Source organism: Herbidospora cretacea, assembly GCF_001570605.1.
GTDB classification, from domain to species: Bacteria; Actinomycetota; Actinomycetes; order Streptosporangiales; family Streptosporangiaceae; genus Herbidospora; species Herbidospora cretacea.
Genome location: NZ_BBXG01000005.1, coordinates 1 through 383,282, shown reverse-complemented (window position 1 = coordinate 383,282; position 383,282 = coordinate 1). Strand labels below are relative to the sequence as shown.

The 383,282-nt window shown below is 70.5% G+C and carries 340 protein-coding genes, 1 tRNA gene, 1 pseudogene and 4 riboswitches; of the genes and pseudogenes, 160 read left to right on the top strand and 182 right to left on the bottom strand.

Annotation, left to right across the window (positions count from 1 at the left end):
• Positions 1 to 1,018 precede the first annotated feature (1,018 nt).
• A complete protein-coding gene (locus tag AW270_RS12735) occupies positions 1,019 to 2,308 on the top strand; it encodes a tyrosine-type recombinase/integrase (protein WP_061294193.1) in 1,290 nt (429 codons plus the stop codon).
• A gap of 523 nt (positions 2,309 to 2,831) precedes the next feature.
• On the opposite strand, the gene AW270_RS12730 is transcribed toward AW270_RS12735, so the two are convergent.
• Positions 2,832 to 3,467 carry a hypothetical protein gene (locus AW270_RS12730; RefSeq protein WP_061294191.1) on the bottom strand — a complete coding sequence of 212 codons (636 nt, stop codon included), beginning with the start codon at positions 3,465 to 3,467 and terminating at the stop codon, positions 2,832 to 2,834.
• A gap of 608 nt (positions 3,468 to 4,075) precedes the next feature.
• Between AW270_RS12730 and AW270_RS12725 the strand changes: the two genes are divergently transcribed.
• The 3 genes from AW270_RS12725 to AW270_RS12715 are packed head-to-tail and all read left to right on the top strand — an operon-like array spanning position 4,076 to position 11,315.
• Positions 4,076 to 5,395 (top strand): restriction endonuclease-related protein, encoded by a 1,320-nt coding sequence (locus AW270_RS12725; protein ID WP_369408988.1) that lies wholly within the window; start codon positions 4,076 to 4,078, stop codon positions 5,393 to 5,395.
• A complete protein-coding gene (locus AW270_RS12720; protein WP_063819186.1) occupies positions 5,392 to 8,703 on the top strand; it encodes a hypothetical protein in 3,312 nt (1,103 codons plus the stop codon). The genes AW270_RS12725 and AW270_RS12720 overlap by 4 nt, the downstream gene beginning before the upstream one ends.
• Entirely contained in the window at positions 8,700 to 11,315 is a 2,616-nt protein-coding gene (locus AW270_RS12715; protein WP_061294183.1) for an RNaseH domain-containing protein, read from the top strand. Before AW270_RS12720 ends, AW270_RS12715 begins: the two co-directional genes overlap by 4 nt.
• A 431-nt stretch (positions 11,316 to 11,746) precedes the next feature.
• On the opposite strand, the gene AW270_RS12710 is transcribed toward AW270_RS12715, so the two are convergent.
• Positions 11,747 to 12,880, bottom strand: a complete 1,134-nt coding sequence (locus AW270_RS12710) for a hypothetical protein (protein WP_061294181.1) — start codon at positions 12,878 to 12,880, stop codon at positions 11,747 to 11,749.
• A gap of 508 nt (positions 12,881 to 13,388) precedes the next feature.
• Here AW270_RS12710 and AW270_RS37660 point away from each other — a divergent pair.
• From AW270_RS37660 to AW270_RS12680, 6 genes are all read left to right on the top strand, one after another.
• Positions 13,389 to 14,042 carry a TauD/TfdA family dioxygenase gene (locus AW270_RS37660; protein ID WP_169807305.1) on the top strand — a complete coding sequence of 218 codons (654 nt, stop codon included), beginning with the start codon at positions 13,389 to 13,391 and terminating at the stop codon, positions 14,040 to 14,042.
• Positions 14,039 to 14,992, top strand: a complete 954-nt coding sequence (locus tag AW270_RS12700) for a hypothetical protein (protein ID WP_061294177.1) — start codon at positions 14,039 to 14,041, stop codon at positions 14,990 to 14,992. The genes AW270_RS37660 and AW270_RS12700 overlap by 4 nt, the downstream gene beginning before the upstream one ends.
• A gap of 309 nt (positions 14,993 to 15,301) precedes the next feature.
• Positions 15,302 to 15,706, top strand: coding sequence for a hypothetical protein (locus tag AW270_RS12695; protein WP_157521907.1), 405 nt, complete (start codon positions 15,302 to 15,304; stop codon positions 15,704 to 15,706).
• An 83-nt stretch (positions 15,707 to 15,789) separates the two neighbouring features.
• On the top strand, positions 15,790 to 16,533 hold the full coding sequence (locus tag AW270_RS12690) for a YcnI family copper-binding membrane protein (protein ID WP_061294173.1): 744 nt from the start codon (positions 15,790 to 15,792) through the stop codon (positions 16,531 to 16,533).
• A complete protein-coding gene (locus tag AW270_RS12685; RefSeq protein ID WP_061294171.1) occupies positions 16,530 to 18,221 on the top strand; it encodes a copper resistance protein CopC in 1,692 nt (563 codons plus the stop codon). Before AW270_RS12690 ends, AW270_RS12685 begins: the two co-directional genes overlap by 4 nt.
• Positions 18,218 to 18,826 (top strand): DUF1775 domain-containing protein, encoded by a 609-nt coding sequence (locus AW270_RS12680; protein WP_082801507.1) that lies wholly within the window; start codon positions 18,218 to 18,220, stop codon positions 18,824 to 18,826. Before AW270_RS12685 ends, AW270_RS12680 begins: the two co-directional genes overlap by 4 nt.
• Here the strand turns inward: AW270_RS12680 and AW270_RS12675 are convergent.
• Together AW270_RS12675 and AW270_RS12670 are read right to left on the bottom strand one after the other, a co-directional pair.
• Positions 18,762 to 19,949 carry an MFS transporter gene (locus tag AW270_RS12675; protein WP_169807292.1) on the bottom strand — a complete coding sequence of 396 codons (1,188 nt, stop codon included), beginning with the start codon at positions 19,947 to 19,949 and terminating at the stop codon, positions 18,762 to 18,764. The two genes, AW270_RS12680 and AW270_RS12675, sit on opposite strands and share 65 nt — an antisense overlap.
• Positions 19,946 to 20,410: a GNAT family N-acetyltransferase gene (locus AW270_RS12670; protein WP_061294165.1), complete on the bottom strand. Its 465-nt coding sequence runs from the start codon at positions 20,408 to 20,410 to the stop codon at positions 19,946 to 19,948. Before AW270_RS12670 ends, AW270_RS12675 begins: the two co-directional genes overlap by 4 nt.
• Positions 20,411 to 20,436: 26 nt before the next feature.
• Between AW270_RS12670 and AW270_RS12665 the strand changes: the two genes are divergently transcribed.
• Positions 20,437 to 20,964, top strand: a complete 528-nt coding sequence (locus AW270_RS12665; protein WP_061294163.1) for a CGNR zinc finger domain-containing protein — start codon at positions 20,437 to 20,439, stop codon at positions 20,962 to 20,964.
• Here AW270_RS12665 and AW270_RS12660 read toward each other — a convergent pair.
• The 7 genes from AW270_RS12660 to AW270_RS12630 are packed head-to-tail and all read right to left on the bottom strand — an operon-like array spanning position 20,943 to position 30,090.
• Complete coding sequence (locus AW270_RS12660) at positions 20,943 to 22,640, bottom strand: ABC transporter ATP-binding protein (protein WP_061294161.1); 1,698 nt, start codon at positions 22,638 to 22,640, stop codon at positions 20,943 to 20,945. The two genes, AW270_RS12665 and AW270_RS12660, sit on opposite strands and share 22 nt — an antisense overlap.
• On the bottom strand, positions 22,637 to 24,334 hold the full coding sequence (locus AW270_RS12655) for an ABC transporter ATP-binding protein/permease (protein WP_061294159.1): 1,698 nt from the start codon (positions 24,332 to 24,334) through the stop codon (positions 22,637 to 22,639). The genes AW270_RS12660 and AW270_RS12655 overlap by 4 nt, the downstream gene beginning before the upstream one ends.
• On the bottom strand, positions 24,331 to 25,071 hold the full coding sequence (locus AW270_RS12650) for an ABC transporter ATP-binding protein (RefSeq protein WP_061294157.1): 741 nt from the start codon (positions 25,069 to 25,071) through the stop codon (positions 24,331 to 24,333). The genes AW270_RS12655 and AW270_RS12650 overlap by 4 nt, the downstream gene beginning before the upstream one ends.
• The gene (locus AW270_RS12645) at positions 25,068 to 26,132 is read right to left on the bottom strand and encodes a FecCD family ABC transporter permease (protein ID WP_061294154.1); all 1,065 of its coding nucleotides are present in this window, start codon (positions 26,130 to 26,132) and stop codon (positions 25,068 to 25,070) included. The genes AW270_RS12650 and AW270_RS12645 overlap by 4 nt, the downstream gene beginning before the upstream one ends.
• Before the next feature lie 43 nt (positions 26,133 to 26,175).
• A complete protein-coding gene (locus AW270_RS12640; RefSeq protein WP_169807304.1) occupies positions 26,176 to 27,165 on the bottom strand; it encodes an ABC transporter substrate-binding protein in 990 nt (329 codons plus the stop codon).
• Complete coding sequence (locus AW270_RS12635; protein WP_061294150.1) at positions 27,162 to 28,166, bottom strand: LLM class flavin-dependent oxidoreductase; 1,005 nt, start codon at positions 28,164 to 28,166, stop codon at positions 27,162 to 27,164. The genes AW270_RS12640 and AW270_RS12635 overlap by 4 nt, the downstream gene beginning before the upstream one ends.
• A gap of 10 nt (positions 28,167 to 28,176) precedes the next feature.
• Positions 28,177 to 30,090, bottom strand: a complete 1,914-nt coding sequence (locus AW270_RS12630; protein WP_157521905.1) for a YcaO-like family protein — start codon at positions 30,088 to 30,090, stop codon at positions 28,177 to 28,179.
• Between the two features lie 383 nt (positions 30,091 to 30,473).
• Here AW270_RS12630 and AW270_RS39515 point away from each other — a divergent pair, with 383 nt between their 5' ends.
• Entirely contained in the window at positions 30,474 to 30,947 is a 474-nt protein-coding gene (locus AW270_RS39515) for a GNAT family N-acetyltransferase (RefSeq protein ID WP_061294143.1), read from the top strand.
• A gap of 53 nt (positions 30,948 to 31,000) precedes the next feature.
• Positions 31,001 to 31,624 (top strand): superoxide dismutase, encoded by a 624-nt coding sequence (locus AW270_RS12620; RefSeq protein WP_218009202.1) that lies wholly within the window; start codon positions 31,001 to 31,003, stop codon positions 31,622 to 31,624.
• 119 nt (positions 31,625 to 31,743) lie between these two features.
• Here AW270_RS12620 and AW270_RS12615 read toward each other — a convergent pair whose 3' ends face one another.
• A complete protein-coding gene (locus AW270_RS12615) occupies positions 31,744 to 32,547 on the bottom strand; it encodes a MucR family transcriptional regulator (RefSeq protein ID WP_061294140.1) in 804 nt (267 codons plus the stop codon).
• 55 nt (positions 32,548 to 32,602) lie between these two features.
• Between AW270_RS12615 and AW270_RS12610 the strand changes: the two genes are divergently transcribed.
• The 9 genes from AW270_RS12610 to AW270_RS12570 all read left to right on the top strand — a co-directional run bounded on the left by AW270_RS12610 (position 32,603) and on the right by AW270_RS12570 (position 41,100).
• Positions 32,603 to 33,019, top strand: a complete 417-nt coding sequence (locus tag AW270_RS12610; protein WP_061294138.1) for a Fur family transcriptional regulator — start codon at positions 32,603 to 32,605, stop codon at positions 33,017 to 33,019.
• 166 nt (positions 33,020 to 33,185) lie between these two features.
• Entirely contained in the window at positions 33,186 to 34,784 is a 1,599-nt protein-coding gene (locus tag AW270_RS12605; RefSeq protein WP_061294135.1) for an ABC transporter substrate-binding protein, read from the top strand.
• The gene (locus AW270_RS12600; RefSeq protein WP_245674683.1) at positions 34,766 to 35,764 is read left to right on the top strand and encodes an ABC transporter permease; all 999 of its coding nucleotides are present in this window, start codon (positions 34,766 to 34,768) and stop codon (positions 35,762 to 35,764) included. The genes AW270_RS12605 and AW270_RS12600 overlap by 19 nt, the downstream gene beginning before the upstream one ends.
• Positions 35,765 to 35,814: 50 nt before the next feature.
• Entirely contained in the window at positions 35,815 to 36,621 is an 807-nt protein-coding gene (locus AW270_RS12595; RefSeq protein ID WP_245674682.1) for an ABC transporter permease, read from the top strand.
• Positions 36,618 to 37,550, top strand: a complete 933-nt coding sequence (locus tag AW270_RS12590) for an ABC transporter ATP-binding protein (protein ID WP_157521899.1) — start codon at positions 36,618 to 36,620, stop codon at positions 37,548 to 37,550. Before AW270_RS12595 ends, AW270_RS12590 begins: the two co-directional genes overlap by 4 nt.
• Entirely contained in the window at positions 37,537 to 38,172 is a 636-nt protein-coding gene (locus tag AW270_RS12585; RefSeq protein WP_061294129.1) for an ABC transporter ATP-binding protein, read from the top strand. The genes AW270_RS12590 and AW270_RS12585 overlap by 14 nt, the downstream gene beginning before the upstream one ends.
• A 214-nt stretch (positions 38,173 to 38,386) precedes the next feature.
• Positions 38,387 to 39,031 (top strand): hypothetical protein, encoded by a 645-nt coding sequence (locus AW270_RS12580; protein WP_157521897.1) that lies wholly within the window; start codon positions 38,387 to 38,389, stop codon positions 39,029 to 39,031.
• A complete protein-coding gene (locus tag AW270_RS12575; protein WP_061294125.1) occupies positions 39,028 to 39,807 on the top strand; it encodes a HoxN/HupN/NixA family nickel/cobalt transporter in 780 nt (259 codons plus the stop codon). Before AW270_RS12580 ends, AW270_RS12575 begins: the two co-directional genes overlap by 4 nt.
• A gap of 288 nt (positions 39,808 to 40,095) precedes the next feature.
• Positions 40,096 to 41,100 carry a hypothetical protein gene (locus tag AW270_RS12570; RefSeq protein WP_061294123.1) on the top strand — a complete coding sequence of 335 codons (1,005 nt, stop codon included), beginning with the start codon at positions 40,096 to 40,098 and terminating at the stop codon, positions 41,098 to 41,100.
• Positions 41,101 to 41,254: 154 nt separating this feature from the next.
• Here AW270_RS12570 and AW270_RS12565 read toward each other — a convergent pair whose 3' ends face one another.
• The 12 genes from AW270_RS12565 to AW270_RS12510 form a co-directional block, all read right to left on the bottom strand.
• Positions 41,255 to 41,908, bottom strand: a complete 654-nt coding sequence (locus AW270_RS12565; RefSeq protein WP_061294121.1) for a hypothetical protein — start codon at positions 41,906 to 41,908, stop codon at positions 41,255 to 41,257.
• A gap of 10 nt (positions 41,909 to 41,918) precedes the next feature.
• Positions 41,919 to 42,794, bottom strand: a complete 876-nt coding sequence (locus AW270_RS12560; RefSeq protein ID WP_061294119.1) for a carbohydrate kinase family protein — start codon at positions 42,792 to 42,794, stop codon at positions 41,919 to 41,921.
• Position 42,795: 1 nt separating this feature from the next.
• On the bottom strand, positions 42,796 to 43,233 hold the full coding sequence (locus AW270_RS12555) for an NUDIX hydrolase (RefSeq protein WP_061294118.1): 438 nt from the start codon (positions 43,231 to 43,233) through the stop codon (positions 42,796 to 42,798).
• 17 nt (positions 43,234 to 43,250) lie between these two features.
• Entirely contained in the window at positions 43,251 to 44,390 is a 1,140-nt protein-coding gene (locus AW270_RS12550) for a radical SAM/SPASM domain-containing protein (RefSeq protein ID WP_061294116.1), read from the bottom strand.
• On the bottom strand, positions 44,387 to 45,088 hold the full coding sequence (locus AW270_RS12545) for an adenylate kinase family protein (RefSeq protein ID WP_061294114.1): 702 nt from the start codon (positions 45,086 to 45,088) through the stop codon (positions 44,387 to 44,389). Before AW270_RS12545 ends, AW270_RS12550 begins: the two co-directional genes overlap by 4 nt.
• Entirely contained in the window at positions 45,085 to 46,044 is a 960-nt protein-coding gene (locus AW270_RS12540) for a GNAT family N-acetyltransferase (RefSeq protein ID WP_061294112.1), read from the bottom strand. The genes AW270_RS12545 and AW270_RS12540 overlap by 4 nt, the downstream gene beginning before the upstream one ends.
• Positions 46,041 to 46,847, bottom strand: coding sequence for a class I SAM-dependent methyltransferase (locus AW270_RS12535; RefSeq protein ID WP_061294110.1), 807 nt, complete (start codon positions 46,845 to 46,847; stop codon positions 46,041 to 46,043). The genes AW270_RS12540 and AW270_RS12535 overlap by 4 nt, the downstream gene beginning before the upstream one ends.
• A complete protein-coding gene (locus AW270_RS37655) occupies positions 46,844 to 47,620 on the bottom strand; it encodes a methyltransferase domain-containing protein (protein WP_063819185.1) in 777 nt (258 codons plus the stop codon). Before AW270_RS37655 ends, AW270_RS12535 begins: the two co-directional genes overlap by 4 nt.
• Entirely contained in the window at positions 47,617 to 48,255 is a 639-nt protein-coding gene (locus AW270_RS39510; protein ID WP_061294106.1) for a hypothetical protein, read from the bottom strand. Before AW270_RS39510 ends, AW270_RS37655 begins: the two co-directional genes overlap by 4 nt.
• On the bottom strand, positions 48,252 to 49,745 hold the full coding sequence (locus AW270_RS12520) for a Rossmann-fold NAD(P)-binding domain-containing protein (protein WP_157521893.1): 1,494 nt from the start codon (positions 49,743 to 49,745) through the stop codon (positions 48,252 to 48,254). The genes AW270_RS39510 and AW270_RS12520 overlap by 4 nt, the downstream gene beginning before the upstream one ends.
• 484 nt (positions 49,746 to 50,229) lie before the next feature.
• Positions 50,230 to 50,502, bottom strand: coding sequence for a hypothetical protein (locus AW270_RS12515; protein WP_061294102.1), 273 nt, complete (start codon positions 50,500 to 50,502; stop codon positions 50,230 to 50,232).
• 140 nt (positions 50,503 to 50,642) lie between these two features.
• The gene (locus AW270_RS12510) at positions 50,643 to 51,023 is read right to left on the bottom strand and encodes a hypothetical protein (protein ID WP_061294100.1); all 381 of its coding nucleotides are present in this window, start codon (positions 51,021 to 51,023) and stop codon (positions 50,643 to 50,645) included.
• A 294-nt stretch (positions 51,024 to 51,317) separates the two neighbouring features.
• Here AW270_RS12510 and AW270_RS12505 point away from each other — a divergent pair, with 294 nt between their 5' ends.
• On the top strand, positions 51,318 to 52,898 hold the full coding sequence (locus tag AW270_RS12505; protein WP_157521891.1) for an NsdA family TPR-like regulatory protein: 1,581 nt from the start codon (positions 51,318 to 51,320) through the stop codon (positions 52,896 to 52,898).
• A 6-nt stretch (positions 52,899 to 52,904) separates the two neighbouring features.
• Here AW270_RS12505 and AW270_RS12500 read toward each other — a convergent pair whose 3' ends face one another.
• The gene (locus tag AW270_RS12500) at positions 52,905 to 53,471 is read right to left on the bottom strand and encodes a GNAT family N-acetyltransferase (RefSeq protein ID WP_169807303.1); all 567 of its coding nucleotides are present in this window, start codon (positions 53,469 to 53,471) and stop codon (positions 52,905 to 52,907) included.
• A 1,130-nt stretch (positions 53,472 to 54,601) separates the two neighbouring features.
• Here AW270_RS12500 and AW270_RS39505 point away from each other — a divergent pair.
• The 8 genes from AW270_RS39505 to AW270_RS12460 all read left to right on the top strand — a co-directional run bounded on the left by AW270_RS39505 (position 54,602) and on the right by AW270_RS12460 (position 62,307).
• Positions 54,602 to 55,327, top strand: a complete 726-nt coding sequence (locus tag AW270_RS39505; protein ID WP_169807302.1) for an AfsR/SARP family transcriptional regulator — start codon at positions 54,602 to 54,604, stop codon at positions 55,325 to 55,327.
• 714 nt (positions 55,328 to 56,041) lie between these two features.
• Positions 56,042 to 56,770, top strand: coding sequence for an ATP-binding protein (locus AW270_RS12490; protein WP_082801501.1), 729 nt, complete (start codon positions 56,042 to 56,044; stop codon positions 56,768 to 56,770).
• A gap of 1,287 nt (positions 56,771 to 58,057) precedes the next feature.
• Complete coding sequence (locus AW270_RS12485) at positions 58,058 to 59,173, top strand: helix-turn-helix domain-containing protein (protein WP_061294089.1); 1,116 nt, start codon at positions 58,058 to 58,060, stop codon at positions 59,171 to 59,173.
• A gap of 124 nt (positions 59,174 to 59,297) precedes the next feature.
• Positions 59,298 to 60,302 carry a DUF932 domain-containing protein gene (locus AW270_RS12480; RefSeq protein ID WP_061294087.1) on the top strand — a complete coding sequence of 335 codons (1,005 nt, stop codon included), beginning with the start codon at positions 59,298 to 59,300 and terminating at the stop codon, positions 60,300 to 60,302.
• A gap of 92 nt (positions 60,303 to 60,394) precedes the next feature.
• The gene (locus AW270_RS12475; RefSeq protein WP_061294085.1) at positions 60,395 to 60,766 is read left to right on the top strand and encodes a hypothetical protein; all 372 of its coding nucleotides are present in this window, start codon (positions 60,395 to 60,397) and stop codon (positions 60,764 to 60,766) included.
• 55 nt (positions 60,767 to 60,821) lie between these two features.
• Positions 60,822 to 61,394, top strand: coding sequence for a hypothetical protein (locus AW270_RS12470; protein ID WP_061294083.1), 573 nt, complete (start codon positions 60,822 to 60,824; stop codon positions 61,392 to 61,394).
• A complete protein-coding gene (locus tag AW270_RS12465) occupies positions 61,391 to 61,927 on the top strand; it encodes a hypothetical protein (RefSeq protein WP_157521889.1) in 537 nt (178 codons plus the stop codon). Before AW270_RS12470 ends, AW270_RS12465 begins: the two co-directional genes overlap by 4 nt.
• Entirely contained in the window at positions 61,924 to 62,307 is a 384-nt protein-coding gene (locus AW270_RS12460) for a hypothetical protein (protein WP_061294079.1), read from the top strand. Before AW270_RS12465 ends, AW270_RS12460 begins: the two co-directional genes overlap by 4 nt.
• Positions 62,308 to 62,380: 73 nt before the next feature.
• On the opposite strand, the gene AW270_RS12455 is transcribed toward AW270_RS12460, so the two are convergent.
• The 16 genes from AW270_RS12455 to AW270_RS12380 form a co-directional block, all read right to left on the bottom strand.
• On the bottom strand, positions 62,381 to 63,190 hold the full coding sequence (locus tag AW270_RS12455; protein ID WP_169807300.1) for a restriction system modified-DNA reader domain-containing protein: 810 nt from the start codon (positions 63,188 to 63,190) through the stop codon (positions 62,381 to 62,383).
• A gap of 193 nt (positions 63,191 to 63,383) precedes the next feature.
• Positions 63,384 to 64,310, bottom strand: a complete 927-nt coding sequence (locus tag AW270_RS12450) for a C40 family peptidase (protein WP_061294077.1) — start codon at positions 64,308 to 64,310, stop codon at positions 63,384 to 63,386.
• A gap of 42 nt (positions 64,311 to 64,352) precedes the next feature.
• Positions 64,353 to 65,231 (bottom strand): replication-relaxation family protein, encoded by an 879-nt coding sequence (locus AW270_RS12445; RefSeq protein WP_157521887.1) that lies wholly within the window; start codon positions 65,229 to 65,231, stop codon positions 64,353 to 64,355.
• 46 nt (positions 65,232 to 65,277) lie between these two features.
• Positions 65,278 to 67,722: a type IV secretory system conjugative DNA transfer family protein gene (locus AW270_RS12440; protein ID WP_061294073.1), complete on the bottom strand. Its 2,445-nt coding sequence runs from the start codon at positions 67,720 to 67,722 to the stop codon at positions 65,278 to 65,280.
• The gene (locus tag AW270_RS12435; protein WP_063819184.1) at positions 67,719 to 69,401 is read right to left on the bottom strand and encodes a VirB4 family type IV secretion system protein; all 1,683 of its coding nucleotides are present in this window, start codon (positions 69,399 to 69,401) and stop codon (positions 67,719 to 67,721) included. Before AW270_RS12435 ends, AW270_RS12440 begins: the two co-directional genes overlap by 4 nt.
• Positions 69,402 to 69,514: 113 nt before the next feature.
• Positions 69,515 to 70,462 carry a PrgI family protein gene (locus AW270_RS12430; RefSeq protein ID WP_061294072.1) on the bottom strand — a complete coding sequence of 316 codons (948 nt, stop codon included), beginning with the start codon at positions 70,460 to 70,462 and terminating at the stop codon, positions 69,515 to 69,517.
• Between the two features lie 12 nt (positions 70,463 to 70,474).
• Positions 70,475 to 71,887, bottom strand: coding sequence for a TrbL/VirB6 family protein (locus AW270_RS12425; protein ID WP_061294070.1), 1,413 nt, complete (start codon positions 71,885 to 71,887; stop codon positions 70,475 to 70,477).
• Positions 71,888 to 72,062: 175 nt separating this feature from the next.
• Complete coding sequence (locus tag AW270_RS12420; protein ID WP_245674681.1) at positions 72,063 to 72,470, bottom strand: pilin; 408 nt, start codon at positions 72,468 to 72,470, stop codon at positions 72,063 to 72,065.
• Positions 72,471 to 72,742: 272 nt separating this feature from the next.
• Complete coding sequence (locus tag AW270_RS12415; RefSeq protein WP_061294065.1) at positions 72,743 to 73,570, bottom strand: hypothetical protein; 828 nt, start codon at positions 73,568 to 73,570, stop codon at positions 72,743 to 72,745.
• A 281-nt stretch (positions 73,571 to 73,851) separates the two neighbouring features.
• Entirely contained in the window at positions 73,852 to 74,628 is a 777-nt protein-coding gene (locus AW270_RS38660) for a helix-turn-helix domain-containing protein (RefSeq protein ID WP_157521885.1), read from the bottom strand.
• 413 nt (positions 74,629 to 75,041) lie between these two features.
• Positions 75,042 to 77,276, bottom strand: coding sequence for a 5-methyltetrahydropteroyltriglutamate--homocysteine S-methyltransferase (gene metE, locus AW270_RS12405; protein WP_061294062.1), 2,235 nt, complete (start codon positions 77,274 to 77,276; stop codon positions 75,042 to 75,044).
• A gap of 103 nt (positions 77,277 to 77,379) precedes the next feature.
• Positions 77,380 to 77,589: riboswitch (cobalamin riboswitch) on the bottom strand.
• Positions 77,587 to 78,243, bottom strand: coding sequence for a (2Fe-2S)-binding protein (locus AW270_RS12400; RefSeq protein WP_082801499.1), 657 nt, complete (start codon positions 78,241 to 78,243; stop codon positions 77,587 to 77,589). (Overlaps the previous riboswitch by 3 nt.)
• Entirely contained in the window at positions 78,183 to 79,013 is an 831-nt protein-coding gene (locus AW270_RS12395) for an ABC transporter ATP-binding protein (protein ID WP_082801498.1), read from the bottom strand. Before AW270_RS12395 ends, AW270_RS12400 begins: the two co-directional genes overlap by 61 nt.
• The gene (locus AW270_RS12390; protein ID WP_245674680.1) at positions 79,010 to 80,071 is read right to left on the bottom strand and encodes a FecCD family ABC transporter permease; all 1,062 of its coding nucleotides are present in this window, start codon (positions 80,069 to 80,071) and stop codon (positions 79,010 to 79,012) included. Before AW270_RS12390 ends, AW270_RS12395 begins: the two co-directional genes overlap by 4 nt.
• Positions 80,068 to 81,081 carry an ABC transporter substrate-binding protein gene (locus tag AW270_RS12385; protein ID WP_061294058.1) on the bottom strand — a complete coding sequence of 338 codons (1,014 nt, stop codon included), beginning with the start codon at positions 81,079 to 81,081 and terminating at the stop codon, positions 80,068 to 80,070. Before AW270_RS12385 ends, AW270_RS12390 begins: the two co-directional genes overlap by 4 nt.
• Before the next feature lie 131 nt (positions 81,082 to 81,212).
• A riboswitch (cobalamin riboswitch) is annotated at positions 81,213 to 81,395 on the bottom strand.
• A 374-nt stretch (positions 81,396 to 81,769) separates the two neighbouring features.
• On the bottom strand, positions 81,770 to 82,021 hold the full coding sequence (locus AW270_RS12380) for a hypothetical protein (protein WP_218009193.1): 252 nt from the start codon (positions 82,019 to 82,021) through the stop codon (positions 81,770 to 81,772).
• A 45-nt stretch (positions 82,022 to 82,066) separates the two neighbouring features.
• Positions 82,067 to 82,240: riboswitch (cobalamin riboswitch) on the bottom strand.
• Between the two features lie 25 nt (positions 82,241 to 82,265).
• Here AW270_RS12380 and AW270_RS12375 point away from each other — a divergent pair.
• From AW270_RS12375 to AW270_RS12355, 5 genes and pseudogenes are all read left to right on the top strand, one after another.
• A pseudogene (locus tag AW270_RS12375) lies at positions 82,266 to 83,035 on the top strand (helical backbone metal receptor).
• 698 nt (positions 83,036 to 83,733) lie between these two features.
• Positions 83,734 to 84,420 (top strand): hypothetical protein, encoded by a 687-nt coding sequence (locus AW270_RS12370; protein WP_061294056.1) that lies wholly within the window; start codon positions 83,734 to 83,736, stop codon positions 84,418 to 84,420.
• Positions 84,417 to 85,271, top strand: a complete 855-nt coding sequence (locus tag AW270_RS12365; protein ID WP_061294054.1) for a TRM11 family SAM-dependent methyltransferase — start codon at positions 84,417 to 84,419, stop codon at positions 85,269 to 85,271. Before AW270_RS12370 ends, AW270_RS12365 begins: the two co-directional genes overlap by 4 nt.
• A gap of 306 nt (positions 85,272 to 85,577) precedes the next feature.
• Positions 85,578 to 85,829 carry a helix-turn-helix domain-containing protein gene (locus AW270_RS12360; RefSeq protein ID WP_061294051.1) on the top strand — a complete coding sequence of 84 codons (252 nt, stop codon included), beginning with the start codon at positions 85,578 to 85,580 and terminating at the stop codon, positions 85,827 to 85,829.
• Positions 85,830 to 85,834: 5 nt separating this feature from the next.
• Positions 85,835 to 87,376, top strand: a complete 1,542-nt coding sequence (locus AW270_RS12355) for a tyrosine-type recombinase/integrase (RefSeq protein WP_061294049.1) — start codon at positions 85,835 to 85,837, stop codon at positions 87,374 to 87,376.
• A 106-nt stretch (positions 87,377 to 87,482) separates the two neighbouring features.
• On the opposite strand, the gene AW270_RS12350 is transcribed toward AW270_RS12355, so the two are convergent.
• Positions 87,483 to 88,940: a helicase C-terminal domain-containing protein gene (locus AW270_RS12350; protein ID WP_061294048.1), complete on the bottom strand. Its 1,458-nt coding sequence runs from the start codon at positions 88,938 to 88,940 to the stop codon at positions 87,483 to 87,485.
• A 71-nt stretch (positions 88,941 to 89,011) separates the two neighbouring features.
• Between AW270_RS12350 and AW270_RS12345 the strand changes: the two genes are divergently transcribed.
• Positions 89,012 to 89,977, top strand: a complete 966-nt coding sequence (locus tag AW270_RS12345) for an IS481 family transposase (protein WP_061294046.1) — start codon at positions 89,012 to 89,014, stop codon at positions 89,975 to 89,977.
• On the opposite strand, the gene AW270_RS12340 is transcribed toward AW270_RS12345, so the two are convergent.
• The 4 genes from AW270_RS12340 to AW270_RS12330 all read right to left on the bottom strand — a co-directional run bounded on the left by AW270_RS12340 (position 89,905) and on the right by AW270_RS12330 (position 93,712).
• The gene (locus AW270_RS12340) at positions 89,905 to 91,170 is read right to left on the bottom strand and encodes a DEAD/DEAH box helicase (RefSeq protein WP_157521883.1); all 1,266 of its coding nucleotides are present in this window, start codon (positions 91,168 to 91,170) and stop codon (positions 89,905 to 89,907) included. The genes AW270_RS12345 and AW270_RS12340 overlap by 73 nt on opposite strands.
• A gap of 630 nt (positions 91,171 to 91,800) precedes the next feature.
• Positions 91,801 to 91,905: transfer RNA gene (locus tag AW270_RS38655), tRNA-Ser, on the bottom strand.
• Positions 91,906 to 91,957: 52 nt separating this feature from the next.
• Positions 91,958 to 92,821 (bottom strand): SDR family oxidoreductase, encoded by an 864-nt coding sequence (locus AW270_RS12335; protein ID WP_061294042.1) that lies wholly within the window; start codon positions 92,819 to 92,821, stop codon positions 91,958 to 91,960.
• A 225-nt stretch (positions 92,822 to 93,046) separates the two neighbouring features.
• Positions 93,047 to 93,712, bottom strand: coding sequence for an ANTAR domain-containing protein (locus AW270_RS12330; RefSeq protein ID WP_157521881.1), 666 nt, complete (start codon positions 93,710 to 93,712; stop codon positions 93,047 to 93,049).
• A 93-nt stretch (positions 93,713 to 93,805) separates the two neighbouring features.
• Here AW270_RS12330 and AW270_RS12325 point away from each other — a divergent pair, with 93 nt between their 5' ends.
• On the top strand, positions 93,806 to 94,864 hold the full coding sequence (locus AW270_RS12325) for a GAF domain-containing protein (protein ID WP_061294038.1): 1,059 nt from the start codon (positions 93,806 to 93,808) through the stop codon (positions 94,862 to 94,864).
• Here AW270_RS12325 and AW270_RS12320 read toward each other — a convergent pair.
• The 10 genes from AW270_RS12320 to AW270_RS12275 are packed head-to-tail and all read right to left on the bottom strand — an operon-like array spanning position 94,859 to position 104,779.
• Positions 94,859 to 96,058, bottom strand: coding sequence for a glycosyltransferase (locus tag AW270_RS12320; RefSeq protein WP_061294036.1), 1,200 nt, complete (start codon positions 96,056 to 96,058; stop codon positions 94,859 to 94,861). The genes AW270_RS12325 and AW270_RS12320 overlap by 6 nt on opposite strands.
• Positions 96,055 to 96,960, bottom strand: a complete 906-nt coding sequence (locus AW270_RS12315; protein WP_061294034.1) for a glycosyltransferase — start codon at positions 96,958 to 96,960, stop codon at positions 96,055 to 96,057. Before AW270_RS12315 ends, AW270_RS12320 begins: the two co-directional genes overlap by 4 nt.
• Positions 96,957 to 97,940 (bottom strand): glycosyltransferase family 9 protein, encoded by a 984-nt coding sequence (locus tag AW270_RS12310; RefSeq protein WP_061294032.1) that lies wholly within the window; start codon positions 97,938 to 97,940, stop codon positions 96,957 to 96,959. The genes AW270_RS12315 and AW270_RS12310 overlap by 4 nt, the downstream gene beginning before the upstream one ends.
• A complete protein-coding gene (locus AW270_RS12305; RefSeq protein WP_061294030.1) occupies positions 97,937 to 98,869 on the bottom strand; it encodes a UDP-glucuronic acid decarboxylase family protein in 933 nt (310 codons plus the stop codon). The genes AW270_RS12310 and AW270_RS12305 overlap by 4 nt, the downstream gene beginning before the upstream one ends.
• Positions 98,866 to 99,717 carry a glycosyltransferase family 9 protein gene (locus tag AW270_RS12300; RefSeq protein WP_061294028.1) on the bottom strand — a complete coding sequence of 284 codons (852 nt, stop codon included), beginning with the start codon at positions 99,715 to 99,717 and terminating at the stop codon, positions 98,866 to 98,868. The genes AW270_RS12305 and AW270_RS12300 overlap by 4 nt, the downstream gene beginning before the upstream one ends.
• On the bottom strand, positions 99,708 to 100,388 hold the full coding sequence (locus AW270_RS12295; RefSeq protein WP_061294026.1) for an SDR family oxidoreductase: 681 nt from the start codon (positions 100,386 to 100,388) through the stop codon (positions 99,708 to 99,710). Before AW270_RS12295 ends, AW270_RS12300 begins: the two co-directional genes overlap by 10 nt.
• Complete coding sequence (locus AW270_RS12290) at positions 100,370 to 101,716, bottom strand: PfkB family carbohydrate kinase (RefSeq protein WP_061294024.1); 1,347 nt, start codon at positions 101,714 to 101,716, stop codon at positions 100,370 to 100,372. Before AW270_RS12290 ends, AW270_RS12295 begins: the two co-directional genes overlap by 19 nt.
• On the bottom strand, positions 101,713 to 102,264 hold the full coding sequence (locus AW270_RS12285; RefSeq protein ID WP_061294023.1) for a D-sedoheptulose-7-phosphate isomerase: 552 nt from the start codon (positions 102,262 to 102,264) through the stop codon (positions 101,713 to 101,715). Before AW270_RS12285 ends, AW270_RS12290 begins: the two co-directional genes overlap by 4 nt.
• Positions 102,249 to 103,169 (bottom strand): glycosyltransferase family 2 protein, encoded by a 921-nt coding sequence (locus tag AW270_RS12280; protein ID WP_061294022.1) that lies wholly within the window; start codon positions 103,167 to 103,169, stop codon positions 102,249 to 102,251. Before AW270_RS12280 ends, AW270_RS12285 begins: the two co-directional genes overlap by 16 nt.
• Entirely contained in the window at positions 103,166 to 104,779 is a 1,614-nt protein-coding gene (locus tag AW270_RS12275; protein ID WP_061294019.1) for a carbamoyltransferase family protein, read from the bottom strand. Before AW270_RS12275 ends, AW270_RS12280 begins: the two co-directional genes overlap by 4 nt.
• A gap of 133 nt (positions 104,780 to 104,912) precedes the next feature.
• On the opposite strand from AW270_RS12275, the gene AW270_RS12270 reads away from it, so the two are divergent.
• From AW270_RS12270 to AW270_RS12260, 3 genes are all read left to right on the top strand, one after another.
• Complete coding sequence (locus tag AW270_RS12270; RefSeq protein WP_063819183.1) at positions 104,913 to 105,377, top strand: D-glycero-alpha-D-manno-heptose-1,7-bisphosphate 7-phosphatase; 465 nt, start codon at positions 104,913 to 104,915, stop codon at positions 105,375 to 105,377.
• A gap of 69 nt (positions 105,378 to 105,446) precedes the next feature.
• Positions 105,447 to 105,863: a CBS domain-containing protein gene (locus tag AW270_RS12265; protein ID WP_061294017.1), complete on the top strand. Its 417-nt coding sequence runs from the start codon at positions 105,447 to 105,449 to the stop codon at positions 105,861 to 105,863.
• A gap of 63 nt (positions 105,864 to 105,926) precedes the next feature.
• A complete protein-coding gene (locus AW270_RS12260; protein WP_061294015.1) occupies positions 105,927 to 106,361 on the top strand; it encodes a DUF6789 family protein in 435 nt (144 codons plus the stop codon).
• On the opposite strand, the gene AW270_RS12255 is transcribed toward AW270_RS12260, so the two are convergent.
• From AW270_RS12255 to AW270_RS12240, 4 genes are all read right to left on the bottom strand, one after another.
• Positions 106,324 to 106,767 (bottom strand): STAS domain-containing protein, encoded by a 444-nt coding sequence (locus AW270_RS12255; RefSeq protein WP_082801497.1) that lies wholly within the window; start codon positions 106,765 to 106,767, stop codon positions 106,324 to 106,326. The two genes, AW270_RS12260 and AW270_RS12255, sit on opposite strands and share 38 nt — an antisense overlap.
• Positions 106,768 to 106,887: 120 nt before the next feature.
• Positions 106,888 to 107,853: a glycosyltransferase family 2 protein gene (locus tag AW270_RS12250; protein WP_245674679.1), complete on the bottom strand. Its 966-nt coding sequence runs from the start codon at positions 107,851 to 107,853 to the stop codon at positions 106,888 to 106,890.
• Between the two features lie 8 nt (positions 107,854 to 107,861).
• Positions 107,862 to 108,410 (bottom strand): cysteine hydrolase family protein, encoded by a 549-nt coding sequence (locus tag AW270_RS12245; RefSeq protein WP_061294009.1) that lies wholly within the window; start codon positions 108,408 to 108,410, stop codon positions 107,862 to 107,864.
• Positions 108,411 to 108,413: 3 nt separating this feature from the next.
• Positions 108,414 to 108,857, bottom strand: coding sequence for a DUF4383 domain-containing protein (locus AW270_RS12240; RefSeq protein WP_061294007.1), 444 nt, complete (start codon positions 108,855 to 108,857; stop codon positions 108,414 to 108,416).
• Positions 108,858 to 109,059: 202 nt separating this feature from the next.
• Here AW270_RS12240 and AW270_RS12235 point away from each other — a divergent pair, with 202 nt between their 5' ends.
• The 5 genes from AW270_RS12235 to AW270_RS39840 all read left to right on the top strand — a co-directional run bounded on the left by AW270_RS12235 (position 109,060) and on the right by AW270_RS39840 (position 111,865).
• On the top strand, positions 109,060 to 109,809 hold the full coding sequence (locus AW270_RS12235) for a hypothetical protein (protein ID WP_061294005.1): 750 nt from the start codon (positions 109,060 to 109,062) through the stop codon (positions 109,807 to 109,809).
• Between the two features lie 59 nt (positions 109,810 to 109,868).
• Positions 109,869 to 110,312: a DUF4383 domain-containing protein gene (locus AW270_RS12230; protein ID WP_061294002.1), complete on the top strand. Its 444-nt coding sequence runs from the start codon at positions 109,869 to 109,871 to the stop codon at positions 110,310 to 110,312.
• Positions 110,309 to 110,482, top strand: a complete 174-nt coding sequence (locus tag AW270_RS38650) for a hypothetical protein (RefSeq protein WP_157521879.1) — start codon at positions 110,309 to 110,311, stop codon at positions 110,480 to 110,482. The genes AW270_RS12230 and AW270_RS38650 overlap by 4 nt, the downstream gene beginning before the upstream one ends.
• A gap of 88 nt (positions 110,483 to 110,570) precedes the next feature.
• Positions 110,571 to 111,251, top strand: coding sequence for a YqjF family protein (locus tag AW270_RS12225; protein WP_061294001.1), 681 nt, complete (start codon positions 110,571 to 110,573; stop codon positions 111,249 to 111,251).
• A 50-nt stretch (positions 111,252 to 111,301) separates the two neighbouring features.
• Positions 111,302 to 111,865, top strand: coding sequence for a hypothetical protein (locus AW270_RS39840; RefSeq protein ID WP_174549864.1), 564 nt, complete (start codon positions 111,302 to 111,304; stop codon positions 111,863 to 111,865).
• On the opposite strand, the gene AW270_RS12215 is transcribed toward AW270_RS39840, so the two are convergent.
• Positions 111,853 to 112,827: a helix-turn-helix transcriptional regulator gene (locus tag AW270_RS12215; RefSeq protein ID WP_061293999.1), complete on the bottom strand. Its 975-nt coding sequence runs from the start codon at positions 112,825 to 112,827 to the stop codon at positions 111,853 to 111,855. The two genes, AW270_RS39840 and AW270_RS12215, sit on opposite strands and share 13 nt — an antisense overlap.
• Positions 112,828 to 112,916: 89 nt before the next feature.
• On the opposite strand from AW270_RS12215, the gene AW270_RS12210 reads away from it, so the two are divergent.
• Positions 112,917 to 113,537, top strand: a complete 621-nt coding sequence (locus AW270_RS12210) for a TIGR03086 family metal-binding protein (protein ID WP_061293997.1) — start codon at positions 112,917 to 112,919, stop codon at positions 113,535 to 113,537.
• 46 nt (positions 113,538 to 113,583) lie between these two features.
• On the opposite strand, the gene AW270_RS40540 is transcribed toward AW270_RS12210, so the two are convergent.
• Positions 113,584 to 114,087 carry a calcium-binding protein gene (locus AW270_RS40540; protein ID WP_061293995.1) on the bottom strand — a complete coding sequence of 168 codons (504 nt, stop codon included), beginning with the start codon at positions 114,085 to 114,087 and terminating at the stop codon, positions 113,584 to 113,586.
• A 145-nt stretch (positions 114,088 to 114,232) separates the two neighbouring features.
• Between AW270_RS40540 and AW270_RS12200 the strand changes: the two genes are divergently transcribed.
• The 4 genes from AW270_RS12200 to AW270_RS12185 all read left to right on the top strand — a co-directional run bounded on the left by AW270_RS12200 (position 114,233) and on the right by AW270_RS12185 (position 118,780).
• The gene (locus AW270_RS12200; RefSeq protein ID WP_063819193.1) at positions 114,233 to 114,997 is read left to right on the top strand and encodes a DeoR/GlpR family DNA-binding transcription regulator; all 765 of its coding nucleotides are present in this window, start codon (positions 114,233 to 114,235) and stop codon (positions 114,995 to 114,997) included.
• A 52-nt stretch (positions 114,998 to 115,049) separates the two neighbouring features.
• A complete protein-coding gene (locus AW270_RS12195; protein WP_157521877.1) occupies positions 115,050 to 115,379 on the top strand; it encodes a hypothetical protein in 330 nt (109 codons plus the stop codon).
• Entirely contained in the window at positions 115,363 to 116,697 is a 1,335-nt protein-coding gene (locus AW270_RS12190; protein ID WP_061293989.1) for a hypothetical protein, read from the top strand. Before AW270_RS12195 ends, AW270_RS12190 begins: the two co-directional genes overlap by 17 nt.
• A 148-nt stretch (positions 116,698 to 116,845) precedes the next feature.
• Entirely contained in the window at positions 116,846 to 118,780 is a 1,935-nt protein-coding gene (locus AW270_RS12185; RefSeq protein WP_082801495.1) for a CocE/NonD family hydrolase, read from the top strand.
• A gap of 63 nt (positions 118,781 to 118,843) precedes the next feature.
• On the opposite strand, the gene AW270_RS12180 is transcribed toward AW270_RS12185, so the two are convergent.
• The 3 genes from AW270_RS12180 to AW270_RS12170 all read right to left on the bottom strand — a co-directional run bounded on the left by AW270_RS12180 (position 118,844) and on the right by AW270_RS12170 (position 124,083).
• A complete protein-coding gene (locus tag AW270_RS12180) occupies positions 118,844 to 119,476 on the bottom strand; it encodes a M15 family metallopeptidase (RefSeq protein ID WP_061293987.1) in 633 nt (210 codons plus the stop codon).
• 70 nt (positions 119,477 to 119,546) lie between these two features.
• Positions 119,547 to 121,010, bottom strand: a complete 1,464-nt coding sequence (locus AW270_RS12175; RefSeq protein ID WP_061293985.1) for an FG-GAP repeat domain-containing protein — start codon at positions 121,008 to 121,010, stop codon at positions 119,547 to 119,549.
• 100 nt (positions 121,011 to 121,110) lie between these two features.
• On the bottom strand, positions 121,111 to 124,083 hold the full coding sequence (locus AW270_RS12170; RefSeq protein WP_245674686.1) for an AfsR/SARP family transcriptional regulator: 2,973 nt from the start codon (positions 124,081 to 124,083) through the stop codon (positions 121,111 to 121,113).
• Positions 124,084 to 124,231: 148 nt separating this feature from the next.
• Here AW270_RS12170 and AW270_RS37645 point away from each other — a divergent pair, with 148 nt between their 5' ends.
• Positions 124,232 to 126,361, top strand: a complete 2,130-nt coding sequence (locus AW270_RS37645) for a lamin tail domain-containing protein (protein WP_218009192.1) — start codon at positions 124,232 to 124,234, stop codon at positions 126,359 to 126,361.
• 54 nt (positions 126,362 to 126,415) lie between these two features.
• On the opposite strand, the gene AW270_RS12160 is transcribed toward AW270_RS37645, so the two are convergent.
• A complete protein-coding gene (locus AW270_RS12160) occupies positions 126,416 to 126,973 on the bottom strand; it encodes a hypothetical protein (RefSeq protein ID WP_061293982.1) in 558 nt (185 codons plus the stop codon).
• Between the two features lie 180 nt (positions 126,974 to 127,153).
• Between AW270_RS12160 and AW270_RS12155 the strand changes: the two genes are divergently transcribed.
• The 4 genes from AW270_RS12155 to AW270_RS12140 are packed head-to-tail and all read left to right on the top strand — an operon-like array spanning position 127,154 to position 130,416.
• On the top strand, positions 127,154 to 127,660 hold the full coding sequence (locus AW270_RS12155) for a sigma-70 family RNA polymerase sigma factor (RefSeq protein ID WP_218009191.1): 507 nt from the start codon (positions 127,154 to 127,156) through the stop codon (positions 127,658 to 127,660).
• Positions 127,644 to 128,669 (top strand): hypothetical protein, encoded by a 1,026-nt coding sequence (locus tag AW270_RS12150; RefSeq protein WP_061293978.1) that lies wholly within the window; start codon positions 127,644 to 127,646, stop codon positions 128,667 to 128,669. Before AW270_RS12155 ends, AW270_RS12150 begins: the two co-directional genes overlap by 17 nt.
• Entirely contained in the window at positions 128,666 to 129,565 is a 900-nt protein-coding gene (locus AW270_RS12145) for an ABC transporter ATP-binding protein (protein WP_061293976.1), read from the top strand. The genes AW270_RS12150 and AW270_RS12145 overlap by 4 nt, the downstream gene beginning before the upstream one ends.
• On the top strand, positions 129,562 to 130,416 hold the full coding sequence (locus tag AW270_RS12140; RefSeq protein ID WP_061293974.1) for an ABC transporter permease: 855 nt from the start codon (positions 129,562 to 129,564) through the stop codon (positions 130,414 to 130,416). Before AW270_RS12145 ends, AW270_RS12140 begins: the two co-directional genes overlap by 4 nt.
• Here AW270_RS12140 and AW270_RS12135 read toward each other — a convergent pair.
• Genes AW270_RS12135 through AW270_RS12125 form a run of 3 tightly spaced genes read right to left on the bottom strand, consistent with a single transcriptional unit; the run spans position 130,397 to position 132,292 of the window.
• On the bottom strand, positions 130,397 to 131,032 hold the full coding sequence (locus tag AW270_RS12135) for a TetR/AcrR family transcriptional regulator (RefSeq protein WP_061293972.1): 636 nt from the start codon (positions 131,030 to 131,032) through the stop codon (positions 130,397 to 130,399). The genes AW270_RS12140 and AW270_RS12135 overlap by 20 nt on opposite strands.
• Positions 131,033 to 131,045: 13 nt before the next feature.
• Positions 131,046 to 131,723 (bottom strand): DUF4166 domain-containing protein, encoded by a 678-nt coding sequence (locus AW270_RS12130; RefSeq protein WP_061293970.1) that lies wholly within the window; start codon positions 131,721 to 131,723, stop codon positions 131,046 to 131,048.
• Entirely contained in the window at positions 131,720 to 132,292 is a 573-nt protein-coding gene (locus tag AW270_RS12125; protein WP_061293969.1) for a hypothetical protein, read from the bottom strand. Before AW270_RS12125 ends, AW270_RS12130 begins: the two co-directional genes overlap by 4 nt.
• A 155-nt stretch (positions 132,293 to 132,447) precedes the next feature.
• Here AW270_RS12125 and AW270_RS12120 point away from each other — a divergent pair, with 155 nt between their 5' ends.
• Positions 132,448 to 134,688 carry a glycoside hydrolase domain-containing protein gene (locus tag AW270_RS12120; RefSeq protein WP_061293966.1) on the top strand — a complete coding sequence of 747 codons (2,241 nt, stop codon included), beginning with the start codon at positions 132,448 to 132,450 and terminating at the stop codon, positions 134,686 to 134,688.
• Positions 134,685 to 135,956 (top strand): glycosyltransferase, encoded by a 1,272-nt coding sequence (locus tag AW270_RS12115; RefSeq protein WP_061293964.1) that lies wholly within the window; start codon positions 134,685 to 134,687, stop codon positions 135,954 to 135,956. Before AW270_RS12120 ends, AW270_RS12115 begins: the two co-directional genes overlap by 4 nt.
• A gap of 2 nt (positions 135,957 to 135,958) precedes the next feature.
• Here AW270_RS12115 and AW270_RS12110 read toward each other — a convergent pair whose 3' ends face one another.
• From AW270_RS12110 to AW270_RS38645, 4 genes are read right to left on the bottom strand one after another with little or no spacing between them, the layout of a single operon-like run.
• The gene (locus AW270_RS12110) at positions 135,959 to 136,981 is read right to left on the bottom strand and encodes a hypothetical protein (RefSeq protein WP_157521875.1); all 1,023 of its coding nucleotides are present in this window, start codon (positions 136,979 to 136,981) and stop codon (positions 135,959 to 135,961) included.
• Positions 136,978 to 137,814 (bottom strand): ThiF family adenylyltransferase, encoded by an 837-nt coding sequence (locus AW270_RS12105; RefSeq protein WP_061293960.1) that lies wholly within the window; start codon positions 137,812 to 137,814, stop codon positions 136,978 to 136,980. Before AW270_RS12105 ends, AW270_RS12110 begins: the two co-directional genes overlap by 4 nt.
• Before the next feature lies 1 nt (position 137,815).
• A complete protein-coding gene (locus tag AW270_RS12100; protein ID WP_061293958.1) occupies positions 137,816 to 138,241 on the bottom strand; it encodes a type II CBASS E2 protein in 426 nt (141 codons plus the stop codon).
• Positions 138,238 to 138,378, bottom strand: a complete 141-nt coding sequence (locus tag AW270_RS38645) for a hypothetical protein (RefSeq protein ID WP_157521873.1) — start codon at positions 138,376 to 138,378, stop codon at positions 138,238 to 138,240. The genes AW270_RS12100 and AW270_RS38645 overlap by 4 nt, the downstream gene beginning before the upstream one ends.
• Before the next feature lie 74 nt (positions 138,379 to 138,452).
• Here AW270_RS38645 and AW270_RS39495 point away from each other — a divergent pair, with 74 nt between their 5' ends.
• Positions 138,453 to 138,659 carry a hypothetical protein gene (locus tag AW270_RS39495; protein ID WP_169807298.1) on the top strand — a complete coding sequence of 69 codons (207 nt, stop codon included), beginning with the start codon at positions 138,453 to 138,455 and terminating at the stop codon, positions 138,657 to 138,659.
• Here the strand turns inward: AW270_RS39495 and AW270_RS12095 are convergent.
• Genes AW270_RS12095 through AW270_RS12085 form a run of 3 tightly spaced genes read right to left on the bottom strand, consistent with a single transcriptional unit; the run spans position 138,592 to position 141,396 of the window.
• On the bottom strand, positions 138,592 to 140,082 hold the full coding sequence (locus tag AW270_RS12095) for a CATRA conflict system CASPASE/TPR repeat-associated protein (protein WP_061293956.1): 1,491 nt from the start codon (positions 140,080 to 140,082) through the stop codon (positions 138,592 to 138,594). The two genes, AW270_RS39495 and AW270_RS12095, sit on opposite strands and share 68 nt — an antisense overlap.
• Positions 140,079 to 140,369, bottom strand: coding sequence for a CATRA system-associated protein (locus AW270_RS12090; RefSeq protein ID WP_061293954.1), 291 nt, complete (start codon positions 140,367 to 140,369; stop codon positions 140,079 to 140,081). The genes AW270_RS12095 and AW270_RS12090 overlap by 4 nt, the downstream gene beginning before the upstream one ends.
• Positions 140,362 to 141,396 carry an AfsR/SARP family transcriptional regulator gene (locus AW270_RS12085; protein WP_245674678.1) on the bottom strand — a complete coding sequence of 345 codons (1,035 nt, stop codon included), beginning with the start codon at positions 141,394 to 141,396 and terminating at the stop codon, positions 140,362 to 140,364. The genes AW270_RS12090 and AW270_RS12085 overlap by 8 nt, the downstream gene beginning before the upstream one ends.
• A gap of 499 nt (positions 141,397 to 141,895) precedes the next feature.
• On the opposite strand from AW270_RS12085, the gene AW270_RS12080 reads away from it, so the two are divergent.
• From AW270_RS12080 to AW270_RS12070, 3 genes are all read left to right on the top strand, one after another.
• Entirely contained in the window at positions 141,896 to 142,258 is a 363-nt protein-coding gene (locus tag AW270_RS12080) for a hypothetical protein (RefSeq protein ID WP_157521869.1), read from the top strand.
• Positions 142,258 to 142,800, top strand: coding sequence for a hypothetical protein (locus AW270_RS12075; protein WP_157521867.1), 543 nt, complete (start codon positions 142,258 to 142,260; stop codon positions 142,798 to 142,800). Before AW270_RS12080 ends, AW270_RS12075 begins: the two co-directional genes overlap by 1 nt.
• A 115-nt stretch (positions 142,801 to 142,915) precedes the next feature.
• On the top strand, positions 142,916 to 143,185 hold the full coding sequence (locus AW270_RS12070) for a hypothetical protein (RefSeq protein WP_061293946.1): 270 nt from the start codon (positions 142,916 to 142,918) through the stop codon (positions 143,183 to 143,185).
• 10 nt (positions 143,186 to 143,195) lie between these two features.
• On the opposite strand, the gene AW270_RS12065 is transcribed toward AW270_RS12070, so the two are convergent.
• Both AW270_RS12065 and AW270_RS12060 read right to left on the bottom strand, forming a co-directional pair.
• Positions 143,196 to 143,657 (bottom strand): NUDIX domain-containing protein, encoded by a 462-nt coding sequence (locus tag AW270_RS12065; RefSeq protein ID WP_061293945.1) that lies wholly within the window; start codon positions 143,655 to 143,657, stop codon positions 143,196 to 143,198.
• Positions 143,654 to 144,241 (bottom strand): helix-turn-helix domain-containing protein, encoded by a 588-nt coding sequence (locus AW270_RS12060; RefSeq protein WP_061293944.1) that lies wholly within the window; start codon positions 144,239 to 144,241, stop codon positions 143,654 to 143,656. Before AW270_RS12060 ends, AW270_RS12065 begins: the two co-directional genes overlap by 4 nt.
• Positions 144,242 to 144,310: 69 nt before the next feature.
• On the opposite strand from AW270_RS12060, the gene AW270_RS12055 reads away from it, so the two are divergent.
• Together AW270_RS12055 and AW270_RS12050 are read left to right on the top strand one after the other, a co-directional pair.
• Positions 144,311 to 145,243: an NAD(P)/FAD-dependent oxidoreductase gene (locus AW270_RS12055; protein WP_061293941.1), complete on the top strand. Its 933-nt coding sequence runs from the start codon at positions 144,311 to 144,313 to the stop codon at positions 145,241 to 145,243.
• Positions 145,240 to 145,851, top strand: a complete 612-nt coding sequence (locus AW270_RS12050; protein ID WP_061293939.1) for a class I SAM-dependent methyltransferase — start codon at positions 145,240 to 145,242, stop codon at positions 145,849 to 145,851. The genes AW270_RS12055 and AW270_RS12050 overlap by 4 nt, the downstream gene beginning before the upstream one ends.
• Here AW270_RS12050 and AW270_RS12045 read toward each other — a convergent pair.
• Genes AW270_RS12045 through AW270_RS11965 form a run of 17 tightly spaced genes read right to left on the bottom strand, consistent with a single transcriptional unit; the run spans position 145,826 to position 168,996 of the window.
• Positions 145,826 to 146,272 carry a MarR family winged helix-turn-helix transcriptional regulator gene (locus AW270_RS12045; protein ID WP_063819180.1) on the bottom strand — a complete coding sequence of 149 codons (447 nt, stop codon included), beginning with the start codon at positions 146,270 to 146,272 and terminating at the stop codon, positions 145,826 to 145,828. The two genes, AW270_RS12050 and AW270_RS12045, sit on opposite strands and share 26 nt — an antisense overlap.
• 11 nt (positions 146,273 to 146,283) lie before the next feature.
• The gene (locus tag AW270_RS12040; protein ID WP_061293938.1) at positions 146,284 to 147,057 is read right to left on the bottom strand and encodes a thioesterase II family protein; all 774 of its coding nucleotides are present in this window, start codon (positions 147,055 to 147,057) and stop codon (positions 146,284 to 146,286) included.
• A 4-nt stretch (positions 147,058 to 147,061) separates the two neighbouring features.
• Positions 147,062 to 147,724 (bottom strand): DUF6875 domain-containing protein, encoded by a 663-nt coding sequence (locus AW270_RS12035; protein ID WP_061293936.1) that lies wholly within the window; start codon positions 147,722 to 147,724, stop codon positions 147,062 to 147,064.
• 13 nt (positions 147,725 to 147,737) lie between these two features.
• Entirely contained in the window at positions 147,738 to 148,232 is a 495-nt protein-coding gene (locus AW270_RS12030) for an FBP domain-containing protein (protein ID WP_061293934.1), read from the bottom strand.
• A complete protein-coding gene (locus AW270_RS12025) occupies positions 148,229 to 151,561 on the bottom strand; it encodes a non-ribosomal peptide synthetase (RefSeq protein WP_082801494.1) in 3,333 nt (1,110 codons plus the stop codon). The genes AW270_RS12030 and AW270_RS12025 overlap by 4 nt, the downstream gene beginning before the upstream one ends.
• A gap of 3 nt (positions 151,562 to 151,564) precedes the next feature.
• On the bottom strand, positions 151,565 to 153,019 hold the full coding sequence (locus AW270_RS12020) for an AMP-binding protein (RefSeq protein ID WP_061293930.1): 1,455 nt from the start codon (positions 153,017 to 153,019) through the stop codon (positions 151,565 to 151,567).
• A complete protein-coding gene (locus tag AW270_RS12015) occupies positions 153,016 to 158,055 on the bottom strand; it encodes a non-ribosomal peptide synthetase (protein ID WP_061293928.1) in 5,040 nt (1,679 codons plus the stop codon). Before AW270_RS12015 ends, AW270_RS12020 begins: the two co-directional genes overlap by 4 nt.
• Positions 158,052 to 158,303, bottom strand: coding sequence for a hypothetical protein (locus AW270_RS12010; protein WP_157521865.1), 252 nt, complete (start codon positions 158,301 to 158,303; stop codon positions 158,052 to 158,054). The genes AW270_RS12015 and AW270_RS12010 overlap by 4 nt, the downstream gene beginning before the upstream one ends.
• A 5-nt stretch (positions 158,304 to 158,308) precedes the next feature.
• Positions 158,309 to 159,751, bottom strand: coding sequence for an amino acid adenylation domain-containing protein (locus tag AW270_RS12005; RefSeq protein WP_061293924.1), 1,443 nt, complete (start codon positions 159,749 to 159,751; stop codon positions 158,309 to 158,311).
• On the bottom strand, positions 159,748 to 160,860 hold the full coding sequence (locus tag AW270_RS12000) for a beta-methylarginine biosynthesis bifunctional aminotransferase (RefSeq protein ID WP_061293921.1): 1,113 nt from the start codon (positions 160,858 to 160,860) through the stop codon (positions 159,748 to 159,750). Before AW270_RS12000 ends, AW270_RS12005 begins: the two co-directional genes overlap by 4 nt.
• On the bottom strand, positions 160,857 to 161,042 hold the full coding sequence (locus AW270_RS11995; protein ID WP_061293919.1) for an MbtH family protein: 186 nt from the start codon (positions 161,040 to 161,042) through the stop codon (positions 160,857 to 160,859). Before AW270_RS11995 ends, AW270_RS12000 begins: the two co-directional genes overlap by 4 nt.
• Positions 161,039 to 162,073 (bottom strand): GntG family PLP-dependent aldolase, encoded by a 1,035-nt coding sequence (locus AW270_RS11990; RefSeq protein ID WP_061293917.1) that lies wholly within the window; start codon positions 162,071 to 162,073, stop codon positions 161,039 to 161,041. Before AW270_RS11990 ends, AW270_RS11995 begins: the two co-directional genes overlap by 4 nt.
• Positions 162,070 to 164,301 carry a pyridoxal-phosphate dependent enzyme gene (locus AW270_RS11985; protein ID WP_061293914.1) on the bottom strand — a complete coding sequence of 744 codons (2,232 nt, stop codon included), beginning with the start codon at positions 164,299 to 164,301 and terminating at the stop codon, positions 162,070 to 162,072. Before AW270_RS11985 ends, AW270_RS11990 begins: the two co-directional genes overlap by 4 nt.
• The gene (locus AW270_RS11980) at positions 164,291 to 165,181 is read right to left on the bottom strand and encodes a GHMP family kinase ATP-binding protein (protein WP_218009189.1); all 891 of its coding nucleotides are present in this window, start codon (positions 165,179 to 165,181) and stop codon (positions 164,291 to 164,293) included. Before AW270_RS11980 ends, AW270_RS11985 begins: the two co-directional genes overlap by 11 nt.
• Positions 165,178 to 166,635 (bottom strand): argininosuccinate lyase, encoded by a 1,458-nt coding sequence (locus AW270_RS11975; RefSeq protein ID WP_061293912.1) that lies wholly within the window; start codon positions 166,633 to 166,635, stop codon positions 165,178 to 165,180. The genes AW270_RS11980 and AW270_RS11975 overlap by 4 nt, the downstream gene beginning before the upstream one ends.
• Positions 166,632 to 167,909 carry an MFS transporter gene (locus AW270_RS11970; RefSeq protein ID WP_061293910.1) on the bottom strand — a complete coding sequence of 426 codons (1,278 nt, stop codon included), beginning with the start codon at positions 167,907 to 167,909 and terminating at the stop codon, positions 166,632 to 166,634. The genes AW270_RS11975 and AW270_RS11970 overlap by 4 nt, the downstream gene beginning before the upstream one ends.
• 58 nt (positions 167,910 to 167,967) lie before the next feature.
• Complete coding sequence (locus tag AW270_RS11965; protein WP_157521863.1) at positions 167,968 to 168,996, bottom strand: 2-ketoarginine methyltransferase; 1,029 nt, start codon at positions 168,994 to 168,996, stop codon at positions 167,968 to 167,970.
• A gap of 396 nt (positions 168,997 to 169,392) precedes the next feature.
• On the opposite strand from AW270_RS11965, the gene AW270_RS11960 reads away from it, so the two are divergent.
• The 4 genes from AW270_RS11960 to AW270_RS11945 all read left to right on the top strand — a co-directional run bounded on the left by AW270_RS11960 (position 169,393) and on the right by AW270_RS11945 (position 178,325).
• Positions 169,393 to 171,015, top strand: a complete 1,623-nt coding sequence (locus AW270_RS11960) for a non-ribosomal peptide synthetase (protein ID WP_082801493.1) — start codon at positions 169,393 to 169,395, stop codon at positions 171,013 to 171,015.
• Positions 171,012 to 172,187: a cytochrome P450 gene (locus AW270_RS11955; RefSeq protein ID WP_061293906.1), complete on the top strand. Its 1,176-nt coding sequence runs from the start codon at positions 171,012 to 171,014 to the stop codon at positions 172,185 to 172,187. The genes AW270_RS11960 and AW270_RS11955 overlap by 4 nt, the downstream gene beginning before the upstream one ends.
• Positions 172,188 to 172,201: 14 nt before the next feature.
• Entirely contained in the window at positions 172,202 to 177,283 is a 5,082-nt protein-coding gene (locus tag AW270_RS11950) for a non-ribosomal peptide synthetase (RefSeq protein ID WP_061293904.1), read from the top strand.
• A gap of 61 nt (positions 177,284 to 177,344) precedes the next feature.
• Positions 177,345 to 178,325, top strand: coding sequence for a serine hydrolase domain-containing protein (locus tag AW270_RS11945; RefSeq protein WP_061293901.1), 981 nt, complete (start codon positions 177,345 to 177,347; stop codon positions 178,323 to 178,325).
• Here the strand turns inward: AW270_RS11945 and AW270_RS11940 are convergent.
• Positions 178,316 to 180,748, bottom strand: coding sequence for a GH116 family glycosyl hydrolase (locus AW270_RS11940; RefSeq protein ID WP_061293900.1), 2,433 nt, complete (start codon positions 180,746 to 180,748; stop codon positions 178,316 to 178,318). The genes AW270_RS11945 and AW270_RS11940 overlap by 10 nt on opposite strands.
• A gap of 90 nt (positions 180,749 to 180,838) precedes the next feature.
• Between AW270_RS11940 and AW270_RS11935 the strand changes: the two genes are divergently transcribed.
• The 8 genes from AW270_RS11935 to AW270_RS11900 all read left to right on the top strand — a co-directional run bounded on the left by AW270_RS11935 (position 180,839) and on the right by AW270_RS11900 (position 189,916).
• Positions 180,839 to 181,819 carry a LacI family DNA-binding transcriptional regulator gene (locus tag AW270_RS11935; RefSeq protein ID WP_061293897.1) on the top strand — a complete coding sequence of 327 codons (981 nt, stop codon included), beginning with the start codon at positions 180,839 to 180,841 and terminating at the stop codon, positions 181,817 to 181,819.
• A 133-nt stretch (positions 181,820 to 181,952) separates the two neighbouring features.
• The gene (locus AW270_RS11930; protein ID WP_061293895.1) at positions 181,953 to 183,269 is read left to right on the top strand and encodes an ABC transporter substrate-binding protein; all 1,317 of its coding nucleotides are present in this window, start codon (positions 181,953 to 181,955) and stop codon (positions 183,267 to 183,269) included.
• Between the two features lie 56 nt (positions 183,270 to 183,325).
• On the top strand, positions 183,326 to 184,225 hold the full coding sequence (locus AW270_RS11925) for a carbohydrate ABC transporter permease (protein ID WP_061293894.1): 900 nt from the start codon (positions 183,326 to 183,328) through the stop codon (positions 184,223 to 184,225).
• Positions 184,222 to 185,067, top strand: a complete 846-nt coding sequence (locus AW270_RS11920; protein ID WP_061293892.1) for a carbohydrate ABC transporter permease — start codon at positions 184,222 to 184,224, stop codon at positions 185,065 to 185,067. The genes AW270_RS11925 and AW270_RS11920 overlap by 4 nt, the downstream gene beginning before the upstream one ends.
• A 178-nt stretch (positions 185,068 to 185,245) precedes the next feature.
• Positions 185,246 to 185,842 (top strand): hypothetical protein, encoded by a 597-nt coding sequence (locus tag AW270_RS11915; RefSeq protein ID WP_061293889.1) that lies wholly within the window; start codon positions 185,246 to 185,248, stop codon positions 185,840 to 185,842.
• Positions 185,824 to 186,819 carry a LacI family DNA-binding transcriptional regulator gene (locus AW270_RS11910; protein WP_061293887.1) on the top strand — a complete coding sequence of 332 codons (996 nt, stop codon included), beginning with the start codon at positions 185,824 to 185,826 and terminating at the stop codon, positions 186,817 to 186,819. Before AW270_RS11915 ends, AW270_RS11910 begins: the two co-directional genes overlap by 19 nt.
• Positions 186,816 to 188,282 (top strand): FGGY-family carbohydrate kinase, encoded by a 1,467-nt coding sequence (locus tag AW270_RS11905; protein WP_061293886.1) that lies wholly within the window; start codon positions 186,816 to 186,818, stop codon positions 188,280 to 188,282. The genes AW270_RS11910 and AW270_RS11905 overlap by 4 nt, the downstream gene beginning before the upstream one ends.
• A complete protein-coding gene (locus AW270_RS11900) occupies positions 188,282 to 189,916 on the top strand; it encodes a hypothetical protein (protein ID WP_061293884.1) in 1,635 nt (544 codons plus the stop codon). Before AW270_RS11905 ends, AW270_RS11900 begins: the two co-directional genes overlap by 1 nt.
• 55 nt (positions 189,917 to 189,971) lie before the next feature.
• Here AW270_RS11900 and AW270_RS11895 read toward each other — a convergent pair whose 3' ends face one another.
• Positions 189,972 to 190,625, bottom strand: coding sequence for a hypothetical protein (locus tag AW270_RS11895; protein ID WP_157521860.1), 654 nt, complete (start codon positions 190,623 to 190,625; stop codon positions 189,972 to 189,974).
• A gap of 59 nt (positions 190,626 to 190,684) precedes the next feature.
• Entirely contained in the window at positions 190,685 to 190,972 is a 288-nt protein-coding gene (locus AW270_RS11890; RefSeq protein WP_157521858.1) for a hypothetical protein, read from the bottom strand.
• A gap of 239 nt (positions 190,973 to 191,211) precedes the next feature.
• Here AW270_RS11890 and AW270_RS11885 point away from each other — a divergent pair, with 239 nt between their 5' ends.
• The 5 genes from AW270_RS11885 (at position 191,212) to AW270_RS11865 (ending at position 198,788) form a co-directional block, all read left to right on the top strand.
• Positions 191,212 to 192,633, top strand: coding sequence for a family 2B encapsulin nanocompartment shell protein (locus AW270_RS11885; RefSeq protein WP_061293879.1), 1,422 nt, complete (start codon positions 191,212 to 191,214; stop codon positions 192,631 to 192,633).
• Positions 192,634 to 192,635: 2 nt separating this feature from the next.
• Entirely contained in the window at positions 192,636 to 194,567 is a 1,932-nt protein-coding gene (locus AW270_RS11880) for a terpene synthase family protein (RefSeq protein WP_061293877.1), read from the top strand.
• The gene (locus tag AW270_RS11875) at positions 194,552 to 195,454 is read left to right on the top strand and encodes a hypothetical protein (RefSeq protein WP_061293875.1); all 903 of its coding nucleotides are present in this window, start codon (positions 194,552 to 194,554) and stop codon (positions 195,452 to 195,454) included. The genes AW270_RS11880 and AW270_RS11875 overlap by 16 nt, the downstream gene beginning before the upstream one ends.
• A gap of 71 nt (positions 195,455 to 195,525) precedes the next feature.
• Positions 195,526 to 196,551, top strand: a complete 1,026-nt coding sequence (locus AW270_RS11870) for an acyltransferase family protein (protein WP_061293873.1) — start codon at positions 195,526 to 195,528, stop codon at positions 196,549 to 196,551.
• A 68-nt stretch (positions 196,552 to 196,619) separates the two neighbouring features.
• Positions 196,620 to 198,788, top strand: coding sequence for a hypothetical protein (locus tag AW270_RS11865; protein ID WP_061293872.1), 2,169 nt, complete (start codon positions 196,620 to 196,622; stop codon positions 198,786 to 198,788).
• Positions 198,789 to 198,801: 13 nt separating this feature from the next.
• Here the strand turns inward: AW270_RS11865 and AW270_RS11860 are convergent, their stop codons facing one another.
• Positions 198,802 to 199,347: an NUDIX hydrolase gene (locus AW270_RS11860; RefSeq protein ID WP_218009187.1), complete on the bottom strand. Its 546-nt coding sequence runs from the start codon at positions 199,345 to 199,347 to the stop codon at positions 198,802 to 198,804.
• 147 nt (positions 199,348 to 199,494) lie between these two features.
• Between AW270_RS11860 and AW270_RS11855 the strand changes: the two genes are divergently transcribed.
• Positions 199,495 to 200,103: a hypothetical protein gene (locus AW270_RS11855; RefSeq protein WP_061293870.1), complete on the top strand. Its 609-nt coding sequence runs from the start codon at positions 199,495 to 199,497 to the stop codon at positions 200,101 to 200,103.
• On the opposite strand, the gene AW270_RS11850 is transcribed toward AW270_RS11855, so the two are convergent.
• A complete protein-coding gene (locus AW270_RS11850) occupies positions 200,085 to 200,678 on the bottom strand; it encodes a TetR/AcrR family transcriptional regulator (protein WP_061293869.1) in 594 nt (197 codons plus the stop codon). The two genes, AW270_RS11855 and AW270_RS11850, sit on opposite strands and share 19 nt — an antisense overlap.
• A gap of 116 nt (positions 200,679 to 200,794) precedes the next feature.
• Between AW270_RS11850 and AW270_RS11845 the strand changes: the two genes are divergently transcribed.
• The 3 genes from AW270_RS11845 to AW270_RS11835 are packed head-to-tail and all read left to right on the top strand — an operon-like array spanning position 200,795 to position 201,953.
• Positions 200,795 to 201,112 carry a PadR family transcriptional regulator gene (locus AW270_RS11845; protein ID WP_157521854.1) on the top strand — a complete coding sequence of 106 codons (318 nt, stop codon included), beginning with the start codon at positions 200,795 to 200,797 and terminating at the stop codon, positions 201,110 to 201,112.
• Entirely contained in the window at positions 201,109 to 201,432 is a 324-nt protein-coding gene (locus tag AW270_RS11840; RefSeq protein WP_061293867.1) for an HAAS signaling domain-containing protein, read from the top strand. Before AW270_RS11845 ends, AW270_RS11840 begins: the two co-directional genes overlap by 4 nt.
• A 44-nt stretch (positions 201,433 to 201,476) precedes the next feature.
• Positions 201,477 to 201,953, top strand: a complete 477-nt coding sequence (locus AW270_RS11835) for a hypothetical protein (protein WP_061293865.1) — start codon at positions 201,477 to 201,479, stop codon at positions 201,951 to 201,953.
• On the opposite strand, the gene AW270_RS11830 is transcribed toward AW270_RS11835, so the two are convergent.
• Positions 201,922 to 202,662 carry a nucleotidyltransferase domain-containing protein gene (locus AW270_RS11830; RefSeq protein ID WP_061293864.1) on the bottom strand — a complete coding sequence of 247 codons (741 nt, stop codon included), beginning with the start codon at positions 202,660 to 202,662 and terminating at the stop codon, positions 201,922 to 201,924. The two genes, AW270_RS11835 and AW270_RS11830, sit on opposite strands and share 32 nt — an antisense overlap.
• Before the next feature lie 82 nt (positions 202,663 to 202,744).
• Here AW270_RS11830 and AW270_RS11825 point away from each other — a divergent pair, with 82 nt between their 5' ends.
• Positions 202,745 to 203,818 carry an NADH:flavin oxidoreductase/NADH oxidase gene (locus AW270_RS11825; RefSeq protein WP_061293862.1) on the top strand — a complete coding sequence of 358 codons (1,074 nt, stop codon included), beginning with the start codon at positions 202,745 to 202,747 and terminating at the stop codon, positions 203,816 to 203,818.
• Here AW270_RS11825 and AW270_RS11820 read toward each other — a convergent pair.
• Positions 203,760 to 204,113 (bottom strand): ArsR/SmtB family transcription factor, encoded by a 354-nt coding sequence (locus AW270_RS11820; protein WP_061293860.1) that lies wholly within the window; start codon positions 204,111 to 204,113, stop codon positions 203,760 to 203,762. The two genes, AW270_RS11825 and AW270_RS11820, sit on opposite strands and share 59 nt — an antisense overlap.
• Before the next feature lie 206 nt (positions 204,114 to 204,319).
• Positions 204,320 to 205,171 carry a hypothetical protein gene (locus tag AW270_RS11815; RefSeq protein WP_061293858.1) on the bottom strand — a complete coding sequence of 284 codons (852 nt, stop codon included), beginning with the start codon at positions 205,169 to 205,171 and terminating at the stop codon, positions 204,320 to 204,322.
• A 299-nt stretch (positions 205,172 to 205,470) separates the two neighbouring features.
• Here AW270_RS11815 and AW270_RS11810 point away from each other — a divergent pair, with 299 nt between their 5' ends.
• Positions 205,471 to 209,763: a discoidin domain-containing protein gene (locus AW270_RS11810; protein WP_061293855.1), complete on the top strand. Its 4,293-nt coding sequence runs from the start codon at positions 205,471 to 205,473 to the stop codon at positions 209,761 to 209,763.
• A gap of 71 nt (positions 209,764 to 209,834) precedes the next feature.
• Here AW270_RS11810 and AW270_RS11805 read toward each other — a convergent pair whose 3' ends face one another.
• On the bottom strand, positions 209,835 to 210,659 hold the full coding sequence (locus AW270_RS11805; protein WP_061294225.1) for a DUF4253 domain-containing protein: 825 nt from the start codon (positions 210,657 to 210,659) through the stop codon (positions 209,835 to 209,837).
• A gap of 46 nt (positions 210,660 to 210,705) precedes the next feature.
• Here AW270_RS11805 and AW270_RS11800 point away from each other — a divergent pair, with 46 nt between their 5' ends.
• The gene (locus AW270_RS11800) at positions 210,706 to 212,562 is read left to right on the top strand and encodes a WD40 repeat domain-containing serine/threonine protein kinase (RefSeq protein ID WP_157521852.1); all 1,857 of its coding nucleotides are present in this window, start codon (positions 210,706 to 210,708) and stop codon (positions 212,560 to 212,562) included.
• Here the strand turns inward: AW270_RS11800 and AW270_RS11795 are convergent.
• The 3 genes from AW270_RS11795 to AW270_RS11785 are packed head-to-tail and all read right to left on the bottom strand — an operon-like array spanning position 212,506 to position 214,889.
• Positions 212,506 to 213,183, bottom strand: coding sequence for a class F sortase (locus AW270_RS11795; RefSeq protein WP_063819179.1), 678 nt, complete (start codon positions 213,181 to 213,183; stop codon positions 212,506 to 212,508). The genes AW270_RS11800 and AW270_RS11795 overlap by 57 nt on opposite strands.
• 16 nt (positions 213,184 to 213,199) lie before the next feature.
• Positions 213,200 to 214,018, bottom strand: a complete 819-nt coding sequence (locus AW270_RS11790; RefSeq protein ID WP_063819178.1) for a DUF4397 domain-containing protein — start codon at positions 214,016 to 214,018, stop codon at positions 213,200 to 213,202.
• A 10-nt stretch (positions 214,019 to 214,028) separates the two neighbouring features.
• Positions 214,029 to 214,889 (bottom strand): hypothetical protein, encoded by an 861-nt coding sequence (locus AW270_RS11785; RefSeq protein WP_061293847.1) that lies wholly within the window; start codon positions 214,887 to 214,889, stop codon positions 214,029 to 214,031.
• A 112-nt stretch (positions 214,890 to 215,001) separates the two neighbouring features.
• Between AW270_RS11785 and AW270_RS11780 the strand changes: the two genes are divergently transcribed.
• The 3 genes from AW270_RS11780 (at position 215,002) to AW270_RS11770 (ending at position 218,288) form a co-directional block, all read left to right on the top strand.
• Positions 215,002 to 215,778, top strand: a complete 777-nt coding sequence (locus AW270_RS11780; protein ID WP_061293845.1) for a hypothetical protein — start codon at positions 215,002 to 215,004, stop codon at positions 215,776 to 215,778.
• A gap of 72 nt (positions 215,779 to 215,850) precedes the next feature.
• A complete protein-coding gene (locus AW270_RS11775; RefSeq protein WP_061293843.1) occupies positions 215,851 to 217,050 on the top strand; it encodes an FxsB family cyclophane-forming radical SAM/SPASM peptide maturase in 1,200 nt (399 codons plus the stop codon).
• A gap of 71 nt (positions 217,051 to 217,121) precedes the next feature.
• Positions 217,122 to 218,288 (top strand): HEXXH motif domain-containing protein, encoded by a 1,167-nt coding sequence (locus tag AW270_RS11770; protein WP_061293840.1) that lies wholly within the window; start codon positions 217,122 to 217,124, stop codon positions 218,286 to 218,288.
• On the opposite strand, the gene fxsT (AW270_RS11765) is transcribed toward AW270_RS11770, so the two are convergent.
• Positions 218,257 to 220,743, bottom strand: coding sequence for an FxSxx-COOH system tetratricopeptide repeat protein (fxsT, locus tag AW270_RS11765; RefSeq protein ID WP_061293839.1), 2,487 nt, complete (start codon positions 220,741 to 220,743; stop codon positions 218,257 to 218,259). The two genes, AW270_RS11770 and fxsT (AW270_RS11765), sit on opposite strands and share 32 nt — an antisense overlap.
• A 254-nt stretch (positions 220,744 to 220,997) precedes the next feature.
• Here fxsT (AW270_RS11765) and AW270_RS39490 point away from each other — a divergent pair, with 254 nt between their 5' ends.
• From AW270_RS39490 to AW270_RS11755, 3 genes are all read left to right on the top strand, one after another.
• The gene (locus tag AW270_RS39490; RefSeq protein WP_169807297.1) at positions 220,998 to 221,141 is read left to right on the top strand and encodes a hypothetical protein; all 144 of its coding nucleotides are present in this window, start codon (positions 220,998 to 221,000) and stop codon (positions 221,139 to 221,141) included.
• 119 nt (positions 221,142 to 221,260) lie between these two features.
• Positions 221,261 to 222,139, top strand: coding sequence for an SIR2 family NAD-dependent protein deacylase (locus AW270_RS11760; protein WP_169807296.1), 879 nt, complete (start codon positions 221,261 to 221,263; stop codon positions 222,137 to 222,139).
• 44 nt (positions 222,140 to 222,183) lie between these two features.
• Entirely contained in the window at positions 222,184 to 224,178 is a 1,995-nt protein-coding gene (locus AW270_RS11755; RefSeq protein ID WP_061293835.1) for an nSTAND1 domain-containing NTPase, read from the top strand.
• Here AW270_RS11755 and AW270_RS11750 read toward each other — a convergent pair.
• Positions 224,162 to 225,487 (bottom strand): MFS transporter, encoded by a 1,326-nt coding sequence (locus tag AW270_RS11750; protein WP_169807295.1) that lies wholly within the window; start codon positions 225,485 to 225,487, stop codon positions 224,162 to 224,164. The two genes, AW270_RS11755 and AW270_RS11750, sit on opposite strands and share 17 nt — an antisense overlap.
• 408 nt (positions 225,488 to 225,895) lie before the next feature.
• On the opposite strand from AW270_RS11750, the gene AW270_RS11745 reads away from it, so the two are divergent.
• Complete coding sequence (locus AW270_RS11745) at positions 225,896 to 226,756, top strand: alpha/beta fold hydrolase (protein WP_245674684.1); 861 nt, start codon at positions 225,896 to 225,898, stop codon at positions 226,754 to 226,756.
• Here AW270_RS11745 and fxsT (AW270_RS11740) read toward each other — a convergent pair.
• The 6 genes from fxsT (AW270_RS11740) to AW270_RS11720 form a co-directional block, all read right to left on the bottom strand.
• Positions 226,753 to 230,640 carry an FxSxx-COOH system tetratricopeptide repeat protein gene (gene fxsT, locus AW270_RS11740; RefSeq protein ID WP_061293831.1) on the bottom strand — a complete coding sequence of 1,296 codons (3,888 nt, stop codon included), beginning with the start codon at positions 230,638 to 230,640 and terminating at the stop codon, positions 226,753 to 226,755. The two genes, AW270_RS11745 and fxsT (AW270_RS11740), sit on opposite strands and share 4 nt — an antisense overlap.
• Before the next feature lie 17 nt (positions 230,641 to 230,657).
• Positions 230,658 to 231,851, bottom strand: coding sequence for a TIR-like protein FxsC (locus tag AW270_RS11735; RefSeq protein ID WP_061293828.1), 1,194 nt, complete (start codon positions 231,849 to 231,851; stop codon positions 230,658 to 230,660).
• Between the two features lie 345 nt (positions 231,852 to 232,196).
• Positions 232,197 to 234,479 (bottom strand): FxsB family cyclophane-forming radical SAM/SPASM peptide maturase, encoded by a 2,283-nt coding sequence (locus AW270_RS11730; RefSeq protein ID WP_063819176.1) that lies wholly within the window; start codon positions 234,477 to 234,479, stop codon positions 232,197 to 232,199.
• Between the two features lie 24 nt (positions 234,480 to 234,503).
• On the bottom strand, positions 234,504 to 234,665 hold the full coding sequence (locus tag AW270_RS38640) for a hypothetical protein (RefSeq protein ID WP_157521850.1): 162 nt from the start codon (positions 234,663 to 234,665) through the stop codon (positions 234,504 to 234,506).
• Between the two features lie 635 nt (positions 234,666 to 235,300).
• The gene (locus AW270_RS11725) at positions 235,301 to 236,551 is read right to left on the bottom strand and encodes a M20/M25/M40 family metallo-hydrolase (RefSeq protein ID WP_061293823.1); all 1,251 of its coding nucleotides are present in this window, start codon (positions 236,549 to 236,551) and stop codon (positions 235,301 to 235,303) included.
• Positions 236,552 to 236,967: 416 nt separating this feature from the next.
• Entirely contained in the window at positions 236,968 to 238,038 is a 1,071-nt protein-coding gene (locus AW270_RS11720; RefSeq protein ID WP_061293820.1) for a DUF5925 domain-containing protein, read from the bottom strand.
• Between the two features lie 98 nt (positions 238,039 to 238,136).
• On the opposite strand from AW270_RS11720, the gene AW270_RS11715 reads away from it, so the two are divergent.
• The 7 genes from AW270_RS11715 (at position 238,137) to meaB (ending at position 248,093) form a co-directional block, all read left to right on the top strand.
• The gene (locus AW270_RS11715) at positions 238,137 to 239,231 is read left to right on the top strand and encodes an amidase family protein (protein WP_061293818.1); all 1,095 of its coding nucleotides are present in this window, start codon (positions 238,137 to 238,139) and stop codon (positions 239,229 to 239,231) included.
• Complete coding sequence (gene mtnA, locus AW270_RS11710) at positions 239,228 to 240,157, top strand: S-methyl-5-thioribose-1-phosphate isomerase (RefSeq protein ID WP_061293815.1); 930 nt, start codon at positions 239,228 to 239,230, stop codon at positions 240,155 to 240,157. The genes AW270_RS11715 and mtnA overlap by 4 nt, the downstream gene beginning before the upstream one ends.
• 75 nt (positions 240,158 to 240,232) lie before the next feature.
• The gene (locus tag AW270_RS11705) at positions 240,233 to 241,351 is read left to right on the top strand and encodes a 5-methyltetrahydropteroyltriglutamate--homocysteine S-methyltransferase (protein WP_061293813.1); all 1,119 of its coding nucleotides are present in this window, start codon (positions 240,233 to 240,235) and stop codon (positions 241,349 to 241,351) included.
• Between the two features lie 122 nt (positions 241,352 to 241,473).
• Entirely contained in the window at positions 241,474 to 243,336 is a 1,863-nt protein-coding gene (locus AW270_RS41145) for a peptidoglycan-binding protein (RefSeq protein ID WP_245674677.1), read from the top strand.
• Positions 243,337 to 243,391: 55 nt separating this feature from the next.
• A complete protein-coding gene (locus AW270_RS11695) occupies positions 243,392 to 245,041 on the top strand; it encodes a methylmalonyl-CoA mutase subunit beta (RefSeq protein WP_061293810.1) in 1,650 nt (549 codons plus the stop codon).
• The gene (gene scpA, locus AW270_RS11690) at positions 245,038 to 247,155 is read left to right on the top strand and encodes a methylmalonyl-CoA mutase (RefSeq protein ID WP_061293808.1); all 2,118 of its coding nucleotides are present in this window, start codon (positions 245,038 to 245,040) and stop codon (positions 247,153 to 247,155) included. Before AW270_RS11695 ends, scpA begins: the two co-directional genes overlap by 4 nt.
• Complete coding sequence (gene meaB / locus AW270_RS11685) at positions 247,152 to 248,093, top strand: methylmalonyl Co-A mutase-associated GTPase MeaB (protein WP_061293806.1); 942 nt, start codon at positions 247,152 to 247,154, stop codon at positions 248,091 to 248,093. Before scpA ends, meaB begins: the two co-directional genes overlap by 4 nt.
• Here the strand turns inward: meaB and AW270_RS11680 are convergent.
• Genes AW270_RS11680 through AW270_RS11665 form a run of 4 tightly spaced genes read right to left on the bottom strand, consistent with a single transcriptional unit; the run spans position 248,057 to position 252,254 of the window.
• Positions 248,057 to 248,635, bottom strand: a complete 579-nt coding sequence (locus AW270_RS11680) for a hypothetical protein (RefSeq protein ID WP_061293804.1) — start codon at positions 248,633 to 248,635, stop codon at positions 248,057 to 248,059. The two genes, meaB and AW270_RS11680, sit on opposite strands and share 37 nt — an antisense overlap.
• Positions 248,622 to 250,127: a vWA domain-containing protein gene (locus AW270_RS11675; RefSeq protein WP_061293802.1), complete on the bottom strand. Its 1,506-nt coding sequence runs from the start codon at positions 250,125 to 250,127 to the stop codon at positions 248,622 to 248,624. The genes AW270_RS11680 and AW270_RS11675 overlap by 14 nt, the downstream gene beginning before the upstream one ends.
• Positions 250,124 to 251,218, bottom strand: a complete 1,095-nt coding sequence (locus AW270_RS11670; protein WP_061293801.1) for a toxic anion resistance protein — start codon at positions 251,216 to 251,218, stop codon at positions 250,124 to 250,126. The genes AW270_RS11675 and AW270_RS11670 overlap by 4 nt, the downstream gene beginning before the upstream one ends.
• Positions 251,219 to 251,228: 10 nt before the next feature.
• On the bottom strand, positions 251,229 to 252,254 hold the full coding sequence (locus AW270_RS11665; protein WP_245674676.1) for a hypothetical protein: 1,026 nt from the start codon (positions 252,252 to 252,254) through the stop codon (positions 251,229 to 251,231).
• A gap of 238 nt (positions 252,255 to 252,492) precedes the next feature.
• On the opposite strand from AW270_RS11665, the gene AW270_RS11660 reads away from it, so the two are divergent.
• Both AW270_RS11660 and AW270_RS11655 read left to right on the top strand, forming a co-directional pair.
• Positions 252,493 to 254,436, top strand: a complete 1,944-nt coding sequence (locus tag AW270_RS11660; RefSeq protein WP_061293797.1) for a CehA/McbA family metallohydrolase — start codon at positions 252,493 to 252,495, stop codon at positions 254,434 to 254,436.
• A gap of 137 nt (positions 254,437 to 254,573) precedes the next feature.
• A complete protein-coding gene (locus AW270_RS11655; protein ID WP_061293794.1) occupies positions 254,574 to 256,142 on the top strand; it encodes an ABC-F family ATP-binding cassette domain-containing protein in 1,569 nt (522 codons plus the stop codon).
• Positions 256,143 to 256,194: 52 nt separating this feature from the next.
• On the opposite strand, the gene AW270_RS11650 is transcribed toward AW270_RS11655, so the two are convergent.
• Together AW270_RS11650 and AW270_RS11645 are read right to left on the bottom strand one after the other, a co-directional pair.
• Complete coding sequence (locus AW270_RS11650) at positions 256,195 to 256,467, bottom strand: TFIIB-type zinc ribbon-containing protein (RefSeq protein WP_061293792.1); 273 nt, start codon at positions 256,465 to 256,467, stop codon at positions 256,195 to 256,197.
• Positions 256,468 to 256,503: 36 nt separating this feature from the next.
• Entirely contained in the window at positions 256,504 to 257,319 is an 816-nt protein-coding gene (locus AW270_RS11645; RefSeq protein WP_245674674.1) for a phosphotransferase family protein, read from the bottom strand.
• Positions 257,320 to 257,335: 16 nt separating this feature from the next.
• Here AW270_RS11645 and AW270_RS11640 point away from each other — a divergent pair, with 16 nt between their 5' ends.
• Positions 257,336 to 258,235, top strand: a complete 900-nt coding sequence (locus AW270_RS11640; RefSeq protein WP_061293787.1) for a TIGR03619 family F420-dependent LLM class oxidoreductase — start codon at positions 257,336 to 257,338, stop codon at positions 258,233 to 258,235.
• Here the strand turns inward: AW270_RS11640 and AW270_RS11635 are convergent.
• Positions 258,228 to 259,247, bottom strand: coding sequence for an LLM class flavin-dependent oxidoreductase (locus tag AW270_RS11635; protein WP_061293785.1), 1,020 nt, complete (start codon positions 259,245 to 259,247; stop codon positions 258,228 to 258,230). The two genes, AW270_RS11640 and AW270_RS11635, sit on opposite strands and share 8 nt — an antisense overlap.
• Positions 259,248 to 259,303: 56 nt before the next feature.
• Between AW270_RS11635 and AW270_RS11630 the strand changes: the two genes are divergently transcribed.
• The gene (locus AW270_RS11630) at positions 259,304 to 260,083 is read left to right on the top strand and encodes an HAD-IIA family hydrolase (protein WP_061293783.1); all 780 of its coding nucleotides are present in this window, start codon (positions 259,304 to 259,306) and stop codon (positions 260,081 to 260,083) included.
• Positions 260,084 to 260,136: 53 nt separating this feature from the next.
• Positions 260,137 to 260,751, top strand: coding sequence for a hypothetical protein (locus tag AW270_RS11625; RefSeq protein WP_245674673.1), 615 nt, complete (start codon positions 260,137 to 260,139; stop codon positions 260,749 to 260,751).
• Here the strand turns inward: AW270_RS11625 and arfB are convergent.
• The gene (arfB, locus tag AW270_RS11620) at positions 260,748 to 261,143 is read right to left on the bottom strand and encodes an alternative ribosome rescue aminoacyl-tRNA hydrolase ArfB (RefSeq protein ID WP_061293778.1); all 396 of its coding nucleotides are present in this window, start codon (positions 261,141 to 261,143) and stop codon (positions 260,748 to 260,750) included. The genes AW270_RS11625 and arfB overlap by 4 nt on opposite strands.
• Positions 261,144 to 261,194: 51 nt before the next feature.
• Between arfB and AW270_RS11615 the strand changes: the two genes are divergently transcribed.
• From AW270_RS11615 to AW270_RS11595, 5 genes are all read left to right on the top strand, one after another.
• Positions 261,195 to 262,013, top strand: a complete 819-nt coding sequence (locus AW270_RS11615; RefSeq protein ID WP_061293776.1) for an alpha/beta fold hydrolase — start codon at positions 261,195 to 261,197, stop codon at positions 262,011 to 262,013.
• 21 nt (positions 262,014 to 262,034) lie between these two features.
• Positions 262,035 to 263,813, top strand: a complete 1,779-nt coding sequence (locus AW270_RS11610) for an HSP90 family protein (protein ID WP_061293774.1) — start codon at positions 262,035 to 262,037, stop codon at positions 263,811 to 263,813.
• Positions 263,806 to 265,818, top strand: coding sequence for a hypothetical protein (locus AW270_RS41140; protein ID WP_061293772.1), 2,013 nt, complete (start codon positions 263,806 to 263,808; stop codon positions 265,816 to 265,818). Before AW270_RS11610 ends, AW270_RS41140 begins: the two co-directional genes overlap by 8 nt.
• Before the next feature lie 109 nt (positions 265,819 to 265,927).
• A complete protein-coding gene (locus AW270_RS11600) occupies positions 265,928 to 267,442 on the top strand; it encodes an alkaline phosphatase D family protein (RefSeq protein WP_061293770.1) in 1,515 nt (504 codons plus the stop codon).
• Positions 267,439 to 268,704 (top strand): FG-GAP-like repeat-containing protein, encoded by a 1,266-nt coding sequence (locus AW270_RS11595; protein WP_061293768.1) that lies wholly within the window; start codon positions 267,439 to 267,441, stop codon positions 268,702 to 268,704. Before AW270_RS11600 ends, AW270_RS11595 begins: the two co-directional genes overlap by 4 nt.
• On the opposite strand, the gene AW270_RS40535 is transcribed toward AW270_RS11595, so the two are convergent.
• A complete protein-coding gene (locus AW270_RS40535) occupies positions 268,689 to 269,513 on the bottom strand; it encodes a DUF6461 domain-containing protein (RefSeq protein WP_061293766.1) in 825 nt (274 codons plus the stop codon). The genes AW270_RS11595 and AW270_RS40535 overlap by 16 nt on opposite strands.
• Positions 269,514 to 269,528: 15 nt before the next feature.
• Positions 269,529 to 270,899 (bottom strand): MFS transporter, encoded by a 1,371-nt coding sequence (locus AW270_RS11585; RefSeq protein WP_061293764.1) that lies wholly within the window; start codon positions 270,897 to 270,899, stop codon positions 269,529 to 269,531.
• A gap of 236 nt (positions 270,900 to 271,135) precedes the next feature.
• Here AW270_RS11585 and AW270_RS11580 point away from each other — a divergent pair, with 236 nt between their 5' ends.
• Complete coding sequence (locus AW270_RS11580) at positions 271,136 to 273,316, top strand: M6 family metallopeptidase (RefSeq protein ID WP_061293762.1); 2,181 nt, start codon at positions 271,136 to 271,138, stop codon at positions 273,314 to 273,316.
• A gap of 43 nt (positions 273,317 to 273,359) precedes the next feature.
• Here the strand turns inward: AW270_RS11580 and AW270_RS11575 are convergent, their stop codons facing one another.
• Positions 273,360 to 273,773 (bottom strand): YkvA family protein, encoded by a 414-nt coding sequence (locus tag AW270_RS11575; protein ID WP_061293760.1) that lies wholly within the window; start codon positions 273,771 to 273,773, stop codon positions 273,360 to 273,362.
• 27 nt (positions 273,774 to 273,800) lie between these two features.
• Complete coding sequence (locus tag AW270_RS11570; protein ID WP_061293759.1) at positions 273,801 to 274,307, bottom strand: RICIN domain-containing protein; 507 nt, start codon at positions 274,305 to 274,307, stop codon at positions 273,801 to 273,803.
• A 164-nt stretch (positions 274,308 to 274,471) separates the two neighbouring features.
• Between AW270_RS11570 and AW270_RS11565 the strand changes: the two genes are divergently transcribed.
• From AW270_RS11565 to AW270_RS11515, 11 genes are all read left to right on the top strand, one after another.
• Positions 274,472 to 275,440 carry an STM4015 family protein gene (locus tag AW270_RS11565; protein WP_169807294.1) on the top strand — a complete coding sequence of 323 codons (969 nt, stop codon included), beginning with the start codon at positions 274,472 to 274,474 and terminating at the stop codon, positions 275,438 to 275,440.
• Positions 275,437 to 276,300: an STM4015 family protein gene (locus AW270_RS11560; protein WP_061293757.1), complete on the top strand. Its 864-nt coding sequence runs from the start codon at positions 275,437 to 275,439 to the stop codon at positions 276,298 to 276,300. The genes AW270_RS11565 and AW270_RS11560 overlap by 4 nt, the downstream gene beginning before the upstream one ends.
• Positions 276,297 to 277,244, top strand: a complete 948-nt coding sequence (locus AW270_RS11555; protein ID WP_169807293.1) for an STM4015 family protein — start codon at positions 276,297 to 276,299, stop codon at positions 277,242 to 277,244. The genes AW270_RS11560 and AW270_RS11555 overlap by 4 nt, the downstream gene beginning before the upstream one ends.
• Positions 277,241 to 278,272: an STM4014 family protein gene (locus AW270_RS11550; RefSeq protein ID WP_082801483.1), complete on the top strand. Its 1,032-nt coding sequence runs from the start codon at positions 277,241 to 277,243 to the stop codon at positions 278,270 to 278,272. The genes AW270_RS11555 and AW270_RS11550 overlap by 4 nt, the downstream gene beginning before the upstream one ends.
• Positions 278,269 to 279,066, top strand: a complete 798-nt coding sequence (locus AW270_RS11545) for an STM4013/SEN3800 family hydrolase (protein ID WP_061294215.1) — start codon at positions 278,269 to 278,271, stop codon at positions 279,064 to 279,066. Before AW270_RS11550 ends, AW270_RS11545 begins: the two co-directional genes overlap by 4 nt.
• Positions 279,050 to 280,300 (top strand): STM4012 family radical SAM protein, encoded by a 1,251-nt coding sequence (locus AW270_RS11540; protein WP_061293754.1) that lies wholly within the window; start codon positions 279,050 to 279,052, stop codon positions 280,298 to 280,300. Before AW270_RS11545 ends, AW270_RS11540 begins: the two co-directional genes overlap by 17 nt.
• Positions 280,297 to 281,127: an STM4011 family radical SAM protein gene (locus AW270_RS11535; protein ID WP_061293752.1), complete on the top strand. Its 831-nt coding sequence runs from the start codon at positions 280,297 to 280,299 to the stop codon at positions 281,125 to 281,127. Before AW270_RS11540 ends, AW270_RS11535 begins: the two co-directional genes overlap by 4 nt.
• 74 nt (positions 281,128 to 281,201) lie before the next feature.
• Entirely contained in the window at positions 281,202 to 282,071 is an 870-nt protein-coding gene (locus AW270_RS11530) for an ABC transporter ATP-binding protein (RefSeq protein WP_061293750.1), read from the top strand.
• The gene (locus AW270_RS11525; RefSeq protein ID WP_061293748.1) at positions 282,068 to 282,823 is read left to right on the top strand and encodes an ABC transporter permease; all 756 of its coding nucleotides are present in this window, start codon (positions 282,068 to 282,070) and stop codon (positions 282,821 to 282,823) included. Before AW270_RS11530 ends, AW270_RS11525 begins: the two co-directional genes overlap by 4 nt.
• 12 nt (positions 282,824 to 282,835) lie before the next feature.
• Positions 282,836 to 283,513, top strand: a complete 678-nt coding sequence (locus AW270_RS11520) for a response regulator transcription factor (protein ID WP_061293747.1) — start codon at positions 282,836 to 282,838, stop codon at positions 283,511 to 283,513.
• Positions 283,510 to 284,955 carry a sensor histidine kinase gene (locus AW270_RS11515; RefSeq protein WP_061293745.1) on the top strand — a complete coding sequence of 482 codons (1,446 nt, stop codon included), beginning with the start codon at positions 283,510 to 283,512 and terminating at the stop codon, positions 284,953 to 284,955. The genes AW270_RS11520 and AW270_RS11515 overlap by 4 nt, the downstream gene beginning before the upstream one ends.
• Here the strand turns inward: AW270_RS11515 and AW270_RS11510 are convergent.
• The 3 genes from AW270_RS11510 to AW270_RS11500 are packed head-to-tail and all read right to left on the bottom strand — an operon-like array spanning position 284,931 to position 286,713.
• On the bottom strand, positions 284,931 to 286,010 hold the full coding sequence (locus tag AW270_RS11510; protein ID WP_061293743.1) for a DUF6745 domain-containing protein: 1,080 nt from the start codon (positions 286,008 to 286,010) through the stop codon (positions 284,931 to 284,933). The genes AW270_RS11515 and AW270_RS11510 overlap by 25 nt on opposite strands.
• The gene (locus tag AW270_RS11505; protein WP_061293741.1) at positions 286,010 to 286,306 is read right to left on the bottom strand and encodes a DUF8820 family protein; all 297 of its coding nucleotides are present in this window, start codon (positions 286,304 to 286,306) and stop codon (positions 286,010 to 286,012) included. Before AW270_RS11505 ends, AW270_RS11510 begins: the two co-directional genes overlap by 1 nt.
• 35 nt (positions 286,307 to 286,341) lie before the next feature.
• A complete protein-coding gene (locus AW270_RS11500) occupies positions 286,342 to 286,713 on the bottom strand; it encodes an STAS domain-containing protein (protein ID WP_157521846.1) in 372 nt (123 codons plus the stop codon).
• A 149-nt stretch (positions 286,714 to 286,862) separates the two neighbouring features.
• Positions 286,863 to 286,989: riboswitch (cobalamin riboswitch) on the top strand.
• A 36-nt stretch (positions 286,990 to 287,025) separates the two neighbouring features.
• On the opposite strand from AW270_RS11500, the gene AW270_RS11495 reads away from it, so the two are divergent.
• On the top strand, positions 287,026 to 287,406 hold the full coding sequence (locus AW270_RS11495; RefSeq protein ID WP_061293739.1) for a hypothetical protein: 381 nt from the start codon (positions 287,026 to 287,028) through the stop codon (positions 287,404 to 287,406).
• 365 nt (positions 287,407 to 287,771) lie between these two features.
• Here the strand turns inward: AW270_RS11495 and AW270_RS37635 are convergent, their stop codons facing one another.
• From AW270_RS37635 to AW270_RS38620, 3 genes are all read right to left on the bottom strand, one after another.
• A complete protein-coding gene (locus AW270_RS37635) occupies positions 287,772 to 289,985 on the bottom strand; it encodes a protein kinase domain-containing protein (protein ID WP_275477757.1) in 2,214 nt (737 codons plus the stop codon).
• A gap of 371 nt (positions 289,986 to 290,356) precedes the next feature.
• Positions 290,357 to 290,803, bottom strand: a complete 447-nt coding sequence (locus AW270_RS11490) for a hypothetical protein (RefSeq protein ID WP_157521841.1) — start codon at positions 290,801 to 290,803, stop codon at positions 290,357 to 290,359.
• 343 nt (positions 290,804 to 291,146) lie between these two features.
• A complete protein-coding gene (locus AW270_RS38620) occupies positions 291,147 to 291,326 on the bottom strand; it encodes a hypothetical protein (protein ID WP_157521839.1) in 180 nt (59 codons plus the stop codon).
• Between the two features lie 151 nt (positions 291,327 to 291,477).
• Here AW270_RS38620 and AW270_RS42280 point away from each other — a divergent pair, with 151 nt between their 5' ends.
• The gene (locus tag AW270_RS42280; protein WP_082801511.1) at positions 291,478 to 291,834 is read left to right on the top strand and encodes a hypothetical protein; all 357 of its coding nucleotides are present in this window, start codon (positions 291,478 to 291,480) and stop codon (positions 291,832 to 291,834) included.
• Here AW270_RS42280 and AW270_RS11480 read toward each other — a convergent pair.
• From AW270_RS11480 to AW270_RS11470, 3 genes are read right to left on the bottom strand one after another with little or no spacing between them, the layout of a single operon-like run.
• Positions 291,831 to 292,655 (bottom strand): alpha/beta fold hydrolase, encoded by an 825-nt coding sequence (locus AW270_RS11480; RefSeq protein WP_061293734.1) that lies wholly within the window; start codon positions 292,653 to 292,655, stop codon positions 291,831 to 291,833. The genes AW270_RS42280 and AW270_RS11480 overlap by 4 nt on opposite strands.
• Before the next feature lie 56 nt (positions 292,656 to 292,711).
• Complete coding sequence (locus AW270_RS11475; protein WP_218009184.1) at positions 292,712 to 295,435, bottom strand: helix-turn-helix transcriptional regulator; 2,724 nt, start codon at positions 295,433 to 295,435, stop codon at positions 292,712 to 292,714.
• A gap of 51 nt (positions 295,436 to 295,486) precedes the next feature.
• Entirely contained in the window at positions 295,487 to 298,189 is a 2,703-nt protein-coding gene (locus tag AW270_RS11470) for an AAA family ATPase (RefSeq protein WP_061293732.1), read from the bottom strand.
• 94 nt (positions 298,190 to 298,283) lie between these two features.
• Between AW270_RS11470 and AW270_RS11465 the strand changes: the two genes are divergently transcribed.
• Positions 298,284 to 299,201 carry an alpha/beta hydrolase gene (locus AW270_RS11465; RefSeq protein ID WP_061293730.1) on the top strand — a complete coding sequence of 306 codons (918 nt, stop codon included), beginning with the start codon at positions 298,284 to 298,286 and terminating at the stop codon, positions 299,199 to 299,201.
• 2 nt (positions 299,202 to 299,203) lie between these two features.
• Entirely contained in the window at positions 299,204 to 300,529 is a 1,326-nt protein-coding gene (locus tag AW270_RS11460) for an MFS transporter (RefSeq protein WP_061293729.1), read from the top strand.
• Here the strand turns inward: AW270_RS11460 and AW270_RS11455 are convergent.
• The 8 genes from AW270_RS11455 to AW270_RS11420 all read right to left on the bottom strand — a co-directional run bounded on the left by AW270_RS11455 (position 300,470) and on the right by AW270_RS11420 (position 307,913).
• Positions 300,470 to 301,114 (bottom strand): response regulator, encoded by a 645-nt coding sequence (locus AW270_RS11455; RefSeq protein WP_061293727.1) that lies wholly within the window; start codon positions 301,112 to 301,114, stop codon positions 300,470 to 300,472. The genes AW270_RS11460 and AW270_RS11455 overlap by 60 nt on opposite strands.
• Entirely contained in the window at positions 301,105 to 302,193 is a 1,089-nt protein-coding gene (locus AW270_RS11450) for a sensor histidine kinase (protein WP_061293725.1), read from the bottom strand. Before AW270_RS11450 ends, AW270_RS11455 begins: the two co-directional genes overlap by 10 nt.
• Entirely contained in the window at positions 302,177 to 302,794 is a 618-nt protein-coding gene (locus AW270_RS11445; RefSeq protein ID WP_061293723.1) for a DedA family protein, read from the bottom strand. The genes AW270_RS11450 and AW270_RS11445 overlap by 17 nt, the downstream gene beginning before the upstream one ends.
• An 82-nt stretch (positions 302,795 to 302,876) precedes the next feature.
• Positions 302,877 to 303,638 (bottom strand): ABC transporter permease, encoded by a 762-nt coding sequence (locus AW270_RS11440; protein WP_061293721.1) that lies wholly within the window; start codon positions 303,636 to 303,638, stop codon positions 302,877 to 302,879.
• Entirely contained in the window at positions 303,635 to 304,411 is a 777-nt protein-coding gene (locus AW270_RS11435; RefSeq protein ID WP_061293719.1) for an ABC transporter ATP-binding protein, read from the bottom strand. The genes AW270_RS11440 and AW270_RS11435 overlap by 4 nt, the downstream gene beginning before the upstream one ends.
• A gap of 148 nt (positions 304,412 to 304,559) precedes the next feature.
• The gene (locus AW270_RS11430) at positions 304,560 to 304,757 is read right to left on the bottom strand and encodes a hypothetical protein (RefSeq protein WP_061293716.1); all 198 of its coding nucleotides are present in this window, start codon (positions 304,755 to 304,757) and stop codon (positions 304,560 to 304,562) included.
• Between the two features lie 17 nt (positions 304,758 to 304,774).
• Positions 304,775 to 306,688, bottom strand: coding sequence for a hypothetical protein (locus tag AW270_RS11425; protein WP_061293714.1), 1,914 nt, complete (start codon positions 306,686 to 306,688; stop codon positions 304,775 to 304,777).
• A 100-nt stretch (positions 306,689 to 306,788) separates the two neighbouring features.
• A complete protein-coding gene (locus AW270_RS11420; protein WP_061293711.1) occupies positions 306,789 to 307,913 on the bottom strand; it encodes a CobW family GTP-binding protein in 1,125 nt (374 codons plus the stop codon).
• 49 nt (positions 307,914 to 307,962) lie between these two features.
• Here AW270_RS11420 and rpmG point away from each other — a divergent pair, with 49 nt between their 5' ends.
• The 5 genes from rpmG (at position 307,963) to AW270_RS11395 (ending at position 309,900) form a co-directional block, all read left to right on the top strand.
• Positions 307,963 to 308,127, top strand: a complete 165-nt coding sequence (gene rpmG / locus AW270_RS11415) for a 50S ribosomal protein L33 (protein WP_061293709.1) — start codon at positions 307,963 to 307,965, stop codon at positions 308,125 to 308,127.
• Positions 308,124 to 308,354 (top strand): 50S ribosomal protein L28, encoded by a 231-nt coding sequence (gene rpmB / locus AW270_RS11410; RefSeq protein ID WP_061293707.1) that lies wholly within the window; start codon positions 308,124 to 308,126, stop codon positions 308,352 to 308,354. The genes rpmG and rpmB overlap by 4 nt, the downstream gene beginning before the upstream one ends.
• Positions 308,354 to 308,653 carry a 30S ribosomal protein S14 gene (rpsN, locus tag AW270_RS11405; protein WP_061293705.1) on the top strand — a complete coding sequence of 100 codons (300 nt, stop codon included), beginning with the start codon at positions 308,354 to 308,356 and terminating at the stop codon, positions 308,651 to 308,653. The genes rpmB and rpsN overlap by 1 nt, the downstream gene beginning before the upstream one ends.
• 2 nt (positions 308,654 to 308,655) lie before the next feature.
• Entirely contained in the window at positions 308,656 to 308,814 is a 159-nt protein-coding gene (gene rpmF, locus AW270_RS11400) for a 50S ribosomal protein L32 (protein WP_061293703.1), read from the top strand.
• A gap of 99 nt (positions 308,815 to 308,913) precedes the next feature.
• Positions 308,914 to 309,900: an amidohydrolase family protein gene (locus tag AW270_RS11395; protein ID WP_061293702.1), complete on the top strand. Its 987-nt coding sequence runs from the start codon at positions 308,914 to 308,916 to the stop codon at positions 309,898 to 309,900.
• On the opposite strand, the gene AW270_RS11390 is transcribed toward AW270_RS11395, so the two are convergent.
• On the bottom strand, positions 309,897 to 310,406 hold the full coding sequence (locus AW270_RS11390) for a monooxygenase family protein (RefSeq protein ID WP_061293700.1): 510 nt from the start codon (positions 310,404 to 310,406) through the stop codon (positions 309,897 to 309,899). The two genes, AW270_RS11395 and AW270_RS11390, sit on opposite strands and share 4 nt — an antisense overlap.
• A gap of 140 nt (positions 310,407 to 310,546) precedes the next feature.
• Between AW270_RS11390 and AW270_RS11385 the strand changes: the two genes are divergently transcribed.
• Positions 310,547 to 311,767, top strand: coding sequence for an MFS transporter (locus AW270_RS11385; RefSeq protein ID WP_218009183.1), 1,221 nt, complete (start codon positions 310,547 to 310,549; stop codon positions 311,765 to 311,767).
• Between the two features lie 9 nt (positions 311,768 to 311,776).
• Here the strand turns inward: AW270_RS11385 and AW270_RS11380 are convergent, their stop codons facing one another.
• A complete protein-coding gene (locus AW270_RS11380; RefSeq protein WP_061293698.1) occupies positions 311,777 to 313,111 on the bottom strand; it encodes a S41 family peptidase in 1,335 nt (444 codons plus the stop codon).
• Positions 313,112 to 313,225: 114 nt separating this feature from the next.
• Positions 313,226 to 314,671 carry an endo-1,4-beta-xylanase gene (locus AW270_RS11375; protein WP_245674672.1) on the bottom strand — a complete coding sequence of 482 codons (1,446 nt, stop codon included), beginning with the start codon at positions 314,669 to 314,671 and terminating at the stop codon, positions 313,226 to 313,228.
• 206 nt (positions 314,672 to 314,877) lie between these two features.
• On the opposite strand from AW270_RS11375, the gene AW270_RS11370 reads away from it, so the two are divergent.
• The 3 genes from AW270_RS11370 (at position 314,878) to ctaD (ending at position 318,391) form a co-directional block, all read left to right on the top strand.
• Positions 314,878 to 315,531, top strand: a complete 654-nt coding sequence (locus tag AW270_RS11370; RefSeq protein ID WP_061293693.1) for a response regulator transcription factor — start codon at positions 314,878 to 314,880, stop codon at positions 315,529 to 315,531.
• Positions 315,528 to 316,607, top strand: a complete 1,080-nt coding sequence (locus AW270_RS11365) for an ATP-binding protein (protein ID WP_061293691.1) — start codon at positions 315,528 to 315,530, stop codon at positions 316,605 to 316,607. The genes AW270_RS11370 and AW270_RS11365 overlap by 4 nt, the downstream gene beginning before the upstream one ends.
• A 119-nt stretch (positions 316,608 to 316,726) precedes the next feature.
• Positions 316,727 to 318,391, top strand: coding sequence for an aa3-type cytochrome oxidase subunit I (gene ctaD, locus AW270_RS11360; protein WP_061293689.1), 1,665 nt, complete (start codon positions 316,727 to 316,729; stop codon positions 318,389 to 318,391).
• Positions 318,392 to 318,601: 210 nt separating this feature from the next.
• On the opposite strand, the gene AW270_RS11355 is transcribed toward ctaD, so the two are convergent.
• The 3 genes from AW270_RS11355 to AW270_RS11345 are packed head-to-tail and all read right to left on the bottom strand — an operon-like array spanning position 318,602 to position 320,571.
• Entirely contained in the window at positions 318,602 to 319,276 is a 675-nt protein-coding gene (locus tag AW270_RS11355) for a VOC family protein (RefSeq protein ID WP_061293687.1), read from the bottom strand.
• Between the two features lie 52 nt (positions 319,277 to 319,328).
• Positions 319,329 to 319,928: a TetR/AcrR family transcriptional regulator gene (locus tag AW270_RS11350; protein ID WP_061293685.1), complete on the bottom strand. Its 600-nt coding sequence runs from the start codon at positions 319,926 to 319,928 to the stop codon at positions 319,329 to 319,331.
• Between the two features lies 1 nt (position 319,929).
• Positions 319,930 to 320,571: a biliverdin-producing heme oxygenase gene (locus AW270_RS11345; protein WP_061293683.1), complete on the bottom strand. Its 642-nt coding sequence runs from the start codon at positions 320,569 to 320,571 to the stop codon at positions 319,930 to 319,932.
• A 192-nt stretch (positions 320,572 to 320,763) separates the two neighbouring features.
• Here AW270_RS11345 and lon point away from each other — a divergent pair, with 192 nt between their 5' ends.
• The 6 genes from lon to AW270_RS11315 all read left to right on the top strand — a co-directional run bounded on the left by lon (position 320,764) and on the right by AW270_RS11315 (position 328,672).
• On the top strand, positions 320,764 to 323,136 hold the full coding sequence (lon, locus tag AW270_RS11340; protein ID WP_061293681.1) for an endopeptidase La: 2,373 nt from the start codon (positions 320,764 to 320,766) through the stop codon (positions 323,134 to 323,136).
• 112 nt (positions 323,137 to 323,248) lie between these two features.
• Positions 323,249 to 324,205, top strand: a complete 957-nt coding sequence (locus tag AW270_RS11335; protein ID WP_061293680.1) for a GlxA family transcriptional regulator — start codon at positions 323,249 to 323,251, stop codon at positions 324,203 to 324,205.
• The gene (locus tag AW270_RS11330; RefSeq protein WP_061293678.1) at positions 324,206 to 324,835 is read left to right on the top strand and encodes a DJ-1/PfpI family protein; all 630 of its coding nucleotides are present in this window, start codon (positions 324,206 to 324,208) and stop codon (positions 324,833 to 324,835) included.
• Between the two features lie 102 nt (positions 324,836 to 324,937).
• The gene (locus AW270_RS11325; protein ID WP_061293676.1) at positions 324,938 to 325,507 is read left to right on the top strand and encodes a hypothetical protein; all 570 of its coding nucleotides are present in this window, start codon (positions 324,938 to 324,940) and stop codon (positions 325,505 to 325,507) included.
• Positions 325,508 to 325,642: 135 nt separating this feature from the next.
• Positions 325,643 to 327,145 carry an acyl-CoA synthetase gene (locus AW270_RS11320; RefSeq protein ID WP_245674671.1) on the top strand — a complete coding sequence of 501 codons (1,503 nt, stop codon included), beginning with the start codon at positions 325,643 to 325,645 and terminating at the stop codon, positions 327,143 to 327,145.
• A gap of 120 nt (positions 327,146 to 327,265) precedes the next feature.
• Positions 327,266 to 328,672, top strand: coding sequence for a S1C family serine protease (locus AW270_RS11315; protein WP_061293672.1), 1,407 nt, complete (start codon positions 327,266 to 327,268; stop codon positions 328,670 to 328,672).
• Positions 328,673 to 328,785: 113 nt separating this feature from the next.
• Here the strand turns inward: AW270_RS11315 and cydC are convergent, their stop codons facing one another.
• From cydC to AW270_RS11295, 4 genes are read right to left on the bottom strand one after another with little or no spacing between them, the layout of a single operon-like run.
• A complete protein-coding gene (gene cydC, locus AW270_RS11310) occupies positions 328,786 to 330,465 on the bottom strand; it encodes a thiol reductant ABC exporter subunit CydC (RefSeq protein WP_245674670.1) in 1,680 nt (559 codons plus the stop codon).
• Positions 330,462 to 332,063 (bottom strand): thiol reductant ABC exporter subunit CydD, encoded by a 1,602-nt coding sequence (gene cydD / locus AW270_RS11305; RefSeq protein WP_061293670.1) that lies wholly within the window; start codon positions 332,061 to 332,063, stop codon positions 330,462 to 330,464. The genes cydC and cydD overlap by 4 nt, the downstream gene beginning before the upstream one ends.
• Positions 332,064 to 332,076: 13 nt before the next feature.
• Positions 332,077 to 332,769, bottom strand: a complete 693-nt coding sequence (locus AW270_RS11300; RefSeq protein ID WP_061293669.1) for a cytochrome d ubiquinol oxidase subunit II — start codon at positions 332,767 to 332,769, stop codon at positions 332,077 to 332,079.
• A gap of 9 nt (positions 332,770 to 332,778) precedes the next feature.
• Positions 332,779 to 333,945 (bottom strand): cytochrome ubiquinol oxidase subunit I, encoded by a 1,167-nt coding sequence (locus AW270_RS11295; RefSeq protein ID WP_061293667.1) that lies wholly within the window; start codon positions 333,943 to 333,945, stop codon positions 332,779 to 332,781.
• 80 nt (positions 333,946 to 334,025) lie between these two features.
• Here AW270_RS11295 and AW270_RS11290 point away from each other — a divergent pair, with 80 nt between their 5' ends.
• Positions 334,026 to 334,349: a PadR family transcriptional regulator gene (locus AW270_RS11290; RefSeq protein ID WP_082801479.1), complete on the top strand. Its 324-nt coding sequence runs from the start codon at positions 334,026 to 334,028 to the stop codon at positions 334,347 to 334,349.
• Here the strand turns inward: AW270_RS11290 and AW270_RS39835 are convergent.
• Both AW270_RS39835 and AW270_RS11280 read right to left on the bottom strand, forming a co-directional pair.
• Positions 334,340 to 335,011 (bottom strand): permease prefix domain 1-containing protein, encoded by a 672-nt coding sequence (locus tag AW270_RS39835; RefSeq protein WP_063819174.1) that lies wholly within the window; start codon positions 335,009 to 335,011, stop codon positions 334,340 to 334,342. The genes AW270_RS11290 and AW270_RS39835 overlap by 10 nt on opposite strands.
• A 40-nt stretch (positions 335,012 to 335,051) precedes the next feature.
• Complete coding sequence (locus AW270_RS11280) at positions 335,052 to 336,260, bottom strand: pentapeptide repeat-containing protein (protein WP_082801478.1); 1,209 nt, start codon at positions 336,258 to 336,260, stop codon at positions 335,052 to 335,054.
• Between the two features lie 363 nt (positions 336,261 to 336,623).
• Between AW270_RS11280 and AW270_RS11275 the strand changes: the two genes are divergently transcribed.
• A complete protein-coding gene (locus tag AW270_RS11275) occupies positions 336,624 to 336,989 on the top strand; it encodes a thioredoxin family protein (RefSeq protein WP_061293660.1) in 366 nt (121 codons plus the stop codon).
• Between the two features lie 52 nt (positions 336,990 to 337,041).
• On the opposite strand, the gene AW270_RS11270 is transcribed toward AW270_RS11275, so the two are convergent.
• Both AW270_RS11270 and AW270_RS11265 read right to left on the bottom strand, forming a co-directional pair.
• Positions 337,042 to 338,376 carry a class II 3-deoxy-7-phosphoheptulonate synthase gene (locus tag AW270_RS11270; protein ID WP_439649048.1) on the bottom strand — a complete coding sequence of 445 codons (1,335 nt, stop codon included), beginning with the start codon at positions 338,374 to 338,376 and terminating at the stop codon, positions 337,042 to 337,044.
• Between the two features lie 51 nt (positions 338,377 to 338,427).
• The gene (locus AW270_RS11265; RefSeq protein ID WP_245674669.1) at positions 338,428 to 339,645 is read right to left on the bottom strand and encodes an FAD-dependent oxidoreductase; all 1,218 of its coding nucleotides are present in this window, start codon (positions 339,643 to 339,645) and stop codon (positions 338,428 to 338,430) included.
• A gap of 55 nt (positions 339,646 to 339,700) precedes the next feature.
• Between AW270_RS11265 and AW270_RS11260 the strand changes: the two genes are divergently transcribed.
• Both AW270_RS11260 and AW270_RS11255 read left to right on the top strand, forming a co-directional pair.
• Positions 339,701 to 340,291, top strand: a complete 591-nt coding sequence (locus AW270_RS11260; protein WP_061293656.1) for a sigma-70 family RNA polymerase sigma factor — start codon at positions 339,701 to 339,703, stop codon at positions 340,289 to 340,291.
• Positions 340,288 to 341,010: an anti-sigma factor gene (locus AW270_RS11255; protein WP_061293654.1), complete on the top strand. Its 723-nt coding sequence runs from the start codon at positions 340,288 to 340,290 to the stop codon at positions 341,008 to 341,010. Before AW270_RS11260 ends, AW270_RS11255 begins: the two co-directional genes overlap by 4 nt.
• 37 nt (positions 341,011 to 341,047) lie before the next feature.
• Here the strand turns inward: AW270_RS11255 and AW270_RS11250 are convergent, their stop codons facing one another.
• The 9 genes from AW270_RS11250 to AW270_RS11210 all read right to left on the bottom strand — a co-directional run bounded on the left by AW270_RS11250 (position 341,048) and on the right by AW270_RS11210 (position 354,238).
• Entirely contained in the window at positions 341,048 to 342,031 is a 984-nt protein-coding gene (locus AW270_RS11250) for a phosphotransferase family protein (RefSeq protein ID WP_061293652.1), read from the bottom strand.
• Positions 342,032 to 342,034: 3 nt separating this feature from the next.
• A complete protein-coding gene (locus AW270_RS11245; RefSeq protein WP_061293650.1) occupies positions 342,035 to 342,913 on the bottom strand; it encodes an aldose 1-epimerase family protein in 879 nt (292 codons plus the stop codon).
• Positions 342,914 to 343,057: 144 nt separating this feature from the next.
• Positions 343,058 to 344,356, bottom strand: a complete 1,299-nt coding sequence (locus tag AW270_RS11240) for a GH1 family beta-glucosidase (protein ID WP_082801477.1) — start codon at positions 344,354 to 344,356, stop codon at positions 343,058 to 343,060.
• A 74-nt stretch (positions 344,357 to 344,430) separates the two neighbouring features.
• Complete coding sequence (locus AW270_RS11235) at positions 344,431 to 345,516, bottom strand: 2-oxo acid dehydrogenase subunit E2 (RefSeq protein WP_061293649.1); 1,086 nt, start codon at positions 345,514 to 345,516, stop codon at positions 344,431 to 344,433.
• Positions 345,513 to 346,496 (bottom strand): alpha-ketoacid dehydrogenase subunit beta, encoded by a 984-nt coding sequence (locus tag AW270_RS11230; RefSeq protein ID WP_061294205.1) that lies wholly within the window; start codon positions 346,494 to 346,496, stop codon positions 345,513 to 345,515. Before AW270_RS11230 ends, AW270_RS11235 begins: the two co-directional genes overlap by 4 nt.
• Positions 346,493 to 347,404 (bottom strand): thiamine pyrophosphate-dependent dehydrogenase E1 component subunit alpha, encoded by a 912-nt coding sequence (locus AW270_RS11225; protein ID WP_061293647.1) that lies wholly within the window; start codon positions 347,402 to 347,404, stop codon positions 346,493 to 346,495. The genes AW270_RS11230 and AW270_RS11225 overlap by 4 nt, the downstream gene beginning before the upstream one ends.
• Complete coding sequence (locus tag AW270_RS11220) at positions 347,401 to 348,621, bottom strand: glycosyltransferase family 4 protein (protein WP_061293645.1); 1,221 nt, start codon at positions 348,619 to 348,621, stop codon at positions 347,401 to 347,403. The genes AW270_RS11225 and AW270_RS11220 overlap by 4 nt, the downstream gene beginning before the upstream one ends.
• On the bottom strand, positions 348,618 to 348,938 hold the full coding sequence (locus AW270_RS11215; RefSeq protein ID WP_061293643.1) for a phosphopantetheine-binding protein: 321 nt from the start codon (positions 348,936 to 348,938) through the stop codon (positions 348,618 to 348,620). The genes AW270_RS11220 and AW270_RS11215 overlap by 4 nt, the downstream gene beginning before the upstream one ends.
• Positions 348,935 to 354,238 carry a non-ribosomal peptide synthetase/MFS transporter gene (locus AW270_RS11210; RefSeq protein WP_157521835.1) on the bottom strand — a complete coding sequence of 1,768 codons (5,304 nt, stop codon included), beginning with the start codon at positions 354,236 to 354,238 and terminating at the stop codon, positions 348,935 to 348,937. The genes AW270_RS11215 and AW270_RS11210 overlap by 4 nt, the downstream gene beginning before the upstream one ends.
• 547 nt (positions 354,239 to 354,785) lie before the next feature.
• On the opposite strand from AW270_RS11210, the gene AW270_RS11205 reads away from it, so the two are divergent.
• The gene (locus AW270_RS11205; RefSeq protein ID WP_061293637.1) at positions 354,786 to 356,006 is read left to right on the top strand and encodes a glycosyltransferase; all 1,221 of its coding nucleotides are present in this window, start codon (positions 354,786 to 354,788) and stop codon (positions 356,004 to 356,006) included.
• The gene (locus tag AW270_RS11200) at positions 356,003 to 356,905 is read left to right on the top strand and encodes a TauD/TfdA family dioxygenase (protein WP_061293635.1); all 903 of its coding nucleotides are present in this window, start codon (positions 356,003 to 356,005) and stop codon (positions 356,903 to 356,905) included. The genes AW270_RS11205 and AW270_RS11200 overlap by 4 nt, the downstream gene beginning before the upstream one ends.
• Positions 356,906 to 356,985: 80 nt before the next feature.
• On the opposite strand, the gene AW270_RS11195 is transcribed toward AW270_RS11200, so the two are convergent.
• Positions 356,986 to 357,618 (bottom strand): NADPH-dependent F420 reductase, encoded by a 633-nt coding sequence (locus tag AW270_RS11195; protein ID WP_061293632.1) that lies wholly within the window; start codon positions 357,616 to 357,618, stop codon positions 356,986 to 356,988.
• A gap of 109 nt (positions 357,619 to 357,727) precedes the next feature.
• Here AW270_RS11195 and AW270_RS11190 point away from each other — a divergent pair, with 109 nt between their 5' ends.
• A complete protein-coding gene (locus AW270_RS11190; RefSeq protein WP_061293630.1) occupies positions 357,728 to 358,132 on the top strand; it encodes a winged helix-turn-helix transcriptional regulator in 405 nt (134 codons plus the stop codon).
• A gap of 50 nt (positions 358,133 to 358,182) precedes the next feature.
• Here the strand turns inward: AW270_RS11190 and AW270_RS11185 are convergent, their stop codons facing one another.
• From AW270_RS11185 to AW270_RS11150, 8 genes are all read right to left on the bottom strand, one after another.
• The gene (locus AW270_RS11185; protein WP_061293629.1) at positions 358,183 to 359,202 is read right to left on the bottom strand and encodes a LacI family DNA-binding transcriptional regulator; all 1,020 of its coding nucleotides are present in this window, start codon (positions 359,200 to 359,202) and stop codon (positions 358,183 to 358,185) included.
• Positions 359,203 to 359,229: 27 nt separating this feature from the next.
• Positions 359,230 to 360,666, bottom strand: coding sequence for a GH1 family beta-glucosidase (locus tag AW270_RS11180; protein WP_061293627.1), 1,437 nt, complete (start codon positions 360,664 to 360,666; stop codon positions 359,230 to 359,232).
• Positions 360,663 to 361,562, bottom strand: a complete 900-nt coding sequence (locus tag AW270_RS11175) for a carbohydrate ABC transporter permease (protein ID WP_082801475.1) — start codon at positions 361,560 to 361,562, stop codon at positions 360,663 to 360,665. Before AW270_RS11175 ends, AW270_RS11180 begins: the two co-directional genes overlap by 4 nt.
• A complete protein-coding gene (locus tag AW270_RS11170; protein WP_061293624.1) occupies positions 361,559 to 362,533 on the bottom strand; it encodes a carbohydrate ABC transporter permease in 975 nt (324 codons plus the stop codon). The genes AW270_RS11175 and AW270_RS11170 overlap by 4 nt, the downstream gene beginning before the upstream one ends.
• A 98-nt stretch (positions 362,534 to 362,631) precedes the next feature.
• Complete coding sequence (locus tag AW270_RS11165; RefSeq protein WP_245674667.1) at positions 362,632 to 363,969, bottom strand: ABC transporter substrate-binding protein; 1,338 nt, start codon at positions 363,967 to 363,969, stop codon at positions 362,632 to 362,634.
• Positions 363,970 to 364,252: 283 nt separating this feature from the next.
• Entirely contained in the window at positions 364,253 to 364,849 is a 597-nt protein-coding gene (locus AW270_RS11160) for a malonic semialdehyde reductase (RefSeq protein ID WP_439649051.1), read from the bottom strand.
• A 58-nt stretch (positions 364,850 to 364,907) separates the two neighbouring features.
• Positions 364,908 to 365,369, bottom strand: coding sequence for a MarR family winged helix-turn-helix transcriptional regulator (locus AW270_RS11155; protein ID WP_061293617.1), 462 nt, complete (start codon positions 365,367 to 365,369; stop codon positions 364,908 to 364,910).
• Positions 365,324 to 366,808: a sulfatase family protein gene (locus tag AW270_RS11150; RefSeq protein ID WP_063819172.1), complete on the bottom strand. Its 1,485-nt coding sequence runs from the start codon at positions 366,806 to 366,808 to the stop codon at positions 365,324 to 365,326. The genes AW270_RS11155 and AW270_RS11150 overlap by 46 nt, the downstream gene beginning before the upstream one ends.
• Positions 366,809 to 367,025: 217 nt before the next feature.
• On the opposite strand from AW270_RS11150, the gene AW270_RS11145 reads away from it, so the two are divergent.
• The 10 genes from AW270_RS11145 (at position 367,026) to AW270_RS11100 (ending at position 377,111) form a co-directional block, all read left to right on the top strand.
• On the top strand, positions 367,026 to 368,006 hold the full coding sequence (locus AW270_RS11145) for a hypothetical protein (RefSeq protein WP_061293613.1): 981 nt from the start codon (positions 367,026 to 367,028) through the stop codon (positions 368,004 to 368,006).
• Complete coding sequence (locus AW270_RS11140; RefSeq protein ID WP_245674666.1) at positions 368,003 to 369,202, top strand: DUF6716 putative glycosyltransferase; 1,200 nt, start codon at positions 368,003 to 368,005, stop codon at positions 369,200 to 369,202. Before AW270_RS11145 ends, AW270_RS11140 begins: the two co-directional genes overlap by 4 nt.
• A 90-nt stretch (positions 369,203 to 369,292) precedes the next feature.
• The gene (locus AW270_RS11135; protein ID WP_061293612.1) at positions 369,293 to 370,570 is read left to right on the top strand and encodes an MSMEG_0569 family flavin-dependent oxidoreductase; all 1,278 of its coding nucleotides are present in this window, start codon (positions 369,293 to 369,295) and stop codon (positions 370,568 to 370,570) included.
• Positions 370,570 to 371,385 (top strand): amidohydrolase family protein, encoded by an 816-nt coding sequence (locus tag AW270_RS11130; protein WP_174549862.1) that lies wholly within the window; start codon positions 370,570 to 370,572, stop codon positions 371,383 to 371,385. Before AW270_RS11135 ends, AW270_RS11130 begins: the two co-directional genes overlap by 1 nt.
• A gap of 11 nt (positions 371,386 to 371,396) precedes the next feature.
• Positions 371,397 to 371,909 (top strand): MSMEG_0572/Sll0783 family nitrogen starvation response protein, encoded by a 513-nt coding sequence (locus AW270_RS11125; RefSeq protein ID WP_061293608.1) that lies wholly within the window; start codon positions 371,397 to 371,399, stop codon positions 371,907 to 371,909.
• Entirely contained in the window at positions 371,909 to 372,964 is a 1,056-nt protein-coding gene (locus AW270_RS11120; protein WP_061293606.1) for an MSMEG_0568 family radical SAM protein, read from the top strand. The genes AW270_RS11125 and AW270_RS11120 overlap by 1 nt, the downstream gene beginning before the upstream one ends.
• Positions 372,934 to 374,409, top strand: coding sequence for an MSMEG_0567/sll0787 family protein (locus AW270_RS11115; RefSeq protein ID WP_218009182.1), 1,476 nt, complete (start codon positions 372,934 to 372,936; stop codon positions 374,407 to 374,409). Before AW270_RS11120 ends, AW270_RS11115 begins: the two co-directional genes overlap by 31 nt.
• Before the next feature lie 9 nt (positions 374,410 to 374,418).
• The gene (locus AW270_RS11110; RefSeq protein ID WP_061293604.1) at positions 374,419 to 375,243 is read left to right on the top strand and encodes a carbon-nitrogen hydrolase family protein; all 825 of its coding nucleotides are present in this window, start codon (positions 374,419 to 374,421) and stop codon (positions 375,241 to 375,243) included.
• A gap of 3 nt (positions 375,244 to 375,246) precedes the next feature.
• A complete protein-coding gene (locus AW270_RS11105) occupies positions 375,247 to 376,068 on the top strand; it encodes a carbon-nitrogen hydrolase family protein (protein ID WP_061293602.1) in 822 nt (273 codons plus the stop codon).
• Positions 376,065 to 377,111, top strand: coding sequence for an MSMEG_0565 family glycosyltransferase (locus tag AW270_RS11100; protein WP_061293600.1), 1,047 nt, complete (start codon positions 376,065 to 376,067; stop codon positions 377,109 to 377,111). Before AW270_RS11105 ends, AW270_RS11100 begins: the two co-directional genes overlap by 4 nt.
• Here the strand turns inward: AW270_RS11100 and AW270_RS11095 are convergent.
• The 6 genes from AW270_RS11095 to AW270_RS11070 all read right to left on the bottom strand — a co-directional run.
• A complete protein-coding gene (locus AW270_RS11095; RefSeq protein WP_061293599.1) occupies positions 377,108 to 377,614 on the bottom strand; it encodes a calcium-binding protein in 507 nt (168 codons plus the stop codon). The genes AW270_RS11100 and AW270_RS11095 overlap by 4 nt on opposite strands.
• 81 nt (positions 377,615 to 377,695) lie before the next feature.
• Positions 377,696 to 378,580, bottom strand: coding sequence for an AMIN-like domain-containing (lipo)protein (locus AW270_RS11090; protein WP_061293597.1), 885 nt, complete (start codon positions 378,578 to 378,580; stop codon positions 377,696 to 377,698).
• A 156-nt stretch (positions 378,581 to 378,736) separates the two neighbouring features.
• Complete coding sequence (locus AW270_RS11085) at positions 378,737 to 380,053, bottom strand: CHAP domain-containing protein (protein WP_061293595.1); 1,317 nt, start codon at positions 380,051 to 380,053, stop codon at positions 378,737 to 378,739.
• Between the two features lie 102 nt (positions 380,054 to 380,155).
• Complete coding sequence (locus AW270_RS11080) at positions 380,156 to 381,436, bottom strand: polysialyltransferase family glycosyltransferase (RefSeq protein WP_082801473.1); 1,281 nt, start codon at positions 381,434 to 381,436, stop codon at positions 380,156 to 380,158.
• A complete protein-coding gene (locus AW270_RS11075) occupies positions 381,433 to 382,371 on the bottom strand; it encodes a glycosyltransferase family 2 protein (RefSeq protein WP_061293592.1) in 939 nt (312 codons plus the stop codon). Before AW270_RS11075 ends, AW270_RS11080 begins: the two co-directional genes overlap by 4 nt.
• Positions 382,368 to 383,282, bottom strand: a 915-nt coding sequence (locus tag AW270_RS11070) for an N-acetylneuraminate synthase family protein (protein WP_245674665.1), incomplete at its 5' end; no start/stop codon positions are given. The genes AW270_RS11070 and AW270_RS11075, both read right to left, overlap by 4 nt.

The window sequence follows — 383,282 nt, the reverse complement described above, 5'->3', positions numbered from 1 at the left end:
TTGGACTTTTCCAGCCAGAAGGTCGAACGCGACGCCGTGACCGTCTTCACTGGCCTATCTGAATTCGTCGTGGGGGCGAATTCCGGATTCGCCGACATCTTTTGGCTGCCGACCACTATCGCGGGCAACGACATGAACGCCCTGCGCTGAATGCCGTAGCCGATCGCCACCCCAAATCAGGCCCCCTATCGCGGAGCCCAGGGTCCGCCACGACCGTGGGCTGGCGATCAGGAACACCAGGCTGATCAGCGGATCCATACAGACACCGGTGCCTCCGCCGGTGAGTAACCGAGAAGCCTTGGTCACGCGCGATCGAGCCCTAGATCAACCCCCCGGCCTGAATCTCTATAAATTCAGTCAAAAGGACCGGATGGCTGCCCGAAACCCCTAGATATCCATTTTTGGATCAAACAGGCAAGGAAGGGTCGGCTCGGCCTTCGTCCGCGTGGAGGCGGTTGCCTAGGCCCGCGAGCCGTCGTTTCGGCCGTCAGTGCAAGACCTGCAGCGAGGTGTAGTCGTCGCAGGTGAAGGTCGAGGAGGCGTGGCCGAGCGTCTCCTGAGCAATCTTCATCTGCACGGATTACTCGGCGACATCAGCGATTCCCGGCGCGAGCTGGGCGAGTCCGGGGTGATGGTGACTCACGCCGTGATTCGGCGGTTTGGATCAGATCAGCGGGTGCTCAAGTGGGTCGTCAGAGCCCGGATGAGGGCTTGATCGGTGGCGGCGTCATTGAGCGAGTGCAGGCATGGCGGCGATGGTGAGCCGGATGTGGCCCTTGTTTCCTAGACCTGGCGACCAAGGAGTCCCCGGGCGGCCGGTGATGGCCGGCCCGACTGACCGAGGTGGTGCAGTCGACGGCGGACTCGTGGATCGAGATCCAGGCCGATTGGCCGAGAGGCTTTCCGGTTCGTGTCATCTGATGACCAGGGCGACGCCCATCTCGGCCTCTTGAGACGTTGCTTGCATGATCGATGTCGTCAGAACCGCCGGATTCTTGTTCCGTTCAGGAGGAAGGTGATGACGATGGGTGAGAGTCATCCGGTGGTCTACAAGCGGTGCGGTTGCACCGGGCGGAGCGGGTGTCCCAGGCTGGCCGAGGACGGGCACGGCTCGTGGTACTTCGCCGTTCAGGTACAGGGCTTGTCGGGGCAGCGGGAGCGCATGCGGCGGGGCGGATACGGCAGCGCGGGGGAAGCTGAACAAGCCGGGCTGCAGACGATCGCGGCTGAACGCGGCGGGGGCATCGGGGCGGCATGCACCGTGGCGCAGTGGCTCCGGTATTGGCTGGCTACGGATCAGGGCATTCGGCCGAGGACGCGTCAGGGGTACGCGGATCACGTCCGTTTGCACCTGCTCCCGGCGCTGGGGCGGATCAGGCTGTCAGAGCTGTCCTTCCGTGATGTGCGGCGGATGTTCATGGCGTTGGCCGGGCGCCGGAACCGGTACGGCAGGCCGTTGGCGGCGGCGTCGCTGGAACGGATCCGTGCCACGCTGCGGGCGGCGCTGAACGAGGCCGTCCGGGAAGGGCTGATCGACGCCAATCCAGCTCGTGGGCTGCGGCTGCCCGCCGCGCCGCGTCCACGGGCGCAGGTGTGGACCGATCGGCGGGTGGCGGTGTGGAGGGCGACCGGTGAGAGGCCGACCGTGGCGGTCTGGACGGTGCCCCAGCTGGTGGACTTCTTGGACAGCGTCCGGGGAGATGCCTTGTTCCCGCTGTGGTGGCTGGCGGCCCTGCGTGGGCTTCGCCGGGGAGAACTCGCCGGCCTGCGCTGGGTGGATCTCAGCCTGGAGACCGCCGAACTCGCCGTAGTACGGCAACTGGTGCAGGTTGGTGGAAGGCTGGTGTCCTTCCCGCCGAAGAGCCAGGCCAGTAGGCGCACGGTCGCGCTGGATCCGCAAACGGTCCGGCTACTGCGCCGCCACGAACGCGAGCAGCGAACGGAGGGAAGGTTCTGTGACGGTAGGGCGCAGGTCTTCACTCGGATGGACGGCAGTCCGGTGGCGCCGGACTACCTGACCTACCGGTTCCGTAAGCTGGTTCGAGAGAGCGGGTTGCCACCGGTGCGGCTGCATGACCTGCGGCACGGCGCCGTGACGATGGCACTGGCCGCGCACGTGGATCTGCCGGTGGTCCAAGACCAGGTGGGGCACGCCAGCATCGTGCTGACCGCTGACACCTACACCTCGGTGTTGCCGGAGCTGCAACATGAGGCCGCCAGGGCGACGGCGCGTCTGGTGATGTCAGCGGCCCGCGGAGCTGCCAGGAAGGTGCGCCGGGGGAGGTGCGGGTGGATGACCCAGGTATGACCCATCCGTGTCCCAGGCCATGATCGGGAGATCGTGGACCTGGGAGGACGCGCAGGTCAAGTGTGGTGGGGCGCCAGGGATTCGAACCCTGAACCTACGGATTAAAAGAGTCCCGGTTTGTTGCTGTCGAGGTGTCTCCCGGTGACGTGTGATGCCGACCCGTATCACATGCCAATGAGCAACCACCGAGCAACCGTGAGCTACCCTCCATGCCGCTCCTAAAACACGATTACACGCTCTTGACCTCGGGGCAGACGGCACCCACAGACCTTATTAGTATTAACGCCACCCGGCTGGAGGATATGCCTGCAAAGGGGGAGCGGGTTCTCCCGCGAGCCTGCCGGTGTCGCTGCGTGGACCGGACGCCACCAAGATCGCTGCGGGCAGGGCCGACGTCGCTGAGGTAGGCCCGACCCTGTATCCGGAGATGCACTTCCTGTCGGCTGGCCGGGCGGGCAGGACCGATGAGCTAACGTCGCTCGATCCTTTTGGCGCTGCGCGCTGGCGACCCGATCTGAGCGAACTACCGCTCGAACTTGACGGGGATGCGCATCTCCCAATGAGGGCCGAGGTCGGCTTCCCTGCTGGCGGGTTCCCCGCAGGGGCAGCTCCACAGGTCGGGTTGGTCCCCGTCGAGTGGCGGCCACATGTGGATGACGACCTCCTCAACGACCGGCCGAGTCTGGTCCTGGCTGAAGCGCTCGACGAAGAACTCGAAGGGCTGCGGGCCAGGCAGGTAGACGGGGAACCCGAGCGGCCTGATGACGGGCCGGTTGTCGGAGCGCCAGGCGGCGTGGGCGTCGACCCGGTATCCGCGAGGGAAGGTGATTTTCCCGAACAGGCCCCAACCGTTGTCGCCAAGGGTGGATTTGCGGAGCTCGACGTCCAGAACGCCGGGGTGTTCTGGCCCCATCTCACGGTGCCAGCGTCCGGTGTCGAGTTTCGCCGTGGTGGAGGCATCGCGAGCGGAGGACTCCGCCGCCGCGGCGGCCCTCTCGGCCGCGGTCCGGGCGTGCTCGCTCGCCGTTGCCGACCGCTCCCCGGCCTCGGCGGTTCGTTCGTTGGTCTTGGTTGACCGGCGCTGGTTCAGGTAGGTGAATCCCGCTAGCAAGAGCGCAAGCGTTGCAATGATCGAGGTCACCCAGTCGGAGACGTCCACGGACAGCGATCGTAGTCGCACGCGCAGGAGCTGTGCTGAGGCTCCGGTCTGGTCGTCTGACGCTTACGAGACCGGGGTTCTACTTCACCGGGCAGATGCAGAATGGCCAAGCGTGCGCCCGATGTAGTGAAGACGATCAGTCCCGCTTGCGGGGGTTTCGCGCGGCCGTAGATGGCGGGCCTCGTTAGGGCTAACCACCTGGTGATCCAGATCGGATGTTCACAACGTCGCGTCACGCCTCTGATCCCGGAGCACAACTTGATGACGTCGATGTGGTTGAAGAGATGGTCGAGGCCGGACGGTCCCGTCCGGGGTGTCGCCCGTGATCTGGGGATCAGCAAGTAATCCATCTCCATCTGGCGAAAGCTGGCCGTCCACAGCCACAGCCACAGCCGGGGCGGGCGCATCCACACTGATCACGGGACGCAGCCGAGTTCACCTCAGTGCGACCTTCGGCTACCTCGAGATTGTCCATAGCCAGAAACGATCGCCACGGTCATCCCGGGAATGCGCATAACTGTTGAATGCGGGATTTTATACCCAAAAACGGCCAATCGATATGAAGTCTGGTCGGACGACTCCACTCGACACGGAACATCAGTGGTTGGGTGTTGGCTTCGGTATCCAACTCGGGCGAGTACGGGCCGGTTCCTCGGTTTTCCTCTGATTGGCGGCTGAGCTTGTGTAAGTTCTCGGCTAGTTCAATCCATTCCGGATTCTTCCGCGCAATCGGAAGAAGGTCCTGTGCGCTCCAACGGCTGAGGCCGGAGCGTGGTATCGGAGAGCAACTCAACGTGGAACTTTTCCCTGCGCGAAACCATGCCACTCGTCGGCTTGCCACAGCATGCGTGCGAGCTGGGCTGGCCTGGACGTTACGCCATGACGATGACCGAGCGTGGCGAGAGATCTGTCGCATGCACGGCGTCGTGTTGTCTTGCCTGCAGCCTGGTGAAGGCCCGGTTACTCCAGCCGACTTCGTCCGCGTGCTGTCCAAGCCGCTCGGCGACTGGGCGCCCCTTGATGGGGACATGGTTCCGCAGCAGCTGCGGCAACTCATCGTCCTCCAAGAGGATGTCCTTACGGACGAAGCCATCGACTATGGCTCGGAGTACACCGAGGCTCTCTTTGACAGCGACGGAGTTCTAGACACCGGTCAGCAATGGCTCCCGCCCTGGTCACACCAGACTCGCGAACAGGCGGAGCGGAGCGCGTTCACCGCGATCAGTTCGGGAAGCCAGGCGCAGTACGCGGCCGGCCGGCGGATGCTAATCGAGGTTCCCACGGGCGCCGAGACCGCTCTGCTCATGGAATACAGCAGACGCGGCTCCCCACGACTCGACGTCTACGAACCGATCGGTGGAGACCGGACCGTGTCCGTGGGGGACCGGAAGTTCTGGTGGCCGTGTCCGGGCTGCCACTACCCAATGCAGGTGCATGGTTCATCGCTGCGCTGCCAATACCCGCCACATAGCGTGCACCGCTATTTCCTGCAGGCCCGCGGTAAAGGACAAGCGCCGGAAGCCATCAACGGACCGGTGTCAGTCACTCGTATGGATGCCGAAGGAATCTACTGTCTGCGCTGGGGAGTCTGGCGGTTCATCGGTGTTCCCGGACTCGCCGAAGTCCTCCTGATCGACTGGCTCAACGCCAAACCAGGCGTCACCGCTGAGTCGTGGCCCGACAAGGACGCCTACGACATCGGCGTGCACATGCCTGATGGCCAGGTGTTGCGAGTGGACCTGAAAGACGTGGCGGACGCACGGAAGATCATCTCCGACCCGCCTGCCGCAGAGCACATCGTGGTCACTGACCACTACAAGGCGACCGCCGCGACGCTCCGCGAGCACCTGCCGAAGGATCGATACGTCGTCCACACCGTCTCCGCCTTCAAACGTATGATCACGACTAGGCTCAGGGGCAGCAGATGACCACCAGCAAGGAAGAAGCCATCACACCGCTGGTGATCCGTGCCGCAGTGCTCCTCGCAGCCGAGCTTTTCCCCAATCGTTCTCCTGCCGAGGAAAGCTGGCGGTACCGCGTACACATCGCTGATGTGCACTTCCTGCTCACCGGCCAGTTTCATCTGTGGGAGCGGTGGGGGCACCTGAGCCCAGTGCAGGAACACCGGATCGCAAGAGTCTTGCGTCACCGGCCACAGCATCTCGCTAGCCGGCTCGTGGTCGTCGAGAACGTGACTTACACTCTCGCACGGAACGAGACGCCAGAATTCGTCCGAGACGGGGACGATACCGTCATTGTTATGCCCGGCCGTGAACAGGACGGGACGATCGATAGCCTGCTCGACCGGCTGGACCATGTCGCTCAGAAGGCGGCGAGAAGACGTGATCGCGCGCGCAAGGAGGCCACTGAGGGCCGGTACTTCGCGGACATACCGATCCGTGACACTCATAGTCCGAGTGGGCGACTGATCACCGCCTACTATACGATCACCGCCCGAAAAGCCGACGGCCAGCGGATTCCACCGCGCGCACCGGCGGCCGACGCGCTCGAACTCACCGTGCCATTCAGCGAACTCAAGGACATCGCCGAGACTCTGGATTCAGCCTACGGCGAGAAGCACCGCACCACTGCTGTCACAACCTTCCATACCGAACTCCGCGATGGAGACGGCGTCCTGGTCGGTGATCTTTGGAAAGTCACCTCAGGACCCCTGCGAGTCCTGCATGCGCCCACTGGCGTGGGCAAGAACGTCCTGTCTGAATTGCTGGCGTGCTGGGCCGCCCGCAACGGCTTGCGCATGTCGCTGGTGGTCACGAGGAACGCCCAAGTCGCCGCCGCAGTTCGTCGCCTGCGTAGAGACCTGGCGACCCTTGGGGAGACCGCAAATGTCGTCCCGCTGATCTCCCCGGCCCGCATGCAGACATTCGCCGAGTCGGCGGCCTCCGCTCGGAGTAGTTCGAAAGCCGATAGAGACTGGGCTTTCGCCGAGATGTCCTATTCATGCGCTGTCATGGCCACCGCCTCGGTTGATCAAACCGTCGACGCCTGGCAGCCCGGTCAGGAACCGTGCACTGACCTGAAAGCCGTCCGTCCACCGCATGACAAACCCCAGCGGCACATCTGCCCATGGCAGGCGGGATGCGGTAAATTCCGCCACCACCGCGCCGCGATCACCGCTGAGATCATCGTCACCAGCCATCACAATTTCCTGCTGGGAAAGATCCACACCCGCGTCCTCGACACCTCAGGCCTGGTCCGGGATGACCTTCGAGTGGAAGAGCACATCCTCAATCACAGCCATTTCGTGCTCATCGACGAAGTCGACGGAATGCAGTCCACAAGCTTCGAGCAGGCCAGCGGAGCTGCGGTCTTGTCCAGATACGGAGCGCCCAACGATCTCACCCGAGACCTTGAAGCCCAGTTCCGCATCAACGCCCTTCACCTGGACAGCGTGATCGAGAAGGTCATCCATCCGTCCGTGTCACATCTCGCATGGCTTTCCAGCTCCTACGTCTCTCACCTGGCTAGAGGAGTTCTGTCCCCCAAGGGCAGCGAAACGGCAGCAGGAGTGTCCACGCTCGAGCTGGCGGTGCCCCGTCGCTGGGATGCCTGGCTGGCTCATCTGGTGTTCCGAGTGCCAGCAAAGCAACGCATCACGCAAGAGCAGATGGACCTCATCGCGGCCCTCTACGAGCGAGACCCGAAGCCCTTCACCGAGCCCGGGCTTCCAGCGGGCTTGGATGAACTTCACGACGTTCTCGCGCGAATCACCGATCTCACTGACGGGTCGGACCGATTGGAGGCTGAAGCGGGAAGACTTACCAAGATCTTCAGATCAATGGTCAGCCCACCTTCCGACTCCGGAAACGACACGGCTCTCGCCCTGTCGGCGGAGAACGAAGAGGGCCCTCAGGCCCGCGTGGCACGGGAGAACCGGACGGTTGCCATGTCCGTCCAGTACGCCATGCGACGTGCCTACCTCGAGAAGATCCGCGGCTTCCTCAACACCATCAGCTACTCTGCGGCGCACCTCCAGGCTGCCGGCGTCGTCGCCGGGGACAAACTCACCGCCGCGTTCGTCAATCAACGCGGCTGGAAAGCCTCTCCGTACGGCCCCTTGGGACGCCAACTGTTCGCGTTCACCGAGAAACACAACCCGGTGTCGTTCAGAGATACCTCGCTAGCGGTGACGTCTTTCAGCGGCGACCCGCACTCCTACACGGCCTATCTCGGCGACACGACAGCCCTCGGTTACGCTGGCCGCAGAAGAATCGTGATCGGTATGTCCGCAACCGCATATCTGCCGATGGCTTCGCTGCATCACGTGATGGCGAAGCCTGCCTGGTATCTGCCCGACGATATCGGTGAAGGCGGACTGACCATCCGATACATGCCCTTGTATGACGGTAGCGGCGACATCATCAAGATCAGCGGCACTACCGGACCGGCCCGTGATCATGCTCACTTCCGGATGGGCACCGCGCTATGGCGCCGTATTCAACCAATGCTCGAAGCGCTGCGCGCCAATCCGGTCACCCGGCACCAAGCACACGCCCTCATCGGCGTGACCTCCTATCAAGGCGCCTTTCAACTCGCTGACGCAATGATCGACGCTGGAGCCCCAGCCGAAGAGATTCGCGTCGCGGTCAAGGACGGCTGGGCGCCGCCCACACGCCCCCCCCGATGGATGCCGCTGCCCATCTCAGACCTGGAACGCTTTCCTGAGGACAGCCCAGGGACAGTGCTGATCGTGCCGCTGCCGCTCGCCGAACGCGGCATCAACATCGTCGACAAGCAGGGCCGGTCCTTGCTCGGCCCCGTCATCCTCGCGGTGCGGCCAATTCCCGTGATGGATGACGCCAAACTCCTGCTGTCGCTCATCAGCGCTTTCGGCTACACCGATACCGCGCCGAGTGCCGATCCTTCGACAGCCCTCGAAAACCTCCGCGTCAGAGCCGGTGAGGCATTCGAGGAGATTCGAGCCAACCACCACTACTTCCATTCGCTCAGTGAACGCATCCGGATGTCCATCGTCGCCACGATGATCGTTCAGATGATTCAACTCGGCGGGCGCGCTCGTCGCGGAGGAGCCCACGGCGACCTGTATCTCGCCGATGCCGCATTCACCAACGGCCCCGAGAAATCTTCTCTGCCATATCTTGTGGGCCAACTCCGCAATCACTGGCAAAAGACCGGGGATCTAAACCTCCTGGAACGTATCTACGGAACCACGGTCACCCGTGCCGTCTTCGCCCTGGCCGAGGAGGCCCAATGACCGCAGCTACCCGTGGATCCCTGCGCACGCTGGCGTTTCCCGTGAGCGACGACCTGCTCGGAATGGTCTACATCACGCCCTTGGGGAAGGAATTCGCCGAGGCGTGGCGAGCGCTCCCCACCCGTGCTCCCCAGGACCATCAGAAACCCACAGCGTCATTGACCACCGCAGCGCGCGCCGTGACTGGCCAGCGCATGGTGTTCATCGGACCCACAGAACCAGACAGCAGAGGCCCTTGGCCCGGGCAAGCCCTGATCATCACGCCGCAGCCCGTCATGTCCGACACCCTGACTATGCTCTTTCGCGAATGGCAGACCAGGCTACCCATAGGTGCCGGAGACACCCTTTCCTCGCTTCTCGAGCTGGGTGATTCCGGCGCCTATCTTCTCGCAGAGCTTATAGATCGCGACGCTTCAGGCCGCATCACCGGGCCGGGTTGGATCCGCGAGGTGGCCGGGTGGAACATAGCGGCGCGGCTGGCCGCTCAGCCGTTGATTGTTCCTGGCCGGGCCACGCCGATCCGCTTCGTCCTCGATTCCGACGGCAATCTCCTGTCATGGAATGACCAGATTTCCCGCACCGCTGCGTGGGAAGACGCCGAAACCGGCGAGCGCCGATCCGTCACGGGACACGCGATGCACAAGATCTCTGTCGAGGTCGGAACGCTCCCAGGAGCCTCGGAATTCGTCGCATTCCTCGACGCTAATATCACCCGCACCGCCGCCAGTTGGAGCGGCGTGAAGAACCTGTATGTGGCTCCTCCCGCCGCAGGTGCTGTGATCCTCAAAACTCCCGTCAAGATCAAATGGCCGCACCGAACGAGTCCCGACATTCCAGCGGCTAGTTCTCCCGAGTCTGTGTCCTATCTGGGCGCGACCGCACAGATCGTGGAGGCGTTCGGCTTGGCGCCGCTGCCGGAGCTCGCCGGCCTGAACTTTGACACTGACCTCGGCCCGGTCCGACCGATCCACAACGCTGACAGGCACCCCATTGGCACCGGCGTCGGCGCCCGCTTCCTGCTTCACCTCGCGGACCACGCTGCGAACGTCCTTGGTGCCGCACCGATCACCTATCAGGCGACGCGGATGACCACGCCGCGTCCAGACTTTCCCGCCGTGATGAGCCCCGACAAGATCCTGCGGGCTCTCACGGCCGCGGGTTGGCAGTCGCTGCGTCTGGTCGTCCTCTACAACGATCCGGAGTTCCGCTCACGGGTCCTATGGCAGGCGGCCCGCAGCTTCCAGCGGCCGGATCTCCAGACGATCGCAGACGGTCCATCGCACATGTTGGCCGACGGCGTGTCTATCATCTGCTGCCGCGCCCCCGAGCTCGTTGTTCATGGCACACATGACCGTACGCCGATCGCCAATGCTCTTCCCTGCCTGCGGCCTGACCCCGGCATGTTGATCGCGGTGCTCGCAGAAACCCAGGGCCCCGTCACAGGTTCCGACGACGGACAGCAGCAGGACGCCAAGCACCTACTCCGCGAACTGCTCGGAGCGCGAGGGATCCCTCTGCAAGCCCTCATGGGCGGAGACAACGGAGGAGCACCCGAACGCACCCTCACGATCCCAGAACGAACTGCTCGCAAGAGAGCCCGCGACGCGGGCGAGCCCGAACCACCACTGGAAGATCGCGACGACTACGCAGCACAAGCCGCTCTGGCCGATCTCCTACGCGGTGCGGGACTCACCGACAACCGTCTCGCCCACGCCGTCGCGCCCAAGTCCAACGCACAGGCCCATCTAAGCCGGGATGCCGTCCTCGTAGGGGTCAAGATCCGCCTACACACGTTCCCGCGCCGTAGGGGAAAGCCCGCACGCCCGGCACTTCTCTCGGTCTGTCTTGTCGCCCTTCACGCCAGCCCCAGTCCGGACAGCTTCTGGCGCGCCGAAATGTACGGCCCTGATGGTTGGAAGCCGTACTCAACCGCTGCAGCTCGTCGGATGGCCGCCCCCATCGGACTCAAGGGACTCTCGCGTTTCGGCGACAAAGCACACACCACTCGAAGCTACATCGACGGCGCTTTGTCCGAACTCAAACACCAAGGACATGTGGTCGTCTTCGTCGAGGGTGAGAATGCCTCGCTCTGGTCAGGCCTACGCAACAACTCCTTTGGTGAAGGCCCCCTTCCCGGGGACTCCCTTCACACTGCTGGCATCGACATCGCGGTTATCCGGGTCTCCAGCGACAAAATTCCCCGCCCGACCGAACGACGCGAAGCCGCCACCGTAGACGATCCCGACCGCAAGCCTCTCTTCCCCGGCTCAACCATCTACACCCGTACCCAGGACGGCATCACCTCCTGGATTTATGCACAAGCCACCGTTAGCCATCGAGGGGGCAACCGGACCGGCACCGACCACACCCGCTTCACTCTCCCCGATTCCCAGCTCACAAAACTCAAGGACAACTGGCATTCGATCGCTCGCGTGGAGTACACGATTCCACGTCTAGGTACCTGGGACGCAGAGCATCTCATCGCCCTTGCCGCCCGGCTCTCCAACCAGACGGCCTCCTGGGGGGACCGTACCGTGCTGCCCTTACCTCTTCATATGGCCCAGCAAGCGGACCAAGACCACCCTCAGTTTCAAGATCGCGACAACCGCTAAGAGGAAGTGAGGCGGTTTAGGGACGATGTACTCCGATGTTCCCCAGACCGCTTTACCTACCCGAGATCCCATTGCGGTGTGGGCTGCTGGGAGCAGAACGGGCTGCTCGGATGAGGACGAGCTCCCCAATTGCGTTACACAGTCGGTGATCATGGCTGGGGGCATGCACTTCGCGGCAGCTTCCACTGCGGACTCGGTGGCTGCGCCGTACTGCCACCAGACCTGGCCGGTGTTCGGTCGGTTGCAAGGCAAGCAGCAGTTCTTGATGGTTGGGCTAGCACGATGAGGGAGACGGTGTCGCATATGCACAGCCGCTTGCCCGCGAGGCCGCGGTTCTCGTGAACGTCTCTTCCAGCCGTTGGATGGGGTGAAGGCAGCCGGCCCCGAGGCCGTCTACTGCCTCGGGGCCAGCTCGTCGGGCGGAGAGTGAATCAGGCCTCGCGGGCAACGATCAGGCGGTTGGTGAGTTCCACGGTGGCCAGGTACCACCAGAAGATCCAATCTAGGAAGGCCGGGTCGTAGTCACCGAATTGGTCGGCTCTCCGGTGGCGAAGGGCGAAGCGGTTGGCGATTTCGAACAATGCTCCATCGTCCGGTTTACCGATGCCGTCGCGGATCAGCTGCCGCCGTTCCTCAAGGACGCCAGCCAACGTGACGATCGCGGAGCGCTTGCTCTCCAACGAGGTGGAACGGCTGCGGAAAAGGGCGATCGCATGCTCGACGCGGTGTGTGATGTCGGGTGTGGGTGTGTGCAGGACCTGATGGATGAGTTCGCTGCGCGCGTCATCGGTTACCGCCACCAAACGCCCGAGGTCCTCGCCTTCTGCGGCGATTTCGTAGTCGATGCCCGCCAAGCGCAGTAATTCGTTGATCTTCCAGCGGTACAGGGTCCGGGCGGGCACGACGTGGAATTCGGAGTAATGCCAGCCGCATCCCCCGTAGGGGTGAAAAGAGCGACTGCGAGGACGGCTGACCAGGTCGTGAAATACCTCTATGAGTCCATAGAAGGTGTCCTGGTCCCAGGTGGTTGGGGTCAAGGGCCAAAGCCCAGAGAGATGCAGGCGCCGGCCAATGACCTCCGAAGGGTCGGGCAGATCACTGTATTCATCGACGCACTCCTTACCGAATGCCTCGGCAAGGTAGCCGTTTTCAGTGAACTCGTCGATGATGCGGGCGAAGTCGCGGCGCGGGTCGCCGGGATCGTTAGGTATCTGGGTGGAGGCTTGGGGGCGACGCTGCGGCCAGTAGGGGCGCGGAGTCGATGCCTGACGCAATTCTCCGGCGCGGTTGATGAGTTCGGTGAACCACTCCCGCTGGCGGTCGACGACCGAACCCCCTGACAGAGTGGATGCCCACGGGTCGGCGGCCCCCGCTTCTTTCGTCCTCGCGGAGTCCTCGAAATCCGCCACAGCCGTCGTTCCGGACAGCGCCTCCGTCAGCAGCCAGCTAGCTCGATCGCTCCAGGACACGCCCCTGGAATCTATGATCCGCTCGCCTTCGCCAATGAACAGTGTGGCTGGCCACACCAATTCGTACGAGCTCAGATTCACCCTCACGGTGTTCATCCTGACCTACCGGCCCGTTCGGTCGCGTGGAATTTCGCCTGGACGGCCTTGCTGGCGGCCCTGGGCATGCTGGCAGTGGACGTAGATCGCCGGAGCCACGGTCGAGGTGACCGTAACGCCAAGTCGCGATAGGTGTAGGAGCTCCGGGGCCAGGTGTCCTAGACGGTGGCCAAGTTCGCAGTATCGGTGATCTGACGAAGACTGCTGACGCGGCCACCGTCGGGGTTCAGAATGTGGACGACTCGTCGCCTGTCGCCAGGACCGCACCCCGATACCAGCCGTGCACGGCAATGGACCCGTAGTCGGCCGTGGTGATGGAGTCCGGTACGGGCGTCACGTCGTACCTGCCGAACGTACTCGTGGCGGCGCATCAGTTCGCCGGTCGTCAACGGCAGCCCGGTCGCGATTCCCGGTGTTCCGGACCTGGTTCTAGGCGAGCACGTCGGCGGTCGGCGTCCTGTGGGCAAATCGCATGCTTTGCAGGTGGTCATCCGGTACAACAGGGCGAATGACATCAAGGCTGGAGGATCTCGCCGCGCAGGCACTCAAGAACGGGTGGGCGTCGGGATCCGGGTCGCTTGCATCCCTTCGGCTCAACGCCGGGGCCATGGGCTGGAATGAGGTGACCTTCCGGCGCACGGACCCCCCGGTCACGTCGTTGCGTCCGCTAGATACTGCTGCGGCGAAGCCGAATTCCCTCAGCTCGCGATACGGCATGGGGGTCCAACCGTTGCACACGGACGGCGCCCACCTGCCCGAACCTCCAGACTTCGTGCTGCTCATGATGGAGGAGACGAGTCAGGTGCCGACGCTCCTGTGGAAGGCCAAGATCATCGACTATCAGCGTCTTTCGTACCTCGACCTGCAGCATGGTGTGTTTCTGGTCAATAACGGCGGCGAGAGCTTCTTTCGCACGGCAGCCTCAGGGCTTGACCTGTGCTATGACCCGGGTTGCATGGATCCTTGCGACGAACGGTCCCGGCGTGCCGCAGCCTTCTTTGCGGATGCCGCCAAGTCCGCGGTTGAACATCATTGGGACGAGCCGGGAAAGGTGCTGCTCATCAACAATCGGAGGGTGCTGCACGCTCGAGCGGCGGCAGAAAGCGAGCCCGATCGGGAAATCACGCGGATCGCCTTTAGCGTCGGAGAGGGTAGCGAATGATCGCCCCTTACGACCATGAGGCGCTTTGGATCAAGGCCAAGCTATTTCTTAATCGTGCTATGGATGGCGACGGTGTCCGCTCATTCGACGAGCAGGCGCTATGGGCGTCTTTGGCGCTGGAGCTACTAGCTAAAGCGGCCCTCGCCCGTATTTCTCCGGTTCTGATCGCCGAGCCGACCGAGGAGGGTACGAACGTGCTCGCCGCCCTGGGTTTGACCAAGGGTGGTGGACACTTCTCCTCGGTGCGCGCCAAGACTGTGCTGACCCGATGCTCAAGGGCGTTTCGCCCTTTCGATCTTAAGGAATCATCGCGCTTCACCGAGGCGCGGAACGAGTACCTGCATGGTCCCGGTGTAGCATTTCTGGGTATCCCACCGAAAGTCTGGTGGCCTAAGTTCTGGGCTCAGGTCGCAATCCTCGTCGATAACATGGACAAGGAAATATCTGACCTCGTCGGGTCCGATCGCGAAGCTGTCGTCGACGGATATCTGGCGCAGAACAAGAAGAACATCGAGGACCGTACCGAAGCGCTGATTGCTCGTGCGCAGCAGCGGCTCGCACAGCACCGCGCCGGCACCATGACCAAACGAATGCTTACAGAGTGGAACTCTGTCGGGGACCTGACCGCCTTCTTGAGCTACCAAGCGCCTCAGCAATGTCCCGCGTGCGACCAGGAAGGGCTGTTGGAAGGAGATGAGGAGCTCGACAGAGAACTTGAGGAGACCGTTTCTACTGGCGAGAGCGCGGATGATGGGGCGGAGTTCGATTTCGATTTCGATTACCCGACCTTCACGGTCACAATCGCCGCTGACTACTTCAGCTGCCCTCACTGCCATCTGGTCCTGAACCGGTACGAATTGGTCGAGCAAGCGGGTCTGCCGACCTCATTCGAGGTCGAGGGCATTGAGGGGGACACGGAGTACGACGGGCCCGACTACGGCAACGACTGAGGCTTAGGAATACGCCTCTTCTTGCCCTGCGGACGGTCTCCACGACCTCTACTAGGTGTTCCCATGCTCGGCATCCTTGAGAGTGAGGCGGTCCGGGCTTGGGGACGCGAGCGTCGAACCTGCACATAACAAGGCGGGCGGTCGAAGGTTGGAGGCGGTCGGGGCCGTTGCTAGGCTCCCGCCATGAAGTGCCCGAAACGGATGATGCGCGGTCTGCGCTCGGCCTTAGTGGCACTCAGTACCACGGTGATCGCCGTCGCGGCTCATCGTGCCCATGGGACGACCCCGCCTCTGTTCGCTCTGATCCCCGTGGTCTTGATGGCCTGGGGCGTCGCCTACGGGCTGGCGGGCCGAAGGGTCACCCGGCTGGAGCTGCTGGCCCTGCTCGGCGCCGCCCAGCTCGGCATTCACGGCCTCAGCGGCTATCTGACGGCCCCCGTCCACCACGATCTCGGCCAAGACGCCTCGTTGTCCGGGGTCCTCTCGCACGCCGCGGCCACCGTCATCACCGCGCTGCTGCTGGAGTACGGCGAGCGCATGTGGTGGGGGCTGCTCTCGCTGCTCGGGGTGAGCTACCGCACCGTCCATCTCCCCAATCTTCCGACGTCGGCCCGGTGTTCCGTCCTGGTCGCCTCGCGCGTCGTTCCCCTGCTGACCCGGCTGTGCGCCGGATCGGTCGGGATGCGCGCTCCGCCTCTCCTCAACCAGATCTGAACACCACGGGGACGACAGGCCCCGCTTCCCCGGACCGGACCCGATGGTTCGGCCATGATCTGTTTTCTGAGGAGAAACCCCCCATGCGTTCTGCCCTGCGTCACACCCTGCGCACCGCCGCCGTCGGCACGGCCGCCCTCGGGCTGGTCCTGTTCGGCGCGGGCGCGGCGTCGGCCCACGTCACCGTCAGTGCCACGACCACCGTGGCCGGTAGCTACACCGTGCTGACCGTCTCCGTCCCGCACGGTTGTGACGGGTCGGGCACGACCTCGGTCGCCATCTCGATGCCCGAACAGATCATCGCGGTCACCCCGACGATCAACCAGGGCTGGGACGTCGAGAAGAAGATGGAGAAGCTCGACACCCCCGTGGACAACGGTCACGGTGGCCAGTACACCGAGCGGGTCGACCAGGTCGTCTACACCGCCAAGGACCCGCTGCCCGAAGGCTTCCGGGACGCGTTCGAACTGTCGCTGAAGCTCCCCGAGGAAGTGGGCGCCAAGCTCGTCTTCCCGGCGATCCAGAAGTGCGAGAAGGGCGAGACGCCCTGGACCGAGGTCACCGAGGAAGGCGCGGACGAGCCGGAGCACCCTGCTCCCTTCATCGTGCTGACCGCCGCCGAGGGCGCTGCCCCCACGGCCGTGCCGACGGAAAGCACGGCGCCGTCGGCCGCCCCGGTGATCGCCCCCTCGCAGGTCTCCGCCGACTCGGCGGCGTCCTCCGACTCGGGCGGCTCGGGTGTGGTCGGCTGGCTCGGCCTGGTGCTGGGTGCGATCGGAGCGGCGGCGGGCGTGACCGCGCTGGTGCGGAGCAGGAAGACCTCTTGATCCGTCCGGTCCACCGGACGCCCGGGTGGGTGCGGCTCTCGGCCACGCCCACCTGGGCCGTCCTGCTCCTGGCCGTCGTCCTGGTTCTCCTCCTGCCGGGGACGGCCGACGCCCACGCCGTACTGAAGAGCACCGACCCGGCCGACGGCCAAGTGCTCGCCCAGGCGCCGCGCACGATCACGGCCACCTTCAACGAGGCGGTCAGCCTCGCGCCGAAGGGGAACGTGCTGCTCGACTCGGCCGGGCGTCCTGTGCCGGCCGACGTCCGGTCGGTGAACGACACCGTGGTCTACACCCCGGCGTCGACTCTCGCCGAGGGCACGTACATCGTCAGCTGGCGGGTCGTCTCCGCCGACACCCACCCGGTCGGCGGCGGGATCAGCTTCTCCGTCGGCAAGCCGAGCGCGAGTACCGTCGCCGTCCCCGACGTCGTCGCCAACCGCGAGGTGAACCTCCTCCGGATCGGCGCCGAGGTGCTCCGGTATGGCGGGATGCTCGGATTCGCGGGCCTCACCGCCTTCGGCCTGTTCATCGCCGAGCCGAGCGTGCGCAGGTCCGCGACCTTTGCCCGGAAGGTCAGGCGTGTCCGTGACGCGCTGGCCGCCGCTTCGGTGCTCGGCGCCGTCGCGTTGGTGCCGTTGGTGAAGCTCTGGCAGGACGGAGCGGGCGTCGGTGACCTGTTCTCCGGCCTGCTGTGGCCTGCAGCGCTGTCGACGGCGCCCGCCACTGCTGCGGTTCTGCTGATCGTCGGCACGGTGATCGCCTTGGCCGCGGTGCGCCGTGAGCTGCCGGTCGTGGCCGCTGCCGGAATGGCGCTGGCCCTGGGCTCCCTCGCCGTGGTCGGCCACACCAGGGTGTACGGGCCGGGCTGGCTGGTGCTCGCCGCGGACCTGCTGCACGTGGCCACGGCGGCGTTGTGGTTCGGCGGGCTGCTGGGACTGTGCATGCTGTTCCTGCCCGACCCCGACCACCGGGTGTCGGAGGTCGCCTCGGCGGTCAGTCGCTTCTCGGGCGCGGCGCTGTGGCTGGTCGCCGGGCTCGGCGCGAGCGCGGTCCTGCTGTGGTGGCGGATCGCCGACAGCGTGGACGGCCTGTGGACGACCACCTACGGTCGGCTCGTCCTGATCAAACTCGTACTGGTGCTCGCCGTCATCGGCGTCGCCGCCTGGAACCGCTACCGGCTCGTCCCCTCCGTGCTTTCCGGCGCGAGCAGGCGGACCACCTTGGACGCGCTGCGCCGCACGGTCGGGATCGAGGCGGCGGGTCTGGCTGTGGTGGTGGCCGTCACCGGCGTGCTGGTCTCGCAGACGCCGCGAGACGAAGCCGCCCCTGCGTCCGTGGCGGCGGCGCCGGCTCCTTCGGCCGGGCCCAAGACGCTCACCGCGGCCGTCGGCGACGGCAAGGCCACCATGGTGATCAGTCCCGGCAGGCGGGGGGTCAACTCGCTCCAGCTCTCCCTGGTGGACGCCAAGGGCGTGCCTCTGGTGCCGCATGAGACGCCGGAGTTGTCGGTACGGCTGCCCGCCTACGAACTGGGGCCGTTCAAGAAGCCGCTGTCCACGACGGGCAAGGGCACCTACGAGGCGACGGTCGACTTCCCGCTCGACGGGACGTGGACGGTGACGCTGGTCGTGCGGCTGTCGGAGTTCGAGAGCCCGGTCATCTCCCAGAAGGTGGTGATCCCATGAGGTCCCTTCGGTTCGTAGCGGTGGGACTGACGGCGGTCGTCTTGGCGCTGCTGCCGGCCGCACCGGCACTGGCTCACGTGCTGCTGGAGTCCGCGCAGCCCAACGGGGACGGGTCGGTCACGCTGACCTTCTCCTTCGACCACGGATGCGACGGCGCGCCCACCGAGGCGCTCGTCGTCCGGGTGCCGGACGGTTCTACGGTGCTGTCGGCCGGTCAGCCCGGCGGCTGGCGCGGCGCGGTGAAGGGGAACACGGTCGAATGGACCGGCCCGGGGGTCGCCGACGGCACCAAGGCAGCCTTCACGCTGACGGCGCGGCTGTCGGGGAAGGTCGGCGCGCCGCTGCTCTTCCCGACCACCCAGCGATGCGCCGGTGGCAAGGGATACGAGTGGATCGGCGTCGAAGACGCGTCCGAGGAGCCCGCGCCCCGGCTGATCGCCACCGCCGCCGTCCTGGACCCGGCACTCAATCCGTCGGCACCTCCGGCCGTCGGTGCCGACGGCGCGACCAACGTCCAGGTGGCTGTGGCGCTGGGAGCCTTCACCGTGCTGGGAGCGCTGGCCGCTCATGTGACCCGTCGGCGTGGGACGTCAGCATCAAGGTGACGGCGGTGAGTGCCGCGAGCAGGACCCAGGCGGCGGTGAAGCCGCCGGTCAGGTCGGTCAGCAGGCCGAGGACGGTCGGCGCCAGGATGACGGCGACCTGGTTGATCGCCATCGCCAGGCCGAGGGCGAAGCCGGTGTGGCCGGGCGGTGCCGATTCGGCGGCGTAGGCGATCCACGGGCCGTACCAGCCGATCCCGAAGAAGCCGAGCCACACGAATACCAGGCAGGCCGCGACGGGGGAGTGGCCGACCGGAGACGTCAGGGCGATCATGCCGACGATCACGGCGACCAGACAGGCCAGGACGCAGGCGTAGCGGCCGGACCGGTGCTGGTCGCTCCACGCCGCCAGGACGATCCGGCCGAGCGCGCCCGCGCACTGCACCGCCACGTAGACAAGTGCGGCCGAAGCGGGGGTCATGGCCGTCACCTCGTGCAGGTAGAGCACGGTGAGGACGCCCACGCCGCTGTGGACCGACACCATGGCCGTACCGGACAAGATGATCTTCTTCATGTACGTCTCGCGGAGCAGCTCCAGCCGGACGCGGGACACGGTCTGCACAGAGTGGGCCGGGCGGCGGTAGAAGGTCATGAAAGCGAGGGCGCCCGCGAGCGCGACGACCGCGCCGGCGACGAGGGTCGACCGCCAGCCGAAGGCGTCGGCGAGGGCGGGGAGCGTGAACGCGGCCACGACGCCCCCGAGCGGCAGCCCGGCCTGCCGGATCCCCATCGCCAGCCCGCGCTGGGAGGCGTCGAACCACGACGCGACGGACTTGCTGCCGCCCGGTTGGATGGTGCTGTATCCGGCGCCCACGATGAGCAGGACGACGAGCAGGGAGACGTATCCGGGGGCCGCGCTTCCGGCGGCCAGCGCGAGGGCGACGACGAGGGCGCCAATGCCGACGACCCAGCGTTCGTCGTGGCGGTCGAGCAGTCGCCCCGCCACCACCAGACCGGCCAACGGCAGCAACTGGGCCGCCGACAGCAGCAGGCCGAGTTGAGTGGTGTTGATCCCGAGGTCTCGTTGCAGGTGGACGCTCATCGCGCCGATCCCCTGCACGAAGAAGGCGGCCGCCGCCTGGGTGAAGGTCGCGACACCGAGGACGACCCAGCGGTACCGCGTCACGGCTTCCAGCACAGCAGCGGATCGGGGTGATCGGAGAAGCCGAGCTGCCGGTACAGCGGTTCGGCCTCGAGGGAGGCGGTCAGGTCGACGCGTACGGCGTCGCGGTCGCGGAACCAGTCGAGCAGGCCGAGCATGATCGCCCGGTTGTGTCCGCGACGTCGGTATGTGGGGTCGGTGACCATGCCGATGACGTGGCCGATCCGGCCGTTGCGGGAGTGGGGGCCGGGGAACCACTGCTCGATCGTGCCGATGCCGCAGGCGGCCAGGCCGGTGTCGCCGTCCACGACCAGGATCAGGCAGTCGGGTTCGGTGAGCTTCTGTTTGAAGACCCGGACGAGCGCCTCGCGCCACTCGTCGGCGGGGTTCGCGGGGTTAAAGAAGTCGCCGCCGAGGTCGTCGAAGAGCAGGGCACGGAGGCGGACGAGTTCCGGAATGTCATGTTCTGTTGCTGCTCGTACCATGACGTACAGGCTGATGTAATGAGCTTGTGCACCTCAACCCTTACGGCGCGGACGTGGTGAACTTCGCCGTGGAGCTGGCGAATCACCCACCGGCCAGCGCCGACGAACTCGCCGAACGGTGCCGCGCGGCCGGTCTGGTGCTGGAACGGCCCGTCGAAGCCGCTGACCTCGACCGCACCCGCGAAGTCATCGACACCTGGACGAAAGTCGTTGACGCCGCCGACGAGCGGGAGAAGGCCGAGTTGCTCAACGACATGCTGGCCCGATCGGCCGCCTACCCTCGGCTCACCGACCACGCCCACGGCTGGCACATCCACTATCGCGACGACCGGCAGCCGCTCGGTGCGGTCCTGTTCGCGCTGATCTCCGTGGGAACCGCCCTGCATCTCGTGAACCGGGGGATGGACCGGCTCGGCCGGTGCGCCAGGGAAGGCTGCGGCCAGATCTTCGCCGACACCTCACGGACCGCGCGGCAGCGGTACTGCTCCCAGCCGTGTGCCAACCGCGACGCGGTCCGCCGCCACCGCGCCCGTCAGTCCACGCCCGCCACCTGACTGGCCAGCAGGCTCCGATAGTCGGAGCTGTCGGCGAGCAGGCCGTCGTGGGTGCCGGTGGCGATCACCCTGCCGCCTCCCAGCATGACCACGCGGTCGGCGGTGCGGATCGTGGACAGGCGGTGGGCGATGACCAACGTGGTTCGACCCGCTCTGACCTGGGTCGTCGCCTGGGTGACCTCCTGCTCGCTCTCGGCGTCGAGGTTGGAGACGGCCTCGTCCATGATGAGGATCGGGGCGTCCTTGAGCAGGGCGCGGGCGATGGCGATGCGCTGACGCTGGCCTCCCGACAACCGGGCGCCGAGTTCGCCGGGGACCGTGTCGTAGCCGTCGGGCAGGCCTGAGATGAACTCGTCGGCCAGGGCCGCCTTCGCCGCGGCGACGACTTCGGCGTCGGTGGCCTCGGGGCGGCCCAGGCGGATGTTGTCCTTCAGGGGGATGTTGAACAGGTAGACGTCCTGCGGGACCAGGGTGATCAGCTTGCGCAGGTCGTCTTGCGGGAGGTCACGGATGTCGTGGCCGCCGATGGTGATCGCGCCGTCGGTGACGTCCCAGAAGCGCATGAGCAGGCTGGCGCAGGTCGACTTGCCGGCCCCCGAGTGGCCGACCAGGGCGACGGTCTCGCCCGGCTCGACGTCGAAGGTGGCGTCGGTGACGGCGTCGGGGAGCGCGGGGGCGTACCGGAAACGGACCTGGTCGAAGACCACCCTCGGAGTGACGGCCTCGGAGAATTCGGTGACGCGGTCGCGGACCGGGGGTTCGGTGTCCAGGATCGTCATGATGCGCCGACCGGCGGCAACCACCTGGTTGATGTCGCGGGCCACGTCGGTGACCGCGATGACCGGGGCGAACGTGGTCGCGGCCAGGACCACCGCGACCGGGAACAGCGCCGGGTCCAGGGAGCCCCCGCTGACCAGGAGCGCGGCGGTGACCAGCACCGCGAGCAGGCCGAAGACGGTCAGGGCGTTGGTGACGCCGTGTTCGAGGCCGGAGCGGCGGGCGTGGGCGAGCTTGGCCCCCAGGAGCTTCTTCTCCAGGACGTCGAAGCGGGGGGTCGAGCCGAAGGTGACCAGTTCGCGCAGGCCCTGGAGGGTGTCGACGGCTTCGGCGTTGAGTTCGCCGATCTGGGCGCGCAGTTCCACGCCCTGGGCTTCGGCCTTGCGGCGCAGCCATGACGGGACCGTCGCGAGCAACAGCAACGCGGGCGCCAGCGCCACCGCGAGGGTCGGGTCGAAGGTGCCGAGCGCGGTCAGCGCGGCCACCGGGACGGTCGCGGCGCTGACCAGAGGGCTGAGCGTGTGGGCGAACCACAGCTCCAACTGCTCGACGTCGGAGATGGCCGCCGCGCCGAGGTCGCCGGAGCGGCGTTCGAGCAGGTAGCCGGGGGCCAATCGCTCGAAGGCGGCGTAGACCCTGCCTCGGATGTCGGCGAGAACCCGGAAGGCGGCCATGTGGGCGAGGTAGGACTCCAGCCACGGCGTGATCCCCACGAAGGGCAGCAGCACGCCGAGCAGGATCAGGCCGCCGGTGAACTCCTGGCCGGTGATGGCTCGGCTGACCACCCACGCGCCGGTTCCGGCCGAGGCCAGGACGACCAGGTGGTGGGCGATGCCGCTCAGGATGGCGAAGATCAGCAGGGTGCGGTGTCGGCCGATCAAAGTCAGGAACCTGGTCATCGGGCTGCTCCTTCCTGTGCGGCCACCAAGCGGGCGTAAGCACCACGTTGGGTGAGCAGGTCGTCGTGGTGGCCCGACTCGACCACCTCGCCTTGGGACATCACGATCACGCGGTCGGCGTTCCGCACGGTCGACAGGCGGTGGGCGATCATCAGCGTCGTCCGGCCGCCGGTCAGGGTGTCGAGCGCTAGCTGGATGGCGGCCTCGTTGGCGGCGTCGACGCTGGAGGTGGCCTCGTCGAGCACGAGGATCGGGGCGTCTTTCAGCAGGGCGCGGGCGATGGCGATGCGTTGGCGTTCCCCACCTGACAGCTTCAGGCCGCGTTCGCCGACGATCGTGTCGTAGCCCTGAGGGAGGGCGGTGATGAACTCGTGGGCTTGGGCGGCGGTGGCGGCTTCGGTGATCTCCGCGTCGGTGGCGTCGGGGCGGCCGAGGGCCAGGTTGTGCCGGACGGTGCCGTGGAAGAGGTAGGTGTCCTGGGAGACCACGGCCACCAGTGAGCGCAACTGGTCGAGCGGCAGATCACGGATGTCGACGCCGTTCACGGAGATGCGCCCCTGGCTGGTGTCGAAGAAGCGCAGCAGCAGCGCGGCGACCGTGGTCTTGCCGGCCCCCGATCTGCCGACCAGCGCCACCCGTTCGCCCGGGGCGACGTCAAGTGAGAAGTCGCTTAGGGCGGGCCTGGTGCGGTCTCGATAGGTGAAGGTGACGTCGGTGAAGGTCACCCGCGCGGGGCCGGTGACGGAGTCGGTTCCCGCTTCCTGTACGGGTTCGTCGAGCACCTCCAGCACTCCGCGCAGCGACGGGATGGCGTTGTAGCTGGAGTGGTAGGCCGCCTCCAGGTCGCGCAGCGGGCGGAAGCACTCGGCGGTCAGCATCAGGATGAGCAGCAGTTCGGTGACCGTGATCTCTCCGGCCGTCAGCCGGTAGGCGCCTACCCCGATGGCCACGGCGGTGCCGGTCGCGATGACGAAGGCGACACCGCCGACGTACAGGACGACCACGGCCATGAGCCGGATGGAGTCGGTGCAGAACTTCTCGGCCAGGGTGGCGAGTTCGGTTCCCCGGCGGCGGCTGGCGTTGAACGCCTTCAGGGTCACCATGCCCTGGAGGGCGTCGAGGTTCTCGGAGTACAGGGCCTTGTAGGCGGTGAACCACGCCTTGTTGCGGCTGCGCAGCACCGTCTCGGACACCAGCGGCAGCACCGGCAGCAGGATCGAGCAGCCCAGCACCACCAGCCCGACGACGATGTCGAGGGTGAACAGGTACGCCGTCACCGCGACCGCGCCGATGATCGCCGCGATCACCTGCGGCAGGAACCGGCCCACGAAGGCGTCGGCGGTCTCGATGCCATCGACGAGCGAGGTCTGTGTTGCTCCGGTACGACCTCGCTGAGCCCACCCAGGCCCGAGGACCAGCAGCTTGGCCACCAGGCGTTCCCGGAGCTCGGCCTTGACCAGCCCGGATGTCCGTAGCGAAGCCGTCTCCCGCACGGCTAGTGCGCAGCTTCGCACCACCTGAAGGAGAGCGATCCCGATGACCGGCCACAGGAAGCCGTCTCCGGCGAAGATCGCCGCCAGGGAGTGGGCGATCAGCACGCCCTGGAACACGTAGGTGGCCGTGATGGTCAGCAGGATCGCCACCAGCGCGGCCAGCCTGAGGCGCACCGCCGGGGACAGCAGCCGCGCGATCATGTCTCCTCCTTGAGCCGTTCGAAGACGTACTGGGTGCGAGACACCGCGCGCACGCCGAAGACCCGCGCGATGACCTCGGGGGTGAGCTCGTCGGCGACGACGCGGCCGGTGTCCATGACGTAGATCCGGTCGGCGAACTCCAGGGCGTGGTTGAGGTCGTGCAGCGCGGCGAGCGTGGTCAGGCCCAGGTCGCGGACCAGGTGCAGGACGTCGAGCTGATGGCGGATGTCGAGATGGTTGGTCGGCTCGTCGAGCAGCAGCAGGCTGCTCTCCTGAGCGAGGGCGCGGGCGATCAGGACCCGCTGTTTCTCGCCGCCGGACAGGGTGACGAAGGACCTGCGCGCCAGGCCGGTCGCCGAGACCCGTTCGAGCGCCTCGGCGCAGCGTTGCAGGTCCTCGCCGGTGGTGCGGGAGAGCGGGCGTTTGTGGGGGGTGCGGCCCATGAGCACGACGTCCTCGACGGTGAAGTCGAGTTCGGCGGGGTACTCCTGGGCGACGACCGCGATCCGGCGGGCGGTCTCGCGGTGCTTGAGCTTGCGGAGGTCCTCGTCGTTGAGCGAGATGAGTCCGGCCGCCGGGCGTAGTGCCCGGTAGATCGTCCGCAGGAGCGTCGACTTCCCGCAGCCGTTGGGGCCGACCAAGGCCGCGAAACTCCCCGGCTCGACGATGAGGTCGGCCTCGCGCACGATCGGCGTGCCGTCGATGGTGACGGCCACTCCGTCCAGGACCAGCCTCATGCCCGCCTCCGCAGCAGCCACAGAAAGAACGGCGCGCCGAAGACGGCGGTGACGATGGTCAGCGCGAGCTCCTGCGGCGCGTCCACAGTCCGAGCCGCGATGTCCACGAGCTGGAGGAACGCCGCTCCCAGCAGGGCCGACACCGGCAACACCCGGCGGTGGTCGGCCCCGACGAGCAGCCGGGCGGCGTGCGGCACCATCAGGCCGACGAAGGCGATGGCCCCGCTGGTGGCGACCATTACGCCGACGGGCAGCGAGGTCAGCACGAACATCTGGAGCCGGAAGGCGCCCACATTCACGCCGAGCGAGGTCGCGGTGTCCTCCCCGGCGGCCAGGGCGTTGAGGGGCCGGTGCTGGACCAGGAGGTAGGCGACGCCGGCACCCAGCACGATCGCCGGGATCGGGAGCATCTCCCACCGCGCGCCGCCGAGCGATCCGAGCAGCCAGAACAGCACCTGCTGGGCGGCCCGGCCGCTCTGGGCCTGCTGGAGGATGTACGAATAGATCGCCTGGAACAGGAAGTGCAGCGCGACCCCCGCCAGGACCAGCCGCGACGGGATGAGCCTGCCGCCGCGTTGCGCCAGCACGTACACGAGAACAAGCGCCAGCAGCGCCCCGCCGAACGCGGCGGCCGACAACGACAGCCCGCCTAGGGCGGACGCCCCGAGCACGAACACCGCCACCGCGCCGAGCGAGGCGCCCGAGGAGATGCCGAGCAGGAACGGGTCGGCGAGCGGGTTGCGCACGAGCGCCTGGAGGACCGCGCCGACCACCGACAGCCCGGCCCCGACCAGGAGTGCCAGCAGCGCGCGGGGGAGCCGGAAGTCCCAGACGATCTGCTCCTGGACCGGGGTCCAGAACGGGGTGACCGACCCGGGGAACAGCCGGTTGGCGACGATGCCCCAGCACTCGGCCAGCCCGACCTGAACCGCGCCGATACTGACGGCCAGCCAGGTGGAGAACACGACGGCTGCGGCCAGCAGGCCGAGGACCAGACCGAACGTCGACCTGCGTCGGAAGACGGAGACGCGCTGGCTCGCCGCCTTCTGCGCCACCGTCATAAGGCGGCCTCGTCGTTTGTCGGCCTGTCGATGATCGGTTTCATCAGACGAAAGCGTCTGGGTGCAGGAACTTGGCCATCTCGACGATGGCCAGGATGTTCCGGTACCCCGGATGCGCCGCCGCTGCGGGGATCGGCAACACGCGCTTCTCGGTCGCTGCCGGGCTGTTCTTCGCCACCCCGAGCACGTCGGCGGCTTTCTTGTCCGCCGTGGGGGCCGCCTTGCCGTCGTACACCACATAGTCGATCACCAACAGTGCCTCCGGGTTCGCGGCGGCGACCTGCTCGACGCTGAACTCGGAATAGTCGGCCTGGGTGGCGGCCAGGACGTTCTCGCCGCCGGCCTTCGCGATCATCTGGTTCATCAGGCCCGCGCCGCCGTAGGCGGTGACAGGCCCGGTGCCGCCGTCGGTGGCCAGGACCTTCACCTTCGGCCGCCCCGCCACCCGCTTCTCGACATCGGCGAGCTGGGCCTGGAGGTCGGCGATCAGCTTCTCGGCCCGGTCCTGGACGCCGAAGACGATCCCGAGATTCCGCAGGTCGATGAAGGTCTGCTCGACGGTCGACTTCAGCGTCTCCTCGGGGCTGCACCAGTTCCCCAGCACGAACACCGGCGCCCCGGCGGTCTGGAGCTCGTCGACGGTCGCGTAGCCCCCGGCGGGGTCGAAGCTGCTCTGCCCGTTGTCGATGACGAAGTCGGCGCCCTGGGCGAGCATGACCTCCTTCTGCGGCAGCATGATCGTCTCGGAGATCTGCGGAATGGCGTCATAGAAGGCCTTCTGGCCAGGCAGGAAGCCGTCAGGGCCGTTCTCCTCGAACGCGGTCCGCCCGACGATCTTGTCCTGGAGGCCGAGGGCGAGCAGGGTTTCCAGCGAGGGCTGATAGCCGGTAACGACCTTGGCTGGTGGCTGGTCGAAGGTCAGCGTCCGTCCGCAGTTCTGCACCGTGATGGCCTTCTGCTCGACCGGTGCGGCGGCCGGGGTGGTCTGCCCGCACGCGGTCAGCAGGAGGGCCAGAACGAGGAGCCGTCTCACGCCGCGGCCTCGCACACGACGTCGAGCAGGGCCTTGTCGCGGGTGATGAGCGCGAGCGTGGTCACCCGCGACTCCTTCCAGGCCGCCACCCGGTCACGGATGCGCTCGGCCGGCCCGAGCAGGGCGACCTCGTCGAGTAACTGGTCCGGGACGGCGGCGACGGCCTCGGCCCGCCTCTTCTCGCGGTGGTGTTTGCGGATCACATGTGCTTCTTTCTCGAACCCGAGCCCGCAGGCGAGCTCGTAGTACGTGTTGCGGACGCCCGGGATGTCCGGGCCGATGTAGGCGGCATAGAGAGGGCGCAGCTCGTCCCGCGCCTTGGCCACGTCATTCGTGATGGCACCGTGGGTGATGACGGTGATGTCGATCGCGGATCGGCCCGACCGCCCGAGACCCTCGTCCAGCGGAGCGGTCATGACCTTCTCCCGCTCCGGGGAGTAGAAACCGGGCAGCCACCCGTCGGCGACCTCCCCGGCCAGCCGGGTCATGCCGGGCCCGATCCCGGCGACGTAGGTGGGGATGACGGTCCGGACAGGGTCGAGCAGCGCCTTGACCGGCCGGGACCTGTCGGAGAAGGGCAGGCGGTAGTACTCGCCCTCGAAGGACACCCGCTCGTCGCAGGCGACGGCCTTGCGCAGGATCTCGACGTACTCGCGCATCCGCTTGACCGGCTTGCCGAACTCCGAACCGTGCCAGCCCTCGACGATCCACGGCACCGACACACCCAGCCCGAGCAGCAGGCGGCCCTCCGACAGGATGTCGAGCGTCAGCGCGGTCATCGCGGTGTTGGCCGGGGTGCGCCCGGCGAGCTGGAGGATGCCGGTGCCGAGCTTGATGTTCTCGGTCTTCGCGGCCAGGTAGGCGAGGATCGTCACCCCGTCCGCGCCGTACTCCTCGACGCTCCACACCGAGTCGACGCCGATGCGGTCGGCGTGCTCGACCAGGGGCAGCAGCTCCGAGATCGGTTCTCCGTGGTAGCCGAGGGCCAGGCCCACACGCATGTCACAGCTCCTAGGCGAGAGGGAGAGGATCGAGGACGACCGGCCTCAGCCGGGTGCCGCCGAGCAGAGGAAAGGCTGCCGGGGCGTTGCCGTACAGGCCAGGAACGAGCACCCGCACCACCCGCAGACCGGTGCCGAGGATGTCCGGCGTGGTCAGGTCGACGGAGATCGCACGGGGTTCGGGCAGCGGTTCAGGCAAGGTGATCTGCATCGGATGCCGGAGCCGGTCGAGGTTCTCGCCCTGCATGCGTGGGTCGAGGTAGAGCTGCAGGTTCAGCTCCAGGTCTGTGAGGTCGTGCCAGTCGGCGCGGAAGTCGTCGCGGTAGGCGCAGTCCTTCCGAAAGGGCCGGTAGGGGTGATCGGCGGTCTCGTAGGTCGCCGGGTCGAGCAGCCCGATGCTGTTGGTGTAGGACACGCAGGCCTCGGTGAACGCCTTCGCCGCCGCCTCACCCGCCGTCGCCCGGCACGCTGCGCCGAACCCGACGATGCGCTGGAAGGCGTCCTCGACGAACGCGCCGACCACGACGCGCCCGTAGTCGGAGGGAATCCGGAGCAGCGTGACCGAGAGCCCCGTGGCCTTCGCGGCGGCGACCGCACCGACCAGCTCGTCGGGTCCGTCGAGCCTGACCTCTCCGGCCGGGCCGCCGCGCATCCACCAGGTGGTCAGCGCGTCCCGCTCGTAGAGCTCGTTCAGCGCCGACTTCTCGGCCGCCGCGCGTCCCTTTCCCGCCGCGATCCCCGCGCTCATCTGAAAGTTCGTGTACGGCTCCCGCCTGCGGTTGAGCAGCACGAGCGCACTGGGCACGTACACAGAATCCCCAGTGCCGAGATCCCGGCCGAGCGACCAGTCCTGCACCAGTTCGCGGGTCATCGGAACGAAGGGAAATCCTTTGGCCGCGTACTGATCGGGGGAGTAGAGCGCGAACTCCAGCGGATCGACCGCACCGGGCAGATCGACATAAGCCGCCCGGACGGTCTCCTGCGGCGGCGCGTTCCCGCAGTACCGCTCGACCGCCTCCCCGATCGCGGCGGCCCGAGCCCGCGCCGGATCCTCGAGCGCCGCGCCTCCGGCGACCCGATCGGCCGGCCAGGGCGCGAAGGTCCGGGTGTCGGCCACGAACGCCCGGTAGATCACACACGACGGCACGGCACTCGGCTCACGCACCACCTTCGTGATCACCCCGAGGCGAGGGTCGACGAGAGAGGTCCCGGAGGGTTCGGCCAAAGACAGCACCGGATGGTGGATCATCTCGTTGTTGGCTGGGTCGAACTCGTACTGGCAGGCCGGGACGGTCCGCCCCGACAAGACGGCCAGCACGTCGGCGACGATCAGCCCGGCCACGACCGCGACCCCACCCGCCGAGGGCCACGGCACCGGCGGCGTCTCCCCGGAATCCAGATAGGCCCAGTGAGCGACGAGCTCCCCGGGTAGCCCGGCGGCGGCCAGCCGTCGCGCCCGGACGTCGGCGTAGGGCACCCCGCACGGCCCCGCGAAGAACCGCAGCCCCTCCGCGTGGCAGCGATGCCACAGGATGCCCCGCTCCAGGCACCACCGGTCGAGCGCCAGCCACTCGGCGTCCGGCAACCAGCCCGCGCAGGCCACCACCATGTCGGGAGCGCCGCCGAGAGGCCCGCGCACCACCTTGACCTGGGGATTGAGGAGCTTCTCCACCTGATCCGCGATGGGCCCGTCGCCGACGAGATGCACGATCCCGGACGGGTCGTCCTGAGCCGCCGCGACCAGCAGCCCGCGCTCCTCGAAGGCGCGGAGCAACTCCTCGTCGTCGGGCAGTTCCTCTCGGGCCAGAGCGCGCATCACCTCGTCCGGGGCGCGTACGAGGGACACCCGGCCGTCGGGAGCGTGGTGCCGCCACACCCCGTCGGGGCCTGGATGCAGGTGGTGCCCAGGGGTGAGACGTAACAACGTTCGAATCCTCCGTGGCCGGGGGTGCGGGAGGCCGCTTGCGAGCTCGGCCTCCCGCGGGGGACTACTCGGCGTCGTCCTCGTGCCAGGTGAACGCCTCGTCCACGGCGGGCGTGTGCGAGCGGATGCACACGCTCGACTCGGCCAGCTCTTCGAACGTGGGATGTGCCATGGGCCGTCCTCCTTCGAGATTGCTTGCCGTTCATTCGCAAGTGCGAACGATTCGCAACCTAAGTCGGCACCTCGGGTGGGTCAACCCCTTGTTGCCTGAATTATGTTATTGCGAAAGACTCGCATTAGTGAGGCGCAAGCCTCCCGCCCGGTCACCTGGAGAAGACGTGGTCGCTGGTCACCCAGAGCCTCATCGCCCAGTCATCGCCTACGTGAAGTCGTCGGACCTGTGGTCGCTGCTGCCATCCGTCGCCGACGTGGGCGGGGCCGTGTTCACCCGGCCGCCCTGGAACGAGCCTCTCGCGGTTGCCCGCACCGTGGCCTCCCGCCTGTTGGCCGACAGCTCCCGGCCCGGCTTCACCCTTGCCGCCGCCTTCGCCGGGGAGGAGCTGATCGGGTTCGGGTACGGCCACCGCTGTTCGTCCCTGGCCGCCCTGCTCCATCAGCCGACCGGCGCCGACTTCATCCTGCGGGAACTGTGTGTGACCCCCGGCCACCGTGGCTGGGGTGTGGGCGGCGCCCTGCATGACGCTGTGATCAACTCGCCCGCCCCGGGCCCGCGCTGGCTGATCACCAACGCCCGCGCGAAGGCCGCGATCGGCCTCTACCGGCAGCGCGGCTGGCAGACCGTCGCCCTCCATCCAGATGGCGCCCAACGGCTGATCATGCGGATGGGACCACGCTGATCACAGGGGCCGAGATCACGTCCCTTATTGTGTACTCATTGCTGTTGCGATCAATGTGCAATAAGGAGGATGGGCAAGTGAGCCAGTACACCCTTCCGGATATGCCCTACGACTACGCGGCGCTGGAGCCGGCGATCACGGGCGAGATCCTGGAGCTGCACCACAGCAAGCACCACGCCGCCTACGTGAAGGGCGCCAACGACACGCTCGACCGGCTCGCCGAAGTCCGTGACAAGGGCGACTTCAGCGGCCTGGTCGGCCTGGAGAAGACCTACGCGTTCAACCTGTCGGGCCACGTCCTGCACACGATCTTCTGGCAGAACCTCTCCCCGGACGGCGGCGACCGCCCCGACGGCGAACTCGGCGACTCGATCGTCGAACATTTCGGCTCCTTCGAGGCTTTCCAGAAGCAGCTCACGACCGCCACGGCGACCGTGCAGGGCTCCGGCTGGGGCGTGCTGGCGTGGGAGCCCCTGGGCCGTCGTCTGATCGTCGAGCAGGTCTACGACCACCACGGCAACGTCGGCATGAGCTCGACCCCGCTGCTGGTGTTCGACGCCTGGGAGCACGCCTACTACCTGCAGTACAAGAACGTCCGGCCTGACTACGTCGAGAAGCTCTGGTCGCTCATCAACTGGAACGACGTCATCGCGCGCTTCGACGCGGCGCGCGCCTAGAACTCGCCGCGTCCGGGCCGGATCGAGTGGCTGCTTTCCCGCCCGGACGCGGCGTCCCCTCTCAGACCAGCGTGGCGTTCGACCTTCTCGTCGTCTTCGCTGGAGGCGGCCGGCACCCATCAGCCCGGAGGTACGGCCGGTCTGCTCGACCGCGCGCGGCCCTCATGATCACTCCGCTCCGAGAGCCGGTCCTTCACCCACGGCACACTGCGGTTCAGCTCGGTCGCGAGCTGCTGGAGACTCGCCCCTTGCGAGCGGCGCTCGTGTAGCCATTGGTGCAGGTCGGTGGTTCCGACAAGTGCGGCCGCGCGCGCGATGTTGGAGGCGATCCGCGAGCGTCGTCCCGTGTCGGTGTTCACTCCGATGGCGCGCAACGGGATGTCGGCGGCCAGCAGGGCGTTGCGCAGGGTGACGCGGCTGACGCCGAGCAGGGCCGCGAGGTTCTCCATGCTGGTCTGCCTGTCGACGTACAGCGTGCGCAGCCCGGCGGCACTGTCGGGGAAACCGGCGTCGGCGAGCGCGGTGCGGAGCCGCTCTTGCGTGGTGCGTGAGCGGGTGGCGCGCCCGTCTTTCAGTTCCCTCAACTGGGAGGTGCGACGTTGTGGACTGTCTCGCCTGGTCAGAGTGTTGAGCTCTCCAGATCGGGCCAGTTTCTGGCCCGTTCCGAGGTTGGAACGGGTGGCCGGAGAGCGCCGGTACAGCCGCTGCTGGCGGTCACGGCGGGTCTCCGACAGCTCTTGGGAGGTGAGTGCCTTGGTCGCGAACAGGCCGAAAGCCTCCCGGTAGGCGTCGGCAGTCAGATCGTGGACCCGGATGTGGCTGCCCAGGGCGCGGAAGGACCGCCCGCACAGGTGGCACTGCACCTCGCCGGTCACCTCGTCGCAGGCGAGTTCACCGATGCGCCCGTGGACGTCGCCGTCCATCTCGACCTCCAGTTGCAAAGAGCTCGCAATAGCATATCTATCGCAACTGAGGGAGGTGGACCGCATCGAGACCGACCAGATGCTGGCCGATCGAGGACTGCGCCGGACCGGGGCGCGGATGGCCATCCTGACGATTCTGGAACGGACGAACACACACCACAGCGTGTCGACGCTGGCCCAGCTGGCGGCTGCCGTACGGCCGACCATCAACGCGTCGAGCGTCTACCGGAACGTCACGGCGATGACCGAATCAGGCGTGCTGCACTGCATCGAGTGGGCGGGGGAGTTGCTCTATGGCCTGGCCATAACCCCGCACCATCACCTCATCTGCCAACCCTGCGGCACGTTGCTGGAGATCCCCGCCGGCGACCTGGACCGCACCGCCGCCGACCTGGCGACCGGACGGCGGTTCACCCTGAACCAGGCAGGTCAGCTGCTTCTCGGCCGCTGCCACCAGTGTTCCGCCGCCTGAATGTGGTCAGGCAAGGCTGCGTTGTCTGCTTGCCGGCTCCGGATCTCATCTCGCTGGGGTGACCGCCTTCACCGTCCGGGCGCCACCCCAGGCTGGGCGTTGTTTGTTACCTGATGTACTTGCGACAGACTTGCAATAACAAGATGATCGCTTTACCTTCACTCCCGTGAAGCCCTTTCGTGTCAGGTTCGCCCGTCTCGCTCCGCTCGTCCTAATTGCCTCGCTGGCCCTCGGTGCTTGCTCCGCGCCGACGGTTCCCCAGACCTCGTCGAGTGGTTCGGCGGACGACACGTTCGTCCTCGGGATCCCCTCCGAGCCCGCCACCCTGAACCCCGTTCTGGGTTACGCAGTCGACGGCGGTGGGCTCATGTTCGACGGGCTGCTCAGCCGGAACGCCGATCTCTCGCTCAAGCCCGCGCTGGCGGACGCGATGCCCGCGACCGACGGTGAGACGGTCACCTTCACATTGCGCAAGGACGTCAAGTTCCACGACGGAACCCCGCTGACCAGCGCGGACGTGGCTTACACCTACCAGGCCGTCATGGACGAGAAGAACAACTCCAGCATCCGCGGCGACTTCGCGGCGATCGAGTCGGTGGACGCGCCCGACGCCTCGACCGTGGTGTTCCACCTCAAGTACCCGTACGCCGCGATCCTGCAGCGGGCCACGCTGGGCATCGTGCCGAAGAAGCTGCTCGACGGGCAGAGCCTGGAGAGCGCGCCGTTCAACACCAAGCCGGTCGGCACCGGGCCCTACAGCTTCGTGTCCTGGACGCCCGGCGACAAGCTCGTCGTGAAGGCCAACCCGACGTACTGGGGCGGCGCACCCGCGATCAAGAACCTGGTGGTCGCCTACGCCGGTGACGACAACGTACGCGCCACCCGGATGGCCGCCGGGGAATTTGACGCCACCGTGCTGCCGCCCAAGGCCGCCGCGCGCTTCGACGGCCAGCAGGGCCTGACGGTCCACAAGGTCGACAGCGCCGACTATCGGGGCGTCATGTTCCCCTTCGGCCAGCCGGTCACCGGTGACCTGGCGATCCGCAAGGCGGTCAACCTGGCCCTCGACCGCCAGGCGATGGTCGACACCATCCTCGCCGGTGCGGGCGAACCCGCCTATGGCCCGATCGCGCCCGGCACCACCTGGTACAACGCGGCCATCGCCGGGTCTCCCGCGCCTGACCAGGCGCAGGCCACCAAGGTTCTCGACGAGGCCGGCTGGAAGGTCGGTGACGACGGCGTCCGGGTCAAGGACGGCACCCGGGCGAGCTTCACCCTGATGTACCCGGCGGGCGACGCGCTGCGAAAGGACCTCGGCCTGGCCGTGGCCTCCGACGCCAAGAAGGTCGGCATCGACATTGAGCTCGCCGGTCTGGACTGGGACGCGATCGAGCCGCGCATGAGCAAGGACGCCTTGGTCATGGGCTACGGCGCCCCCTACGACCCCGACTACACCAACTATGAGCTGTTCCACTCGACCCTCGCCGGTCAGGGTTTCTTCAACCCGGGCTTCTACAAGGTCCCCGAGGTCGATGCGCTGCTCGACAAGGGCCGCGAGGAGGCCGACCCCGCCGTCCGCAAGCAGACCTACGACGCCTTCCAGCAGCGCATCAGCGACGACGCCGCCTGGGCCTACCTCGTCTACCTCAAGCACGTCTACGTGGTGCGCGGCCAGTGGACCGGGATCGCCCCCTCCGTCGAGCCGCACGAGCACGAGACCGGTGGCCTGTTCCGCAACATCGCCGAGTGGAAGCCGGTCGCATGACCCGGGCGCTCGCCCGGATGGCGCTCTGGCGGCTGGCGTTCACCGTGCCGCTGCTGTTCGCCGTCACCTTGGGCATGTTCGCGCTGGCCAAGGCGTCACCGTTCGACCCGGTCAAGCAGTATCTCGGGGTCCGCGCGCTCACGACGAGCCCCGAGATCACGGCCCAGATCCGCGAGAACTGGGGCCTGGACAAGCCGGTCGCCGAGCAGTACTTCACCTGGCTTGGCAACCTGGTGCAGGGCGACCTTGGCGAGTCGCGCAGCATGCACCGGCCCGTGATCGAGGTGATCGGCGAAAGGTTCGGCTGGACGCTGCTCGCCACGGGCTGCGCCCTGGTGCTCATGCTGGTGGTCAGCCTCGCCGTGGGCGCGCTGGCCGCCTGGCGCCGCGACTCGTGGCTCGACCGCACGATCACCGGCACCGCCTACGCCAACGAGGCCGCGCCGGTGTTCTGGACCGCGCTGATCGTGATGTGGATCTTCGCCGTCAAATTGCAGTGGCTTCCGCCGGGCGGGCTGACCGACCCGGCCGCGACGACGCTGGAGTTCGGTGACGTGTTGCACCACATGGTGCTTCCGGTGGCGGTGCTGGCGTTCTCGCAGTCGTCCTGGTTGCTGCTGTTCGTGCGTGAGTCGCTGATCACGACGCTTCGGGAGGACTTCGTGCTCGGGGCTCGCGCGCGTGGGCTGCGGGAACGCACTGTGGTGGTGCGGCACGCGCTGCGCTCGGCGCTACTGCCGTTCATCACGCTCGTCGGGGCACGCATCCCCGAGCTGGTGACCGGCGCGATCCTGGTCGAGACGGTGTTCTCCTGGCCGGGGGTGGCGTCGGCATCCGTAGAGGCCGCACTCGCCGCGGACTTCCCGCTGCTGGCGGCGCTCACTCTGCTGGCCACGCTCGCCGTGGTCATCGGCAACCTGATCGCCGACAGCGCCTATGTGATCGCCGATCCGCGTGTGCGGGTCCTGGGGGTGAGCTGATGACCGCGACGCTCCCGGCAAAACGAAAGGTCCGGTCTCGACGGACGTCCATGCGCATAGCGGCGGGGGTGCTCGTCGTGCTCGCGCTGGCCGTGGTGGTGGTTCCCCTCGTGGTCCAGCTCGACCAGCAGCTCGTCGACCTAGGGTCGGCCAACCAGGCACCCTCGTTCGCGCACCCCTTCGGCACCGACGAGGTCGGGCGCGACGTGCTGCTCCGGGTGATCTACGGGCTGCGCGTCTCCCTGCTGATCGGCCTGGTCGCGGCCCTGGTGTCGATGACCATCGGCGCTGTCGCGGGACTCGCCGCCGGCATGCTCGGTGGCTTCGCCGACCGGGTCATCATGAGGGTGGTGGACGGCTTCAACTCCGTACCCCACCTGCTGTTCGGCATCTTCATCGTGGCGCTGTTCTCTCCCAGCGCCACGGCGGTGGTGGTCTCCGTCGGGCTCACCCACTGGACGACCGCCGCCCGGATCGTCCGCTCTGAGGTGCTCACGCTGCGCGCCCGGCCGTTCGTCGACGCCGCGATCTCCGGCGGATCGACCCGGCTACGCGTCGTCCGGCGGCACTTCCTACCCCACCTGATGCCGCACATCGCGCTGGCATCGGTGCTGATGGTCCCGCACGCCATCTGGCACGAAACGGCGCTCAGCTTCCTCGGCCTCGGCCTGCCCCCGCACCTCGCCTCACTCGGCAACATGATCAACGACGGGGCGCGGTCGCTGCTGGCCGGAGACTGGTGGGCCTCCCTGTTCCCCGGCCTGTTCATCCTCGTCCCCACCCTGGCGATCTCGGCGCTCGTCCAGTACTGGCGCGACCGCACCAACCCGCGCTGGCGATCGGAGCTTCAGCTTTGACCTCCTCGTTGACCGTCCACGACCTCTCGGTGCGGTTCCACCTCCCCGGCGCGACCGTTCACGCGGTGAGTGAGGCCTCCTTCGAGGTACGTCAGGGCGAGTGCCTGGCCCTGGTCGGCGAATCGGGCTGCGGCAAGTCGGTGATGGCCCACGCGTTGATGGGCCTGCTGCCGGGTAATGCGACCGTGTCCGGGTCGGCCTGGCTGCGGACCGAAGGCGCGCAGCCGCTCGACCTGATCGCCGCGCCGGAGAAGGTGCTCGCCCGGACCGTGCGCGGGCGCCGGATCGGCCTGGTCCCGCAGAGTCCGGCCTCCCACCTCACACCGGTCCGCACCGCCCGCGCCCAGCTCACCGAGGCCCTGCGCGAGCTGGGCAGCCAGGCCTCGGCCGACGAACTCGCCGGACGGGCCGGGCTCGACCCGGCCCAGCTCGACCGCTACCCCCACCAGCTGTCCGGCGGCATGGCCCAGCGCGTCGTCAACGCCATCGCCCTCGCGGGCGACCCGTGGCTGATCGTCGCCGACGAGCCGACCAGCGGCCTGGACCGGCCGCTCGTCGAGGCCACCATGGCCGAACTGCGACGCCTGGCCGACGATGGCCGTGCGGTCCTGCTCATCACCCATGACCTGCGCGCCGCCGAACAGGTCGCCGACCACATCGCGGTCATGTACGCCAGCCGCGTCGTCTCCCACGCCCCGGCTGCCGAGTTCTTCGCCGGACCACGTCACCCCTACGCGGCCGGCCTGCTGGAGGCGCTGCCGTCCCGAAGCTTCGTCCCTATTTCCGGCCGACCGCCGGAACTCACCGACCTGCCCTCGGGGTGCGCGTTCCGGCCCCGCTGCGACCGATCCACCGCCGCCTGCTCGGACCTCCCCAAGGCCGGACCGGTGGCTTGCCATCACCCCTTGGAGCATCATGTTGCGCGCTGACGGCATCACCGTCGCCTACGGCAGGCAGCGGGTGCTACGCGGTGCCGACCTGGAAGTGGTGCCCGGCGTCGTCACCGGGCTGGCCGGGCCGAGCGGCTGCGGCAAGTCGACCCTGGCCCGAGTGCTCGCCCTGATGCTACGCCCCGACGCGGGCAGCCTCAGCATGGACGGGACCGAGATCCACCGCTGGCGCCACCGGGCCGCCCGCGACCTGCGCACCCGGGTCGCGCTGATCTTCCAGCAGCCCCGCCTCGCCGTCGACCCCCGGCTCACCCTGCGCGAGATCGCCGAAGAGCCTTTCCACGCCACCGGCCGCCCGGTCGAGGACCTGACCGACGACGTGGGCCTCACCCCCGAACTGCTGACCCGCCGCCCTCACGAGGTCTCCGACGGCCAGCTTCAGCGCGCCTGCGTTGCCCGCGCGCTCGCGCTGAAGCCCCGGTACGTGATCTGCGACGAGATGACCACCATGCTCGACGCCTCCACCCAGGCCCACCTCGTCGCCCGCCTGGAGACCTACCGGAAGGAGACCGGCGCCGGCATCCTCGCCATCACCCACGACGAGGAGTTGCTCACCCGTTGGACCGAACCCTCTGGAGGGCCGACCGTTCGCATGTCGTGAAGGTCAGTTGAAGGCTGTATTCGCAAACGGCACTCTTCAGGAGCAAATCGGACGTTCATTCGCTGGTTGCTCTCTCGTCGCACGCCCGCCGACGGCACCTGGCTGAATGTGATCGCTCGCTCTTCTGGGCGGCGACACTCCGCCTGTCCCTCCTCCCGGACGCCACCTGAAGATCACGAGTTGATCATCAAGCCGGGTTCGTGCAGGAGAACGCGTGAACATCCCAACCCGCGCGGTGGCGGCCGTGCTGCTCGTCGCGGCCGTACTGCCGGTCATGGCGGGCCTCGCCGCGCCCGCCTCCGCGCATCCTTTCGGTGCGCCGCCGACGGCGCGGATCAGCGCCACCGGTACGCAGGTGGCGATCCACTACAGCGCGAGCGCCGACGACTGGTTCGCCCTCGGCACCGCCAAGGGCGCGTTCAAGGAGGCCGCGCCCCAGCTCACCGGCGAGGAGAAGCTGGAGCGCTCCTCCGTCGTCCGCGACTACCTGCTCAGCAGCATCGCGGTGGCGCAGGACGGTAAGCCGTGCCCGGGGAAGATGGCATCTTTGGTCGGGGTGACCGACAACGGCGTCGAGTTCAGCTATGCCTGCGGCAAGCCGGTCGACGAACTCGACGTCACCCTGAAGGCCTTGACCGACCTCGACAGCAACTACCGCACCGTGCTCATGTTCGAGCCGCCGGTCGAACAGGCACAGATGCTCTTCACCTCGAAGACCACGACCCAGCACCTGAGCTTCTCCGGCCCTGGAGTCCCCGCGACCACCATCGTCGTCGCCCTCTGGCTGACGTTTGTGGTGGCCGTCGGGATCGGCGTCATGGTCGTGCTGCGGGTACGGAGCAGGAGGAAGTCGGCATGACGGGTCTCAACGGCTTCGACAGCCGGTTCGTCGCGTTCTTCGACGGCGGTGGCGCGTTCTGGCTGACGCTGGCCATCGCATTGGGCGTCGGCGCCATGCACGCCGTGGCCCCCGGGCATGGCAAGAGCGTCACCGCCGCCTATCTGGTCGGTGTCCACGGCCGCTACCGCGACGCCGTCCGACTCGGCGTCATCGTCGCGATCATGCACACGTTCTCCGTGCTGGTTCTGGCGCTGCTCTGGGTCGGCGTCTCCGACATCGCCGGAATGGGCACGGAGTCCATCACCGCCTGGATGCAGGTCGTGGCCGCCGTCGTCGTCATCGGGGTCGGTGTCCACCTGACCATCCGCCACCTCCGCCAAAGGGCGCACGCCCATGGGCGCGGACACGGTCATGGCCATGGGCACGGACATGGTCACGGCCACGGGCATGGTGACGTGCTCACCGACCCGTGGTCTCGGAAGGGGCTGATCGCGCTGGCCCTGTCGGGTGGCCTGCTGCCCTCACCGTCGGCTTTCGTCGTTTTGGTCAGCGGCCTGCTCACCGGTCGCGCCCTCGACGTGGTCATCCTTGTCCTGGTGTTCGGCCTCGGCATTGCGTGCACACTCACTGCGGTAGGCGTCGCCACAATCCGCGGCTACAGCCTGCTTGGCCGCAGTCTGAGAGGCAGTTCGGCCGCCGCCCTGTCCGCCTGGATCCCAGTGGTGGCGGGCGTCGCTGTCGCGATCGTCGGCTGTGTGTACCTGACCGGCGCGCTCTTCGTCCTCACCGCATAACGGCTCGCTTGGCCGCTGCTAATCGGCAACGAGGTTGTCCAGCTACCTCCCTGACCGTGAGGGCGAGTCGATCTGAGCGCGCTGATCCCCAGATCTTCTGCCTGAGGTGAAGCGGGCAACTCCCCCGGAGTGAAACGAGGTCTCTCCAGGGGAGTGGGAGCGCGAACCCCGGCAAACAGCGGGTCGGGAGATTCTCCTGATATTCAATCTTGGATGTCCTATCGTGACGATTTGTGTCCATTTGTTGAGTTATCAGGGACTCCAGGGAGAGGGTTATGCTTTCTGGCTATGCCGAAGCGTTCGACGCCCTTTCAAGTCGTGGTCCGTCTCGTCCGTGAGCTTTACGCGGATACAGGGGCGACCGTCACGGAATCCAAGGAACTGTACGACCGGTCGGCGGGTGTCTACCGCGAGGTCGACGTCGTCGTAGAGGGGAAGTTCGACGGAGAGCCGATCTGTATCGGCATCGAGGTGTCGGAGCGGACCCGTCCGCTCAATCTCCCGCAGGTCGAATCACTGATTCAAAAACACGAGGATTTGCCGACCGACAAACTTCTGATCGTCTCGAAAGCGGGCTTCTCGGCGCCGGCCCTGGCGAAGATCGCGAAGCACGCGCCGACGGTCAGGGCGCTCAAGCCCAAGACCATCGAGGTGGATGGCAAGCCGGTCAGCACGAAGTTCTACGTCGAAGCGATCGGGTACGACCCGACGTCTTGCACAGCGCTCGCTCGAAGGCCGGACGGGACGGGGATCTGCGGCGAGGCCGAACCGCACGTGCCGGTATTCGACAAGGAGGGACTGGACAAGGGCCCGATGGCTTTCCTGGCACTCGAGCTTTTGAACCACCCTGACGTCGTGGGCCATATTCAGATGACGGCCCACGAGCACCCGGACAAAGAGGAAGTGACCAGCTTCACCGTGGGGGTTCCCCTCGCGGTCCTTGGTTACCAGCTCATCGACGAAGCGCTCGGTGAGCGCATTCTTCTGGAAACGCTGATCATCGAGGGGAATCTCCGTATCGCTCAGAGCGAAGTACCGCTCGTCCATGCCGAACTCGATGGGAAGGAGTACAGCGCGGCCGAGGCTCCGATAGGTGGGCGTCCGGCCGTTTGGGTGGGTGTGACCGACCCGGTGGAGCAGACGACAAAGATCAAGTGGCAAGCGACGGACGGTAAGAAGCCGAAGCCGCCGGTGGAGCCGAGACCCATCTGTTTCCCTGAGGTCTCCAAACTGCGGTTCGTTGAGAAGATGCCGATGCCGCAGATCACGGTGGTGTCACCAGACGCCAGTTGACGGCGGATGTGGCGAGGTAGGCCCATCTCCTGCACAGAGAATGGCTTGGGGGTTAAGGCAGCCGGTAGGCGCTGTGAGCTGGGTCCGGGGCGGGACTTCCGCCCACCGCTCAACCAGCGAGCCGATTGTGGCCCGAACAGCAGGTTACGGCTGGTCAGATGAGGGCGAGTTTCTCCAACCGAGCCGTGCAGTCGGCGATCATGGCGGGGGACATGCGCTTGGCGGCGGCCTCGACTGCCGACTCGGTGGCGGCGCCGTACTGCCACCAGACCTGGCCGGTGGTGCGGTCGGTGACGAGGAAGCGGTCCTTGACGGCCGGTCCTCGCACGATGAGGGAGACGGTGTCGGGCTGGGCCACGGCGGCGTGGACCATGCTGTGGTGCAGGGTGTAGCCGGGGCCGGGCTGTTCGGTGCGGACCATCAGGGGCTGGAGCGCGGCGACGTCGGTGGTGTCGTCGAAGCCGTCTTCGGTGCCGTACAGGGTGTGGGTGTAGCTGCCGGAGAGCAGGCGGGCGGAGTAGGTCCAGCGGTGGTTGTGGGGCCGGTCGTAGTGGTCGGGGCCGAACAGGTGGAGCCTGACGCGGAAGCCGGACGGGTCGTCGTGCAGGACGAGCTTGTCCAGGATGTCGTAGTGCTCGCACAGGCTCTGGAGGTGCTCGTCGCCGGACACCGCTTCGACGGCCTGCCGCAGCGCGCTCGTGTCCTGGGCCAGGGCGGAGAGCAGGTCCCCGGTGACTGCCTCGACTTGGGCGGCGTTGTTCCAGTCCAGTTCGCGCAGGGCCGGAGTGTAGGAGTCGATCAACGTCATGCTGGTTCTCCTAGTGTGGAAGAGACAGTGGTGACGGGCTGGGCGAGCAGTGTTCGGTGCCGGTCCGGCAGGCGTGAGTCAGGCAGTCCTTGATGTCGCTGCCGGCGAGATGGGCGACGGCGAATCCGGCGGAGAACGCGGCACCGGCTCCGTGGGTGTGCGCAATCGGCCCGGTGCCTGCGGGCTCGTGGTGAAAGCCGGTCTCGGTACGGGCGATCACGCCGTATCGGCCAAGGGTCACGAGCGCGACCTGTGGGCGAAGCTGTTCGTAGAAGCGGTCGGCGACGGTCTCGGCCGTGTTCGCCTCGTCGTCGGGGAGGCTGGTTTGAACGGCGACGAGGTCGGTGCCGACAGCGGCTTTCTGGATGGCCGGGTGGATCGGATCGCCGCCGAGGTTCAGCATGAGCGGGCCGCCTGAACGGGTGACGTGGCGGATGGCTCGGACGGCCGCGTCGGTGATGATCTCGTAGCAGTCGATGTAGGCGAGTCGGGCGGGGGTGAGCAGGGACAGGTCCGCTCCGAGAAGGTCAGCGGTCGCCGAACTGAGATGGGCGAACCACGTTCTGGTGCCGATCCTGTCGGTGATCACCGTCAGGTTCGGCGTGACCGTCTCAGGTCGGGTGGAGATGCGGTGGCGGACCTCATAGCGCTCGAGTTGGGCGAGGAGGTCGAGTCCGACGGTGTCTTCGCCGACGTCATTTCCGCTGAGGGTCACCCGCAGGCCCTGGCTGGCGGCGGTGATGGCGGTGATGGGTCCGTCGCCAGCCAGGGACTGGTGGGCATCGTGGACCTCGGCGCCGGTGTCGGCCGCCGGGTAGCGGTCGACGGTGAGCAGGCGCGCGGCGGCGAGGTAGCTGAAGCAGGCGAGGTCCACGATGCTGGTCATGTCAGGACCAGCCGCGCTCGGAGTACACGTCGCCCTTGATGTAGTGGGCGAGGGCCTCGGCGGCGTAGGGGATCATCTGGTCGGGGAGCGCGTCGAGGGGGAACCAGCGCCACTCGGCGCATTTGTCGGGCTCCATGTTGGTGATCTCGCCGGTCCACTGTTCGGCCTCGTAGAACAGGGCGGTGCGGGCGTCGTTGGTGTAGTGGTGCATGAGGTGGGCGAACTGGATGTTGCCGGGTTCGATCGTGACGCCGATTTCTTCGGCGGCTTCGCGGAGGGCTCCCTGGCTGGCCGACTCGCCGGGGTCGAGGTGGCCGCTGGGCAGGTGCCATGACCCGTCGGCGTAGCCGGTGTTCTGCCGCTGGCCCAGCAGGACCTGGTCGCCCTGGCGGAGGATGAGGTGCAGGTCCACGCAGGTCTTGTAGCGCTCGCTCGACATAGGTGCTCCTTGGTGGGTCAGTTGGCCGGGGTGGATTTCCACAACCGGCAGACGGGGACGATGTCCGGCTCGGTGCAGGAGGCGGCGCCGTCGATGAGTTCCTCGGCGGGGCAGCCGCCCATGCACGAGGCGGTGGCCTTGCAGTCGCCGCAGGCGGCTTTGGTGAGGGCTCCGGTGAACAGGTCGAACTCGTTGGGGCCCTTGTTGATCTCGATCTGGCCGTTCGTGCTGGTGGCGTAGTTCAGTTCGGTGTCGAACAGGAAGGAACACACGTAGGCGCGGCCGTCGGGAAAGATCGAGATCCGGTCCAAGGTCCGGCCGATGCAGCCGCGATAACCCTCCGCCTCGTAACGGGGCATTTCGGAGCGGCGGGCGAAGGTCGGCTGGTACCAGACACGGGTCTGGTGGTTGGCGGCGATCGGCGGGAGTTCGTCGCAGAACTGGAGCCACTCGGTGGGGTTCATGCCCCAGGACTCGTTGTCGTGGCCGCGGCCGATGACGGAGAAGACGTGGAACTTGACCAGGCTGACGCCGAGGTCGTCGGCGATGTTCAGCAGGTTCAGGCAGTCGCTCTGGTTGGCCTTGTTGACGGTGCAGATGATCCGGGTGTCGAAGCCGCGCTCGGTCAGTTCCCGGATGGTCTCTAGCGTGGTGGTGAAGGTGCCTTCGCCGCGGACGGCGTCGTGGGTGTCGGGTGATCCGCCGTCCATGCTGATCTGCACGTACGCGAAGTCGGACGGCTCCAGACGCCGGAACTTCCTGGCGGCCGGGCCCAGGCCGTTGCTGGTAGTGATGACGTGCTCGTACCCGAGCTCGCCCGCTAGTCGGATGGTGTCCTCGTAGCGCGGGTGGAGGGTGGGTTCGCCGCCGAGGATGGTGAGCTTGGAGCCGCCCATCTGGCGCCAGGCGGTGAGGTTGTTGCGGATCTCCTCGAAGGGCATCTTCAGGGCGCGTTCCAGCCGCTGGCCCATGTAGCAGGAGCCGCAGCGGAGCTGGCACGCCTCGGTGATGTAGAGGTACACGTTCCGGAACCGGCCGTAAGGCACCCGGTCGATACGCCTGACCTCGGGGTCGTCGGCGGAGGCCGGCATCCTGGCGTGGCCGTAGGCGTCACCTCTGGATTTGATCGTTGGCATGGGGAGGTCGACGGAAGTCACTGGCCGCTCCTGGTCGATGGGGAGGTGGAGACCGCGTCTAAAGCTGCCGAGAGGACTTCGTCGGCGGGATGGCGGCTGTCGATCGTGCGCCAGGGAATCCCGTGGCCGGTGAGGGCGGTGTAGATCTCAGGCAGGCAGGTGGTGAAGCGCTGGGTGCGAGCCAAAAGCCGCTCTGGAGCGTCGTCTTGACGCTTCAGTAGCGTGTTGCCGCAGCTGGCGCAGGCACTGGTGGCGGTGGCTTGGGCAGGCCTATGCGGATGGCCCGTGCTCGCGGGCTCGCAGTGGCGGCACACCCACCGGAGTTGAGCGCGTTGCTGGGCGGTGGGCCAATCGGCGCGGAGGTGGATCGCTGTCACCGGGGTGTCCAGGCGAATCAACAAGTCCGCCAGATGGCGGGCCTGGAGCCCGTTGCCGGGGTAGCCCTCGAACACCACCGGTGTGTCAGCAGGACGATACGGGCCGGAGACGGCGTCGTGCACCAGCTGGATGGCGACCTCGTCGGGGAGCCAGCCGAGCGAGTCACGGCTCGTACCGTCCAGAGCCGCGGATCCGGCTTCGGAGAGGCTCTGGACGTATTCGCGCAGGCGGAACAGCCGCGCGTTGCACCTGTCCACAAGCTGCCGGGACAAGGTGCTCTTTCCACTTGCGGGCGGGCCGAGGAGGATCACCGTTAACTGCAGGGTGGGTGGGGAGGTCACGGGCCCCTCCGGATGGGACCGGCAGGAGCCTGGAAGTAGCGGATCTGTCCTGCCGGGGCCAGACCGACCGAGCGCAGGTCAGCCCGCAGAGCAGGATCACTGTCCGGGACGATCGCCCGAGCCACGACGGCGTGATGACGCACCCCTGCGGTGAGAGCGGCCGCGATCAGCGGCGGGGCCACCTCGGTCCGGTCGATGTCCGGGGAGATGAGCACGTCAGCCAGTAGCGCCTCGGCGGGTTCTGCGGGGTCGTCGTGGGCCAGCGGATACATGAGGGCCGCCCCGTAGAGGTCGCCGCCAGGTCCATCCACGATGAGCAGGCCGTCGGAGACGAACCTTTCGTCTGCGCTCCAGCGCCGGTAGGTGTCCTGAGCGATCTGCCGTCCGTGGTCGGGATGAAGAGCCTGGTACAGGCGGCTCAGCGCGTCGGCGTCGGCGTCAGCGGCTTCGGCCCGCCGCACCCTCACCCAGTCGCGGTCGAGGAGAGGCGGCAGTGAGCCGAGATCGGCTTTCAGCAGGGCCGCGGTGGAGCGCGGCTGCCATCCGGCCTTCTCGAAGAACTCGTAGCCGTGCTTCCGGGCTTCAGGGATCTCGGCGGTGAGCAGGATCGTCTGCCCGTCGGGCTGGAGTGCGGTCGCCTGTTGTAGCAGTGCCGTACCGAGTCCGCGCTTCTGGCAATCGGGCGCGACGATGGGGCCCCACAGACGGGCCGATGAACCCGGCCCGGCGGCATACCGAAGAGCCGCCGCAGCGGCCAGCGTGCCGTCGCCGAGACGGGCCAGGAGCACGGTGGTCGGCTGGGCGTTGCCGCTGGGGCGAAGTCGGGAGCGCACCAGAGCGGAGGTCACCGGCCGCTGGTCAGGCCAGCCACACATGGCGGCGTACCCAAGGTCCGCGAGTTCCTCGTCCAGGGCGGTCCCCGGCGAGTAGGCGATGGTGTTGATCGAGGCCGTCATGGGTGCCTCGGTTGGGTGGCGGCTATGCCGACGCAGAGGCTGCCGCGTCCAGTCAGGAAGGCCGGGTGGAGAGCCAAGGCGATCGTGGGAGGCGCGCTACGGGTGAACAGATGAACCTGGCCGAAGCTGCTGCGGAAAGCGTCGGCGATCTGGTCGGGAGAGGTGAACGGGCTGGGCCTGGAGAGACGGCGTAGCTGTTGCCGGGCGAGCTGTACCCGCTCAGCCGAGGCCACAGGCCAGGTCGCGGCGGTAAGAGCCTGTCCGGCGCGGCCGATCCGGTCGTACTCCAGGTGACCGGCCGGACCGGCGATGCGGGTGGTGTAGAGCAGCAGGCCGTCCTCGGACAACAGGCCTGCCAGGCGGGCGATCACTGCTTCGCGGTCGGCGGAAGTGGGCAGCAGCGACAGCAGCCCGTCGGTGACGATCAGGTCGAAAGCCCCGGATACTCCGTCGAGCTGCGGCGCTTCGGATCGAAGGGTGGAGACTCGGGCGCCTGTCTTCTTCGCCCAGGCGTTGATGAGAGTCAACGGGGTGGGGCAGGTGTCGGCCACCGTGATCTGAATGTCGGGCTGAAGCTCGGTGAGGATCTGCGGCATGGTCTCGTCTGAAGAACCGCACACCAAGGCCGTCGACGGCTGCCTGTCGTCGAGGGCCCGCCTGTAGAAGGCGCCGTGCCAGCGGGGATTGCCCTTCAGACCCGCCAGCCGGAACAGCCGCCACGAGGCGTGGTAGGAGAAACAGCCCGGGGCGCAGTTCTGGCGGGCGGCCGACCAGGCGCCCCTGATCGTGAGAGTAGTGGTCATTGTTTGCGCCCGATGAGGTGGAACAGGCGGGCGATCTGCCGGTAGGGGTCACGGCACCCGGCCTGCCATTCGGCCTCCAGAACGTAGTCGAACCCTTCTCCAACCGGGGCATCGCCCAAATGGTCGGTGAACACCCGAACCCCGTACCACTGGGAGGTCGTCACGCCGGCCTCGCCGAGGATCGTCTCGACCGCGGTGAGGGTGTCGGCCCGGCTGCTCACCCCGAGGTTGCCCTCGACGGAACCGGCGCCCATGATCGCGACGGCGTCCGCCCACCGGCCCTCCAGCCCGGGACGCATGGCCAGCCCGTTCGCGTTCTTGGTCAGCAGTGACACCAGGCCGCTCGGCCGGACCGCCGCTGCGAGGTCGTTAAGGAACGTGTGCGGGTCTTCGGCGTACATGAGCACCCCGTGGCAGCACACGAGGTCGAAGCCGTTCTCGGCTAGGTCCCTTGCTTGGTCAGCGGTGCCTTCAACCAGCGTGACTCGGGCGCGGACCTGGTCGCTTTCGGCTGCCAGCCGGTCGGCGGCCCGTTTGTGCATGCCCGGGTCGGGGTCCAGCAGGGTCACCTGGTGTCCGGCCCGTGCGAGCAGGACGGCCTGGTGGCCGTCGCCGCCGCCGATGTCCAGGACCTGCTGGGGGTCGGCGGGCAGGTTGGTGCGCAGGGCGCGGGCGACCAGGGCGTGACGGAGCGCGCCGCGCAACCTACCGGCGTGACGGGCATAACCGGCCGACAGATCAGCCCCGGATGCCGAGGTCCAGCTGTTGCTCACGGGTGGGTCTCCTTGGTCGAGAGCAGGGAATCGAACAGGGCCTGGTGCTGAAGTACCAGGCGGATCGACAGGTAGCGGGTCCGCAGCAGTTCTCGCAGTACGCGACTGGCCGGTGTGTCGGGGAGGGTGCCCTCGCGCACGGCACGGCGCAATGCGATCAGCTGGGGCACACACGCTTCGACTTTTTGCAGATTGATCGGGTGACCACGGTCCAGCCAGGAGCCGAGCCGTTCTGCGGTCATGACCTCCCAGACCACGGTGTCTCCCCAGACTCCGTCGGGTCCTGCGGCGGTGACCAAGTGGGGGATGCGGAGCAGCCGAGGTTTGGGCAGTGTTGGTGGCAGCGGGCTCGTCACGCACGCGGCTTCTCCGCTGCGGCGGCCCCGGACCGTGCTCAGGTGTTTGGAGAAGGCCAGCGCCAGGCCGGTCCGCGCGAGTGCCGTGCCGGTAGGGGCGATGGCCACGGCCTCGACCCAAGAGCGCCGGGCCGAGGTCAGCGCGAGTCGTACAGCGGCGGCCGGGTCGTGTTCTTCGTGCCAGACCCGTCGTCGTGCTCCGCTGGTGACGACCCCTGGGCTGAGCAGGCCGCTGGCGTCTTGGGCGGTGAAGAGCCGCTCGCCTTGGGCGGTGATCATCGCAGGGCCTCGGGGCCGAAGCGTGCGTAGTAGCGCTCAAGCAGGCCACAGGACTCCAGGACCCGATCGGAGGCGGCCACGTTATGCCCGGCGGCGAAGCCGTGATCAGGCGCGGCGAGGGTCGAGGCGGCCACCAGAAGGCTGGCGAGGATCAGGTCGGAGTACATGTTCGGCAGCGACTCGGCGTGGTGGAAGTTGATGGGGAAGCCGTCGCCCACGAGCGTTGCCTGGGCGCCCGACGGTAGGTGCAGCCGGGTTCCCAGGACCCCTTCGTCGGTGACTCTCCGTGCCTCATCCGTCAGTTCTGCGACCGCGAACTCACGGTTGCGGGAGGTCGTGGACACCAGGTAGCAGTTCCGGGTGATGGCGGCGGCGTGTTCGCCGCGTAGACCGGTCCGGCCGGTGCAGCCGACGATCAGCAGGGGGCGGTGATCGCTCAGGAGCGTGCTGAGGCACCGGTTGGTGAGGAACCCGCGTTCGTGGGCCGCGATCAGGCGAACCAACTGCCGGTCGTGGACGGCCACGCGCATGCGGCGGGATCTCAGCACGTCGGCGATGTGCTCGCCGATCCGACCGAACCCGACCACGAGGGCGGGCTGGCCTTCGAGCTTTTCCTCGGGCAGGAGGCGCAGCAGGTTGCGGACCGCCGCGTCGGCGATGCCGTAGCACTCCACCGTCGCCTTCAGCCGCGACTCGGCCACCGAGAAGATCGGCAACGGAATCCGGCCCTCCCATGGCTCCAGCCGGGTGATGCCCGAGATCGTCTGCTCCACCAAGCCGACGAAGTGCGAAAGCAGGTCAGGGCGCTGTTCCAGCAGAACGGGCAGCGTGTAACCGCCGTCGTCGACCAGCAGGCCCCGCAGGCCGAGCCCGGTGGCCCGCTGGGCGTGATCGTCCAGGGCGTTCGCCGCGTCCGTCCACGGCCACACCGCGATGCCCTGCCGGGTCAGATGGGCATCGACCCGGTCGGTGTGCCGGTACGGATACCCCTTGTCCAGCACCGTGATGGCCTGTGCGGGAACCCCCATCGCCAGGACCGCTTCCACCATCACCAGGAAGTCGGTCATGTGATGAACCGTCAGCACCGGCGCCACCGACGACAGACACCCCGGCGGCAGAAACGCTGACAGTTCGCCCGTCAACGGCATCTGATCGCGCAGCACGTTCATCTCGGTCGTGGTGAACGGGATCCGCCGCACCGCTGCAAGGGCTTCCCGCGCCTGGTCGGTAGACAGCCCTGCTGTCTCCTCAAGGATCAGAGTCGCCGTGTAAGAGCCCTCGGCGTGCGCCTTCGGCTGGGCCGGCGAACCGATGAATAGGCGGACTGATCCCCCTGTCCCCAGACACAGGCGCAGGCCCGCATCGTCTCGGGCCACCTCTCCGATGTCAGCGGCTTTGCCGATGGCCTCGACCACCGTGTCACGCACCATAGCCAGATCTGCGGCATCACCACGAAACTCAGCGGATGCGACTCGCTCTTCGAGGATCATCGGCCTTCTCCCGTCCTCCGCCGCGCCGAGCTGGGAGACGAATCGGTCAGGAGAGTGCACCTGCCGTTCGTATTGGCCAAGAAGCTGGTCACCGCGTGTGCTCCCTACTGCCCATGTCGTATGCCGCACGTTGTCTTGGTGGAGAAGAACCTGACTTGCTCTCTCCGTTCGGCTTGGTTGGATGGCGGGGCGGGTGAGCAGCCTGGCTGCTGCTCTCCCACCCCGCCGTCAACCGCCGGACCGACCGTCAGCGCTCGTGGGGGGCACACACGCTGACCGCATTACCTGGGCCACGGAAACCCAGATCGATCGGCCCAGCGGGAGCTCATCTGGGCGGAGAGACGGTTCGTGCTTCGCTGCCTGCCTTTCACCGGATGGCGGGGTGGGGAGCTCCCTCCCTCGATTCCCCACCCCGCCCTTCCGCCCGCCAGATCCACCGCGGGTGCTCGGGGGAAGCACCGAGCGGGATGGCTTGGCGGCGGTCTCAGGGGCCCGACAGCCAGGCCCATTCCGCATCGGTCATCGGTGTCACCCCATCGTTGGTGGCACGCTCATCGATCCATTCGCGGTCAACGCGACCCAGCGCTGAGATGCACGCTCCGGCCAGCCGCTCACGCACCAGGCACGCCACGATCTCCGCAGTGGCCTCCAACACCCGCGCCATGGTGTCTTTGCACGCACTGCGGTCGGAGAAATCAGCCGAGACAGCACCGGTGCAACCGGCATCACCCGTGACGAGGACGTTCTGTGTGCTCATGGGTCCTTCTCGCTGTGAGCCAGGGCGAGATCGTGGGGAGAGTTGGGCGGCGCCTCACATTATTCGGGCCGTGAGACGCCGCCCGAGGACGAGGGCAATGGCCAACCCTCGCGCCTCGTGCGCGGCCGAGCTGCCCGCACCTATCTCCAGCTCGGCCACACTTCGGTTGACGCGGTGTGCCGGAGATTCACATCGCGTCGGAAGGCAAATGGGGGCGGCAGGACACCAGCCCGTATTAGGGCCATCTCCGCCTCGATCAGTGCGTTGCGCAGTTCCTCGGGCTTGCCGGCGGTGATGACGATCGGCTTGTCGACCGGCAGTTGCGCCAGGGCACAGAACTGGCGCTGCCAGGCGAGCCAGATCACCAACCAGCCGACGTGCTCGCGATCGAGCTCCGCAGCCTGTTGGCGTCCGGTGCAGCGATCGATGAGACGAGTTTCGCGAATGGTGCGTGATGAGCCCTGGTGATGGCTCCCCTGCGGCTGGCGGAAACGATCGACAACTCCTCGAAGCGTCCTCACCGCTGGTGCTCCTTGCGGAGGCCGGCGTGAGTGGTCGCGGCGGCGCCAGACGAGCTCGTGTTCATCGTTTCCTCCTCTCGCTCGACCCCTTCAGCAAAGACTGAATCCATGCCGAAGAACACGTCGTCGGAGCGCCGATATCCACCTCTGCAGTAGAGGGGAAATCGCATTGGCCGTGTCTTGTGCAGGAATCGGTGATCTGCCCGCCGAATCCTGTACGCCGTGGCGATGGCATGAGTGCGTCGGTAGCCTTGAAGAAACAGGTGCCGTCCGGATCGTGGGAAAGGTCGGCCGATGCCGCGCAAGCTGCGCAGCGTTAAACAACAGATGGACCATTTGTCCACTGAACTGCGGGACATGGGTTCGACCTGGGAAGAGGTCGCCGAGGTCTTTCGCGAACGCTGGAACCTCAACTCGCGGCAAGCTTTCCGGGAGGCGCACCGCTACACACAGATTCGAGTCACCGAGATATGGAACTCGCTGTGGCCTTCCGAGCCGTTGACCGTCCGAAGACTGGGCTCATGGGAAGCCTGGCCCGGACCGGCGGGCAACGAGCCGTCGCTCGGGGTGCTCAACAAGCTTGCGCGCATCTACCAATGTCGCGCATCGGATTTGGTCGACGGTGAAGACCACCGCCCTCCCGCTGGCGGGCAAGCGACGACGCTGTCCGCCAGGCCGTCACCCGAGCTGGCAGACGTCGGCTCTGTCACCGCCGCTCTGCCGTCCTGGTCCGCGCACATATTGCCTGGCCAAACTCTCGATGCCGAGTTCCAGCGGACCGTTCAGGCATTGGCACGATGGGCCATGAACTTCAACCGGCGAGATGTCCTGGGCCTGATCGGTGCGGCTGCCACCGCGGCTGCCGCTTCCCCGCTCACGGCACAGCTCGACCACGAGGAGCGTGAACGCGTCGGACGTGTGGTCGCCGATCCCTCGCGGCTGGACGAGGCGACGCTCGGCCACATCGAAGCTGTCCTGCACCACTGCCGGCGGCAGGAGGACGCTCTCGGACCGCTTCCGGTGCTGCAGACCGTCCTCGCCCAGCAACAGCTCGTGCGTTCGCTGCTGTCCCAGGCGGACATCCGGTTGCGACCTCGTCTGCTGTCGCTGCTGGCCAACATCAACAGGTCGATCGGCTGGATGCTCTTCAACCTTAACGATGGAGCCGGTGCGGACTATTACTACGGCCAGGCCCGCGCGGCGGCCCACGAGGCCGATGACGACGCCATGTGCTCCTTCGTCCTCGCCAACTGGTCGCAGTTGGCGACCTGGCAGGGTGACGCCAGGCTCGGCGTGGAACACGCTCTTGGCGCGCTCGCCTGGGGCCGACGAGCCAAGAGCAAGGTCCTGGTCTCGTACGCCTCCGACGTCGGAGCCAGGGCGCACGCGATCGTGGCCCGCCGTTCGGCCAAGGGCAGTCGTCGTTCTGATCACACGCAATGTATGAAGTCGCTTGATCGCGCCCAACGAGACCTGGCCGCAAAGGCGGGGGACGACGGCGGCCTCGGGTTGCTGCACTTCTACGATCACGGGCTGCATATGTCTACCAGGACGCTGTGCCTCCTCGACTTGGGAGAGGCGGACCAGGCGCTGCCGCTCGCCCAAGCGAGTGTCGACGACATCGATCCGCGCTTCAGCCGCAATCTCGCCTTCGCCCATCTCGACCTGGCTCGGGCTCTGGCCGAATCGAAGAGTTCAAGAGATCCGGAAACAGCGTGCGTTCATCTCCAGAAGGCCGTTGATCTGGCCCTGGTCAACACTTCTCCCCGCCTGACGCGCTCGGTGGTTCAAACGCGGGCGCTGCTCAGCCCCTGGCAACGGACCAAGGCAGTGGCTGAACTCGATGACCGGATGAGGGCGTCTGGATTGGTGTGACGTCCCTCATCTTCCGATCATCGGCATCTGTTCCAAGACCATGATGTCGAACGATGGCGACGGGATCGGGGGGTCCATGACTTCATAGCCGACCTTTCGCCAGCCCAGACGCTGGTAGAAAGCCTTCGTTTCGGTCGCTGTGGGCCGGACGGCCAGAGTCGCACGCTCGGCGCCCGACCTGCTCAACAACTCGTCATGGACCAGACGGCCGATGCTCCGGTTCCTCCAGTCGGGGAGGACTCCGAAGTCGATGATCGCGAAGGTTCTGTCTCCGGTCTCGGCAGTGAACGCCTCTTCGAGCGGTTCCTCCAGGCCGTTCCACCACTGGCTGCCTGAGGCCAGGAGGTAGCCGTATCCGAACCCCACGTACTCGGCGCCAGCCCGCGCGAGAGTCAGTAGGAAGCCGGGACGATCGACCAGCTTTGGAAAGTACGCCTGCTGGTCGGCGAAACCCGCCTCGCTCGTGTTGAAGGGCGGCAGGCGAAAGACCTGCCGGTAAAGCCCGCTGACCACGGGGCCGAGTGGAAGCGCGAAACTCCCCGAAATCGTCTGAGTCGCGACATCGGCTGTCACGCCGCCGAGCATAGTCCGAAGCTGATCTCCGGGTGATGGTCGGGAGAGTAGCGGGGGTACTCCGCCGTCAAGGGGGAGCGTAGTCGCCCCGCCAGCGAGAGAGCGCCTGCGGTCGACTAGCGGTTTTGGTAAATGCATTCAATTCCAATGTCTGGAACCGGGAAAGTGAGTGATAAGCCGGAGGGTGACGTAACCAACCCCTCCGGAGGTGCGTAATGAATCAAAAGAAAGGCAGAATGGCGAAGTTTGGGAAGCTAGCCCTATTTCCGCTGGTTGGAGCCCTCGTCTATGTGTCTAGTGGGGGATATTCGGTAGCTTGGGCGAAGGCGGAACCTTACTGTCCCTCTGTATCGAAGCAGGCGCGGCAGCTCTACGACATCCGTAAATGGTGCGCGGCTGTCAACAAAGACATCAAACAGGGCCGCGTTCCCGACCTGCTTGGCCGGTTGGAGGAGTCCAGGCGGCATCCGGTGCGCCAATCCGCCGCTCGGCCGGCCGATACGCGAGAGCGATCGAACGCTGGCAAGACAAGCTCGGAGCCCGATTCTGACGACGACCGGACCGGTGAAGCACTTCGGAAGGAGCAGGGTCTGGCACCTGGTGAGAGGCAAGAGTGGCCACTCGATCCGGTCATAGCCGTTTTGGAGCCTGCCGCGATCGAGAGAGAAGGACGTCGCAAGGAGAAGGACCGAACCGGCTCCCGCGACGATTCTCCGTCAGTTCGTCCTATTCCGGCCCCTGCCCCGTCCCCTGAAATCGGATCCGGCGACGGAGCCCAGGAATCAGGCGAGGCGATTACCGGACCGGTTGCCGGAGGCCAGCGCGGTCGGGCGACGCCGACCCTCGAGGGAGCAGTCTTCGTTCTCGTTGTGATGGTGCTCTCCGTGGTGGCGATCCGTCAGCGCCGCCTCCATGGTGCTGGCAGTGCTTCTGTCGGAGTCGTTGACCTTGGCTCCGACGGGGACGACCGGCTTGGTGCCCCTCTTGAGGCGGCACCCACTACGGAGGCGACGGGTGCTCAACTTCCAGAGCCGATTGTCCTGCCGGTCACCGAGGACGCGCCTAGTGAGTCTCCTGGAATGGCGGTGCCACCGGCCACGATCGACGTCGCCGGTGCTGGTTCCCACAGGGTGAAGGTCGACGTCCTGGGGCCCGTGCATGTGGCGGTTTCGGGGAAGGAAGTGGCCTTCGGCCGTGCTGAGGGGCGGGATCTGTTCGCCCTGCTGGCGATGTCCAGGGAAGGCGAAGCGACACAGACGGTCATCGACACCTTGTGGCCTGATGAAGGCGAGCGGGGTGGCCGACGACTGGAGTCGGCGATCCGTGATGTCAACGCGACCATGCGGCACGCGACTGGCCTCGCGGCCGAGGTGCGGTTCGTCGTGAAGTCGGGTGTACGGCGCCGTCTGTCCGTGGCCTACTTCGATGTGGACTGGTGGCGGTTCGAGGACGCGTACCGGCAGGCGAGCTCCGCTGCCGACGATGCCGCACGGGTGGAGGCTCTGCGGCTCATGGTCGGCCTCTACCAGGGGGCGCTCCTGGACGGGCGGGACGATCTCTGGTGTGCCGCGCCTCGGCAGGCCGCCATGACTCAGGCGGTGAACGCCGCAGCCCGCCTGGCGGAGCTTGAGCGGAAGACCGACCCTGACAGGGCACTGGACGTTCTGACGCATGCGGTGGAACGGATCGATCGGTACAGCGAACTGCTGTGGTGCCAGCTCATGACAACCCAAGGCGAACTTGGCCGGCTCCCGGCGGTCCGCCGGTCGTTCGACCAGCTCACCGAGCGACTGGCGGAGATCGATGCTAAGCCGAGTGCCCAAGCCCGGCAGATCTTCCAGAGATTCCTGAACTGAGGAAACCGTCTGCGGAGCGGTGGGGCCCTGGCGACAACGCGAGGGCCCCATCTGCTTTCTCAAGAAGTACGCCGCGCTCCTGGACGGGGTATTGGGCGACGTTCGCAGGTGGGACGAGACGCGCGGGGTGAGTCCGATAGATCGCCGCCAGCAGGCGGATCGCGAAGATCGGCGGCCGTCGCCCGGATTCCGGCCAAGCCTCGTAGTCGTACAGGCGGCTTTCGCGTAGCCCGCATCTGCTCGGGTCCCGTTGAGAGAAAGCGGCGACGACTTCTCCCGCAGTGAGTCCCGCGGCGTAGCGGTAGAGACGTAGGGGAGTGACGGCGTGATCGAGGCTGAGTACGACGGCGATCTGGTCGACGCTGAAGCCGTGCTGGCGTAGGAGACGGCCTCGGCGACGGCAGTCAAGTAGCGCCTGGTAGCCCTTCGTGGACGACATGATCACGTCCTTTCTACGGTTGCGCCCCGGTGATCGGGTGGGATGGCCGGTGCACGGTAGGGCGGCTCGGGCGAGAGGCTCAAGCTCCGGATCGGGGATGTCGACGGGCCGCATTCCGGGGATCGCCACCGAATGGGCGTTCTGTTTTCGCAGGTCAGATCTGTTTCCGGAACGATCTGACGGTCGCGGCCATTGGGGATGTGATTCGGGCGGGGAGGTGGTTGACCGTGCTGGTCACGCCCGGAACGGCCGGGACGGCACGGAGGTGACCAACGGTGAATCACGACCCGAATGACCGGCGGCGAACCGAACAGTCCACTCAGGACGGCGACCGCGCGAGCCACCACCCGGAGCGACGCCAGCCGGAAGAAGTGTTCCCGGACCCTCTGCCGGGGCGGGTCATCGCGAGCATCCGACCCACTCGTGTGCAGGGTGGACTGCTCTGGCGACGGGTGTTCGCTGGCCGTGGAGACCAGGCCGCACCGGCGCGTCGTTTCGTCAAGCAGGCGTTCGTGGACACCGAGCGGGCCGACGACGCGGAGTGGATCGCGGCCGAGCTGGTCAGCAACGCCCTGTCCCACACCCGCTCGGGCGACCCCGGAGGCCATTTCGTGGTTGAGGTGCGGCGGGCAGGCCACCAGGCCAGGGTTGTCGTGTATGACCTCGGAGGCTATGGGACCCCTCGGCTCGTTCCTCCGGTCGGGGGCGAGCTGGATGAGAACGGGCACGGGCTGCCGGGAGTCTCGGCGCTGGCGGCCAAGGTCGGCGCGAGCGGGGACCCGATCAGCGGACATGCGGTCTGGGCCGACCTCGATCTGAACGAGCAGGCCGAGACGGTCCAGGAGGTCAGGCTGGAGCAGCCCGGCCGGATGCCGGAGCAGGACGCTGACCGCCCGGCCCCGTCTCCGCTGGGTCGTGAGCCTGAGGCGCCGGCTGATCTCGGTCTGCCGAGCAGGGACGGAGAGCTTGTGGACCCTCCGAGGGCCCTGCGGGAGGCGTCCTGACCGACGACGCGGACCAGGCGTCCGCGCATGGACAGGAGCCATGGGCTCAGAAAGAACTGGCGTCTCTCCGTGGGGAATGGCGGGACTGGGCGTTCCTAGTGGTGGGATATCGCCGATGGATCGCGCTACGCGGGATGACGTCCTTCATAACGGCGTCAGGACCTGGCGAAATGCGAGAAGCGCTTGCGCTGGTCGCCGATTCGGATTCCCCTGCCGCTGACGAAGCGCAGCCTGATCTAGGCGGCGAGATGGCCATGTCGTACGAGGCGAATTCGCTGGATGACCCCGAAGGCACGGGCATTTCGAGCGATGCGGGGGAGGCGGCTCCGTCCGCGCTGAGAACGGAGCTGGACCTATGGGCAGTGGAGGAGGAAACGCGGTGGTGGTCGCTCTCCTGGTGGCGGTCACGTCGACGTGACCGTAGGTCCAACTCGTATGAGTATGCGGATCGTCCTGAACTACTCACACAGGCCGCTTAGAAAAGGCCGGTCTGGCCCATGGCCCCGGTCGGTCGTCCGGGCATCGATATAACGCCCTCAGGTGGGCGTCTACCAGGGTTGGGGCCCACCCGGCGGATCGGGTGGGCCCATATGAAGCGTGTTGCTTTCGCTGGTCCAACTAGGCGAGCTCTGCGTTACTCGGCGTTCCGGTCGGTGTTGCCTTTTGTGGTAGCCGTCGCTGTAGCGGCTGAGACCGACTCGCTGGTTAAGCGAGGATTTTGCAGGTCAGGCCGGTTTCGCGAGGTGCGACGGGCGCCCCGACTCGCCTGTGGCGAGGTTTGAAATATGTGCGCGGCTTCCGTTGTGGTGCGGTCCTCAATCCATCTGGCGGTGGTTCCCGCCGTTGAAGCCTGCTGCTTCTCGGCCGACTGCGCTCCTCGCCGGCCAGGCGGCCGACTGGCGAGGCCGGCGCAGCAGCAGGGCAGCCCGATAGAGAAGCTCGCCTGTCTCGAAAGCCGGGCGAGAAGGTGCGACTCCCCGATGCCGCCGAGAAATCTTACGAGATGTTCCTCTTTAGAATTGGACAATGTGGAGTCGTTCGCCGTCGTTCGGTTAATCGTGAACGACCTGCTCTGGCGGCACAAGTCAAGCATTTCTGCTTGGCCTTTAGTGAGATGTTCGAGCAGCTCATCAAGGATCTGATTAGGTAAGCCTCTCCAGCCGTCGCGGCAAAAAGAAATATCGTGGATTCGCTTGCATTGAATGACGACGCGAGACATGGTCGAGCTCCAAACGAAAACGCACCGGGCGAACGGCCGGAACGCGTAACCGGAAAGGGGCCTTATCAATGACCATTCACGCCGACGAAATCAACGTGACGGAGAACGTGACCACCGAGCTGGACGCCGCCAGCGCCGATGTTCCGGCCACCGACGGCGCGAACGCCCGTCAGGAGGCCGTGTGGGCGGCCCTGGTGACCAACGAGGGCGCTACCGCTACGGAGATCGCGATGGCGGCCAACGTCGGCCGCCCCGCCGCGAGCAAGATCCTGAACGCGTTGGAAGCTGACGGGCGGGCGGTCCGGACGCCTGGCGGCCACAGTGGGCCGGGTAAGGGCCGGACGCCCGACCGTTGGCACCCGGTCACTGACATCTCGGAGAACATCGACGAACCCGCCGAGAACACGGACGAGCAGCCGGACCTCGCCGACGACATCGAGGGCGCACCCGAGCCCGATGCTGACGCGACCTCTGAGCTCAGCGTTGTTGACGACAGCGCCGAGGGGGCCGACGAGGAGGAGCCTGCCCACCTCGACGAGGACGAGGAGACGCCCGAGCCGGAGGCCATGCCCGATTCGCCGGACGAGCCCTCGTCCGAACAGGAGTCCGACTCGGAGACGGGCTCGGACGAGACGCCCGACGACGGGACGCCCGACGACGAGACGCCCGACGACGAGACGCCTGGCGAGGACGCCGAGGACGTGGAGGAGGCCGAGGAACTGGCGGCCGTTGAGGACCCGGCGTGGACGCAGGCGCGGCGCGAACTGTTGGAGTTGGCCGACCTGATCATCGGGACCGTCACCGCCAAGGACGGCAACGACGACGCGATCACGGCCCTGGGCCGGTTGGAGATGGCCATGGCCAAGGCGTCTCAGGTGCACCGCAACGCCCGCGCGGTGCTGACCGGCACCACCACCGCCCCCGCCCGCGCGGTGGCGCGGCCTGCCAGCGGCGGCGGGACCGGGGGCGGTGTCCGGCCGGGCGCGTTGCGGGATCGCGTGTTGGGCCACCTTACGGAGCACCCCGACAAGGAGTTCACGCCGTACGAGATCGGACGAGTTCTCGACGCCTCGTCCGGTGCCGTTGCCAACGCCCTCGACCGGCTGGTCGCCCTCGGACAGGCCCAGCTCACCTGCGAGCGACCCCGCCGATTCGGCCTCGCGGCCACCGCCACCGCCGCGTAATCGCACCGGGCGGGCGGGCCGCTGCGGGCCCGCCCGCCCGGTGCCCCACGACACCTCCCCCCTTCGAACTGACGACGCCGGGTTTCCCATCCGGTCCACATCGCCACTACCTGGAGGTACTGTCATGGCCCACGAAATCGAGATTTTCGCCAACGGTTCGGCTGGTTTCGCCGCCGCAGGGAAGCCTGGCTGGCACGGCCTCGGCTACACCGCGCCCGGCCCGATGACCGCCGAGGAACTCCTGACCAACGCCCAGCTCGCCGGGTGGAACGTCCGGAAGCTCGCCGTCGGCGCGACGACCGACCCCGTCACCGGTCAGCCCGTCACCACCGACGAGGACTTCCTGGTCATCCGGACGAACCCCGTCACGGGGGAGCCGGAGCGACTGGGCATGGTGGGCAAGGATTACAAGATCGTGCAGAACGAGGACGTCACCGACTTCCTCCAGACGCTCGTGGACGAGTCAGGCGCGATCTTCGACACCGGCGGCTCGCTGAATGGCGGACGCCGGGTGTTCATCACCATGCGCCTGCCGGAGCCGCTCATGGTCGGTGGGTTCGATCAGATCGACCTATACCTGGCCGCGTTCTCCCGGCATGACGGCATGGGGGCGTTCACCACGGTTGCGACCCCGGTCCGTGTGGTCTGTGCCAACACCGAACGCGCCGCCATGCGCAACAACGCCGCCAAGTTCGCCGTTCGGCACACGGGCAATGTCGGTGGGCGTATCGCCGAGGCTCGGGACGCGCTGCGGCTGACCTGGCGGCACGGCGAGGCGTTCGCCGCCGAGGCCGAGAAGCTCCTCGCGGTCCCGATGGACCTCAAGGAGTTCCCCCAGTTCGCGGCGGTCCTGCACCCCTTGGCCTCCGACGCCAAAGACCTCACCCGCAAGAACCACGACCTGACCATGCGAGAGCTGGAGTGGCTGTTCGCCGAAGCCCCGACCCAGGAGCCGATCCGTAACACGCGGTGGGCCGCCTACAACGCGGTCACCGAGCGGCTCGACCACAAGAGCCCCGTCATCGGCACCAGCGACGTCAAGGCCGTCCGCGCCGAGCGCGCCCTCCTCGACGACCACGCCAACAACAAGATCAAGAACCGCGCCTTCCACCTGCTGACGACCGGCTGACGCCACCGCCCGCACGGGTCCACCGGCTGACCGTGAGGCCGGTGGACCCCACCCCACCAACCCTCTTTCACCACCGCTTAAGGAGAGATCACATGACGCTGATGGAAGACCTCGCCAAGGACCACCACATCCAGGCCTCCTTCGAATGGGCCGAGGCGAGCCGCAAGGTCGCGGATGCCCTGGCCGAGGGCGAAGACGTCCGCGCAATCCAGCTGAACCGTCTGGTCGTCGCCCAGTGCACCTACCGCTGGTGGCGCGAGGTGGTGAGCCGAATCGACGAGGAGGGACTCAGCGGAATTGAGGCCATCCTGCGGACGCGCGGTGAGGCCGAGCGCAGCCTGCTTCGCCCCCGGGGGACCAACCGGGGCGAGCTGTTCTCCCAGGCCATGGGCCAGGCCAGCCGTCAGGCGGCGCAGCAGTTCCTTGAGACCGCCCAGAAGCTGGTCGGCATCGTCGCCGTGTAGTCGGCAGCCCTCGCCCTACCTCTCCTATACCTGCCAAGCAGAAAGGACACCTCCTGTGGAATCCGGAGAACCCCGGGACGGCACCTCCGAGACGCCGCGCGAGGCGATCAACGACCCGGACACCCACCCGCAGGTCTGGCTCGACCGGCGGACGCGCGCGACGATCGACGAGGCCCGGCGTGCGTCCTACGCGTCAGCCGCCCAAGCGTGCACCGTCCTCCAGCGCGGTTCGCGAATGTCGTCTGAAGTGCTGTTCGCCGCCACCCACGCCCAGAAGTTGGAGGCCTGGTGGGTGCTGGTGGACGACCAACTCGCTGTCAACAGCGTGGGAACCGATCTGGCGTTGCGCCGGGTACGCGCCAGGGCCCGTCGGTGGATCACCGCCGAGCCCGCCTCGGGCGAACCCGGCACCCTCTTCGACCACGCCCTCGCCCACGCGGCCCGCACCGCCGCCCGAGACTTCCTCCACACCACCGGCCGACTGCTCGTCGAACACGGCAAGCGGCTCGATCACGTGGTCGGTGAGGAGGAACTGGACGATGAGGAGCCGCCCTCGCGTGGCCGCCGCCCCGGTTCCGTCACCGGAGACCCAGACGCCCAGAACAGCGACCCGACGCGAAGGACGTGAACACCATGACCGAGCCCTTGGCAGAAGAAAGCCCCGATCCGGTCGCCGCGCCTGGGCGGGTTCTCGGCCCGCATCCCGTGGTCACCACGGCCGAGCGCGCGATGACCATTCACAAGAACGCCGCGCATGATCTGGCCCAGCGGATCAGTTCGGGACAGCGAATCACCGCCCGCCACCTCGTCACCGGGGCGAGAGCACAGACCCTGCGGGACTGGTGGAGCACGATCGCCCGAAACGGCAGGGAGGAGGGTCTGGACGCCGTCCAGGTTCTGGTGCGGTACTCCCGGTGGATCGGCACATACCTGGTGATTGACCGCCCTACTCCGCCCCAGTCCGGCGACGAAACTGCCTCAGACCCGGCCCGTGCCGAGGACGAACTCGCGCTGATGCACATCGAGTACGGCCTTGCCCTTCTGATGCGCTCCGCGGCCCGCGAGTTCCTCGAGACGGCATCCGTTTTCCTGCCTCGAGCTACCGGGGCTCGCCGTCGATCAGATGACCGAGGGCTGCTTGACGGTCAGGAGGCGGAGTGAACATCGGAGGTCGGGCGGACATCGGAGATGAGGGCGCGGACGTTGAGGGGTTCCAGATGCTGTCCTGGCGCTGGAACGTCTCGAAGGCGAAGCAGATCACGGCAGGAAGAAGGCCGGCCGCGATCATCACCGTCTCCGAGTGGATGGGGATGCTTCGGATGGTCGAGATCGACCAGGAACACGCCGTGGGCGTGGACCTGACCGATCCGCTGCTCGCGATACCGGTGCCTAGTGGAGGCGTCCTGATCATCGACGGATGGCACCGCCTCTACAAGGCGGCCGACACCGGAACGGAGACCCTCCGCGCCCATCTGCTGAGCGAGGAGGAAGAACGCACCTGCCGTACACACGGCGGTGAGACAGGCCCCGGCTGGCAGTAGCCCCGGCCCGGTGGCGCAGGTGGTTTGCCCCGGTCACACGCTTCTGGCGTGCGACCGGGGCACATCTCCTGCACTACCAGTCCTGTCGCTCGAACTCGCCGCGAACCGAGGCGAGATCACGGATTCCCTGATCCGTCTCGATCCCCCAGAAGCGCCAGCCGTTGACGTGGTACCCGGTCACCGCGCGGCCCGCTGCGGACGGTGCGTCATAGACCGAGTCGTCGTACCTAATCCGGCCGTCGCCACAGAGCGTGGCTTCGGCGAGGTGGGATCGAGAAGTCGATTGAAGTCTCGTCTCGGGGCGGAGCAGGCCGGCGTTCATGAGGTCGAGCATGGTGACCTGCGGGCGAGACTTCGCCTCCTGACCACGATCTGAGTCGAAAGCGGGCGACGGGGAGGGGAACGTGTGTGATCTCTCCGGTACGGATGCCACACGCCCGGTCTTGACCCGTGATCGGCGGGTTGGCGTAGGCGACGTGAGGGGGTGGCCGATGAGGTGCAGGGCGCTCAAGATCGGCGGGAGGAACTCGTTCATGCTGAGCTGGTCGTCCAAGTGCATGGTGTGGTCCTGCGGCCGATTCCCATTGTTCAGCTGGACGAGTTCGGCCTGCGCGAAGACGTCATAGAGACGTCCTTCGAGCCACCCGACCTGGCTGGTGTGGAAGGGGTCCTCGGTGTCCCTGCGAACGAGCAGTGCACGGTACCAGTGGTCACGGTTGCGGAGATGGCTGACGAGCCGCTTGCTCAGCGTGCTCGGCGCCGCCTTCCCGACGTAAGCGCCCCAGGTTCCCTCGGGGGTGGGGCGGTCGAGAAGGATGTACACGCCGGGGGCGTCCCAGGCCTCGTGAAGTTGTTTGGTGTGCGACCGTTCGACGACGGCCATGCGCAGTACGGAGTGCTCCGAACGGACCTCGACCGGCCCGTCGAGTGCCTGCGGGATGCTCACTCGGAACGGGGAGATGCCGGAAGGCCGCCAGTCCATTCGGGTCTCCTCTGATCTTGAAGGCCGTGAAAGCTCCCCGGAGAGTACCTGACCTCCTAGCGCCTCTAGCTGGACTTTTGGCGAAGAGACCCGTTCAGGGGCGGGGCCGCGTGAATCCGATCAGGTCGTCGCGCTGGTAGGAGTCGAGCTTGACCACTTCCCGGCGATTGGGCGCGTGGATCATCTGACCGCCTCCGATCACGAGGCCGACGTGTCCCGGCCCGTCATCCTTCATGTTGAAGAAGACCAGGTCGCCGGGCTGTTCCTGACCGGACGTCACGGGCTGACCATGCCGCCACTGGTCGGCGGCGACCCGAGGGATGGAGATTCCTGCTGCTTGGTACGCCCGCATGGTGAGGCCGGAGCAGTCGAAGGAACCGGGTCCCTCCGCACCCCAGACATACGGCTTGCCGAGCTGGGCCTGCGCGTAGGCGATCACGGCTGCCGCCTGTTCTCCGGGAATCAGTACGGCGCATGAGCCGGTGAGCCCGTCGACGACGTGCTGGGCGAGGGTCTCCCACTTGGCGTAGGCGTCGGGGAACGCGGACCGTTGTACGGCTTGGGCCGCACGTGTGAGCGGGAGTCGTTCCCAGCCGGAGACCTCGACGAGCCGCTCGTAGAACTGGCGGGCTGCGTACTCGGGGTCGAGGATCTGCTCCTTGGTGCCCCAGCCCTGCGAGGGCCGTTGCTGAAAGAGCCCGATCGAGTCCAGGTGCCCGTACGTCAGGTTACGCAGGTGGGATTCCTGGAGCGCGGTGGCAATGGCGATCACGACCGCCCGCCCGGGGAGGCCGAGAACCAAGCCGGTCTGAATGATGGAGGCGGCGTTGGCCTGCTGCTCTTGGTCGAGCTCGGTGGTCGGAGCCGTGGCCGGCGAGTTCTCCCGCGTGCCTGTTGTCACGGTGAGCAGGCAACCTCCGCCTCCGGGCTGTGCGGACGTGGTCAGGAGGCTGGTGGCTGCCGCCAGGAAGACGAGGACGACGAGCAGGAGGAGAACGGCGCCGGCCGCGGCCGACTTCATCTTGTTGTGCCCCTTTCTTCAGGAGCGGGTCCGGTCACCGAGTCAGGCGGTGGTGTCGCCCTGTCCGGGGCGGTTCAGATGTGGCCAGGCGTCAGCGAGTTCGGCCAGCCGGAGGCGGGGCTGATCTGCGCCGAGGGGCAGCCAGATGTTTCCCGCAGGTCCGTCATCGAGGCCGGTGTGCACGGCGGTCGCGACCGGCACCTCGGCATGGACGAGCAACTTGCGGAGATTGGCCTCCCGAGCGCGGCTAGGCAGCCAGAGGAGTACCGGCGTTGTGATGCCGGTCGCTTCGGCGAGGCTGGCGTAGCCGGGGAGCTTGGCGGTGACCTTGGCCAGGGTCTCGCTTCCGGTGTCGTGTTCGAGGAAGAAGTCGATCTCCTTGCCGTGCTCCCACCAGCGGCCGTAGGCGTCGGGCCGGGCCAGGTCGCCCCAGAGCTTGGCGCAGCGGCGTTCGGCCCACCATTGCCGGACCTCGGCGGTTCCGTCGCTGTGGCGGGCGTGGTGGTGGAGGTCGGCGAAGAAGTCGTTCACGCCGATTTGGTGGGCGGCCTTGGTGGAGACGGAGATGGCCATGGCCAGGTCCGGGTGGTAGCCGAGCTCCTTGATCGTGGTGTCGGCCTTCAAGGCCAGGAGCTCGGCGCCGGTCCGTCCGAGGATCCAGTGGTGGGGTGAGGAGCCGCCGTAGGGGGTCCAGGGCCGGAACCGGGTGATGGTGTGCAGCTTGTGCAGGATGCCGAGGCGGCGTCGGGTGGGCTGGGGCAGCGTGAAGAAGATGCGCTGGAGCTGGTGGGTGGTCAGGACGCGGTGCTCGTACAGGAAGGTGAGGATCTCGTAGTCACGCGGGGTGAGACGCGCGGCGAGTTCGGCCATGGCGGCGGCGTCGAATCGGGGCTGTCCGAGCGGGATACGGGATACGGGCACAGGTCCTCCGAGATCAGAGCTGGATGTGACGGGTTCCGCGAGAAGTTCAGGAGGTACGGGGGTCGATGGCCGCAGCGGCCTTCCCTCGCTTTCGCCTCCGGGCGGGTGTCGCGTCGGCGAGGTCGGGGCTGCTGTAGCGGTCGCAGGACGCTTCTCGGATTTCCTGCTCCCGGCCCGGTGTGGCAGGCGGAAGGGGCCGGGTCCGGAAGGTGAATGCGGGCGTCTGCTGGCCGTCGACCACCAGGCGCCCAACGGCCTGGTAGGCGCCCAGGTGGGTGAGGTCGTGCGGGGTGATCAGCGGTGAGGTGTGGTGTTTGAGTTCGGAGGCGTCTTTCGGTGAGGACGCGAAGTAGATCTTGTTGCGGGCGTCGGCGGACAGGGCTTCGCGCAGGTCGGCGGGGAGCTGGTCCAGGTGCTGGTGGGCCAGGATCAGCGAGAGGCGGTAGCCGCGCGCCTCGGCGAGAACGTCGTTGATGTGGCCGGGCAGGTTCAGGAAGTTGTGGCACTCGTCGATGACCAGGGCGGTGTCAGGCCGATCCTGTTCGCTGAGGCGGGCTCGCCGGGTGGCGGCCTGCCAGGTGTGGGCGAGCAGGATGGAGCCGAACAGCCGGGCGGCGTCGTCGCCGAGAACGCCTTTGGGCAGGCGGGCGAGGATGAGGCCGCCGTCGCTCAGGATCTGTCCGACGGGGACAGTGGTCTTCGGGCTGGTCAGGGCTTGGCGGATGAAGGGCCGGAGCAGTACGGCGCGCAGTTTGTTCATCACCGGGCCGATGACGGTCGCCTGTCCGGCTGGGGTGAGCGACTGGTAGGAATCCCAGAACCCGGCGAGGAGTTCGTCGTCTACCTGGGCGGTGATGCGGGCTCGGAAGGCCGAGTCGGTCAGGAGCCGGGGCACTTCGCCGAGGGTGGCGCGGGGGCCGAGCACCTTGGTCAGGGTCAGGCACGTCGACCGGAGCAGGTCATCGATCCGCGGCCCCCACGCGGAGGAGAAGCACCGGTGGAAGATGGTGACCAGCGAGTCGACGGCGAAGGCCGGATCAGAACCGGCCAGGACGTTGATGGAGGGCGGGCGGCCCGGCGCTTGCGGATCGAACACGACGGTCCTGCCGATCGCCCGTTCGGGCAGGCGGGCCATGATGTCGTTGATGAGGTCGCCCTTGGGGTCGATGACCAGGGCGCCTCGGCCGGCGCGGGCGTCGGCGAGAACGAGGTTGGCGAGCAGGGTCGATTTCCCGACGCCGGTCCCGCCCATGACGTGGGTGTGTTGGCGGCCGTCCGCGACGGGCACCGCGACGGGGCGGCGCGGGCCGCTGTCGGCGTCGCCCAGGACGCGTACAGGGCCGTCTGCGGCGTTTCGGGGGACGGCGGGGGATGGGACGACGGGCCGGGCCCCGGCGCGGGTGATTCCGGGTGCGTCGGCGTCCCAGGGCAGGTGGGCGAGCGCGGCGAGCTCGCTGATCGACAGTAGGTAACCCTGGTCCAGGCGGCGGGTGGCCGTCACGGTCGCGACGCGGAACAGGCGGGCGCGTCGCAGGTACTGATGTCCGGAGGTGAACAGGGCGAACACGCCTGCGATGGTGTGGGCTTGGCCTCGCAGCCACCATGGAGCCGGGTCATTCTCGGGCTGGTCGGTTTCCCGGGTGGTCGCGACGGCGTAGCGGACGGCGACCTGGTAGCGCGGCTGACTCGCTTTGGCGAGGATCGCGCGGACCTGCTCGGCTCGCTCGGGGAACATCCGGGCCAGGTCACCGGGGCGGGTGTGCCCGGACATCGGAAGCACTTCGTCCAAGGCCTGGCCGACGGTGCTGCTCGTCTTGCCGCCACGGAGGACGGCGGCTGCACGGTGACCTCGCCGTAGGCGCTTGCCGGTGGTGGGCCGGGCGAGGATTTGTACGAGGGCCTGTTCGCCTTCGCGGAGACCGCTCATCGCGGTGAGCAGGGATCGGATCGGGTCGTTGGGGTGGTCGATCTTGAGGGGGTAGTGCTCGGCCCGGCCCAGCATCAGATGCCCTCCCGCCGTCCGCGACGCCGGGTGGAGCGGGGCGTCGGCGGGCCCGGTGGTGGTCGTCGCACCGGGCCAGGCGGCTTGGATGGCCTTCTCGACGGTGCCGGGCGGTATGACACCAGGCACCCATAGGCGGATGCGGACCCCGGACTCGTCGCCTACGTACTCCCATGCGAGGTGAGGCTGACCGGCCAAGAAGCGTTTCCAGGCCGGACGGAGGAGCCCGACGAGCTGGCTCCACAACACCGCCGCTCCGGCCGGGTCGCTGTGCGGAGGGGAGGAGATCTCGATCAAGCGGGCGTCCGGGGCCAGCCCGACATGCCGAACCCAGCCGAGCAGGTGTCGGACCACCAGCATGGTCGACAGCATCACCAGGACGGACAGGGCTACCCGCCAGCCGTACAGGGCCAGCAACTCCGGTAGCCGGGTGGGCAGCGTCCGCAGGAAGTCCGAGACGGCTTTCACGTCGTGTTCGTCGAGAGTCACAGCGGGTCGCTCTCCTCGTCCAGCTCGTCGTGGCCAGGGCTGAAGATCGGCTGCGCGGGCGGCAGTTGCTGGTCCAATGCGGCCAGCTCTGCTGGGTCGGTGGTGATGAGTTCGGTCTCGCTGGGGGAGGCGATCACCTGGAAGGCGACGCGGCTGGCGGGGCCGGCGACGAGCAGCGCCTCGCCTCGTTCCGCGGTGAGGAGGAACTGCCGTTCGCCTTCCGTCAGGTCGAAGGCGTCGCCGACGGCGCTGATGGCCTGCGGTGCTTGGCGGAGCAGGATCTGGCTGGCGGCGTTGGCGACGATGGCCTGGCCGAGCTGGGTGCCGAGGAGGTCGGTGGCGTCCTGGGTGACGACCGCGAGCCCGGCCCAGTGCTTGCGGGCTGCCTTCGCCATCCGGTTAAGGAACTTGGCGCCCTCGGCTTCGCGCATGAGCAGCCAGGCTTCATCCACGACGACCAGGCGCTTCCTGCGATCCCGAGGGTTGGCCACGCGTCGCCAGATGGCGTCCAGGGCCAGCAGGGTGCCGACCGCCTTGACCTCCTCCGGCAGGTCGCGCAGGGAGAAGACGATCAGGTGCCCGGCCGGGGCGGTGGTGGTCGGGCCGTCGAACAACTCCCGGTAGGAGCCGGACACGTACGGGGTGAGCTGGGCGGCCAGCTCGAGCCCCTCCTTGGTGGAGGTCAGGGTGGTGACCAAGTTGGCCAGCAGCGGCGCGGGTTTGGCCCATGTGGCGGGGTCGCGGGTGATCCCGGCTGCCGCGTAAGTGGTGATGATCGCCGCGTCGAGTACCGCTCGCGCCTGTGCGGTCAGCGGGGCGCCGAGCATGGTGGCGACCAAGGTCTGCAAGAACAGCGCGCGGCGGGTGAGGACATCGCCGCTCTGGTTGGCGGGCAGGTCAAACGGGTTCCACCTCGTCCCGGAAGTGCCGAGGCTGAGATGCGTGCCGCCGACCGCGCGGGCCAGGCGGGCGTACTCGTCCTCGGGGTCGACGATGGCGACCTCGACGCCCTGATAGAGCAGGCGGAGGACTTCGAGCTTGGTGAAGAAGCTCTTGCCGGCCCCGGAGCGGGCGAGCACAACGGAGTTGTGGTTGTCCTGGGCGTAGCGGTCCCACAGCACGACTCCGGAGCTGGTGGCGCTGAGCCCGTACAAGACCGCGGTTTCTCCAACGACCGCGGCCAGGTCGGGGGAGGTGAAGGGGAACGCCGCCGCGAGGGCGGCGGTGTCGAAGGTGCGCCGCATGCGCAGCTCGTCGCTGGCCAGCGGCAGGCAGGTGGTCCAGCCTTGAAGAGCGCGGAAAGTGGTGGGCTGGGCGTCGAGCAGGAGCGAGGCGGCCAGCGCCTGAACGCGCTCGACTTCCGCGTCGAGCTGTTCCTGGTCAGGGGCGTGGACGGTGAGGTAGAGGCCGGTTTTGAAGAGTCGTCCGTGGCCGCGTGCGAGGTTGGCGGCCAGGTCGGTGGCGTCGTCGGCGGCGGCTTCGGTGGCGAAGTCGGCCAGACGGCCGTGCTCGGCGTCGGAGCGGCTTGCGGATTCCAGCCGGGCGAGCTGGCGGCGCAGCTGCTTGGCCGCCACGGCCTGTGGGATGGGCTCGACGTGCAGCGAGACATCCAATCGGCCGGGGTAGGTGAGCAAGGGTTCGAGCCAGCCCGCGCCGACCTCTCGCGGATAGCCGGTCACGGCGAAAGACGCCGCGATCCCGTTGGGAAGGGTGACGGTGCGGACGCTGACCTCCAGCGCTCCGGGATGCCCAACCGATCTTTGCTGACCTGCGCTTTCGCGTCGTCTTGATCTCATTGACCGACCTCGCTCGTGATCAGATCGTCGGGAAGAGCCACGGGGGCGGGATGCCAGCCGCCTGGGTCGAGACACTCGGCCAGCACCCGATGGGCAGCGGAGGCGTCCAAGACCCGCGCGTTCACTCCAAGGGCTGCGAGGGTGTGCTCGGTTTCAGCGGCACGCCGCAAGACGACCGTCGCGCAGGCGTCGCGTCGCGGCCGTCGACGTCCCCCCGCTGGCTGGTGTTCGCGCAGGACGATGAGCACTTGGCGGGTGAGCAACTCTGTCGAAGCGCCGAGGTGTTCCAGGAAGTCCGTGTGCTCGGCGGCGGCCCTGGCCAAGGCGGGATGCGGGAGGGCGCCGGTGCGTTCGTTGATCCCCTGGACGAGGTGGCCGAGGTCGATCGGCGTGGCCCGGATGAGGATCTGGGCCGGGGCATCCAAGGAGTTCAGCCACCTGCCGAACGCGCCGACCAAGGCGGCCTGCTCGGCAGGGGTTCGCAGATGGAAGGAGATGGTCGAGGTCTCCACCAGCACCGCTACGCCGCCTTCAGCCAGCTCCAACGCTCCGTCAGTGCGGATCGCCCGGACGGGAAGCCGCAACGGCGCCGGCAACTTGCCTCGCAGACGGCACCACCGAGGCGGCTCGCTGACACCTTCCGCTGCGGTGACCAGCCGTCTGGGCGTCCGCGCGAACAGCAGGGCCGCGAAGGCGAACTGGTCCAGGCTCAGTCCGTCGCGTCGCCCGAGCGCCAGCGCGATCCCGACGGCGACCAAGGGAAGGAGGACGGCGGCCGTGACCAGGACGGGGAGCAGTTCGTGGAACAGGGCGTAGACGCCTGCCGCGATGCCCCCGGTCAGCGCGACGATCACCAGTTGCCGGACGGTGAGGCCGTAGGCGATCTTGTCGGGCTGGTCGACGTCGGACGGAATGCGGGTGATCAGGTGCTCGTCGTCGGGCACGGGTGTTCCTCCTCAGCGTCCGGATGATTCGCCGGGGTTCCTCGGCTGCCGGGGTTGTCGTCGTGGCGGAGGGTCCAGGCGCAGCCGGAGTTGGCCTGGCTTGGGCGCCCGGGTCGGCATGCCGGGCAACCGGTCCTGCACCCACGGCGGCCGGGGCCGGACCCACGCCCCCGTTGGCGGGGCTGGGGCGGCTGGTGGGGATGTGCGCGGGACGCGTGTCACCGGGAACGGCAACGCCAACTGACGCCCGCGCGGGGCCGGTGCCGACGGTGGCGGTGTTGTGGCCGGAGGCTTGGACACCGGCCGCACCTCGAAGGGCAGAGCGAGTTGCTGCGGACCTTGCGGAGCAGGTGCCTGTTTCACGGGACGACCTCCTGAAGGAACCTGTCGGCCTGGTGTCTTCGCCGAGGCCCGGGGCGGCCCCTTCTTCTTCCTGGAGATTGCTGGCGCAGAAGTGCTGTGGTGGGCGGCTGTACGTCCAGCCGTCTTCGCACGGCGGGACTTGCGGAAAGCCGATCCGAGCGCCCCGAGGGTCTTGTAGACGACCACCGCCTTGACTGCGCGCTTGAGCAGAGTGGGCTGGGCCTGCTGCCAGACGGTGCGCGCCACCCAGCCGGGGATCTTCACCAGCACGAACAAGATCCCGATGAGGATCAGGGCATCGAGCGCACGGCTCGCCGCCGTTTGCCCAGCGACCAACACGGTGTCGCCGCTAGCGGGAAACGCCTGCTCAGCGTCAGTGAGCAAGGTCTTGAAAGCGAGGATCAACACCAGCGCCTGGAGCACTTGGATGGCCAGGACGCCGATGAACGAGCGCCACCACAGGCGGGCGATCCCTTGCGTCTGCGGTAGCCCGTGGCAGAGCAGCGCGAGGGGTGCGGTGATGATGAGGAACATCAGCAGCGTCACGCGGATGATCGCGATGAAAGCCAGGATGAAGCCCAGCACCACGGCCACGCCGATCAGCAGAACCAGGAAGACCAGCGAGGTCTCCTGATCGGTGAGCAGTTCGAGGACCTTGCGCGCGATGAGATTCCCGGCCCGTCTCCCGTCCACTCCGGCACCGAGCAGCGCGCCGACCAAGGCGTTGGCCATCTCGATGGCGTACTCGCACATCGCCAGCGAGCTGTTGACCAGGGCGGTCGCCCCGACGAGCCCCGGCAGGACCTCCTTGACCGTTGTGGAGGTCTGCAAGGTGCCGTGGCTCATGACGATGACGCCACCGGCCAGCACGAACAGCACGAGCAAGGCGTTGGCGACCGTCTGCACGTGTCCGGTCAGTTCCTGAACCCGGGCCAACATCGACGGCGGCGGAGCAGACAGCAGCGTCTGGCCGACCATGACGAAGGCGGGGTTGATCGCGTCGGTGACCACGCTGGTGAACCAGCCGTTCACCGCCTCGTTGATCTTGCATCCGACGTCCATCCACCCGCACCCGTCAGATGTGGGCGGTGCGACCGCGCCCGGCGACGGAGCGGGTGATGGCGTCGGTGACGGGCTCGGGCTGGCCGTAGCCGGGCCGTTGGACGCGAGCCAGGTGACGACAGTGGCGGCCACGAACAGGCACGGCGAAATGCGCCTGTGCCGTGCGGCGTGTATCTCAGGCACCGACGATGCCCTTGAGGATCTCCACCAGAAGCGGCGCCAGGATGGCCAGGCCGTAGCCGATGGCGGCGTTTCGCACGCACTTCTTGGCGGCTTCGGCTTCGCCGGGGTCGCCCTGGGCGAGCATGTAGCGAAGCCCGCCCACGGTCGCGAAGAGCGTCGCCAGCGCAACGAGTAGGCCGACGATCACATTGCGCAGGTTGTTGATGACCTCGTTCAGCGACGCTGGCGCCTGAGCCGCCATGAGCGTCGCGGCGCTGGTGGCGTGGGCGATGAGGAGCTCGACCAGCACGCCCAGGGAGAGGCCGCCCACGACGACCGCGGCGAGCAGCAGCATCTTCTGCCGGGAAGTCCGCACTCGTCGTAGCGGGGACCCGGCCGGATCGGGCTCGGTGGGTTTCACGTGATGCCTCCACGCGTTGGTTCTCTCGGTGTCTGAGGCAGCGCGGGGGCGCCAGCCCGACATGGGTCGGGGTGGGCCTCCTCCTTCGCGGTGGGAATGTGGCGGACCGGGGTGACAGGGACCGGTGGCGGTGTGACCCGCGCCGTGGCTGATGCCGTCCGCGCTGCCTTCAGTGAGACAAAGACCTGGTCGAAGGACCGAGATGGGACATGGGGGCCGGCGGATTTTGCTCGCTCATGGAGCAGTGGCTTCGCCGGCCCCGTCCCGGGGCTTTAGCTGATGTCGGCCAGTTCGCCGTCTGCGAGGGCCCGGTAGAGGGCCGCTTCGGCGCGCTGGCGGCGCTTGAGCATCGTGCAGTAGAGGAGGTTGTGCTGTCGGCAGTAGACGCTGAGCTGGACGTTCTCCAGACGGGTCAGGCCGATCAGCTCGGCCTCTTCGGCGGTGATGACGCCGGTGCCGACGGCCTCGGCCAGTAGCAGGTCGGCGTGGCCGACCGGGTAGGACAGCGCCTGCTCGCCCTCGCCGTGTTCCGGTTCGGTGAGCAGGTCGAAGCGCTGGACGGCGTAGGAGCGGAGAACGGCGAACTGGGTCAGCCGGGACAGCCGCAGGAGCGGGTGCGTCCAGGTGAGGTTGACCCGGGTGATGGCCTCCATGTAGCTGGTCAGGATCTCGGCTTCCAGGTCCTCCCGGTCGATCGTGATCCTGGAAGCCAGAGCGCGGGTGAGTCGGCGCAGCATCGGCAGCGCGAGCGCGACGGCCGCGACCATCCACGCCTTGCGGTGCTCACGGGCCTGGGAGATCAGGTGCTTCCACGTCTGGTCCCGGGTGGTCCGCGGGCAGGAGGGGTGCAGCAGGATCGCCCGTAGTTCCGGCAACGAGATCAGCCGTGCGGGGAGCCCGGCCCCGACTTCAGCTCCGTCGACGGAGAGAGGCTGCGGCCCGGCCATCAGGAGGTCGAAGGCGTGCTGGGCCATGTCCAGCGGAAGCGTGCTGACCGGTCGGAGCGGGACGGTCGGGAGGTTGTCGAAGTCGAAGCTGGTCGTCCGGGTGTTCTTCTGGGTGGTGATGCAGGCGTCGCTGGTGGAAGGGATGTACGACATTGCAGCTCCCGAAGGTGTGGTCAGTTCGGACGCTGCTCATGCCGCCAGAGCCCCCGGACAGGAACCGGACAACTTCCGGACAGACATCGCCCACGGCAAAAACCAGCCGAAGACCAAGTGATGCACCAGCACCTTCGACGACCTGCGAAAACGAGATAAGTAGGCGCTGAGGTCGCGGGCTTTCGTAGGGTTGGATAGACATGCGAAAGCAGGCTGACCTGCAGAAACAAGGGCTACTTAGATCGCGGGGTCAAGGTTGCGGAAACGCGGATCGGGCCAGCTCAGGCCATCAGATCACGCGCTTCTGCTCTAACAACCTCTCTAGCCGCTTGAGCGGTCGCCATGTCGAGCTCATGACGGATCTTGAGCTGCAACCTCGGATCGTCCAACATCTCCGCCACCCGGTTCCGAACTGCCTCGCGGATCGCAGTCGGGATTGCTTCGTCGATCCGGCGACGAAGCGACATCTCGATGACCGCTTCATGGATGATCTCCGCCGCAACTTCTGCGACTACTCTCCGAGCGGTTTGGGGGATCAAGTCCTCCACCTGCCTCCTCAGCCTCTCAGAGGCATGTGACGAGGAAGTCCGGCTCCGTGCTGCTTCGTGCGGCGAGGATCCACGTGCGCCTTGCTCGATCGCCACCTGTTGAGCCGCGACGGTCTGCTGCAGGCGATTCACGAGGAGACGCAGTTCGGCGAGCTCATCCGGTGCTGACGCCGTCCTGCGACGAGCGATCCCGTTGTAGGAGGCGCGGTCGTAGGCCGCAGCCCATATGGAGCTGTCTCGATCACTTCCGCTCAGTGCGGCCACAAGCGCCATGAATGTTGCCTTCTTCGGCAGACGCTTACCGCGCAAGACATCAGAGACGGTGCTGGCGGAGAGCCTTGTCTCTTCGTGCCGCGTCTGTTTGTCGAGCTGCCGAGCGGAAACGCCGGCACGGGCCTGGAGCTTCTGCAACGCGAGCCCGAGATCCGCCGACGTCTCGGCCTTCGCGACATCGGCGAGTAAGGCGTCCGGCTGCTCCGGGCTTGAGTTCTCAGCCGATGAACCGCGCATCAGGCTCCTCCTGAAGTTCGGGGTGTCCCGAAATGTTCGACGTGTTTTCGGACACCCTACCCCCGTCCCACGCCAGCCGAAGGTGACTCGACTGTGCAGCGGATCCGTCCCAAAAGATGGCAGGACGGCAGGTCCGGAAGCTGTGCTGAAGATCGCAAACAGCCACCACAGCGAGGAAGGTCGCCACTGTGATCATGGAAGTCGTCACGGAGTTGCTGCAGATGGCCGGCGCAGGCGCTGGACTGTACGGGAGCGTGCTGACGATTCGGCATCGGCGAGACGTCTCTCGCCGGAGCCGCGGCCAGCTGCCGCCTCCCGGATCCCAGGCGTCCGGCCGCACGTGTTCCGATGGCGAAGAGTCGTGAAGACCGTGGGAAGCCCGGCCCGGATCTGCTCCGGGCCGGGCTCGGTGGTCAGAGACTGAGTCGCACGGTCTGGGCGGCGGTGACCATGTTGGTCAGGGCCGCGACGGTCTCCGGGTACGCGCGGGTCTTCAGGCCGCAGTCGGGGTTGACCCAGAGTCGGCCGGCCGGGACGGCGTGGAGGGCGTTGCGGAGGTTGGCGGCGATCTCCTCGCTGGTCGGCACGCGGGGCGAGTGGATGTCGTAGACGCCGGGGCCGATGCCGTTCGTGTAGCCCGCCGCCTGGAGGTAGGGCAGGAGTTCCATGTGGGAGCGGGCGGCCTCGATGCTGGTGACGTCGGCGTCGAGGTCGGCGATGGGGCTGAGGATCTCGCCGAACTCCGAGTAGCACATGTGGGTGTGGATCTGGGTGGCGTCGGCTGCGCCGGAGGTGGCGAGCCGGAACGCGCCGACGGCCCAGGTCAGGTAGGCCTCCTGGTCGTCCTTGCGCAGCGGGAGGAGCTCACGCAAAGCCGGTTCGTCGACCTGGATGATGCCGATCCCGGCTGCCTCCAGGTCGGTGATCTCGTCGCGGAGGGCGAGGGCGACCTGCCTAGCGGTCTCGGCGAGAGGCTGGTCATCACGGACGAACGACCAGGCCAGCATGGTGGTTGGGCCGGTGAGCATGCCCTTGACGGGCTTGTCGGTGAGCGACTGGGCGTAGGTCGCCCAGGCCACGGTCATGGCATGGGGGCGGGTGATGTCCCCGTACAGGATCGGAGGTCGGACACACCGTGAACCGTAGGACTGCACCCAGCCCGACTCCGTGGCGGCGTAGCCGTCGAGTTGCTCGGCGAAGTACTGGACCATGTCGTTGCGTTCGGGTTCGCCGTGGACGAGGACGTCCAAGCCCAGGTCCTCCTGAAGCCTGATCACACGGGCGATCTCGGCCCGCATGGCCTGGACGTACGCGGGTTCGTCGATGCGCCCGGACCGCAGGTCGGCGCGAGCGGTGCGGATCTCGGCGGTCTGCGGGAACGAGCCGATCGTCGTGGTGGCCAGTCCGGGCAGCCCGAGTTTCGCCTGCTGCGCGGCGAAGCGGATCTCCCGAGCGGACCGCCGGGCGTCGCCGAGGGCATCAAGGCGCGCCCGTACGTCAGCATCGGCCGCCGCTACGGAAAGCGTTGTGACCTGCGGGTTTGTGGCTCGAAGGTCGGCGGCCAGCCTGACCAGTTCGGCGACCTTCTGGCGGGCGAACGCGAGCCGTTCCCGTACCGTCGGGTCGAGTGCCGTCTCGGTGCCCAGGTCGACGGGGACGTGCAGCAGCGAACAGGAACTGCTCAGCTCGACCGTGTCGGCGAGGCCGAGCAGGATCGCGTACGCGGATCTGACCCGCGCCGGGTCGGAACGCCAGACGTTACGGCCGTCGACCATACCGGCGATCACCGTCTTGCGGGGCATCCCGCCGATCGAGGCCAGTGTCTCCAGGTTGCCGGGCCCGGCGACGAGGTCGAGCGCGACCGATTCGACGTCGGTGGCGGCGATCTCCGTCAGCGCCTCCGCCGCGACCGAACCGAAATAGGTGGCGAGCAGGAGTTTCGGGCGGCTCGCCAGCCCGCCGAGCCGCCGGTAGGCCCGGCGGAGCGCGTCGAACTCGCGGGCGCCGAGGTCACGGGCCAACACCGGTTCATCGAACTGAACCCATTGCGCACCCGCACCTGCGAGCCGTTCCAGCAGCTCAGCGTAGGTTTCGACCAAGGAGTCGAGCAGGTCGAGCGGGACGAACCCATCAGGCGAACCGGGAGCGGCCTTGGCCAGCAGCAGGTAGGTGAGCGGGCCGACGAGCACCGGTCGCGTCTCGATGCCGAGCTTCCGGGCTTCCAGGTATTCGGCGATCGGCTTGGCCGTCGAGCCGCCGGTCAGCCGGAAGCGGGTGTCCAGGGTGAGCTCGGGGACGATGTAGTGGTAGTTGGTGTCGAACCACTTCGTCATCTCCAGCGGGGGCACTTCCTCGGTGCCGCGTGCCATGGCGAAGTAGCGGTCGAGCCCATCGAGTCCCCTGTACCGCGCCGGGATGGCGTCGACCATGACGGTGGTGTCGAGCACTTGGTCGTACAGGGAGAAGGTGTTGGAGGGGATGGTGTTGAGCCCTGCGTCGCGGAGCTCTGTCCAGACCTCGCGGCGTAGTCGCGCCGCGGTTGTCTCCAGTTCGGCGGCGTCGATCGTGCCGGCCCAGTAGTTCTCGGTGGCGAACTTGAGCTCCCGGCGCGCACCGATGCGCGGGTAACCCAGAATCGTCGTCTTCACGGCTGCTTCCCTCGTCTCGCCGAAAGCGGCCAAGCGGAAGGAACGCAGCGCACAGCGCGCGGCGCAGGCCCTCCCACGAGGCCGCGGACCACCACGCGCCGAGGTCGGCGCGCGGGCGGAGGCAGGTCTTCGGACTTGTGGGCGTCGTGCTCGTTCCTACTGGCCGTCGCTTCCCAAGCCCGGAGGGCTCAGTGCTGATGACGGCGGTCGTTCCCACATACCGCTGCGGGGCAGTCCCGGATTCACACCGGGTTCCCTCTTACGACGCCCGTCTCTGGTGGAGGCGGGCGAACCATCCACGCCGGTGAGCCTATCTCCCGGCCAGCGCGCAGTCACCGCACTTCTCACCGTTCGGGACGCGGTAGTAGAGGCAGCAGGTGGTCCGCCGGAATGCGAGCTTCGGTGAGATCAGCACACCCTTCCCCGCCAGCTCGGGGAAGGCGAGCAGGTGATCAACCAGTTCGGTGGCCGCCTCTGCCAGGTCTGGTCGGGCCGCGACGATCGCCCGGCCGGCCTCGGCCAGAGCGGAGGCCGCGTTGCCGTAGAGCAGGCGGGAGGCGATCTTGACGCGCAGCCCGGCCGCGAGAGGTTCCAAGTGGCGTCTCACCACCTGATCGAAGAGCTGTTCTGGATTCTTGTACGGATGACCTTCCGGCGTCGGCAGGCGGAGCCGTGGGCCGTCGTCGGCGCGGTCGATGCGGGTCAGGTCGGGCACGATGCCGTGGGTGAGTGCGGTGGCCAAGACCGGTGACCAGAGCCGGGCGGCGTGGCTGAGCTGGGCGATCGAGGCACCGATCCGCATCTCGGTCGTGCCGTACCGGGTGGCCGTCCTCTCCACGAGATCGGCGAATCCGGTGGCGTAGTCAGCGCGGACGTCGTGCCACCCGGCCGCGCCGCCGCCGATGGTCAGGGCGAAGAAGGTGCCGAACTCGGCGACCTCTTCGAGGGCCGTGCGGATGGTTTCCACTGGTCGCCTCCGGTGCGCAGGATCACGTGGGGCACGTCCGTCTCGGGGTGCGGGGTCACATCGGCGTCGACCCGGTAGACCTCGGCCAGCAGGGCGGGCGTCAACACCTCCGCCGGGGTGCTGAGGGACACGACCCGGCCGCCGTCCATGACACAGATGCGGTCGCAGAAGGCGGCCGCCATGTTGAGGTCGTGCAGGGCGATGACGGCGGTGACCTCGAGGTCGCGGACCAACTCAAGAGCGTCGAGCTGGTGGCGCAGGTCGAGGTGGTTGGTCGGCTCGTCCAGGACCATCGTGGTCGGCTGCTGGGCGAGCGCACGAGCGATGAGGACGCGCTGTTTCTCGCCACCCGACAGACGGTCGAACGGCGCGTGGGCCAGATGCTCGACGTCGAGGCGGGCCAAGGCGTCGGCGATGATCTGCTTGTCTTCGGTGTTGTCGCCGTCGAAGGCGCGTTTGTGGGGGGTGCGGCCCATGGCGACGACGTCGTAGACGGTGAGTTCGAAGTCGCCGCCGGTCTCCTGGAGGACCGCCGCGAGGCGCCGGGCCAGCCAGCCGGACGGCATCTTCCGGACGTCCTCGCCGTCGAGGAATACCCGGCCTGACGTGGGCTTTCTGGCCCGGTAGAGGGTCCGCAGCAGGGTCGACTTGCCGGCGCCGTTCGGGCCGACCAGGCCGAGGGTCTCGCCCTTGGCGACCTCCAGCGAGACGTCATCTACCAGTGCTTTGCCGCCGATGCGGACCGAGACGTTCTCCACGGTCAGGGTCACTTCGACCGCCTCCGCATCAGCCACAGGAAGAAGGGGCCACCGACCAAGGCGGTGAGGATGCCCACCGGGATCTCCTCGGGCGCGATCAAGGTGCGGGCCATCAGGTCGGCCAAGATGAGAAAGGACGCGCCCAGCAGGGCCGTCGCTGGAAGGGCTTTGCGGTGGTCGGCGCCGATGAGCAGCCGCACGATATGGGGCATGATCAGGCCGACGAAGCCGATGGCTCCGCTGACGGCGACGATCGTGCCGATCATCATGGCGACCAGCACGAACAGCGCCGCCCGGAACCGGTGCACGTCCAGGCCGAGCGAAGCAGCCGCCTCTTCCCCTCCCAGCAGCAGGTTCAGCGACCGGGACACCCCGAGCAGGACGACTGTGCCCGCCAGCATCGCCACTGCCGGGATCCACACCATGGCCCAGGTGGTCCCGGCCAGGCCGCCGAGCATCCAGCGCACGGCCGACTGGGTCTTGTGCGGGTCGTTGGACGTGACGACCAGGAAGCTCGCCACGGCCGACAGCACCTCGGCCATCGCGACCCCGGCCAGCACGAGCCGGACGGTGGTCATCCGGCCGCCTTGCCTGGCCAGGAAGTACACGGCCACAAGTGCAGCCAGCGCGCCGAGGAAGGCCGCGATCGGCAGGGAGAACGCGCCGAAGAAGCTCAGCCCGAAGACCAGCACGCTGACCGCGCCGACGCTGGCCCCCGAGGACACGCCCAAGAGCATGGGGTCGGCGAGCGGGTTGCGTACAAGAGCTTGAAGGGCCATGCCGCAGACGGCCAGGCCCGCGCCCACGACCGCCGCGAGCAGGACCCTTGGGAGCCGAACGTCCATGACGATGGTCTCCCGCGCGGCGGTCCAGGTCGGCTCGGCGAGCGCGGGATGGATGTTGTGGAGCAGGATGCCCCACACCTGACCGGCCGGGAGGTTGACCGATCCGGCGGCGATGGCAGCGGTGACCGCTGCGGCCAGCAGCGTGAGCAGCAGGCCGATCACCGCGATGTACGGAAGCCCCGGGCGCCGCGCGACTCGCACGGCGCCCGCTGTCAGTTCGCTCACTGGAACTTGTCGGCGTGGAGCTGCTTGGCCAGCGCCTCGACGGCGCCGGGGGCGCGGACGCCGAGCACGACGGACGACAGGGGCAGTACGGCGAAGCGCTGCTCCTTGATGGCCGGGACGTCCTTCAGCGCGGGGTTCTCCAGCAGGAACCTCTTCTTGGCGTCGACGGGCTCGTCGCCGTAGTCGTAGATGACGATCCAGTCGGGTGCGCGTTCGGCGACCTGCTCGAAGGAGACGTCGCCCCACACCTTGTCGACGTCGGCGAAGATGTTCTGCGCGCCGGCCAGGTTGATGATCTCGTTGCCGATGCCCTTGCCGCCCGCGGTGAAGGCGGTCTTGTCACCGGAGTCGAACACGAACAGCTTCACCGGAGCGACACCGGCGAGCTTCTCGCGGACCCCGGCCAGGGTGCCGTGCAGCTCGGTGAGCAGCGCGTTGGCGCGGTCCTTGGCGCCGAAGATCTGCGCGACGTTGCGGATCTCCTGGTCCATCAGCGACATCGTGACCGCGCCCTCGGCGCACTCCTCGACGTTGAGGTAGGTCTTGATGCCCGCTTCCTGGAGCGCGGTCCGGCTGCGGCCCTCCTTCTCGTCGAAGGTGCTGCCGAACCCGCCGTAGACAAAGTCGGGTTCCTCGGCCAGCAGCGCCTCGTATGAGGGGTACTCCTTGGAGACGACCTTGATGGCGTCGTAGGTCGCCTTGTACTCAGGCAGCACCTGGTCGTCGAGGTAGGCGGTGCCGATCATCGACTTCTCCAGACCGAGCGCCAGCATGACCTCGGTGGCGTGCTGGTTCATCGAGATCGCGCGGGCCGGGGGCTGCTCGTAGGTGGTGGAGACGCCGCAGTTATCGAGGGTTAAGGGAAAACCCTTGTTCGTGGACGCGGCCGGGGACTGTGCGGCCGAGGCCTGCGCGGCCGGGGGTTCCTCTGCCGATGTGCCGCCGCAGGCGGCTAAGACACCGGTAACCAGCAGGGCGAGCAGCAGGGACGTGGGACGTCTGCCCGTCATGGCGTGTTCCTCTCAAGGGAATTGCACAACGGGGCGGACCTAAGAAAGGGAACACCGAAGGGCCTCGCGGCGTCGCCGTCGGCACGATGGGCATGGTCGCCCACTCCTCTCAGGGGAAATCCGCCCCAGTTCATCGAGGAGGCGACCGCGTGAGTCTCCTGGCTCTCGGCTCAGACGCTCGTCCCGGCCTTCCCACCCTTGCGGGCAGTGGCTTGTTCGGGAGTCGCTCACCGATCACAGTGGCGGGACCGCGCCGGATTCACACCGGCTTCCTCAGTCCGCGCTCGCCTTCGCCGCCATCATCACACGAAACGGGCGAATGTCCACGAGTGGGGTCCTGCTTGTTGCGAGGAGTTCGCGATAAGGATCATGGGTCCGCTGGCGGGTGTTGCAGTCGCGCCAGCTCGCCCTGCAATCTACGGATGCGAGCGGCTTGGGCGCCGGCCTGTCTCCGAGAGGCGAGGAGGCGTTCGTACTCCTCGACCGTCAGCAGAACCATCTCGACTCCGTCGACAACCGTGCGCGGAGGATTTGGGCTCCTCGCCATGGACCCCGTCCTTTCACCGGCGCGAGATCGTAGTCGTCACGATCGGGGGATCGCTGCCCGGCTTGGGGCGGCGCGGTGGGGTGAAGCGGTGCAGGTCGAGGACCGGCGGCACCGGGGCTAAGCCAGGGCCACCGGCGCGGATCATTCGGCGACGTCGGCGGTGGCGTTCTCGTCGTTGACGAAGGCGAGCCATACGGGACGGCCCCCGGCGGCACGTCCCTCCGGGGTCGGCTGGACGACAATGACGTTGGCCTGGTCGCACACGTCGAGGCATTCGGTGACCCGGACCTCGGCGACTTCCCGGAGGCGGCGGATCTGTTCGTCGTGGTTGAGGTGGGGGACCTTGCGGGCGCTGCCGCAGCAGCAGTCCCGGCACACGGTGATCCTTTTCACGCGCGCGTGAACTTCCTCTCTCAGGGAAATCCGCCCCAGTTCATCGAGGAAGCGACCGCGTGAGTCTCCGGGCTCTCGGCTCAGACGCTCGTCCCGGCCTTCCCGCCCTCGCGGGCAGTGGCTTGTTCGGGAGTCGCTCACCGATCACAGTGGCGGGACCGCGCCGGATTCACACCGGCTTCCTCAGTCCGCGCTCGCCTTTTCGGCATCGTCTCATAAGAGCCCGGAAGGGTACATATGCCGCATGTCGTACGACGATCAAGGGCGCGAGGTGACGCTCCCTGGAGCGGTGCGGCGGGTCGTGTCGCTGGTGCCCTCGCTCACCGAGGCGGTCGCCTGCACCGACCCGGAGGTCCTGGTCGGCGCCACGGCCTGGTGTGTGCACCCCGTCGGCCTCGACGTCGAACGCGTCGGAGGCACCAAGAACCCCGACCTGGACCACATCCGGGACCTGTCCCCCGACGTGGTGCTGGCCAACTTCGAGGAGAACCGCGAAGCCGACCTGGAAGCGTTGCGCGCCTCCGGCATCGCGGTGTGGACCACCGTCATCCGGACCGTCCCCGAGGCGCTGACCTCCTTGGACCGGATGCTCACCGATGCCTGCCGCCTGTGTCGGCCCAAGTGGCTGGATGTGGTGGCCAGGGCCTGGGACTTTCCCGCTCCGATACGACGGCGGCGGGCCGCGATCCCCGTGTGGCGACGGCCCTGGATGGTGGTCGGCCGCGACACCTTCGCGGGCGACGTGCTCGCGCGTCTGGGCGTGGACAACGTGTTTGCGGAACATCCCGAGCGATACCCGCGGGTCACTCCGGAGGAGGTTCTTCAGGTCGGGGTCGACCTGGTGCTGCTGCCGGACGAGCCGTATCGGTTCACCGCTGAGGACGGACCGGAGGCATTTCCCGGAGGCTGGCCACGTTGATGAGCGGACGGCACCTCACTTGGTACGGCCCGTCCCTCGCCGAGGCTCCGAACGTTCTCACCATCAGCGAGCGGATATTCACCGACGACGGGTGATCCGAGAAATGTCCAAAAGTGCTCTGAACTGCGGAAACGTTGGATGCAAGCATCTGGCGGCCCTGAGGCGCGGGCCGCATCCAGGGCGTTATCAATGCTCTCGGTGTGCAAGAGCCAGATGAAGAGTGCGGACACCCTCGCCTCCCCCAAGTCGGGGTAGTCCGCACTCTTTCTCCTGGGGTCTTGCGCATAACGGATGACTCCGAAGCGTGACGAGAACAATACCTAATGTTCCAGCAGTCTGGGGTGGGAGTTGGGGGAGCTCGGCACCTGCCTGTGGCGATCTGCAGTCTGCACCTGGGCATCCGACTCAGTCGGACGAGCCATGTACGAAAGCCTTCTGAACTGCGAGAACGTTCATACCTGAAACGCGTTGGCAAGATGCGGTGCCGGTGACCACGGAAGAAGCTTTGCTTGCCGCTCCGTCCCAACCGGTGCCTGGTGGCGAGTATTTGGATGGGTGACAGGGACAGGTGACCCGGTGATCGGGCCACGACATCTTGACCCAGCTTCCGATTCCATCCGACCGACGATCCACCCCGTCCAGCACCAGAAGCCTCGATCCGCTCTCCGTTACAGACCCGGCAGAGGTCCGCGCGGACGGGGAAGCGGCATGGCGCCGCCTCCCGCTGAGCGTGTGGCTGGCCACCTCGGGAACCGAGTCCGCGCCCGTTTGCCGGAACGGCTGCTGCTTCCCGATGACCGGCGAGCTGGCCCGGCACCTTCTGTCGGCCTGCACCCGGCTGGGCGAGTCCGTGGTCGACCTCAACGCCACCGACCCGCACCTGATCTCCGCCGCGCTGGCCATGGGGTGCCCGATCATCGCCACCTTCGCCGACACCCATTTGGCGGATACGGCCAGGATGACGCTGGCTCGTGCTCACAGCGGCCAGGAGTTGTCGTCGGTAGAGCTGCGTGACGGCTCCGCGACAGAGGCTACCGTTGCGCGGGCCGGGTTCGGCTCGGCAGCGCTCGTCGTGCTCCGCGAGCCTTGCCAAGCCGGTTCACCCTCCGAAGGTCTCGCCGAACCGAAACCCGGATGCGCTCCGGGAGACATGGCTTTGGCGGTGGAGTTGCTGAAGCCGGGCGGGTGCCTGGCGGTGGTGACTGGCCTGCATCAGAACGACGGCCAGGTCGACGACCCGCTTCCGCGAATCATCGCCGAGGCGAAGCAGCGCGGGCTGCGATACCTGCAGCACATCGTCGCCCTGCACGTTCCCGCGCGAGGCGAACCTGTGGCGACCGAGCCGGCGGCACCGCCTCCGGATGATCGAGGAGCGCTGGAGTGCTGGGCGCTTCCTCCCAGCGCCCGCGTCCATTCCGACCTGCTCCTGTTCGCCAAACCCGAGGAGACGGCCGACAGCCAGGAAGGGGAGGGGCGTTGACCAAGAACACCGTGTCGGTGTGGGCGACCGGGCAGCAGCAGTCCCGTCATCAGCGCCGGGGCCGGTATCTGGCCGAGTCGATGGAGCACCCGGCCAAGATGCTGCCCGCCATCGCCGCCAAGGTCATCGACACCTACAGCGAGCCGGGCGAACTCGTCGTCGACCCGATGTGCGGGATCGGGACCACCCTGGTCGAGGCCGCCCATCTCGGGCGGGAAAGCGCTGGTGTGGAGTTCGAGCAGCGGTGGGCCGACCTGGCTCGCGCCAACCTGGCCCACGCCCGCCGTCAGGGAGCCCCGGGCACGGGCAAGGTCGTCGTCGGCGACGCCCGTGCGATCAGCGCGCTTCTCTCCGATGCGGCTGGACAGGCAGCGCTGGTGCTCACCTCGCCGCCCTACGGGGCCGCCACCCACGGGCACGTACGCTCCAGCCGCGACAGCGGCCAGCCCGGTGTCCGCAAGTGGAACCACCTCTACTCCCGGGACCGGGGAAACCTGGCCCATCAGGGTCTGCCTGGCCTGTTGGAGGGGTTCGGCCGCATCCTTGCTGGTTGTGTCCGGCTGCTGAGGCCTGGCGGGGTGGTGGCGGTCACCGTGCGCCCGTATCGGGAGCGCGGTGAACTGATCGATCTGCCGGGCCAGGTCCAGCAGGCTGCTGAGCAAGTGGGTCTCGTTCTGGCCGACCGGATCGTCTGCCTGCTGTGCGGGCTGGGCCAGGACCGGCTGGTGAACCGAGCTTCGTTCTTCCAGCTTCACGAGGCACGCAAGGGCTGGGCTCGCGGTCTGCCGATCCACGCCGCTGCGCACGAGGACCTGCTGATCTTCCGCAAGCCTCTCGCCGACCCTCGCTAGGTCCGGCTCAGAGCGGACCCGTCAGCTCGTCAGGGCTGACGGTGTCCGAACGATACCCGTCCTGACCAGCGGATTTTGCTTGACGGCGGGTGCGGAGGTGGGCGTCGATACCGCCGCCACCGACCGGTGCCACGATGTGCCCTGGGGCGCTGTAACCCGACCTACGCGGGTTCAGCGACCCGGGGCCGTGCGGGCCGGTCGGTGGCGCAGCGCCCCGCACACGCCGTCGTCAACATCCGTGGCCGCCCGATCGCAACCGGTGGGCGGCCGGTACCTGTCCCACCGCTCCCACAGGGGTGATCAGTGATGACGAACACGCCAAGCCTGCCGAGCCTCCCCGACAACCACGGGGAGGCCGAGGTGATCGGCCTGGTGGCCGCCGGACGGCTGCTCGGCATGGGCCGCACCAAGGCCTACCGCCTCGCGAAGGCCGGCGAGTTCCCGTGCCGGGTCCTGCGGATCGGCGACCGGTACATGGTCCCGGTCCGTGGGGTGCGGGCGTGGCTCGGATACGCCGACGAACCCCGTCGCGGCGAACAGAGCGAAGAGAAGGACTGACCCTGGTGGCCAACGGAACCACGTTCAAGACCTGCACCTGCCGTAACGCCGAGGGCAAACGCATCGGCGCTTCCTGTCCGAAGTTGCGCCGCTCGGGCCGGGGCGGCGAGCGCTGGAACAGCGCCCACGGCAAATGGGCCTACCAGTTGGAGCTGCCGCCCCACGCCGACGGACGGCGCCGTAACCCGCTGCGCCGTACCGGGTTCGACTCCCTGGAGGACGCCGAGGCCGAACTCGACCACGCCCGCGGCCTGCTCGCCTTGGACGAGGACCCAGGCATTCAGCGGCGGATCACCGAGCTGATGCTGTCGGTGCTGAAAGACACCCGGAAGCTACCCGACACCGAGGAGGTACGGCGCAAGGTCCGCACCCGCCAGGACCTCAACCGGCAGGTCACCGTGGCCGAGTGGCTGGAGGAGTTCCTGGCGCGCAAGCGCCGGATCGAGGCCACGACCCGCTCCGGCTACGCCGCTCATGTCCGCCTCTACCTCACTCCCTACTTGGGGGAGATCCGGCTGGACCGGCTGCGCGTCTCCGACATCGCGGGCATGTTCGACGCGATCGAGGAGTTCAACGAGATCATCGCCGCCGAGCGGGCCAGCGGCGACCCGGAGCGTGTGGCGAAGGTGCGCTACCGGCGGCCGGTCAGGGCGGCCACCATGCATCGCATCCGCGCCACGTTGCGGCACGCCCTCAACATCGCGATCAAGCAGGACCGGCTGCTGGACTTCAACCCCGCCGCCGTCGTCGAACTCCCCTCCGTCACCCGCCCCAAGCCCGTGGTGTGGACCGCGGAACGGGTAATCAAGTGGAGGGCCGACTACGCCGCACGGGTGGAGTCCGCGCGCCGAGTTGGGGCCCGGGTGGACGTGATCGGCTTCTACATCTCCGCCGAGCGGCCCTCGCCGGTCATGGTGTGGACGCCCGTCCACACCTCGGCCTTCCTGGCCCGTGCGCAGCGTCATCGCCTGCACGTGCTGTACCGGCTGATCGCCTTGCGGGGGCTTCGCCGGGGTGAGGCTGTGGGGTTGCGCTGGGAAGATGTCAACTTCGCGGGCGGCAGCATCGGTGTGCACTGGCAGATCACCCAGCTTGGCTGGCAGCCCGTCCAGGGCAAACCCAAGACCGATGCCAGCGACCGCGTGATCGCCGTCGACGCCGAGACGATGAAACTCCTGAAGAAACACCGCACCAAGCAGGCCAAGGAACGTCTGGCCGCAGGTGATCAGTGGGTGGACAGCGGGTTCGTCTTCACCGACGAACTCGGCCGGCCGCTGCACCCGCAGGTGGCCACCGACCAGTTCTACTGGATCGCCTTTGAGGCAGGTCTCCCGGCCGTCCGGCTGCACGACCTGCGTCATGGCGCCGCTTCTCTGATGCTGGCCGCCGGGGTCGAGCTCAAGGTGGTGCAGGAAACGCTCGGCCACGTCTCCTCGACCTTCACCCGTGACACCTACACCAGCGTCTACCCGGAAGTCGCGGCAGCCGCCGCCGAATCCACGGCCGCCCTTGTCACCGTTCCGCCCGCGCCGCCCCGTTCCCGCTGAAAGAGCGGTCGGCTGTACCAACGAGTTCTGGCCCCACCTGGCCAAATGCGGGGGACTTAGCTGGCGGACTACCGAAACGGGACCAACGAGAGTTGGTCCCGCCCGGTTATACAGGGCGCCCCACAGACGAGATGGGGTGCTCGGTAAGCCGTATCCGTACCTGCGAGGGCAGCAGTCCGTATTGTCCGAGGACTTTCGCGACCATGCGGTGAAGGTCGGCCTCGTCCAGACCGGGGCGTCTCGCCCGCATGTACTCCCAAGCGGCTTTCGCGTCATTGGCAAGGGCCAGGATGGTGTCGGGGTGGACGAGGTGGGAGTGCTCTTCGGCGCCGCTGGCACCGGTGGGGTCGACGGCCAGGCGTGGTGAGACGATCACGGTGATACTTCCAGCAGGGATCGCTTGGTGTCGGCGATCGCTGCGCAGGATGCGGAGTTGGTCGTTGACCTGCCGGATGTCTTTGTGTGGGACGAGCCCCTCGGGCTGGGTGTGCTCGCTCTTGGCTTCCAGGGCGAACCACATTTCGTTTCCCCAGCACCAGTTGGAATCGCATCGTCCGCTGCCCTGAGGTTTTTCAGCAGCGGCGCCCAGGAATATCCCCAATTCGGTAAGGGCGGGTTCGTAGGCGGTGTGGGACACCGTCTGCAAGCCTGCGATCATGTCGCCCAGGCGGGTGTCCATCTTGCGGGGGGCGACCTTGCCGAGCAACTCGCTTACCGTGGTGATGGCGATGTCGTCCTGCGGTGGAAGGCCCCCGAGTGGCATATCGGGCAGGGACGGCAGGCTTCGCACCCAGGTGCCCGGCGAGATCTGGCTAGCCTGGCGAACCAGTTGGTGGGCGGTGGCTGTCAGTGTGGTGTCGCCGTTGGCGGCTGCCTGGTAGGCCCACATCCCGGCCAGCATCAGCCAGAAGGCGCGGTACCCGCGGGTCGCCTCACCTCCATGGGAAAGCTGATGTGCGACCTGCTGGGCTTTCTGGCTGGCCTCGGCCCAGCGGCTGTGCCCAGCCAGCGCACACGCCTCGATCTCCGCTACGACCCCCTCAGCCAAGATGTCGCTGCCTGCAGGAACGGTGCGCTCATGTTCGGACCTAAGCTGCGCCAGGTTCGGCTCGGCCTGTTCACGCCATTCCGGCGTCCGTTCCTGGTCCAGGAAGATGCGCACGTTCTCGAGCAGGTCAGCCTGGCTGGTGTCGCGGCTGTTTTCGATGCCGAAGCGGATTTCCGCCTGCAACTCGGCGGATAGGGCATCCAGGGTCTCCTGCATCAGCAGATAGCGGGTGAGTTCCTGACCACGGACCACAACCAACGCCCAGTCCGTCGCGCCCCGGGTGCAGCGGCCCAGACCTTGGACCACGCGGGTCCGGACCCGCTCCGACAGCGCGGAGCCAGCCCGGACCTGGCTGGACAGGAATCGTTCCTGCAGATGATCCCGGTTCGGCAGGCCCTCCATCACCACCGCGCGGCACGCCTGATGCGGGAGGTCGATCCCGTCGTAGCGGCTGGCCAGCGCACATATGGCGTGGTCTAGATGTACTTGGCCGAGATCTTGGTGACACGTGGCCATGGGTGATTGATCATGAAGAAGACCTCCGGGCGTAGTGGAGTTAGCCGCTTCACCCACGCACGGAGGTCTTGATGGGTCACGCTAACGCCCGGCTGACGTTTCACGGCAGATGCCTGCTGGTTCGCCGTGTCGTGTTCGACGGACGGCCGGTCGCGCACGTGGCCGCCGAACTGGGCGTCTCCCGCCAATGCGCTCACCGATGGGTGACCCGCTACCGGCAGGAAGGCTGGCCCGGACTGGAGGAACGGCGCAGCGGACCCCGCACCAGCCCGCGCCGCACCCCAACCGAGGTCGAGCAGGCGGTGATCCAGGCCCGTGCCGAGCTGCGGGCCGGACCCGATCGGCTCGCAGCGGCCACCGGGGTGCCGGCCCGGACCATCACCCGGATCCTGCGCCGCCACGGCGTCCCGCCCTTGGCCATGTGTGACCCGTTGACCGGCTCGCTGATCCGCGCCAGCCGCAAGAGCGATCGCCGCTACGAGCACCCCGCGCCCGGCGACATGATCCATCTGGACGTCAAGAAACTCGGCCGCATCCCCGACGGCGGCGGTCACCGCGCCCACGGCCGCGAACGATCCCCGCGTGGACGCGGCATCGGCTTCGACTACCTGCACACCGCCATCGACGACCACTCCCGCCTGGCCTACATCGAAGTTCTGGCCGATGAGAAAGGCGTCACCTGCGCCGCCTTCCTGCACCGAGCCGCCGCCTTCTTCGCTGCCCGCGGCATCACCCGCATCCACCGGGTGATGACCGACAACGCCAAGAACTACCGGATCAGCCACGCCTTCCAGCAGGCCTGCACCGCACTGGGCGCACGGCAGAAGTTCACCCGCCCGCACTGCCCATGGACCAACGGCAAAGCCGAACGCCTCAACCGCACCATGGCCACCGAATGGGCCTACCGGCGGCCTTACGCCAGCAACCAGCACCGCACCCTGGCGTTGGGCCCCTGGCTGGAGTATTACAACACCAGCCGCCCCCACTCAGCCCTCGGCGGCAAGCCGCCCATCAGTCGGCTGTCACCAAGTTCATGACCAAGTACATCTAGAGCGGCGAAGGGCTGCATTCCGTGCTTGACGTCGTTCTTGGACAGCACCGGCCAGCCGGGCGGGGCGATCAATTCGGCCGTCGTCTTGGCGGTGGCAGTATCGGGGGCCAGCACCAGGGCCTTCCCCGTCATAGCAGTGATCTTCTGGGTGATCTTGTCGGTGACTCCGCCGGGCAGCAGGTCGGGGAAGATCAGAAATCTGCGGCCAGAACGCGGCTCGGGCGAGGTAGTAGGGAGCGCGAGCCGTTTGATGCGCGGCCGTCCGAACGAACGCTCCAAGTCTCCGGCGTCACCCAAAGTGGCCGACAGGTAGAGCCGTTGCTGGGCGTCGGTGAAAAGCAAGTTGTCGCTGGTGGGAGGAATGAACGGGCGGATCTGGATCCCGGTGTGGCTGAGATACACCAGGCATGAACCCAGCACCCTGCTGATCATCGAGTAGCGGAAAGCCCACGGCGCGGGCAGATCAGCAAGGAAGTCGGCCAGTCGCTCCGGCATACCCTCGTGCTGCGCCGGCACCACCAGATGCACGGTTCGCGCGTGGCCCGGTTCGGCGCTCCGGTTGCTCAGGCGCTTCAGCGTCAGGGCGTCCAGCCCGGGCGCCAGCACGTCTAACAGAGCCAGGTAGGTTCGCCGATCGGCATATTCTTCGCCCGATCGATTGACGCGCAGGCAGTACTGGTCAGCGACGTACTGCTCCCCGTTGTGGGCATCGTCGAACACCATCAGGGCCGGGGTGGCGCCCAGCTTCGGGCTGCTGTTGAACACCGTGCTGTAAGTCGTCAGCATGATCGCTTCGCCTGCGTCGTAGCGGGCCAGATCGGTTACCGCCCAATCCCCGTGAGGACCGGTGAGTACGACTGCGGGGATCCCTTCCTCACCAGCAGTCACCGCGACCTGCCGGGCCAACTGGTCGGTCGGGCACGCGTACACCACCCGGGCCCGACGCTGCCGACGCCACCACTCGCAGATCACCAACGCCGGGATCGTTTTCCCCGTCCCGGTCGGCAGCTCCAGCGCCAGATCGCTGACGTCGGCGTGGTCCTTCGCGTACATGCGCAGCAGGTCGCCCTGGTGCAGAAGCAAACCGGGCTTGGCCCCGGGGCTGCGTGGCAGGTCACGGTATAACGCCTCAGGAGAGGCGTACATCGCTGACGTTGATCGAACAGGTTTGAACGGCACCGTCTCTGTCCTTCTTGAATGGTTTTGCACCATCGACCCTAATTCGCTCCTGCGTGTTTGAGGGTCTGCGAGTCTCACCTCGCTCTCTTTGCCGTGTGCCTGGCCTTGGCGTCACCCGGCGGGTTCGACCCTTTCGAGGAGGCCACTTCGCGTCCGCGTTTTCGGTGCGGAACTCCTCCGGGCCGTCACCTGGGCGGTCGAACCTCGACCGCGAGCAATTGAGCGTGGGCGTCCGTGGACTGGGCGTGCCGAGGTCGAGCCTGGGTGTGCGAGAGTCGAATCCGACCCGCAAGATCATCGACCGTTGCCAGCTTCGATGACGTCGCGCTGTGGCAGATGATGCTCAAGATCCCGCTACCCGGCCGCCTTACAGGCGAGTTGGGTCCGACTACCGCTTGCAGCGAGTAATGGGTACTTGACTATCGTGCGACATAGAGATGACCTGAGGCCCGTGTGAATGGCGGCGACCCCGTTGACGGGCGCGACAATTCGGGCATTTGTAGGGCGTGGGATCGGCCACCGTGTGCCCAGTCCGTGTCCATGAGCAACCACCGAGCAACCACGGACGATCTCGCCTCGCCGCCGAGGCCCCAAATCAGGGCAAACCCACTGGTCAAATCGGGTCATAAGTGGTGGGGCGCCAGGGATTCGAACCCTGAACCTACGGATTAAAAGTCCGGAGACCCGGCTCGTGAGGACGTTTCCACGCACGGCCCATAAGCGAAGCACCGCCCCCGCCAACCATCCGTGACACCTGGTCGGCGGGACCACCTCAGCCCAGGGCACATCAACCAGGAAGCGTCTCCCCGCCGATAGGGGCCAGCACCTCGCCCGTGTAGTACGACGAGAGCCGCCCCGAAGCAAAGAACACGTAAGAAGGCGCGATCTCGTCAGGATCCGCCGCCCGCTTCATCGGAACCTGCTTGCCGAACTGCTCGACCTTCTCCGGCGGGAACGTGGCCGGGATCAGCGGCGTCCACACCGGCCCCGGCGCGACCGCGTTGACGCGGATTCCCTTGTCCACCAGGTTCTGGGCCATCGCCTGGGTGAAGGCGTTGATGGCGCCCTTGGTCGCCGAGTAGTCGATCAGGGTCTTGTTGCCCCGCAGGCCGTTGATCGAGGACGTGTTGACGATCGCGGCGCCGTCGCCCATGTGCCGGAGGGCCGCCTTGGTCACCCGGAAGTAGCTGTGGATGTTGACCGCGAAGGTGTGCTGCCACTGTTCGTCGTCGAGTTCGTCGAGCGAGTCGACCGGTTCCTGGTAGGCGACGTTGTTGACCAGGACGTCCAGGCCGCCGAGTTCGCCCACGGTCTGTTCGACGACGTGGACGCACTGGTCGGCGCGGCTCAGGTCGCCGGGGAGCAGGACGCAGCGGCGGCCTTCCTGTTCGACCAGTTTGCGGGTGTGCTCGGCGTCGTCGGTCTCGGAGAGGTAGGCGATGGCGACGTCGGCGCCCTCTTTGGCGAAGGCCACGGCGACGGCTCTGCCGATTCCCGAGTCGCCGCCGGTGATCAGGGCGCGTTTGCCCTTGAGGAGGTCGCGGCCCTGGTAGTCGCGCATCTCGTCCCGGGGCTCGGGGGACATGTCCCCGCTGCGGCCGGGATAGGCCTGGTTCTGGGGCGGTGGCGTCTGGTTCGTTTCCTCAGGCATTCTCGACCCGTGCCCCCGACGCAGATCGCCTAACGAACCGTCACCGATCCTTTGGCCGCGGGTCTTTTCTGCTTCCGTTACGGCTTCGCGTGGCCGGCCCCGCCCGCCGTCTCCGGCGCGGCTCGTGGCGGGCGCCGACCGGCCGCGCCCGGATCGCCCGGTGACGGGTGCCGCGTTCGACGGCGTCCGCCTGCCCGGCGATCAAGTCAGCCCGCTGTCAGCGTGTCACTCCCGGTCGTGCTGGTCCGCGGCCCCGTCCACGAGCTGCTCGGCGACGTCCCTCAGCTTCATGTGGGCGTTCTGGGAGGTGCGGCGCAGTTCGGCGAACGCCGTCTCGGCGTCGACCCCCAGGGCCTGCATGATCATGCCTTTGGCCTGTTCGATGGCCTCGCGGCCGGCCATGGTGAGGCGGAGCTGGCGGACCTCCCGCTGGTGGCGCTCCTGAGCGTCGGCGAAGGTCGCCAACCAGGCGGCCTGCCGGGCCATCGCGGCGACGCCCGGACCGGCCGCCCTGCCGGGTTCGCCGGGGCGCAGGCCGTAGACGGTGGCCACGACCGCCACTCCGGGCGCGTGGCCGGCCGCGGCGACGCAGCCGCGCAGGCCCCGCGTCAGCGCCGCCCGGCCGAGGGTGGGCCAGCGGCGGTCGCGGGCGAGGTCGGTGACGGTCACGGCCTCCTCGCCGCGCAGGGCGCTCAGGCTCGGGCCGTCGTCGAGGACGTGTTCCAGTTCGACCAGTTCCCCGAGTTCCGGGTGCGAGGCGATCAGCGTCGGCTCGGCGGCGGAGACGGGCCACAGCGCCATCGTCGTGCCGCACCCACCCGCCATGACGGCGATCTCGTCGGCCAGCGCGCTCAGCACGTCGTCGGCGGGACGGGAAAGGAATGATCGCATCGTGCCTCCATTTGGCATGGCCGTGACTGCGGGCCTACCCCCAGGGCAGGAAGTCACGCGACGTGCGTTCCGGTGAGGACAGGGGGAGGCGACATGGCCGGCTCGACGATCGACGCGTTCGAGAGCGAGTTCAACGAGTTCCAGAAGCGGCTGGCGTATCTGCGTGCGGCGCGGACGACGGTGACCCCCGAACTGGGCCGGGACGAGTGGATCGAGGCCGTCCTGCTGGAGCTCGACGTGGCCGCCGAGGAGCTCAAGGTCCGCCACGAGGAGCTCGTCTCCTGGGCCGACGAGGTGGCCACGGAGAAGAGCCCGGCTGAGCGGGAACGCCTGCTGCTGCGCGCGTCGTTCGCCGGGTCGCCGTTCCCCGCCCTGATCGTGACGGGTGACGACGGCGTGATCAGGCGGGCCAACACCGCCGCGCTGACGCTGCTGGACGTGTCGCAGTCGTATGCCACCGGACGGCCCTTCCCCGTCTTCACCGACCTGCGCTTCCGGGCCGCGCTGCGGTCGGCGCTGGCGGCGGTGACCCGGGAGGGCGAGGCCAGGACGGTCCGGGTCCGGCTGCTGCGCCGCCGCCTGGCCCCGGTCGACCTCACGCTGGCGCTGACCCCTCTCGAACTGCCGGGCGAGGCGCCCCACGTGCTGATCGGGAGCTCCAGCATGCCCGAGGCGGAACCGGTGCCGGCGTCGCCCGAGGTCGAGCCGGAGCGTGAGGACCTGCTGGCCTCGTTCGCGCGGCTGCTGCTCTCGCCCGGGTTCTCCCTCGATCGGGCGGCGACGGCCCTGCGGGACGGCATGGGCGACTGGGTGTTCGTCGACCTGGTCGACGAGACGGGCGCCTGGCGGCGGGTGGTGCCGGGCGAGGACGGTCACCCGGCCGCACTCCAGCGGCGGGTCCTCGAAAGCGGGCGCCTGCTCACGGAGAGCCCGCTCGACGACCTCGGCGCGCTGGGCGAGGACCGCGACGGCGTGCAGGTGGCCGCCCGGCTGGGCGCCGGGTCCCTCGTCTGCGCGCCGCTCGCCGCGGGCCGCCCGCTGGGCACGGTCACGGTCGCCCGGAGCGTGGCCCGCCGTCCGTTCTCCCTGGCCGAGGCCGGGCTGCTCAGGGAGCTGTGCGACCAGCTGGCGCTCCGGCTCGACCTGTCATGAGGCGGCGATGCGCCGCAGGTGGAGCATCGCCTGGCCGTAGGCGCTGACGGTCTCGGCGGCCACCCGGTCCCAGCTGTAGCGGCTGCTCGCCCGGTGGGCGCCCGCCGTGCCGTAGGCGTCGCGGGCGGCGGGGTCGGCCAGCAGCCGCCGGGTCGCGCGGGCGACCTCGCGCGGGCTGTGCGCGGGGACCAGCAGGCCCGTCTCCTCGTGGACGACGGTGTCCTGCTGCCCGCCCACGGCCGAGGCGATCACCGGCACCCCGCACGCCATCGCCTCCAGCACGACCATGCCGAAGGGCTCGTACCAGGGGACGCAGACGACGGCGGTGGCCGAGCGCATCAGGCCCGGCACGTCCTGCCTGGCCACCTGGCCGACGAAGCGGACCTGCGCGGACACGCCCAGCCGGTCGGCCTCCGCCCGGAGCCGGTTCACCTCCTCGTCTCGGTCGAGGTCGCCGATCGGCAGGCCCCCGCCGACGACCAGTTCCACCTCCGGCAGGTACGGCAGCGCCTGGACGACGGTCTGCACGCCCTTGCGCGGCACGAGCCGCCCGATCGACAGCAGGCGCGGGCGCTGCGGCGCTCCGGACGCACCGGGACGGAACAGGTCCAGGTCGACCCCGCACGGCACGACCCGGGCCTGCTGGCGCGGGACGCCCATCCTCACCAGTTCCTCCACCTCGTCGGGGCAGGTGGAGACGATCACGTCGGCGGTCCGGCCGATGGTCCGCTCCGCCGGGATCCGGGTGGCCGGGCTGGTGTCCTCGATGCCCTGGTGGCGGCGCTTGACCGTGCCGAGCGCGTGGAAGGTGTGCGCGACCGGCACGCCCAGCCGCCGGGCGGCGTCGAGGGTGGCCAGGCCGCTCATCCAGAAGTGGCTGTGGGCCACGTCGGGGCGGTCGAAGGTCCACTGCTCGCGCAGCCAGCGGGCGAAGTCGGGCACGTACCCCACGATGTCGTCCTTCGGGATCGGCTCGGGCGGCCCGGCCGGCACGTGCGCGACCGTCACCCCGGGCGCGAACGGCACCCGCTCCGGGGTGTGCGGGTCGTCCCGGCGGGTGTAGACGGTGACCTCGTGGCCGAGCGCCGCGATCGCGGCCGCCAGCGCCGCCACGTGGACGTTCTGGCCGCCCGCGTCGGGCGTGCCCAGCCCGGCGAGCGGGCTGGCGTGCTCGGAGACCATCGCGACCCTCATCGAACCACCTCCCTGAGCAGCCGGTCCCAGTCGGCCAGGAACCGGTCGAGTCCATAGCGGTCGAGCGCCGCCGCGCGGGCCGCCTTCCCCGCCTGACGGGCCAGTTCGGGATCCTCGGCGAAGTCGCGCGCCGCCTCGGCGAGCCGGGCGGGGTCGGTCGACAGCACGCCCGCCTCCGGCGGCACCGCCTCGATCGCCTCGGTCGCGGCCACCGCCACCACGGGCATCCCGAGCGTCATGGCCTCCAGCAGCGACAGGCCGAGCGAGGTCCACCGGTACGGGTGGACGTAGACCCGCCGCCGCGACAGCTCGGTCAGCATGCGGTCGTGCGGGAGGTCGCCCTGGCCGTTCTCCAGGGTCTCGGTGGCGATGCCGAAGACGTCCACGGGCGCGAAGACGGGCAGCAGGTCGGTGCCGGCGACCCGGGTGCGGCGGACCGGCTCGTTGATCACGGCGGCGGCCCGGGGCAGTTCGCCGGTGTAGCGGTGGCCGGGGTCCGGGATGCCGTGTTCGATCACCGTGGTGGCGGCCCCGTCGTTGTCCCAGAAGAGGTCGTTGAAGTGCGTGACGTGCACCAGCGGCAGGCCCGCCCCGGCCATCGGATGGCGGGCGCGCACGTCGGGCGGGGTGTTGTGCTCGACGTACACGACCGGGACCTCGCGGCCCAGCCACGCCCTGAGCAGGTCCCTCTCGTGGGGACGTTGCAGGACGGCGACGTCGACGTGCTCCGCCCGCAGTTGGGCTGGGGTGACCTCGCGGGCGTTGCGCGGCCAGTCGTAGGTGCGGGCCCGGCCCCGGCCGTCGGGGCCGCGGTCCGGGACGACCGGCACCAGGTAGTCGTGGGCGCCGTGCACGAACGCCGTCATCCACGAGCCGTGCACGTGCCAGACCAGGATCCTCATCGCATGACCTCCAGAATCGCCTCGTGGACGCGCGCCGGGGTGACCGACGCGAGGCACGGGTGGCCCTCCACCGGGCAGACCGTGGCCCGGGTCCCGGCGCAGGCCGCCGCCTGGTCGCCGAGCAGCCGGTGGCGCACCCCGTAGGGGGCCCAGCGGACGGCCGGCACGGTCGGCGCGAACAGCGACACCACGGGCGTGCCGACGGCGGCGGCCAGGTGGGCCGGGCCGGTGTTGCCGGCGACGATGGCCCGGGCCCCGGCGAGCACCCCGGCCAGCTGGGCCAGGTCCGTGCGCCCGCCCAGGTCGGTGCCGTGCCGCCCGGCCACCCGGGCGGTCAGGTCGCGTTCGCCCGGAGTGCCGGTGACCACCACGTGGTGGCCGTGCCCGGCGAGCAGGTCGACCAGGGCGGCGCACCGGTCCGGCGGCCAGGCCCGCGCGGGGACCGACGTGCCCGGGTGCACGACCAGGTAGCCGCCCGGCAGGCCCGGATCCGGGAGCGGCCGGCGCACCGCCAGCCGGCGGCCCGCCGACGGATATCCGGCCGCCGTCGCCAGGCTGAGCGCCCGCTCGGCCTCCGGGATGTCGTCGGGCACGCGGTGGCGCAGGTCGAGCAGCGACCCCGGGTAGTCGTCGCTGATCGCCCCGATCCACGGCACCCCGGCCAGCCGCAGCACCAGCGCCAGCGGCAGCGGCGACTGGTGGAACGAGGTGAAGATCAGCGCCCGGTCGACGTCGTCGACCATCTTGATCAGCAGCCGGACGTGCTCAGGATCGACGGGCGCGGGCTCCGGCTCGATCCACGGCGCCGGCCACTCCAGCACCCGGTCGACGCCGGGCAGGAGGTCACCGGCGGCCCGCCCCCGCGGACCCGCCAGCAACGTCACCCGCCGGGCGCCCGCCGCCACGGCCCTGATCGCCGGGCCGGTCAGCAGCACGTCCCCGACGCTGTCGAGCCGGGCGAGCAGCACGTGTCCGTTCATCCCGCCAGAGGCTCCCGTTCCTCCGCGAACCAGCGGATCGTGCGGCGCAGCCCGGCCGTGGCCGGGACCTCCGGCCGCCACCCCAGCCGCTCGGCGGCCAGCGAGGTGTCCGGGCAGCGCCGGTGCGGGTCGTCGACCGGCCGGCCGATGTACGTGACGGGCGAGGCCGACCCGGTCAGCTCGCGCACCAGCCGGGCCAGGTCGGTCATGGTCAGCTCGGCCGGGTTGCCGATGTTCACCGGCCCGGCGAAGTCGCTGTCGGCGAGGGCGAGGATCCCGGTGACCGTGTCGTCGACGTAGCAGATCGACCGGGTCTGGGTGCCGTCGCCGGTCACCGTGATCGGGTCCCCGTCGAGGGCCTGCCGGATGAAGGTCGGGATGGCGCGGCCGTCGTGCGGGCGCATCCGGGGCCCGTAGGTGTTGAAGATCCGGACGATGGCCGTGTCGACGCCGTAGGCCGTCGTGAGCGACTCGGCGAAGCGCTTGGCCTCGTCGTACACGCTGCGCGGGCCGACGGGGTTGACGTTGCCCCAGTAGTCCTCGTGCTGGGGGTGTTCGAGGGGGTCGCCGTAGACCTCGCTCGTGGAGGCCAGGACGAAACGGGCGTCCTTCTCCCTGGCCAGGCCCAGCGCGTGGAGGGTGCCGATGCTGCCGACCTTGAGGGTCTCGATCGGGTAGGCGAGGTAGTCGGCCGGGGACGCCGCCGAGGCCAGGTGGAGCACCAGGTCCACCGGGCCGGCGACGTGCAGGAAGCCGGTGACGTCGCAGTCGACGAGCCGGAAGCCGGGCCGCTCCAGGAGATGGGCCACGTTGCCGGGCGAGCCGGTGAGCAGGTTGTCGAGGCAGATCACCTCGTCGCCCCGCTCGACCAGCCGTTCGCACAGGTAGGAGCCGAGGAACCCGGCCCCGCCGGTGACGACGGTCCTCATGCCGCTTCCACCTCCAGGTGGCGCCGGGCCGCGCCCAGCACCTCGGTGACGGTGATCTTCAGAAGTCCGGGATCGGGGGCGGCGCCGTGGGGGTCGCCGGTCGTGCCGTGCCAGATGACCTGGTGGGGTCCCGGCGGCGGGCCCCACAGGGCCGGGGGAGTGGGGCCGAACAGCACCACCGACGGGGTGCCGAAGGCGGCGGCGAGGTGGGCCACCCCGGTGTCGCCGCAGATCAGCAGCCGCGCGTCTCTGACCAGGTCGGCCAGTTCCCGCAGCGACGGCAGCAGCACCGACCGGCCGCCCGCCACCCGCCGGGCCAGGTCCCGCTCGCCGGGACCCGCGGTGACGACGGCGTCCAGCTCGGCGGCCACCTCGGCGAACCGCTCGGGCGGCCAGCGCCGGGCTCCGGAGGCCGCGCCCGGGTGGACGACGACGGGCCCGGTCCGGTCGCCGGACCCCAGCCGCAGGTCCGCCGGGTCGGCCGGGACGCCGTACCACTCCAGCAGGGCGCACCACCGGGCGACCTCGTGCGCGCCCGGGTCCCACGCGGGCCCGGTCGTGTGGCTCATCAGCAGGCGCGGGCGGGTGGCCCGGAGCGCCGCGACGCTCCGCGGCCCCCGGCCGTGCAGGTTGACGGCCACGTCGCACCGCCCGGCCGGCACCGGGCCGGGCCCGGAGACGTCCAGCCACGCGTCCGCCTCGCCGTCCAGGATCTCCCGGTACGGCTCCGGCGCCGCCAGCACCAGCCGGTGGGAGGGGAAGGCCCGCCGCAGCGCCCGCAGCGCGGGCACCCCCGTGAGCAGGTCGCCAAGCCCCAGCCCGCGCAGGACCAGCAGGTCTAGGGCCACGACGTCTCCATGGAATGGCACACCACCAGTTCCCTGATCTCACACCCGGCGGGCTGCGAGAGCGCGAACACGACGGTCTCGGCGACGTCCTCGGCCCGGTTGAGCGGCGCGTCCGGCCCCGGCTTGTACTGGTCGGGCCGCCCGTCGAAGAAGTGGGTGCTCATGCCGCCCGGGATCAGCAGCGTCACGCCGACCTTCCCGGCCAGTTCCGCCGCCAGCGCCCGGGTGAAGCCGACGACGCCGAACTTGCTCGCGCAGTAGGCCGTGGCGTCGCCGACGGCCTTGATTCCGAGCGTGGACGCGCAGGTCACCACCCTGCCCCCGCTCTCCAGGAGGGAGGGCAGCGCGGCCCGCACCACGGCGGCGGTGCCGAACAGGTTGACCCTGACGACGCGCTCCCACTCGTCGAGCGGCACGTCGCCCAGAGCGCCGCAGGCGTCGGTGCCGGCGGCGGTGAAGACCCCGTCGATCCCGCCTGCCCTCTCCGCCAGCGTCCGCACCGCGTCGCCGGTCGCCCGGCTGTCGGCCAGGTCGGCCCGGACGTGGTCGAGGTCGTCCTCGGGGGCGGCGCGGTCGATGACGAGAGGCCGCCCGCCCGCCTTGACGACGGCCCGCGCGGTGGCCAGGCCGAGGCCGGACGCGCCTCCGGTGATCAGGATGTTTCCCAGCATTGCTGCTCCTTCTGTCGTAGGGCGGCGGTGATGAGCCGGGTGGTCGAGCGGCCGGGCACGGTCTCCAGCAGCACCAGTTCGGCGCCGATCTCGGCCAGCACCGCTGACTCGGGGAGCGCCCGGCCCGTGTAGTCGTCGCCCTTGACCCACACGTGGGGCCGAACGGCCCTGATGACCTGCGCCGGGTCGTCCTCGTGGAAGACGACGACCCCGTCGACGTCCTCCAGCGCCGAAAGGACCGTGACCCGGTCGTCCTGCGGGGAGACCGGCCGCCCGGCGCCCTTCAGGCGGCGGACCGACAGGTCGGAGTTGAGGCAGACGATCAGCAGGTCGCCCAGCCGCCTGGCCCGGCGCAGCAGGTCGACGTGCCCGGCGTGCAGCAGGTCGAAGCAGCCGCCGGTGGCGACCACCCGGCCGCCCGCCCGGCGCACCCGGTCGGCGCGGCGCAGCGCGTCCGGCTCGGCGGCCGTGACGGTGGCGCCGACGCCGGACGCGCCTCCGGCCGAGACGAAGCCCGTCGCCGCCGAGGTCGCCGCGCGGGCGGCCTCCGCGCAGGTGTCGCCGCCGAGCAGCCGGTGGGCCACCGACACGGCGAACCGGTCGCCGGCCCCGCAGGTGTCGCCGTCCGGGATGGGCTCGGGCGCCGGGATGTGGAAGCCGCGGCGGTCGGAGCGGAAGTACGCGCCGTGCGCGCCCAGGGTGACCACGACCGCCTCGCCGCCGAGCTTGGCGAGCAGCAGGCGGGCGGCCTCGGCGGGATCGTCGGCCCCGGTGAGGGCGACCGCCTCGGCCAGGTTCGGGGTCGTCATCGTGCACCTCGGCGGCAGCGGGCCGTTCCGGTGCGGGTCCCACACCACCGGCCGGTCGGCCGGCAGCGCGTCCACCACCAGGTCGGCCGCGCCGCGCCCGTAGTCGGACACGAGAACGGTCCCGGCCTGGCGCAGCACCGACAGCGCCCGCTCCGTCAGCGGGCCGGCCACGCCGTCGCCGGAGTCGAGCCGGGCCAGGGTGGTCCCGCCTGCCCTGACGCGGGTCTTGCGCACGGTCGTGCCGTGCATGGGCAGCGGGACGACGACCATGCGGCGGGCCAGCATGCGGCGCAGCTCGTGGCCGTCGGGGTCGTCGCCGATCGGGGTGACCAGCACGACCTCGGCGCCCCCGGCCGCCGCCAGCATCGCGGCCAGCCCGGCCCCGCCCGGCCGCAGCCGTTCGGCGGCGTCCTCGACGACCGGCGCTCCCGAGTCGGGCGCGACCCGGTCGCTGCGCCCGTCGAGGTCGCAGTCGAGCAGGGTGTCGCCGACGACGACCAGCGGACCTCCCCCGTTCACGGCAGCGCCTCCTCCATCGCCTCGCACAGCAGGTGCACCAGCACCAGGTGCACCTCCTGGACCACCGCCGGGTTGCGCGACGGCACCGCGATCGCGTCGTCGCAGAGCCGGGCGAGCTCGTTGGGCGGCGGGCCGGTCAGCGCCCACGCCGTCAGGCCGCAGTCGCGGGCGGCCCGCGCGGCGGCGATCACGTTGGCGCTGGCCCCGCTGGTGGACAGGGAGATCAGCACGTCCCCGGGGCGGCCGTGCGCCTCGACCGGGCGGGCGAACATCTCGTCGGCGCCGTAGTCGTTGACGATGGCCGTCGTCGAGGAGGTGTCGGCGTGCAGCGCGATGGCCGCGTAGGGACGGCGGTCGGCGCGGAACCGGCCGACCAGTTCGGCCGTCAGGTGCTGCGCCTCGGCGGCCGAACCGCCGTTCCCGCAGGCCAGCAGCCGCCCGCCGTCGTCCAGGATCCCCGCCAGCTTGTGCCCCCAGACCCGGATCCGGGCCGTCTCCTGTTCCAGCCGGTTCAGCACGTCACTCAGATCGGTCAGGTGCGGATGCATGCGCGCCCCCCTTTCGTCAGCCGGACCCGCAGTTCGCCGCGCAGCCGGTGCAGGCAGGCGGCGGGCGGGATGGCCACGCTGGTCACGGCCATCCGCAGCACCTCCGGCGCGGTGCGCGGGCCCGGGGCGATCCGGCGCCAGGCGAACTCGGCGGTGAGCGCGGCCCAGACCGGCCAGGCCCACCGTTTCCGCGTCACCAGGGCGATCAGCCCGGCGACGGTGGTCAGCAGATGGCGGCGAAACCGTCCCGGCGCGCCGATCCTGGCCCGCCAGTCGCGCCCGTGGAGCCGGCGCATGAGCGCGTCGTCGGCGTTGCCCCGCTGCCGCCGCACGCTCGCCCAGGTTCCCTCGTCCCGGACGGGGTGGACGGTCGTCCGGCTCCCGGAGACCAGGCGGTGACCGGCGGCCAGCAGGCGCAGGGCCAGGTCGGCGTCCTCCCGGTAGGCGCGCGGGAACCGCTCGTCGAAGCCGCCGACCTGTTCGAGGGCCGACCGCCGGACCGCCATGTCGGCGGTGATCCACCGGGCGGTGGCCAGGCCCGCCGTGTTGCGCTCGGCGTCGGTCGGCCGCCGTCCGGGGTCGAGCGGCACGACGATCCGGCCCTGCGAGGCCGCCACATCGGGTGGCAGGCCCGCCAGGTCGGCCTCCAGCCTCTCGGCCCAGCCGGGGCCGGGCACCACGTCGTCGTCGAGGAAGACGACCCACTCCGACGCCGCCGCGCGCCAGCCCCGGTTCCGGGCCGCCGCGGGCCCGCGCCCACCGGACGCGACCACGGGGACGTCCACCGGCAGCGGCCCGTCGGCGGCGGGCCGGTCGTCGACCACGATGACCCGCATCCCCGCCGGGACGGCGTCCCGGAGGCCGGCCCGGCCGACGGTCGGGATGACCACGGTGATGTCGGTCATGCTGCCCTCCTGACGAGGTAGGGCCCCAGGGCCAGCACGTCGACCGGGGCCGACCCGAAGCACTCCAGGGCGTCGCGCGGGTCGTCGACCATGGGCCGTCCCGCCGTGTTCAGCGACGTGTTGACGACCACCGGCAGCCCGGTCAGCGACTCGAAGGCGTTCAGCATCCCGGCCAGCAGCGGATCGCGCCCGGCCGAGACCGTCTGGATGCGGGCGGTCCCGTCGACGTGCACCACGGCCGGGATCCGCTCCCGCCACACGGGGGCGACGTCGTGCGTGAACAGCATGTACGGGCTGGGCATCGGCCCCCGGGAGAAGATCTCGGCGGCCCGTTCCTCCAGCACCATGGGCGCGACCGGCCGGAACTGCTCCCGGCCCTTCACGTCGTTGAGCCGCTCGGTGTTGCGCGGGTTGCCCGGATGGGCCAGCAGCGACCGGCGTCCCAGCGCGCGGGGGCCGTATTCGCTGCGGCCCTGGAACCAGGCCACGATCCGGTCCTGGGCCAGCGCGTCGGCCACCGCCACCGCGATGTCCGGCGGCCGGGTGTAGGGCACCTGGGCGGTGTCGAGCCACGCCCGCAGTTCCGCGTCGGTGAACCCCCGGCCCAGGTCGGCTCCGGGCATCGCCGCGACCGGGTCGCCGTGTGTCCGGGCCAGGTGGAGGGCGCCGCCGAGGGCCGTTCCCGAGTCGCCGGCCGCCGGCTGGACCCAGACCTCCCGGAAGGGGCCGCGGTCGAACAGCCGGGTGTTGGCGACGCAGTTCAGCGCCACCCCGCCGGCCAGCGCGAGCCGGTCCATGCCGGTCCGGTCGTGCAGCCAGGCGGCCAGGTCGAGCAGCACCTCCTCCAGCCGGATCTGCACGCCGGCCGCCAGGTCGGCGTGCTCGGCCGCCCAAGCGCCGCCGGGTTTCACCGGCTTGGCGAAGACGTTCCAGTCGATCGGCCCGCTGCGGAACCCGCCGTCGCCGGTGGCGCCGATCAGCTCCCGCAGCGCGGGCAGGTGTTTCGGGGTGCCGTACGAGGCCATCGCCATGACCTTGAACTCGTCGCTGGACCGCAGGAAGCCGAGGTGCTCGGTGACCTCCTCGTACATGAGCCCCAGGGAGTGCGGCAGCGTCTGCGCGGCCAGCACGGACAGCTCGCCGTCGTGGTAGGCCCCCGCCAGGTGCGACACCGCCTCGCCGCGCCCGTCGCAGACCAGCACGGCGCAGTCGCCGAACGGCGCGGCCAGCCCGGCCGAGGCGGCGTGCGCCACGTGGTGCGGGACGTAGCTCACCTGCGCCGGGTCGAGCCCCGGCAGCGCGGTGGCCAGGAAGTTCGGGGCCCTCCTCGCGTACGTGGTCCGCAGCGCCTCCCACCCCTCGGTGTCCACGACCAGGCCGGGGTCGTAGGAGTAGGCGACGCCGTCGAGCTCCTCCGGCTGGAGGCCGGCCTCCTTCAGGCACCAGGCGGCGGCCTGTTCCGGCAGTTCCCAGGCGGAGAAGGGCACGGGACGCTTGCCGTGTTTGCGCCTGCTGAACCGCTCCTCCTCGGCGGCGGCGACGATCCGCCCGTCGACGACGAGCGCCGCGGACGGGTCATGGAAGATCGCGTTGATTCCCAGGAACCTCATGGGACCCGCTTTCACGTGAATGACATCACTCGGGAAGCGCTTCGCTGAGTAGCGCTTCTGGAGCGTCGGACACGTCCGCACGTGGTTTGGCGGCGTTGACATCGCCGGTCGGGGTCATGGGTAGCGCGAGACCATGCGCGCGATTCTCTTCGACCGGGACGGGACCCTGATCGACGACCTCCCCTACAACAACGACGCCAAACATGTCCGTCCGAGGCCCGGCGCCCGGATCGTCCTCGATCGTCTGCGGGCGGCGGGCATCCCGATCGGAGTGATCACCAACCAGTCGGGGGTCGCCCGGGGCCTCATCACTCTCCGTGAACTTTCTGAGGTCAACGCGAGGGTCGAGGAACTCCTCGGCCCGTTCGACGTGTGGGAGATCTGCGTGCACGGACCCGCCGACGGATGCGCGTGCCGCAAACCGGCCCCCGGCATGGTCCTGTCGGCGGCGGCCCGCCTGGGGGTGCGGCCCGCCGACTGCGTGGTGATCGGCGACGCCGAGAGGGACGTCGCCGCCGCGCGGGCGGCCGGAGCGCGGGGCGTCCTCATGACCTCCGATTTGGAGTCCGCCGTCCGCATGGCGAACTTTTTGCGGTGACTGCGGGGGTGCGTCATCGAATGCGGGGCAGGCGGACCGATATCAGGAAGGAGCCAGGAAGGAGAACGTATGACCACCGCACGCGAGATCATGAGTCCGAACGCGGAGTGCGTGAACTCCGACCAGACCATCGCCGACGCCGCCGAGAAGATGCGCAGCCTCGACGTCGGCTCCCTGCCGATCTGCGGGGAGGACAACCGGCTCAAGGGGATGATCACCGACCGCGACATCGTGGTGAAGGTGATCGCGCAGGGCAAGGACCCCAAGTCGTGCCTCGCCCGTGAGCTGGGGGGCGGGGAGGTCGTCACCATCGGCGCCGACGACGACGCCCGCGAGGTCCTGCGCACGATGGGCTCCCACAAGGTCCGCCGCCTGCCCGTGATCGACGGCCACACCCTGGTGGGCATGGTCGCGCTGGCCGACGTCGCCAAGGCCCTGCCGGAGACCTCGGTCGGCGACCTCATGGGTGCGCTGACCACCGACTGACGCGCCATCCGGGCCCGGCCGCACCCGGCCGGGCCACCCTGAAGCGAACAGGAAGGCCCCCCGATGAGGAAACTGAGCGCGGGCGCCGTCGGCGGCCTGCTGGCCACCGGCGCGATGAGCGTGGTCATGCTGGCCGGGCGCGGGATGGGACTGATGGACGAGCAGCCGCCCAAGCGCGTCGTCCGGGCCCTGCTGCCCGGGTCGCGCCACCGGCCCAAACAGGGGGAGAGGCCGCTCGCCCTGCTGGCGCACTTCGGCTTCGGGGCGGTCGCGGGCAGCGCCTTCGCCCTGGCGACCCGGCGGGCGTCCCCGTCCGCGGGCGCGGCCTACGGCCTGGCGATGTGGCTGGCCTCCTACCAGGGCTGGGTGCCCGCTCTGGGGGCCCTGCCCCCGGTGTCACGGGACCAGCCGGGCCGCCAGTTCGTCATGGCGGCCGGTCACGTCGTCTACGGCGTGACGCTCAGTTCCACCCTGAACCGCCTCGGCCCGCGTCCGTAGTGCCCGCGTCCGTAGTCAGAGCGTCCGCGACCTCGTCGAAGAGGGGGATCGGGCGCGAGCGGGCGGCCGGGCCGCATTCCTGTACGAGCGCGGAGATCCGGCGGAGTATCCGGTTGGGCCTGGCGATGACGACCCCGCCTCCATGGCTCACCGCCACGTCGTTGATCTCCGACAGCGCGCGGAACCCGCAGACGTCGCAGAAGTGCAGATTTCCGGCGTCCACGACGATGTGGCGGACGCCGGTGGGCGGCAACGGAAGCAGGATCGCCTCCAGCAGCGGGGCGGTGTGGAGATCGAGTTCGCCGTCGATCTCGGCGACGACGGTGTCCGTGACCACGGTGGCGATGCGCACCGCGAGATGTCTGGGCACGACCGTCTCGGCCAGGTCGGGAATAGTGGGACACATTTTCGAGGCCTCACTCCATTGATGCCGGCACCACCTGCCGAATCAGGTGCCTTGTGCGAGGAGATGCGGCGTCCAGGACCGGTAATGCCAGCTGGTATGACCAGCGAACCGCAGATCCACCTACAGGTCACAGCCCTTTTTCGGGCCGGCCCTGTGCCCCTGCCCGTCGTCGCGTCGCGCTAACCGCGTCTTGCGGCAAACAGAAATCCGGCAGCGCCACTCGCCGCCGCCAAGGCCTCCGGCCGGCGTTTCCCGGTGATGACGGCTCTGGTCCAGCGATCTGCGGGCGGCCTCGACGCTCGGGGGCAGGGTGCGGCGGCGGGCTAGCGCCCGGGGCAGGCGCGTGGCCGCCTCGCCCAGGCTCCGCCACCCGACCGGTCCGGCGCGCACGGCCGCCAGCGCGACGTCCGCCACCACCGGCCACGGGCGCCGCAGCACCGCCGTGAGCAGGGCGTTGCGGGCGGCCAGGACCTGCCGCCCGCGGGGATCGCGCAGGGGGGAGGGGTGGTGGTGGGCGACGACGTCCTCGACGTAGGCCAGGCCCCGGCCCGCCGCCGCCAGGTCGAGGGCGAGGCGCTCCTCCTCGCCGTAGAAGAAGATCACGTCGTCGAAGCCCCCGGCGGCGAGGAAGGCGCTCCCGCGCACGACCGCGCCGCAGGCGGGAAAGCCCAGGACGCTCGGCCCGGGAAGATCGGGTTCGACCCCGAGCGGAGAGCCGGCCATCGCCGCGCAGACCGGGTCGACGACCTCCTCCGGTCCGACCAGCAGACGCGCGGCGAGCACGGCCAGCCGCGGGTGTGCCTCCATGACCTCGGCCGCGCGCCGCAGGGCGCCCGGAGCCCACCAGGAGTCGTCGTCGGCGAAGGCGACGTAGGGCGTGGCGGCGAGCCGGACGCCGATGTTGCGGGCCCGCGCGCCCAGGTTCCGGCCCGGCTCGACGAGCCGGACGTGCGGGAAACGGGCGCGGATCGTGGCGGCGCTGCCGTCGGTGGAGCCGTTGTCCACCACGATCACCGGCGGTTCGTGACGGGGCAGCGAGCGCACCAGCTCGTCGTGCCGGTCACGGGTGATCACCACCACGGTCACCGGAGGCCTCACAGGCACTCGGCCGCCGGGAGGAGCGTGGCCCGCATGTTGCGCTCCATCATGCGCAGCGCCGCCTCCCCGAGGTCCTCGTGGATGGCGGCCACGCCGTCGACCGCCACCCGTACGGAGAACTCCCGGACGTAGGCGTCGAGCGCGCTGTAGAGCACGCACTGCTCGGTGACCTGCCCGGCCAGCACGACCGTGTCGATGCCCCGCGTGTGCAGGGCGTACTCCAGGGGCGTGCCGTAGAAGACGCTGTGCCGCACCTTGGGCACGAAGTCGCCCCCCTCCGGCGGCACGAACGGCTCCACCAGGTCGGGGCGCTTGCCCGCCAGCGCGCGGCGCACCAGGTCGTCCCGGGTGGCGCTGAAGTCGCCCTGGATGTCGTTGACGAAGATCAGATCGACGTCGTCCCGCCGCCCGGCGTCCTCGATCAGCCCGGTCAGCGGCGCCACGATGTGCTCGACCCTGGCGGTCAGCGCTTCGGCGTCGTCGTGGTCGTACGGGTTGAGCATGTCCATCACGATGACCGCGACAGCGGCACGGGAAGAGCGCATGCCTCAGGCGGTCCGGCGGTCGGACCGGGACAGCAGGACCCCCAGCGCGATCATGACGACGCCCAGGACGAGGTGGAGCCAGTTGTCGGCCGTGTTGAGCGGGACGAAGTTGGCGCCGCTCTCGTAGTTCACGAACAGGCCGTACACGAGCAGGACCAGGTAGATCACCCCGCCCCAGATGAGGAACGCGCGGGCGGCGGGTGAGGTGCGCGAGGCCGCCAGGCCCCACACGCCGAACAGCAGGTGGACGATGTTGTGCAGGATCGACACCTGGAAGACGCCGAGCAGCAGCGCCCCCGAATGGTGGCCCGCGAAGGTCATCGAGCCGTAGTTCGTGGTGATGCCGGGGATGAACCCCAGCACGCCCACCAGCAGGAACACCACACCCAAGATCAGCGCGGCCTGGCGGAGCGGGGACCCGGTCCGAGTAGGCATGTGAGTGGTCATGAGTTCTCCTGTGACGACAGGAAGTTCTCGACAGCGCTGTTTTTGTGCTGTTTTCCGGACGCTACCCGGCATTTCGGGCGGCAACCCACCCGGTTATCCCGGGATCCACCGGGCATGCACCCTGAACCAGCCCAATAGAGCGCTGCGGACGCCGTTCCTGTCTGTCTGACACCCACATGCTCCCTGCCATGAAGGAGCTCGCATGCTCGCGTTCTATGACCAGGATGAGTCGGAGTTCTACGGGCTCTGCGTGGCCGACCTGCTGCGGAGCAGGCCCGGGATGCGCCGCGTCCACGAGTTCGGGGCGGGCTCCGGCCACGCCATGATCGACGTCATCCGGCGGGTCGGCTTCCGGGGCATGATGCACGGATTCGAGCTCGACGAGCGATCCGCCACGTCGGCCCGCGAGCTCATCGCCCGAAGTGGCCTGGCCGGTCGCTACCAGGTGTGCCACGGTGACTTCTTCGCCGATCTGGATCCCGGCGACGACCGGGAATGCGTCGTGGCCAACCCCCCGTATCTCCCTCTTCTCGACGATCGGCCGGGTTTCCCGCACCTGTCCGGCGGGCACTCGGGCTCGACCATCAGCAAGCGCATCCTGTCGGCGGGGTTCGGCACCGTGCTCCTGATGATCTCCTCCTACGCCGACCCGTGTTCCGTGCTGGAGCACGCCCGGGACCGCGGCTACGTCCTGACCGGCTGGATGGTGCTGCCGCTGAAGATGGGGGAGTTCACCCGGCGGCCGGCCGTGCTCCGCAGGATCAACGCCATGGCGCTGGCCGGCACGGCGTTCGTGGCCGGGGACAAATATCTGCTGGCCGGAGGCGTGTGGGACCGGGCCGCGGAGGGCTCCCACGACCAGTCGGCCCTGCTGTCCCATGTGATGTCGAGTTTCGGGACCGACGAGGCCGATGGAGTGCCCGGTGTGATTGCGGCGCCCGAAGCCGGGTAGCGGCGGGGGACCAGCACAACAGTCGCGCTGCGAGCACTTCCTGTCGTACAGGAGCTCTCATGAACATCCCGGCATCCGATCGGACCCGTTCACCCTTACGCCGCGCCACGCTGACCGTCGGTGTGGTCTTCCTGCTCGTCGGCGTGCTGGGGTTCATCCCCGGCATCACGACCAACTACGACACGATGGAGTTCGCCGGTCACCATTCGGACGCCCTGCTGCTCGGCGTGTTCCAGGTGTCGATCCTGCACAACATCGTCCACCTGCTCTTCGGCGTCGCCGGGATCGCGGCGGCCCGGACCGCGTCCGCCTCCCGCGGGTTCCTCATCGGCGGCGGCGTGGTCTACCTCGTCCTGTTCGTGTACGGCCTGCTCGTCGACCACGAGGCCGACGCCAACCTGGTGCCCCTCAACACGGCGGACAACTGGCTGCACCTCGCCCTCGGCCTCGGCATGATCGCGCTCGGCGTGATCCTGTCCCGTCCCGGCCGAGACCGCGCATGACCGTCCCCGGCCACCGGCCCCCGGTCCGCGCCGATCTGGCCCGCCACGAGGGCGCCGAGGAGCTCCATCTCCGCGCCACCGCGTCCGGCCGCCCGATCGACGCGGTGACGATCAACGCGGGCAAGGCCCGCATGTCGCGCAGGATGTCGGAGCCGGGCGGCGGCGACTGAGCACGGTTCGGCGGCCCTCTCCGGGGCCGCCGACGCTCGCCCTCACCAGGTTGTCGTTTGCCCATGTCGTCGCGGGTAGGACCGGGACATGGTCCTTCGGCCGCTGATGTACCAGACCTGGTCGCACATCACCTTCGTGCACTGGCGCTACCCGGTCGCCCAGATCCAGGCGCTGCTCCCGCCGGGGCTCACCGCCGAGCGGCACGACGGGTCGGCCTGGGTCGGCCTCACGCCCTTCCTGATGGAGGACGTGCGACCGCCGATCGGCCCGGCGCTGCCCTGGCTGTCCCGCTTTCCCGAGACCAACGTGCGGACCTACGTCCACGACGAGCAGGGGCGCAGCGGCCTGTGGTTCCTGTCCCTGGACGCCGCCCGCCTGCCCGCCGTGGCGGCCGCACGGGCAGGCTTCCGGCTGCCCTACTACTGGTCCGCCATGTCGGTGCAGGTCGACGGTGACGAGATCACCTACCGCTGCCGCCGGCACGGCCGCGCGGGGAACAGGGGCGACGCCGACGTCGCGGTGGGCGAGCCCGTGGTCCCCGACGACCTGACCGACTTCCTGACCGAGCGCTACCGGCTGTTCACCGTGGTCGCCGGACGCCTGGCCACCGCCGAGGTCGAACACCCGAGGTGGCCGCTGCGCCAGGCGCGGGTGACCGGCCTGGCGCAGGATCTGGTCCAGGCCGGGGGACTGCCCGCGCCCGGCGAGCCGATCGCCCACACCTCGGCCGGCGTCCGGGTGCGCGTCGGCATGTGGCACTGGTGCTGATCTCTCAGCCGGCTTGCTAGCCTGACCCGTCCGGGAATAGGGGAGGTGTGATGCGCGCAGCGAGCGCCGGCGTGCCGGCCCTGGTGACGCTGCTCGTGACCACGATGGCCTGCACCCCGGAACGTCCCGTGGAGCGTCCGGCTGTCACGCCTTCGGCGCGGATCACCGAGAGCGTCCCGGGGGAGCAGTTGGCGCTCGCCGACGGCCGCCGGGTCGCGATGCGGTACGAGAAGGGTCGTGGCCTCGTCGAACAGCACTACAGCCCGCGGACCGGTCAGTGGTCGCACCCGCGCCTGATCTACGGCACCAGGACCGACCCCTGCCAGAGCATCGAACTCCAGGCCGGGAGCGGCACGGTCACCGCGATCGCCAACTTCGGCCGCTACTGCTCGGACGGCGAACCCCCCACCGAGTCCGTCGCCGCGGTGGCCACAGGGGATCTCGACCGGTGGGACCACCACCTCACCAGGAAGTTCGACGGCTGGGCGCGGGCCACCGTCACCGACGACGGGCGGAAGGTCACCTTCGTCCGCAACGCCACCCATGTCCGGGTGAGACTCGTCTGGACGGCGGGCGACGGCTTCTCCGACGCCGTGTTCACCTACTCCGAGTAAGACCCTCCGAGGGCCTCGGTGTAGCGGCGGGCGATGGTGCGGACGTGCGCGACCAGCTCGGGCGGGCCGTCCACGCGGAAGTCCATCATCAGCATGCTGAGGTAGATGGCGATGGTCTCCAGGGCGTCGGCGCCGGTGACCAGGACGCTGGTGCGGGAGTCGACCGCCTCGACGTAGCCGACGGCGGGGTTGATGCGGGCGATCACGGTCTCCGCCGGGGCCAGGACGGTGACGCGCGCCTGGACCTTCCACCCCGTCTGGGCCACCTCGCGCAGCACGAACGCGACCAGGTCGTCGTCGGGCAGCGAACGCGCGGCGAAGCGGCGGGACGCCGACCGGACCTCGGACAGCGCGGCCACGGGCAGCGCCCGCCAGGTGTGGGTGGACAGGTCGTAGGCGACCAGGAACCACCTGCGGCGCCAGCTGATCAGGCGGTAGGGCTCCACCTCGGTCTCGTCGCCGTCGTGGGCGGTCAGCAGGGTCGCGCGGTCGCGGATCGCGCCCGCGACGACGGTGAGGGTGGCGGCGGGCACGGGGGCGTCGGGCTCGCGGGAGCCGATCGTGGCGGGGCCGACCGCGGTGGCCGACCGCAGCGCGGACACCTTGCGCTGCAGGTGCTTCGGGAGGATCTGCTGGAGCTTGGCGAGCGCCTTGGTGAGGCTGACGTGGATGTCGGCGATTCCGGTGGAGCCGTCCTCGGCCAGGCCGACGGCCACCGCGACGGCCACCGCCTCGTCGTCGTCGAGCAGCAGCGGGGGCATCGTCGCGCCCTGCCCGAGCCGGTATCCGCCCACCGCGCCGCGCGTGGCGTGCACGGGATAGCCGAGTTCGCGCAGGCGCTGGATGTCGTGGCGCAGCGTGCGGTCGGTGATGCCGAGGCGTTCGGCCAGCTCGCGGCCGGTGTGGGCGCGGTCCTGGAGCAGCGACAGCAGGCGCAGCACGCGGGTCGTCGTCGGAGCCATCTCACTCCCGGGATCATTAGGAACGAAAGTAGCCTAATGGACCCATAGTCTGAGATCACAAGCGAGGACGCGATCGAAAGGCAACCTTCATGTACATCACCGACAGCGCCACGGTCACCTCCCTGCAGCCGGTCTGGCGTGGGGTGCTGGCCACCTCCTACCGGGCGCTGGAGAACAGCGTCGCCGGCGTCCGCGACGACCAGTGGGACGCCGCCACCCCGTGCGCCGACTGGACGGTCACCCAGGTGATCCAGCACGCCGCGGGCGACCAGCTCGCCTACGCCATGATGCTCGGCATCGGAGCCGGCCCGGCCTACGACCCCTTCTCGCCGTCGGGGGCCGTCGAGGGCACCGCCGCGGAACTGGTGAAGGAGGCCGTCGAGCAGACCGCCGCGGCGTGGGCCACGGTGTCCGACGACACCGCGGCCGTGCCGACGCCGTTACCGCACGGCGAGCTGCCCACCCCGGTCGCGGCGGTGATGTGCGCGCTCGACGCCGCCGTGCACGCGTGGGACGTCGCGATCGCCACCGGTCAGCCCTCCCCGCTCGACGACGAGCTCGCCGGTCACCTGCTCACCGCCGCGCGGGGCGTCGTCGAGCCGCTGCGCCAGTGGGGCGCCTACGCCCCCGTGGTCGAGGCGTCCGGCGAGCCGTCGGCCACCCCGGTCGCCGACGAGCTCCTCCGCCACCTGGGCCGCGTCCCCCGCTGACCCGGCGATCAGGGCCGGGCGTCCGTCCGGGCGCCCGGCCCGCCGCTCAGATCTCGCAGTTCTGCTCGGTCTCGCCCGTGCAGTTGTCGGTGTCGGCGCCGCCGTCGGTCGTGTCGTTGCCGCCACGGCCGTGCAGGAAGTCGTCGCCGGTGCCGCCGACGAGGATGTCGCGCCCGCTGCCGCCCCAGAGGGTGTCGCGGCCGGCCGAGCCGAAGATCTCGGTGAACCGGCCGACGGTGTCGTTGTTGACGATGTCGTCGCCCTGGCGCATGTTCACCATGATCGTGCTGGCGTTCTTGCAGCTGACGCCGCCGGAGATCGGCTGGCAGTCGGTGTCGGCGGAGGTGACGCCCGCGCCGGTCACCGTGATGGCGCCGCCGGCGCCCTCGGCCAGGGTGATCAGGTCGGATCCGGTCGTGCCGGTGACGGTCAGGCCGCCGAGGCTCACCGTCACAGGGATCGGCGATGCCGCCTGGGCGGGAGCGGACAGGGACGCCAGGCCGGCTAAGCCGGCGACGGCGAGGGTGAGGGCGGCGATGTGACGACGCATGGGAATCAGTCCTTCAAATCGGTGGTCCCGGCCCCCGTCGGGCCGATGACCCAAGGAAAGCGCCTCGCGCCGCTCCGGTCTGTGCCGAAGTGCGCGTCCCGTATCGGCACAACTACCTTTGGTGTACGCGGGTAGCATGATCGCCATGCTGAGCGAGAAGCGCAGAAACGACCTGCTCGCCCACGTGCGCACTCGCCGGACCGTCTCCGTCGAGGACCTGGCCGAGTTACTCGACGTCAGCGTCTCCACCGTCCGGCGCGACCTCGACGCCCTCGACGGCCACGGCCTGCTCCGCCGCGTCCACGGCGGCGCGATGGCCCTCGACGGCGGCCCCGACGAACCGCCGATCGCCGAACGTTCGATCGCCAACCCCGGCGAGAAGCGGCGGATCGCCGCCGAGGCGGCCAAGCTCGTCTCCCCGGGCGGCGTGATCCTCCTGACCGGCGGGTCGACCACCGCGCAGATGGTTCCCCACCTGGTCACCGTCCCCGGCCTGACGGTGGTGACCAACTCCGTCGCCATCGCGTACGCCATCGGCACCGCCTCCGCCACCACCCAGGTGCTCGTGCTGGGCGGGCTGATGCGCAACGCCGAGCTGTCGCTGCTGGGCCACCTCACCACGCAGGCGCTCACCGACCTCCGCATCGACGCCGGCTTCTTCAGCGCCTACGGCGTCGATCCCGCGTACGGGATGCTGGGAGCCCACCTGGCCGAGGCGGAGACCGACCGCAGCATGATCGCGGCCGCGACGCGGCTCGTGGTGCTGGCCGACCACACCAAGTTCACCCGGCGCAGCGCCGTGCGGATAGCGCCGCTCTCGGGCATCGACACGCTGGTGACCGACACGCGCACCCCGCCCGGCGCGGTGACCGCGCTGCGGACCGCCGGGGTCACCGTCGTCACGGCCTAGTTGTTCACACCTGAGGTTGTCCCCGTCCTGCGCGCTGTGCTCCTCTTGATTCATGACCTCTGTGCTGATCGCCGTCGACATCAGTGAAGAAGATCTGGAAACCCTCGAGTCGGCGAGCCTCCGGCCGACCGTCGTGTCGAGCAGGGCGCTGGACGGCAACACGATCGTGCAGGCTTTCGTCACCGTTTCACTCGCCTCGATTCCGGTGTTGCGCCACTGGATGACCACCCGCGTCGAGAAACACAAGTCGACCGTGGTGACTTTCGACGGGAAGAAGTTCGTGGGCCACTCGGCGGACGAGGTGGTCAAGATCATCAAAGCTCTGGAGAACAGGGTGCTCCAAGAAGGAGAGGGGAGAGCGGACAGTGATCACACTGGATGACTATCTGGTCACCACGCGCGGCTATCGCGGATTCCCCCTGGACGAAAGCAGGTTCGCGCCACTGCACGCGACCTACCGGAAACTCTTCGACTATTTCTGCGCGGAGATCCCGAAGATGATCCAGAAGGAGATCTCCGCCCCCCAGTTCAAGATTGTCTACACGGTCAGGGCGAGAACGGAGATCGTGACGCTGCCCGACCGCGACTACATCGTGTACGACCAGTACAACGGCCAGATCATCGGAAAGCTGAACAGGCTCCTCCTTGAGGAGAGGGGCCTGGAGCGACTCGACGCCTACCTCTTCAAGCTGGTGGCCATCCGGATCTTCGATCAGGGGGACACGGAGGGCGCGCTGGCATCAGCGATGCTGCACGCGGTCAGCAGTGCCCGTCTCCCGCCTGTCCGGCAGCAGGCGCCGACGCTGGACACCTACGCGCGGTGGATGCAGACGCTCATGAACGAGGCCTTCGCCATCGCACACGAGATGTGTCACTACTTATGGCGGGGGCCGCCGCTCATCCGCGCGGCGATGCGGGACTTCTGTGTGCCGCCGGCTGTCATCGGCGCCCGCCTGCGGGACCTCGACCAGCAAGACGTGGATGTGGCCGCTCTCGTCGAGGAGGGTTACAACAGGGATTATCGGGCCGCCGCCGAGCGGGCGGTCGCGGGCGCCACATGGTCGAGCGACGAAGAGAAAGAGAGGTTTCTTCGCGGGTCGGGCCAGCGGCAGGAGCCGCGGGATTTCGTCCACGTGAGTCACGCCGAGCGGGTGGCCGAGTTCATCGAAGACCCTCATCTGCTGGAAGAATTCGTCTGCGATTCGCTTGCCGCCGAATTGGTCGACCGCTGGTCGGCGAAGGAGAGCGAACCGGCCGCCCTGCTGGACTCCTTCCCGATGTCCCTGGCAGCCCTTCATCATCTGCGGCTTCTCCGCACTCTCGACGCGCTCGCGTTCGGCCGGGAACTCGACGAGCGGCATCTCCTGCGCGAGACCAGAGAGAGTCAGGCGCGGATCTCTCTTCTCCGGTTGTTCGGCGGGGGCTCTCTCTTCCTTCGTCAGGTCAACGCGTCGGACCCCGGCGGGGAATATCCCCTCGATCGGATGGAAGGCGAGCGGCGGCGGCTGAACGGGCTCTTCACCAGCATGAACGAGACCTACGCCGAGAACATCAACGATCACGTCCTGTTCTTCTTCCTGCGCCATGCGCGATCTGCGATGTCGAGAATCAGGGACGAAGGACTGATCGACGGTGACGCCGTGGACGCCGCCGGCACCATCGCCGCTCTCTGCGGTTTCGTCACCGCCGACGGCGGTTGACGCCGCGGTTCGCCGGAAGGCGTCATGGACACCGAGTGCCATGTCACACATTTAGCACGAGGTGGTGTCAAAGCCGTAACCTGATCTTGTCTGTTATGGGAGTTTTCAAGGAGATTTGGGCTAATTCCCGAGTCTCTGGAGGCTCTTAGTGCCACCGTTGCGAGCCGCCCTCGTCGCCGTGGGCCTGGTGGTGGCCCTCGCCGCCCCGGTTCAGGCGAGTGCCGCCCCTGCCATTTCCGTCGCGAACGGGCGCACCCAGCCCGTCTTCTCGTACGCCGACGCGATCCGCGAGTCCGTTCTGGTCGAGTCGACCGTGGACAGTGACTCCGACGGCGTCCTCGACCGCGTGCGGGTCGACATCATCCGTCCCAAGGAGTCGGGCGCCGACCTCAAGGTCGCCTCGATCATCGACGAGAGCCCCTATTACGACAACTCCGGCCGAGGCAACGAGGCGGAGCGCAAGGTCTACGACGCCGACGGGAACATCGTGAAGTTCCCGCTCTGGTACGACAACTACTTCGTGCCGCGCGGCTACGCCTTCCTGGCCGTCGACATGATCGGCACCACGAAGTCGACCGGCTGCCCCGACGTCGGCGGCAAGGCCGACGTGCTGGGCGGCAAGGCCGTCATCGACTGGCTGAACGGCCGCGCCACCGCGACCAAGCTCGACGGCGTCACCCCCGCCGTGGCCGACTGGAGCACCGGCAAGGCCGGCATGATCGGCAAGTCCTACGACGGCACGCTGGCCAACGGCGTCGCGGCGACCGGCGTCGAGGGCCTGGAGACCATCGTCCCGATCTCGGCGATCAGCTCCTGGTACAAGTACCAGCGCATGAACGGCGTGATCTACAACTTCAACTACCAGTCCTACCTCGGCAACGCCGTCGACACGGACCCGGACGCGAAGTGCGCCGCGGTGCGGGCGTACGCCGACGCGAACGACGGCGACGACACCGGCAACCACAACGACTACTGGGCCGAGCGTGACTACATCGCCGGCACCCTCGGCGACGTCTCCAAGGTCAAGGCCTCGGTCTTCGTCGTGCACACCGTCAACGACCTGAACGTCAAGCCGGAAAACTTCTCCGTCTGGTGGGACGGCCTGGCCAAGAACGGCGTGCCGCGCAAGATCTGGGTCGGCCAGACCCAGCACGTCGACCCGTTCGACTTCGAGGGCCAGCGCGACCGCTGGGTCGACAATCTGCACGCCTGGTTCGACTACTGGCTCGTCGGCGTCAGCAACGACGTCATGAAGCAGCCGCGCGCCGACGTGCAGACCGGCCGGACCGACTGGATCAAGCTGCGCGACTGGCCCGAGCCCGCCGCCCAGAACCACCTGTTCCGCCCGGCCGCCGACGGCACCCTGGGTCTCGTCCAGGCCCAGAACGGCGAGACCGCGACCTTCACCGACGTCCGCCAGTCGGAGAACGCGATGGTCGCCAACATCACCACCCCGGCCGCCGGCCGCGTCGCCTTCACCACCAGCGAGCTGTCCAAGGACATCCGGATGTCCGGCACGCCCGAGATCAGCCTCCAGGTGAAGCTCGACAAGCCGACCTCCAACCTCACCGCGCTCCTCGTGGACTTCGGCACCGACGAGCGGATCGCCTGGCGCAGCAACCAGGGCATCCGCAACCTGACCACGCAGAGCTGCTACGGCGAGTCGACCGCCGCCGACGACGGCTGCTACTTCGACGTCGCGACCAACATGGCGACCGCCGCCCTGGAGATCGTCGGCCGCGGCTGGATCGACGTGCAGAACCGTGAGTCGATCAGCGCCTCGAACCCGCTGCCCGTCGGCTCGTACGGCGAGGTCAAGTGGCTGACCCTGCCGCAGGACTACACCTTCAAGGCCGGGCACCGCATCGGCCTGGTCATCGCCGGCACCGACTCGACCTACAGCGGCGAGCCCGCCACCGGCGCCAAGGTGACCGTGGACCTGCAGCGCAGCCGCGTCCGCATCCCGCTGGTCCTCGCCCCCGGCGAGACCGTCACCGAGAACGACGTCCGCGCCCGCCGCGCGGCTCCGTGGGTCGCCCCCGCCGAGCCCGAGTGGCCCGCTCCGGACTACCGCTTCTGGTAAACGCCTGAAGCTCCACCCATGATCTGGCCCGGCGGGAAACATCCCGCCGGGCCTGCCATGTTCCTACACGGAGACCGGGCCGTAACGGGCCGCCCGCGCACCCGTGACGTGGGCCCAGTAGCGGTCGCCGTAGGACCAGTGCCACCACTCGGTCGGATAGTTGACCAGGCCGGCCTGGGTCAGCGCGTCGCACAGGAGGCGGCGGCGCCCGGCGGCCTCGGGGGAGATCGTCGTGGCGGCCGTGTGGCAGTCCTCGGTGTCGGTGTCGTTCACCTCCGTGCCGAGTGAGAGTTCGGTTCCGTCGGGCCCGAGCAGGGTCAGGTCGACGGCGGCGCCCGCCACGTGCGGGGCGACCTCGGGCGGGGAGATGTACCGGCCGGCCCGCTGGTGGTACCAGGCCTCGTCCCGGCCCGGATGGTCGAGGCGGAGCCGGTCGACGTGGGCGTCGAAGTAGGTTTTCTGGAGCCTGATCGGGCGCAGCCCCTCGACGACGAGGAACCGCAGCCCGGGGGGCAGCAGCGTCTGGGCGATGACGAGCCGGTCGACGACGCCGCTGCGGAGCCGCGCGTGGAACGGGTTCCCGGCGGCCTCGCGTGGATCGACCCGCAACGCCGGGACGTTCGCGAGGTCGAGCACCGGGTCGCCGTCCTCCTCGACCGGTATGCGGCCGATGACGGGATCGGAGAGCAGGATCATGTGCGCTCCCTTTCTGGATGTGCCGGAAGGCCGCCCGGGAGGATTCCCGGACGGCCCGCGAGGTGAGGTCTCAGTTGACGGGGATGTGGCCGTTCACGCCCCAGCTCGGGAGCTGGACCTGCTGGCCGGTGGTCGAGTAGGTCGCGTACCAGGCCCCGGTGGAGGGCCGCCACAGCACCCGGTCGGTCTCGCCGTCGCCGTTGAAGTCACCGGAGACCGGGATGTCGCCGTTCTGACCCCACGGAGTGGTCTCGTTCTTGACGCCGTTGCCGCTGAATTCCACGAACCACTTGCCGGTGGACGGCTCCCAGAGGGCGCGGTCGGACTTGCCGTCGCCGTCGTAGTCGCCGGGGACCGGGATGTGGCCGTTCACGCCCCAGCTCGGGAGCTGGACCTGCTGGCCGGTGGTGCTGTACGTGATGTACCAGGCGCCGGTCGAGGGCCTCCAGAGCGCGCGGTCGGCCTTGCCGTCGCCGTTGTAGTCACCCGGGACGGGGATGTCACCCGACTGGCCCCACGGGGTGGTCTCGTTCTTGACGCCGTTGCCGCTGAATTCCACGAACCACTTGCCGGTGGACGGCTCCCAGAGGGCGCGGTCGGACTTGCCGTCGCCGTCGTAGTCGCCGGGGACCGGGATGTGGCCGTTGACGCCCCAGCTCGGGAGCTGCACCTGCTGGCCGGTGGTGGAGTAGGTGACGTACCAGGCGCCGGTCGAGGGGCGGAACAGCATGCGGTCGGCCTGGAGGTCGCCGTTGTAGTCACCGGGCACGGGGATGTCACCCGACTGACCCCAGGGGGTGGTCTCGTTCTTGACGCCGTTGCCGCTGAATTCCACGAACCACTTGCCGGTGGACGGCTCCCAGAGGGCGCGGTCGGACTTGCCGTCGCCGTCGTAGTCGCCCTGGCGGAAGCGCGGGGCCGGCGGTGACGAGTCGTCGACGATGTTCTTGTAGCGGATCGGGCGGTAGTTCTGCATGCTCGACCACGACTCGTCGCCGCGCTGGCCGTGGGAGTTGGCCGCCGGGCCCTTGGCCCAGTCCATCTGCCAGCCGTTCCCGTCGGGGTCGCCGGTCCCGTTCAGCGAGTAGGTCCAGGCGCCCTGGGTGTGGTCGCCGCTGTTCTTCCAGCGGGCGAACAGCTCGATGTGGCCGTCCTTGAGGATGGCGTCGCCGGGTTCGAGGTCGTGCAGGCTGCCCAGGAAGATCTTGCCCGACCAGCTCTCGAAGTCGCTCGTGCTGTGGCCGCCCTTGCCGGCGTTCGCGGTGATGTGCCAGGCCATGGAGACCAGGCCGGAGCAGTCCGGGCCGTAGCGGTTGTCGCCCTCCACGTCGGTGTAGAGCGTGCTCGACGCGCGGGTCAGGTTGTACTTCACGCCGCTGTCGACCCAGTTCTGGGCGCGGGCGAGCACTTCGGAGCGGGTGATCTGGCCGCCGGGCGAGGAGTCGGCGTGGGCCGGGGCACCGGTCAGGACCGTGGCGAGGCCGAGCGAGGTGGCGATCATCAGACCGGCGGAGACGAGGCGGGGGATGCGCATTTTCTGAGCCCTTTCGGTGCGGTGTTTTCGTTGCACCCAAAGGTTCGGACGAGGCGCTGAAATCGCGGTGAAAGCCGGCGGAGGCCCTCTTTCAGCGCCCTCAGGACTCCGTCAGCTCGCCGAACTCGCGCGAGCCGTGGTCGCGGAAGACCTGGACGGCGCGGGCCCGGATCTCGGCCGCCGTCTCCGTCTCCCCCCGCGCCTCGTGCAGCAGCGCCAGGTCGCGTTCGGTGCGGGCCATCCACAGCGGCGCCTCCATGTCCTGCCAGACCTCCTTGGCGGCGGTCAGGCAGACGTCGGCGTCGCGGAGGTTGCCGTCGGCCAGGTGGAGTTCGCCGAGCGTGCGCAGGGTCACCCCCAGGCCCCAGCGGTCGCGCATCGCCCGGCAGGTCGACAGGGCTTGTTCCAGGGGGGCCAGCGCCTGGCGGCCGAGGCCCAGCCGCACTTCGGCCTTGGCCCGGCTGCGGACCGCATAGGCCTCCATCAGGGTGTCCCCGTGGTGGCGGAAGATGGCCAGCGCCTCCTCCGCCGGTCCGACAGCGGCGGCGTAGTCGCCGGTCGCGCGGTGGAACAGGCTCATCGTGCGGAGCGTGACGGCCTCGCCCCGGCGGCTGCCGACGCCGCGGTAGTCCGACAGCGACTCCTCCAGCGCGGCCCACGCGTCGTCGTAGTCGCCGCGCTCCAGCTGGATCGAACCGGCCAGGCGGCGGGCGTGGGCGTGCCCGACCCCGTCGCCGAAGTCGGCGAACAGGCCGGCGGCCCGGTCGAGGAAGTAGAGCCCGTCGGCCAGCCGGCCCGCCTCGCGCGACGTCGCGCCCAGCGCCGACAGCACGAACGCCTGGCCCCGGCGGTCGCCGAGGTCGCGGAAGGCGCCCAGGGCCTCGCCGAGGACCCGGTTCGCCTCGGGGAAGCGGTCCTGCTGGTAGCGCAGGCCGCCGAGCTCGGCCAGCATGGCCGCCACGCCCTCGCGGTTGCCCGCGTCGCGGGCGGCGGTCAGGGCGGCGTGGACGATCCGCTCCTTCGACTCGAACCGGGTCACGCCGAGGAACGACATCCCCAGCCGGGCCGAGGCGAACCGGACCACCATGGCGTGCAGCCCCAGCGCGGCGGCCCGTTCCAGACCCACGACCAGGGCGGGCTGCTCGACGTCGAACCAGTCGTAGGGGGCCTTGAGTACCTGCTCGACCAGCTCGGGCGGCGCGGCCGGGAGCTCCGCCGAGGGCCGCGGCCGGCCGATCTCGTCGGAGGGCGTGTGGATCGCCACCTGGTCGACCAGGGCCAGCCAGCCGCCGAGCACCCGGCCGACGGCCGCGTCGAGGGTCTCGGCCGGTTCCTCCGCCTCGGCGCGTTCGCGGCCGTAGATCCGCACCAGGTCGTGGATGCGGTAGCGCAGCGTGCCGAAGTCGTCGACCCGGCCGAAGTCCACCACCTGCGCGTCGACCAGCCGTTCGACGATGTCCTCGGCGACCGGCCAGGCCACGTCGCACAGCCAGGCGACGATCCAGGCGGAGAACTCCGGGACGCCCAGGTAGCCGAGCCGCCGCAGGGCCCGGCCGGCCTCCTCGTCCAGCCCCCGGTAGCTCACCTCGAACCCGGCCCGCACCTCCAGGTCGGCGATGGCCAGTTCGTCCAGCCGCCGCCGCTCGTCGGCCAGCCGGTCGGCGAGCACCCGCAGCGGCCAGCGCTGCCGGGTGGCCAGGCGGGCCCCGGCGATCCGGATCGCGAGGGGTAATCGCCCGCACATCTCGGCGATCTCGCGGGCCACCGCCTCCTCGGCGGCCACCCGTCCGGCCCCGACGATCCGGCCCATCAGCTCCATCGCCTCGGCCGGATCGAGCACGTCGAGGTCGGTGCGGCGCACCCCCGCCAGGCCGCCGAGCCGATTGCGCGAGGTGATCAGCACGGCGGCGGTGCCGCCCGGCAGCAGCGGGCGGACCTGCCGCTCGGTCCCGGCGTCGTCGAGCACGACCAGCGTCCGCCGCCCGGCCAGCAGGCTGCGATAGAGGTCGGCCCGCTCCCCGGTGGACTCGGGCAGCGCGCCCGGTTCGACGCCGAGCGCCTTGAGGAACCGGCCGAGCACCTCGCCCGGATCGGCCGGGGCGGCGGACATCCCGCGCAGCTCTGCGTAGAGCTGCCCGTCGGGGAACGCCTTGGCGACCTGGTGGGCGACGTGGATCGCCAGCGCCGACTTGCCGCTCCCGGACCGGCCCGCGACCACCGCGGCGGCCCCGCCCGACGTCAGCGCCGCGCCCAGCGCCGCGCTCACCTCGGCCCGGCCGGTGAAGTCGGCCGGACCCGGCGGGAGCTGCGCCGGCACGGCCACCCGGACCTGCTCACCCGGGGCCGGTCCGAGCAGCGCGGCGTCGCCGCGCAGGATCGCGTGGTGGAGCGCGGTCAGCTCGGGCCCGGGGTCGACGCCGAGCTCCTCCGCGAGCGACTCCCGGCCCTCGCGGAAGACGGCGAGCGCGTCGGACTGGCGGCCGAGCCGGTAGAGGACGGTCATGTACTGGCCGCGCAGCCGTTCGTCGGCGGGATGGCGGCCGACCAGCGCGGCCAGCTCCGCCACCAGCTCGGCGTGGTGTCCGAGGGCCAGTTCGGCGTCGAGCCGGTCGGCGGTCGCCGACAGCCGCAGGTGCTCCAGCCGGGCCGCCTCCCCGGCCAGCGCCGAATCACCGAGCCCGGCCAGGGCGGGCCCCCGCCACAGCGCCAGCGCCGCGCCGAGCAGCTCGGAGGTCTCGCGGGGACCGGCGGCATCGCGCGCGTCCGCGAGCAACCCCTGGAACAGGTCGGTGTCGAGCGAGCCCGGCGGGATCCGGGCCAGATAGCCCGAGGCGTGGGTGACGATCATGTCCTTCCCCACGGCCTGCCGCAGCGTCTTCACGTACGTCTGGATCGCGGCTCTGGCCGTCTCCGGCGGATCGTCGGGCCAGAGGACGTCGATCAGCCGGGTCGTGGGCACGACGTGGCCGTGCTCCAGGAGCAGCGCGGCCAGCAGTGTCTGCGGTTTGATTCCGCCCAGCCGAACGGCGGCCTGTCCGGCCACCACCTCGACGGGCCCGAGCAACCGGAACATCACGGGGTTCAGGATGGCAACCCGCCGCATCCCGGCACAAGGGATCGCCTCGCCGCTCCGGGCCAGGACTTGTTCGCTCCGCATTTCCCTCGGCGTCGCCGGGATGCACCAAGCTGCTGGCACGTTCCCTGTTCGAAGAGAGCCCACATTGCGTAAGAGCTGGCGGCGGACCGTCGCATTAGTCGTCCCGTTGTTGACCGCCGCGCCACTCCTGGTGACCCAGGCCCGGGCCGCCGACCCGGTTCCGTCGATCAAGGTGAACGAGGTCGAGTCGAACGGCGGCACCCCCGGTGACTGGGTCGAGCTGACCAACACCGGCGGCAGCCCGGTCGACGTGTCGGGCTGGATCGTCAAGGACAACGACGACACCCACATCTACCCGATCCCGGCCGGCAGCGTGATCGCCCCGGGCGGCTTCCTGCCCGTCGACGTCGAACTCGCCTACGGTCTCGGCGCCGCCGACTCCGCGCGCCTCTACTCGGCCGACGGCCTGACCCTGGTCGACTCCCACACCTGGGCCGCGCACGCCGCCAGCACCTACGGCCGCTGCCCCGACGGCACCGGCGCGTTCACCGACACCACCTCCACCAGGGGCGCGGCCAACTCCTGCGGCCCGACCGGCCCGGCCGCCACGCCGTGGCCCGGTGGCGCGGAGGTCGCCACGGCCGACGGCGCGAACGTGCTCGGCGGCAACATGAGCGGCCTGTACTACCGGGAGCCGGGCGAGCTGTGGGCGGTCAGGAACGGCCCCGGCACCCTCTACCGCCTGGAGTGGGACGGCACCACGTGGGCCCCCGCCACCACGCACCCCCTGAGGTTCCCGACCGGTCTCGGCGACCCCGACGCCGAGGGCGTCACCCTCACGAACGCAGGTCCGGCGGGCGGCGTCTTCGTCTCGACCGAGCGCGACAACGGCGTCAGCGGCGTCAGCCGCCCGGCCGTCCTCCGCTTCGACCCGACCGGCGTGAACACCACGCTCACCGCCACCAAGGAGTGGGTCCTCACCGCCGACCTGCCGACCGTCGGCGCGAACGCGGGCCTGGAGGCCATCACCTGGGTCCCCGACTCCTACCTGACGTCCAAGGGCTTCGTCGACGAGAGGACCGGCGCGGCCTACGAACCGGCCGACTACCCGAACCACGGCGACGGCCTGTTCTTCGTCGGCGTCGAGGGCAACGGCGGCGTTTACGCCTACGCCCTGGACCAGAACGGCACCGCCTTCACCAAGGTCGCCACGATCGCCAGCGGCTTCCCGGGCGTCATGGAGCTCACGTACGACCCCGAGATCGAGAAGCTCTGGGTCGTCTGCGACGACACCTGCCAGGGCCGCAGCGCCCTCTTCGACGTGAACGCCTCCGGGAGGTTCGCCTCGACGGTCCTCCACGACCGCCCGGCGGGCATGCCGAACCTCAACAACGAGGGCTTCGCCGTCGCCCCGCAGACCGAGTGCGTGGCCGGCCGGAAGCCGGTCCTGTGGACCGACGACGGCAACACCGGCGGCCACGCCCTGCGCACCGGCACGGTGAACTGCACCGTCCTCGACCTGGACGCCGATGACGACGGCATCGACGACGACGTCGACGTCAAGCCCGCCGACCCGGCCAACGAGACCTTCTCCGACCGGCCCGGGGGCACCACGTCGGGCAGGGTGCTGGCGCGCGGCGGCCGTACGGTGACCGTCTCCGACACCGGCCCGGCCGGTGTCCTGCTCACCGTCGGCGCGGGCGCCGACCCGGCGAGAACCCAGTTCGACGGCGTCTTCGGCACGGTCGAGTACACCACCGGCACCTACCGCCTGACCGCAAGCGGCAGGACCTCCACCGTCACCGCCCTGAGCGGCCGGGCCGTGGTGAAGGTGGCCGTGAACGGCACCCCGGTCACGCTGACCGTCGGCGCGGGCGGCTCGGTCACCCTGACCGAGGTCGCGGGCTCCGGCACGGTCGCGGCCGTCACCGGCATCGACCGGACCGGCGAGGTCACCCTCACCGCGAACGGCGTCGGGACCTGCGGCGACATCGTCGCCCGCAACGTCATCACGGCCGCCGCGGGCGTGTCGTCGATCGCGGGCACCCCCGATGACGACCTGATCATCGGCCGCTCGGGCGACGACCTCATCACCGGCAACGGCGGCGACGACTGCGTCTTCGGCCAGGGCGGCGACGACCGGCTCCAGGGCGGCAACGACGCCGACTCCTTCGACTGCGGCACGGGCGCCGACGAGGCCCGCCCGCTGCGCGGCGCGAACGTCAACGTCGAGGGCCGCTGCGAGACCTTCTGACCGGAAAGCGGCAGAGCCCGTGACCTGGGGCCACGGGCTCTGTCCGTACGGGGGTCAGGGGACCCGGATCTCTCCGTACTCGTGGGCGGTGCGGCCGTTCTCGTCGCCGTAGTGGTAGCGGCCCGTCATGATCGCCGCGCCCGGCGCGATGGAGGCGTGCTTGCTCTCCTTCATGTCGGCCGTCCACTGGCGGTAGAGGATCCGCAGGCTCTGGCCGCGCCATTCGAGCTTCTTGGCGTAGTAGGTGGTGGAGCCGTTCTCGTCGCCGTAGTGGGAGCGGCCGACGAGCGCGTAACCGTCGGGGACGGTGTACTTGCCGCCGCTCTCCTTCACGGTGACCTTGTAGGGCGTGTACAGCGCCTCCACCCGCGTCCCGTCGATCACGACGATGCCGCAGTAGTAGGTGGTGTTGCCGGTCTCGTCGCCGGTGTGCGCGCGGCCGATCATCACCTCGTCCTGCGGGCACATGAAGCTGCTGCCCGGTTCGCGGACCGTCCCGACGTAGCCTCGGTAGACGTTGACGTCGTGGTCCGCGGCGCTCGCCGGGGTCGCCGGGAGCAGGGCCAGGGCGGCCAAGGCGGCGGTGGCCACCGGCACGGCCTTCGTGAACATCGTGTTCTCTCCAGTTCCTCGTTGTCTCGACGAGAACTCTGGATCACGTCACTTGGGGCGCGTTGAAAGCGCTCTTGGAGCCCGCTGGGCGGTCCACTGGGAGACGTGTCACAACGGGGCGCCGGGCGGTGCTCTACCTATGTGAACGTCGTACAGGTAAGCGTCGGAAGGGACGTCGTCGTGGGGTCCGATCCGCCGGTCCGGGCCGACCTGGAGCAGGTGTTCCGGGCCGCCTATCCGCGTGTCGTCGCGGTCGCGGCCCGCGTGCTCGGGTCGCGGGACGAGGCGGAGGACGTCGCGCAGGAGGTGTTCCTCGCGTTCGGCCGCTCCACCGTGCCCGCGGGTGAGGCGGCCGGATGGCTGGCGGTGGCCGCCGCGCACACCGCGCTCAACCACCTGCGGTCGGGCCGCCGCCGGGCCGCCCGGGAGGAGAACGCCCCCGGCGAGACCGTCGCCCCCGACATCGCCGACGCCGTCGTGACCAGGGACGAGCGTCGCCGCGTCCGCGCGGCGCTGGCCACGCTGCCGCGCCGTCAGGCGGTCGCCCTGGTCCTGCGGCACAGCGGCCTCAGCTACGCCGAGGTCGCCGCCGCCCTCGATCTTTCTCCCGGCAGCGTCGGCACGATCGTGCGACGGGCCGAGTCCGCTCTGCGCAAGGAGTTGAACCGTCATGCGTCATCCGACTGACGGCACGCTGCGCCGGCTCCTCGACGAGCCGGACGGGGTCGCCGACACCGACCGCGCCCACATCGCCGACTGCCCGATCTGCCAGGACGGGCTGGATGGGGCCCGCGCCGACGCGGCCTTCGCCGCCGCCGCGCTGGACACCGCTTTCGAGGTGGACGTCGACACCGCCTGGACCCGCTTTTCCGCCGCCGGACCGCGCCCCAGGATGCGGGTGACGAGCCGCTGGCGCACCCGCCTGCGCAGCCCCGTCGTGGCCATCGCGGGCGCGGCCGTCCTGCTGACCGGCGCCGGAGCGGCCGCCGCCGCCGACTGGCTCCAGATCTTCCACACCGAGCGGATCGCCCCGATCACCGCGCCCCAGGCCGAACTGGCCAAGCTCCCGGAGCTGGAGGAGTTCGGCGATCTCCGGATCACCGAGAAGCTGTCGGTACGTCCCGTCGACGCCGCCGAGCTCAGGCTTCCCCGCGAGTTGCCGCGCGGGGTGACGGGCGAGCCCGGCTACTTCGTCATCGACAAGGCCGGCGGCACGTTCACCTTCTCCGCCGCCAAGACCGCCCGGACCGCCGCCAAGGCCGGCGCGACCGCCCCGCCCGCGCCGCCGGGCCTCGACGGGAGCCGGTTCATGCTGTCGGCGGGCCCGGGGGCGGCCGCCGTCTGGGCGTCGGAGCACGAGGTCCCCGCCCTGGTCGTGGCGCGGGTGACCGCGCCCACGGTGTACTCCTCGGGGGTGCCGTTCGCGACCGTCCGCGACTACCTGACGTCGCTGACGTTCATCCCCGACGACGTCGCGGCGCAGTTGCGCGCCTTCTCCGGCGGCGAGACGCTGCCGCTGTTCTCCTCGGTCGAGGAGAAGCAGACCTCACCCGCCGACGTCGGCGGGCGGCCCGCGACCCTGGTCACCACGGGCGGCATGAACGGCGTCGTCTGGGTCGAGGACGGGCAGATCAACGCTGTTGCCGGCGCGCTGACCGCCGATGAGGTCCTCACCGTCGCCAGGGAGCTGCGATGAACGCCGTCTGGGCCTCCGGCCTGCGCAAACGCTACCGGAAGAGGACCGCCGTCGACGGCGTGTCGTTCTCCGTCGCCCGTGGGGAGGTGCTGGGGCTGCTCGGCCCGAACGGCGCCGGGAAGACCACCGTCATCAAGATGATGCTCGGCCTGGTCCGCCCCGACGCGGGCGAGGTGATGCTGCTCGGCCGTCCGGTCAAGGACCCGAAGGCCCGCGCCGAGGTCGGCTACCTGCCCGAACTCTTCCGCTACCAGCCCTGGCTGACCGCGAAGGAGGTCCTCGACCTGCACGTGAGACTCGCGGGCGCGGCCGTGCCGGAGAAGGAACGCCGGGACACCCTCGGCCTGGTCGGGCTCGGCGAACGGACCGGCGACCGGGTCGGCGGGTTCTCCAAGGGCATGCAGCAGCGCCTCGGCCTGGCCGTCGCCCTCGTCGCGCGCCCGCAGTTCGTCGTGCTCGACGAGCCGACCAGCGCGCTCGACCCGGTGGGGCGGGCCGACGTCCGCGACATCGTGCTCTCCCTGAAGGAGCGCGGGGTGGCCGTGCTGCTGAACTCGCACCTCATCGGCGAGGTCGAGCGGGTCTGCGACCGCGTGGTCATCCTCGACAAGGGCCGCGTCGCCGCCTCGGGCACGCTGGAGGAGCTGCTCGGGCGCTCGGAGGTGCGGCTGCGGCTGGAGAAGCTCACCCCCGAGGCGGAGGCCCGTCTCGCCCAGGCCGGTCCGGTGAGCCGCGACGGGGAGACGATCACGGTCGCGCTGACCGAGCCCGGCGTGGACCTGATCCCCGACCTGGTGGCCGACCTGGTCGCACTGGGGGTGCGGGTCCACGCGGTCGAACCCGGCCGCGTCAGCCTGGAGGACCGCCTGCTCGACATCCTGGGGAGCGACCGATGACCGTACTGACCTTCGCGGCCCTCACCCTGCGGGAGGCGTCGCGGCGCAAGGTGCTGCGGGCGCTGGCCGTGCTGACGGTCCTGCTGCTGGGCCTGTCGGCGTGGGGCTTCCACACCCTCGTGACCAAGGAGTTCGACGGCGCGCAGCTGACCAGCGGCGAACTGCGGCTGATCGCCTCGCAGCTGCTCAACCTGGTCATGTTCGGGCTGAGCCTGATCGCCGCCCTCGGCACCGCCTTCCTCGCCGGGCCCACCCTCTCGGGCGAGATGGAGTCGGGCGTCGCCCTGTCGATCATGGCCCGGCCGATCCGCCGGTCGACGGTCCTGGCCGGCAAGTGGCTGGGCCTGGTCGCCTTCGGCGGCGGCTTCGTGGCCCTGGCCGGGGTGGCCCAGTTCGTGATCGTGTACGTCACCACCGGCTACTGGCCCACGAGCCCGGTGACCGGCCTGGCGCTGCTCGCCTTCCAGACGGCGGTGCTCCTGACGCTGGGGCTGCTGTTCTCGACGCTGATCTCCCCGATGGCGTCGGGCGTGGTCGCGGTCGGCCTGTTCGGCGCGACCTGGATCGCGGGCGTCGTCGGGGGAGTGGGCCGGGGGCTCGGCAACGACAGCGTGGCCGCCGTCGGGACCGTCTCGCAGGTCATCCTGCCGACCGACGGGCTGTGGCGGGCCGCGATGTACGCCTTCCAGGACTCCACCGCGCTGCTCCAGTTCGGCGGGCCCGCCGTCCGGGGCGGCTTCCCGTTCCTCAGTGACACGCCGCTGACGGCCGCCTATCTCGCCTGGACGGTCGCCTGGACCCTGCTGGTGCTGGGTCTGGCGGCCCTGGTGTTCAGGCGCCGCGACCTGTAGAGCGGCGCAGCCCGGCCCGGACCGCGCGCTGCGCCAGCGGGCCCATGTCGTCGAGGGCGGTCACCAGGTCGGCGAGCTGTTCGAGCGCCGCCAGCGCGCGGTCGGCGCCGGCCCGGTCGACGCCCTCGTAGAGCTCCAGCCCGACGAAACCGGCGGCGACCGCCCTGGCCAGGCCGCCGACGTCGACGAACTCGGCCAGCGGGCCGCCCGCCAGCACCCGCCGGACGACCTCCTCGATCTCCGTCACCCACAGTTCGAGGCCGATCGCGGTGGCCGGGGCGAGCTTGGGGTCGGTCTGGCTGCCCGCCAGCATCTGGGCCAGCACCGCCAGGTTGCCCGCGTCGCGCTCCTCGACGTGGAGGGCGCGCCCGAGGTCGAGCAGCTCCTTCATCGAGGTGACCGCGGCGAACCGGTCGCGGTAGGCGGCCACCCGCTGCTCCGCGGCGTGCCTGGACGCCTGTGCGAGCAGGTCGTCGACCCCGTCGAAGTGGTAGAACACCAGCGCCTGGTTGACCCCCGCCGCCGCCGCGATCGACCGGGCCGAGACGCCCGCGATGCCCCGGGTCCGCAGCGTCTCCACCGCTCCCTCGAGCAGCTTGGCGCGGGTGTCTCCCATCGGCTCTCCTCGCTCACAGGCGCGCCTGTTCGCGGCGCGGCTTCACCCTAGCGGGCACGCCGTGCTCGGCCATGTCGACGTAGGCGGCGGCGAAGGTCCCCCGGTAGCCGAACAGCGGCCCGAACCGGGGGTTGGCCACGGTCACCCGGATCCGGAACCGCCCGCTTCCCTCGTCGTAGGACTCCCGCACCACCGCCCGCCCGGTGATCAGCCGGGGCACCCGGCACGACACCCACCCCTCGGAGAACCGCAGCTCACCCGACCGGATGACCAGCCCGCCCGCGCCGTCGTCGGAGAACGCCAGGTCGGTGGCCAGATGCTGGCAGGACCCCAGGAAGTCGACGATCCGGCCGCCCGCCGCGTCGTAGACCATCGTCGCGTCGAACCGCCGCGTCCGGCGCGGCAGCTCGAAGGTCCGCACGAAGGTGACGGTCTCGCGGCCGTGCGAGTCGACGTACGGGAGATTCTCGATCCGGAACGGCACGTTCCGGCCGCTGTCGGGGACCAGCACGTTCCGCGCGGCCCCCGCCAGCAGGAACGGCCGCACCAGCGGACTGTGCCAGACGCGGTCCATCACCCCCGTCCCGACACAGCCCCGCCGCTCCTCGACGCCCACGTCGAAACGCCTCCGCAACTCGGGGTGCAGCCGCTCGAACACGGGCCCCATGGCCCGCCGGAAGATCGAGGTCATCGTCGCTCCTTGTCCCTGAACCGGCAGCGCCGGGCCGAGGGGGTGGTCGGGAGATGGGGGAGGGCGACCGCGGCCAGGGCGACCCAGAACGAGTGCGCCCACGCCACCGCGGCCACCCGGACGGCCGCCTCGGCGACCGCCTGGAGCAGGGCGAACTCGGGACGGCGGCCCCGTTCCAGCCAGAGCCGGAGCCGGTCGAACGACCACGCGGTGGCCCACCACAGGAGCGGCCGGACCATCAGGTCGAGGCCGGGGTGCCGGGGCGTGTAGTCGTACCGGGTCAGGAACCGCACGCCCGCGCGGACCGGCACGTAGCGCCAGTAGCCGGAGCCCGAGCGGATCGGCGAACGCGGGTCGCCGGAGGAGAACCGCAGCGTGGAGATCCCCCGCGACCGGTCGGCCACCGTCACCCCCTCGCCGGCGATCACGGTGAACCGGTAGCGGAAGCGGCGGGCGTCGATCGGCCGGATCTCGGTGAAGCGCAGGTCCCAGCGGGTGTGCAGTGCCGGGTCCTGGGTCAGCCGCCACAGCTCGCCGGGATCGGCGCGGACGAGCGTCTCGACGTACACGGCACCTCCCGTTTGAGCGGTCGCTCAAAACGGAGTGTAGATCGATTTGAGCGGTCGCTCAAGGGTGCAGGTCACGACGGGTTTTTAGGGAGGTGAACGAAGGATTTCACCTCGCCGAAACCTAAGGCTGGGCTGGGGCCGGATAGTGTTCCTGCATTCTCGACAACGTTGATCCCTTCATCGGCACCGCGGCCACCGACCTGCCCCCGGCGGGCGGTCTGGCCGCCACGTGGTGGTGGCCGAAACCGCAGGTGGGCAACACCCACCCCGGGGCCACCTCACCTCTCGGCATGGTCTCGGCCTGTGCCTACTCCGGTGCCTATCCGACCGGTTACGGTCGTTACGCCAAGAACACCGAAGGCGTGCCCGAGGCGATGTTCGACCGCCTCCAGGCCAGCGGGTTCACCCACTTCCAGCAGTCGGGCACCGGCGCGATCCGCAAGTACTACAACTACGTGCGGGTCACCCCGATGGTGCAGCCCCTCGACGACCTCGGTCAGTCGTGGCCGCTGCTCGACGAGGAGGCCTCGCCCGGCTACTACGCCGCCACCCTCGACACCGGCATCCGCTGCGAGGTCACGGTCGGCCAGCGGGTGGCGGTCCACCGCTACACCTTCCCGCAGCACAGCAGCGCCCGCGTGGTCGTCGACCTGTCGTGCGGCGGGCTGGCGATCGAGCTCGGCCGCACCGTCCCGCTGCGCGCGCAGGTGGAGAACATCGGCCACGGCCGGGTCCAGGGCACCGTCGTCATGGAGGGCGTGCCGCTGTCGGTCTACGTCGACGTCGAGGCCCCCGGCTGGCGCCAGATGCTCTGGTACGACCGGCGGCTGATCGACGGCGGCACCCGCCTCGACTTCGACAGCATCCGCCACACCACGCTGCGCCCCTTCGGCATGCTCTACATGGGCCCCACGACGGCCGGGCAGACCATCGAGGTCCGCATGGGCTTCTCGCTGCGCGGCTGCGACCAGGCCAGGGAGAACCTCGAACGCGAGTGCGGCACCGGCCAGTCGGCGTTCGACATCGTCAAGCTGCGCACCCGCGCCCGGTGGGGCGACCACCTCGACCGCGTCAAGGTCGAGGGCGGCACCCCGGCCCGCCGGACGGTCTACTCGACCGCGCTCTACCACTCCCTGATCAAGCCGTGCATCGTCGACGACGAGAGCCCGTTCTGGCCCTCGCCCGGCCCCTACGCCTTCGACGTCTGCACGATGTGGGACATCTACAAGACCCAGCTCCCGCTGCTCATGGCCATCGCGCCCGACCGCGCGGCGGGGCTCCTCGAGTCGCTGATCCGGGTCTGCGAGGAGGAGGGCAACTTCCCGATCGGCTACCGCATGGCCCGCGGCGCCGACCGGTTCTTCCGCCAGGGCAGCGCGCTGGCCCACACCGCCCTCGCCGACGCCCACGCCCTCGGCCTGCCCGACCTCGACTGGAGCTGGGCGCTCGTCCACATGACCGACGACCTGCGGCGGATGTACGGCGAGGACTTCTTCGAGCACGGCGTCGTCCACCCGATCACCCACACCCTCGACCTGGCCTACGGTCACCACCTGACCGCCCAGCTCGCCCGCGCGCTCAACGACACCAAGCTCGCCGACGACCTGGCCCGCCGCGCCAACGGCTGGGTCAACGCCTTCGACCCCGGCACCGGCCTGCTCCGTGACTCGGAGTTCTACGAGGGCGGCAAGTGGAACTACTCCTTCCGGCTGCTCCACGACATGGCCGCCCGCATCGCGCTGGCCGGGGGAGACCAGGAGTTCATCGCCAAGCTCGACCAGTTCTTCGGCTACGGCGCCGCCCCGGTGAAGCAGGCCGGCCAGCGCCCGCAGATCGCCGAGATGGCCGCCGGATACGCCCTCAACCGCTTCGAGGGCCTGAACAACGAACCCGACATGGAGGCCCCATGGGCTTATCACTACGCGGGACGCCCTGACCGTACCGCTGAGATCATCAACTCGGCGCTGACGTGGCAGTTCGGCACCGGCCCGGGCGGTCTGCCGGGAAACGACGACTCCGGCGGTCTGAGCTCCTGGTATGTCTGGGCGTCGCTCGGGCTGTTCCCGGTCGCCGGGCAGAACCTCTTCCTGATCAACGCGCCCGCGTTCGAACGGTCGGTCCTGAGGGTAAGAGAAGGCGAGTTCGTCATCGAGGCCAGTGGCCTCAACGAGGCGCCGATCAGCTCCGACGGCGCCGACCGCGAGCCCCCGGTCCAATACGTCCAGTCGGCGACCCTCGACGGGCGCCCGCTGCATGCCGCGCACCTGACCGCTGCCACCGTCCACCGCGGCGGCAGACTGCACCTGCGACTCGGCCCCGAGCCATCGGGATGGGGACGGGGTGTCCGCCCGCCGTCCCTGTCCGATCCCCCCGCGACACCGGAGGAGTTTCGATGACCCACCCCCGTCGCCGCCTTGTGATCGTCGTCAGGGCCGATCCGGTCATCTGCGGCCATTCCGGCGAGGCCCGTAACCTCGCCGAAGTGGCGCTGACCCGAGGTTACGACGACGTCAGGCTGCTGACCTGGCCCATTCCGGCTCTCCAAGCGGCCGGCCTGCCCCTCAAGCCTCTCGACCGGCTGCTGCCCTACAGCCCCGGCATCACCGTCGAACGCCCCGAACCGGTCGGCGACTACCGGGTTCCCGACGGCCGTCACCTGGCCGGCCTCACCGGGCGCCTGGTCGAACTGCTGGCCGAGCCGGTGCCGACGACCTGCCTGTCGATGTACACCGTGCCCCACGCCAACGTGGTGCTCGACGCCGTCAACGCGGCCAGGGCGGCGGGGTTCGCCCCCGACGTCCACACCATCGCCAAGGCGGTCGGCTCCGACGTCACCAACGTCATCCGCAACTGCCTGCGCGACAACCGCTTCGGCGCGGCCACCGCCCTGTTCACCACGTTCCTGTCCAACGACGAGGTCGTCGCGGTCTCCGACTACACCCGTGACGAGATCATCGACTCGGCCGCGCTGGTCGACGCCCAGGTCGGCACCTCCTTCGCGGAGCAGTGCCGCCGCCGGGTGACAGTCAGCTACCCGCCGATCGACTCCTCGGCGTTCCTCGACCCCGACCCCGCGCTGGTCGACGCCGCCCTCGCGCGCCGGGGCCTGGAAAGGGACAACTACCTGCTGTTCCTGTCCCGGGTCACGCCCGCGAAGGGCATCTTCGACCTGCTGGCCGCCTTCCGCCAGGCGCGCAGCCGGGAGAAGGTGAAGCTCGTGGTCACCGGCACCGGCACCGCCCTGGCGCAGGTGCAGGCGATCGCGGCGGGCGACGAGCACGTGGTCGTCCTCACCGACGTCGACGACAACGAGAAGCCCCTGCTCATGCGGGGAAGCGCGGCCTACGTGCTGCCGACCAAGCCCGAGCCCGACTTCGTCGAGACGTTCGGCATCGCCCTGGCCGAGAAGATGCTCGCCGGGGGCGGCCCGATCATCACGACCGACACCGGCGGGACGCTGGAGGCGGTCGGCGACACGGCGATCATCGTCGAGCAGGGCGACGTGGCCGGGATCGCCGCCGCCATCGACCGGGTGGTGCTCGACATGAACGGCACCGAACGCCGGGACCTGGAAGTGCGGGCCCGCGACTGGGCGATGCAGTTCGACCGCGAGGCCGTCTTCGACGACCTGTTCCCCGACACGGCGCTGCGCGCGAGCGCCTGAACCTAGAGATCGCGGCCCGGGGGCCTCTCCTCCGGGCCGTTCTCCTCGTCCCAGGTGTCGTCCCAGGTGACGCGGCCGCCGGTGATGAGGTCGGTGAGCCGGGACAGCGCGAAGTGGAAGCCGCTCTCCCGCTGCGCCGCCGACGGCAGCGTGTAGCGGACGGCGTTGGCCCCGTCGCTGGTCCGCACGTCCACGATCGGCGGCGTCGCGGGGAAGTCCTCGGGATAGACGTACTCGCAGTCGGCGGTGGTGCCGGACAGGTCGATGCGGCCGCGCCAGACCATCAAGCCCCGCCGCAGGAACGGCCGCAGGCCGGGATAGCGGGCCAGCCAGATCCGGTCCTCCAGCAGGACCGCCTTCCCGGCCGCGGTCCGCGCCCACGTCACGCCGCCGTCAGGCGGTTCCGGCCGGAGGCGGCCGGCGATCTCGGCGATCCGGTTGGCGACCGGGTTCGGGCCCTGGACGACCGTCACGTCGGCCGGGTCGATCTCCAGGAACCCCGGCCGGCCGCGCAGGAAGACGAAGTGACGCCCACCCGTCAGCCCGGCGAAGTCCACGGCCAGCGACGACAGCAGGAAGTCGTGCTCGTGGCCGGGGTTGTTGACGGTGACCGCGCCGGTCCGCTCGTCGCCCTGGCTCAGGGTGTCGAGGCCGTTGGGGTGGTGGCTGTGCCAGATGCCGAGGAAGTGCAGGTCCGGGACGTCCCTGGCGACCTCCTGGAACAGCCGGAACTGGTAGTCGGTGTCGGACAGGTGGTGGACGGCCGTCCGGTCCTTGCCGGGGCCGGCGTCGAGGTAGGCGACCACGATCACGCGCAGCTCGGCCAGGTCGTCACGCCACCGCTCCGAACCGGCGGAGAAGCCGCCCTCCACGAAGCCGACGAACTTGCCGCCGACCTCGATGCCGGGGTTGGCGCGGATCTCGTCGAGCGCCCGGGCGACGACGTCCTCGTGCAGCTCCAGCCGCAGGCGCACCAGGCCGGCGTCCTGCCGCGGCCTCCGGGTCAGGCCCCTGAAACCGGTCACGCCCGCTCGCCCCCGCACGTGAGCAGGCAGTCGTGCTGCGCCTGGACCAGGAGCCGCTTGGTCTGGTAGTGGGAGGTGAAGACCCCCTTCTCCGGACGGATCCCGATCGTCATCCAGTTGAAGTTGAGCCTCGGGACGTACCGCGACCGGCCCCCGAGCACGACGCTCCACGCCATGTGGGCCTGGAGCGAGGCCACGATCGCGATGTCGACGGCCAGGCCCGAGGTGGTGAAGTGGCTGTCGCCCAGGCCGTAGCGGTGGTGGCGCTCCTCCTCGGTGAGGTCGAGGACGTCTTCGAGGTTGGCCTGGTTGCGGTCGGCCACCAGCTGCATGCAGCTGAAGCAGCCGGTCTGGCCGGGGACGTACAGATAGACCTGGCCGCCGAGGCCGGTCCGGATGACCGAGCCGGTGAGGCAGGGCAGCCGCAGCTCCACGCAGCGGGCGTTGAGCCAGCCCCGGGCCACAGGGTCGTCGACGGCGCAGATCACCAGCTTGGAGGAGAGCGCCGCCGCGTCGAACGCCTCCGCCGACATGACGTCGGCCTGGTGCGCCCGCACCTCCGCGCCGGGATTGCGGTCGAGGATCCACTCGCGCGCGATCTCGACCTTGGGACGGCCCAGCGACGACCTGGGCGCCGGGTGCTTGACCAGGTTCACCGGCTCCAGCACGTCGGGGTCGAAGAGGTGCCACCGGCGCAGGCCGGACATGACGAGCGGCTGGAGCAGCGACGCGCCGCCGCTGCCCAGCCCGACGAGGGTGATCTCGGTGTCGCCCGCGTCGAAGCCGTCGAGCAGATGGTCGATGCGCCGGGTGTCCAGGAGGGTGGGGGTCACGTCAGTGCTCCTGCTCGTTGCCGGGCCAGTAGCCCTCGCGCTTCCACACGTCGAACTTGTTGAGCCACAGGGCCGACTTGGCCACCGCGACGGCGATGGAGAAGTAGCTCCGCCACTGGTCGTCGCGCATGAGGCAGAGGTGGCCGTCGACGTAGGAGTGGGGGCTGCGCGAGTCCCAGTCGACCGGGAAGACCTTCGGGATGACGTGCGGGTAGCGCTCGGGGAGCTTGATCTTCACCGGGTAGCGCCGGCCCGCGTTGGTGGTCAGCACGCCCCTGGCCCGGATCTTGCCGCTGCCCGCCTTCCGGGTGAGCGTGAACTGGGGGAAGTAGGCCTGGAGTCTCTCCTGCTCGACGAGGAGCCGGGCCCTGGTGTCACCGCCCAGGATGAGCAGCCCCTGGGGGATCACGAAGTCGTAGTCGGTCATCGGAAGTCGCCCTTGGCGTCGTGCATCGAGACCCCGCGTTCCCCGCTGGAGGCGGGATGGATGGTCCCGTCGGAGGCGATCACGATGGGGATGTCGTCCGACTGGTTGTCGAGGATCGTTTCGGCGTTGTCCGGCATGCCACACATCGTGCGACGATGTCCGCTTCGGGGGTGCTTCCCGCGCGCTTCCGATCGCCGACGCCGTCGCGTTCGTGACGGCGGGACCCGGCGGGCCGGCGGTCCGGGTGGTCGTCTGGCTCCGGCCCTGGTCCACCGGCTCGGTCGTCGTGGTGTCGGCCGAGCACCGGCTCGACCTTCCCCTGGCCGTCCACCGGCTGCGGGTGGAGCTGGTCAGTCCCCGCGACCGCCTGCTGGGGTGCGGCGGTGGGCGGCGAGCGACGCGAAGTCTCCCGTGGTGAGCCAGTCGGTGCCGCCGTCGCGGACGTCGCAGCCCGCCGACCTCAACCGGCTGACGAGCTTCTGCCGGAAGCCCGGCCCGTCGGTCACCCGGATGTAGTTGATCCCGCCCAGGTCGGTGACCGGACGGTGCTCGCCGACCAGCAGGATCACCGTCCGCTCGGGGTTCACTCCCAGGGCGATGCCCATCTCCAGCAGCACGTTGGGCCGGGCCTGCATGCCCTCCCGGGTCTCGGCCTCGCTCTCGAAGGGCTCGTGCAGCTCGGGATGCAGCCGGACGACGTCCTCGGGCGTCAGCAGCACCACGACGGCCCTGGCCTGGGGCAGGCAGACCCTGATCACCTGGCTGAGCGTCGGCGAGCTGTGTCCCGTCATGCCGACGAGCTGGTCCCACTCCAGGGGGTTGAGCCCGATCGCCCGCAGGAAGTCGAACAGCGCTTTGCGGGCCGGTTCGTCGCGGCCGTGGACGACGAAGACGCTGCGCCGGTAGTCGGTGTCGTCGGGCTTCGGCACGTCGGTGACCTTCTTCTTGGTGAGGGAGGGGGCCGCGCGTTCGCGGGCGGCCTCGGTGTAGCCGATGTCGTGTTCCAGTTGCCGCAGGAACCAGGCCGCCAGGTCGGTGTCGTCCGGGAAGGGGCCGCCGGAGGCGGCGAGGTTGTCGGCGGCGATGGTGACCGTCCGCCGCAGGTCCCGCAGGTCGGCCGGGACGAACCGGGCGTGGTCGCGGCCGGAGCCCCGCCAGACCCGCAGTTCGTAGCGGATCTTGGCGGCGTGCAGGAGGGCGCGGGCGAGCGGCGGGATCACGGTGTCGCCGCGCGACCACACCCACGCGCTCGCGACCTCGTCGAGCTCGGGCGGCGCCGCCACCACGAGGTGCCGGACCGCCCGGTCGTCGTCGGCGGTCGCGGTCTCCCAGCAGAGCAGGCCGTCGCGGGTGATGACAGGGGGTCCCGCGTCGTCGCGGGCGACGGTGGGGAGCAGCGGGGACAGCAGCGCGGTCAGCCGCTCGGCGGGCTCGTCGTCGGTCCGGGCTAGGTGGACGCGGACCTCGCCGAGCGGAGCGGGCAGGTGCCTGGCGACGAGCGCCGCCCACTGGTGGCCCAGCCGCCGCCACCAGACCCAGTCGCCGTTCTCGGGGGCCCGCGCGGCGGCGGGGGCGAGCGCCACGGACAGGTTGAGCAGGTCGTGGTGGCGGCGCAGGATGAGCTGGCACTCGCCGCCGGGCCGCTCCACGGCGGCCACCGCGACCTCGCCGTCGGGCGGCAGATCGGTGACCGACGCCGGGAGGGCAGGGGGCAGGCTGGTGGCGGAGATCGGCTCGGTCAGGTCGAGATGCGGTCCGCACGCGTCCCACAGGTCCCGCACACCCTGGTAGGAGGTGGACCGCAGGTAGAGGTGGGCGAAGAACTGCTGGTCGTGGATCACTCGTCGGCGTCCTCGGTGATGCGGTGGACGAGGTGGTTGACGAACTCGCGCACCTTCGGGGGCGGCGGCACGACCGGGACGTCGCCCAGCCGGTGCATCCGGTCGGGGCCCAGCAGGTCGAGGGCCTCCACGGCGGCGTCCACGGCGGCGGCGTCACCCCGTTCGTAGGCGGCGGCCATCGCCCCGGCCAGGTCGGCGACGCCGTCCCAGTGCGCGGCCGGCAGCTCCCACCCCAGGGCGTCGCCGAGGATCTCCAGCACGTCGGCCCGGATGGTGTCGTCAGGCATGCGGTCCTCGTCCGTCGTTGCCGAGGGTCTCGATGAAACGTTCCACGTCGTCCATCCGAAGCTTGGCCTGCTCCTCGGTACGGACCACGATCCGCAGCTCCGGGCTGGTGGGGGCCCGGCGGCAGGCGGCGAGGAAGGTGTCGACGATCATGATGACGAGCTGCTCCCTGGACAGTTCCGTCACCCGGGCCAGACCGGAGCCGATGATCGGGATCGCCACCGGCCGGTGCAGCCCGTGCACGGCGACCGAGGCCCACAGCGAGTTCAGCGCCCGCCGCAGGTCGGCCGGCGTCGAGCGCGCGACGAGGTCGTTGCTCTGCCTGCTGTAGGCGAGGGCGAAGATCCGGCGGCCGGGCAGCGGGAGGGGCACGACCGTGCCGAGCGGATAGCGGATCAGCTTGCCGCGCTGCTTGTCCTGCCGCTCCTCCCGGGACAGCCGCTCGACGCCGCGCAGCCCGTTCTTGAGCTGCCGGTCGAGCTCTCCCCGGTCGCCCGCGTAGATCCGGTGCAGCAGTTGCCCCTGCACGCTGTCCTGGGCGATGACCACGTCGTTCTCGGTGGCGGTGTCGAAGGTGTCGCTGAAGCCGGCCACGAGGTTGGCGTCGTTCTGGTCGAACAGGTCGCCGTGCTGGACGAGCAGGGTGACCCGCAGATCGCTGAACTCGCGCCGCAGCAGCACGTGCCCGCTCCGCTCCCGCATCCGCGCCCGGACCTCGGCCAGGGTCTTGGCCGCCGCCGGGTCGTCCGGCCGCTCCTCGCTGAGCCGCTCGGCGATCGGGAGCGCGAGGTCCGGGTGGCCGAGCTCCAGGTGGGCCCGGATCAGCTCCCGCCGCGCGAAGGTGTGCAGCTCGGTCAGCCGCCGGGCCAGCCCCCGCGCGAACGCCGCGTGGGGGATGTCGGCGAGGGGCCGCCCCCGCCACAGTCCCAGCGCCTTGGTGAGCAGCGCGGCGGCCATGGCCGGGGCGGCGTAGGCGGCGCGGTTGACGAGATCGGCGAATTCCAGCCAATCGAGCTGCTCGGCGTCCAATATGAGGCGATATGCGGATTCTGAGCCATGTGTTGCGAGCAATTGCTCGGTGCGGAGCGCGTGATCGTCCGGGAGCGCCTTGCGCAGCTCGACGATCCGCTTCTGGACCTCTGTCCGATTAGCGCGAGTTATTCGCCCATTTACGGGCTCGCCCCAAATGTCGCGATATAAAACCTCGGCCGAAACGGACTCTCCCTCGGCGGCGACCAGCCGGAGCAGGAGCTTGATCGTGTAGGGCTTCAGATGGACGTCGTCCTCGTCACGCCGCAAGATCGTGGGTCCCAAGACCCCAACCTGGATACGCGCCAATTACCTCTCCAGCGCAAAACGGTCCCAGTAACCCCGGTTCGGGGGAATCCATACTAGCCACACATAAGGGAAATGCCGATCAGCTTCTCATGGCCATTTGGATATGGGGGTGCGCGAAGAATGCATACAGAGGACAAGGAGACCATGTCGGTGGTCTACTAGACGTATGCAACTCAGAACAATGCGTGTCATGAGCGCAGACGACTGGTCCAAGACCCTGACCGAACTGGCCGAGGCCATCCGCACCTCCGAGATCCCGGGCGACCTGGGGGTCCGTCAGGTGACCCTGGAGCCGATGGTGGACTCCGAGGGCGAGGACGGGCTGTGGGCCTACATCGTCATGGACGGCGAGGCGGGCGAGGACGGCTGGGACACCATGGTGTGCCACGCCCTGGGCATGAACTGCAACAGGCTGGCGTTCGAAAACGGCCTGGACCACTACGTCTACACCAGGTTCTACTCTCCCCGGGAATGGGCGGACAGGGGCCGCGTCGAACCCGACCACGACGATGAGACGGGCACCGCGCCGCTGCCCGGGACGGAGGACGCGTGATGCGCGTCTTCAAGTCCGAGGAGTACCTGCACCTCGCCCGCCAGATCGCGGGCCGGGCCGGCTCCGGGGGATCCCGGACCGCGCACCTGCGCCGGGCGACCTCGACCGCCTACTACGCGGTCTTCCACGAACTCGTCGGCCAGGGCACGCGGCGCGTGGTGGGAGACGGTCGAGACGATCACCGGCACACCGTCAGCCGGTGGTACGCGCACGGCAACTTCCGCCAGACCGCCCGATGGGTGGAGGCCATCGCGAAGAAGAAGAGCGCGCCCGAGGCGGTGACCCGACTGCTCAGCCTCAACGGCCAGGTCGACCCCGACCTGACGTTGCTCTCCGAGTCGTTCAGCGAACTCCAGCAGCTCCGGCACGCCGCGGACTACGACCCCGGATACGACGCGGTCCGCGCGGAGACCCTCGAACACGTGACCAAGGCGAAGACGGCCATCGAGGCGATCCGCCGCATGGACAAGTCGGATGTCCACGCGTTCGACATGTTCCTGCTGCTCTCGCTCGGCGGTGAGCGGATGGTCAGGAACTCCTAGCCGCCCTGTTCGAACCGGGTACCAGGCACCCTAGGAACCACGCTGCCGATCCGCAGTGTGCCGACCGTCGTGCAGACGGGCGGGGTGCCGTGTCCCCGGAACGTAGTCTTCTCCCGTGACCTGGACGCTGGAGACACTCGCCGCCCACTTGGCGTCCCTGCGCATCGACGTCCACTCCATCGGCCGCGACCTCGACGAACGCTACTGCCTGGTGGAGCGCCCCAACGGCTGGCACGTCTACTACAGCGAGCGCGGCCAGCGATCCGGCCTGCGTGTCTTCGGTGACGAGGACGCCGCCTGCCGCGCCCTCCTGCGCGACGTCCTCGCCGACCACGGAGTCCAGGCGCGCCTGCGGACCGGGGGGAACCGCGGTTCCGGCGTCTGACGCCGAGGCGCTACCGGCTTTGGTCGGTGGTCGCCGCGACCAGCTGGCGGTGGCCCGGCATGGTCTCCTCGGGGAGGCCCGTCGCAGGGAACCAGCCCGCTTCGAGAATCTCGGTCGGGTTGAGGGCCAGCACGCCGCCGAGCAGCTCGCCCTCGTAGGCCACCTCGGCCCGCAGCCGGAACCCGCTCTCGACCCGCACCAGCCGGTTGACCTGTGCCTTCAGGCCGGTCTCCTCCATGACCTCGCGCACGACGGTGTCCTCGAAGGTCTCGCCCCGTTTGGCGTAGCCGGTGGGCAGGCCCCACTGGCGGCCTTCCGGCCAGAAGCGGTGCTTGAGGAGGAGGATCCGGCCGTCGTCGTCGCGGATCACGCCCACCACGCCGACCATGAACTTGGCCTGCGTGAAGTAGAGCAGCCGCCACTGGAGCGGCCCCCGCAGCGACTTCCAGAGTTTCGCGACCAGTGCTCTCATGACGTCTCCTTCCGTTTCGGGCGGGCCCTCAGGTGCATGCGCTCGCCCTGAGTGCCGAACAGGCTCAGGAACTCGACCGGTTCGTCGCCGACCGCCCCGAACCAGTGGGGGACCCGGGTGTCGAACTCCGCGGCCTCGCCCGGTTCCATGATCACGTCGTGTTCGCCGAGGAGGAGGCGCAGTCGTCCGTTGAGGATGTACAGCCACTCGTACCCCTCGTGCGTCTTCAATTCGGGCTCGCCCCGGGCTCCTGGGGCGAGGACCAGTTTGTACGCCTGGAGTCCGCCCGCCCGCCTGGTCAGCGGCAGCATGGTCATCCCGTTGCGGATGGTCGGGCGGAGATGGATGCGCGGGTCGCCGGTGGCCGGGGCGTCGACGAGTTCGTCGAGCGTGACGCCGTGGGCGCGGGCCAGCGGCAGGAGCTGTTCGAGTGTGGGCCGCCGCGCGCCCGACTCCAGCCGGGACAGGGTGCTGACCGAGATGCCGGTCGCCTCCGACAGCGCCGACAGGGTCGTCTCGCGGTCCCGGCGCAGCGCCCGCAGGCGGGGGCCGACCGCGTCGAGGGCTTGGCCGATGTCGTCCATCACCCCTCCAGTTTGCCAGATCGGCAACAACATTTGCGCTTTCGCCCGGCTCCGCCGCACATTGGACCCATGAACGACACCTACGACGCAGTGGTGATCGGGGGCGGTCCGGCGGGGCTCAACGGGGCTCTCATGCTGGCCCGGTCCCGCCGATCGGTTCTGGTCATCGACGCGGGCGAGCCCCGCAACGCACCCGCGGCGCAGGTCCACGGCCTGTTCGCCCTCGACGGCACCCCTCCGGCGGAACTGCTGGCCCGGGGGAGAGCCGAGGTCGAGCGGTACGGCGGCCACCTCGCCACCGGCTCGGTCGTCGACGTGGAACCGGGTTTCACGGTCGTCCTGGCCGACGGGCGGCGCGTCGGCGCCCGCCGCCTGCTGGTGACGACCGGTCTGGTGGACGTGCTCCCCGAGATCGCCGGCCTGCGGGAGCGGTGGGGCCGCGACGCCGTCCACTGCCCCTACTGCCACGGCTGGGAGGTCCGCGACCGGGCGATCGGCGTCCTGGCGACCAGCTCGATGGCGGTCCACCAGGTGCTGCTGTTCCGCCAGCTCAGCGATGACGTGGTCCTCTTCACCCACACGGCGGGCCCGCTCTCCGAGGAGCAGGCCGCCGAGCTGGAGGCGCGGGGCGTCCGGGTGGTGCCCGGCGAGGCCGAGGCCCTGGAGATCGCCGACGACCGGATCACCGGCGTCCGCCTGAAGGACGGCACCGTGGTCGCCCGCGACGCGGTGGCGGTCGCGACCCGGCTGGTGGCCCGGACGTCCTTCCTGGAACGGCTCGGCCTGAAGGCCGTGGAACACCCGATGGGCGTGGGCGAGCACATCCCCGCCCGGCCCGACGGCCAGACCGAGGTGCCGGGCGTGTGGGTGGCGGGCAACGTCACCGACCTGGCGGCCCAGGTGGGCGGCTCGGCGGCGGCCGGGGCGATGGCCGGAGCACGTATCAACGCCGACCTGATCGCGGAAGAGACCCGTCAGGCAGTACTGGAGGCCACGGCATGACCGAGCACACGCACAACCACCACCACCCCGACCACGACGAGGTCTTCGACCGGGACTTCTGGGAGAACAAGTACCAGACCGCCCACCACGCCGCGCTGCACCACGACCCCAACCCCTACGTGACGACCGTCGCGGCGGGCCTGACGCCGGGCCGGGCGCTCGACGCCGGGTGCGGCGCCGGGCCCGAGGCCATCTGGCTGGCCCGGCAGGGCTGGGAGGTGACGGCCGTCGACATCTCCTCGGTCGCGCTCGACCACGCCCGCGCGTTCGCGGCGAGGGAACCGGCCGAGGTCGCCGGGCGGATCACCTGGCAGCAGGCCGACCTCACCACCTGGGCCGCCCCCGCCGGGAGCTACGACCTGGTCTGCACCAACTACGTCCACGCCCTGGACGAGATCGTCCCCGCCCTCGCGGCGGCCGTCCGTCCGGGCGGGACCCTGCTGGTCGTCGACCACTTCGACATCCTGGCCGTGCTCGACCCCGCCGAATGGCGGCCGATCCCGCTCAAGGCGGAGCAGCGGGTGGTCATGGCGACGTTCGACGGCAGCGAGAAGGTCCTCGACGACCGCGTGATGGCGGCGGTCAGGGTTTCAGCCGGCGCGCCATGAGGTCGTCGAGCGCGCCCGTCCGGTCGGACAGCGCCGTCAGCGCGGCCAGGAGCGGCTCGGGGTCGGGCAGGCCGGCCAGCAGTTCGCCGGTCACCGCCCGCCGGGCCGCCCGTCCGGCCTCGACGGCCGCGTGGCCCCGCTCGGTCAGCTCGATGGCGCGCACCCGCTGGTCGTCTCCGGACACCCGCCGGGTGACGTAGCCGATCCGCTCCATCTCGGCCGCGACCTTGGACGCCCCCTGCGGCGTCATGCCGAGCAGCCCGGCCAGGTCGGTGACCCGGACCGGGCCGGTGAGCAGGTGCTGGAAGACGTAACCGTGGACCGGGCGCACGTCCGGATGGCCGGCCTCGGCCATCCGGGCCCGGACCCGCTCCTCGCAGGCGGCGGCGAGGGCGGTGAAGAGCAGGGTGAGGTCCGGCATCCCCGCATCCTCTAATGGCCAACTCCGGTTGGGCAACCGTGGTTGCGGGACAGCGCCGCGATGTGGCCGGGCAGCTCGCGCCAGACCTCCGGGGTGAAGAAGTGGCCTCCGGGCAGTTCGTCGTAGCGGAAGGGCCCGGTCGTCAGCTCGCTCCACTGGGCCCTGGCCTCCGGCACCACCACCGTGTCGGTCAGGCCGGTGAGGACCTGCAGCGGCACGCCGAGCCGGGTGCCGGGCCGGTGGAAGAAGGTGTCGCGGACCCGCAGGTCTGCGCGCATCAGCTCCAGCGCGAGTTCCCGCAGGTCGGGGTCGCCCAGGATGTGTTCGGCGGCCACGCCGTGGGTTCTGATCCAGGCGATGAGCTGCTCGTCGGTGTCGTGCTGCGAGGGGTACTTGTCGCGTTCGGTGAGGCCCCGGCTGGGCGCGTTGACCGACGACACGGCCACCGCCTCGGGGAGCGGGCCGCCCTCCCGTTCCAGGCGGGCGGCCACCTCGAAGGCCATCCAGCCGCCCATGCTGTGGCCGTACAGGACGAAGGGCAGGTCGGCGGCCGAGCGGACGGCGGCGACGGCGTCGCCGGACAGCTCGGTCCAGTCGCGCGCGTAGTCGGCGGCGAAGCGGCCCTCGCGGCCCGGGTAGCAGACCGAGGCCAGCTCGACCCCGGGCGGCATGACGGGGTCCCAGTGCAGGTAGGACGCGGCTCCGCCGCCGCAGAAGCCCAGGCAGATCAGGCGCAGGCGGGCGTCGGGGTCGACCCGCCTGCGGACGACGACGGTGTCCAGCACGTGATCACCTTTCCGTGGAGAGCGCGTCGAGGCGGGCGGCCACCCGGCGCCGGGACTCCTCGCCGAGCTGGTGGCCGAGGTAGTGCAGGTACCAGGTCAGGTACTCGGACCGCGCCGCCGCCGGGTGGGCGGGCGTGTCGAGGAAGAGCAGGTCGTGCGGGCTGATGGCGCGCACGGCGAACATCGGCACGGGCGAGGCCATGACGACGAAGCCGGGGTTGTGAACGCTGGCCACCAGGCTCTCCGGGTGGAACTCGCCCAGCATGAGCCCCCGGCGGACGAACTCCATCCGCAGCAGCCGGTGGCCCCCGTCGATGAACTCCCCGGCCCGCGCGGGGTCGAGCTCGGGGAACAGGCAGAGCAGCGCGCCGGTGCGGCGCGCCTGCGGCGTCGGGAACTGCTCGTGGAACAGGTCGATCAGCGCCCGGCCGGTCTCCTGCGCCTCCTCCGGCGACGACGCCGGGGTGTGCGCGCTGACCAGCCGGATCGTGTTGGTGCGTAAGGCGTTGCCCACCCTGGGGCACACCGCTCCTGGGCGCATGATGCGGGGATCGCGCCGGCCGACGAAGTCGCGCACCCAGTCGAGGGCGGCGGCGTAGCCGGGGAAACGGTCGAACAGGGTGTGGGCCCGGCCGGCGTCGGTCAGTGAACTCGCGATCAGTGGCACGGGATCTCCCCCTTCACTCTTCGAGGACCTTGCCGATGAATTCGGCGAGGTTGAGCTGCAGGCGGGCGACCCGGTCGCGGCGCGGCAGCGTCTCGCCCATCTGCTTGCGGGTGACGCGGGGTTTGATGCCGCGGACGTACAGGGAGCAGTCGAGGTCGCCGCACAGGTAGATGCCGACGGAGTTGCCCGCGCGGCCGGACGCGCCGGCGCGGGTGGCCACGAACAGGCCGAAGTTGCCGCCCTCCTGGACGGTGCAGCAGACGCCGCACATGCCGCTGCGCGGGGTGAGGCCCTTCTTCTCGGTGGTGCGCAGGGCCAGGCTGACGAGCCGGCCCTCGTGTTCGGCCACGAGGTAGGAGCGGTCGGCGGCGCGTCCGTGCCGCCAGGCGAAGAAGTCGAGGCAGTCCCACTCGACCTCCTCCAGCGGCGGCACCGACAGCTCCTTGGCCTGCCGCCGCGAGAGGTTGACGAAGGAGCCGCGGATCTGGCCGGGCGTGAGCGGGATCATGCGGGGACCTCGTCGCCGGTCTCCAGCAGCAGGTCCTCCACCTCGGCGGCCAGGTCGCGCAGCACCGGGTGGAGGAAGACCGACCGGACGGGCACCGCGAGCCCCAGCTCCCGGCGCAGCCGGTTGACCATCAGGGCGGCGGCCAGCGAGTGGCCGCCCAGCTCGAAGAACTGACTGCCGGAGCCCACCCGGTCGACGCCGAGCACCTCGGCCCAGACCCCGGCGAGCATCTCCTCCACCGGCCCCCGGGGCGGCTCGGCGTCGGTCTCGGCGGCCATGTCGGGGGAGGGCAGCGCCGCCCGGTCGACCTTGCCGTTCGGCGTGAGCGGCAGCCGGTCGAGCGCCAGCACGGCCACCGGGCGCATGTGGGACGGCAGCCAGTCGGCGCACCGCTGTCGTAGCAGGTCGGGGTCGGCGTCGCCGGTCACGTAGCCGACCACCCGGCCGGCCGACACCACCGCCACCGCCTCGCTGACGCCCGGGTGCCCGGCCAGCACGGCCTCGATCTCGCCGAGCTCCACCCGCATGCCGCGGATCTTCACCTGGTGGTCGGTCCGGCCGGCGAACATCAGCGACCCGTCCTCCCGGCGGTGGCCCCGGTCGCCGGTGCGGTAGATCCGTTCGCCGGGCCGGAAGGGGTGGGGCAGGAAGGCGGCGGCCGTCTTGGCGGGATCCCCGGCGTACCCCCGGGCCAGGCCGGTGCCCGCGATGTACAGGTCGCCGGTGACGCCGATCGGGACCTCGGCCAGCGTCCCGTCGAGGACGTGGATCTCGTTGTTGTCGAAGGGACGGCCCAGGCTGACCGCGCCCGGCTCCGCGAAGTCGGCCGGGACGGCGGTGTGGGTGGTGGAGTCGATCGACACCTCGGTGGCGCCCCACGTGTTGTCGAGCCGGACGCCCGGCAGCGCCTCGCGGAACCGGCGGGCGAGGTCGCCCGAGAGCGCCTCGCCGCTGGAGACCACGGTGCGCAGCGCGTCCAGCCCGGCGGCGCTCTCCTCGTCGAGGGCGTCCACGATCATCGCGAGCATGCTCGGCACGACCTGGAGGTGGACGGTGCGGCTGCGCGCGGCGGCGTCGAGGACGGCGCGCGGGTCGCGGTGCAGGTCGGGGGCGATCAGCCAGATCCGGCCGCCCTCGATCAGCGGCCAGAAGAGCTCCAGCGCCGAGTCGTCGAACGTCAGCGTCGTCTTGTGCAGCACCGTCTCGCCCGGCCGCAGGCCATGGTGGCGCTGCATGAACGCCATCCGGTTGACCCAGCCCCGGTGGGTGCTGGCCACCGCCTTGGGCGTCCCGGTCGAGCCGGAGGTGGAGTAGAGCGAGACCAGGTGCTCGGGTTCGACCCGGACGTCCGGGCGGGCGGTGTCCAGGCCCCGGAGGGCGTCCAGGCACAGCACGTGCTCCACCTGCGGCGCGGCGTCGAGCCGCTCGGAGGAGGTCAGGCACCACCGGGCGCCCGCGCCCGCGGCGATGGCGTCCAGGCGCAGGCGCGGGGTGGCCGGGTCGAGCGGCAGGTAGGCGCCGCCCGCCTTGAGCACCGCCAGCAGCCCGGCGACCAGGACGATCGAGCGGTCGAGGCAGACGGCGACGACCGCGTCGGGGCCGACGCCGAGGGCGCGCAGGCGGTGGGCGAGGTGGTTGGCCCGCTGGTCGAGCTCGGCGTAGGTGATCTCGCCGTCGTCGCAGGCGACCGCGACCGCGTCCGGCCGTTCGTCGGCGCGCGCCTCGATCAGGGTGTGCAGGGGGACGTCCGGGAAGGCCGCCTCGGTCCGGTTCCAGGCGCGCAGCCGGTCGCGTTCACCGGCCGGGAGCAGGTCGTGGTCGCCGACGGGCCGGTGCGGGTCGGCGAGCACCCCGTCGAGCACGGTCCGGTGGGCGGCGACGAACCGTTCGGCGGTGCTCCGGTCGAACAGGTCGGTGTTGTACTCCAGCTCGCATTCGAGCACCCCGCTGGGTGCCTGCGTGACGAACATGGTCATCTCGAACCGGGCGGCGCGGTTGTGGGTGTGCTCCATCTCGACGTCGAGGCCCTCCAGGGCGAGCCGCCGGTCGAAGGTGTTCTGGAAGGCGAACATCACCTGGACGAGCGGCAGGAAGCCGCCGCTGCCGCCGCTGCCCAGGGTCCGGATGACCTGCTCGAACGGCACGTCCTCCAGGGCCGTCGCCCGCCGGACGGCGGCGTCGAGGCGGCCCAGGAAGGCGGTGAACGGCTCGGCGGCGTCGTACCGGGAGCGGATCGGCAGGGTGTTGACGAAGAAGCCGATCATGGACTCGGTGTCCGGGTGCGGCCGGTTGGCCGACGGGATCCCCACGACCAGGTCGTTCTCCGAGGTCCAGCGGTGCAGGACGGCGGTGAAGACGGCCAGGGTGTAGGTGAAGGTCGAGACGCCCAGCGCGCGGGCGGCCCCGGCCAGCCGGGGCTCCAGGTCGAACAGCACCTCGTCGCCCGCGTGGGTGGGCCGGGGGCGGCGGGGCCGGTCGGGCCGCAGCGCGGGCGTGCCCGGTACGCCGCGCAGGATCTCCGCCCACTGCTCCAGCCGTCCGCCGGCCGTCTCCCCGACCGCCTGCCGCTCCCAGGCGGCGACGTCGGAGAACTGGGCGGCGAGCGGCGGCTCCGCGTCGGCCGCGCCGGTGACCGCCAGGCGGTAGCCGGTGGCCAGTTCGCGCAGGAAGACCATGTTGGCCCAGCCGTCGGTGACGGCGTGGTGGAGGGTGAACAGCAGCACCCACTCGCGCCCGGCGACCCGGAAGGCCCGGCCGCGCACGAGGGGAGAGCCGCCCAGGTCGAACGGGCGGCGGATCTCGGCGACCAGCCGTTCCGGGGAGAAACCGGGCTCCTCCTCGCACTCGACCTCGAACTCGGCGCGCACCCGCTGCACCGGCACGTCGTCCTCCAGCACCAGGTCGGTGCGGAGCGCCTCGTGCCGGGCGACCACGCGGCGCAGCGCCCACCGCAGCGCCCGCAGGTCGAGCTCGCCCTTCACCCGGTAGACCAGCGGCTCGTTGTACGCCGGGTCGCCGGGGTCGAGCTGGTGCAGGAACCACAGGCGTTCCTGGGCGAACGACAGGCGGGCCGGCCGCCGGGCCGCTGGGATGGGCGCGAGCCCTCCGGCGTCCCCGGTGAGCAGCCGGGCCAGCCCGGCCGGGGTGCGCCCCTCGAAGATCGCGCTCAGCGGGGCGTCGCGGGCGAACTCGGCCCGGACGCGCATGATGAGCCGGGCGGCCAGGATCGAGTCGCCGTGGTCGAAGAAGTCGTCGCCGGCGCCGAGGCCGTCTTCGCCGGTCACCTCGCGGAACAGTGTGACCAGCCGGTCCGTCACAGTCTGGGACATGAATCAGCTTTCTGCTCGGTCGAACAGCACGGCGGTGACGATCGAGCGGTCGATCTTGCCGTTGAAGGTCAGGGGCAGTTCGTCGAAGTGCTCCACCAGCGCGGGGACCATGTAGGCGGGCAGCGTGCGCCCGAGCGTCGCGGCCAGCTCGGCGGGCCGGTGCGGCAGCCCGGTGTAGGCCGCCCGCAGCTCCAGGCCCGACTCGCCGTCGTCATGGGCCCCCACGACGGCGTCGCGGATCCCCGGCAGCCGCCGCAGCGCGGCCTCGATCTCGCCGATCTCGACCCGCTGCCCGCGCACCTTGACCTGGTGGTCGAGCCGTCCGAGGTGGACGAGCGCCCCGTCGTGCTCGGAGACGAGGTCGCCGGTCCGGTACCAGGCGTCGGCGGGCGGCGTGGCCGCCTCCCGCCAGACCCGGTCGCCCGCGACGAACCGGCCGGCGTTGGCGGCCGGGTCGAGGTAGCCGGGGAAGCGCTGCGTCCCGCGCATGCAGAGCTCGCCGTCGCGCAGCAGGTACTCCATCCCCGTGTACGGCAGCCCGATCGGCACCGTGCCGTTGGCCGTGACCGGCCACCGCTCCGGGTCGCGGTCGAGCCGGTAGTCGCAGCACGCGGCCAGCTCGGTCGGCCCGTAGATGTTGTCGATCTCGCTGTCCGGCGCGGCCGCCCGCCAGGCGCGGGCCTGGGCCAGCGTCAGCGGCTCCCCGGCGAACATGCTGAACCGCAGCGTCGGCATGGTCCCGGGCCGGAGCGCGCCCAGCCGGTCGGCGGAGGAGATGACCGAGGGCACCGAATACCAGTGCGTGAGCCGGGTCCGCCGGACGAACTCCACCGGTTCGAGCAGCTCCGCGCGGGTCGGCACGACCAGCGCCGCTCCGGTGCCCCAGGCCAGGAACATGTCGTGCACCGACGGGTCGAAGGTCAGCTCGGCCGCCTGGGAGAGCCGCGCCCCGGGCCCGGCCGGGTAGCGGCCGATCAGGTAGCGGACGAACGGCACGACGTTGCGGTGCAGCAGCGGCACGCCCTTCGGCGTCCCGGTGGACCCGGAGGTGAACAGCAGGTAGGCGACGTCGTCGGGGGAGGCTCCCGGCCCGCCGGGCAGGTCGATCCCGCCCAGGCCGCCGGTCAGGTCGTCGTCCACGATCAGGTCGAGCTGCGCCTGCGCGGCGATCGTCCGGTTGCGCTCCTCGGGGAAGGCCGGGTTCAGCGGCACGGGCGTCGCCCCCAGCCGCAGGATCGCCAGGTAGCCCGCGTAGGCGGAGACCGTCCGGCCGCACAGCAGCCCGACCCGGCGGGGCGGCGCGCCGCCGCACTCCGACAGGATGCGGGTGGCGCACCGGTCGGACAGGGCGGCCAGCTCGGCGTAGGTGAGCCGGTCGCCGGCGACCTCCAGCGCGGTCTCGCCGGGGAACCGGGCGGCCGAGCGGGCGAACCAGTCGTACATGGTGGTGATGGTCATGAGCGTGCCCTCCTGCGCACCACAGCGGGACCTTCCGGGGGAGCGGCGGCGACGGCGGCGGCGAACCGGGCCAGCGTCGGCGCGTCGAACAGGTCGCCGACCGAGACCTCCCGGCCGAACTCCGACCGCGCCTGCGCGACCAGCCGGGTGGCCAGCAGCGAGTGTCCGCCGAGGGTGAAGAAGTCGTCGTCGCGGCCGATCGCCTCGGCGCCGAGCGCGCGCTGCCACAGCCCGGCCATCCGCTGCTCCAGCTCACCCCTCGGCGCCGCGAACGACTCCGCGGCGCCCGGCCCGGCGAGCCCGGCCAGCGCCGACCGGTCGAGCTTCCCGCTGGAGGTGGCAGGCAGCGCGGGGACGACGGTGAAACGGGCGGGGATCATGTAGTCGGGCAGTTTCCGGGCGAGCGCGTCGCGCAGCGCGTCGGGGTCGTGGCCGTCGCCGGCCACCAGCAGGGCGACCAGCGCCTGGCCCGCCACGGTGACGGCGGCCTCGATCACTCCCGGCCCCTCGGCCAGGCACGCCTCCACCTCCTCCGGCTCGATCCGGTAGCCGCGCAGCTTGAGCTGCGCGTCGGCCCGGCCGAGGAACTCCAGCTCCCCGTCGGTACGCAGCCGGGCCACGTCGCCGGTCCGGTAGAGCCGGGCCCCCGCCTCGTCGCTGAACGGGTCGGGCAGGAACCGGTCGGCGGTCAGGTCGGGCCGGGCCACGTATCCCCGGCCGAGGTGCGCGCCGCCGATGTACAGCTCGCCGGGCACGCCCGAGGGCGCGAGGTCGCCGTGCTCGTCGAGCAGGTAGAAGCGGGTCCGGTAGCCGGGGCGGCCGATCGGCGGGGCCAGGCCCTCGCTGATCTCGTCCATGACGTGGCTGCTGGCGGTGTTCACCTCGGTCGGGCCGTAGTGGTTGATCAGGCGGCAGCCGGGCAGGCCGGCGAACCACGACGCCAGGTCGGAGGTGACCCGCAGCGACTCGCCTCCGGAGATCAGCGACCGCAGCGCGAGCCGCCGGGGCCGCCCCTGCTCCCTGGCCCAGGTCACCACGTTGAGCACCCCCGAGTAGGCGGCGCCCCACCGTTCGACCTGCTCGCGTTCGAGCAGGTCGAGCACGGCCCCCGCGTCCTTGCGGGCCTCGTCGGAGTCGAGCACGATCAGCCGCGCCCCGGCCTGCCAGGCGGAGAACATCTCCAGGAACGAGGGGTCGAACGTGAGCGCGTTGTACTGGAGGACCGACCCGCCGGGCCGGACCGGGATGTCCTCGCCGTCCCACCCCATGAGGGCCGCCATCGCGGCGTGGCTGTGCGCCACGCCCTTGGGCAGGCCGGTCGAGCCCGAGGTGTAGTGGACGTAGGCCAGGCTCTCGGGGTGGGCGTCGCACGGCGGCGCGTCGGCGCGGGGTTCCAGGCCGCGCGGGTCGACCACGGCGACGCCGTCCAGCTCGGTCGCGGAGAGCACGGCGACCGCGCCGCTCCCGGTCAGCATGTGCCGCAGCCGCAGCGGCGGCTGGACGGGGTCGAGCGGCAGGAACGCGCCGCCCGCCTTGAGCACGGCCAGCACCGAGACGAAGGTCTCCGGAGACCGCTCGGCGACGATCCCGACGACGCGTTCCGCGCCGACGCCCAGCTCGCGCAGGCGGTGGGCGAGCGCGTTGGCCTCGCCGTCGAGCCGCGCGTAGGTGAGCTGCTCGCCGCGGTGCACCAGCGCGATCGCGTCCGGCGTGCGCGCCGCCTGGCGCTCGAACAGGTGGTGGACGAGCGTGACGTCGTGGGGCGCCCGGTCGGCGCCCTCGGCCAGGGCGATCAGCTCGGCCCGCTCGGCCGCGCCGACCATCGGCAGCCGCAGCAGCGGGGCGTCGGGGTCGTCGGCCGCCGACGCCAGCAGGGTCTCCAGGTGGGCGGCCAGCCGCCGGGCCGTCCCGGCGTCGAAGACGTCGTGGTTGAAGTCGACCAGCACCTCCAGCCCGGCGGCGACCTTGCGCACCGACAGCAGCAGGTCCATGTCGAGCGGCGCGTCACCCGGCGGCACCGGCCGCACGACGGCGCCGGGCAGCGTCAGCTCCGGGCCGGCCTCGTCCTGCATGGTGAAGACGACCTGGACGAGCGGGCTGTGGGTGGCCGACCGCTCGGGCACCAGGTGCTCGACGAGCTTGGCGAACGGCAGGTCGCGGTGGGCGAAGCCGTCCAGGACGTGGCGGCGGGTGGCCCGCAGATGGTCGCGGAACGTCGTCGACGGGGTGACCGTCGAGCGGGCGACCAGCACGTTCAGGAAGTAGCCGATCTGCTGCTCGACCTCGGTGGAGTCGCGGTTCGTGACGCCGGTGCCCAGCAGCAGGTCGTGCTCGCGGGAGTAGCGGTGGAGCACTCCGGAGAAGGCCGCCAGCAGGGCCATGTAGAGCGTCGCGCCCTCGGCCGCCGCGAGCCCGGCCAGCCGCGCGGCCAGGCCGGGGCCGATCAGGTGCCGCCACGTCCCGCCCCGGTAGGAGCGCACGGCCGGGCGCGGCCGGTCCTGGGGCAGGTGCAGCAGGGTCGGCGCGCCGGCCAGCCGGTCACGCCAGTAGGCGAGGTCGGCCTCCTGCCGTTCGGCGGTGTAGGTCTCGCGCTGCCAGCGGGCGTAGTCGGCGTACTGCACGGGCGGCCGGGCCAGGCGCTTGCCCTCGTAGGCGAGGGCCAGGTCGCGGTAGAGGACCGGCGCCGACCACTCGTCGAAGGCGATGTGGTGGACGTGCAGCCGCAGCCGCGTGCCCGCCAGCTCGGCCTTGACCATCGGCCCGGTGGCCAGGTCGATTCGGCCGCCCGAGTCCCACAGGTCGGCCTCGGTGACCTCCACGGGCACCTGCGCCGCGACCCCGTCGACCACCTCGATCCGGCTGCGCAGCACGTCGTGGACGGCGACGACCTCGGCCAGCGCGGCCCGCAGGGCGGGCACGTCGACCGGGCCCTCGATCTCGAACTCCTGGGTGATCGTGTAGAGCGGGTCGCCGGGGCGTACCTGCTCCATGAACCACATGTGCTCCTGGTTCATCGACAGCGGCGCGGGCGTGCCGGGGTCGTGCGGGACGATCCGCCGCGCGGGCCCGGCCGCGTGGGTCTGCATCGCCCGGGTCAGCCCGGCGACGGTCGGCTCCTCGAACAGCAGGCGCAGCGGGATGCCGTCGCCCAGCCGCGCCACCGCCTTGATGGCCAGCAGGGAGTGGCCGCCGACGGAGAAGAAGTCGTCGAGCCGCCCGACGGGACGTCCGAGGACGTCCTCGAACACCTCGGCGACCCGCCGTTCGGCGTCCGTCCACGGCTCCTCCGGGGCCCGCGGCTCGGTGAGGTCGGTCAGGTCGGGCACGACGTGGACCGCGGCGGGCAGCCACGAGCGCGGGAACCGTTCGGCCAGCAGGTCCGTGACGTCGGCGTCGCCGACCACGAACGCGATCAGCCGGCCGTCGCGGACGACGACGGCCGCCTCGCTCACCCGTTCGGTGAGAGCGCGTTCGATGAGGTCGGGGGCGATCGTGACCCCGTCGAGGACGACGGCCCGGTCGCGCGCCCCGGCGTACTCCAGGCCGCCGCCGGTCAGCCGCCGGGCCAGGTGGCCGCTGCGGACGCCGTCGAAGCACAGCTCGCCGGTGACGCCGGGCGGGACGGCGTGCCCGTCCTCGTCCAGCAGGAACGCCGTCCCCCCGGTCGCACCGGGGACGAAGGAGCGGGCGGCGGCGAGGTCCACCCGCTCCTCGCCCGGACAGAGGGCCAGCTCGGCCAGCGGCCGGTCGGGATCGGCGGCGAAGGCCGCCAGCACGGACACGTAGTGGCCGGCGAGCCGGGCGACGGTGGCCCGGTCGTAGAGGTCGGTGGCGTACTCGAAGGTCGCCCGCCCGGGGCCCACGTGGACCGACAGGTCGAACTTGGCGGTGGGCGTCTCGACCTGGACGGGCACCGCCTCGACGTCGCCGAGCGCGAAGGGCTCCAGGTGCGCCTCCAGGTTGCCCATCACCTGGAACAGCGGCGTCACCGAGGGGTCCCGGCCCGCGCTCACCCGGTCGACGACCGCGTCGAACGGCACGGCCTGGTGGTCCTGCGCGGCCAGCAGCGCGTCGCGGACCTCCCCGATGAGAGAACGGACGGTCCCGGCCACCGTCACCCGCAGCGCGACCGAGTTGACGAACAGCCCGACGGTCCGCTCGAACTCCGGCCGCTCCCGGTTGGCGACCGGGACGCCGACGACCTGGTCACGGCTGCCCGTGTAGCGCTGGAGCAGGACCGCCAGCGCGGCCAGCGCGACCATGAACGGCGTCGCGCCGTTCACGGTCACCGGCGGCAGCTCGACCGCCAGGGTGCCGCCGCGCCCCGACGGCCGCACGGGCCGGGGCCGGTCGCCGGGCGGCCGAAGGTCGGCGGGCGCCCCCGCGAGGGTCCGCGACCAGTAGGCCAGCCCGTCCTCGAACCGGCCGAGGGCGGCCGACTCGTACTCCCATGCCGTGTGGTCGCGGTACTGCGGGCCCGGTTCCGGCAGCGCCCTCCCGGCGTAGGCGGCGGCCAGCTCGTCGAGCACGACGCGCTCCGACCAGCCGTCGGACAGGGCGTGGTGCAGCACCAGCACCAGCAGGTGGGCGTCGTCGCCGATCCTGATGACGGTCTGCCGGGTCAGCTCGCCGCCGGTCAGGTCGAACGGGATCGCGGCCAGTTCCACGGCCCGCTCCCGCGCCCGTTCCCAGGAAGCGGCCGATTCCTCCGCCAGGTCGCCGGGCGGGCCGGGCGTCTGGGCCACCACGCCGTCACCGGCCTCGGTGAAGCGGGTGCGCAGCGCCTCGTGCCGCTCGTGGACGGTCCGCAGCGCGGCGCGCAGCCGGACGATGTCCAGCGGGCCGGTCAGCCGGAAGACGAGCGGCACGTTGTAGGCGGCGGACGGGCCGCCGAGGGTGTCGAGGAAGAGCAACCGGCGCTGGGCGAAGGACGCGGGCACCGTCTCGCCGGGCCCCACCCGGCGCGGCTCCGGCGCGGCGGCCTCGGCGCGGCGGCGGGCCATGATCTCCCTCAGCCGGTCCTGGCGGGAGCTCATGCGACCATCCCCAGACCGGTGCCGGTGGTCAGGTCGACGTCGGCCACACACCGGACCGGCCGCCGGTCGAGGGTGAGCGAGCCCTCCAGGTGGAGCGTTCCCCCGGCGACGACGGTCCGCTCGGGGTCGAGGGCGACGCTGAGGGTGGTGCCGCCCCGGGTCCCGGGGAAGGTCACCAGGACGTGGTGGAGCCGTTCGACCCGGTCGAGCAGGTCGCCGCCGACCATCACCGGGACGGGTCGCGTCATCCGCTTCACTGCTGCAACCTCCGCAGACGATTCCTGTCGACTTTTCCGTTGGGCGTCAGCGGCAGCGCCGCGATGGGCACCACCCGCTTGGGCACCAGATAGCCCGGCAGCCGCGCGCCGAGTTCGGCCCGCACGGCCGCCTCGTCGTAGTCGGGCGAGGTCTCGACGTAGGCGACCAGATGGGCCACCCGGCCCTGGACGGACGCCGGGACCACGGCCGAGCGCCGGACCCCAGGCAGGGTGTCGAGCACGGCCTCGGCCTCGCCGGGCTCGATGCGGTAGCCGCTGATCTTCACCTGGTCGTCGGCCCGGCCCTGGAACTCCAGGAGCCCGTCGTCGGCGCGGCGGCCCAGGTCACCGGTCCGGTAGAGGCGGGCGCCCGGCTCGCCCCACGGGTCGGGGAGGAACCGTTCGGCCGTCTGCCGGGGATCGCCCAGGTAGCCCCGGCCGACACCCGGACCGCCCAGGTAGATCTCGCCCTCGCGGGCCGGCCGCAGGTCGTCGCCGAGCAGGTGGAGGGTGGCCGAACCGGCCGCCTCGCCCAGGCACACCCGTTCGCTGTCGTGCGGGCTGGCCTCGACCGAGCCGATGGAGCACTCGGTCGCGCCGTACACGCTGACGGCCTGGGCCGACCCGGCGCGCAGGGCCCGCCACATCTCCGGGCCCGGCTTCTCGCCGCCGAAGACGGCCAGTTTGAGCGGCCCGTCGAGCAGGCCGAACTCGACCAGGAGCGAGAGCTGGGACGGGGAGCAGTCGACCACGTCGGTCCGCCGGGCCAGGAAGCTGCCGGGATCGCGCCGTTCCATCTCGCCGAACAGCACGAGCCGGTGGCCGAGCGTCAGCGTCGGCAGCACCTGGTCGATGAAGGAGTCGAAGGTCACGGGCGCGCCGCCGCCGACGCTGAGCGTGCCGTCGGGCGCGACCCGCCGGTAGACGGGCGCGAGCTGCGTCGTCACGTGCTCGGCCAGGCCGAGGTGCTCGATCAGCACCCCCTTCGGCACGCCCGTGGACCCGGAGGTGAACACGACGTAGGCGAGCTGACGCGGATGCACCTCGGGCAGCTCGCAGGAGTCCGAGGTCCCCGCCTGGACGGGGATCAACGGCAGCCCGTGGCCGTCGTCGCCGCCCACCAGGAACGCGGCGTCGGCCAGGGCCAGCTTCTCCTTGGTCCGGGCCGCCGGCTCGCCGGTGTCGAGCAGCAGGAACGCGGCCCCCGCCCGCAGCACGCCGAGCATCGCGACGATCAGTCCGGTGGTACGGCCGCAGCCGACCGCGACCACCGTCTCGGCCCCCGCGCCCCGCCGCAGCAGCCGCGCCGCCAGGTCGCGGGACCGGAGGTCGAGGTCGCCGAAGGTCAGCTCCCCGTCGGGGGCCTCGACGGCGACCGCGTCGGGGTCGCGGCCCGCCACCTCGTCGAACAGCCGGTGGACGGCGGTGAAGCCCGTCATCGGCGCTCCCAGTCGTCGAGGGCGGCGGCGAGAGCGCCCAGGGACCGGCGGATCAGCCCCTCGGGCATGCCGGTGGGGAAGCGGATGTGGCCGGGCAGCGCGGGCGCGTAGTTGGCCGAGGTGGTGAGCACCAGACGGTGGCGGTGCAGCGCGAAGTCGGCGAACGCCTCCACGTCGGCCACGCCGAGGTCCAGCCACAGCTGGCTGCCGCCGGGCGGCAGGGGCGTGTCGAGCCGGGTGCCCGCCACGGCCCGCGCGAACGCCGCGCGCCCCCGGCGCACCGCGTCCACCAGCGGGGCGTTCCCGGCGGCCAGCGCGGCGGCGACGGCGTGCTGGGCGGCGCCGTTCACCGAGACGATCTCCCACTCCAGCCGGGGCACCAGCCCGGCGACCACGCTCTCGGCGGCCACCACCCAGCCGACCCGCTCGCCGGGCCGCCCCAGGCTCTTGGACGCGGAGTTCACCACCGCCATCCGCTGACTCGACACGGCCAGGTCGATCGGGGCCGGGCACGGCGCGGGCCGGAAGTCGAAGGAGTCGTAGACCGCGTCGTAGAGGAGGAACACGTCCGGGTGGGCGGCCAGGTCGTGCAGCACCGGCAGGTACTCGGGCGCGAGCACGGCCCCGGTCGGGTTGTGCGGGAGGTTGACGTAGACGACGGTCGGGCCGTCGACGTGGGCCAGCAGCAGGGGCAGGTCGCCGGGCGTGCCGGTGAGGGGGAGCGCCCGCGGGGTCATCCCGGCGGCGGCCATCAGGTCGTGCACGCCGACGAAGACGGGGGTGGCGTGCAGGGCGCGGCGGTACCCCCGGGCGGCCAGGGCGCGCAGCACGAGCCCGATGGCGTGCATGCCGCCCGCGGTGACCAGCACGTTCGGCTCGTCGACGTGCGCGGCGGCGCTGACCGTGCGTTCCCGCTTCACCAGGGCCTCGACGAGCGCCGGGTGGCCCTGCGAGGGGGCGTAGCCGAACGGCGTGCCGGCCGGGGCGGCGGGCAGGCCCGGCGGGTGCGGCCACTGGGGCACGTTCTCGACCAGGTTGAGCCAGTCGTGCCCGGGGTTGGCGTCGGCGTGGCCGAGCCGGCGCTGGAGCGCGGAGATCTCGGTGATCACGGCTCGCCCAGCTTCCGCCGCAGGCTCAGCGGGCGCATGTCGGTCCACACCCGGGAGATGTGGTCCAGGCAGTCCTCGCGCGGGCCGCTGAACCCGGCGGCCCGCCACCCGGCGGGCATCTCGCGCTCGTGCGGCCAGATCGAATACTGCTCCTCGTCGTTGACCACGACCTCGTATGTCATCTGTCTCTCCCGATCGCCGTGCGGATGATGTCGAGCGCGGTGTCGACGTCCGGGCGGGTGACCCCCAGATGGGTGACCGCGCGTAACCGGCCGTGCCCGAACTCCCCGATGGACAGGCCGCCGTCCCGGCAGCGCCGGACGACCTCGGGCGGCGCGAGCCCGGCCACCCGGAACAGCACGATGTTGGTCTGGACGGCCGAGGGGTCGACCTCCACGCCCGGCACATCGGCCAGGCCCTTGGCCAGCAGCCGGGCGTGCTCGTGGTCCTCGGCCAGCCGTCCCGCCGTGTCGAGGGCGACCATCGCGGCCGCCGCGAGGATCCCCGCCTGCCGCATGCCGCCGCCGAGCATCTTGCGCAGCCGCCGGACCCGGGCGACGAACGCCTCGCTGCCGGCGACCATGGAGCCGATCGGCGCGCCCAGCCCCTTGGACAGGCAGAACTGCACCGAGTCGGCGTGCCCGGCCACCGCCGCCGGGGACACCCCCATGGCGGCGGCGGCGTTGAACAGCCGGGCCCCGTCGAGGTGGACGGGCACCCCCCGCTCGTCGGCGAACCGGCGCACCTCCTCGGCGTAGCCCGGCGGCAGGACCGCGCCGCCGCACCGGTTGTGGGTGTTCTCCAGGCAGATCAGGCCGACCTCGGCGAACTGGGGGTCGCCCTCCTCCTCGGGGAAACCGGCGGCGAGCGCGTCGAGGGAGATCCGGCCGTCGGGCAGGTTGGGCAGCGGCTCGTAGGAGACGCCTCCCACGACGGCCGCGCCGTGGGCCTCGTACAGGTAGATGTCGGTCTCGGCCCCCACGAGGACCTTGGTGCCGCGCGGGCAGTGGGCCAGGACGCTGGTCAGGTTGGCCATCGTCCCGCTGGGCATCAGGCAGGCCCGCTCCTTGCCGAGCAGGGCGGCGGTGCGCTCCTCCAGGGCGTTGACGGTCGGGTCCTCGCCGTAGACGTCGTCGCCCACCTCGGCGTCGGCCATCGCCCGCCGCATGGCGGGGGTCGGCAGGGTGAACGTGTCACTGCGCATCTCGATCATCGGGCCTCCACCACGAAGCGGATCTCGTTCTCCGCCGCGACCAGGGCCTTCTCCGTCTCGTCGCCGGTGGCGACGAGATGGCCCAGCCGCCCGTAGGCGTCCTTCGGCGGCCCGACGAGCGCGCCGGGCTCGGCCGTCACGGCGACCAGCACCACGCCGGGCACGGCCTGGGCCCGGTCCACCCCCTCGACGCGGACCAGGCGGCCCTCCTGCTCCGACCGCAGGAAGCGGATGCCGCCGCGCTCCTGCCGGTCGGGGGTCAGCTCGGGGTCGAGGCCGAGGGCCGCGCGCAGCTGCTCGCGCAGCAGGTCGACCCCGGTGACGCGGCGGATCAGCTCGGGGATCATGCCGCCGGCCAGCCGGGCGTTGACCTCGATGATCGCCGGCCCGGCGGCGGTCAGCCTGACCTCGGTGTGCGAGGCGCCGAGCCGGAACCCGGTGGCCTCCAGCGCTGCCCGCACGACCTGCTCCACCGACGCGGGGACCGCCGCCGGGAACAGGTGCTGCGTCTCGACGAAGCAGTTCCCGCCGGTCACGGTCTTGGCGGTGACGCCGACCAGGTGGTGCCGCCCGCCGTGGCTGAACATCTCGACGCTGTACTCGGGACCCTCCACGTACTCCTCGACCAGGACCGCCCCGGCGGTCGGCAGCCCGCGCGCGTTCACGGTCCGGGCCAGCACGGTCGCCGCGTGCGCGACCGCCTCCTCGACGCCGGAGCAGAGCACGACGTCCTGCGAGCCCGACTCGTCGGCGGGCTTGACCACACACGGCAGCCCGGCGTGCGCGACCGCCGCGGCCACCTGCCCCGGATCGGTGACGCGGGTCCAGCGGGGGTTCGCCGGTCCGGTGAGGGCCGCGCGCAGCCGCCCCTTGTCCCGGCAGGTCGCCACCGCCTCGGCGGAGTTGCCGGGCAGGTGCAGCCAGGCGGCCAGCTCGGCCGCGAACGGGACGGAGTAGTCGCTGGTGGTGGTCACCCCGGCCAGTTCGGCGCGGTGGAAGCGGCGCTGCAGCACCTCGCGCAGCGCGGGCAGCGAGGTCGTGTCGCAGACGACCACCTCGGCGCCGGTCTCCGCCAGGCCCCGGTACCTGTCCGGGCGCCCGGTCAGCAGCACGGGCTCGACGTCGAGCTCGCGGGCCAGCTCCAGGGCCCGCATGCCGGTCCCGGTGGTGTTCGACTCGACGAACACCAGGTGCCGCCGGTCGCGCGGGATCGCGCTCGCGTCGGCCCGCGACCAGGTCGAGACCTCGGTCCCGTACGCCACCTCGGCCGACCGCCCGGCCCGGGGGAGCGCGGCCACGTCGTGGTCGCCCCAGTGGCCGTCGTCGTAGACGGTCTCGACGTACCGGTCGCCGCGGTCGGGGAAGATGCCGACGATGCGGGTGCCCGGCCCGGACCGCGCGGCCACGTCCTTGAGCACCTGGTAGACCGAGCCGGAGGTGTTGCCGGCGAAGATCTGCTGCTCGGCGGCGAGCTCCCGGGTGGCGGCGAACGCCTCGTGGTCGTTGAGCCAGTGCACCTCGTCGATCAGCGTGTGGTCGAGGTTCTGCGGGCGCAGGCTGTTGCCCAGGCCGCTCTGGAGCCGTCCGGCCCGGTCGGTCTGGCCGAACAGCGCGCTGCCGACGCAGTCGACGCCCACCACCCGCAGCCCCGGGCACGCCGCGCGCAGCGGCCGGGCCGTGCCGCAGAGCGAGCCGCCGCTCCCGGTCGAGCCGACCAGCACGTCGATCGGCCCGAGGTCGGCGAGGATCTCCTCGGCCAGGTCGCGGTAGGCGCCGGGGTTGTCGGGGTTGCTGTACTGGCGCGGCCAGAACGCCCCGGGCAGCCCGGCCATGAGCTCCTCCAGCCGCTCCAGCCGGGCGCTCTGCCAGCCGTGGCTGGTCATCCGGTCGACGACGTGGACCTCGCAGCCGAGCGACCGCAGCTTGGTCAGCGTCAGCCGGTCGACCCGGGGGTCGGTGACGATGTGCACCGGGTGCCCCATCGACCGGCCGACCAGGGCGACGCCCAGGGCCATGGTCCCGGAGGAGCTCTCGACGATGGGGGCGCCCTCGGCCAGCGCGCCGACCCGCCGCGCGGAGCGGATGATGTTCCTGGCCACCCGGTCCTTCATCCCGAAGGGGTTGGCCAGTTCGAGCTTGGCGTACACCGCCGGTCCCGGCCGCCCGCCGAGGCGGAGCCGGACCAGCGGGGTGTCGCCGATGGCCTCGTGGATGTGCTCACGCAGCACCGTTGACCTCCGCTCGTAAATGGGTGACGGCCCGGTGCACGCTGAGCGGTCCGCCCAGCGCGGCGCACTGCCGCCGGATCTCGGCGATTCTCTGGTCGAGGTCGGGGTCGTCCCCGGCGAGCAGCACGCCCAGCAGGGTCCCGCTGTGCGCGGCGACCACCCCCAGGCCGCCGGCCAGGTCGGACGCCCGCCGGACCGCCGCGAAGGCGCGCCGTTCGCGGCGGGCGGCGTGCAGTTCGGCGCTCCGGGTCGCGACCCGGCCGATCTCGGCGACGTCGGCGGCCCGCACGGCTGCGGACAGCCGGTCGAGCAGGTGCGCGAACTCGACGCGGTCGGCCCGGCCGACGGTCGGCAGCCTGCGGTTGTACTCGACCGTGTCGACCTGGCCGCCCTCGTCGTAGCCGACGACGACCAGGTCGGGGAGGGGGCCGAGTCTGCTGTGCAGCCGCACCTCGCGGTGGTGGAAGACGACGGCGTCGTCGTACATCACGCCGTCGGACGGCTCGATGCCGCGCAGCAGCGCCTCGACCTCGGCCGGGGCGAAGGCCCCCTTCACCGCGTCGGCGACCGCCCGCGCGGTGGCCACCAGGTCGGCCGACGAGCTGGCCATGCCCTTGCCCTCGGGCAGGTCGCCGGTCAGGCGCAGCCGCCCGCCGCCGCGCCGGCCGAGCGCGGTCAGCGCCCGCCGGGCCACCACCAGCGACTTGCGCTTGTGCTCCGGGTCGGCGGTGAGCTCGTCGGCGTCGGGGAGGTACTGGAAACGCGCGGTGACCCCGGCGGTGATGGGCAGCGTCACCAGGAAGTGGCGGCCGTCGGGCAGCACCCCCTGGAGCAGTTCGCCGAAGGTGCCGCGCGCGTGCCCGAATCCCTGGGCCGTCACCGCGCCGTCACCCCGGCCAGCGTCCGGGCGCGCGACCGCCAGGCGTCGCCGAGGCGCGAGGCCTCCTTCTCCTGTACGGCCAGGACCTCCGCCACCCGGTCGGGACGCGCCGACCCGGCCGAGGTCAGCCGCGCCAGCGCCCCGTCGACGTCGAACACCCCGTCGAGCAGCCCATCGGGATCGGCCGGCGGGTGACCGTGGCGGGCGGCGATCTCCGCCAGCGCGGCCGGGTCGACGTCGCCGGGAGCGGCTCCCGCCTCCACCATCCGCCGCACGTACGCCCCGGCGATCACCTGGGCGGCGCGCCAGGGCACCCCCGCCGTCAGCGTCAGCCGGTTGGCCAGGCTGAACCCGCCGAAGAACTCCGCCTCGCAGGCCCGCCGCAGCCGGTCGGCCCGCCACTTCAGCCCCTCGAAGACCGCCGTCAGCAGCCGCAGGGCCGACGAGCCGGTCTCGAACGCGGCGCGCAGGTGGGCCCCGCTCTCCTTGGAGACCTCGACCAGGTTCGTGTAGGGCGTGTTCCGCTGGCCGAGCAGCACGTCCACGTGGAAGGCGGCCAGGTGGGCGCTGCGGCCGCGGACCCGTTCCAGCACCGGGTGGTTCTTCTTCTGCGGCATCGCCGCCGAGATGCCTGAGAGGGCGTCCGGCAGTTCGAAGAAGCCGTGCTCGCTGCCGCCCCACACCAGCAGGTCGGTGCACAGCCGGCTGAGCAGGGCGCCGACCAGGCTCAGCTCGGCCGTGACCTCGGCCGCCCACTCGCGTGAGGCGACCGCGTCGAGCGCCAGCGGCTCCGCCCGGGAGAAGCCGAGCAGGGCGGCCAGCCGGTCGCGGTCCCAGGCCAGCTCCTGGCCGGACATCGCGCCCGCGCCGAGCGGGCAGGCGTCGATGTCGTCGAGGAGCGCCAGCATCCGGACGGACCTGCGCTGGAGGCGGCCGGCCAGCGCCGCCAGGTAGAAGCCCGGCGTGATGATCTGGGCCGCCTGGTAGTGGGTGTAGCCCGGCATGGGCAGGTCGGCCGAGGCCGCCGCCGAGGCGCGAATCGCCGCCGTCAGCGACTCCAGTTCGGCGGCGAAGTCGCACAGCCACCGCTTGCCCGCCAGGAGCTGGGCGCAGGCCTGCAGGTCGTTGCGGCTGCGGTCGACGTGCCAGGCGGGGACGGGGCGGGGCAGCCGGTCGGCCACGAAGCGCTCCATGGCCAGGGCGATGTCGGAGAGGCTGCGCTGCCGCCACGCCTCGATCTCCCTGGGGGTGATCGCGTCGAGCGCGGCGGCGATCTCCTTGGCGTCGCCGGGGCCGATGACGCCCATCCGGACGTACTCGGCGGCCAGCGCCTTCTCGATGGCCACGTACCAGGGCAGCAGGTGCTCCGCCTCGAAGCGGAACTGGGGGTCCAGCACCTCGGTGCGGATGAGCTGGTGCGGGTCGTCGACGACCCGGCCGCTCAGCGGGGTCACGCCTCCTCCCCGACGACTTCCGGCTCCCGTACGGGCTCCAGGTCGGGGATGCGCTCCACCCGCCGGATGTGGGAGGCGGCCAGCACCACGGTGGACAGGAACATGCCGAGGGAGGCCAGGGCCAGCGCCCACGGGACCCCCACCAGCACGCCCAGCCCGCCGCCGAGCAGGACGCCGACCGGCACCAAACTCAGCACCGCCATCCGGGCGGCGGCGTTCATCCGGCCCTGATAAGTATCAGGCGTGATGGCCGCGCGGTAGGCGCGGACGTTGATGTTGTAGACGACGATCACGGCCGCGTCGATCGTGTACATGGCGACCAGCAGGGCGACCGCGACCGGCACCGGCATGAACGTGGCCAGCGGCGTGAGCAGCGAGGCGAGCGCGGCGACCGCCGAGGTGAGGATCAAGAGCCGGCCCAGCGGCAGGCGCGCGCTGACCGGCCCGGCCAGCACCGCGCCCAGCAGGGCGCCCGCCCCGGAGGCCGCGAAGATCACGCCGACCCAGAGAGGGGCGATGCCGAGCGTCTTGGTGACGAAGGTGAGGGACGCGGGCTCGGCCAGCGCCGTGAAGAAGTTGACGATCAGGGTGGCGAGGATCAGGGTGCGGACCGTCACGTGCCCGATCACGAACCGGACGCCCTCGGCCATGTCCGTCCAGATCGACTGGCCCTCCTCGACCTCGGCCGGCTCCTCCTTCTTCCTGATCAGCCCGGTGAACAGCGCCGAGAGCGCGAACAGTACCGAGTTGACCACCATGGCGACCGGCCCGGTGAGGAACTGGAAGGCGGCGCCGGCGATGGCGTGGCCGCCGATGCTGGAGGCAGACGCGCTCAGCTCCAGCTTGCTGTTGCCCTCGATCAGGTCGTCGCGGTCGACGAGGAAGGGCAGCAACGAGGCGCTGCCGATGTCGGACACCACGCTGCAGACGCCGATGAGGAACGCCAGCGCGGCCAGCAGCGGCACGCTCAGCCACTCCTGCCACCATCCGACCGGGATGGCCGCCAGCAGCAGGGCCCGCAGCGCGTCGGCGACGGCCACGGTCGGCCGCTTGGGCCGGCGGTCCAGCCACACCCCGGCGAACAGGCTGACCAGCAAATAGGGTAGGTGCCCCGCGGCCGCCAGCACGCCGACCTCGAACACCGAGGCGTCGAGCAGCTGGGTCGCCAGGAGCGGGAGCATCACCGCGATCATGTTCGCGGCGAACATGGACGAGGTCTGCCCCAGCCAGAGGTTGCGGAAGTCGGGCTGCCGCCACAGCCCGGTCGAAGTCATGGACACGGTGGCTCTCTCCGTCAGGATGCGGGGATGGTCTTCGGCCTGCCTGCGGCCCTCACGCGCCTGCGGCGCGGACGAGGAACCCCAGCTCCAGGCCGGTGGAGTCGACGCCTGCGTCGGTGGTGAGGCATGCGTCGACCACGCCCCCGGCCTCCTCGATGAGGCCCTCCCAGAAGGCGCGGCGCTCCAGCCGCTGCTCGGTGATCTGGTGCAGCAGGTAGTACGGGTTGTAGTAGGCCAGCCCCAGCCCGTGGCGGGTGACCCCCGGGTCGAGCGGCCGGTGGTCGACCTCGACGATCGCCAGGCGCGCGCCGGGCGCGCAGGTGATCGCCTTGCGCACGACCTCCGCCGTGGCCTCGCGCCCCTGCTGCTCCAGCACCTCCTGGAGCGAGAAGGCGGTGAGGAAGCAGGGCGCGCCGTCCCGGCCGGAGACCCCGGCCATGTAGTCCTCGGCGGTGGCGACGACGAACTCGACGGTGCGGTCGAGACCGCGTGCGGCGGCGGCGTGCCGGGCCCCCTCGATGTTGCCGGGGTCGGGGTCGGCCCCCACGCCGCGGGTGCCGTCGGCGCACAGGTCGAGCAGGAACGTGCCGTCGCCGCAGCCGAGGTCCACGACGGCGTCGGGCGGGGCGGGCAGGGTGGCGAGCAGGCGCCGGACCAGCGGGATCGCGTCGTAGCGGCTGATGCCGCAGCTGCCGCGCCCGACCATGGTGCCGTTCCTGGAGGCGAAGGCGCCCCGGTCGGCCATCACCTGCGGCAGTTCGAGCAGGGTGGCCCCGTAGCCGCCGATCAGCAGTTCGTACCAGGGGCGGAACGCGAGGAACTCGCGGCCCTTGGCGGTCAGCGCGGGCCGGTCCTCCGGGTCGGTCACGACCCCTTCGGCCGCCAGGTAGCGGAGCAGGCCGGTCAGCCGGCCGGCGTCCATGCGCAGCCGCGCGGCCAGGTCGCCGGGCTTGGACTCCGGCGTGTCGTCGAGGGCCTCCATGAGGCCGCTGGTCATGGCGAACTCGAGGACCTGCGCCAGGAAGAAATGGCGCACCGGTTGAATGGCGGAAATGAGGCGTAACTCGAAGTCGTGCGTCACGACTCTCCTTCTGGAATGCACGCAGAGATCGGCGTCCACGAATTGGATCCCCCGCGTGGAAGCGAACGTCGTAAAGAAGGCTCGAACCCCGTCGCCCGGCACGCTAGCAAACGGCCGGAGAATCCGGCAAGCAACCGGAAGCGCCAGAAAACATCGGTATGCCGATCACGGAAAAGCCGTCTTACCTGATCGAAAGCCCAGGCTGAGAGCTGTTTGTGTCACAGAGTCGAGACATTCCGAGGGCTCCCGGATAGTTGAATCCTGGAATATTCATAGGGGCGACGGGTGCGATATACGCAGGATATACGAGGGATATACGAGAAATGTAGGGGTGCCGGTCCGGGGTTTACGGGTCATTTGAAGAGCCAATTACCAGGTGTGTTACAGTCGGCCGCCATGAGGGAGTTACGCATCTCTTATTCGACCGAATCGTCAGTCGATCAAGCGGTGGTGGAGATCGCCCGCCGGCGTCCGGGAGACCCGGCCGTCACCCTCGGCGGCCGGACCCTCACCTACGCCGAACTCACCGCGCGGGCCCGCGCCTTCGCCGACGAGCTGACCGGCCTGCCGCCGCAGCGGATCGGCGTGACCGCCCACCGGACCGTCACCACCGTCGTCCAGATGCTCGGCGCCGCCCTGGCCGGGCACTCGTTCGTGCTGCTCAACCCGGACAATCCGGAGAGCACGACCGCCTACATCCGCGAGTCGGCAGGGATCGCCCTGGTGGCCGACCCCCTGACGGGGGAGCTGACCCGCGACGACCGCCACACGCCCTCCCCGGCGGAGGGCGAGGCCTACGTCCTGCACACCTCGGGCAGCACCGGCCGCCCCAAGGGCGTCTCGGTGTCGCGGGCCAACCTGGCCTACGCCAACGCCGCCCGCCTGACCGTCCACGCCGACCACGGCGAGCCGGTCTTCCTGCTGCTGTTCCCGCTCCACTTCGACGGCGCGATGACGCCGATCTGGGGGGCCCTGACCACCGGCGGCCACCTGGTGATCGCCGACGACGCCGAGCGCCGCGACCCCGACGCCATCGCCGACCTCGTCGTCCGCCACTCGGTCACCCACACGCTCACCGTGCCGAGCTTCCACGGCGAGCTGGTCCGCGTGCTGGCCGATCGGCCGCACACCCTGAAGGTCGCGATCTGCGCCGGGGAGGCCCTCACCCGGGGCGTCATCGATCAGCACTTCGCGTCCCTGCCGGAGGTGGCCCTCTGCAACGAGTACGGCCCGACCGAGTGCACGATCTGGGCCACCTACCGCTTCTACGACCGCCCGCACGACCCCCTGATCGGCCGGCCGATCCCCGGTACCACCGTCGACCTGCTCGACGGCGCGCTGCGGCCGGTCCCCGACGGGGAGGTCGGGCAGATCGCGATCTCCGGCCCCGGGGTGACCGCCGGTTACGTCGGCGACCCCGCCCAGACGGCGGCCGTGTTCGTCGACGGCCGCTACCTGACCGGCGACCTCGCCCGGCGCACGCCGGACGGCGAGCTGGAGTTCGTCGGGCGGCTCGACAACGAGGTCAAGATGCGCGGCGTCCGGGTCAACCTCGAGACCATCGAGGCCGCGGTCGCCTCGGCTCCCGGCGTCCTGGCCGCCGCCGTCACCTACGACGCGGCGACCTCGGTCTGCTGTGCCTTCGTGACCGGCGACGCCTCGGCCGTCCGGCAGACGGTGACCGCGCTGCTGGGGCCCGCCCTGGTGCCCGACCGGGTCGTGGCCGTCGCCACCCTGCCGCGCACCGCCCACGACAAGGTCGACAAGGACCGGTTACGCGTCCCCGGCGACGCCGGGCCGGCCGAGCGGATCGCGCTCGCCTGGGCCGAGGTGCTCGGGGTCAGCGCCGAGCAGGCGGTGTCCGGGGCCAACTTCTTCGCCCTGGGGGGCAACTCGCTGTCGGTGCTCAAACTGGCCCGCACGCTCAGCGGCCTGGCCGGACGCAGGATCACCGCCAAGGAGCTCTACCTCCACGCCACCCTCGGCGATCAGCTCGTCCTGCTGGGCGGTGAGCGGTGAACCCCGACGTCCTGCTCGACGGCGCGACCCACCGCGACGGCCGCGCCCACGAGGTCTGGGCGTGGATGCGGGAGCACGACCCCGTCCACTGGCACGAGCCCGGCGACTTCCCCGGCTTCTGGTCGCTGACCCGGCACGACGAGGTCAGGGAGGTGCTGCGCGACCCGGTGACCTTCAGCTCCGCCTCCGGCATCCTGCTGCGCCCCCTGGCGCAGGGCGCCGACCCCGGCGGCGGGCGGACGCTCGCGCTGGCCGCCCCGGCCCGCCACCAGGTGCTGCGCGAGGCGGTCGCCGGGTGGTTCGCCCCGCGCAACCTGCGGCGGCTCACCGAATCGATGGAGGCCGTCGCCCGGACGGCCGTGAAGGAGAGCCTCGCGGCCGGGCGCATCGACTTCGTCGCCGACGTGGCCGCCCGGCTGCCGGTCGAGGTCGTCTGCGCCTTCCTCGGCATCCCGCCCGCCGACCGCCCCGACCTCGTCGCGTGGGCGTGGGACGCGTTCTGCGCCGGCACCGCCACCGAACGCAGCCTGGCCCACCTGGAGATCCTCGAATACTTCACCGATCTGGCCCTCCACCGCCGCGACACCCCCGGGGACGACCTGGTGAGCGTGCTCACCCAGGTCACCGTCGACGGCGAGCCGCTCCCGATCGACGACGTCGTGCTCAACTGCGACAGCCTGTTCGTGGGCGGCACGGAGAACGTCCGGCAGACCCTGGCCGGGGGGATGCTGGCGCTGCTGGAACACCCCGCGCAGCAGGAGCTGCTGCGGGCCGACTTCGACGGGGTCGCCGCCACCGCCGTCGACGAGATCCTCCGCTTCACCACCTCCGGCCTGCACACCATGCGCCGGGCCACCCGCCCCGCCGACGTCGGCGGCCGGTCCGTCGCCGAAGGCGACCTGCTGGTCTGCTGGCTGCCGTCGGCCAACCGCGACGCCGCCCAGTTCCCCGACCCCGACGTCTTCGACGTGACCCGCACCCCCAACCGCCACCTGGCCCTGGGCATCGGGCCCCACTACTGCGTCGGCACCCAGCTCGCGAAGCTGGAGATCCGCGCCGTCCTGCGCGAGTTCCTCGCCCAGGCCCGGGACGTCACCCTCGACGGCCCCGTCGAACGGCTGGACTCACTCGTCGTCGGCGGCCCGCGCCGGTTGCCGCTGCGGCTGACCTGATCACGGGAGGATTCGTGGGCGAGACGTTCCCCGCATCGAAGGTCCAGGAACAGTTCTACGTGGCGCAGCAGGCGGTCGGCGACTCGACGGCCTACCACGCGCCCCTCTTCCTGGAGGTCCGGTCGCCCCATGACGAGGAGGCGCTCCGCCGCGCCGTCCTCGCGCTGGCCGACCGGCACGAGGCCCTGCGCACGCGCTTCCGCGCCGGCCCCGAAGGGCTCCTCCAGGTCGTCGACGACGAACCCGCGGTCGAGTGGGCCGTCGTCGACCACGACGACGCGGAAGGGCGGCGGCGGGCGATGGCCGAGCAGGCCGCCCGGCCCTTCGACCTGGAGGCGGGCCCGCTGTTCCGGGCCGGTCTGCTGCGCGCGCCGGACGCCGATCCGGTGCTGATGCTCTGCTTCCACCACATCGTCTGCGACGGCTGGTCGCTGCGCGTCCTGGTCGAGGAGCTGGCCGCCCTCCTGGAGGGGGCCGACCTCGACCCGGACCCCTACCAGTACGCCGACTACGCCCTGTGGCACAACGAGTGGCTCGCCGGGCCGGCCGGTCAGGCCAAGATCGGCTACTGGACGCGGACGCTCGCGGGCGACCTGCCCGTCCTGAGGCTGCCGGACGGGACCGGCGAGGGCGTCGTCCTGCGGCGGCCCCTGTCCCGGGAGGCGGTCGACCGGCTCCGGGAGCTGGCCACCGCCCACCGCACCACCGCGCCGACGGCGCTGCTGACCGCCTACCTGGTCGTGCTGGCCGAGTACGCCGGGACCAGGGACGTCGTCGTCGGCGTCCCGGCCGCCAACCGGGGGAGGGCCGAGTTCGAGCGCACGGTCGGCTGCTTCGCCAACATGATCGCCGTCCGGGCCGACCTCAGCGGCGCGGCCACCTTCGACGACGCGCTCCGCGTGGTCCGCGCCGCCGCCCTCGGGGCCCAGGACCACCAGGAGGTGCCCTTCGAGGTCGTGGTCGGCGCGGTGAACCCGCCGAGGCTGCCCGGACTCACCCCGATCTTCCAGGCCGGCTTCTCCACCGAGGAGCCGGGCGCGGAGAAGGTCACCGGCCTGGTCCCGGTCGAGGCCGAGGTGGACGCCACCAAATACCGCCTCCAGCTCCACGTCGACCTGGACGCGCCCGCCGTGACGATCGAGTGCCTGGCGGGCGACCCGGCGTGGGCGCGGGAGTTCGCCCGCCGCTACGACGAGGTGCTGACCCGGGCCGCCGCCGACCCCTCGGCCGAGGTGTTCACGCACGTCGCGGCGGCTCCGTCGACCGCGCCGGAGGCCGAGGAGCGCGGGTACACCGGCCCCCGCGACGAGGTCGAGGAGGCGCTCGTCCGGTTGTGGCGCGAGGTCGTCGGCCGCGAGCCGATCGGGATCGACGACAACTTCTTCGCCCTGGGCGGCGACTCGATGCGCATCGTCCAGCTCGTGGCCAGGGCGGCGGAGGAGGGGCTGCGCTTCCGCGTCCGCGACGTGCTGCGCCACCAGACCGTCCGGGAACTGGCCCAGAAGACCACCCTCGCGACCGCGCCACGGCCGGTCCTGGAGCCGTTCGCGCTGATCGACCCGGCCGACCGGGCGGCGCTGCCCGCCTCGGCCGTCAACGCCTATCCGGTGACCGCGCTCCAGGCCGGGATGCTTTACCACACCGAGCTCGCCGGGGAGACGGCCGTCTACCGCGAGCAGGTGTCGATGCGCCTGCGGGTGCCCGCCCACTCCGAGGCGGCCTGGCGGGCCGCCGTCGCCGCGCTGACCGACCGCCACGACGCGCTGCGGACCTCGTTCGCCGTCGCCGGGTTCGGCGCGCCGCTCCAGATCGTCCACGACCGCCTGCCCGAACCGCCGGTCACCTTCGGGGACGTCCCGGACACCACCCTCGACCGCGAACGCGCCCCGCTGGCCAGGTTCCACCTCCAGCGGCTCGGCGACACCGAGGTGCGGCTGTCGACCGTCGTCCACCACGCGATCGTCGACGGCTGGAGCCAGCAGGTCCTGCTCACCGACCTGTTCACCCTCTACCTGGCGGAGCTCGGCGGGCCGCCGCCGACCCCGCCGCCGCGCGCCCGCTACGACGCCTACGTCGCGCTGGAGTCGGCCGCCGCGCGCGACCCGGAGCAGGCGGCGTTCTGGGCGGCCGAACTCGACGGGCTGACGGTGACCACCGTGCCGGCCCTCCCGGCGCAGGACGACACCCGGCCGTCGATGCGGATCTGGGACCTGCCCGGTGAGCTGTCCGACGGCCTGACCGTCCTGGCGGAGAAGCTCCAGGTCTCCGTGCGGATGCTGCTCCTGGCCGCCCACCTGCGCGTGCTGGCCGCGCTCAGCGGCGGGGACGACGTCGTCACCGGCGTCGTCTACAACGGCAGGGTGCCCGAGCCCGACGGCGACCGGGTGATCGGCCTGTTCCTCAACACGCTGCCGTTCCGGCTGACCCTCGGCGAGGAGAGCTGGGCCGGCCTGGTCGCCGAGGTGACCCGCAAGGACCTGGCGATCCAGCCGAACCGGCGCTTCCCGGTGACCGCGCCGCTGTTCGACGTCTACTTCAACTACACCCACTTCCACAACGAGAAGGACGCCCCGACCGGCGACGTCGAGATCCTCGACAGCGAGAGCGCCGAGCCGACCAACTTCCTGATGGGCGTGGAGTTCAACACCGACGCCGTCACCGGCCGGATCGGCATGGGCCTGCGCTACGACGCGCTGCGCATCCCCGAACCCGACGTGACCCGCTTCCACGGCTACTACCGCGCCGCCCTCGAAGCCCTGGTCGCCGCCCCGGACGCCCGGCACGCCGACGCCGAACTGCGCGGCCCGGCCGAGATCCGGGCGGTCGAGGACTGGAACCGCACGGCCACCCCCTATCCCGGGCCGCACGTCCTTCACAGGATCATCGAACAGCGCGCGGCGGCCACACCGGACGCGGTCGCCGTCCGGTTCCGGGACACCTCGCTGACCTACGCCGAGACCGACGCGCGGGCCAACCGGCTCGCCCACCGCCTGGCCGGGCTCGGCGCGCGGCCTGGCGACCGCGTGGGCGTGCGGATGCCGAGGTCGGCCGACCTGGTGGTGGCCCTGCTGGCGGTGCTCAAGGCCGGGTGCGCGTACGTGCCGATCGACGTGGCCGACCCGGAGGCCCGGGTGGCCGCGCTGGCCGAGGAGGCCGGGCTGCGGTTCGTGCTCACCGAGGCGGCCGACGACCCGGCGCTGCCGGGCACGCCACCCGCGACCGATCCGGGGCCCGGCGACCCGGCGTACCTGATCTTCACCTCCGGCTCGACCGGACGGCCCAAGGGCGTCGTCGTCTCGCACGGCGCGATCTGCAACCGGCTGCGCTGGATGCAGCAGGAGTTCGCCCTCACGCCCGGCGACCGGATCCTGCAGAAGACGCCCGCCACGTTCGACGTGTCGGTGTGGGAGTTCTTCTGGCCGCTGATGGAGGGGGCCACCCTCGTCGTCGCCGAGCCCGAGGGCCACCGCGACCCCGGCTACCTGACCGAGGTGGTCAACCGGGAGAAGGTGACGGTGGTCCACTTCGTCCCGTCGATGCTGCGCGCCTTCCTCGACGCCTCGGGCCCCCGGCGCTGTCCGGGCCTGCGGCTGGTCGTGTGCAGTGGCGAGGCGCTGACCCGTCCCCTGGTCCGCGACTTCCACGCCCAGTCGGCGGCCGTGCTGGCCAACCTCTACGGCCCGACCGAGGCGGCGGTCGACGTCACCTCGTGGCGCTGCGCCCCGGGGGAGGAGGGCCCGGTCCCCATCGGGCGGCCCATCGCCAACGTCGGCGTCCACCTGCTCGACCGCCGGGGCCGCGAGGTGCCCGTCGGGGTGCCCGGTGAGCTGCACATCAGCGGCGCGGGCCTGGCCGAGGGCTACCACGGCCGCCCCGACCTGACCGCCGAACGGTTCGTCACCCACCGCCTCGGCCGCCTCTACCGGACCGGGGACCTGGCCAGACACCGCCCCGACGGCGCGATCGACTACCTCGGCCGGCTCGACGACCAGGTCAAGATCCGCGGCATGCGGGTGGAGCCGGGCGAGATCGAGGCGGTGCTGGCCGGGCACCCCGACGTCGCCGGCGCCGCGGTCGTGCTCGACGGCGAACGCCTGGTCGCCTACCACACGGGCCGGGCGGCCACCGGGGAGCTGCGCGACCACTGCGCCCGGCTGCTGCCCGGCCACATGGTGCCGTCGGTCTTCATGGAGCTCGCGGAGCTGCCGCTCACCACCAGCGGCAAGATCGCCCGGGGCCGCCTGCCCGCTCCCCGGGACGAGCGCCCGGTCCGCCCGCCGCGCACCCCCACCGAACGCCGGCTGGCGACGCTCTGGGCGGAGGTGCTCGACACGGAGGTGTCCGCCGACCGGGCGTTCTTCGACCTCGGCGGCCACTCGCTGTCGGCCCTGCGGCTGGCCGGGCTGATCACCCGCGACCTCGGCCGCCCGGTGACGGTGGCCGACCTGCTCGCCCACGACACGGTCGAGCGCCTGGCCGCCCACCTCGACGGGCGTCCGGCCGGCTCGGCCGGGGTCGCCGTGGTGACCCTGAGGGAGGGGACAGGGGTCCCGCTGTGGCTGGTCCACCCGGTGGGCGGCTCGGTCTTCGGCTACCGCCCGCTGGTCGACGCGCTGCCCGGCGACTTCCCCGTGTACGGCCTCGCCCAGCTCGCCCCGCCCGCCGCCGACCTGGAGCGGATGGCCGACGACTACGTCCGCGCGCTTCCCGGAGGTCACGTCCGGCTGGCGGGATGGTCCTTCGGCGGCGTGCTCGCCTACGAGATGGCCCGCAGACTGGGCCACCGGGTCACCTCGCTCTGCATGATCGACTCCGGCTACCCGCGGGGCGACTTCGACGGTGACGTGGCCGAGGTGATGGCCGCCGACGACACCGGCGGCGACCCGGCGCTCTACGCGGCCAACCTGACCGCGCACCACCGCTACCGGCCGGGACGCTACGCGGGCGAGGTGCGCCTGGCCCTGAGCCGGGAGGCGGACGCGGCCGGTTGGGCCGCCCGGGTCGACGGCCCGTTCCGGGCGAAGGTGTTCGACGCGGACCACTACGAGCTGATGCGCCCGCCGGTGGTGGCGGAGGTCGCCGCCCTGCTCACTTGACGGCGTTCCTTCTTTGCTCAACCATGGTTGCACAATCGAGGTTGAGTAAAAGGAGAAGGCCGTGTTCAAGGACATCGTCGCCGCCGGTCCCGGGGGAGCCGCCCTCGCCGTCTACCGGGACGGGCGGCTCGTCGTGGACGAATGGGCGGGTGACTGGTCCCGCGACGACGTGGTCAACGTCTTCTCGGCCGGGAAGGGGGTGGTCGCGGCGCTGGCCCACCGTCACCTCGCCGACCTCGACCGGCCGGTGCGCGACTGGTGGCCCGAGTTCACCGCCGACTGCACGGTCGCCGACCTGCTCTCCCACCGGGCGGGCCTGCCCGCCGTCCGCCGCGCCCTGCCCGACGGCGCGCTGTTCGACTGGACGGCGATGACCACGGCCCTGGCCGCCGAACAGCCGTGGTGGCCGCCGGGGGAGCGGCACGGCTACCACGCCGTGACCTTCGGCTGGCTGGTCGGCGAGGTGCTGCGCCGGGCGACGGGGCGGACCGTCCGGCAGCTCGTCCAGGACCTGGGCATCGACGGCCTGAGCGTCGGCCTGCCCGAGGGGACCCCGGTCCGGGACGTCCTCCCCCCGGAAGCCCACGGCCCGCTACCCCAGATGTCCACGGCCGAGATCACCGTGAAGGCGTTCGCCAACCCGGCCGAGCAGCTGACGCCCGGCCTGCCGAACACCCCGCGGTGGCGGGCGGCGGAGATCCCGGCCGCCAACGTCCACGCGCATGCCCGCGCCCTCGCCGCTCTGTACGCCGACCTGCTGACCCGGCCTGACCTGGCCCGGATGATCGAGCCCCGGAGCGAGGGCCACGACGAGGTGCTGGGGTCGGAGACCCGGTTCGGGCTGGGCTTCATGCTCAGCAACCCGACCCGCCCGTTCTCCCCCAACCCCCGCGCCTTCGGCCACAGCGGCTCCGGCGGGGCGCTGGCCTTCGCCGACCCCGACGAGGGCTTCGCCTTCGCCTTCACCCCGAGCCGGACCCTGCTCACCCCGGCCGGGCCGGACCCTCGCTGGCCCGCGCTGGTCGAGGCCCTCTACCGCTGAGCCGGTTCCGCTGTGGTCTCCCCCTCGGGCGACACGGTCACCACTCCCCACGAGGTCCCCGCGACGTAGGGGAAGCGGCCCGGCCGGGTCGCGGTGAGCTCGCCGGTCGCGGGGTCGCGGCGCAAGCCCGTGTAGGCGTCGAGCAGGGACCATCCGGCCATCGCGCGGACGTAGTGGTCGCCGCACTCGATCTCGTTGAAGGGGTTGCGCCGGGTGCCGTCGTACCGTTCCCGCAGCCCGTCGAGGATGCGGAACGCCTCGTCGGTCAGGCCCTCGTACAGGCAGGAGGCCGCGACCTGGTACTCCACGCCGGTCCACACCTCGTCGCAGTAACGGAGGGGCACGGCGGGGCGGCCACCGTGCGGCCAGGTGCAGACCACCAGGCCCGTCTCGCCGCCGTCGGCGAACGAGCGGTAGCCGTGCGGCTCGAAGCCGGTCCGCAGGTTGTACCGGACGATCGACGACAGGGCGGTCCTGACCCGGTCGGCGGGCAGGATGTGCCCGAGGCCGAGCTGGTGGGCCCACCACTGGCCGAGGAGCTGGTCGGACAGGCAGCCCCGGCCGAAGTCGTGCTCCTCGCCGGTGTCGGGCTGGCCGTAGTACTCGCCCGTCCAGAGCAGCTCGTCGTAGCCGTCGCGCCCGAGCGTGAACAGCTTCGCGAAGCCGGTGGCCAGCGCGGGTTCGACGAGCCGGGCCATCTCCTCCATCGCCCGCAGCGCAGCGAGCCAGAGCCCGCCGACGAACATGTTCGGGCCGTGCAGGCTGATGTCGTAGGTGCAGGGCTGGTCGCCGCGCAGGATCCCGGTCCCGTCCGGGTCCCAGGTGCGGGCGACGTGCTCCATCAGCCGCCGCAGCGCGGGCCACTGCTCGCGGAGCCAGTCGCTCCCCGACCCGTCCAGAACCGATCTGTACGTCTTGAGCACCGCCCCCAGCATCCCGTCGAGCGCCGGCCGGACCGGCCCCCCGATCGCGACGTCGTGGTACTGCGGCAGGTAGAGCGGCAGGGCGACCCGGTGGGGGATCGACCCGTCGGCGGCCTGGACGGCGAACTCGGTCTCCCGCATGTCCCGCCCGAGCGCGGGGAACAGCCGGGCCAGCGCCTGCTCGTAGTTGAAGACGTGGTTGCAGTTCAGCGGGCACGACCCGCCGACGTCCCCGTTCCAGTTCCGGGTGGAGGCCCCGAGCGCGCCCTCGAACCCGTAGGCCCGCCCGTCGGCGGTCCGGAACAGCGAGGGCGACCGGACGAGCGTCCCCTGCGCCGAGATCACGTCCTTCAGCACCGGCGGCAGGTCGCTGTCGGCCACCGCCGACGCCCAGGTCCGCGACGCCGCGTCGAGGTGGTCGCGGTCGGCCAGGTAGGCGTCGAGCACGTCGAGCGCGCCCCCGAACCGCGTCGCGTAGTGGTTGCCCACCCAGAACCGGCTCCCGGCATAGGAAGGCGTCGGCCCGAACCGGTCGAAGTCGGCGAACCGGTTGGGGAACCACCAGGTGTGCACGACGTCGATCGTCGTCGTCTCGCCCGGCGCGAGCGCGAAGGCGGCGGCCAGCCCGGCGTCCCAGGTGAACCCGGCCGGGCTCGGCCCGGCGGGCGCCCTCATCGGCGAGGCCCCGTCGGCCAGCGCGGCCCGCAGCGCGGCGTCGGAGAAATCCCCGAGCTGCACCGGCGTCACCAGTTTCACCGTCTCGGCGAACCGCAGCAGCGCCTCGGCTCCCGTCGCGCGGGGGAGCGCGAGGGCGGGGGCGTCCGTCCAGAGCAGCATCTCGCCGTAGCCCTCGTCGGTCTCCCGGAGCGAGGGGTTGTCCATCAGCACACCGGTCTGCCCCGGCCTTCTGACCAGGCGGTTCACGTTCCCGCCGTAACCGGCTCCCCGGGTGCCGTCGACGGGGGTCACGCCGTCCCAGCCGACGCCGTTCTGGAGCGTGCCGAGCAGGAAGCCGTGCCGGAACTCGGAACTGGTGTTGGTCAGGGTGAACCGGTAGCGCACCAGCGGCAGCGAACTCGCGTCGGCGTCGAGCGGCACGAACGGCGTGAACGCCGACATCGACACCGCCACCGGGAGCCCGGAGTCCAGGTAGCCGACCTCCGCGAACGGGTAGGCGGCCCGGAACTCGGTGGCCTCCACGGTCGGCCACGACGGGAGTCTCCCCAGGTCGGGAACCTCGGCGTCGGAGACGTTGGGCGCCGGGTCGGGCGACGGCGGCACGGGATCGCTGCGCAGCAGCCGCACCACGTCGTCCGGGGGCTCGGTCGAGGACACCCGCAGGGCGAAGAAGCCGTCCGGCAGGAACCCGCGGTGGTTGGGCACCCCGCCGAGCTGCCACTGCCGCAACGCCCCGTCGCCGGTCAGCGCCACATGCCCGGTGCCGAAGCCGCCGAGAGGGAACGCGACCGCGCGCCGGGCCTCTCCGGAGTACCGCTTCACGGCCCCCGCCTTTCACGTTGTCTTGAAATCGATTTCAGGCACGCTAGAGGAGCTCATCAGGGGTGTCAAGCGCAGGTATGGTGTGGCGCTATGGCGACGATTTACGAGGTTGCGGCGCTCGCCGGGGTCTCTCCCGCGACGGTTTCGCGGGTTTTCAACGGCAACACCGTCTCCGAGGAGAAGCAGCGCCTCGTCCGCGACGCCGCCCAGAAGCTGGGTTTCACGCCCAACAAGACCGCCCGCCGGCTGCGGAAGCAGAGCTCGGAGATCATCTGCCTGCTGGTGCCGGACATCGAGAACCCGTTCTTCACCGCCCTGGCGCGCGGCGTCGAGGACCGTGCCCAGGAGTCGGGGTTCTCCGTGGTGCTCTGCAACACCGACGACGACCCGGCCAAAGAGCTGCGCTACCTGCAGATCGCCGCCTCCGAGCAGATGGCCGGCGTGATCCTCTCGCCCGCCTCCGACGAGGTCGACCTGGGCGCCATCGCCTCCCTCGGCCGCCCCGTCGTGGCCGTCGACCGCACCACCCCCTACCCGGTCGACGCCGTGAAGATCGACAACCGGGCGGCCGGCATCGCCGCGACGACGGCCCTGGTCGAGGCCGGTTTCCGGCGGATCGCCTGCATCGCCGGACCGGCCGGGATCGAGGAGACCGAAGACCGCTACCTCGGCTGGAAGCAGGTCGTCACCGCCCGCAAGACCCTGGTCCGCGACGGCTTCCTGCAGCACGCCGACTTCCGCGTCGAAGGCGGCCGGGCCGCCATGAAAGCCCTGCTCGACCTGGTCCAGCCGCCCGACGCGGTGGTCACCACCAACAACCTGATGGCCATCGGCGCCCTCCAGGCCCTGCACGAAACAGGCATCGACCCCGAGGACTTCGGCGTCGCCGTGCTGGGCGAACTGCCCTACCTGCTGCCGCCGCCGGTCAGCGTGGTGCAGGTCCGTCTTCCGGCCCGCCACCTGGGCCGGACCGCGGCGTCCATGCTGCTGGAGCGCATCGGCGGGGACACCCAGCCGCTCCGCACGGTCGTGCTCCGGGCGGAGATCGCCCGGCCGCCGTTATCGCTGTAATCGATACCGTCCCGTTACTTGCCTGATCAGGGGCTTCATGAGGTACGTTTCGCGGAGTGCTTGACGAAATCGATTTCTTGCACTTTCATGTGGCGCACGCCACACCTGCCCCACAGAAGAAGGACGCAGGCCTATGAACATCCCCCGCCGCAAGGTCGCGCTGGCCTGCGCGACCGCCCTGGCGGCGACGACTCTCGTGAGCTGCGGAAGCGACTCGGAGACGACGTCGACCGGTGCGAAAGCCCTGGAAATCGTCTACTGGAACTACGGCCCCGCCGCGGAGAGCGGCAACAAGGCCACCGCCGACGCCTTCACGAAGGCCCACCCCGACACCAAGGTCACCCTCACCCCCGTGACCGGGGAGAACTGGGGCACCTACTACGCGAACGTCGCCACGCTGATCGCCTCGGGCAAGAAGCCCGACCTGATGGTGATCTCCGGTGAGGGCGCCCAGTTCGTCCACAGCAACAACCTCGTGAAACCGATCAACGAATACCTGGAGAAGGACGCCGGGGCCAAGGCCATCACCGACGACATCGCCAAGGGCCTCATCGACGGTTTCACCGTCAAGGGCGACGTCCTCACGCTGAGCTACGGCTGGAACGACATGGTCGTCTACTACAACACCGACGTCTTCAAGAAGGCCGGCGTCGAACCGCCCAAGGCCGACTGGACGTGGGACGACTTCAAGGCGACCGCCAAGAAGCTGAGCGTCGACACCAATGGTGACGGCACCAACGACCAATACGGCTTCACCTGGGCCAGCAACGAGATCTTCCCCGGCATCATGCCGTGGGTGGCCAACGCCGGCGGCAACCTGACCAGCGACGACGTGTGCCAGGCCACCGCCGACTCACCGCAGGTCGGCAAGGCCGTCACGTTCCTCAACGATCTGATCAAGGAGGGCGTGGCCCCGGCCCCGATGCCGATGAGCGACGTCTTCACCCGCTTCCAGAACGGCCAGATCGCCATGTTCGGCGCGGGCCGGTGGCCGATCGCCACCTTCCTGCCCGCCGGGTTCAAGAGCTTCGACATCCAGCTCTACCCGAAGGGCGACACGTACAAGACGGTCTTCGGCGGAGCCGGATATCCGATCCTGAAGTCGTCGCAGAACCCCGACCTGGCCTGGGAATACCAGAAGTTCACCGTCAGCGACGAGATCGAGAAGGGCTACGTGGGCACCCCCGACAAGCCCGGCGACTCGATCCCCTCGCGGCGCTCGGTGGCCCACACGATCTCCCAGACCGGTGTGCCGCCCGCCAACAGCGACCTCTACTACGACAGCATCGACAACTACCCGACCCTCGTGCCCTACCCGGCCCCGGCCAAGTACAGCACGTTCGAGTCGACCGTCCTGCGCCACCTGCAGCAGATCTTCGCCGGGGAGACCCCCGTCGCCGACGGCCTCAAGGCCATGCAGGGTGAGCTGACGGGCATCGTCACCTGCTGAGCGACCGGGTCCGGCCCCTGAACCCGGACCCGGTTCCCCTCCCAAGGCGGACCACTTTGACCACCAAACAAGCGGCGACCCGGCCCCGCGGAGACGGGGCCGCGGCGCTGGCCTTCCTCACCCCGTCGATCCTCACGTTCCTGGTGTTCGTGCTGGCCCCGACGGTCGGCGTGCTGATCCTCAGCTTCTTCGACTGGAACCTGCTCAGCGACGGCACCTTCGCCGGCCTCGACAACTTCCGCCGCCTGTTCACCGACGAGCGCCTGCTCGGCGTCTACGGCTCGACGACCTACATGGCCCTGGTGATCCTGGCCGTGAACGTCGTCCTCGGCCTGCTGCTCGCGGTGCTGCTGGAGACCGGGATGCCCCGCTGGATCAGGGCGTTCTTCCGGCTGTCGTTCCTGTTCCCGTTCGTCGTGTCGGCCTCGGCGGTCGCGCTGATCTGGCGGTTCCTGCTCAACAAGGACCTCGGCCTGGTCAACTACCTGATCGGGCTGACCGGCCTCGACCGGATCGACTGGCTCGGCAGCTCCACCTGGGCGCCGATCTCAGTGATCATGGTCAACTCGTGGAAGACGATCGGCTTCTCGATCCTCGTCTACATCGCCGGGCTGCAGTCGATCCCCAAGCAGCTCAAGGAGGCCGCGATCGTCGACGGAGCGGGCGCCTGGACGCGCTTCTGGCGCATCACCTTCCCGCTGCTCTCGCCGACCATCTTCTTCCTCGTCGTGATCAACACCATCAACTCCTTCCAGATCTTCGCCGAACCCCGGGTCCTCACCCAGGGCGGGCCGGGCGACTCCAGCCGGACGATCGTCGAATACCTCTACGACCGCGCCTTCGGCGACTTCGACCTGGGGTACGCCTCCGCGATCGGCATCACGTTCGCGCTGGTCCTGGTCGTGCTGACCGCCATCCAGTTCTGGTTCTCGCGCAGATGGACGCACTACCGATGAACAACCGACCGACCGTCGGCCACGTCGCCGCGCGCCTGCTGACCTTCGTGATCCTCGTGGTCGCGGCGGTCGCCATCACCGCGCCGTTCCTCTGGATCTTCCGGGGCGCCTTCTCGGGGTCCGACGCCGAGCTCTACCGCCTGCCGCCGACCTTCCACACGGAGAACCTGACGCTGGGCAACTTCGGCGAGGTGACCGAGCAGGTGCCGTACTTCCGGTTCTTCCTCAACTCGATCATCGTGTCGGGGACCGTGACGATCGCCCAGCTCATCACCTGTTCGACCGCCGCCTACGCGTTCGCGCGGCTGCGGTTCCGGGGCAAGGGCGTGCTGTTCGCCGTGGTGATCGGGTCGCTGATGATCCCGATCCAGGTGACGATCGTGCCGCTGTTCCTGGTCATGTCGAAGATCGGCATGACGAACTCGCTATGGGCGCTGATCTTCCCGGGCATCTTCTCCGCGTTCGGCATCTTCCTGCTGCGGCAGCACTTCATGGCTCTCCCGTACGAACTGGAGGAGGCCGCCAAGATCGACGGCGCCTCCCGGTTCCACACGTTCGCGCGCATCATCCTGCCGCTGTCGGGCCCGTCGATCGCGACCCTGGGGATCCTCTGCTTCACCTACTGGTGGAACGACCTGCTGCTGCCCCTGGTGATGATCTCCGACACGGACAAGCAGACCCTGCCGGTGGGCCTGGTGCTCCTGGCCGGCCGCTTCTCGACCGGCTCCCTCGGCACCATCGCCGCCGGAATCGCGATGGCCATCGTGCCCGTCCTGATCGTCTTCATCGCGGCCCAGCGCTACATCGTCCAGTCGATCGCATCGAGCGGACTGAAGCTCTGATGAACCTTGTCGCAATGATCTGCGCGGCGCGAGCCCGGTTCTCGGGTTCGACGGAGCCGCCGACGTGGACGGCCTCGGTCCCATCGATGCGCGTGGGGCGAGCCGCGTTCTCGGTTTCAGCAGACCTGCCGGTGCGGTGGGTGTGGACTCAACCGATCTGCGCGGGGCGAGGGTTCTGATGGTCGCGTTTCTGAAACCTGCGTTCCTGCTGTTCTGGCGGGAACTGCCCCGGGCGGTGGTGGCCGGGCTGTTCTTTCTTCTGTCCTGTGTGCCGCTGATCGCCGGGCACCTGGCCTCGGGGCCGGGATGGATGATCGCGCTGGCCACTCTGCCGCCGTCGCTGGCCCTCACCTCCGTCGCCCGGTTCTGCGCGCTGGTCGCGCGGGGTGAGGGCCCGCGCCTGGCTGAGCTGCGGAGGTTCGACCCGGTGCTCGGGCTGTTCGCCGCCGGGTGCGCGGTGCTGACCGGTGTCACCGTGGTCGCGGGCGCGCTGGCGATGATCGTGCTGCCGTACGCCCTCGCCTACGGCGCCCTCCGCGACCGGCCCGGCCTGAAGGCTCTGCGGGGCGGCGCCATCCTGGTGGCGTTCAAGCCGCTCTGGGCTCTGACGATCGTCGCCCTCCACTGGCTCGGCGGGTTCGCCGCGGCCGCGTCCACCGGCGTGCTCGCCGTGGTGATCGTGCCGCTGCTGCTGGTCGTGACGGCCACCCAGACGCTCGGCCTGCTCGACGAGATCGACACCCTCCAGAGCAGGACATGGCCGGCCCGAAGGTGACGATCTACCAGGTGGCCGCCCATGCCGGGGTGTCGGCGGCCACCGTCAGCCGGGTCATCAACGGCGCGAAGGTCTCGGCCGGCACCGAACGCAAGGTCAAAGCGGCCATGGCCGAGCTGAACTTCACCCCCAGCCGCACCGCCCGCCGCCTGCGCGGCCGGTACTCCGAGGTCATCGCCCTGATCATCCCCGACGTGGAGAACCCGTTCTTCACCGCGCTGGCGCGCGGCGTGGAGAACCGGGCCCGCACCGGCGGCTACTCGGTCGTCCTGTGCAACACCGACGACGACCCGGAGCGCGAGCAGACGTACATGGACATCGCCCTCGCCGAGCACATGGCCGGAGTGCTGATCGCGCCCGCCGACGGAGCCAGCGACGTGGCGAAACTCCTCGCCCACGGCGTGCCGGTGGTGGCCGTCGACCGCAGCCTCAACCGCCCCGACGTGGACGCGGTCACCGTCGACAACCGCGCGGGCGGCTACACCGCCGCCGCCGGGCTGTTCGCGGCCGGGTTCTCGCGGGTCGCGTGCATCACCGGCCCGCGCACGGTCGACACGGCGGTCTCCCGCATGGAGGGCTGGCGCGCGGCCGGAGCCCGGCGCGGTGTGCCCGGGGTGCCCGGTGACCGGCTGCTGCGCTACGCCGACTACCGCGTCGAGGGAGGCCGCGCCGCGATGCGCGACCTGCTGGCGCTGCACGAACCCCCCGACGCCGTGGTGGTCGCCAACAACCTGATGGCCGCCGGGGCGCTGGACGTCCTGCGGGAACGCGGCCTCGAACCGCCCCGGTTCGGCCTGGCCGTTTTCGGTGATCTTCCCTACGCGTCGTTCGAACGCCGAGGCGTGCAGGTCGTCGACCTGCCCGCCCGCAACCTGGGCGAGGCGGCGGCGGCCCTGCTGCTGACCCGCATCGCCGGCGACGACGGCCCCGCGCGCACGGTCATCCTGCGCGACACGAACACCCGGGAGAGGTTGTGACGTTGTTCTTCGGTGTCGACATCGGCACCTCGTCGAGCAAGGGCGTCCTGGTCGACGGCTCGGGAACGGTCCTGGCCGCCTCCGTACGCCACCATCGGGTGAGCCGCCCCCACCCCGGCCACGTGGAGATGGACGGCGAGACCTGGTGGACCGAATTCGTCTCGCTGGCGGAGGAGCTGACCACCGGCCGCGAGATCACCGCCGTCGGCGTGAGCGGCATGGGCCCCTGCGCCCTGCTGACCGACGCCGACGGCGCCCCGCTGCGCCCCGCGATCCTCTACGGCGTCGACACCCGGGCCTCGGCCGAGATCCGTGAGCTGAACGAGCTCCTCGGCGGCCCGGACGCGATCCTGGAGCGCTGCGGCTCGGCGCTGTCGTCCCAGGCCGTCGGCCCGAAACTGCGCTGGGTCGCCGCGCGCGAACCGGAGGTCTGGGCGCGGGCCCGCCGCCTGTTCATGCCGGCCTCCTGGCTGCTCCACCGGCTGACCGGCGAATACGCCCTCGACCACCACTCGGCCAGCCAGTGCACCCCGATGTACGACGGCACCGGCTGGGACCCGTCCTGGGCGCCCCTGGTCGCCCCCGGCCTGGAGCTGCCACCCCTGCGCTGGTCCGACGAGATCGCCGGAACGGTGAAATCGAACGTTGCGGGCATCCCCGCCGGAACCCCCGTGATCACCGGCTCCATCGACGCCTGGACCGAGGCGGTCAGCGTCGACGCCTGCAACCCCGGCGACCTCATGCTCATGTACGGCACCACGATGTTCCTCATCGCCACGGTCGCCCGGCCGCTGCGCACCCCGGCGATGTGGGGCACCGTCGGCGCCTACGCCGGCTCCCACAACCTGGCAGGGGGCATGGCGACCTCCGGCGCGATCACCTCATGGCTGCGCGACCTGACCGGCGCCGACTACCCGGCCCTGCTCGCCGAGGCCGAGGCCGCCGGCCCCGGCGCCCACGGCCTGCTGATGCTGCCCTACTTCGCGGGGGAACGCACACCCGTCCAGGACCCCGACGCGCGAGGCGTCGTCGCGGGCCTGACCCTCAGCCACACGAGGGGAGACCTCTACCGCGCCGCGCTGGAGGCCACGGCGCTGGGCGTCCGCCACAACGTGGAGGCGCTGCGCGAGGCGGGCGCCGAGGTGTCACGGGTCGTCGCCGTCGGCGGCGGCGTCCAGGGAGGCCTCTGGACGCGGATCGTCAGCGACGTCACCGGCCTGCCCCAGATCATCCCCACCACCACCATCGGCGCCTCCTACGGCGCCGCCTACCTGGCGGCCCGCGCGACCCGCGGCGCCGCCATCACCGACTGGAACCCCCCGGCCGCCACCGTCACCCCCGTGCCGGACCCGGCCTACGACGAGCTCTACACCCTGTACCGCGACCTCTATCCCGCCACCCGCGAGGTCTCCCACGCCCTCGCGGCCCGGGAACGCCGCCTTTCCTCCGGAGGAGCACGCTGATGTACACCTTCCCCCCCGCCACCGAACGCCCGTCCGCCCCGCCGAACACCGCTTACTTGATCGCCAGCGGCGACCTGCGCCTGTCGGCCAACCTGGCGGGCTGGCCCACCCAGGTCCAGATGGAGGCCGACGTGACCGCCGCCTTCGCCGAACTCGGCTGGACGGTCGTCCGCGCCAACCCCGCCGACCCCGCGACCGGCCACGGCTTCATCTCCAGCCAGCGCATGGGCCTGGAGGTCTTCAAGACCATCCCCCCGGACGCCCCCCTGATCGTCGCCGAGGCCGTCTGGCAGTACAGCCACCACGTCCTCGCCGGCCTGCGCACCCACCGAGGCCCCATCCTGACCCTGGCCAACTTCGAGGGAACCTGGCCCGGCCTGGTCGGCCTGCTCGGCCTGAACTCGGGGATGACCAAGATGGGCGTGGCCTACTCGACGATCTGGAGCGTCGACTTCCAGGACGACTGGTTCAAAGCAGGCATCAAGACCTGGGTCGAGACCGGGACGATCCCGCACGACGACTCCCACGTGCATCCGCTTCCTGAACTCCCCGACTCGGCGGAGAAAGCCCTGGGCGTGGCCCTGGCCGAGCAGCTCCTCGCCGACAAGGCGATCATCGGCGTCTTCGACGAGGGCTGCATGGGGATGTACAACGCGATCATCGACGACGAACTGCTGAACCCGATCGGCATCTACAAGGAGCGCCTGTCCCAGAGCGCGCTGTGGGCCGAGATGCTTCGCACGTCCGACGAGGAGGCCGACGCGGTGGGCGCCTGGCTCCTGTCACAGGGCATGACCTTCAGACTGGGCACCGACGAGGCGACCGAGCTGACCGAGGCGCAGCTCAGGTGGCAGTACAAGATGTACATCGCCGCCCTGCGCATCAGCGACGACTACGGCCTGGACGCCGTCGGCATCCAATACCAGCAGGGCCTCAAGGACCTCTCGCCCGCCTCAGACCTGGCCGAAGGTCTCCTCAACAACGCGACCCGCCCCCCGGTCACCTCCCGCGACGGCTCCCGCGTCCTCTGGGACGGCGCCCCGCTCCCGCACTTCAACGAGGCCGACGAGGGCGTGGCCGTCGACGCGCTGATCACCAACCGCCTCTGGACCGCCATGGGCCTCGACCCCGCGACCACCCTCCATGACGTGCGCTGGGGCGAGGAGTACGACGGCCGCTTCGTCTGGGTCTTCGAGATCTCCGGCTCGGTCCCGCCGTCGCACTTCGAGAACGGCTACGCGGACGCGGTCGGCTGGCGCCAGGACCCGGTGTACTTCCCGCTGGGCGGCTCGACCATCAAGGGCGTCTGCAAGCCCGGCGAGATCGTCTGGAGCCGGGTGTTCCTGCAGGGCGGCGAACTACACGTCGACCTGGGCCGGGCCTCAGCCGTCTCCCTGCCCGAAGAGGAGACCGAGCGCCGCTCCCAGGCCACGACCCCGGCGTGGCCCATCATGCACGCCGTCTTCCACGGAGTGACCCGCGACCAGTTCATGGCCCGCCACAAGGCCAACCACCTGAACGTGGCCTACGCCCCCGACGCCGAAACAGCCGACAAGGCCTTGGTGGCCAAGGCAGCCCTGTTCGCCGAACTGGGCGTGAAGGTCCACATCTGCGGCGAGGCAAACCTGAGCTGACTCCCTTGACCAAACGCGGGAGGCCCTGGTCGGGGCCTCCCACACCTCGCGGGAATCAGCCGCTGCGCTGCAACAGGGCGGCGAGCATGTCCCGGATCTCCGTCTGCCCAGACTGCAGTTTCTCCTGCCCAGTCTTCAAGGCGTCGATGTCGCCGCGCATGGCTTCTTGCCCGGCTTTGAGCTCGTCGATATCCGCACGCATGGCGTCCTGACCCACTTTGAGCTCGTCGACATCACTCCGTAGTGCGTCTTGTCCGGCTTTGAGTCCGTCGATTTCGGCGTGTATGGCCTTCTGGCCGACCTTGAGACCTTCGACGTCGCCCCGGAGCGCGTCCTGGCCGGTTTTGAGGTCTTCGACGTCGCCCCGGAGCGTGTCGATCTCGCCGTGTAGGGCGTCCTGGCCCACCTTGAGGCCCTCGACGTCGCCGCGGATCGCGTTGAGGGCGTTCTCTATCCGGACCTGGCCGAGACACATCTTCACGACATCGGTTCTGATCTCGGTGATGTCGATCTTCATCACGGTCACGTCGCCCTGGATCGACGTGACGCGCTCGCCCACTGTCTCGACATCTTCGCGGAGTCGCCTGACGTTGAAGCGAGTCTCCTTGACGCTGTCGCGGATCACGCCCATGTCCTCGCGGATGTCGGGGATGTTCAACTCGGCCCAGACCATCCTTTCTTCGATGGGACGCTCAGACTTGCTGCTCATAGTAGTGACCGACTCCCGTCGTAGGTCTGTGCCGCCCATGACTGATCTGCGCTATCGCGTCACGCGTCCAGGCGCCGGACGATGTCCGCGAGCAGGTCCCGGATCTCGGCCTGACCGGCTCTGAGGTGGATGAGGTGGTCCCGGACGAGGTCCATGCCGCCGCGGATGACCGGCAGATCGTTCTCCCGGAGGACACGCACGGTGATGCGCACGGTGTCCAGGTTCCGCTCGATCTCCCGCTGGCTGGTCCGCAGGATGCCGAGATCGTCCCTGACCCCGGAGGTGTCGTTCCGCACGTCCCCGCAAGGACCGGTTTCCAGAGGGGAAGGCTGCTCGATGGGTGTCATGCGCGAGACCATATCTCATCATCGTCTGTATAGGTTTGCTACTTGTCTACATCGGGAAGACGACGTCGAGAACATCGTCGGCTCCACCTTCGGCTGATCGGCGCCGGTGGTGTGCGGGGCCGTCAGCGTAGGCGCAGGCCACGGCAAAACGTTGTTCATCTCCGCCGGGTGGACCACCCGTTCTCGTCAACGTGATCCACGTCGGAGGGGGCAGGCCCCTCCCTCGTGAAGGGCGTCCGATGACCACCGAGCTCAACGCCGGCCTCGCCGCGGCCTCCCCGGCCGCCGACGCCGCCTCCAGCCTCGGCACCGCCGCGGCCCGCAACCTGGCGACCACCACCAAGTCGGTGCCGCAGATGCAGGGCATCTCGTCCCGCTGGCTGCTGAAGGTCCTGCCGTGGGTGGAGGTCGCGGGCGGCACGTACCGCGTCAACCGCCGGCTGAGCTACACGATCGGCGACGGCCGCATCCAGTGTGTCAAGACCGGCGCCCGGGTCCAGGTCATCCCGCAGGAGCTGGGTGAGCTGCCGCTGCTCAAGGGCTACGCCGACACCGAGGTGCTGGCCGCGCTGGCGGACCGGTTCGTCCAGACCGAGTACGACCCGGGCGACCTGATCGTCAGCCCGGAGCAGGAGGTCGACCGCTTCCACATCCTGGCCCACGGCAAGGTCGACCGGCTCGGGGCGGGCAAGTACGGCCACCCGGTGAGCCTGGGCGTGCTGTCCGACGGAGCCTACTTCGGTGAGCAGGCGCTCCTCGACGAGCACGGCGTCTGGGAGTTCGGCTTCCGGGCCGTCACCCCCTGCGTCCTGCTGTCCCTCACGAAGGACGCGTTCGCCGAGGTGGCCGACCGCGCCGCCGGGTTGCGGAGTCATCTGGACGCCCGCCTCCACGCCGACACGCCCCACACCGACGCCGACGGCGAGGCCGCCATCGAGGTGTCCTCCGGTCACCAGGGCGAGCCCACCCTCCCGAACACGTACGTCGCCTACGAGACGCACCCGCGCGAGTACGAGCTCTCCGTCGCCCAGACGGTCCTGCGCGTGCACTCCCGGGTGGCCGACCTCTACAACGAGCCGATGAACCAGGTCGAGCAGCAGCTCCGCCTGACCGTCGAGGCGCTGCGGGAGCGGCAGGAGCACGAGATCGTCAACAACCGCGACTTCGGCCTGCTGCACAACGCCGACCACGGCCACCGGATCTCGACCCGCTCCGGCCCGCCCACCCCGGACGACCTCGACGACCTGCTCGCCGTCGTCTGGAAGGAGCCCACGGTCTTCCTGGCGCACCCGCACGCCATCGCCGCGTTCGGCCGCGAGTGCTCCAAGCTGGGGCTCTACCCCAGCACGGTGAACGTCCTGGGCCGGGAGGTGCCGGCCTGGCGCGGGGTGCCGATCCTCACGTGCAACAAGCTGCCGATCAGCGACACCGGGGTGTCGTCCATGATCCTGATGCGCACCGGCGAGGACAGCCAGGGCGTCGTCGGCCTGCACCAGACGGGGCTGCCGGACGAGTACGAGCCCGGTCTCAACGTGCGGTTCATGGGCGTCAACGAGCAGGCGATCATCTCCTACCTGGTCAGCGCCTACTACAGCGCCGCCGTGCTGGTGCCGGACGCGCTGGGCGTCCTGGAGAACGTCGAGCTCGGCCACCGGGACTGAGCGTGCGGCCCTTCGAGCTGCCCGACTTCTACCGCCCCTGGCCGCCGCGGCTGAACCCGCACGTCGAGGCGGCCCGCGCGCACAACCGCGCGTGGGCCGTCCGGCACGGCCTGATCGACGACGGCGTCTGGGACGCGGCCACGGCCGACTCCATCGACCTGGCCCTGTTCGCCGCCTACTGCTTCCCGGACGCCACCCCGGCCCAGCTCGACCTGCTGACCGACTGGTACTTCTGGGGGTTCTACTTCGACGACTGGTTCCTGCGCCACTACAAGTCGACGGGTGACGTGGTCGGGGCGGCGGCGTGGCTGGCCGACGTGCGCGCGTTCATGCCGGCCGACCTGGCGCAGCCCGTGCCGGAGGCCGCCGATCCGGTGCAGGCGACGCTGGCCGAGCTGTGGGCGCGGACCGTGCCGGGCACCACCGAGGGGTGGCGGCGGCGGTTCGGCGACAACACGTTCGCGCAGATGGACGACGCCTTCTGGGAGCTCGGCAACCTGGCCGAGGGACGCGTGCCGAACCCCGTCGACTACCTGGAGCGCCGGCGCGGCGCGGGCGCGGGCCGGTGGGTGGCCGACCTGATCGAGCTGGTCAACGGCACCCCGCTCCCCGATCACGTGTGGGCGTCGCGGCCGGTGCAGGTCATGCGGGACACCTTCACCGACGCGCAGGTGCTGCTCAACGACGTCTTCTCCTACCAGCGGGAGACCGAGCAGGAGGGCGAGCTCAACAACTTCGTCCTGGTGCTGCGCGAGTTCCTCGGGATGACCCCGCAGAAGGCGGCCGACACCGCCAACGACCTCATCACGTCCCGGCTGCTGCAGTTCGAGAGCACGCTGCTCACCGAGCTGCCGGAACTCCCGCTCACCCCGCAGGAGCGGGTGGCCGTGCTGAACGTCGCGCGGTCGCTGCAGGACGCCAACGCGGGGTCCCACGAGTGGCATCTGCGCTCGTCCCGCTACATGAACGAGGCGACCCGGGGAGCCGACCCGCGCGTCCCCGTCTGGCGGCACCCGACGGGGCTCGGCGCCTCGGCGGCCCGGCTGTGGGCGGGGCACCGGCCGGTCGACCGGCACGCCTCCTTCCACCTGCCGGAGACCGCGATCTCCGGGAAGAGCCCGTTCGCCGGGGGAGCCCGCACCGCCGCCGCCGACTGGGCGCGGCGCATGGGCCTGCCCTATGCGCCGCAGGCGGTGGCGTGGGCGGTCACGGCGCACCACCAGGTGTCCCGTGACCGGCTGGAGGTGCTCTCCCAGTGGTACGTCCTGCTCGCCGCCCTCGACTCCACCCTCGACCGGGTGTTCAAGGCGCGCGGCGATCTGACCGGCGGGAAGGCGTTCCTGAGAAGGCTGCCGCTGTTCCTCGGCGAGAACCCGCCACCGCCGCTCAACGCCGTCGAAAGAGGGCTGGCCGACCTGTGGGCGAGGGCCCCGCTCAACCCGGCCCACGTCGAGCGGCTCGTCGAGACCCGTGAGTGGGAACTGGGCAACAGCGCCCGCGGGCGGGTCCCCGACCCCGTCGACCACCTCCAGACCCGCCGGGCCGAGCACGCCGGCTTGATGGTCGATCTGATCCTGTACAGCCTGGGCCTCCCGGCCCCCCGCCGGGGCGCGCTGGAGGAGTGCTTCGCCGACATCGCGACGGCCCGGCGCGACCTGGTGACGTACCAAGAGAAGATCAGTGTCCCCACCGAGGTCAGCAACGGTGTGCTGGCGCTCCAGCGGCTGCTCGAATGCGACCTGCAGCAGGCCGCCGACGTGGTCGGCGACCTGCTGACCGCCCGCCGCGCCCAGTTCGACCGCCTCGCCGCCGACGCCCCGGCCGACTACGCCGAGGCGCTGCGCAGCTGGCTGGGCGGCGACCTCGGCGACCGTACCCGGCTGGGCATGTCGGGCCTGGGCACGAGAGGAGCACACGCGTGGCGACCAGCCTGACCACCAGCCTGACCACGGGTGCGGCCCGCACCCTGGCCACGACGACCAAGACCGAACCGCACACGGCGTCGACGACCCCGAGACACCTGCTCGGGATCATGGAGTGGACGGACGTCCCCGGCGGCGTCTACCGGCGCACCAGCACGCTCCGCCGCACGATCGCCCGCCGCGGCAGCTCCCAGCCGGGAGTGGTCGTCGCGGCCGGCCACGCGGGAGAGCCCGAGATCCCCGGCATGTACGTGGAATACGGACACCCCCCGCGCGAATACGAGCTGGCCGCCGCCCAGACGATCATGCGCGTCCACCGCCAGGTCGGCGACCTCTACAACGACCCGCACGACCAGTACGAGCAGCAGCTGCGGCTGACCCTCGACGCCCTGGCGGAACGCAAGGAACTCGACCTCGCCCGCGACCTGCTGGCGGCCCCGCCCGCCCGCCACCGCATCACCACGAGCGGGGGCCCGCCGACCCCGTTCGACCTGGACGACCTGATCTGCAAGCAGACGTCCCCGCGCTACCTGCTGGGCCACCCGCGCGCGATCGCGGCGTTCAGCCGGGAGTGCAGCCGGTCCGGCGTCCAGCCGTCGGAGGTCGAGCACCGGGGCCGCCGCGTCCTGGGCTGGCGCGGCCTGCCGTTCCTGCCGTGCGACAAACTGCCCGTCGCGGCCGACCACACGACGAGCATCCTCGTCGTCCGCCCGGGGGAGGGCCGCCAGGGCGTGGTGGGCCTGCGCCCGTCGCGGACCCCGGTGGTCCGCGAACTCGGCACCTCGGAGAAGGCCGTCACCAGCTACCTGGTGAGCGAGTACTACGCCGTGGCCGTCCTGATCCCGAACGCCGTCTGCGCGCTCGACGGCGTGCAGGTGACGCGTAATTCGACGCACTGAGGATTCCGTCACCGTCGTCACGTCCTCTCACGCGGAGAGTGAGCCTCCCGGCGTGAGAGGACGTGACGGAGATGGAGACCCTGCAGCGGGCGGTGTGGGCCGATGTGGCCAAGGGCGTCTGCATTCTGCTCGTGGTGCTGTGGCACACGGTCAACAAGAGCTACCTGCGGATCGAGTGGACGTCGGCGGGCCCGTTCCCGGCGCTGTGGGGCGTCTTCGGCGACGCGCTGATGACCTTACGCATGCCGCTGTTCTTCGCCATCTCGGGCATGTTCGCCCTGAGCGCCCACCGGAGGCCGTGGCGGGAGGTCGTCCGATCGAGGGTGGCGAAGTTCCTCTACCTCTATCTGGCCTGGATGATCGTCCACACCGCGGTCTTCTGGTTCACCCCGGAGTTCGACACCCTGAGCGCCCGCGGTGTCGGCGAGTTCGCCGAGCAGTTCCTCGTCACCCCGCCGAACCTCTGGTACCTGTACGCCCTGGCCCTCTACTTCACGGCGGCCAAACTGCTGACCCGGATTCCGGTCCCCGTCGTCCTGGGCGCGGCGGCCCTGCTGGCCGTCGTCACCGCCGCCGGCGTGTTCGACACCCCGGGAAACCGCGGCTCGCTGCTGCAGAACTTCGTCTTCTTCCTCCTGGGCCTGCACCTGCGCCCCTGGGCCGAACGCCTCGCGGAGTCCACAACCTGGCGCCGCGCCGGAGCCGTCGGTCTCCTGTACGCGACCGCGCTCGCCGCCATGCTCCTGCTGTCGGCCCAGCGCGTCCCGACCGTGTGGACCCTGGTCTCCCTGCTGGCCCTGGTCTCCGGCCTGTCGGTGACCCCGCTGCTGGGCCGGGTCGCCCTGATCGGTGAGGGCCTGGCCTGGCTGGGCCGCCGCACCCTCCCGATCTACGTGATCCACATGCCGCTCCTGGCCCTCCTGCACACCGGCGTGTCACCCCTGCTGGGCCCGTCGCCGCTGGTCGTCGCCGCGCTCTACCCGGCCCTGGCGACCACGGCCCTGGTCGCCGCCTGCCTCCTCGCCGACAGGGTCCTCCCGCCCTGGCTGACCGACCTACCGGCCCGCCGGGTGGCGCGGGCGGAAGTCGGGCCTTGACGACCTCCTGGAGTCCCGGCATCGTGACGGTCTGGCACGTTCCATTCCGGCAGTGTGGGAGGGCGTCGGTGTTCGGGAAACGCAAGAAGAAGGAATCCGAGAGACCCTCGCCCGCCTTACCCCTCCGAAGGTCCGGCCGCCTCGCCGGGGAGCCGCCCCCGGAGCCGCTCGCCGACGAGGCCGAGGAGAACGAGGAGGAGTCCGGCAGCGAGGCCGACGTCGACGAGGACGTCGACGAGGTGGTCGTCAAGCGGCCGCGCAAGCAGGCCGACGCCGACCTGCAGGCCATCCGGGAGGACGGTCTCGAGGTCTTCCGCAGCCGTCTGAGGAAGAAGCACCCGACCGCCAGACGGCTCGTCAAGGCGTGGGGCGTCAAGGACGTCGGGCCGGGCAAGGGGCTGCAGGCCTGGTACAAGAACGTGCACGGGATCAGCCCGGCCACCACCGCCCCCGAACTGCTGACGGCGGTCGGCGATCTGTCCGAGAAGGACGACGAGGACGTCTGGAACGCCTTCGGCGTGCTGCTCGGACACGACGACGACCCGACCCCGGACAAGATCCTGGCCAGCACCGTCGTCGGCCACGTCATGGACGGCGACGAGGAGGTCGAGAAGGAGATCCAGGGCTTCTACGAGGAGACCGGCCGGGACTTCGGCGACTACGACAAGGAGTTCTCCCGCCACGCCGGGCTGAAGATCTTCGGTGACCCGGAGACCGACCGGCCCGCGCTGTCGCAGGTCCGGCTGAACACCACCATCGAGGACCACACCCGCAAGCAGCTGTCGGTGGTCCTCGGGAAGCAGGAGGCCGGGGCGGAGATCGACACCCCGGAGCAGCGTCAGCTCGACCGGCTCGCGTGGGTGCTGGCCAACCTGAAGGCGAGCCGGGAGTGCGTCGCGGTCGTCCAGGTGATGAGCAACGACATCCGGCTGTTCGCCAACCGTCCCGACGCCCGCCTGACCCGTGACTTCCAGCGGCTGTTCGAGGCGGCCACGGCCGGGGCCGAGGAGGCGGAGGAGCTGATCAACCAGCTCTTCCGCGACATGGCGGGCCAGAAGCTCGAACAGCGCATCAAGAGCGGGCAGCGGATCGACGGTGCGGTGCTGAAGGCCGCCGAGCGGCGGCTGCGCAAGACGCTCGTGTTCCTGGCCGACCTGGACCGGCAGTGGGACGACCTGCGGGTGCTCGCCCACACGGCCGGGAAGTTCAAGGTCCACGCCGAGACGCAGGCGGCCGACGTCATGCTGCGGCGACGGACCGCGGAGCTCGGCGAGGAGGCGGGGGAGTCCGACGACGACGACCGGGGCGGCGACAAGGTCGCCCGAGCGCTCACGCTCAAGCTCGAAAGCGGCGAACGGGCCAAGCTGACCCGCCGGGTCACCCACGCGAAGCTCGCCATCGGCATCTCGAAGCTGTGCTGCTTCAAGTGCTGGCTCATGATGAAGGCGCTGGAGAGGAAGGGCCTCAAGCTCCCCGCCACCGGCACCCACCTGAAGACCTACGCCTCGGGCTGGCCCGCCCCCGTCTCGCTCACGAACCCGTCGGTGCTCCGCGCCTACCTGCAGATCAACCCGGTCCCGAGCAAGCGGAACACCCGCGAGAAGGCGCTGGCGGACGCCATCGCCGACCCCCGCAAACGGGGCGCCGTCATCAAGGCCATCACCGACTTCACCGCCGAGGGCCAGCAGGAGTCCGGTTACGTCTCCAGCGAGGACGAGTCAGGCATCGAGTTCGACCTGTGGGACAGCTACTACGAGGAGCCCGACGAGGCCGACGACGAGGCGGGCAGCGACGACGACGAGGACCCGCAGCCGCGCAAACGCGGCCGTTCTGCGACGCCGCTGAAACTCAAGAAGAAGAAGCCGAAGACCGCCAAGCGCCGCAAGACCGCCTCCAGCGGCGACGACCCACCGGCCAGGAAGAAGCGGGGCCCCGGTCGCCCGAGGAAGAAGAAGATCACCTTCGAGGGCCGGGGGAGAGACCGCGTCCGCCGGGACGATTCCCCGCCACCCCGGCGCAGGAGCCAGAAGGAACCCCGGGACGCCTCCCCGCCGAGCCGCCCGGTCCCCTCCCGCGCCCGCAGCCGCACCCCCGTTCAGCGCGACCAGCCCGACGGCAGCTCCGGGGACGAGGAGCAGACCCGCCCGGCGCCCAGGGGCACCGGCTTCGGCCGCCGGAAGTCCACCGGCACGGCGAAGCGGCCGGCGAAGCCGAAGGGCAGACCACGCAAGAAGTAGGCCCGCCGGGGGCTCAGGCCATGAGCCGGTCCTCGTGGCGTTCGACCAGGTGGCGGGCGGCGAACGTCAGCGGCTGCTCCTTCGCCTCGGCCAGGGTCAGCCACTGGTAGACGTCGCCCTCACCCTCGTCGAGCGCGACCGGCGGCTCGGTGCTCACCGTCGTCAGGTAGGTGTGCCAGACGTGCCCGTCGGCCCCCCGCCGGCACTGGTCGCCGTCGATCGGCTCGGTGGCGACCAGCGACAGGGTGAGGGCCCGCAGCCCGGTCTCCTCCTCCAACTCCCGGGCCGCGCTCACCTCCGGCGCCTCGCCCTGCTCGACGTGCCCCGCCGGGATCGTGAGGGCGTAGGGGAAGGCGATCCGGTTGAAGAACAGGAAGCGCCCGGACGGGTCGCGGACGAAGACCCCGGCCGTCTCGTGCCACATCCGGAGCGCGGTGTCGACGACGAGCGAGCGGTCGGCGACCTGGCCGCAGGTGGTGCAGCGGCAGTGGATGCGGCCGGACTCGGTGAACGTCTCGACCGTCTCGGCGTCGCAGTTCAGGCAATATTCGTGGCGCACGTGCCCAGTGTGGGGCATCGCCACCCGCCGGGCCACGCGCCCGCCCACGCACCGTGGGGAAAGTGTGAAGGTTTCGCGTAGTTCGTTGATCATGGTGCCGGTGCGTCACTAGCGTCCTCGCATCACCCCCCACGCGAGGAGTCACACATGATCACGGCACTGGTCCTGGCGGGCGCGCTGGCGGTCGCGCCGCTGTCCGCGGCGGAGATCAAGAAGGCGCTGCTCACCGAGAAGGACTTCGGCAAGGGGACGGCGGTGCTCGTGAGGGACCTGGACGGCGGGTTCCTGTCCATGTTCCGCGTCGACAATGCGCGCTGCATGGACGCGCTCAAGGCCTACGACGCCGCGTTCGGCGGCAAGCGGCCGACGGCGTGGACGATCGGGAAGGTGGCCGCGCTCCAGCAGGTCTTCACGGGGAACGCGGCCACGATCAAGACGCTGAAGGCGGCCGCCGCCAAGGTCGGGCCGGCCTGTGACGGGCTGGAGGGGTTCCGGGGCGGGAGCTCGTTCAAGCGGAAAAAGGTCGCCAACCTGGGGGACGCGACCTACGCCTTCGAGATCACCTTCGACCACATCCCCTGGGCGGGGCAGGGGCGCGAGACCTACGTGTCGGAGTTCGTGGTGGTGGCGTACAAGAGCGCGGTGGTCGTCTATCAGGGCCAGACGGGCAAGGGCGACCCGACGTGGCCGACGACGGTGAAGAACGCCAAGAAGGCCGTGGCCAAGGTCAAGAAGGTCTACGCCTCGCGCGGCTGAGTGATCAGGTTCAGGGTGTCGTCGACGGCGCGGTGGACCGCCTGGATGGGCCGGCGGCCCATGATCCAGGCGCGTAACCCCTGGTCGGCGACGGCGCGCAGGGTCGACACGACGGTCTCGTCCGCGCCCTCGACGGCCGATCGCATGACGTCGGCGAGCAGGTCGTCGAGGGGGGTGTAGATCTCGGCGGCGTGGGGGTCGCCGGTGGTCTGCAGGACGATCATCAGCCGGTAGAACTGCGGCTCGGCCTGGAACGCGCGGATCGCGTGGTGCAGGACGGACCGCAGGCGCTCGCCCTCGGTGCCCTCCGCCGGGGGGAGGCGGCCGAGGTCGCGCCGCAGGCCGTCCTGCCACTCGGCGAAGACCGCCGCGAACAGGTGCTCCTTCGAGGCGAAGTAGCGGTAGAGGGTGCCGAGCGCGACCTCGGCGTCGCGGGCCAGGTCGGAGACCTTCACCTTGTCGTAGTCGCTCCCCGACAGGCTGCGCAGGCCGGCCCTGACGATGCGGGCACGGCGTTCCCGCTGGTCCTTGCGGAGCAGGTCCGGCGTGGCCGGGCCCGGCACGTCGGTGACCATCGCGCGCTCTCCTGGTCAGGGGGATGTACCCGGCCGACTCTACCGGTCGGATGATCATGGCCTCAAGGAAAGCGCGCTTGTCGTACTGTGCGGTGCACAGTACTGTGTGGAGCATCATGGAACTCGAACTGCGGCGTGGCGTGATCGTGCTGGCGGTCCTCTCCCAGCTGAAGGCGTTCCGCTACGGCTACGAACTGCGTCAGGCCCTGGCCGAGCAGGGCATGGCGATCGAGGAAGGCACGCTCTACCCACTGCTGCGCCGCCTGGAGAGCCAGGGCACGCTGGTCAGCGAGTGGCGCACCGACGGCGGCTCACCCCGCCGCTACTACACGCTGAGCGACGACGGCCGGGCCCTCTACACCCGGCTGGCCCGCACCTGGCGGGGTCTCACCGCCACCATGGACGAACTCCTCGACGGTGAAGGGGCCTCATGAACGCCGCCGAACTCATCGACACCTATGTGGCCGACGTCGCGAAACGGCTGCCGCGCCGCCAGCGCGGCGACGTGGCCGCCGAACTCAGATCCATTCTTCTGGACGAACTGGGCGACCGCGCCGACCCGGCCGACGCCCGCCGGGTGATCGACGCCTTCGGCCGCCCCGAGGAGGCCGCCGCCCGCTACCGGCCGCCCCTCGTGGTGCTCGACCCGGCCGACACGCGCCGGTTCCTCCACTGGTCGGCGGGCGGCCTGGCGGTCATCTGGGTGCTCGGCGCGGTGTCGGTCGCCCTGGAGCCCGGCCCCACCCGCTCCTGACCTGGTGGTTCGACGTCGCCATCGCGTCGCTGTGGTGGCCAGGCATGCTGGTCACCGTGTTCGCGCTGGGGGCGTACACGAGAAGGAGATGGCCCGGGACGGCGCGGTGGAAGCCGCGCCCGCCCGAGTCCGACGAGATCAACCGGCTGGGCCACGCCGCCGCCTGGATCTTCTACGTCTGCGGCACGATCGCCCTGGTCAACCCGGGTGACGTGTTCCCCTGGCTCGACTACGACCCGGCCTTCCTCGGGCCGAGAGCGGTCGTGGTCCTGGCGCTGCTGGTCGCCTCCCTGGTCCTGTACGCCGTCGTCATCGCCCACGGCCGCTGGGACCGCCTGACCCGGCGCGTGGCCATCGGGTTCGACCTGGTGCTCGCGGTGGCGCTGACCCTGGCCCTGGCCACCGGCCGCGTGTTCGCCGAGGAGATGAGAGTCGACGAGATCAAGTGGTACGTCCTCGCCGGCACCCTGCTGATCGTGGCGGTCGACGTCACCCAGAAGGTACGGCGGGAACGCCGCTAGCGGCCCAGCTTCTCCTGTACGCGTCCACCAGCCACGCGTCGGCCCGCGCCTCGTCGGGGTGCTCGGGCAGCACGCTCACCGGGATGAGATCGGCCAGCCGCTCCTCCAGCCGCGCGGCCATCGCGAGCGCCTCGTCCCGGTCGATCTCGCCGGTCCGGACGGCCACGACGAGGTCCCGCCGGGGCATCGGCAGCGTGATCCTCCCGGTCTCCAGCAGTTCGGCGCCCTGCAGCCCGAGCCGCACCATGTGCCCGGCCGACTTCGCGCTCTGGCTCCGCTGCCGCTGGGCGCGCAGGTAGCCGATGAACCGCTCGCCGGCCCGCCGGGACAGCAGGAACGACGGCCCCTCGGCCAGCAGCTCCGCCCCGAGCGGGGTCACCTCGGCGTCCGGCGCGAACAGGGCCAGCAGCACGGTCGGGTTGCCGTCGAGGGCGAGGCGCGTCCATTTGCGCAGGCTGTAGACGGTCAGGTCGAGGTCGCCCGGACCCGACCGCACCCCTTCGGGCACCGAGCGGTGGATGTACTGCTCGAAGGTCCGCAGCCCGATCACATACTCCGGCGGTTCGACGCAGATGCCCAGTTCGTCGCGGTCACTGGCGTCGCCCAGGGAGGTGCCGTGGAGGCGGGAGCCGATCTCGCAGCGCAGGATCGTGCGCTCGGCCGCGATGGCGGCGAACTCGGGGGTGGAATGTCGGGTCCATCCGGTCATGGGGGCAAGCATGGACGGGTTCCTCGAAGGACGACGATCGTCGTAGTACGATGAGTCTCGAACTAGAGGGAATGAGGACCCCATGCTGTTCGAGCCCCTGACGTTGCGTTCGCTGACCTTCCCCAACCGGGTCTGGATGTCGCCGATGTGCCAGTACTCGGCCGAGACCGACGGCCCGGACGTCGGCGCCCCGCACGACTGGCACTTCGCCCACCTGGCCGCCCGCGCCGTCGGCGGAGCGGGGCTCGTGATGGCCGAGGCGACCGCCGTCTCCGCCGAGGGCCGCATCAGCCCGGCCGACACCGGCCTGTGGAACGACCGGCAGGAGGAGGCCTGGGAGCGCATCGCCCGCTTCGTCACCGGTCAGGGCGTGATCCCCGGCATCCAGCTGGCACACGCCGGGCGCAAGGCGTCCACGAACCGGCCCTGGCTCGGCGGCGGCCCGGTCGGGCCCGGCGACCACGGCTGGACGCCGGTCGCCCCCAGCCCCATCCCCTTCTCCGAGGCCCATCCCACCCCGGCCGAGCTGACCCAGGCCGAGATCGGCAAGCTGGTCGAGGCGTTCGCCACCTCGGCCGAACGCGCGCTGCGGGCGGGGTTCCGGGTGGTCGAAATCCACGGCGCCCACGGCTACCTGATCCACGAGTTCCTCTCCCCGCACAGCAACCACCGCACCGACGCCTACGGCGGCACGTTCGAGAACCGGGCCAGGTTCGCCCTGGAGGTCGTCGACGCGGTGCGCGCGGTCTGGCCCCAGGACCTGCCGCTGTTCTTCCGGGTCTCGGCCACCGACTGGCTGCCCGACGGCGAACCGGCGTGGACCCCCGGCCAGACCGTGATGCTCGCGGCCGAGCTCGCCGCGCGCGGGGTCGACCTGATCGACGTGTCGAGCGGCGGCAACGCGGCCACTCAGCGGATCCCGCTCGGGCCCGGCTACCAGGTGCCGTTCGCGCAGCGGATCAGGGCCGAGGCGGGGGTGCCGGTGTCGGCGGTCGGGCTGATCACCGAGCCGGAGCAGGCCGAGCGGATCGTCGCCACCGGCCAGGCCGACGCGGTCTTCCTCGGCCGCGCGCTGCTGCGCGACCCTTATTGGCCGGTCAGGGCGTCGGCCGACTGGCCCGCGCAGTATCGGCGCGGGGCGCCGTCACCGCGTTGACCACGCTGTCGAGCAGCCCGGGGAACAGCCGGTCGAGGTCGGCGCGGCGCAGGCCGTTGAGCTTGGCCGTGCCCCGGTAGACCTGGGTGATCACCCCGGCCTCGCGCAGCACGCGGTAGTGGTGGGTCGTGGTCGACTTGCTGACGGCCAGGTCGATGGCCGAACAGGGCACCTCCCGGCCCGACGAGGCCAGGAACCGCACGATCTCCAGGCGGGCCGGATCGGCCAGTGCGTGCAGCACCTCTTCGAGCCGGATCTCCTCGGCGGGCGGGTGTTCCAGGACTCTCGCTGTCATCCCCCGATGATAGTCCGATGAACGTCGGACTATCGAGTGAGCCGGCCTGCTCGCGCACCCGCGAATCGGCCCGGCCGGAAGCCGTCACCAAGCGTCGCCCGGGGTCTCGGAGCCGGGGCACAGGCCCGGCCTGTGCCCCGTCCGGTGAAGATCTCAGAAAAAGCGCCTGCGCGCGTGCTGTCCCTCGACCACCTCCCTCCGGTGGATCACCGGTCGAGCCGGACGCCGCCGGGCCCGACCGAGAGCACCGAACCGGGCGCGCCGGGGGAGCTGAACGGCACCCGCACCACCTCGCCGTCGAAGGCGGCGGCCCCGCCCAGCGTGCCGTGGGGGATGGCGGGTTCGACGACCTCGCCGGTCGACGGCGTGTAGATCGCCAGCCGGGACCGGGGGCCCCGCTCCACCCGCAGCGCGATCCGCCGGTCGTCGCCGCCCAGCGCGGTGACCTGCCCGGCGAGCCCCGGCAGGACCGGCCGGCCGCGCCAGCGGAGTTCGGGGGCCTGGTCCGGCGGCATCCCGACCAGACCCCCTGCCAGCACCCGCGCGCCGGTGACCGCGCCGGGCATCAGCTCCCACGAGCCGTCGGCGAGGTCCAGCACCACCGGGCCCGGCGCCCCCGGCCGGGTCAGGCCGAGGAGCCGGGGCGCGAGGACCACCCCCGGGCCGCTCGCGCCCGGCGGCAGGTCGGCGAGTCTCCTCAGCCCGTCGCCGGTCACGCGGTAGACCGCGTCGCCCGTCACCAGATCGCCCGTGTCGCCCGTCTCGCCCGTGCCGCCGGCGAGGTGCACGCGCGGCCCGCGACCGGCCGTCAGGGTCGTCTCCGTCGACGAGGTGACCAGCGAGATCCGGTGGCGGCCGTCGTCGTTGCGGCAGAGCAGCGCGCGCTCCCCGCCGAGGGGGCTGATCTGGGTGCCGGCGTCGCAGGCCGAGGCCAGCGGGCGCACCACCGCGCCGGGACCGGTGAAGTCCCACACCTCCGGGCGGAACACCTCGCCCCGGTCGGCGGCCAGGCAGGCGGCGTACCGGCCGTCGGCGGAGAACCGCCAGCTCACCCTCATCGTCTTCCCCTCCCGCCCGGGACACCGGGCGCCAGGGAACACGATGCTCAGGCCGGCTTGTGGGTGACTTGTGGGCTACTGAAGATCCAGTGGGCGGCCCATAAGCCCTTATCAGGGCAGGTTTTTCTGACCGTTGACGTCCTCTTAGCACACTTGTAACATTCGACCATCACTGCGCAAGAATCTTGCAAAGTGATGTTTGATTCCTATCTTTTCCTCGCAACTTCAGGGATGCACAGCGTCCGTGCTCCTGTACCCCCCGACCCCTGTAGTGCCATGCCGAGAGATAGAAGAAGGCGATGACGAGAAAGCACGGACCGTTACGGCTGCTGGCGGCTTTTGTCGCGGCAGTCCTCGTCGTGACCGTGGGGCCCCTGCAGCCGGTTTCCGCAGCCGGCGGCCCCAACCTCGCGGCCGGTAAGGCCACCTCCGCGAGCAGCACGAACTCCCCCTACCCCTCCTCCAACGTGGCCGACGGCAACCAGGACTCCTACTGGGAGAGCTCCGGCGGCACCTTCCCGCAGTGGGTCCAGGTCGACCTGGGCAGCGCCCAGAACATCGACCAGGTCGTGCTGAAGCTCCCGGCCGCCTGGGGCGCCCGGACCCAGACCCTCTCGGTGCAGGGCAGCCTCAACAACAGCAGCTGGTCGACGATCGTCGGCTCGGCCGGGCAGAACTTCACCCCCGGCAGCGCCAACACGGTCACCCTGAACTTCGGCGCCACCAGCACCCGGTACGTCCGCGTGAACATCACCGCGAACACCGGCTGGGCGTCGGCGCAGCTCTCCGCCCTGGAGGTCTACGGCGTCACCAGCTCCTCGGGCAACCTCGCCCTGGGCCGCACCCTGACCGCCAGCAGCGTCTCGCAGAACTACGTCGCCGCCAACGCGGCCGACGGCAACGCGAGCAGCTACTGGGAGAGCGTCAACAACGTCTTCCCCGAGTGGCTCCAGGTCGACCTCGGCTCCTCGGTCGGCGTCAACCGCGTGGTGCTGAAGCTGCCGCCGGACTCGGCCTGGCAGACCCGCACGCAGACCCTCGAGGTCCAGGGCAGCGCCAACGGTTCGAGCTTCTCCACGCTCGTGCCCTCCGCCGGGTACACGTTCAACCCGTCGACCGGCAACACGGTGACGATCAACTTCGGCTCCGCCGCGACCACCCGTTACGTGCGGCTGAACATCACCGCCAACACGGGCTGGGCCGCCGGTCAGGTCTCCGAGTTCGAGGTGTACGGCCCCGGCGGCTCCACCGACACCCAGGCGCCCAGCGCCCCCGGCAACCTGGTCTACACTGAGCCCGCCTCCGGCCAGATCCGGCTCGCGTGGAACGCCTCCACCGACAACGTCGGCGTCACCGGCTACGACGTCTACCGCGGCGGCCAGCTCATCGCGAGCGTGGCGGGCAACGTGCTGACGTACACCGACAGCCAGCCCGCGACCGCGACGGTGACCTACTTCGTCCGCGCGAAGGACGCCGCGAGCAACGTCTCCGGCAACTCCAACTCGGTCACCCGCACCGGCCAGTCGACCGGTGACACCCAGGCGCCGACCACCCCCGGCAACCTGGCCTACACCGAGCCCGGCTCCGGCCAGATCCGCCTCACCTGGACGGCCTCCACCGACAACGTCGCCGTCACCGGCTACGACATCATCCGCAACGGCTCGGCCGCGGGCAGCGTCTCCGGCTCCACGCTCGTCTTCACCGACACCCAGCCGGCCACCGCCACGGTGACCTACCTGGTGCGGGCGCGCGACGCCGCCGGCAACGTCTCGGGTGACAGCAACTCGGTCACCCGCACCGGCACCAGCCAGCCCGGCACCAACCTCGCCACCGGCAAGGAGATGGTCGAGTCGGGCCACGTCCACACGTTCGTCGCGGCCAACGCCAACGACAACAACCTGGACACCTACTGGGAGGGCGCGTCGGGCACCTGGCCGAGCCAGCTGACCGTCAAGCTCGGCGCCAACGCCAACATCACCTCCGTCGTGCTGAAGCTCAACCCCTCCTCCGCGTGGGGCGCGCGCACCCAGAACATCCAGGTCCTGGGACGTGAGCAGTCGGCCACCACCTACACCAACCTGGTCTCGGCGGCCAACTACACGTTCAACCCGAGCTCGCAGAACACCGTCACCATCCCGGTGACCGCGACCACGGCCGACGTGCGGATCAGCATCAACAGCAACACCGGGGCCCCCGGCGGCCAGATCGCCGAGTTCCAGGTGTTCGGCACCGCCGCGCCCAACCCCGACCTGGTCGTCACCTCGGCCACCTGGTCGCCGTCCTCGCCGGTCGAGACCGACTCCATCACGCTGTCGGCGATCGTCCGCAACAACGGCTCCGCCGCCGCCCCGGCGTCGTCGGTGAACCTCTACCTCGACACCACCCGCGTCGCCACCGTCGCCGTCCCGGCCCTGGCCGCCGGCGCGCAGACCACGGTGACGAGCGGCATCGGCGCCAGGAACGCCGCCTCCTACTCGGTGAACGCCAAGGTCGACGAGGCAGGCGCGATCATCGAGCAGAACGACGGCAACAACTCCTACGTCAACACCACGGCCCTGGTGGTCCGCCCCGTCGACAGCTCCGACCTGGTCGCCTCGCCGGTGGCCTGGACCCCGAGCAACCCGTCGGGCGGCCAGACCGTCAACTTCAGCGTCGGCATCAAGAACCAGGGCACCGTCGCGTCGGCGAGCGGCTCCCACGGCATCACCCTGACTGTCCTGAACGACTCGGGCACCGTGGTCCGCACGCTGACCGGCTCTTACTCGGGTGTCATCGCCGCCGGCGCGACCACCTCGCCGATCAGCCTCGGCACCTGGACCGCCGCCAACGGCCGATTCACCGTCCGCGTCGTGCTCGCCGACGACGGCAACGAGCTGCCGGTCAAGCGGGCCAACAACACCACCAACAACTCGCTCTTCGTGGGCCGCGGCGCGAACATGCCGTACGACCACCTGGAGGCCGAGGACGCCGTCCGCGGCGGCGGCGCCGGCGTGGTCGGCCCGAACCGCATCATCGGCGACCTGGGCGGTGAGGCCAGCGGCCGCCGCGCCGTCACCCTCAACACCACCGGCGCCTACGTCGAGTTCACCACCCGGGCCCAGACCAACACCCTGGTCACCCGCTTCTCGATCCCCGACGCGCCCGGCGGCGGCGGCATCAACGAGGAACTCAACGTCTACGTCAACGGCGCCTTCCACAAGGCCATCAACCTGACGTCCAAGTACATGTGGCAGTACGGCAACGAGGCGAGCCCCAACAACTCGCCCGGCTCCGGCGGCCCCCGCCACATCTACGACGAGGCCAACATCTTCCTCGACGGCTCGTTCCCGGCCGGCACGAAGATCAAGCTCCAGAAGGACGCCGCCAACGCGACCAACTACGCGATCGACTTCATCAACACCGAGCAGGTCGCCCCGATCGCCAACCCCGACCCGGCGAAGTACGTCGTGCCGACCGGCTTCACCCAGTCGGCCGTCACCGCCGCGCTCGACAAGGCCCGCATGGAGAGCGGCTGGGAGGGCGTCTACCTGCCCGCCGGCGACTACCAGGTGGCCAGCAAGGTCAACGTGTACGGCAAGGCCATCAAGGTCGTCGGCGCCGGACCCTGGTACACCCGGTTCTACGCCCCGACCAGCCAGGAGAACTCCGACATCGGCTTCGACGTCCAGTCGTCGGCGAACGGCACCTCCTTCAGCGGGTTCGCGGTGTTCGGCAACTACACCTCCCGCAACGACGGCCCCGGCAAGGTGTGGAACCTGACCGGCATCAGCAACATCTCGATCGACAACATGTGGATCGAGCACCAGATGGTCATGGTCTGGGGCACCAACGTCAGCAACCTGCTGCTGACCAACAGCCGCGTCCGCAACATGTACGCCGACGGCCTGAACCTGACCAACAACAGCAAGAACAACACGGTCAGGAACATCGACGCCCGCTCCACGGGTGACGACGCCTTCGCCCTGTTCAACGCGATCGACATCGTCCAGGGCGACAACACGGGCAACCTCTGGGAGAACCTCTCGGTGACCACCCCGTGGCGCGCGGCCGGCCTGGCGGTCTACGGCGGCCAGAACAACACGTTCCGGAACATCTACATCGCCGACACGCTCTGCTACTCGGGCATCACGGTCTCCTCGCTCGACTTCGGCTACCAGTTCAAGGGCTTCGGCACCCAGCCGACGACCCTGGAGAACATCTCGATCATCCGGTCGGGCGGCCACTTCTGGGGCGCGCAGACCTTCCCGGGCATCTGGATGTTCTCGGCCTCCAAGGAGTTCCAGGGCATCCGGATCAACAACGTGGACATCGTCGACCCGACGTACTCGGGAATCATGTTCCAGACCAAGTACAACGGCGCGGCGGAGTACCCCCACACCGACACCGTCTTCAACAACGTCTCGATCTCCGGCGCGCAGAAGAGCGGCGACGCCTTCGACGCGAAGTCGGGCTTCGGCATCTGGGTCAACGAGATGCCCGAGCAGGGTCAGGGCCCGGCGGTCGGTTCGGCCACCTTCAACAACCTGACCTTCAGCAACAACTTCCAGAACATCAAGAACACGACGTCGACGTTCACCCTGAACATCAACTAGTCCCTCACTGAGCGGGCGCTGCCGCCGGAAGGCCAACCTCCGGCGGCAGCGCCTTTTCTCATCCCACAGGTCTAGTCCCACCAGAACGACCAGGCGTTCCGCCCCATGATCTGCTCGGCGTAGTCGACGAGGGTGCCCGGCCCCTGCACGATGCTGTCCGGGCAGAACGTCCAGTGTTCGGCGGCCACGTGCACGGCGTGGAGCTCGGTGGTCGGCGGGGCGGCCACGCTCAGGTCGAGGGTGTTGAAGCCGACCCCGACCACCCGGGCCCCGAACCGGTCCTCCCACGAGCGGATGACGGCCGCCATCGGCACCGCCCACTCGTTGTGGTTGACCGCGCCCTGCCAGCCCATGACCGCCAGCGCGTCGGCGCCGCGCGAGGCCGCGACCAGGCCGAGGGGGGTGCCGTTGCGGGCCAGCTCCCGCGCGTACCAGTCGGCCACCACGTCGGGATGCGCGACGGGGACCCCGGGTTCGGCCAGACCGGGGGAGACCGGCCCGAAGGGCTCCAGATTGCCGATCTGGTCGTGGGAGGCGCTCTCGACCCAGTCGGCCCACACCTCGTCCATGAAGGCCTGAGCGTGGAACAGGTTGATGCGGTCGGCGTCGTCGGGCGCGATCTGGCCGACCGACCAGGGCTGCACCGACTCCTCCAGCAGCAGCGGCCACAGCCCCGACGTGGGGTGCTCGGCGCGTAACTCCGACCACAGCTCGCCCGACACGGGGTCGTCGCTCAGCCAGAAGGCGGGCCGCCGGTGGGGGCGCCCGCGCTCGAAGGTCGGGTCGGGCCAGACGGTCACGCCGGGGGGCAACTCCACGGTGAGCTCGCGCCGCACGCCGTCGTCGGCGAACAGCTCGCGTAGCTCGGGCGGTAGCAGCCCCTTCCTAACCGGCACGGCGAAAGAATAGTTCACACGTTGTTCGTACGGTTATCGTGTGGTCATGCCGGTTCCCCGACCTCTGCGGCCGGGCGACCCCCGGCAGGTCGGAAGCTACACCCTGAACGGCCTCATCGGCGAAGGCGGCCAGGGCACCGTCTTCCACGGTCACACCGAGAAGGGCGAGTCCGTCGCCGTCAAGGTCCTGCACGCCCGCGTCTTCAGCAGGCGCGACTTCCACAACGAGGTCGCCGCCGCCCGCAGGGTCGCCCAGTTCTGCACCGCCCGCGTCATCGACGCCGACGTCACCGGCGAGCGGCCCTTCATCGTCAGCGAATACGTCGACGGTGAGTCGCTGGAGGCCCTGGTCAGGCGCGAGGGCCCGCGCGACGCCGGTTCCCTCGACCGCCTGGCCGTCGGCACGGCCGCCGCGCTGGCCGCCATCCACAAGGCGGGCATCGTCCACCGCGACTTCAAACCGGCCAACATCCTGCTCGGCGCCGACGGCCCCCGCGTCATCGACTTCGGCATCGCCCAGGTCGTCGACGCCGCCGGGACCGAGGCCAGCCGCGTGCAGGGCACCCCCGCCTACATGTCCCCGGAACAGCTCGCGGGCCGCCGCCCGGGGCCGCCGTCCGACGTCTTCTCGTGGGGCGTCACGATGACCTTCGCGGCCACCGGCCGCCCCGCGTTCGGCAACGACAGCATCCCGGCGGTGATGAACCGCATCATCACCCGCGAGCCCGACCTGTCGTACGTGCCCTCCCGCTTGCGCGACGTCCTGGCCTCGGCCCTGGCCAAGGACCCCGCCGACCGCCCGACCGCGGCCGACCTGCTCGTGGCGCTCGTCCACGCCCACGACGAGGGCCACCAGGCCGAGGAACGTTCCGGCCGCCGCCGCTGGGTGCTGGTCGGCGCCGCCGCCCTGCTGGTGGGGGCGGGGGCGATCTCCTTCCTGCCGGAGCCCGCGCCCCGGCCCGTCGTCACGGTCGCCCCGATGAGCCTGCCCGTCGACGCAGGCTTCGGGCAGCCGGTCGGCGCGCCCTTCGGCGGCCACAAGGGAGAGGTCCTGTCGGTCGCCGCCGGAACACTCGACTCCCGGCCGGTGGTCGTCTCGGCCGGCCGCGACGGGACCACCCGCCTGTCCGACCTGACAACCGGGGCCGCGATCGGCCGGGCGCGCCCGGTGGACGCGCTCAGCATCTCGTCGGTGACCGTGGCGCGGGACATGGTGGTCTGCGGCGGTTACGGCGCCGGAGTGTGGCTCTCCGACCTGAAGTCGGGCCGCGCGATCCCCTTCAGGGCGAAGCCGGGCGACGTGCTGGCCCTCGGCGTGACCACGCTGGGGGAGCACACCGCCGTGGTCACCACTGGCCCCGAGTCGGTGCGGGTGACCGACCTGGCGTCCGGGCGGACGCTGCTGAAACGCGGCGGCGGCGCGACCGCCGTCGCCTTCACCATCGTCGAGGGCCGCGACGTCGCCGTCACCGCGACCCTCGACGGCCGGGCCGAGGTCTGGGACCTCTCCACCGGCGAGACCGTCGGCGCCCCGTTCCCGCTGCCCGGTGAACTGCTCGCCGTCTCGTCGGTGGACGCCCGCCCGGTGGTGGTCACCGCCGACGGCAACGCCCTGCACGTGTTCGATCTCCAGTCCGGTACGCCCCTGGGCCGCCCCTACAGCGGACACACCGACCGCGTCAGCGCTCTCGCGACGACCGAGCTGAACGGGCGTCCCGTGGCGGTCTCCGGGAGCTGGGACGGCACCGTCAGGGTCTGGGACCTGGTCACCGGTACACCGGTCGGCTCGCCGCTGACGGGCCACCGGGGCTGGGTGACGTCGGTGGCGGTGACGCTGCTCGACGGGTCACCGGTGGTGGTCGCCGGGGGCCGCGACGGAACGGTCCGTTCCTGGCGCCTCTAGCGTGGCGAACACGATGACGTTGTCGGCGTAGTGCCCCCGCGCGTCGTCGAACGCCCCGCCACACGTGATGAGCCGGAGCCGGGCGTCGGGAGAGGCGCCGTAGACCTGACGGGTGGGGAACCGTCTCTTCGCATACGTACGGGTGGCGTCGACCCGGAAGGTGAGCGTCTCGGCCGGGAGCCGCACCAGGATCCGGTGGCCGGGCCTGAGCCTCCCGAGGCCGGCGAACACGCCCGGCCCGGTCGTGGAGTCCAGGTGCCCGGCGATGACGGCGGGCCCCGGGTCGCCGGGACGCACGCCGTCGGCGTACCAGCCCGCGACCTCGGCCTTCTCCGGCGGGATCAGCACGCCGTGGGCGTCGAGCGCGAGCCGCTCCAGCCGGGAGCGGACCCCGATGGCGGGGATGACGACCTCGACGGGCTCGGCGTGCCTCTTCTGCGGCCGGACCTCCGCGACCTGACCGGGCACCGGCCCCCAACCGGCGGCCTCGGCGGCGGCCCGGTCGAGGGTGCCCGGCGCGGGCTGGGTGGTCTCCGCGGCCAGCACGGCCGGGGGAGCGGCGGGCTGGGCCGAGCATCCCGCGATCAGGAGCCCGGCCAGCACCAAGGAGATGTGTCTCATGCCCCGCTCGACGGGTTCACGTCGTTCTGCCGGAGGGTCGGCGGAGCCGTACAAGAAAAGCGGTTCCAGCGAGCACGACCGCGCCCGCGAGAGCGAAGATCCAGACAGGGGCGCCCTGGGGGGCGAGACCGCCCATACCGGTGTCGACCGCGCCTTCCGGGGTCACCCCGGGCGCGGCGGCGTCGGTCAGGGGGAGGAGCTTGAGCCCCCGGTCGCCGTCGAGGACGACGACCGTGTTGGTGGAGCCGGGCGTCAGCCGCAGGTCGGCGGAGGCGCGCTCGTCCCCGGCCTCGGCGGTGATCTTCTGCGTGGCCGCGTCGACCTCGGTGTACTCGGGGGTGTCCGCGAAGCGCAGATCCTCCTCCATGCCTCCGGCGGTGACCGTCACGGTCCGCTCCTTCAGCGACGCGGCGACGACGCGCAGCCCCGCCTTCCCGTCGGGAAGTTCCAGCGAATCGTCGAGAACCTGCAGGCGAATGCTCTCGTACGGCCCCATCCCCGCCACCGTGTACGCCTGCCCGCCCCGCACGCGGACGTTCGCCGACAGCACCGGAGGGGTCGACGCGGCGGCCCCGGCGGGCCGCATGGCGACGGTGTACTGCCCGGCGGTCAGGCTCTGGTAGGGCGAGACCCCGCCGTAGGGCACGGCGTCGAGCACGAGTTTCGGCCGGTCACCGCCGAAGGGATAGAGGTACACGTCCACGGCGGGCGTGTCGGGGGACAGGTGCGCGAGCCGGACGTGCCCGACCTGCGGGGCGGCGTGCGCGGGACTGGCCGTGACGAACATGAGCAGAAGGGCACCGGCGAACAACCGGGCCGCGCGCGGGAGATTCATCGTGCTCCGTCTATGAGGACAACGCGCCGGTGGGGCTCGGCGCTGCGTACCGTATGCGCAGGATTGTTGACGCTGCGTCCACCGGTCGAGCGATCTTCACCTCAATGGGATGAAACCGTGACTGTTGTGCCTCAAGAAACCGGATGATCCCGGAAACCGACGCGTCGGTCGGCTCGCCCCCGTCCACGGAGGAGATCTCCACACTCCGGTACGGCGTCTTCCGCGCGGACGCTCCGCTGTCCCCGAACCCCCGGACATAGAGCGTGTGCGACGCGGCGAGCGCCGCCAGCGACATCAGGATCCGCGCGTCCACCTCCCCCTCGGCGAGCTGCCGGGTCGCCTGCGGCGTGGCCGCCAGCCGCGGATGGGCCACCAGCTCCCGCCCGGCCTCCCGGCGGTCCCGCATGTCACGCTCCAGCGCCTCCGCGAACGTGCCCACTCCTTGCGGGGTGACCCGCACGACCCTGATGTCCCCCACCACGGCCAGCGGCTCGGGCGCGGTGATCGGAGCGAGCCCCGTCCCGAAAAGCGCCTGCAAGGCCGGCGTGACCACGACGACATCGGCGTTGAGCACGTCCTCCTGCCCCCGTAAGGGCAGGAGCCGGGAGGGTTCGACGTCCCGGGCCGCGAGGAGCGCGCACACGGGCGCGTCGCATCCGACGATCCCGGAGACCTGCCGTGCCACCCAGGTGGCCGCCTGTTCCCGCTGCTGCGCGGCGACGTCGACCTGCGTCATCCGCGCCGTGGGCGTCGCGACCTGCTGGACCGCCCGCGAGTTCACGAAGGCCCCCGCCACCAGCAGCCCCGCCGCCGCGAGCGCCAGCCCGCCGGCGGCACGCAACTGCCGCCCAGGAGGCAGGCCGAACAGCACCGGACCCCCTATTAACGTTCGTCCGTTATGCGCCTACGTCACCACAGGACCACGCGCAGTGGCAAGACTCTAGCGGGTGGATTTAAAGCCATAAACGGGCATATGAAAGGTCGTGACGTGGTGGCGACGACTGGTCGGCGACCTCAAGGCCCGCAACCACCTCGACACGTACGCCCTGACCATGGTGGTCTTCACGTTCGCGATCCTGTCGCTGGTCAGCGACGCGCTGGACGACGACCTGCGGTGGGCGGTGCTCCTGTCGGGCGTCGGCCTGCTGATCTACCGCCTGACCCTGGCCCCCGCCGCGACCCCGCCGGCCGACCTGCTGCACGACCGGAGCAGGTTCGAGGACAACCCCCTGACCCCTCTGCTCCGCGACGCCCGCGATGTACGGGTCTTCGCGCCGTCGGCGGTCAACTTCCTGTCGCCCCAGATGTGCGAGCTGCTCCGCAACACCGTACTGGCCCGGCGGAACGGATCCGTCCGGGTCGTGGTCCTCGACTCGGCGGAGACGTCCGCGATAGGCATAGCGGCGCGGCAACTCGACGACTCGCTGGAGTTCCCGATCCAGCGATTGCCGCAGTCCCTCGCCTCGACCGTCGAACGGATGAACCTGATCGCCGGATGGCGGTCCGAGGGGACGTTCGCCTATCGGGTGTTTCCGTACAACCCCGGGTTCTCCCTCGTGCTGGTGGACCCGGACACCCCACACGGGCGGTTGATCGTGGAGTTTCACGGTTTTCACAATCCGTCGACGTCTTCGCGCATGCATCTGGAGTTGGTGGCGGGGCGTGATGAGCGCTGGTATCGGTACTGGATCCAGCAGTTCGACCGGTTGTGGGAGGCGGCGGTCGTCCCGGAAATCTTGACGCGACGGGAAAAGCCGTGAGAGACAATAGTCGCGGAAGTACGTCAGGTCGGCACCGGCAGGGCGAAGGGGACCGCGATCACGTTACCTGAATTGGGACAACGGCCATTTCCGGCTTCCCTCGACGTCGAGGCCCTCCTGGCGAAGGGGTGGAAACCGCATGCCTTCCGCCAGTTCATTCTCAAGATTCACAGCCGTTGCGACCTGGCCTGCCGCCATTGCTATGTCTACGAAATGGCCGACCAGAACTGGCGCAACCAGCCCCGGCGCATGTCCGACGCGATCGCGAAAAAGGTGGCCCTGCGCATCGGCGAACACGCCTCCACCCATGGGCTGACCGAGGTCGACGTCATCCTCCACGGGGGCGAACCGCTGCTGGCCGGTCCCGATTTCATCCGCGACCTGGTCCGCGCGATCCGCCGCGAAATGGACACCGGAAGCGCGGTCAACGTCAGCATCCAGACCAACGGCATGCGCCTCGACGACGACTTCCTGAAGCTGTTCGAGCAGCTCGGCATCCGGGTCGGCATCTCCCTCGACGGCGACGCCGCCGCACACGACCGCCACCGCCTCTTCCGCGACGGCCGGGGCAGCCACGCCCTGGTCAGCGAGGCGATCCGGCGGCTCTCCCGGAGCCGTTACCACGGTCTCTTCAGCGGCCTGCTGTGCACGATCGACGTCCGCAACGACCCCCTGAAGACCTACGACGCGCTGCTGTCCTTCGACCCGCCGGCCGTCGACTTCCTGCTGCCGCACGGCAACTGGTCGACGCCGCCGCCGTTCCGCGACGCGGGCGCGTCGTCGACGCCCTATGCCGACTGGCTCATTCCGATCTTCGACCGCTGGTATCGCACCGCCGAAACCGAGGTCCGGCTTTTCACCGAGATTCTCCGCCTGATAACCGGGCGACCCTCACGCAGCGAATCGATCGGGCTTTCCCCGGCGTTGCTCGCGGTGGTGGAGACCGACGGTTCCATTGAACAGTCCGATATTCTGAAATCCGCGTATCACGGGGCGTCGTCCACTCCCCTGCACGTGTTGCGTGATCCTTTCGACGCCGCCCTGCGGCTCCCTTCACTGGTCGCCCGTCAGATCGGCATGGACGCCCTGTCGCCGGTCTGCCGTGAATGCGACATCGTGGCGGCGTGCGGCGGCGGTCTCTACGCCCACCGCTACGACGAGAATTCCGGATTCCGCAACCCGAGTGTCTACTGCCCGGACCTCTATGCCCTGGTCAGCCACATTCACCGGGTTTTCGCCGAAGACGTCGCGCGGATGAGAGGAAACAGATGAGCGTCCCCCCGCACCGAATCTCCGATGCGGCCTTCTCGGCGCTGGCGTCGGGAGGCGGGGGAGCCCCCGCCATGGACGAACTCCGGGCGGCCCAGTACAGCAGGCACCTCATGCTGCTGAAAGCCGTCGTCGAGACGTTCCCCGCGGTGCCGGTCGCGGCGGAGGCGTTCGCCGTCCTCGCCGACCTGCAGCACGAGGCCGGTGACGCGGTCGAGACGGTGCTGCGCTACCCGGCGGTCGGTGCCTGGGCCGCGCGGTGCCTGCGCGGCACGGCCGACCCGGCCCGGCTCGCCGCGGTCGCCCTGGCCGCGGCCCGGCTCGCCGGCCGTGAGTGCCTTCTTCCGGTGAGGTCGCAGAACGGCTGGGTGACTCTGCCGTCGGTCGGCGGTTTCCCCGCCACGGGCGCGTTCGAGCTGAGAGTCGGCCCCGACGGCGTCCAGGCGGACCGGCGCCCGGTCGACGGATGGCGCTCCCTCGCCCGCATCGCCGCCGGCGCGTTCACCGTCACCGTCGACGACCTCGACCCGCACCGCTGGCCCGACGAGGGCGTCGACCTTCCCCGCCTCGGCCCGTCCGAGCTGGACGTCTGGGAATCCCGGCTCGGTGAGGCCTGGGACGTCCTCGCCGAACGCCACTGGACGGTCCGCGACGAGGTCGCCACCACGGTCAGCGTGCTCACCCCGATCGGCGCGCCCTCCGCGCAGCCGCAGAGCGAATCGTCGCGCGAGGCCTTCGGCGCCATCGCGCTCTCGGCCCCGCCCGACGGCGTGTCCCTCGCGGAGACCTTCGCCCACGAGACCCAGCACGTGAAGCTCTACGCCCTCATGGACATGGTCCCCCTGACGGTTCCGGACTCGGGGGACCGCTACTACGCGCCCTGGCGTCCCGACCCGCGCCCGGCCGGGGGCCTGCTCAACGGCACCTACGCCTACCTCGGGGTGACCGGATTCTGGCGCCGCGAGCGGGAGACGGGGCATCCCCGCGCCGAACGCGAGTTCGCCCAGTGGCGGGAGGCGGCGTACGAGGCGACCCAGGTGCTGCTGGCCGGGAACGCGCTGACGCCCGAAGGCGTGCGGTTCACCGAGGGCATGGCGCGCACCCTGGAGCGGTGGATCGGGGAACCGGTGGACGCGGGTGTCCTCGACGAGGCCCGCCGGGTTCGGTCAGAGCGCCGGCGGGCCTGGGAGGAGCGCAACGAGATGTCGTCTAGAGCGGCTGAGGGTCGAAGTCCGTATTGATCCGCTCGTCGTTGACGGTGGCGAGGGCGTCGGGCTGGCCCATGCCGCCGAGGTCCTGGTAGCGGAGCAGGATCTCCTTCTTCAGGGTGTCGGCTTCGGCCGTGTCGCCGACGGCCCGCAGGTCGAGCGCGAGGTTCGCGGCGCAGGACAGCGTCATGAAGTGGTCGTCGCCGAAGAGGGCGGACAGCCGTTGGTACAGCTCCCGGCCGCCCTTCACGGCCTCTTCGAGCTCGCCGAGCGCCGAGAGGTCGGAATGGAGGTTGATCAGGCAGGTCAGGGTGTAGTCGTGGTCCCATCCGAGCCGGGCCGCCAACGCCTCCGCCGCGCTCTGGTTGATGTCTCTGGCCCGGGCCGCGTCGCCCCGCAACCGGATCAGAACCGCCAGGTTGCTGCTGATCACGTGGGTGAACGGATGGTCGGGGTCGAACACCTCCGGGTAGCGGGGGGTGATCTCCAGCGCCAGGCGGTAGGCCTCGTCGAGGTTCCCCTTCACCCGGTGGGCGTTCGACAGGTTCACGCAGGCCGCCATCGCGTCGGGGTGCTGCTCGCCGAACAGGTGCTTCAACCGGGTGTAGGTCATGTCGGCCAGCTCGAGCGCCTCGTTGATGTCGCCCCGGCGCCGCTGGGCGATCGACAGGTCCTTGGCCGCCACCAGCGTGCCGTGGTTGTCCCGCGACAGCTGCTGGCGGCCGTAGTCGAAGGCCTCCTGCGCGAGGTCGACGGCCATGTCGTAGTCGCCGCACAGGCGCACCGCGCGAGAGAGGGCGCTCCAGGTGCTCAGCACCATGGAGGGGTTCACGCCCTCACGCGCCGTGCTGAGGTCGCGCCACAGCACCTGGTACATGTCGCGGGCGGTGAGGTAGTCGCCGGTCAGTGAATGGTCGATGGCCAGGTTGTGACGGGCGCGGAAGACACCTCTGATGATCTTGACGTCGGTCGCGGGGACGTTGTGGTAGGTCCGCAGCAGCTCGCTGTCCTGTTCCCTGGCCCGCTGGAACTCACCGGCCACCCGCAGCGTGCTTCCGTAGCTGTTGGTCGCCCACAGCGTCTCGGAGTGGTCGGCCCCGAGCTCCCGGCGCATCGCCTCGAGTGTGTCGTGGTCGGTGCTGTACGCCTCGCCGTACTTGCCCATGCCGCGCAGGATGTTGCCGAGGTGCTTGCGGGCCACCAGGACGTCGGGGTGGTCGTCGCGGCCCTCCCGCTCGGTCCATTTGCCGATGAGCTCCTCCACCTGGGAGCGGGCCAGGTCGTAGTTCCCGGCCAGATAGAGGTAGCGCACGGTGTTGAGGGCGAACTCCCGGACGTTCGGGGTGGCGCACTCGGCCAGGGCCGAGTAGCCGATGTGGGGGACGAGGTCCTCGAACTCTTTCCACTTGGTGTTGTCTTCGGGGTCGTCGGGCGCCGAGTGGGCCAGCAGGAGGTGTACCTCGTGGCGGATGTCGTGTTGCTGGGCCGGGGTGAGCTCCTCCCGGAGCAGCGTCTGGATCAGCCGGTGCACCTGGATCGTCCGGGTGGACGAGTCGATCTTCGCGAGGGCGAACCGGCCGAGGCCACTCAGCGCCTTGGTGAGCCGGAACGGGTCGCCGAGGATCGACGCGATGCGCGGGGTCTCGGCCTCGGTGCCCCGGCGGAACACGTCGCGGGGGATCGGTTCGGGCCCGAAGAAGGCGCAGCAGCGCAGGATCTCGATCGCCTCGGGCAGCCGGGTGCGGAGCTGGTGCACCGACAGCTGCCAGGCCGCCGCCATCGACTGGGGGTAGTCGTCGGACTTGCCCAGCCGCATCAGGCCGGTGGTCTGCGACTCGAGCAGCTGGATGTACTCGTCGATGTCCATCGCCGTCTCGAACATGAGAGCGCCCGCCTGCTCCAGGGCGATCGGCAGGTCGCCGAGCTTCTCGGCCAGGACGTCGAGTCGCTCCTCGGGCATCTCCCTGCGGATGCGGTTGGCGAGGAAGACCTTGCTCTCCTCACGGTCGAACACGTCGACCCGCAGGCTCTGGACCTTGCTGCCCCACTGCGGGTTGCGGGAGGTGATGAGGGCGTGCCCCGGCCCCCCGGGGAGGTAGTCGCTCAGCGAGGCGGGATCGACCGCGTTGTCGAAGATGAGCAGCCACTTGCGATAGGGCTCGCCCCGCTCCAGCGCGCGTTTCACCGAACGGGCCGTCTCCTCGATGCCCAGACCGGCGCTGGAGGGCAGGTTCAGGTGGGGGGCCAGCGCGGCGAGGGAGGCCGGCACCAGTTCGCGTTTCTCGGAGGGGATCCAGTAGACGATGTCGTAATGGCGGCGGTAACGCCAGGCGTATTCGATCGCGAGCTGGGTCTTCCCCACACCGCCCTGCCCCTGCAGGGCGTTCGCCTTCGGTTCCAGCACCACCGAGCTCACCTGGGTGATGTTGTCGCGAAGGGCCAGCAGAAGATCCTCGCGGCCGGTGAAGTGAGGATTCTTCGGGGGCACCCGTTCCCAGACCAGTGGTGCCCGATCGGAAGTCGAGTGCGCTGCCTGGGAAAGCTCCACGAGAAACCTCCGCCACTGTCCCACCACGGGAACCTTGGATTATGCCGCAATACTAAAGCTTGATTCACCGCGCCGGTCATCACAGAATCGTAAGGAAGCATGGTGACGTTGCGGGGAGACCTCTTGTCGAGGGGCCGGTCCTTATACCGGGAAAAGGATGCCCGCAACCCGCCCTCAGGGTGCGAGGAGAACACATGCAGGAAAACCAGAACAGTGGGATTCCCAATTACAGCGCATTGTCGCTCGGGGATCTCATGGCCATGAGCGCGCAGCGTCCGGCTCTGGACTGGGTGCTCGCAGAGGGCGAGCCCGTCGCGAGGTTCCAGAGCAGCTATTGACGGACGCCGTCCGTAGGCGTGCAGTCGAGACGGGCCGGCCCACAAGCGATCAGAACCGATATATCGTGCCGGAGAGTGGCCGTGGGCCGGTTCGACCGCGAGGTGTTTCATTGCACGAGATGGACGAGCGTGACTGGGAACGTCTGATCTTCCAGTTGACCCGGGGTGCCTGCACGCCGTTCCTGGGGGCCGGAGCCTGCGCCGGAGTGCTCCCGTCGGGCTCCGAGCTCAGCGAGAACCTGGCCGACCAGTGGGACTATCCCTATTCCGACCGGGGAAATCTCACCAGGGTCTCCCAATACGGCACGGTGAAGTTCGGGGAGGCGGTGTACGTCAAGGAACAGATCTGCGAGGTGCTCACCACCGGCAAGATCCCCGATTTCGGCGATCCCGCCGAACCCCATGGCCTGCTCGCCCGATTTCCGATCCCGGTCTACCTGACCACCAACTACGACGACTTCATCGTCAGGTCCTTACGGGCGGTGGGCAAAGACCCCAGTGTGATGCTCTGTCCGTGGAATCCGGGGATCGCCTTCGACGAGGAACTGTTCCGGCGGAAGATCAGCTGGAATCCACAGCCCGACGCGCCCCTCGTTTACCACCTGCACGGCAGGCTCGGTCATCCGGAGTCGATCGTGGTGACCGAAGACGATTATCTCGAATTCCTCACCAATCTGGCCTTTGATCGGGCGTCGGATGAACCTACCATGCTCCCACCGGTGATTCTCGGCGCCCTCACCACCCGGTCGCTCTTGTTCATCGGTTACAGCCTGCAAGACTGGACTTTCCGGCTGCTTTTCAACAGCCTCAACCGTGCGGTACCGGGGATCAACCGGCGCAGGCACCTGAGTGTGCAGTTGTCACCGGAAGGCGGCGACGCTGAGGTGAAGATCCTGCGACGGCAGATGGAACAGCACTACGGCGAGTGGAAGGTCTCGATTTTCTGGGGGACGGCCGACGAGTTCTGCAAGCAACTTCTAGGGCGGTTGACGACGTGAATTGGGGCAGCGGAGGATCGGCGGCACACCAGCCCTACGTCGGCTTGCGAGCGTTCCGGGCCGACGACGCCTTCCGGTTCTTCGGCCGGGACCGCGCGGCCCATGACCTGGCCGCCCACTGGCAGGCGAACCGTCTCACCATCCTCCACGGACCTTCGGGCGTCGGTAAGACCTCCCTGGTCCAGGCCGGAGTGCTGCCGCTGCTCGACACGGAGACCACCGACACCCTCCCGGTCGGCCGGCTCTCCTACGGTTCCGCGTTCCCCGTCGTCGACGGCGCGACCTATCCGACCGCCGCACTGCCCCCGCAGCACAACCCCCACGTCTTCGCCCTCCTGTCGGCGTGGGCGCCCCAGGAGTCGCCGGCCCGGCTCGCCGGCCTGACGCTGGAGAGCTATCTGCGCAGCCGCCCGGCCCGGCAGGACCCCTACGGCGATCCCATGCTGGTGCTGCTGGCGATCGACCAGGCCGAGGAGCTCTTCGACGACTTCGCCCAGCGCCAGGTCTACCGCGAGTGGTTCCTCGACCAGCTCAAGCGGGCGCTCGACGCGGACAAGAACATCCGGCTGCTGATGTGCGTCCGCGACGACCACCTCGCCTCGTTGATGCCCTACGGCAAGAAGCTCGTCGCGAACGACCATCGCCGGGTCCGCCTCGACCCCCTCGACCAGGAGGAGGCCCGCGAGGCCGTCACCGGTCCGGTGCGCGGCACCGGCCGCCTCTACGAACGGTCGGCGGTCGACAGGCTGCTCCGGGACCTGTCCGCCGAGTCGGCCCCGGGAGACCTCCGGGCCGAGCCGGTCCGGCTGCAGGCCGCCTGCTCGATGCTGTGGCGCTCGCTGCCGCCCGGCGTCCGCACCATCACCGAGGCCCATGTCGGCGACGTCGCGGCCACCGACAAGCAGGTGACCGCTTTCTGCGAGCTCATGGTCCGGGAGGTCGCCGCCGAGCACCTCGAGGGCGACACCGCGCGGCTGATGTCGTGGCTGGCCCGCACCTTCGTCACCCAGCTCGTCACCCGGCGGAGGGTCCGGGTCAGGGAGAACGTCACCGCGGGCCTCGCCAACGTGATCATCGAAGCCCTCGTCCGGCGCGACATCCTCGTCCGCGACGCCGAATGGTGCGAGCTGTCGCACGACCGGCTCATCCAGCCCGTCCTCCAGGCGGCCGGGCCGGTCGACCTGTCCGCGTCCGGAACCGACCCCGACGGCCTGCTGGGCTCCGCCGAGCTCGCGCTCCGGGACCGCGACCTCGAACAGGCCAAGGCGCAGGCGCGCGAGGCGCTGACCCGGGTCAGGGGCGACCGGCGGCTGGAGGCGGAGATCCACACCTTCCTGGGCAACATCGCCCACCAGGAGCAGGAGTACGCCGCCGCGATCGAGCACTACCTGCGGGCCGCGGAGCTGTTCGAATCCCTCAGCGCCTTCGACGCCGTGGGGCGCCTGCTGGTCGGGATGGGCTGGTTGCGGCTCGCCCAGGGGCGTCCTGACCTCGCCGTCGACGAACTCAACATCGCGCAGGGCCGGTATCAGCACGACCTGAGCATCAAGACCGCGTTCGCGTGGGCCCTGTGGCACGACGGCGCACCCGACCTGGCCCGCGACACGGTCACCGGCGTCCTGGAAGAGGACGGCGACGCGCTCGACGCGCTCCAGGCGCGGGGCGAGATCCTGGCGAGCATGGGCAGGTCCGCCGCCGCCCTGGCGGACCTCGAACGGGCCAGCCCTCTGCAGTGGCCGTCCACCAAGGCCGCCCACGCGCTCGCCTCGGCCCGGCTCGCCGACGTGCAGGAAGTCACGCCGGCGATCCAGAAGGAGATCCGCGAGGCACTCGACGACGCCCCCGACAGCGGCCCCGTCTGGCTCTATTCGGCCTGGATCAACGTGGCGCAGGCGGCCCGGGAGACAGGCGACGAGACGGCGAGGGAGACGGCGCTGGCGACGGCCGGGGAACACGCCCGGCGAGCGTTGAAGGCCCGGTCCCCGAGCCTGCCCCGCCACCTCAAGGAGAAGGCGAGGAAGCTCAGCGGGGAGAAGTGAGCACGTCGAAGACGCGCCGCCACTGGGGCATCATGACCGAGGCGAAGACCGCCGCGACCAGGGTGAAGACGAGGATGAAACCGGTCGCGTCGTGTTTCGACTCGATCGTGGCCAGCCAGCCGCCCAGCGGCGCGGCCAGGCAGACCGCCGCGTGTGACGCCAGCCGGTGCACGCTCACCACTCTCACGAGCTTGGCGCGGGCGACGTTGCGCAGTTCGTAGGTCCTGATCGAGACGTTCATCAGCGACCCCGCGCAGCCGGTCACCAGAGTGGCGAGGCCGTAGTACATCGGATCGGTGAGTGTGGTGATGCCCAGGGCCAGCACCCAGATCCACATCTGCGCGACCAGGGCGCTGGTGCTCGGAACCATGTATTTCTGCACGACACTCAGCCGGGCCAGATTCGATCCGATGGCCCCCCCGATGCCGCCTCCGGCAAGGACGATTCCTACCAGGATGGGAGGTACGTCCGCCGATCCAGCGAGAAATATGACGATAACGGTGTTGATCGCCAGATTCGTGGTCGTGGTGGCGAAGACGGCGTTCTGCAGGAACGGATGTCGCCCCAGTTCCCTGACACCGGCCTGTATCTCGTCGGCGAACCGGCGCACGCTCAGCCGCCGTATGCCTTCCCGCAGTTGACGGCCCGTGTGCGCCTTGGGGCGCCGTCGTTTTCTGAGGTCGGCGATGGCGGCCAGGAACGCCCCGGAGAACAGGAACAGGACGGCGTTCAGGAAAAGCGCCACGGGTGCGCCGAAATGAAAGAGCAGGCCGCCGAGAGGCCGCCCCGCCAGTACCGCGAAATGGACTCCCGTCTCACTGGCGGCCAATCCCTTGGTCATGTTCTCTCGGGGGATCAAATTCGACACCAGTGCCGTCTCGGCGAGGGAATAGACGACTCCGAGCGCGCCTTCGAGAAGTGCCACGAGGATGATGTGAATTATGGTTACATTATGAAAGCAGGCGGGGATGACGACCGTGCCGATCGCGAGCGCGCGCATCATCTCCGTGAAGAGCATGATGGAGCGGGGGTTCAGCCGATCGGCCAGCACCCCGGCCGGCATGTAGAAGAGCAGGCCGGGCACGGTCAGAGCGAAAGTGACGAGCCCGACCTGTATCGGTGATGCGCCTTCGGCCACGGCGAGCAGCGGATAGATTATCCCCAGCGTCCGCGAGCTGATCGTCGAGGTTCCGATGCTCGCGATGGCCCGCAGGAAACTCGAGCGCTGCCGCTGCAATCGGATGTGACGTTTTCGCAGCTTGGCCCGCTGCCTTTTGTTGATCGGCGGGGCGGGCGAAGGAGAGTCCAAAGAACTCTCCTTTGCAGCCGTACGGACAATGGGCAGCCGAAAACACACCTATTGCCCGTGGGGCTGGTGCCGATTCGGGGTGAGGCCATGCCGAAGCAGGCCGGGAAACACCCGAGGTCTCGAAGCATACTGGTGATTCGATGTTCTGGTCGTCTTTTGGCCAACCACGGGGTGGCGTCCGGATGTTCGCATGCGGCCGGTCAAGGCCAACCTGCCATTGAATCGCCGACCGTCATCGATGTCCGGGAATTCGATTTCGATTCGGCAAAGATGCGGTCCGCCGCAAGCCGGTGCGAGCAGCAGGGAGACTGGTCACTCTTCCCTTCTTGGAACATTTGCGATGAGGAAGTACAAAGTACGGTAAGCGGGGGATTCGACAGCGTCGGAGGCGGGGGAGTGACCTTGACGGTGCAGGTGGAAACGCCCGAAGGCCGCAGGCTCGCAGTCGAGGAGAAGGGATCCGCCAGCGGACGTCCCGTGTTCCTCCTCCACGGCACCCCGGGCAGCCGGGTCGGCCCGGCGCCGAGGCCATCCGTGCTCTACCGCCTGGGCATCCGGCTGATCACCTTCGACCGGCCGGGATACGGCGACTCCGACCGGCAGCCCGGCCGGACCATCGCCAGCGGGGCGGCCGACGTCGCGGCGATCGCCGACCGGCTCGGCATCGAGCGCTTCGCCGTCGTGGGCCGTTCGGGTGGGGCTCCCCACGCCCTCGCCTGCGCCGCGCTGCTGCCCGGCCGGGTCATCCGGGCGGCCGCCCTGGTCGGCCTGGCGCCCAGGGGAGCCGACGGACTCGACTGGTTCGACGGCATGACGGCGTCCAACGTGCGCGAGTTCACGGTCGCGGGGGTCGGCCTCCCGGCCGTGGCGGCCAGCCTCGGGGCGGCGGCCGCGCAGATCCGGGCCGACCCCGCCAGCAAGATCTCCGGACTGACCCTTGAGGTCCCGGAGTCCGACCGGCGGACGGTCGCCGACATCGGCATCCGCCGCATGCTGCTGCGCAACTTCGCCGAAGGGCTGCGCGACTCCAGCGACGGCTGGGTCGACGACGTCCTCGCGTTCTGCTCCGACTGGACGTTCGACCCGGCGGCCATCCAGGTGCCGACACTGCTCTGGCACGGCGAGAACGACGTGTTCTCGCCGGTCAGCCACGCCCGGTGGCTGGGGCGGCGCATTCCCGGCGCGACGCTGCGCATCGAGCGGGGCGTGGCCCACTTCGGCGCCCTCGACATCCTGCCGGACGTCCTGGTCTGGCTCACCCAGGATTAGGTCGGCTGCGGTTCCAGATCCCGGTTGATGCGCCGCCAGCTCCGCAGCGTCGCGATCAGCGGATGGGTGTCGCCCAGTCTCTCGGCCATGAGATCCAGGGTCTCGGCCTGGAGTTCGCCGGCCTGGGCCGTACGACCGGACTCGAGCAGGGTGATCGCGAGGTTGGCCTGGCAGACGATGGTGTCGGGGTGGTCACCGCCGAGAGTCTTGACGAGGCTCTCACGCGACTGCCGGAAGAGCGTCTCGGCCCGTTGGTGCTCGCCCAGGTCCGACAGGGCGTTGGCGACGTTGATCATGCAGGTCAGGGTGAAGGGATGGGTTGGCCCGAGGTGGTCGCGGAAGGCGTCGAGGGTCTCCTCGCCCAACGCGAACGCCTCCTCGGGGCGGCCGAGCGCGCGCAGGTAGATGGCCGCGTTGTTGGCGGCGACCCGCGTGTAGGGGTGGGCGGGCCCGAACAGCCCGATGTACTGCTTCCGGGTCGACTCCGCCAGATCGTACGCGCCCGCCTTGTCCTCCAGCGCCGACCGGCACGAGGCGAGTTCGAGCAGCGCGGCCGGGGTCTCGGGGTGGGACGGATAACGCTGGACGAACATCTCGGCGATCCGTTTCGCGATGACGAACGCCTTCTCGTGCAGGCCCGCCTTGCGGAGAGAGACCGACAGGCTCTTCTCGGCCCGGAGGAGTTCGATGTGGTCGTCGTCCACGGCCTCGCGGTACTTGCCGATGGTCGTCGTCAGCCACTCGGCCGACTCGCGGTAGTGACCGGCCTCGCGCAGGTCGCGGCCGAGGTTCTGGGCGCTGCTCAGGGTGTCGGGGTGGAGGGGGCCGAAGACCTGGTTCATCCGCTCGTAGGTGTCCTGGTCGAGGTCGCGGGCGCTGAAGCAGTCGCCGAGCAGACGGTAGGAGACCGCGAGGTTGTTGGCCGCGTTGAGCGTCTTGTCGTAGTCCTCGCCGAACAGGTCCCTCCACAGGTCGTAGGTCTCGCGGGCGAGCGCGAGGGCCTTCTCGAACTCGCCGGACGCGCGCAGGTCCGCGCCCACGATGCCGCGGGTCAGCAGGGTGTGGGGGTGGTCGTCGCCGAGGAGTTCCCGCTGCTGCCTCAGGGTCCACTCGCTGAGCTTCAGCGCCGTCTGCGTCTTCCCCAGCCAGCGATGCGCGTTGCCGATGTTGGAGAGCAGCAGCAGCCGCTGCCGTTCGACCTGCCCGAACTTCTTCTCCCAGAAGTCGGCCAGCCGCTGGCCCAGATCGAGGGCGTTGGTGTACTCACCCCGCCGGACGTAGTAGCGCACCCGGTCGGTGAGCAGTTTGCGGGTGTCCTCCTCCACGCAGTTCTCGGCCTCGGAGGGCAGCAGGTGGGGCCAGATGATGTCGTAGCGCGGCCAGTTGGAGGGGTCGTCGACCTCGCCCTTCCTGGGCCGGGCGCCGACGAGGATGTCGTGCACCTCGTGGGAAGTGGAATCGGACTCTTCAGTGGTCATCTGATTGCGGATGACGGTCTGCACGAGCCGGTGCAACTGGATCGTGTTGGTGGCCGGGTCGACCTTCGCCAGGGCGAAGCGGGTCACCTCCCTGATCAGCCGCGCGATCATCACCTTCTCGCCGCGGAGGCCGGGGTCGTACTTCAGCAGCGAGCGCATCATCTCGTCGCTGTAGATGAGCTCCTGGGAGATGGGTTCCGGCGCGAAGAAGGCGCACAGTTGCAGCAGCCGGACCGCCGCCGGCGAGCGCTCCTTCAACTGCGCCAGCGAGATGTTCCAGGTCTGCGCGACCGGCAGCGGATAGCCGCGTGGTGGTTCGCTCAGCAGCAGTTCGGCGCTCTGCTTCAGCTGCGCCAGGTACTCCGAGGCCGGTACGGCCGTCTCCGCGAGCCAGGCCGCCGCCTGTTCGATCGCCAGGGGCAGATGACCCAGCTCCTCGGCGACGGCGAGCGCGCCTTCGCGGTCGAGAGAGGGAACCCTGCGGTTGAAGTGCTCGAGACTCTCGTCCTGGCTGAAGACGTCGACCTCGAGCGGTGCCGCGACGTCGGCCCAGGAACGGTTCCGGGACGTGACCAGGATGTGGCCGGCGCCTCCCGGCAGGTATTTGTGCACCTGCTCCGGGTCGCGGGCGTTGTCGAAGATCAGCAGCCAGCGCATCTGCCCGACCCGCAGCGCCTCCCTGGCCGCCTCGGCGCCGGCCACGACGCTGTCGCCGTAACGGATGTTCAGTTTCGTGGCCAGTTCGGCGAGGGCGGTGTTGATCAGGTCGGGCTGTTCGGCCGAGATCCACCAGACCAGGTCGTAGTCGGCCCGGAACCGGTGGGCGTACTCGAGCGCGACCTGGGTCTTGCCCACGCCGCCGAGGCCGTGCAGCGCGATGGTCTGCTCCGGCTGGGTGCTGGTCCGGTTGATGCCGACGAGCTGGTCGCGGAGGCTCTCCATCGCGGTGCTGCGGCCGGTGAAGGTGTTGTTCCGGGGGCCGACGTTCCAGATCGGCGGCACCGAACCCGGGAAACGCGAGCCCAGCTGCAGGTCGGTGGGGTAGCCACGCGGGTCGCGTCCCACGACGTGCAGCAGCGCTTCCGTCGCCTGCTCGGCGTTCATGCGGAGCAGGTCGATCGGCGGCTGGTCGTCGAACGGCGCGACCAGGCGCACCTCGGACACCCGCAGCGCGATCAACGACCGCGGGTTGAGCAGGTCGGAGGTCTGGCGCAGACCGTCGAGGTCCGAGACCACTCGCAGGTACGCCGGCGACAACACCGCCATGACCTGCATGTGCGGTTCGAGGGCCAGCTCGTTCGCGCTCGGGGAGAGGACCTTCGGCACGACTCTGGAGCCCGTGCGTTCCAGCACCGCCCTGATCCAGTCCACCCACATCCGGTCTTCGGGCACGTAGCTCAGCAGGACGTCGGCCTGGTCGGCGACGCGACGACGGGTGAAGGCGTCGAGCCAGCGGGTGCGGAGGGTCTCGTCGAGGGGAGGCAGCGCGGTCACGGCGCCTTCGGTGATCGCCCCGGTCAGCCGTTCGTAGGCGGCCAGCAGCGAGTTGGGCGACCCGGGGCCGTCCCCGAACGTGGCCAGCGTCTCCTCGAAGGCGTAGAAGCGCTTGTACGGGATCTCGACCGCGCCCCAGTAGCGATTGTGCTCCTCGGCGGTCATCGCCGCAGGCAGGTTGTCGAACCGGCTCCGGGCCAGCTGGCGGCCCGCGTCGAGTTTCTCCTTCTCGCCGTCGTCGATGCGCATCGGCACCGGCAGGATGCGGATGGGCCGGTTGCGGATGCGTTCCTCGATGTAGCGCGCCACTTTGGCGGCGCCCTCGATGGCCTGGTCGGCCATCGTGAAGCAGTCGACCAGGACGTCGGGCAGGTGCAGCGTGCAGATGTCGGCGATGTCGCTGCGCCCGGTCCGGCTGTCGATCAGGGCGTAGTCGTAGTTGGCCTTCATGTCGGCGCGCATGGCGTCGAAGAACAGCCCGCCGCCGAGCCGGTCGTAGAGGTTGTCCCAGTCGAACGTGGACACGAGCGAGGAGTAGTCACGGTTCTGCTGCCCGGCGGAGATGAAGTCGAGCGTGCCCTCGTTGGGGAACTCCCACTCCAGCGACACCGCGTGGGGTTCCACTTTGGCGTAGTCGAGGTGCCAGTCGGTGGCCCGCTGCTGCGGGCGGATGGCCGCCCAGACGTATTCGTTGATGATGTCGATGACCCCGGGCGTGGAGGCGATCACCTCATCGTCGAGAAAGGGATGGAAGAACTTGTGCAGGCCGGGCGATTCCAGGTCCCAGTCGACGACGAGAACTCGTTTGCCGTTCGCGGCCAGTACCCAGGCGGTGTTGGCCAGCGCCATAGTGCGGCCCGTTCCCCCCTTGTAGGAGTAGAACGTGATGATCTGGCCTTCGCCGTGACTCATCGGGACCTCCGCGGCCGTCAGTCTGTGCTTTCCGGGTTGCTGCCTTTCGGGGGATACGGCGTGGCCTTTCTCAGGAACTGATTGCCCGCCCGGTTCAGCGCGTCCGGGAAGGCCCGCCGGAAGTTCGAGAAATGGTCGATCGACTCGGTGGCCAGATCGGACCATCGCTTGCTGAGCGTCGCCTGCAGAGCGGCTTTCAATCGGGGCTCGTGCGACGCGGTCTCGGCGTCGTCGAGGTTCCACGGGATGATCACGCTGACCCAGGGGAGTTCGGCCTGGTCGAAGGCCGCCAGCGCGGCCAGGCAGTCGGGATCGTCCAGCGCCCACGGGTCGATGATCATGACGCCCGGACCCGTGGGTTGTTTGCCGGTGAGCAGATCAGGGGTGAAGTCGTACAGGGATCCGATCTCCGGGCGGAATCCCTGTGCCGTGGCCAGCTCCACCGCATAGGACCACAGAGACCGGGGCTGTTCCTCGCTGCGGAAGGGATTCCACTCCTCGGGCACACGTCCGTAGAAGTGTGGGTTGCGGCCCGGGGGGAGGGACTCCCGGCGCGGCGCGACGATGGTGAGGGTGAGCCCCTGAGCCGCGTCGAAGTCTTCGAAGGCGTTGTTGAGCGAGAGGAAGTCGAGCGGCTCGATCGGCTCGACCCGGATGTTCTCGCCCACCTCGACGATGCGCTGGGCCAGGGCGAGGGTGGCCACCTGATAATGGGGCCGGCGCGCGGTCAGTTTGGTGAGGCCGTAGAAACCGACGTCACGGTAGCGGGCTCCCAGGTCCTGGTGGACGAACTGGATCGACCGGGCGGCCTGGGGCAGCGCGTCCGCCTGCATCGGCGTCCACAGCGCGGGGATGATGGCCTCGGGACGGGGGCCGTCGGGCTGGTGGTCGAGCCGGTGGACGAAGGCCGTCCACTCCCGTCCGCAGTTCGGCCGGACGAAGTAACGCGGGGAGTAGAGCGGGACGAAGACCCGGCAGGTGGCCAGGGCCTCGGCTAATCGCTGATGCCAGAGATGGCCGGTGAGCAGCCCGGTGTCCATGAACCCCGCCATCGAGGGATCGGGCAGGTTGGTCAGTTCGAGGACGTGGTCGCACAGGTCCTTGAAGAGCTTGGCGACCCAGCGGTTCGTCTTGTGGTCTCCGTTGGGTGTGTGAGCATAGCTGAGGAAAAAATAGGGGCCGGGTGGCCGTGGAGTCGACTGCAGCGCCATCCCCCTCCCTCCTCTTGCTCACTATAGGAATCCGGTCCCGGATGGGTGAGTCCTTGAGCGGCTTGATTTCTCAGCCGTGGATTCCGTCCCGTCCAGATCACGGCGAAATCCACCTTTGAGCGAACCAGGAACAAAGGGAGGAAATCCGTCGGCAATCCTTGACGCATCGGCCCCGAGCTGGGCGAGGACACTGTCATCAAGGATCACGTCGGTGAACTCCTACCATTTCCGGACGTTATCGTCCCGCGCAACGCAACGGTAGAGCCCGTTCGGAGTAGGTGGTGGAGGCAGCGAAATACGGTCTGATGAAAACCAGCCCAATGGTCCACCTCGGGGCTTCGGATGTCACAACTGTGACTGGAAGGCCTCCAAATGGGCCTCCGCGGCGACCCGCGCCTGCTTCTCGACGTCAGGGGGAAGTTCCTCGGCGAGCCAGGGCGTGAGGGTGTCTCTCATCCGGGCCACGAAATCGGCGCCCAACTCGGTGAGCGCGCCGCTGCCGGCGAGTGTTTCGATCGCCTCCGCGGTCTGCGCCCGCCAGCGGGCGAACTCGTGGTGGGCGGGGTCGGGTTCGACGTGTCGTCGCCGGCGCCAGAAGTCGGCCACGGCGATGTGGGCGTAGGTGCCCTGAAGCAGCCCTTCGAGCGGCCTCGGGTCGGGACGCCAGGGTGCGTAGAAGCGCCGATGGTCGTTCTGGTCGTAGAGATCGAACAGATCGAGGATCGCACCCAGCTTGACGTGCTGGAACTCGTGGATCAACAGGAGCGCGAAGGTCGCGGGATCGGCGGGCAGCGCGGCGGCGACGGAGCCGAAGGCGTGACGGGCGGCCGAGCTGACGTCACCGCCGGCCGGATCAGGGCGGAGCGGCACGATCGTCGTGAGTCCGGCGCGGAGCCCCGGGAGGTATTCGGGGTAATCGGCCTCGATCAGCCGCCACGCCGCGTCGAACGACTCCTGCCAGCGGGCCAGTTCGTCAGAGCTCAGCCGCCCGGCCACCGGCCATTGATGACAGTCACGGTAGGGGTCGGCGTCCTCCAGGACGACGGTATGACCGCCCGAGGTGAGAGTGCGGACGGGCCGCCATTCGCGGTCTCCGTCGAGGAGCCGGACCTGGCCTCCGTCGATCTCGATCGAACCGTCGGTGCGGTCGGTGACCAGGGTGCCGACGGTGGGCAGGTGGATGGCCCCGTCCTTCACCTCGGCGCGGGTCTTCAGGCGGGCCCCCGCCCGGAAGGCCACGGCGGCGGTGATGTTGCGCAGATGGCCGACGAGCGCCTTGCCGCGCAGGCAGTCGACCGCCCACACCCTCACATAGGGGTGCGCGAAGACCGTGTCGGTCATACCGGGGGAGAGCTCTTCGAGGCTGTCCAGGGTCCTCAGCGTCTCCGGGTCGGCCGAGCCGATGTCGCTCAGCAGCATCCGGCGGATGCTGGCCTGTGATTCGGTGAGCGAGCGGACCTCGGCGTCACCGCCGAACCCGGTGGCGAACGACTCGATGGTCTTCCGAGGGACCTGGTGGGCCTGCATGAGCGTCGCCTCGCGAACGTGACTGATCAGTTTGAAGAGGTCTGCGCAGTAGACGCTCGGGTTGTCGAAGGAGTTGGCGCGGAATCGATGGGGATAGAGTCCGCCTCCACAACTGGACACGACAGGACACGCCTGACATTCCGCGGAGAGTCCTGCGATTCCGTTCTGCCGGGCATTGATGCCCGGATGCCCCGCAACCTCGTCAAGGGTGTTGCGGAAGACGTCGAGACCCGTGGCGGGTGCGCCGTCGAAGGCGACTTTCAACGAGTCGACCTGCTCGTAGGAGCCGTCGGTGTCGATGACGACCAGGCTGCTCGGCTCCACCCCGATGGCCTCACTCAGACTGGATTCTCCGTAGGTCGTCCGGATGATCGAGTCGAAGAGGCGGATCCGCACCGGGCGCTCGTCCTTCTCCCAGCGGTCGTAGATCGCCGACAGCCAATCGGCGTAGTCGGTCTGCGACTGCCGGGGAGGTGGTTCTTCCCAGGTGGCGTGCGGAAGCAGAAAGTCGATCTTCGGTGGGTTCAGGCGGAGGAGCGACTCGTAGACGCGGATGGGGTCGTTCTTCGTGTCGATCGTGCAGAGGATGCCGCTGAACAGATCCGGATTGTTCCGCTGCAGCAGTCCGATGCTCTTGACCACGAGGTCGTAACTGCTGCGTCCGTTGGCGTAGCGGCGATGACGGTCGTTCGCCTCGCGGTCGCCGTCGAGGGATATGCCGATCTGGACGGCGTGCTTCTCGAATACCTTGAGATATCGTTCGCTCAGCAGCACGGCATTCGTGTGAATTTTCACCCTGAGGGTGGCTGCCGGATTTATCTGGTCGGTCAGGATGGTAATGATTTCGTCGAGCCGCTCCGGGCCTGCCAGAAGCGGCTCGCCGCCGTGAAGAATGACCGAGACCTCGCTCAGACTGCGGCGTCTCGCGTGTTCGGCGATTCTCTCCGCGATGCGGGTGATGGTTTCGGGCGGGACCACCTTGGGTTTCTGCTGCCACGACTGATCGGCATGCTCATACACATAACAGTGGTCGCATGCGAGATCGCAGCGGGTGTGCACCTTCACCACGAATTGGCGAAGGGCAAGATGGTGCCCTGACATTCATTCCGTCCGGGTTGAGGTGGCTCAGATGGAGGCCTGGAAAGCTGCCACGGTCAGGGACGTCTCCCCGATGATCCGTCCACGCATCCCGGCCAGCTCGCGGTCGCTGCATTTGGCTACGGCCGATAGCGGCTCGTTGTGGAGGTTCAGGATTGCCGAGGTGATTTCGGTCCCGGTGTGGTTCATTTCTGGCCCCTTGATAGGACTGCGGCGGAGGCTGCATGCGGTGCCACCGCGTCGTTTGGAGTAGCGCCCCGGTCCGAGTTGCCTTACCCCAAGACCGGGAGAGCGATTCAGACATACCCGCAAAAAGGTCACGTGATGGGCTTAATGCGGCATGCCTTTGGAGCTGGATGTTCCTGGGTTCTGCATGGCTGGTGTCCAGATATGCCCACGCCAAGCCGGTGTGGTCTTTCCGGACGCCGCGCGGTCGCTCTTGTTCGACAAGGGGACAGCAGGAAATTTGTACCACACGAGATGTCGTGCTGACGCAACTCCTCGACCGGAACGCCGCGGAGCTGGAATAGGGGCGTGATCTGCGGTGGAAGTTAAGGGGCGGAACTCCGCCGGGCCGCCCCTCCGCCAAGGGGCGCCACCCCGGCAGGCAAGGGTGACGGGAGGGGTGGGGCGGGGGCCGCCACGGTCACGCAGAGAGGAAGACAACCGCTGTCGGTGCTGGCACGGAGCATTCTTTCCAAAAATGTTGGGGGCGTTTCTCCGTTCCGTCCCGCGGGGTCGCCGGGATTTTCGGGCATCGGTTTCCCTTTGATCTTGCGCAGTGGGATGGTTCCGCATCGAGTATACGGTGACCGTGCCCAGGATCAATGGCGAGAATTCAGTAGCCTATTCAAAGTCTGAACACCGAATTCGAGACCCTCGACCGGTACGCGCTCGTCCACTCCGTGGAAAAGGCCGAAGTAGTCCAGATCCGCCGGAAGCAGGAGTGGGGCGAAACCGTATCCTTTGATGCCGAGCCGGGCGAAAGACTTGGCGTCCGTGCCACCCGTCATCACATAGGGAACCGGCCGGGCGGTCGGATCGCCGGCCCTGATCGCCTCGCCCAGTTCGTCGAACAGCCCGGAGATCGGCGCCGACGGGGCGTCCTCGAAGTTGATGAACTCCTTGGTGATCCGCGGGCCCAGCAGCCGGTCGACGGTCTCCAGGAATTCCTCCCTGAATCCCGGAACGAATCTTCCGTCAATTCCCGCCTCAGCGGTCCCGGGAATGACATTGACCTTGTAGCCGGCCGACATCATCGTCGGGTTGGTGGAATTCCTGATCGTCCCCTTGAACAGTGCGGCCGCTTTCGGCGGCACCGCGGACAGGTCCGCCGGGTCGATCGGCATCCCCAGCACGTCGGACAGCTCAGCGATCATCGCCGACACGGCGGGCGTGAGGCGGAGCGGCCACTCGTAGTCCGCCACCCGGGCCAGCGCCCGCGCCATCTCCGCCACCGCGTTGTCGACGGGAGGCTTCGACCCGTGCCCCGCCACCCCGTGAGCGGTGACCTTCATCCACGCCGTCCCCCGCTCCCCGACCCCGATCGGGTAGACCCGCACCCCGGACGGCATCGTCGCGGAGAACCCGCCCGACTCGGAGATAGCCTCCGTACACCCCTCGAACAGGTCGGCGTGCTCGGAGACCACGTATCGCGACCCGAACTCCCCGGTCGACTCCTCATCGGCGAGAAAGGCGAGCACGAGGTCCCGCCGAGGCCGCACCCCCTGCCGCACCCACGCCAGCGTCATCGCCAGCGACCCCTTCATGTCCACGGCTCCGCGCCCGTGGACGTACCCGTCGGCGATCTCCCCGCTGAACGGATGCATCTTCCAGTCGGCCGGGTCGGCCGGCACCACATCCAGGTGCCCGTGGATCAGCAGGGCGTCGGGCGAATCGCCGGGCACCCGGCAGATCACGCTGGCCCGCCGGGGCGCGCTCTCCACCAGTACGGGCGACAGGCCCACCTCGGCCAGCAGGCCGGCGACGTACTCCGCCGCCTCCCGTTCCCCGGGGCCGGGGTTGGTCGTGTCGATGCGGATCAGCTCTGAACAGATCTTGGCGGCCTCGCTCATGATCCAAGCCTTACCTGATTGAGCATGCCCCTACTCACGCCACCCCACCAGAACCACGCCAAGCTCCGGATATGCGGAGGAATCTGCTGATTTATCAGGGCCCGGGCGCGCCCCCCACGCCCGAAGGCTGGCACGCCGAGAAGGTCGGCCTTCACGACCCCCGCGAGCTGTGCCGATGGATCGACCGGCACTGGACCGGCGGTCGCGTCGCGCTGGTCGCCCACGGCACGGCCGGTCTCCTGTTCCGGCGCGGTCCGCCTGGAGCGCACCGCCCTCCCGCCCGGCTTCCCCTGGCACCGGGTGATCGAACGGGAACAGGCCGGTCAGATCACCTACCGGTAGACCAGGAGGCGACGGACATGACCCTTCTCCTCGCGAAACAGGAGACAGAGCCGGCTACCACCGACCGCGGGAAGCTACAGGTAGAGGCCCGTCTCCTCCGGAACCTGCTCCGGCACGACCCCCGCCTTCAGCGCGAACATCTCCGCCAGCGTCAGCCCTCCGGGCCCCACCCCCGCAGAGGACCCCAGCCACGCCGAAGCCTCATCGGGCTGCATCCGCCCCACTTCGATCTGCGCCAGACACCGCCCGGGCCGCACCACCGCGGGATGCAACCGCTGCAGGTCCTCGTTGGTGGTGACGGCCACGAGAACATCCCGGCCCTGCCCCAGCAGGCCGTCGGTCAGGTTGAGAAGCCGGGAGAGCCCCTGCCCCGCGGAGAGCTTGGCCTCGGCCCGGATCAGCTCGTCACAGTCCTCGAGCACGAGAAGCCGCCACTTCTTCTCGTCGTGGTCAGGGCAGTCGCACCCGACCGCCACCTCCATCAGATACCCCGGATCGTTGAACAGCCGCTCGGGATCGAGCACGCAGTCGACCTGACACCAGGACCGCCACTCCCGCGCGAGTGTCCGCAGCAGCGTCGTCTTCCCCGTCCCCGGGGGGCCGTGCAGCAGCAGCAGCCGACCCGGAGCAGACCCGCCCCGCAGCGCCATCAGAGAATCCAGCTTCCCCAAAGCCAGCCGGGGGTAGTTGCGCCGCACGTCAGCCCACGCCGACGCCCCGATCGTCTTCGTCGAGCGGCGGCGGCCGTGTTCGGACTTCCAGAAGAAGCCCATCGTCACCTTGTCGTCGTCGACCGGCTTCGGTTCGGCGGCGTCCTTCACGGTTTCGGTCACCACGGCCGCGGCCAGGTCTTCGGTCACGGCGGTGACCGCGACCATCGCGCTGCCGCTCTTGTAGCGGACGACGCGCATGGTCCAGCCCTCGCCCTCGTACAGGCGGGAGTCGGGGCCGTCGTCCGACGACGCGGCGCGCACCAAGGTGCCGCCGGAGGCGGTCAGGGGTGCGTCGTCGCGGAGCTTCTCGACGCTGGCGGTCTGGGCCCACGGCTGTGCCCCGGTGGCGAAGGGGGACAGGGCGAGGGCGTCGATGATGTCAGCTGGGCTGTCGCTGTCGTCTACCCACACTTTCATCTCGAGCGGAGTCATGGGTCAATGATCCCGATCTGTCGTGGAGGGTGTCGACGCATTATCCGTTTACGCGTGGGACACGGGGGCGAAATCGGCCTCGCGTAGGAAGGTGAGACATGGCGATCGATCCGTTCGTACCGTGGGGTGTCGCAACAGAGGGTTCCGGCGGGCCTCGGCTGGCCGTCAAGGATGTCATCGACGTCGAGGGGCTGCCCACCGGGGCGGGCCATCCCGATCTGCTGGGGGAACCGGCCGAGCGGGACGCGGAGGCCGTGTCGCGGCTGCGCGCCATGAGTGTCTTCGCGGGCAAGACGCACACCGACGAGCTCGCCTGGAGCCTCGGCGGGACGAGTCAGCACTACGGCGCGATCGAGAACCCGGCCGCGCCGGGGCGGGTGTGCGGGGGGTCGTCGAGCGGGTCGGCCGCGGCTGTCGCCGGCGGCCGCGCCGATCTCGGGCTGGGCACCGACACCGCCGGTTCGGTCCGCGTCCCGGGTTCCTTCTGCGGTCTGTACGGCTTCCGCCCCACCCATTCCCGGGCTCCCCGGGCGGGGATCGTGCCGCTGGCGCCCTCCTACGACGTGCCGGGACTGCTGACGCGGGAGCTGCCGCTGCTCGAATGGGCGGCCGACGCGCTGCTCGACCCCGGCCCCGAGGTGAGGGCGCCCGAGCGGCTCTGGGTGCCGGCCGACCTCTGGAGCGAGCTGTCGCCGCGCGTGGGGGCGGCGCTGGCGCCGGCCATCCGGGGGCTCGGCCTGCCGGTCGACCGGACGCCGCTCGGGCTCGACGTCACCGACGCGTTCGCGGTCACCCAGGCCGCGCAGGCGTGGGAGTGTCACGGCGAGTGGGTGCGGGCGAACCGGCCCGAGTTCGGGCCGGGGGTGAAAGCGCGGTTCGAGCGGGCCGAGCGGCTCACGGCCGAGGAGGTCACCCTGGCCGCGAAGAACGTCGCCGAGGCGCGGGCGCGGCTGCTCGACCTGCTCGACGGGGCGGTCATGGCGCTGCCGAGCGCGCCCGGCGTCGCGCCCGAGCTCGGGCGGCCGTCGCGGGTGCGGGCCGCCACGCTGCGGCTGACGTGCCTGGCGCCGATCGCGGGGGCGCCGGCGCTGAGCGTGCCGGTGACCCTGCTCGACTCCTGCCCGCTGGGGTTGTCGCTGATGGCGGCGCCCGGGGGCGACGAGAGCCTGTTCGCGCTAGCGTCGGAGGTATGACCACAATTGGGTGGGACGAAGACGCTGTCGTCCTCATCGACCAGACCCGGCTGCCCGGTGAGCTCGTCCACCTGCGGATCACCACGGTCGCCGGGCTGATCGACGCCATCAAACGGCTGGCCGTGCGCGGCGCGCCCGCGCTCGGGGTGGCGGGGGCGCTGGGGGTCGCGCTGGCCGCCCGTACCGGCGAGCCGATCGAACCCCTGGCGGCGGCGCGGCCCACCGCGGTGAACCTGGCGTGGGGGGTGCGGGAGGCCGCCGCGGCGGCCGATCCGCTGAAGCGGGCGCTGGAGATCCGCGACGAGGACGTCCGGGCCTGCCGCGAGATGGGGGAGCGCGGCGCCGACCTGCTCGCCTCCTACGGCGCGAGCCGGGTGATGACCATCTGCAACACCGGCGCGCTGGCCACCGTCGAGCGCGGCACCGCGCTCGGGGTCGTCCAGACCCTGTACGAACGCGGCGCGCTCACCGAGGCCATCGCCCTGGAGACCCGGCCGCTGCTCCAGGGGGCCCGCCTGACCACCTGGGAGCTCCAGAAGATGGGCGCGCCGTTCCGGCTCGTCGTCGACTCCGCCGGGCCCTTCCTGCTGGCGCGCGGCGCGGCCGACGCCGTCGTCATCGGGGCCGACCGGATCGCCGCCAACGGCGACACCGCCAACAAGATCGGCTCCTACATGCTGGCCCTCGGCGCCCACCGCGCGGGGGTGCCCTTCGTCGTGGTCGCCCCGGAGAGCACCGTCGACCTCCGGACGCCCAGCGGCGCCGACATCGAGATCGAGGACCGGGGGAGCGCCGAGGTCACCTCGCTGCCGGGCATTGCCACCTACAACCCCGCCTTCGACGTGACGCCCGCCGACCTCATCACCGCCATCGTCACCGAGCGGAGGGTGGTCCGGCCCGCGCGCGGCGAAACGCTCATTTCGTGATCAAGAAACTGGCCGCATGCGCTAGCGTCTTGACGACTTCCGTCATGTTCCAGACATCAATGGAGATGATTCGCAATGCGCACAGAACCCCCCTTCCGCGCGGATCACGTCGGCAGCCTCCTGCGCCCGGCAACCCTGCTCCAGGCTCGTGACGACTACGCCAAGGGCGCCCTCGACGCCGCCGGACTCCGTGTCATCGAGGACGCCGCCGTCCGCGACGTCGTCGCGCTCCAGAAGGAGGCCGGTCTCCAGACCGCGACCGACGGCGAGTACCGCCGCGCCTCCTGGCACATGGACTTCATCTACCGCCTCGGCGGCATCAGCGTCGCCGCCGACGAGCAGATCGTGGTCAAGTTCCGCAACGACAACGAGAAGATCGAGTTCACGCCCAAGGGCATGAAGGTCGACGGGAAGATCACCCTCAACGAGACGATCTTCGGCGACGACTTCGCCTACCTGCAGAGCGTGGCCGGCGAGGGCCAGACCCCCAAGCTGACCATCCCGTCGCCCAACATGGTCCACTACCGCGGCGGCCAGGCCGCCATCGACCCGGCCGTCTACCCCGACATCGAGGAGTTCTGGACCGACCTCGCGGCGGCGTACCAGAACGAAGTGGCCCGGATCGGCGCGCAGGGCTGCACCTACCTGCAGTTCGACGACACCTCCCTCGCCTACCTCAACGACCCGGCGCAGCGCGCGGAGATCGCCGCCCGCGGCGACGACGCCGACCACCTGCACCTGCGCTACATCCAGCAGATCAACACCGCCATCGCGACCAAGCCCGAGGGCATGCGGATCACCACCCACATGTGCCGAGGCAACTTCCGCTCCTCCTGGGCCGCCGAGGGCTCCTACGACTTCGTCGCCGAGGCCCTGTTCGGGGAACTCGGCGTCGACGGCTTCTTCCTGGAGTTCGACGACGAGCGCTCGGGCGGCTTCGAACCGCTCCGGTACGTGCCCAAGGGCAAGTACGTCGTCCTCGGCCTCGTCACCACCAAGTCGGGCGTCCTGGAGTCCAAGGACGACCTCAAGCGGCGCGTCGAGGCGGCGTCGAAGTACATCGACGTCGACCAGCTCTGCCTGTCCCCGCAGTGCGGGTTCTCTTCCACCGTGGAGGGCAACTCCCTCACCCAGGAGGAGCAGTTCGCCAAGCTGCGCCTCATCGTCGAGACCGCACAGGAGATCTGGGGCTAGAGGGGCTATACCAAGGTCATGACCGTTGGGCATATCGGCCGTCGATATGGGCAAAGCGCCACTCGCGCCTTCCGGCGGCCAATATGCTCGGCGTCCTTTCCAACCTGTACTGGAGTCTCTTCGTGGCCATCTCGCTGGTGACCCGCGCGCAATGGGGAGCCCGCGCTCCCAAGGGGTCGTACTCCCCGCTGACGTCCACGAAGGGTGTCAAGGTCCACTACACGGGCGGGCGCGTCCCCCCGGAGATCGTCAACGACCACAACCTCTGCGTCGCGCAGGTCAGGTCCATCCAGAACTTCCACATGGACGGCAACGGCTGGATCGACATCGGCTACTGCGTCGACGAGCAGACGGAGATCCTCACCCGGAACGGCTGGAAGACCTATCAGGAGATCCAGCCGGGCGATCTGACGCTGACGCTCAACCACGAGACCGGCCTGTCCGAATGGCAGCCACTCCTCGACGTGTACGTCTTCCCCGCCCAGCCGCGGACCATGATCCGCATGGAGGGCGACCGGCACTCCTCGCTCACCACCCCTCAGCACCGTTGGCCCGTGGAGCGCTATCGGCGCCGGACCGGCACGGTCAGGATCAAAGACGAACGGGGCAAGTGGGCGGCGACCGGCCGGAGTCGCCGCGAGGTCACCTCCCGGGAACGCCTGTGGGCCACCACGGAGAGCCTCACCTACTGGGACCGGATCCCGATCGCCGCTCCCTGCGCCGACCTGCCGACCGAGGCCAAATGGTCGGACGCCTTCGTCGAACTCGTCGCGTGGTTCTGGACCGAGGGCCACGTCAAGCCCAACCGGGACAGGACACCCAGCACGTCCGTCGCGATCTATCAGGCTACGAGGAACGCGGCGAATGTCAGCCGCCTCCGGATCGCCCTGACCGAGGTCTTCGGCCCGGACTCGGGCGCGTTCCCCAGGCTCGGCCGGACCACCGACGGTGTGCCGCGATGGCGTGAAGCGCTCAACGACGACCTCGTGGAGTTCCATCTGTCCGCCGACGCGGGTCCTCACCTCCTTGAGGTGGCGCCCGACCGGGTCCCCACATACGAGTTCCTGCTGTCGCTCACCAAGGCCCAGCTCGGGCTGTTCATCGAGACCTCTCTCGCGGCCGACAACGCCGGTGAATACAAGCTCGCGCAGAAGAACCGGGCGGCCTCCGAGGCCTTCATGTTCGCCGTCCTGCTGTCCGGCCGCGGCGCGTCCCTGCGCCGCAGACCTCCCAACGGCACCTGCAAGACGGACATGTGGCAGGTGGCCATTCGCCGCCAGGAGTTCTTCAGCCCTCGTGCTGCCCGGCAGAGCAAGGGCGAATTCGAGATCTCGGAGGAGACGTACGAGGGGAAGATCTGGTGTCCCCGTACGGAGAACCAGACCTGGCTGGCCCGTCGTGACGGCTCGGTCTACTTCACCGGCAACTCGATGATCGCCTGCCCTCACCGGCGGGTGTTCGTCGGGCGGGGGCCCGACCATCTTCCCGCCGCCAACGGCTCCGGGCTGAACTCCGACCACTACGCCGTGCTCGGGCTCGTCGGCAACGCCGGGTTCGTCAAGCCCAACGACAACCTGCTGCACGCCGTCCTCGACGCCATCGAGCACCTCCGCAAGGAGGGCGGGGCCGGGACCGAGATCAAGGGGCACCGCGACGGCTTCTCCACCGACTGTCCGGGCGCGGCGCTCTACGCGTGGGTGCAGCGGGGCGCGCCCCGGCCCGGCGGCGAACCCGAGACCCCGCCGGGCGGGCAGATCCCCGCGTGGCCGGGGCGGCTGTTCACCTATCCGCCGGTCACGACCGGCGACGACGTCAAGCGGTGGCAGCAGCAGATGAAGAAGATCGGTTTCGACCTGGAGGCCGACGGCGCCTACGGGCAGCGCTCGCGCGACGTGTGCAAGACCTTCCAGCGGCGGGTCGACCTGCCCGACGACGGGATCGTGGGCCGGCGGACGTGGGAGGAGTCGTTCCGCTACACATTGTGAATTAGGGGCTGACCGGGGGGCTCTTCCGCCTGGGGTTCCACTTATCATCCGGAACATGAAAGTGGATCTGGCGGCCGGGTTCGAGCCCGGTTCCCGGGAGGAATGGCGGGCGCTCGCGCTCGGAGTGCTCCGCAAGTCGGGATATGAGGGCGACGACCCCGAGGGCCGCCTCTCCGCCCGCACCTATGACGGCGTGACGATCACTCCGCTGTACGACGGCCTGCCCGACGCGCCCCGCCTGGTGGGCGCGGCCGGGCCGTGGGACGTCCGGCAGCGGCACGCCGATCCTGACGCCCGGTCGACCAGGGAGGCGATCCTCGCCGATCTGGAGAACGGGGTCTCCTCGCTCTGGCTCGATCTGACCGCGCTCGACCCCGCCGACCTGCCGGTGGCCCTCGACGGGGTGCTGCTGGATCTGGCGCCGGTCGTGCTGGACGCGGGGAACCGGGCCGCCCAGGCGGCCCACGCCTTCCTCCAGCTGACCGGGAACCTGGAGGTGCCGGGCGGGAACCTGGGGTTCGCCCCGGACGACCCCGACCTTCCCGACTTCGCCGGCCGGGCCCGCGGGCGGCTGCGGCTCGTCGTGGCCGACGGGCTGGCCTGGCACGACCGGGGCGCGGCCGACGCGCTGGAGCTGGCCGCCTCGATCGCCCAGGGGGTGAGGGCGCTGCGGCGGCTCACCGGGGCCGGGCTGCCGGTCGAGCGGGCCTTCGAGCTGATCGAGTTCCGCTACGCCGCCACCGCCGACCAGTTCCTCACGATCGCCAAGCTCCGGGCGGCCCGCCGCCTGTGGGCGCGGGTGGCCGAGGTCGCGGGCGGCCCGCCGGAGATGGTGCAGCACGCCGTGACCTCGGGCGCGATGATGACGGTGCGCGACCCGTGGGTGAACATGCTGCGCGCCACGCTCGCCTGCTTCGCGGCCGGGACCGGGGGCGCCGACGCGGTGACGGTCCAGCCGTTCGACGCGGCGCTCGGGCTGCCCGACGCGTTCGCCCGCCGGATCGCCCGCAACACCCAGTCGCTGCTGGTCGAGGAGGCCGGGATCGCCCGGGTCGCCGACCCGGCGGGCGGTTCCTGGTACGTCGAGCACCTGACCGACGACCTGGCCGCCACCGCCTGGGACCTGTTCCAGCGGACGGAGAAGCACGGCGAGCAGGTGATCGAGGAGGCCCTGGCCGGCGCCCGCGAGAAACGGGCGAAGGACGTGGCCCGCCGCAAGCACCCCATCACCGGCGTGAGCGAGTTCCCGAACCTCACCGAGAAGGTCCCGGTCCGCCGGGAGGGCCGCGGCCTGCCGGGCGACCCCGACCGCTACGCCGAGCCGTTCGAGCGGCTCCGCGACCTCGCCGACCGGCAGGACACCCGGCCGGCGGTCTTCCTCGCGACGATCGGGCCGGTGGCCGTGCACACCGCCCGCGCCACCTTCGCCGCCAACCTGTTCGCCGCCGGGGGCATCGCCACCGTGACCGGCGAGGCGGCGGACTTCGCGCCGGGGCAGACCACGGTCGCCTGCATCTGCTCCTCCGACCGCCTCTACGCCGAGCAGGCCGAACAGGTCGCCGCCGCCCTGCGGGACGCCGGGGCGACGAAGGTGTGGCTGGCCGGGAAGGGGGAGTATGAAGGTGTCGACGCCACCCTCTTCGCGGGGTGTGACGCCCTGAGGGTCCTGGAGACCACGTTCGACGACCTGGGAGTGGAGCGATGATCCCCGACTTCAGCGAGATCCCGCTCGGGACCGGCGGCCCCGGGCCCGTCAAGATCGACGGCGACGTGTGGGAGACGCCGGAGGGCATCGCGGTCAAGCCGCTCTACGAGGCCGCCGACCTGCCCGGCTACCTGCCGACCTACCCGGGCCGGGCGCCGTTCCTGCGCGGCCCCTATCCGACGATGTACGTCAACCAGCCGTGGACCATCCGCCAGTACGCCGGGTTCTCCACCGCCGAGGAGTCCAACGCCTTCTACCGCCGCAACCTGGCGGCCGGGCAGAAGGGCCTGTCGGTCGCCTTCGACCTGGCCACCCACCGGGGCTACGACTCCGACCACCCGCGCGTGCAGGGCGACGTCGGCATGGCGGGCGTGGCGATCGACTCCATCTACGACATGCGCCAGCTCTTCGACGGCATCCCGCTCGACCGGATGTCGGTGTCGATGACCATGAACGGCGCGGTGCTGCCGATCCTCGCGCTCTACATCGTGGCGGCCGAGGAGCAGGGGGTGGCGCCGGAACAGCTCCAGGGGACGATCCAAAATGACATCCTCAAGGAGTTCATGGTCCGCAACACCTACATCTACCCGCCGGAACCGTCGATGCGGATCATCTCCGACATCTTCGAGTTCACCTCGCAGAAGATGCCGAAGTTCAACTCGATCTCGATCTCCGGCTACCACATCCAGGAGGCGGGGGCCACGCTCGACCTGGAGCTGGCCTACACGCTGGCCGACGGCGTCGAGTACCTGCGGGCCGGCACCAAGGCGGGTCTGGACATCGACGCGTTCGCGCCGCGCCTGTCGTTCTTCTGGTGCATCGGGATGAACTTCTTCATGGAGGTCGCCAAGCTGCGCGCGGCCCGGCTGCTGTGGGCCCGGCTGGTGCGCGACTTCGGCGCGAAGAACCCCAAGTCGCTCAGCCTGCGCACCCACTCGCAGACCTCCGGCTGGTCGCTGACCGCCCAGGACGTCTACAACAACGTCGCCCGCACGTGCGTCGAGGCGATGGCCGCCACCCAGGGGCACACCCAGTCGCTGCACACCAACGCCCTCGACGAGGCGCTGGCGCTGCCGAGCGACTTCTCGGCCCGGATCGCCCGCAACACCCAGCTCGTGCTCCAGCAGGAGTCGGGCACGACGCGGGTGATCGACCCGTGGGGCGGCTCCTACTACGTCGAGCGGCTCACCGAGGAGCTGGCCCAGAAGGCGTGGGCGCACATCCAGGAGGTCGAGGAGGCCGGCGGCATGGCCCGCGCCATCGACCTGGGCCTGCCCAAGCTCCGCATCGAGGAGGCGGCGGCCCGCACCCAGGCCCGCATCGACTCGGGCCGCCAGCCGGTCATCGGGGTGAACAAGTACCGGCCGGAGGCCGACGAGCCCATCGAGGTGCTCAAGGTCGACAACAGCTCGGTACGCAAGCAGCAGCTCGCCAAGCTGGACAGACTTCGCCAGGAGCGCGACCCCGAGGCCGTCGGGGCGGCGCTGGAGGCGCTCACCAAGGCCGCCGCGGGGAACGGCAACCTGCTGGCGCTGGCGGTCGACGCGGCCCGCGCGAAGGCGACCGTCGGGGAGATCTCCGACGCGCTGGAGAAGGTCTTCGGCCGCCACGAGGCCCGCATCCGCACCATCTCCGGGGTCTACCGGCAGGAGGCCGGAGCCGACATGAGCAGGATCGACGAGGTCAGGCAGGCCTGCGCCGCGTTCGCCGAGGAGCAGGGCCGCCGCCCGCGCATCCTGGTGGCGAAGATGGGCCAGGACGGCCACGACCGGGGCCAGAAGGTGATCGCGACCGGCTTCGCCGACCTCGGGTTCGACGTCGACGTCGGCCCGCTCTTCCAGACGCCGGAGGAGGTCGCCCGCCAGGCGGTCGAGGCCGACGTCCACGTGGTCGGGGTGTCGTCGCTGGCGGCGGGCCACCTGACTTTGGTCCCGGCGCTGAAGAAGGCGCTCGGCGACCTCGGGGCCGACGACGTGATGATCGTGGTCGGCGGGGTGATCCCGCCCGGCGACTTCGACGCGCTGCGCGCCGCCGGAGCCGACGCGATCTTCCCGCCCGGCACGGTCATCGCCGACGCCGCCCTCGGCCTGGTCAGCGACCTGCGGAACCGATGATCGCCGAAGGGGTGAGGAGGGGCGACCGGCGGTCGGTCGCCCGTGCGATCACGCTGGTCGAGTCGACCCGCGCCGACCACCGCCAGCAGGCCCAGGAGCTGCTCGCGGAGCTCACCCCGGCGGCCGGGAAGGCCCGCCGGGTGGGGGTCAGCGGGGTGCCGGGCGTGGGCAAGTCGACCTTCATCGAGGGCCTGGGCACGATGCTCACCGGCGAGGGCCACAAGGTGGCCGTGCTCGCGGTCGACCCCTCCTCGACGAGGTCGGGCGGCAGCATCCTGGGCGACAAGACCCGGATGAGCCGCCTGTCGGTCGACCCGAACGCGTTCATCCGCCCTTCGCCGACCGCCGGGACGCTCGGCGGGGTGGCGAAGGCGACGCGTGAGGCGATGGTCGTCGTCGAGGCGGCCGGATACGACGTGGTGCTCGTGGAGACCGTCGGGGTCGGCCAGTCGGAGACGGCGGTGGCCGAGATGGTCGACACGTTCCTCGTGCTGTCGCTGGCCCGGACGGGCGACCAGTTGCAGGGGATCAAGAAGGGCGTGCTGGAGCTGGCCGACGTCATCGCGGTCAACAAGGCCGACGGCGACTTCGAGCTGGCCGCCAAGAAGGCGGCCCGGGAACTGTCCGGGGCGCTGCGCCTGCTGAACTCCCACACGCCGGTCCTGACCTGCAGCGGGCTGACCGGGGCCGGGCTGACCGAGCTCTGGGCGCACATCCTCAAGCACCAGGAGACGACCGACCTGACGGCCCGGCGGCAGCGCCAAGCGGTCGACTGGACGTGGGCGATGGTCCGCGAGCGGGTGCTCGGCGACCTGCGCGACAGGACCCGGGAGGTCGCCCCGGAGATCGAGCGGCGGGTCCTCGACGGGGAACTGACCCCCGCCCAGGCCGCCGACCTGCTCTACAGGTCCAGTGACGACCCGCCGAAGCGGTCCTGAAGGAACCGCCCCTGATCCTTGAGGGCCTGCTCGTCTCCCGCGTGGACGGCGTCGGCCACCCGGCCGAGGCCGGTTCTGAGCAGGTCGAGCTGGCTCAGCAGCTCGTCGTGGGCGGCCTCCCGGCGTTCCAGCGGGAGCCGCCCGTAGGCGTCCAGGCTGGTCGGGAGGTAGTCGCGGATCGTCTGGGAGACCACGTGGAGGTGGTCGGGCGACTCGACCCGGCCGAGCACGCCGCGCAGCGTCCCGGCCAGCTCCACCACCCGGTCGATCACGTCGGGCGGCAGCCCGCGCAGCCGCCCGACCAGCCTGTCGAGCTCCGCCCGCAGCGCCTCGGTCTCCGCCCTGGCGAGGGACAGCACGACCCTCCGCCGGTCCGAGGGGGCCAGGAACGCGCCCAGGCCGTACAGACCGACGACCACGACGGGCCAGAGCGACCCGGCGACGCCCAGGAACACCAGGCCCACGCCGGCCAGCCCGCAGATCGAGCCGACGATGTTCCTCGTCGAGCCCAGGTAGGTCAGGATCCGGTCACTGGTAGCCACGGATCTCCTTGAACGCCTCGGCCAGCGAGCCGTCGCGGGCGTCGAAGACGGCGCCGCCGGTGAGCGTGGCGATCTGCCTCATCTCCTCGACGTCGCTGTCCCCGAACAGCACCACGAAGGTCCTGACCGCCTTCCTCTCCGCCGGGAGCGCCTGGTGGTAGAGCTGGAAGTCGAGGTACTCGGAGCCGTCGGTGTTCTCGCCGTCGGTCATCAGCACGATCGACGAGTAGTGCTGGGCGTCGACCGGCTGCTCGTAGGCGGCCCGCAGCGCGTCGTAGATGGCGGTGCCGCCACTGGCCGACAGGCCCTCGGCGTAGCTCTTGATCTGACCCAGGACCGCTTCCGGCCTGTCCGCGGGGATCCGGTAGTCCTGCTGCCCCTTCGTGTGGTCGCTGAAGGGCAGCAGGGTGACCTGCTCGCGGTTGCGGAACCGGGAGAAGGTGCCGTAGGCGGAGGTGTCGGCGCCGGTCAGCGTCGCCAGCGCGGTCCGCAGCCCGTCGATGCGGTCGCCCTCCATCGACCCGGAGGTGTCCAGGACGAACACCGCCCGCGCGGGCACCCGCACCTGGTTGAGGTAGGCCCCGATCAGCTCGTCGGCCGCCGACCGCCGGTTCGGGAACGGCAGCTCGACCAGCGACGCCGTGCCGAACTCGGGGGCGAGCCTCACCCCGGGAACGGCGGGCCGCCGGTGCGTGGCCGTCATGATCCTCCGCTGGGTCTCGGGTGTACGCAGCCACGACGTCAGCTCGTCGTACCGCTCCTTCCGCGACGACGACGCGAGCAGGGTCAGCGGGTAGTCGGCCGACACCACCCCGTCCGACGGGTAGACCAGCGTCAGCTTCTCCCGCATGCCGAGCAGCACCGACTCGTAGTTGACCAGCCCGTCCACGTCGGGCCGCGCGGTGTAGGCGTCGGCCAGCCAGCCCGACGAGCCGGAGGTGAGCTTCTGCGCGGAGAAGAACTCCTTCAGCCGGGGCGTCACCGCCGCGATGGTCTTCGCGTCGAGGGCCTCGCCCGCGTTCGACAGCGCCGCCGCCACCCCGACCAGCGCCGAGAACCCCGAGTTCGACGACGCCGGGTTGGTCATCCCGAACGTGAACCGGCCGGCCGAGGCCGCGGTCGCGATGTCCGACCAGCTCACCGGCGTGCCGTCCCAGCCCAGTTCGGCCGCCTTGGCGGGCTTGAGCCCCAGCACGACCGGTGAGTTCATGATCTTCGTCTGGGTCGACAGCTTCTCGCGCGCCCCGTCGATCAGCGACAGGTACCGGTTGGAGGAGAACCAGATCGCGTCGTAGTCCCCGGCGTCGCCCCGGGCGACCTGCTCGGCGCCGTCGAGGGTGCCGGTGTAGGTGAACTCGACCTCGATCCCCGAGTCCTTCAGCAGCGGTTCGAGGTCGGCGACCTCGCTGCCGGCCAGGATCCGGAACGGCTCGTCGCCCGAGCACGCCGTCAGTGACGCCGCGGCCAGCAGCAGCGCCAGCAGCGCCCTCATCGCTCGCTCCGGTCGAGGTACGTGCGCGCGTTCTCGATCTCCACCGTCAGGCTGCCGATCGTGGTGGCCATGGTGTCGACGGCGCGGGAGCGGAACTCGTCGATGGTGTCGATGGTGGCATAGACGTTGTCGAACGCCTTGCGCAGCGCGTCGAGGTCGACCGTCGTCGCGGCGGCCTGGGCCTGGATGCCGGCGGCCTGGCCGCGCAGCAGCTCGCTCGTCGACACGATGAGGTCGGAGGTGGTGGCGTTGAGGGCGGTGATCTGGTCGAGCACCAGCTTCTGCCCGGCCAGCGCCTGGGCCACCACGACCGCTGTCCGCAGCGCGGCCATCGTCGTGGTGGTGGCGCGGCCGACGCCCTTGATGAGCTCCAGGTTGTTCTTGCGCACCAGGTCGAGCGCCAGGTAGCCCTGCGCCGAGACGGCGAGCTGGGTCAGCAGGTCCTGGTGGCGCTGCCGGATCGCGAACAGGGCGTCGCTGCGCAGCGCGGTCACCCGTTCCTCGTCGGTCTCGCGCAGGATCAGCTCCTCGACCTCCGCGTCGAGGGCGGCGGCGAGCACGGCGTACTCCTGGAGTTTGACCATCGCGTCCCACAGCAGGCGGCGCTCGCCCTCGATGGCGGCGTTGTCCTTGCGCAGTTCGTCCTGGCCCGACTTGAGCGAGCGGACGATGTCGTCCAGGTGCTTCTGCGCGCTCTGGTACTTGGCGAAGTAGTCGCGCAGCCGGTTCGGCAGCAGGCCCATCAGGCGGCGGCCGGTGGCGGCGTTCTTCGGGTCGAGGTCGACGATCGTGCGGCGCAGCGACACCAGGTCGCCCGCGACCGGGCCCTCCGAGGCGCGTAACGGGCGTTTGAGCATCCGGTTCGACACCTGCGACGACGAGCCGATCTCGGTCGCGCCCATCGCGGTGATGTCGGCGACCTTCTGGGTGAAGCCGGGGGAGCGCGGGTCGATCGCGGCCAGTTCGGCGGCGAACGCGCGGGCCCGCCCGGCGAGCTCGGCGTCGCGCTCCTCCGACACCGGCATCATGCGGGAGGCCTGCTCCACGGGGACCGGCGGGACCGGCTCCGGCGGCGTGAGTACCAGGTCCATCAGGGGTTCCTCAGAGGTAGCGCTCTTCGATCATCGCGACGAGCTGTTCCAGGTGGTCGTAGGTGGGCGGCTCGACCACGTCGACCAGGTCGCGGGTGAGCGGGGTGCCCTGCGCGAGGCCGGCGAAGACGCCGGGGTTCGCGGTGCGGAAGCCGTGCCGGGCGGCGAGGGCGGCGAACTCGGGATCCTCGGTCAGCAGGCGGCCGACCTCGTTCGCGTCCTGGTCGAAGGGCACCAGCGTGTGCTTGCTGAGCACGGTCGGCGACGGGTAGAGCAGCCGCATCTCCGGCCGGACGGCGCCGTCGCCCGCGAACAGGTGGGCGGCGTACTGCGCCTCATAGATCATGATCATGGGCGTCTTGCCCATCCCCATGGCCAGGTAGTCCTCGAACGGCGCCTCGGAGGTCGACTCCGAGTAGCCCTGGTCGAGGAACAGCGGCGCGACCCGCTGCGCCACCTTCGCGTCGGCGCCCTGGATCACGTCGTCGCCGTTGGCGACATAGCTGGTCAGGGCCAGGTACATGGCGGCCGAGTTGGAGGTGCGGATGTCGGTCGTGGTGAGCAGGACCCGCTTCCGGGCCTGGTACGCCGAACCGGGCAGCGCGTCCCATCGGGTGCCCTCGGCGGTCATCTCCAGATATCTCTTGATGTCGAACGTCGTGCCGTCGACGACCCCCGCCCGCGTCAGCGCGGTCACGATCGGCTCGAAGGTCGCCACCGCCATGGGCGAGAAGAACGGCGCGAAGGTCCGGGTGGCCCCGCGCTCCTTCTTGATCTTCTCGGCGGCGGGCGCGCTCGACGGGAAGGCGAACGAATAGGCGCCGAGGTCCACGCTGGTGGCGATCTCGCGTGACCCGGCGGTGTCGACCTCGACCTGGAGGCCGTGCTTGGCGAAGGCGGCCTTGACCTCCGGGTCGTCGAAGAAGGATTTCTTCTCCGACCCGATCACGCCGCGGACAACGGTGACGCCCGACCCCTGATTGCCCAGGACGAGGGCCGCGACGACCGCTCCTCCCAGGAGGACGGCCAGTGCCACACCGAGCAGTCTTCTCCTCATCTCACCCCGAATTATGTGAGATGCTGCGAAAGCCGACGCGTGCCACAAAAAGAATTCAGGGCCCGTTCACCAGCCCTTCACGGGAGACAGTTTTCACCCCCGGTTCGGGTTTTCTCCCCCTCGGTTCGGCCGTGCTGCACCCCGACGCCATATTGCACCCCATATCCGCTGGTCCGGTGTGACGATGCTTGCGCTTTCGGATATCGGGGAGGCGATCATGCATCACGACCCGTTGTTGCCACCTGCGGTGGCACGGGCTCTCGACGACTACCGCGCACTGCTGGCCGAGCACGGCATCACCTGGGGCGAACCGCCGATCGGCTACGTGCGCATGCTGAGTTTCCTGAGGTTCCCGGACGAGGCCTATCAGATGTCCGGCGACACCGACCTCGACCGGGCCTTCCGCGACGCGGTCAGCGGCCGGGAGGCCCCCGAGGGGCTGACCGTGCTGCGGCTCACGCCGGGCGGCTACATCCTGGAGGCCCGCTGCAGCGCGGTCCTCTCCGTGACCCCGGTGGCGGGCGTGCTGCTGGTCGACTCCGCCCGTACGGCCCCCGCCACCGTCACCCTCGACGGCGCGGAGCACACCGTCGACCCCAAAGGAGCGCGGCTCGCCGAGTTCACCAGCGACAGCGACCTGCGCGTCGACGGCGAACGGGTCGACCTGTCGGTGCTCACCCGGGCCGCGGTCCCCGCCCGGCTGCGCCTGCGGGCCGGGTTCCCCTGCCGGTGGAGCGTCACCTCGACCGACGGTCAGGGCTGGTGGCCCGACGGCGCCCCGCAGCGCCGCGACTACCACGGCGTGCCCTACTTCCACGGCGACGACGTGGTGGTGCCCGTCCCGGCCGAGCCGCTGGTCGTCCGGGTGACCCGCGGCATGGAGTACGAGACCGCCGAGACCCAGGTCGTCCCGTCGCCCTGGCGCGAGACCGCCGTCGACCTCACCCCCGGCCGCCTCTACGACGCCGCCGCCCGGGGCTGGTACGGCGCCGACCTGCACGTCCACCTCAACTGGGCGGGCGACGTGGTGGCCGCCCCCGCCGAGGCCGCCGTCATGCAGCACGGCGAGGACCTGCACGTGCTCAACCTGGTCGCGGGCAACGTCGCAGGCCGCCGCGTCTACGACCGGGAGGCGCTGCACCACTGGGCCGGCCGCGACCTGCCGTGGTCGGATGCCGGTCACGTCGCCCGCATGGGCGTCGAATACCGCAACGACCTGCTCGGCCACGTCCACGCCTTCGGCCTGGCCGCTCCGCCGTCGATCTACCACACCGGTTTCCTCGACGACGCCGACTGGCCCCCGAACGGCGCCGCCTGCGGCGAACTGCGCGAACTGCAGGCGGTGCTGGGCTACGCCCACCCGTTCCACGGCCCGGTCAGCACCCCCGGCGACGTCATCGGCGACGCCCACCGCGACTGCAATGCCCGCGCCCTGGTCGTCGACGCCGCGCTCGGCCTGGTCGACGGCCTGGAGCTGCTGCACTTCTCGGACTTCTCCGGCACCGTCGAGGTCTACCGCCGCCTGCTCGGCGCGGGCAACCGCCTGGCCGCGCTGGCCGGCACCGACTCGATGCTGTCGTACACCCGGCAGGACACCGTCTCCAGCCCGCCCGGCTGGGAGCGCGTGTACGCGCGTCTCGGCGGTCCCCTCTCCGCCGAGGCGTACGCCCATGCCGTCCGCCAGGGCCGGACGTTCGTCACCACCGGCCCCTGGCTGGAGATGACCGCCGGGGGAGCCGAGATCGGCGACACCTGGTGCCTGTCGGCCGGGGACGAGATCGAGGTCGTCGCCCGCAGCGTCGGCCCCGAGGTCGAACGCCTGGAGATCCACACCGCCGAGGGCCTGGTCGCCACCGGCCGGGGCGGCGAGCTGCGGACCGTCCTGACGATCACCGAGCCGACCTACATCGTCGCCACCGCCTCCGGCGGCCCCCACCGCCGGTCGCTCCACCGCCGGGTTTACGCCCACACCAGCCCCGTCTACGTCGACGTCGCCGGCCGCCCGGTCGCCCGCGCCGAGGACGTGCGGTGGTGCCTCGAATGGCTGGCCCTGCTCGACCAGGCCGTCCGGGTGCACGCCCGGTTCGACTCCCCGAGCCAGCTCGCCGACCACCTCGACCTGATCGAGAAGGCCGCCCAGATCTACCGGTCCCGCCTCTGACGGAAAACGGTTTGAAGCCTGGCGACCAGGTCGCCTAGCGTGGACGACGTCACATCGCCTGCCTCCGGGAGATCCGTTGAAGCTCTAGAGCTCATGTCCGTTCCTCATCGACACATGACCTCTGGAGTTGACGCGCCATGTTGCGCTGTGACGACCTCTTCTTCTATTGGCCCGACGGCACCGCCGTCTTCGAGGGCCTCGACCTCGCCGTCGGACCCGGTGTGACCGGGCTCATCGGGGCGAACGGCTCCGGCAAGTCCACCCTGCTCAGGCTGGCGGCAGGTGAGCTGGCGCCCATCCGGGGCTCGATCCAGGTGTCCGGCTCGGCCGGATACCTGCCGCAGAACCTCCCGCTCGGCGTGGGACGCACCGTCTCCGACCTCATGGGCATCACCGCGGCCCGGCGCGCCCTGCACGCCATCGAGTCCGGCGACACCTCCGAGGAGCACTTCGAGAACGTCGTGTGGGACGTGGAGGAGCGCGCCCGTGCCGAACTCGACCGGCTCGGCCTCGACGACGTCGGCCTCGACCGGACCGTCGCCACCCTGTCCGGCGGCGAGACGGTGATGGTCGGCGTCGCGGCCGAGTTCCTGCGCGCCCCCGACGTGCTGCTGCTCGACGAGCCGACCAACAACCTCGACCTCGCGGCCCGCCACCGCCTCTACGACGCCATCACCTCCTGGCCCGGCACGATCGTCGTGGTCAGCCACGACCGGGTGCTGCTCGACCTCGTCGACCGGCTCGCCGAACTGCCCGACGGGCGGATCTTCGGGGGCGGGCTGACGGCGTACGAGGAGGTGCTCGACGTGGAGCAGGAGGCGGCCGAGCGGACGGTCCGCGCGGCCGAGGGCGACCTGCGGCGCGAGAAGCGCGACCTGGCCGAGGCACACGAGAAGCTCTCCAAGCGGGTTCGCTACGGCAAGAAGATGGAGGCGCAGAAGCGAGAGCCGAAGATCATCATGGGCGCCCGCAAACGCGCCGCCCAGGAGAGCGCCGGCAGGCACCGCATCATGCACGAACAGCGCCTCGCCGAGGCCCGCGACCGGCTGACCGAGGCCGAGGACGCGCTCCGCGACGAGGCCGAGATCCGCGTCGACCTGCCGGGCACCGCCGTCCCGCAGACCCGCAGGGTGCTGGAGTTCCCGCTCGGCGGCACGTTCGTCACCGACCGGGACGTCTCCGGCCCCTTGGAGGTGGTCCCGGAACGCCGCGGCCGGGAACCGTCGGAGCTGGTCGTCCGGGGCCCCGAGCGCATCGCCCTGCTCGGCCCCAACGGGTCGGGCAAGACGACCCTGCTGGAGGGCATCGCCGCCTGGCCGGAGCTGGTGCCGACGCGCTACCTGCCGCAGCGGCTCGACGTGCTCGACGAGACGGTCAGCGTCGCGGCCAACGTGCGCGCGGTCGCCCCCGACGCGACCGAGAACGAGATCCGCGCGGGCCTGGCCCGGTTCCTGTTCCGGGGTGACCGGGGCGACCAGATCGCGGGCACGCTGTCGGGCGGCGAGCGCTTCCGGGCCGCGCTGGCCCGCCTGCTGTTCGCGCAGCCGCAACTGCTGCTGCTCGACGAGCCGACGAACAACCTCGACCTGGCGAGCGTGCGGCGGCTCGCGCAGGCGCTGACGGGCTACCGGGGAGCGCTGATCGTGGCCAGCCACGACCTGCCGTTCCTCGACTCGATCGGCGTCACCAGACGGCTGGACCTCTGAAAACGAACGAGCCCCCGGCGGGAAGGCCGAGGGCTCGTCGGAGGTGCGGGGGTCAGCTGGAGAAGAGCATGCCCACCCAGCTGTTGCGGCGGTGGCCGTAGTGGTGGCCGCCGTGGTGGCCGCCACCCCAGGCGGGGCCGTGGACGGGCGGCGGCGGGGGCGGAGGCGCAGCGTAGTGCTGCTGGTTCCACTGGTTCTCCATGCGGCTCAGGGTCTCGAGCTCGCCGTAGTCGAGGAAGATGCCACGGCAGTTGTCGCACTGCTCGATGTGGACACCGTTGCGGTCAAGGGTCCGCATGTTGCCTCTGCACTTAGGGCACTGCATGAGGTTCATCTCCTTATGTGACGTGCACCGTTCACTCTAGGACAGCGGCGGTGTGGCCAGGATCCTCTCGCAGGAGGACATCAGAGCCGCCGCCGCGTCGTCAAGCGGTACGTCGTCTTCGCGGGCATTGGCCACCGCGACGGCCGCCAACTGGACGGTCAACGCGCGGGCCGGCCCGTCGAGTTCCCGCCACATGTCGTCCTCCGAGACGGCGGTCCCACCGGCGCGCAGGTAGGAACGGGTCAGCCGGTCCCAGCCCGCCGGGTCCATCAGGCCGTTGGCGAACCACGCGGCCGGGCGGGCCAGATCCCAGGCCGGGTCGCCCCAGCCGAGGTCGTCGGGGTCGATGAGCGTCCAGGCGCCGTCGTGGTGCAGCAACTGGCCGAGGTGCCAGTCGCCGTGCGTCAGCGCGCGCCGCCGCTGGTTCAGGTTCAGCGTCGGGTACGCCCGGCGCGGGACGTCGCCCGGTTCGAGGCGCGCCACCGCGCGGGTCACCCGCTCCGGGCCGCCCATCATCGGCAGGCCGTCGGGCACCGGCTGGCGGTGGAGCTCGGCCAGCAGCTCACCGGCCTGCTCCCACGGCGCGTCGTCGAGGTCGTCGGGGGTGAGCGGCCGCCCGGCGGGCCAAACGGTGACGATCCGGCCGCCGACCCGGTCGACCGACAGCGCGCGGAGCATCAGCCCGGCGGGCAGCTCGACCGCCAGGCGCGCCTTCAGCGCCGCCTCGTCGGTGTCGGCCTCGTGGGCCTTCACCACCACGTCGCCCACCCGGACGACGAGCACGCGGGTGTCCTTCAGGACCGTGGGAACGCCGCCGCCCGCGTGGCGCACTAGTTCGTCGAGGAGGGACACCGGGACAATCTAAGACATGAGAATCGGCTTCGGTGTGCCCGTCTCGGGCACGTGGGCGACCCCCCAGATCATGGCCCGGGTGGCGACCCGCGCCGAGGAACTCGGATACGACGAGGTCTGGACGTTCCAGCGGCTGCTCCACCCGGCGGCCACCGACATCGGCTCCGCCTACCGCAGCGTGCAGGACCCCATCGTGTCGCTCGCGTACGTCGCGGCGCTGACCTCGCGGATCCGGCTCGGCGTGGCCGTGCTGAACCTGCCGTTCTTCTCGCCCGCGCTGCTGGGCAAGCAACTGGCCACGCTCCAGGCGGTGAGCGGCGGGCGGCTCGACGCCGGGCTCGGGATCGGCTGGATGGAGGAGGAGTTCATCGCCTCCAAGGTGCCGCTGGAACGCCGGGGCAAGCGCGCCGACGAGTACATCGAGCTGCTCAGGCGGTTCTGGACCGACGACGTGATCGAGCACCACGGGGAGTTCTACGACGTGGTGCCCTCACGCCAGGACCCCAAGCCGGAGACCCCGCCGCCCCTTCTGCTCGGCGGCGGCGCGCCCGCCGCTCTCCGGCGGGCCGGGCGGCTGGCCGACGGCTGGATCAGCTCCAGCCGGATGCTCGACGACGACCTCCCGTCCATGATCGCCACGATCAAGGAGGCGGCCGAGGCGGCCGGTCGCGACCCCTCGGTCCTGCGCTTCGTCTGCCGGGGCGTCACCACGCCCGGCGACGACACGTCCCGGCTGCTGTCGGGGCCCTACGAGAAGATCCGCGAGGACGTCGAGGAGCTCGCCGGGCGGGGCATGACCGAGATCTTCCACGACCTCAACTTCAACCCCGCCTTCGGCGCGCCCGACGCCGACCCGGCCGCCTCCCTGGCCCTGGCCGAGGAGGCGATGGAGCGCCTGGCCCCGGCGGCTAGATGAGCCCGTAGGCCTGCGCGATCAGCTCGTAGGAGCGGATCCGGGTCTCGGTGCCGTGGACCATGGTGGTGATCATCAGCTCGTCGGCGTCGGTGCGCTTGCGCAGCTCGTCGAGGCCGGCCCTGACCTGGTCGGGGGTGCCGAGCGCGACGTTGGCCAGGCGGTCGCGGACGAACTCGGCCTCCATCGGGCTGAACTCGTACGCGGCGGCCTCCTCCGGGGTCGGGAACGGGCCCGGGGTGCCGAACCGCAGCCGCAGGAACGACAGCGCGCCGGGCAGCGCCTGCCGGTGGGCCTCCTCCTCGGTCTCCGCCGCCAGCGCCGAGACGCCGAGCATCGCGTAGGGCGCGGACAGCACCTCCGACGGGCGGAACGAGGTGCGGTAGATCTCCAGTGCCGGTTCGGTGTTGGCCGCGCTGAAGTGGTGGGCGAACGCGAACGGCAGCCCGAGCAGCCCGGCCAGCCTGGCCGAGAAGCCGCTCGACCCGAGCAGCCAGATCGGCGGGCGCTCCGGGCCGCGCGGGATCGCCTGGATGCGCGGGAACGTCCCGTCGAGGAAGGCGGTCAGCTCGCCCACGGCCTGCGGGAACTCGTCGGGGTCGACCTCGGCGCTGCGGCGCAGCGCGTGGGCGGTGGCCATGTCGGTGCCGGGGGCGCGGCCGAGGCCTAGGTCGATGCGGCCCGGGTGCAGCGCCTCCAGAGTGCCGAACTGCTCGGCCACCACCAGCGGCGCGTGGTTGGGCAGCATCACGCCGCCCGACCCGATCCTGATCCGCTCGGTCGCCGCCGCCAGATGGGCGATCAGCACGGCGGGGGAGGAGCTGGCCACCCCCGGCATGCCGTGGTGCTCGGCCACCCAGATGCGGTGGAAGCCCCACTGCTCGGCCTTCCTGGCCAGGTCGGTCGCCCCGCGCAGGGCCTCGGCCGGGGTGATCCCGTCGCCGACGGTCGCGAGTTCGAGAACCGACAGCGGGACCTCGGCCGTCCCGCGGGCGACGCCTTGGATGTTGTCCATGACCAGCGATAACCGGAGTCTTACTCCGTTTATTTCCTTCTGCGATGCTTGTCCCCATGAGCGAGCGCAAGCCTATTGAATGCTGGCTGTCCGACATGGACGGCGTCCTGGTCCACGAGGGGCAACCCGTACCGGGGGCCGACGAGTTCATCAAGAGGCTGAGCGCCTCGGGGAAACGGTTCCTCGTGCTCACCAACAACTCGATCTACACCCCGCGTGACCTTTCGGTCCGGCTCCGGTCGGCCGGTCTTGAGGTGCCGCCGGAGGCCATCTGGACCTCCGCGCTGGCCACCGCCGACTTCCTGGCCGGTCAGCGCCCCGAGGGCAGCGCCTATGTGATCGGCGAGTCGGGCCTGACCACCGCGCTCCACGACGCGGGCTACTACCTGACCGACCTGAACCCCGACTACGTCGTGCTCGGCGAGACCCGCACCTACAGCTTCTCCCACATCACGCGGGCGATCCGGCTGATCGAGAACGGCGCCCGTTTCATCGCCACCAACCCCGACGCCGTCGGCCCCTCCCACGAGGGCAACCTGCCCGCCTGCGGCGCGGTGGCCGCGATGATCACCAAGGCGACCGGCGTCGACCCCTACTTCGTCGGCAAGCCCAACCCGATGATGATGCGCAGCGCCCTCAACCGCATCGACGCCCACAGCGAGTCGACCGCGATGATCGGCGACCGCATGGACACCGACGTCGTCTGCGGCATGGAGGCCGGCCTCCACACGATCCTGGTGCTGACCGGCGTCGCCAAGGCCGACCAGATCGACCGCTGGCCCTACCGCCCGTCGCAGGTGGTGAACTCGGTCGCCGACCTGATCGACATGGTGTAGCTGCCCCATGTAGCTGTCACGTTCTGGCAGGTATGGGTGCCAGGGTGGTGGACATGCACACCATCTACCTGGAGCTCGGCAAGAAGAAGGTCTTCGCCAACTCGGTCGACTGGCCGGGCTGGAGCCGCTCGGCCAGGAACGAGGACGACGCGATCGAGGCGCTCCTCTCCTACGAGGAGCGCTACCGCGTGGTCGCCGACCGGGCCGGGCTGGTGTTCGAGCCGGGCGAGATCCGGGTCGCCGAGAAGATCACCGGCAACGCGACGACCGACTTCGGCGCGCCCGCGCTGCCGGCCGTCCTCGACGAGGAGCCGTGGGGCCCCGACGAGGCGGCCAGGAACGCCGCGCTGATGCGGGCGGCCTGGGGGGTCTTCGACGACGTCGTCGGGATCACCCCGGAGGAGCTGCGCAAGGGGCCGCGCGGCGGCGGGCGCGACCGCGACAAGATGGTCGCCCACGTCGTGTCGGCCGAACGCGCCTACGCCGCCAAGCTCGACGTGAGGGTCAGGGCGGCCGACGTCGCCGAGCTGCGGCCGAGGCTGCTGGAGGTGGTCTCCCGGCCGCTCGACGGCGACGACTACAAGTGGCCCGTCCGCTACGCCTCCCGGCGGATCATCTGGCACGTGCTCGACCACGTCTGGGAGATGGAGGACCGGACCGAGCGCTAGGAGACGTCCCGCCGCAGCTTCTTGACGTCGGAGCGGCGCTTCTTGTTCTGCAGGCGGCGCTCCACCTGGCCCTTGGAGGGCTTGGTCGGGCGCCGCTTCTTCGCGGGCGGCGCGATCGCCTCGCGCAGCGTCTGCGTCAGCCGCATGCGGGCCGCCTCGCGGTTGCGCAGCTGGGAGCGGAACTCCTGCGCGCTGATCGTCAGCACGCCGTCGACGAGCCGGTTGGCCAGCCGGGTCAGCGCGCGTTCCTTCTGGACGTCGGTCAGGATCTCGGTGTTGGCGATGTCGAAGCTGAGCTCCACCCGGCTGTCGGTCGTGTTCACACCCTGGCCGCCGGGCCCGGAGGAACGCGAGAACCGCCAGCTGAGCTCGGCCTCCGGAATCTCGGTCATGCCTCCCAGATTAGCCGTGCGTTCAACGCATTTTTCCGGCACTGTGGCCGGGTGACGATCGTCGGTGTGCACGGCATCGGGAAGTACAAGTACTTCGAACAGGGCGAGGGTTCCCCGGCCAGGGCGGCCGAGCTGATGCGGGCCAAATGGAACCGCTATCTCCACGACGGCGGATTGAGGTCCGCGCCCGTCGCCGAGGTCGCCTATTACGCCCACCACCTGCGTAAAGGCACTCCTCAGCCGCCGAAGAAGATGGCGCCGCCCGAGAAGATGGTCTTCACCGACTGGATGCGCCAGGTCGAAGACCATCGGGTCGCCGCCGCGGCGGGGGAGACGCTGACCTCAGTGGCCCACCGGCTGGCGGCCTGGCTGCTCGACCGGCTCGGCGAGGGCGCGCTGCGGTTCGCCGAGGACTTCTGTCCCGAGGTGGCCACCTATCTCGGGGGCGGCTCGCCCCGCACGCTCGCGCGGGACGCGGTGGCCACGGTGATCCGGCGGCGCGCACCGAGGGTGGTGATCGCCCATTCGCTGGGGAGCGTGGTGGCGTACGAGGCGTTCTGGGCGCACCCCGATCTGCGGGCCGAGCTGCTCGTGACGCTCGGGTCGCCGCTCGGGATGCGCAACGTGGTGTTCGAACGGCTCGCGCCGCTGCCGGTCGCCGGGATGGGGGCGCGGCCCCCGGGGGTGAAGCGGTGGATCAACTTCGCCGACAAGGACGACATCGCCGCCATTCCCACGGAGTTGCGTCCCGTTTTCAAGGGCGTGGAACGTGACTTTCCGTGCAACATCGACTGGCTCGACTTTCATACCGTCCGCAATTACCTGGGTTGCGGTGTCTTGAACTCCCATTTGCGGGACTTTCTGCAGTAAAAAGCTCGATAGGGTCGTCGCGTGCCGTACACCGAAGGGACCCGGGCCTTTCAGGTCGACCTGCGCGGAGTGGTCGATCTGCTCAGCCGGCATCTCTACTCCAGTCCGCGGGTCTACGTCCGTGAGCTGCTGCAGAACGCGTGTGACGCGATCACCGCGCGGCGGGCGGGTGATCCGATGGCGCCCGGGCGCATCCGGGTCGAGGTGGGCCCCGAGACGATCCGGGTGCACGACACCGGCGTCGGGCTCACCGACGACGAGGTGCACACGCTGCTGGCGACGATCGGGCGCTCGTCCAAGCGCGACGAGCTCGGGTTCGCCCGGCACGAGTTCCTGGGGCAGTTCGGGATCGGGCTGCTGTCGGGGTTCCTGGTGGCCGACGAGATCCACGTCGAGTCGCGGTCGGCCTCCGGCGGGCCGGCCGTCCTGTGGACCGGGCGCTCGGACGGCAGCTACGACGTCGCCACCACTCCTGCTCAGGGCGAGCCCGGCACCACCGTCACCCTGCGCCCCCGCCGCGACGCGGCCGTGTGGACGTCCAGCCGGACGGTGACCGAACTGGCCACGCTCTACGGCTCGCTGCTGCCCGTCGAGGTGACCGTCGACGGCACGCCGATCTCCGGTGACGGCGCGCCCTGGCAGGTCCGCCACGCCAGCCCGCTGCTGCGGCGGGAGGCGCTCATCTCGTACGGGAGAGAGCTCTTCGGCTTCCCCGCCTTCGACGTGATCGACCTGGAGGTGCCCGAGGCGGGGCTGACCGGGGTGGCCTTCGTGGTGCCCCATCCCGCCAACCCGGGGGCGCGCGACGCGCACCGCGTCTACCTCAAGGGCATGCTGCTGTCGGAGAAGCTGACCGGGCTGCTGCCCGAGTGGGCGTTCTTCGTGCGGGTCGTGGTCGACGCCGCCGAGCTGCGGCCGACCGCCTCCCGCGAGGCCCTCTACGACGACGACCTGCTCGAACACACCCGTGACGCGCTCGGCGCGCAGCTGCGCGAGTGGCTGGTGAAGCTGGCCGCCACCGATCCGGCCCGCCTGCGCGGTTTCCTCCGGCTGCACCACCTGGGCGTCAAGGCCCTCGCGCTGCACGACGACGACATGCTGCGGCTGGTCGACCGATGGCTCGAATACGAGACCGCCGAGGGCCCGATGACCCTCGCCCAGTTCCGGGTCCGCCACCCGCACGGCCGCTACACCACCAGCGTCGACGAGTTCCGCCAGCTCGCCGGGGTCTGCGCCGCGCAGGGCGTGGGACTGCTGAACGGCGGCTACGTCTACGACGGCGACATCCTCGCCCGGCTGTCGCGCATCGAGCCCGGCCACGGGCTGTCCCGCCTCGAACCGGCCGAGCTCACCACCCGGATGGCCCCCGTCGACCCGGCCGCCGAGCTCGCCGTGCGCGGGTTCCTCGCCACCGCGGCCGCCGCGCTGGCCCCGCTGGGCTGCGAGGTCGTCTTACGCGACTTCGACCCGGCGGCGCTGCCCGCCCTCTACCTGACCAGCCGGGCCGCCCGCCACGACGCGCAGGCCAAGGAGGCCGCCGAGGTGGCGGGGGAGATGTGGGCCGACGTGCTGGGCGCGCTCGACGCGGGCGGCGGCGAGAAGCCGCAGCTCGTGCTGAACCACCGCAACCCGCTGGTCCGCCGGGTCACCCGGCTGGCCGACCCGGCGCTGGCCGCGACCGCCGTCGAGGCGCTCTACGGCATGGCGCTGCTGCACGGCCACCACCCGATGCGGGCGGCCGACACCGCCACCCTCAACCGGTCGTTCCTGGGCCTGCTCGACTGGGCCGTCAATGGATGAGATCGCCGACCTCGTCGACCGGGCGCAGTCGCTGCCGTACGGCGAGGCGAAGACCACGCTGCTGGAGACGGCGCTCCAGCGGGCCGAGGCGACCGGCGACCGGAGCCTGGTCTGGGCGGTCCGGATGGAGCTCACCGAGGCTTACCAGTACGGCGCCGAGCACGCCAAGGCCTTCGCGGCGTTCGCCCGCTGCCTGGCCGACCACGACGCCGAGCCCGGCGGTTTCGGCGACTGGTCCCTGCACAACGTGCTGTGGCACTTCAAGTGGATCGTCGGCGACCTGCGGCGCTTCCCCGAGGTGCCGCTGGCCCGCACCCACCAGATGCTCGACGACATGGAGCGCCGCTACCGCGAGAGCGGCAACGGCATGCACGCCGTCTACGCCGCCCGCTGCGCGCACGCCGCCCACCTGGGCGACTTCGCCCTCGCCGACGACCTCTACCACCGCTGGACGACCACCCCCCGCGACATCCTGAGCGACTGCGAGGGGTGCGACCCGACGTCCAAGGCCTTCTACCTGACCCTGCGCGGCCGTGACGAGGAGGCCGTCGAGCTCGCCGAGCCGGTGCTGCGCGGCGAGCTGACGTGTCACGTCCAGCCGCAGAGCATCCTGACCACGCTGCTGCCCGCCTACCTGCGGACCGGCAGGTTCGCCGAGGCCGCGCACGCCCACCGGGTCGCCTACCGGGCGATGCGCGGCGACGCCAACGAGGTCGAGGAGATCGCCACCCACCTGTGGTTCTGCGCGGTCAGCGGCAACCTGGCCCGGGGGCTGGAGATTTTCACCCGCGAGCGCCCGCTGCTGGAGAAGGCCCCGAGTCCCGGCGCGGCGATGTGGTTCGCCGCCGCGGGCGCGCTGCTGCTCCGCCTGCTCCGCGAGCAGGGCCACGCCCAGCCCGGCGACGCGGCCGAGGAGGCAGCGCTCACCGCCAGGGCCCGGGAGATCGCCGCCCGGTTCGACGCCCGCAACGGGACCCCCGAACAGGGCCGCCGCGTCGAGGAGTGGCTGACCGCCCGGCCACTGGCCGAGCACGTGCCGCTCGACCCGCGCGCCCGGCACTCCCCGCCGCCCCTCCCTCCCGCGCCGCTGCCGCCCGCGCACACCCCCGAGGAACTGCTCGACCTGGCGGAGGAGGCCTGGCAGCGCGGCCGCCTCGACGACGCCAAAGCCGCTTGGGAGCGGTACGACGCCCTCGATCCCGTCCCGTCGCTGGAGGCGCGGCGGGCCGACGGCCGGGGGCTGACCGCCATGGTCGCCGGGGACACCGGTGAGGCGCTGGCCGAATGGCGGCGGGCGGCCGAGCTCCACACCGACGAGGAGCGCCGGCAGAGCTCGCTGGGCCGCCTCGGCCTGCTGCTCTGCCAGCTCGGCCAGGAGGAGGAGGGGCTGCCGCTGGTCGAGGCGTCGACCGCCGCATTGCGGAACCCGAACGCCGTGGTCCGCCTCGCCCACGCCTACCTGACGCTCGGCCGGGAGGCCGACGCCGAGCGGGTCCTGGCCGCCGCCCCGCCCTCGCCCGGGGGACTGCTGCTGCTGGCGGGGCTGCGCGGCGACGTCGAGACCGCCTCACGGGCCCGCGACGCGATGCGCGCCGCCGACGACCGCGAGGGCCTGGCCCGCGCCTGCGTCCGGCACGCCCACGCGCTGCTCGACGCCGGTGCCGATCACGAGGGCGCGCTGGCCGCCTACGACGAGGCCGTCGCGTACGCCCCCGTCGCCGAACGGGCCGGGATCCACCACGAGCGCGGCTCCCTCCGCCTCCAGCTGGGCCGGGTCCCCGAGGCGCTCGACGACCTGGTCGAGGCCGTCGCGCAGTACGTCGCCGAGGGCGAGATGGAGCCGGTCCGGTACGCCCGCCTGTCCCTGGCGGAGGCCTACGCCCGCCTCGGGCGGTTCGCCGAGGCGGAGATCACCGCCGAGGAGGCGCTCGACGCGTTCCGCGAGGCGGGCGACGCGGAGACATGCGCGAGCATCGAGTCGTTCATCGCGAACCTGACGGAGTGACGCCGGGCGTTCATTGACAACGGGTACGCGCACGTCTGTTCATTTTTGGTTCTCGCGCTGGTCAGAGCGGTAAAAGAAATCAGACAGACGCACGGTCTGCACTGTCGGGGTGCAGCGCAGATCGTTCATCTCCGGCGTGATCCTGGCCGCCGCCGCGCCCGCCCTCCCGGCTCTCCCCTCCCGCGCCCTGAAGACCGACCCCTTCGGCGTCGGCGTCGCCTCGGGAGACCCGGCCCCTGACGGCTTCGTGTTGTGGACCCGTCTCGTCATCGACCCCTACGGCGCCGACGGCCGGGGTTCGATGCCCTCGCGGGACATCGACGTGAAGTGGCAGGTGTCCACAGACGAGAGGTTCGCGACCGTCGTGCGGGACGGGACGGCCGTCGCCTCCGCCCGCTCCGCGCACAGCGTGCACGTCGAATTGACCGGTCTCCAGCCGGGCCGGGAGTACTTCTACCGCTTCCGCGCCGAGAACGCCGTCTCGCCCGTCGGCCGCACCCGGACCAGCCCGGCCGCGCTGTCGCCCCTCACGTTCGCCATCGCGGCGTGCGCCCACTGGGAGCACGGCTACTACACGGCCTACCGCCGGCTGGCCGAGCAGGAGCCCGACCTGGTCGTCCACCTGGGCGACTACATGTACGAATACCAGCCCAACGGCTACACCGCCCCGTTCGGCAACATCCGCACCCACTCGGGCGGCGTGAAGTGCGCGACGCTGGCCGACTACCGGATGCGGCACGCCCAGTACAAGAGCGACCCCGACCTCCAGGCCGCCCACGCGGTCGCGCCGTGGCTGGTCGCCTTCGACGACCACGAGATCGAGAACAACTGGGCCGCCGACGTCTCGGCCAGCAACGCCCCCGCCTTCGACCAGCGCCGGGCCTTCGCCTTCCAGGCCTATTACGAGAACATGCCGCTCCGTAAGGCCAGCGTCCCGAAGGGCGCCTCCATCACGATCAACCGGCGGGTGTCGTGGGGGCCGCTGGCCCGCTTCCACCTGCTCGACACCCGCCAGTTCCGCGACGACCAGGCGTGCGAGGACGGCGTGCGCGCCGGATGCGACGACCGACTCGACGGCTCGCGCTCCCTCCTCGGCAAGGGCCAGCACCAGTGGCTCGTGGACGGCCTGCGCGACTCCCCGGCCCGGTGGAACCTGGTCGGCCAGCAGATCGTGATGACCCAGAAGGACCTCAAGTACGGTCCCGGCCGCGAGGTCAACCTCGACTCCTGGGACGGGTACGCGGCCGAGCGCGACCAGCTCCTGCGCGGCATGGCGGGGGTGAGCAACCCGGTCGTGCTCACCGGTGACGCGCACATCCACCACGCGGCGGAGCTGCGCACCGACTTCGACGACCCCAGCACCAACGTCGGCGTCGAGCTGGTCGCGACCTCGATCGCCAGCGACGGCGACGGCTACCGCGACACCGAGCGGATGTCCGCGCTCCGCGCCGAGAACCCGCACATCAAGTATCTCGACCAGCGCCGCGGCTACATCCTGGCCCGCCTCACCGACACCGAGCTGACGGCCGACTTCCGCACCCTCGACTACATCAGCCGCCGGGGCGCGCCCGCCAAGACCTCGGCCCGGTTCACCGTCCCGTCGGGCGAGCGGAGGTTCGCGTGATCCTCGGCGTGGTGGCCCTCGCGATCCCGCTGCTCACCGGCCTCGCCCCGGCCTGCGGCACGGCCGGCCTGCTGGCCGTCGCCCAGCCCTACGCGACCGTCGACGGCCAGGTCAGAGCGGGCGCGGTCCGGATCTTCACCGATTTCGAGGAAGGCCCGCTGATCACCCAGGACGACCCCGAGCCCGGCGACATGTTCGGCTCGGCCCTGGCGACCGGCGACTTCGACGGCGACGGCTGCACCGACCTCGCGATCGGCGCCTCCGAGGAGGACGACGGCCCGCTGAACGGCGCCGACGGCCACGGCGTGGTCGAGATCCTCTACGGCCTGACCAGACGCGAGACCGTCAAGCTGCCCGGCAGTGGTGGAGACCGCTTCGGCGCGGCCCTGGCGGCGGGCGACCTCGACGGCGACGGCGACGACGAACTCGCCATCGGCGCCCCCGGCGGCGGCAACGTCTACGTCCACGGCCAGGGCAGGAAGCTGCGCCGCGTCAAGAACGACGGCGGCGCGGTCACCGACCAGTTCGGCGAGGCCCTGGCCACCGGCGACTTCGACGGCGACGGCACCGACGAACTGGTCATCGGCGCCCCCGGCGCCAACCTCATCCGCCAGGGCGAGGGCACCGTCACCCTCGTCGACGGGAAGCGGCGGCTGCTCTACTCCCAGGAGACCTACGGCGTCGACGGCCTCTCCGAGAGCTGGGACGCCTTCGGCGCCGCCCTGGCCAGCGGCGACTTCAACGCCGACGGCCACGACGACCTCGCGATCGGCGTCCCCGGCGAGGGCCTCAACCCCCTCCAGCGGGCCGGCGACTACGGCGAGGGCGCGGTCGACGTCATCTACGGTTCCCCGAGCGGCCTGAACCCCCGGACCACCGAGGCCTGGACCCAGAACGCCCTGGCCGGAGAGGCCGTCATGTACGACCGCTTCGGCACCTCCCTGGCCACGGGCGACCTGAACGGCGACGGCGACGACGAACTGGTGGTCGGGGTGCCGGGCGAGAACGCCGTCCAGGTGCTCCCGGGGACCAGGACGGGCGGCCTGACCAGGAACCACAACCTGCTCATCCCGGGCCCGAAGGGCGCCGAGTTCGGCGCGGCGGTGGCGGTGGCCGGCGGCGACCTGGTGATCGGCGCGCCGACGAAGGGCGCGCTGTTCCGCTACCGGGGGAGCGTCAGGAAGGGCTCCTACCCGGGCGTGGGGAAGAAGGGCGAGAAGCTGGCCGAGGGCGACGGCTTCTACGGTCACGTCCTGTCGTGAGAGGTGATCCGCCCGCCGGGGAGCGGCTCCCGCAGGCGGGCGGGGTGGAGCACGACCCCGCTGATCCTCGACGCGAGGGCCAGAGCGGCGGGGAGGGCGTTCTCGATCTGGTCGCCGGCCGAGGGGTCGATGCCGAGGTCGCGCAGATGCCTGTTGAGCCGGTCGGGGTCGGTGCCCTGGCGCTGGTGGGGGAACGCGGGATCGAACGAGGTGACCAGGCGCCCGTCGACGGCGTAGGAGAACTGGTCATGGGCGTAGTCGTGGCGGCCGACCGCGATGGCCTGCCCGCCGTCCCGGGACAGCGCGCGGAGCAGGTCGGGGTCGGTTCCCTGCCAGCCCCGGAGTTCCACCGCGACGGCCCACTCGCCGAGGCCGGCCACCAGGACGACGTCGCCCAGGCCGTTCGTCTGTTCGAGGTTCTCGTACACGTCCTCCTCGGTGAACGGCCTGACGTCCTGCGGCGCGACCCCGAAGCGGCGCAGCACCTCGTTTTCGGTCAGGCCGTGGACGAAGGTGAGGGTGTAGATCGGGTCCAGCGGGCCGGGACGGTCCTGCCAGGCGTAGTCCTGCGGCGTGGCGCGCCCGTCTTCCGGGTCGTGGGCGACGGCGCGCACCAGTTCGAGCCGGTCGGCGCCGGCGAGCGCCTCGGGGTGGGCGGCGAAGAAGGCGTCGACGATCTGGGTGGCGATCCGGCCCCGGTGGCTGACGGGCAGCCCTTCGGCCTTTGCCCACTCGCGGACGCGCCTGCTCAGCTCCCCGCTGAAGAGGACGCGCGAGACGCGTAACGGTGAGACTTCATGATCTGACATGGCGGACGCCCAGCCCTAGAAACGGATCCTGATCCCCACCAGGGAGATCAGCGCGGAGATCGCCATCATGCCCGCGCACGCGTACATGGAGAGCTGGAACGCCGAGTCGAACAGCGCGGGGTTGAGGTAGGCCTCGCCGGTCAGCCCCACCAGTGGCGGGACGGCCGCCACCGACAGCAGGCTGCCGGTGCGGGCGACGGCGTTGTTGACGCCGCTCGCGATCCCGGCGTGCCGCTGGGAGGCGCTGGCCAGCACGGTCGCCGTCAGCGGGGCGACCGTGGCCGACAGGCCCAGGCCGAACAGGGTGACCGGGGGCAGGACCTCGGTCAGATAGTGGGCGCCGGGGCCGATCCGGCTCATCCACATGAAGGCGATCCCCGAGACCAGGATGCCGAGCGTCATGGGCCAGCGCGGGCCGATGCGGCGGGCGAGCTCACCGGCGTACGGGGAGATGACCAGCATCAGCAGCGTCACCGGGACCAGGGCCGAGCCCGCCGCGAACGGCGAGAAGCCCGAGACGGTCCGCAGCTGGAGCACGAGCAGGAAGAAGACCACGCCCATCGCGGCGTACATGAACAGGGTGACCACGTTGACGGCGGTGAAGGTCCGGTTGGTGAAGATCGTGACCGGCACCAGCGCCTGGGGGCCTCGGTGGTGTTCGACGATCACGAACCCGGCCAGGATGACCGTGCCCAGGATCATCGGCACGTTCTCGGTCTCGATCAGGCCGTAAGTCAGCGCGGCCAGGCCGAGGGCCGCCAGCGCCGCGCCCAGCACGTCGAACCTGCCGGCCGCCTCCTCGTCACGGCTCTCCGGCACGTGGCGGGCCGCGATGACCAGCACCACCACGGCCAGCGGCAGGTTGATCAGGAAGACCCAGCGCCAGCCGATCGTCTCGACGATCCAGCCGCCGAGCAGCGGGCCGATGGCGGCTGCGGTGCCGCCCAGGCCCGACCACGCGCCGATGGCCCTCGGCCGGTCCCGCGCCGAGAAGGTGGCCTGGATGATCGCCAGCGAGCCGGGGGTCAGCAGGGCGCCGCCGACGCCCTGGAGGGCGCGGGCCGCGATCAGGGTCTCCATGCTGGGGGCCAGGCCGCACAGCGCCGAGGCGATCGCGAACCAGACCACGCCGATCATGAACACCTTGCGGCGGCCGAAGCGGTCGCCCAGGGAGCCGCCCAGCAGGATGAGCCCGGCGAGGGTCAGGGTGTAGGCGTTGATCGTCCACTGGAGGCCCTCGATGTCGGCGTCGAGCTGACGCCCGAGGTCGGGCAGCGCGACGTTGACGACGGTCCCGTCGAGGAGGGCCATGCCCGAACCGAGCACCGTGGTCACCAGGACCCAGCGGCCCTTGGCCGAGCTGAGTTGCACCGCTTCCGTCGTCACCCGACCAACATAGTCACGGAGGCGACCGCGACCGACATCGGGCAGCGGTCCTACCAGCGTCTTTCGTGCGGCGGAGATCTCACTCCGGCCGCCGTGCGGAGTGAAGGAGGGGCGCTTACCGCCAAACTGACGGAATTTTATTGGCAGATGTCATGCTTGTTGGTTCCGCCTTCAGATAGTCACGGTGTGTCAGTGCGGCATGTCATGTCGCCGCGCCAGCACCCGAAGGGGGTTCCATGACACGCAGTCGTGTCATCGCGTTAGCAGTCACCGCCCTTGCCCTCCCGCTCGTGACGCTCCTCCCGGCCGCCGCTCCGGCCATCGCGGCTCCGGCGCCCGCCTCCGCTCCGTTGAGCGACACGCGCCACTGGGACGGCAAGCTCGCGGACACCTACGACGGCAAGAAGCTCGACCTGCCCGCCCGGTACGAGCCGTCGAAGGCGCGCAAGACGACGGCCGCCGCGGCCGCGACGCCGCCGGTCGGCACCGTCCGCAACTGGCTGGCCATCGACGACACCCAGCCCAACGCGGCGCCCTACGCCAAGCCGTTCACGCTGCGCGGCGTCGGTGACAAGATCGAGGTGTGGGTCGCGAACGACCTTTCGTTCCCGGCCGGGGACTGCCGTGCGCAGATCCCGAACTCCACGACGATCACCGACGCCCAGGTCGCCTACTTCGTGAACGAGTTCGACACGGTCATGTTCCCGAAGGAGACCGAGGCGTTCTCCACCCCGCCCGACCGCGACGGGAGCAACGCCCGCATCCCCGGCGACTACACCGGTGACGGCGACAAGACCGTCGCGCTGATCGACAACGTCCGGGACGACAACTTCTACGACTTCCCGGCGTCGCCGACGTACATCGCGGGCTTCTTCTCGGCCGGCATCACCGAGCGCGTCGACCGCAACGTCATGACCGTCGACGCCTACGACTGGGCGCACCGCACGACCGACAACCCGGCCAACGAGCCGACCGACGACCTGTGCACCAGCCGCCCGGCCCGCCCGAACAGCTACGAGGGCACGTTCGCGCACGAGTGGCAGCACCTGCTCATGTACTACACCGACCCGTTCGAGGGGAACTGGATCAACGAGGGCCTCTCGGACTTCGCCCAGACCCTGACCGGCTACGTCGACGCCCGCAAGACGATCAACGAGTTCGGCGCCGACAGCCACATCTACTGCTTCCAGGGCTTCGGCAGCGTGCAGGCGCCGTACAACCCCAACCCCCGGCAGTGCGGCGGGCCGCAGAACTCGCTGACCCTCTGGGGTGAGGGCGAGCCGAGCGAGGTGCTCGCCGACTACGGCAACGCCTACGAGGTCATGCTCTTCCTGTACGACCGTTACGGCGCCGACTTCATGTCCACGCTGCACCGCGACGGCGAGCGCCAGGGTCTGGCCAGCCTCAAGGCCGCCCTGGCCGGGGAGAACGCCGACCTCTACAAGGTCCTGCACGACTACCAGTCGATGGTCCTGCTCGACCGGATCGTGGAGAACCGCACCGGCATCGTGCTGGGCGTGCCCAAGTCCCGGGTGACCTCGGCCTCGCTGAGCTCCACCGTGAACCTGGCCAACCCCGACACCTACGACACGCCCGGGGCCGCGCCCAACGGGGCCGACTACGTGACGCTCCAGAAGGCGAACGGCACGCCGTTCAAGGGCAGCGAGCTCAAGACGCTGAAGTTCACCGGCGCGACGGGCCTGCCCGCCCTGCCGCTGGCCTGGACGATCGTCAGCGACGACCCCGACCGGGCCGGCAACCCGGTCCTGTTCTCGGGCAACGAGGAGAACCTCAACGTCAGCGCGGTCACCCAGGTGACCGTCCCGGCCGCCGACCCCACCCTGCGCCTGCTCGCCAAGTACGGCGCCGAGGAGGGCTACGACTACGGCTACGTCGTCGTCTCCACCGACGGCGGGGCCACCTACACCCCGGTCGCCGGTGACCAGACCGTCGAGGGCCCGCTCGGCCCGTCGCTGAACGGCACCACCGCCGGCTTCGAGCCGCACACGTTCGACCTGTCGGCCTACGCGGGCCAGAGCGTCCTGCTCGGCTTCCAGTACGTCTCCGACGGCGGCGTCAACGAGGGCGGCCTGCTCGTCGACGACGTCACCGTCGGCGGCACCGTGGTGAGCGACGGCTCCAGCCTCGCGCCGTTCAAGTCGTTCACCGAGATCAAGCCGACGGCCGTGCACAACTGGAACGTCCGCCTCGTCGGCCTCGACGAGAAGCACCACGTGGCCGCCCAGGTCGAGTTCAACGGCAAGGGCACGATCAACCTGAACCGCCTTGAGCTCCTGCTCGCGCGGCCGTTCACCAAGGTCGTCGCCATCGTCGCCTACGACGAGCCGACCGAGACCGGCCAGCAGTACGCGCCCTACACCCTGACGGTGAACGGCGTGACCCAGCCCGGCGGCTGATCGGATGCCCCGTGACCCGCACGCCTGGGGCTAGGCGTGCGGGTCACGGCTTCAGGCCGGTCAGCCGGCAGAGCACGGTGAACCCGTCGTCGGTGCCCGGCCAGTGGGCGCGCAGCGCGTCCAGCCCGGCCCGCCGGACGACCGAGCGCAGCACGGCGGTGACGATGATCGCGTCGTCGGCGTACCCCAGGACAGGGATGAAGTCGGGCACGAGATCGAACGGAACCGCCAGGTAGCCGAGCAGGAGAGCCAGCCGGACCCGCACCCCGCGCGGCAGGTCACGGTCGGCGGCCAGCCGTCGGAGAAGCCGCAGGACGTCCGGCAGCAGCCGGACGGCCTGCCGGAGCAGATCCCCCCGCGGACGGACGACCAGCAGCGCGCCGATGAGGACCGCCCACGTCGCCAGCAGCGCGACCACGACCCCGATGGCCAGATCCCCGGCCCATGATCCCGTCACCAGCGCATGATAAGCGCGGGCCCGCCGCTACCCGAGGGTGTCCTCCACCCGGATCTCCCCGCCGTCGATCACGAACTTCTGGTTGGCGTGGTCGAGGCACTGCCAGAGGCGGACCTCGGTGCCGTTCTTGCGGCTGTTGGTGGTGTCGAGGCAGACCTCGCGAGCGCCGCCGAGGGTGTCCTTGACCTTGATCTGACCGGCGTCGATCACGAACTTCTGGTTGGCGTGGTCGAGGCACTGCCAGAGGCGGAGCCCGGTGCCGTTCTTGCGGCTGTTGGTGGTGTCGAGGCAGACCTCGCGAGCGCCGCCGAGGGTGTCCTTGACCTTGATCTGACCGGCGTCGACCACGAACTTCTGGTTGGCGTGGTCGACGCACTGCCACAGCCGGACCAGGGTGTTGTCCGCGCGGCTGTTGGTGGCGTCGACGCAGACGGGCTTAGCGGCGGCCTGCGCGGACGCCGCGACGGGCAGGGCGAGGCCCGCGCCGACGGCAGCCGTCAGGACGGCGATGGACAGCAGAGAACGAACAGACATGGATGCTCCTTCGGAGAGGGTGGATCCGAGCATGATCACCCTGCCGGGTCAGCCGTAGTCGATCAAGCACTCTGCGTGACGACACTCAGGTGTGGGGCGCGAGTGACCCTTTATGTCGCTGTTGCCCAGTGATTTGTCTGTGCCTTCTGATAGGAACTGGGCCCATGCTGACAATCCTCCCGGATGACATCCACCCCGATCCGTGGGATCTCTACGACCAGCGCTACGCCGGTCTGGATGTCTTCGTCTTCCCCCCGGACGACGACGATGAGAAGCTCCCGCCCGCCGGTTCGGTGGCGTGGCGGATCTCCGAGCCCGACGCCTACGACGCCGAAGAGGGCGCGTTCGCCGGGACCCTCCAGGTGTTCCTCGACCAGGTCGCGACCGAAGAGGTGCGGGCGCTGGTCATCGGGTGCTGGGAGCAGGCGTACGACACCGACTCCTCGGTGATCGTCAAGATGCTGACCGAGAACGCCCACCGCTTCCCGGAGCTGCGGGCGATCTTCCTCGGGGCGATCCAGTCGGAGGAGGCGGAGATCTCCTGGATCCAGCAGTCCGACGTGACCCCGCTGCTCACCGCCTTCCCCCGGCTGGAGCGGCTGGAGGTGCGCGGCGGCACGGGGCTGGCCCTGTCGCCGGTCCGCCACGAGGCCCTGCGGGTGCTGCGCTTCGAGACCGGCGGCCTGCCCGCCGAGGTGGTCCGCGCGGTGGCGGCCTCCGACCTGCCCGCCCTGGAACACCTCGACCTGTGGCTCGGCATCGACAACTACGGCGGCGACTACACGGTCGCCGACCTGGCCCCGATCCTGGCCGGTGACCGCCTGCCCGCCCTGCGGCACCTCGGGCTCCAGGACAGCGACCACCAGGACGAGATCGCCGCCGCCGTGGCCGCCGCCCCGGTCGTGGCCCGCCTGGAGGTGCTGTCACTGGCCATGGGGACCCTCGGCGACGAGGGCGCCGAGGCGCTGATCGCCGGGCAGCCGCTGAGCCATCTCAAGGTGCTCGACCTGCGCCACAACTACGTGACCGAGCCGCTGGCGGAGCGGCTGCGCGTGTTCGTGGGCGACGCCGAGCTCGACCTCTCGGAGCGCAAGGAGCGCGACGACTGGATCTACGTCTCGGTGGCCGAGTGAGCCACGAGTTCTTCAGCGACGTGACCGACGGCGTCTGGACCCTCGCGGCGATGGAGGAGGACGACGACGTCCTCGCGGAGATCGACGCCGTCCTGGAGCGGGGTGGCACCGAGCACATCGTCGCCGTCGACATCGACCAGTGGCCCGAGATGTACGAGTACGGCCCCGAACCCATCGTCGCGAAGCTGACCGCCGAGGCCCATCGGTTCCCCGCTCTGCGCAGGCTGGGTCTGGGGGACGTCGATCCGGAGATGTGCGAGATCTCCTGGATCCAGCTGGGCGACATCACGCCGCTGCTGACCGCGTTCCCGAACCTGGAGCGGCTGGACCTGCGCGGCAGTGACGGCCTGGCCCTGGCCCCGCTCCGGCACGACAACCTGCGCGTGCTCCGGGTGGAGTGCGGCGGCCTGCACGGCTCGTTCGTCCGGCAGGTCGCCGCCTGCGACCTCCCGGCGCTGGAGCACCTGGAGCTCTGGCTCGGCGTCGAACGCTACGGCGGGAACACCTCCGTCGGCGACCTGGCCCCGATCCTGTCCGGTGACCGGCTGCCCGCCCTCCGGCATCTGGGCCTCCAGGACAGCGAGATCCAAGATGAGATCGCCGCCGCCGTGGCGTCCGCGCCCGTCGTCGCCCGGCTCGACGAACTCGACCTCTCGATGGGCACGCTGACCGACACCGGCGCCGAGGCGCTCCTCGACGGCCAGCCGCTCAGTCACCTGAAGGTCCTCGACCTGCACCACAACTTCCTCAGCGACGCGATGGCCGACCGCGTCGAGAAGGCGCTTCCGGGCGTCGACGTCAGGCTGCATCCCCGCCTCTCGCCCCGGGACGACCGTTTCTACGTGGCGGTGTCCGAATGACTGAGCCGATCTCCCTCGCGCTGCCCGGACGGCCCGAGTCCCACGATGTCTACGAAGGCCGCTACGCCGGTCTGCTGGTGGTCTTCTTCGACGAGGCGGGCGAACACCCGCCCGGCGAGGTGGCCTGGTACCTGAACTTCTGGATGGACGACGGCGGGCTGGTCGCCGGCCTCGACCGCTTCTTCGAGCGGGTGGCCACCGAGGAGGTGCGCGCGCTCGTCCTCGGCTGGGGCGCCGAGAAAGCCAAGCCGATCGTGGAGAAGCTGACCGCCGAGGCCCACCGGCTCCCGGCGCTGCGCGCCCTGTTCTTCGGGGCGATCTCGTCGGAGGAGAACGAGATCTCGTGGATCAACCAGAGTGACGTCACGCCCCTGCTGACCGCCTTCCCGGAACTGGAACGCCTGGAGATCCGGGGCGGAGGCGGCCTGGAGATCTCCCCGGTCCGGCACGAACGGCTGCGCATGTTGCGGGCCGAGACCGGCGGGCTGCGCGGCTCGTTCGTGCGCGGCGTCGCGGGGTGCGAGTTCCCCGCTCTGGAACACCTGGAGCTGTGGCTCGGCGTCGACGAGTACGGCGGCGACTACACCGTCGCCGACCTGGCCCCTGTTTTGACCGGCGACAACCTGCCCGCCCTCCGTCACCTCGGACTCCAGGACAGCGACCGTCAGGACGACGTCGTCGCCGCCGTCGCCACCGCCCCGATCGTGGCCCGGCTCGACAGCCTCGCGCTGTCGATGGGCACGCTCACCGACGAGGGCGCCGAGGCGCTGCTCAGCGGCCAGCCGCTGACCCACCTGCGCCACCTCGACCTGCATCACCACTACCTCTCCGACGCCATGGCGGCCCGCCTGACCTCGGCCCTCGGCGGGGTCGACCTCGACCTCACCGAGCAGGAGAGCGCCGACGAGGACGACGGCTGGATGTACACCGCGGTGAGCGAGTGATCGTCGTCGGCACCCCCGGTGACCGCCGCGCCGACCTGTTCGGCGCGGCGGCGCGGGCCCATGGGCTGGGCGAGGTCACCGTGGTCCCGTGGACCCGTGTCCTGACCGGGGAGCCGCTCGCTCTCTCCGGGCTCGTACGCGTCGACTCGCCCGGCGAGAGCCCCGAGGCCGACGCCCTGCTCCGGGGCGAGGGCGATCCGACCCGGGCCGGGGGAGGGGCGACCTGGTACGCCCGTTTCACGGCCGGGCTGGGGCGTGTCGCCTCGGCGGGCGGCGAGTTGCTGGCCGACGTCGACGAGATCGCCACGATGTTCGACAAGCGCCGCTGCCACGCGCTGCTCGCGAACAAGGGCATCCCTGTCCCGGGCGGGACGAGCGTGACCTCGTACGAGGAGCTCAGGGAGGTGATGCGGGACCGGTCGTGGCCACGGGTCTTCGTGAAGCCCGCCCACGGCAGTTCCGCGTCGGGGGTGATCGCCTTCGAGACCGCCGGGACCCGCCTGCGGGCCGTGACGTCGGCCACGGAGGACCTGCGCAACTCGCTGGCGGTGCGGACGTACACGGAGGAGGGAACCGTGGCCCGGATCGTGGACACGCTGGCCCCCGACGGGCTCCACGTCGAGCGCTGGTTCCCGAAGGCCTCGGTGGCCGGGGGGTGCTTCGACCTGCGGGTGGTGACCGTGGCCGGGGAGCCGACCCACGCGGTGGCGCGGGTGAGCCGGGTGCCGATGACCAACCTGCACCTGGGCGGCAGACGGGGTGATCTGGGGGCGATCCGGTCCCGGCTGGGGGAGCGGTGGGACGAGGCGATGGACGTCTGCGCCCGGACCGCCGCCTGCTTCCCCGGCAGCCTGACGACCGGGGTCGACCTGATGATCGGCACGGACTGGCGGTCGATGGCCGTCGCGGAGGTCAACGCGTTCGGCGACCTGCTGCCGGGCCTGGGCGCGCTCGACGGGAGCGGGCTGACCACCTACGAGTGCGAGGCGAAGGCCATCGCGGCGGGGTGGCGGTCGTGCGCGACATGAACGCGGTCGTGGGGACCCACGACATCCTGCTCCTCACCCTCGACACCCTCCGCCACGACGTCGCCGAACGGCTGATGGCCGAGGGGCGGACGCCCGGCTTCGGGCGTTTCCTGACCTGGGAGAGGCGGCACAGCCCCGGGAGTTTCACCTTCGCCTCGCACGCCGCGATGTTCGCGGGGTTCTTCCCGACGCCCGTCACGCCGGGCCCGCACGACCGCCCGTTCGCCGCGGCCTTCCCGGGCAGCGCCACCACCTCGCCGCGGACCTGGGTCTTCGACGCGCCCGACCTGCCCACGGGGCTGGCGAAGGCCGGCTACCGCACGGTGTGCGTCGGGGGAGTGGGCTTCTTCAACCGGCTGAGCCCGCTCGGGTCGGTGCTGCCGGGGCTGTTCCAGGAGAGCCACTGGGACCCGTCGTTCGGGGTCACCTCACCCGATTCGTTCGAGCGGCAGCTCGACTGCGCGGAGAGGGTGCTGGACGGCGTACAGGACCCGGTCTTCCTCTTCCTGAACGTCTCGGCGATGCACCAGCCCAACCGGCTCTACCTGCCGGGCGCGGCCGACGACACGATCGAGTCGCACGCGGCGGCGCTCGAATACGTCGACCGGCACGTCCCCCGGCTGTTCGGCCTGATGACCCGCCGCCGGCCGTGCTTCGTGATCGTCTGTTCCGATCACGGGACCGCCTACGGTGAAGACGGTCATGTGGGACATCGGGTCGCGCACGACGTCGTCTGGACCGTCCCCTACGCCGAGTTCGTCCTCGACCGGAGCTCCGATGATCAGTCCGTATGAGAGTTACGTCTACGCGTACCCGCACAAGACCGCCTACCGCCCGCTCGACCCGCGCCACGAGCTGACCGAGGTGTGGCGCGGCGAGCGGGCCGGGTCGTTCTACGCCCACATCCCGTTCTGCGAGATGCGCTGCGGTTTCTGCAACCTCTTCACCCGGACGGGCGCTCCCGAGGACCTGGTGGCGGCCTATCTCGACGCGCTGGAACGCGAGACCCTCGCGCTGTCCGGCGCGCTCGACCCGGCGTTCGCCACCGCCGCGATCGGCGGGGGGACGCCCACCTACCTGAGCCCGTCCGAGCTCGGGCGGCTGTTCGACATCACCGGCAAGCTCGTCCCCTACGGCTCGATCCCGCTCTCCGTGGAGACCTCCCCGGCCACGGCGACCGCTGATCGGCTGGGCGTGCTGAGGGAGCGGGGCACGACGCGGGTCTCCATCGGCGTGCAGAGCTTCCTCGACGAGGAGGCGCGCTCGGCGGTCCGGCCGCAGAAGCTGGCCGAGGTCGAGCAGGCCCTCGACGCGATCCGGGCGACCGGCTTCCCGATCCTCAACATCGACCTCATCTACGGCATCGACGGCCAGACGCCCGCCTCCTGGCTCCACTCGCTGACGACCGCGCTGAGGTGGCGGCCCGAGGAGCTCTACCTCTATCCGCTGTACGTCCGCCCCCTCACCGGCCTCGGCAAGATCGGCCGCGACTGGGACGACCAGCGGATGGAGCTCTACCGCGAGGGCCGCGACTTCCTGCTGGCCCAGGGCTACGAACAGGTGTCCATGCGGATGTTCCGCCTCCCCGGCACCGGCACCACCACCGACTACTGCTGCCAGACCGACGGCATGGCGAGTGTGGGGTGCGGGGCGCGGTCGTACACGAGCACCCTGCACTACTCCCACGAGTACGCCGTCGGCGCCCGCCACGTCCGCTCGATCATCGACGACTACGTGCGGCGCGACGACTTCACCCAGGCCCTGATCGGCTTCCCCGTCCCGCCGGCCGAGCAGCGCCGCCGCCACACGATCCAGAGCCTGCTCCAGAAGGACGGCCTCGACCTGGCCCTCTATCGGGCCCGCTTCGGCGACGAGCCCGACGTCTCGGCGGTCCCCGGCCACTGGCTGGTCCGGGGCGAGGGGATGCTCCGGCTGACCGACGAGGGGCTCGCCCACTCCGACGCCGTCGGACCCGCCCTGTTCTCCGGCGAGGTCCGCGCCCTCATGGCCGGTCACGACGCCCGATGACCCACCTCACGATCCTCTACCGGGGCACGCTGGCGAGCTGCGACTACGACTGCGCCTACTGCCCGTTCGGCAAACGCCGCGACACCCCCGAGCAGCTCCGCGCCGACCGGGCCGCGCTCCGCCGCTTCACCGCGTGGACGCGCGACCAGGACCACGACCTGAGCGTCCTGTTCACGCCGTGGGGCGAGGGCCTGGTCAGGTCGTGGTACCGCGAGGCGATGGTCGAGCTCAGCCACCAGCCCAACATCCGCCGCGTCGCCATCCAGACCAACCTCAGCACCCGCACCACCTGGCTGGACGCCGCCGACCCCGAGACGCTGGCCCTCTGGGTCACCTACCACCCGACCCAGGTCGCCTACGACCGCTTCCTCGCCAAGGTCACCGGCCTGAAGGTCCGCCACAGCGTCGGCGTGGTCGGCGACCCGGCCCACCTCGACGACGCCCGCCGCCTGCGCGCCGACCTCCCCGCCGCCACCTACCTGTGGATCAACGCCGAGGAGGGCCGCGTCTACACCGACGAGGAGGCGGCCCGGTGGCAGGAGATCGACCCGCTGTTCCACTACAGCCGCTTCCCGCACCTGAGCGCCGGCCGGGCGTGCAGGACCGGCGACACGGTCGTCTCCGTCGACGGCGACGGCACCGTCCGGCGGTGCCACTTCGTCCCGTCGGTGCTGGGCAACCTCTACGACGGCACCTACCGGGACCGGCTCGGCCCGAAGGCGTGCCCGAAGCTGGAGTGCGACTGCCACATCGGCTACGTCCACCTCGAACCGACCGGCCTGTACGACGTCTTCGCCGGCGGGATCCTGGAACGTATCCCCCGATAGCCCGGGCCACAGGGGCACAGGGCTCTCACAGAACCGCCCAGGAAGCCCGCAGCCTGACGGCCCATGCTCGCCGCATGATCGAAGTCAGTGGCTTGAGCAAACGCTACGGCGACGTCGTCGCCGTCGACGACCTCACCTTCACGGTCGAGCCGGGCGCGGTGACGGGCTTCCTCGGCCCGAACGGCGCGGGCAAGACGACCACGATGCGGATGATCCTCGGGCTCGACGCGCCCTCCTCCGGCCGGGCCCGGGTCCTCGGGGCGCGGCTCGCGGACCTGCCGGAGCCGATGCGGGCGGTCGGGGCGCTGCTGGACGCGGGGGGCGTGCACCCCCGCCGTTCGGCCCGCGACCACCTGCGGTGCCTGGCGGTCAGCAACCGGCTGCGGCGGCAGCGGGTGGACGAGGTGCTCGACCTGGTCGGGCTGACCGCGGCGGCGCACCGGCACGCGGGCGCGTTCTCGCTGGGCATGCTCCAGCGCCTCGGGCTGGCCGCCGCGCTGCTGGGCGACCCCGGCGTGCTGATCCTGGACGAACCGGTCAACGGGCTCGACCCCGAGGGCATCGTCTGGATCCGGACGCTGCTGCGCGGGCTCGCGGCGGAGGGGCGGACCGTCCTGGTCTCCAGCCATCTCATGGCCGAGACGGCGGTGACCGCCGACCGGCTGATCGTGGTGGCGCGCGGGCGGATGATCGCCGACACCACCGTCGAGGCGCTGGCCCGGCCCGACGGGGTGCTGGTGCGCACCGCCGACCCCCGCCGCCTCGCCCGGGAGCTCGTCACCCAGGGCGCCTCCGACGTCGCCCCCGCCGGTGCGGAACTGCTGGTCAGAGGGCTGAGCGCGGAGAGGATCGGCGAGGTCGCCGCAGCAGAGGGCGTCGTCCTGCACGAGCTCACCCCCCGCCGCGCGTCCCTGGAAGAGGCCTTCATGGAGCTGACCCGATGACCGCCGCGATCCGCTCCGAGTGGGCCAAGACCTGGACGACCCGGTCGACCTGGGTCACCGTGGCCGCCATCGTCGTTCTCGGCGCTCTGTTCGCCCTCCTCTTCGGCTACGCCGCGGCCCTCGAATACGTCAGGGACGGCTCCACCGGGGCGGTCGCCCCCGACTTCCGGCCGCTGATCTTCGTGCAGATCGCCGTCGGCTACCTGGGCCTGCGGGCGTTCACCGTCGAACACCAGACCCGCACGATGGCGCTGACCCTGACCACGGTGCCCCGCCGGGGCCGGGTGCTGGCGGCCAAGGCCCTGGTCTGCCTCGCGACGACCTCGGTGGCCGGCACGGTGACCGGGCTCGTGGTGGTGTTCGTCAACCGGGCCGTGCTGACCTCGCGGAACGTGCCCGTCACCCCGCTGGGCGAGCCGGGCATGCTCCGGGTGCTCGCCGGGCCGGGGCTGCTGCTGGCCCTGCTCGGGCTGATCGGCCTGGCGGTCGGCTGCCTGGTCCGCAGCACGGCCGGGGCGCTGACCATCACGATCGTGGCCGGCGTGTTCGTCCCGGCGATGGCCTCGCTCTATCCGGAATGGCTGGCCCGGCTGATCCTGGGCTACTGGCCCGTCACGGCCGGGCTGCGGCTGCTCAGCCTGGACGGCGACCCCGACCTGCCGGGACCATGGGCTGGCATCGCCGTGACCTGCGTCTGGACGCTGCTCCTGCTGCTGGCGGCCTACGCGGTGCTCCGGCGGCGGGACGTGTGAGAAGGAGGTCTCATGGAGCGGCTGCTGGTCGTCGACGACGAGCCGACCGTACGTGAGCTGCTGTCGGCGACCCTGCGCTTCGCCGGGTTCGAGGTGAGCTCCGCCGCCACCGGCGCCGAGGCCGTCGAGGCGGTCCGCGTGCTGCGGCCCGACCTGATCCTGCTCGACGTGATGCTGCCCGACCTGGACGGGTTCCAGGTCGTCCGCCGCCTGCGCGAGCTGGCCAGGCCGCCGGTGCCGGTGCTGTTCCTGACCGCCCGCGACTCACCCGGCGACAAGGTCACCGGCCTGACCCTCGGCGGCGACGACTACGTCACCAAGCCGTTCGACCTGCCGGAACTGCTCGCCCGCATCCGCGCGATCCTGCGCCGCACCGGCGTCCCGCACGCCCACGCCGTCGTGGTCGGCGATCTGGAGGTCGACGTCGAGGGCTGCCACGTGCGCCGGGCCGGGGCGACGGTACGCCTGTCGCCCACCGAGTTTCGCCTGCTCAGCTACCTGGCCGACCACGCGGGCCGGGTGGTGTCCAAGACCTCGATCATCGAGGACGTCTGGCAGTACGACTTCGCCGGCGACACCAGCATCGTCGACACCTACGTCAGCTACCTGCGCAGGAAACTGGAGGCGACCGGCCCGAGACTGATCCACACCGTGCACGGCGTGGGCTACGTCCTGCGCGAGCCCCGATGACCTGGCGGCGCGCGTCGCTGCGCGCCCGCCTGCTGTCGATCACCTGCGCGCTGCTGGCGGCCGGGCTGCTGCTGACCGGCTCGATCGTGATCGGCCTGCTCAGAACCTCCCTGGTCGACCGGGTCGACACCCAGCTCCGGGTGTTCGGCGGCATCATCGCGGTCGTCCCGCCCGAGCTCACCGGCCGCGCCCCGGCGGGCCGGGTGGCAGGGAACGCCCTGTCCACCAACCTGGACCTGATCAACCGCCTGTACATAGCCGAACTCGGCCCGGACGGCCGGATCGGCCCGGAGATCCGCCTGCCGGAGGGACCCGGCGAACCGGTCCTGTCCACCCTCTCGGCCGAGAGCCTGGGCGGGCGGCCGTTCGAGGCGCGCGACTCGGCGGGCGGCGCCGACTGGCGGGTCCTCGTGGTGCCCCGGCAACGGACCGGGACCTCGGTCGTCGTGGCGGCCTCGCTCGACGCGGTGCGGGGGACCGTCGGGCGGCTGCGGATCACCTACGTCATCACCGGGGCCGCCCTGCTGGCGCTGCTCACGCTGGCCGGATGGTTCGCCGTCAGAGGCGGGCTGCGCCCGTTGCGGGCCATCGAGGAGACCGCCGCCGCGATCGCGTCGGGGGACCTCAGCCGCCGGGTCCCGGACGCCGACCCCGGCACCGAGGTCGGCCGCCTGTCGGCCTCCCTCAACGGCATGCTCGGTCAGATCGAGCAGGCCTTCGCGGCGCGGACCGCGTCGGAGGCGCGCCTGCGCCGCTTCGTCGCCGACGTCGGCCACGAGCTGCGCACCCCGCTCGTCGGCATCAAGGGGTTCTCCGAGCTCTACCGCATGGGCGGCCTGACCGAGGTCGGCCCGGCGATGGCCAGGATCGAGAGCGAGGCCGGGCGGCTCGCCCGCCTGGTCGAGGACCTGCTGCTGCTCGCCCGGCTCGACGAGGGCGGCGACGCCCTGCCCCTGGACCTGGCCCCGATGGACCTGCGCACCCTCGCCGCCGACGCCCGCCTCGACCTGCGCGCGCTGGCCCCCGGACGTCCGGTCGAGCTGACCGGCCCCGACGACGGCCCGCCCGCCTCGGCCCCGGTGCTCGGCGACGAGGCCCGGCTGCGCCAGGTCGTCACGAACCTGGTCGGGAACGTGGTCGCGCACACCCCGGAGGGCACCCCCGTGCGCATCGGCGTCGGGACCCGGGACGGCGAGGCCGTTCTCGTCATCGAGGACCGCGGCCCCGGGCTCACCGCCGAGGAGGCCGGCCGGGTGTTCGACCGCTTCTCCCGCGCCGACGAGTCGCGCAGCAGGTCGGGGCCCGGCGGCGCCGGACTCGGCCTGGCCATCGCCCGCTCCCTCGCCGAGGCCCACGGCGGACGCCTCGACCTGCGCACCGCACCCGGCGAAGGGGCCTCCTTCACCCTGGCGGTGCCTCAGGTCTCCTTCTCGGGCCGGTAGTTCGCCTCGTCGACCCCGAACGTCCACGCCACACCCTGCCGGGCCCGCTGCACCCACGGCGGCACCCGCAGGAAGTAGGTCCGGAACGTGCCGTCGGGCTCGGCGGTCGAGTTGACCACCTCGACCGTCACCACGTCTTCGTCGTCGGGCAGGCTGATCCGCCACAGGACGCCCGTCTCGTCGCGGTGGACGGGCGTCGCCCCCGACTCCGCCAGGTAGCGGTCGTAGCCGAAGTGTTCGAGCATGACCCGGCGCAGCTCGGCGTTGTCCTCGCCGCGGATGCGCTCGGGGGTCAGGTCGGCCATCGACGCCACGAAACCCTCGGGCACCGGCATGCCGTGCCAGGCCTCCAGCGCGAACCCGTCGGGGAAGACCAGCGCCGGGCCGTCGGACCGGTGGAGGCGGCCCGCCTCGTCGAGGTGCAGCTCGGCGGGGCGTTCACAGAGGATGGCCACGTCGGCGTAGGGGAACCACCAGCCGGCGTGCCGGGCCACCCGCGTGAGCCCGGCCAGGCCGGGGGCGTCGTCGAAGGCCGACAGCCAGGCGGCGTCGTGCTGCCCGAGCACCGCGTCGAGCGCGGCCTGCCGCAGGAGGTCACCGGCCTCCTCGCCGCCGAGCACCGACAGCCCCCGGCGGATCTCCTGGACGACCGTGTTCACCCTCGGCCACAGCAGCCCGCCGGTCGACTCCCACACGCGCGCCCACCCGACCCCGCCGGTCTCGCGCAGCCGGTCTGCCCGCGCCTGCTCCCAGGGCTGGGTGCGCACCTCCTCGCGGACGGAAGGGCCGAGCGGCCGGCCCAGCAGCCCCGCCGCCGACAGGATGAGCGACCCCAGCCCGGCCTTGTTCAGCGCGTCGACGGCCGCCTCGCCGCCGTGGTGGATCGCCGCCGCCGCCGAGGCGACGACGGGGGAGCCCGCCCACAGGATCACCGACGGCGCGGCCAGCCCCGCGGCGGCATAGGCCTCACGGACCCCCGCCTCGGCCTCGGCCCGGTCGCCCCGGCCGGTCGCGAAGGCGACGTCGGCCCAGGTCATCGTCGTCTCGACGTTCATCAGTCGGCCACCACCCGGAACGAACCAGGCACGTATTCACGCTGGCGGACGATCCTGAACCATCCTTTGGGCAGCGGGATCGTGGCATGTTCCTCGTGGACCAGCCGCCCGCCCTCGGGCAGGTGGAGGTAGCCGCGGTAGAGGGTCCCGGGGCCGTGGAGCGCGTGGGCGTGGCCGGTGGCCTCGCCCAGGGCCAGCACGATGCGGCCCTTGGGGTCACGTGGCTCGGCGACGAGACCGGGAGGCACCGACGCCTCCGGCACCGGCATGATCAGGATGTCACCCTGTCGGTACATGACCAACCTTCCGTGTTCGGGGGGTTGATCAGAAACTAGCGAGGCCCACCGACATTTCCCGGCCCCTCGCGGCGGACCTCCGCCAGGGCCTCCTCCAGGGAGTCGTACATCTCGATCAGATCGGTCATCAGCGTCAGCTCCATCCGGTGACGCAGCTGCGGCCGCGCCCCCGCCAGCACCAGCCGGGTGCCCCTGGCCTTGGCGGCCTTGACCGCCCGCACGATGAGCCCGAGCCCCGCCGAGTCCCAGAAGCGGACCTCCGCCACCTCCAGGATCAGCACCGACGGCGCGGGAGCGGCGAGCACGGCGTCTACGTCGAGGTCCAGAGCGGGCGTGGTCGCGGCGTCCATGTCTCCGGAGAGGCGCATCACCGCCAGTCGTCCGCCGGCGTCCCGTGAGGATTCCATGGCGGTCACCACCTTCCTCACCCGCGCGTGACGGGGCGTACCGGGAGCGGTTGGAAGCAGCTGATCGCACGTTGAGCACGCTGCCGCCGTCACCTACCCGGCCAGCGGCGTCTAATCTGCGGAGATCCGCCATGGGATGGTTCATACGGCCACATATGAGACGATTTCGGAAAGGCGACGGCGGAACGAGGAAGCCGGTGTGAATCCGGTGCGGTCCCGCCACTGTGATCGGTGTCGAGCCGAGAGCCAGAGACTCACGCGGTCGCCTCCTCACCAGCCGGGGCGGATCTCCCCGAGAGAGGCCGGGCGCCGGTGCCTGCTTCCCCCTCACCCGTCGGCCCGAGAAGGGTCACCGTCTGCCGGGACTGCTGCTGCGGCAGCAGCCGGAAGGTCCCCCGTCTCGACCACGACGAGCAGATACGCCGCCTCGCCGACGTCGCCGAGGTCCGGGTGACCGGCTGCCTCGACGTGTGCGACCAGGCCAACGTGATCGTCGTCCAGCCCACCCCGGAAGGGCGCGCCGCCGGTGGCCGCCCGGTGTGGCTCGCCTTCGTCAACGACGAGGGCGCGACCGCCGACGTCGCCGCGTGGATCCGCGCCGGCGGCCCGGGACTGGCGCCGTTGCCGCCGATCCTCGAACTCCACCGGTTCACCCCGCCGCGCGGCCATTTGAAGCCGACCGGCGATCGCTAATTGTGAGTACCTCGATCTTAGGCCGGTGATGAGTTTCCGCGTCACGCGGGTTTCCACCGCGCGTTTCGCGGCAACTTCGCTATAGCGTGCGGCACCGCCGAATTGTTGCCAATGGAGATGGGGAAGTAGCTCGACACAAACCATCGACGGCTTGCGCAAAAGCAAGCCAGTAACAGGGGGCGGCCGGAGCGACCTAGTGAGCTGGTCCGAAAATGCGTAAGCAGTAGCGCCAGATGCGACCGCCGATCTATTTGGCGGTTTTTCGCCAAATGATGGCCGATCGGCGGCTTCATCGTCAATGGACGTCTCGACCTCGACCTTCCGTAACCTCAGCCTAGAGCTCGCGCCCGCCTGGATAGGGCCGCCTACTGGAGAACCGAGAAGATGTCACGCAATAGGCCCGCAAGCTTAGGAACATCGCCCAACGTCATGGAGTCTGGCCTCCAGTCAAGATAAAATTGAAACTCACCCTTGTTTCCTGGGTGCCGGGTTGCGTTTGGATAGGCAGAGATCGCCTGATCGATTCTGCGATTGAAGATCGGTCGCATCCGCTCATTCGACACATTTTCAAGTGACATTCTCTGAGTGGGCCTAAAGTGCATGGAGAGATAGTCTGTGTACTTGCGCTGCCCGGATTTTTCCTTCCATTGCAGGCCGATTTCCCATGTCCTTGTAGCGTTCACGAATGAGTCCAGTGTTACAGGCGTAGCCACTCGCGTCATTTGGAAAATAAGTTCGCGAGAGTAATCCGCTGTTGAGATGTTGGCGCTACTGTCGGTATACGAAAGGGCCTGCCCGATTCCGTCTAGGCGGTGAATTATCTCCGAGAAATTGGAAATACGGTCGGATGGTTCAAATCTTGTGCATTCTCTGTAGAGATCAATGATGCCGGCTACAGCGCTGGCAGGGGCTGAGTGGACAAGCCTCTGGTTAAGGCGGTCTATATTGCTTTCGACCTTTAGGGGTTCGGGGTCCATATTTGTCAGGCAGAAGTGCATGAGCTGTCCAAATGAAAAAACATCAAGAGTCGGCGTCTTACTCCGAGCCGCCTTGGGGTCGAAAACCACATATTGCTCTGGTGCGGCGTAGTAGACGACTCCCATAGCGGTCTTAGTCGCCTTCTGGGTCTGCGTACTAAACCAGGCGAGATCAAAATCGGTGAGATAAGGACTGTACGTCCCGTCCTCTCCGTACCGGCAGATGATGTTCTCTGGCTTGATATCACGGTGAATAACGTCGTTCTCGTGAGCGTGAAGTACGGCCTCAGCGCATTTAAGGAGAATTGGAATGATATCTATGGGTTCGAGAAAAATGCCCACGGCAAGGTCGCGCAGATTTTTACCTTCAATATAATCCATTACGAACCCGGGAGGGCAGCTACTATAGTCGTGCACGCTTACGATACGGGGGTGATTTAGCATACGCATTGCCTCGTAGCCATTTTTGAAACGCTTCACCTTTTCATGATCGTGCAGTTCGTTGGAGTGATAAAGCTTATATGCTCCCGCATCTCCATTAGCATTGCGAAGCAGCCAGACTTTGCCGAACCCTCCGGAACCGAGCGGATGTTCTAACACGCCCCATCTAGTCCGAGTGCTGGACTCTACATTGCCTAGCTCACTTTGGAAGCGTAGGAGTGTTTCCTTTGCTAAGCGATATTGCTCGCGCCCAGGAAGTCCTTCGACTAGATCTTTCTTTGCGAACCAGTTGTTGATCTGCTCTAGCTTGCGACACGCAGCGAAATATCCTTCGGATCGCCATGTCTGCATGTCATAAGTCGCTCGAAGCTTGTTGTAGCTATCTAAATAAGCGTGCGCCTCGACCTCAATAGCGGCGTATTCCTGCTCGGGGCGCGGTGGTGCCAGTACGGGCGATAACCCTCTTCCTATAATCATCCTTCCGCGAACACGACCTCCGAATACCGGATCCTGCTCGTGCCCATCTCTATTGGCCATCTCCCGTGATACGACCTCATAGATGCTGTGCGCCGTGACAGAACCAGTGTGGTCCGCCGCTTCGCCAAGAAGCGCTGCGAGCAAATGATATGTGAAGATGCCATGGCCTAGGTTGGCAGCTTCCCAAGCGCGCTGGTCTCCTGTGCATGCGGCAATGACTACTACGGAAGGATCAGTTTGCCGAACTACCTGATTGATGTCGGAATTTGAGATCCGTCGGACAGCAAAATTGCTCGCAGGGAGTCTCGCCGCCTCACCGGCATGACAACAATCTAAGAGGAGCATTGTCTCTGTGGCACTGTCTGGTTCGGGCTCCAACATTGTCATTAGAGTTGCAAGTCCAACACCCTCATCGAATTCTCGGTTGTCGTAGGTTACGAGAAAGGTTCCGAGGTCATTTACGGCGCCATGTCCAGCGAAGTAGAAAACTATTTTTTCCGCACCGGACCGCTTCGCCTCCGCCATCCACTGGAAAATGGCAGCTTTAGTTACCTCCTCGTCAAGCAGTTTTGTAACGGAGAATCCGTATTCAGGAAAGGCGAGCAGTTCGCCGACCTCGTCCGCATCATGTCGGCAGCTGTCCAACTTCCCCCATCTAGTCGGATAGGAGCTAACGCCACACACGAGCGCAAGTCGAGAAGCCAAAGATTTCTCCTCAATATCTCATCGGCTCAGCATGGGGGGCGATCAACCGATTTGCCCGTTATGAGACTTATGCCCGATATGTCGCCATGCTGACTGGCCCATGGCTGTCAGTTTGGTGCATCAAGTACATTACGGTAAATGGGCGATTTTGAGGTTACCGGCACAAAGATTTCAGGCCGTTCTCAGGTCTGACCGGGGGGGTCGGCGGCGGTGCTGCATGCGTTCGGGTGGTTCCTGCCTAGCCTGATGAGCTTGATCGGCTTTGCGATCACCAGACTGGTGGAAGCGCTCAGACCGCTTCGACTGAGTTGTACTCTAACCCCCGTGCTGTGACCGGCAGAGGTTTCCGGTCACAGCACTACGTCCTCGATCGACTGCTGCTCGCGGATTCGGGCGCCATGCGGGGTGCTAGGTACCCAGCTTGGGAACTGGCCCATCGTATGCAAGATCGGCCAAACGGTCGCAGCGCCCGTGTATCCCGGCGGCTGCTCGGCATAGAGAAGAACGGCCTCGGCAGTAAGGTCGGTCAGGTCGATGCCGCCGGAGACGACCAGCACCGTACCGACGCTCCCGACCGCAATCTCGCGCGGGTCCGTGGTGCCCGGCTGCTGCTCGAGTCGCTGGCAAGAATCCTCCAGCACAGGATCGTCAGCGATCCGACGAAATCGGTCTGCGAAACGGATCAACCGGGTGGCGTTGACCGCTGCTGCGGTCGGCTGATTAACCTGCAGGGAGTAGGTCTGGACCGCAGCGGCGTTAATCCGAGCGTGTCCGTGACGTGGTCCCCGATAGCGCATCTATTGGATGAGCTGAATCGTTGAAGCAGACCACATTCCACCGTCCCTGCCAGGTCCACCCCGAAAATTGTCAGCCTAGCCAGCAAGTCGAGCATGCCCCGCCGATTGGCCGACCGGCCGTTGTGGTCGAGGCTAAAGTGCTCTGCGGCCAAGTCGGCGATCCGCTCGGTCCGGCTCTCGGATTGATCACCGAAAGGTTAAGGGAGACGGCTCGGCTGCGGCAGCGGTCCCGGCACGAGGGAGCGATAGGCCTATCGTCATCCAGAACGCTGGCATTGTCGGCAGGATTATGGTAGCAGCTCCGGTTAAGGTGAGGTGCAGGCGCATCTTCGGTCCAACTGCGCTATGGCTCACCCAACACCACCGCAATGTCGTCCGGGTTGTAGGTCGCTGACCAAAAGGTCGGCTGTCTCGGACGCTGATAATGCTCGGCAAGCTTGTCGATCAGGTACTTTAACCCTCCTGCGGTATAGAGCGCGGTGGTCGTGACATGGGCATGCCGCAGGCAGTCCAGCTTCTTCATAGAAGTCCGTCAATTAGGCCAAGTCCTGCGGCGAGACAGGCCCTGCTTGGCGCAGCCGCGACCTTTGGAGACCACCCACAGTTGCCCGCGCGTCCAGTCGACGTTGGATAGGTGCACCCCGAGCAGTTCGGAGGCTCAGACGCCCGAGGACATGACAGGCCAGCAGGGCGCGATCGCGGAGGCGGGTCACCTGCGCGAAAAGTTCCTGCCAGAGCTGGTCGGGGATCACTCGGGGTTGGCAAGCCACGACCTTCGGCCGCAGCCGTGCGCGTCAATGGAGGCGCGGAGTCTCCTGCGGAGACATGTGTGCCAGTGCTGTACGGCGTCACCCCACGTCCTCACCACCGAGGAGATGGCCGTCCACCTGCGCGAGGCCCTCCGGGTGGTGCCCGCCGACCGGCTGTGGGTCAATCCCGACTGCGGCCTGAAGACCCGCGGCTACCCCGAGACCAGGGCGGCCCTGGCCAACATGGTCGCCGCCGCCAGGACCGTGCGCGCCACCCCCTAAGAGGAGACGAAGTCCAGCAGGTCGGCGTGGAGGCGGTCGCGGTCGGTGTCGGGGAGGGCGTGGCCGCCGCCCTCGTACACCTTCAGGGTCGCGTCCTTGACCAGGGCGGCCGAGCGCTTCCCGCCGACCTCGAACGGCACGATCTGGTCGTCGTCGCCGTGGATCACCAGGGTCGGGACGTCGATCGCCGCCAGGTCGGGGCGGAAGTCGGTGGCCGAGAACGCCGCTATGCACTCGTAGGCGGCCCGGTGTCCCGAGGCCATGCCCTGGAGCCAGAAGGCGTCGCGGAAGCCCTGCGGCACCTGGCCCGTGCGGTTGTGGCCGAAGAACGGGCCGTCGGCCAGGTCGCGGTAGAGCTGGGAGCGGTTGGCCAGCTCACCGGCGCGGATGCCGTCGAACACCTCGATCGGCAGGCCCTCGGGGTTGTCGTCGGCGCGCAGCATCAACGGCGGCACCGCGCCGACCAGGACGACCCGGGACACCCGCGCGGTGCCGTACCGGCCGATGTAGCGGACGATCTCGCCGCCGCCGGTCGAGTGGCCGACCAGGGTGAGGTCGGTCAGGTCGAGGTGCTCGATGAGGCCGGCCAGGTCGTCGGCGTAGGTGTCCATCTCGTTGCCGAACCAGCTCTGCGTCGACCGGCCGTGGCCGCGGCGGTCGTGGGCGATGGCGCGGTGGCCGTGGGTGGCCATGAAGAGGGCGGCGGCGTCCCAGGCGTCCGCGTTGAGCGGCCAGCCGTGGCTGAACAGGACGGGCGAGCCGGTGACGCCCCAGTCCTTGTAGAAGATGCGCGCTCCGTCGTCGGCGATGAAAAAGGTCACCGCCCGAGCATGGCGAAGGTGATGCCGGTGACGCACTACGTGGGCCGCGTAGTCCGTCAGGCCGGCAGCGAGTTGATCTTGTCGGAGAGCTGGCGGCGGGAGGAGACGCCGAGCCGCTGGAAGATCTTGCGCAGGTGGTAGTCGACGGTGTTGGCGCTGATGAACAGGGTGGTGGCGATCTCGGGATTGGTGCGGCCGAGGGCGGCCAGCCGGGCGATCCGCAGCTCCTGCGGGGTCAGCTCGGAGGGGCCCGGGTCGACGGGGGTGGCGGCCGTCCGGCCGACCGCCTCCAGGCCGGTGCCGGCCCGCGCGACGAACATGTGCGCGCCGCTCTGGTCGAAGTGGGTGATCGCGAGCTGGAACTGCTCCCCGGCCTCCCTGCGGCGGCGGACGCGGCGCAGCCATTCGCCGTACACGAGATGGGTGCGGGCGAGGTCGATCCGGGCGCACGTCGGGGCGAGGGCCCGGAGCGAGGCGGTGAAGTGGGCCTCGGCGGTGGCGTCGTCGCTGACCAGGGCACGGGCGCGGGCGGCGACGCCGCGGCACCACGGCGAACCGGTGGCCTCGGCCCACTCCTCCAGGAGACCGGCGAAGGGGCGGGCGTCGTCCAGGTGGCCGCTGCGCACGGCCGCCTCGACGAAATCGGCGTACTGGGTGGGGGTGACCTGGAAGAACGGGTCGTCGACCAGCGGCTTGAGCCGCTCGCGGGCGTCGTGGTAGCCGCCGTCGGCGAGGTCGCGCAGGGCCAGCGCGTGGACGGCCGACGCGCCGACGCCCCCGAACCCGGCGGCGTTCGCCCCGTCGGCGATGGCCTGGACGGTGGCGCGCGGCGAGCCGGTCCACGCCATCAGGGCGGCGTTGATGACGTGTTCGGCGTCGTAGCCCATGGCCAGCCGCACCTCCCTGACCTGTTCCATCGCCTCCTGGGCGTGCCGGACGGTGCCGCCGGTGAGCTCGCTCAGCGAGATCACCCAGAGCAGGGTGTCGAGGACCTGGAGCGCGCCCGCCTCCCGCGCCGCCGCGGCGGCCCTGGCCAGACCGGCCCGCCGGCCCGCGTCGTCCCACAGGTAGGTGCCGAGGGAGGCGATGGCCGACCCCATGTGCATCATCTCGTGGTCGGGCAGCGCCAGGATCGCGTCGAAGGCGGCCCTGACCAGCGGCATCGCCTCGGTGTGGGGGCGGAGCATGAGGGCGCCCAGCCCGGTCAGGATCGTGGCGTCGGGGCCGCCGCCGGACGCCGCCGCGGCCTTGATGCGCTCGCCCAGGTCCCGGCGGGCGCCCCCCGGCGTCAGCCGGTCGACGGTGCAGCAGAACTCGAAGGCCTTCAGCAGCGTGCGCCGTTCGCGTTCGAGGTCGTGGCCGTGGAACGCCCCGGCGGCCCGGACCAGCTCGCCCGTCGCCGGCAGGACCACGGCCGGGTCGGCGGCGAACATGCCGAGCGCGCACCGCACGACCTGCACCCGCCCCCGCGAGACCGGGTCGGCCGCCGCCACGTCGATCCGGCCGAGCAGTTCGCCCGCGATCTGGACGGCCCCCACGGCCAGGGCCGCCTCGGCGGCGCCGGCCAGCCGGGCGTCCCGCACCGGCCCCGGCGGGGTCAGCTCGGCCGCCTGGCTGAGGATGCTGGCGCGGGAGGCGAACCCGCCCCGGCGGGCGGCCAGGTCGGCGGTGTGCTCCAGCCGGTCGGCGACGCGGGCGTCGGTGCCCAGGGTGGCCTTGGCCGAGTGCCAGGCCTCCTGCTCCACCATGCCCAGATCGCCCGCCGCCCTGGCCAGCGCCCGGTGGGCCCGCCTGCGGTCGGCGCTGGTCGAGGCGTTGTAGACGGCGCTGCGGACCAGCGGGTGGCGGAACCGGACCGACTCGTGCAGCTCGATCAGCCCGGCCGCGTCGGCGCGGTCGGCGACGTCCTCGTCGAGGCCGCACGCGCGGGCGGCGGAGGTGATCAGGCCGAGGTTGTTCGTGCTGTCGGCGGCGGCCAGCAGCGCCCACTCCCGCACCTGCGGGTCGGTCCGGCCGACCCGGTCGGCGTAGTGGGCCTCCAGACGGCGGCCGACCGGGATCGGGGCGGCCCCGAGGCCGAGCCCGGCCATGCCCCGCGCCTCCTCGGCGAGGTCGATCAGCGCGAGCGGGTTCCCGCCGGTGGCCCGGACGATGGCCGCCGCCGTCGCCGGGTCGATCGGGGTGGCCAGCGAGCTGCGCAGCAGCGCGGTGGCCGGCTCCTGCCCGAGGCCTTCGAGCGGCAGCTCGGGCACCCCCGCCATCCGGGCGGCCACGCCCTGCTCGTCCCTGGCCGTGAACAGGACGGCGATCGGCTCGACCGCGATGCGGCGGGCCACGAACGCCATCACGTCCAGGCTCTCCTGGTCGAGCAGGTGGGCGTCGTCGACCATGCAGAGCACCGGCGCCCGCGCCGCCGCCGCCGCGAACAGGCCGAGCACGCCCAGCCCCACCAGGAACCGGTCGGGGGTCGGGCCCTCGGCGACGCCGGACGCCACCCGGATCGCCTCGCGGTAGCGTCCGGACAGCGCGGGGAGGTGGGCGCTCAGCGGGATCGTCAGCCGCTGGACGGCGGCGAAGGGCAGCGCCATCTCCGACTCGAAGCCGTCGAGGCGGACCCTCGTCAGCCCGGCGGCCCCGGACGCGGCGGCCTCCAGCAGCGCCGTCTTGCCGATCCCGGGCTCCCCGGTGATCAGCAGCGATCCGCCGCGACCGTTGCGGGCACCGGTGACGAGCTGGTTCAGCCGCCGCCGTTCGTCCTCCCGACCCATGAGCTCGAGCACGGGAACGTACGTTAGAGCAGCGCGACACGCCCGGACCACACCCGGACCGCGCTAGGACGGACCGAGTGCGTCGCGCAACTGCCCGCGCGCGGTGATGCCGAGCTTGCGGAACAGCCGGTAGAGGTGGGTGCTGACCGTGCGGTGCGACAGGTAGAGCTGCTGGCCGATCTCCCGGTTGGACAGCCCGGCCGCCGCCAGCCGGGCGATGTGCAGCTCCTGCGGGGTGAGCCGGTCGACGCCGCTGGCCACGCGCAGGTCGCTGGCCTCGCCCGCCGCGCGCAGCTCCTGCCGGGCCTTCTCTCCCCAGACGAGCAGGCCGAGCGCGTCGAAGGCGTCCCGCGCGGTGCGCAGCGGCACCCGCGCCTCCTGGATCCGGCGCTGCCGCCGCAGCCAGACGCCGTGGGCGAGCAGCAGCCTGGCCCGGCCGATGGGCAGCGACGGCTGGTCGGCGCTGAGGGCGTCCAGATAGAGCCGTTCGGCGTCGGCGTCGGCGGCCAGGAGCGCCCGCGCGTGGCGCAGCCCCTGGTGCAGCAGCGGGACGGGGGTGAGCCCGCCGATCTCCTCCGCCTCCGCCAGCAGCGGCCTGATCTCCGCGCGCCGGGCGGGCGGCGCGGCCTCGACCAGGTCGGCGAGGGCCCACAGGCGGGTCACCGGGTGGAAGGCGACGTCGGCGGGGTCGAACAGGCGGCGCAGGTGGCCGTAGGCGTCCTCGTGCCGTCCGGCGCACAGCGCGATCACGCCCCGGCTGTGTTCGATGAGCGCGACGTTGGAGCTGTTGGCGCGGGCGCCGAGGATGCGCTCGCCCTCGGCCGCCAGCGCCATGCCGCGGGCCTCCTCGCCGAGCAGGCCCGCGATCATCGCCTGCCCGGCGCAGGCCGCGGACTGCCAGCGCGCCTGCCCGGTCTCGCGGGCCAGCCGCTCGGCCTCCTCACCGGCCAGCAGCGCGCCGGACACGTCGCCGCAGAAGAGCAGGCTCCACATCTGGGAGACCAGGGCCTGGGCCAGCAGCCCCAGCCGCCCCTGCGCCCGCAGGTCGGCGATGGCCGCGTTGAGGAACGGCACCGCCAGGTCGTACGCTCCCACCGCGCTCCCCGCCACCCCCAGGATCCTGGCCACCGGCGCGTCGAAGCTCCGGCCCCGCAGGGAGGCCAGCCGCTCCATCACCACGCCGCCGCTCTCGACGGGGCTGACGGTGGCGAGGATCTGCAGCAGCTCCGGGTCGCAGGGGCCGGTGGCCAGCCGTTCGGCCGAGGTGACGACGCGCTGGCGCAGGTCCCAGCCGGAGTCCGTCCACCAGCAGCGCAGCGCGGCGGCGCGCAGGAAGTTGAGGGCGAGCACGGGGTCGGCGACGGTCTCGGCGGCGGCGATGAGCCGCAGGATGCGGGCGGGCCCCTCGTCGCGGTTCTCCTCCAGCACCTCCTTCAGCCACGTCAGCCGGGCCCGCTGGCGGTCGCCCACCAGTTCGGGTTCGGCCAGCGCGACCAGTTCGGCGATCTGGTCGCGACGGCCCAGTTCGAAGGAGAGCTCGGCGGCGCGCAGCAGCCGTTCGACCCGGTCGCCCCGGTCCTCGCTGACCTCGGCGGCGCGGCGCAGCGCGGAGACCGCCACGGTGATCGCGCCCCGCCGCCGGGCGCGGGCGGCGAGCCGCTCCAGGTCGGCGGCGACCGAGTCGTCCTGGTGGGCGATGGCGGCGGCGCGGTGCCAGGTCCTGAGGTCGGCGTCGCCGGCGTGCGCCTCGGCCAGCGCCGCGTGGACGGCCAGGCGGTCGGCGGCCGGGGCCTTCTGGTAGACCGCCGACCGGACCAGGGGGTGGCGGAAGTGGACGCCGTCGCCGTCGGAGGTGATCAGCCCGGCCTCCACGGCGGGGGTCAGCGCGCGGGCGCCGACCGGCGCGCCGGTCAGGACGGCGGCGGCCTTCAGCGCCACGGTCAGATCGGGCCCGTCGTTGGCGGCGGCGGCCAGCAGCAGCAGCCGGGTCCCGGCCGGCAGCAGCGACAGGCGGGCGGCGAAGGCCCGCTCCAGGCGCGTGGTCAGCGGCAGGAACTCCAGGCTGCCGGTGCTCGCGGCGCTGAGCGCCCGGGGGAGCTCGACCAGGGCGAGCGGGTTGCCCGCCGCCTCGGCCAGCACCCGCCAGCGCATGCCCACCGGCAGCGCGGGGGCGCGCGCGTCCAGCAGCGCCTCGGCGTCGTGGGGCGTCAGCCCGCCCAGGCGCAGTTCGGCCAGGTCGCTGTCGTCGAGGCTGGTGGGGTGGCCGTCGCGGACGGCCAGCAGCAGCACGATCGGCTCCGACCTCACCCGCCGGGCCACGAAGCCGAGCACCTCGGTCGTCGGCCGGTCGAGCCACTGCACGTCGTCCACGACCACCAGGAGAGGCCGCCGGGCCGCCGCCTCGCCGAAGAGGTTGAGCACGGCCAGCGCGATGAGGAACGGCTCGGGGGAGGCCACGTCCACCATGCCGAAGGCGCCCAGCAGCGCCTCGCGCTGGCGGACCGGCAGCTCCTCGGCGGCGGCGAGGAGGGGGTGGACGAGCTGGTGGAGGCCCGCGAACGGCAGATGGGTCTCGCTCTGCACGCCGGAGGTGCTCGACACGGCCATCCCGCGCGCTGCCGCGTGCGCGGTCGCGGCCTCCAGCAGCGCCGACTTGCCGATGCCGGGGGCGCCCCGCACCACCAGCGCGTCGCCCCGCCCGCGGACGCCGTCGACGAGCGCTTCGAGGCGCGCGGTCTCGGGCCCGCGCCCGATCAGGGGGCTCACCGGCCGGATTGTCTCAGACATACGTCATGTGACGAATGTCCGGGAAGCAGGTCCCGTCCTAAGGTCGACTCCGGCGTCGACCCCTGGAGCCGTCATGCGCAGACCCGTGCTGGACCCCGCCGCCCGAGCGCTGGCCGACGCCACCGCCCAGCCGCCCTTCCTGTACGGCATGCCCCCCGCCGAGGCCCGCGCCGCCATCCGCGACCTCCAGCACCCGGAGTTCTTCGTCCCCGGCGTCACCCGGGAGAGCCTCCCGGACGCGGGCCTGACGCTCTTCCGCCCGGCGGGGGCCGAAGGCCCGCTGCCCGTCGTGCTCTACCTGCACGGCGGCTGGGTCTTCGGCGGCGAGGACAGCCACGGGCGGCTGGCCCGCGAACTGGCCCTCGGCTCCGGCGCGGCCGTGGCCTTCGCCGACTACACCCGCGCGCCCGAGGCCCGCTACCCGGTCGCGCTGCGCGAGGCCCGCGCCGCCCTCGACTGGATCCGCACGCACGGCGACGGCCACGGCCTCGACCCCGCCCGGGTCGCGGTCGCCGGTGACGCCGAGGGCGGCGCGCTGGCCGCCGCGCTGGCCCTGGTCGACCCGCACGGCCTGGCCGGGCAGCTGCTGCTCTGCCCGGCCACCGACGCCTCCTTCGACACCGGCTCCTACCGGGAGTTCGCCGAGGGCCACTTCCTGCGCGCCGCCGACATGCGCTGGTCGTGGGACCAGTACCTGCCCGACCCGGTGCACCGGACCGAGATGACCGCCAGCCCGCTGCGCGCCACCGACGCCGACCTCGCGGCGCTGCCCCCGGCCCTGGTCGTCACGGCCGAGGCCGACATCCTGCGCGACGAGGGCGAGGCCTACGCGGCGCGGATGCGGGCGGCCGGGGTCAGGGCCACCTCCGTCCGCTACGACGGGGTGATCCACGGGTTCGTCACGCTCAACGCGCTGCGCGGCACCCACGCCGCCGCGATGGCCATCGACCAGGCCGGGCGCTTCCTGGCGTCCGTCCTGCGGGAGAAGTGATCATGACCGCGAGACGCGTCGTCAGCGCCGCGGTGGTGGGCAGCGTCGTGGAGTGGTACGACTTCGCGCTCTTCGGGCTGGCCGCCGCCCTCGTCTTCAACGAGCAGTTCTTCCCCGCCGGCAGTCCCGTGGCGGGCACCCTCGGCTCGATGGCCGCCTTCGCCGTGGGCTTCGTCGCCCGGCCGGTCGGCGGCGCGGTCTTCAGCCACTTCGGCGACCGCCTCGGCCGCCGCCCGGCGCTCGCCGCCACGTTGCTGCTGATGGGCGTGTCCACGGCGGCCATCGGGCTGCTGCCCACCTACGAGAGCGCGGGTGTGCTGGCCCCGGTCCTGCTGGTGGTGCTGCGGGTGGCGCAGGGCTTCGGGGCGGGGGCCGAGTTCGCCGGGGCGCTGGTCATGGCGGCCGAGGCCAGCGAGCACCGGCGGCGCGGACTGTGGGCCTCGCTGCCCGGGGCCGGGGTGTCGGGCGGCATCCTGCTGGCCACGCTGGTCTTCACGGCGGCCTCGGCGCTGCCCGGCTTCCAGGAGTGGGGCTGGCGGCTGCCGTTCCTGCTGAGCCTGGCCGGAGTGGCGCTCGGCCTGTGGGTCAGGTCGCGGCTGCCCGAGTCGGAGGTGTTCGAGCGGCAGCGCGAGCGCGGGGTGAGCCGGTTCCCGCTGATGGAGGTGGTGCGCAGGCAGCCCCGCAGCGTGCTGCTGCTGTTCTTCGCCACCGCGCCCTACGGCGCGATGGGCTACCTCATCCAGGTCTTCGTGCTGTCGTACGTGAGCCGGACCCTCGGCGTGCCGGCGACGGTCGCCCTGATCGCCAACGTCGTCTCCTCGGCCATGGCCATCGTCGCCGGGCCGCTGTTCGGCCTGCTCAGCGACCGGGTCGGCCGCCGGCCGGTGTTCCTGGGCGGGGCGGTCCTGCTGGCGCTGTTCGCGTTCCCGATGTTCCGGCTGCTGGAGACCCGCGAGCCGGTGCTCATCGTGCTGTCGGTGACCGTCGCGTACGGGATCGGCATCACCGCCATGTTCGCCGCGCAGGCGGCGCTGTTCGCCGAGCTGTTCGACACCCGCCACCGGTACAGCGGCATCGCCGTCGTGCGGGAGTGGGGGGCGGCGCTGAGCAGCGGCCCCGCCCCGCTGGTGGCCACGGCCCTGGTCGCGGCGGCGGGGGGCGCGTCGTGGCCGATCTCGGCGCTGATCACGGGGTGCGCGCTGATCTGCTGCACGGCCGTCGTGCTGGCCCCGGAGACCCGCGACCGGGACCTGGACGAGCCGGTCGGCTCAGGAGCCCAGGTAGCGCAGGACCGCCAGGACGCGGCGGCTGTAGCCGGTCGTCTGTGACAGGGAGAGCTTGTCGAACAGGGCGTTGACGTGCTTCTCCACCGCGCTCTGCGAGACGTGCAGCGCTTGGGCGATCGAGGCGTTGGTCAGGCCCTGGGCCATCAGCTCCAGGACCTCGCGCTCCCGGGCGGTGAGCCGGGCCAGCGGGTCGGCGTGGCTGGTGCGGGCGAGCAGCTGCCGCACGACCTCGGGGTCGAAGGCCGCGCCGCCCGCGCCCACCCGCTCCAGCGCGTCGAGGAAGTCGCCCACCTGGGCCACCCGGTCCTTGAGCAGGTAGCCGACGCCCTCGACGTCGGAGCTCATGAGTTCGGCGGCGTACTTCTTCTCCACGTACTGCGACAGCACCAGCACCCGCACCTGCGGCCAGCGCCGCCGGATCTCCAGCGCGGCGCGCAGGCCCTCGTCGGTGTGGGTGGGCGGCATCCGGACGTCGACCGTCACCACGTCGGGCCGGTGGAGGGCCACCGCCTCGACCAGGGCCGTCCCGTCGCCGACGGCGGCCACGACGTCGTGGCCCTCCTCGGCCAGCAGCCGCACGAGCCCCTCGCGCAGCAGCGTCGAGTCCTCCGCCAGGATCACCCGCACGGGAGCTCCGCCTCGATCGTGGTGGGCCCGCCGGGCGGGCTGGTCACGGTGAGACGGCCGTCGAGCGCGGCCACCCGGCGGGCCAGCCCGGACATGCCGCCGCCCGCCGGGTCGGCCCCGCCGACGCCGTCGTCGTGGATGCGCACGACGACCATCCTGGCGCACCGCCGCACCTCGACCGTGACCCCGCTCGCGCGGGCGTGCTTGGCCGCGTTGGTCACCGCCTCGCTGACCACGAAATAGGCCGCCGTCTCCACCGGCTCGGGCGGGCGTCCGGGCAGGTCGCAGACGACCTTCACCGGCACGCCCGCCCGTTCGGCCACCCCCGCCAGCGCGTCGGCCAGCCCCAGGGCGTCGAGGCCCGACGGGTAGACCCGCCAGGCCACCTCGCGCAGCTCGGCCAGCGCCTCCTGCGCCTGCTCGTGGGCCTGGGCGAGCAGTTCCGGGCGGCCCCGGCGGGCGCGCCCGATGAGCATGGACAGCGCGACGAGCCGCTGCTGCATGCCGTCGTGCAGGTCCCGCTCGATCCGCCGCCGCTCGTGGTCGACGGCCGCCAGCGCCCCGGCCCGGCTCTCGGCCAGTTCGGCGATGCGGCGGCGCAGCGCCTCGGTCGGGTCGGGCCCGAGCAGGCGCAGCGCCAGCCGCCGTTCCAGCGCCCGCACGCCGACCAGCCCCGACAGGTCCAGGAACAGCAGCACGACCCCGGACAGCCCGGCGTAGGCGAGCAGGCCGGGGCTGAACGTCATGCCGTCGACCGGCAGCCCCCGCGACCACGACCAGGCGACGGCCACGGCCGCCCCCGCGCCGAGCACGAGCAGGAAGGCCACGAGCCCGCCGAGGATTCCGACCGGGATCCGGGCGGCCAGGTAGCGCAGCTCCCGCCCGCCGGGTGCGAGCTCCGCCGGGTCGAGCCCCAGCCGCCGGACCTCCAGGAGGGTCAGCCGCCGGGCCGCCGCCCGCACCCCCGGACGACCGGCGAACGGCAGCGCCCCGAGGAGGAAGACCAGGCCGAGCAGGGCGGTGACCGTACCGAGGACCACCGCCCCGAGCAGCCGCAGCCCTTCACCCGCGAGCCGCATGCCGCCCCTTGCGCCGCTCGGCGAGCCGGACGCCCGCGAACCCGAGCACCGCGATCCCGACGAGGGCGAGCACGACCTTGCTGCCCGCCCCGGCGTAGGTCTCGACCAGCGGCCAGTTCTCGCCCAGCGCGTAGCCGGCCAGCACGAAGATCGTGTTCCAGACCAGGCTGCCGAGCGTGGTGAGCAGGGTGAACGTGCCGAGCGGCATCCGCTCGACCCCTGCGGGGAGGGAGATGAGGCTGCGGAACAGGGGGATCATCCGCCCGAAGAAGACGGTCTTGCGGCCGTGGCGGAGGAACCAGGCCTCGGTCCTGTCGATGTCGGAGAGCTTCAGCAGCGGGATCCGGGCGGCCAGCGCCACTGTGCGCTCCCGGCCGAGCAGCGCGCCGATCCCGTAGAGGGCCAGCGCCCCCGCGACCGACCCCGCCGTGGTCCACAGCAGCACGTCGAGCAGCCGCATCTCGCCCTGGGAGGCGGTGAACCCGGCCAGCGGGAGGATCACCTCGCTGGGGAGGGGAGGGAAGAGGTTCTCCAGTGCGATCGCCAGCCCCGCGCCGGGCGCTCCGAGGCTCTCCATGAGTCCGACCAGCCAATCTGTCATGGGGCAGAGGCTACGAACGTCCAGGGTAGGGGCGGAATGAGGCGGGTCGCCGTTTCGTCCTGAGGAAAACCCCAGGGTCGAGCTAGGAGATCTTGCGGCGGTAGGTGGCCATCGCGAAGGCGTAGGCGACCACGAGGAGGCCCGCGCACCAGCCGAGGGCGACCCAGATGCCGGTGCCGACCGGCTGCTGGGAGAACAGGTCGCGCATGGCGTTGACGATGGAGGTCACCGGCTGGTATTCGGCGAAGAAGCGCACCGGGCCGGGCATGCCGTCGGTGGGCACGAACGCCGAGCTGATGAAGGGCAGGAAGACGATCGGGTAGGCGAACGCGCTCGCGCCGTCGATGGTTTTGGCCGACAGGCCGGGGATGACGGCGAGCCAGGTCAGCGCCAGGGTGAACAGGACCAGCACACCGGCGACCGCGAGCCAGGCCATCAGGCCCGCCGAGGAGCGGAAGCCCATGAGCAGGGCGACCAGCACGACGACCACGACCGAGAGCAGATTGGCCACCATCGAGGTCAGCACGTGGGCCCACAGCACCGCCGAACGGGCGATCGGCATCGACTGGAACCGCTCGAAGATGCCGCCCTGGAGGTCGAGGAAGAGCCGGTAGGCGGTGTAGGAGATGCCCGAGGCGACGGTCATGATCAGGATGCCGGGCAGCAGGTAGTTCACATAGGAGTCCGATCCGGTCTGGATCGCGCCGCCGAAGACGTACACGAACAGCAGCAGGAACATGATCGGCATGATCGTGGTCGTGATGATGGTGTCGACGCTGCGGGTGATGTGGCGCAGGGACCGTCCGAGCAGGACGGAGGTGTCGCCGAAGAAATGGGTGGTCATCGCGGGTCCTTGGGGTCGGCGCCGACGAGGGAGAGGAAGACGTCTTCGAGGGTGGGCTGCTTCTCCACGTATTCGACCTTGGCGGGCGGAAGCAGCCGCTTGAGCTCGGCGAGGGTGCCGTTCACGATGATCCGGCCCTCGTGGAGGATGGCGATGCGGTCGGCGAGGTGCTCGGCCTCGTCCAGGTACTGCGTGGTGAGCAGGACAGTCGTGCCGTGGGCGGCGAGCTCCTTGACGGACTGCCAGACCTCGATGCGCGCCTGGGGGTCGAGGCCGGTCGTCGGCTCGTCGAGGAAGATGACCGGCGGGTTCCCGATGAGGCTCATCGCGATGTCGAGGCGGCGGCGCATGCCGCCCGAGTAGGTCCCCACCCGGCGGCCGCCGGCGTCGGTCAGCGAGAACCGCCGGAGCAGGTCGTCGGCGATCGCGCCCGGGTCCTTGAGGTGTCGCAGCCTGGCGACCATCACCAGGTTCTCGCGCCCGGTGAGGATCTCGTCGACGGCCGCGAACTGCCCGGTGAGGCTGATCGACTCGCGCACCCTGGCGGGCTGGGCGGCGACGTCGAAGCCGTTGACGCGGGCCGCGCCCGCGTCGCCCGTGAGCAGGGTGGCCAGGATCCGCACGACCGTGGTCTTGCCCGCGCCGTTCGAGCCGAGCAGGGCGAAGATGCTGCCCCGCGCCACCTCGAAGTGCACGCCCTTCAGAACCTTCAGATCCTTGTACGACTTCTCCAGGCCGCGCACGCTGATCGCCTGCGCCGGTGGTGTGGTCATGGCTGGTTGCCCCCTAAAGGCTGGGTACTCGGTGTCGCTGACTACCGGTACAAAGTAACACTGACTACTGGTACATAGCAATGCTGAATAGCTGGCTTACGGGCATGGCGGCATGGCGGTCCGGCGGACCGCCTGGGATGGGACGGGGCTAGATGTCGAGGTCCTCGACGGCGGGCGGACGGCCCAGGCCGGCGATCAGGTCGTAGAACTCGCCGGGCATCCGGTCGCGCAGGTCGTCGAGCCTCTCGGCGACCTCCAGGGTCGCCTCGCCCTGGATGAAGCCCCAGTCGGAGTCGGCCAGCCCGAGATAGGTGCGCAGGGCCTCACGGGAGAACAGGCCCGACACCCAGTCGCCGAGCAGGGTCAGCCGACGTGGACGACCGGGCGGCGGGCCGGGTCGGGCTCGGCCTGGCGGAGCACCTCGCGGGTCAGCGGCGGGATGTCGCCGCCGCCGAAGACGAGGTAGCGCAGCAGCGCGCCGATCGGGTTGCCCTCGGCGGCCCAGTGGAAGTAGACGTGCGGGGTCTTGCCGGTCTCGTCGCGCAGGTGCAGCAGCAGGGCGGCGATGGCGTTGGCGACGGTCGTGCTCTGCGTGCGCAGGATCCGGAACCCGTGGCGCTCCTCGCCGACCACGCGCAGTTCCCCGGCGAACTCCGAGGCGTCGGGCACGGTGACCTCCAGGAACAGCAGGCCCTCCCGGGTGCGCAGGCGGTGCAGCTCCCAGGCCTCGCGCGCCTTGTCGACGTACTCCCTGGCCTCGCGGCCGTTGGGCTCGTTGGCGATGATGTAGAGCTCGCCCGCCTCGTTGACGAAGCGGCGGGCGGCGTCGTCGAGGCTGATGCTGGTGACGCGCAGTTCGGTGGAGCGGGTCGCCCGGGAGACCAGCGAGACCACCACGATGGCCAGCACGAACAGCAGCGCGATGACCAGGCCGTCGGGGCGTTCGATGATGTTGGCGACGGTGGCGTAGGCGAAGAACAGGGTGACCACGCCGAAGAAGAGCGCCGGGCGGGTGCGCCGCTTCGTCCACGCCGCCAGGGTGACGGCCACCGCCGCCGACAGGATGAGCGCGAGCACGCCGGTGGCGTACGCCCCGCCCTGCGACTCGACCTCGGCGCCGAAGACCACCGTGATGAGGAAGGCGATGGCGGTGAAGACCAGCACCATGGGCCGCGAGGCGCGGGTCCAGTCGGGGGCCATGCCGTACCGGGGGAGGTAGCGCGGCACGATGTTGAGCAGCCCGGCCAGCGCGGACGCCCCGGCGAACCACAGGATCGCGATGGTGGACAGGTCGTAGGCGGTGCCGAACCAGTCGCCGAGATACAGGTGGGCCAGGTAGGCCAGCGCCCGGCCGTTGGCCGAGCCGCCCTCGGCGAACTCCGCCGGGGGGATGAGCACGGTCGTGGCGAAGCTGGAGGCGATCAGGAAGACGCTCATGATGAGCGCGGCCGTGGTCAGCAGCTTGCGGGTGCCCCTGACCCGCTGGACGACGTCGCCCCTGACCAGCGGCATGACGGCCACGCCCGTCTCGAAGCCGGACAGCCCGAGGGCGAGTTTCGGCATCACGTACAGCGCGACCGCGACCATCGCCAGGGGGCTGGCGTAGTCGGAGTTCAGCGTGTCCTGCCAGCCGACCAGCTTCTCGGGCGCGGTCACCGCGTGTTCGACGGCGGTGCCCACCACGACCACGTTGAGCAGCAGGTAGACGGCCACCAGGACGACCGCGACGGAGATCGCCTCGCTGAAGCCGGCCAGGAAGACCCCGCCCAGCCCGGCGATGAGCGCCAGCGTCACCGGCACCTGCCACCCGGCCAGGGCCTCGGGCACGAACGGGTTGTGCAGGATGTGCGCGGTGGCGTCGGCGGCCGACAGGGTGATCGTGATGATGAACGCCGTGGCCACGAACCCGAGCAGGAACAGCACCAGCAGCTTGCCGCGCCAGCCCGGCAGCAGCCGCTCCAGCATCGCCAGCGAGCCCAGCCCGTGGGGGCTCTGCTCGGCCACCGCCCGGTAGGTGGGCAGCGCCCCGAACAGCGTCAGCGCGACCAGGACCAGCGTGGCGACGGGGCTCAGCGCGCCCGCCGCCAGCGCGGCGATGCCCGGCTGGTAGCCGAGGGTGGAGAAGTAGTCGACGCCGGTCAGGCACATGACCTGCCACCAGGAGTGCTGGTGTTCGGGCGACTCCTCGTCGTGTGACGGCCCGGCCAGTCCTTCGGGGCGTTTCAGGCCCTTCAGGAGCCATTGCCGCACTGTTCGGTCGCGGAGCGTGCCGGTCACCGGGCCACCTGTGCAATTTGGGGCAAGTAGGACGAGTGCACACGCTAGTGATGCCGCGTACCGATCCTCCGGAGGCGGTGCGTCAAGAAAACGTAAAAACTCAGGCGGTCTCCAGGAGCGGCGCGAAGGGGTCCTCGTAGCCGGCCCACGCGGCCGACCCCGCCACGGCCTCCTCCGGGGTCAGCAGGCAGGAGTCGAGCAGGGCGTGGATGCGGGCGCGGTCGAGGTCGGGCCCGACGAAGACCAGGTGCTGGACGCGGTCGCCGAGGGCCTCGGTCCAGTCGAGGGCGGCGGCCGCCCGGCGGGCGGGGGAGACCAGGTCCCAGGCGGCCTCCGGCAGCGAGGCCAGCCAGGGGCCCGCGTCCTCGACCGACATCGCGCCCGCCACGGCGTCCCAGCCGAGCAGGCGGTCGTGCCGGGTGGCCAGCCAGAACCGGCCGCGGGAGCGGACCGTCTCGGTGACCAGGTCGTCGAGGGCCTCGTACAGGCGGGCGGGGTGCAGCGGGCGCAGCCGGTGCCAGACGACGGTGGTGACCTCGCCGGTGCTCGCGTCGCAGGGGAGCACGGCGGTGGCGGGGTCGACGCGGTCGGCCAGCACGGGGGTGCGGAGAGCGGGCCCGGTCACCTCGGGCAGCGGGGCGGCGACCGGCGTCGCGGGGGCGAGGTGGGCCAGCAGGGCGCGCGAGAGGTCGTGGTCGTCCTCGTCGCCGCCGTGCAGGACCAGGGCGGTGGCGTACTCGACCTGCCGGGCCAGCACCTCGGCCAGGTGCCGCCGGTCGTTCCCGGTGCCGTGCACCGTCTCCGACAGGCGCTCGCCCCGGGCGATGTCGACGGGCAGATGGGCGGCGTCCAGCGCGGTCGCGACGCAGGTCAGCCGCAGCGTCGCGGCGGCCTCCTCGGTGTCGAGCGCCTCAGCCACTGTGCGCGGCTCGACCGCGTCCCACAGGTCCACGATCAGCAACGACGCCGCTCCGGCCCGCCGGAGCAGCTCCGGCAGCAGGTCCTCCCTGACGGTGCAGGTGACGCACCCGTGCGCCAGCCGCACCTCGGCGCGCTCCAGCACGCCGGAGGCGTCGCGCACGACCCGCTCGACCCGGCCGGAGGAGACCTCGCGCAGGTCGTGGTGGACGGCCACCGCGCCGGGGTGGGCGGTCAGCAGCCGTTGGACGGTGGCGGTGCGGGCCGTGGAGTGCAGACCGGCGACCAGGACGACGGGGGTGGTCATGGCGACCTCCTGAGTGGCGAATGAAAACAATTATCATTACCATCCTGCCATGGCCAGAAACGAGCTACGGCCGGTGATCAAACTGCGGTCGACCGCAGGAACCGGCTACACGTACGTGACCCGCAAGAACCGCCGCAACGACCCCGGCCGCCTCACCCTCAGCAAGTACGACCCGATCGCCCGCCGGCACGTCGAGTTCCGGGAGGACCGATGAGGTGCCAGCTGACCGGGGTCGGGCCCGTCTTCGGCAACAACGTCTCCCACTCCCACCGGCGCACCCGCCGCCGCTGGAACCCCAACATCCAGAACCGCCGCTACTGGCTGCCGGGAGAGGACCGGTACGTCCGGCTCACCCTCAGCGCCCGCGCGATCAAGACGGTGGACAAGATCGGCGTCGAGGCGGCCGTGGCCCGGATCCGCGCCCGAGGAGAGAAGGTCTGATGGCCAAGAAGAGCAAGATCGCCGCTGACGAGCGGCGCCGGGCGGTCGTGGCCCGGTACGCCCCCCGCAGGGCCGAACTGAAGGAGCTCATCCGCACCGGCTCCGCCGAGGAGAGGGCCGCCGCTGCCCGGGAACTGGCCCGCCAGCCCCGCGACGCCAGCGCGACCCGGGTGCGCAACCGCGACGCGGTCGACGGACGGCCGCGCGGCCACCTGACCAAGTTCGGCCTCTCCCGGGTCAGGTTCCGCGAGATGGCCCACCGGGGCGAACTGCCCGGCGTCACGAAGGCGAGCTGGTAGGCGTGGCCGTCCCGAAGCGGAAGACGTCCCGGAGCAACACCCGCCACCGGCGGGCCCGGTGGAAGGCCACCGCGACCGATCTCGTGCCCATCGTGGCCGAGGGCCGCCGCCTGCTGGTGCCGCGCCGCCTGGTCGCCGCCTACCGGCGCGGCCTCCTCTGACAGCTCGCTGATCTCCCCTCACCTGTCGTCCAGGCCACAGACCTTTGCCCCCGGCATCGGCCCGGGGTTCTAGCGTGGTGGGTGAGGGGGGTGGCCCGCATGCGGCCCGTGATCGGCGTCGAGGAGCACGTGTGGACCCCTGAGCTGAGAACGGCCCTGCTCAGTGATGACGGGTCCGACGCGGTCTACCGCAGGAACGGCCACGGCGAGCTCAACCGCCGTCTCCTCGACGTCGGCCCGGAGCGGCTGGCCCGGATGGACGCCACCGGCGTCGACGTGCAGGTGCTGTCGATCTCGACGCCCGGCACCCAGACCCTGCCGCCGCGGGAGGCGGTGCCGCTGGCCCGGGACGCCAACGACTTCCTGGCCGACGCCGTCCAGCGGCAGCCCAGCCGTTACGCGGCCTTCGCCACGCTGCCGATGACCGACCCGCACGCCGCGGCGGCGGAGCTGGAGCGCGCGGTCAACCGGCTGGGCTTCGCGGGCGCGATGATCTTCCCCCGCGCCGGGGGCGCGTTCGTCGACGGCGACGCCTTCCGGCCGGTGTTCGACGCGACCGCCGAGCTGGGGGTCCCGTTGTACCTCCACCCGGCGGTGCCCCCGCGACCGATCACCGACGCCCTGTATGGCGGATTCGACACCCCGACCGCCACCCGGCTGGCCACCGCGGGCTGGGGGTGGCACGCCGAGGCCGGGCTGGCCGCGCTCCGGCTGATCCTGAGCGGCCTCTTCGACCGCCATCCCCGGCTCCAGCTCATCCTGGGCCACTGGGGTGAGATGCTCGTGCCGTTCGCCGACCGGGCCGACCTGCTCAGCGAGGACGCCACCCACCTGGAGCGGCGGGTCCTCGGCTACGTCACCGGCAACCTCAACGTCACGGCGGGCGGGATCCTCAGCCACCGGATGCTCCGGCAGGCCGTCGACGTGCTCGGCCCCGACCGCGTGATGTTCGCCGCCGACACCCCGTTCGCCCCCGACGCCGACGCCCGCGCCTTCGTCGACGGCGCCCCGCTCAGCGCGCTCGACAAGGCCAAGTTCGCCCACGTCAACGCCGAGCACCTCCTCGGACTGAAGATCCCCGGCTAGGAGTCGTAGAGGTCCGACTCGCTCAGGGCCGGGGCGCCGTCGTCGTCGGTGCGTCCCAGCCGGGAGGCGGAGCCGAACATCGGGCCCCGCGCGCGCCGCACCCCGGCGAACCGCCCGAACCCGATCGGTCTCGGCACGTCGTCGTAGACGGCCTCCATGCCGCCCCTGATCGAGTAGGTCTCGTGCCAGAAGCCGGTGCCGCCCGAGTCGCGCAGGAAGTCCAGCCACCACTGCCGGTGGGGCTCGGACCGGGCGAACTCCAGCAGCGAGGGGAGGTCCCGCCAGTACTGGCGCATCCCCATGTTCATCGGGAAGAACGAGTAGTAGACCGGCTCGTGCAGCAGCAGCCCGTCGGGCCTGCTCGCGACCGACTCCTGGATCTTCCGGCCGAAGCCGAAGAAGGTCCTGATCCCGTACAGGTGGTTCACCCGCATGCCGAGGTACAGGACCATGAGGTCGGGATAGGCGGTCAGGTCGACGGTCTGCCGGGTCACTCGGGTGGGCATCCTGCACTCCTCGGGGTTCGGGTCATGCGCTGACGTTAACCCGGCCCACTTGACGATCCGTGAACCCGCCGTTCAGTGATCATCCACAGCCGCCGCCCACCATTCGACGTGCCCCCCAGTCCCGTCGAAAGGTCCCCCCCATGACGATGCACGCACAGGCGTACGCAGGCCAGTGCACCGCCGAGGAGAGGCGGCACACCGCCGCCGTCTCGCCCATCAGGAATCCCCGGCTGACCCTGTTCGCCCTGGCCCTGGGCACGTTCGCGATCGGCACCGGGGAGTTCGGCAGCAACGGCGTCATCCAGCTCTTCGCGGCGGACCTGGGCGTGTCGATCCCGGTCGCCACCTACGCCATCACCGCCTACGCCCTCGGCGTGGTGGCCGGCTCCCCGGCGATCACCCTGCTCGCCGCCCGGGTGAACCGGCGGACGCTGCTGCTCGGCCTGGTCGTGCTCTTCCTCGTGGGCAACGGGCTGTCCGCGCTGGCCCCCGGCATCGCCTCGCTCGTCGTCTTCCGGTTCGTGGCGGGCAGCGTGCAGGGGGCGTTCTTCGGCGCGGGGGCCGTCGTCGCGGCCTACGTCTACGGGCCGGGCCAGGGCGGCAAGGCCTTCGCCACGGTCATGGGCGGGCTCACCCTCGCCACCATCGCCGGGTCGCCGCTCGGCACCCTCATCGGCCAGCACGCCGGGTGGCGCGTCATGTACTGGGCCGTGGTCGCGGTCGGCCTCGCCGCCGGTATCGCCCTGGTGGCCTGGCTGCCGAGCACCGACGACCTGCGCGGCGGGTCGATCGCCGCCGAGCTGGGCGGCCTGCGCCGGGCCGGCGTCTGGCTGATGGTCGTCGTCGCGGCGCTCGGCATCTCCAGCATCTTCGCCGTCTACACCTTCATCGGCCCGTTCGTCACCGACGCGGCGCTGCGGGACCCCGCGCTCATCCCGGTCGCGCTGGCCGTCTTCGGCCTCGGCATGGCGGTCGGCAACCACCTCGGCGGGCGCGTCGCCGACCGCTTCGAGCACCGCGGCCTGATCTGGGGGTACGGCGGCGTCCTGGCCCTCCTGGTGGTCATCGGCGTGGCCGGGAGCGGCCTGCCGATCCTGCTGCTCTGCCTGTTCGGCGTCGGCGCGACCATGATGTTCGCCATCCCCACCATCCAGGTCCGGCTGACCGCCTTCGCCCCCGAGGCCCCGACCCTGATGGGCGCGCTCAACCTGGCCGCCCTTAACCTGGCCAACTCCCTCGGCGCGATCGGCGGCGCGATCACCATCGACGCCGGCTGGGGCGTCCTGTCCACCGTCTGGGCGGGCTTCGCCCTGACCTCCGCCGGTCTTCTCCTGTACGTCCTGACCGTCGCCCGCCGTTGAGACCCGGGCTCATCCGGCGAGCAGGGACAGGGCCTTGCGGAGGGCCGGGTCGCGGCCGGTCGCCAGGTCCAGCGCCGTCATCGGGGCGTGGTGGTCGGCGGGGACGCCGACGGTGTCGACGATCTGCTTGCTGGGGCCGAGGTGGCGTACCGACGGCAGCAGCAGGACGCTGCCGTCGTTCAGCAGCCACGGGCCGGCCGGGCCCGAGACGGCCCCGGCCGTGCGGGTCCCGACGATGGGGGCGATCGCGTGGTCGTGGACGGCCGCGCTGAAGTCCTCGCACGCCGACGCGCAGCGCCGGTCGGTCAGCACGACCAGCTCGGCCCCGAGCAGAGGCACGGTGTCGTCGGTCCTGTTGGCGGTGCACGATCCGTCGTACCGGCAGAAATAGCTCGTGATCTTCCCGTGCGCGAACGCGCCCAGCAGCCGCACGACCTCGTCGGGGGAGCCGCCGCCGTTGCCGCGCAGGTCGAGGACGACCTTCTTCGGGCCGCCGCGCAGCGCCGCGATCACCTCGTCGGCGGCGCCCCGGTAGAAGCCGGGGAGCCGGACGTACCGGGCGCCCGACACGTCCTTGACCGCCAGTGTCCGCTCCGGCCGTGTCAGCGGGCCCACCTTGAGCCGCACGGTCCTGACCTTGCCGGTCGTCGGGCGCTGCAGGGTGATCGTGAACGACGCCTGCTGCACCTGCGTGAGCAGCAGCGGGTTGAGCGTGTCACCCACCCAGACCGGCACCCCGTCGATCGCCCGCACGATGTCCCCGGGCCGGACACCGGCCTTGTCGGCGGGGCTGCCCTTGATCACCTCGGTGAGGAAGAACGGCGGCCGGGCCGCAGGGTCGAGCCCCGGCCCGCTGATCCCGGACGCGCCGACGATGCCGGTCCCCACCGGCCCCTCCTCCTCCGGCGGCGCGGGCACCTCGTGGTGGGCGTGGTTGTCGCGCAGCCCCGCGACCATCCCGTCGATCGCCGCCCGCAGCGCCACCGGGTCGCCCTCGCCGAGCGCCCCGGCCGCGGCGGCCCAGTCGGCGGCGCGGTCTCCGGTCAGCGCGGGAAGCTGGAGCCCCGCGACGTCCGCGCCGCGCCTCTGCAGGTTCACGGTGTACGCGGCGAACGCGTCCTTCAGCAGGTCCTGGGTACGCAGGCCGGGCCCGCCGTAGTAGTTGGCCAGGACGCAGAAGTACGCCTGCCCGAGCGTCTCCACCGTCGTCGGGGGAGCGGGGGCGGGCGGCGGGCCGGTGGGCCGGGCGCAGGCGGGCGGGGCCGTCGCGGCGGCCGGGGCGGGCGGGGCGACGAGGGTGGCCAGGAAGGCGGCGGCGACCGCCGTGGTCAGGATTCGCTTCATGCCGCCGAATGTCCCGGTTCCGGCGTTGCGCGGCGGTGAACGCGGTCGTTAACGCCGGTGCAACCCCCGGCCGGTCCGGACGGCGGCCGTCCGGACCGGTGGGCGTTCAGGGGGTCACGCGCGGGTCCACCGCTGGTTGGCGCTGCCGTTGCAGCTCGCCACGGTCACCGTGCTGGAGTTGCCGGTGCCGCCGACGGCCAGGCACAGGTTGTTCGCGGCGCTGGTGACGGTGCCGTTGGAGTTGAAGACCCACTGCTGGTTGCTGTTGCCGTGGCAGTCCCAGAGCTGGACCCGGGTGCCCGACCCGGCGCCGGTCGGGGAGTCCAGGCACTTGCCGAGGGTCTGGAGCTGCCGTCCCGAGCTGTAGGCGAACATCTGGTTCGGGTTGGTGTGGCAGTCGTAGATCTGCAGCAGGGTGCCGTTCGCCGAGGCGCTGTTCGGCGAGTCCACGCATCGGCCCGCCCCCTCGTTGCGCAGCCGGAAGGAGGTCCCGGGGCTGACCGTCGGGGTCGGGGTGGGGTTGGGCGAGGGGGTGACCGTCGGCGTGGGGCCGGTGGTCGGGGCGGCGTTGAGCGCGTTCAGCACGGCGGTGTAGGCGGGCTTCTTGTTGCCGCCGCTGAACAGCAGCGGGGTGTCGCCCGACCGCCAGGAGTCCTGGTCGCGGACGCCCCACACGGTGATGCCGGTGCACCGCGCCACCGCCAGGCAGTCGTTCACCACGGCGGCGTAGGTCGTCGCCGACGCGCCCTGGATGTCGAGCTCGGTGATCTGCACGTCGACGCCGAGCGCGGCGAAGCTGGAGATGGTCGTGCGGAAGTTGCTGTTGTACGGGCTGCCGCTGTTGAAGTGGGCCTGGAGCCCGACGCAGTCGATCGGCACGCCGCGCTGCTTGAAGTCGCGGACCATGTTGTAGACGCCCTGCGTCTTGGCCCACGTCCAGTTGTCGATGTTGTAGTCGTTGTAGCAGAGCTTGGCGGCCGGGTCGGCGGCCCGCGCGGTGCGGAAGGCCACCTCGATCCAGTCGTTGCCGGTCCGCTGGAGGTTGGAGTCGCGCCGCCCGCCGGAGTTGCCGTCGGCGAAGGCCTCGTTGACCACGTCCCAGGCGTAGATCTTGCCCCTGTAGTAGCCCATCACGCCGTTGATGTGGTCGATCATCGCCTGGCGCAGGGAGCTCCCGGACGTCTGCTCCATCCAGGACGGCTGCTGGGAGTGCCAGGCCAGCGTGTGACCGCGCACCCGCTTGCCGTTCTGCACCGCCCAGTTGTAGACCCGGTCGGCGGCCTGGAAGTTGAACTGCCCCCGATTGGGCTCGGTGGCGTTGATCTTCATCTCGTTCTCGGCCGTGATCATGTTGAACTCGGCGTTGGCGATCGAGGTGTACTGCGAGTCGCCGAGCCTGCTCGCGCTGATCGCGGTGCCGAAGTAGCGGCCGCTCTGCTGGGCCGAGGCGCCCAGGGTGCTCGCGGCGCTGGCGGGTGTGGACGTGACCACCACGGCCAGGCCGGCCGTCAGGACGCCCACGGCCCCGACGGCGAGGGCATTGCGCAATCGTAACCTCATGCCTGTACCTCCACAGAGCATCGATCGGCAGGTGAGTGCTCGTCAGTGTGAGAAATGTAACGAAACGTGTCAATGAAAGGTCGAAAGTTTCGGTACGTTTCGGGAGCCGCGACGCTGTGAACTGGGCTGATCCGGCGGCCTCCGGTGAAACTTTCCTCGCGGTGGTCTTAACGCCGGTGTAACCCCGGAAGCGGTACCAACGGGGCATGCGAGTCTTGGTGGTGGAGGACGAGCGCGACCTGGCCGACCTCGTCGGCGAGGGCCTGCGCAGGCACGCGATGGCCGTCGACGTGGTCTACGACGGCGCCGCCGCGGCCGAACGCCTCGCGGTGCACGACTACGACGTCGTCGTCCTCGACCGCGACCTGCCCGAGGTGCACGGCGACGACATCTGCCGCGACCTGGCCGAACGCGGCAGCCGGACCCGCATCCTCATGCTGACGGCCTCGGCCTCGGTCCCCGACCGGGTCGCCGGCCTGGGCATGGGCGCCGACGACTACCTGCCCAAACCGTTCGACTACGCCGAACTGGTCGCGCGGGTGCGGGCCCTCGGCCGGCGCAGCCGCGAACCGGTGCCGCCCGTGCTGACCCGCCACGGCATCGTGCTGGACACCCGCCATATGCAGGCCGCCCGCGACGGCCGCCACCTGCACCTGTCGCTCAAGGAGTTCGCCGTCCTGGAGGCGCTGCTGCGGGCCGAGGGCGCTGTGGTCAGCGCCGAACGGCTGCTGGAGCTGGCCTGGGACGAGCACGCCGACCCCTTCACCACGGTCGTCCGGGTCGTGGTCAGCCGGTTGCGCGGCAAACTCGGCGACCCGCCGTGCATCCGGACCGTGCCGGGAGCGGGGTACACGCTGTGAGGACGATCCGGGTGCGGCTCACGCTGACGTACACGGCGCTGTTCCTGCTGACCTCCGCCGTGCTGCTGGTGAGCGTCAACCTGTCGCTGCACCACCGGCTCACCGTCGAGACGCGCCCGCGGGCGCCGGTCGCGCCGCTCCCTCCCGGCCCGCCGCCCGCGCCCGAGCCGGGCGCGCTCATCGCGCGGGAGGTGGTCACCTACCAGTGGGAGGCGGCCGGGGTCGCCATCGTCGTGATGGCCGTGGTGTCGCTGGCGGTCGGCTGGTTCTTCGCCGGGCGCATGCTCCGGCCGGTGCACCGCATCACCGCGACGGCCCGCCGCCTGTCCCTGTCGAACCTGCACGAACGCATCGCCCTGGCCGGTCCGCGCGACGAACTCCGCGAGCTTGCCGACACCTTCGACGAGATGCTGGCCCGGCTGGAACGCTCGGTGGAGGGCCAGCGCCGCTTCATCGCCACCGCCTCCCACGAACTGCGCACGCCCCTCGCCGTGCAGCGCGCCGCCATCGAGATCGGGCTCCCCGACGACGTCGGCCCGATCAAGGGCAAGCTGCTGGCCGCCAACCGGCGCAGCGAACGCCTCATCGACGCGCTGCTCGTGCTCGCCCAGGCCGAACACGGGCTGGACGCCCCGGCGGTCGTCGACCTGGACGAGGTCGTCCGGTTCGCGGTGGCCGAACTCGACCACGGCGACGTGACGGTCACCACGCGCACGGAGCCCTGCGAGGTGCTGGGCGACCGGACCCTGCTGCACCGCCTGGTCACCAACCTGGCCGACAACGCCGTCCGCCACAACGTGCCGGGCGGCACGGCCGCGATCACCCTCGCGGGCGGGACGCTGCGCGTGGTGAACACCGGCCCGGTCGTCCCGCCGGAGAGGTTCGGCGACCTGTTCGCGCCCTTCCGCCGCATCGGCACGACCCGGACCCAGGGCGCCGGGCTGGGCCTGTCGATCGCCGCCGCCATCGCCGGCGCGCACGGCGCCTCGGTCCAGGCGAGCCCCCATCCGGGAGGCGGTCTGGAACTCGTCGTGGATTTCGCCGAATTCAGGAACGGGCAAAATTCCGGGAAATGAGGTGTGGCGCGGCGGAAACGCGCCTCTGATTGGCCGTCGAACGGCGCGGGTATTCGATTTTTCAGCCGCCCATTTTCGTCCGGGCGTGGGCTCCCGAATTGAGAGACAGGCGCGCTGACATGACCGTACAAGAGCCGATCACCTCGCCTCTGGCCCCGGTGAAGCGGGGCAAGGGAACCGTCATCGTGTCGTGGCTGACCACGACCGACCACAAGGTGATCGGCTATCTCTACCTCATCTCCGCGTTCGGGTTCTTCGTCATCGCGGGCGTGATGGCCCTGCTCATCCGGGCCGAACTGGCCCATCCGGGTCTCCAGATCGTCAGCAACGAGCAGTACAACATGCTGTTCACGCTGCACGGCACGCTCATGCTGCTGCTGTTCGCGACGCCGTTGTTCGCCGGTTTCGCCAATGTCGTCATGCCGTTGCAGATCGGCGCGCCCGACGTCGCCTTTCCCCGGTTGAACGCGGTCAGTTACTGGCTTTTCCTTTTCGGCGGCCTGATGGTGACCGCGAGCCTGTTCTCCGCGGAGGGCGCGCCGTCATTCGGCTGGACGGCTTATTCGCCGCTGTCGAGCGCGACCTACAATCCGCAGAACGGCGGCGACCTGTGGATCATGGGGCTGGTGCTGTCGGGCCTCGGCACGATCCTGGGCGCGGTCAACTTCATCACCACGATCATCACCATGCGGGCGCCCGGCATGACGATGTTCCGGATGCCGATCTTCACCTGGAACGTCCTGCTGACGAGCGTGCTGGTGCTCATCGCGTTCCCGGTGCTGGCGGCGGCGCTGCTCGTGCTGGAGGCCGACCGGAAGCTGGGCGCCCACGTCTTCGACGCCCCGACCGGCGGGGCCATGCTGTGGCAGCACCTGTTCTGGTTCTTCGGCCATCCCGAGGTCTACATCGTGGCGCTGCCGTTCTTCGGCATCGTCACCGAGATCATCCCGGTCTTCGCCCGCAAACCGCTCTTCGGCTACGTCGGCCTGGTCGGCGCGACGATCTCGATCACCGGCCTGTCGGTCACCGTGTGGGCCCACCACATGTTCGCCACCGGACAGGTGCTGCTGCCGTTCTTCTCGTTCATGTCGTTCCTGATCGCGGTGCCGACCGGGGTGAAGTTCTTCAACTGGGTCGGCACGATGTGGCGCGGCCACCTGTCGTTCGAGCCACCCATGCTGTTCGCGATCGGCTTCCTGGTGACGTTCCTGTTCGGCGGGCTCACCGGCGTCATCCTGGCCAGCCCGCCGCTCGACTTCCAGGCCCACGACTCCTATTTCGTGGTGGCCCACTTCCACTACGTGCTGTTCGGCACGGTCGTGTTCGCCATGTTCGGCGGCTTCTACTTCTGGTGGCCCAAGTGGACCGGCCGGATGCTCGACTTCCGGCTCGGCCGCTGGCACTTCTGGCCGCTGTTCATCGGCTTCCACACCACGTTCCTGGTCCAGCACTGGCTGGGCATCGAGGGCATGCCGCGACGGTACGCCGACTACAGCGCCGTCGACGGCTTCACCACCCTGAACGTGATCTCGTCGGTGGGCGCGCTCATCCTGGGCGTCTCGACCCTGCCGTTCCTGTTCAACGTCTGGTACACCGCGAAGTACGCGCCGAAGGTCGAGGTGGACGACCCGTGGGGCTTCGGCAACGGCCTCGAATGGGCGACGTCGTGCCCCCCGCCGCGCCACAACTTCCACCGCATCCCGCCGATCAGGTCGGAGCGGCCGGCGTTCGACCTCAAGTATCCCCACGTCAACCGGGGCATGCGCAGGATCCCCAGTGGATGAGGAGCGCGTCCTGGCCGAGATGGAACGCCACTTCCGCGCCCATGACCGCAGGTTCGCCGCCAGGATCGACCGGATGAACGCCACCGGCGCCAACGTGGCCCGTGGCCACTTCAGCCGGGACGTCTCCCGCCGGGAACTGGTGCTGCTGGTGCTGGCCACCCTCCTCACGGCCGCGCTGATGGGCGTGGTGACGTTCCTGGTCCACCGGGATCAGCCGAGCAGGCAGAACTCGTTGCCGTCGGGATCGGCCATGAGCACCCGTCCCTCGGCGTCGCCGAGCCGGGTCGCGCCGAGGGCCAGCAGCCGGTCGATCTCCACGTGGGCGATGTCGAAGTGCAGCCGGTTCCTGCCGGTCTTCACCGGCAGCGGCGGGCCGCCCCAGGTGATCTTCGGGCCGCCGTGCGGCGACCGGATGGCGGTCTCCTCGTCCTGGTCCCACACCAGGGGCCAGCCCAGGGCCGCGCTCCAGAAGTAGCCGACCGCCTGCGACCCGTCGCACGCGAGCGCCCCGATGAACCCGCACTCGGCGAGGAACGTGTTGGTCGCCTCGGTGACGCAGAACTCGTTGCCCTCGGGGTCGGCGAGCACGATGTGCCCCTCCTCGGGGCGCTGCCCGACGTCGATGTGCCGGGCGCCCAGGGCCAGCGCCCTGGCCACGGTCGCCTGCTGCTCCTCGTCGGTGTCGCTGGTGAGGTCGAAGTGCATCGGGTTCTGCCGGGTCTTCGGCTCCAGCGTCGGCAGGAACCGCAGCCGGAAGCCGGTGTCGTCGGCGGGCAGCAGCGTGGTGTCGCCGTCCGCCTTCCAGCCGAGGAACTCGCCCCAGAACCGGGCGAGCGCGGGTGGGTCGTGCGCGTCGATGGACAGCGCGGCAAGCTGAGGGGTCATCCGTCCGACGCTAGTCGCGGAGAATGCGGCGGTTCCACCGAATTTTCCGCGTCTAATCTCCGCGCCCGAGGGCGCGCAGGCAGAAGGCCGAGACGAACTCCTCGGCCTCCTCCAGGGTGCGGGCGCCCTCGGTCAGGGGGATGCGTTCCGAGCCCAGGACCGACAGCACCGCCCGTGCCGCGGCCTCCACGTCGGGGGTCTGGAACTCGCCCGAGTCGACGCCGGTCTGGATGATCTCCCGCAGGATCGCCTGCATGGGGGCGACGTGGGCGGCCAGGCGCTGGTAGGCGTCGGGGCCCAGGGTGGCGGAGAGGTCGGCGGCTCCCGGGTGGGGGTGGGCGACCAGGCCGGTGAGCTGGAGGCGGATGAAGGCGCGCAGCCGGACCGACGGCGAGGCGTCGGCGGGGAGGTCGCGGGCGTAGCTCTCGACGAAGTAGTGGGTGACCCGTTCGGTGAAGGCCAGCAGCAGGGCCGTCTTGTCGGGGAAGTAGTTGTAGAGGACGGTGCGGGTGATGCCCGCCTCGGCCGCGAGCTCGGTCATCGAGATCGCGTCGATGCCCTGCCGGCGGGCCAGGCGCGCGATCGCCTCCAGGATCTTCTCCTGGGTCCGCGCGCGGTGCTCGCCGATCGTGGCGGCCGAGATCCGGGGCACGTCAGGCCGCCACCGCGGCCACCCGGCCCAGGTCGCCGAGGACCTCGGTGTTGAGCTGGTAGGCCAGGCGGGTCTCGCGGATCATCCGCTGGCGGCCGGCCTCGTCGAGGGTCTCGCCGAGGACGTCGAGACGGCGGCGGTACTCGTCCTTGAAGCGGGGGAGGCTGCCGATGTCGAAGTGGTAGAAGTCCACCCCGCCCCCCTTGCCGTAGCCGTAGATCTTCTGCAGCTCCATCCGGATGAACTGGCCGCCGGACAGGTCGCCGAGGTACCGAGTGTAATGGTGGGCCACATATCCGCCCGGCCAGTCGGAGGCCTGGTTGATCCGGGCGACGAGGGTCTGGGTCGGCTTGCTGGGGGCGATGCGGCCGGCCCAGTCGTCGCCGTAGATCGTCCGGAGGTCGCGGACGAGCGCCTCTTCGCGGTAGAGCTCGGGGAAGACGAACGCCCCGGCGACCGGGTCGCCGGCCAGGCGCCTGGACGCGCCGTCGAGGGCCACGTAGGCGAAGTAGTGCTGGGCGACCATCTCGCCGTAGGCCTCGGGACTAAGCCTGCCCGCCATCAGGTTCTTCAGGTAGCTGTCGTCCTCCGCGGACTCGTGGTCGGTCCAGGTCGCGGTCCGCAGGACCTCGGCAAAACCCATCGCAGGCTCCTCAGCGTGTCGTTCATGACGAAGTGTCACAAACCTTCGCCGCGATCGTCAACAGGTTGATGACAGTGTGTCGTTAAACCTGATTACACGATTACGATCGCTCTCAGCGAACTCACGCAATCTTGGGAACACCATGGGACTCGCCTTAGTTGAGCGCATATAACTCAAGGCTGAGGAGTACGCATGACTGAGATCCTTCCCGTCCTGCCGCTGGACGACGAGGTCGTCCTGCCCGGCATGGTCGTCCCCCTCGATCTGTCCGACTCTGAGGTGCGCGCGGCCATCGAGGCCGCCCAGGCCACCGGGGCCAAGAAGCCCCACGTCCTCCTGGTTCCCCGCATCGACGGGCACTACGGGGCGGTCGGCGTCAGCGCCGTCGTCGAGCAGGTCGGAAGGCTGCCCGGAGGCGAGCCCGCCGCCGTGGTGAGGGGCGTGTCGCGCGCCCGCGTGGGCACCGGCACGACCGGTCCCGGCGCGGCCCTGTGGGTTGAGGCCACCATCGTGCCCAAGAGCACCGACGAGCCCGACGCCAAGGTGAGCTCCCTGATGAAGGAGTACAAGGCGCTCACCACCACGATCCTGCAGAAGCGCGGCGCCTGGCAGGTCGTCGACCAGGTCAACGGCATCGACGACGCCTCGGTCCTGGCCGACAGCTCCGGCTACGCGCCCTGGCTGTCGACGGCCCAGAAGCTGCTGCTCCTGGAGACCGCCGACGCCGGCGAGCGGCTGGAGAAACTCGTGGGCTGGGCCCGCGACCACCTGGCCGAGGTCGACGTGGCCGAGACGATCCGCAAGGACGTCCAGGAGGGCATGGAGAAGCAGCAGCGCGAGTTCCTGCTCCGCCAGCAGCTCGCGGCGGTCCGCAAGGAACTGGCCGAGCTGAACGGCGACCCCGAGACCGAGGAAGAGGACTACCGGGCCCGGGTCGAGGCGGCCGACCTGCCCGGGAAGGTGCGTGAGGCGGCCCTCAAGGAGGTCGACAAGCTGGAGCGCACCTCCGACCAGTCGCCCGAGACCGGCTGGATCCGCACCTGGCTCGACACCGTGCTCGACCTGCCGTGGAACGACCGCACCGAAGACGCCTACGACATCGCGGGCGCCCGCGCGATCCTCGACGCCGACCACACCGGCCTCGACGACGTGAAGGACCGCATCATCGAATACCTGGCGGTCCGCAAGCGCCGCGCCGACCAGGGGCTCGGCGTCGTCGGCGGCCGGCGGTCCGGCGCGGTGCTCGCGCTGGCCGGGCCTCCCGGAGTCGGCAAGACCTCGCTCGGCGAGTCGGTCGCGCGGGCCATGGGCCGCAAGTTCGTCCGGGTCGCCCTCGGCGGCGTCCGCGACGAGGCGGAGATCCGCGGCCACCGCCGCACCTACGTCGGCGCGCTGCCCGGCCGCATCGTCCGGGCGATCCGCGAGGCCGGGTCGATGAACCCGGTCGTCCTGCTCGACGAGGTCGACAAGGTCGGCGCCGACTACCGGGGCGACCCCACCGCCGCCCTGCTGGAGGTGCTCGACCCGGCGCAGAACCACACGTTCCGCGACCACTACCTGGAGGTCGAGCTCGACCTGTCCGACGTGCTGTTCCTGGCCACCGCCAACGCCCTGGAGCAGATCCCCGGCCCGCTGCTCGACCGCATGGACATCGTGACGCTCGACGGCTACACCGAGGACGAGAAGGTCGTCATCGCCCGCGACCACCTGCTGCCCCGGCAGCTGGAGAAGGCCGGGCTGACCGGCGACGAGGTCACGATCGACGACGAGGCGCTGCGCCGCGTGGCGGGCGAGTACACCCGCGAGGCGGGCGTGCGCTCGCTGGAGCGGGCGGTCGCGCGGGTGCTCCGCAAGGTCGCCGCGGCGGTCTCGCTGGGCGACAAGACCCTGCCGCTGACCGTCACCGTCGACGACCTGGTCGGCTACCTCGGCCGCCCCAGGCACGTGCCCGAGTCGTCGCTGCCCGAGTCGCGCCAGCGCACCTCGGTGCCCGGCGTCTCGACCGGCCTCGCGGTGACCGGCGCGGGCGGCGACGTCCTCTACGTCGAGGCGTCGCTGGCCGACCCGGAGACCGGCCAGACCGGGGTGACCCTGACGGGTCAGCTCGGCGACGTGATGAAGGAGTCGGCCCAGATCGCGCTCTCCTACCTGCGCTCGCGCGGCGCGGAGCTGGAGCTGCCGGTCGGGTCGCTGAAGGACCGCCAGGTCCACATCCACGTCCCGGCGGGCGCGGTGCCGAAGGACGGCCCCTCGGCCGGCGTCACCATGACGACCGCGCTGGCCTCGCTGCTCAGCGGGCGGCCGGTCAGGAACGACGTGGCGATGACCGGTGAGGTGTCGCTGACCGGCCGGGTCCTCCCGATCGGCGGCGTCAAGCAGAAGCTGCTGGCCGCCCACCGGGCGGGCATCACGACCGTCCTGATCCCGGCCCGCAACGAGCCGGATCTCGACGACGTCCCGGCCGAGGTGCTGGCCGATCTGGAGGTCCACGCCGTCAGCGATGTGCGTGAGGTTCTGGAGATCGCGCTTACTCCGGCGACGGTGGGGCAGTCGGCCGCAGCGTAACGCCGCAGGACCCGAAGGGGGCTCCCGGGACAGGGGAGTCCCCTTCGTCATGTCCTGATCTGCAAGGTCCGTGTCGTTGCGGCCAGCGCGCGGCGGCTCCCAGGATGGGGGCATGCGGGTCGTCATCGTCATCACCGAGGGGTTCCAGCACCTCGACCTGGCCGGTCCGGCCGACGTGTTCGCCACGGCGCGGCTGGTCTGCCGGGAGGCGGCGTACACGATCGAGGTGACCTCAGCCGTCGCCGGGCCGGTCCGCTCCTCCAACGGGCTGGTCACGCAGGTGGAGACCCCGATCGACCAGATCGGGGGGCCGATCCACACGCTGCTGGTCGCGGGCGGGCGCACCATCGACGACCACCTGCGCGACCCCGTCCTGGTCGAGGGGGTCCGGCGGCTGGCGGCCGGAGCGGCCCGCACCGGATCGGTCTGCACGGGCGCCTTCGTGCTCGCCGAGGCCGGGCTGCTCGACGGCGGGCGGGCGACCACCCACTGGCTCGCCGCCGACGACCTGAGCCGGAGATACCCGGCCGTCACGACCGACCCCGACGCGATCTACGTCAGGAGCGGCGACGTCTGGACCTCGGCGGGCGTCACCGCCGGCATCGACCTGGCCCTGGCGATGGTCGCCGACGACCACGGCCACGACGTCGCCCGGCACATCGCCCGGGGCCTGGTCGTCTACCTGCACCGCCCCGGCGGGCAGTCGCAGTTCTCGGCGCCGATCCAGGCCGTGCCGAAGACCGAGCCGCTGAAGGAGCTGCAGGCCTGGATCGACGAACACCCCGGCGAGGACCTCAGCGTGCCGGCCCTGGCCCGCCGGATGAACCTGAGCGAACGCCACTTCTCCCGCGTCTTCACCGACCAGACCGGCATGCCCCCCGGCCGCTACGTCGAGCTCGCCCGCACCGGCGCGGCCCGGCGGCTGCTGGAGACCACCGACGAACCGCTCGACGTCGTCGCCCGGCGCACCGGCCTCGGCCTGCCCGAGAGCCTCTACCGGGTGTTCCGCCGCCACCTGCGCGTTTCCCCCGGCGACTACCGTCGCCGCTTCCGGATCAAGGAGCACTAGATGCGCATCGCCGTCCCCCTCTACCCCGGCTTCACCGCGCTCGACGCGGTCGGGCCCTACACCGTGCTGGCGTTCGCGCCCGGCTGCGAGGTCACCTTCGTCGCCGGGGACACCGGGCCGGTCGCCGACGACCAGGGCAGCCTGTCGATCACCGCCACCGCGACCTACGACGACCTGCCCGACCCCGACGTGATCGTCGTCCCGGGCGGCCCCGGCACGGTCCCGGCGATGGGCGACGCCCGCCTCGTCGGCTGGATCAGGGCCGCCCACGCGACGACCAGGTTCACCACCTCGGTGTGCAGCGGCGCGTTCCTGCTCGCGGCGGCCGGGCTGCTGGAGGGCCTCCCGGCCACCACCCACTGGGGGTTCCGCGACCGGCTGGCCGACCTCGGCGTCGTCCCGGTCGCCGAGCGCGTCGTCACCCGGGGGAAGGTGGTCACCGCCGCCGGGGTGTCGGCGGGCCTGGACATGGCGCTCGTGCTGCTGGCCCTCCTGCGCGACGAGGAGACCGCCAGGGCGGTGCAGCTCGCGATCGAGTACGACCCCGCCCCGCCCTTCACTTCCGGCTCGGCCTCGACCGCCTCTCCTGAGCTGCGGGAACGCGCGCTGAGCCTGATCGCCGGGGTGTGACCTGCGGTTTCTAGTGAGCTTCAAGTCAGTCGCTACTCACCCGCTATCGGGACGGATTATTCCTTTCCTTGTCAAAATCCTCGTCCCGAGAGGAATCCGGAAATGCGATTCATCAAGAAGCTCCTGGTGACCGGTGGCGTCGCCGCCGCGCTCATCACCGGCGCCGTCGTCGCGCCGGCGACCGCCAGTGCGTCCCCGTTCGTCGGACACTGGGGTCCCTACTTCTCCGCCGACCACAAGGCCGAGGCCGAGGGCAAGTACGTCCTCGACCACGAGAAGAAGAAGGTCTGGTACTGGGAGAAGTTCAAGAAGCCCATCAAGAAGTGCTGGTGGAAGCACGGCGAGAAGAAGTGCAAGATCGTCGGCTGGAAGTGGGACAAGAAGTGGTCCTGGAAGTGGGAGTCCTACACCAAGATCACGGTCAAGGGTGAGCTCACCAACCACAAGCCGTGGGGCGACCACAAGTACAAGTGCGCCTGGGCCGTCTTCAAGATCGAGCACCTCGACGGTCACACGTCCTTCGAGAAGTTCAAGAACTGCCACAAGGGCGGCGACTGGATCGGGTTCACCGAGAGCGACGTGAACACCATCGACGTCCAGGTCTCCCGTGGCAACCACTTCGGCCCCAAGGGCTTCTTCGGCCCCTGGTCCCCGGTCTACGCGGCTGTCTGAGCTGCTGAAACCCCCCAATCGGTAGGCTGAGCGGTCTACTGAACGGCCCGCGCCACCCCGGCGCGGGCCGTTTCCCTTTGCACGCCGACGATCACCGAGTACCGTTCGGTCATGTATCCGGGTGCCGTCGCCGCTGTGAGCCCTGACAAACCCGCCGTGATCATGGCCGGCTCCGGCCGGGTGGTCACCTACCGGGAACTCGACGAGGAGTCCAACCGCCTCGCCCACCTGCTGCGCGAGGCCGGGCTGCGGCCCGGCGACCACATCGCGTTCATGCTCGAGAACCACCCGATGTTCCTGGTGATCGCGTGGGCGGCCCAGCGCTCCGGGCTGTTCTACACGGCGATCAGCTCCCGGCTGCGGGCGGGCGAGCTGACGTACATCGTGGAGAACTGCGAGGCCAAGGCGTTCATCAGCTCGGCGGCGTGCGCCGAGGCCGCCGCCGCGGTGACCGGCCCCCCGGTCAGGCTCATGCTCGACGGGACGGTGCCCGGCTTCCTCCCGTACGAGGACGCGGTCGCCCCCATGCCCGCCACGCCCGTGGCCGACGAGGTGCAGGGCATCGACATGCTCTACTCCTCGGGCACCACCGGGCGGCCGAAGGGCGTCAAGCCCGACTGGGTGGCCCGGCCGCTCGACGAGCCCGGCCCCCTGATGAAGCTGATCGGCTTCCTGTTCGCGCCCACGGCCGACAGCGTCTACCTGTCGCCGGCGCCGCTCTACCACGCCGCCCCGCTGCGCTACTCGCTCACCTTCCAGCGCTTCGGCGCGACCGTCGTCGTGATGGACCGCTTCGACCCCGAACAGGCCCTGGCCGCCGTCGAGAAGTACGGCGTCACCCACTCCCAGTGGGTGCCGACCCACTTCATCAAGTTCCTGAAGCTCCCGGCCGAGACCCGCGCCCGCTTCGACCTGTCCACGCTGGCCTACGCCATCCACGCCGCCGCGCCCTGCCCGATCCCGGTCAAGGAGCGGATGATGGCCTGGTGGGGGCCCATCATCCACGAGTACTACGCGGGCACCGAGGGCAACGGCTTCGTGTACGCCGGCCCGCACGACTGGCTCGCCCACAAGGGCACCGTGGGACGGCCCCTGCTCGGCAAACTCCACATCCTCGACTCCGAGGGCGAGGAACTGGCCCCGGGGGAGACCGGCGTCGTCTACATCTCCGACGGGCCCCGGTTCGTCTACCACGGAGACCCGGAGAAGACCGCCGCCGCGTACGACCCGAAGGGCCGGGGCTGGTCGACGCTCGGCGACATCGGCCACCTCGACGAGGAGGGCTTCCTCTACCTGACCGACCGCAGCTCCTACATGATCATCTCCGGCGGGGTGAACATCTACCCGCAGGAGGCGGAGAACCTGCTGGCGATCCATCCGAAGGTCGCCGACGTGGCCGTCTTCGGGGTGCCCGACGAGGAGATGGGCGAGCAGGTGAAGGCGGTCGTCGAGCCCGCCGACCCCGCGTCGGCCGGTCCTGAGCTGGAGGCCGAGCTGATCGCCCACTGCCGCGAGAACCTGGCCCACTACAAGTGCCCGAGGTCGGTGGACTTCCGGACGGAGCTGCCCCGGCACCCCACCGGAAAGTTGTACAAACGAATTTTGCGCGACGAATACTGGCCGGAGCAGCACAGATAAGGAAGCCGTTCGGTTTCGCCAGGTCAGACCCCTGATCGCTTAAGCGGGCCTTATCGAGGGTTTGCCATCTTAGAACCACCGGCCCAAGGAAGCCGGGAATCCGGTAAGGGGATGGCAGAGATGAGCGCTGACGAGCGGCGGGAGAACGAACAGGGGACCACCGAGGTCCTGGACGCACGGGGCTGGAGCCAGTTCGGCCGACGGGCCCCGCAGCACGGCGACTACCGGGCCGACCAGCCCACCCCACAGTTCGCGCCGCCCCCGCCACCGCAGGAGCCGGGCCCCATCCAGGGCCACGTCGGGGCGAACCCGATCGGGAACACCGCCGTCTACGGCCTCCCGCCCGTCCCGCCGGAGCCGCCCCGCCACCAGCGGTCCGACGGCCGCGCCTGGAAGAGGGGCGTCTCGGTGCTCGCACTGGCGGCCGTGGCATTGGGCGGTGGGGTCGCGGGGGCCCTCGTCACCAACGCGCTGGACGACGACGCGACGCCGGTGGCGGTCAGCCCGATCGCCAACAACGGCGCCCCGGTGAAGGCGCCCCCGATGGCCGGCACGATCGCGGCGGTCGCCAAGGCCGTGCAGCCGTCGGTGGTCATGATCACCGTCTCCTCGGGCCAGGGCCAGGGCGAGGGCTCGGGCGTGATCCTCTCGGCCGACGGGCTGATCCTCACCAACAACCACGTGGTCGCCGGCGCCGGTGCCAACGCCCAGATGCAGGTCAAGTTCAGCGACGGCCGCACCGCCCAGGCGACCCTGGTCGGCACCGACCCCACAACCGACATCGCGGTCATCCGCGCCACCGGCGTCACCGGCCTGACCGCCGCCTCACTGGGCGACAGCGACGCCCTCCAGGTGGGCGAGTCGGTCCTGGCGATCGGCAGCCCGCTCGGCCTCGAAGGCTCCGTGACCTCGGGCATCGTGTCGGCCCTCGACCGCACCGTCACCTCGGGCGGCGGCGGTGGCGGCGGCCCGCGGGAACTGCCCCCGGGCTGGGGCGACGGCGGTTTCGGCGGGCAGCAGGAGCAGCAGGCCGAGCCGACCACCACCATCGGCGGCATGGTCCAGACCGACGCGGCGATCAACCCCGGCAACTCGGGCGGCGCCCTGGTCAATGCGTCCGGCCAGGTCATCGGCATCAACACGGCGATCGCCACCTCGGGCGGCGGCAACGGCAACATCGGCGTGGGCTTCGCCATCCCGATCAACACCGCCAGGAACGTCGCCGACCAGCTCATCAAGACCGGCAAGGCGGTCCACGCCTACCTCGGCGTCGGCGTCGCCGACGCCACCGGCGACACCCCCGGCGCCCTGGTGTCGACGGTCGAGCCGAACGGCCCCGCCGCCAAGGCGGGCCTCCAGCAGGGCGACATCATCACCAAGGTCGACAGCACCCCGATCGACGCGGGCGAGACCGTCGTCGGGATCATCCGGGGCCAGGCCCCCGGCGACAAGGTGACCGTGAGCTACGTCCGGAACGGTCAGGCGGGTACGGCGACGATCACTCTGGAGGAGAAGACGACGAACTGACACGGGAGAGATCTCTCGGGTAAGGGACACAGGGAGTCCGGCGGCGCCCCCCAGCACAGGGGGGCGCCGCCGGTCTTTCCGTGTGTGCGGAGACGTGCCGGGGGCCCGCGTGATCAGGTGTCTCTGATCATGTTCTCGGCGTCCCAGAGCTCGCGGTAGTAGCCGCCCTCCGCCAGCAGCTCGGCGTGGGTGCCGCGCTGGACGACCAGCCCGTCTTCCAGGACGACGATCTCGTCGACCTCCTCCAGCCCGCGCAGCCGGTGGGTCACCAGGAGCGTGGTGCGCCCTCGGGTGGCGTCGAGCAGGTCGCCCGTCAGGGCGTCGGCGGTGGTCTCGTCGAGCGCCTCGGCCGGTTCGTCGAGCAGCAGGACCGGTGGGTCGTAGAGGAGGGCGCGGGCCAGGGCAAGGCGCTGGATCTGGCCGCCCGACAGGGTGCGTCCGTCCTCGCCCAGCTGGACGTCCCAGCCCGCACGGTCGGCGAACGCGTCGAGCCTGGCCTCCCGGACCGCGCGTTCGAGGTCCTCCTCCCCGGCGTGCGGGCCCGCGAGGCGGAGGTTGTCGCGGAAGGTCGTCTGGAAGACGTAGGGGTCCTGGGTGAGGCCGGTCATCATCGCGCGGGCGTCGTCGGCCGAGATCCGGCGCAGGTCGACGCCGTTGACGGTGATCGTTCCCGACACGATGTCGACGGTCCGCATCAGGGCCGAGAGCAGCGTGCTCTTGCCCGCCCCGCTCGGACCCACGACGGCGACCCGCCTGCCCGGCGTCAGGGTCAGGCTGACCCCGCCCAGCGCGGGCCGGTCGCCGTGGCGGACGACGAGGTCCTCGACGACCACCGTCAGCGGTCCCTCCGGCCGGGGCAGCGGCTCGGCGAGCGCGGGCACCGCCGGGGGAGTGGCCTCGATCTCCCGCAGCCGCCGCACCGCCGCGAGCACCCCGGTCAGCCGTTCCCCGGCCGCCGCCAGCGGCAGCACCGGCTCGAACGACACCAATGACACCAGCGCGAGCACGGCGGTCGCGATCGAGCCCGCGTCGAGCGCCTTGGCCACCGCCACCACGATCACCACGGTGAGCCCCTGCACCAGCACCCCGGCGGCCAGCGCGGTCGCGTTGACCCGGGCCTGCCCGCGCTCCAGCCCGGCCAGCCGGTCGTCGGCCGCCGCGGCGGCGCCGAGCGCCCGCCCGGTCGCCCCGTAGGCCGCGAGGTCGGCCGACCCGTGCACGAGGTCGGCGGTGCGGGCGGCCAGGTCGGCCCGCGCGGGCGCCAGCCGGGCGGTCCACCGCCGGGCCAGCGCCGCCGTCGCCGCCGGGAGCAGCACCCCCGCCACGGCCAGCCCGCCCGCCAGCACGACCGCGGCCAGGGGCAGCAGGAAGGCCGCCACGACCACGGCCGTCACCCCCGTGACCAGGGCCGCGACGGCCGGCAGCAGGCACCGCACCAGCAGGTCCTGGACGGCGTCGGTGTCGTCGACCATCCGGCTGAGCAGATCGGCGCCCCGGTGGGGGAGCGGCCCGGCCGGGATGAGCGCGTCGTACAGGCGCTCCCGGGTCGCCGCCTGGGCGCGCAGCGCGACGTCGTGGCCGGACAGCCGTTCGGCGTAGCGGAAGACCCCACGCGAGGTCGCGAACGCCCGGACCGCCACGATCGCGACGGACAGGGCCGCCAGTTCGGGCTGCTGCGCGGCCCGCGTGATCAGCCAGGCGGCCGAGGCGATGAGCGCGAGCCCCGCCAGGTCGGCGGCCGACCCGGCCAGCGCGGCCACCAGCAGCCGCCGGTTCCACACCACACCGGTCACTTGATCACCCCGTCGTCCACCCGGATCACGCGGTCGGCCAGGGCGATCATCGCCGGGCGGTGGGCGACGATCACCGCCGTGCGGCCTTCGGCCAGGTGGCGGGTGGCGGAGATGACCGCCGCCTCGCTGCGGCCGTCGAGGCGGGCCGTGGGTTCGTCGAGGAGCAGCAGCCCCGCCTCGGGGCGGCAGAAGGCGCGGGCCAGGGCCAGGCGCTGGCGCTGTCCGGCCGACAGGTCGGCGCCGCGTTCGCCGATGACGGTGTCGTAGCCCTCGGGCAGATCGGTGACGAAGACGTCTGCCTGGGCGGCGACCGCCGCCGCCCGGATCTCCTCGGGGGAGGCCGCGCCGTCGAGCGAGATGTTGCCCGCGACCGAGGTGGCGAACAGGTGGGGACGCTGCGGCACGAAGGCCAGTCGGCGGCGCCACCGCTCCAGGTCGAGCGTGGCCAGGTCGACGCCGCCCACCAGGACCCGGCCCTCCGACGGGGTGACGAAGCCCAGCAGGACGTGGAGCAGCGTGCTCTTCCCCGCGCCGCTCTCGCCGACCAGCGCCACCCGTTCCCCCGGGCCGATGGTGAGCGACACGTCGATCAGCGCCGGGTCGTCGCGGCCCGGATAGCGCACCGTCACGCCTTCGAGGCGGATCTCCGGGACGCGCTCGGTCACCACCCCCGGCCGGGAGACGGCGGGCTCGGCGCCCTCCAGCAGCGCGAACGCCTGGTCGGCGGCGGTGACGCCCTCCATCGCGGCGTGGAACCGGGTGCCCATCGCGCGCAGGGGCAGGTAGGCCTCGGGGGCCAGCAGCAGCACGAGCAGCGCCGTCGTCAGGTCGAGCGAGCCCGACAGCAGCCGCAGGCCCACCGGGACCGCGACCAGCGCCAGGGACAGCGACGCGATCAGCTCCAGGACCAGGGACGACAGGAACGCCACCCGCAGGGTCCGCATCGTGGCCGACCGGTGCTGGCCGGCCACGTCGTGGATCACGGTCGCCTGGTAGCGGGCCCGGCCGAACGCCCGCAGGGTCGGCAGGCCGCGCACCACGTCGAGGAAGTGGCCGCCCAGCCGGGCCAGCGCGGCCCACTGCCTCTCGGTCACCGCCTTGGTCGTCATGCCGACCAGCGCCCCGAAGATCGGGATCAGCGGCACCGTCACCAGGACGATCAGCGCGGTCGTCAGGTCGGCTGCGAACAGCCGGACGATCACCGCCACCGGGACCACCGCGGCGACCGCGATCGAGGGCAGGTAGCCGGTCAGGTAGGGGTCGAGCGCGTCGAGGCCGCGCCCGGTCAGGGTGACGAGCTCGCCCGAGCGGGTCTCGGCGGGGCTCATGCCCTGGAAGCGGCGCAGGAGCCGGTGGCGCAGCTCCGATTTCACCCCGCTCGCGGTGGCCCCGGCCGCCACGCCCTGGATCCAGCCGAGCGCGCCCCGGGCCGCGATCACCACGGCCAGCCAGCCCAGCACCCCGACGGCGAACCGCCCCGACAGCACCCCGGCCAGCAGTTCGGCCTGCACCAGGACCAGCAGCCCGGCCACCACCGCCGCGCCCAGGCACACCGCCAGGTGGCGGCGCGGCAGCAGCCGGACCAGATCCCTGTGCACCCCAGCCCCCCGGTCAGAAGTAGGTGATGAGGGGGCCCTTCGCGAAGGCCCGCCACACCCAGATCTGCGCCCCGGCCATGACCGGGACGAACGGCAACACCATAAACGTCAGCATGGTCAGGTTCTCGGACGGGGCCGCGTTGCCGACCACCTCCGCCGCCATGCCGACCAGCGGCACCAGCGCGGGTACGGCCGCCAGCGCCCCCGTGACCAGCAGCGATCCCCCTCCGGTCAGCCGCCAGGCGAGGAACCTGCGGCCGTGGATCACGAACAGGGCGGCGATGAGCAGGCCGTACAGGAGACCGACGACGGCGGGGAAGTGGGCCAGGCCGGCCAGGATGAGACCCCAGGCCAGGCAGACGCCGAGGGAGCCGAGCGCGATCGCGTACTCCCAGAGGGCGGGGACGGCGAGGCGGCGGCGGAACCACAGGCCCGCGTCGCGGAGCACCCACGAGACCAGCAGCAGCACCACGGCGGCGTAGTTGGCGCTCAGGACGGTCTCCAGCGCCGGGAACGCGCCGAACAGCACCCCGGCGAAGGCGATCAGCCACACCTCGTTGGCCAGCACGAACGGGCCGATGGCGCCGATCGCCCGCTCCCGGTCGGGGGTGACCGGCAGCAGCAGGCCGACACCGAGGTCGAAGCCCTCCAGGGCGAAGTAGCCGGCCAGCAGCAGCGACAGGACGGCGAACCAGAGGATGTCCATCGGGCGCTCCTAGTACGTCAGGACGGGTTCGGGCGCCGGACGTTCTCCCAGCGCGATCTCGTGGGGCCCCCGCCGGACGATCCGCACGATCAGCAGGTAGTCGGCGACCGCCAGCAGCGACAGCACCCCCACGAACCCGACGAAGGAGAGGGTGATCTGGCCGCTGGTCAGCCCGGGGGTGATGGCGTCGGCGACCTTCAGGCGGTCCCAGATCATCCACGGCTGGCGGCCCGCCTCCCGGGCGATCCAGCCGAGGACGGCGGCGAGGAAGGGCAGCGGCGTGAGCGCGATGATCAGCGGGTGCAGCGCCCGCCAGCGCGGCGCCCACTTCACCACGATGACCAGGAGGAGCGCGGCGAGCTGGAGCAGGTGCCCGATCATGATCATGAAGCCGAGCGCCGCACCCGCCAGCGGCTTGTCGGTGAACTTGTCGGGCTGGACGCCGGACACCGGGCCGAACTGGGCGAACCCGAAACCGACCACCGCCATCGTGCCGACGAACGCGGTCCAGATGCCCATCCGCATCGAGCGGCTGAAGAGCGCCTGGTCGGGGGTCTTGCGGAACAGGTGGTAGGCGCTCACGCTCATCACCACGAACCCGCCCACGGTCAGCCCGGCCGACAGCACGTGGGGCAGCGCCATCGACAGCGACGGGTTGGTCAGCAGCGCGCCGAAGTCGTCGAGGCGCAGCACGTTCCCGTCGCCGACCGCACCGGCGGGGTGCTGGAGGAACGAGTTCGCCACCATGATCCAGAAGGCGGACGCGTAGGCGGTGAGCGTGACCATCCAGATCGTCGCGACGTGGAGCCACTTGGGCAGGCGGTGCCAGCCGAAGATCCACAGGCCGAGGAACGTGGACTCGAGGAAGAACGCGATCAGCGTCTCCAGCGCCAGCGGCGCGCCGAAGACGTCTCCGGCGTAGTGGGTCAGGCCGCTCCAGCTCAGCCCGAACTGGAACTCCATCACGATGCCGGTGACGATGCCGAGCGCGTAGTTGGTCACGTAGATCTGCCCCCAGAAGCGCGTCAGGCGCTCGTCGAGGGTGCTGCCGGTGCGGGCGAATCGGGTGTGCATGATCGCCACAAGGGGGGCCAGGCCCAGTGTGAGCACGACGAACAGGAAATGCAGGCTCCCCGTCACCGCGAACTGCAACCGGGCCAGGTCGAGGACGTCCATGGAAGGCTCCTTATGTCTGGCTACATATAGAGAGCCTACATGTAGACTGGCTACATGCCACACCCGGTTAAGGTGAACACGTGAACCCCGACGCGCTCCGTGGGCATATGGACGCCCTCCTGCTGTCCGTGGTGGAGCACGAGCCCCTCCACGGCTACGCGATCATCGAAGCCTTGCGCGAGCGTTCGGGCGGCGCTCTTGACGTTCCGACAGGGACTGTTTACCCAGCGTTGCGCCGCTTGGAGCGGGCCGGTTTCCTCGCCAGCGAGTGGGCCACCGTCGGGGGCCGCAAGAGAAGGACCTACCGGCTGACCGACGCGGGCCGGGCCGAGCTCGCGGGGGAGCGCACCGCCTGGACCAGCTTCACGCGCGTGATCGGCAAGGTGCTCGACCCTCAGACCTGAGGCGTCCCCGTCGTCGTCAGGCAGCGCGCCGCGCTCCACAGCTTCCAGCCCCAGAACGTCAGGCTGAGCCAGGTCGCCACCATCCCCGGCGGGTAGTCGGCGAACGCGGTCAGCACGTTGGCCGTGTTCGTCAGGGCCGTGCAGAGCACCGCCATCATCGGCAGCTGCCACCACACCAGGAACCCGAGCAGCCGCGCCATCCGCCGCGCCCGCCGGGTCCGCCGCAGCCGCCAGAGCGCCAGGCCCCCGGCCAGGCCGGTGAGCAGCTGCAGGACGTCGACCGTCTTGGCCACCACGTCGAACCAGGCCGGCCGCATCGCGTAGGAGGGCCCCGCCGGGAAGACCTGCCACAGGAACGTCCACATGAGCGCGAGCACGGGGGTGCCCAGGAAGAGCAGCAGGGCCGTGTGGCGGACCTGGGCGGCGGTCAGCTCCTCCTGGAACTCCGGCGCCACCTCGGCGACCGGGCCGAAGTCGGCGACCGCCCTGGCCTGGGCCTCGCCGGGAGACAGGCCGTCGGCGGCGTAGGCCTCGGCCGCGTCGAACAGGCCGTCGCGGGCCTCGGCGAGGAGGTCGCGCTTGGCCTGCCGGGGCCCCCGGAGCGTCTTGGCCAGCCGGGCGACGTAGTCGTCGACGGCGGCCGTGTCGAATGCGGTGTCCATGGTCGTCCGACAGGCTATGCGGGGACCCGGGGGCCTCACATCAGGGCGATCCCTGATCGGTCCCGGACGAATGGGCCCAGGTCCCGCCCTGCGTGACGGCGGGGCGGGGGTGCCGGTTCTGCTGCTGCGGCGTGGACGACCACAGCACCGCCGCCACCGCCACCAGCCCCAGCAGCGCCACCCAGGTCAGCCGGCTGAGGAACGTCCGCCGGAACGGCGGCCAGCTGAACCGCAGCTGCCGCCGGCCCCCCGGACTGGCCGCGAACACGCAGTCGCGCAGCCGCAGCCGCTCGGCGCCGACCACACCGGGCAGGTGGCAGCGGGTCAGGTCGGCGCCCTCGACGGTCAGCTCGTCGGCGTCGAGGCCGGTCATCGACAGGACCCTGACCGGGCCGCCCCTGCGGCTGACCTTCGACCGGCCCCGGCTGGTCAGGCCGGTGAGATCGAGGTCGGCGTCGCCCGCCCGCACGGTCAGGCGGCCGAGCACCCGAGCCTCGGACAGGTCGACCGGGCAGCCCGACACGTGGAGCTCCACCGGGCCGGTGGCCCTGGCCTGGTTCAGCGCCAGGGCGCGCCCGACCACGGCGGGGGCCAGGAACGCCTTCGCCCCGAACCTGACCGACTGGAACCCTGCCGCGCCCTCGAACGCGGTCTTCAGGAACGACACCGGCCGGGAGAACCGGGCCCCCCGGAACGTCGCGTCGCCCTGGAACCTGGCCTGGTCGAAGGAGCTGAACCCGTGGAACTCGGCCCCCCGGAACGACGCGGAGCCGAAACAGGCCTCGCCGAAAAGGGCGTCACTGGAGACGCTGGCCTCGTCCATCGAGAGGTGGCCGCGGACGCGGGAGCCGTACAGAGAAATCTCCCGGCTGAAACGCACGCCCTGAAATGAGACATTTCCCCTGAATCGGGTGCCGAAGAATGACGCGAGCGCCTCGAATCGCGCGTCGTCGAACGACGCGTCGCCATGGAAGGTGACGTCGCCGAAGCGGGCGGGGGAGGAGAACGTGGCCCGGTCGAAACGGGCCCGGCCCACGACGTTCTCCATCGCGGCCAGGATCTGGTCGAGCAGCCCGGGGGGCAGGGTCGTGCCGCGCAGGTCGAGGCACTGCCCCGGCCTCAGCGTGGCGAGATGGGCGTCGAGTTCATCGGCTTCCATGTGGGTCAGGCAGCGGTTGTGCGGCTGCCGCGACACCCCTACGCAGTCGGCGCTCGTGGCGCAGGTGCTCCAGGAAAGGAGTTGCCTCATGTCAAAGACTTACCCGCGAAAGGGAATCGACGCGATTTCTTTCCGGCGGTTTCGCGGTGTCCTGGCAAATGTGGCCACGGTGCCACACCCGGAAATGCGACGGCCCCGGGAAGGACTCCCGGGGCCGCATCTCATTCGTCGCCGAGCTGGGTGATGCGCGGAGGGCGCAGCGTGCTGAGGATCTCGTCGGTGCAGTTGCACGAGCCACAACCGGGGATCATGGTGGTCTCCTCGCTTCTTCGGGGCAGGGGTGGGACGCGGGACGTACCCCCGGCGTCGGCCGGGCAACCTGACCGGCGTGATAGGGCTTGGAATGCGGGGCGGCCCGGACGGGTTGCATCCCCATGAGGAAAGGAGTCGCGAGTGGCGACCATCGAGGTAACCGAGAGCAACTTCAACGAGATCGCCGACGACGGCATCGTGTTGCTCGACTTCTGGGCGGAGTGGTGCGGCCCCTGCAAGTCGTTCGGCCCGATCTTCGAGAAGGCCTCGGGCAAGCACGAGGACATCAAGTTCGGCAAGATCGACACTGAGGCCCAGCCCGCGCTGGCCCAGGGCTTCGACATCACGGCGATCCCGACCATCATGGCCATCCGTGACGGCATCGTGGTCTTCGCCCAGCCCGGCGCCCTCCCGGCCCCCGCGCTCGACGACCTGATCACCCAGGTGCGCGCCCTCGACATGGACGCGATCCGGGCCGAGATCAGCGCGGAGATGAAGAAGAACTAGCCCGGCCGGACGGAAAAGGCCCCCGAACCGGGGGCCTTTCGCGTTCCCGGGGTCAGTCGCCCCGGTAGAGCTCGGCCACGCGGAAGGCCAGGTCGAGCGACTGCGACCGGTTCAGGCGCGGGTCGCACGCCGTCTCGTAGCGCAGCGCCAGGTCCTCTTCGAGGATCTGGTGGCCGCCGCCGACACACTCGGTCACGTCGTCGCCGGTGAACTCGATGTGGATGCCGCCCGGGTGGGTGCCCAGCGCGCGGTGGACCTCGAAGAAGCCGGTCACCTCGTCGAGGACGTCGTCGAGCCGCCGGGTCTTGAAGCCGCCGCTCGCCTCGAACGTGTTGCCGTGCATCGGGTCGCAGATCCAGGTCACCACGGCGCCGCTCGCGGTCACCTTCTCCACCAGCGGCGGCAGGGCGTCGCGGACCTTGCCCGCGCCCATGCGGCTGATGAAGGTCAGCCGGCCCGGCTCGTTGGACGGGTTGAGCTTCTCGACCAGCGTCAGCGCCTCGTCGGCGGTGGTGGTCGGGCCCAGCTTGACCCCGATCGGGTTGCGGATCTTGCTGAAGAACTCGACGTGGGCGTGGTCGAGCTGGCGGGTGCGCTCGCCGATCCAGACCATGTGGGCCGACACGTCGTAGGGCAGGCCCGTGCGGCTGTCGATGCGGGTCATCGCGTGGTCGTAGTCGAGGATCAGCGCCTCGTGGGAGGAGTAGAACTCGACCGTGTGGAACTCCGCGGGCTCCGCGCCGCAGGCGGTCATGAACGCCAGCGCCTGGTCGATCTCCCGGGCCAGCCGCTCGTAGCGCTGACCGGCCGGCGAACCGGCCACGAAGTCCTGGTTCCAGGCGTGGACCTGGCGCAGGTCGGCGTAGCCGCCCTTGGTGAAGGCGCGGCCCAGGTTCAGCGTCACGGCCGAGGAGTGGTAGGCCCGCAGCAGGCGGCCCGGGTCGGGCACCCGCGACGCCTCGGTGAACTCGAACCCGTTGACCATGTCGCCCCGGTAGGCGGGCAGCTCCACGCCGTCGCGGGTCTCGGTGTTCTTCGACCGCGGCTTGGCGAACTGGCCGGCCAGCCGGCCGATCTTGACCACCGGCACGCGGCCGGCGTAGGTCAGCACGATCGCCATCTGGAGCAGCGTCTTGATCTTGTTGCGGACGTTGTCGGCGGTGGCGCCGGCGAACGTCTCGGCGCAGTCACCGCCCTGCAGGACGAACGCCTCGCCGCGCGCGACGGCCGCCAGCTCGTCTTTCAGCCGGTCGCACTCTCCGGCGAAGACCAGCGGCGGCAACCCGCGCAACTCGGTGACGACATCGTCGAGCGCGCCGCGGTCAGGCCACTCGGGCTGCTGGGCGGCGGGCAGGTCACGCCAGGTGTCGAGGTTGAGAGCGCTCACGACATTAGAGGTTATCGTTCCTTGTCCCGAAAACCGGCCTGCCATGTCCATTCAGTGAGATGAGCGTACGTGCTCGGGCAGGAAACCCAGCCCGATGGCGCGGCCCATGAGATGGCGCACGGGCGGCGGGATCCTCCGCGCGGCGGCGAGGATGGCGCCCGCGTCCGCGTCGCCCGCGAGGACGCGGGCGATGATCCGGTTCTGGATCTGCACCTGGACGGCCTGGGTGGCGGCCGTCGGATACCAGCGGCGGCGGCGCAGTTTCGCCAGGAGAGAACCCGGCACGGGGTCCAGCACCGGTCGCCGGTTGGCCTGCGCCCGCTGGAGCGGCCCGGTGACCAGGTTGGCCGCCGCGATGGCGTCCTGGATCGCCAGGTTGATCCCGACCCCGCCGATCGGCGACATGGCGTGGGCGGCGTCGCCGATGACCAGCAGCCCCGGCAGGTGCCACTTCGGCAGCCGGTCGACGATCACGGTGAGGAGCCGGACGTCGTCGAAGGTGAGCCCGGAGGGGTCGAGATAGGGGAGCAGGCCGGTGATGCCGGTCCGGAAGGCGTCGATCCCGCGCGCCCGGAGGCCGTCGTAGCCGCCCTTGGGGATCAGGTAGGCCATCTGCCAGTAGTCGCCCCGGTTGATCGACACCAGCGCGGTCCCCCGGCCCGGCCGCAGGAAGACGTCGTCGGGGTGCCCGTCGTGCCGGGGCAGCCGGAACCACAGCACGTCCATCGGCGCGCCGATGTCGACCGGCTTCAGCCCGACGGCGGCGCGGAGATCGCTCTGCCGCCCGTCGGCCGCGACGGTGAGGGCGGCCCGGATCTCCGTGACCCTCCCGTCCGACTCGGCCCGCACCCCGCGCACGGCGTCGCCCTCGCGGATCACGCCGACGGCCCTGGTCTCCATCATCATCCGGAAGTTCGGGTGTTTCCCGGCCGCGTCGGTGATCAGCTTCAGGAAGTCCCACTGGGGCACCATCGCCAGCCGCCGGAACCTGCCGGGCAGCCCCCGGAAGTCGGCCAGCGGGACGACCTCCTCGCCCGTGTAGAGGCCGAAGGAGGCGAACTCGCGATGGGGGATGGCGTTGAAGTCGTCGAGCAGGTCCAGTTCGTCGAGGACCTGGATCGTCGAGGGGTGGATCGTGTCGCCCCGGAAGTCCCGGAAGAAGTCGGCGTGCTTCTCCAGCAGCACCAAGTCGATCCCCGCCCGCGCCAGCAGCAGCCCGAGCATCGCCCCCGCGGGCCCGCCGCCCGCGATCACCACGGTGGTTTCCATGATGGTTTCCATGATTCCTTCCTACCCGGGCAATCCACGGGGCAGGCGGCGGCGAATGGGGTTCGTGAACGATGTCGTGCCGATAAGCGTCACGGGCCGCGGCCCCGAGCTCGACGAGCTGCTGGTGCTGGTCGCCCGAGGCGACGAGACGGCTTTCGAGCGTCTGTACGATAAATTGATCGCCTCCGTGTTCGGGCTGATCCGGCGGGTCGTCCGTGACCGCGCCCAGGCCGAGGAGGTCGCCCAGGAGGTGATGGTGGAGGTGTGGCGGACGGCCGCCCGCTTCGACCCCGCGCGCGGCGGCGCGATGTCCTGGGTGATGACCGTGGCCCACCGGCGCGCGGTCGACCGGGTGAGGTCGGCGCAGGCGTCGTCCGACCGGGAGAACCGGGTCGCCCAGATGGGCGCCGACGTCGCCTACGACCACGTGGCCGAGACCGTGACCACCCGGCTGGAGGGCGAGCGGGTGCGCCGCTGCCTCGACGGCCTGACCGAGCTCCAGCGGCAGGCCGTGACGATGGCCTACTACGGCGGCTACTCCTATCCGGAGGTGGCCGGCCTCTTGAAGGTCCCGTTGGGGACCGTCAAGACGCGGATGCGCGACGGGCTGGTACGACTGCGGGACTGCATGGGGGTGGAGAGGTGAACGAGGAGATCCACACCCTGTCCGGGGCCTACGCCCTGAACGCCCTGCCGCTGCGCGAGCTGGGCGAGTTCGAGGGCCACCTGTCCCGCTGTGAGACCTGCGCGATCGAGGTCAGGGGCCTGCGGGAGACCGCCGCCCGGCTCGGGGTCGCGGTCGCCGAGGCGCCTCCCAGAGCGCTGAAGGCGCGGGTCATGGCCCAGATCGCCGAGGTCCGGCAGGAACCGCCGGTCGTGGCCGGGGAACCGGCGGAGCCCGAGGTCGTCGTGCCGCTGCGGCGCGGGAGGGGCCGGTGGGCGCTGGCGCTGGCCGCCGTCGCCGCCGTGGCGGCGGTGTCGGCCGGGGTCGTCGCGGTCAACGAGATCCGGGCCAGGGACGCCTCGATCCAGGAGACGCAGAGCCTGCTGGCGGCCCCCGACGCGGTGGTCCGCAAGGTCAAGATGGTCGGCGGCGGGACCGCGACGGTGGTGGCGTCCGCGGCGTACGGGAAGGTCATGTTCACCTCCGACCTGCCCGCGCTCGACCCGTCGAAGACCTACCAGATGTGGGTCATCGGCGGCGAGCGGGTCAGGTCGGCCGGCACGATGGACGGCGGCGGCGTCCGGACGGCGACCGTGGGCCTGCCCGAGGGGACCGACCACGTCGGCGTGACGGTGGAACCGGCCGGAGGCTCGCAGCAGCCGACCACCGACCCGATCATGCTCGCGAAGGTCACGGCCTGACGCCGAAGGGGCGGCGCGTGCGCGCCGCCCCCCGGGCTCAACCGTGCGTGAGGACGCCGAGCGCCCGCAGCAGGCCGTCGGTCGCGCCGTTGCGGATGCGGGCGTAGTCGGCCTCGGGATACTGCCTCGGCCCGTCCTCCACCAGCAGGATCAGGTAGAGGTAGGCCTGGTACATGGCGAAGCGGATCCGCGAGGTCGGGGTGAAGCCCGCCCGGCCGCCGGACTCCTGGTAGCCCGCCAGCATGGGGTCGTCGCCGCTGAGGTCGCCGAAGATCGTCGGGGTGACGAAGTCGGCGAGCGGGTCGCCCCAGAAGGCGCGCTCGTGGTCGATCAGCGCCTCGATCGTCCCGTCGGGGTTCAGGAACACGTTCCCCGGCCAGACGTCGAAGTGGACCAGCGCCGGCGTGTGCACGTCGTCGAGGGCCGCCGCGTTGCGATGGAAGGCGCCGACCAGGTCGAGGATGGTGGCGGGCAGCCGCGTCTCCCACTTGACCGCGTCGTCGAGGACCGCCCCGACCATCTTGAGGAACGCCTCGCGCCAGGTCGCCCCGGTCAGCCCCGCGTAGGGGTAGCCGAAGACGCCCGAACCGGGGATCCGGTGGAGGGTCGCCAGGTGGGAGCCCACCTCGCGGCGGAGCGCCTGGTCCCGCGCGGGGTCGGGCGCCGCCCGGTTCCACGGTGTTCCCCGCAGCGTCGACAGGATGAGCCAGTCGCCGCCGATCTGGGGGTCGTCGAAGCCGGCGTGCAGGAGGTCGGCCAGCGGGAGGCCGGTGCCCTGGGCCAGGTGGTAGACCATGGCCTCGGTCCGGAGGAGATCCCGCTCGTAGGTGAGCAGCGGGAGGTCCGGGGGAGGCCCGACCTTGACCACCACCTGCGACTCGTCGTCGAGGGCCACCCGCCACACGGCGTTGGCGAAGCCGTCGGGCAGTTCCTCGGCCGAGACGACGCCGGCTCCCACGGCGCCGATCACGAGCGCGTCGAGTTCGGCGGCCGTCAGCGACCGCTTCGTTCTGCTGTCCATGGGTCAGGCCGCCGAGAGGGTCCAGCTCGCCTCGTGCGTGTCGCCGGGCTTGAGGACGATCAGGTCGGTGCCGCTGTTGAAGGCGTCGGGCGGGCAGGTCATCGGCTCGACCGCCACGCCCTGGTAGCCCAGGCCGACGCCGTTGCAGACCTGCACCCACGGGAGGGCCTCGTGGTCCCACGTCACGGCCACGCCGCCGCCCGGACCGGAGACCACGACACGGCCCTCGGTCAGGCCGGTGTAGGCGTGGTCGATGGACACCGTGCCGAGGGGGTGGGGGACGCGGAAGTCGAACTCGGTGCCGTCGACCGGGACCAGGTCGGTGGGGGCGAGCAGCTCGTCGGTCAGGAAGACCTTCCCGGCCGGGAGCGACAGGGTGTATTCGGTCACGTCGGGACCGGCCAGCAGCCACGGGTGGGGGCCGCAGCCGTAGGGGGCCGGGGCGTCGCCGATGTTCTCGGCCTTCAGCGTCGTCTTCAGGCCCGACTCGTCGAGGACGTAGGTGGTGGTCAGCGCCAGCCGGTAGGGGTAGCCCTGGTGCGGCTCCAGCGTGTAGGTCATCACGGCCGACGACCGGTGGTCCTCGATCGCGGTGAACTCCACGCACGACCAATGGGCGTCGGACACGAAGCCGTGGAGGGCGTGGCCCCGGTCGGGCTCGTTGACGGGCAGCTCGAAGCACTCGTCGGCGAACACGTAACGCGCCCCGACGACCCGGTTGGGCCAGGGGGCCAGCACCGTGCCGTTGTAGAACTCGATCGGCCCGTCGACGGGACGGCTCGGGATCAGGTCACGTCCTCCGTGCGTCAGGGCCGACACGGCCCCGCCGAGTTCGGTGAGCTCCGCGCGGTAACCTCCGCCGAGGAGGGTGTACTGGGGCACGGGGGGTGTCCTTTCTCCGAGATACAGGGTCAAGGGTATGCGCCATGTCACAGGCCCAGCTCGGCAGCCTCCTGGCCGCCCGAGTGGGAGCGCTCCCACAACCTAGTGTTCTATGGGTGGATGAGTCAACGAACAAATGCCAGGTCAACGCAGTTCGCCGGTTTCGATAAGGTCCCGGTACCACAGCGCGCTGTCCTTCGGAGTTCGCTTCTGCGTTTCGTAGTCGACGTGCACGACGCCGAAACGCTGGGAATAGCCTTCGGCCCATTCGAAATTGTCGAGGAGCGACCACACGTGATATCCCTCGACCTTCGCACCCGCTTTCATCGCGCGGTGCATGGCGCCGATGTGGCCGCGTAGATAACTCACGCGGTCGTCGTCGTGGACGCCGCCGTCCTCGGCCACCGAGTCGTCGGTCGCCAGGCCGTTCTCGGTGATGACGATCGGCACGCCCGGGTGGTCGCGGGTGACGCGCATCAGGATGTCGTGCAGGCCGTCGGGGTAGTCCTCCAGCCAGTTCGCCACCCTGACCGGGTGGCGGACGACGCGCCGCTGGTCGGCGTCCATGAAAAGCGGGGTGTAGTACTGCACGCCGAGCACGTCGACCTTCTCGCTGATGACGTCCATGTCTCCGTCCATGATCATGTCATGGCGGGTCATGGCCTCCTCCGGGTAGGTCCCGTTGAAGACGGGCTCCAGGTAGAGGCGGTTCTCGCGGGCGTCCTGGAGGCGGGCGGCCTCCTTGGCCTCGGGCGAGTCGTCGGCCGGGTAGGTCGGGTGGAGGTTCAGCGCGGGGCCGATCCGGCGGCCGGGGTGGGAGTCGTGCAGCACCCGCGCGGCCAGGCCGTGGGCCAGCAGCAGGTGGTGGCAGGCCACCAGGGCGCGGTCGTCGTCGCTGACGCCGGGGGCGTGGATGCCGGTGCGGTAGCCGCAGTCGACGACGGTCTTCGGCTCGTTGATGGTGAGCCAGTCGCGGACGTGCAGGGCGTCGAACATGATCTCGGCGTACTCGGCGAAACGGTGGGCCGTGTCGCGGTTCTCCCAGCCGCCCTCGTCCTGCAGGGCCTGCGGCAGGTCCCAGTGGAAGAGGGTCACCATCGGGCGGATCCCGGCGCCGACCAGGCCGTCGACCAGGCGCTTGTAGAAGTCCAGGCCCTTCAGGTTCGGGCGGCCGGTGCCGGTGGGCTGGATGCGCGGCCAGGCGACGGAGAAGCGGTAGCTCTCCAGGCCGAGGTCGCGCATGAGCCGGATGTCCTGCTCGTAGCGGTGGTACTGGTCGGCGCCCGGGTCGCCGGTGTCCCCGCCGTGGACCTTGCCGGGGGTGGCGGCGAAGGTGTCCCACACCGACACCCCCCTGCCGTCTTCCTTGGTGGCCCCCTCGACCTGGAAGGCGGAGGTCGCCGCCCCCCAGACGAAGTCGCGCGGGAAGCGTACGGGCGTCATGGTTCTCCTCGGTCGGTCTGCGGCGCAGGCGCCGGCGGCGCTGAGTGACATCAGCACAAATACACCACGACGCGTTATTCCAACCATCTGCGCGGTTCTTCCAGCAACCGTTTCACCGCTCCGAGGAAGAGCGCGGCGTCCCGGCCGTTCACGACACGGTGGTCGAAGGCGAGGCCGATGCGGACCGTCTGGCGGACCGTGAAACCTTCATCGGCCGGTTGGACCTCCTGGAGGGTCGAGGCGAGCGAGAGCGCCGCCACGTGGCCGGGATGGATGATCGGGACGGCGAGCTCCACGCCCGCCTCGGTGTGGAGGGTGACGGCGATGTTGGCGCCCTCCAGGTCGCGCTCGCGGAAGCTGCCGCGCAGCGCGGTCATCCGGTAGTCCATGAGCTCGCGGGCCACCGCGTCGAGCGGACGTGCGTCCGCGTCGCGGACGACCGGCACGAACAGGCCCTTGCCGACGTCGATGGTGACGCCGACGTGCGAGCCCCCGGCGAGCCGGATCCGGCCGTCGCCCAGCCACGTGGAGAACAGGTGCGGGAACTCGGCGCGCTGGTCGGCCACCGCCTTGACCAGCAGCTCCGACAGGCCGATCAGCGTCCGGGCGTGCTTGGACAGGTCGCGGGTGAGCTTGGCCATGTCGGTCACGTTGGCCTTGACCACGGTGAAGGCCGCGGGGATGGTCTGGTGCGACAGCACGACCACGTCGGCCGCCTGGCGCTGCGCCTTCGGCAGCCGGACGATCTCCCGGGAGTCGGACAGCGCCGCCACGTCCTCGGCGCGGACCACCTTCTTGCCCAGCGCGCGGACCCGCTCCAGCGTGATGCCGTGCCGCTCGATGAGCACCTGGGCCGGGCGGGTGATGACGACGTCGATCTCGCCGGACTCCAGCGGGGGGACCTCCGGCACGACCGGCTCCACGACGTCCACCGCGGCGCCGATGGCGGCGATGAGTTCGCCCGGCGCGCAGTCACCGGAATGGACCCGGATGACCAGTGTCCCGTCGGCCGGACTTTCGAGTTCCTCGGCCGTCTTCGAGGTCTCGATGACCACCAGGGGTTCGCCCTGCCGCACTTCCTGACCGTCGGCCGCGAGCCATTCGACGAGAATGTAGCTGTCGTCGTTGTTGTTCAGTTTCGGAATGCGGAATTCGGTCACCTGCTGATCGCCCTCTGAATGTGTGCGCGAATGTCGGCGGCCTGGACGGTGCAGCGGGCCTCGAGGTGGGCGGCCGTCGGGATGATCGAGTCGGGCGCGGAGATGTGCGTGATCGGCGCGGTGAGCCGGCCCCACAGCCGCTCGTGCAGCAGCCGGGCCACCTCCGCGCCCCACGTGCCGCCGGCCGTGCCGTCCTCCGCGACGTGCACCCGCCGGGCGGCGTGCAGGACGTCGGCGACCGGGGTCACGTCGAGCGGGTGGAGGCGGGCGGGGACCAGCAGCGTGCAGGCGATCTCGTCCTCGACCAGCAGGTCGCGCAGGGCGGTCAGGGCCCGGTCGGTCAGGCCGCCCGGGGCCACCAGGACGTCCTCGGTGTTCTGTTCGGCGCGGATGACCGCCCAGCCGTCGCGCACCTCGAAGGTGTGCAGGCCGTCGCCGCCGCTGAGCATCGGCTTGGTGTAGAGGACCTTGTCCTCGAAGAAGACGGCCGGGCGCCCGCTGCCGAAGATCTCGGTGAACAGGGCCTCGGCGTCGTGGAAGGGGCTCATCTCGTACACCGACAGGCCCGGGACGCCGATGAAGTGCTTCTGGAGGCTCTGGCTGTGGGTGGGGCCGTAGCCGCGCCGGCCGCCGGTGGGGAGGCGGACGACGAGCGGCACGTCCACCGGGCGGCCGTACATGGTGGTCGACTTGGCGGCGAAGTTCACGAGCTGGTCGAAGGCCAGCGTGGCGAAGTCGCCGAACATGATCTCCACGACGGCCCGGTCGCCCGCCAGGGCCAGCCCGGCGCCGACGCCGACGATGCCCCCCTCGGACAGCGGCGTGGACATCACGCGCGGGCCGAACCGGTCGGACAGGCCTTTGGTGATCTTGAACGCGCCGCCGTACGGATCGGAGATGTCCTCGCCCAGCACGTGGACCGAGGGGTCCTTCTCCAGCAGGGCGTGCAGGGACCGGTTCAGGTGCTCGGCGACTCTCATGACCACTCCGACAGGGGACGGGCCAGCACGTTCTCGACGGCGGCGTCGATGAACGCCCGCTCGATCTCCTCCAGCGCCGCGACCTGCGCGGGGAAGTCCCGCGCGTAGTGCGCGTACCAGTCCCCGGCGGCGGCCTCGGCCAGCTCGGCGGCGGTCCGGGTGTCGTCGCCCTTGCTGTGCGGGCCGGCCCGGTGGACCGAGACCTCGAACACGGCCGGGCGCTTGTCCCGCCGCACCGTCTCCAGCAGCCCGGACAGCTCGGCCCGCACCACGTTGACGTCGACCGACTCCACCCGGTGGTGGGCCACCCCGAACCCGGCGCAGCGGCCCGCGATCGAGCCCGCCATCTGCGCGGCCGTCGGGGTCGACTGGGCGATCCGGTTGTGCTCGACCACGACCAGGAGCGGCGCGCCCCAGACCTGGGCCATGTTCAGGGCCTCGTACACCGAGCCCTCGCCCCAGGTGCCGTCGCCGATGTACGCGCAGGCGATCCCGTCGCCGGTCCGCTTGTGCCGCAGCGCGACCCCGACCGCCACCGGCAGCGACTCGCCCTGGACGCCCGTCGACAGGAACCGCTCGTGGTAGATGTGCTGGCTGCCGCCGACCCCGTTGCAGAGCGCGCCCTCGCGGCCGGTGATCTCGGCCAGCAGGGCGTGCGGCTCGTCGTAGCGGGCCAGGAAGTGGCCGTGCCCCCGGTGGTTGCTGAAGACGTGGTCCTCCGGCCGGAGCAGGGCGCTGACCGCGACCGGGACGTGCTCCTGGCCCAGGCAGGTGTGGGTGGTGCCGTTCAGGCGGCCCTGTTCGAACAGGCGCAGCAGCGCCTTCTCGAAGTGCCGGATCCGCAGCATCCGCGACAGGTCGGCCTCGGACACCGGCGTCAGGGTGCGCTCCCGCACCGCTCCGATCATGACTGTGACTCCTTCGCGCGGGCCGCGGCCAGCGCCGCCAGGGCGGCGAGGCGGCGGTTGGGGCGCAGGGTGGTGAGGTGGGTCTCCAGGGCGCCGTCGTCGAGCGAGGCGATGAAGCCGAGCGCGGCCTTGCGCGACCGGCGGGCCAGGTGGCGGCGCAGGTCGTCGTCTCCGATCACCGGGTCGAGCGCGTTCAGCCAGGGGCCGAGGTCCTGCGGCGGGACGACCGGGACGGGCCTGGCCTGGCCGACCGACTCGTACCGCTCGATGCTCCGCACCGGGACCGAGTAGGGCACGCCGAGCTTGGCCTCCGACAGGCCGCCGACGGCGCTGGCGATCACCGGGACGCCCCGGGCCATGGCCTCGACGCAGGCGTACCCGAAGGTCTCGTCCCAGAGCGACGGCATGAGCAGGACCTTGGCCCGCGACAGGATGTCGTCGATGTCGTCGGAGGGCTGCCCGATCTCGATGTTGGGCCGTCTCCGCAGCTCGCCGAGGTCGTCGGGCGTGGTTCCCCAGGTGGGGACGGCCAGGAACCGGACCTCCGGCCGCGCGTCGGCGAGCCCGAGCAGGACGCTCAGCCCCTTGTAGCCGCACGGGTTGATCATCGCGACCAGGTCCCCGGCGGGGAGCTCCGGCGGATCGCCGTAGATGTGGGGGTAGATGAGCGTGGACGAGATCTCGCCCCACGTCTTCAGGTACGTCCCCGCGGCCTGGCTCACCGCCACGACCGAGGCCGCCCGCCGCACCATCCGCGTCCCGGCCGCGCTCGGGTAGAACGCGCCCGGACCGAACGGCAGCTGCTGGAGGGTGTGGGCCAGGTAGACGACCCGCTCGGGGGTGGCCTTCAGCGCCGCGCCGAGCACGATCAGCCCGGGGTCGTCGGAGGGCACCAGCGTCCAGTCGGGGGTGACCGAGGCGGCCACCTCGCCGATCTCCCGGGCCAGCAGGGAGGCCCGCGTGACCACGTGTGCCCGCACCCCGTTGTACACGTATTCCAGGACGTCGGGGGTGGCCGAGACGACCTCGGCGCCCAGCCCCTTGAGGTACGTCACGTGGTCGTCGGCCGAGGTGTCGCGCAGCGCGCCGCTCATCGGGGCCACCACGTGGCACTCGTGGCCGCGGGCCGCGAGCTGCTCCATCATGATGCGGTTGGACTTGTTCGCCCCGCCGTGGCTGGGCAGGTGGAACATGTTCTGGGCGAGCAGGATTCTCATGCGTCCGACAGCAGCTCGTTGATCTCGTCGTCCGACATGCCGTCGAGCTGCTTCAGCAGCGCGGCCAGCTCGTCGTCGTCGACGGCCGCGATCCGGCCCTGGTCGATCGCCTTCGAGGCCTCCGCGACGGTGAAACCGCTGGCGAACAGCACGTCGATGGGTAACTCGACGCCGAACTGCTCCTCGACCCGGGCCAGGAACTGGACCATCGTCAGCGACTGGCCGCCGAGTTCGAAGAAGTCGTCGTCGATCGACGGCGGAGCCTGGCCGAGCAGCTCGGTCCAGATCTCGGCGACGGCGGATTCGGTGGGGGTCATGCGGAGGTTCCCTTCAGTTCAGCGAGGCCGACGAGATCGTCGGGTTCCGCGTCGGGGGTGTCCCGGTCGAAGTTCCGGAGCGCCCGGTGCCGGAGGGCGAGCACGATCGTGACGGCCATGGCCAGGCCGCAGATCAGGTAGAGCAGGCCGATGCCGCGTCCCTCGCCGACCCCGATCACGGCGCCGACCGTGGAGGCCAGCGCGCCGTCCTCGCGCAGCAGCGGGACGAACACCAGCCCGGCCAGCCAGGCCTGCACGGCCAGGCCGATCGGCTGGGTCGACATGGCCAGCATCTGGTTGATGGCGATCACCCGGGCGTGGTACCGCTGGGGCACCTTCGAGTGGATGATCGTGATCCAGATGCCGTCGCTGATCGTCATGAACAGCGCCATCCCGGCCGCGCCCACCGCCACCAGCGGCAGCCACGGGCGCAGCCCCATCGAGAAGGCGAAGAGCGCCACGACCCCCACGGCCGCGAGCATCCCGAACATCCGGCGGCGGCGCGGGCCGCCCCAGATCGAGATCACGAACCCGCCCGTGACGGCGCCGGCCGCCGCGACCAGGGCCACCGTGCCGGTGTCGCCGAGGTCGCCCATCGAGAGCACCAGCGGCGAGATCATGGTGAACGCGGTGAACAGGAAGAAGTTGACGGCGAACATGGTGATCGCCATCGCCCGCAGGCCCGGCCGCCGCCACAGGTAGGTGAAGCCGTTGCGGATCTCCGCGCCGACCGACTCGCGCCGCGTCCAGGCCATCGCCTTCGGGAACGGCGTGAGCAGCGTGACGGTGACGGCGAACAGGTAGCAGACGACGTTGGCGATCAGGATCCCGTTCAGCCCGATCGCGGCCAGCACCCCGACCGCGAACAGCGGGACCATCAGGCGGCCGATGGCGTTGCCCAGTTGCAGGACGCCGCCGGCGTGGCCGAGGTAGTGCTTGGGGGCCAGTTGCGGCACGGCCGACGCCCAGGCCAGGCGCTGCACGGTGAGGGCGACGCTGAGCAGGACGAGGATGCCGTACAGCGCGGGCATCGGGAGGGTGTCGGTGAGCAGGAGCCCGAGCATGAGCGCCTGGAGGCCCAGGCACGCGCCGTCGCCGATGAGCATCGCCCGGCGCCGGTCGCTGCGGTCGACCAGCGCGCCGACCAGCGGCGACAGCACCAGGCCGGGGACCAGCGCGATGATCGCGAACAGGCTGAACTGGAGGAGCGAGCCGGTCTTCAGGTAGGCCCAGATCGGCACCGCGAACTCGGTCATCGCCGTGCCGACCATCGACACGGTCTGGCCGGTGGCCACCCGCAGGAACCGGCCGAGCGTGGCCTCCGCGGCGGGCTTCTCCCGGGAGACCGCCTCCTTGCGCCAGGTCGTCTCCCCGTGGGGGCCGTCGAGGTCGGTGTGGACGGTGGTGATGATCCGGGCCAGCTCCTCGGCCCGGTAGCGCAGGAAGTAGTGGCCCGCCTCGTCGATCACCACGAGGGCCGTCGTCCTGGCGGTGACGTGCCAGTCGCGGTAGCGCTCCTCGTAGAAGTCGGTGATCGGGTCGCGGCTGCCGACGATCGAGATCAGCGGGGCCTTCAGCGGGGTCGCGCCCTCGTCGATGAGCCGGGTGAAGTAGGCCTCGCCCGCCTTGGCGTCGGAGCGCATGGTGGTGACGATGCGCTCGACCTCGTCGGTGCCGAGGCCGTCGAGGTCGGCGCCGATGGCGCGCAGCCAGTTGGCCTCGGAGTTGTTGTTCCGCAGCCTGCGGTTGTTGAAGTAGTGCTTGTTCAGCAGGCCGCTCAGTCCCTTGGTCGGGACGGCGAACGGGAAGCTGCCGGCGATGTAGACGGCGTCGATCTCGCGGCCGGCCGCCTCGACGCGGCGGGCGATCTCGGTCGTGAGGGCGCTGCCGACGCAGTGGCCGTACAGGACCAGAGGGCCCTTGACCTTGGCCAGGATCTCTTCGCAGATCTTCTCGGCGGCCTCGTCGAAGGGGAGGACCTCCTCGTCGACGCCGAGTTCGTGACCGGGGAGGGCGACGGCCTGGAGCGCGACGCCCTTCGGTAAGGCCTCGGCGAGCGCCTGGTAGACGACCGCGCTGCCGCCGCCGTAGGGGACGCAGACGAGGGTCGTCGTGGGGGCGGGGATCGGCGGCGTCAGCCTCACCAGCAGGCCGCCGGAGTCCTCGGCGGGCCCGTCGACCAGGGCCGCGAGGGCGGCCACGGTCCGGTTGGCCAGCGCGTCGACGACGCTGATCGGCTTGTCGGGCATCGTCTGGCGGAGCTTGGCGATCATGCGGATGAGCAGCAGCGAGTGGCCGCCCAGCGCCATGAAGTCGTCTTCGACGCCGACCGCGTCGAGGTTCAGGACCTCTTTCCAGACCTCGGCGATCCTTCGCTCGGTCTCGGTACGGGGCTCCACGGCCGAGGTCGCGGAGGCGGCCGGCGCGGGGAGCGCCTTGCGGTCGACCTTCCCGTTCGCGTTGAGCGGCATCCGGTCGAGCTCGGTGAAGACCACCGGGACCATGTACTCGGGCAGCCGGAGCGCGCAGTGCTCGGCCAGGTCGCGGACGGGGTTCCCGGCCGGCACGTAGTAGGCCACGAGTCGTTCCTCGTGCACCGCCGCCACCGCGTCCCGCACGCCCGGATGGTCGAGGAGCGCGGCCCTGACCTCGTCGAGCTCGATGCGGTAGCCGCGGATCTTCACCTGGTCGTCGAACCGGCCGAGGAACGCGACGTTGCCGTCGGGCAGCCACAGGACCCGGTCGCCCGTCTTGTAGACGCGCTCACCCTCGAACTCCACGAACCGTTCGGCGGTCAGGTCCGGTCGGTTCACGTAGCCGCGGGTGACGCCGACGCCGCCGACGTACAGTTCGCCGGGGACGCCCGCGGGAAGCAGGCGGCGGTGCTGGTCGAGAACGAACATGCGCATGTTGGGCAGCGGCGCCCCGATGGGGACGACCTCGTGGTGCTGCCGGTGGGTGACCGGGTAGACGCACGTGCCGACGGTGGCCTCGGTGGGGCCGTACTCGTTGATCAGCCGTCCGGGGCCGAGGATCTCCAGCCAGCGGTCGGCCAGCGACCCCGGCAGGGCTTCGCCGGCCACGACGATCACCTCGGCCAACTGGGCGGCCTGGGCGTCGTCGAGCTGGTGGCCCAGGACCTCCAGATGGCCGGGGGTGAGCTTGATGAAGCTGAAGCGTCGGTCGCCGAGGAGGGCGCCGAGCTCGCCCATGTCGAAGTCCTGGTCCAGGACCGTCACGGTCTGCCCGGTCACCAGGGGCGCCCACAGGTTCGGCACGACCAGGTCGAACGCGACCGAGCCGAGCAGCGGCGCGCCGCCGGTCCCGCGCGCGGCGAGCTCCTCCACGGCCCACCAGACGTGGTTGACCAGGCCCCGGTGGGTGACCTGGACGCCCTTCGGCTTGCCGGTCGAGCCCGAGGTGAAGATCAGGTAGGCCAGGCGGTCGACGTCGAGCGGGACGTCCACGGGGGTGGCGTCGCCGTCGATCGAGGCGACCTCGACGACCGTGGGGCCGTCGAACCGGGAGACGTACTTCCGCTCGGTGAGCACCAGCGACGTGCCCGCCGTCTCCAGCATGTCGGCGAGCCGCTGCGGCGGGAACGCCGGGTCCATCGGGACGTACGCCGCCCCGGCCAGCCACACGCCGAGCAGCGAGGCGATCAGGTCGGGCGAGCGGTCCAGCAGCACCCCGACCGTGCTCTCCGGGGTGACGCCCTCCTCGACGAGGCGGCGGGCGATCTGGTGGGCGCGGGCGTGCAGATCGGCGTAGGAGGTGGGCCGGTCCCTGAAGAGAACGGCGGTCGCGGTCGAGTCGCGGTGCTCGGCCAGCAACGAAGGGAGCGCTCTCTCGGGATAGGACCGCGCCGAGTCGTTCCACGTGCCGATGATCGTGGCCCGCTCCTCCGGGGTCACGAGGTCGAGCTCGGCCAGCGTGGCCGCCGGGTTCGCCACGATCTGGGCGGCGAGGTGGTGGTAGTGGCGGACCATCCGCTCGACGTCGTCGTCGTCGAGCAGGTCGCGGCGGTAGGTGAAGTCGAGGCCGGTGACCTCGCCGTCGAGGTGGACCAGCAGCGAGAGCTCGTAGCCCTGGTGGTCGACCTCGTGGTCCCAGATCGAGGCGGTCAGGCCGGGCCAGTCGCCCCGCTGGTCGCGGAAGCCGCGCAGGGAGAAGCTGACCGGCAGCTTCAGGTCCACGGCGTCGGCCAGGACCGACAGCGGCAGCTGGTTGCTCAGCGCGCCGCCGACCGCCTTGCGGATCCGCGCCGCGACCTCGGGGAACGCCGGGTCGCCGGACAGGTCGCCGTGGATCGGCACCGCGTTGACGAAGCACCCGACGACGCCTTCGAGCTCGCGGCGGCGGCGTCCGCCGTTGGTGGTCGCCAGGGTGACCCCGTCGGTGCCGGTGTAGCGGGCCAGCAGCATCGAGAACACCGCCAGCAGGGCGGTGAACGGCGTGGTCCCCGGCCCGCCGGCGGCCTGCAGCCCGGCGAGGGTGCCGGGGGCCAGCAGGCTCCAGTTCGTGTGGGTGCGCCGCCCGTCGGGCACCGGCCGTTCGCGCCGCATCGGCAGGTCGACGGGGTCGGCGCCGCCGAGCGTGCCGCGCCAGTAGGCGGCGCGGCTCTCCAGCGTCTCCGGGGTGAGCTCGGCGCGTGACCAGGCGGCGTAGTCGGCGTACTGCACGGGGATCTCGGCCAGTGCGGCCGGGACGCCGAGCGCGTCCTTGTACAGCGCCGCCAGCTCGTCGGCGAGGATGCCCATCGACCAGCCGTCGGCGGCGATGTGGTGGCACACGACGAGCAGCGCGTGCGAGTCCTCGGCCAGCCGGATCAGCGTCGCCGCCACGACCGGCCCGGCCTCCAGGTCGAACCGCCGGGTCACCGCCCGGGCGGTGACCTCGCCGGCGAGGTCCGGGCCGCCGTGGTATTCCAGCGGCATGGGGAACGGGTCGAGCACGACCTGGAGCGGCTCCTCACCGGTGTAGACGGTGCGCAGGCTCTCGTGCCGCACGACCAGCGCGTCGAGCGCGGCGGTCAGCGCGGGCACGTCGAGGGGCCCGTCGAGCCTCAGTCCCAGCGTCGCGTTGGGCGCCGGGGCGGCGCCGCCGAGCTGCGCGCCGAGCCACATCTGGCGCTGCTCGAAGGAGCAGGCGTGAGGGCCCTGGTCGCGGGGGACCGCCGGGATCGGGGACTTCGGGCGCGCGGTGAGCAGGCGCGCGAGCGCGGCCTGGCGCGAGGGTGAGAGCCCGCCGAGGGAGCTACGAGGCGCGGACCCGGGTGTCGATGTGGACGTCACTGCCACGGAGTGGCCTTTCTTTGAACGGTCCAAGGCAACCCGAAAAAGGCCGGCGCGATAAGCGTCCACCTAATGTTGCGCTGAGTTGCGGAAACTTGCGGAACCCAATTAACCGTCATGGGAGCGCTCCCACCGCACTCCCAGAAGAGATTAAACGAATCCATTCGCCGTGCGCAAGTGCGCGGCGCGTCCCACTCTGAAATGTCGTCTTACCTGCGAATTACCGATGAGTAAGCTGACGCCCCTCCTTCACCGACTCCTTCTGCAGGTCAGGCATCCGGAAGTAGGATAGTATAGAACTTAAAAAAAGTCACGACCCTGAGCCTGCCCCACATTCCCCGATCGCGGGAAGCGGACGTTCCATTATGCGGGATCACCGTTGACAGGAACATGTCGCTACTGCTTCTTTGGTCTCATTCCGGACGGGCATCCGGGAAAGAGAGAGCGCTTTCTCAGTCGGAGTATCACCCACCGGCCGCCACCGATGCAAGGGAACAGAAACTTTCATGCGCAACTCACTGTCAGCCGAAATCCCGGGCGCGGGGCGGGTGGCGTGCCGAGGATAATCGCCGTCACGCACGGCACCGACGGCGACGTGATGCCCTTCGTCCGGCTCGGCTCCGAACTCCGCCGGGGCGGCCACGAGGTGACCCTGATCACCCACGCCCCCTACCGGGCGGCGGCCGCCGGCCTCGACTTCACCGCCATCGACACCGCCGAGCAGTACGCCCGCCACCAGGCCGACACCGCCCAGCTGATGGACACCAGGGGAGGCCTGGGCTGGCTCGCCTTCTACGAGCGCAACGGCCTGTTCGAACAGCTCGCCTTCGAGGTCAAGGCCATCGCCGAGCGCCACGACCCGGGCCGCACGGTCCTCGTCGGCCGGCACACCTCGGCCCTGTCGGTCAGGTTCGCCGCCGAGCTCCTCGGCTGCCCGGTCGCCTGGGTCGCGGTGTCGCCCATCCAGGTGATGGGCGCCCGCTTGGCCGCCCACATGTACGCGACCGAACTCGCCGAGGGCTTCCAGTCCGTCCGCGACGACCTCGGGCTGCCGCCCATATCCGACTGGTATGGCTGGTTCGCCGGCGCCACGATGGACATCGGCCTCTGGCCCCGCTGGTTCGACCAGGCCGGCGCGAAATCGCCGGCGCGATTCGAACTCGCCGGATTCGCGGTGCCCGACGCCGCCTCCCGGGGAGCGTTCTCTCCAGAGGTCGTGGCCGACCGCCCGATTCTCATCTCCGGCGGCACCGGGCGCATGCTCAACGAGGCCTTCTACCCGTCCGCGCTGAAAGCGGTCGGCGGATTACCGGCGGTAGTGGTGACGCCCTATCCCGAATTGCTGCCCGACCCGCTTCCCGAAGGGGTGCGCTGGTTCGATCGGCTGCCGTTCGACCAGGTCGTGCCGAAAGTCAGGGCGGTGGTGCACCACGGCGGCATCGGCACCCTCACCCGCGCGCTGATGGCCGGAACTCCGCAACTCGTGCTCGCGGACGGCGCCGACCGCCCCGACAACGCCGCCCGGCTGGCCAAACTGGGCCTGGCGAAATGGCTTCCGCCCGGGAAATGGCCCGAGGCGGGGGAACACCTGCGTGAGCTGCTCACATCGGGGGAGCAGCCCGCAGCTCCGGAGGACCTCGACCCGTCGGCGGGCATCACGAGAACGGCGGCCCTCGTTGCCTCGCTTCTCGGCCCTCCGCGTCCGAGTCGCCCGGTCCTCACGGAATCCCAGCGCGAAGCGCTCCGCCGTCACCTCAAAAGGGGATCCCGATGACCTGGCAACCACACGAGATACACAGCGACGGGCGGCCTCTGGCCGACTTCCTCCGCGACAACCCGATCGACGACCTGCTGATCGAGAAGAAGGCCCTGGTGTTCCGCGGCTTCGGCGTGACCGAGCCGGACCTGGACGCCCCGATGGACCTGCTCCTGCCCAACCGCCTGGCCTACGTCCACGGGAACTCCCCGCGCACCAAGGTCGGCCAGAACGTCTACACCTCGACCGAGTACCCGGCCGAGTACACGATCTCCATGCACAACGAGCTGTCCTACGCCGCCTCCTGGCCCTCGCGCCTGATGTTCTTCTGCGCGAAGGCCGCCGAGACGGGCGGCGCGACCCCGGTGGTCGACGGGGTGACCTGGCTGGAGTCCCTCGACCCCGGCGTGCGCGAGGCGTTCGCCAAGGGCGTCCGCTACACCCAGAACCTCCACGGGGGCATGGGCCTCGGCAAGAGCTGGCAGGAGACCTTCGAGACCTCCGACAAGAAGGCGGTCGAGGCCTTCCTCGACGCCTCCTCGGCGGAGTGGACGTGGCGGAACGACGGCGGCCTGCGCGTGACGCAGATCCGCCCGTCGACCACCCGCCACCCGGTGACGGGCGCGGAGGTCTGGTTCAACCAGTCGGACCAGTGGCACCCGGCCTCCCTCGGCGACGAGACGGCCCTGATGCTGGCGGAGATCATGCCGCCGGAGGACCTCCCGCAGTCGGTCCAGTACGCCGACGGCACCCCGATCCCGGCCGAGCACGTGATCCAGGCACGGGACCGGGGGCTGGAGCACGCGGTCGACGTCGACTGGCGGACCGGCGACGTGCTGCTGATCGACAACGTCCTGGTGGGCCACGGCCGGCGGCCCTTCACCGGGTCACGCCGCGTGCTGGTGGCGATGAGCTGAGCCGTTCTCGGGGACCGGGGATCTCCTCTGCGAGGAGAGACCCCGGTCCCGCCTGCACCCGGACGCAGGGATCCCACCCGTCAGCGGGCGACGGCCAGGCCGAAGGGCACCGGGCCGAGGGCGCCGAACAGCGGCCGCACCATCAGCACGAACGCCTCCGGCACCCGGGCCGTGGTGAGGTCACCGAGATCGAGCACCCATTCCGGGCGCCAGCCCAGGTCGGAGAGCAGCTCCGTGACCGTCGCCTTCGCCGCGGCGTCGTCGCCCGACACGAAGACCGCCGGGTTCGTGGACAGCCGCGCCGGGTCGGCCATGACCGAGGCCGGGCCCATCGTGTTCAGCGTCTTGACCACCCGGGTCTCCGGCAGGGCCGCCTGGATCGTCTCCGCGAGGCTGGTGGCGGGGTGGACCAGCGCGGTCGCGAAACCGTCGGGGCCCAGCTCGACCGCGTTGGCCACGTCGATCAGCACCTTTCCCGCCAGGTGACGGCGCAGCGGGGCGAGGATCCCGACGGAGTCGCGGCCCGGCGTGGCGTTCACGACCACCTCGCCCGCTTCGGCCGCCTCGGCGAGACCCGCGACGCGGACCTCCTCAGGCCAGTCGCCGCGTTCCGGCCGACGTGAACCGATGACCACGGTGTGCCCCGCCGCGATCCAGCCGCCGGCCAGGGCGCGGGCCACGTCGCCGGCGCCGAGAATGCCCAAGGTCGTCATGTGCGTCACTCCCGTGCGAAGGTGGAACCGTCGACTCCGACGCTAGGGACGACCGTCCCCAGCGGGAAGAACGCACCTCAAGGTGCCCTGGGCACGTGAAGGGACCCCCATGCCGACGCGGACGAGCGCGCAGCGCCGGGAGGAGGCCCGGGACGCCCACCGGGAGGCGGTCGAGCTCTGCCCTACCAACCGGGTGCTCGACCGGCTCGGGGACAAGTGGGTCGGCCTGGTTCTCGTGGAACTGGAGAAGGGCCGCAGGCGGCACAGCGATCTGGCGCGGGCGCTCGCCGGGGCGAGCCAGAAGATGCTGACCCAGACGCTGAGAGACCTGGAAAGAGACGGTTTCGTGTCGCGATCGGTGACGCCGTCGGTCCCGGTCAGGGTGGACTACGCCCTCACCCCGCTGGGGGAGAGCCTGCTGCCCGTCCTCCACGCCGTGACCCGGTGGGCCGGGCAGCACATCGATCAGGTCGACGCGGCCAGAGAGACCTACGACCGGGGCGCCACGGACTGAGGCGGGAAACGCTCAGATCGCAGGTGACGCGCCGCGCCGGGGGTCGAGCGTCAGGTCGACGCCCTGATCACCAGGTGGGTGTCGAGGATGACGACCGGCTGCTCCAGAGGTTCCCCGTTGATCCGGGAGACCAGGAGCTGGACCATCTGACGGCCCATCGCCTCGGTCGGCTGGTGGACGCTGGTCAGCGGCGGCTCCGTGTGGAGGGCCACCTTCGAGTCCTCGAAGCCGATGAGCGCCACGTCCTGCGGGATCGAGCAGCCGCGCTCCCGGAGCACCCGCAGCGCGCCCACCGCCATCGGGTCGGAGGCCGCGAAGACGGCGTCCATGTCGGGGTGGCGGTCGAGGAGTTCGCGCATCGCCGTCGAGCCGCTCTCCTCGGAGAAGTCGCCGTAGGCGACCCGCTCGGTCAGGCCCGTGGCGAGCAGGGCGTCGCGGTAGCCCGCGAGACGGTCGACGCCCACGCCCATGTCCTGGGGGCCGGCGATGGTCGCGATGCGCCTGCGGCCCTTGCCGAGCAGGTATTTGATCGCCTGCCGGGCCCCTGCCCGGTTGTCCATGTCGACATAGCTGTAGGGGTTGAGCCCCACCGGCCGGCCACCGAGAACGGTCGGGACGCCCAGTTCCTCCAGCCGTCCGGGCAGAGGGTCGGCGCCGTGGACCGAGGTCAGCAGGACGCCGTCGACGTGTTGCCCTGTCAGATAGTGCTCCAGGCGGTCGTGTTCGTTCCGGTTCTGGGCCATGCTCAGGATGAGCTGGAGGCCCGTCTCGGCCAGCGCCGACCCGATCCCCCTGATCAGGCCGGCGAAGTAAGGCTCGTCGAACACGCGCTGCTCGGACTCCGACACCACCAGGGCGATGGTGTCGGTCCGGTTGGTGACGAGAGTGCGCGCCGCCCGGTTGGGCACGTAGCCGAGTTCGTCGATGGCGAGCAGGACGGCGTCGCGGGCCTTCTCGCTCACCTTCGGCGAGCCGTTGATGACCCGTGAAACCGTTCCTCGCCCGACTCCGGCCCGCGCGGCGACGGCCTCGAGCGTCGGCCGCGCGACCGTGCGGCGGTCCCCGTTCATCAGTCCTGCCCCCTCACCACGTTGGAGCTATTGTGCCGGACCTCGGAGGCCCCCGTGCCGAATGGTCTCGGCATACCAGAGAGCGCTATCTTTCAGGATGCGCGCCTGGGTTGGATAGTCCACGTAAACGAGGCCGAATCTTTTGCCGTAGCCCCACGCCCACTCGAAATTGTCCATGAGCGACCAGGCGAAGTAGCCCTCCAGCGGCACGCCCGCCTCGATGGCCTGGTGACAGACCCTCAGGTGGGTGTCGATGTAGGCCTGACGTTCGGCGTCGTGGACGGTGCCGTCCTCGGTGAGCACGTCGTCGTAGGCCGCGCCGTTCTCTGAAATGTACAGAGGGACGGCGGGGTACTCGTCACGCAGCCGGGTCAGCACCTCGAACAGGCCCGTGCCGTCGACCTCCCAGCCCATCCCGGTGACCGGGCGGCCGCCGTTGACGAAGCCCACGTGCTCGTTGCCCGGCCACGCCGAGCCCGAGTCCGTCGGGGCCGCCGAGGCGGACTTGGGGCCGCCCTCGGCGCCGGTGACGGTGAAGCGGCTGTAGTAGTTGATCAGCAGCATGTCGAGCGGAGCCGCGATCAGCTCCATGTCGCCGTCCTTGATGTACTCCTCGGGCGCGATCAGCGGCGTCAGGTCGTCGAGGACGTCCTGCGGGTAGGCGCCGCGCATGAGGGCGTCGAGGAAGAAACGGTTCTGCATGCCGTCGATGCGGCGGGCGGCGTCGAGGTCGGCCTCGCTGTCGCTCTGGGGGCTGATCGCGTACAGGTTGACGCAGCCGCCGATCCGCGTGTCGGTGCGCTGGGCCCGCATCGCCTGGACGGCCAGGCCGTGGGCCAGGTTCAGGTGGTGGGCGGCCTTGATCGACTCCGCCGGGTTGCGGCGGCCGGGGGCGTGCTCGCCCGAGGAGTAGCCCAGGAAGGCCGCGCACCACGGCTCGTTGACCGTGGCCCAGTTGGACACCTGGTCGCCCAGGGCGCCGTGGGCGATAGCGGCGAAGTCCGCGAAGCGCTTCGACAGATCACGTGAGGGCCATCCGCCCTCGTCCTCGAGGGCCTGCGGCAGATCCCAGTGATAGAGCGTCACCCACGGCGTGATGCCGTAGGAGAGCAGCTCGTCGACCAGGCGCTTGTAGAAGTCGAGCCCCTTGGCGTTGACCTCGCCCTTGCCGTCGGGCTGGATCCGCGTCCAGGAGAGCGAGAACCGGTAGGCGGTCAGCCCCAGGTCGGCCATCAGCCGCACGTCGTCGCGGTAGCGGTTGTAGTGGTCGATCGCCACCGACGCGTCGTCGCCGCCGACGACCCGGCCGGGTTGCGCGGCGAAGGTGTCCCAGATGGAGCGGCCCCGGCCGTCGGCCGAGAGGGCGCCCTCGATCTGGTAGGCCGATGTCGCGCTGCCCCAGACGAAGCCGGTGGGGAACACCAGACCGGGGGTGTCGATCTGGGTCTCTGTGTTCTGGGTCACTCCTTGACCGCACCTTCCATGAGTCCGCCGATGATCTGACGGCCGAAAAAGACGAATACCAGCAGAAGCGGAATGATCGAGATGGTGGTGCCCGCGAAGATGAGCACGTAGTTCGTGGAATATCGGTCGTTGAGGGCCCGCAGCGCGACTTGCACAGTCGGATTGTCCGGCGTGAGCACGATGAGAGGCCAGAGGAACTCGTTCCAGATCAGCATGAATGTCTGGATCGCCAGCACCGCCATGCCCGGACGGACCGCCGGCACCGCGACGTTCCACCAGATCCGCAGGGTGCTCGCCCCGTCGACCCGCGCGGCCTCGACCAGTTCCCTCGGTACGGCCTGCCGCGTGTACTGCGTCATGAGGAACACCCCGAAGCCGTTCACCAGGAACGGCAGGATGACCGCTTTCAGGGTGTTCGTCCAGCCCAGCGTGACCATCATCTGGTAGAGCGGCACGATGCCCATCTGCTGCAGCGGCACCATCATGGTCAGCACGACCGACAGCAGCAGCAGGTTCCGGCCCCGGAAGGTGAGCGAGGCGAACGCGAACCCGGCCAGGGTCGAGATGATCACGATGCCGACCGTCACCGTGGTGGCGATGATGATCGAGTTGATGATGCCCGTCATGAAGTGGGCGTTCTCGGCCGCGAACACGGCCTGGATGTTCTCGCCCAGGTTGCCGGCCGGGAGCAGCGGCGGCGGCATGCTGTGCGCGTCCTCGTTGGTGCGGGTCGCGATGACGATCATCCAGTAGATCGGGAAGATCGACAGGAAGATCGCCAGGCCCAGCATCGCCTTGGTCATCGTGGTGGCGCGGAACGGGTCGAGCCCGTCGGCGCCGGCCCGCGACCGCCGCCGCGGCGGGCTCTTCGGGGCGCGGTGGGTGAGCGTCGTCATCGTGATCTCCCGATGCCGCGGACGATGGCGAAGTTGATCAGGGCGGTGATCATGATGAGCAGGAACAGGATCCAGGCCGCGGCCGCGGCGTAGCCGTACTGGAAGTCCCGGAAGCCCTCCTTGACGATGAACATGGCCACCGTCTGGAACTGGCCCGTCGTGCCGCCGGTCATCAGGCCGGCGCCGAACATCACCGGTTCGGCGAACAGGGTGAAGCCGCCGATCGTCGAGACGATGACGGTGAAGATGATCGTGGGCTTGAGCAGCGGGACCGTGATGCCCCAGAACTGGCGGCGCGGCGAGGCGCCGTCGATCGCGGCGGCCTCGTAGAGGTCCTTGGGGATGGTCTGCATCGCGGCCAGGTAGATGATCGCGTTGTAGCCGGTCCACCGCCAGTCGATCATCGTGGCGATGGCGATCCACGACGACCACTTCTCGTTCTGCCAGTGGATCGGGTCGACCCCGAAGCCGCCCAGGACCCAGTTGACCAGGCCGTAGTCACGGCCGTACAGCTGGGTGAAGACGACCGCGACGGCCACGACCGAGGTGATGAGCGGCGCGAGCACGCTCAGCCGCAGCACCAGCCGGCCGCGGAGTTTCTTGTTCAGTGCGTTGGCCAGCAGCAGCGCCAGCAGCAGCTGGGGAACCGTCGCGATCACGAAGATGCCGACGGTGTTGAGCACCGCGTTCCAGAACTTGTCGTCCACGAGCAGTTCGGAGTAGTTCTCGAACCCGATGAACGTCTTGTCGCCGGCGAGCTGCCAGTCGTGCAGCGAGACCCAGGCGGTGAAGATCAGCGGGAAGATACCGAAGATCGCGAACAGGATGAAATAGGGCGAGACAAAGAAATAGGGGGCGGCCCGCAGGTCCAGCCAGGAGAGCAGTCGCCGGCCGCCCGGCGGGCGCGCGTGCCGCCGCGGCCCGGGCGGCACCGTGCGGGTCCGGGCGCCCGCGTCGACGCTGAGGCTCATCGTCAACCTTTCGTGGAAGGAGCGGCCGGGGGTCCCGGCCGCTCAAGTAAGGACCGGCCCCTCGGTGAGAAGGGGCCGGTCAGGCGCGGCCGGGGGGATCAGCCCGCGGCCTTCACGCCCTCCTCCACGAAGCGGGTCCAGGCCTCGTCCCACTTGACCGAGCCCTGGTCGGCGCCCACGAGGACCTCCTCGACGGCCGCCTTGACCTGCGCGTGCTTCTCACCGAAGAACACCGGGGCCAGCTTCGCGACCGAGGCGGCGAAGATCGGGCCGCTCGGGGCGTCGTTGAAGTAGGCGTTCTTCGCGTCCGCGACGGTCGGGTCCTGCTGCGCCGGGATGGCGCTCGGGAAGTTGCCGCCTTCCTTGAACGCCGCGACCTGTCCGTCCTTCCCGGTCAGGAAGTTGAGGACGTCGGCGGCCTCCTTCGGGTGCTTGCTCTGCGAGGGGACCATCAGCCAGGAGCCGCCCCAGTTGCCGGAGCCGCCGGGCACCGCCGCGACGTCCCACTTCTTGGCGTTGGAGTCGCCGGAGGTGCCGGAGATCACGCCGAGCATCCACGAGGGGCAGCCCATGGTGGCGAAGCCACCCTTCTGCATCGCGGTGTTCCACTCCTCGCTCCAGGAGCGGAGCTTGGCGGTCAGGCCCGCGGTGCTGAGGGACTGGACGTAGTCGAACGCGGCCTTGACGCCCGGGTTCTTGTCGACCACGAGGCCCTGGTTCTTGTCGAAGTAGTAGAGGCCGCCGTTCTTGCCGGCCTCCTGGGCGAGCACCGAGTTGTACACGGTGTTGGCGCCGTCGACGAAGCCCGCGTCCGGGACCTTGGCCTTGAACTTCTTGCCGACCTCGAGGTAGTCGTTCCACGTCGGCCAGAGCTTGGAGACCTCGTCGCGGTTGGTCGGCAGGCCGGCCTTCTCGAACAGGTCGGTGCGGTAGCACATGGCCATGCCGCCGATGTCGGTGCCGAGGGCGAACAGCTTGCCCTCGGTGTTGACGCCCACGTCGTACTTGAACGCGGGGTAGTCGGCCTTACGGCTGTCGAGGCCGTACTGGCCGAGGTCGGCGAAGTACTGCGGGCGGGCGGCCATGAGACCCATGGCGCCCTCGTCCATCGCGATGATGTCGCCGGCGCCGCTGCCGGCCTCAAGCCACTGCAGGACCTGCGGCAGATAGGTGTCCTCGAACCGGTCCGTCAGGTTGACGTACTTGACCTGGACGTTCGGGTTCGCGGCGTTCCACTGGGCCACCGCGTCGTCGTAGGCGAAGTTCTCGCCGCCGCCGAAGGTGTTCAGCGTGATCTCGATCTTCTCGGCAGGGGCCGCGGAGCCGCCCGCGCTTGGTGCCGCTGCGGGTGCCTCGTCGCCGCCGCAGGCGGCGGCCGTGAAGGCCAGCGCCCCTGCGGCCACGGCCGCGAGCACACCGCGGCGCGTGTTGTTCATCATTCCGGACCCCTCTCAGGTGGTTCCCGAATCTGTGACTGAAGGTGGGCTCCCGGCCGACCCCCGACTGCTCAGCAGGTTGGGAGCGCTCCCACGAAGAGTCCACTATGGGCAACGCACCCGTCAATATGCCGAAACCTAACTGTTACTCCTGTAACGGTTAGCGACATCGAATGGGATTAAAAGGCACAAAAAGCGCATATCCGCAGTTGGGAGCGCTCCCAGTCCATACAGAACAAAGTGGCCCATCTCACAACGGAGATGGGCCACTTGTGGGCGCGGATCAGACGGTCGTCACGGCTTCGTGGAGGTCCAGGCGGGGGTTGCGGGCGTACCAGGCGTCCGGGCCGGGCTTGCCGATGTTCACCACGGCGAGCACCTCGTGGTTGCCGCCGGGGAAGAACTCCTTCTCCAGGGCGTCCTTGTCGAACCCGGCCATCGGGCCGGCCGCCAGGCCGTGGGCGCGCACGCCGACGATGAAGTAGCCCACCTGCAGGCCGCCGTTCAGCCGCGCCGACGCGACCCGGTCGTTCCGGTCGGCGAAGGCGTCCTTGGCCCCGGGGAAGTGCGGGAACGTCTTCGGCAGGTTCTCGTGGAAGTCGATGTCCACGGCGAGGATGGCCACGAGCGGGGCGGTCGACGTCTTGGCCTTGTTGCCCGGGCTCATGTGCTCGACCAGCCGGGCCCGCGCCTCGGGGGAGCGGACGTACACGATGCGGAGCGGCTGGTTGTTCATCGCGGTCGGGCCCCACTTGATCAGGTCGTAGATCGCGTGTGCGGTCTCGTCGGAGACGGGCTCGTCGGTGAAGGTGTTCGCCGTCCGCGCCTCGCGGAAGAGAAGGTCCTGGGCCGTGGCGTCGAGGACGCGCTCGGTGGAAATGGCACTCATGTGGGCCCACAACCTTCTTCGCTCGCAATATCTTCCCGAGCAACCAAATTTATTCGGTCAAGACTTCCTCAAGCCGGCCCAGCGCCCGCCGGACGACGGCCCGCTCGGTCGCCGACAGCGGGGCGTCGAAGTGGCGGTCGACCACCCGCGTGTGCACCTCGACCGCCCGCAGGAAGATCTCCGAGGCCTCCTCGGTCGGCCGGATCAGGGTCATCCGCCGGTCGCCCGGGTGGCGGCCCCGGGTGACCAGCCCGGCCCGCTCCATGCGGTCGAGCAGCCGGGTCATCCCGCCACTGGTCAGGGTCAGGTCGAGGGAGTTGATCGCGGTGCAGCCGTCGTGGTCGCGGTAGAGCCGCATCAGGACCTCGAACATCACGTGGGTGATCCCGATCTCCTCCTGCAGCGCCTTGTCGATCAGCTGGTCGAGGGCCGCCGCGACCCGGATGAGATGGCCGAAGCCGGGGCTCAGCCGATCACATGCGGCGCGTTCGCGGGCCGGGGTCCGATCCATTGCACTCCTGAGGGAGGGAAATCTGACCGTTCACCCAAAATGGTATCGGCGACCCGGCAGCCGGCGCCGGAGCACGCGTGCAGCGCGGCCAGCCGGCCCGACAGCCCGGCCAGCAGCGCGGGGTCGGCGGTGGCGGCCAGGTTGGTCAGCTGGAACGGGTCGGCCACCATGTCGTAGAGCTGGCGCTCGCCGGTCGCGTACTCGACGTAGGTGTGAGTCTCGGTGCGCAGCGCCCGGTAGGTGGGCGGGCAGCCGGGCGCGTAGTCGGGCTGGTCGAACTCCACGAGCACCGCGTCGCGCCAGGGCACCCGCTGGCCGCGTAGCAGCGGCACCAGCGACCGGCCCTCGACGAAACCGGGCACCTTCGCCCCCGCGAGCTCGGCGAACGTCGGGCCGAGGTCGACCGTCGACCCGAGCGAGGTGTCGACCCGCCCGGCCTGCACGCCCGGCCCGCGCACGATCATCGGGACCCGGACGTCCTCCTCGTAGGGCGTCGTCTTCCCCGACCGCAGCCGGTGCTGGCCCAGATGGAAGCCGTTGTCGGAGCCGAAGAAGATGTAGGTGTCGTCGAGCTTGCCCGCCCGCTCCAGCGCCGAGACGACCGTGCCCACCAGGTCGTCGAGGCCCGCCGTGGAGCGCAGCCGGTCGCGGTACATCTGGTCGATGTTGCGGATCACCCGCCGGGACATGCGGGTGCGCTCCTGCACCCACAGCGGCTCGGCCGACACGTCCTTCTGGTTGAACGACGGCGTCCGGGGCGCCCGCACCCCCTCGAAGTCGTCCGCGTGGCGCGGCGCGTGGTTGGCCGGGCGGTGCGGCGCGGTGGGGGACAGGTACAGGAAGAACGGCTCGCGGTGGCTCACGAACGAGGCGGCCTTGTTGGCGAGCACGTCGGTCAGGTAGTCCTCGGGCTGCTCGCCGCGCTCGACGATGATGCCGTCGTCGTTGAGGGCGTAGCCGTACTCGCGGTAGAGGTTGGTGACCGGGACCGCCCACTCGTCCCAGCCCGGCGGGATGTAGGTCCGCGGCACGCCCGCGCCCGGATACTGGTTCAGGTACTTGCCGAACAGGGCGGTCCGGTAGCCCGCGCCCTTCATCCAGGTGGCGAGCGTGCTGTCCTCCAGCGGCTTGAACCTCGGGAACCCACCGGAGGGCGCGCGGTTGCTGGTGACGCCGTGGCTGTGGATGTACTGCGAGCGCAGGATGGACGACCGCGACGGGCAGCACCACGGGTTCGTCACGTAGAAGTGGGAGAACGTGGTCCCGCTCGCCGCCAGCTTCGCGATGTTGGGGAACCGGTGGAGGTCGGCCGTGTCCAGGTCGTCGGCGAGGATGAAAACCACGTTCGGAGGGGCCTTCGCGACAGCGGCGGGCGTGATGGTCAGCGGCGCCGCCAGGAAGGCCATGGCGAGACCGCAGGCGAGACTCCTCTTCAGCATGGGGCAGATCATTGCCGGTGTTACACCTGCGAAAACGTACATTTAGCAGCGGACCGTGCACGAAACGTAGTGGATTCTCCCAACCGGTTGCACCGTGCCAAGGCCTCCGGGACAGTGATTCACATGAGATCCGGGGGTTCGCGTATTCGGCTGTTCACCCGTCGTTCCCTGTCCTGTTGCGATCGGCGGCTACCGTGAGCCCGTCGTGAACGGGTCCATGGAGAGTTCTGCGAGTAATGGCGGTTCGTCCGTCGCGTGGGTCGAGTCCCCGCTGCAGCTGCTCTGCGTCATAGAGGCGCAGCACGCTGGGCTGCTCGGCGACGACGCCACCGTCGTGCCGCGATCAGGTCTGCCCGCCCTCCGCCTCACCCGCAAGGAGATATCCCGGCTCGACCTGCCCTCCGGCCTGTCCTTCGCCGAGCCGACCGCGAAGATGCCCAAGCCCGGCCGCTCCTGGGCCGTCGGCGACGCCTTCTCCGGGCGCGTCCAGCTCAGCCTGCTGACCTCGCCGGTCCGGCGGCTGGTGCTCGTCGACGACGGCCTGGCCACGATCCGGCTGCTCGAACTGCTCGCCGAGCGCCGCCCGCTGCTGCGCGCCCGCGTCGTGCCCGGCGCCGCCCGCACCGCCATGGGGGCCGTGGCGGGGGTGCGCCTGCGCCGGCTGGCCCGCCGGGGGCGCCTGACCGTCTTCACCGCGCTGCCGGTGCCCGACGAGGTCGCCGACGCCGTCCGCGCGCTCGGCGCCGACGTGGTGAGACACGACTTCCCGTGGCTGCGCAGCCAGCCCGGCAGGCGCCCGCCGGCCGAGAAGACGGTCGTGCTGGGCACCTCCCTGGTGCGCAACGGGCTGATCCACCGCGAGGCCTACGTGAAGTGGCTGACCGGGCTCGACGAGCCGGTCGCCTACTACCCCCACCGCCGCGAGGACCCCAAGGACCTCGACCGGGTCCGCCGCATCGAGGGCGTCACGGTCTACGAGAGCGGCGCCCCCGCCGAGATGACCCTGCGCGACCTGCGGCCGGGCCAGCGGGTGCTCAGTCTCCCGTCGACGGCGGTCACTTCTCTCCGTATCCTGCTGCGGGCGCGCGGCGTCTCGGTGGAGACGGTCGACGTGCCGGACGAATGGTGGACCGCCTCAGCGGGCCCGTCGCTCCGCTCCCACCTCCAGCTGTTCGCACACGAAAGAGTCGCTCCTTGATCCGCGTTTTCGCCGTGGCCGATTCCGACTCCTACCTGAAATGGGCCGCGGGGCTCGCGGGAGGGGCGCCGGCCGACTGGCAGATCGAGCTCGCCGTGGTGCGCACCCCGATCGCCCCCTCGGAGTCGCAGATCGCCGCCGCCGTGAGCGGGACCCGGTTCCAGGACGTGCCGACGCTGGGCGCGCGGGCGCTGCGCAAGGCCGCCGAGCGGTTCCGGCCCGACGTGATCCTGGTCTCCTGCACCGGACCGGTCGTCGACGCCCTGGTCAGCGAGGTCCTCTCCGGGCTGCGGCCGCGGCCCGTCTTCGTGACCGGCCTGCCCGGCATCTCGGTCCCGGCGACCGAGAAGGCCTGGATCTACCGCAGCGGCTGCGACCTGTTCATCCTGCACAGCGGCCGTGAGGTCCAGGAGTTCGGCGAGATCGCCGCGCGGCTCGGCGGCGGCGGCCAGATCGCGCTGGCCCGGCTGCCCTACCTCGACCTGACCGGCCACCCCTCGGCCGGGGAGACCCGCGACCGCGTCGTGTTCGCCACCCAGGCGAAGGTGCCGATGAGGCGCGACGACCGCGAGAGCGTGCTGCTGGCGCTGAAGGCGCTCGCCCAGGCCCGGCCCGACCTGCGGGTGGTCGTCAAGCTGCGGGCCCGCGACGACGAACGCCAGACCCACAACGAGAAGCACCACTACGAGCGGCTCTGGAACACCATGGCCGCTGAGGGCCGGGTCCCGGCCGGCGCGCTGTCGTTCGAGGCCGGGCCGATGCACGAGCACCTGGCCCGCGCCCAGGGTTTCGTCACGGTCAGCTCGACGGCGGCGCTGGAGGCCATCGCCCAGGGCGTGCCGCTGCTGGTGCTGTCGGACTTCGGGGTCAGCGCCGAGATGATCAACCTGGTGTTCGAGGGGTCCGGCTCGCTGGGCACCCTCGACGACCTGGCCAGGGCCGACTTCCGCGCCCCGACGCCCGAGTGGTGCGCGGCCAACTACTTCCACGAGGCGGCCCGCAACGACTGGGCCTCCCGGACGACGGAGCTCGTCCTGGCCGCCCGCGCGGGCACGCTGGCGCCGACGTCGTCGCTGCTCGACGGCCCGCAGCACGCCGGGGCCCGGCGCCGTGCCCGGCTGCGCATCGAGGTGCCGCCCAAGGTGCTCCGCTACGGCTACCGCGCCAAGAAGAAGCTCAAGAAGCTGCTCAAGTAACGGGCCCCCGTCACGGGGCGTGAGCATCCGTTGACGGGGATTTGTTCCGGATGACATCGATCGGCAACGGCCCCCTCTTGCACTGAGGGCATGAGAGTCGACGGTACCGCCCACCCCGTGGTCGTGATCGGCGGTGGCCAGGCCGGGTTGTCGATGAGCCACTGCCTGACCCGGCTGGGCATCGGCCACGTCGTGCTGGAGCGCGGCCGCGTCGGCGAGTCGTGGCGCTCCCGGCGCTGGGACTCCTTCTGCCTGGTCACCCCCAACTGGCAGTGTGACCTGCCCGGATACCCCTACCAGGGCGGCGAGCCCGACGGCTTCATGGTGCGGGCCGAGATCGTCTCCTACCTGGAGGGGTACGCCGCCTCGTTCGCGCCGCCGGTCGCCGAGCACGTCACCGCGTCCCGGCTGACCGCGCTGGAGGGCGGCTTCGCGGTCACGACCGACCGGGGCGTGCTGACCGCCGGGCAGGTCGTGGTGGCGACCGGGCCCTACCAGACGCCGGTCCTGCCCCGGGTGGCCGAGCGGCTCGGTGTGCCGTCCCTCCACTCCGACGCCTACCGAAGCCCGGCCGGCCTGCCCGAGGGACCGGTGCTGGTGGTGGGGAGCGGGCAGTCGGGCTGCCAGATCGCCGAGGACCTGTTCCTGGCCGGGCGGACCGTCCACCTGGCGGTCGGCTCGGCCCCCCGGGTGGCGCGGCGGTACCGGGGGCGGGACGTGGTCGAGTGGCTCGACCTGATGGGCTACTACGACCGGCCGATCACCGAGTTCGACGACCCCGACGCCGTGCGGTCCCGCGCCAACCACTACGTGACCGGCCGCGACGGCGGGCGCGACATCGACCTGCGGGCCTTCGCCCGCGACGGGATGCGCCTGCACGGCAGGCTCACCGGGATCACCGGGGGCCTGCTGGAGTTCGCCGACGATCTGGCGGCCAACCTCGACCACGCCGACGCGGTGTCCGAGGGCGTCAAGGACTCCATCGACGCCTACATCGCCTCGAACGGGATCCCGGCCCCGGCCGAGGAGCGGTACGTCCCGGTCTGGCGGCCCCCGCCGGGGCCTTCGCGGGTGCGTGCCGAGGAGATCGCCTCGGTCGTCTGGTGCACGGGCTTCCGGCGCGACCACTCCTGGATCAGGGTCCCCGTGTTCGACGGCACCGGCTACCCCGCCCACACCCGGGGGGTGACGCGCTGGCCCGGTCTCTACTTCCTCGGGCTGCCCTGGCAGCACACCTGGGGCTCCGGCCGCTTCTCCGGGGTCGGCCGGGACGCCGAGCACCTCGCCGGGCACGTCTCCGCCCACCTCGCCGGGCAGGCCTCGAAGGACTCCGGCTACTACGTCCACCCCGAACTGCTGGGGACGTGATGATCCGCGACGCCCACCGCCACTTAGGCGTGCTCCCGGCCTATCCCTTCTACGGCGGCCCGCCGGTCCGGCCGGACGTCGGCGCCCGCGCCACCATCGGCGAGCTGCTGCGCGACCTCGACCGCGAGGGCACCGAGCGGGCGCTGGTGATCCCCAACTACGGCGTGCCCGACCCGGCCGTCGCCTTCTCCTTCAACGAGCTCTGCGTCGAGGCCGCCGCCCGGGACGACCGGATCAGGGCCGGGCTGTGGGTCTCGCCGCTGCCCGCCGACGAGGCGCGCACGCTGGCCGCGCTCGCCCTCGCCGGGGAGACCGGGGTGCGGGCGCTGAAGCTGAGCTTCCTGCTCGGCGGACGCCCGGCCGACCCCGCCTGCCGCTCGCTGCTCGACCGCATCTTCGCCGTGGCCCGGGACCTGAACCTCGTCGTGCACGTCCACACCTCGCCCGGCGCGGCCTCCGACGTCGACGAGATCGGCCACCTGGTCGAGCGGTACGGCGACGCCGTCGCCCTCCACCTCGTCCACTTCGGCGGCGGCGCGTCCGGCCACATCAAGCTCGCCGGGGGGCGGTTCTTCGACTGGATCGCGGCCGGCAAGCGCGTCTACACCGACCTCTCCTGGGCCATCGGGTTCGCCCCCCGCTGGCTGGCCCGGGAGATCGACCGGCGTGGCGTCGGCCACGACCGGCTGCTGTTCGCCAGCGACGAACCCTGGGGCGACCACCCCGGGGAGCACGCCCGGCTCAGCGCCGCCGTAGGGGACGGCGAGCTGGCCCGCCTGGTCTTCCACGACACCTTCGAGAGACTGTACGGATAGGGAGCACGTCCATGACCGAACTGACCGAGCTCGAGCAGGCCAGCCTCACCGAGATCCCCCACCCGTCGCTGCCCGACGGATCGAGCCTCTACGGCGAGACGAAGGTCTTCCCCGACTACAAGGCCGAGGAGGGCGAGTCGTACTTCACGCTCGTCCACGGCATCGCCCACGAGTCGTCGGTCAGCTTCGTGGCCATCCTCCAGGCGACCCGCGCGCTGCGGAAGGGCTTCGAATCGGCCATCTACTTCTACGGGCCGGGGTCGTTGAACTGCCTGGCCACCCGGGGGTTCCCGACGACGGGCAACTCGGCGTTCCCCGGCGAGCACAACATCAACAACTCGCTGAAGACGTTCATCGCCGAGGGCGGCAAGGTCTTCTGCTGCCGGTTCGGGCTGTCACTGCACGGCGCGCGCGAGGAGGACCTCATCGAGGGCGTGATCCCGACCCACCCGCTCGACGTGCAGGACGCGCTGATCCACTACTCCCGCAAGGGCGCCATCATCAACTCGACGTACATGTTCTGATGGACCACGTCTCGACCCGCGTCGACGTCGCCATCCGGGGGGTGCGGCTCGACGCGCCCGTGCGGCGGACCGGCGGCGCCGGCCCCTCCGACGACGGCCACCTCCTCGTCGACGGGCGCAACGCCGCCCTGCCGCTCGACCCGACGAGCCCCTACGTCGTCCGCGACGGACGGCTCTACCTGGGCGGCACCGACATGGGCGTGGCCGTCAGGCCGGTCCGCCGGCCCCGGTTCTACGACCTGACGACGGCCGACGGGGTGCCGTACGAGAAGATCGCCAAGCTCCACGGGGCCGACGTGCTGGCCACGACCGTGGTGCAGACCTGCGTGCGCTACGCCGAGGAGGAGCGCTGCCGGTTCTGCGCCGTGGAGGAGTCCCTGGCGAGCGGCGCGACCGTGGCGGCCAAGACCCCGGCCCAGCTCGCCGAGGTCGCCGCGGCGGCGGTCCGGCTCGACGGGGTCCGGCAGATGGTCATGACGACCGGCACCACCTCCGGCGCCGACCGGGGCGCGAAGGTGCTGGCGCGGTCGGTGCGGGCGGTGCTGGCCGCGGTGCCCGGCCTGCCGATCCAGGTGCAGTGCGAGCCGCCCGGCGACCTGGCCTGGATCTCGGAGCTCAGGCGGGCCGGGGCGCACGCCGTCGGCATCCACGTCGAGTCGCTCGACGACGAGGTCCGGCGGCGCTGGACGCCGGGCAAGGCCCGGACCCCGCTGGCGGACTACTGGGCCGCCTGGGACGAGGCGGTCCGGGTGTTCGGGCGGAACCGGGTGTCGACGTATCTGCTGATCGGGCTGGGGGAGTCGCCGGACGAACTGGTCGCCGGGGCGTCCCGGCTGATCGAGCACGGCGTCTATCCCTTCGTGGTGCCCTACCGGCCGCTCGCCGGGACCCTGGCGCGGCGTGACGGCGTACCGGCGCCGTCGAAGGAGCTGGTCCGCGACGTGACCGAACGCGTGGCCGCGATGCTGCGCGGCGCCGGGATGAGCGGCGCGGACCAGGGCGCGGGCTGCGCGGCGTGCGGCGCGTGCAGCGCGCTGGCGACGGCGGGCGGGTGAGGGGCGTGACCTCGGTCTGCGACGTGCTGGTCACCGGCTCGCCCGAGCTCGCCGCGCCGGGTCCCCTTGAGGTTCCCGCCCTGCTCGGGGGCGGGCGGACGCCGCCCCGGTTCGTCATCGAGGCGACCTCCGAGCGCGGCTGCCTGTACGCCTACCGCCTCCTGCGGCGGCGGGTCTTCGTCGAGGAGCAGGGCCTGTTCGAGGACGACGACCTGGACTTCCGCGACGAGGATCCGCGCACCGTCGTGCTGGTGGCGCGCAACCCCGCCGGGGTCGTCATCGGCGGGGTGCGGCTCGGCCCGGCGGGCGACGGGCCGGACATCGGGTGGTGGCGCGGCTCGCGGCTCGTCGTCGACCCGGGGGTGCGCGGCGCTCCCGGGGTGGGGCCCGCGCTGGTCCGGGCGGCGTGCGCGTACGCGGAGGCCGCGGGGGTGCTGCGGTTCGAGGCGGACGTCCAGGAACGGGCCGTGGGGATGTTCACCCGGCTCGGGTGGCGGGCGGTCCGGCCGGCGCGGGTGGCCGGGCGGCCCCACCGGACGATGCGGTGGCCCATCGGGCGGCTCGCCCGGGCGGCGGCCGGGAAGGCGGTCCTCGGGCCGCTGCTGCGCGGGCTGTCGCCCGGCGGGCGCGGCTGGGTCGGCGACGACGGCGCGCCGGTCCCCGGCAGCGACCTGGTGGCGGCGTGCGACGCGATCCTGCCGTCGATGGTCGAACGCGACCCCGACTGGGCCGGATGGTGTTCGGTGCTGGTCAACCTCAACGACCTCGCCGCCATGGGCGCGACCCCTGTCGGGCTGCTCGACGCGCTGGGGGCCCGGGACGCCTCGTTCGCGGCGCGGGTGCTGACCGGGCTGCGGCGCGCGTCGATGGCCTACGACGTGCCGGTCCTCGGCGGGCACACCCAGCTCGGGGTGCCCGCCGCGCTCGCCGTCACCGCGCTCGGACGCGCGCCCGCGCCGGTGCCGGGCGGGGGCGGGCGTCCCGGTCAGCCGGTGAGGCTCACCGCCGACCTCGGCGGCCGGTGGCGGACCGGCTACACCGGGCGGCAGTGGGACTCCACCTCCACCCGGACCACCGAGGAACTGCGCGCCATGCTCGGCGCGGTCGGGCAGGCCCGGCCCGCCGCCGCCAAGGACGTCTCGATGGCCGGGATCGCCGGGACCCTCGGCATGCTGGCCGAGGCGAGCGGCTGCGGCGCGGTGCTCGAACCCGCCAGGGTGCCCCGGCCCGCCGGGACGACCATGGGCGACTGGCTGACCTGCTTCCCCGGCTTCGCCGTGCTCACGGCCGGCGGTCCCGAACTGACGGCCGGGCCCGCCACGGGGGCCGTGTGCGGCGAACTCGTCAGCGGGGGCCGGTATGAGGGCGGGGTGCGGCTGCGCTGGCCCGACGGGGTGGAGACCGACGGCGTGCCGCAGCCGGTGACCGGACTCGGAACGGCCTGAGGAGGACGCATGACCATTCGGCTGGCGGCCGTCGCCGCCCCGTTCGGCCGGGACCTCGACGCGTGCTTCGCCACGATCGAGTCCCTGGCCGCGAGGGCCCGCGCGGAAGGGGTGTCGGTGCTGGCGCTCCCGGAGGCGTGCCTGGGCGGATACCTGGCGAACCTCGACGGGGAGGCCACCGGCCCGCCGGCGCTGCGGCGCGACGGCCCCGAGCTCAGGCGGCTGGCGGACCTCGCCGGAGAGCTGGTGATCTGCGCCGGATACTGCGAGGCGGACGGCGACCTGCGGTTCAACTCGGTCGTCTGCGTCACCGGCGACGGGATCCTCGGCCACCACCGCAAGGTCCACCAGCCGCTCCGGGAGAACCAGAGCTACGCGGCGGGCGACGGCTTCACCGCCTTCGACACCCCGGCCGGCCGGATGGGCATGATGATCTGCTACGACAAGGCGTTCCCCGAGTCGGCCCGGTCGCTGGCCCTCGACGGCGCGCAGATCGTCGTCTGCGTGTCGGCCTGGCCCGCCAGCCGCACCGACCCCGCGCCCGACCTGGCCGACGACCGCTGGACCCGGCGGTTCGACCTGTTCGACCAGGCGCGGGCGCTGGAGAACCAGGTCGTGTGGGTGTCGGCCAACCAGTCGGGCGCCTTCGGCGACCTGCGGTTCGTCGGCCGCGCCAAGGTCGTCGGTCCGGGCGGCGAGATCCTGGCCGCCACCGGCGTCTCCGCCGGGTTCGCGGCGGCCTCGCTCGACCTGGAGGAGACCCTGGCGACCGCCCGCCGGTCGATGGGGCACCTGCGGGATCGCCGTCCCGAGGCGTATGCGGCAGGATTCTGATCCGTGCTCCGCATCGCCGCCGCCTCCGCGCACTTCGGCCGTGACCTGGAATTCGACCTCCAGCGCGTGGCCAAGCTCATCGCCGACGCGCGCCAGGAGGGGGCCGGCCTGCTCGTGCTGCCCGACGCGACCCTGGGCGGCTACCTCGCCGACCTGCGCCACCCCGACCCCGGCGCGCTGCCGCCCGCCCTCGGCCCCGACGACCCGCTGATCAAGCGGGTCGCCGGACTGGCCGCCGAGATGGTCGTCTGCGTCGGCTACTGCGAGGCCGACGGCGACCTGCGCTACAACGCGGCCGTCTGCGTGACCGGCGACGGCGTGCTCGGCCGCCACCGCAAGGTGCACCTGCCCGCCGGGGAGATCGCCGCCTACGCGCCCGGCGACCGGTTCGACGCCTTCGACACCCCGGTCGGCCGGGTCGGGATGCTGATCGACTACGACAAGACCTTCCCCGAGTCGGCCCGCTCGCTGGCCCTCGACGGCGCGGAGATCATCGCCTGCCTGTCCGCCTGGCCCACCAGCATCACCAACCGGGCCCCGCGGATGGCCCAGGACCGCCAGTCGCGCCTGTTCGATCTGTACGACTGCGCCCGCGCCGCCGAGAACCAGGTGGTGCTGGCCTCGTCGAACCAGACCGGCGCGATGGGCGGGATGCGGTTCCTCGGCCAGGCCAAGGTGGTCGGCCCCGGCGGCGACATCCTGGCCCGCACGTGGTCCAAGGCCGGGCTCGCGGTCGCCGCCGTCGACGTCGCGGCCGAGATCGGGCAGGCCAGACGGGTGCTGCGGCACATCGGGGAACGCCGGCCCGACACCTACCGCTCATGAGGATCGCCCTGCTGACCTACTCGACGAAGCCGAGGGGCGGCGTCGTGCACACCCTCGCCCTGGCCGAGGCGCTCGCCGAACTGGGCGAGGAGGCCGAGGTGTGGGCGCTGGGCCGCGGCGGCGACCGGCGGTTCTTCCGGGACGTGAGCGTGCCCGTCCACGTCGTCGACTGCCCCGACGTGCCCGGCGAGACGGTGGGGGAGCGGGTCCTGCGGTCGATCGCCCTGCTCCGCGCGGCCTTCGACCGGTCGGGCTACGACGTCGTGCACGCCCAGGACTGCATCACCGCCAACGCGGCCGGTCCGTGCGTCCGGACGGTCCACCACCTCGACCACTTCACCACGCCCGAACTGGCCGCCTGCCACGAACGGGCCCTGGTCGAGCCGCTCGCGCACGTCTGCGTGTCGTCGGCGGTGGCCGGGGAGCTGCGCGACGGGTGGGGCATCACGGCGGAGGTCATCCCGAACGGCGTGGACGCCGCCCGGTTCGCGGCCGCCGACGGCTCCGCCTGGCGCGACCGCTTCGGCGCCTACGTCCTGACGGTCGGCGGCATCGAACCCCGCAAGGGCTCCCTCGACCTGCTCGAAGCGCATGCCCTGCTGCCGGAGTATCCGCTGGTCATCGCGGGCGGCGAGACCCTGTTCGACTACCGCGGCTACCGGGCGGAATGGGAGGCGCGCGCCCGGGACCTGGGCGTCGAGCCGGTCGTGCTCGGCCCGGTGCCCCACGACGACCTGCCCGGTCTGGTCGCGGGCGCGTCGGCGTTCGCCTTCCCGTCGACGAAGGAGGGCTTCGGCCTGGCCGCGATGGAGGCGCTGGCGGCGGGCGTCCCGCTGGTCGTCCGCGACCTGGCGGTCTTCCGCGACATCTTCACCGGCACCGCCCTGTTCGCCGCCGGGCCCGGCTCGCTCGCGGTGGCGCTGCGGGAGGCGGTGACCGTGCCGTCGCCCGAGCGGGCGGCGGCCGGACGGGCGCTGGCCGCCCGGCACACGTGGCGCCGGGCGGCTCTGGCGCATCGCGCCTTCTACCGGGAGATCGGTTAGGCGTCGGCCTCGCAGGCCGACTCGGTCTCGGCGGTGCACTTGTCGAAGCCGCCGACCCCGTTGGCGGTGTCGACGCCCCCGTTGCCCTTCAGGGTGTCGTCGTCGGAACCCCCGTTGAGACCGTCGCGGCCCGAACCCCCGTTCAGGACGTCGATTCCCGAGCCCCCCAGCACGCTCGACTGGAACCCGGTGTTGTTGGAGAACGTGTCATTGCCCCCCAGGAGGGTGACGTCCAGGAACTGGATGGCGCTGGAGCACTCCGCCACCGTTCCAGCCTTGCTGCACCCCGCGCCGGCCACGATCCCCGACGTGGAGTCGACGGTCAGCTTCCCGAACTGGAAGCCGACGTTGACGATCTCCCCGTCACCGGTGCCGACGATGAACAGTGTGCTGCCCGAGATGTGCACGGACGTGTCCGACGCCGCCTGCGCCGGGCTTGTGACCAGCACCAGACCCGTTGCGACGAGCGCGAGGGCGGTGAGGACACGGTTTACGAGCGACATGTGAGATTCCCCGTCTGTGTGTCGTGTCGCTGACAGGGATCAGGAAATCGTGTGGCCGGTCGGCTGTCTGCGTAGAAATCCTCACGGCTCCAGGGATTCGGGGATCGAGTCGCTGTTGCCGTTCGGGCGCTCGGTCCGCCCGGCCGCGTCGTAGATCTTCACCCACTTGATCGAGGGGAAGCCCTTGAGCGTCGCCCGGATGTGGTCGGCGACGGTGAAGGTCGACCCGCCGCTGCGGACGTTCCCGGTGAGGTGGACCCGGGCGACCTTGCCGGTGACGGTCAGCTTGCTGAACCCGGTCGCCCCGGAGTTCACGAACCGCAGGCCCGCCTTCCGCTCCGCCTCGGTCGGCCCGGCGAACAGCCGCAGCAGCGCGCCATGGGCCGTGCCCGGCGGGATGACCGGACGCGACACCGCCTTGAGCTTCGGCTCCCGCGGCAGGTCGAGGAAGTGGACCTTCACCGGGACGGTGCGGTAATTCACGGTGAAGTCGACGACGACCCGGCTCGGCTTGGTCAGCGTGTACATCCGGAAGGGGACCTTCTTGGCCAGCCCCACCCCGAACGACAGGGTCGCCTCCCAGTCGCCCGTGTTGACGACCTGGATGACACCCGGCAGCGCGTACGTCCGGCGGGCCGCGCCGTAGGTCGACTTGCCCTGGTCGTCGTGGCCCCTGGCGTCGAAGAACCGCAGGGCGAGCTTGGCGCTCCCGGGGACCGGCACGGTGTGCCCCGACCCGTCGGCGATCAGCTTGGGCACGTATTCGGCGATCCGGGTGGGCGGCAGCCCGTTGCGGAACTCGAACACGAGACGGTCGACGCCGGGATGCCGGTCGGCCCGGACCGCGACCAACTGGGGCACCGTGTCAGCCGCTGTGTCGGCCGTCGCGGCGGGCGTCGCCGCCAGAGGGGCCAGCAGCCCCACGGTCAGCGCGGTTGCGGTGAGGACGGAACGTAAGGTGATCATGTTTTCTCCGGTGGTTTGTCACGTTCCAAGGAAGGGAGCCCGTCGGGCTCCGATTAGCTGACCTGTAAGACGTGGCAAACCGCCCAGAGGTTTGGTGAGTTCGCAAAGTGTGGCGCACCGGCCATCTCCCCCTCGGAGGCCGGTGCGCCGCCGCTCTCAGAACGTCCCGGTGAAGGCCCCCGGCTTGGTCACGCCCGCGCCCGGCCCGAACGTGTGCCGCACCCCGGTCTTGGTCGTGACGACGTAGCCCGTCGCCGTCATGGCGATGTCGGCCGCCTCGGCCGAGCCTTCGGGCAGGTCGCCCAGGTGCTCGGCGTCGCCGAAGGCGAACACCTTCCCGGCCACGTCGACCATCACGTAGCCCTTCCCGGACGCGGTCCCCGCCATGGCCACGATCGCGCGGTCGAAGGTCGTCGCGTTGCCGTACCACTTCGCCGCGCCGAACGGGTGCACCTGCCCGGCCGAGGTCAGCAGCCAGTAGCCGCCCGTCGTCACCTCGATGTCGACGAAGTCGCCGGAGTAGCCCTCGGGCGAGGCGGTGATCCACACGCCGGGCCCGTAGACCTGGCCCGTCGACGTCGTCACCAGGTAGCCGTTCGGGGCCGCGTCGATCGCCACCAGCTCACCCGTCGCGGTCGCGGGGCGGGCGACGGGGGGCGCGGCGTCCCCGTACGGGAAGATCTGGCCCGACGACGAGAGGAGCCAGTAGCCCGCGCCCGAAGGTGTCACGGCGGCGTCGGTGACCCGGCCCGAGACGGCGGGGGCCGCGCCCGGCAGGCCGCCGAAGACCTGTCCCGTCGAGGTCACCGACAGGAAGCCGGTCCCGAACGGCCGCCCGCCGCCGCCGTTGACCAGCGCCGGGTAGTCGGCCGGGCCGCCGCCCGTCGACAGGATGCCCATGTTCTTCTTCGCGTGGACGACGCCCGCCACGCTGTAGCTGGCCCAGAACGAGTCGAGCCGCCCGCCGTGCCAGCGCATCGGATTGCGCACCACCTGCGAGTTCTGGCCGATCGTCACGACGTTGCGGGTGCCGTCCTTGTTGACGGTGATCCGCTCGACCACGACCACGTGCCCGGCCGCGCCGCTGCGGTTCATCACCACCATGTCGCCCGGCACGATCGAGGTGATCGAGCCGTTGGCCTGGCGTTCCATGCCGAGCGCCGCGGCCCGGGTGAAGATCTGGGAGGCGATGGCGACGCCCGAGAAGATGCCGCTGTGCCAGCCGCGCCTCAGGTAGAAGCGCTGCGGCAGCTCGACGCACTGCCACCAGTTGTAGGAGACCCCGCCGACGTGCTTCTGGCCGGCGCAGCTCGTGGCGGTGCTGGAACCGCAGATCGGCACGCCGCCGCCGGCGAACCACTTGGCGCCCGCGAGCCTCAGCGGGGCCGCCGCCGTGGCGCCTGGGGGTGCGGCGGTGGCCAGCAGGCCGGCGGTCAGGCCGGTGACGATGATCTGTTGGAGAGGGGTGGACAACGTCCCGCGTCCTTCCGTGGATGACACGACGGGACGAAAGACTGCCGAAACCTCACGTCACAGTTTGCCTGGAATACCCCTTTGGTATCACCTGGAACCGGTTCAGCCTTTGACGATCTGCTTCAGCCGGGCGAGCCCGGTCTTGGGCGGCGGCGGGGGAGGCGGCGCGGGCTTCTCGATGAGGCCCAGCACCTCCAGGCGCTTCTTCTTGAAGTAGCGCACCGGCCCGTGGGCCCTCACGTAGGCGTCGGCGGCGTCGCGCAGCTCCGGGTGGGCGACGCTCTGCATGCAGTAGGCGACCGCGTCGACCAGGCCCTTCACGTCGGAGACGATCGGGTCGGTCAGCGAGCCGTCGGGCTCCAGCCGGGGCACCGTCGCGTCGACGACGGTGACGGGCACGCGGTTGCTGTTCTCGTAGGGGGCCAGGCGCTCCAGCACCAGCTGGGTGCCGACCGTGGCCACCGGCAGGCCGAAGAAGCGGCGGGCCGTCATCAGGCCGGTGGAGAAGCAGCTCACCACCAGTTCGGCCCGGCGGGTGGCGAACAGCACCTCGGCCGGCACGTCGCCGGGCGCGGTCACCAGCGACGCGCCCAGCCCGGCGGCGTAGGCGGCCAGCTCGCGGCCCTGACGGGGCCCGCTCGCCGGGTGGGGCTTGAAGACGATCGTGCGGTGGCCGCGCGCGACCACGGCCCTGACCATGTCGGCGTGGAGGCGGAACTCGTCGTCGGCGGTGAGGATGCCCAGCGCCGCGAGGTACTGGCCCAGGATGATCGCCTCGCCCTCGGGCTGCGGGCCGCAGGCGACCGCGACCCGGCCGACCACGTCGGCGAACGGGCCCGGCGGCAGCGGCTGCGACGGCACCCCGTGTTCGGTCAGCAGCAGCGGGTCGAGGCCGGGCACCAGGTCGAGGTGGAGCAGCCGCTCCAGGCGGCCGGCGATCTCGCGGGGGAGCACGTCGCGGGTGGGGCTGTGGGCCATCAGCCCGTCGGAGTAGACGGTGATGGGGTAGTCCTTGAACAGCCCGGCGATCACCCGCGCGGGCGGCACCACGATCGACTCCAGGACCAGCTCGTCGATGTCGCGCAGGCCCAGCGACCGGTGGAACATCCGCGACAGCAGCGGTGTCTCGATCGCCCGGGGCTTCCAGTCGGCCGGGTGGAGCGGCGCGATGACGTCGTTCCAGACGTGGACGCGGGAGAAGCGGTCGCGCAGCGCGTCGTATCCGGGGGTCTGGTCGAGCGGGAGGGCGATCTCCGGGATCGCGTCGTTGTTGGTGACGATCAGGACCCGCTCACGGGAGGCCGGGCCGAAGACACCGGCGTCGATGCCCGCCGCCAGCGTCATCGCGCCGAAGAACCGTGAGGCGTAGAAGACCTGCGTCACGAGACCTCCAGGAAGCGGGTGAGGTGGACACGCTGCTCCGGTTCGAGGGCCTCCACGCTCTCGCGCACCAGCGGCTCGGGCAGGCGGCGGACGCGGTCGGCGCCGCGCGCCTCGAACCTCGCCAGCATCTCGGGCGTGAACCGCTCACCGGTGGCCAGGTGGTGGGCCAGCAGGGCGCAGAACGTCCGCGCCGCCTTCGGCAGGAACCGCTCCTCGACCTCCTCGAAGATCAGGTCGAAGGCGTCGAAGAAGTGGAGCTGGCGCTCGTCGCCGATCTGGGTGAGCGACTGGGGCACGCCCCGGCGGTAGAAGACGCCCGAGATCGACACCGCCGCGAACGAGCGGGCCCGCTGGTGCAGCCGCCAGATCCACGGCCGGTCCTCGGCGGTGTGCAGGCCGCTCGGGAAGGTGAGCAGGTCGCCCAGCGTCTCGCGGCGGTAGACGCCGGCCCACGCGTAGGGGTAGTCGACCATCGTCTTGGCCCCGGCGGGCAGGATCGCCTCGCGCGGGTCGAGGACCACCCCGCGCCGGCCGGCCGGCGCGCGGTGGGTCTCCCTCTTCAGTCCGTTGACCTGGACGTGGTCGACGCGCACGAAGTCGCAGCCGAGCCCGTCGATGGCGCCGACCAGGGCGGCCAGGTAGCCCCGGCCGATCCAGTCGTCGGCGTCGAGGAACGTCACGTACTTCCCCGAGGCCAGTTTCAGGCCGACGTTGCGCGCGTCGGCCAGCCCGACCGGCACCTGGTTGCGGATCAGGTGCAGGCCGGGGAGCTCCTTGCGGAACTCGTCGGTGATCGCGCCCGTGTCGTCGGCCGAGCCGTCGTCGACCACGATGACCTCGAAGTCGGGACGCCGGTTGCGGACCAGGGACGTGAGCGCGTCGGCGATGTAGGCCGCGCCGTCGCGTACCGGGACGATCACCGAGAGCGTGATCACACGGTCACCCTGCGCAGGCGGGCACGGGGGGCCTCCTCGCCGGGGAAGACGCGCTTGACGCCGTCGCCCAGGGCCTTCTCGATGATCCGGATGTCGCGCACCAGGTGCTCCAGGCCGCTCGGCTCCAGGGAGGCGGCGTGGTCGGAGCCCCACATCGTGCGGTCGAGGGTGATGTGGCGCTCGACCGTGACGGCGCCGAGGGTGACGGCCGCCAGCGAGATCTGCAGGCCGCGCTCGTGGCCCGAGTAGCCGACCGGGACGCCGTAGCGCTCCCGGAGGGTGATGATCGTGCGCAGGTTGGCCTCCTCGGGAGGCAGCGGGTAGGTCGACGTGGCGTGCATCATGACCAGCTTCTGCGTGCCCAGGATATCGACCGCGGCGTCGATCTCCTCAAGAGTCGACATCCCGGTCGAGAGCAGGATCGGCTTGCCGGTCTCGGCCAGCGCGCGCAGCAGCTCGTGGTCGGTGATCGAGGCAGAGGCGACCTTGTGGGTGAGAACGTTCATGTTCTCCAGGAACTCCACCGACGGCACGTCCCACGGCGAGGCGAACCAGTCGATGCCCTTCTCCGCGCAGTAGAGGGCGATCTGCTGGTATTCGTCCTTGCCGAACTCGGTCCGGATCTTGTACTCCATGTAGGTCATCTCGCCCCACGGAGTCTGCCGGATCTGGGAGCGCTGCTCCATCGGCACACAGATCTCAGGAGTGCGCTTCTGGAACTTCACCGCGTCGCAGCCGGCCTCGACGGCCACGTCGATCAGCCTCTTGGCGATCTCGACGTCGCCGTTGTGGTTGATGCCGATCTCACCGATCACGTAGACCGGGTGGCCGGCGCCCAGCAGGCTCTCGCCGATGCGCACCGCCTTCGGCTCGACCGTCACGGCGCGGGGCCGGGGCGCGGGGGCCGGGGC

What these genes read in the sequence shown, in the direction of transcription:
- AW270_RS12735 (WP_061294193.1), top strand. Translation starts at nt 1,019, where the DNA reads ATGACGATGGGTGAGAGTCATCCGGTGGTCTACAAGCGGTGCGGTTGC.
- AW270_RS12720 (WP_063819186.1), top strand. Translation starts at nt 5,392, where the DNA reads ATGACCACCAGCAAGGAAGAAGCCATCACACCGCTGGTGATCCGTGCC.
- AW270_RS12715 (WP_061294183.1), top strand. Translation starts at nt 8,700, where the DNA reads ATGACCGCAGCTACCCGTGGATCCCTGCGCACGCTGGCGTTTCCCGTG.
- AW270_RS12710 (WP_061294181.1), bottom strand. Translation starts at nt 12,880, where the DNA reads ATGAACACCGTGAGGGTGAATCTGAGCTCGTACGAATTGGTGTGGCCA.
- AW270_RS37660 (WP_169807305.1), top strand. Translation starts at nt 13,389, where the DNA reads ATGACATCAAGGCTGGAGGATCTCGCCGCGCAGGCACTCAAGAACGGG.
- AW270_RS12700 (WP_061294177.1), top strand. Translation starts at nt 14,039, where the DNA reads ATGATCGCCCCTTACGACCATGAGGCGCTTTGGATCAAGGCCAAGCTA.
- AW270_RS12690 (WP_061294173.1), top strand. Translation starts at nt 15,790, where the DNA reads ATGCGTTCTGCCCTGCGTCACACCCTGCGCACCGCCGCCGTCGGCACG.
- AW270_RS12680 (WP_082801507.1), top strand. Translation starts at nt 18,218, where the DNA reads ATGAGGTCCCTTCGGTTCGTAGCGGTGGGACTGACGGCGGTCGTCTTG.
- AW270_RS12670 (WP_061294165.1), bottom strand. Translation starts at nt 20,410, where the DNA reads ATGGTACGAGCAGCAACAGAACATGACATTCCGGAACTCGTCCGCCTC.
- AW270_RS12660 (WP_061294161.1), bottom strand. Translation starts at nt 22,640, where the DNA reads ATGACCAGGTTCCTGACTTTGATCGGCCGACACCGCACCCTGCTGATC.
- AW270_RS12655 (WP_061294159.1), bottom strand. Translation starts at nt 24,334, where the DNA reads ATGATCGCGCGGCTGCTGTCCCCGGCGGTGCGCCTCAGGCTGGCCGCG.
- AW270_RS12650 (WP_061294157.1), bottom strand. Translation starts at nt 25,071, where the DNA reads ATGAGGCTGGTCCTGGACGGAGTGGCCGTCACCATCGACGGCACGCCG.
- AW270_RS12645 (WP_061294154.1), bottom strand. Translation starts at nt 26,132, where the DNA reads ATGACGGTGGCGCAGAAGGCGGCGAGCCAGCGCGTCTCCGTCTTCCGA.
- AW270_RS12635 (WP_061294150.1), bottom strand. Translation starts at nt 28,166, where the DNA reads ATGCGTGTGGGCCTGGCCCTCGGCTACCACGGAGAACCGATCTCGGAG.
- AW270_RS12620 (WP_218009202.1), top strand. Translation starts at nt 31,001, where the DNA reads ATGTGCAATAAGGAGGATGGGCAAGTGAGCCAGTACACCCTTCCGGAT.
- AW270_RS12615 (WP_061294140.1), bottom strand. Translation starts at nt 32,547, where the DNA reads ATGGACGGCGACGTCCACGGGCGCATCGGTGAACTCGCCTGCGACGAG.
- AW270_RS12595 (WP_245674682.1), top strand. Translation starts at nt 35,815, where the DNA reads ATGCGCATAGCGGCGGGGGTGCTCGTCGTGCTCGCGCTGGCCGTGGTG.
- AW270_RS12585 (WP_061294129.1), top strand. Translation starts at nt 37,537, where the DNA reads ATGTTGCGCGCTGACGGCATCACCGTCGCCTACGGCAGGCAGCGGGTG.
- AW270_RS12575 (WP_061294125.1), top strand. Translation starts at nt 39,028, where the DNA reads ATGACGGGTCTCAACGGCTTCGACAGCCGGTTCGTCGCGTTCTTCGAC.
- AW270_RS12570 (WP_061294123.1), top strand. Translation starts at nt 40,096, where the DNA reads ATGCCGAAGCGTTCGACGCCCTTTCAAGTCGTGGTCCGTCTCGTCCGT.
- AW270_RS12565 (WP_061294121.1), bottom strand. Translation starts at nt 41,908, where the DNA reads ATGACGTTGATCGACTCCTACACTCCGGCCCTGCGCGAACTGGACTGG.
- AW270_RS12560 (WP_061294119.1), bottom strand. Translation starts at nt 42,794, where the DNA reads ATGACCAGCATCGTGGACCTCGCCTGCTTCAGCTACCTCGCCGCCGCG.
- AW270_RS12555 (WP_061294118.1), bottom strand. Translation starts at nt 43,233, where the DNA reads ATGTCGAGCGAGCGCTACAAGACCTGCGTGGACCTGCACCTCATCCTC.
- AW270_RS12540 (WP_061294112.1), bottom strand. Translation starts at nt 46,044, where the DNA reads ATGACGGCCTCGATCAACACCATCGCCTACTCGCCGGGGACCGCCCTG.
- AW270_RS12535 (WP_061294110.1), bottom strand. Translation starts at nt 46,847, where the DNA reads ATGACCACTACTCTCACGATCAGGGGCGCCTGGTCGGCCGCCCGCCAG.
- AW270_RS39510 (WP_061294106.1), bottom strand. Translation starts at nt 48,255, where the DNA reads ATGATCACCGCCCAAGGCGAGCGGCTCTTCACCGCCCAAGACGCCAGC.
- AW270_RS12520 (WP_157521893.1), bottom strand. Translation starts at nt 49,745, where the DNA reads ATGATCCTCGAAGAGCGAGTCGCATCCGCTGAGTTTCGTGGTGATGCC.
- AW270_RS12515 (WP_061294102.1), bottom strand. Translation starts at nt 50,502, where the DNA reads ATGAGCACACAGAACGTCCTCGTCACGGGTGATGCCGGTTGCACCGGT.
- AW270_RS12505 (WP_157521891.1), top strand. Translation starts at nt 51,318, where the DNA reads ATGCCGCGCAAGCTGCGCAGCGTTAAACAACAGATGGACCATTTGTCC.
- AW270_RS12485 (WP_061294089.1), top strand. Translation starts at nt 58,058, where the DNA reads ATGACCATTCACGCCGACGAAATCAACGTGACGGAGAACGTGACCACC.
- AW270_RS12480 (WP_061294087.1), top strand. Translation starts at nt 59,298, where the DNA reads ATGGCCCACGAAATCGAGATTTTCGCCAACGGTTCGGCTGGTTTCGCC.
- AW270_RS12475 (WP_061294085.1), top strand. Translation starts at nt 60,395, where the DNA reads ATGACGCTGATGGAAGACCTCGCCAAGGACCACCACATCCAGGCCTCC.
- AW270_RS12455 (WP_169807300.1), bottom strand. Translation starts at nt 63,190, where the DNA reads ATGGCCGTCGTCGAACGGTCGCACACCAAACAACTTCACGAGGCCTGG.
- AW270_RS12450 (WP_061294077.1), bottom strand. Translation starts at nt 64,310, where the DNA reads ATGAAGTCGGCCGCGGCCGGCGCCGTTCTCCTCCTGCTCGTCGTCCTC.
- AW270_RS12425 (WP_061294070.1), bottom strand. Translation starts at nt 71,887, where the DNA reads ATGGACGTCGGATGCAAGATCAACGAGGCGGTGAACGGCTGGTTCACC.
- AW270_RS12415 (WP_061294065.1), bottom strand. Translation starts at nt 73,570, where the DNA reads ATGTCGTACATCCCTTCCACCAGCGACGCCTGCATCACCACCCAGAAG.
- AW270_RS38660 (WP_157521885.1), bottom strand. Translation starts at nt 74,628, where the DNA reads ATGCGCGGTTCATCGGCTGAGAACTCAAGCCCGGAGCAGCCGGACGCC.
- AW270_RS12385 (WP_061294058.1), bottom strand. Translation starts at nt 81,081, where the DNA reads ATGACGGGCAGACGTCCCACGTCCCTGCTGCTCGCCCTGCTGGTTACC.
- AW270_RS12370 (WP_061294056.1), top strand. Translation starts at nt 83,734, where the DNA reads ATGACCGGCGAGCTGGCCCGGCACCTTCTGTCGGCCTGCACCCGGCTG.
- AW270_RS12360 (WP_061294051.1), top strand. Translation starts at nt 85,578, where the DNA reads ATGACGAACACGCCAAGCCTGCCGAGCCTCCCCGACAACCACGGGGAG.
- AW270_RS12350 (WP_061294048.1), bottom strand. Translation starts at nt 88,940, where the DNA reads ATGGCCACGTGTCACCAAGATCTCGGCCAAGTACATCTAGACCACGCC.
- AW270_RS12345 (WP_061294046.1), top strand. Translation starts at nt 89,012, where the DNA reads ATGGGTCACGCTAACGCCCGGCTGACGTTTCACGGCAGATGCCTGCTG.
- AW270_RS12335 (WP_061294042.1), bottom strand. Translation starts at nt 92,821, where the DNA reads ATGCCTGAGGAAACGAACCAGACGCCACCGCCCCAGAACCAGGCCTAT.
- AW270_RS12330 (WP_157521881.1), bottom strand. Translation starts at nt 93,712, where the DNA reads ATGCGATCATTCCTTTCCCGTCCCGCCGACGACGTGCTGAGCGCGCTG.
- AW270_RS12325 (WP_061294038.1), top strand. Translation starts at nt 93,806, where the DNA reads ATGGCCGGCTCGACGATCGACGCGTTCGAGAGCGAGTTCAACGAGTTC.
- AW270_RS12320 (WP_061294036.1), bottom strand. Translation starts at nt 96,058, where the DNA reads ATGAGGGTCGCGATGGTCTCCGAGCACGCCAGCCCGCTCGCCGGGCTG.
- AW270_RS12315 (WP_061294034.1), bottom strand. Translation starts at nt 96,960, where the DNA reads ATGAGGATCCTGGTCTGGCACGTGCACGGCTCGTGGATGACGGCGTTC.
- AW270_RS12310 (WP_061294032.1), bottom strand. Translation starts at nt 97,940, where the DNA reads ATGAACGGACACGTGCTGCTCGCCCGGCTCGACAGCGTCGGGGACGTG.
- AW270_RS12305 (WP_061294030.1), bottom strand. Translation starts at nt 98,869, where the DNA reads ATGAGGACCGTCGTCACCGGCGGGGCCGGGTTCCTCGGCTCCTACCTG.
- AW270_RS12295 (WP_061294026.1), bottom strand. Translation starts at nt 100,388, where the DNA reads ATGCTGGGAAACATCCTGATCACCGGAGGCGCGTCCGGCCTCGGCCTG.
- AW270_RS12285 (WP_061294023.1), bottom strand. Translation starts at nt 102,264, where the DNA reads ATGCATCCGCACCTGACCGATCTGAGTGACGTGCTGAACCGGCTGGAA.
- AW270_RS12280 (WP_061294022.1), bottom strand. Translation starts at nt 103,169, where the DNA reads ATGACCGACATCACCGTGGTCATCCCGACCGTCGGCCGGGCCGGCCTC.
- AW270_RS12275 (WP_061294019.1), bottom strand. Translation starts at nt 104,779, where the DNA reads ATGAGGTTCCTGGGAATCAACGCGATCTTCCATGACCCGTCCGCGGCG.
- AW270_RS12270 (WP_063819183.1), top strand. Translation starts at nt 104,913, where the DNA reads ATGCGCGCGATTCTCTTCGACCGGGACGGGACCCTGATCGACGACCTC.
- AW270_RS12265 (WP_061294017.1), top strand. Translation starts at nt 105,447, where the DNA reads ATGACCACCGCACGCGAGATCATGAGTCCGAACGCGGAGTGCGTGAAC.
- AW270_RS12260 (WP_061294015.1), top strand. Translation starts at nt 105,927, where the DNA reads ATGAGGAAACTGAGCGCGGGCGCCGTCGGCGGCCTGCTGGCCACCGGC.
- AW270_RS12255 (WP_082801497.1), bottom strand. Translation starts at nt 106,767, where the DNA reads ATGTGTCCCACTATTCCCGACCTGGCCGAGACGGTCGTGCCCAGACAT.
- AW270_RS12245 (WP_061294009.1), bottom strand. Translation starts at nt 108,410, where the DNA reads ATGCGCTCTTCCCGTGCCGCTGTCGCGGTCATCGTGATGGACATGCTC.
- AW270_RS12240 (WP_061294007.1), bottom strand. Translation starts at nt 108,857, where the DNA reads ATGACCACTCACATGCCTACTCGGACCGGGTCCCCGCTCCGCCAGGCC.
- AW270_RS12235 (WP_061294005.1), top strand. Translation starts at nt 109,060, where the DNA reads ATGCTCGCGTTCTATGACCAGGATGAGTCGGAGTTCTACGGGCTCTGC.
- AW270_RS12230 (WP_061294002.1), top strand. Translation starts at nt 109,869, where the DNA reads ATGAACATCCCGGCATCCGATCGGACCCGTTCACCCTTACGCCGCGCC.
- AW270_RS38650 (WP_157521879.1), top strand. Translation starts at nt 110,309, where the DNA reads ATGACCGTCCCCGGCCACCGGCCCCCGGTCCGCGCCGATCTGGCCCGC.
- AW270_RS12225 (WP_061294001.1), top strand. Translation starts at nt 110,571, where the DNA reads ATGGTCCTTCGGCCGCTGATGTACCAGACCTGGTCGCACATCACCTTC.
- AW270_RS39840 (WP_174549864.1), top strand. Translation starts at nt 111,302, where the DNA reads ATGCGCGCAGCGAGCGCCGGCGTGCCGGCCCTGGTGACGCTGCTCGTG.
- AW270_RS12215 (WP_061293999.1), bottom strand. Translation starts at nt 112,827, where the DNA reads ATGGCTCCGACGACGACCCGCGTGCTGCGCCTGCTGTCGCTGCTCCAG.
- AW270_RS12210 (WP_061293997.1), top strand. Translation starts at nt 112,917, where the DNA reads ATGTACATCACCGACAGCGCCACGGTCACCTCCCTGCAGCCGGTCTGG.
- AW270_RS40540 (WP_061293995.1), bottom strand. Translation starts at nt 114,087, where the DNA reads ATGCGTCGTCACATCGCCGCCCTCACCCTCGCCGTCGCCGGCTTAGCC.
- AW270_RS12200 (WP_063819193.1), top strand. Translation starts at nt 114,233, where the DNA reads ATGCTGAGCGAGAAGCGCAGAAACGACCTGCTCGCCCACGTGCGCACT.
- AW270_RS12195 (WP_157521877.1), top strand. Translation starts at nt 115,050, where the DNA reads ATGACCTCTGTGCTGATCGCCGTCGACATCAGTGAAGAAGATCTGGAA.
- AW270_RS12180 (WP_061293987.1), bottom strand. Translation starts at nt 119,476, where the DNA reads ATGATCCTGCTCTCCGATCCCGTCATCGGCCGCATACCGGTCGAGGAG.
- AW270_RS12175 (WP_061293985.1), bottom strand. Translation starts at nt 121,010, where the DNA reads ATGCGCATCCCCCGCCTCGTCTCCGCCGGTCTGATGATCGCCACCTCG.
- AW270_RS12170 (WP_245674686.1), bottom strand. Translation starts at nt 124,083, where the DNA reads ATGTTCCGGTTGCTCGGGCCCGTCGAGGTGGTGGCCGGACAGGCCGCC.
- AW270_RS12160 (WP_061293982.1), bottom strand. Translation starts at nt 126,973, where the DNA reads ATGTTCACGAAGGCCGTGCCGGTGGCCACCGCCGCCTTGGCCGCCCTG.
- AW270_RS12150 (WP_061293978.1), top strand. Translation starts at nt 127,644, where the DNA reads ATGCGTCATCCGACTGACGGCACGCTGCGCCGGCTCCTCGACGAGCCG.
- AW270_RS12145 (WP_061293976.1), top strand. Translation starts at nt 128,666, where the DNA reads ATGAACGCCGTCTGGGCCTCCGGCCTGCGCAAACGCTACCGGAAGAGG.
- AW270_RS12140 (WP_061293974.1), top strand. Translation starts at nt 129,562, where the DNA reads ATGACCGTACTGACCTTCGCGGCCCTCACCCTGCGGGAGGCGTCGCGG.
- AW270_RS12135 (WP_061293972.1), bottom strand. Translation starts at nt 131,032, where the DNA reads ATGGGAGACACCCGCGCCAAGCTGCTCGAGGGAGCGGTGGAGACGCTG.
- AW270_RS12130 (WP_061293970.1), bottom strand. Translation starts at nt 131,723, where the DNA reads ATGACCTCGATCTTCCGGCGGGCCATGGGGCCCGTGTTCGAGCGGCTG.
- AW270_RS12115 (WP_061293964.1), top strand. Translation starts at nt 134,685, where the DNA reads ATGACCCACCCCCGTCGCCGCCTTGTGATCGTCGTCAGGGCCGATCCG.
- AW270_RS12100 (WP_061293958.1), bottom strand. Translation starts at nt 138,241, where the DNA reads ATGACCGACTACGACTTCGTGATCCCCCAGGGGCTGCTCATCCTGGGC.
- AW270_RS38645 (WP_157521873.1), bottom strand. Translation starts at nt 138,378, where the DNA reads ATGCCGGACAACGCCGAAACGATCCTCGACAACCAGTCGGACGACATC.
- AW270_RS12090 (WP_061293954.1), bottom strand. Translation starts at nt 140,369, where the DNA reads ATGCCTGACGACACCATCCGGGCCGACGTGCTGGAGATCCTCGGCGAC.
- AW270_RS12080 (WP_157521869.1), top strand. Translation starts at nt 141,896, where the DNA reads ATGAGCGCAGACGACTGGTCCAAGACCCTGACCGAACTGGCCGAGGCC.
- AW270_RS12075 (WP_157521867.1), top strand. Translation starts at nt 142,258, where the DNA reads ATGCGCGTCTTCAAGTCCGAGGAGTACCTGCACCTCGCCCGCCAGATC.
- AW270_RS12065 (WP_061293945.1), bottom strand. Translation starts at nt 143,657, where the DNA reads ATGAGAGCACTGGTCGCGAAACTCTGGAAGTCGCTGCGGGGGCCGCTC.
- AW270_RS12060 (WP_061293944.1), bottom strand. Translation starts at nt 144,241, where the DNA reads ATGGACGACATCGGCCAAGCCCTCGACGCGGTCGGCCCCCGCCTGCGG.
- AW270_RS12055 (WP_061293941.1), top strand. Translation starts at nt 144,311, where the DNA reads ATGAACGACACCTACGACGCAGTGGTGATCGGGGGCGGTCCGGCGGGG.
- AW270_RS12050 (WP_061293939.1), top strand. Translation starts at nt 145,240, where the DNA reads ATGACCGAGCACACGCACAACCACCACCACCCCGACCACGACGAGGTC.
- AW270_RS12045 (WP_063819180.1), bottom strand. Translation starts at nt 146,272, where the DNA reads ATGCCGGACCTCACCCTGCTCTTCACCGCCCTCGCCGCCGCCTGCGAG.
- AW270_RS12030 (WP_061293934.1), bottom strand. Translation starts at nt 148,232, where the DNA reads ATGATCCCGCTCACGCCCGGCCAGATCCGCGGCTCCTTCGTCAACCTC.
- AW270_RS12025 (WP_082801494.1), bottom strand. Translation starts at nt 151,561, where the DNA reads ATGTCCCAGACTGTGACGGACCGGCTGGTCACACTGTTCCGCGAGGTG.
- AW270_RS12020 (WP_061293930.1), bottom strand. Translation starts at nt 153,019, where the DNA reads ATGACCATCACCACCATGTACGACTGGTTCGCCCGCTCGGCCGCCCGG.
- AW270_RS12015 (WP_061293928.1), bottom strand. Translation starts at nt 158,055, where the DNA reads ATGAGCTCCCGCCAGGACCGGCTGAGGGAGATCATGGCCCGCCGCCGC.
- AW270_RS12010 (WP_157521865.1), bottom strand. Translation starts at nt 158,303, where the DNA reads ATGACGCGACCCGTCCCGGTGATGGTCGGCGGCGACCTGCTCGACCGG.
- AW270_RS12005 (WP_061293924.1), bottom strand. Translation starts at nt 159,751, where the DNA reads ATGACGGGCTTCACCGCCGTCCACCGGCTGTTCGACGAGGTGGCGGGC.
- AW270_RS11995 (WP_061293919.1), bottom strand. Translation starts at nt 161,042, where the DNA reads ATGACATACGAGGTCGTGGTCAACGACGAGGAGCAGTATTCGATCTGG.
- AW270_RS11990 (WP_061293917.1), bottom strand. Translation starts at nt 162,073, where the DNA reads ATGATCGAGATGCGCAGTGACACGTTCACCCTGCCGACCCCCGCCATG.
- AW270_RS11970 (WP_061293910.1), bottom strand. Translation starts at nt 167,909, where the DNA reads ATGACTTCGACCGGGCTGTGGCGGCAGCCCGACTTCCGCAACCTCTGG.
- AW270_RS11960 (WP_082801493.1), top strand. Translation starts at nt 169,393, where the DNA reads ATGAGGGAGTTACGCATCTCTTATTCGACCGAATCGTCAGTCGATCAA.
- AW270_RS11935 (WP_061293897.1), top strand. Translation starts at nt 180,839, where the DNA reads ATGGCGACGATTTACGAGGTTGCGGCGCTCGCCGGGGTCTCTCCCGCG.
- AW270_RS11930 (WP_061293895.1), top strand. Translation starts at nt 181,953, where the DNA reads ATGAACATCCCCCGCCGCAAGGTCGCGCTGGCCTGCGCGACCGCCCTG.
- AW270_RS11920 (WP_061293892.1), top strand. Translation starts at nt 184,222, where the DNA reads ATGAACAACCGACCGACCGTCGGCCACGTCGCCGCGCGCCTGCTGACC.
- AW270_RS11915 (WP_061293889.1), top strand. Translation starts at nt 185,246, where the DNA reads ATGGTCGCGTTTCTGAAACCTGCGTTCCTGCTGTTCTGGCGGGAACTG.
- AW270_RS11910 (WP_061293887.1), top strand. Translation starts at nt 185,824, where the DNA reads ATGGCCGGCCCGAAGGTGACGATCTACCAGGTGGCCGCCCATGCCGGG.
- AW270_RS11900 (WP_061293884.1), top strand. Translation starts at nt 188,282, where the DNA reads ATGTACACCTTCCCCCCCGCCACCGAACGCCCGTCCGCCCCGCCGAAC.
- AW270_RS11895 (WP_157521860.1), bottom strand. Translation starts at nt 190,625, where the DNA reads ATGAGCAGCAAGTCTGAGCGTCCCATCGAAGAAAGGATGGTCTGGGCC.
- AW270_RS11890 (WP_157521858.1), bottom strand. Translation starts at nt 190,972, where the DNA reads ATGACACCCATCGAGCAGCCTTCCCCTCTGGAAACCGGTCCTTGCGGG.
- AW270_RS11885 (WP_061293879.1), top strand. Translation starts at nt 191,212, where the DNA reads ATGACCACCGAGCTCAACGCCGGCCTCGCCGCGGCCTCCCCGGCCGCC.
- AW270_RS11870 (WP_061293873.1), top strand. Translation starts at nt 195,526, where the DNA reads ATGGAGACCCTGCAGCGGGCGGTGTGGGCCGATGTGGCCAAGGGCGTC.
- AW270_RS11855 (WP_061293870.1), top strand. Translation starts at nt 199,495, where the DNA reads ATGATCACGGCACTGGTCCTGGCGGGCGCGCTGGCGGTCGCGCCGCTG.
- AW270_RS11850 (WP_061293869.1), bottom strand. Translation starts at nt 200,678, where the DNA reads ATGGTCACCGACGTGCCGGGCCCGGCCACGCCGGACCTGCTCCGCAAG.
- AW270_RS11845 (WP_157521854.1), top strand. Translation starts at nt 200,795, where the DNA reads ATGGAACTCGAACTGCGGCGTGGCGTGATCGTGCTGGCGGTCCTCTCC.
- AW270_RS11840 (WP_061293867.1), top strand. Translation starts at nt 201,109, where the DNA reads ATGAACGCCGCCGAACTCATCGACACCTATGTGGCCGACGTCGCGAAA.
- AW270_RS11835 (WP_061293865.1), top strand. Translation starts at nt 201,477, where the DNA reads ATGCTGGTCACCGTGTTCGCGCTGGGGGCGTACACGAGAAGGAGATGG.
- AW270_RS11830 (WP_061293864.1), bottom strand. Translation starts at nt 202,662, where the DNA reads ATGACCGGATGGACCCGACATTCCACCCCCGAGTTCGCCGCCATCGCG.
- AW270_RS11825 (WP_061293862.1), top strand. Translation starts at nt 202,745, where the DNA reads ATGCTGTTCGAGCCCCTGACGTTGCGTTCGCTGACCTTCCCCAACCGG.
- AW270_RS11820 (WP_061293860.1), bottom strand. Translation starts at nt 204,113, where the DNA reads ATGACAGCGAGAGTCCTGGAACACCCGCCCGCCGAGGAGATCCGGCTC.
- AW270_RS11815 (WP_061293858.1), bottom strand. Translation starts at nt 205,171, where the DNA reads ATGAGGGTGAGCTGGCGGTTCTCCGCCGACGGCCGGTACGCCGCCTGC.
- AW270_RS11810 (WP_061293855.1), top strand. Translation starts at nt 205,471, where the DNA reads ATGACGAGAAAGCACGGACCGTTACGGCTGCTGGCGGCTTTTGTCGCG.
- AW270_RS11800 (WP_157521852.1), top strand. Translation starts at nt 210,706, where the DNA reads ATGCCGGTTCCCCGACCTCTGCGGCCGGGCGACCCCCGGCAGGTCGGA.
- AW270_RS11795 (WP_063819179.1), bottom strand. Translation starts at nt 213,183, where the DNA reads ATGAGACACATCTCCTTGGTGCTGGCCGGGCTCCTGATCGCGGGATGC.
- AW270_RS11790 (WP_063819178.1), bottom strand. Translation starts at nt 214,018, where the DNA reads ATGAATCTCCCGCGCGCGGCCCGGTTGTTCGCCGGTGCCCTTCTGCTC.
- AW270_RS11770 (WP_061293840.1), top strand. Translation starts at nt 217,122, where the DNA reads ATGGACGAACTCCGGGCGGCCCAGTACAGCAGGCACCTCATGCTGCTG.
- AW270_RS39490 (WP_169807297.1), top strand. Translation starts at nt 220,998, where the DNA reads ATGCAGGAAAACCAGAACAGTGGGATTCCCAATTACAGCGCATTGTCG.
- AW270_RS11760 (WP_169807296.1), top strand. Translation starts at nt 221,261, where the DNA reads ATGGACGAGCGTGACTGGGAACGTCTGATCTTCCAGTTGACCCGGGGT.
- fxsT (WP_061293831.1), bottom strand. Translation starts at nt 230,640, where the DNA reads ATGAGTCACGGCGAAGGCCAGATCATCACGTTCTACTCCTACAAGGGG.
- AW270_RS11735 (WP_061293828.1), bottom strand. Translation starts at nt 231,851, where the DNA reads ATGGCGCTGCAGTCGACTCCACGGCCACCCGGCCCCTATTTTTTCCTC.
- AW270_RS11730 (WP_063819176.1), bottom strand. Translation starts at nt 234,479, where the DNA reads ATGTCAGGGCACCATCTTGCCCTTCGCCAATTCGTGGTGAAGGTGCAC.
- AW270_RS38640 (WP_157521850.1), bottom strand. Translation starts at nt 234,665, where the DNA reads ATGAACCACACCGGGACCGAAATCACCTCGGCAATCCTGAACCTCCAC.
- AW270_RS11725 (WP_061293823.1), bottom strand. Translation starts at nt 236,551, where the DNA reads ATGAGCGAGGCCGCCAAGATCTGTTCAGAGCTGATCCGCATCGACACG.
- AW270_RS11720 (WP_061293820.1), bottom strand. Translation starts at nt 238,038, where the DNA reads ATGACTCCGCTCGAGATGAAAGTGTGGGTAGACGACAGCGACAGCCCA.
- AW270_RS11715 (WP_061293818.1), top strand. Translation starts at nt 238,137, where the DNA reads ATGGCGATCGATCCGTTCGTACCGTGGGGTGTCGCAACAGAGGGTTCC.
- mtnA (WP_061293815.1), top strand. Translation starts at nt 239,228, where the DNA reads ATGACCACAATTGGGTGGGACGAAGACGCTGTCGTCCTCATCGACCAG.
- AW270_RS11705 (WP_061293813.1), top strand. Translation starts at nt 240,233, where the DNA reads ATGCGCACAGAACCCCCCTTCCGCGCGGATCACGTCGGCAGCCTCCTG.
- AW270_RS11695 (WP_061293810.1), top strand. Translation starts at nt 243,392, where the DNA reads ATGAAAGTGGATCTGGCGGCCGGGTTCGAGCCCGGTTCCCGGGAGGAA.
- scpA (WP_061293808.1), top strand. Translation starts at nt 245,038, where the DNA reads ATGATCCCCGACTTCAGCGAGATCCCGCTCGGGACCGGCGGCCCCGGG.
- meaB (WP_061293806.1), top strand. Translation starts at nt 247,152, where the DNA reads ATGATCGCCGAAGGGGTGAGGAGGGGCGACCGGCGGTCGGTCGCCCGT.
- AW270_RS11675 (WP_061293802.1), bottom strand. Translation starts at nt 250,127, where the DNA reads ATGAGGGCGCTGCTGGCGCTGCTGCTGGCCGCGGCGTCACTGACGGCG.
- AW270_RS11670 (WP_061293801.1), bottom strand. Translation starts at nt 251,218, where the DNA reads ATGGACCTGGTACTCACGCCGCCGGAGCCGGTCCCGCCGGTCCCCGTG.
- AW270_RS11660 (WP_061293797.1), top strand. Translation starts at nt 252,493, where the DNA reads ATGCATCACGACCCGTTGTTGCCACCTGCGGTGGCACGGGCTCTCGAC.
- AW270_RS11655 (WP_061293794.1), top strand. Translation starts at nt 254,574, where the DNA reads ATGTTGCGCTGTGACGACCTCTTCTTCTATTGGCCCGACGGCACCGCC.
- AW270_RS11650 (WP_061293792.1), bottom strand. Translation starts at nt 256,467, where the DNA reads ATGCAGTGCCCTAAGTGCAGAGGCAACATGCGGACCCTTGACCGCAAC.
- AW270_RS11640 (WP_061293787.1), top strand. Translation starts at nt 257,336, where the DNA reads ATGAGAATCGGCTTCGGTGTGCCCGTCTCGGGCACGTGGGCGACCCCC.
- AW270_RS11635 (WP_061293785.1), bottom strand. Translation starts at nt 259,247, where the DNA reads ATGGACAACATCCAAGGCGTCGCCCGCGGGACGGCCGAGGTCCCGCTG.
- AW270_RS11630 (WP_061293783.1), top strand. Translation starts at nt 259,304, where the DNA reads ATGAGCGAGCGCAAGCCTATTGAATGCTGGCTGTCCGACATGGACGGC.
- AW270_RS11625 (WP_245674673.1), top strand. Translation starts at nt 260,137, where the DNA reads ATGCACACCATCTACCTGGAGCTCGGCAAGAAGAAGGTCTTCGCCAAC.
- arfB (WP_061293778.1), bottom strand. Translation starts at nt 261,143, where the DNA reads ATGACCGAGATTCCGGAGGCCGAGCTCAGCTGGCGGTTCTCGCGTTCC.
- AW270_RS41140 (WP_061293772.1), top strand. Translation starts at nt 263,806, where the DNA reads ATGGATGAGATCGCCGACCTCGTCGACCGGGCGCAGTCGCTGCCGTAC.
- AW270_RS40535 (WP_061293766.1), bottom strand. Translation starts at nt 269,513, where the DNA reads ATGTCAGATCATGAAGTCTCACCGTTACGCGTCTCGCGCGTCCTCTTC.
- AW270_RS11580 (WP_061293762.1), top strand. Translation starts at nt 271,136, where the DNA reads ATGACACGCAGTCGTGTCATCGCGTTAGCAGTCACCGCCCTTGCCCTC.
- AW270_RS11570 (WP_061293759.1), bottom strand. Translation starts at nt 274,307, where the DNA reads ATGTCTGTTCGTTCTCTGCTGTCCATCGCCGTCCTGACGGCTGCCGTC.
- AW270_RS11565 (WP_169807294.1), top strand. Translation starts at nt 274,472, where the DNA reads ATGCTGACAATCCTCCCGGATGACATCCACCCCGATCCGTGGGATCTC.
- AW270_RS11555 (WP_169807293.1), top strand. Translation starts at nt 276,297, where the DNA reads ATGACTGAGCCGATCTCCCTCGCGCTGCCCGGACGGCCCGAGTCCCAC.
- AW270_RS11545 (WP_061294215.1), top strand. Translation starts at nt 278,269, where the DNA reads ATGAACGCGGTCGTGGGGACCCACGACATCCTGCTCCTCACCCTCGAC.
- AW270_RS11540 (WP_061293754.1), top strand. Translation starts at nt 279,050, where the DNA reads ATGATCAGTCCGTATGAGAGTTACGTCTACGCGTACCCGCACAAGACC.
- AW270_RS11535 (WP_061293752.1), top strand. Translation starts at nt 280,297, where the DNA reads ATGACCCACCTCACGATCCTCTACCGGGGCACGCTGGCGAGCTGCGAC.
- AW270_RS11530 (WP_061293750.1), top strand. Translation starts at nt 281,202, where the DNA reads ATGATCGAAGTCAGTGGCTTGAGCAAACGCTACGGCGACGTCGTCGCC.
- AW270_RS11525 (WP_061293748.1), top strand. Translation starts at nt 282,068, where the DNA reads ATGACCGCCGCGATCCGCTCCGAGTGGGCCAAGACCTGGACGACCCGG.
- AW270_RS11520 (WP_061293747.1), top strand. Translation starts at nt 282,836, where the DNA reads ATGGAGCGGCTGCTGGTCGTCGACGACGAGCCGACCGTACGTGAGCTG.
- AW270_RS11515 (WP_061293745.1), top strand. Translation starts at nt 283,510, where the DNA reads ATGACCTGGCGGCGCGCGTCGCTGCGCGCCCGCCTGCTGTCGATCACC.
- AW270_RS11510 (WP_061293743.1), bottom strand. Translation starts at nt 286,010, where the DNA reads ATGAACGTCGAGACGACGATGACCTGGGCCGACGTCGCCTTCGCGACC.
- AW270_RS11505 (WP_061293741.1), bottom strand. Translation starts at nt 286,306, where the DNA reads ATGTACCGACAGGGTGACATCCTGATCATGCCGGTGCCGGAGGCGTCG.
- AW270_RS11500 (WP_157521846.1), bottom strand. Translation starts at nt 286,713, where the DNA reads ATGGAATCCTCACGGGACGCCGGCGGACGACTGGCGGTGATGCGCCTC.
- AW270_RS11490 (WP_157521841.1), bottom strand. Translation starts at nt 290,803, where the DNA reads ATGCGCTATCGGGGACCACGTCACGGACACGCTCGGATTAACGCCGCT.
- AW270_RS38620 (WP_157521839.1), bottom strand. Translation starts at nt 291,326, where the DNA reads ATGAAGAAGCTGGACTGCCTGCGGCATGCCCATGTCACGACCACCGCG.
- AW270_RS42280 (WP_082801511.1), top strand. Translation starts at nt 291,478, where the DNA reads ATGACAGGCCAGCAGGGCGCGATCGCGGAGGCGGGTCACCTGCGCGAA.
- AW270_RS11465 (WP_061293730.1), top strand. Translation starts at nt 298,284, where the DNA reads ATGCGCAGACCCGTGCTGGACCCCGCCGCCCGAGCGCTGGCCGACGCC.
- AW270_RS11460 (WP_061293729.1), top strand. Translation starts at nt 299,204, where the DNA reads ATGACCGCGAGACGCGTCGTCAGCGCCGCGGTGGTGGGCAGCGTCGTG.
- AW270_RS11450 (WP_061293725.1), bottom strand. Translation starts at nt 302,193, where the DNA reads ATGCGGCTCGCGGGTGAAGGGCTGCGGCTGCTCGGGGCGGTGGTCCTC.
- AW270_RS11445 (WP_061293723.1), bottom strand. Translation starts at nt 302,794, where the DNA reads ATGACAGATTGGCTGGTCGGACTCATGGAGAGCCTCGGAGCGCCCGGC.
- AW270_RS11440 (WP_061293721.1), bottom strand. Translation starts at nt 303,638, where the DNA reads ATGACCACCCATTTCTTCGGCGACACCTCCGTCCTGCTCGGACGGTCC.
- AW270_RS11435 (WP_061293719.1), bottom strand. Translation starts at nt 304,411, where the DNA reads ATGACCACACCACCGGCGCAGGCGATCAGCGTGCGCGGCCTGGAGAAG.
- AW270_RS11420 (WP_061293711.1), bottom strand. Translation starts at nt 307,913, where the DNA reads ATGACCACCCCCGTCGTCCTGGTCGCCGGTCTGCACTCCACGGCCCGC.
- rpmG (WP_061293709.1), top strand. Translation starts at nt 307,963, where the DNA reads ATGGCCAGAAACGAGCTACGGCCGGTGATCAAACTGCGGTCGACCGCA.
- rpmB (WP_061293707.1), top strand. Translation starts at nt 308,124, where the DNA reads ATGAGGTGCCAGCTGACCGGGGTCGGGCCCGTCTTCGGCAACAACGTC.
- rpsN (WP_061293705.1), top strand. Translation starts at nt 308,354, where the DNA reads ATGGCCAAGAAGAGCAAGATCGCCGCTGACGAGCGGCGCCGGGCGGTC.
- AW270_RS11395 (WP_061293702.1), top strand. Translation starts at nt 308,914, where the DNA reads ATGCGGCCCGTGATCGGCGTCGAGGAGCACGTGTGGACCCCTGAGCTG.
- AW270_RS11390 (WP_061293700.1), bottom strand. Translation starts at nt 310,406, where the DNA reads ATGCCCACCCGAGTGACCCGGCAGACCGTCGACCTGACCGCCTATCCC.
- AW270_RS11385 (WP_218009183.1), top strand. Translation starts at nt 310,547, where the DNA reads ATGACGATGCACGCACAGGCGTACGCAGGCCAGTGCACCGCCGAGGAG.
- AW270_RS11380 (WP_061293698.1), bottom strand. Translation starts at nt 313,111, where the DNA reads ATGAAGCGAATCCTGACCACGGCGGTCGCCGCCGCCTTCCTGGCCACC.
- AW270_RS11375 (WP_245674672.1), bottom strand. Translation starts at nt 314,671, where the DNA reads ATGAGGTTACGATTGCGCAATGCCCTCGCCGTCGGGGCCGTGGGCGTC.
- AW270_RS11370 (WP_061293693.1), top strand. Translation starts at nt 314,878, where the DNA reads ATGCGAGTCTTGGTGGTGGAGGACGAGCGCGACCTGGCCGACCTCGTC.
- ctaD (WP_061293689.1), top strand. Translation starts at nt 316,727, where the DNA reads ATGACCGTACAAGAGCCGATCACCTCGCCTCTGGCCCCGGTGAAGCGG.
- AW270_RS11355 (WP_061293687.1), bottom strand. Translation starts at nt 319,276, where the DNA reads ATGACCCCTCAGCTTGCCGCGCTGTCCATCGACGCGCACGACCCACCC.
- AW270_RS11345 (WP_061293683.1), bottom strand. Translation starts at nt 320,571, where the DNA reads ATGGGTTTTGCCGAGGTCCTGCGGACCGCGACCTGGACCGACCACGAG.
- lon (WP_061293681.1), top strand. Translation starts at nt 320,764, where the DNA reads ATGACTGAGATCCTTCCCGTCCTGCCGCTGGACGACGAGGTCGTCCTG.
- AW270_RS11335 (WP_061293680.1), top strand. Translation starts at nt 323,249, where the DNA reads ATGCGGGTCGTCATCGTCATCACCGAGGGGTTCCAGCACCTCGACCTG.
- AW270_RS11330 (WP_061293678.1), top strand. Translation starts at nt 324,206, where the DNA reads ATGCGCATCGCCGTCCCCCTCTACCCCGGCTTCACCGCGCTCGACGCG.
- AW270_RS11325 (WP_061293676.1), top strand. Translation starts at nt 324,938, where the DNA reads ATGCGATTCATCAAGAAGCTCCTGGTGACCGGTGGCGTCGCCGCCGCG.
- AW270_RS11315 (WP_061293672.1), top strand. Translation starts at nt 327,266, where the DNA reads ATGAGCGCTGACGAGCGGCGGGAGAACGAACAGGGGACCACCGAGGTC.
- AW270_RS11300 (WP_061293669.1), bottom strand. Translation starts at nt 332,769, where the DNA reads ATGGACATCCTCTGGTTCGCCGTCCTGTCGCTGCTGCTGGCCGGCTAC.
- AW270_RS11295 (WP_061293667.1), bottom strand. Translation starts at nt 333,945, where the DNA reads ATGGACGTCCTCGACCTGGCCCGGTTGCAGTTCGCGGTGACGGGGAGC.
- AW270_RS39835 (WP_063819174.1), bottom strand. Translation starts at nt 335,011, where the DNA reads ATGGACACCGCATTCGACACGGCCGCCGTCGACGACTACGTCGCCCGG.
- AW270_RS11280 (WP_082801478.1), bottom strand. Translation starts at nt 336,260, where the DNA reads ATGAGGCAACTCCTTTCCTGGAGCACCTGCGCCACGAGCGCCGACTGC.
- AW270_RS11265 (WP_245674669.1), bottom strand. Translation starts at nt 339,645, where the DNA reads ATGGAAACCACCGTGGTGATCGCGGGCGGCGGGCCCGCGGGGGCGATG.
- AW270_RS11260 (WP_061293656.1), top strand. Translation starts at nt 339,701, where the DNA reads ATGGGGTTCGTGAACGATGTCGTGCCGATAAGCGTCACGGGCCGCGGC.
- AW270_RS11250 (WP_061293652.1), bottom strand. Translation starts at nt 342,031, where the DNA reads ATGGACAGCAGAACGAAGCGGTCGCTGACGGCCGCCGAACTCGACGCG.
- AW270_RS11240 (WP_082801477.1), bottom strand. Translation starts at nt 344,356, where the DNA reads ATGACGCCCGTACGCTTCCCGCGCGACTTCGTCTGGGGGGCGGCGACC.
- AW270_RS11230 (WP_061294205.1), bottom strand. Translation starts at nt 346,496, where the DNA reads ATGAGAGTCGCCGAGCACCTGAACCGGTCCCTGCACGCCCTGCTGGAG.
- AW270_RS11225 (WP_061293647.1), bottom strand. Translation starts at nt 347,404, where the DNA reads ATGATCGGAGCGGTGCGGGAGCGCACCCTGACGCCGGTGTCCGAGGCC.
- AW270_RS11220 (WP_061293645.1), bottom strand. Translation starts at nt 348,621, where the DNA reads ATGAGAATCCTGCTCGCCCAGAACATGTTCCACCTGCCCAGCCACGGC.
- AW270_RS11215 (WP_061293643.1), bottom strand. Translation starts at nt 348,938, where the DNA reads ATGACCCCCACCGAATCCGCCGTCGCCGAGATCTGGACCGAGCTGCTC.
- AW270_RS11200 (WP_061293635.1), top strand. Translation starts at nt 356,003, where the DNA reads ATGACCTGGCAACCACACGAGATACACAGCGACGGGCGGCCTCTGGCC.
- AW270_RS11195 (WP_061293632.1), bottom strand. Translation starts at nt 357,618, where the DNA reads ATGACGACCTTGGGCATTCTCGGCGCCGGCGACGTGGCCCGCGCCCTG.
- AW270_RS11190 (WP_061293630.1), top strand. Translation starts at nt 357,728, where the DNA reads ATGCCGACGCGGACGAGCGCGCAGCGCCGGGAGGAGGCCCGGGACGCC.
- AW270_RS11185 (WP_061293629.1), bottom strand. Translation starts at nt 359,202, where the DNA reads ATGAACGGGGACCGCCGCACGGTCGCGCGGCCGACGCTCGAGGCCGTC.
- AW270_RS11175 (WP_082801475.1), bottom strand. Translation starts at nt 361,562, where the DNA reads ATGACGACGCTCACCCACCGCGCCCCGAAGAGCCCGCCGCGGCGGCGG.
- AW270_RS11170 (WP_061293624.1), bottom strand. Translation starts at nt 362,533, where the DNA reads ATGAGCCTCAGCGTCGACGCGGGCGCCCGGACCCGCACGGTGCCGCCC.
- AW270_RS11165 (WP_245674667.1), bottom strand. Translation starts at nt 363,969, where the DNA reads ATGAACAACACGCGCCGCGGTGTGCTCGCGGCCGTGGCCGCAGGGGCG.
- AW270_RS11155 (WP_061293617.1), bottom strand. Translation starts at nt 365,369, where the DNA reads ATGGATCGGACCCCGGCCCGCGAACGCGCCGCATGTGATCGGCTGAGC.
- AW270_RS11150 (WP_063819172.1), bottom strand. Translation starts at nt 366,808, where the DNA reads ATGCTGAAGAGGAGTCTCGCCTGCGGTCTCGCCATGGCCTTCCTGGCG.
- AW270_RS11145 (WP_061293613.1), top strand. Translation starts at nt 367,026, where the DNA reads ATGGAGAGTTCTGCGAGTAATGGCGGTTCGTCCGTCGCGTGGGTCGAG.
- AW270_RS11135 (WP_061293612.1), top strand. Translation starts at nt 369,293, where the DNA reads ATGAGAGTCGACGGTACCGCCCACCCCGTGGTCGTGATCGGCGGTGGC.
- AW270_RS11130 (WP_174549862.1), top strand. Translation starts at nt 370,570, where the DNA reads ATGATCCGCGACGCCCACCGCCACTTAGGCGTGCTCCCGGCCTATCCC.
- AW270_RS11125 (WP_061293608.1), top strand. Translation starts at nt 371,397, where the DNA reads ATGACCGAACTGACCGAGCTCGAGCAGGCCAGCCTCACCGAGATCCCC.
- AW270_RS11120 (WP_061293606.1), top strand. Translation starts at nt 371,909, where the DNA reads ATGGACCACGTCTCGACCCGCGTCGACGTCGCCATCCGGGGGGTGCGG.
- AW270_RS11110 (WP_061293604.1), top strand. Translation starts at nt 374,419, where the DNA reads ATGACCATTCGGCTGGCGGCCGTCGCCGCCCCGTTCGGCCGGGACCTC.
- AW270_RS11100 (WP_061293600.1), top strand. Translation starts at nt 376,065, where the DNA reads ATGAGGATCGCCCTGCTGACCTACTCGACGAAGCCGAGGGGCGGCGTC.
- AW270_RS11095 (WP_061293599.1), bottom strand. Translation starts at nt 377,614, where the DNA reads ATGTCGCTCGTAAACCGTGTCCTCACCGCCCTCGCGCTCGTCGCAACG.
- AW270_RS11090 (WP_061293597.1), bottom strand. Translation starts at nt 378,580, where the DNA reads ATGATCACCTTACGTTCCGTCCTCACCGCAACCGCGCTGACCGTGGGG.